The organism is Hydrogenoanaerobacterium saccharovorans (genome assembly GCF_003814745.1).
Lineage (GTDB): Bacteria > Bacillota > Clostridia > Oscillospirales > Ruminococcaceae > Hydrogenoanaerobacterium > Hydrogenoanaerobacterium saccharovorans.
In genome coordinates this window covers 1,095,757-1,557,129 of the sequence record NZ_RKRD01000001.1, presented here as the reverse complement: position 1 = coordinate 1,557,129, position 461,373 = coordinate 1,095,757, and the positions used below count along the sequence as shown (strand labels likewise).

440 protein-coding genes, 7 tRNA genes, 1 pseudogene, 4 riboswitches and 5 other annotated features (2 of these 457 cut by a window edge) are annotated in these 461,373 nt (G+C 41.4%); of the genes and pseudogenes, 159 read left to right on the top strand and 289 right to left on the bottom strand.

The window, feature by feature from the left end; all coding sequences use genetic code 11:
* A protein-coding gene (gene thiD / locus EDD70_RS07300; RefSeq protein WP_092751498.1) for a bifunctional hydroxymethylpyrimidine kinase/phosphomethylpyrimidine kinase crosses the window boundary here: on the top strand, window positions 1–321 show its final stretch. It extends 489 nt beyond the left edge of the window; only the last 321 of its 810 coding nucleotides appear in the window; its start codon lies beyond the left edge, outside the window; the stop codon is at window positions 319–321.
* A 51-nt stretch (window positions 322–372) separates the two neighbouring features.
* On the opposite strand, the gene EDD70_RS07295 is transcribed toward thiD, so the two are convergent.
* Together EDD70_RS07295 and EDD70_RS07290 are read right to left on the bottom strand one after the other, a co-directional pair.
* Entirely contained in the window at window positions 373–1,788 is a 1,416-nt protein-coding gene (locus tag EDD70_RS07295) for a potassium/proton antiporter (protein ID WP_092751500.1), read from the bottom strand.
* A 64-nt stretch (window positions 1,789–1,852) separates the two neighbouring features.
* Window positions 1,853–3,004 carry a hypothetical protein gene (locus tag EDD70_RS07290; RefSeq protein ID WP_092751502.1) on the bottom strand — a complete coding sequence of 384 codons (1,152 nt, stop codon included), beginning with the start codon at window positions 3,002–3,004 and terminating at the stop codon, window positions 1,853–1,855.
* A gap of 87 nt (window positions 3,005–3,091) precedes the next feature.
* On the opposite strand from EDD70_RS07290, the gene EDD70_RS07285 reads away from it, so the two are divergent.
* The 10 genes from EDD70_RS07285 (at window position 3,092) to EDD70_RS07245 (ending at window position 11,722) form a co-directional block, all read left to right on the top strand.
* On the top strand, window positions 3,092–3,397 hold the full coding sequence (locus EDD70_RS07285) for a YabP/YqfC family sporulation protein (RefSeq protein WP_092751504.1): 306 nt from the start codon (window positions 3,092–3,094) through the stop codon (window positions 3,395–3,397).
* Between the two features lie 51 nt (window positions 3,398–3,448).
* On the top strand, window positions 3,449–4,633 hold the full coding sequence (gene yqfD / locus EDD70_RS07280; RefSeq protein WP_092751506.1) for a sporulation protein YqfD: 1,185 nt from the start codon (window positions 3,449–3,451) through the stop codon (window positions 4,631–4,633).
* A 99-nt stretch (window positions 4,634–4,732) separates the two neighbouring features.
* On the top strand, window positions 4,733–5,701 hold the full coding sequence (locus EDD70_RS07275; RefSeq protein ID WP_092751508.1) for a PhoH family protein: 969 nt from the start codon (window positions 4,733–4,735) through the stop codon (window positions 5,699–5,701).
* Between the two features lie 30 nt (window positions 5,702–5,731).
* Window positions 5,732–6,238: an rRNA maturation RNase YbeY gene (ybeY, locus tag EDD70_RS07270; RefSeq protein WP_092754460.1), complete on the top strand. Its 507-nt coding sequence runs from the start codon at window positions 5,732–5,734 to the stop codon at window positions 6,236–6,238.
* On the top strand, window positions 6,231–6,719 hold the full coding sequence (locus tag EDD70_RS07265) for a diacylglycerol kinase family protein (protein WP_092751510.1): 489 nt from the start codon (window positions 6,231–6,233) through the stop codon (window positions 6,717–6,719). The genes ybeY and EDD70_RS07265 overlap by 8 nt, the downstream gene beginning before the upstream one ends.
* 7 nt (window positions 6,720–6,726) lie before the next feature.
* Window positions 6,727–7,236: a GNAT family N-acetyltransferase gene (locus EDD70_RS07260; protein WP_092751512.1), complete on the top strand. Its 510-nt coding sequence runs from the start codon at window positions 6,727–6,729 to the stop codon at window positions 7,234–7,236.
* 20 nt (window positions 7,237–7,256) lie between these two features.
* Window positions 7,257–8,159 (top strand): GTPase Era, encoded by a 903-nt coding sequence (era, locus tag EDD70_RS07255; protein WP_092751514.1) that lies wholly within the window; start codon window positions 7,257–7,259, stop codon window positions 8,157–8,159.
* A 208-nt stretch (window positions 8,160–8,367) separates the two neighbouring features.
* Window positions 8,368–8,529 carry a hypothetical protein gene (locus EDD70_RS14920; protein WP_162840777.1) on the top strand — a complete coding sequence of 54 codons (162 nt, stop codon included), beginning with the start codon at window positions 8,368–8,370 and terminating at the stop codon, window positions 8,527–8,529.
* Window positions 8,483–9,235, top strand: coding sequence for a DNA repair protein RecO (recO, locus tag EDD70_RS07250; RefSeq protein ID WP_162840778.1), 753 nt, complete (start codon window positions 8,483–8,485; stop codon window positions 9,233–9,235). The genes EDD70_RS14920 and recO overlap by 47 nt, the downstream gene beginning before the upstream one ends.
* Window positions 9,236–9,325: 90 nt before the next feature.
* Window positions 9,326–11,722 (top strand): endonuclease MutS2, encoded by a 2,397-nt coding sequence (locus EDD70_RS07245; protein WP_092751518.1) that lies wholly within the window; start codon window positions 9,326–9,328, stop codon window positions 11,720–11,722.
* Between the two features lie 65 nt (window positions 11,723–11,787).
* On the opposite strand, the gene EDD70_RS07240 is transcribed toward EDD70_RS07245, so the two are convergent.
* The 6 genes from EDD70_RS07240 to EDD70_RS07215 all read right to left on the bottom strand — a co-directional run bounded on the left by EDD70_RS07240 (window position 11,788) and on the right by EDD70_RS07215 (window position 17,252).
* Window positions 11,788–12,102, bottom strand: coding sequence for a hypothetical protein (locus EDD70_RS07240; RefSeq protein WP_092751520.1), 315 nt, complete (start codon window positions 12,100–12,102; stop codon window positions 11,788–11,790).
* Window positions 12,103–12,292: 190 nt separating this feature from the next.
* Complete coding sequence (locus tag EDD70_RS07235; RefSeq protein WP_092751522.1) at window positions 12,293–12,538, bottom strand: IreB family regulatory phosphoprotein; 246 nt, start codon at window positions 12,536–12,538, stop codon at window positions 12,293–12,295.
* A gap of 105 nt (window positions 12,539–12,643) precedes the next feature.
* Complete coding sequence (gene pheT, locus EDD70_RS07230) at window positions 12,644–15,022, bottom strand: phenylalanine--tRNA ligase subunit beta (protein WP_092751524.1); 2,379 nt, start codon at window positions 15,020–15,022, stop codon at window positions 12,644–12,646.
* Between the two features lie 89 nt (window positions 15,023–15,111).
* Window positions 15,112–16,131 carry a phenylalanine--tRNA ligase subunit alpha gene (gene pheS / locus EDD70_RS07225; protein WP_092751526.1) on the bottom strand — a complete coding sequence of 340 codons (1,020 nt, stop codon included), beginning with the start codon at window positions 16,129–16,131 and terminating at the stop codon, window positions 15,112–15,114.
* 108 nt (window positions 16,132–16,239) lie between these two features.
* Window positions 16,240–16,478 (bottom strand) — a binding site (T-box leader).
* A 43-nt stretch (window positions 16,479–16,521) separates the two neighbouring features.
* A complete protein-coding gene (locus tag EDD70_RS07220) occupies window positions 16,522–17,016 on the bottom strand; it encodes a gamma carbonic anhydrase family protein (protein ID WP_092751528.1) in 495 nt (164 codons plus the stop codon).
* 20 nt (window positions 17,017–17,036) lie between these two features.
* The gene (locus EDD70_RS07215; RefSeq protein WP_092751530.1) at window positions 17,037–17,252 is read right to left on the bottom strand and encodes a hypothetical protein; all 216 of its coding nucleotides are present in this window, start codon (window positions 17,250–17,252) and stop codon (window positions 17,037–17,039) included.
* A 125-nt stretch (window positions 17,253–17,377) separates the two neighbouring features.
* Between EDD70_RS07215 and acpS the strand changes: the two genes are divergently transcribed.
* From acpS to EDD70_RS07195, 4 genes are all read left to right on the top strand, one after another.
* Window positions 17,378–17,755, top strand: a complete 378-nt coding sequence (gene acpS, locus EDD70_RS07210) for a holo-ACP synthase (protein ID WP_242943068.1) — start codon at window positions 17,378–17,380, stop codon at window positions 17,753–17,755.
* A complete protein-coding gene (locus tag EDD70_RS07205) occupies window positions 17,752–19,287 on the top strand; it encodes an NAD(P)H-hydrate dehydratase (protein ID WP_092751532.1) in 1,536 nt (511 codons plus the stop codon). Before acpS ends, EDD70_RS07205 begins: the two co-directional genes overlap by 4 nt.
* A gap of 48 nt (window positions 19,288–19,335) precedes the next feature.
* Window positions 19,336–19,878, top strand: a complete 543-nt coding sequence (locus tag EDD70_RS07200) for a hypothetical protein (RefSeq protein WP_092751534.1) — start codon at window positions 19,336–19,338, stop codon at window positions 19,876–19,878.
* A gap of 299 nt (window positions 19,879–20,177) precedes the next feature.
* On the top strand, window positions 20,178–20,552 hold the full coding sequence (locus EDD70_RS07195) for a type II toxin-antitoxin system PemK/MazF family toxin (protein ID WP_092751536.1): 375 nt from the start codon (window positions 20,178–20,180) through the stop codon (window positions 20,550–20,552).
* 62 nt (window positions 20,553–20,614) lie between these two features.
* Here the strand turns inward: EDD70_RS07195 and murC are convergent, their stop codons facing one another.
* Window positions 20,615–21,997 carry a UDP-N-acetylmuramate--L-alanine ligase gene (gene murC, locus EDD70_RS07190; RefSeq protein WP_092751538.1) on the bottom strand — a complete coding sequence of 461 codons (1,383 nt, stop codon included), beginning with the start codon at window positions 21,995–21,997 and terminating at the stop codon, window positions 20,615–20,617.
* A 217-nt stretch (window positions 21,998–22,214) separates the two neighbouring features.
* Here murC and spoVG point away from each other — a divergent pair, with 217 nt between their 5' ends.
* From spoVG to EDD70_RS07170, 4 genes are all read left to right on the top strand, one after another.
* The gene (gene spoVG, locus EDD70_RS07185; RefSeq protein ID WP_092751540.1) at window positions 22,215–22,502 is read left to right on the top strand and encodes a septation regulator SpoVG; all 288 of its coding nucleotides are present in this window, start codon (window positions 22,215–22,217) and stop codon (window positions 22,500–22,502) included.
* A 96-nt stretch (window positions 22,503–22,598) separates the two neighbouring features.
* Window positions 22,599–23,498, top strand: coding sequence for a dipicolinate synthase subunit DpsA (dpsA, locus tag EDD70_RS07180; RefSeq protein WP_162840779.1), 900 nt, complete (start codon window positions 22,599–22,601; stop codon window positions 23,496–23,498).
* Window positions 23,485–24,057 (top strand): dipicolinate synthase subunit B, encoded by a 573-nt coding sequence (locus EDD70_RS07175; protein ID WP_092751544.1) that lies wholly within the window; start codon window positions 23,485–23,487, stop codon window positions 24,055–24,057. The genes dpsA and EDD70_RS07175 overlap by 14 nt, the downstream gene beginning before the upstream one ends.
* Before the next feature lie 217 nt (window positions 24,058–24,274).
* A complete protein-coding gene (locus EDD70_RS07170; protein ID WP_092751546.1) occupies window positions 24,275–25,681 on the top strand; it encodes a lipopolysaccharide biosynthesis protein in 1,407 nt (468 codons plus the stop codon).
* A gap of 52 nt (window positions 25,682–25,733) precedes the next feature.
* Here the strand turns inward: EDD70_RS07170 and EDD70_RS07165 are convergent, their stop codons facing one another.
* The 3 genes from EDD70_RS07165 to EDD70_RS07155 form a co-directional block, all read right to left on the bottom strand.
* Window positions 25,734–26,846, bottom strand: a complete 1,113-nt coding sequence (locus tag EDD70_RS07165; protein ID WP_341465108.1) for a phosphotransferase enzyme family protein — start codon at window positions 26,844–26,846, stop codon at window positions 25,734–25,736.
* Window positions 26,843–27,769, bottom strand: coding sequence for a nucleotidyltransferase family protein (locus tag EDD70_RS07160; protein ID WP_092751550.1), 927 nt, complete (start codon window positions 27,767–27,769; stop codon window positions 26,843–26,845). Before EDD70_RS07160 ends, EDD70_RS07165 begins: the two co-directional genes overlap by 4 nt.
* 309 nt (window positions 27,770–28,078) lie before the next feature.
* Complete coding sequence (locus EDD70_RS07155; RefSeq protein ID WP_092751552.1) at window positions 28,079–28,999, bottom strand: helix-turn-helix domain-containing protein; 921 nt, start codon at window positions 28,997–28,999, stop codon at window positions 28,079–28,081.
* A 331-nt stretch (window positions 29,000–29,330) separates the two neighbouring features.
* Here EDD70_RS07155 and EDD70_RS07150 point away from each other — a divergent pair, with 331 nt between their 5' ends.
* From EDD70_RS07150 to EDD70_RS07135, 4 genes are all read left to right on the top strand, one after another.
* On the top strand, window positions 29,331–30,614 hold the full coding sequence (locus tag EDD70_RS07150) for an ABC transporter substrate-binding protein (protein ID WP_242943069.1): 1,284 nt from the start codon (window positions 29,331–29,333) through the stop codon (window positions 30,612–30,614).
* Between the two features lie 98 nt (window positions 30,615–30,712).
* Window positions 30,713–31,621, top strand: coding sequence for a carbohydrate ABC transporter permease (locus EDD70_RS07145; RefSeq protein ID WP_092751554.1), 909 nt, complete (start codon window positions 30,713–30,715; stop codon window positions 31,619–31,621).
* Window positions 31,622–31,637: 16 nt separating this feature from the next.
* The gene (locus tag EDD70_RS07140) at window positions 31,638–32,510 is read left to right on the top strand and encodes a carbohydrate ABC transporter permease (RefSeq protein WP_092751556.1); all 873 of its coding nucleotides are present in this window, start codon (window positions 31,638–31,640) and stop codon (window positions 32,508–32,510) included.
* A gap of 127 nt (window positions 32,511–32,637) precedes the next feature.
* Window positions 32,638–34,677, top strand: coding sequence for a DUF5107 domain-containing protein (locus EDD70_RS07135; RefSeq protein WP_162840780.1), 2,040 nt, complete (start codon window positions 32,638–32,640; stop codon window positions 34,675–34,677).
* Window positions 34,678–34,747: 70 nt separating this feature from the next.
* Here the strand turns inward: EDD70_RS07135 and thiT are convergent, their stop codons facing one another.
* Complete coding sequence (gene thiT / locus EDD70_RS07130; protein WP_092751560.1) at window positions 34,748–35,320, bottom strand: energy-coupled thiamine transporter ThiT; 573 nt, start codon at window positions 35,318–35,320, stop codon at window positions 34,748–34,750.
* A gap of 91 nt (window positions 35,321–35,411) precedes the next feature.
* Window positions 35,412–35,522, bottom strand: a riboswitch (TPP riboswitch).
* Between the two features lie 32 nt (window positions 35,523–35,554).
* A complete protein-coding gene (nth, locus tag EDD70_RS07125; protein WP_092751562.1) occupies window positions 35,555–36,196 on the bottom strand; it encodes an endonuclease III in 642 nt (213 codons plus the stop codon).
* A gap of 366 nt (window positions 36,197–36,562) precedes the next feature.
* Window positions 36,563–36,822 (top strand) — a binding site (T-box leader).
* 61 nt (window positions 36,823–36,883) lie between these two features.
* Between nth and EDD70_RS07120 the strand changes: the two genes are divergently transcribed.
* Genes EDD70_RS07120 through leuD form a run of 3 tightly spaced genes read left to right on the top strand, consistent with a single transcriptional unit; the run spans window position 36,884 to window position 40,329 of the window.
* Window positions 36,884–38,563, top strand: a complete 1,680-nt coding sequence (locus EDD70_RS07120) for a 2-isopropylmalate synthase (RefSeq protein WP_092751564.1) — start codon at window positions 36,884–36,886, stop codon at window positions 38,561–38,563.
* Window positions 38,564–38,579: 16 nt separating this feature from the next.
* Window positions 38,580–39,839 carry a 3-isopropylmalate dehydratase large subunit gene (gene leuC / locus EDD70_RS07115; RefSeq protein ID WP_092751566.1) on the top strand — a complete coding sequence of 420 codons (1,260 nt, stop codon included), beginning with the start codon at window positions 38,580–38,582 and terminating at the stop codon, window positions 39,837–39,839.
* A 16-nt stretch (window positions 39,840–39,855) separates the two neighbouring features.
* Window positions 39,856–40,329 (top strand): 3-isopropylmalate dehydratase small subunit, encoded by a 474-nt coding sequence (gene leuD / locus EDD70_RS07110; RefSeq protein WP_092751568.1) that lies wholly within the window; start codon window positions 39,856–39,858, stop codon window positions 40,327–40,329.
* A 317-nt stretch (window positions 40,330–40,646) separates the two neighbouring features.
* Here leuD and EDD70_RS14915 read toward each other — a convergent pair whose 3' ends face one another.
* A complete protein-coding gene (locus EDD70_RS14915; protein ID WP_162840743.1) occupies window positions 40,647–40,802 on the bottom strand; it encodes a hypothetical protein in 156 nt (51 codons plus the stop codon).
* A 256-nt stretch (window positions 40,803–41,058) separates the two neighbouring features.
* On the opposite strand from EDD70_RS14915, the gene EDD70_RS07100 reads away from it, so the two are divergent.
* The 3 genes from EDD70_RS07100 (at window position 41,059) to EDD70_RS07090 (ending at window position 44,536) form a co-directional block, all read left to right on the top strand.
* A complete protein-coding gene (locus tag EDD70_RS07100) occupies window positions 41,059–41,991 on the top strand; it encodes a sigma-E processing peptidase SpoIIGA (RefSeq protein ID WP_092751572.1) in 933 nt (310 codons plus the stop codon).
* A gap of 70 nt (window positions 41,992–42,061) precedes the next feature.
* The gene (gene sigE, locus EDD70_RS07095) at window positions 42,062–42,793 is read left to right on the top strand and encodes an RNA polymerase sporulation sigma factor SigE (RefSeq protein ID WP_092754469.1); all 732 of its coding nucleotides are present in this window, start codon (window positions 42,062–42,064) and stop codon (window positions 42,791–42,793) included.
* Between the two features lie 78 nt (window positions 42,794–42,871).
* On the top strand, window positions 42,872–44,536 hold the full coding sequence (locus EDD70_RS07090; RefSeq protein WP_162840781.1) for a bifunctional metallophosphatase/5'-nucleotidase: 1,665 nt from the start codon (window positions 42,872–42,874) through the stop codon (window positions 44,534–44,536).
* Between the two features lie 58 nt (window positions 44,537–44,594).
* On the opposite strand, the gene EDD70_RS07085 is transcribed toward EDD70_RS07090, so the two are convergent.
* The 3 genes from EDD70_RS07085 to sigG all read right to left on the bottom strand — a co-directional run bounded on the left by EDD70_RS07085 (window position 44,595) and on the right by sigG (window position 47,755).
* Window positions 44,595–45,548 carry a pseudouridine-5'-phosphate glycosidase gene (locus tag EDD70_RS07085; protein ID WP_092751576.1) on the bottom strand — a complete coding sequence of 318 codons (954 nt, stop codon included), beginning with the start codon at window positions 45,546–45,548 and terminating at the stop codon, window positions 44,595–44,597.
* A gap of 39 nt (window positions 45,549–45,587) precedes the next feature.
* The gene (locus EDD70_RS07080) at window positions 45,588–46,667 is read right to left on the bottom strand and encodes a PfkB family carbohydrate kinase (RefSeq protein ID WP_092751578.1); all 1,080 of its coding nucleotides are present in this window, start codon (window positions 46,665–46,667) and stop codon (window positions 45,588–45,590) included.
* Between the two features lie 317 nt (window positions 46,668–46,984).
* The gene (gene sigG / locus EDD70_RS07075; RefSeq protein WP_092751580.1) at window positions 46,985–47,755 is read right to left on the bottom strand and encodes an RNA polymerase sporulation sigma factor SigG; all 771 of its coding nucleotides are present in this window, start codon (window positions 47,753–47,755) and stop codon (window positions 46,985–46,987) included.
* Between the two features lie 157 nt (window positions 47,756–47,912).
* On the opposite strand from sigG, the gene EDD70_RS07070 reads away from it, so the two are divergent.
* The 15 genes from EDD70_RS07070 (at window position 47,913) to hisB (ending at window position 64,730) form a co-directional block, all read left to right on the top strand.
* The gene (locus EDD70_RS07070; RefSeq protein ID WP_092751582.1) at window positions 47,913–48,197 is read left to right on the top strand and encodes a YlmC/YmxH family sporulation protein; all 285 of its coding nucleotides are present in this window, start codon (window positions 47,913–47,915) and stop codon (window positions 48,195–48,197) included.
* 165 nt (window positions 48,198–48,362) lie between these two features.
* Window positions 48,363–49,103 (top strand): 30S ribosomal protein S2, encoded by a 741-nt coding sequence (gene rpsB, locus EDD70_RS07065; RefSeq protein WP_092751584.1) that lies wholly within the window; start codon window positions 48,363–48,365, stop codon window positions 49,101–49,103.
* Between the two features lie 99 nt (window positions 49,104–49,202).
* Entirely contained in the window at window positions 49,203–50,129 is a 927-nt protein-coding gene (gene tsf, locus EDD70_RS07060) for a translation elongation factor Ts (RefSeq protein ID WP_092751586.1), read from the top strand.
* Between the two features lie 243 nt (window positions 50,130–50,372).
* Window positions 50,373–51,077, top strand: a complete 705-nt coding sequence (gene pyrH / locus EDD70_RS07055; RefSeq protein ID WP_092751588.1) for a UMP kinase — start codon at window positions 50,373–50,375, stop codon at window positions 51,075–51,077.
* A 58-nt stretch (window positions 51,078–51,135) separates the two neighbouring features.
* On the top strand, window positions 51,136–51,690 hold the full coding sequence (frr, locus tag EDD70_RS07050; protein ID WP_092751590.1) for a ribosome recycling factor: 555 nt from the start codon (window positions 51,136–51,138) through the stop codon (window positions 51,688–51,690).
* A 51-nt stretch (window positions 51,691–51,741) separates the two neighbouring features.
* The gene (locus EDD70_RS07045; RefSeq protein ID WP_205408578.1) at window positions 51,742–52,467 is read left to right on the top strand and encodes an isoprenyl transferase; all 726 of its coding nucleotides are present in this window, start codon (window positions 51,742–51,744) and stop codon (window positions 52,465–52,467) included.
* Window positions 52,464–53,309 (top strand): phosphatidate cytidylyltransferase, encoded by an 846-nt coding sequence (locus EDD70_RS07040; protein WP_092751594.1) that lies wholly within the window; start codon window positions 52,464–52,466, stop codon window positions 53,307–53,309. The genes EDD70_RS07045 and EDD70_RS07040 overlap by 4 nt, the downstream gene beginning before the upstream one ends.
* A 121-nt stretch (window positions 53,310–53,430) precedes the next feature.
* On the top strand, window positions 53,431–54,579 hold the full coding sequence (locus EDD70_RS07035) for a 1-deoxy-D-xylulose-5-phosphate reductoisomerase (RefSeq protein WP_092754473.1): 1,149 nt from the start codon (window positions 53,431–53,433) through the stop codon (window positions 54,577–54,579).
* A 39-nt stretch (window positions 54,580–54,618) separates the two neighbouring features.
* Complete coding sequence (rseP, locus tag EDD70_RS07030; RefSeq protein ID WP_092751596.1) at window positions 54,619–55,647, top strand: RIP metalloprotease RseP; 1,029 nt, start codon at window positions 54,619–54,621, stop codon at window positions 55,645–55,647.
* 21 nt (window positions 55,648–55,668) lie between these two features.
* Window positions 55,669–56,721, top strand: a complete 1,053-nt coding sequence (gene ispG, locus EDD70_RS07025; RefSeq protein ID WP_092751598.1) for a flavodoxin-dependent (E)-4-hydroxy-3-methylbut-2-enyl-diphosphate synthase — start codon at window positions 55,669–55,671, stop codon at window positions 56,719–56,721.
* A gap of 104 nt (window positions 56,722–56,825) precedes the next feature.
* Window positions 56,826–61,190: a PolC-type DNA polymerase III gene (locus EDD70_RS07020; protein ID WP_092751600.1), complete on the top strand. Its 4,365-nt coding sequence runs from the start codon at window positions 56,826–56,828 to the stop codon at window positions 61,188–61,190.
* Between the two features lie 30 nt (window positions 61,191–61,220).
* Window positions 61,221–61,667 (top strand): GNAT family N-acetyltransferase, encoded by a 447-nt coding sequence (locus EDD70_RS07015; RefSeq protein WP_092751602.1) that lies wholly within the window; start codon window positions 61,221–61,223, stop codon window positions 61,665–61,667.
* Between the two features lie 107 nt (window positions 61,668–61,774).
* A complete protein-coding gene (gene hisD, locus EDD70_RS07010; RefSeq protein WP_092751604.1) occupies window positions 61,775–63,058 on the top strand; it encodes a histidinol dehydrogenase in 1,284 nt (427 codons plus the stop codon).
* A 26-nt stretch (window positions 63,059–63,084) separates the two neighbouring features.
* The gene (locus EDD70_RS07005; RefSeq protein ID WP_092751606.1) at window positions 63,085–64,137 is read left to right on the top strand and encodes a pyridoxal phosphate-dependent aminotransferase; all 1,053 of its coding nucleotides are present in this window, start codon (window positions 63,085–63,087) and stop codon (window positions 64,135–64,137) included.
* A 14-nt stretch (window positions 64,138–64,151) separates the two neighbouring features.
* Entirely contained in the window at window positions 64,152–64,730 is a 579-nt protein-coding gene (hisB, locus tag EDD70_RS07000; RefSeq protein WP_092751608.1) for an imidazoleglycerol-phosphate dehydratase HisB, read from the top strand.
* A gap of 51 nt (window positions 64,731–64,781) precedes the next feature.
* Here the strand turns inward: hisB and EDD70_RS06995 are convergent, their stop codons facing one another.
* Window positions 64,782–65,747 (bottom strand): RluA family pseudouridine synthase, encoded by a 966-nt coding sequence (locus EDD70_RS06995; RefSeq protein ID WP_092751610.1) that lies wholly within the window; start codon window positions 65,745–65,747, stop codon window positions 64,782–64,784.
* Window positions 65,748–65,892: 145 nt separating this feature from the next.
* On the opposite strand from EDD70_RS06995, the gene EDD70_RS06990 reads away from it, so the two are divergent.
* From EDD70_RS06990 to EDD70_RS06770, 45 genes are all read left to right on the top strand, one after another.
* Entirely contained in the window at window positions 65,893–66,579 is a 687-nt protein-coding gene (locus EDD70_RS06990) for a JAB domain-containing protein (protein ID WP_092751612.1), read from the top strand.
* Between the two features lie 33 nt (window positions 66,580–66,612).
* Window positions 66,613–67,227 carry a CYTH domain-containing protein gene (locus EDD70_RS06985; protein WP_092751614.1) on the top strand — a complete coding sequence of 205 codons (615 nt, stop codon included), beginning with the start codon at window positions 66,613–66,615 and terminating at the stop codon, window positions 67,225–67,227.
* Window positions 67,228–67,554: 327 nt separating this feature from the next.
* On the top strand, window positions 67,555–68,694 hold the full coding sequence (locus tag EDD70_RS06980) for a 1-propanol dehydrogenase PduQ (RefSeq protein ID WP_092751616.1): 1,140 nt from the start codon (window positions 67,555–67,557) through the stop codon (window positions 68,692–68,694).
* Window positions 68,695–68,916: 222 nt separating this feature from the next.
* Window positions 68,917–69,267, top strand: a complete 351-nt coding sequence (eutS, locus tag EDD70_RS06975) for an ethanolamine utilization microcompartment protein EutS (RefSeq protein WP_092751618.1) — start codon at window positions 68,917–68,919, stop codon at window positions 69,265–69,267.
* Window positions 69,268–69,276: 9 nt separating this feature from the next.
* On the top strand, window positions 69,277–69,708 hold the full coding sequence (locus EDD70_RS06970; protein ID WP_092751620.1) for a EutP/PduV family microcompartment system protein: 432 nt from the start codon (window positions 69,277–69,279) through the stop codon (window positions 69,706–69,708).
* A 12-nt stretch (window positions 69,709–69,720) separates the two neighbouring features.
* The gene (locus EDD70_RS06965; protein ID WP_092751622.1) at window positions 69,721–70,305 is read left to right on the top strand and encodes an ANTAR domain-containing response regulator; all 585 of its coding nucleotides are present in this window, start codon (window positions 69,721–69,723) and stop codon (window positions 70,303–70,305) included.
* Window positions 70,306–70,323: 18 nt separating this feature from the next.
* Window positions 70,324–71,748 (top strand): sensor histidine kinase, encoded by a 1,425-nt coding sequence (locus EDD70_RS06960; protein ID WP_092751624.1) that lies wholly within the window; start codon window positions 70,324–70,326, stop codon window positions 71,746–71,748.
* Window positions 71,749–71,849: 101 nt separating this feature from the next.
* Entirely contained in the window at window positions 71,850–73,280 is a 1,431-nt protein-coding gene (eutA, locus tag EDD70_RS06955) for an ethanolamine ammonia-lyase reactivating factor EutA (RefSeq protein WP_092751626.1), read from the top strand.
* Window positions 73,281–73,390: 110 nt separating this feature from the next.
* Window positions 73,391–74,758 (top strand): ethanolamine ammonia-lyase subunit EutB, encoded by a 1,368-nt coding sequence (locus EDD70_RS06950; RefSeq protein WP_092751628.1) that lies wholly within the window; start codon window positions 73,391–73,393, stop codon window positions 74,756–74,758.
* 18 nt (window positions 74,759–74,776) lie between these two features.
* Window positions 74,777–75,670 carry an ethanolamine ammonia-lyase subunit EutC gene (gene eutC / locus EDD70_RS06945; RefSeq protein ID WP_092751630.1) on the top strand — a complete coding sequence of 298 codons (894 nt, stop codon included), beginning with the start codon at window positions 74,777–74,779 and terminating at the stop codon, window positions 75,668–75,670.
* 19 nt (window positions 75,671–75,689) lie between these two features.
* Window positions 75,690–76,340 (top strand): ethanolamine utilization microcompartment protein EutL, encoded by a 651-nt coding sequence (gene eutL, locus EDD70_RS06940; protein WP_092751632.1) that lies wholly within the window; start codon window positions 75,690–75,692, stop codon window positions 76,338–76,340.
* Window positions 76,341–76,353: 13 nt separating this feature from the next.
* On the top strand, window positions 76,354–76,956 hold the full coding sequence (locus EDD70_RS15210; RefSeq protein WP_092751634.1) for a BMC domain-containing protein: 603 nt from the start codon (window positions 76,354–76,356) through the stop codon (window positions 76,954–76,956).
* On the top strand, window positions 76,956–78,422 hold the full coding sequence (locus EDD70_RS06930; protein WP_092751636.1) for an acetaldehyde dehydrogenase (acetylating): 1,467 nt from the start codon (window positions 76,956–76,958) through the stop codon (window positions 78,420–78,422). Before EDD70_RS15210 ends, EDD70_RS06930 begins: the two co-directional genes overlap by 1 nt.
* A gap of 54 nt (window positions 78,423–78,476) precedes the next feature.
* On the top strand, window positions 78,477–78,773 hold the full coding sequence (gene eutM, locus EDD70_RS06925; protein WP_092751638.1) for an ethanolamine utilization microcompartment protein EutM: 297 nt from the start codon (window positions 78,477–78,479) through the stop codon (window positions 78,771–78,773).
* A 35-nt stretch (window positions 78,774–78,808) separates the two neighbouring features.
* On the top strand, window positions 78,809–79,093 hold the full coding sequence (locus EDD70_RS06920) for a BMC domain-containing protein (protein WP_092751640.1): 285 nt from the start codon (window positions 78,809–78,811) through the stop codon (window positions 79,091–79,093).
* Between the two features lie 40 nt (window positions 79,094–79,133).
* A complete protein-coding gene (locus EDD70_RS06915) occupies window positions 79,134–79,913 on the top strand; it encodes an ATP-binding protein (protein WP_092751642.1) in 780 nt (259 codons plus the stop codon).
* A 15-nt stretch (window positions 79,914–79,928) separates the two neighbouring features.
* The gene (pduL, locus tag EDD70_RS06910) at window positions 79,929–80,540 is read left to right on the top strand and encodes a phosphate propanoyltransferase (RefSeq protein WP_092751644.1); all 612 of its coding nucleotides are present in this window, start codon (window positions 79,929–79,931) and stop codon (window positions 80,538–80,540) included.
* Between the two features lie 19 nt (window positions 80,541–80,559).
* A complete protein-coding gene (gene eutJ / locus EDD70_RS06905) occupies window positions 80,560–81,381 on the top strand; it encodes an ethanolamine utilization protein EutJ (RefSeq protein WP_092751646.1) in 822 nt (273 codons plus the stop codon).
* Between the two features lie 14 nt (window positions 81,382–81,395).
* Window positions 81,396–82,112: a hypothetical protein gene (locus tag EDD70_RS06900; protein WP_092751648.1), complete on the top strand. Its 717-nt coding sequence runs from the start codon at window positions 81,396–81,398 to the stop codon at window positions 82,110–82,112.
* Window positions 82,113–82,137: 25 nt separating this feature from the next.
* On the top strand, window positions 82,138–82,422 hold the full coding sequence (locus EDD70_RS06895) for a EutN/CcmL family microcompartment protein (protein WP_092751650.1): 285 nt from the start codon (window positions 82,138–82,140) through the stop codon (window positions 82,420–82,422).
* 27 nt (window positions 82,423–82,449) lie between these two features.
* The gene (locus EDD70_RS06890; RefSeq protein WP_092751652.1) at window positions 82,450–83,805 is read left to right on the top strand and encodes a 4Fe-4S dicluster domain-containing protein; all 1,356 of its coding nucleotides are present in this window, start codon (window positions 82,450–82,452) and stop codon (window positions 83,803–83,805) included.
* Between the two features lie 4 nt (window positions 83,806–83,809).
* Complete coding sequence (locus EDD70_RS06885; protein WP_092751655.1) at window positions 83,810–84,349, top strand: BMC domain-containing protein; 540 nt, start codon at window positions 83,810–83,812, stop codon at window positions 84,347–84,349.
* Between the two features lie 124 nt (window positions 84,350–84,473).
* Entirely contained in the window at window positions 84,474–85,631 is a 1,158-nt protein-coding gene (locus EDD70_RS06880) for an ethanolamine utilization protein EutH (RefSeq protein WP_341465122.1), read from the top strand.
* Window positions 85,631–86,062, top strand: coding sequence for a cupin domain-containing protein (locus EDD70_RS06875; protein ID WP_092751660.1), 432 nt, complete (start codon window positions 85,631–85,633; stop codon window positions 86,060–86,062). Before EDD70_RS06880 ends, EDD70_RS06875 begins: the two co-directional genes overlap by 1 nt.
* A 60-nt stretch (window positions 86,063–86,122) precedes the next feature.
* Window positions 86,123–86,310, top strand: a riboswitch (cobalamin riboswitch).
* A 496-nt stretch (window positions 86,311–86,806) separates the two neighbouring features.
* Window positions 86,807–88,783: an excinuclease ABC subunit UvrB gene (uvrB, locus tag EDD70_RS06870; RefSeq protein WP_092751663.1), complete on the top strand. Its 1,977-nt coding sequence runs from the start codon at window positions 86,807–86,809 to the stop codon at window positions 88,781–88,783.
* Window positions 88,784–88,874: 91 nt separating this feature from the next.
* On the top strand, window positions 88,875–91,706 hold the full coding sequence (gene uvrA, locus EDD70_RS06865; RefSeq protein WP_092751665.1) for an excinuclease ABC subunit UvrA: 2,832 nt from the start codon (window positions 88,875–88,877) through the stop codon (window positions 91,704–91,706).
* Between the two features lie 123 nt (window positions 91,707–91,829).
* Complete coding sequence (gene rd / locus EDD70_RS06860) at window positions 91,830–91,988, top strand: rubredoxin (RefSeq protein WP_092751667.1); 159 nt, start codon at window positions 91,830–91,832, stop codon at window positions 91,986–91,988.
* Between the two features lie 146 nt (window positions 91,989–92,134).
* Entirely contained in the window at window positions 92,135–93,337 is a 1,203-nt protein-coding gene (locus tag EDD70_RS06855; protein WP_092751669.1) for an FprA family A-type flavoprotein, read from the top strand.
* 185 nt (window positions 93,338–93,522) lie between these two features.
* Window positions 93,523–94,884, top strand: coding sequence for a tRNA (N6-isopentenyl adenosine(37)-C2)-methylthiotransferase MiaB (miaB, locus tag EDD70_RS06850; protein WP_423243275.1), 1,362 nt, complete (start codon window positions 93,523–93,525; stop codon window positions 94,882–94,884).
* Between the two features lie 90 nt (window positions 94,885–94,974).
* Window positions 94,975–95,382: a YlbF/YmcA family competence regulator gene (locus tag EDD70_RS06845; protein WP_092751673.1), complete on the top strand. Its 408-nt coding sequence runs from the start codon at window positions 94,975–94,977 to the stop codon at window positions 95,380–95,382.
* Between the two features lie 39 nt (window positions 95,383–95,421).
* Window positions 95,422–98,037, top strand: a complete 2,616-nt coding sequence (gene mutS, locus EDD70_RS06840) for a DNA mismatch repair protein MutS (RefSeq protein ID WP_092751675.1) — start codon at window positions 95,422–95,424, stop codon at window positions 98,035–98,037.
* A gap of 20 nt (window positions 98,038–98,057) precedes the next feature.
* A complete protein-coding gene (mutL, locus tag EDD70_RS06835; protein ID WP_092751677.1) occupies window positions 98,058–100,016 on the top strand; it encodes a DNA mismatch repair endonuclease MutL in 1,959 nt (652 codons plus the stop codon).
* 11 nt (window positions 100,017–100,027) lie between these two features.
* The gene (gene miaA / locus EDD70_RS06830; protein WP_092751679.1) at window positions 100,028–100,975 is read left to right on the top strand and encodes a tRNA (adenosine(37)-N6)-dimethylallyltransferase MiaA; all 948 of its coding nucleotides are present in this window, start codon (window positions 100,028–100,030) and stop codon (window positions 100,973–100,975) included.
* Window positions 100,976–100,977: 2 nt separating this feature from the next.
* Entirely contained in the window at window positions 100,978–101,220 is a 243-nt protein-coding gene (gene hfq, locus EDD70_RS06825; protein WP_092751681.1) for an RNA chaperone Hfq, read from the top strand.
* Window positions 101,221–101,253: 33 nt separating this feature from the next.
* Complete coding sequence (locus EDD70_RS06820; protein ID WP_092751683.1) at window positions 101,254–102,471, top strand: biotin/lipoyl attachment domain-containing protein; 1,218 nt, start codon at window positions 101,254–101,256, stop codon at window positions 102,469–102,471.
* The gene (locus tag EDD70_RS06815) at window positions 102,452–103,177 is read left to right on the top strand and encodes a YggS family pyridoxal phosphate-dependent enzyme (RefSeq protein WP_092751685.1); all 726 of its coding nucleotides are present in this window, start codon (window positions 102,452–102,454) and stop codon (window positions 103,175–103,177) included. Before EDD70_RS06820 ends, EDD70_RS06815 begins: the two co-directional genes overlap by 20 nt.
* A 4-nt stretch (window positions 103,178–103,181) precedes the next feature.
* Window positions 103,182–103,649, top strand: coding sequence for a cell division protein SepF (locus EDD70_RS06810; RefSeq protein WP_092751688.1), 468 nt, complete (start codon window positions 103,182–103,184; stop codon window positions 103,647–103,649).
* A gap of 2 nt (window positions 103,650–103,651) precedes the next feature.
* Complete coding sequence (locus EDD70_RS06805) at window positions 103,652–104,428, top strand: YlmH family RNA-binding protein (protein ID WP_092751690.1); 777 nt, start codon at window positions 103,652–103,654, stop codon at window positions 104,426–104,428.
* Window positions 104,429–104,439: 11 nt separating this feature from the next.
* Window positions 104,440–105,354: a DivIVA domain-containing protein gene (locus tag EDD70_RS06800; RefSeq protein WP_092751692.1), complete on the top strand. Its 915-nt coding sequence runs from the start codon at window positions 104,440–104,442 to the stop codon at window positions 105,352–105,354.
* A 41-nt stretch (window positions 105,355–105,395) separates the two neighbouring features.
* Window positions 105,396–108,188 (top strand): isoleucine--tRNA ligase, encoded by a 2,793-nt coding sequence (ileS, locus tag EDD70_RS06795; protein WP_092751694.1) that lies wholly within the window; start codon window positions 105,396–105,398, stop codon window positions 108,186–108,188.
* A gap of 115 nt (window positions 108,189–108,303) precedes the next feature.
* Entirely contained in the window at window positions 108,304–108,783 is a 480-nt protein-coding gene (gene lspA, locus EDD70_RS06790) for a signal peptidase II (RefSeq protein ID WP_092751696.1), read from the top strand.
* A 16-nt stretch (window positions 108,784–108,799) separates the two neighbouring features.
* Window positions 108,800–109,717: an RluA family pseudouridine synthase gene (locus tag EDD70_RS06785; protein WP_092751698.1), complete on the top strand. Its 918-nt coding sequence runs from the start codon at window positions 108,800–108,802 to the stop codon at window positions 109,715–109,717.
* A gap of 1 nt (window position 109,718) precedes the next feature.
* Window positions 109,719–110,555 carry a Cof-type HAD-IIB family hydrolase gene (locus tag EDD70_RS06780; protein ID WP_092751700.1) on the top strand — a complete coding sequence of 279 codons (837 nt, stop codon included), beginning with the start codon at window positions 109,719–109,721 and terminating at the stop codon, window positions 110,553–110,555.
* 22 nt (window positions 110,556–110,577) lie between these two features.
* Window positions 110,578–111,423 (top strand): transketolase, encoded by an 846-nt coding sequence (locus EDD70_RS06775; protein ID WP_092751702.1) that lies wholly within the window; start codon window positions 110,578–110,580, stop codon window positions 111,421–111,423.
* Between the two features lies 1 nt (window position 111,424).
* On the top strand, window positions 111,425–112,372 hold the full coding sequence (locus EDD70_RS06770) for a transketolase family protein (RefSeq protein WP_092751704.1): 948 nt from the start codon (window positions 111,425–111,427) through the stop codon (window positions 112,370–112,372).
* A 45-nt stretch (window positions 112,373–112,417) separates the two neighbouring features.
* On the opposite strand, the gene EDD70_RS06765 is transcribed toward EDD70_RS06770, so the two are convergent.
* From EDD70_RS06765 to EDD70_RS06710, 12 genes are all read right to left on the bottom strand, one after another.
* A complete protein-coding gene (locus tag EDD70_RS06765) occupies window positions 112,418–113,431 on the bottom strand; it encodes a tyrosine recombinase XerC (RefSeq protein WP_479723802.1) in 1,014 nt (337 codons plus the stop codon).
* A gap of 115 nt (window positions 113,432–113,546) precedes the next feature.
* On the bottom strand, window positions 113,547–114,296 hold the full coding sequence (locus tag EDD70_RS06760) for a DUF6873 family GME fold protein (RefSeq protein ID WP_092751709.1): 750 nt from the start codon (window positions 114,294–114,296) through the stop codon (window positions 113,547–113,549).
* A 12-nt stretch (window positions 114,297–114,308) separates the two neighbouring features.
* Window positions 114,309–115,496, bottom strand: a complete 1,188-nt coding sequence (locus EDD70_RS06755) for an ABC transporter permease (RefSeq protein ID WP_092751711.1) — start codon at window positions 115,494–115,496, stop codon at window positions 114,309–114,311.
* A complete protein-coding gene (locus tag EDD70_RS06750; RefSeq protein ID WP_162840782.1) occupies window positions 115,493–116,554 on the bottom strand; it encodes an efflux RND transporter periplasmic adaptor subunit in 1,062 nt (353 codons plus the stop codon). Before EDD70_RS06750 ends, EDD70_RS06755 begins: the two co-directional genes overlap by 4 nt.
* A gap of 320 nt (window positions 116,555–116,874) precedes the next feature.
* Complete coding sequence (gene radA / locus EDD70_RS06745; protein ID WP_092751717.1) at window positions 116,875–118,260, bottom strand: DNA repair protein RadA; 1,386 nt, start codon at window positions 118,258–118,260, stop codon at window positions 116,875–116,877.
* A gap of 33 nt (window positions 118,261–118,293) precedes the next feature.
* Entirely contained in the window at window positions 118,294–119,034 is a 741-nt protein-coding gene (locus EDD70_RS06740; RefSeq protein ID WP_092751719.1) for an N-acetylmuramoyl-L-alanine amidase, read from the bottom strand.
* Window positions 119,035–119,160: 126 nt separating this feature from the next.
* Window positions 119,161–120,492: an MATE family efflux transporter gene (locus EDD70_RS06735; RefSeq protein ID WP_092751721.1), complete on the bottom strand. Its 1,332-nt coding sequence runs from the start codon at window positions 120,490–120,492 to the stop codon at window positions 119,161–119,163.
* A gap of 142 nt (window positions 120,493–120,634) precedes the next feature.
* Window positions 120,635–120,708 (bottom strand) — tRNA-Cys (locus EDD70_RS06730).
* Between the two features lie 57 nt (window positions 120,709–120,765).
* Window positions 120,766–120,841, bottom strand: a tRNA-Gly gene (locus tag EDD70_RS06725).
* A 3-nt stretch (window positions 120,842–120,844) separates the two neighbouring features.
* Window positions 120,845–120,920: transfer RNA gene (locus EDD70_RS06720), tRNA-Phe, on the bottom strand.
* Window positions 120,921–120,942: 22 nt separating this feature from the next.
* Window positions 120,943–121,019, bottom strand: a tRNA-Asp gene (locus tag EDD70_RS06715).
* A gap of 5 nt (window positions 121,020–121,024) precedes the next feature.
* Window positions 121,025–121,100 (bottom strand) — tRNA-Val (locus EDD70_RS06710).
* Between the two features lie 191 nt (window positions 121,101–121,291).
* Here EDD70_RS06710 and EDD70_RS06705 point away from each other — a divergent pair.
* Window positions 121,292–121,516, top strand: a complete 225-nt coding sequence (locus EDD70_RS06705) for a hypothetical protein (protein ID WP_092751723.1) — start codon at window positions 121,292–121,294, stop codon at window positions 121,514–121,516.
* Between the two features lie 53 nt (window positions 121,517–121,569).
* Here EDD70_RS06705 and EDD70_RS06700 read toward each other — a convergent pair whose 3' ends face one another.
* The 3 genes from EDD70_RS06700 to EDD70_RS06690 all read right to left on the bottom strand — a co-directional run bounded on the left by EDD70_RS06700 (window position 121,570) and on the right by EDD70_RS06690 (window position 125,021).
* Complete coding sequence (locus tag EDD70_RS06700; protein ID WP_092751725.1) at window positions 121,570–122,868, bottom strand: CAP domain-containing protein; 1,299 nt, start codon at window positions 122,866–122,868, stop codon at window positions 121,570–121,572.
* A 12-nt stretch (window positions 122,869–122,880) separates the two neighbouring features.
* On the bottom strand, window positions 122,881–123,273 hold the full coding sequence (locus tag EDD70_RS06695; protein WP_092751727.1) for a ComEA family DNA-binding protein: 393 nt from the start codon (window positions 123,271–123,273) through the stop codon (window positions 122,881–122,883).
* 98 nt (window positions 123,274–123,371) lie between these two features.
* Complete coding sequence (locus EDD70_RS06690) at window positions 123,372–125,021, bottom strand: hypothetical protein (RefSeq protein ID WP_242943070.1); 1,650 nt, start codon at window positions 125,019–125,021, stop codon at window positions 123,372–123,374.
* A 213-nt stretch (window positions 125,022–125,234) separates the two neighbouring features.
* Here EDD70_RS06690 and EDD70_RS06685 point away from each other — a divergent pair, with 213 nt between their 5' ends.
* The gene (locus EDD70_RS06685) at window positions 125,235–126,065 is read left to right on the top strand and encodes an endonuclease/exonuclease/phosphatase family protein (protein ID WP_092751729.1); all 831 of its coding nucleotides are present in this window, start codon (window positions 125,235–125,237) and stop codon (window positions 126,063–126,065) included.
* Between the two features lie 38 nt (window positions 126,066–126,103).
* On the opposite strand, the gene EDD70_RS06680 is transcribed toward EDD70_RS06685, so the two are convergent.
* Genes EDD70_RS06680 through EDD70_RS06670 form a run of 3 tightly spaced genes read right to left on the bottom strand, consistent with a single transcriptional unit; the run spans window position 126,104 to window position 130,551 of the window.
* Window positions 126,104–127,372, bottom strand: a complete 1,269-nt coding sequence (locus EDD70_RS06680) for an O-acetylhomoserine aminocarboxypropyltransferase/cysteine synthase family protein (protein ID WP_092751731.1) — start codon at window positions 127,370–127,372, stop codon at window positions 126,104–126,106.
* Between the two features lie 16 nt (window positions 127,373–127,388).
* Window positions 127,389–128,591: an AI-2E family transporter gene (locus EDD70_RS06675; RefSeq protein WP_162840783.1), complete on the bottom strand. Its 1,203-nt coding sequence runs from the start codon at window positions 128,589–128,591 to the stop codon at window positions 127,389–127,391.
* 34 nt (window positions 128,592–128,625) lie between these two features.
* Entirely contained in the window at window positions 128,626–130,551 is a 1,926-nt protein-coding gene (locus tag EDD70_RS06670) for an ABC-F family ATP-binding cassette domain-containing protein (protein ID WP_092751735.1), read from the bottom strand.
* A 485-nt stretch (window positions 130,552–131,036) separates the two neighbouring features.
* Here EDD70_RS06670 and aroF point away from each other — a divergent pair, with 485 nt between their 5' ends.
* The 9 genes from aroF (at window position 131,037) to EDD70_RS06625 (ending at window position 140,647) form a co-directional block, all read left to right on the top strand.
* Complete coding sequence (gene aroF, locus EDD70_RS06665) at window positions 131,037–132,047, top strand: 3-deoxy-7-phosphoheptulonate synthase (protein ID WP_092751737.1); 1,011 nt, start codon at window positions 131,037–131,039, stop codon at window positions 132,045–132,047.
* A gap of 47 nt (window positions 132,048–132,094) precedes the next feature.
* On the top strand, window positions 132,095–132,928 hold the full coding sequence (locus EDD70_RS06660) for a prephenate dehydrogenase (RefSeq protein ID WP_092751739.1): 834 nt from the start codon (window positions 132,095–132,097) through the stop codon (window positions 132,926–132,928).
* A gap of 16 nt (window positions 132,929–132,944) precedes the next feature.
* A complete protein-coding gene (gene aroB, locus EDD70_RS06655) occupies window positions 132,945–134,003 on the top strand; it encodes a 3-dehydroquinate synthase (RefSeq protein ID WP_092751741.1) in 1,059 nt (352 codons plus the stop codon).
* Window positions 134,000–135,277, top strand: a complete 1,278-nt coding sequence (gene aroA / locus EDD70_RS06650; protein ID WP_162840784.1) for a 3-phosphoshikimate 1-carboxyvinyltransferase — start codon at window positions 134,000–134,002, stop codon at window positions 135,275–135,277. Before aroB ends, aroA begins: the two co-directional genes overlap by 4 nt.
* A complete protein-coding gene (gene aroC / locus EDD70_RS06645; protein ID WP_092751745.1) occupies window positions 135,261–136,334 on the top strand; it encodes a chorismate synthase in 1,074 nt (357 codons plus the stop codon). The genes aroA and aroC overlap by 17 nt, the downstream gene beginning before the upstream one ends.
* A gap of 37 nt (window positions 136,335–136,371) precedes the next feature.
* Entirely contained in the window at window positions 136,372–137,508 is a 1,137-nt protein-coding gene (locus EDD70_RS06640; protein ID WP_092751747.1) for a bifunctional chorismate mutase/prephenate dehydratase, read from the top strand.
* Between the two features lie 68 nt (window positions 137,509–137,576).
* Window positions 137,577–137,822: a binding site (T-box leader), on the top strand.
* 118 nt (window positions 137,823–137,940) lie between these two features.
* Window positions 137,941–138,936, top strand: a complete 996-nt coding sequence (locus EDD70_RS06635) for an ABC transporter substrate-binding protein (RefSeq protein WP_092751749.1) — start codon at window positions 137,941–137,943, stop codon at window positions 138,934–138,936.
* Between the two features lie 24 nt (window positions 138,937–138,960).
* On the top strand, window positions 138,961–139,869 hold the full coding sequence (locus tag EDD70_RS06630) for an ABC transporter permease (RefSeq protein ID WP_092751751.1): 909 nt from the start codon (window positions 138,961–138,963) through the stop codon (window positions 139,867–139,869).
* On the top strand, window positions 139,853–140,647 hold the full coding sequence (locus EDD70_RS06625; protein WP_092751753.1) for an ABC transporter ATP-binding protein: 795 nt from the start codon (window positions 139,853–139,855) through the stop codon (window positions 140,645–140,647). Before EDD70_RS06630 ends, EDD70_RS06625 begins: the two co-directional genes overlap by 17 nt.
* Before the next feature lie 231 nt (window positions 140,648–140,878).
* Here the strand turns inward: EDD70_RS06625 and srtB are convergent, their stop codons facing one another.
* From srtB to EDD70_RS06580, 9 genes are all read right to left on the bottom strand, one after another.
* The gene (srtB, locus tag EDD70_RS06620) at window positions 140,879–143,431 is read right to left on the bottom strand and encodes a class B sortase (RefSeq protein ID WP_242943129.1); all 2,553 of its coding nucleotides are present in this window, start codon (window positions 143,429–143,431) and stop codon (window positions 140,879–140,881) included.
* Window positions 143,432–143,703: 272 nt separating this feature from the next.
* Window positions 143,704–144,414 (bottom strand): ABC transporter ATP-binding protein, encoded by a 711-nt coding sequence (locus EDD70_RS06615; protein WP_092751757.1) that lies wholly within the window; start codon window positions 144,412–144,414, stop codon window positions 143,704–143,706.
* On the bottom strand, window positions 144,407–145,177 hold the full coding sequence (locus EDD70_RS06610) for an ABC transporter ATP-binding protein (protein ID WP_092751759.1): 771 nt from the start codon (window positions 145,175–145,177) through the stop codon (window positions 144,407–144,409). Before EDD70_RS06610 ends, EDD70_RS06615 begins: the two co-directional genes overlap by 8 nt.
* A complete protein-coding gene (locus tag EDD70_RS06605; RefSeq protein WP_423230114.1) occupies window positions 145,174–146,262 on the bottom strand; it encodes a branched-chain amino acid ABC transporter permease in 1,089 nt (362 codons plus the stop codon). Before EDD70_RS06605 ends, EDD70_RS06610 begins: the two co-directional genes overlap by 4 nt.
* Before the next feature lie 5 nt (window positions 146,263–146,267).
* Window positions 146,268–147,164, bottom strand: a complete 897-nt coding sequence (locus EDD70_RS06600) for a branched-chain amino acid ABC transporter permease (protein WP_242943071.1) — start codon at window positions 147,162–147,164, stop codon at window positions 146,268–146,270.
* Window positions 147,165–147,252: 88 nt separating this feature from the next.
* Window positions 147,253–148,419 (bottom strand): ABC transporter substrate-binding protein, encoded by a 1,167-nt coding sequence (locus EDD70_RS06595; protein ID WP_092751764.1) that lies wholly within the window; start codon window positions 148,417–148,419, stop codon window positions 147,253–147,255.
* A 431-nt stretch (window positions 148,420–148,850) separates the two neighbouring features.
* Window positions 148,851–150,311, bottom strand: a complete 1,461-nt coding sequence (locus EDD70_RS06590; RefSeq protein WP_092751766.1) for a nicotinate phosphoribosyltransferase — start codon at window positions 150,309–150,311, stop codon at window positions 148,851–148,853.
* A 179-nt stretch (window positions 150,312–150,490) separates the two neighbouring features.
* Window positions 150,491–151,414, bottom strand: coding sequence for a zinc dependent phospholipase C family protein (locus EDD70_RS06585; RefSeq protein ID WP_092751768.1), 924 nt, complete (start codon window positions 151,412–151,414; stop codon window positions 150,491–150,493).
* 111 nt (window positions 151,415–151,525) lie between these two features.
* Complete coding sequence (locus EDD70_RS06580; RefSeq protein WP_092751770.1) at window positions 151,526–152,089, bottom strand: hypothetical protein; 564 nt, start codon at window positions 152,087–152,089, stop codon at window positions 151,526–151,528.
* A gap of 138 nt (window positions 152,090–152,227) precedes the next feature.
* On the opposite strand from EDD70_RS06580, the gene EDD70_RS06575 reads away from it, so the two are divergent.
* Window positions 152,228–153,946 carry a B12-binding domain-containing radical SAM protein gene (locus EDD70_RS06575; protein WP_092751772.1) on the top strand — a complete coding sequence of 573 codons (1,719 nt, stop codon included), beginning with the start codon at window positions 152,228–152,230 and terminating at the stop codon, window positions 153,944–153,946.
* 48 nt (window positions 153,947–153,994) lie between these two features.
* On the opposite strand, the gene scfB is transcribed toward EDD70_RS06575, so the two are convergent.
* The 7 genes from scfB to queA all read right to left on the bottom strand — a co-directional run bounded on the left by scfB (window position 153,995) and on the right by queA (window position 159,529).
* The gene (gene scfB, locus EDD70_RS06570) at window positions 153,995–155,362 is read right to left on the bottom strand and encodes a thioether cross-link-forming SCIFF peptide maturase (RefSeq protein ID WP_092751774.1); all 1,368 of its coding nucleotides are present in this window, start codon (window positions 155,360–155,362) and stop codon (window positions 153,995–153,997) included.
* Between the two features lie 103 nt (window positions 155,363–155,465).
* Window positions 155,466–155,612: a six-cysteine ranthipeptide SCIFF gene (gene scfA, locus EDD70_RS06565; protein ID WP_092751776.1), complete on the bottom strand. Its 147-nt coding sequence runs from the start codon at window positions 155,610–155,612 to the stop codon at window positions 155,466–155,468.
* 61 nt (window positions 155,613–155,673) lie between these two features.
* Complete coding sequence (locus EDD70_RS06560; RefSeq protein WP_092751778.1) at window positions 155,674–156,084, bottom strand: TIGR04086 family membrane protein; 411 nt, start codon at window positions 156,082–156,084, stop codon at window positions 155,674–155,676.
* A 95-nt stretch (window positions 156,085–156,179) separates the two neighbouring features.
* Window positions 156,180–156,566, bottom strand: a complete 387-nt coding sequence (gene yajC, locus EDD70_RS06555; protein WP_092751780.1) for a preprotein translocase subunit YajC — start codon at window positions 156,564–156,566, stop codon at window positions 156,180–156,182.
* A 152-nt stretch (window positions 156,567–156,718) separates the two neighbouring features.
* A complete protein-coding gene (gene tgt / locus EDD70_RS06550; protein ID WP_092751782.1) occupies window positions 156,719–157,852 on the bottom strand; it encodes a tRNA guanosine(34) transglycosylase Tgt in 1,134 nt (377 codons plus the stop codon).
* 47 nt (window positions 157,853–157,899) lie between these two features.
* Window positions 157,900–158,451, bottom strand: coding sequence for a flavodoxin domain-containing protein (locus tag EDD70_RS06545; RefSeq protein WP_092751784.1), 552 nt, complete (start codon window positions 158,449–158,451; stop codon window positions 157,900–157,902).
* Between the two features lie 10 nt (window positions 158,452–158,461).
* A complete protein-coding gene (gene queA / locus EDD70_RS06540) occupies window positions 158,462–159,529 on the bottom strand; it encodes a tRNA preQ1(34) S-adenosylmethionine ribosyltransferase-isomerase QueA (RefSeq protein WP_092751787.1) in 1,068 nt (355 codons plus the stop codon).
* Between the two features lie 105 nt (window positions 159,530–159,634).
* Window positions 159,635–159,819, top strand: a riboswitch (Lysine riboswitch).
* A 341-nt stretch (window positions 159,820–160,160) separates the two neighbouring features.
* On the opposite strand from queA, the gene asd reads away from it, so the two are divergent.
* The 4 genes from asd (at window position 160,161) to EDD70_RS06520 (ending at window position 163,486) form a co-directional block, all read left to right on the top strand.
* Window positions 160,161–161,237, top strand: a complete 1,077-nt coding sequence (asd, locus tag EDD70_RS06535; RefSeq protein WP_092751789.1) for an aspartate-semialdehyde dehydrogenase — start codon at window positions 160,161–160,163, stop codon at window positions 161,235–161,237.
* Between the two features lie 65 nt (window positions 161,238–161,302).
* On the top strand, window positions 161,303–162,193 hold the full coding sequence (gene dapA, locus EDD70_RS06530) for a 4-hydroxy-tetrahydrodipicolinate synthase (RefSeq protein ID WP_092751791.1): 891 nt from the start codon (window positions 161,303–161,305) through the stop codon (window positions 162,191–162,193).
* Window positions 162,194–162,218: 25 nt separating this feature from the next.
* Window positions 162,219–162,989, top strand: a complete 771-nt coding sequence (dapB, locus tag EDD70_RS06525; protein WP_092751793.1) for a 4-hydroxy-tetrahydrodipicolinate reductase — start codon at window positions 162,219–162,221, stop codon at window positions 162,987–162,989.
* A gap of 20 nt (window positions 162,990–163,009) precedes the next feature.
* A complete protein-coding gene (locus EDD70_RS06520; protein ID WP_092751795.1) occupies window positions 163,010–163,486 on the top strand; it encodes an ACT domain-containing protein in 477 nt (158 codons plus the stop codon).
* A 474-nt stretch (window positions 163,487–163,960) separates the two neighbouring features.
* On the opposite strand, the gene EDD70_RS06515 is transcribed toward EDD70_RS06520, so the two are convergent.
* Both EDD70_RS06515 and EDD70_RS06510 read right to left on the bottom strand, forming a co-directional pair.
* Complete coding sequence (locus EDD70_RS06515) at window positions 163,961–164,347, bottom strand: thioesterase family protein (protein WP_092751797.1); 387 nt, start codon at window positions 164,345–164,347, stop codon at window positions 163,961–163,963.
* Between the two features lie 64 nt (window positions 164,348–164,411).
* On the bottom strand, window positions 164,412–166,880 hold the full coding sequence (locus EDD70_RS06510) for an ATP-dependent Clp protease ATP-binding subunit (RefSeq protein ID WP_092751799.1): 2,469 nt from the start codon (window positions 166,878–166,880) through the stop codon (window positions 164,412–164,414).
* 211 nt (window positions 166,881–167,091) lie between these two features.
* Between EDD70_RS06510 and EDD70_RS06505 the strand changes: the two genes are divergently transcribed.
* Window positions 167,092–167,271 (top strand): hypothetical protein, encoded by a 180-nt coding sequence (locus EDD70_RS06505; protein ID WP_092751801.1) that lies wholly within the window; start codon window positions 167,092–167,094, stop codon window positions 167,269–167,271.
* Window positions 167,272–167,370: 99 nt separating this feature from the next.
* Here the strand turns inward: EDD70_RS06505 and EDD70_RS06500 are convergent, their stop codons facing one another.
* The 32 genes from EDD70_RS06500 to EDD70_RS06340 all read right to left on the bottom strand — a co-directional run bounded on the left by EDD70_RS06500 (window position 167,371) and on the right by EDD70_RS06340 (window position 196,467).
* Window positions 167,371–167,949 carry a hypothetical protein gene (locus tag EDD70_RS06500; RefSeq protein ID WP_092751803.1) on the bottom strand — a complete coding sequence of 193 codons (579 nt, stop codon included), beginning with the start codon at window positions 167,947–167,949 and terminating at the stop codon, window positions 167,371–167,373.
* 28 nt (window positions 167,950–167,977) lie between these two features.
* On the bottom strand, window positions 167,978–168,226 hold the full coding sequence (locus tag EDD70_RS06495; RefSeq protein WP_092751805.1) for a TIGR03905 family TSCPD domain-containing protein: 249 nt from the start codon (window positions 168,224–168,226) through the stop codon (window positions 167,978–167,980).
* A 27-nt stretch (window positions 168,227–168,253) separates the two neighbouring features.
* Window positions 168,254–169,423 (bottom strand): NAD(P)-dependent malic enzyme, encoded by a 1,170-nt coding sequence (locus EDD70_RS06490; RefSeq protein ID WP_092751807.1) that lies wholly within the window; start codon window positions 169,421–169,423, stop codon window positions 168,254–168,256.
* 34 nt (window positions 169,424–169,457) lie between these two features.
* Window positions 169,458–170,294 (bottom strand): PHP domain-containing protein, encoded by an 837-nt coding sequence (locus tag EDD70_RS06485; RefSeq protein WP_092751809.1) that lies wholly within the window; start codon window positions 170,292–170,294, stop codon window positions 169,458–169,460.
* A 200-nt stretch (window positions 170,295–170,494) separates the two neighbouring features.
* The gene (gene tyrS, locus EDD70_RS06480; protein WP_479723799.1) at window positions 170,495–171,712 is read right to left on the bottom strand and encodes a tyrosine--tRNA ligase; all 1,218 of its coding nucleotides are present in this window, start codon (window positions 171,710–171,712) and stop codon (window positions 170,495–170,497) included.
* 67 nt (window positions 171,713–171,779) lie between these two features.
* Window positions 171,780–172,013, bottom strand: a binding site (T-box leader).
* Window positions 172,014–172,042: 29 nt separating this feature from the next.
* Window positions 172,043–173,719, bottom strand: coding sequence for a DNA repair protein RecN (gene recN / locus EDD70_RS06475; protein ID WP_092751812.1), 1,677 nt, complete (start codon window positions 173,717–173,719; stop codon window positions 172,043–172,045).
* 8 nt (window positions 173,720–173,727) lie between these two features.
* Window positions 173,728–174,183, bottom strand: a complete 456-nt coding sequence (gene argR / locus EDD70_RS06470) for an arginine repressor (RefSeq protein WP_092751814.1) — start codon at window positions 174,181–174,183, stop codon at window positions 173,728–173,730.
* A gap of 4 nt (window positions 174,184–174,187) precedes the next feature.
* Window positions 174,188–175,042 carry an NAD(+)/NADH kinase gene (locus tag EDD70_RS06465; RefSeq protein WP_092751817.1) on the bottom strand — a complete coding sequence of 285 codons (855 nt, stop codon included), beginning with the start codon at window positions 175,040–175,042 and terminating at the stop codon, window positions 174,188–174,190.
* Window positions 175,043–175,085: 43 nt separating this feature from the next.
* Window positions 175,086–175,889: a TlyA family RNA methyltransferase gene (locus tag EDD70_RS06460; protein WP_092751819.1), complete on the bottom strand. Its 804-nt coding sequence runs from the start codon at window positions 175,887–175,889 to the stop codon at window positions 175,086–175,088.
* 33 nt (window positions 175,890–175,922) lie between these two features.
* Window positions 175,923–177,785, bottom strand: a complete 1,863-nt coding sequence (dxs, locus tag EDD70_RS06455; RefSeq protein WP_092751821.1) for a 1-deoxy-D-xylulose-5-phosphate synthase — start codon at window positions 177,783–177,785, stop codon at window positions 175,923–175,925.
* A gap of 46 nt (window positions 177,786–177,831) precedes the next feature.
* Window positions 177,832–178,338: a divergent PAP2 family protein gene (locus tag EDD70_RS06450; protein WP_092751823.1), complete on the bottom strand. Its 507-nt coding sequence runs from the start codon at window positions 178,336–178,338 to the stop codon at window positions 177,832–177,834.
* An 18-nt stretch (window positions 178,339–178,356) separates the two neighbouring features.
* On the bottom strand, window positions 178,357–179,238 hold the full coding sequence (locus EDD70_RS06445; RefSeq protein ID WP_092751825.1) for a polyprenyl synthetase family protein: 882 nt from the start codon (window positions 179,236–179,238) through the stop codon (window positions 178,357–178,359).
* A 16-nt stretch (window positions 179,239–179,254) separates the two neighbouring features.
* Window positions 179,255–179,467: an exodeoxyribonuclease VII small subunit gene (gene xseB / locus EDD70_RS06440; RefSeq protein WP_092751827.1), complete on the bottom strand. Its 213-nt coding sequence runs from the start codon at window positions 179,465–179,467 to the stop codon at window positions 179,255–179,257.
* Complete coding sequence (xseA, locus tag EDD70_RS06435; RefSeq protein WP_092751829.1) at window positions 179,464–180,675, bottom strand: exodeoxyribonuclease VII large subunit; 1,212 nt, start codon at window positions 180,673–180,675, stop codon at window positions 179,464–179,466. The genes xseB and xseA overlap by 4 nt, the downstream gene beginning before the upstream one ends.
* Window positions 180,672–181,616, bottom strand: coding sequence for a tRNA (adenosine(37)-N6)-threonylcarbamoyltransferase complex transferase subunit TsaD (locus EDD70_RS06430; RefSeq protein ID WP_092751831.1), 945 nt, complete (start codon window positions 181,614–181,616; stop codon window positions 180,672–180,674). Before EDD70_RS06430 ends, xseA begins: the two co-directional genes overlap by 4 nt.
* Window positions 181,617–181,680: 64 nt before the next feature.
* Window positions 181,681–182,100 carry a transcription antitermination factor NusB gene (nusB, locus tag EDD70_RS06425; protein ID WP_162840785.1) on the bottom strand — a complete coding sequence of 140 codons (420 nt, stop codon included), beginning with the start codon at window positions 182,098–182,100 and terminating at the stop codon, window positions 181,681–181,683.
* A gap of 94 nt (window positions 182,101–182,194) precedes the next feature.
* A complete protein-coding gene (locus tag EDD70_RS06420) occupies window positions 182,195–182,554 on the bottom strand; it encodes an Asp23/Gls24 family envelope stress response protein (protein ID WP_162840786.1) in 360 nt (119 codons plus the stop codon).
* Between the two features lie 141 nt (window positions 182,555–182,695).
* Window positions 182,696–183,247: a SpoIIIAH-like family protein gene (locus EDD70_RS06415; RefSeq protein WP_092751837.1), complete on the bottom strand. Its 552-nt coding sequence runs from the start codon at window positions 183,245–183,247 to the stop codon at window positions 182,696–182,698.
* 27 nt (window positions 183,248–183,274) lie between these two features.
* Window positions 183,275–183,862: a stage III sporulation protein AG gene (locus EDD70_RS06410; protein WP_123811019.1), complete on the bottom strand. Its 588-nt coding sequence runs from the start codon at window positions 183,860–183,862 to the stop codon at window positions 183,275–183,277.
* Window positions 183,837–184,358 (bottom strand): stage III sporulation protein AF, encoded by a 522-nt coding sequence (locus tag EDD70_RS06405; protein ID WP_092751841.1) that lies wholly within the window; start codon window positions 184,356–184,358, stop codon window positions 183,837–183,839. The genes EDD70_RS06410 and EDD70_RS06405 overlap by 26 nt, the downstream gene beginning before the upstream one ends.
* A 16-nt stretch (window positions 184,359–184,374) precedes the next feature.
* Window positions 184,375–185,514: a stage III sporulation protein AE gene (locus tag EDD70_RS06400; protein WP_092751843.1), complete on the bottom strand. Its 1,140-nt coding sequence runs from the start codon at window positions 185,512–185,514 to the stop codon at window positions 184,375–184,377.
* A gap of 11 nt (window positions 185,515–185,525) precedes the next feature.
* Window positions 185,526–185,915, bottom strand: coding sequence for a SpoIIIAC/SpoIIIAD family protein (locus EDD70_RS06395; protein WP_162840787.1), 390 nt, complete (start codon window positions 185,913–185,915; stop codon window positions 185,526–185,528).
* Window positions 185,916–185,926: 11 nt separating this feature from the next.
* Window positions 185,927–186,121, bottom strand: coding sequence for a stage III sporulation protein AC (gene spoIIIAC / locus EDD70_RS06390; RefSeq protein WP_092751847.1), 195 nt, complete (start codon window positions 186,119–186,121; stop codon window positions 185,927–185,929).
* A 36-nt stretch (window positions 186,122–186,157) separates the two neighbouring features.
* Window positions 186,158–186,598: a stage III sporulation protein AB gene (locus tag EDD70_RS06385; RefSeq protein WP_242943072.1), complete on the bottom strand. Its 441-nt coding sequence runs from the start codon at window positions 186,596–186,598 to the stop codon at window positions 186,158–186,160.
* Window positions 186,519–187,607 (bottom strand): AAA family ATPase, encoded by a 1,089-nt coding sequence (locus tag EDD70_RS06380; protein WP_123811018.1) that lies wholly within the window; start codon window positions 187,605–187,607, stop codon window positions 186,519–186,521. The genes EDD70_RS06385 and EDD70_RS06380 overlap by 80 nt, the downstream gene beginning before the upstream one ends.
* Before the next feature lie 119 nt (window positions 187,608–187,726).
* Window positions 187,727–189,169, bottom strand: a complete 1,443-nt coding sequence (gene gatB / locus EDD70_RS06375) for an Asp-tRNA(Asn)/Glu-tRNA(Gln) amidotransferase subunit GatB (protein ID WP_092751852.1) — start codon at window positions 189,167–189,169, stop codon at window positions 187,727–187,729.
* A gap of 15 nt (window positions 189,170–189,184) precedes the next feature.
* Window positions 189,185–190,645, bottom strand: coding sequence for an Asp-tRNA(Asn)/Glu-tRNA(Gln) amidotransferase subunit GatA (gatA, locus tag EDD70_RS06370; protein ID WP_092751854.1), 1,461 nt, complete (start codon window positions 190,643–190,645; stop codon window positions 189,185–189,187).
* 14 nt (window positions 190,646–190,659) lie between these two features.
* Window positions 190,660–190,929, bottom strand: a complete 270-nt coding sequence (gene gatC, locus EDD70_RS06365; RefSeq protein ID WP_092751856.1) for an Asp-tRNA(Asn)/Glu-tRNA(Gln) amidotransferase subunit GatC — start codon at window positions 190,927–190,929, stop codon at window positions 190,660–190,662.
* A 73-nt stretch (window positions 190,930–191,002) separates the two neighbouring features.
* Window positions 191,003–192,982 (bottom strand): NAD-dependent DNA ligase LigA, encoded by a 1,980-nt coding sequence (gene ligA, locus EDD70_RS06360; RefSeq protein ID WP_092751859.1) that lies wholly within the window; start codon window positions 192,980–192,982, stop codon window positions 191,003–191,005.
* Window positions 192,983–193,076: 94 nt separating this feature from the next.
* Complete coding sequence (gene yunB, locus EDD70_RS06355) at window positions 193,077–193,769, bottom strand: sporulation protein YunB (protein ID WP_092751860.1); 693 nt, start codon at window positions 193,767–193,769, stop codon at window positions 193,077–193,079.
* A gap of 165 nt (window positions 193,770–193,934) precedes the next feature.
* Window positions 193,935–195,584, bottom strand: a complete 1,650-nt coding sequence (locus EDD70_RS06350) for an AMP-binding protein (protein ID WP_123811037.1) — start codon at window positions 195,582–195,584, stop codon at window positions 193,935–193,937.
* 223 nt (window positions 195,585–195,807) lie between these two features.
* Window positions 195,808–196,467: an HAD family hydrolase gene (locus tag EDD70_RS06340; protein ID WP_092751863.1), complete on the bottom strand. Its 660-nt coding sequence runs from the start codon at window positions 196,465–196,467 to the stop codon at window positions 195,808–195,810.
* Window positions 196,468–196,649: 182 nt separating this feature from the next.
* On the opposite strand from EDD70_RS06340, the gene EDD70_RS06335 reads away from it, so the two are divergent.
* The 6 genes from EDD70_RS06335 to EDD70_RS06310 all read left to right on the top strand — a co-directional run bounded on the left by EDD70_RS06335 (window position 196,650) and on the right by EDD70_RS06310 (window position 202,315).
* A complete protein-coding gene (locus tag EDD70_RS06335; protein ID WP_092751865.1) occupies window positions 196,650–196,865 on the top strand; it encodes a hypothetical protein in 216 nt (71 codons plus the stop codon).
* Between the two features lie 16 nt (window positions 196,866–196,881).
* The gene (locus EDD70_RS06330) at window positions 196,882–199,755 is read left to right on the top strand and encodes an N-acetylmuramoyl-L-alanine amidase (RefSeq protein ID WP_092751867.1); all 2,874 of its coding nucleotides are present in this window, start codon (window positions 196,882–196,884) and stop codon (window positions 199,753–199,755) included.
* A 90-nt stretch (window positions 199,756–199,845) separates the two neighbouring features.
* Entirely contained in the window at window positions 199,846–200,406 is a 561-nt protein-coding gene (locus EDD70_RS06325; RefSeq protein WP_242943073.1) for an RNA polymerase sigma factor, read from the top strand.
* Window positions 200,403–200,876 (top strand): hypothetical protein, encoded by a 474-nt coding sequence (locus tag EDD70_RS06320; protein ID WP_092751871.1) that lies wholly within the window; start codon window positions 200,403–200,405, stop codon window positions 200,874–200,876. Before EDD70_RS06325 ends, EDD70_RS06320 begins: the two co-directional genes overlap by 4 nt.
* Window positions 200,863–201,426 carry a hypothetical protein gene (locus tag EDD70_RS06315; RefSeq protein ID WP_092751874.1) on the top strand — a complete coding sequence of 188 codons (564 nt, stop codon included), beginning with the start codon at window positions 200,863–200,865 and terminating at the stop codon, window positions 201,424–201,426. Before EDD70_RS06320 ends, EDD70_RS06315 begins: the two co-directional genes overlap by 14 nt.
* Complete coding sequence (locus tag EDD70_RS06310; protein ID WP_092751876.1) at window positions 201,419–202,315, top strand: hypothetical protein; 897 nt, start codon at window positions 201,419–201,421, stop codon at window positions 202,313–202,315. Before EDD70_RS06315 ends, EDD70_RS06310 begins: the two co-directional genes overlap by 8 nt.
* A 111-nt stretch (window positions 202,316–202,426) precedes the next feature.
* On the opposite strand, the gene EDD70_RS06305 is transcribed toward EDD70_RS06310, so the two are convergent.
* From EDD70_RS06305 to EDD70_RS06120, 38 genes are all read right to left on the bottom strand, one after another.
* A complete protein-coding gene (locus EDD70_RS06305; protein ID WP_092751878.1) occupies window positions 202,427–204,244 on the bottom strand; it encodes an ABC transporter ATP-binding protein in 1,818 nt (605 codons plus the stop codon).
* A gap of 1 nt (window position 204,245) precedes the next feature.
* Window positions 204,246–205,988, bottom strand: a complete 1,743-nt coding sequence (locus tag EDD70_RS06300) for an ABC transporter ATP-binding protein (protein WP_092751880.1) — start codon at window positions 205,986–205,988, stop codon at window positions 204,246–204,248.
* Entirely contained in the window at window positions 205,964–206,446 is a 483-nt protein-coding gene (locus EDD70_RS06295) for a MarR family winged helix-turn-helix transcriptional regulator (protein WP_092751882.1), read from the bottom strand. Before EDD70_RS06295 ends, EDD70_RS06300 begins: the two co-directional genes overlap by 25 nt.
* 247 nt (window positions 206,447–206,693) lie before the next feature.
* Complete coding sequence (locus tag EDD70_RS06290) at window positions 206,694–207,143, bottom strand: CD1247 N-terminal domain-containing protein (protein WP_092751884.1); 450 nt, start codon at window positions 207,141–207,143, stop codon at window positions 206,694–206,696.
* 51 nt (window positions 207,144–207,194) lie between these two features.
* The gene (gene efp, locus EDD70_RS06285) at window positions 207,195–207,752 is read right to left on the bottom strand and encodes an elongation factor P (RefSeq protein WP_092751886.1); all 558 of its coding nucleotides are present in this window, start codon (window positions 207,750–207,752) and stop codon (window positions 207,195–207,197) included.
* A gap of 151 nt (window positions 207,753–207,903) precedes the next feature.
* Window positions 207,904–208,974, bottom strand: a complete 1,071-nt coding sequence (locus EDD70_RS06280) for a M24 family metallopeptidase (protein WP_092751888.1) — start codon at window positions 208,972–208,974, stop codon at window positions 207,904–207,906.
* A 43-nt stretch (window positions 208,975–209,017) separates the two neighbouring features.
* Window positions 209,018–209,452, bottom strand: coding sequence for a type II 3-dehydroquinate dehydratase (gene aroQ / locus EDD70_RS06275; RefSeq protein WP_092751890.1), 435 nt, complete (start codon window positions 209,450–209,452; stop codon window positions 209,018–209,020).
* Window positions 209,453–209,456: 4 nt separating this feature from the next.
* Window positions 209,457–210,314, bottom strand: a complete 858-nt coding sequence (locus EDD70_RS06270; protein WP_092751892.1) for a TIM barrel protein — start codon at window positions 210,312–210,314, stop codon at window positions 209,457–209,459.
* A complete protein-coding gene (locus EDD70_RS06265; protein WP_092751894.1) occupies window positions 210,311–210,826 on the bottom strand; it encodes a YqeG family HAD IIIA-type phosphatase in 516 nt (171 codons plus the stop codon). The genes EDD70_RS06270 and EDD70_RS06265 overlap by 4 nt, the downstream gene beginning before the upstream one ends.
* Window positions 210,827–210,992: 166 nt before the next feature.
* Entirely contained in the window at window positions 210,993–211,169 is a 177-nt protein-coding gene (gene rpsU / locus EDD70_RS06260) for a 30S ribosomal protein S21 (RefSeq protein ID WP_092751896.1), read from the bottom strand.
* Between the two features lie 142 nt (window positions 211,170–211,311).
* Window positions 211,312–213,717, bottom strand: coding sequence for a leucine--tRNA ligase (leuS, locus tag EDD70_RS06255; protein ID WP_092751898.1), 2,406 nt, complete (start codon window positions 213,715–213,717; stop codon window positions 211,312–211,314).
* 76 nt (window positions 213,718–213,793) lie between these two features.
* Window positions 213,794–214,153, bottom strand: a complete 360-nt coding sequence (gene rsfS, locus EDD70_RS06250; RefSeq protein ID WP_092751900.1) for a ribosome silencing factor — start codon at window positions 214,151–214,153, stop codon at window positions 213,794–213,796.
* Window positions 214,154–214,182: 29 nt separating this feature from the next.
* Window positions 214,183–215,307 (bottom strand): LCP family protein, encoded by a 1,125-nt coding sequence (locus EDD70_RS06245; protein ID WP_092751902.1) that lies wholly within the window; start codon window positions 215,305–215,307, stop codon window positions 214,183–214,185.
* An 11-nt stretch (window positions 215,308–215,318) separates the two neighbouring features.
* The gene (gene yqeK, locus EDD70_RS06240) at window positions 215,319–215,891 is read right to left on the bottom strand and encodes a bis(5'-nucleosyl)-tetraphosphatase (symmetrical) YqeK (RefSeq protein ID WP_162840790.1); all 573 of its coding nucleotides are present in this window, start codon (window positions 215,889–215,891) and stop codon (window positions 215,319–215,321) included.
* Complete coding sequence (nadD, locus tag EDD70_RS06235) at window positions 215,872–216,486, bottom strand: nicotinate (nicotinamide) nucleotide adenylyltransferase (RefSeq protein WP_162840791.1); 615 nt, start codon at window positions 216,484–216,486, stop codon at window positions 215,872–215,874. Before nadD ends, yqeK begins: the two co-directional genes overlap by 20 nt.
* Window positions 216,487–216,503: 17 nt before the next feature.
* Window positions 216,504–216,797, bottom strand: coding sequence for a YhbY family RNA-binding protein (locus EDD70_RS06230; RefSeq protein WP_092751908.1), 294 nt, complete (start codon window positions 216,795–216,797; stop codon window positions 216,504–216,506).
* A complete protein-coding gene (locus EDD70_RS06225) occupies window positions 216,784–217,398 on the bottom strand; it encodes an XTP/dITP diphosphatase (protein WP_092751910.1) in 615 nt (204 codons plus the stop codon). Before EDD70_RS06225 ends, EDD70_RS06230 begins: the two co-directional genes overlap by 14 nt.
* Window positions 217,395–218,330 (bottom strand): signal recognition particle-docking protein FtsY, encoded by a 936-nt coding sequence (gene ftsY / locus EDD70_RS06220; RefSeq protein WP_092754484.1) that lies wholly within the window; start codon window positions 218,328–218,330, stop codon window positions 217,395–217,397. Before ftsY ends, EDD70_RS06225 begins: the two co-directional genes overlap by 4 nt.
* A gap of 119 nt (window positions 218,331–218,449) precedes the next feature.
* Window positions 218,450–222,025 (bottom strand): chromosome segregation protein SMC, encoded by a 3,576-nt coding sequence (gene smc / locus EDD70_RS06215; RefSeq protein WP_092751912.1) that lies wholly within the window; start codon window positions 222,023–222,025, stop codon window positions 218,450–218,452.
* Complete coding sequence (locus EDD70_RS06210; RefSeq protein WP_092751914.1) at window positions 222,016–223,044, bottom strand: elongator complex protein 3; 1,029 nt, start codon at window positions 223,042–223,044, stop codon at window positions 222,016–222,018. The genes smc and EDD70_RS06210 overlap by 10 nt, the downstream gene beginning before the upstream one ends.
* Complete coding sequence (gene rnc / locus EDD70_RS06205; protein WP_092751916.1) at window positions 223,041–223,715, bottom strand: ribonuclease III; 675 nt, start codon at window positions 223,713–223,715, stop codon at window positions 223,041–223,043. The genes EDD70_RS06210 and rnc overlap by 4 nt, the downstream gene beginning before the upstream one ends.
* Window positions 223,712–224,734, bottom strand: coding sequence for a phosphate acyltransferase PlsX (gene plsX / locus EDD70_RS06200; RefSeq protein ID WP_092751918.1), 1,023 nt, complete (start codon window positions 224,732–224,734; stop codon window positions 223,712–223,714). The genes rnc and plsX overlap by 4 nt, the downstream gene beginning before the upstream one ends.
* Before the next feature lie 23 nt (window positions 224,735–224,757).
* Entirely contained in the window at window positions 224,758–226,062 is a 1,305-nt protein-coding gene (gene trmFO, locus EDD70_RS06195; protein WP_092754487.1) for a methylenetetrahydrofolate--tRNA-(uracil(54)-C(5))-methyltransferase (FADH(2)-oxidizing) TrmFO, read from the bottom strand.
* On the bottom strand, window positions 226,062–228,404 hold the full coding sequence (topA, locus tag EDD70_RS06190; protein WP_092751920.1) for a type I DNA topoisomerase: 2,343 nt from the start codon (window positions 228,402–228,404) through the stop codon (window positions 226,062–226,064). Before topA ends, trmFO begins: the two co-directional genes overlap by 1 nt.
* A gap of 110 nt (window positions 228,405–228,514) precedes the next feature.
* On the bottom strand, window positions 228,515–229,714 hold the full coding sequence (gene dprA, locus EDD70_RS06185) for a DNA-processing protein DprA (protein WP_092751922.1): 1,200 nt from the start codon (window positions 229,712–229,714) through the stop codon (window positions 228,515–228,517).
* A gap of 76 nt (window positions 229,715–229,790) precedes the next feature.
* Window positions 229,791–230,585 (bottom strand): TrmH family RNA methyltransferase, encoded by a 795-nt coding sequence (locus tag EDD70_RS06180; RefSeq protein WP_092751924.1) that lies wholly within the window; start codon window positions 230,583–230,585, stop codon window positions 229,791–229,793.
* 66 nt (window positions 230,586–230,651) lie between these two features.
* Window positions 230,652–231,005, bottom strand: coding sequence for a 50S ribosomal protein L20 (rplT, locus tag EDD70_RS06175; protein ID WP_092751926.1), 354 nt, complete (start codon window positions 231,003–231,005; stop codon window positions 230,652–230,654).
* Window positions 231,006–231,060: 55 nt separating this feature from the next.
* The gene (gene rpmI / locus EDD70_RS06170) at window positions 231,061–231,264 is read right to left on the bottom strand and encodes a 50S ribosomal protein L35 (protein ID WP_092751928.1); all 204 of its coding nucleotides are present in this window, start codon (window positions 231,262–231,264) and stop codon (window positions 231,061–231,063) included.
* 24 nt (window positions 231,265–231,288) lie between these two features.
* Window positions 231,289–231,822 carry a translation initiation factor IF-3 gene (infC, locus tag EDD70_RS06165; protein ID WP_092751930.1) on the bottom strand — a complete coding sequence of 178 codons (534 nt, stop codon included), beginning with the start codon at window positions 231,820–231,822 and terminating at the stop codon, window positions 231,289–231,291.
* A gap of 242 nt (window positions 231,823–232,064) precedes the next feature.
* Window positions 232,065–235,694 (bottom strand): helicase-exonuclease AddAB subunit AddA, encoded by a 3,630-nt coding sequence (gene addA / locus EDD70_RS06160; RefSeq protein ID WP_162840792.1) that lies wholly within the window; start codon window positions 235,692–235,694, stop codon window positions 232,065–232,067.
* Window positions 235,681–239,130, bottom strand: a complete 3,450-nt coding sequence (locus EDD70_RS06155; RefSeq protein WP_162840793.1) for a PD-(D/E)XK nuclease family protein — start codon at window positions 239,128–239,130, stop codon at window positions 235,681–235,683. Before EDD70_RS06155 ends, addA begins: the two co-directional genes overlap by 14 nt.
* 142 nt (window positions 239,131–239,272) lie before the next feature.
* Window positions 239,273–239,806: a 2-oxoacid:acceptor oxidoreductase family protein gene (locus tag EDD70_RS06150; protein WP_092751938.1), complete on the bottom strand. Its 534-nt coding sequence runs from the start codon at window positions 239,804–239,806 to the stop codon at window positions 239,273–239,275.
* On the bottom strand, window positions 239,806–240,555 hold the full coding sequence (locus EDD70_RS06145; RefSeq protein ID WP_092751940.1) for a thiamine pyrophosphate-dependent enzyme: 750 nt from the start codon (window positions 240,553–240,555) through the stop codon (window positions 239,806–239,808). Before EDD70_RS06145 ends, EDD70_RS06150 begins: the two co-directional genes overlap by 1 nt.
* Window positions 240,555–241,619, bottom strand: coding sequence for a 3-methyl-2-oxobutanoate dehydrogenase subunit VorB (locus EDD70_RS06140; protein WP_092751942.1), 1,065 nt, complete (start codon window positions 241,617–241,619; stop codon window positions 240,555–240,557). The genes EDD70_RS06145 and EDD70_RS06140 overlap by 1 nt, the downstream gene beginning before the upstream one ends.
* Before the next feature lie 15 nt (window positions 241,620–241,634).
* Entirely contained in the window at window positions 241,635–241,841 is a 207-nt protein-coding gene (locus EDD70_RS06135; RefSeq protein ID WP_092751944.1) for a 4Fe-4S dicluster domain-containing protein, read from the bottom strand.
* A gap of 17 nt (window positions 241,842–241,858) precedes the next feature.
* Complete coding sequence (locus tag EDD70_RS06130) at window positions 241,859–242,560, bottom strand: nucleotide-binding protein (protein WP_092751946.1); 702 nt, start codon at window positions 242,558–242,560, stop codon at window positions 241,859–241,861.
* Window positions 242,561–242,869: 309 nt separating this feature from the next.
* On the bottom strand, window positions 242,870–245,485 hold the full coding sequence (locus EDD70_RS06125; RefSeq protein WP_092751948.1) for a glycoside hydrolase family 3 protein: 2,616 nt from the start codon (window positions 245,483–245,485) through the stop codon (window positions 242,870–242,872).
* Window positions 245,486–245,617: 132 nt separating this feature from the next.
* On the bottom strand, window positions 245,618–247,372 hold the full coding sequence (locus tag EDD70_RS06120) for a class I mannose-6-phosphate isomerase (RefSeq protein WP_092751950.1): 1,755 nt from the start codon (window positions 247,370–247,372) through the stop codon (window positions 245,618–245,620).
* A gap of 138 nt (window positions 247,373–247,510) precedes the next feature.
* On the opposite strand from EDD70_RS06120, the gene EDD70_RS06115 reads away from it, so the two are divergent.
* From EDD70_RS06115 to EDD70_RS06105, 3 genes are all read left to right on the top strand, one after another.
* Window positions 247,511–248,230 (top strand): GntR family transcriptional regulator, encoded by a 720-nt coding sequence (locus tag EDD70_RS06115; protein WP_092751952.1) that lies wholly within the window; start codon window positions 247,511–247,513, stop codon window positions 248,228–248,230.
* 14 nt (window positions 248,231–248,244) lie between these two features.
* Complete coding sequence (locus EDD70_RS06110) at window positions 248,245–249,180, top strand: ROK family protein (RefSeq protein WP_092751955.1); 936 nt, start codon at window positions 248,245–248,247, stop codon at window positions 249,178–249,180.
* 146 nt (window positions 249,181–249,326) lie between these two features.
* Window positions 249,327–251,702, top strand: coding sequence for a glycoside hydrolase family 38 N-terminal domain-containing protein (locus EDD70_RS06105; protein WP_162840794.1), 2,376 nt, complete (start codon window positions 249,327–249,329; stop codon window positions 251,700–251,702).
* A gap of 145 nt (window positions 251,703–251,847) precedes the next feature.
* On the opposite strand, the gene EDD70_RS06100 is transcribed toward EDD70_RS06105, so the two are convergent.
* Window positions 251,848–253,731 (bottom strand): beta-N-acetylhexosaminidase, encoded by a 1,884-nt coding sequence (locus tag EDD70_RS06100; RefSeq protein WP_092751959.1) that lies wholly within the window; start codon window positions 253,729–253,731, stop codon window positions 251,848–251,850.
* Window positions 253,732–254,031: 300 nt separating this feature from the next.
* Between EDD70_RS06100 and EDD70_RS06095 the strand changes: the two genes are divergently transcribed.
* The 11 genes from EDD70_RS06095 to EDD70_RS06045 all read left to right on the top strand — a co-directional run bounded on the left by EDD70_RS06095 (window position 254,032) and on the right by EDD70_RS06045 (window position 270,293).
* On the top strand, window positions 254,032–254,982 hold the full coding sequence (locus EDD70_RS06095; RefSeq protein WP_092751961.1) for an ABC transporter permease: 951 nt from the start codon (window positions 254,032–254,034) through the stop codon (window positions 254,980–254,982).
* 13 nt (window positions 254,983–254,995) lie between these two features.
* The gene (locus tag EDD70_RS06090) at window positions 254,996–255,928 is read left to right on the top strand and encodes a carbohydrate ABC transporter permease (RefSeq protein WP_092751963.1); all 933 of its coding nucleotides are present in this window, start codon (window positions 254,996–254,998) and stop codon (window positions 255,926–255,928) included.
* 67 nt (window positions 255,929–255,995) lie between these two features.
* A complete protein-coding gene (locus EDD70_RS06085) occupies window positions 255,996–257,474 on the top strand; it encodes an ABC transporter substrate-binding protein (protein WP_092751965.1) in 1,479 nt (492 codons plus the stop codon).
* A 97-nt stretch (window positions 257,475–257,571) separates the two neighbouring features.
* Complete coding sequence (locus EDD70_RS06080) at window positions 257,572–259,320, top strand: sensor histidine kinase (RefSeq protein WP_092751967.1); 1,749 nt, start codon at window positions 257,572–257,574, stop codon at window positions 259,318–259,320.
* Entirely contained in the window at window positions 259,320–260,081 is a 762-nt protein-coding gene (locus EDD70_RS06075) for a response regulator transcription factor (RefSeq protein WP_092751970.1), read from the top strand. The genes EDD70_RS06080 and EDD70_RS06075 overlap by 1 nt, the downstream gene beginning before the upstream one ends.
* Window positions 260,082–260,110: 29 nt before the next feature.
* Window positions 260,111–261,100 carry a glycoside hydrolase family 130 protein gene (locus tag EDD70_RS06070; RefSeq protein WP_092751972.1) on the top strand — a complete coding sequence of 330 codons (990 nt, stop codon included), beginning with the start codon at window positions 260,111–260,113 and terminating at the stop codon, window positions 261,098–261,100.
* 16 nt (window positions 261,101–261,116) lie between these two features.
* Window positions 261,117–264,212, top strand: a complete 3,096-nt coding sequence (locus EDD70_RS06065; protein ID WP_092751974.1) for an alpha-mannosidase — start codon at window positions 261,117–261,119, stop codon at window positions 264,210–264,212.
* Window positions 264,213–264,319: 107 nt separating this feature from the next.
* Window positions 264,320–265,618: an MFS transporter gene (locus tag EDD70_RS06060; RefSeq protein WP_162840795.1), complete on the top strand. Its 1,299-nt coding sequence runs from the start codon at window positions 264,320–264,322 to the stop codon at window positions 265,616–265,618.
* A gap of 75 nt (window positions 265,619–265,693) precedes the next feature.
* Complete coding sequence (locus EDD70_RS06055) at window positions 265,694–267,355, top strand: phospho-sugar mutase (protein ID WP_092751978.1); 1,662 nt, start codon at window positions 265,694–265,696, stop codon at window positions 267,353–267,355.
* A 625-nt stretch (window positions 267,356–267,980) separates the two neighbouring features.
* On the top strand, window positions 267,981–268,604 hold the full coding sequence (locus EDD70_RS06050; RefSeq protein WP_092751980.1) for a 50S ribosomal protein L25: 624 nt from the start codon (window positions 267,981–267,983) through the stop codon (window positions 268,602–268,604).
* 405 nt (window positions 268,605–269,009) lie between these two features.
* Window positions 269,010–270,293 (top strand): glycoside hydrolase family 18 protein, encoded by a 1,284-nt coding sequence (locus EDD70_RS06045; RefSeq protein ID WP_092751982.1) that lies wholly within the window; start codon window positions 269,010–269,012, stop codon window positions 270,291–270,293.
* A 471-nt stretch (window positions 270,294–270,764) separates the two neighbouring features.
* On the opposite strand, the gene EDD70_RS06040 is transcribed toward EDD70_RS06045, so the two are convergent.
* The 35 genes from EDD70_RS06040 to EDD70_RS05870 all read right to left on the bottom strand — a co-directional run bounded on the left by EDD70_RS06040 (window position 270,765) and on the right by EDD70_RS05870 (window position 306,913).
* Window positions 270,765–272,522, bottom strand: a complete 1,758-nt coding sequence (locus tag EDD70_RS06040; protein ID WP_092751984.1) for a DUF342 domain-containing protein — start codon at window positions 272,520–272,522, stop codon at window positions 270,765–270,767.
* An 85-nt stretch (window positions 272,523–272,607) separates the two neighbouring features.
* Window positions 272,608–273,093, bottom strand: coding sequence for a chemotaxis protein CheD (locus EDD70_RS06035; RefSeq protein ID WP_092751986.1), 486 nt, complete (start codon window positions 273,091–273,093; stop codon window positions 272,608–272,610).
* Entirely contained in the window at window positions 273,090–273,713 is a 624-nt protein-coding gene (locus EDD70_RS06030; protein WP_092751988.1) for a chemotaxis protein CheC, read from the bottom strand. The genes EDD70_RS06035 and EDD70_RS06030 overlap by 4 nt, the downstream gene beginning before the upstream one ends.
* An 18-nt stretch (window positions 273,714–273,731) precedes the next feature.
* Window positions 273,732–274,475, bottom strand: a complete 744-nt coding sequence (locus tag EDD70_RS06025; RefSeq protein ID WP_092751990.1) for a flagellar hook-basal body protein — start codon at window positions 274,473–274,475, stop codon at window positions 273,732–273,734.
* 17 nt (window positions 274,476–274,492) lie between these two features.
* Window positions 274,493–275,242 (bottom strand): flagellar hook-basal body protein, encoded by a 750-nt coding sequence (locus tag EDD70_RS06020; protein ID WP_162840796.1) that lies wholly within the window; start codon window positions 275,240–275,242, stop codon window positions 274,493–274,495.
* A gap of 5 nt (window positions 275,243–275,247) precedes the next feature.
* Window positions 275,248–276,024 (bottom strand): sigma-70 family RNA polymerase sigma factor, encoded by a 777-nt coding sequence (locus EDD70_RS06015; protein WP_092751995.1) that lies wholly within the window; start codon window positions 276,022–276,024, stop codon window positions 275,248–275,250.
* A gap of 22 nt (window positions 276,025–276,046) precedes the next feature.
* The gene (gene flhA, locus EDD70_RS06010; protein ID WP_092751997.1) at window positions 276,047–278,095 is read right to left on the bottom strand and encodes a flagellar biosynthesis protein FlhA; all 2,049 of its coding nucleotides are present in this window, start codon (window positions 278,093–278,095) and stop codon (window positions 276,047–276,049) included.
* Window positions 278,096–279,157, bottom strand: a complete 1,062-nt coding sequence (gene flhB / locus EDD70_RS06005) for a flagellar biosynthesis protein FlhB (RefSeq protein WP_092751999.1) — start codon at window positions 279,155–279,157, stop codon at window positions 278,096–278,098. It lies immediately after the preceding gene.
* A 35-nt stretch (window positions 279,158–279,192) separates the two neighbouring features.
* Complete coding sequence (gene fliR / locus EDD70_RS06000; protein ID WP_092752001.1) at window positions 279,193–279,966, bottom strand: flagellar biosynthetic protein FliR; 774 nt, start codon at window positions 279,964–279,966, stop codon at window positions 279,193–279,195.
* 5 nt (window positions 279,967–279,971) lie between these two features.
* Window positions 279,972–280,235: a flagellar biosynthesis protein FliQ gene (gene fliQ / locus EDD70_RS05995; protein ID WP_092754490.1), complete on the bottom strand. Its 264-nt coding sequence runs from the start codon at window positions 280,233–280,235 to the stop codon at window positions 279,972–279,974.
* Window positions 280,236–280,283: 48 nt separating this feature from the next.
* Entirely contained in the window at window positions 280,284–281,093 is an 810-nt protein-coding gene (fliP, locus tag EDD70_RS05990) for a flagellar type III secretion system pore protein FliP (RefSeq protein WP_092752003.1), read from the bottom strand.
* The gene (locus EDD70_RS05985; RefSeq protein WP_092752005.1) at window positions 281,090–281,455 is read right to left on the bottom strand and encodes a FliO/MopB family protein; all 366 of its coding nucleotides are present in this window, start codon (window positions 281,453–281,455) and stop codon (window positions 281,090–281,092) included. Before EDD70_RS05985 ends, fliP begins: the two co-directional genes overlap by 4 nt.
* A 28-nt stretch (window positions 281,456–281,483) precedes the next feature.
* Complete coding sequence (locus EDD70_RS05980; RefSeq protein ID WP_092752007.1) at window positions 281,484–281,846, bottom strand: response regulator; 363 nt, start codon at window positions 281,844–281,846, stop codon at window positions 281,484–281,486.
* A gap of 32 nt (window positions 281,847–281,878) precedes the next feature.
* On the bottom strand, window positions 281,879–283,087 hold the full coding sequence (gene fliY, locus EDD70_RS05975) for a flagellar motor switch phosphatase FliY (protein WP_092752009.1): 1,209 nt from the start codon (window positions 283,085–283,087) through the stop codon (window positions 281,879–281,881).
* 20 nt (window positions 283,088–283,107) lie between these two features.
* Window positions 283,108–284,094 (bottom strand): flagellar motor switch protein FliM, encoded by a 987-nt coding sequence (gene fliM / locus EDD70_RS05970; protein ID WP_092752011.1) that lies wholly within the window; start codon window positions 284,092–284,094, stop codon window positions 283,108–283,110.
* A 31-nt stretch (window positions 284,095–284,125) separates the two neighbouring features.
* Window positions 284,126–285,049 carry an OmpA/MotB family protein gene (locus EDD70_RS05965; protein WP_092752013.1) on the bottom strand — a complete coding sequence of 308 codons (924 nt, stop codon included), beginning with the start codon at window positions 285,047–285,049 and terminating at the stop codon, window positions 284,126–284,128.
* 33 nt (window positions 285,050–285,082) lie between these two features.
* Window positions 285,083–285,937, bottom strand: a complete 855-nt coding sequence (locus EDD70_RS05960) for a motility protein A (RefSeq protein WP_092752016.1) — start codon at window positions 285,935–285,937, stop codon at window positions 285,083–285,085.
* Between the two features lie 45 nt (window positions 285,938–285,982).
* Window positions 285,983–286,189 carry a flagellar FlbD family protein gene (locus tag EDD70_RS05955; protein ID WP_092752018.1) on the bottom strand — a complete coding sequence of 69 codons (207 nt, stop codon included), beginning with the start codon at window positions 286,187–286,189 and terminating at the stop codon, window positions 285,983–285,985.
* Between the two features lie 126 nt (window positions 286,190–286,315).
* On the bottom strand, window positions 286,316–288,004 hold the full coding sequence (locus tag EDD70_RS05950; RefSeq protein WP_092752021.1) for a flagellar hook protein FlgE: 1,689 nt from the start codon (window positions 288,002–288,004) through the stop codon (window positions 286,316–286,318).
* A gap of 81 nt (window positions 288,005–288,085) precedes the next feature.
* Window positions 288,086–288,484: a TIGR02530 family flagellar biosynthesis protein gene (locus EDD70_RS05945; protein ID WP_092752024.1), complete on the bottom strand. Its 399-nt coding sequence runs from the start codon at window positions 288,482–288,484 to the stop codon at window positions 288,086–288,088.
* Window positions 288,485–288,507: 23 nt separating this feature from the next.
* On the bottom strand, window positions 288,508–289,329 hold the full coding sequence (locus tag EDD70_RS05940) for a flagellar hook capping FlgD N-terminal domain-containing protein (RefSeq protein WP_092752026.1): 822 nt from the start codon (window positions 289,327–289,329) through the stop codon (window positions 288,508–288,510).
* 34 nt (window positions 289,330–289,363) lie between these two features.
* Complete coding sequence (locus tag EDD70_RS05935; RefSeq protein WP_092752028.1) at window positions 289,364–290,536, bottom strand: flagellar hook-length control protein FliK; 1,173 nt, start codon at window positions 290,534–290,536, stop codon at window positions 289,364–289,366.
* Window positions 290,537–290,582: 46 nt separating this feature from the next.
* Entirely contained in the window at window positions 290,583–291,032 is a 450-nt protein-coding gene (gene fliJ / locus EDD70_RS05930) for a flagellar export protein FliJ (protein WP_092752030.1), read from the bottom strand.
* An 11-nt stretch (window positions 291,033–291,043) separates the two neighbouring features.
* A complete protein-coding gene (fliI, locus tag EDD70_RS05925; protein WP_092752032.1) occupies window positions 291,044–292,342 on the bottom strand; it encodes a flagellar protein export ATPase FliI in 1,299 nt (432 codons plus the stop codon).
* A 33-nt stretch (window positions 292,343–292,375) separates the two neighbouring features.
* Entirely contained in the window at window positions 292,376–293,161 is a 786-nt protein-coding gene (locus tag EDD70_RS05920) for a FliH/SctL family protein (protein ID WP_092752034.1), read from the bottom strand.
* A complete protein-coding gene (gene fliG / locus EDD70_RS05915) occupies window positions 293,145–294,176 on the bottom strand; it encodes a flagellar motor switch protein FliG (protein ID WP_092752036.1) in 1,032 nt (343 codons plus the stop codon). The genes EDD70_RS05920 and fliG overlap by 17 nt, the downstream gene beginning before the upstream one ends.
* Entirely contained in the window at window positions 294,155–295,744 is a 1,590-nt protein-coding gene (fliF, locus tag EDD70_RS05910; protein ID WP_092752038.1) for a flagellar basal-body MS-ring/collar protein FliF, read from the bottom strand. Before fliF ends, fliG begins: the two co-directional genes overlap by 22 nt.
* A gap of 79 nt (window positions 295,745–295,823) precedes the next feature.
* Window positions 295,824–296,132: a flagellar hook-basal body complex protein FliE gene (gene fliE / locus EDD70_RS05905; RefSeq protein WP_092752041.1), complete on the bottom strand. Its 309-nt coding sequence runs from the start codon at window positions 296,130–296,132 to the stop codon at window positions 295,824–295,826.
* A gap of 248 nt (window positions 296,133–296,380) precedes the next feature.
* Window positions 296,381–296,465: riboswitch (cyclic di-GMP riboswitch) on the bottom strand.
* A gap of 480 nt (window positions 296,466–296,945) precedes the next feature.
* The gene (gene flgC, locus EDD70_RS05900; protein ID WP_092752043.1) at window positions 296,946–297,380 is read right to left on the bottom strand and encodes a flagellar basal body rod protein FlgC; all 435 of its coding nucleotides are present in this window, start codon (window positions 297,378–297,380) and stop codon (window positions 296,946–296,948) included.
* Between the two features lie 12 nt (window positions 297,381–297,392).
* Window positions 297,393–297,758 carry a flagellar basal body rod protein FlgB gene (gene flgB, locus EDD70_RS05895; protein WP_092752046.1) on the bottom strand — a complete coding sequence of 122 codons (366 nt, stop codon included), beginning with the start codon at window positions 297,756–297,758 and terminating at the stop codon, window positions 297,393–297,395.
* Window positions 297,759–297,770: 12 nt separating this feature from the next.
* On the bottom strand, window positions 297,771–298,616 hold the full coding sequence (locus EDD70_RS05890; protein ID WP_092752048.1) for a class B sortase: 846 nt from the start codon (window positions 298,614–298,616) through the stop codon (window positions 297,771–297,773).
* A complete protein-coding gene (locus EDD70_RS05885) occupies window positions 298,613–302,974 on the bottom strand; it encodes a cadherin-like beta sandwich domain-containing protein (RefSeq protein ID WP_092752050.1) in 4,362 nt (1,453 codons plus the stop codon). Before EDD70_RS05885 ends, EDD70_RS05890 begins: the two co-directional genes overlap by 4 nt.
* A gap of 142 nt (window positions 302,975–303,116) precedes the next feature.
* On the bottom strand, window positions 303,117–303,491 hold the full coding sequence (fliS, locus tag EDD70_RS05880) for a flagellar export chaperone FliS (protein WP_092752052.1): 375 nt from the start codon (window positions 303,489–303,491) through the stop codon (window positions 303,117–303,119).
* 21 nt (window positions 303,492–303,512) lie between these two features.
* The gene (gene fliD, locus EDD70_RS05875) at window positions 303,513–306,350 is read right to left on the bottom strand and encodes a flagellar filament capping protein FliD (protein WP_092752054.1); all 2,838 of its coding nucleotides are present in this window, start codon (window positions 306,348–306,350) and stop codon (window positions 303,513–303,515) included.
* A gap of 95 nt (window positions 306,351–306,445) precedes the next feature.
* Window positions 306,446–306,913, bottom strand: coding sequence for a hypothetical protein (locus tag EDD70_RS05870; protein WP_092752056.1), 468 nt, complete (start codon window positions 306,911–306,913; stop codon window positions 306,446–306,448).
* Between the two features lie 182 nt (window positions 306,914–307,095).
* On the opposite strand from EDD70_RS05870, the gene EDD70_RS05865 reads away from it, so the two are divergent.
* Window positions 307,096–307,722: a hypothetical protein gene (locus tag EDD70_RS05865; RefSeq protein WP_092752058.1), complete on the top strand. Its 627-nt coding sequence runs from the start codon at window positions 307,096–307,098 to the stop codon at window positions 307,720–307,722.
* Here the strand turns inward: EDD70_RS05865 and csrA are convergent.
* The 7 genes from csrA to flgM form a co-directional block, all read right to left on the bottom strand.
* Window positions 307,719–307,952, bottom strand: coding sequence for a carbon storage regulator CsrA (gene csrA, locus EDD70_RS05860; RefSeq protein WP_092752060.1), 234 nt, complete (start codon window positions 307,950–307,952; stop codon window positions 307,719–307,721). The two genes, EDD70_RS05865 and csrA, sit on opposite strands and share 4 nt — an antisense overlap.
* A 4-nt stretch (window positions 307,953–307,956) precedes the next feature.
* Window positions 307,957–308,394, bottom strand: coding sequence for a flagellar assembly protein FliW (gene fliW / locus EDD70_RS05855; RefSeq protein ID WP_092752062.1), 438 nt, complete (start codon window positions 308,392–308,394; stop codon window positions 307,957–307,959).
* 108 nt (window positions 308,395–308,502) lie between these two features.
* Entirely contained in the window at window positions 308,503–309,093 is a 591-nt protein-coding gene (locus tag EDD70_RS05850; RefSeq protein ID WP_092752064.1) for a DUF6470 family protein, read from the bottom strand.
* A 35-nt stretch (window positions 309,094–309,128) separates the two neighbouring features.
* The gene (locus EDD70_RS05845) at window positions 309,129–310,115 is read right to left on the bottom strand and encodes a flagellin N-terminal helical domain-containing protein (protein WP_092752066.1); all 987 of its coding nucleotides are present in this window, start codon (window positions 310,113–310,115) and stop codon (window positions 309,129–309,131) included.
* Between the two features lie 34 nt (window positions 310,116–310,149).
* Entirely contained in the window at window positions 310,150–311,616 is a 1,467-nt protein-coding gene (gene flgK / locus EDD70_RS05840) for a flagellar hook-associated protein FlgK (RefSeq protein ID WP_162840797.1), read from the bottom strand.
* A 37-nt stretch (window positions 311,617–311,653) separates the two neighbouring features.
* The gene (flgN, locus tag EDD70_RS05835) at window positions 311,654–312,127 is read right to left on the bottom strand and encodes a flagellar export chaperone FlgN (RefSeq protein ID WP_092752071.1); all 474 of its coding nucleotides are present in this window, start codon (window positions 312,125–312,127) and stop codon (window positions 311,654–311,656) included.
* Window positions 312,128–312,160: 33 nt separating this feature from the next.
* Window positions 312,161–312,469, bottom strand: coding sequence for a flagellar biosynthesis anti-sigma factor FlgM (flgM, locus tag EDD70_RS05830; RefSeq protein ID WP_092752073.1), 309 nt, complete (start codon window positions 312,467–312,469; stop codon window positions 312,161–312,163).
* 211 nt (window positions 312,470–312,680) lie between these two features.
* On the opposite strand from flgM, the gene EDD70_RS05825 reads away from it, so the two are divergent.
* Together EDD70_RS05825 and EDD70_RS05820 are read left to right on the top strand one after the other, a co-directional pair.
* Window positions 312,681–313,442 carry a ParA family protein gene (locus tag EDD70_RS05825; RefSeq protein WP_092752075.1) on the top strand — a complete coding sequence of 254 codons (762 nt, stop codon included), beginning with the start codon at window positions 312,681–312,683 and terminating at the stop codon, window positions 313,440–313,442.
* Between the two features lie 5 nt (window positions 313,443–313,447).
* Entirely contained in the window at window positions 313,448–313,879 is a 432-nt protein-coding gene (locus EDD70_RS05820) for a late competence development ComFB family protein (protein WP_092752077.1), read from the top strand.
* A 56-nt stretch (window positions 313,880–313,935) separates the two neighbouring features.
* Here EDD70_RS05820 and EDD70_RS05815 read toward each other — a convergent pair whose 3' ends face one another.
* Entirely contained in the window at window positions 313,936–315,120 is a 1,185-nt protein-coding gene (locus EDD70_RS05815; protein WP_092752080.1) for a flagellin N-terminal helical domain-containing protein, read from the bottom strand.
* A 267-nt stretch (window positions 315,121–315,387) separates the two neighbouring features.
* Window positions 315,388–317,166 carry a methyl-accepting chemotaxis protein gene (locus tag EDD70_RS05810; RefSeq protein ID WP_092752082.1) on the bottom strand — a complete coding sequence of 593 codons (1,779 nt, stop codon included), beginning with the start codon at window positions 317,164–317,166 and terminating at the stop codon, window positions 315,388–315,390.
* 238 nt (window positions 317,167–317,404) lie between these two features.
* Between EDD70_RS05810 and EDD70_RS14910 the strand changes: the two genes are divergently transcribed.
* Both EDD70_RS14910 and EDD70_RS05805 read left to right on the top strand, forming a co-directional pair.
* Window positions 317,405–317,572 carry a hypothetical protein gene (locus EDD70_RS14910; protein ID WP_162840798.1) on the top strand — a complete coding sequence of 56 codons (168 nt, stop codon included), beginning with the start codon at window positions 317,405–317,407 and terminating at the stop codon, window positions 317,570–317,572.
* A 212-nt stretch (window positions 317,573–317,784) separates the two neighbouring features.
* Window positions 317,785–318,273: a DNA-deoxyinosine glycosylase gene (locus tag EDD70_RS05805; protein ID WP_092752084.1), complete on the top strand. Its 489-nt coding sequence runs from the start codon at window positions 317,785–317,787 to the stop codon at window positions 318,271–318,273.
* Between the two features lie 151 nt (window positions 318,274–318,424).
* Here EDD70_RS05805 and EDD70_RS05800 read toward each other — a convergent pair.
* Window positions 318,425–318,500 (bottom strand) — tRNA-Gly (locus EDD70_RS05800).
* 193 nt (window positions 318,501–318,693) lie between these two features.
* Here EDD70_RS05800 and EDD70_RS05795 point away from each other — a divergent pair.
* The 3 genes from EDD70_RS05795 to mgtE all read left to right on the top strand — a co-directional run bounded on the left by EDD70_RS05795 (window position 318,694) and on the right by mgtE (window position 322,428).
* Window positions 318,694–319,728: a DnaD domain protein gene (locus EDD70_RS05795; protein ID WP_242943131.1), complete on the top strand. Its 1,035-nt coding sequence runs from the start codon at window positions 318,694–318,696 to the stop codon at window positions 319,726–319,728.
* Between the two features lie 19 nt (window positions 319,729–319,747).
* Window positions 319,748–320,737: an ATP-binding protein gene (locus tag EDD70_RS05790; protein WP_092752088.1), complete on the top strand. Its 990-nt coding sequence runs from the start codon at window positions 319,748–319,750 to the stop codon at window positions 320,735–320,737.
* A 341-nt stretch (window positions 320,738–321,078) separates the two neighbouring features.
* The gene (gene mgtE / locus EDD70_RS05785; RefSeq protein ID WP_092752090.1) at window positions 321,079–322,428 is read left to right on the top strand and encodes a magnesium transporter; all 1,350 of its coding nucleotides are present in this window, start codon (window positions 321,079–321,081) and stop codon (window positions 322,426–322,428) included.
* Between the two features lie 51 nt (window positions 322,429–322,479).
* Here mgtE and cysE read toward each other — a convergent pair whose 3' ends face one another.
* From cysE to prfB, 3 genes are all read right to left on the bottom strand, one after another.
* Window positions 322,480–323,124 carry a serine O-acetyltransferase gene (gene cysE, locus EDD70_RS05780; RefSeq protein ID WP_092752092.1) on the bottom strand — a complete coding sequence of 215 codons (645 nt, stop codon included), beginning with the start codon at window positions 323,122–323,124 and terminating at the stop codon, window positions 322,480–322,482.
* A 391-nt stretch (window positions 323,125–323,515) separates the two neighbouring features.
* The gene (gene cysK, locus EDD70_RS05775) at window positions 323,516–324,442 is read right to left on the bottom strand and encodes a cysteine synthase A (RefSeq protein ID WP_092752094.1); all 927 of its coding nucleotides are present in this window, start codon (window positions 324,440–324,442) and stop codon (window positions 323,516–323,518) included.
* A gap of 246 nt (window positions 324,443–324,688) precedes the next feature.
* Window positions 324,689–325,816: a peptide chain release factor 2 gene (gene prfB, locus EDD70_RS05770; RefSeq protein WP_092752096.1), complete on the bottom strand. Its 1,128-nt coding sequence runs from the start codon at window positions 325,814–325,816 to the stop codon at window positions 324,689–324,691.
* 168 nt (window positions 325,817–325,984) lie between these two features.
* Between prfB and EDD70_RS05765 the strand changes: the two genes are divergently transcribed.
* The 5 genes from EDD70_RS05765 (at window position 325,985) to rpsR (ending at window position 329,103) form a co-directional block, all read left to right on the top strand.
* Window positions 325,985–327,007 carry an RING finger protein gene (locus tag EDD70_RS05765; protein WP_092752098.1) on the top strand — a complete coding sequence of 341 codons (1,023 nt, stop codon included), beginning with the start codon at window positions 325,985–325,987 and terminating at the stop codon, window positions 327,005–327,007.
* A 26-nt stretch (window positions 327,008–327,033) separates the two neighbouring features.
* Window positions 327,034–327,909: a UTP--glucose-1-phosphate uridylyltransferase GalU gene (galU, locus tag EDD70_RS05760; RefSeq protein WP_205408579.1), complete on the top strand. Its 876-nt coding sequence runs from the start codon at window positions 327,034–327,036 to the stop codon at window positions 327,907–327,909.
* Between the two features lie 126 nt (window positions 327,910–328,035).
* Complete coding sequence (gene rpsF, locus EDD70_RS05755; protein ID WP_092752103.1) at window positions 328,036–328,332, top strand: 30S ribosomal protein S6; 297 nt, start codon at window positions 328,036–328,038, stop codon at window positions 328,330–328,332.
* Window positions 328,333–328,354: 22 nt separating this feature from the next.
* Window positions 328,355–328,801 (top strand): single-stranded DNA-binding protein, encoded by a 447-nt coding sequence (locus tag EDD70_RS05750; RefSeq protein WP_092752105.1) that lies wholly within the window; start codon window positions 328,355–328,357, stop codon window positions 328,799–328,801.
* Window positions 328,802–328,887: 86 nt separating this feature from the next.
* A complete protein-coding gene (gene rpsR / locus EDD70_RS05745) occupies window positions 328,888–329,103 on the top strand; it encodes a 30S ribosomal protein S18 (protein ID WP_092754493.1) in 216 nt (71 codons plus the stop codon).
* 345 nt (window positions 329,104–329,448) lie between these two features.
* Here the strand turns inward: rpsR and EDD70_RS05740 are convergent, their stop codons facing one another.
* From EDD70_RS05740 to recJ, 22 genes are all read right to left on the bottom strand, one after another.
* Window positions 329,449–330,258 carry a sugar phosphate isomerase/epimerase family protein gene (locus EDD70_RS05740; protein WP_092752107.1) on the bottom strand — a complete coding sequence of 270 codons (810 nt, stop codon included), beginning with the start codon at window positions 330,256–330,258 and terminating at the stop codon, window positions 329,449–329,451.
* 25 nt (window positions 330,259–330,283) lie between these two features.
* Window positions 330,284–331,936, bottom strand: a complete 1,653-nt coding sequence (locus EDD70_RS05735; protein WP_092752109.1) for a PASTA domain-containing protein — start codon at window positions 331,934–331,936, stop codon at window positions 330,284–330,286.
* 190 nt (window positions 331,937–332,126) lie between these two features.
* A complete protein-coding gene (locus EDD70_RS05730) occupies window positions 332,127–333,797 on the bottom strand; it encodes an AMP-binding protein (RefSeq protein WP_092752111.1) in 1,671 nt (556 codons plus the stop codon).
* Window positions 333,798–333,899: 102 nt separating this feature from the next.
* Window positions 333,900–334,143: a binding site (T-box leader), on the bottom strand.
* A gap of 95 nt (window positions 334,144–334,238) precedes the next feature.
* Window positions 334,239–334,502 (bottom strand): metal-sensing transcriptional repressor, encoded by a 264-nt coding sequence (locus EDD70_RS05725; protein ID WP_092752113.1) that lies wholly within the window; start codon window positions 334,500–334,502, stop codon window positions 334,239–334,241.
* Between the two features lie 13 nt (window positions 334,503–334,515).
* Window positions 334,516–337,104, bottom strand: coding sequence for a heavy metal translocating P-type ATPase (locus EDD70_RS05720; protein WP_092752115.1), 2,589 nt, complete (start codon window positions 337,102–337,104; stop codon window positions 334,516–334,518).
* 185 nt (window positions 337,105–337,289) lie between these two features.
* Window positions 337,290–338,432 (bottom strand): THUMP domain-containing class I SAM-dependent RNA methyltransferase, encoded by a 1,143-nt coding sequence (locus EDD70_RS05715; protein WP_092752117.1) that lies wholly within the window; start codon window positions 338,430–338,432, stop codon window positions 337,290–337,292.
* 145 nt (window positions 338,433–338,577) lie between these two features.
* Window positions 338,578–339,105, bottom strand: a complete 528-nt coding sequence (gene hpf / locus EDD70_RS05710) for a ribosome hibernation-promoting factor, HPF/YfiA family (RefSeq protein ID WP_092752119.1) — start codon at window positions 339,103–339,105, stop codon at window positions 338,578–338,580.
* Between the two features lie 186 nt (window positions 339,106–339,291).
* A complete protein-coding gene (locus EDD70_RS05705; protein ID WP_092752121.1) occupies window positions 339,292–340,446 on the bottom strand; it encodes an amidohydrolase in 1,155 nt (384 codons plus the stop codon).
* 61 nt (window positions 340,447–340,507) lie between these two features.
* Window positions 340,508–340,945 (bottom strand): S1 RNA-binding domain-containing protein, encoded by a 438-nt coding sequence (locus EDD70_RS05700; protein WP_092752123.1) that lies wholly within the window; start codon window positions 340,943–340,945, stop codon window positions 340,508–340,510.
* 38 nt (window positions 340,946–340,983) lie between these two features.
* Window positions 340,984–341,301 carry an FtsB family cell division protein gene (locus tag EDD70_RS05695; RefSeq protein WP_162840800.1) on the bottom strand — a complete coding sequence of 106 codons (318 nt, stop codon included), beginning with the start codon at window positions 341,299–341,301 and terminating at the stop codon, window positions 340,984–340,986.
* Complete coding sequence (gene yabQ, locus EDD70_RS05690; RefSeq protein ID WP_092752127.1) at window positions 341,231–341,845, bottom strand: spore cortex biosynthesis protein YabQ; 615 nt, start codon at window positions 341,843–341,845, stop codon at window positions 341,231–341,233. Before yabQ ends, EDD70_RS05695 begins: the two co-directional genes overlap by 71 nt.
* Before the next feature lie 33 nt (window positions 341,846–341,878).
* On the bottom strand, window positions 341,879–342,163 hold the full coding sequence (gene yabP, locus EDD70_RS05685; protein ID WP_092752129.1) for a sporulation protein YabP: 285 nt from the start codon (window positions 342,161–342,163) through the stop codon (window positions 341,879–341,881).
* 92 nt (window positions 342,164–342,255) lie between these two features.
* Window positions 342,256–342,498 carry an RNA-binding S4 domain-containing protein gene (locus tag EDD70_RS05680; protein WP_092752131.1) on the bottom strand — a complete coding sequence of 81 codons (243 nt, stop codon included), beginning with the start codon at window positions 342,496–342,498 and terminating at the stop codon, window positions 342,256–342,258.
* Between the two features lie 305 nt (window positions 342,499–342,803).
* Complete coding sequence (locus tag EDD70_RS05675) at window positions 342,804–343,097, bottom strand: HU family DNA-binding protein (protein WP_278320597.1); 294 nt, start codon at window positions 343,095–343,097, stop codon at window positions 342,804–342,806.
* A gap of 30 nt (window positions 343,098–343,127) precedes the next feature.
* Window positions 343,128–343,898, bottom strand: a complete 771-nt coding sequence (gene mazG / locus EDD70_RS05670; protein ID WP_205408604.1) for a nucleoside triphosphate pyrophosphohydrolase — start codon at window positions 343,896–343,898, stop codon at window positions 343,128–343,130.
* An 81-nt stretch (window positions 343,899–343,979) separates the two neighbouring features.
* Window positions 343,980–345,719: a putative polysaccharide biosynthesis protein gene (locus tag EDD70_RS05665; RefSeq protein ID WP_162840801.1), complete on the bottom strand. Its 1,740-nt coding sequence runs from the start codon at window positions 345,717–345,719 to the stop codon at window positions 343,980–343,982.
* A 137-nt stretch (window positions 345,720–345,856) separates the two neighbouring features.
* Window positions 345,857–346,297, bottom strand: coding sequence for a zinc ribbon domain-containing protein (locus EDD70_RS05660; protein WP_092752137.1), 441 nt, complete (start codon window positions 346,295–346,297; stop codon window positions 345,857–345,859).
* A gap of 95 nt (window positions 346,298–346,392) precedes the next feature.
* Window positions 346,393–347,883: a coproporphyrinogen dehydrogenase HemZ gene (gene hemZ, locus EDD70_RS05655; RefSeq protein ID WP_092752139.1), complete on the bottom strand. Its 1,491-nt coding sequence runs from the start codon at window positions 347,881–347,883 to the stop codon at window positions 346,393–346,395.
* The gene (locus EDD70_RS05650) at window positions 347,867–348,514 is read right to left on the bottom strand and encodes an MBL fold metallo-hydrolase (protein WP_092752141.1); all 648 of its coding nucleotides are present in this window, start codon (window positions 348,512–348,514) and stop codon (window positions 347,867–347,869) included. The genes hemZ and EDD70_RS05650 overlap by 17 nt, the downstream gene beginning before the upstream one ends.
* A gap of 42 nt (window positions 348,515–348,556) precedes the next feature.
* Complete coding sequence (dtd, locus tag EDD70_RS05645; protein WP_092752143.1) at window positions 348,557–349,018, bottom strand: D-aminoacyl-tRNA deacylase; 462 nt, start codon at window positions 349,016–349,018, stop codon at window positions 348,557–348,559.
* A 41-nt stretch (window positions 349,019–349,059) separates the two neighbouring features.
* Window positions 349,060–351,252, bottom strand: a complete 2,193-nt coding sequence (locus EDD70_RS05640; protein ID WP_092752145.1) for a RelA/SpoT family protein — start codon at window positions 351,250–351,252, stop codon at window positions 349,060–349,062.
* Window positions 351,253–351,342: 90 nt separating this feature from the next.
* Entirely contained in the window at window positions 351,343–353,376 is a 2,034-nt protein-coding gene (gene recJ, locus EDD70_RS05635) for a single-stranded-DNA-specific exonuclease RecJ (protein ID WP_092752147.1), read from the bottom strand.
* Between the two features lie 345 nt (window positions 353,377–353,721).
* On the opposite strand from recJ, the gene EDD70_RS05630 reads away from it, so the two are divergent.
* Window positions 353,722–355,014 carry a sensor domain-containing diguanylate cyclase gene (locus tag EDD70_RS05630; protein WP_092752149.1) on the top strand — a complete coding sequence of 431 codons (1,293 nt, stop codon included), beginning with the start codon at window positions 353,722–353,724 and terminating at the stop codon, window positions 355,012–355,014.
* Between the two features lie 35 nt (window positions 355,015–355,049).
* Here EDD70_RS05630 and EDD70_RS05625 read toward each other — a convergent pair whose 3' ends face one another.
* From EDD70_RS05625 to EDD70_RS05540, 18 genes are all read right to left on the bottom strand, one after another.
* Window positions 355,050–356,144, bottom strand: a complete 1,095-nt coding sequence (locus EDD70_RS05625; RefSeq protein WP_092752151.1) for a GerAB/ArcD/ProY family transporter — start codon at window positions 356,142–356,144, stop codon at window positions 355,050–355,052.
* A 250-nt stretch (window positions 356,145–356,394) separates the two neighbouring features.
* Complete coding sequence (locus EDD70_RS05620) at window positions 356,395–357,543, bottom strand: Ger(x)C family spore germination protein (RefSeq protein ID WP_162840802.1); 1,149 nt, start codon at window positions 357,541–357,543, stop codon at window positions 356,395–356,397.
* A gap of 1 nt (window position 357,544) precedes the next feature.
* Window positions 357,545–359,077: a spore germination protein gene (locus EDD70_RS05615; protein ID WP_242943074.1), complete on the bottom strand. Its 1,533-nt coding sequence runs from the start codon at window positions 359,075–359,077 to the stop codon at window positions 357,545–357,547.
* A 231-nt stretch (window positions 359,078–359,308) separates the two neighbouring features.
* Entirely contained in the window at window positions 359,309–359,857 is a 549-nt protein-coding gene (locus tag EDD70_RS05610) for an NADH peroxidase (RefSeq protein WP_092752157.1), read from the bottom strand.
* A gap of 488 nt (window positions 359,858–360,345) precedes the next feature.
* Entirely contained in the window at window positions 360,346–361,224 is an 879-nt protein-coding gene (locus EDD70_RS05605; protein WP_092752159.1) for a YitT family protein, read from the bottom strand.
* A gap of 17 nt (window positions 361,225–361,241) precedes the next feature.
* Complete coding sequence (locus EDD70_RS05600; protein ID WP_242943075.1) at window positions 361,242–361,655, bottom strand: Mini-ribonuclease 3; 414 nt, start codon at window positions 361,653–361,655, stop codon at window positions 361,242–361,244.
* 24 nt (window positions 361,656–361,679) lie between these two features.
* Complete coding sequence (gene obgE / locus EDD70_RS05595; protein ID WP_092752161.1) at window positions 361,680–362,957, bottom strand: GTPase ObgE; 1,278 nt, start codon at window positions 362,955–362,957, stop codon at window positions 361,680–361,682.
* 236 nt (window positions 362,958–363,193) lie between these two features.
* A complete protein-coding gene (rpmA, locus tag EDD70_RS05590) occupies window positions 363,194–363,475 on the bottom strand; it encodes a 50S ribosomal protein L27 (RefSeq protein ID WP_092752163.1) in 282 nt (93 codons plus the stop codon).
* 4 nt (window positions 363,476–363,479) lie between these two features.
* Window positions 363,480–363,800, bottom strand: coding sequence for a ribosomal-processing cysteine protease Prp (locus EDD70_RS05585; protein WP_092752165.1), 321 nt, complete (start codon window positions 363,798–363,800; stop codon window positions 363,480–363,482).
* Between the two features lie 14 nt (window positions 363,801–363,814).
* The gene (gene rplU / locus EDD70_RS05580; RefSeq protein ID WP_092752167.1) at window positions 363,815–364,126 is read right to left on the bottom strand and encodes a 50S ribosomal protein L21; all 312 of its coding nucleotides are present in this window, start codon (window positions 364,124–364,126) and stop codon (window positions 363,815–363,817) included.
* Window positions 364,127–364,303: 177 nt separating this feature from the next.
* Entirely contained in the window at window positions 364,304–365,146 is an 843-nt protein-coding gene (gene folD, locus EDD70_RS05575) for a bifunctional methylenetetrahydrofolate dehydrogenase/methenyltetrahydrofolate cyclohydrolase FolD (RefSeq protein WP_092752169.1), read from the bottom strand.
* Window positions 365,130–366,185, bottom strand: coding sequence for a prolipoprotein diacylglyceryl transferase (gene lgt, locus EDD70_RS05570; RefSeq protein WP_092752171.1), 1,056 nt, complete (start codon window positions 366,183–366,185; stop codon window positions 365,130–365,132). Before lgt ends, folD begins: the two co-directional genes overlap by 17 nt.
* A 71-nt stretch (window positions 366,186–366,256) precedes the next feature.
* Complete coding sequence (gene yfmH, locus EDD70_RS05565) at window positions 366,257–367,534, bottom strand: EF-P 5-aminopentanol modification-associated protein YfmH (protein WP_092752173.1); 1,278 nt, start codon at window positions 367,532–367,534, stop codon at window positions 366,257–366,259.
* Window positions 367,527–368,813, bottom strand: coding sequence for an EF-P 5-aminopentanol modification-associated protein YfmF (gene yfmF / locus EDD70_RS05560; RefSeq protein WP_092752175.1), 1,287 nt, complete (start codon window positions 368,811–368,813; stop codon window positions 367,527–367,529). Before yfmF ends, yfmH begins: the two co-directional genes overlap by 8 nt.
* Window positions 368,814–368,925: 112 nt before the next feature.
* Entirely contained in the window at window positions 368,926–376,284 is a 7,359-nt protein-coding gene (locus EDD70_RS05555) for a GH36-type glycosyl hydrolase domain-containing protein (RefSeq protein ID WP_092752177.1), read from the bottom strand.
* A gap of 60 nt (window positions 376,285–376,344) precedes the next feature.
* Window positions 376,345–377,472: a Ger(x)C family spore germination protein gene (locus tag EDD70_RS05550; RefSeq protein ID WP_242943132.1), complete on the bottom strand. Its 1,128-nt coding sequence runs from the start codon at window positions 377,470–377,472 to the stop codon at window positions 376,345–376,347.
* A 2-nt stretch (window positions 377,473–377,474) separates the two neighbouring features.
* The gene (locus EDD70_RS05545; RefSeq protein WP_092752181.1) at window positions 377,475–378,557 is read right to left on the bottom strand and encodes a GerAB/ArcD/ProY family transporter; all 1,083 of its coding nucleotides are present in this window, start codon (window positions 378,555–378,557) and stop codon (window positions 377,475–377,477) included.
* Window positions 378,558–380,108, bottom strand: coding sequence for a spore germination protein (locus tag EDD70_RS05540; protein WP_162840803.1), 1,551 nt, complete (start codon window positions 380,106–380,108; stop codon window positions 378,558–378,560).
* 148 nt (window positions 380,109–380,256) lie between these two features.
* On the opposite strand from EDD70_RS05540, the gene EDD70_RS05535 reads away from it, so the two are divergent.
* Together EDD70_RS05535 and EDD70_RS05530 are read left to right on the top strand one after the other, a co-directional pair.
* Window positions 380,257–380,967, top strand: a complete 711-nt coding sequence (locus EDD70_RS05535) for a DUF421 domain-containing protein (RefSeq protein ID WP_242943076.1) — start codon at window positions 380,257–380,259, stop codon at window positions 380,965–380,967.
* Window positions 380,968–380,972: 5 nt separating this feature from the next.
* Window positions 380,973–381,344, top strand: coding sequence for a DUF4363 family protein (locus EDD70_RS05530; protein WP_092752185.1), 372 nt, complete (start codon window positions 380,973–380,975; stop codon window positions 381,342–381,344).
* 39 nt (window positions 381,345–381,383) lie between these two features.
* Here EDD70_RS05530 and nrdR read toward each other — a convergent pair whose 3' ends face one another.
* From nrdR to secD, 5 genes are all read right to left on the bottom strand, one after another.
* The gene (nrdR, locus tag EDD70_RS05525) at window positions 381,384–381,833 is read right to left on the bottom strand and encodes a transcriptional regulator NrdR (protein WP_092752187.1); all 450 of its coding nucleotides are present in this window, start codon (window positions 381,831–381,833) and stop codon (window positions 381,384–381,386) included.
* Window positions 381,834–381,925: 92 nt separating this feature from the next.
* Window positions 381,926–382,186 carry a DUF6514 family protein gene (locus EDD70_RS05520; RefSeq protein WP_092752189.1) on the bottom strand — a complete coding sequence of 87 codons (261 nt, stop codon included), beginning with the start codon at window positions 382,184–382,186 and terminating at the stop codon, window positions 381,926–381,928.
* A 170-nt stretch (window positions 382,187–382,356) separates the two neighbouring features.
* Complete coding sequence (locus EDD70_RS05515) at window positions 382,357–383,133, bottom strand: sugar phosphate isomerase/epimerase family protein (protein WP_092752191.1); 777 nt, start codon at window positions 383,131–383,133, stop codon at window positions 382,357–382,359.
* A 160-nt stretch (window positions 383,134–383,293) separates the two neighbouring features.
* Window positions 383,294–384,211, bottom strand: a complete 918-nt coding sequence (gene secF, locus EDD70_RS05510; RefSeq protein ID WP_092752193.1) for a protein translocase subunit SecF — start codon at window positions 384,209–384,211, stop codon at window positions 383,294–383,296.
* Window positions 384,211–385,614: a protein translocase subunit SecD gene (gene secD / locus EDD70_RS05505; RefSeq protein WP_092752195.1), complete on the bottom strand. Its 1,404-nt coding sequence runs from the start codon at window positions 385,612–385,614 to the stop codon at window positions 384,211–384,213. Before secD ends, secF begins: the two co-directional genes overlap by 1 nt.
* Before the next feature lie 235 nt (window positions 385,615–385,849).
* On the opposite strand from secD, the gene EDD70_RS05500 reads away from it, so the two are divergent.
* Window positions 385,850–386,509, top strand: coding sequence for an HAD-IA family hydrolase (locus EDD70_RS05500; protein ID WP_092752197.1), 660 nt, complete (start codon window positions 385,850–385,852; stop codon window positions 386,507–386,509).
* A 266-nt stretch (window positions 386,510–386,775) separates the two neighbouring features.
* On the top strand, window positions 386,776–387,507 hold the full coding sequence (locus EDD70_RS05495) for a hypothetical protein (protein WP_092752199.1): 732 nt from the start codon (window positions 386,776–386,778) through the stop codon (window positions 387,505–387,507).
* Between the two features lie 98 nt (window positions 387,508–387,605).
* Here EDD70_RS05495 and purB read toward each other — a convergent pair whose 3' ends face one another.
* The 6 genes from purB to EDD70_RS05465 form a co-directional block, all read right to left on the bottom strand.
* A complete protein-coding gene (gene purB, locus EDD70_RS05490) occupies window positions 387,606–389,036 on the bottom strand; it encodes an adenylosuccinate lyase (RefSeq protein WP_092752201.1) in 1,431 nt (476 codons plus the stop codon).
* Between the two features lie 196 nt (window positions 389,037–389,232).
* Window positions 389,233–390,519, bottom strand: a complete 1,287-nt coding sequence (locus EDD70_RS05485; RefSeq protein ID WP_092752203.1) for an aspartate aminotransferase type Ic — start codon at window positions 390,517–390,519, stop codon at window positions 389,233–389,235.
* Between the two features lie 288 nt (window positions 390,520–390,807).
* Window positions 390,808–392,208 (bottom strand): asparagine--tRNA ligase, encoded by a 1,401-nt coding sequence (gene asnS, locus EDD70_RS05480; protein ID WP_092752205.1) that lies wholly within the window; start codon window positions 392,206–392,208, stop codon window positions 390,808–390,810.
* A gap of 113 nt (window positions 392,209–392,321) precedes the next feature.
* Entirely contained in the window at window positions 392,322–392,549 is a 228-nt protein-coding gene (locus EDD70_RS05475; protein ID WP_092752207.1) for a helix-turn-helix domain-containing protein, read from the bottom strand.
* Window positions 392,550–392,999: 450 nt separating this feature from the next.
* Window positions 393,000–393,662: an SdpI family protein gene (locus EDD70_RS05470; RefSeq protein WP_092752209.1), complete on the bottom strand. Its 663-nt coding sequence runs from the start codon at window positions 393,660–393,662 to the stop codon at window positions 393,000–393,002.
* Window positions 393,662–393,931 carry an autorepressor SdpR family transcription factor gene (locus EDD70_RS05465; protein WP_123811015.1) on the bottom strand — a complete coding sequence of 90 codons (270 nt, stop codon included), beginning with the start codon at window positions 393,929–393,931 and terminating at the stop codon, window positions 393,662–393,664. The genes EDD70_RS05470 and EDD70_RS05465 overlap by 1 nt, the downstream gene beginning before the upstream one ends.
* Window positions 393,932–394,246: 315 nt before the next feature.
* Here EDD70_RS05465 and EDD70_RS05460 point away from each other — a divergent pair, with 315 nt between their 5' ends.
* Window positions 394,247–394,852 (top strand): HD domain-containing protein, encoded by a 606-nt coding sequence (locus EDD70_RS05460; RefSeq protein ID WP_423230116.1) that lies wholly within the window; start codon window positions 394,247–394,249, stop codon window positions 394,850–394,852.
* 46 nt (window positions 394,853–394,898) lie between these two features.
* Here the strand turns inward: EDD70_RS05460 and EDD70_RS05455 are convergent, their stop codons facing one another.
* The gene (locus EDD70_RS05455) at window positions 394,899–396,689 is read right to left on the bottom strand and encodes a DEAD/DEAH box helicase (RefSeq protein WP_092752211.1); all 1,791 of its coding nucleotides are present in this window, start codon (window positions 396,687–396,689) and stop codon (window positions 394,899–394,901) included.
* 390 nt (window positions 396,690–397,079) lie between these two features.
* On the opposite strand from EDD70_RS05455, the gene mnmA reads away from it, so the two are divergent.
* From mnmA to EDD70_RS05435, 4 genes are all read left to right on the top strand, one after another.
* Window positions 397,080–398,159, top strand: coding sequence for a tRNA 2-thiouridine(34) synthase MnmA (gene mnmA, locus EDD70_RS05450; protein ID WP_092752213.1), 1,080 nt, complete (start codon window positions 397,080–397,082; stop codon window positions 398,157–398,159).
* Window positions 398,160–398,354: 195 nt separating this feature from the next.
* Window positions 398,355–399,368, top strand: a complete 1,014-nt coding sequence (locus EDD70_RS05445) for a methionine ABC transporter ATP-binding protein (RefSeq protein WP_092752215.1) — start codon at window positions 398,355–398,357, stop codon at window positions 399,366–399,368.
* Window positions 399,361–400,020 carry a methionine ABC transporter permease gene (locus tag EDD70_RS05440; RefSeq protein WP_092752217.1) on the top strand — a complete coding sequence of 220 codons (660 nt, stop codon included), beginning with the start codon at window positions 399,361–399,363 and terminating at the stop codon, window positions 400,018–400,020. Before EDD70_RS05445 ends, EDD70_RS05440 begins: the two co-directional genes overlap by 8 nt.
* Window positions 400,021–400,042: 22 nt before the next feature.
* The gene (locus EDD70_RS05435; RefSeq protein ID WP_092752219.1) at window positions 400,043–400,912 is read left to right on the top strand and encodes a MetQ/NlpA family ABC transporter substrate-binding protein; all 870 of its coding nucleotides are present in this window, start codon (window positions 400,043–400,045) and stop codon (window positions 400,910–400,912) included.
* A 71-nt stretch (window positions 400,913–400,983) separates the two neighbouring features.
* On the opposite strand, the gene EDD70_RS05430 is transcribed toward EDD70_RS05435, so the two are convergent.
* From EDD70_RS05430 to EDD70_RS05410, 6 genes are all read right to left on the bottom strand, one after another.
* On the bottom strand, window positions 400,984–401,196 hold the full coding sequence (locus tag EDD70_RS05430) for a hypothetical protein (RefSeq protein WP_092752221.1): 213 nt from the start codon (window positions 401,194–401,196) through the stop codon (window positions 400,984–400,986).
* A 454-nt stretch (window positions 401,197–401,650) separates the two neighbouring features.
* Window positions 401,651–402,721, bottom strand: a complete 1,071-nt coding sequence (locus EDD70_RS05425; protein WP_092752223.1) for a polysaccharide deacetylase family protein — start codon at window positions 402,719–402,721, stop codon at window positions 401,651–401,653.
* A gap of 271 nt (window positions 402,722–402,992) precedes the next feature.
* Window positions 402,993–403,166 (bottom strand): hypothetical protein, encoded by a 174-nt coding sequence (locus EDD70_RS14905; RefSeq protein WP_162840804.1) that lies wholly within the window; start codon window positions 403,164–403,166, stop codon window positions 402,993–402,995.
* 298 nt (window positions 403,167–403,464) lie between these two features.
* The gene (locus EDD70_RS05420; protein ID WP_092752225.1) at window positions 403,465–406,083 is read right to left on the bottom strand and encodes a TnsA endonuclease N-terminal domain-containing protein; all 2,619 of its coding nucleotides are present in this window, start codon (window positions 406,081–406,083) and stop codon (window positions 403,465–403,467) included.
* Window positions 406,084–407,961, bottom strand: coding sequence for a site-specific DNA-methyltransferase (locus tag EDD70_RS05415; protein WP_205408580.1), 1,878 nt, complete (start codon window positions 407,959–407,961; stop codon window positions 406,084–406,086). It lies immediately after the preceding gene.
* A gap of 18 nt (window positions 407,962–407,979) precedes the next feature.
* Entirely contained in the window at window positions 407,980–410,844 is a 2,865-nt protein-coding gene (locus EDD70_RS05410; RefSeq protein ID WP_092752227.1) for an ATP-dependent DNA helicase, read from the bottom strand.
* Window positions 410,845–411,349: 505 nt separating this feature from the next.
* Between EDD70_RS05410 and EDD70_RS05405 the strand changes: the two genes are divergently transcribed.
* Window positions 411,350–411,802, top strand: a complete 453-nt coding sequence (locus tag EDD70_RS05405) for a staygreen family protein (RefSeq protein ID WP_092752229.1) — start codon at window positions 411,350–411,352, stop codon at window positions 411,800–411,802.
* Window positions 411,803–412,014: 212 nt separating this feature from the next.
* Here EDD70_RS05405 and EDD70_RS05400 read toward each other — a convergent pair whose 3' ends face one another.
* The 34 genes from EDD70_RS05400 to tlp all read right to left on the bottom strand — a co-directional run bounded on the left by EDD70_RS05400 (window position 412,015) and on the right by tlp (window position 438,376).
* Complete coding sequence (locus EDD70_RS05400; RefSeq protein ID WP_162840805.1) at window positions 412,015–412,488, bottom strand: HNH endonuclease; 474 nt, start codon at window positions 412,486–412,488, stop codon at window positions 412,015–412,017.
* On the bottom strand, window positions 412,466–413,611 hold the full coding sequence (locus tag EDD70_RS05395) for a hypothetical protein (RefSeq protein ID WP_092752233.1): 1,146 nt from the start codon (window positions 413,609–413,611) through the stop codon (window positions 412,466–412,468). The genes EDD70_RS05400 and EDD70_RS05395 overlap by 23 nt, the downstream gene beginning before the upstream one ends.
* Window positions 413,612–413,899: 288 nt before the next feature.
* Window positions 413,900–414,775 carry a glycoside hydrolase family 25 protein gene (locus EDD70_RS05390; RefSeq protein WP_092752235.1) on the bottom strand — a complete coding sequence of 292 codons (876 nt, stop codon included), beginning with the start codon at window positions 414,773–414,775 and terminating at the stop codon, window positions 413,900–413,902.
* On the bottom strand, window positions 414,756–415,097 hold the full coding sequence (locus tag EDD70_RS05385) for a hypothetical protein (RefSeq protein WP_092752237.1): 342 nt from the start codon (window positions 415,095–415,097) through the stop codon (window positions 414,756–414,758). The genes EDD70_RS05390 and EDD70_RS05385 overlap by 20 nt, the downstream gene beginning before the upstream one ends.
* Window positions 415,090–415,290, bottom strand: a complete 201-nt coding sequence (locus EDD70_RS05380; protein ID WP_092752240.1) for a hypothetical protein — start codon at window positions 415,288–415,290, stop codon at window positions 415,090–415,092. The genes EDD70_RS05385 and EDD70_RS05380 overlap by 8 nt, the downstream gene beginning before the upstream one ends.
* 3 nt (window positions 415,291–415,293) lie before the next feature.
* Window positions 415,294–415,440 (bottom strand): XkdX family protein, encoded by a 147-nt coding sequence (locus EDD70_RS05375; RefSeq protein ID WP_092752242.1) that lies wholly within the window; start codon window positions 415,438–415,440, stop codon window positions 415,294–415,296.
* The gene (locus EDD70_RS05370) at window positions 415,433–415,618 is read right to left on the bottom strand and encodes a hypothetical protein (protein ID WP_092752244.1); all 186 of its coding nucleotides are present in this window, start codon (window positions 415,616–415,618) and stop codon (window positions 415,433–415,435) included. The genes EDD70_RS05375 and EDD70_RS05370 overlap by 8 nt, the downstream gene beginning before the upstream one ends.
* Complete coding sequence (locus EDD70_RS05365) at window positions 415,615–417,318, bottom strand: DUF6273 domain-containing protein (RefSeq protein ID WP_092752246.1); 1,704 nt, start codon at window positions 417,316–417,318, stop codon at window positions 415,615–415,617. The genes EDD70_RS05370 and EDD70_RS05365 overlap by 4 nt, the downstream gene beginning before the upstream one ends.
* 25 nt (window positions 417,319–417,343) lie before the next feature.
* Window positions 417,344–418,225, bottom strand: coding sequence for a phage tail protein (locus EDD70_RS05360; protein ID WP_092752249.1), 882 nt, complete (start codon window positions 418,223–418,225; stop codon window positions 417,344–417,346).
* A gap of 5 nt (window positions 418,226–418,230) precedes the next feature.
* Complete coding sequence (locus EDD70_RS05355) at window positions 418,231–418,899, bottom strand: phage tail protein I (RefSeq protein ID WP_092752252.1); 669 nt, start codon at window positions 418,897–418,899, stop codon at window positions 418,231–418,233.
* Window positions 418,892–420,019 carry a baseplate assembly protein gene (locus tag EDD70_RS05350; protein WP_092752254.1) on the bottom strand — a complete coding sequence of 376 codons (1,128 nt, stop codon included), beginning with the start codon at window positions 420,017–420,019 and terminating at the stop codon, window positions 418,892–418,894. Before EDD70_RS05350 ends, EDD70_RS05355 begins: the two co-directional genes overlap by 8 nt.
* The gene (locus EDD70_RS05345) at window positions 420,009–420,335 is read right to left on the bottom strand and encodes a GPW/gp25 family protein (protein ID WP_092752256.1); all 327 of its coding nucleotides are present in this window, start codon (window positions 420,333–420,335) and stop codon (window positions 420,009–420,011) included. The genes EDD70_RS05350 and EDD70_RS05345 overlap by 11 nt, the downstream gene beginning before the upstream one ends.
* A 13-nt stretch (window positions 420,336–420,348) precedes the next feature.
* Entirely contained in the window at window positions 420,349–420,750 is a 402-nt protein-coding gene (locus EDD70_RS05340; RefSeq protein WP_092752258.1) for a phage tail protein, read from the bottom strand.
* Window positions 420,751–421,095 (bottom strand): hypothetical protein, encoded by a 345-nt coding sequence (locus tag EDD70_RS05335; RefSeq protein WP_092752260.1) that lies wholly within the window; start codon window positions 421,093–421,095, stop codon window positions 420,751–420,753.
* On the bottom strand, window positions 421,095–422,390 hold the full coding sequence (locus EDD70_RS05330; protein ID WP_092752262.1) for a phage late control D family protein: 1,296 nt from the start codon (window positions 422,388–422,390) through the stop codon (window positions 421,095–421,097). Before EDD70_RS05330 ends, EDD70_RS05335 begins: the two co-directional genes overlap by 1 nt.
* Complete coding sequence (locus EDD70_RS05325; RefSeq protein ID WP_092752264.1) at window positions 422,387–422,599, bottom strand: tail protein X; 213 nt, start codon at window positions 422,597–422,599, stop codon at window positions 422,387–422,389. The genes EDD70_RS05330 and EDD70_RS05325 overlap by 4 nt, the downstream gene beginning before the upstream one ends.
* On the bottom strand, window positions 422,592–425,918 hold the full coding sequence (locus EDD70_RS05320; RefSeq protein WP_092752266.1) for a phage tail tape measure protein: 3,327 nt from the start codon (window positions 425,916–425,918) through the stop codon (window positions 422,592–422,594). Before EDD70_RS05320 ends, EDD70_RS05325 begins: the two co-directional genes overlap by 8 nt.
* Before the next feature lie 164 nt (window positions 425,919–426,082).
* Window positions 426,083–426,415 carry a hypothetical protein gene (locus EDD70_RS05315; RefSeq protein ID WP_092752268.1) on the bottom strand — a complete coding sequence of 111 codons (333 nt, stop codon included), beginning with the start codon at window positions 426,413–426,415 and terminating at the stop codon, window positions 426,083–426,085.
* 19 nt (window positions 426,416–426,434) lie between these two features.
* Entirely contained in the window at window positions 426,435–426,950 is a 516-nt protein-coding gene (locus EDD70_RS05310; protein ID WP_092752270.1) for a phage major tail tube protein, read from the bottom strand.
* A 14-nt stretch (window positions 426,951–426,964) separates the two neighbouring features.
* Window positions 426,965–428,407, bottom strand: coding sequence for a phage tail sheath family protein (locus EDD70_RS05305; RefSeq protein ID WP_092752272.1), 1,443 nt, complete (start codon window positions 428,405–428,407; stop codon window positions 426,965–426,967).
* A gap of 3 nt (window positions 428,408–428,410) precedes the next feature.
* Complete coding sequence (locus EDD70_RS05300; protein WP_092752274.1) at window positions 428,411–428,737, bottom strand: hypothetical protein; 327 nt, start codon at window positions 428,735–428,737, stop codon at window positions 428,411–428,413.
* Window positions 428,728–429,216, bottom strand: coding sequence for a hypothetical protein (locus EDD70_RS05295; RefSeq protein WP_092752276.1), 489 nt, complete (start codon window positions 429,214–429,216; stop codon window positions 428,728–428,730). The genes EDD70_RS05300 and EDD70_RS05295 overlap by 10 nt, the downstream gene beginning before the upstream one ends.
* Before the next feature lie 15 nt (window positions 429,217–429,231).
* Window positions 429,232–429,843, bottom strand: coding sequence for a phage tail protein (locus tag EDD70_RS05290; RefSeq protein ID WP_092752278.1), 612 nt, complete (start codon window positions 429,841–429,843; stop codon window positions 429,232–429,234).
* Entirely contained in the window at window positions 429,840–430,175 is a 336-nt protein-coding gene (locus EDD70_RS05285) for a hypothetical protein (protein ID WP_092752280.1), read from the bottom strand. The genes EDD70_RS05290 and EDD70_RS05285 overlap by 4 nt, the downstream gene beginning before the upstream one ends.
* The gene (locus EDD70_RS05280; RefSeq protein ID WP_092752282.1) at window positions 430,175–431,230 is read right to left on the bottom strand and encodes a major capsid protein; all 1,056 of its coding nucleotides are present in this window, start codon (window positions 431,228–431,230) and stop codon (window positions 430,175–430,177) included. The genes EDD70_RS05285 and EDD70_RS05280 overlap by 1 nt, the downstream gene beginning before the upstream one ends.
* A 13-nt stretch (window positions 431,231–431,243) precedes the next feature.
* Window positions 431,244–431,567 (bottom strand): hypothetical protein, encoded by a 324-nt coding sequence (locus EDD70_RS05275; protein ID WP_092752284.1) that lies wholly within the window; start codon window positions 431,565–431,567, stop codon window positions 431,244–431,246.
* Between the two features lie 12 nt (window positions 431,568–431,579).
* Window positions 431,580–432,719 carry a head maturation protease, ClpP-related gene (locus tag EDD70_RS05270; protein WP_092752286.1) on the bottom strand — a complete coding sequence of 380 codons (1,140 nt, stop codon included), beginning with the start codon at window positions 432,717–432,719 and terminating at the stop codon, window positions 431,580–431,582.
* The gene (locus tag EDD70_RS05265) at window positions 432,682–434,223 is read right to left on the bottom strand and encodes a phage portal protein (RefSeq protein ID WP_242943077.1); all 1,542 of its coding nucleotides are present in this window, start codon (window positions 434,221–434,223) and stop codon (window positions 432,682–432,684) included. The genes EDD70_RS05270 and EDD70_RS05265 overlap by 38 nt, the downstream gene beginning before the upstream one ends.
* Before the next feature lie 15 nt (window positions 434,224–434,238).
* Window positions 434,239–434,490 (bottom strand): DUF6148 family protein, encoded by a 252-nt coding sequence (locus tag EDD70_RS05260; RefSeq protein ID WP_092752288.1) that lies wholly within the window; start codon window positions 434,488–434,490, stop codon window positions 434,239–434,241.
* Entirely contained in the window at window positions 434,490–436,310 is a 1,821-nt protein-coding gene (locus tag EDD70_RS05255) for a phage terminase large subunit family protein (RefSeq protein WP_092752290.1), read from the bottom strand. The genes EDD70_RS05260 and EDD70_RS05255 overlap by 1 nt, the downstream gene beginning before the upstream one ends.
* Window positions 436,291–436,785, bottom strand: coding sequence for a hypothetical protein (locus EDD70_RS05250; protein ID WP_092752293.1), 495 nt, complete (start codon window positions 436,783–436,785; stop codon window positions 436,291–436,293). Before EDD70_RS05250 ends, EDD70_RS05255 begins: the two co-directional genes overlap by 20 nt.
* Window positions 436,786–436,947: 162 nt before the next feature.
* A complete protein-coding gene (gene terS / locus EDD70_RS05245) occupies window positions 436,948–437,694 on the bottom strand; it encodes a phage terminase small subunit (protein WP_092752295.1) in 747 nt (248 codons plus the stop codon).
* A gap of 194 nt (window positions 437,695–437,888) precedes the next feature.
* A complete protein-coding gene (locus tag EDD70_RS14900; protein ID WP_162840806.1) occupies window positions 437,889–438,053 on the bottom strand; it encodes a hypothetical protein in 165 nt (54 codons plus the stop codon).
* A gap of 95 nt (window positions 438,054–438,148) precedes the next feature.
* Complete coding sequence (gene tlp, locus EDD70_RS05240) at window positions 438,149–438,376, bottom strand: small acid-soluble spore protein Tlp (RefSeq protein WP_092752298.1); 228 nt, start codon at window positions 438,374–438,376, stop codon at window positions 438,149–438,151.
* Between the two features lie 180 nt (window positions 438,377–438,556).
* Between tlp and EDD70_RS05235 the strand changes: the two genes are divergently transcribed.
* Entirely contained in the window at window positions 438,557–438,988 is a 432-nt protein-coding gene (locus EDD70_RS05235) for a hypothetical protein (protein WP_092752301.1), read from the top strand.
* Between the two features lie 93 nt (window positions 438,989–439,081).
* Here the strand turns inward: EDD70_RS05235 and EDD70_RS15060 are convergent, their stop codons facing one another.
* Complete coding sequence (locus EDD70_RS15060) at window positions 439,082–439,222, bottom strand: DNA methyltransferase (protein ID WP_242943078.1); 141 nt, start codon at window positions 439,220–439,222, stop codon at window positions 439,082–439,084.
* Window positions 439,223–439,606: 384 nt separating this feature from the next.
* Here EDD70_RS15060 and rsgA point away from each other — a divergent pair, with 384 nt between their 5' ends.
* On the top strand, window positions 439,607–440,677 hold the full coding sequence (gene rsgA / locus EDD70_RS05225; protein WP_092752304.1) for a ribosome small subunit-dependent GTPase A: 1,071 nt from the start codon (window positions 439,607–439,609) through the stop codon (window positions 440,675–440,677).
* Between the two features lie 267 nt (window positions 440,678–440,944).
* On the opposite strand, the gene EDD70_RS05220 is transcribed toward rsgA, so the two are convergent.
* Window positions 440,945–441,658: a permease gene (locus EDD70_RS05220; RefSeq protein WP_092752306.1), complete on the bottom strand. Its 714-nt coding sequence runs from the start codon at window positions 441,656–441,658 to the stop codon at window positions 440,945–440,947.
* Window positions 441,655–442,137: a permease gene (locus EDD70_RS05215; RefSeq protein WP_092752308.1), complete on the bottom strand. Its 483-nt coding sequence runs from the start codon at window positions 442,135–442,137 to the stop codon at window positions 441,655–441,657. The genes EDD70_RS05220 and EDD70_RS05215 overlap by 4 nt, the downstream gene beginning before the upstream one ends.
* 110 nt (window positions 442,138–442,247) lie before the next feature.
* Here EDD70_RS05215 and EDD70_RS05210 point away from each other — a divergent pair, with 110 nt between their 5' ends.
* Window positions 442,248–442,859, top strand: coding sequence for a Crp/Fnr family transcriptional regulator (locus EDD70_RS05210; protein ID WP_092752310.1), 612 nt, complete (start codon window positions 442,248–442,250; stop codon window positions 442,857–442,859).
* A gap of 315 nt (window positions 442,860–443,174) precedes the next feature.
* On the top strand, window positions 443,175–443,705 hold the full coding sequence (locus EDD70_RS05205) for a YdeI/OmpD-associated family protein (protein WP_092752312.1): 531 nt from the start codon (window positions 443,175–443,177) through the stop codon (window positions 443,703–443,705).
* Window positions 443,706–443,868: 163 nt separating this feature from the next.
* Here the strand turns inward: EDD70_RS05205 and EDD70_RS05200 are convergent, their stop codons facing one another.
* The 7 genes from EDD70_RS05200 to EDD70_RS05170 form a co-directional block, all read right to left on the bottom strand.
* A complete protein-coding gene (locus tag EDD70_RS05200) occupies window positions 443,869–444,597 on the bottom strand; it encodes a DNA-methyltransferase (protein WP_242943079.1) in 729 nt (242 codons plus the stop codon).
* A 149-nt stretch (window positions 444,598–444,746) separates the two neighbouring features.
* Window positions 444,747–445,193, bottom strand: a complete 447-nt coding sequence (locus EDD70_RS05195; protein WP_092752314.1) for a hypothetical protein — start codon at window positions 445,191–445,193, stop codon at window positions 444,747–444,749.
* Window positions 445,194–445,222: 29 nt separating this feature from the next.
* Window positions 445,223–445,879 carry a sporulation initiation factor Spo0A C-terminal domain-containing protein gene (locus EDD70_RS05190; RefSeq protein ID WP_092752316.1) on the bottom strand — a complete coding sequence of 219 codons (657 nt, stop codon included), beginning with the start codon at window positions 445,877–445,879 and terminating at the stop codon, window positions 445,223–445,225.
* A gap of 143 nt (window positions 445,880–446,022) precedes the next feature.
* Window positions 446,023–446,331: a hypothetical protein gene (locus EDD70_RS05185; RefSeq protein WP_092752318.1), complete on the bottom strand. Its 309-nt coding sequence runs from the start codon at window positions 446,329–446,331 to the stop codon at window positions 446,023–446,025.
* Window positions 446,300–447,100, bottom strand: a complete 801-nt coding sequence (locus EDD70_RS05180; protein WP_092752321.1) for a rolling circle replication-associated protein — start codon at window positions 447,098–447,100, stop codon at window positions 446,300–446,302. The genes EDD70_RS05185 and EDD70_RS05180 overlap by 32 nt, the downstream gene beginning before the upstream one ends.
* A gap of 227 nt (window positions 447,101–447,327) precedes the next feature.
* Entirely contained in the window at window positions 447,328–447,570 is a 243-nt protein-coding gene (locus EDD70_RS05175; protein ID WP_092752323.1) for a hypothetical protein, read from the bottom strand.
* The gene (locus tag EDD70_RS05170) at window positions 447,567–447,830 is read right to left on the bottom strand and encodes a hypothetical protein (protein ID WP_092752326.1); all 264 of its coding nucleotides are present in this window, start codon (window positions 447,828–447,830) and stop codon (window positions 447,567–447,569) included. Before EDD70_RS05170 ends, EDD70_RS05175 begins: the two co-directional genes overlap by 4 nt.
* Window positions 447,831–448,012: 182 nt before the next feature.
* On the opposite strand from EDD70_RS05170, the gene EDD70_RS05165 reads away from it, so the two are divergent.
* Window positions 448,013–448,252 (top strand): hypothetical protein, encoded by a 240-nt coding sequence (locus tag EDD70_RS05165; protein WP_092752328.1) that lies wholly within the window; start codon window positions 448,013–448,015, stop codon window positions 448,250–448,252.
* On the opposite strand, the gene EDD70_RS05160 is transcribed toward EDD70_RS05165, so the two are convergent.
* The 3 genes from EDD70_RS05160 to EDD70_RS05150 all read right to left on the bottom strand — a co-directional run bounded on the left by EDD70_RS05160 (window position 448,237) and on the right by EDD70_RS05150 (window position 449,471).
* Entirely contained in the window at window positions 448,237–448,527 is a 291-nt protein-coding gene (locus tag EDD70_RS05160; protein WP_092752330.1) for a hypothetical protein, read from the bottom strand. The genes EDD70_RS05165 and EDD70_RS05160 overlap by 16 nt on opposite strands.
* Before the next feature lie 468 nt (window positions 448,528–448,995).
* Window positions 448,996–449,199, bottom strand: coding sequence for a hypothetical protein (locus tag EDD70_RS05155; protein ID WP_092752332.1), 204 nt, complete (start codon window positions 449,197–449,199; stop codon window positions 448,996–448,998).
* A gap of 62 nt (window positions 449,200–449,261) precedes the next feature.
* Window positions 449,262–449,471: a helix-turn-helix domain-containing protein gene (locus EDD70_RS05150; protein WP_092752334.1), complete on the bottom strand. Its 210-nt coding sequence runs from the start codon at window positions 449,469–449,471 to the stop codon at window positions 449,262–449,264.
* A gap of 169 nt (window positions 449,472–449,640) precedes the next feature.
* Here EDD70_RS05150 and EDD70_RS05145 point away from each other — a divergent pair, with 169 nt between their 5' ends.
* The 4 genes and pseudogenes from EDD70_RS05145 to EDD70_RS05135 all read left to right on the top strand — a co-directional run bounded on the left by EDD70_RS05145 (window position 449,641) and on the right by EDD70_RS05135 (window position 451,967).
* The gene (locus EDD70_RS05145) at window positions 449,641–450,300 is read left to right on the top strand and encodes a helix-turn-helix transcriptional regulator (protein ID WP_092752336.1); all 660 of its coding nucleotides are present in this window, start codon (window positions 449,641–449,643) and stop codon (window positions 450,298–450,300) included.
* A gap of 18 nt (window positions 450,301–450,318) precedes the next feature.
* Window positions 450,319–450,750, top strand: coding sequence for an ImmA/IrrE family metallo-endopeptidase (locus EDD70_RS05140; RefSeq protein ID WP_092752339.1), 432 nt, complete (start codon window positions 450,319–450,321; stop codon window positions 450,748–450,750).
* 98 nt (window positions 450,751–450,848) lie between these two features.
* Window positions 450,849–450,923 (top strand): annotated as a pseudogene (locus EDD70_RS15340) (zinc-ribbon domain-containing protein); the annotation flags it as partial.
* A 30-nt stretch (window positions 450,924–450,953) separates the two neighbouring features.
* Entirely contained in the window at window positions 450,954–451,967 is a 1,014-nt protein-coding gene (locus tag EDD70_RS05135) for a tyrosine-type recombinase/integrase (RefSeq protein WP_242943080.1), read from the top strand.
* 141 nt (window positions 451,968–452,108) lie between these two features.
* Here EDD70_RS05135 and EDD70_RS05130 read toward each other — a convergent pair.
* The 10 genes from EDD70_RS05130 to EDD70_RS05085 form a co-directional block, all read right to left on the bottom strand.
* Window positions 452,109–452,199, bottom strand: a tRNA-Ser gene (locus EDD70_RS05130).
* Between the two features lie 111 nt (window positions 452,200–452,310).
* Window positions 452,311–452,793 carry a 23S rRNA (pseudouridine(1915)-N(3))-methyltransferase RlmH gene (gene rlmH / locus EDD70_RS05125; protein WP_092752343.1) on the bottom strand — a complete coding sequence of 161 codons (483 nt, stop codon included), beginning with the start codon at window positions 452,791–452,793 and terminating at the stop codon, window positions 452,311–452,313.
* A gap of 10 nt (window positions 452,794–452,803) precedes the next feature.
* Window positions 452,804–453,595, bottom strand: coding sequence for an MBL fold metallo-hydrolase (locus EDD70_RS05120; RefSeq protein ID WP_092752345.1), 792 nt, complete (start codon window positions 453,593–453,595; stop codon window positions 452,804–452,806).
* Window positions 453,596–453,651: 56 nt separating this feature from the next.
* On the bottom strand, window positions 453,652–454,935 hold the full coding sequence (locus EDD70_RS05115; RefSeq protein WP_092752347.1) for a UDP-N-acetylglucosamine 1-carboxyvinyltransferase: 1,284 nt from the start codon (window positions 454,933–454,935) through the stop codon (window positions 453,652–453,654).
* Between the two features lie 370 nt (window positions 454,936–455,305).
* Window positions 455,306–457,180 (bottom strand): peptidoglycan DD-metalloendopeptidase family protein, encoded by a 1,875-nt coding sequence (locus tag EDD70_RS05110; RefSeq protein WP_092752349.1) that lies wholly within the window; start codon window positions 457,178–457,180, stop codon window positions 455,306–455,308.
* Window positions 457,181–457,454: 274 nt separating this feature from the next.
* The gene (locus EDD70_RS05105) at window positions 457,455–458,177 is read right to left on the bottom strand and encodes an amino acid ABC transporter ATP-binding protein (RefSeq protein WP_092752351.1); all 723 of its coding nucleotides are present in this window, start codon (window positions 458,175–458,177) and stop codon (window positions 457,455–457,457) included.
* Window positions 458,164–458,865 (bottom strand): amino acid ABC transporter permease, encoded by a 702-nt coding sequence (locus EDD70_RS05100; RefSeq protein WP_092752353.1) that lies wholly within the window; start codon window positions 458,863–458,865, stop codon window positions 458,164–458,166. The genes EDD70_RS05105 and EDD70_RS05100 overlap by 14 nt, the downstream gene beginning before the upstream one ends.
* Before the next feature lie 82 nt (window positions 458,866–458,947).
* Complete coding sequence (locus EDD70_RS05095; RefSeq protein ID WP_092752354.1) at window positions 458,948–459,766, bottom strand: ABC transporter substrate-binding protein; 819 nt, start codon at window positions 459,764–459,766, stop codon at window positions 458,948–458,950.
* 118 nt (window positions 459,767–459,884) lie between these two features.
* Window positions 459,885–460,778: an RluA family pseudouridine synthase gene (locus EDD70_RS05090; RefSeq protein WP_092752356.1), complete on the bottom strand. Its 894-nt coding sequence runs from the start codon at window positions 460,776–460,778 to the stop codon at window positions 459,885–459,887.
* A 108-nt stretch (window positions 460,779–460,886) separates the two neighbouring features.
* On the bottom strand, window positions 460,887–461,373 hold the 3' portion of the coding sequence (locus EDD70_RS05085; RefSeq protein ID WP_092752358.1) for a branched-chain amino acid aminotransferase. 590 nt of this gene lie beyond the right edge of the window; the window shows 487 of its 1,077 coding nt (coding positions 591–1,077); its start codon lies off the right edge, out of view — the gene reads right to left on this strand; the stop codon is at window positions 460,887–460,889.

The window sequence follows — 461,373 nt, the reverse complement described above, 5'->3', positions numbered from 1 at the left end:
CAGATGGGCTGCAGAAATGTTCTTGTCAAAGGCGGTCATGCCGTGGGCGATGCTTTGGATGTTCTTTATGACGGTAAAAAATATTATCATTTTGAAACCAAACGCATCAACACCAAAAACACCCACGGGACAGGCTGTACATTTTCATCTTCAATCGCATCCAATCTGGCACTTGGTATGGATATGCCAAATGCTGTGGAACAGGCGAAAAAATATGTTACAACAGCGATTGAGCATTCGTTAAATATAGGCAAAGGCAATGGTCCTACACATCATTTTTACGATTTATATCAAAACGGTTTAAGAATTAAAGCAAATTAAGTTATTAAAAACCCTCCTGTTGCACAACAGGAGGGTTTCGTATTCTTCTATCTATATCGAAATGCTGTCAAAATTGCTGCCCGAAAGCACTAAAATATCACCTGTATTTATCATAGTAGAGCCTTTGGGTACAACTACTTTATCTCCACGTTTAAGCATGACAACCAATATTTCATCAGGAATATTTGCGTCCATCACACTTTTGCCCGCCCAAGGGCTGTCTCCAGTTATAGTAACCTCCAACAATTGGGTAAGTGACTCATCTTGATAATCGTTAAATGTTTTAAAAACCGATACATCGGACTCAACAAGATCGAGTTTTTTTGAAATAAAAGGGATAAGTGATCCCTGTAACCCAACTGAAAGCAGTGCAACCAAAAAAACAATATGGAAAATATCGTTATTTACCAACGCCCCTGAGTTAACCGCAAAAATAGCAAATACAATAGATGCTGCACCGCGCAGCCCTACCCACGCAACTAGTATTTGCGATTTAAGCGGAACTTTAAACGGTGTAAGAATAACAAAGGTTGCAACCGGGCGTGCGACCAAAAACATAAATATCGAAATCAGCGCCCCGGGTACCAATACGTTGTGCAGCTGAGATGGAAACGATAATAAACCCAGTGTAAAGAACAACAAAATCTGCATCAGCCACGATATACCGTCAAAAAAGTGCACCAAACTGCGTTTATGCAGTATTTTACTGTTGCCTAATATAATACCAATGATATAAACGCACAGATAGCCATTGCCTCCAACCAATTCTGCAAGGGCGTACCCCAATATAACCACTGCAGTTACTAAAATTGGGTATAAACCATCTATTTCCCAATTAATATAGCGCAAAGCATAGGCGGTTATCACGGCGAGAATTGCACCAATCACCAGCCCGAAAATTACTTGCTTGCCAAGCAATAAAATACCGGGTTCCTGTTGTTGCCCCGTCATAATCGAAATTACAAGGATGGTAAGCATGTAAGCAAACGGGTCATTGCTTCCGCTTTCAATTTCTAAAAGTGATGCCAAACCATTTTTAAGGTTAAGATTACGGGAGCGAAGAACCGAAAAAACAGAGGCTGCATCCGTTGATGCAAGCACCGAACCAATCAGTAAACCCTCCAATAATGAGGTTTTTAAAACAAGCTGACAAAATAAGCCGGTCAGCAGTGAGGTAAGCCCTACGCCAAGAGTAGAAAGTAATACAGCTTTTACAGCTACAGGCTTTGCAATTTTCCAGTTCGTGCCGAAACCGCCAAAAAACATGATAAAAATCAATCCGACTGAACAAATCTTGCTGGCTGTCTCAAAATTATCAAAACTTATTCCAACCAATCCATCCGAACCAAACAGCATGCCCAGCAGCAAAAACAAAAGCAACGCAGGTACACCGAAACGGTAAAAAATCCTGCTGGAAGTAACGGCGAGCAGAAGTATAATTGCTCCAATGATCATCAAATTTAGCATAAATGCTCTCCATTCATTTTAATATCCATTTTATTAGTATAACATTTTAGAGCAAAAGGGGCAATTACAGTTCTTTCGGTTTGCCTGCGATTAGTGTATTGTTGCCACCTCCGGTTGTTAGCAGAAAAACAGCGCACATTGCAAGTAAACTGAAAGAACTTGCAGCCGTACCGGATGTCATTGCTACAGGCTGCCCCAATCTTTCAAACACTGTAATTGTTTGCGGAAATATCCTTAATAAAACATCGAATACAAATAATGTTAGCATTCCGTGGAATATACGCGAGATTAAAAAAGGCTTTACATTAATACCGCTGCCATGTACCGCTGCAAGTACTTGACATATTACAGAAAGGCCTGAGAACGAAAGCAACGCCGCTGCCGCATGCAACCCGCTAAAGCTGAACTCAGATAGTGCTTTGCAACCTGTGGTAACCTCCAGTACACCAAATATGCAGGCTTCAAACCATTTACTGTTTAGTGCAGGAAAAATTTCTGTAAAAGCATTTACAAGCGATGTAATTGCCCCTGTGGAAGTCAGCAGAGAAGTAATTGCCGAAAATAATATCACAAAAGAGCATATGGATATCATTCCTGCCGATGCATCATTTACCGACTGCACAAAACAAATACTGTAAGGACGAAAACGGTAGGGCGGGCTGCTGGGCGGTTCCTCCTCTTTTCTTGATAAAAGACCTAGAGCGATTCCAATTATTAGTGATGATGTAAATTGAGCTGCCAACAGTAAAATGCCAAGTTTCATAGAACCGAACATGCCTGCTCCTACTGCACACATCAAAAACGGTGGCCCTGCATTTACGCAAAAGCATAACATTCTGCTTGCTGTTTTTTCGGACAAATGCCGCTGATTTACCATTAGCGTCAATGTGCGTGCTCCAACAGGGTAACCGCCAACCCAACCCATTAAAAGCGGGGATGCTGCCGCAACAGGTAAACGAAAAACATATTTAGTTATCGGCGAAAAAATTTTGTTCAGCATAAATGAAATCCTGCTCGTTGCCATAAATCCCGACAGCACCATAAATGGGAACAAAGAGGGTATCACCACATCGGAGCAAAGCCTTAACCCCTCGCGTACTCCGCTGCCTACAATTTGTGAGCTGCTTAAAAATAATATGGCTGTTAAAATACAAAAGCATGTCAAAATAAATACGCCACAGTGCCTAATATCTGGTTTTTTTATGAAATGTTCCATAACTGCTCACCTCTTACAAAAGCATATGAGTACAAGGACACCGCATATGTATTATGAGAAATAGTTTGCATGACGGAGGAATACAGCATGAGAAAAAACAGGCGCAGAACAGTCCCGCAAGAGCAGCCTGAAGTAAAACCATCAAAACTTGCTCGTGCATTTGACATACCCGAGGGCGTGTTTTCTGATTTTTCGCAGATCTCACTCTCAGGCAATCGTGAGGCGGTTATCGAAGGATGCGGCGGCATACTGGAATACGATTCCACATTGATTAAACTCAGCCTAAATAAAATGATTCTTCAATTTACAGGAAGAAACCTCGAGATAAAATGTATGACGGGCGAAAGTGTAATTGTACAAGGTTTTATCTTGGGTTTGCAATTTCTTGTTTAGCTGCCGTATAGTTGCCGATTACGAAGAATTGCAGCAAAGGAGCCCGTTTATATGTTTATAATAAAGTTTATTCGTTATCTTAAGGGATATGTCATGTTCACGGCAACAGGCGTATTTCTTGAACGCTTTCTCAATATGATTGTACGCAAAGGTGTTAACGTTTGGGATGTACAAAAAAAAGAAACTGTGCTCACTGCTTGTACAGATGTTCGCTCTTACAAGTCTTTGCGTCCTTATGCAAAAAAAACGGGTGTAAGGCTGCGTGTAAAACAACGATATGGTACTCCGTTTAAAGTAAGGCGCTACCACAAGCGGGTGGGCTTGCTTGTTGGTACCCTGTTTTTTTTAATTTTTTTGTGTGCAATGGGGCAGTTTATATGGCGCATAGAAGTTGTTGGCAATGTTGAAGTTTCGTCGGATGAGATATTATCTACTGTAAACGAATTGGGGCTGAAAACAGGAGCATTTAAAGGCAAGCTGAATGCACGCGATATAGAGCGAACAGCATTGCTCAGGTTGCAGCATCTGTCTTGGATAGCAGTTAATATAGACGGCAGCACCGCAACCGTTGAGGTGCGTGAACGGGTAATGCCGCCCGAAATGTTCCCCGACCACGACACCCCTTGTAATATAGTAGCATCACAAACAGGGTTAATTACATATATGGAGGTTTATGAGGGACAGAACATTTTAAAAGTTGGTGATACTGTAAAACAAGGTGATGTAATTGTCAGCGGCATTATTGAAGATAAAAAAGGGCAGGCTACTTATAAACACGCAAGAGCCAAAGTAATAGCACAAACGGAGTACGAAATAACTGTAGAACAGCCACTTGTAAAAGATGAAAAAGTAATGAAGGGTCTGCAAAAACATCGACGTTATCTGCGTATATTCGGTGTTGATTTTCCTTTATTCATCTATCGCCCGTTCAAGGTAGCCTATGATTTAAAACGCGAAGCACAACCGCTTAATTTATTCGGTATCTCATTGCCGATGACGTTTGTTGATGAAACTTACGATTTTTATGTTATGGAACAGCACCCCATTACGAAAGAACAGGCGAAACGTGAAGCAGAAGCTGTTTTGTTACAAAAAGAAACAGAAGAATTGAAAACGGCAAAAATAATTGAAAAAGAATTGGAGGAACAAGAATTAGACAACATGTACAAAATTAAAGCAAAATATCTTTGCAATATTGATATAGCAAAACAACAAGAAATTTTAATAAACGGATAGAACTTTTCAAATAAAAATGCTATAATAAGATAAGTGTAGCAAAAGATACAAAATTTTTTACGATTTTTGTTGGAAACAAGAAAAAAGGAATGTAAATGAATGATCGAACAGTTTGTTGATGTCGATAGAATGGAACATACATTGGAGTTATTTGGCAGCTTTGATGAAAATATTAAAATGCTTGAAAATGAATACCACGTGTGCATACTAAATCGCGGCTCACAAGTCAAGGTCAGCGGAGAAGCCCAAGATGTTGCAACGGCAATCCGAGCGATTCGCAGTTTGCTGGAGCTGCTCAACAAAGGCGAGGTGCTATCTGAACAAAACGTACGCTACATCATAGATTTGGTATCTGAAGGCAACGAAGAGCAGGCAGCAAAGCTTGCAAACGATATGGTATGTATTACAGCAAAGGGCAGGCCGATTAAGGCAAAAACCTTGGGGCAAAAAACTTATGTAGAGTCGATCCGCAAAAGCACCATTACGTTGGGGGTTGGCCCTGCGGGTACCGGTAAAACCTATCTTGCCGTTGCAATGGCGGTCAAAGCTTTTCGTGCCAACGAAATTAACAAAATTATTCTTACAAGGCCAGCAGTAGAGGCAGGCGAAAAACTTGGTTTTCTTCCGGGCGATTTGCAAAATAAGGTTGACCCCTATCTGCGCCCGCTGTACGATGCATTGTTTGATATGTTGGGCGCAGACAACTACCAGAAATACGTTGAGCGCGGCAATATAGAGGTAGCACCTCTCGCTTATATGCGCGGGCGTACGTTGGATGATTCTTTTATCATCCTTGATGAAGCACAGAATACGACGCCGGAACAAATGAAAATGTTTTTAACCAGGCTCGGCTTCAACTCCAAAGCGATCATTACAGGCGACATTACTCAAATCGATCTACCGGATACCAAAAAATCTGGGCTGGTAGAGGCTACTAAAGTGTTGAAAAACATCGATGACATTTCAATTGTACGCTTTACAGAAAAAGACGTTGTTCGTCATCGTTTGGTTCAACAGATTATCAAAGCATATGAAAAATTCTACGAGGAGGGTAAAAAATTCCGCTAGGCTCAAAAAGTCAGATGGAAAAATATTATGATGGACAGTGTAAAAGTATATATTACAAATAGACAAAAGGATGTAAAAATTCCTACAGGAACAAGGTTGCTTATTCGCCGTTGCTGCCATGCAGTACTTGATATGGAGGGTATGACAGGTGTTGCAGAAGTGAGTGTCAGCTTTCTTAATAATAAGCAAATTCGCGAACTTAATTTAGAGTACCGTAATATTGATAAAGAAACCGATGTGCTTTCTTTCCCTATGGGGGAGAATGGCGTTTACGATACAAACCAAGAAACCGGGGCGAAAGTACTCGGTGATATTGCAATTTCTGTAGAAAAAGCAACCGAGCAAGCAGAGATTTACGGGCATTCGTTTAGCCGCGAAATAGGGTTTCTTACCGTTCATTCTATGCTGCACCTGCTTGGTTACGACCATGAGGTAAGCGGGATTGAAGCAATGAAAATGCGAGAAAAAGAAGAAGAGGTTCTTGCAAAGCTTGGTTTGCAGCGCGATTCCAGCTATGTATTAGAAAGCAATGAGTAATCAAATACGCAATTTGGTTACAAGTTTTCGCAACGCTGCACGCGGAGTAGTGTACTGCGTCAATAACGAACGCAACATGCGTATTCATATCGTTGTGGCTTGCTACATTATTGTGTTCAGCGGCTATTTTAATCTTACACAGCTTCAGTTTGCATTGATGCTTTGCGCTATCGCGTTGGTAATAGCGATGGAAATGATAAATACTGCAGTGGAAGTGCTTGTGGACATCAGTTCGCCCGCCTACAACAGTTTGGCACGTATTGCAAAAGACATTGCAGCGGGTGCTGTTTTGGTATGCGCGGTTTTTGCGTTTGCAATCGGCTTGCTGTTGTTTTTTAAGCCTGCCGTACTATGGCGCATCTTGTTCATTTTGTGTACAAGCCCCCTCTACGGTGGTTTGTTTTTACTTTCTGCGGTGTTTGCAGTATTATTTATCTTTATAGGGCCTGTTAAAATTTGGAGATGGATAGTTCGACGTTAGGAGAAAAATGAACATAAAAATAAGACATGCAACCGTACAGGATGTCTCAATAATCAGCCAAATTCATGCGGAATGCTGGAAAACAGCGTACCGTGGTATTATACCTCAAAAATATTTGGATGAGTTGAAGGTCGATTTTTGGATTCCAACATTTACGAATTGGATTGAAAACAGAATTTTTTCGGTTTATCTGATTTGTGTTGATGAGATTCCTGTTGGATGTACTGCATATGGAAAATCAAGAGATGACAAGCTGCCGGATTGGGGTGAAGTCATTTCTGTCTACATACGTTCCGATTATTGGGGTAAAGGTCTTGCAAAAAAATTGCTAGAATATGTTTTACTTTGTATGAGGCAGGATGGTTACCGTAATTGTTATTTATGGGTACTAAAAGAGAATTTAAGAGCAAGACATTTTTATGAAAAAATACGATTTGAATGGAATCAGGATGAATTATTTAGCGATATTATGGGAAAACAAATAGTTGATGTAAGATATGTTTTGAAATTTGAATGATTCAAGAAACGGAGTAATGTATGGAAAAAACCTATTCGGGGTTTGTTGCAATTGTAGGTAGACCCAACGTGGGGAAATCAAGCCTTATGAACAAGTTTGTTGGAGAAAAGGTGGCAATTGTTTCGCCCAAACCTCAAACAACCCGTAATAAAATTATTGGGATACTCACAAAAAATGAAACACAGATGGTATTCATCGATACCCCCGGTCTGCATAAGCCGCGCACCAAGCTTTCTGAGTATATGGTTAAACAAGTTAACGAGTCCGTTTCCGATGTTGATATCGGCGTATTGGTTACAGAGCCAATAGGGGAAATTACAAAATCGGAATTTGACCTGCTGCACAGTTTAAAAGCTGCAAAAATGCCCGTTATTCTTGCTGTGAACAAAATCGATACACTGTCACAAAAAGAATTAATGATGGAAAAAATCTCAGTCTTTTCAAAAGAATTTGAGTTTGAGGCAATTATTCCGGTTTCGGCACGCACAGGCGAAGGTGTACAGATCTTGCTTGACAAAATTCAGAGCTATGTGCCCGAAGGGCCGCATTTTTTTGATGATGACGAAATGACAGACCAACCCGAACGTGTAATTGTATCCGAGATTATCCGTGAGAAAGTGCTTAACAATATGCAGGATGAGATACCCCACGGAGTAGCTGTGGGTATTGAGAACATGAAAGAACGTACCAATGCTGATGGCGAGGAGATTGCCGATATTGATGCAACTATTTATTGCGAACGAGACAGCCATAAAGGCATGCTTATTGGCAAAGGCGGCGCGATGCTTAAAAAAATCGGAACACAGGCTCGCATCGAGGCAGAAAAATTCCTTGGTATTAAAATAAATCTTCGCATTTGGGTAAAAGTGCGCGAAGATTGGCGCAATAAAGAGGGGCTTATAAAAAACTTTGGTTATAAGTAGTACCGTATGTTTGTAATTACTATTTTCTTTCCGATTGTATTTATGCAATTCTTCTTAATTAGAATAACTGCAAAGTATAAAGAAACAACAATTTCTATTTGTCAAGTCTAAATTATTGGAATTTATGGTGTGCTTTCCCGTTCATAAGTTTTGCTTTGGTGGTAACAATGTTAGCAAGTAAACATGCGGGAGGAATACCATGGATCAAATGATGAACGCTTGGGAACAGTTTTTGCGTACAGGCAAGGTCAGCGACTATCTGCGCTATCGTCAAGCCATCGACGCGTTTTCTGATGACTACATCGAAGGTGAGGAGTATCCTGATGCAGATGAATACACAGGCGGTGGTAATCGGTTCACGGGATATTGATGAAGAAGACCGTTTGCTTACCCTGCTCTCCAAAGATTATGGTGTGATTTATGCATATGCCAAGAGTGCCAATCGTTTAAAAAATAAGCTGGCACCAACCACAGAGCTGCTTTGTTACTCATCTTTTGTTTTATTTAAGAATAAAGACCGATATACGGTCGATTATGCGGACAGCTTAAATATGTTCTTTGGTTTACGTAAGGACATTGAAAAGCTGTCCCTTGCTACATATTTTGCCGAACTTTCGGCAACAATCGCTCCCCATAGTGAAGGAGCAAATGATTTTTTACGCCTGCTGCTGAACACGCTGCATCTTCTTGAAAAAGGCAAACGTACTGGTATGTTTTTAAAACCGGTGTTTGAATTGAGGGCGCTTACAATGGCTGGTTATATGCCAAACCTTGTTGCTTGCCGAGATTGCGCCTGCTATGAAAGCGATAGGATGAGCTTTTTGTTTGACAGCGGCGAGCTTCTTTGTGGTGATTGTATGTCAAAAGCTGCAAAACAACCTGTAAAGGCTTTAAACTTGCCAAAAGGGGTGTTGGCAGCAATGCGCCATATCATTTACAGCCCTTTTGAGCGTTTGTTTGCTTTTGAATTATCAACCGAGGGCTTACAGTATTTGGGAGATGTGATTGAAAAATATCTGATTTATCAGACGGAAAAAAATTATATAACTTTAGACTTTTACAAAAGTCTGTTATGAGTTTATTCTACGAGCAGAAAAGCGCATTAAATAAGCAAAGTATAGCTTTTTTGCTCACGATAGGCTTTGCCTGCGAAAGTGAGGATTCACATGGAACACAACGAAAAAAAACACTATCGTGCACTTGAGCTGGATAAAATTTTAATGCAACTTGCAGATTGCTGCAGTTGTGAAGATAGCCGAGCGTTAGCACTGAATATCAGCCCTCAAACCAATTATTCTAAAAGTGTAAAGCAAATGAACTTTACGCAGGACGCTCATCTGCTCTCGGTACGATTTGGTATGCCTACTATACTAAACATCAGAAATGTTAAAGGAATGCTCAAGCGAGCTCAAGTAGGGGCAATGCTCAACCTGCGAGAGCTTATGGATATATCCAATGTCTTGCGTACTATCCGAAACCTCAGCACATATCGCAAAGATTGTGATGATACGGAAACAGCACTTGACTCTTTATTTGAGAGTTTATCCCCAAATAAAACTCTTGAAAATATGATTAATGAGAACATTTTGTCGGAGGATGAGCTTGCTGACTCCGCAAGCCCCGAGTTGTTTCATATCCGCCGTAACATACGCAACACCGAACTAAAGATTCGTGCACAGCTTGATAAAATGGTAAAGTCTGTGTCTTACCAAAAGTATTTGCAGGATTCTATCATTACGATGCGTGACGGACGGTTTGTTGTGCCTGTTAAACAGGAATATCGTGGAGAAATCAAAGGTATGGTGCACGACACATCATCCAGCGGCGCTACGCTATTTGTAGAGCCGATTGCAGTAGTAGAAGCGAACAACGAGATTCGTGTGCTGCAAAATAAAGAGCAGCAAGAAATTGAACGCATTATTGCACCGATGTCGGAAGAGGTTGGCTGCCATGCCGATACCATTTGTGCTGATTATGATACCGTAATTGAACTTGATTTGCTGTTCGCCAAGGCTCGCCTTGGCAGAAAAATGAAGGCCACTATACCCACTATCACAGATGACGGTATCATTGATTTGCGTAAAGCTCGCCATCCAATGATTGACGAAAACAAGGTTGTACCAACTGATATTTATTTGGGTGGTTCGTTTGATACATTAGTTATAACCGGTCCAAACACCGGCGGTAAAACTGTTTCGCTGAAAACACTTGGTTTGTTTACCCTTATGGCGATGTGCGGTCTTATGCTGCCGGTTGCAGATGCAAGTACTGTTTCGGTTTTTGACCGTGTACTTGCCGATATAGGTGACGAACAAAGTATAGAGCAAAGCCTCTCTACTTTCTCAGCACATATGACGAATATTGTATCCATTTTAGATCAAACAGACTGGAAAACCCTTGTGCTGCTTGATGAGCTTGGGGCTGGTACTGATCCGATTGAAGGGGCTGCACTTGCAATAGCAATCATCGAAGCGTTGCGCGAAAAAGGTGCAAAAATTGCTGCCACAACGCATTATGCAGAAATAAAAGTATTCGCACTAGAAACCAAAGGAGTAGAAAACGCATCCTGCGAATTTGATGTTGAGTCACTAAGCCCTACTTATAAATTGTCTATCGGTGTACCGGGGCGCTCCAATGCGTTTGCTATCTCCGAACGTTTAGGCATTGAACATAATATCATTGAATGTGCGAAAGAACGTGTATCAAACGAAAATGCCCGCTTTGAAGATGTAGTATCTCAACTTGAAGAAACCAGACTGGGGCTGGAAAAAGAAAAATCCGGCGCACAGCAGGTTCGTGAAGAAACAGAACGTTTAAAGCATGAGGTAGCAACATACAAAGCACGCCTAGAACAAGAAAAAGAACGAGAGATAGAACGGGCTAAAACCGAGGCGAAACGGCTCATTGACAAGGTGAAAGTAGAGTCTCAGCGCATTCTTGATGAATTAGAGGAAATTAAAAAGCAAAAAGATACCGAGAATTACAAAAATATGCCCAGCTTAGCACGTGCACAAATGAAATCTGGTGTGAACAAGCTTTATGAGCTTGCCGACCCTGTTAAACAGCAGGAACAAAACGATAATTATGTATTGCCCCGCAAACTTGTAAAAGGTGATGTCGTATCGATTGTGGATATCGGTAAAGACGGCACCGTATTGTCTCCTGCCGATAATTCCGGCAACGTTATGGTACAGGTTGGTATTATGAAAATTAAAGTTGCACAAAGTAAATTAAGGCTGGATGAGAGAAAAAATAAAGTTACGCTAAACAACAAAAAGGGGAGCGTGGGCAAAAATATTACCAGCCGTGCGGAACGTTCCGGAAAAACAGAAATCGACCTGCGTGGTATGATGGTGGAAGAAGCACTCATCGAACTTGACCGTTACATCGATAACGCCGTTCTTGCAGGCTTAGGTGTAATTACCATCATTCATGGTAAAGGCACAGGTACTTTACGAGCCGCGGTTCAAGAACATTTGCGTCGGCACAAAAATATTCGTACGTTTCGTTTGGGCGTTTATGGCGAAGGAGAGTCGGGCGTAACCATTGCAGAATTAAAATAACCAACAAAAAAGGCACCGATTTACGGTGCCTTTTTAAATCCTAAAACTGATGCTTATTAATCACTTTACGATTTGGCAGCATCTTTTAATGCGCGATCCAGCCAAACACTTGCTAAATCCAATGCCTTGTAAAGCCCTTCTTTTTCACTTTTCTTGATAATTCTGTCTTTAATACGTAAATCTAAATCGGTAGAAAGCAACTGGATTGTTACTTTTTTTGACATTTCAATACCCAAAACGTCATCTTTTTTGCTATCCAAAATTTGCATCAGCACCACAAACTTATCTTTCATGTTGCCGTAATAAATGGTATTGCCCGAACGAACAAGAGGTTTACCCTTATAGGTTAAAAACTTTTCGTCTTTTACAGCTTCGCTCATCTCATCGTCCTCCTGTATCTTAATGTATTTTAATTAACAAATAACAGCAAATACTATATCTAGCTGTTGTATCAGATTATTATACCATAATTATGCACAATTGTAAACGAGATAACACAGTGACAAATGTAAATATACAATGAATATGCATAAAGTCCCTTCTGCAGAGAAAGCAGAAGGGACTTTTAAATTAATCGTTTAAATACGCTTTAACCAGTGCCTGCAATAGTTCGTCGCGGTCTATACGCCGAATTAAGCTGCGTGCATTATTATGCGTTGTAATGTAGGTGGGGTCCTCAGAAAGGATGTAGCCCACAATCTGATTGATGGGATTGTAGCCCTTCTCACGCAGAGCATCATATACTGTTGTTAGGGTCTGCTTCATTTCATTTTCTTTATCTTCATGAATGGAAAACGATATCGTAGGCTCATGCATGTTTCAAACCTCCAATGCCTATAACCTTTACTATTAGAATACACTAAAAAGCAGAAATTATCAAGATGAAAATGACAACCTTAATAGAAAATTAAGATGTAAGCATTAAGACCGCAATTCTGCACCCAATTCGCCCAAGGCTTTTAAAATCTTTTTCATTGCGCTGTTAGCTTCCTCGTCAGTGAGCGTTTTATCTGCTGAACGCAGAGTGATATTGTAGGCAACACTCTTTTTACCTTGCGGCACCTGAGCACCACGGTAAACGTCAAACAACTCAACTTTGTCAAGGTGTTTGCCTGCTGCGCCTTTAATTGCTTTGTAAAGGCTGAGTACAGGCAGGCTGTCATCACATAATACGGCAATATCACGGGTTGTGGCAGGGTACTTTGGCAACGGGCGATACTGCTTATCTGCAGCCTTGTTTTCAAACAGCAGTGCTTCGTCCAGTTCTGCAACATAAGCTTTCACGCCAATATCGTAGTTATCCAAAACGGCAGGGTGAATTTCACCGATAATACCAAGCGGTTTGTCACCTAGCATCAGTTTTGCACAGCGCCCGGGATGGAAAGTGGGGTTAGCACTTTCTGGGATTACGTCATATTCATAACCGCCAAGTGCATCAAAAAGTTCTTCTACAATTCCTTTGATAGCGTAGTAATCAGCATTTTCACCGTACATACCGATCAAGATTTTTTGGTTTTCTTCAGGCAATTTATCTGCAGTTGTTGGTACGTACTCTGTTGCTATTTCAAACAAATTTGCTGAAAGGTTGCGGTTATTGTAGTTGCGTGCCAGTACCTCCAGCATAGAGGGGATAGCAGTGGTTCTCATCACACTGGTATCTTCGCCCAAAGGGTTACTGATGATTACCGAGTTGCGATATTTACTGTTAGCAGGCAACTTGATTTTATCGTAGTATTTGGGGCTGATAAACGAATAAGTCATAATTTCATTGCACCCTTGAGCCAACAGGGTAGAAGAGATTTTTTTCTCATATTTCTGTAAATCTGTCAGCTGTGCTTGAGCCGAACCACGAATTGCAGTAGTAGGGATCTTGTTGTATCCGTAGATGCGCGCAATTTCTTCTGCGATATCCGCTTTGTGCTGCAAATCTGCACGGAACGAGGGTACGATTACTACATCGTTTTCATCCACGATGCATTCCAGCTTTTGCAAAATGCGAATCATTTCTTCACGCGAGAGTTCAATTCCCAGAAAACGATTAATCCAATCGTGCTCTAGCGGAATACGCACAGGGCTCTTGTCTGAATTATCTATATCAATCATTCCGCCAATGACTTCACCTGCACCAAGCTGTTCAATCAGTTGGCAAGCTCTCATCACAGCAGGAATACAGGTTTGGGGGTCAAGCCCTTTCTCAAAACGGCCGGATGCCTCGGTTCTCATGCCTAGTTTCTTGGCGGTAATACGTACCGATGGACCGCTGAAACATGCACTTTCAAATACGATGGTATTGGTATCATCCATAATGCCGGAGAACTCACCACCCATAACACCAGCCACTGCGGTTGGCGCGTTTTCATCCGCTATCACAAGCATATCAGACGAGAGTTTACGTTCTATTCCATCCAGTGTAACGATGCGCTCGCCGTCTTTGGCATTGCGCACCACAATTTTACCGCCTTTTACAAGCTTATGGTCAAATGCGTGCATGGGCTGACCGTATTCCAGCATCACATAGTTGGTGATATCCACAATATTGTTGATGGGGCGTACGCCAGAAGCGCGCAATCTCTCTCTCATCCATCTCGGAGATGGTGCGACTTTGATATTTTTCACCATTTTTGCAACATAACGGGGGCACAATGCAGGGCTTTGTACCTCTACGGCAAGATAATCGTTAATATTTTCTGTTTCGTTTTTTACTGTGGGTACCGGCAGTGTGAGAGGTTTATCAAAAGTAACCGATGCTTCACGTGCAAGCCCTATTACAGACAGACAATCAGGGCGGTTTGAGGTAATTTCAAACTCCACGCAGGTATCGTTCAGACCAATGGCGGTCTGAATATCCTGCCCAATTTTACAATCCTCTTGCAAGATAAAAATACCGTCTTCAATTGCATAAGGGAAGTCATGTACGCTAAGCCCCAGTTCACTCAGCGAGCAGAGCATACCCTCGCTTACAACACCGCGCAGCTTACCCTTTTTAATTACTTTACCGCCCGGCAGCTTCGCGCCGTCCAGGCATACAGGTACAAAATCTCCAACATTTACGTTGGTTGCTCCTGTAACAATTTGCAGCGGTATATCTTTGCCTGCATCAATCGAACAAACAACAAGTTTATCTGCATCAGGGTGGCGCTCAATTGATAAAACCTTTCCTACCACAACTTTTTCGATCTCGCTGCCTTCCACCTCATATCCCTCAACTTTTGAGCCGGACATGGTCATTGCCTCAGAAAAGGCACGAGGAGCAGCATCTATTTTTACATAATCAGAAAGCCATTTAATGGATAAATTCATTGTAAATCCTCCTTCGAAATCTATGGGATTTTTATAAGGCAGACGTTATCTGTTTGCAGATATATCGATTCTGCCAAAATATTTTCAAATCAGAACTGATTTAAGAATCTAAGGTCGTTTTCATAGAACAAACGCAAATCATCAATATTAAAGCGGCGCATAACAATGCGCTCAAGTCCCATGCCAAACGCAAAACCGCTGTATTCTTCAGGGTCAATTCCGCAGATAGAAAGTACCTTCGGGTGTACCATACCGCAGCCTAAAATTTCAATCCATCCCTCGCCCTTGCAAAGGCGGCAACCCTCGCCGTGGCAGGCAAAGCACTGCACATCAAGCTCTGCTGAAGGTTCTGTAAAAGGGAAGTGGTGTGGTCTGAAACGCACAACCGAATTTTCACCGTACAGTTTTTTCACGAATATTTCAAGCGTACCTTTCAGGTCTGCCATAGTTACGCCTTTATCAACCACAAGTCCCTCAATTTGGTGGAACAGCGGGGAGTGTGTCGCATCAACAGCGTCAGAGCGATAAACTCTTCCGGGTGCTATAATGCGAATGGGTGGTTTTCTGTTTTCCATCGTACGAATTTGTACAGGGGAGGTTTGTGTGCGCAGTACAATATTTTCGTTGATGTAAAAAGTATCCTGTGTGTCGCGTGCCGGATGGTCTTTCGGGATGTTGAGCGCCTCAAAGTTGTAGTAATCGTACTCCACCTCAGGCCCTTGAGCAACATCAAAACCCATACCCATAAAAATATCTTTGATTTCGTCCAAAACCAAACTTAACGGATGTTGTTTGCCTAAGGTATGTTTTTTGCCGGGCATGGTCACATCAATGGTTTCGGCTTTCAATCGTGCAGCAACAGCAGCAGCCTTTAACTCCGCTGTGCGGGTTTCGATATGCTCCTCAATAAAACCGCGAACTTCATTTGCGAGTTGACCCATCACAGGGCGTTCTTCAGCCGAAAGCCCCCCCATTTGTTTTAAAATAGCAGTCAGTTCACCTTTTTTACCTAAAAATTTAACTCTGATTTCATCCATCGATTTTTCATCTTTGGCAGCCTGCAGAGCCTCAAGTGCATTTTTGCGGATTTGTTCTAATGCATTTTTCATTTTGCTAACCTCCATATTCAAATATGTGCCGTTTATTACTTTAGCTTAGCTACAGCATATCTACTGTTTGCGGATTTAAACAACAAAAAAAGCTTCCGCCCCTATGTTAATAGGGACGAAAGCTTGCACTTCCGCGGTACCACCCGTATTTTTGCTTAACACATAGGCAAAGCAAACACTTACGATTGCCTGTAACGGGGCAGTTCCGTCGCTGCCTACTAAGTAGTTTCAACAGCGCCGCTCGTGGGCGAACTTCGTTTTCCCAATCCCTAAGATGCTTCCAGCCGCCGACATCTACTCTCTGCAAGGGATAACAAGAACCTTACTTTCCCAGTCTTCGCGTTATTACTATTCAATATAGCACAGTTAGTATGCTTTTGCAACAACAATTTACAGTTTATCCTGTTTATACTTTGCCATAAGCTGCTTATACTGCTCTGCAGATGCAGTATTGTGCTCAATTTCATCTTGCTTTAAACTGCGTTTTACCTTTGCAGGGCTGCCAATTACTAAACTGCCGTCGGGCACCTCAGTACCCTGTGTAACCAATGCACCTGCACCTACAATACAATTTTGCCCGATTTTTGCGCCGTTTAGTACAACAGCTCCCATTCCAATTAGTGTGTTATCACCAATATGGCAGCCGTGCAGAATTGCACCGTGCCCAACGGTAACGCCCTTGCCTACAATTACCGGTTGGTTGTGGTTGCCATGCAATACACAACAATCCTGTACATTGCTGCCTTCTCCCAGTATAATGGGGGCAACGTCACCGCGAAGCACTGCATTATACCAAACTGAACAGCCGCTTTTTACGGTTACATCACCCACTATTACCGCACCTTGTAAAATCAGTGCATCTTCGTCTATCGTTGGTTTTTTCATACTGTATCTTCCTTAAAAATTTAAATATCGGTATTATCTTGCTTTCTGGGTTTTTGCTTATTAAAAATGTTTTTAATCCGATGTTTCATCAAAAATAAATGCCCTCTCCACCAACCCAACTGCTCAATTATAAACTGTTTCGTCTCTTTCGTAATACCGCTTATAAAGATGGCGGTTGGTCCGTTTGCGCCGCCAATAATGCCGATACTGCACGCTTCTCTGTGATTCTTTTTCATTATGCCGACCGCCTTTCTTAAACTATATTTTATCACGTAAAATAGCAAATAGCAATTTGCCTCCGTTGATACAATCTGTAATTTTGTGCTATACTTTATAATAGGATTACGAGAGGGGAAACTCTATGATGATACAAACCGGTATTGACTTGATAGAAGTGGCACGCATAGCCAAAAGCATGCAAAAACAACGCTTTATGCAACATGTGTTTTCACCGCAAGAGCAAGAAATGTTCGAAAAACGCGGCAAAAACCCTCAAACCGTGGCAGTGAATTTTGCGGCTAAAGAGGCACTTTCTAAGGCGCTGGGTACAGGGATACGAGGCTTTGCTCTGAACGAAATATCACTTTTGCGTGATGAGTTTGGTAAACCTTATTTTCAATTAAGCGGCAAAATTCTTGAAATTGTACAAAAAAATCGATATAAACTGTCAGTAAGTGTTACCCATACAAAAGAATATGCATCTGCGGTTGTAGTTTGTTACGGAGGTATAGAACCATGAGAATTGTCACATCGGATCAAATGAAACAAATTGAAAAAGCAGCAGCACTAAGCGGTCTTTCCTACTATGATATGATGGAAAATGCAGGAGCAGCTGCAGTGCAGAGTATTTTACGAAAAATAAATACCAACCAAAAACGAATATTGGTGTATACAGGCAAGGGGAACAATGGTGGAGACGGTTTTGTTGCAGCTCGTTTGCTTTGCAATGCGGGTGCAAACGTGAAAGTAATTCTGGTAGACGGCGAACCGAGAACCGAAGATGCAATTACAAATATTAATCTTGTACGCACACTTAATATTGAAGTTTTCGATTTGATTAAAGATATAGATAAGATAACCGTTTTGTTGCAAAATGTCGATATTATCGTCGATGCAATTTATGGTACCGGTTTTCTTGGCGAACTACGCCAAAATGCAAAGCAGGCAGCACAGCAGATTAACACCGCAATCGCAGCCGTATTTGCACTTGATTTACCCAGCGGTATCAATGCAGATAACGGCGAGCTAAGCGAAGATGCAGTTTTTGCCGATTTTACCATTGCATTTGATAGTTTGAAACCTGCTCACTTTGTTTATCCTGCGGCAGAACACTGCGGGGTAATTGAGTGCGCCGATATCGGTATTGCACCCCAGTGTCATGATTATATCGACCTATCTTTTTATCACATCACCGAAGAACAGGTTTTCACAAACATTCCTCAACGCCCGGTCAACTCCAATAAGGGCAGCTTTGGCAAGCTGCTCAACATCAGCTCCAGCTTTGGTATGACGGGCGCAGGCAGGCTTTCTGTATTGGGTGCTCAGCGTGTAGGTACAGGGCTTGTAACGCTTGCTGCTCCGCGCTCGGTAATTGCCATTCATGCTGCGGCTTTAACCGAGGCCGTATTTCTTCCACTGAGCGAAAATGATAAAGGAAGCATCTCTAAAGAGGCAATCCCTCAAATTGCAGATAAACTAAAAGAAGCATCTGCTTGTTTGATTGGATGTGGAATTTCCAACAATGAAGATACCGCCGCTGTTACGGAGTTTATTATAAAAAATGCAAAATGTCCTCTTTTAATCGATGCAGATGGCATAAACGCGCTGTGCAGGAATATAAATGTACTGTATGAGGCAAAGGCGCCCGTAGTACTTACACCTCACCCTGCCGAAATGGCAAGGCTGTTGGGGATATCCACCGCTCAGCTGCTTGTCCGCAAGGTAGAGTTGGGCAGAGAGTTTGCCGTAAAATACCGTGTAGTGCTCGTACTAAAAGGTGCCAATACGCTTATCTTTACACCCGAGGGTACCACCTTGGTTAATACAACGGGCAACAGTGGTCTTGCTAAGGGCGGCAGCGGTGACATTCTTGCCGGAATGATTGCAGGTTTTATGGCACAGGGGATACCGGCCGAGCAAAGTGCGGAATGTGGAGTATATTTGCATGGAAAAGCTGCCGACCTTTGTGCCGCAAGGCTTTCAAAAACGAGCATGATGCCGTCTGAACTCTTAGAGGATTTGTGCATACTGTTTTTGGAGCACGGCAGGTAGATAAATCATATAATTTTGCAGCGGCACTTTGCCGTTAAGGGGGATATTATGAAAAAGATAATAGCCGTACTGATAACTGTATTTATTGTAGCAGCTTCGTTTACAGGCTGCTCAAAAAAACAGAATATGCCAAAATCGAATATTACAGATGAGCTTACAAAGCCTTTTGAGAGCACTGTTGCAATTAAATACAAAGATATTGATGCCACTGCAAAGATTGCCAAGCAGGCGCCGGGGTATTGTAAAATTACGTTTGACAGCCCTGAGACGCTTAAAGATATGGCAATTGAATTTACTGTTGATAAAGTAAAAATAGACTATAAAAAGCTTCATACAAGCTTTAAGCCCAGCTCTTTGCCGGGCTCTGCAGTAAGCAAATTGTTGGTTTCCGCTATCGATTCCGCTACACAAAAAGATGGGGTACGTGTACAGTACAAAGATGATGTGTTGCTGTTGAAAGGCGAAATGGAAGAAAACAACGCCGAGTTTATTTTGCGTATCGACCCGAAAAACGGCAATCTTATTCGATTATCTGTGCCATCCGATGAATTTGAAGCGGAATTTTCAAACTTTGTTTTTATAGCACAATAAACACCAAAAATAAATTAACATTATTGTGTCAATTTACCTATAAAATTTTTTACCCCGTAGATTTATTAATCTGCGGGGTTTTTTGTATTGTTTTACAGTCAACAACGAAAAACACATCAATCAAGCAATTTGCGTTGTTGTCATAAACGTGTGCAAATTAATACAATGAATTAGAAGCTTTACGCAAGCACAGCTATGTACAAATAAAAATTTTATAAAAACAATTATAACAGCGATTAATCGATGATGCTGCTGACAACAATAATATCAACAAAGTTAAAAATTTCGGAGTGATTATGATGACCGTTAAACGTGGAGATATCTACTATGCCGACCTGAGCCCGGTTGTTGGCTCAGAGCAGGGCGGTGTGCGTCCTGTATTAATAGTGCAAAACGATGTGGGTAACAAATACAGCCCCACTGTTATTGCAGCTGCGATTACTAGCCAAAAAGAAAAATCAAAGCTTCCAACCCATATTCCGCTTGAAAGTCAGAACTGCGGGCTTGCGCGTGACTCGGTAGTGCTTTTAGAACAGATACGAACCATAGACAAGCGCCGTTTAAAAGAGCGGATGGGCAAGTTAGACGGAGGCTCAATGACAAAAGTAGATAAAGCATTATCCGTTAGCTTTGGATTGGGTGTTGAGGACAACAACCACCATCAGCCTACATAGGCATAACCGTAACAAAAAAGGACACGCAAGTGTCCTTTTTTGGTGCGAATACCTGTGAAGGCTTATTTCAAAGCATAATCCTCAACCATCATTTTAGCACATTTATTTATATCACCGCAACCCAGTGTAATAACCAAATCTCCATCTTCGGCATGGCTCATCACATAATCTGCCATTTCCTCAAAAGTATTATACCAAACACTTCCGTCTATTTTATCTGCCAAATCCTTGGTGTATATGTTGTAGGTGTTTACCTCGCGGCTGCCCATAATTTCTGACATGACAACTCTGTCTGCAATAGAAAGAACTCTTACAAAATCATCAAGCAGCAGTGCTGTACGCGAATAGGTGAAAGGCTGAAAAACCGCCCAAACTTTGTTAAAATCCATCTCCTTCGCTGTGCGAAGCGTAACTTCCAGTTCCGCCGGGTGATGTGCATAGTCATCTACAATGGTAATACCGCGTACTTTCCCCATTACTTGAAAGCGTCGCCCGGCGCCACCAAATTCCCAAAGATGCTCGTGCAGGTCACATGGTTTGGCGCCTACATAGAGTGCAGCGGCGCAAGCAGCTGTAGCGTTTAGGATATTATGTTTACCGGGTACCTTTAGTTCAATGTGCTGTACAAGCTCTCCGTGGTACATCAAATCAAACTCTGTGTGGATGCCTTTATTATAACGAATGTTGGCAGGGTAATAGTCGTTTATAGGTTCCCAACCAAATGTAATCAGTTGCTTGTCTAGTCCTTCTACTGCTTTCATTGAGTTACTATTGTCGCCGTTTACAATCAGGAGTTTGGTTGTCTTCTGCGCAAACTTACGAAAAGAAGCAATAATATTATCCAAAGTACCAAAATAATCCAAATGATCTGCATCAATATTTAAGATAATGGAAATGTCGGGATTGAGCATTAAAAAGTGGTCACAGAACTCACATGCCTCACATACCATCACATCAGACTTGCCAACCCGACCGCTGCCATGAATTACAGGCAGTTTTCCGCCAATAACAGCAGTTGGGTCCAATCCTGCGCCCAACACAATTTGTGTAAGCATAGCGGAGGTGGTTGTTTTACCGTGTGTACCGCTTACACAAATGCAATTGCTGTATTTGCCTGTAATGAGCCCAAGAAGCTGCGAACGTTCCAAACATGGTACTCCTGAAGATAAAGCAGCAACCAGTTCTTCGTTATCTTTAAGGATAGCGGAGGTGTACACAATTAAATCGGCTCCCTCAATATTTTGCGCATATTGTCCGATAGTAACAGGGATACCTAATACCTCTCGCTCGTAGTTTACTGTATCTGTTTCATTATTGTCTGAGCCTGTAATGTAGTAACCTTCTGCATGTAAAATTTGCACCAACGGAAACATGCCAGATCCGCCGATGCCGATAAAATGTACATGCTTTTTACCCTCAAGAATGTTTTCATCAATAATTGTCATAGTATGCACTCCTGACCTATATTTTCATTAAAAGCGATAATTATTAATAGATTACCCTAATTATACTACTCTATTATAGGTCAAACGGTTCATAAAATAAACAACTTTCTTACAATATTTGTATCAAATTGTATAACATCGAGTTTTTTGAAAAATAATAAGGATAGCGAATGCGGTTTCTAGCATACCCACATCACAACAAAGGAGTAGTCATATTATGAACATTACGGACATCAGAATTAGAAGAACCTATCAGGATACACGGCTGAAAGCTTTGGTTTCGGTTACAGTAGATCATGATCTTGCAGTGCATGATATCAAGGTGATAGAAGGACCGGAACGCCTTTTTGTAGCAATGCCAAGCCGCAAAGACGATAACGGCGTGTTTAGAGATATTGCGCACCCTATCACGCCTGAAGCCCGGCATCAGCTTGAAGACGCTATTCTTGAAGCTTATCAAACTCACATACAAGCGCAGCAGCAAAATGCCGCCGGGATGCTTTAAACAATAGGAACCCATTGCCCTTAACCCTCATAGGATATGGTATATCGCACTGTATAACAGAGCGCGGTATAGAGATATCCTATGGGGGTTATTCTCATGATACATGATAAAGCATTACAAATAGCAGTTATCGGCGGAGATTTGCGTCAGGCTCATCTTGCAAACAAACTTGCACAAGACGGATTTGCGGTTTCAGCACTCTGTTTGGAAAAAGACGTCTATTTGGGGGACGAAGTCCAACTTGGAGAAAACGCAAAAAAGGTTATAGGTACCAGCGACGTTATTATTTTGCCGCTGCCTGTAACAACAGATAAAGTCACGGTAAATGCGCCGTTTTCAGAACATAAGATATCGGTACGCGAAGTGTTGTCTTCTGCTAAAAAAGGCGCACTTATTCTTGGCGGAATGATTGATATTGATATGCAGACCAAGGGTGAGCAATTAGGGCTTACTTTAATTGACTATCTTGAAAGAGAAGAGCTTGCCGTTTTAAACGCAGTGCCTACTTCTGAAGGTGCTGTTGCGATAGCCATGAGGGAGCGTTCCAGCACAATTTTTGGCAGCACTTGCATGATTACCGGTTATGGTAGAATTTCTAAAGTGCTTGCCCGCATGCTGCTTGCCATGGGGGCAAGGGTAATTGTTGCAGCCAGAAAGCACAGTGACCTCGCTTGGGCAAAGATAAACGGATGTGTCGCGATACCCATTTCAAAAATTAAAGATTATACTAGTCAAGTTGATATTCTGTTTAACACAGTGCCTGCAATGATTCTTGATGAAGAGATTTTGTCAAGTTTAAGCCACGACTGTCTCGTTATAGATCTTGCCAGTAAACCGGGCGGCGTAGATTTCGAAATGGCAAAAAATCTTCAGATAAAAACAATCTGGGCCCTTTCTTTACCGGGTAAGGTTGCGCCCATTTCTGCCGGTGAAATGATAAAAGATACGGTATTAAACATTTTGGCAGAGAGGGGGATTACTATTGGACCAAATTAAAGTTGGCTTTGCTCTATGCGGCTCATTCTGTACCTTTTCAAACGTGTTACCACAAATACAGCGACTGATAGATGCAGATTATGATGTATATCCTATTATGAGTGAGTTTGCTTATTCCACCGATACACGCTTTGGTAAAGCAAAAGACTTTATTGATAAAATTGAGAACATGTGCGGTAAAAAAGTGATGAGCACTATAACCGAAGTAGAACCAATAGGACCGAAAGCAATGCTGGATGCATTGGTTATTGCGCCTTGTACAGGCAACACACTGGGCAAACTAGCTAATGGCGTTACAGATAGTTCGGTCACGATGGCATGTAAGGCTCATTTGCGTAATGCACGCCCCGTAGTTATTGCAATTTCAACAAACGACGGCTTAGGCGCCTCAGCGCGCAATGTCGGTCAACTGTTAAATGCGCGCAACATTTATTTTGTACCCTACGGTCAAGACGACTATTCGAAAAAGCCCACCTCATTGATTGCTGATTTTAACCTAATTGAGCATACTTTAGAGTTTGCATTAAAAAATGTTCAAGTACAGCCCCTGATAAAATAGTCTTCCTCCGGTAAATCCCCAAAAAACAATTGTTTTAGGGGTTAAAATATTATAACAAAAACCACCCATTATTTAAAATGGGTGGTTTTTGTTTTATATAAATGATTTATTACATTTAATTTCGTACAACATATAAAGAATTGATAAAACAGATACCATTTTTCACCGAAAAGCGGTATAATAAATAGATAACGATTATAATCAGGAGAACTATAGCGTGGATAAATACAAAAAACTCATTTCAAATACAATGATTTTTGCAATTGGTACCTTTAGCTCAAAGGTATTAGTCTTTCTTTTAATGCCCCTTTATACTCGTGTGCTGAATAACGCCGATTATGGCGTTGTTGATTTGATTATTCAAACGGGGAACCTGCTGATACCTATTGTTTCTGTAGGTATTATTAATGCGGTAGTGCGATTCGGGCTTGATGATTCGACCAGTAAAAGCGATGTGTTTTCAACTGGTTTCATAACCATTCTTTGTGGCTTTACGGCATTGGTCTTGTTTCAGCCTCTGCTTGCCAAAGTGCCGTATATGTCGCAGCATACTATTTTGATTTATTTGTTTGTGTTTATGGCATGTATGCGTTCGTTGTGTTCACAGTTTACCCGTGCAAAAGGATACGTACGGTTGTATGCGTTTGATGGTGTTCTCAGTACGATTACCACAATTATATTTAATATTTTATACTTGGTGGTTTTTCAATGGGGTATTGTCGGTTACGTAATGGCAATTTTTACAGCAGATTTTCTTTCTGTCATATTCTTGTTTACTTCCGCTAAACTCTATCGCTATATCCGTTTTAAAGGCATCAGCCGCTTAACGGTGTCATCAATGCTGCGTTACTGTATACCGCTTATACCCACTACCATGTTTTGGTGGATTATGAATGTATCCGACAGATATATTGTGTCGCATGTTCTTGGCAGTGAAGCAAATGGACTGTTTGCAGTATCGTACAAAGTGCCGACGATTGTAAATCTTATTTCAACCATCTTTATTGATGCTTGGCAGATATCTGCTTTTACCGAACAAACACAGCTGGCACGTGAACGCTTTTTTACAAAGGTGTTTCGTACTTATCAGTCACTTTTATTTACCGCAGGTTCTGGGTTGATTTTGTTCGCTAAATTAATCACTAAACTGCTTGTGTCCGATGCATTTTATGCTTCATGGGAGTATATCCCATTTCTCGTTATGGCAACAACTTTTTCGTGTATGGTTACCTTTCTCGGCACAGTTTATATGACAGAAAAAAAGAGCGTTTTTGCATTGGCAACTACCGCGATCGGTGCTGGTATCAATATATGTTTAAATCTTATCCTTATCCCGCGTTACGGTGTAAACGGTGGTGCATTTGCAACTTTTATAAGTTACTTTGTCGTGTTTCTTCTCCGTGCAGTGCATACACGCAAATACATTAAAATTCGTTGGAACGTATTTAAAATGCTCTTTAACACTTCTATGCTGATGATACAGAGTCTGATTTTGATTAATGAAATCCCTTATTGGATTTGGTATGAAATTGGTTTGACTGTGATTATGATAATTACCAATTTGGGTGCTATTCTGGTTGCTTTGCAGAAAATTGTAGGACAACATCTGAAACGTGCTCAATAACCACAATAAAAAACGAAAAACCGATTTGTTACAATCGGTTTTTCGTTTTTTATTATATATATTTTTTTACCACTTTATGCATCTCATCCCATTGCTGTTCCATATCAGCAACCAGTTTAAATTGTGTTCTCGCACGGTCAAGATTATGTCCTTCGCGATGAATTTTAAAGTAGGTATCACCTGCAATGTGGTCGGCTAAAAATCGCATACCGCATTCCAGTGTCATCAGCTTTGCACCCATGGGCAAGTTTTGAATTTCGTTGGCGGTAAGTACTTTTCCCGCTACCTCTAAATACCCCTTAGTATAAGCCTCAAACAGCGAGATATCAAAATTTACTTTGCTTAAATCAGGTTCATCTTCGGCTGCCGTAGTTGCCCCAAAACGAATAGAATCACCAAAATCGTAGAGAGAAAGCCCGGGCATAACCGTATCAAGGTCTATAATGCAAATACCTTCTCCGGTTGCATTATCTATCAGCACATTGTTTAGTTTGGTATCGTTATGAGTAACGCGCAGCGGCAGTTTGCCATCGGCTAATTGGTCTACCAACACGTGCGTATCTGCTTCGCGTGCTAACACAAATTCAATTTCATCACAAACGTCGTTTGCTCTGCCTGTAGCATTAGCTGCTAAAGCTTCTTTAAATTGCCGAACACGGTCGACCGTATTATGAAATAAAGGAATAGTTTCATGCAAGGTTGCAGCAGGGTAGTCTGCCAAAAGTAACTGAAATTTGCCGAATGCGCGTGCAGAATTATAAAAATCTGCTGCATTTTTTACCATCTGATAAGTGGTGGTATCCTCAATAAATATATACATACGCCAAAATCCGCCATCTTCATCCACATGGTAATATTCACCGTTTTTAGTCGCTATGAGATTGAGCGTTTCACGTATTGGGTCTCCGCCCGCTTTTACAATCTCTTTGCCAAGATAATGTGTAACACCGATTACATTTTCCATAACTGCTTTTGGGTCTTTAAAAACATGGGTGTTAATTCGCTGTAAAATGTATCGTTTCGAGGTACCGTCTGCCAGCTGATAATATGCGGCGAAAGTGTCATTAATATGCCCGCTGCCGTAGGGAAGTGCGCCGGCAAATTCTCCCTCGACAGAAAAACAATCTACCACACACCGTAAATGCTGTTCTGTAATTGGCTTCAAGTGAAATCCCCCCATAGCTTTTCGGGATAAATCCCGTTTTCTCTCATTTTTTTGATTGCATTTACTACTACTGGCTTATCTTCACGATAGGTAACTCCGTACCAACGGTCAGACGATTTTAGCACTTTAACCGTTGCTTTACCGCCCACAATTAAATTATCTACCATTGTAGGCAGAAAATACTCAGATTTCAAAGGGTTTTCCGCTATTGCTTTATCCAAAAAAGCAGGGAAGCCATCTTCAAGTGCATTCAGTATACTTGGTGAGAATCCCCACAAATTCATCGAAACGGTACTGCCTTCAGGGATCGTAACCCAATTTTTCCCGTCTTCGGTGTACTGTGCACCTTGCTCTCGTTTTTCAATATGTGTGCGTTCATGTATGGCCTCAAGATAACCTTGGGTATTTGTAACACATACGCCGCGTGCAACATGGCCGTAATCGGTTAAAGTGTTTTCTAAAGTGTAACCAACCATTGCATAGCGGTAGAGCTCATCATCTTTGCTGTTCAGCAAGAAATCATAAATCAGCTTAAAAGCATCCTTACCATAATAGTCGTCTGCATTAATAACTGCAAACGGTGCATCAATTAACTCTTTGCAGCATAAAATTGCATGTCCTGTGCCCCAAGGTTTTTCTCTGCCGTTAGGTACAGTGTAACCGTTTGGAAGGGCATCCACCTCTTGATAAGCGTAGCGAACGTCCATAACTTTAGAAATCCTGTTGCCAATAATTTTTTTAAAATCATCTTCAATTGATTTTTTAATGATAAATATTACTTTTTTAAAACCTGCATTTCGAGCATCAAAAAGTGAAAAATCAATGATAATTTCTCCGTTTGATCCTACAGGATCTATCTGTTTGAGGCCGCCATATCTGCTTCCCATTCCTGCAGCCATCACCACCAGTATAGGTTCTTTCATAAAGTACATCCCCATTTCTAGATACGAGTTTCGGATTTTTGCTACAAAAACGCATCAGCATGCATTAAGAATTTTTCGGTTGAAGAGTAGATTTGTTGTTATTTTTGTAGAGTAACAACATAAGCCTCGGTGTACAGCTGCACACCTGTCTATCTATTATTCTATCCCATACTCTTGTTTAATTAAATGTCCGATTGCTCATAATATTTGCACAAAAATACAACAAACATCAAAATCTTTTATCTTTAATGTGTAAAATAAAACGCAGCCTTTTTCTGTTTTGTCAGAATAAAGACTGCGTCATATGTATTATTTTTTCATTAAGACAGGGTAGCTTTTTGGGCTTTCTGCCCGTATTTTTACCGATGAGGCGTACTCAGTTGGAGTCATGCCGGTAACCTTTTTAAAGTGACGTGAAAAGTAGTGGATAGAGCTGTAGCCGAGATCATTTGCAATACCGGTAAAGTTACGAGTGCCTTCTCTTATAGCCTGCTTAGCGGCAGATATTTTCATTTTACCAAAATAGTCCATTACTCCGCCGCCGGTTTTTTCACGAAAGATTTTTTGTAAATAACTTCTGCCTAACAAGTTGTCGCGGCAAACATCATCAAGAGTAATTTGTTTATCAATATTTTCTTCCAAATAATATTGCACGCGTGCAAAAACATCTTGTCCTTCTCTTTCACGTATAGATGAAGTTATTTTGATATTTGTTTGAGGTACATCGTTTTTGCGAACCAATTGCAGTAGCATAAGTTCTAAACTCAGCTTAATAACTTGCTCTGAGGCAAACTGTCCTTTTTCGCTTTTTTCCAATGCGCGTAGATTAGGGTCATTTAATGGAGAAGAGAATGTCTGATTTGCCTCTTCAACAATTTTTGCTAAAAGGTCACGTTCTGAGTCGCTGACACGTAAAATCTTATCCTCGAAATACTTCATGGCGGGGGAATCGCATTTAAATGCTACCACTACTAGGTTTGGCGCTATCACACCATTTGCCCACAAATTGTGAAACTCCATTGGTTTATGAAAAATAATGTCGCCCTTTCTTAGCAGATAACAGCTTTCGCCTGCAGTTACTTCAACCTCGCCTTTGTCTACATACATAAACTCCCAAAAATTATGAACTTCGCCGGTGAAAAAGTAGTCGCTGGTATATTCAAAATAATGTACGGTTACCAGATAATCAATATTGATTTCTTTATTTAAAAATGTACTGACATAACCCATTATTACACCGCCTTATGTTATTTTGCACAATTCTCCATGTGAAATACAAAGTTTATGAAAGAAGTACAATAAAGTTATGCTAATACTATTATTTTATACTAAAATTAATTTGAATGCAATTATTTTTACATAATTATTTGATTACATACGAAGTATATTGTGCAAAATTAATACAAAAAATGATAAATCATTATTTGGCAAGAAAAGATAGAATAAGAATGTAGAGTAACAGCAAACAATAGAAAAAGAATTATGTGTGGCAAATAGTTTAAATTTGTACTTTAAGGCGGAGGCCTTAGCATAATGAAGAAATACTAGGAGGATTTATGAAATGAAAAAAAGATTTATGTCATTCATGTGTCTGGTTCTGGTTGCAGCAATGCTGTTTTCAGGCTGTGCGGGAAAATCCACATCTTCCAATGGCAATGCAACGTCACCTGCCGGTGAAAAAGTAAAACTAGTTTATTGGTCAATGTGGAACGAAACCGAGCCTCAAGGGCAGACCCTCTCCGAAGCTATCAAAGCGTATTCCAACAAAACAGGTGTAGAAGTTGAAGTTAACTGGAATGGCCGCGACATCCGTAAAACCCTTCAGCCTGCATTGGATGGAGGTACAGCCATCGATTTGTTTGACGAAGACGTTGAACGTGTAAATGATGTTTGGGGCAATTACCTGCTTGATGTTGAAGAAATGGCTGCAAAATCCTACGAAGCAACAGGCGGCAAACCATTTACAGACGTTGTAAGCAAAACACTTGTTGACCTTGCACGTTCGTTAGGTCCTAACGGAAAACTTTCTACAATTCCTTACCAACCGTCTACCTTTATTGTAATGTACAATAAAGATATCTTTGCGGAGGCTGGTATCACTTCTGTACCCAAGAATTGGACAGAATTTTTGGATGCATGTGAAAAGATTAAAAAGACCGGTAAAACCGCTATCACTGTTGATGATGCATACATGGCTGCACTGATGGGCTACCATATGGATCGTCTGATTGGTTTAGATGAAACCTTAAAGATTGTCGAGAAAAATGACTTCAGCAATCCTGCTGTTCTTGAATTTGGTAAACAGTGGCAGGAAATGGCTCAAAAAGGCTATATATCTAAAAATGCCGCTGCAAATATCTATCCTGCAGGTCAGCAAGAAATTGCAAACGGCTCTGTTGCTATGTATCTAAACGGTACTTGGCTGCCGAATGAAATTAAAGATTCTGCACCTGCAGACTTTAAATGGGGCTCTTTTGCATATCCTGCAGTTGCCGAAGCCGGTGACGGCCCTGAAGCGAACAACTTTGGTGCTCAATGCTTTGGCATTAATAAAAACTCAAAACACCCACAAGAAGCGTTTGATCTGATTGTTTGGCTGACTACAGGTGAGTGGGATGCCAAATTGGCAGAGAATTCTGTTGGCGTACCAATGGGTAACGAATCTAAATGGCCCGATCAGCTTGCAGATGCGAAAGCAGTTTTGGATAGCACTACCAAACGTATGCCTTGGGCTGTCGGTATGGAAAACAATCCCGACATTAACGCCAAAATCAAAACGAACTTTGCGCTTTTAATCAACGGAAAACTGGATGCTCAGGGCTTTGCAGAAGCTATGAAAAAATAACTATTGTATTTAGCATTGATTTATGCACATAGAAAGCGGCGGCACCGTTTTTACGCTGCCGCCGCTTTCTAATAAGTAAGGAATCTAGGGGGGTTCTTATGAAAAAGAACAAGACGATGATAGTTGCTTTTCTCACCCCGGCAGTGCTTACCTATGCTTTGGTATTCCTGTATCCTACCATTCGAACGCTCATTATGAGTTTTTTCAAGGTAGAGGGTGTAACAGATTCAGTTACAACATGGAGTTTTAACGGGTTAGGAAATTTTAAGACACTTCTAAACACCCCACTGTTTTTAAATTCAATGGGGAACATCGCAAGAATATGGCTGGTAGGCGGTATTTCCGTCATGCTTCTTGCATTGCTTTTTGCAGTCATTCTCACAAGTGGTATCCGTGGTAAAAGCTTTTTCCGTTCGGCAATCTATCTGCCCAATGTTGTTTCTGCGGTAGCAATGGGAACAATGTGGATTAACTATGTATATAATCCTGACTTTGGTCTTTTCCACGAAGTATTTTCTTTTTTGGGTATGGAAAAAACGGCTGCAACTTTGTGGACCGGGCCTGAAATGCTGTTTTGGAGCATGCTTATTGCATATTGCTTTGGCATGGTCGGGTATCATATGCTCATTTTTATGAGCGGTATCGAGCGAATCCCTGTAGATTTCTATGAGGCAGCAACAATTGAGGGAGCAAATGTATTCAAACGCTTTTTCAAAATAACACTTCCGCTGCTCAAAGGTGTTATTCGTACCAATATAGTGCTTTGGACAGTAAGCACGGTTGCTTTCTTTGTATGGAGTCAATTATTCTCGCCTGTTAACCTAAGTGTAAGCACCGTTACACCAATGTCTTACATGTATGAGTTGGTGTTCGGTTCTAGCTCTGCAGCTATCACCAAACGTGACTCGGGTGCGGGTGCTGCAATTGGTGTTATTATGGTTCTAATTGTAGTAGCAGTGTTTTTTGCAACCCAGCGTATCGTCAAAAATGATGATGTTGAACTGTAGAAAGGGGGATAAAACTATGGCTAAAAATAAAAATAAAATCAAGCAGCCGTTCAATTGGAAAAAAGAACTGCAGCTTGCACCTGGGTATTTGATAGTTTCTTTGTGGGTGCTGTTCACATTTGTACTTATCGGTTGGATTGTCCTCGCATCCTTTTCAACAACGCGTGAAATTTTTGACGGTAATTTATTTAAGTTTGCAACCGGTTTTCATCCCGAAAACTATTTAAAAGCTTGGAAAACGCATAAAGTCTCCAATTATTTTACAAACTCTTTGCTTTATACATTGGTTTCTTGCACCTTGGTGATTATAATTTCGGCACCTGCGGCATATGTGCTTAGCCGTTTTCGGTTTAAGTTAAATGGGTTGTTGCAAAATATGTTCGCAACTGCACTAGGTATCCCATCCATTATGATCATTATGCCTCTGTTTGCTTTGGTAACTGCTATGCAACTTACCAATTCTAGGGTTCTTTTAATTTTCCTATATGTTTCCATTAATGTGCCATTTACAATATTCTTCTTAACTACCTTTTTCCGAAATCTATCGGTCTCATTTGAAGAAGCTGCTGCAATTGACGGGTGCAGCCCGATGAAAACATTCTGGAAAATTATGTTGCCTCTTGCTCAACCTGGCATCATTACCGTTACTATCTTTAACTTTATTACGATTTGGAATGAGTATTTTATTTCACTTATTTTTGCAAATTCACCTCAGACACGTCCCGTCGCGGTTGGTTTGTATTCTATGATTCAATCAATGCGCTACACAGGGGATTGGGGTGGTATGTTTGCTGCCGTTGTTATTGTATTTCTTCCCACATTTATTTTATACATCTTCTTGTCCGAAAAAATTATTGCAGGTGTTACAGGCGGCGCTATTAAAGGTTAATGTCTATCTAAGTATGATAGCAATAACAAACTCAATTTAGTGCCTGCTTAACTAAATATTGCACAGGGAGAGTCCGTGCCATGCCGGTACGGGCTCTTTTAAAAAACAAATGATGGAGGAATCAGCCTTGAAAATTTATCAAACCGTTATGCGTATACCGGCGGCAAAATTGAAAGAAGAAAATCCACTGCCATATTTTCGCCACAGGAACCACAATAAACAGCTATTGAATGCAGGGCTTCTCGAAAGTGAATTAACTGGATTTGGCTATGAAACCGGTTTTCGTGTTCTGCCTTATAAAATGCAAGATCATTACAAAAGAGATTTGAACGAAACGGATTTAAATGTCATTATTCTAGAAAATAACTGCCTTAAAGCAACTTTTCTACCCGATTTTGGTGGGCGCCTATGGTCGCTTTACGATAAAGTTGAGGAACGGGAACTGATGTTTCGCAATCCTGTCTTTCGCATTGCAAATTTAAGTATTCGTAATGCATGGTTTTCTGGAGGTATTGAGTGGAATTTGGGGCAATACGGTCATACTTGTCTTACATGTGAGCCTGTTTATTTTGCCCGCTGTACCGATGATGAAGGCAATGAATTTTTGCGAATGTATGAATTTGAACGCCAAAAATGTCTGTTTTTACAGATTGATTTTCATTTACCTGAAAACACCAATTATCTTTCTGCGCATGTTAGCATTCAAAACAGCAAACAAGAGCCTGTTCCGCTATATTGGTGGACAAACATCGCCGTTGAAGAAAACCGTGATGTCCGTATTTTCTCAGGCAGTAAAGAAGTTATCTACATCAAGCCAGAAACACAGCTGTCTCAAGATTCTGTTCATGGTTTTGGTCATGGAGAAATGCCGTTTCTTGAAACATTAAACGGTCTTGATGCAAGTTACCCCAAGAATTTACCTTATTCCAATGAGTATTTCTTTCAAAACCCGGCACAGCTAAACTATACTTGGGAGGCAGCTGCTTACAATGACGGTACTGCATTTTGGGAGCGTTCTACAGAACGTTTGCGTTACCGTAAGATGTTCTGCTGGGGTAATCACCGCGGCGGTAATCACTGGAAGCAATTTCTGTCTGATGAAGTCGGCGGAGATTATCTCGAAATTCAAAGCGGTCTTTCACCTACACAAGTACATGGTGAAGATATTGCTGCAGGTGAACGATGCAGTTTTACACAGGTATTTGGCGGCTTACAAGTAGATACTAAACTTGCTAATGACGAGTGGAACAAGTCATGCGATTACATCTACAGCTGTGTTGAACAGTCTTTGTCTGCCGATAAGCTACTAGATTTAGATAAAAAATATGATAAGCTGATTTCTATAGTACCGGATGAGCTATTACATTATGGCAGAGGCTGGGGAGCGTTGGAAGCGAAAAGAGCCCCTGCTATAATCCCTAAAGGAATGCTGTTCCCAGAGTGCACTCTCGGCGATGAACAGCAGCCCTGGTTATCGCTGCTGGAGCAGGGTAAGATTGAGCCGCTTGAAGCAGACGAACTGCCTGTATCTTGGATTACAGATGTTTGCTGGCTAGATTTACTTAAAGCTTCACTGCAAAACCCTAAAAATCAGAATGCTACAATGTATCTCTATCTTGGCGTAATGCTTTATGAAAATGATATGTCTGAGCAGGGGATTGAAGCATTTTTGCGTTCGATTGAATTACGTCCTACTGCGCTTGCATATCGCTGCCTAGCTCAGGCAATGTTGCAGCAAAATCAACTGGAGAAGGCTTGTGATTATATTGCTAAAGCCATTGAGTTAGGAGGAGCGACTCAACATCGTGCTTTTGCCGAGGAGTATCTTTCTATCTTCAACACAGCGGGCAAGTATGAACAAGCATGGAAATTCTACAATGATTTGCCGGGTGCATTAAAAACCGAAGAACGTATGCGCATTTACGCTGCCGAAACAGCTTTTGCTTTGCAGCAATGGAGCTTTTTGGAGGCGCAGTTTGCCGATACTTTTGCAATTGTGCGCGAGGGTGAAAGTATGTTAATTGATCTATGGTATCAGCGTCAGGCGGTTATTTTGGCAGAACAGCGCGGTATCGCTGATTATAAGTCTCTTATCGATGAGGTAAAACAAACACTGGAACCTCCTTATAATCTCGATTTTCAAGCCACTCCGCCTAAAAAAATATAAATAAAAAACGGTCTTTCACAATATTGTGAAAGACCGTTTTTTGTTAAATAATTTATCTTCAAAATATAAACTATACATGTCGATTTTTCAATGCACGCATAGCAACAAACTTCCAAAGAAGAACTACTACAATAACAGTAATGATCATTTCAGGTATCATATAGCTGCCGTTATAGCTAATGGAATATAGCCAAACAGGCTGACCCTCGGGCGCATATACATGCCAAATTAAAATGCCTGAGATGATATGGCATATATAACGCAACAAAGTAACAGAAAATGCCCCTACACCTGCTCCCACAAGCTGGTTGCGAAAAGGCTTTGCAAAAAACGGAGCCAGTCCTAAAACAGTGTATGCAATTACATAGTCCAGTAAAACAACCATTGTAAACCAGAAGAATGTTTCTGTGGGCGGAGGATTAATTCCGCCAAGTAACATCTGTACAAGGCTACCTACAAACGACGTAAGCAAGCCCCATTTTACACCATGTCGCAGCGCAATAAATACAATGGGCACCATGCTTGCAAGGGTTACAGTACCGCCTTGGGGAAATTTAATAAACGGAATCATCTGCAATACGGCAGACATTGCTACCATAACGGCACATTCCGCCATAATGCGGGTCTTTTTAGTTTGAGTCATAAGTCCTAATCCTCCTGTGTCAAATAACACTTTAATTTAAAAAGAACACAGGAAAAAACACCATCTAGCGTAATGCCAAATGGTGTTAGCAATTAATATTTTAATCACTACCTACGCCAGCATTATCTGGATCAGGTTCAAGGGTTGAAACACAACAGCGTTACTCTCAGCCGATTTTTCATCAGCACCCCTGTATTCTTTTCGTTTCTAGTATACACGGCGGTTGTTGCGGTGTCAAGCGTTGTTTTGGCAACCGTAGTCACAAAGGTCGCGTACACAGCATATTTTGCATTGTGGATTACGGGCTTTGCATACAGCTCTGCCGTGTAATACAGTGCGGTGGCAAAAGTCATTGCTTTCTTCGGGCGGCAGTAATTCACGCAGCTGCATTTCACATTTATAAGGGTCTTTACCCACAGTTAAACCCATCAAATTAGTCAAACGGATGCAATGGGTATCGCATACTACAGCAGGCTTGCCAAATACGTCACCCAGTACAAGGTTGGCGGTTTTTCTTCCAATTCCGGGCAGCTTCAACAAGTCCTCCATATTATCCGGTACCACACCACCAAAATCTTCAACCAACATTTTTCCGGTTGCAATCAAATCTCTTGCTTTGGTTTTATACAATCCGCAAGACTTGATGATTTCCTCTACATCCGCTACTTCGGCATTTGCAAACGCTTGTGCATCCGGATATTTTTCAAATAGGGTAGGTGTAACAAGGTTTACCCGTGCATCGGTGCATTGGGCTGCCAAGCGTGTAGATATCAACAGCTGCAATGCATCAACATAATCTAGCGAACAAACTGCATCGGGGTATTCTTGTTTAAAACGTTCAATAATTTGTAGTGTCCTGTTTTGTAATGGTGTCATTGCATAACCTCCTGTGTAAAGCGACATAACTTTACATATAATCAATAAAAATCAGTAATATGCTCATTAATCCCTGTCATACTAGCTTTAATGGTTCTTGCTATCGTGAAAATCAACTAAGACCTTTAAAACTATTCTGCATTCAATGTAAAGCTAATTTACTTTACATTGAAGAAACCGATAGTTCATACTAGATTATCTCAATATTTTGTAATTTATAAATGATTATCAAGTATTGTTAAATTATACTGCAAAAGTAGTCTTTTTGCAAGTGCTTGCAATCTTGCTTTAAAGTGATAAAACTTTTTTATATTAAAGTGTTGACAAATTATTTTTTTCGGGTTATAGTATTTGCAATATCATATTTCAAAAGCGTGGATGGGGAACAAAATGCAATGTTTCAGTTTCAGAGAGTCGTTGGTTGGTGTAAAACGATACGAAAATTGTATATAACTCGCCCCTGAGCTGTCACCCGAATTTAAGTAGGCGTGAACGGTAAATCTCATCGTTAACAGAGATAGCATTTCCAATGAGCAAGCAACAGCTTGTGTTGCAGATGTGAACAAAGCGGATGCATATGCATCAACGAGAGTGGTACCGCGGAATTTTTAACTTCCGTCTCTTTTTTTAAGAAAGAGACGGAGGTTTTTTATTTTTAATGTAAATTTTGAAAGGAGCTTTTATGATATGAAAAACGTTGAAAAGTACAGCCGTGCTTATTTTGTGCCTCCCCAAACTTCAGTGAGATGGATTGAGAAAGATTATATCGATAAAGCACCAACTTGGTGCAGCGTAGACTTGCGCGATGGCAATCAGTCGCTGATTGTACCGATGAGCCTTGAAGAAAAACTGGAGTTTTTTCAATTTTTGGTTAATAAAGTTGGATTTAAAGAAGTGGAAATTGGTTTTCCGGCTGCATCCGATACAGAATATGAGTTTTGCCGCGCACTCATCGAGCAAGACTTAATTCCGGATGACGTTACGATTCAAGTGCTTACCCAGTCACGTCCGCATATCATAGAAAAAACCTTTGCCGCATTAAAAGGTGCAAAAAATGCAATTGTGCATTTGTACAATTCTACTTCGGTTGCACAGCGCGAACAGGTCTTCAAAAAATCCAAAAAAGAAATCATCGATATAGCGGTAAGCGGTGCAAAAATGCTGCAAGAATACTCTGAAAAAGCCCCAAACCCATATTTTTTTGAGTACTCGCCCGAAAGCTTTACCGGTACAGAGACAGAGTTCGCTCTCGAAATTTGCAATGCGGTTTTGGATGTTTGGAAACCCACAAAAGAGAAAAAAGTTATTATCAATCTGCCTGTTACCGTATCTCATTCTATGCCTCATGTCTACGCAAATCAAGTGGAATATATGTGCAACCATTTGAGCTATCGCGATAATATCATCGTCTCATTGCATCCTCATAATGACAGAGGCTGTGCGGTTGCAGATGCTGAAATGGGGTTGATTGCAGGTGCAGATAGGGTTGAAGGCACCTTGTTCGGCAATGGAGAACGTACCGGGAACGTTGATATCGTCACTCTTGCACTGAATATGTATTCACAGGGTGTCGACCCGCAGTTGAATTTCGAGAATCTTCCTGAAGTCATCGAACTGTATGAAAAAGTAACGGGAATGAAAGTTTACGACCGTCAGCCATATTCAGGTGCATTGGTGTTCGCAGCGTTTTCAGGCTCACATCAAGACGCAATTGCAAAAGGGATGCAGTGGCATGAGGAAAAGGGTTGCAAAACATGGACAGTTCCTTATCTGCCAATCGACCCCAAGGATGTCGGCAGAGAATACGAAACCGATGTTATTCGTATCAACAGCCAGTCCGGCAAAGGCGGTATCGGTTATATTCTTGAACAGAAATACGGCTACCGGCTGCCTGCAAAAATGCGAGAAGATTTTGGTTACACTGTTAAGGGTATCTCCGACCATCAGCATAAAGAGCTCAGCCCGCATGAAGTGCATCAAATCTTTAAAGAGCAGTATCTCAACTTCTTTACTCCTATTGACGTTACAGAAGTCCATTTTATACAAAAAAACGGTATCTATGCTGTTGTAACTGCTAAAGTGGGCGATGAGGTCAAAGAATTTACCAGCAACGGTAACGGACGTTTGGACGCTGTTGCAAACGCTTTGAAAAACAACCTTAATATGGATTTTTCGCTGCTTACCTACGAAGAACATGCACTTGAGCGCGGCACAAACTCCCGCGCGGTTGCATACGTAAGCGTCAGCTGCGGTAAAAAAGTTAGTTGGGGCGCAGGCGTTCACGATGATATTATGACTGCATCGGTTAATGCATTGGTCAGTGCAATCAATCGTGCAGGTCTGTGTCTTGTTGATAAAACATCATAAGAAAGAGTTGATATAAATGGGAATGACAATGAGTCAAAAAATATTGGCAGATAAGGCAGGTCTTTCTCAGGTAGCTGCGGGCGAGCTGATTTATGCCGACGTTGATATGGTGCTCGGTAACGATATTACAACACCTGTAGCAATTCGCGAGTATGAAGCTTACCATTGCGGTGAAGTTTTTAATAAAGATAAAATTTCGATTGTACTCGACCATTTTACCCCGAGTAAAGATATCAAAGCGGCGGAACTTTGCGCTACGTGCCGTGATTTTGCAAACAAAAATAATATCGAGCATTTTTATGATGTAGGGACAATGGGCATTGAACATGCTTTATTGCCCGAGCAGGGGATTGTGGCAGCAGGTGAATTGATTGTAGGTGCCGACAGCCATACCTGTACCTATGGTGCTTTGGGCGCGTTTTCTACGGGTTTTGGTTCTACCGATATGGCTGCAGCTATGGCAACCGGAAAATGCTGGTTTAAAGTGCCCGCCGCTATCAAATTTGAACTGACAGGAAAGCCTAGAGAATGGGTAAGCGGCAAGGATATTATTCTTTATATCATCGGTAAAATTGGTGTAGACGGTGCGCTTTATAAATCGATGGAATTTACCGGTGAGGGTATTCGGTATCTTTCTATGGATGACCGTTTTACCATTGCGAATATGGCGATTGAAGCAGGTGCAAAAAACGGTATTTTTCCGGTAGATGAAAGTACTCAAGCTTATATGAAAGATAGGGTAAAGCGTCCGTATAGAGTTTACTCTGCAGATTTGGATGCAATATACGATAAAACGTATACAATCGATCTCTCCGCTATTGAGCCAACGGTTGCATTTCCGCATTTACCCGAGAATGCCCGCCCTGCGAAAGATGCCACCGATATAAAAATTGATCAGGTAATCATTGGTTCGTGTACCAACGGCAGGTTCAGTGATCTTGCAATCGCTGCGGCTATTCTTAAAAACCGTCGTGTTGCCAAAAATGTGCGCACAATTATAATCCCTGCCACACAGCAGATATATCTTGATGCAATGAAAGCCGGATATCTCGAAACCTTTATTAAAGCTGGATGTGCAGTATCAACGCCAACCTGCGGCCCTTGTCTCGGTGGACATATGGGTATCATGGCGGCAGGCGAACGAACAGTTGCCACGACGAACCGCAATTTTATAGGGCGCATGGGGCACGTTGCTTCCGAAGTGTATTTGGCATCTCCTGCCGTTGCTGCTGCGTCCGCAGTGCGCGGCAGCATCTGTACACCCGATTTGTTGTAAAAAGGAGGGAAGCAAAATGGGAAAAGTGTTTAAGTACGGCGATAACATTGATACCGACGTAATTATTCCTGCAAGATTTCTAAATATTATGGACCGCAAGGAATTAGCCACTCATTGTATGGAAGATATTGATATAGATTTTGCGAAAAATGTACTTCACGGAGATATTATTGTAGGCGGAGCTAATTTCGGTTGTGGTTCATCGCGTGAGCACGCACCTATGGTGATTAAAGAAAATGGAATATCGTGCATTATAGCAATCAGTTTTGCTCGTATTTTCTACCGCAATGCCATTAACATCGGTATGCCAATTTTGGAATGTAGAGAAGCCTGTGAACGAATAGAGGTAGCGGATGAGGTTACGATAGATTTTGATACTGGATTGATAACCAACCATACTAAAAATGAAAACTATCAAGGTCAGCCTTTCCCGCAGTTTATCAAAGAAATTATTCAAGCAGGCGGTTTAATGAATTGGATTGGCAAATAAAAAGAAAAGGTGTGTTCTTAAAAGAGCACACCTTTTCTTTTTATTTTATGCATCATTCGCTTTAATTATTTATCCATTTTAGCAACAGCAAAAACCGGGGAAAAAACCACACCCACACCCGTTATTGCACCCGTTGTTGCACCCGTTGTTGCAGCCGTTATTGCACCCGTTGTTGCAGCCGTTATTACATCTGTTTCTACAACGTGATCCCAAAACTTCTTCTGCGAGTTCCCGACAAAGCCTGTTACTGCAATTTTCGCATCTATCTTTATCTTTATCTCTGCATCCGCATGACGGTTGCTCTAAAACTTCTTCAGCTAACGCTCTGGCACAAGAATTTCTGCAACGGCAACCATTTCTGCAACCATTGCAGTTGTTACCACAGCCGCCACAGTTGTTGCCACAGCCGCCACAGTTGTTACCGCAGCCGCCGCAGTTGTTGCCGCAGCCACCGCAGTTGTTGCCACAGCCACCAATACATCCGCAAGATCCAAACAAATTACACATTAATAATCCATCTCCGTTTCACGTACTTGTTTTTTTATCCTTTGGGGGACAATAACAGTCTATGCTAACGGTTTTCAAATGGTTCGAAAACGGATTACCACTAAGCGACTCAAAAAGACATTTTTATGCGACGATAAGCGACTAAAATTAAAGGCTCGCACCCGTTATACTAAAAATATCGCTAACAGACAAGACAGACAAACAGGCAGAGGGGGATGAAAAATGGTTGTGTATGTAGATATCCTTATCTGCATTAATCTAATTGTAAACTATTTTTTAATACTTGCCACATGCCGATTTTGTCAAAGAAAGCCATTGCGGTTACGGCTGTTTTTAGCAAGTTTTTTAGGTGCAATCTATGCTTTGGTTTTATTTGCGCGAGGGTTGCCGCCTTGGGTTTTGCTTGCATCAAAACTGATTATTTCCGCGGCAATGGTGCGCATTGCGTTTCGGTATATCAGTCCGAAACAATACATAAAAGAATACCTTGTTTTTTTTACCGTAAACTTTATTTTTGCAGGATTAATGCTTGCACTTTGGCTTGTGATTACTCCCAAAGGTATGCTGTTTAATAACGGAATAGTCTACTTTAATATATCAGCTGTAATGCTTATAGGCTTTACAGCAATTGCTTACGGAGCTACAGAAATTTTTACAAGATTATATAAAAAACAAGGAGCGGATACCACTATGTATTATGTCACCATTGAACTTGGGCAAAAACAAATTTTACTAACAGGCTTCTTTGATACGGGGAATACGCTCAAAGACGTATACACAGGATATCCTGTTGTAGTATGTGATTTTGAGGCAATCCATCCTATTTTGCCAAGCAGTATGGTTGATATTTTTTCAACTCCAATCGAACAGACTGATCATTTAGAACGCTTGATATCGACACATACAGGCAACAAATTCAAGCTGATTCCTTATACTGCTGTGGGATTCAGCGGAATTTTGCCTGCGTTTATCCCTGATCGCATGATACTGCAAAGTGGTAATCTTAGTTATCAGGTAGAAAATGTTTACGTTGCTGTTTCACGGCAAAAGCTTTGCAAGGGCGACTATGATTTGTTGCTTAATTCAGAAATGATGCCGCTTGAGCAATCTTACAAAAATAAAACAGATAAACTAAATGGATGGCTCAGATGTTAAATCAGCAGACATTTATATGGAATCAAAAATCTTTATATATAGCGGAATAATCGCAAAAGGGGTAGTGGTAATGGAAAGGCTTCTAACAATCGGATGTCAAAAATTCAAGGGAACATGGCTTTGGCGGCTTATTAGCGCGTTAGAACTCGGCGGAAAGGTTTTCTACATCAATGGGCCTGAAAGTCTGCCGCCACCGTTAACTCGCGAAGAGGAGGCGGTTGTGTTCACCGGGCTTGAAAATAACGACAGCAGCGCGCGGCAAGTGCTCATCACACATAATCTCAGATTGGTGGTGTACATAGCGCGAAAATTTGAATCCACAGGCATCGGTGTAGAAGATCTTATCTCTATCGGTACAATTGGGCTTATTAAGGCAGTAAACACCTTCTGTCCCAGCCGTAACATCAAACTTGCAACCTATGCTTCACGATGCATTGAAAACGAAATTCTTATGTTCCTGCGAAAGACGCAAAGTTTGAAAAATGAGGTTTCTATTGATGAGCCGCTTAATATTGACTGGGATGGAAACGAACTGCTATTATCGGATATACTCGGTACAGAGAGCGACAGCGTGAACAAAAACATAGAAAGTGATGTTGAAAAAAGCATTTTGCACGAGGCGGTCAATCGTCTTTCTGAACGAGAACGAAATATTATGCAGCTGCGGTTTGGCTTGCTTGATGGGATAGAGCATACCCAAAAAGAGGTTGCAGATATGATTGGCATCTCTCAATCTTACATTTCGCGTTTAGAAAAACGTATTATAAAACGTCTGAAAAAAGAACTGGAAAGAATTGTATAAAAACTTTCGACTTTTTCTTTTGGACGTGTTAGAATAGAAAATAGCGAATCTCCATAATTTTACAGGAGGATGAAGGAAATGAAAATGAAGAAAATTGTTGCTCTTTTCCTAGTTGCGGTACTGGCGTTAGTACCTTTGTCTGTATGTACATTTGCAGCAGACAACAGCACTACCATCACCATTTTTCATACCAACGATCAGCATGGTCGTTTTGTTGGTGATGAAAAAAACGGCATCGTTGGCATTGACCGCATTGCAGCTGTTAAAGACAGTGTTCCTAACAGTATTCTGATTGATGCAGGCGATGCAATTCATGGTCTTCCTATAGCAACGATCAATAAAGGCGAAGATGCAATTATGCTGATGAGTAAAGCCGGCTACGATTATATGACTACAGGTAACCACGATTATAATTATGGGTATCAGCGCCTGCAGGAACTAAAAGACAAAGCAAGCTTTAAAATTTTAGCATCCAATGTTACAAAAGACGGTAAATGTATTTTTGATGATACCGATATTAAAACCATAAATGGCGTTAAAATAGGCTTTTTGGGTCTTGCAACAGAAGAAACCAAAAGCATGACTATGCCAAGCAACGTGGAAGGTTTAACTTTTGAAAATGCCGTCGATACCGCGAAAGCTCGTGTATCTTCTTTAAAACAACAAGGTGCTCAGGTTATTATTGCAATCGCGCATCTTGGTGTTGTAGAAAATGGTGCTACCACATCGCAGGCTTTGGCACAAAAAACAGACGGTATTGATGTCATCATTGACGGGCACAGCCATACTGTTTTAGAGAAAGGCAACACTGTAAAAAACACCCTCATTGCTCAAACCGGGAACTATGAAAATAATTTAGGTAAAATTGAACTCATCGTAGATAAATCCGGTAAAGTTACCTCTAAAAAAGCAACTCTGATGACCGGTGCAGACTTATTAAAACAGATTCAGCCCAAAGCGGATGTTCAAAAGATGCTTACAGATATCACTGCTGAACAAAAAACAGTTCTCGATCAGGTTGTAGGCAAATCGGGCAGTAGTTTTTCGGCAGAACGAGCACCGGGCTTACGTACACAAGAGGCACCTTTGGGCAGCTTACTTGCAGACAGCAACCGTGCCTATGCAAAAGCTGATATCACCATTTGCAACGGCGGGTCTGCTCGTGCAGACATCAAAGAAGGTACACTTACAAAAGGTGATGTTATCTCGGTGTTGCCGTTCGGCAATAATGTACAGGTAAAGAAAGTAACACCTGTAATCCTTAAATCAGCACTTGAAAATGGAGTCAGCGGTATTATTTTAAATAAGAACGGCTCCATCGACCATGAGGCATCAGCACAGGGTAAATTCCCGCAGGTTTCAGGCTTTAAGTATACATACAACCCCACTTTGCCTGCAGGCAGCCGCATTGTAGACATTACGCTGGATAATGGAATGCATTTGGACTTGAAGGATAATACAACACAGCTTACAATATCCGGCTCCAACTTTTTGTTAAGCGGCGGTGACGGATACGAAATGTTTAAGCCTTTGCCTGTTTACCGCGAACTTGGTGCAGAGGATGAGGCGCTTGCGCAGTACATAGCAGAACAGGGGACAATCACAGCTCCTGCGCTTGGCAGAATTACAATCAGCACATCCACAAATCCGTCTACCGGCAGTTCTTACGGCGCAATCACTATGGGGATACTTTTTCTTGCAGTTGCAGCATCCCAGGCCATCGTCCATAATAAACGCAAATAATCAACAAAATAAAACGCCCCGAGATTTAAAATCTTGGGGCGTTTTTATATTACCTATATTACAAATCAAATGTCAGTGAAGATGCATGCTGCATTTGAGATAGCTGCACTGCAATCTGAGCTGCCAATGCTGCGTTATTATAAACGAGCTGAATATTTGCTTCCAAACTTGTTCCAGAGGTGATTTGCTTAATTTTATCCAGCAAAAACGGCGTTGTTTCTTTGCCTTTGATTCCGAGCTGATTCGCTTCTTTTACTGCCTCTTCTATTTTTGCTGTAATGTAATCATGTTCCATAGCATATTGCTGTGGTATTGGATTGGTAACCAGCATACCGCCTTTTAGCCCTAAGTCTTGTTTTGTTTTAAAAGCACTTGCAATTTCGGCAGGAGAATCCATCCGATAATCCACATAATATCCGCTTTCACGGGTGTAAAAAGCGGGAAGTTCTTTTGTTTGATATCCCAATACTGCAACCCCTTTTGTTTCAAGGTATTCCAGTGTTAAACCCAAGTCAAGAATCGATTTGGCCCCTGCGCAAACCACCATAACAGGTGTCATTGCAAGTTCTTCAAGGTCTGCCGATATATCCATGGTGGTTTCGGCACCGCGGTGAACCCCGCCTATACCGCCGGTGGAAAATATCGAAATTCCTGCAAAAGCTGCAATAATCATCGTGGCGGCTACCGTAGTGGCACCGTCTTCGCCTTTTGTAGCAAGAATGGGCATATCACGTCGGCTTGCTTTAATTACATCAAGCCCCTTTTTTCCCAGATGGGTAATCTCTTGTTTAGAAAGACCAACTTTTAATTTGCCGCCTATAATAGCAACCGTCGCGGGAATGGCTCCGTTTTGGCGCACAATCTTTTCTACATTAAGCGCCGTTTCAACATTCTGTGGGTAGGGCATACCATGCGAAATAATCGTAGATTCCAACGCGACAACAGGTTGTCCGGCATCAAGTGCCTGCTGTACCTCAGCAGAAATCTCAAGATAATTTTTGAAATTTTCCATATCCTCGTCTCCTTTTATTCAGATAATCTATTAAAACTGCTATTGATTCATGACAGAGAGAATGTTTTCTGTGCTGATATGCGGGCTGATTGTCTCCTTGCTTGCTACGCAAATGCTGGATGCCGCAAGACCCGCTCGCGCAGAATCCTCCAAAGATAATCCGTTTAAATACCCCCAAGCAAGCGCGGCTAAAAAACTGTCTCCGGCGCCGGTGGTGTTTACAACTTCAGAAGGGTAGCAGGGCAGATGTACACTTGTGGTTTTATCGGCACAGTAAACGCCCTCTGCGCCAAGCGAAATAAACACCTGTTTAACACCTAATTTTATAAAGTGCTGTGCTGCTTTTTTAAGCGAATGGTTGTCTGTAATAGCAATGCCTGTTAATAGTTCGGCTTCTAAACGATTGGGCTTTATTGTATGTATTTTATCCAGTATCCCTTGCAGTTTTGTTGCTTTTACAGTAGATACAGTATCCACAAACAGGGGGCAGCCGCAATTTTCGGCTAAATATTCCAACGTCTTCTGTGGGGCATTGGTATCTGCAACGCAAATACGTGCATTGCGTATTACGTCAATTTTGCGTAAAAGATATTCGGGCGTTATGTGTTTGTATATATCCATATCCGAAATAGCAAGTTCCATATCTCCCATATGGTTTGAAATAAAAAGATAGGTTGACGTTGCTTCGTTGGGGATTGTAAGCGAGTTGGTTAAATCAATGCCCAGTTCACGGCAGCTGCGGGCAATTTGCTGTGCATACAAATCCTCGCCCACTGCGGTTATCATCTTTACATTCTCGCCAAGCAGCGAAAGATTATGTGCTATATTTCGCCCTACGCCGCCAAGTGCCATACTAACTGTACCGGGATTGGAATCGCGCGGAATAAGAGGCGCATTTGGGTACCCATAAATATCAATGTTTGCACCGCCTACAACCACCACATAAGGGCTTGTTTGCACAATGTACCCTTTCCCTTGAATCAATCCTTTTTTCATCAGATTAGAGATGTGTACAGCTACCGAAGAACGGGTGATGCCTGCGCGCTGTGCAAGTTCTTGCTGTGAAATCAAAGGGTTTTCTTCAATCCAGTTAAGCAACTGGCGCTCCCGTTCGGTCATCAAAGAAATTCGCCTCCTAAACATAAGTTTATTACAGTAATCTTTTGTTTAATTATAACCTCATTTTTATAAATTATCAATATAAAATTTAAACAAATATATAAATTAATATTTATTATAACTAAACATATAGGAACTGAATTTTTAAAAACAAGCAAAATTGGATTGAAAACGGACCTTAAATGAAGATGAACTATAAATGCAAGTTGCCTTTATAAATAATAAAGGGACGCTGAAAGCAAATGAAATATCTCACATCCATCTGCGTTACTACAGCATCCCTATATTTTGCTACTGCATGTATTTTTTAACATGCTTCAGATTTGTTTTTTTATTTTTGATAAAGCGCCCTTCTCCAGGCGGCTTACCTGTGCCTGAGAAATACCAACCTCTGAAGCAACTTCCATTTGGGTTTTTCCCTGAAAAAAACGCAGCGATAAAATTCGTTTTTCTCTATCATTGAGGTTTGTAATTGCCTCTTTCAACGAAATTTCATCCAGCCAGTTGCTGTCATCATTTTTATCCCCCACTTGGTCCATTACATAAATTGTATCGCCTGAATCGGAATATACAGGTTCAAACAGAGAAACAGGTTCTACTATTGCTTCCAGTGCCAAAACAACATCTTCTTTTTTAACTCCCATATCTTCAGCAATTTGCTCAATAGTAGGCTCTTTTGAATATAAATTGGTTAAGCGTTCTTTGGTCTGCATTGCCTTATAGGCTGTATCTCTTAAAGAGCGGCTTACACGAATCGCGTTGTTGTCGCGCAAATAGCGTCGAATCTCGCCTATAATCATAGGAACTCCATAGGTGCTGTAGCGCACATCCAAGTCAAGATTAAAATTATCAATTGATTTAATCAGCCCAATGCAACCTACCTGAAATAAATCATCCATATTTTCCCCGCGATTCGAGAACTTTTGCACAACACTCAATACTAGCCTTAGATTGCCCTGAATTAACTTATCGCGCGCATTCTTATCTCCTTGCTGAGCTTTTGCAAGCAGTTCGCGAGTTTCCGTTTCTTTTAAAGTTGGCAGTTTCGAAGTGTTTACCCCGCAGATTTCAACCTTGTTCAGATACATTCACACACAGCCCCATTCTTTTATCTTGTTGCTCAAAAGTATTGGCGGGTGTGCAAAAAGTAATGCATTAAAAACCGCTTTCCAATTGTTTCTAAATATTTTCATAGGTCAACCTGGTTTCGGCATACACTATAGATAGGAAAGGCGAGGTGTTGTTATGCATTGCAGAGTGGCTGATCTGCGTTACCGCGACGTAATCAACATCAAGGACGGGTGCCGATTGGGATGTGTTAATGATATTGAGATTGACACTTGCTCGGCACGTGTATTGTGCATTGTTATTTATGGGCGGCCAAGATGCTTTGGTTTGCTCGGCAGGGAGGATGATATCATTATCCCTTGGGATAATATAGAAGTAATCGGAGAAGATACTGTATTGGTATGCTGCGATAATAAAAGTACGCAAAAAAGAAAAAGATTCTTTGAAAAATTTATGCAATAAATGCTGCAAAGCCCTTGCAAAATTAGGATAACTATGGTATACTAACACAGCGAAAATAAACACACACGTTTGTCCGCAATCCGCGCATGGTGCCATCTTTTTGCAGATGGTGGTAAGGATTTGAATCGGGCAGACGGCGGTAAAAACCGAAGGAGGAAATTTATTATGGCAGTAGTATCCATGAAACAGCTTCTTGAGGCCGGTGTTCACTTTGGACATCAGACAAGACGTTGGAACCCTAAAATGGCACAGTACATCTTTACAGAGCGTAACGGTATTTACATCATTGACTTGCAGAAAACCGTTAAAAAACTTGAAGAGGCTTACATGTTTGTACGTGAAGTATCTGCAGAGGGCGGCGAAGTTCTGTTCGTAGGTACCAAAAAACAAGCAGGTGATTCCGTTAAAGAAGAAGCAGAGCGTGCAGGTGCGCATTTTGTAAACGCAAGATGGCTTGGCGGTATGCTTACAAACTTTAAAACCATTCAGCGCAGAATTGCTCGTCTTGCTCAACTTCGCAAAATGGAAGAAGACGGTACTTTTGACCGTTTGCCTAAAAAAGAGGTTATCAAACTCGAGCTTGAGATTGAAAAACTCGAAAAATTCATGGGCGGCATCAAAGAGATGAAAAAGCTCCCCGGCGCAATGTTCGTTGTAGACCCCCGCAAAGAAAAAATTGCTGTTGCAGAGGCTAAAAAACTGGGCATTCCCGTTGTTGCTATTGTTGATACCAACTGTGACCCAGATGAAGTAGATTACGTTATCCCTGGTAACGATGATGCTATCCGTGCTGTTAAACTGATTGCTCAGACAATGGCAGATGCTATCATTGAAGGCAGACAGGGCAGCACAGCAGTTGCAGACGCATCTGCTGAAGAGAAAATTGCTGAGAACGACGCTGAATAATTTCGCATAATACAACCCAAAATGCCCGTGCCGTTCGCCCGGGCATTTTTAAAGTAATAGAATAAAAAATACAGTAGTATAATACAGGAGGAATATAATATGGCTTTTACAGCAAAAGACGTGCAGGCGCTTCGTGAAAGAACCGGCTGCGGAATGATGGATTGTAAAAAAGCACTGACTGAGGCAAACGGCGAGATGGAAAAAGCTATTGAGCTTCTCCGTGAAAAAGGTCTTGCTGCTGCTGCTAAAAAAGCAAGTCGTATCGCTGCAGAGGGTGTTGTTCTCGATTATGTTGACGAGGCTAAAAAAGTCGGCGTTGTAATCGAAGTGAACGCTGAGACCGATTTCGTTGCTAAAAACGAAAAATTCACAGCATTTGTTGAGAATTGCGCTAAAACTGTTGCAGAGCAGAACCCTGCCGATGTAGAGGCACTTCTTGCTTGCAAAGCATCCGGTATGGACACAACCGTTGAGGAAGAGCTGAGAGAAAAAATTCTTACCATTGGCGAAAACATGAAAATTCGTCGTTTTGCAAGATTCGAGGGTGAACTGGTTACCTACGTACATGGCGGCGGCAGAATCGGCGTAATGGTTAAGTTTGATACAGACGCTGCAACAGGTGCAAAACCCGAATTTAAAGAGATGGCAAAAGACGTTGCTATGCAAATTGCTGCAATCACACCTGCTTATCTCAATGAGCAAGCTGTTCCTGCAGAAATAATTGAAAAAGAAAAAGAAATCATGATGGTTCAAATCCAGAATGATGAGAAAACAAAAAACAAACCTGCTCAGGTTATCGAGAAGATGATAGAAGGTAAAATCAAGAAGTTCTACAAAGAGAACTGTCTTGTTGACCAGTCTTTCATCAAAAACGGCGATATTTCCGTTGGTCAGTTTGTTGCAGATACTGCAAAAGCTCTCGGTGGTTCTATTGCAATCAACACCTTTGTACGTTTTGAAAAAGGTGAAGGTCTTGAGAAGAGAGAAGACAACTTTGCAGATGAAGTTGCCAGCATGATGAAATAATTCCCTTATTGCTTAAACGCAGGGCGCAGAGAAATTTGCGCCCTGTTTTTTTGCGAGTGAAGTAAAACAGCATTATTTATTAAAAATTAGTGAATATAACAGAACAAAATTGTACTTCACTGTTAAATTTATCGGTAACCCTTTACATCAAGGTGTGGTTATTGTAAAATATAAAGAGATATGTTCAATAAAAATTGGATTAAAAATTTGCAGTCGTAACAAACTATATGGAGGAAACAACCAATGGCTATAAAATATAAACGGGTTTTACTCAAACTAAGCGGTGAAGCCCTTGCGGGAGAGAAAAAAAGCGGACTTGATTTTGATACTGTACTGAAAATTTGTGCCAGCATAAAGGATGCTTGGGACTTAGGCGCTGAAATAGGTATTGTCGTTGGTGGCGGTAACTTTTGGCGTGGTCGCTCCAGTGGAAAAATGGACAGAACCCGAGCCGACCATATGGGCATGCTTGCTACAGTTATCAATTCGCTTGCACTTGCAGATGCTTTAGAGCAATTGGGTGTTGATGTACGTGTGCAAACAGCCATCAGCATGCAGGCAATCGCTGAGCCATACGTAAGAGGTAAAGCATTGCGCCATTTAGAAAAGCGCAGAGTGGTTATTTTTGGTTGCGGCACAGGAAACCCCTATTTCTCTACCGATACAGCATCTTCTTTGCGTGCTGCCGAGATTGATGCAGATATTATTATGAAAGCCACTAAGGTTGACGGTGTGTACGACAGTGACCCTATGAAAAACGCAGATGCTAAAAAATACGATAACCTCACATTTGCTGAAATTTTAACACAAGAATTGGGCGTTATGGATAGTACGGCAGCTTCAATGTGCCGCGATAACAGCATCCCCATTCTTGTATTCAGTGTGGATGATCCGCATAACATTGTCCGCGCCATCCAAGGCGAGACTATCGGCACCCTTGTAAAATAACAAGCAGCCGTTGCTGCTATAAAAATATTAACATAAATTTATATACGGAGGTATCACTATGAAAGCTCATCTAAAGCCCTATGACGAAAAAATGACAAAAACACTTGATTCTTTGAACTACAATTTTGCAGGTATTCGTGCAGGCAGGGCAACCGCCGCTGTTCTTGATAAGGTTACGGTGGACTATTACGGTGTGCCCACAGCTATAAGCTCCATGGCAGCAGTTTCGGTTCCCGAGCCGAGGATGCTTTTGATTCAGCCTTGGGATAAATCCACACTTAAATCAATTGAAAAAGCGATTATGGCATCCGATATCGGAATCAATCCCAACAACGACGGCTCTGCAATTCGTTTGATGTTCCCTCCGCTTACCGAGGAGCGCAGAAAAGAACTCAGCAAAAAGGTAAGCAAATACGGTGAAGAAGCCAAAATTGCTATTCGTTCTATCCGCCGCGATGCGAATGAAAAATACAAAGCGATGAAGAAATCAACAGAAATTACCGAGGATGATTTAAAAATATATGAAGATGACCTTCAAAAACTGACCGACAAATACATTAAAGATATTGATAAAATGTGTGAAAATAAAGAAAAAGAGATTATGGAGATCTAAACATATCTTTTTTTGTTGTAACATAGAAATGAAAGAGGGGCAAACCGGCTGTTGAAGAAGGAATTTTTACAACCTGAGTATCTGCCGCAGCACATAGGTATTATTATGGATGGAAATGGCAGATGGGCAAAAAAGCGTGGTTTGCCCCGTTCTGCTGGGCATAAAAAAGGCGCAAATGTGTTTGGCGAAATTGCTCGTTACTGCCGTGATATCGGTATACGCTACCTCACAGTCTACGCATTTTCTACGGAAAACTGGAGTCGGCCCGAAAGCGAAGTACGTGAATTGATGAGTTTGTTAAAGCAATATTTGCGTGACACCAAAAAATACAAGGATGAGAATATCAAGCTTTTATTTTTAGGTGACCGTTCCGTGTTGGATGACGATCTTCGTTCCTTAATGTTTGAAGCAGAGCAGGGTAGCCGCAATAATACTGCACTTACGGTCTGTATGGCTATTAATTACGGGGGTAGAGATGAAATTCGTAATGCGGTGCAGCAAATTGCCCGCAAGGTGCAAAATGGCAGCCTTGCTGTTGAAGATATTGACGAAACCTGCATTTCGAACCATCTTTATACTGCAAATATCCCTGATCCCGACGTCATTATCAGACCGAGCGGAGAAAAACGCAGTTCCAATTTTCTTGCTTGGCAATCGGCATATTCCGAATATGTTTTTATGGATATCCTGTGGCCGGATTTTACAACGGATGACCTTAATTCGGCACTTTGGGAGTATTCCAAACGCAGCAGAAGATTTGGGGGTGTGTTAGAATGAAGCAGCGCATAGTTTCTGCAGTTCTCGGGCTTTTTGTACTGGGTTTTGTTTTGTTTTTTTATGAGACTGTTGTTTTCAATCTAGCCGTAACACTGCTGATTGTACTGGCGATATATGAGCTATTCAAAGCAGCAAAATTAACACAGTATAAAGAGCTTTTTGCTTTATGCCTTGCGTTTTCCATCCTAATGCCCTTTATGCAAATGAAACATCTTTCCAATCAACTTGCTCTTATTTGCGGAACGTATGCTTTTTTAATGTTTTTGGTGCTTTTGCGTTATCACAGCACATTGCATGTCGAGCAAATCGGTCTGGCATTTTTCTTTGCGCTGATGATACCGTTTTCCTTTTCTACGTTGCTGTTTATTCATAATCGCTACGAAATGTCGGTTAGCATATTATATCTGCTTATTACTTTGGGTGGTGCTTGGCTTACCGATACCGGCGCGTATTTTGTGGGCTGTAAATTTGGTAAGCATAAATTGGCTCCCAATATCAGCCCTAAAAAAACAATTGAGGGTGCAATCGGCGGTATCATCTGCAATATTGTTTGTTACTTTGTCTTAGCAATACTGTACACTAGTGTTGCTAAAAGTATGTTTGGTACTGTAATCCAGATAAATTATATTGCACTGGGCTGCCTTGCGCCGTTAGCATCGCTTGCTGGTATTTTAGGGGATCTTTCTGCGTCTGTCATCAAACGCCAATGCGGGATTAAAGATTTCGGTTCCATTATGCCCGGCCACGGCGGTGTTATGGATCGTTTTGACAGCGTTTTATTTGTAGCACCAACTGTATTTATGTATATCCAGTATGTGGAACTCTTTAAGATTGTAAGATAATAGAAGGAATTAAAAAATTGTGCCAGGCTGGGCGGCGGGCGGTGTGAATGGGAGGCTTCAACAGGCCGATTTTCTCCGCAAAGCGGCAACGCGTGGCACTATTTTTTTGAAGGTGACGTTATTGAAAAAGATTACGATATTAGGTTCAACCGGTTCAATTGGCGTACAAAGCCTGCAAGTGTGTAAGAATATGGGTTATCACATTGTTGCTCTTTCCGCAAATAGCTCTATTGATCAATTTGAAGCACAAGTAAGAGAGTTTTGCCCCCAATATGCCGTTTTGGCAGATGAGGCAGCTTACAACCGTTTTACCCGTCGTATTGCAGACCTACCGATAAAAGTTTTATATGGTGTTGAAGGGCTGTGTAAAATAGCAGCGCTACCACAAAACGATATTGTGCTCAACGCAATTGTGGGTATTGCAGGTTTAAAACCAACTCTTTCAGCACTTGAGGCAGGTCATGACCTTGCTCTTGCAAACAAAGAAAGCCTTGTAGCAGGGGGCAAATTGGTAACCGAGCTGGCGGAGAAAAGACATGCGCGTATCCTTCCTGTAGACAGTGAGCATTCTGCAATCTTTCAATGTCTCAGCGGTTTTGAAGGGCATTGCAAACCTCAAAAAATCATCCTCACCGCTTCGGGTGGCCCATTCTTTGGTAAAAAACGCGATGAATTGCAAAATGTAGAGCTGTCGGATGCGTTGAATCACCCGAATTGGAGTATGGGCGCAAAAATCACTATCGACTCCGCTACACTGATGAACAAAGGCTTAGAGGTTATAGAGGCAGTATGGCTGTTTGGAGTATCCCCCAAGAATATCGAAATAGTCGTTCAGCGCGAAAGCATTGTACATTCTGCCGTAGAATTTGCCGACCACTCAGTCATTGCTCAACTCGGTTTACCCGATATGAAAATTCCTATTCAATATGCACTTACATATCCTAAGCGTTTTCCTTGTGAGGTACCTCGTTTGTCGCTTAAAGATATTGCCAAACTTACATTTTACGAACCGGATATGGAAACCTTTGAGTGCTTGGCTGCCTGCATCGAGGCAATTACCCGCGGCGGGCTGTACCCTGCAGTGGTAAATGGTGCAAACGAGCAAGCTGTAAAACTGTTTTTAGCCGGCAAAATTCCATTTTTAAAGATTGGAGAATTGGTGCGGCGTGCATTGAATGAAATTGACTGCCCAATGGAACACTACCATTTGGATGATGTATTTCGTGCAGACCGGCTTGCGCGTGATTTTGTTCTGCAAAATGCCGATTAACCCCGTCTGTAATTAGAGAAGGATTGGTTGTGAAAGCAAGTGAATACTGTAGGTACAATATTGCTGGCAATTTTAATTTTTGGAGCTTTTGTATTTGTCCATGAACTTGGTCATTTTCTCTCTGCAAAAGCTTTTAACATGAAGGTAAATGATTTTGCGATAGGTTTTGGGCCTGCGCTTTTTAAATTTACCAAAGGAGAAACCACCTATGCGGTGCGTGCATTTCCGTTAGGAGGCTATGTTGCACTGGATGGTGAAGATGAGGAGAGCGATGATGAACGCTCCTTTCATAAGCAAAAGATATGGAAACGCTTTATCGTCATGGCAGCAGGCGGGGTTATGAACCTTTTGCTGGGGTTTATTGTGGTGCTCATTGTGCTGGGCATGCAGCAAACCCTTGGTACTACTACCATATCTAACTTTCAGCCACAGCCTGTCAGCAATTCTGTGTTACAGGTGGGTGACCAAATACTGAAAATTAACGGCTCGCGCGTGCATATCGACAACGACATTGTTTTTGGTCTGGTTCGTGATGAAGATGCCCGTGTAGATATGCAGATAAAAAGAGGCAATGAATTGCTTAACCTGCAAGTGCCGTTTCAAATGACCAAAAACCCTGATGGAACCAATTCTGTTTACATTGATTTTACTGTCTATCCGATGGAAAAAAACTTTTTCAATGTATCTTACAATGGGGTATTTTATACGGGTTCCATTGCTAAAATGGTTTGGATTAGTTTAGGCGATTTAATTTCAGGCAAGTTCTCGGTTAATCAGTTGTCCGGTCCGGTAGGAGTTACAGCGGTAATCAGCCAGGCATCTTCTATGGGGTTACGCCCTTTACTGATGTTGGTTGCGTTTATCACAATCAACCTTGGTGTATTCAATCTGTTGCCGCTACCTGCACTTGACGGGGGAAAACTGCTGTTTCTTTGTATCGAGGCAATTTTTCGTAAGCCTGTACCGCCAAAGTACGAAAACTATGTGCATACAGCAGGTATGATTTTATTACTTGGTCTCATGCTGTTTGTGACGTTTAACGACATTACGCGCTTGTTCTTTAAATAGCAGTTTACGCAGGAGGTAAAAATGTTTCACACAATTCCATCTAAATCGGTTACTATTGGGGGCATTACCATTGGCGGGGGTGCCCCCATTGCCATTCAGTCTATGCTCAATGTACCCGCCGCCGATATTGAAGGCAATGTATCGCAGGCAATTGCCTTAGAAAAGGCAGGTTGTCAAATTCTGCGCGTTGCTATTCCTAATAACGATGCAATTGCGCTCATTCCTGCCATCAAGCAAAAAATATCCATCCCTTTGGTTGCCGATATCCATTTTGACTATCGTTTGGCGTTGGAGTCGGTTGCGGCAGGAATTGATAAGATACGTATCAACCCCGGTAATATTGGTGATGATAGCCGAGTCAAGCAAGTGGCAGATGCCTGCAGGGCAAAGAATATCCCTATTCGTATTGGTGTAAACAGTGGCTCTGTAGAAAAAGAAATTCTTGCAAAATATGGTTCGCCAACGGTAGAAGCACTTCTCGAGAGTGCACAATACCATATTCAGCTGCTGCAAAAGTACGATTTTGATGATATTGTTGTTTCTATTAAAGCAAGCGATGTGCAAAAGATGATTGCTGTTTATCGCGCAATGGCACAGCTTTATGCTTACCCGCTGCACCTTGGTGTTACCGAGGCAGGCACCGAACGTATGGGGCTTATAAAATCTGCTATCGGTATCGGCAGCTTGCTGTGCGACGGCATCGGAGATACCATTCGTGTATCTCTTACTGCCGACCCTATAAAAGAAATTGCTGCTGCACAAGATATTCTGCGCAGTTTAGGGATGTATCACAAAGGGGTCCGGTTTATCTCTTGCCCCACATGCGGGCGTACAAGTATCAACCTTATTGGGCTTGCAAATCGTGTAGAAGAGGCGCTTGCAGGCTGTGATAAAGATATTTCTGTAGCCATCATGGGTTGTATCGTTAACGGCCCGGGCGAAGCACGTGAAGCCGATATCGGTATCGCCGGCGGTGTAGGAGAGGGTCTGTTGTTTAAAAAAGGAAAAGTGCTGCGTAAAATCCCGGAGGCAGAAATTATTGATGAACTTCTTCGCGAAATCGAAAAGATGTAGTACTATTGCACAAGCTTCGCTTGCAGCCGTGTTTCATACGGCTCATGAAAAATATTTTATATTTCTCATTGCAAATTAGAATAAAAATATTGGCAGGTGATTAAATGCAGGAAAAAAGTTTTCAAGATATCTTTGGCAAATTCGCACCCAAGAACGCCCCGCAAGCGATGCTTGAGGCGAAGATTTCTGGCATTGTGATCGATAAAGATTCACGTAGGATGACGCTTGATCTGCACCCTGCAGAAATAGTGGACAAGGATATCATTTTTTCGATTGAATCTAAAATAAAATCAGCTTATCAATTAAGCGATGTACATATTACAACGAAGTATCCTCGCGAATTTCTTCACGGAGGATACCTCACAAACATAAAAAAATATTTGCGCCATCACAATACAGTTGTAAACGGCTTTTTAAACGATGCAACTGCTTCTTTGGATGAAGAAAATGTTTTTCATATTAATTTGACACATGGCGGTGCCGAATTGCTAACCCAATTTGGCTGTGACCTTAAAACTCGCGAACTTTTAAGAGAAGAATTCGGCGTGGATTGTACGGTTTGCTTTACCGGAAACACCGAAATTACCGATTACACTGAAAGCTTTAACGAAGCTGTCAAACGTGATTTGGAGCAAATCCGCAGTAATGAAGGTGTTTTTACTGCAGAAACAACTCCCGATTTAACACCGAAGTCTAATGTAAAATCAAATGAACCCGTAAAGCCAAAATCCGCAGGGAAACGTACTGCAAATGATACTCTGCCCTACGATAAATCCACCCTTAAGGCAGTAGTTGGCAAACCCGTAAAGCAAAACCCAACACCGCTTGCTGAACTGAGCCAAGATAGCAGCCGTGTTACTGTTTGGGGCGATATTTTTCAGATAGACAGCCGAGAAACCCGTGCGGGTGACCGTATCATTATGTCTGTATACTTTACCGATTATACAAGCTCTAATATGCTGAAGATTATAGTAGAAAAAGAAAAATCTAAACCATACGAGAGCCTTGCTAAAGGCATGACCATCCTTGTAAACGGAGAAATGTCCTACGATAAATACGATCGCGAATACTCCATACGTCCTCGTGACATTAGCGTGGTATCAAAATACCAATACACCGATGAAGCCGAACAAAAACGAGTAGAACTGCACTGCCACACCAATATGTCCTCAATGGATGGTATTGCCAGTGCAACCGATTTAATCAACCGTGCTGCCAAATGGGGGCATAAAGCCATCGCAATTACAGACCACGGTGTGGTACAGGCATATCCCGAGGTTGCGGCAGCTGTTTCTAAAATTAATAAAAACGGCGGCGATTTTAAAGCTTTGTACGGTGTTGAGGCTTATTTTGTCAACGATATGATTCCTATTGTTGCGGGTAAAGCAAATTCACGTTTTGACGAAACAGTTATTGTATTTGACCTTGAAACAACAGGTTTATCCGCAGCTACCGAGCGTATTACCGAAATTGGTGCGGTAAAACTATGTAAAGGCAAAATACTTGACACATTTAACACTTTGGTAAATCCACAAAAGCCCATATCAGATAAAATTACTGCAATTACAGGAATTACCGATGATATGGTAAAGGATGCCCCTTTCGAAAAAGAAGCACTTCAGATGTTCTATGATTTTTGCGGAGATAATAAAGCCGTGCTGGTCGCACACAATGCTCCATTCGATACCGGTTTTGTAAAAGCGGCAGCACATCGCTGTGATATGCCGTATCATTTTTCACATATCGATACGGTGCCCATTTGCCGCTCGTTGTTCCCCAATATTAAAAACCATAAGCTCGATACGGTGGCGAATCATCTGAAACTGCCTCCGTTTAATCACCACCGTGCATGCGATGATGCAAAGGTGCTTGCCGATATTTTTAACCACCTCATTGAAATTCTTGAAAAAGAAAAAAATATACATACGATCGGTCAAATCAATACCGCGTTGTCTGGTACCGATTATAAAAAGGCGATGTCATATCACCAGATAATCCTTGTAAAAAACGCAACGGGGCTTAAAAATCTGTATAAGTTGGTGTCTTTTGCTCACATCAACTACTTTTTCAAAAAGCCGCGTATCCCTAAAAGTGAATTGATTAAATACCGCGAAGGTCTTATTATCGGCAGTGCGTGTGAGGCGGGCGAGCTATTTCATGCTGTCATCAACGGCAAAAGTTGGGGAGAGCTTTGTGATATTGCGCGCTTTTATGATTTCTTGGAGATTCAGCCCTTGGCAAACAACGAGTTTCTCATCCGTAACGGTACCGCAAAAGACCATGAGGAGCTTAAAAAGTATAATAAAACCATTGTTAAACTAGGCGAAACACTAAACATTCCCGTAGTGGCAACTTGTGACGTTCATATCCTTGATCAATCGGACAACATATTCCGTCAAATTTTAATGGCAGGGCAGGGCTTTCAGGATACAGATCTGCAATCCCCGCTTTATCTTCGTACTACTACCGAAATGCTTGAGGAGTTCTCTTATTTAGGTGCAGAAAAAGCATTTGAAGTGGTGGTTACCAACACCAACAAAATTGCAGACCAAATTGACGCAGGTATAAAACCCATACCGGGTGGCACCTTCACCCCCACGATTGATGGCTGTGAGGAGGATTTGCAAAATATCACCTGGACAAAAGCAAAACAGATATACGGCGAGCAGGTCCCCGAAATAGTATCAAATCGGTTGGAACGCGAGCTGGGCTCTATTATTAAGCACGGGTTTGCGGTATTGTATATCATTGCGCAAAAGTTGGTGTGGAAGTCTGAAAGCGAAGGTTACCTCGTGGGCTCGCGTGGTTCGGTCGGCTCATCGTTTGTTGCAACCATGGCGGGTATTTCAGAAGTAAACCCGTTGCCGCCGCATTATGTCTGCCCAAATTGCAAACACAGCGAGTTTATTACCGACGGTTCTGTCGGCTCTGGTTTTGATTTGCCACCGAAAAATTGTACCGAATGCGGAACCCCCTACAACCGAGACGGCCACGATATTCCGTTTGAAACTTTCCTCGGTTTCGACGGCGATAAAGCACCTGATATCGACCTTAACTTTTCGGGAGAATATCAGTCTCGTGCTCACCGTTATACCGAAGAACTGTTTGGTACTTCTCATGTATTTAAGGCAGGTACCATCGCTACAGTTGCAGATAAAACCGCATACGGTTATGTGAAAAAATATCTCGATGAAAAAGACCGTATCGTTCACAAAGCCGAAGAACAGCGTTTGGTCAATGGATGTACGGGCATCAAACGAACTACCGGTCAGCATCCGGGTGGCATGGTGGTTGTGCCCAACGATTACGAAGTGTACGATTTTACACCAATTCAGCATCCTGCGGATTCGGCAGATTCAGGCGTTCTCACAACGCACTTCGACTTCCATTCATTGCATGACACCATCCTTAAGCTGGATGAACTGGGGCATGATGTTCCCACGCTTTACAAACATTTAGAAGACCTCACCGGGATTAAGGTAATGGATGTTTCAATGAGTGATGAAAAAGTCATGAGCCTGTTCACTTCACCCAATGCATTAGGAGTTACCGCAGAAGAAATCGACTGCAATACCGGCACGCTTGGTATTCCTGAGATGGGGACACCGTTTGTACGCGGCATGCTGGAAGATGCACAGCCAAAATATTTTTCAGATCTGCTGCAAATTTCGGGGCTATCTCATGGTACCGACGTATGGCTCGGTAATGCGCAGGAACTTATCAAGAACGGCACTTGTACCATTTCCAACGTAATCGGTACGCGTGACAGTATTATGACCTATCTTCTGCACAAAGGGCTTAAACCCAAAAGTGCATTTAAGATTATGGAGATTACGCGAAAGGGTAAGGCACCTCAACTTCTTACAGAAGAATATATCAGCGAGATGAAAGAACATGGCGTACCCCAGTGGTATATCGACAGCTGTATGAAGATTAAGTACATGTTCCCTAAAGCACATGCTGCGGCGTATGTTATTGGTGCAATTCGGCTTTGTTGGTACAAAGTGTATCGTCCGGTAGAGTTCTATGCTGCAATGTTTACCGTACGCGGTGGAGATTTCGATGCAGAATCGGCAATTCGCGGGCATGGTGCGGTTAAGATGAAGATGTCCGAGCTTAAAATGAAGGGCAACGAGCGCACTACAAAAGAGGACGACCAGTACAATACGCTGCAAATTGTCAACGAAATGATGGCGCGTGGTATAGAATTTCTGCCTATCGATCTTTTCAAATCCACAGGCACCCGCTATACGGTAGAAGATGGTAAAATACGTTTGCCGTTTTGTTCGCTCAAAGGCTTGGGCGAATCGGCTGCCAAAGCATTGCAAGAAGCAGGCAAACAAGGGCCGTACCTCTCGAAGGAAGAAGTTGGTTCACGCGCCGGCGTGGGCAAGGCTGTTCTTGAACTGCTTGACTCGGTGGGTACGCTTGTCGGCTTGCCGGACAGCAGCCAAATGTCGCTGTTTTGATATTAAATATGAAGTAGGGAAATTATTTTTATGGAACAACTACAATTTCTCCCCTTTGATAAATCGATGCTTCAAGAATGCGTCGATTTATATCAGCAGGTTTTTTCGAAAGAACCATGGTTCGATTGCGACGAACGGTCGGATGTGGAATCTTATTTCATCAATTTTTACAACCTCAATAAATTTGCAGGGTATGTGTTAAAAAGAGATGATAAAATAATTGCACTTTCGCTTGGATTCTTAAAACCATGGATTAAGGGCGAAGAGTATTATATCGACCAGTTTTGTGTCGATTATAGTTGCCAAGGCAAAGGAATCGGGTCGTTTTTGTTAAATAGTATTAAAAATGACTTAGCCCAAAAGAATATCCACGCTATGATGTTAAACACAGAAAAAGATTATCCATCATACCAATTTTATATAAAAAACGGCTTTTTGTGCTTTCAAGATATTCGTGTGTTAGGTTGCGAATTTTAAATTTACAACAACATAACATGATTATGCTTATTTAGGGATGTTGACGGTTTTACTTTATTGTGGTATCATACTAAAGTAAAAGTGCTATTAAAAAACGAGGTGTATTTATGATAAGCATAACGAAAGCAGACGGAAAAGCAGAGTTTAAACTCATTCATCTTCTGCGCAGCAGAAGTACCGAAGTGGATAAACGTGTAACCTCGGCAGTTACCGAAATTATTGAAAATATAAAGGCGCATGGCGACCAGGCTGTACGCGATTATACTGTAAAGTTTGACGGGCAATGTCCCGACGTATTCGAGGTTTCACGCGAAGAGATCAACGACGCGCTTACCGATGCTGACCCCGTTTTTGTAGATGCACTGCTGAATGCGCAGGCAAATATCGCCGAGTTCCACACCCGCCAAAAGCAACAGAGCTTTATGGATGCAAAACCCAACGGCGTAATCATGGGGCAGCGTATTCGCGGGCTCAAACGTGTTGGTCTTTATGTTCCCGGCGGTACAGCCGCTTATCCCTCCTCTGTGCTTATGAACGCAGTACCTGCTAAAATTGCGGGGGTAGAGGAATTGATTATGGTAACTCCACCTATGAAAAACGGCAAAGCCAACCCCGATATCCTTACTGCTGCCGCAATTGCAGGGGTGGATCGTATTTTTTTAGTGGGTGGCGCTCAGGCAATTGCCGCTTTGGCATTCGGTACGGCGAGTATCCCAAAGGTCGACAAAATTGTCGGCCCGGGCAACATCTATGTGGCAACGGCAAAAAAACAGCTATACGGTACCGTTGATATTGATATGATTGCAGGCCCCAGCGAAATTTTGATTCTGGCAGACAGTACCGCAAATCCAAAATTTCTTGCTGCCGATATGATGAGTCAAGCAGAACATGATAAGCTGGCATCGGCTATTTTACTTACCACCGAAGAATCCATAGCACAACAAACGATTACCGAACTGAATTTACAAGTTGCAACACTTGCGCGCAAAGAGATTATTTTGGAGTCGCTCAAAAATTTTGGTGCAGTTATCGTCTGCCGCAGCACAGATGAAATGGTTGACCTTGCTAATTTGCTCGCTCCCGAGCATTTAGAGGTTATGCTCGAAAACCCCATGGAGTACGTGGGCAAACTCGATAACGCAGGCTCAGTATTTCTCGGAAAATATTCGCCCGAGCCACTTGGCGATTATTATGCAGGGCCAAACCATGTTCTGCCTACCAGCGGGACGGCGCGTTTTTTCTCGCCGCTTTCTGTGGACAGTTTTATCAAAAAAACCAGTTTTATCTACTACACCGAAGATGCTTTGCGAGATGCCCACGATGATATTGTGCACATTGCAAGCAAAGAGGGGCTTACAGCACATGCAAACTCTATACAGGTTCGGTTCTAAAATCTACGTAAAGAAAGGGGTATTTCATGTCCTATCAACTCAACGATAAACTTGCTTCGCTGGTACCATATCAGCCCATCAGCGGCGAATATAAAATTCGTTTGGATGCAAATGAGAGCTATCTTAATTTAGCGGATGTTTTTGCAGAACGCTTTGCAAATGTTGTTGCGAACCTTGATTTTAACCGATACCCCGACCCATATGCAGTAAAGCTTTGCAAGATATTTGCAGAACGTTATTCGCTGAGCCCCGATTTTATTACGGCAAGCAACGGATCAGATGAGATTATCGGGGTAATCGTTGCTTCTTTTTTAAAAAAAGGCGAAACAATGCTTACTCTTGCACCCGATTTTTCGATGTATGGTTTTTATGGTGAAATGTATGAGTGTAAAGTTGAAACGCTTAACAAAGAGGATGACCTCACGATAAACGCGGATACGGTACTGCAAACCCTTAAAAATACCAAAGCACGTCTATTTATTTTTTCTAATCCCTGTAACCCCACGTCGCTGGGTTTGAGCCGAGAAGATGTGCTTAAAATTATACAGGGAACCGATGCTCTGGTGGTTGTAGACGAAGCTTATATGGATTTTTGGGATCAAAGCATCTTAAATACTGCAAGCGAATACGATAACGTGATTGTTCTCAAAACCTGTTCGAAGGCGATGGGGGCGGCGGCAATCCGCCTTGGTTTTGCAATTGCAAACAAAACCCTTACCAATGCAATGAGTGCGGCAAAATCGCCTTATAACGTAAATGCGCTTACACAGGCGGTAGGAGAAGTAATTTTATCCGATAAAACATTGCTACAACGTCAGGTAAAAGATATTCTGAATTCAAAAAATGCGTTGCAAGCTTCTCTTTGTGCCATGGCGAAAGAAAAATCAGATATTATAAAGGTGTACAATAGCTGTACAAACTTTATTTTCATTAAGATGGTTGATGCAAAATCAGTTTACGCTGCACTGCTTAAAAAATCTATTGCGGTGCGGTGTATGGGGCAATATCTGCGCATTACAGCCGGCAGTGATGAAGAAAACAAAGAATTGCTCAAAGAACTCAACCATATTTTACAGTAGGGGGTGCATAGCGTATGAGAACAGCAGAGATTACAAGAACCACGCGCGAAACCGACATCACTTTGTATCTAAACCTTGATGGAACAGGAAGGGCAGACATTAACACAGGCATCGGTTTTTACAACCATATGCTCACTGCATTTGCCGTTCATTCAGGTTTTGACCTTACAGTAAAGGCAAAAGGTGACCTTGAGGTAGATTGCCACCACACCATTGAGGATGTTGGAATTGTACTTGGGCAAGCATTTGCTAAAGCCATTGACCGCAGTACGATTGTACGTTTTGGCAGCTTTTCAGTGCCTATGGACGAGGCGTTGGCAGAATGTTCTCTTGATATCTCGGGCAGACCTTACCTCGTATTCAATGCACATTTTAACGCCCCTTTAATCGGACAATACGATACTTCGATGACAGAACACTTTTTCCTATCTTTTGCAAACAATTCAGGCATTACTTTGCACATCAATGTACCTTATGGGCGCGATGACCACCATAAGGCAGAGGCAATTTACAAAGCAGTTGCACATAGCCTAAAAATTGCTGTACAGAAAAGTAATAATGGCGGTGTACTGTCTTCTAAAGGTGTTTTGTAAATACAAAAACAGCAGTTCCTAAATAAAAGGGCTGCTGTTTTTTATATGATGTTATATGATTTTTCCGTTCATAAAATCTTCTGCGAACCAAACTTTTTCTACATAAAATTCTTTCCCGTTTAAATACCCCAAATGTCCTGCATCGGTTATAAAATTGAAAATCAGTTTATGCGAATATAAGGCCTGATATTTATAGTTTGTCCCTTTATTATCCCGCGCAAATCCGTATTTTGTATCCCCCAGCAGCGGATGCCCGATAAATGCAAAATGCGCACGAATTTGATGTGTACGGCCTGTGAGCAAATCTACTTCAATCAATGAAAATCTTGGGTTTTCTGCAAGTACGCGGTACTTGGTACGAATGATTTTATTTTCCGGTGTTTTATATTTGGTGACCGTTACCTTATTCTCTGTGCTGTCTTTGGCAAGGTAAGCTTCTAAGGTAGCACTTTTCTTCTCAAGTGTTCCATGAATGACTGCAAGATATCGCTTAGTCAGTTCGCGGTCTTTGATTTTTTGGTTGAGCACGCGCAGAGTGGCAGCATTTTTTGCCGCAATAACAATTCCGCCTGTATTTCGGTCGATCCGATTGCACAATGCAGGTGCAAAAGAATGCTCTTCGTCTGGGTTGTACTCACCCTTATCAAATAAATAGTGCTGAATGCGGTTGATGAGGGTATCTGCCTGTCCGCTTTCATCCTCATGTACCACCAAACCGGGTTTTTTGTTCACTAATAAAATATTTTTATCCTCATAAACAATGTCCAGCGTAGTAGGTGCAAGTTTAAATTCACATTGCAGCGCTACATCGCTGAAAAACTCATCGTTGATGTACATATCAAGTACATCACCTTCATTTAGGTGGGTGGATATTTCACATCTTTTACGATTGAGTTTAATACGCTTTAGCCGAATATATTTATATAACAGCGGCTGGGGCAGGCGCGGTAATGCCTTTGTAATAAATTTATCTACACGTTGCCCTGCGTCATTCGAATTAATTATAAAACTGCGCATGAATGCCTCCCATAGATTGTAGTTTCAATACATTTTGTGCTAAAATTAGTATAACACGAAAATAATGATGATAAAAGACATTAATCTTTACTTCATCATGTATTTAAAGTATAATCTTAAACAATGTCATAAAAAGGAGAATGGTATGGATAATCCTCATGCAGGGCATCGTAAAAGACTGCGCGAACGCTTTATCCAAAACGGATTAGAGCATTTTCAAAAGCATAATATTTTGGAGCTTCTTCTGTTCAACACCATTCCTCGCCAAGATACCAACGAGCTTGCCCATAGGCTGATTGATGAATTCGGTTCGCTTTCGGGTGTATTTGATGCGTCGATTGAACAATTGATGAAGGTAAAGGGGATAGGTGAAAATTCAGCAGTGCTGATTAAGCTCATTCCCGCCATAGGTAAGGTGTATCTTGATGATAAAAACACAATCGGAACGATTCTCAAAACCACCAGCGAAAGCGGAAATTTTTTGCTACCCAAATTTATTGGCGAAACCAGCGAGCTCGTTTACCTGCTCTGCCTGGATAATAAAAATAAAGTTTTGGGCTGCCCGCTTATTTGCCGTGGTGATATAGTCAGCGCTAATTTTACTCCGCGCAGAGTGGTGGAAGCTGCCCTAAAATACGGTGCTACCTCAGTTATCCTATCCCATAACCATCCGCGTGGTTTTGCCCTGCCGTCAAATGATGATATTAACACTACAGAACAGCTTTACGAAACATTAAGGCGCGTAAATATTAAGCTGCTAGATCATATTATTGTAGCAGGCGAAGACTTTGTTTCTCTTGCAGACTCTGGCTTTTTTTATAAAAAGCTGTAATTCTAAAGATAATATCCGAAAGGATGTTTTTTCATGGTTGAACTTGAGAAGAAATATTGCATTACCGACAGTACAGCCTTTTATTGGGTAGAAGATTTTTTACGTGCTCAAGAGAATTATGCGGTTACATGTTTGGGCGAACAAATGCAAACAGATACCTACTATGACACACCTTCTGATGAACTGAAAAACGCGAACGTAACTTTGCGTATCCGTAAAAAAGCCAATGGCTCTACGCTGACTATAAAATGCCCTCTGCCCCATAACGGTGATAGTTCCTTCTCTGAGCGTATTGAGATAGAGCACGAGATTGCAAACGACGCCTTACAAGAACATAAGGAGTTTTTACAAGAACATTTGGGCTTTTTAAACTTAGAATCTTTTTTTGAGCAACAGCTTATTATAAAAAACAAAAGAAAAACTTTTCTTCTCAAAAGTAAAACTGCAGTTTTAGAGATGGTATTTGATAGAGTAACATATGAAGATGCTGTGGGAAAAACTGCATATGAATGCCAACTGGAGATAGAATTAAAATCTGGCTGTAAAGAAGAATTGCAGCAGCTTTGTGCTGCACTTGAACAGAAAGTTTGCAGCTTAATTCCAACAAAGCAATCGAAATACAACCGCGGAAGGCAACTTCTCTCATAAAGCACACGCTGCTTATAATGTGAAAATTATAAAAAACTGACGTGGTGCTCAATGTTTTTAACTTATAAAATAACGTTTGTCAATATTGTTTTTTCGGTAGTAGGTACATTATTGTCATGCTTTTTTATTTATGTTTCACAAATCATAGCTTTCTACTTTAAAAATGCTTGACATGAGCAGTACTTAAGTTTTAATATATAGCTAGTATTTAGGTGCAATGCGAAGTAGTGTTGTGTCGTATAAAATAATGATGAAACGTGATGAAACGTCTTGATCAAGTTGGTCAGGGCGTTTTTTGCCGTTTTGAAGGTTTTAGGAGGGAAAGTTATGAACATTTTTAACGCTCCAACTAAAATTTACATGGGAGCCCAAGACCTTTCAAGCGTGCTCAAAGGCTCGAAGCGGGTTTTTATTGTAACCGATAGTTTTATGGCTGAGAGCGGAAAAGTAGACTATATTCTCAATCAACTCTATCGCATGGGCTCAGAATTTCATATTTTTTCACGTGTCACCCCCGATCCCGACATTTCAATCATCACAAAAGGCGTTGAAGAAATTACAGAATTTAAACCGGATAGTGTAGTTGCGTTTGGTGGCGGATCTCCTATAGATGCGGCAAAAGCAATTGTGTTTTTTGCAGGCAAGGTTTATGACCTGCGCGACTGCCCTTTTATAGCTATTCCCACTACCAGCGGTACAGGCTCAGAAGTAACCTGTTTTGCAGTCATTTCGGACAAGGAAAAGCAAATCAAATATCCGCTGCTGGACGATGCACTGCTGCCGGATGCTGCTATACTGGATGCGAACTTAATCTTAAGTGTACCGCCGAATGTTACAGCAGATACCGGTATTGATGTGCTTACCCACGCAATTGAAGCTTATCTTTCTACCGCAGCTACCGATTTTTCAGATGCCGTTGCGGAAAAATCAATCAAACTTGTACAAAAGCATTTATTAACCGCTTATAACGAGCCCGATAATTTTGAGGCGAGGCAGGGGATGCACAACGCATCCTGCTTAGCGGGTATGGCTTTCAGCAACGCTTCATTGGGGTTAAACCATAGTATGGCTCATGCGTTGGGGGCTCAGGCAAAACTGCCGCATGGCAGAGCAAACGCAATATTACTGCCTTATGTTATGAGTTTTAATGCGGGATGTACGGCTGATGCTCTTACCCCTTCTGCAGTGCGTTATGCAGAAATTGCACGTATTTTAGGTATGGAGGCAAAAAGCACCAGACAAAGTGCATTGAACTTAATTCATACGGTTCGCAGGTTTGTAAAAAAACTCCATTTGCCTTCTACCATTGAAGCGGCGGGAGTTTCGGCCGAAGAGTTTGAAAAGATCGTGCATTCTATGGCAGAAAGTGCTCTATCCGATCGCTGCACAGCAACCAATCCGGTAGAATGCTCAGTAGAGAGCATCGAAAAAGTGTATCGAAAAGCATTTTTAGGAAAATTACCATAAAGCTTGACAGCTGAGCACCAAAGTGATAACATAAACAATATAATGAACTTTTAAATGATTATTTTGTACAATGTGCTAAGCAAATTGATGTGGCACATGTCATGTATTACAAATATAAGGAGCTAATAGCGTAAAAGAGCGATGGAGCTCCCAAGATAATCGGTATCTTGGGGGCTTTTATAATATCAAATCCCTATCTAAAGCGGGAAGGAGCTGTACGCTTTGTTTGAAGTTGAAGAAAAACAGCGTATTATACAGGAGTTTGTACCGGGCAAGCAGGTGACTTTAGCACATCTTATTGCAAACCCCGATAACGATTTACATAAAAAACTAGGGCTGACAGAATCAAAAGGTGCCATTGGTATTTTAACAATTACGCCAAGTGAGGCGGCAATTATAGCAGCGGATGTTGCAACCAAAGCAGCGGACGTCAGTATCGGATTTGTTGACCGATTCAGTGGTTCGCTTGTTATTACAGGTGATGTCGCAGCGGTGGAAGCTGCACTAAAAGCTGTTTTGGAAGTTTTGGGCGGTCAGCTCATGTTTTCCAAAGCACCCATTACAAAAACTTAAGGAAGTATTATGAAAAAAGTAATGCTAGTAGGCAAAATTTCGGCAGGTAAAACAACGTTGTGCCAGTATCTAAACAACCAGACACTGGCGTATCATAAAACCCAAACCATTCAGGTAATCGGCGATAATATGATAGATACACCGGGCGAGTATCTCGAGCGTAGAAATTACTATCGCGCGTTGATTGTTACTTCGGTGGAGGCGGAAGTTATTATGCTTGTACAAGATGCAACCGATGATTCTAACATGTTTGCGCCGCAATTTTCTACTATGTTTGCCAAACCTGTGATTGGGGTTGTAACAAAATGCGATAAAGCACAGCCCGATCAAATTAAGCGGGCAGAAGAATTTTTAAAGTTGGCAGGTGCTGCCCCTATCTTTGTTACCAGCAGTGTAACGGGGGAAGGCTGTGACGAATTATACGCTTATTTAAACATATGAGGTGGTGAGCAAATGGAGGATGCTGCAAGAAAAATACGAGTCATCATTGCAGATGATGAGCCAATTACCAGAATGGATTTAAAAGAAATTTTAGAAGCAGAGCAATATCAAGTAGTTGGCGAGGCAGCCGATGGCTTTGATGTTGTGGAGTTGTGTAAGCAGCTGCATCCTGACTTGGTGCTTATGGATATTAAAATGCCTTTGTTGGACGGGCTTTCTGCGGCTCATATTATTTTTTACGAAAATTTGGCAGATACCGTCATCTTGCTTACAGCATATAGCGAACGTGTATTTATTGATGAGGCAAAATCAGTCGGGGTTTCGGGTTATCTGGTAAAACCCATAGATGAGAAATCGCTCATTCCCAGTATCGAACTTTCGGTAGCACGAAGCAAAGAAATTAAAAAGCTGAAAAAAGATATTGCAAAAGTATCCGAACGGTTGGAGAACAGGGGAATTATTGAAAAAGCAAAAGGAAAAATTATGGAGCAGCATAATATGACCGAACAAGATGCTTACGACTATATAAGAAATTTAAGCTTAACAAAAAACCTCTCTATGCGGCGAGTTGCTGAGTTTGTCTTGTTAAAAAACTAAGAATGGGGCAGGGCAGCGGTGGATATTATAACGAGTTTGTGTAAAAAATACACCGATTTAAGCGAAGAAGAAATTGATATCATCAAGGGTATGACTTTTTGCTTGCAGCCTTTGGCTAATTTAGAGGATGCAGATATCTTTGTGGACTGTCCCGCTCGCGACGGAGATGCCATTGTGGTTGCCGAGGCAAAACCGCAGGGAGTACCATCCTCCTATAAAAAAAGTGTTGTGGGTTTGCTGGCAAAGCAAGAAAATGAGCCCGCAGTTGCACGTACATTTCGCTTAGGTGTTGCAACAAAACAGATGAAAGCCGTCACTCAAGAGAGTACAAATGTAATTCAATCGGTGGAACCTATCAAAAACAAAGATCGGGTTATCGGCGTACTTATCCGTGAAAAACGTGTAGATGATGAACGTGACGTGGGGGAACGTATCCATTTTTCTCAGCAAGGCTACGAAAAGTTTGCAGATGCGCTTTCTCGTATGGTGGAGGAAGATGGCTGGCTCACCGAATATATAGATGAAGCACTCATTATGGTTAATTATAAAGGAATTGTTTCATTCCGTAACACATTGGCGAAAGACCTTTATAAAGAGCTTGGGTATGTTGATGATATTTTAGGGATGCCGTATGAAAATGTTGTTCTCCACGGTTCAGAACTTAACAGCAGTGATAAGGACAGCAACTATTCTGCGGTGGAAGTAAGTATCGGCAAGCACTATTTAAACGTAAAGCAAATTTCATTAAAGAAAAACGACATCAGTTTTGCCGTTGTTATTCGCGATATGACTCCGATACGAGAGAAAGAAAAAGAACTGATTTTAAAATCTGTAGCAATTAAAGAGATGCACCATAGGGTTAAAAATAATCTGCAAACGATAGCAAGCCTTTTAAGGCTGCAAGTTCGCCGCAGCGGTAACGAAGAAACAAAAATGGTGTTGGGCGAAAGTATGAACCGAATATTATCTATCGCTACCACACACGAGCTTTTAGCACAAGGTGGTGTAGATCAGGTAAAAATCGGCGAAGTTATCGTCAATATCAAAAATAACACGGTGCGGTATTTTGCTAGTCCTCACTTTAATATCACTATCTCACTGGAAGGTGACGACTTCCATGTAGATTCCGATATAGCAACTTCTGTTGCTCTTATTATCAATGAATTGCTTCAAAATTCTCTTCAATATGCTTTTCAGGAAAAAGAAACAGGCACTGTTCGAATTATAGTCACCCATGGGGAGCTGTATTCTCAAATAGAGGTGATTGATAACGGCAGCGGCTTTGACGTTGAGAATGTAAAGCAGAACCGTTTGGGACTTAGCATTGTTTCTACACTGGTAAAAGATAAACTCAGAGGAAATTTTACCATTGAGTCCTCATCAGAGGGTACCATCGTAACTTTCAATTTTAAAAATCAAATAATGAATACACGGTTGGCGTGACGCAGCGCAAACCATATATAACCTGGCGATGAAGCTCGGAAAACAAGGGGTACCCCCTTGTTATTCCGAGCTCTTTTTTTACAGAAAGGTCGGCGATCGTTTTGAGAGAAGTAGTCCTCAGTGCAGGTATTGATATTGGTACTTCAACAACCCAACTCATCTTTAGCAAACTTACCATCGAAAATCTTGCAACCAGTTACACTGTTCCTAGAATAAGCATCGTAGACAAAGAAGTAATTTATCGCAGTGAAATATACTTTACACCTTTGCTCTCACCTACCGAAATAGATGCAGATGCTGTAAAAACCATTGTACGCGCAGAGTATCAAAAAGCAGGAATAAAGCCTTCGGACGTTAAAACAGGAGCGGTTATTATTACCGGAGAAACTGCGCGCAAACATAATGCCAATCAGGTGCTTGAAACATTGAGCGGGCTTGCAGGAGATTTTGTTGTTGCAACAGCCGGCCCCGACCTGGAATCAGTACTGTCGGCACGCGGAGCGGGAGCAGATAAGCTGTCTAAAGAAAAACGAATTACCGTTGCGAATCTCGATGTGGGCGGCGGAACGAGTAATCTGGCGGTATACTCCAAGGGAGTGCTAAAAGGGGTAGCTTGCTTGGATGTAGGCGGCAGGCTAATAAAAGTTGAAAGCGGAAAAATTACATATATATATCATAAAATACAGGAGCTTGCCAAACAAAACGGCATAAAAATTGAAGTAGGTGCAGCAGCCAACACTGCTGAATTACGCAAAATTTGTACTTTGATGGCAGAGTTGCTGGCACAAGCACTGCACCTTTCACCTCCAAGTGAATACTATAACCGAATATTCACAAATGATGGCAAAGAGCTTCCGCTTGATGCACCGATTCAGGCAGTTACTTTTTCAGGCGGGGTAGCAGATTATGTTTATAATCCTGCCGATAGAGACTTATTTAAGTTTGGAGATATCGGCATTATGCTTGGGGAAGAGATACAAAAAAATCCCCATTTTGCAAAAGTGGAATTTCTGCGTGCAGCAGAAACCATCCGTGCAACGGTTGTGGGTGCAGGTACCCATACCACCGAAATCAGCGGCAGCACCATATCCTATGCAAAGGATAAGCTGCCCATTAAAAACATCCCTATATTGAAGGTTTCGCAAGAGGATGAAATGTCGCTGGAGACATTGACATCTTCGATACGAAATCAAATTCCTCTATATATGCCACAGGGAAAGATGGAGCAAGTTGCCATTGCTTTTTCCGGCGAAAATCGCACCAGCTTTACAGAGATTCAATTACTGGCAGCAGCTGTTATTGATGGTGCGCAGGAAGTAATTCGGCACGAGTATCCCATCATTATCATCATTGAAAACGATATTGGTAAAGCGTTGGGTCATGCAATCAATGTTCAGCTAAAACACCAAAAAGATGTTATCTGTATTGATGGCATCCAAACACTCAGCGGCGATTATATCGATATCGGTGCACCAATTGCCGACGGGCGTGTGGTACCTGTCGTAATCAAAACCCTAATTTTTAACACATAAGAAGTTCAACCCGCTCAAAACCAGTCTGACTGTGCTGCGGGGAGGTTTGGTTTTGAGAGACAACAATTTTATCGCTATGCTCTGCATAGTGAGCGAGAGGTGAAAGTATTATGATTCTCAAGACAAAGTTGTTCGGCCACACTTACGAGTTTAAAACCCTTATGGAAGTTATGGCCAAGGCAAACGAGGAAAAATCCGGCGATAAGCTTGCAGGCATCGCTGCATCCTCGGCAGAAGAAAGGGTTGCCGCTAAGGTAGTTCTTTCCCATGTAACTCTCGGAGAGCTTCGCAATACTCCAGCTGTCCCCTATGAGCAGGACGAGGTAACCAGAATCATTCAAGACGCTGTGAACGAAAGAATTCACAACGAGTTTAAGAACATGACGGTTGCTGAATTCCGCGAATGGCTGCTAGACGAAAACACAACGGGTGATATGATTCGAAGAGCGTCCCGCGGTATCACCAGTGAGATTGTAGCAGCAGTTACCAAACTAATGGGTAACCTGGATTTGGTTTACGCAGCAAAGAAAATTAGGGTTTCTGCGCATTGCAACACCACCATCGGGTTACCGGGTACATTTTCCGCACGTTTGCAGCCCAACCACCCCACCGATGACCCGAAAGGCATCCTTGCCTCTACCATGGAAGGTTTCAGCTATGGTGTAGGCGATGCGGTGCTTGGTTTGAACCCGGTTGATGACTCGGTAGAAAGTGTTATGCGCTGCCTAAAAACGTTTGACGAATTTAAAAACAAATGGACAATCCCAACTCAGCAATGTGTACTGGCGCATGTTACCACTCAAATGGAGGCTGTTCGCAAGGGTGCACCTTCCGATTTGATTTTCCAATCAATTGCAGGTTCTCAAAAGGGTAACGAAGCATTCGGGCTTACAGCTTCTATGCTGGACGAGGCAAGAGATCTTATGCTACACGAAGGTACAGCGGTAGGACCAAACGTAATGTACTTTGAAACAGGCCAAGGCTCCGAACTTTCTTCCAACGCTCATAACGGATGTGACCAGTTGGTGATGGAAGCACGTTGCTACGGCTTTGCAAAGCGCTATGAACCGTTCTTGGTGAACACCGTTGTTGGTTTTATCGGCCCCGAATATTTGTACGATAGCAAACAGGTAATTCGCGCAGGCTTAGAAGACCACTTTATGGGCAAACTAACCGGTATTTCTATGGGCTGCGATGCCTGCTACACCAATCATATGAAAGCAGATCAAAACGATATTGAAAATCTCGCCGTTCTCCTTGTGAACGCAGGTTGCAACTATGTTATGGGTATCCCACATGGCGACGACGTCATGCTCAACTACCAGTGCACCGGTTACCACGAAACACCGGCACTCAGAGAACTGCTCGGTTTACGCCCCATCCGCGAATTTGACCAGTGGATGGAAAAAATGGGCTTTTCAAAAGACGGTAAGCTAACCGCTTTAGCGGGCGATGCTTCTGTATTTCTAACAAAGTAGGAGAGGGAGGCGTGAATAATGGATGCTAAAGATTTAAAAAAAATCATTGAACAAGTGCTCAGTGAGATGAATATTACACCGGACGGCGCCGCTGCCACAGTTGTTACCAATAAAGTAACCGCTGCAGCAAAAGGCACTACCATTGAGGACGGTTACCTCGATGATATCACGCAAATTGACCTGAGAAAGCAGTATTTGGTTCCAAACCCTGTTAACGGCGAGGCATATATGGAAATGAAGCAATTCACTCCATCACGTGTTGGCATATGGCGTGCAGGTGCTCGTTATTTAACCAGTACGTATTTGCGTTTTCGTGCTGACCATTCTGCTGCTCAAGATGCCGTTTTTTCAGATGTATCGGAAGAATTCTTAAAAGAAATAGATTTGTTTAGTGTTAAATCACGTTGCGAGAGTAAGGATGGATACATCACCCGTCCTGACCTCGGTAGGCAACTGGATGATGATGCGGTTAAAACAATCAAAGAAAAGTGCAAGATGAAACCTACCGTCCAGATTATGGTTGCAGATGGTTTGAGTTCATCCGCTATCGAAGCAAATGTAAAAGATGTTCTTCCGGCAATCATGCAAGGTCTTAAGAGCTTTGGCATTGATGTAGGTACACCGTTTTTTGTAAAATACGGGCGTGTTGGTGTGATGGACCATGTATCTGAGGTAGTTGGCGCAGAAGTTACCTGCTTACTGGTGGGCGAACGTCCAGGACTCGTTACTGCAGAAAGCATGAGCGCATACATTGTTTACAAGGCAACCGTTGATATGCCAGAGGCACGCAGAACTGTTGTATCCAACATCCACAGGGGCGGTACAATCCCCGTAGAGGCCGGTGCTCATATTGCAGAGATTATTAAAATTATGCTTGAGAAAAAAGCAAGCGGAACCGATTTGAAACTGTAGGTTAAGGGAGGAAAAACACATGAAAAGAGATCCGTTAAAGGCTTCAGTGCTTGCCACCAAGATCATTCCTAACGTTGACCCCGACTTGGCAAAAGAACTGAATCTTGCCCCCGATCAGAAGTCTCTTGGGCTTATTACTTCGGACTGCGATGATGTTACATACACCGCTCTTGACGAGGCAACCAAAGCCGCAGATGTTAAAGTTGTTTATGCAAAAAGCTTTTATGCGGGTGCAGCCAATGCAAATACTAAGCTTGCCGGCGAAATCATCGGCATTCTTGCGGGACCCAACCCTGCAGAAATTAAGAGCGGGTTGGCGGCTTGCGTGGATATGATTGAGAATGTTGCACACTTTGTGAGTGCAAACGATGACGATTCCATCCCCTATTATGCACACTGTATATCAAGAACAGGCTCGTACCTGTCTGCGGGCGCCGGTATTAAAGAGGGCGAAGCACTTGCTTACCTGATTGCTCCCCCGTTGGAAGCAATGTACGGTGTTGATGCCGCACTCAAAGCAGCAGACGTAAGAATGTGTGTATTGTATGCTCCGCCGTCCGAAACAAACTTTGGCGGCGCACTTCTTACCGGCAGCCAATCTGCCTGCAAAGCGGCATGCGAAGCATTTGCTGCAGCAATTGAGTATGTAGCTGAAAATCCGAAAGTTTAGGTAAGGTGATAGGATGAAAGCTTTAGGGATGATAGAGGTGTATGGATATCTGTCTGCAGTAGAAGCACTGGACAGTGCCCTCAAAGCCGCAAATGTCAATCTCCTAAGCGTAACAAAGGTTCGAGGCGGTTTAGTCACTGTTATGGTAACAGGAGATGTGGGAGCGGTTAAAGCATCCATGGATGCTTCAGCTGCCGCAGCAAGTCGTGTGGGCAAAGTGGTTTCCGTCCATGTCATTCCCAGGCCGGCGAGTGATATTGAAAACATGCTTTCCAGTAGCTCGAAACCACCCCAACCCCCATCGGATATCCCTCCGCCCAAACGGCAAGAACCTGTCATGCCTGCAAAAAATGAACCGTTATCGGTGAATGAGCCTGAACAGATGAAGCAAAATGTTCAGCCAGAACAAACGGATTTGGATAATGCAGGTGATATGGAAACGGTGGATTTGCAGTCTCTGACTCGTGAAAACATGGCAGATATGAAAGTGGTAAAACTACGAGAAATTGCACGTGCACTAAACTTAAAAAGCATGAGCAAAAAAGAGATTCGGTTCGCAAAGAAAGAAGAGCTCATCGAGCGGATTTGCGAATTCCAGAACAGGAGAGATGATTAGTGCAACTTTATGATAAGGATCTGCTATCCGTTCAGGAAGTTCGAGAACTAATTGAAAAAGCCAAGCAGGCGCAGCAAGAATTAAGTTGCAAAAGCCAGGCGGAAGTTGATCTGATTGTTAAATCAATTGCAAAAGCGGGCGTACGCAATGCACAACGCTTAGCTAAGATGGCGCAGGAGGAAACAGGTTTCGGGATTGTGGCGGATAAGACGATAAAGAATATTTTTGCAAGTCGTGGCGTTTACGAACGAATAAAAACAATGAGGACAATTGGCGAAATCAGTAGGGATGAAGACGCTAAAATTTATTCTATTGCAGTTCCCATGGGGGTAATTGCAGGCTTAATCCCTTCCACCAATCCCACTTCTACTACTTTATATAAGGCTGAAATTGCTATCAAAGCCGGTAATGCCATTGTTTTTTCACCACATCCAAACGCTCAAAAATCAATTTTAGAAACAGTTAAGGTTATTCGTCAGGCGGTGTCTGAGGCTGGCGGAAACGAAAACCTCGTTTCTTGCATTACCATTCCCACTATGCAGTCTACCGAAGTGCTGATGAGACATCCCGATACGTCACTGATTTTAGCGACCGGTGGGGCAGGCATGGTTCGTACAGCGTATTCGTCCGGCACACCGGCAATCGGCGTAGGCCCCGGAAACGGCCCTGCCTATATCGAGCGAACGGCAGATGTGCAGAAGGCTGTTAAAATGATACTCGATAGTAAAACTTTTGACAATGGTACAATCTGTGCGTCTGAGCAGTCGGTAATAACCGATACGGACATGAAGGATACTGTAAAGAGTGAGATGGAACGACAGGGTGCTTATTTCTTGACACAAGAGCAGTCAGCTCAACTTAGTAAGTTTATACTTCGTGCAGACGGTACAATGAACCCTATGATAGTAGGGCGCAGTGTTCAGGTTATTGCCGACCTTGCAGGACTGCAAATACCTGAAACAGCAAGAGTTATCGTAGCAGAAGAAAACGGTGTAGGGCGCGGACACCCTTACTCCAATGAGAAATTAGCACCAATTTTAGCGTTTTATACAGAAGATAATTATGAAAAGGTCTGTGAGCGCTGTCGTGAGATTTTGCATTACGAAGGAGCCGGGCACACATTTTCCATTCATACAAACGACCAACAAATGGTCGACTACTTTTCAAAACGCATCCCTGCCTCCCGAATCTTGGTCAATACCCCCAGCGCTTTGGGCGGAATTGGCGGTACAACCAGGCTGATGCCTGCTTTAACTTTGGGCTGCGGTGCAATCGGCGGCAGTGCAACATCAGATAACGTTGGACCAATGAATCTTCTCAACCTTCGTCATGTCGCTTATGGTGTAAAAGAAATTGAAGATATAAGAAGAGACAGCGTACAGGTTGATGCCGACAGCGACGAAATTACATCTGTTCAAATCGATGCCATTGTTCAAAAAATTATTGAACGGCTTCGTGCAATGTAAATTCCCTATGTAAATATAATGGTTTAAGGTAAAACAATTTAGGAGGTATTTAATATGGCAACAATGCAAGCATTGGGTATGATTGAAACAAAAGGACTTGTTGCATCAATTGAAGCTGCCGATGCCATGGTAAAAGCAGCAAATGTTACATTAATTGGCAAGGTTCATGTCGGCGGCGGGTTGGTAACCGTTATGGTACGCGGTGATGTTGGTGCAGTAAAAGCTGCAACAGATGCAGGTGCAGCAGCAGCAGAACGCGTGGGAGAACTTGTTTCTGTGCATGTCATTCCAAGGCCACACGAAGAAGTTGAGTTTATCCTCCCACACTTAGCAAATAATAGCGTTAATTAGAAATCCAAAATTTATAAATGTAAGGAGAATCCTATATGGCGACATTGCAGGCATTAGGTATGATAGAAACAAAAGGGCTTGTCGGTTCAATTGAAGCTGCCGATGCCATGGTAAAAGCAGCAAACGTTACTTTAATTGGTAAAGAGCATGTCGGTGGCGGGTTGGTAACCGTTATGGTACGCGGTGATGTTGGTGCAGTAAAAGCTGCAACCGATGCAGGCGCAGCGGCAGCAGAGCGCGTGGGTGAACTGATTTCTGTTCATGTTATTCCAAGGCCGCACGAAGAAGTGGAATTCATTCTTCCAAAACTGGAGAAATAACTTTGTATTTTAAATTGACCCGAAGAGGGGGCGAAACTGTTTGAAGGTAATAACTGAAGCTATATTGCGGGATGAATTGAGAAATACCCAGCCGGATACTTACTATATCCCTGAGGGAAAACTTCTCTCTCCTGCGGCGCGCGAATACCTGCAGCAGCGTAAAATCAAAATCTCTAAGATTAAGCCTAATTCTGCAGCTTCTCCGGAACCGGTTTCAACGCCGGTTCCGGAAATGCCCACGGTTCAGGTGGCCGAGGGGGTTAAACCAAAATTTGTAGATTATGTAACGGGTGCTTATTACATAGAAAAACCGGAGCATATGACACATCTTTATGGAAATGTACTGGTACCGAAAAACCACCCGCGTATTCTCTTCCGCGGTAAATTAGACAGCTTGCAAGCATTGGTGGTATTAAATCAGGCAATGATTGCAGAAGGAAATTGCAATGAACAGCTGCTGCGAGACCTCAGCAATATTCTTGGTATTTTGAGAGAAATGATGCGGTGCGATGTACTGGACGAAGAGTTCCGTAACGAGTATATTATAGGGCTGAGTCATGTCGAACTGCGGGAGCGTTCTCACGATCCGATGAAGTTTTATAAAGTGAAACAAATGGTACTTCCTGATTATACGATGGGAAAAGAATACGCCCTTTTGAACCAACTGCGTACTGCTGTACGTGAGTGCGAAACATCTGCCGCGAGTGCATTCCATATAGGCGGCAAGTATACCCGTAAGGATATTATTGAAGAACTGAATCGGCTTTCAAGTGCTTTGCACATCATGATGTGCAAGTATTTGGCAGGCGATTATCGGTAAGGTGAGGTGGACATCATGCAAAACCTAATGGACCAAATTGTTGGGGCAATTACTCGTTCAGGTCTTGTAGAGGTAGAGGTTTCTGCCAGACATATCCATCTTTCTGAGCGGGACATGCAGATTTTGTTTGGTGGTGGCGCATCACTTACCCCGAAACGAGATCTTTCTCAGCCCGGGCAGTACCTTTCAGAAGAAAGAGTAAACCTCATCGGTACAAAAGGACGTAAAGAACACGTTGCAATATTAGGCCCGGTAAGATCTTCTACGCAAGTGGAATTATCCAAAAGTGATTGTGTGGAATTGGGTGTTACCGCACCGTTACGCGAATCAGGAGATGTCAAAGGTTCCGGATCTATTATCGTGGAAGGGCCATGCGGAACCATTAATTTGACAGAGGGTGTGATTATTGCACAAAATCATGTGCATGTACCGCCAGAAACTGCTCAGATGCTGGAACTAAAAGATAAACAGCGCGTCTGTGTAGAAATTATGTCTGAACGACCCATTATATTTAAAAATGTGCTGATTCGTGTTCATAAAAACTTTACTTTTCGTATGCACATCGATTTTGACGAAGCGAACGCCGCTGCGGTTAACGGATTTACATTGGGTAAAATTATAAAATAAACAAAGGGGCATAACAGATATGATGGATTTGCAGAGGGTTAATGATTATATAAAAAAGGTAGAGCAATCTGAAACCACCACTTTTTTACCGGTTGGCAAAAAGTTTAAAGTAGGTGTGGATTTGGGTACCGCCTATATTGTCATTGTAGTTCTTGATGAAGAGAACAACCCTGTTGCTTGTGAAAAAAAAGCGGCAAACGTCTTAAGAGATGGTGTAGTCGTCGACTATTCTGGAGCTCTTAACATTGTTAAAGAGCTTAAAGCAAAGTTGGAAAAACGCCTTAATACAGAGCTTACGCAATGCGCTATAGCTATGCCCGCAGGAACGGACGCAAGCGTACGTACTCACACTTATGTGGCAGAGGGAGCGGGCTTTGAAGTAACCAATGTGTTAGACGAACCAACAGCTGCAAATTCCATTTTCCAAATCGATGAAGGTGTGGTAGTAGATATCGGCGGCGGCACTACTGGTCTTGCGATATTGCAAGGTGGTAAGGTCATCCGTATAGAAGATGAACCCACAGGAGGCACACACCTTACATTGGTTCTTGCCGGTAACTTTCACATTCCCTTTGAAGAAGCTGAAAAAATCAAGCAAGATTATAGTCGGCACAGAGAAATTTTACCCATAGTAAAAGCTGTTTTGGAGAAAATGTCGGGAATTGTTAATCGCTATATCGACAAAACTCAAGTAAATACCATCTATTTATGCGGCGGTACTTGTTGTTTAACAGGGATTGAAAAAGTTTTTGAACGCGAAACAGGAATCCAAACCATAAAACCTCAAAACCCGTTTCTGGTTACTCCTACAGGCATTGCAATGAACTGTGAAATTGGGTAGAAAGGAGGAAAAGTATGGACTTTAATACCTTAGTAGATGCAATAGCTTCAAAAGTATTAGCGCAAGTTGAACTTACAGAGCGCGCAGAGAAATCCTTTATTTCGTCAGCAGCGAAAGCTAATTACCAAAAACTTTTAGTTTTAACACAAAATCATGGTATCTGTTGCCACGAAATACTCAAAAGTAAGCGTCTTGCAGAAAAATTTGCAGCAGAATGTGCATTAGAAAAAAACTACAATTGCGACATCAACGATTATGATGTGCTTGTTGTTTTTAACTTAAATAACGAGGCTCTTTCAAAAATTTCTGCCGGCATCTGTGATAATGCATATGTATCTTTAGCAGTTCAGGCGATATTAGCAGGAAAAAAAATCTATATAGTACGCGAGGATGTTGAACTGTTTGATTACAAGAACACTGCGCCTACCCCCTATTACAATATGATGCTTCAAAAAATCAAACTTTTGGAGGATTCAGGTGTAATATTTTGCTCAGCAAGTTCAATTGTAGATACTATTTTGGGACATGCAGCAAAATACGGTAATGCACCTGATTGTGCCATCTGTGAAAAAGAGCAAACACAGTTAAAGAAAAAAGTGATTACCGAAAAAGATGTTACAGCCTTACATGCAAAGGGAATTACTGTTCTTAAGGTAGGGGTAAAGAGTATTTTAACCGACCTTGCAAAAGACTATGCCCACGAGCGGGGTATTACTATTGTACGTGAGTAAAAGCCAAATAGACGGGGGTAACAAGATGCAAATTGCTAAAGTCATAGGCACAATATGGGCAACCCGCAAGGAGGAACGCCTGTCTGGGCTAAAGCTCCTCATTGTAAAGCCCATTCATATCTTGGACGAAAAGGAGTGGCGCAGCCCGTATGTTGCGGCAGACATCATTGGTGCAGGTGTTGGTGAAACAGTACTTGTTGTTAGTGGCAGTTCTGCCCGCAGCGCAGCGGGTGATATGCATATTCCTGTAGATGCCACAGTTGTAGGTATAGTAGATGACAAAGAAATTGATACAAGCGTTTTAGATTGAATTTGCCTTTAAGGGCGGTGATAAACCATGAACTTAATCGAAACAGTAAAAGCAGCCGGCGTTGTAGGCGAGGGCGGTGCGGGTTTCCCCACCCACATTAAGCTGGAGGCGAAAGCAGACTGCTTTATCATCAATGCAGCAGAATGTGAACCACTCATTGAAACCGACAAATATCTGTGCCGTACTTTTGCTGATAAGCTGGTTGCAGCGATTCATCTTGTAGGCGAACATCTGGGTGCACAACGCAAAGTCATTGCATTAAAAGGCAAATATCAAACCGAAATAAAGGCTTTGCAAGAAGCTATTAACAGGTCTAAATACAAAATAGAAATATTTGAGATGACTACATTTTATCCTGCCGGTGATGAGCAAACAATGGTACATATGGTATGGGGCAAGTCTGTCCCTGAACGCGGAATACCCATTCAGGTGGGCGCGGTAGTCAGCAATGTGGGTACTTTGCTTAATATTTATGATGCAAACGAAGGCATTCCTGTTACAAATAAGTACCTTTCTGTGGTAGGCGAAGTACAAATGCCGATTATGCTAAAAGTACCTATTGGGACATCAGTATCGGAGTGTATTACAAAGGCAAAACCTACTGTACAGGAGTATGCTGTCATTATTGGCGGGCCGATGATGGGCAAAGTATACAATAACAAGCAAGAGATTGATTCTTTGGTTATTACCAAAACTACCGGAAACATTATCGTATTACCGATGGAGCATTATTTGGTTAAGCACAGCACCTTGCCTATGAGTACCATTCGTGCTCAAACAAGAAGTGCTTGTATCCAATGCAGAATGTGTACAGATTTGTGCCCGAGATATTTGATTGGTCATCGCATTAGACCGCATTTGGTAATGCGCAATTTTTACCGCGAACTTCTGATTACAGATGATATTGAATTTGAGCGTGCTTACGGAGACGCGGTTAACTGCTGTGATTGCGGGGTTTGCGAAATGTTTGCTTGCCCGATGGGGCTTTCGCCAAGAAAGGTAAACGGCTACTTTAAAGCTCGAATCAGAGAGCGGGGAATACAGGTAGAGCGTAATTTGGCCCCTGTAGCGCGTGAGGAGATAAACAATAAAAGAACCCCCACCGAACGATTGGCTGCTAGGCTTAATCTTGCAAAATACTACGGGAATCACGTTAAAGACTGCTTTGAACTTACACCCAAAACAGTGAAGATTCCTTTTCAGCAACATATCGGTAAACCAGCTGTTCCGATAAAGAATGTTGGAGACCGTGTACGAAAAGGTGATTTACTGGCAGCGGCGGCTGAGGGTGCGCTATCCGCTAACATTCATTCCAGTATTGATGGTGTGATTTTGCAACAAGACACCGTTTGTGCTGTAATCAGCCAGAGCGAGGAGGGATAATTGCATGGCAAATGCAATTGGCATGATCGAACTATCGAGTATTGCCAGAGGTATCGAAATCAGCGATTTTATGGTAAAAGCGGCACAGGTTGAAATTGTACGGGCGTCTACAGTTTGTCCCGGAAAGTATATTATCCTTATTGCCGGATATACGGGTGATGTGACGGCATCTATGGATGAAGGTAAAAAACGTGGCGGCGAATGTGTAGTCGACACTTTACTCATCCCTAATATCCATCCGCAATTAATCCCTGCCATCAGTATGACCAATCAGGTGGAACAGCCCGGAGCTGTTGGCGTATTGGAGTTTTACTCCATTGCATCGGCTATCCGTGCTGCAGATATTGCAGCAAAAGCTGCTAATGTTACCTTAATCGAAGTGAAAATCGGCTATGCTATCGGCGGAAAGGGCGTAGTTGTCTTAACCGGAGACGTTGGGGCGGTACGTGCCGCGGTTGCAGCAGCAGAAAAAGGCATTGATCTTTTGGTGGGCACTACGGTTATTCCAAGGCCGTCACCCAAATTGTTTGAAACACTTTTGTAGCGCAAAACGCACACACTCATTCAAAATTTTTTATTGAAGGAGAATTAGTATGTTTCAAGAATTAATAGAGAGAATCACCGATCTATCCGTTTTTACAGATAGCATACAAGCTTATATTTCCAACCTGTCCATAAACTCGGTTATTATGACAATTATGATGATTTTTATGGTTGTCGGTGCTGTTGATAAAATCCGCGGTAATAAATTGGGTTATGGTGCAGCATTTGACGAAGGTTTTAATGCAATGGGGCCTTTGGCAATTGCCATGGTAGGTGTTGTAGCAATGGCACCCGTTCTTCGTGTATTGCTTCAGCCCATTATTGCTCCCATTTATGGGCTGTTTGGTGCAGACCCTTCTATGTTTGCAACTACTCTGCTCGCATGCGATATGGGCGGATATCCGCTTGCAATGCAGCTCGCTGCTAACGAAACGATTGGTAATTTTGCAGGTTTGATTCTAGGTACTATGATGGGGCCAACAATTGTATTTACAATCCCTGTAGCACTTGGTATTATCGCCACGAAAGATCGTCCCTATCTGGCAGCCGGCACGCTTGCAGGCTTAATAACAATCCCAATCGGTTGTATCGTTGGCGGTTTGGTTATGAATTTAACTCCGTATAAAATCGATTTCCTAACAATCATCATCAATCTTATTCCGGTTATCATTATTGCAGGTCTGATTGCAATTGGCCTTTGGTTTAAACCCGGTTCTATGATGCGTGGCTTTAACCATTTTGGTAATGCAGTTACCATTATCATTACCATCGGCACAGCTATTGCGGTATTCCAATATCAAACCGGTATCCATTTTCCTCTCTTTAACATGATGGTAGAGCCTCCCGAGGGTGGAGGAAACATTCCGCTTATTGACGGTATCATTGTTGTAGGAACAATTGCAATAGTTCTAATTGGTGCATTCCCAATGGTTGAATGGATTAAAAAAGCCTTTAAGAAACCTTTGATGAAGGTGGGTAAAGGTCTTGGAATGGACGAAGTTGGTTCTGCAGGCTTAATTGCAAACCTTGCCAACAACATAGCAATGTTTAATATTCTTGGTGATATGAACCCGAAAGGTAAAGTTCTCAACGTTGCATTTGCAGTTTCAGCTGCTTTCGTTTTTGGCGATCACCTTGGATTTACCGCAGGTGTCAATAAAGAGATGATTTTCCCTGTTATTGTCGGTAAATTGGTAGCTGGTATCACAGCATTGGTTCTTGCAAATATTCTTTCACCTAAACTGCTCTCTAAAATTGATAGTGGAGCATCGGAGGGTAAATAATGAACGTAAGTGAACAATTAATTCGTGAAATTGTCGAGAAAGTTCTGCTTGAAGCTCAAGGTCAGCCTCCCTTTGAAAAACACGTAGATAAAAGCGGAGTGCTGGTAGTAAAAACAGATACCGTTAAAACGGAGCCATTTGAGCAAAAGGGTGTCTCGTTAAAAGACATTGTCACCCTCGAAGAGGCTCCGCGCATGGGTGCCGGTATTATGGAGCTTGATCATACCTCTTTTGACTGGACTTTAAGCTATGATGAGTTTGATTATGTGATTGAAGGCAACTTGGAAATTGAAATTAACGGCAATGTCATATCTGGCAAAAAAGGAGATATCCTCTATATTCCTAAAGGAAGCCATATCCATTTTCAAACACCCGATTATGCACGTTTTGCTTATTTTGTTTATCCTGCTGATTGGCAATCTCAAAAATAATAAGCTCAAGTTTTAATGCATTGACAAATAAAAATAAAAAACTTATAATTTAATAACAAGTTAATATTGCAGTACATAGGTGTTGTTTCTTTGATAGAAACACTTAAAAGGGAAGATGGGTGAAAATCCCACACAAAGCCGTTGCTGTGTAAGCGTAGTGATTTTCAGTTGCCACTGGTTTTATCTGGGAAGGCGAAAATCGCGTTTGACGTTTGAGTCAGAATATCTGCCTATGTACATCACACAAAAACTTCTTCGTTGCTAAGAAGGTGTGGTTTTATAAGCCGTACTATATTTTTTATAGGCTTTTGAAGCTGTACCTTTTTAAGGGTACAGCTTTTTCCTTTGTATATTGATATAAACAGCATCGTATGATTTAAAAAAGTTTGCATAATAATTGTCGGTAAGCCTTTGTTTGAAAACCGCTGAACAGTGTATCGATGACAGATACCAATATAGGTTTTCAAATCTTCTTACAAAAGCACGTAGCTGCAGCTGCGTGCTTTTTTGTCTATTTAGTTTATAGTACGGTTTTACATTATCTACATGCATGCTTGACTCTATTTTTCTAAAGTGGTATACTTATCATCAGAACATTTGTTCTGATGATAAGTAATCAACAGTTATATAAATGCAAAAATCAAATAGTTAAGTTCCATTGACATGAAACTGGAATGTGATAACATTATATTGCTACGGTAATTGCCGTAAAGTAAGCTTAAAAAATTTAAGGAGGTAGCAAATTTGCCTGATAAATTTGAGTTGGTCTCGCCATATAAACCAACAGGTGACCAGCCTCAAGCAATTAAAAAATTGGTAGAAGGGATTAATGCAGGGGCACATGAACAATCGCTTTTGGGTGTTACAGGTTCAGGCAAAACATTTACCATGGCAAATGTAATTGCGCAGGTAAATAAACCTACCTTAATTCTTGCACACAACAAAACATTGGCAGCACAGTTATGCAGTGAGTTTAAAGAATTTTTCCCCAATAATGCTGTAGAATATTTTGTCAGTTATTACGATTATTATCAGCCTGAAGCTTATATTGCAGGCACCGATACTTATATCGAAAAAGACAGTGCAATCAACGATGAGATTGAGCGCCTGCGTCACTCTGCTACTGCCGCTTTAGGAGAGCGGCGAGATGTTATCGTAGTGTCAAGCGTATCGTGTATTTATAGTTTGGGTGACCCTATTGATTATAAAAATATGGTTATTTCTTTGCGTTTGGGGCAGACAAAAGATCGTGACGAATTAATCTCAAAACTTGTTGAAATTCAATATGAGCGCAACGATATTAATTTTATTCGTAACAAGTTTCGTGTTCGCGGTGATGTTGTCGAGATATTCCCAACTTACTCCGGCGATACTGCGGTTCGCGTAGAGTTCTTTGGGGATGAAATTGAACGAATAAGTGAAATAAATACGCTTACAGGCGAAGTGAAAACAAATGTGAAAAGTGCAGTCATTTATCCTGCCAGTCACTATATTATTCCGCGTGAACGTATGGAAAAATCGATTCACGAATTACAAACTGAATGCGATGAGCGAGTTCGTTACTTTACCGGAAAAGGTAAATTTATTGAAGCACAACGCATTGCAGAGCGCACAAACTATGATATAGAAATGTTAAACGAAATTGGTTTCTGTAAAGGGATAGAAAACTATTCGCGCGTACTTTCTGGTAGAGCTGCGGGTAGTATGCCCACTACATTAATTGATTACTTCCCCAATGATTTTCTTCTTTTTGTAGATGAGTCGCATGTTACGCTGCCTCAAGTACGTGGTATGCATGGCGGCGATTATGCACGTAAAAAGAACCTTGTTGACTATGGTTTCCGTTTGCCGTCTGCTTTTGATAATCGGCCTCTTAATTTTGATGAATTTTATGGAAAGATTAATCAGGCTGTTTATGTTAGTGCTACTCCAGGACCGTTCGAGAAAGAGCATTGTGTGCAAACGGTAGAACAAATCATTCGGCCAACCGGTTTGGTTGACCCCGAAATTATAGTCAAGCCTGTCGAAGGGCAGATTGATGATCTTCTATCTGAAATTAATATGCGTATTGCAAAAAAAGAACGTGTGTTGGTAACCACACTTACTAAAAAAATGGCAGAGGACTTAACCACCTACTTTGAAGGAATGGGTATTAAAATTAGATATATGCACCATGATATTGATACCATTGAACGTATGGAAATTATCAGAGACCTTAGGCTTGGCGAGTTTGATGTACTGGTGGGTATTAATCTGCTAAGAGAAGGCCTTGATATACCTGAGGTTTCATTGGTTGCAATCTTAGATGCAGATAAAGAAGGATTTTTACGTTCTGAAACCTCTTTAATACAAACAATCGGGCGTGCTGCACGTAACGCCGAAGGCATGGTTATCATGTATGCCGATTCCGTTACAAACTCAATGGAACGGGCGATTACAGAGACGGAACGTCGACGTAAGCTTCAAATACAGCATAATAAGGATCATGGGATTACCCCCCAGACAATTGTTAAAGATGTACGTGACATTCTTGAAATTTCTTCAAGGGATTCTACAAACAATAAAACGAAATCAACGAAGAGGTTAAGTTTTAAAGAACGAGAGGCATTGATTGCAAAATTAACTGCAGAAATGAAAAATGCTGCTAAAATATTGGAATTCGAGCATGCAGCTTACCTGCGTGATAAGATTAAAAAGCTAAAAGAGCAGCAAAAAATATAGCATTGCAATTGGGTGCTGATGATTGTCCCCCAATAAAACCAGCACTTGCAATGACCATTATGTAGCATAACATTGTTTGGAGGAAGATATTTTGCCGATTAATGATAAACTTATTATAAAAGGGGCTCGCGAGCATAACCTGAAAAATATTAGTCTGGAAATTCCACGTGACAAGTTTGTGGTCTTTACAGGGCTTTCAGGGTCGGGGAAAAGCTCATTAGCTTTTGACACAATCTATGCCGACGGTCAGCGCCGCTATGTAGAAAGTCTGTCAAGCTATGCTCGCCAGTTTTTAGGGCAGATGGAAAAACCCGATGTTGATTCAATTGAAGGACTTTCACCTGCTATCTCAATCGATCAAAAAACTACATCGAAAAACCCGCGTTCCACGGTGGGGACAGTCACCGAAATTTACGACTATCTTCGTTTGTTGTATGCACGCATTGGCATTCCGCACTGCCCAATTTGCGGCAGACCAATTCAACAGCAAACAGTTGACCAAATGGTAGATCAAATATTGTCATTGCAAACCGGTACCAAAATTCAGGTTCTTGCACCAGTTGTACGCGGGCGCAAGGGTGAACATGTAAAGGAATTTGAAGCTGCTAAACGGTCAGGATATGCAAGAGTGCGTGTTGATGGGAATATCTATGACCTTACCGAGGAAATCAAACTTGAAAAGAACAAAAAACATTCTATTGAAATTGTTGTGGACAGGCTAGTCGTAAAAGCCGATATTAAATCACGCCTCTCCGATTCGTTGGAAACAGCGGTGGGGCTTTCTGGCGGACTTGCTGTAATTGACGTAATTGGCGGAGAAGAAATTATGTTTTCGCAAAACTACGCTTGCCCCGATCATAATATCAGCATTGAAGAACTTGCCCCGAGAATGTTTTCGTTTAATAATCCTCAGGGCGCGTGCGAAAAATGTACCGGCCTCGGTACTTTTATGAAGGTGGATCCAGATCTTGTTGTACCAAATAAAAAGCTTTCTGTCCGAGAGGGTGCAATAAAAGCAAGCGGATGGTATTATGCTGAGGGTGGTATGGCGCAAAGTTATTACGAAGGTCTTGCAAATCATTATGGGTTTTCGCTGGATACACCCTTTAAAGACTTACCTCAGAAATGTAAAAATTTATTGCTTTACGGTACTAACGGTGAAAAATTTAAAATTTTCCGAGATGCTGGATCAATGCAAGGGGAATACACCACAGATTTTGAAGGTGTAATTAACAATTTAGAACGTCGGTTTCGGGTTACAACCAGTGAATGGATGAAAGCAGAACTGGCTATATACATGAGTTCAGAGTGCTGCCCCGATTGTCATGGAGATCGGCTAAAAGATGTTTACCTTGCAGTATTGGTTGGCGGTATAAACATCAGCGATTTTTGTAAAATGTCGGTTGTTAAGGCTCTCGATTTTCTAGACAAATTGCACCTTACTGAACGAGAACAGATGATTGCGGCGCAAATAGTGAAAGAGATTCGAGAACGTCTTGGCTTTTTACAAAGCGTAGGTTTAGAATACTTAACATTATCCCGTGCTGCCGGTACGCTGTCCGGCGGCGAAAGCCAGCGCATCCGTCTCGCTACACAAATTGGCTCGAGCTTGATGGGGGTATTGTACATTCTGGATGAACCAAGTATTGGACTGCATCAAAAAGATAACGATAAACTGATTTCAACTTTAAAACGGTTGCGTGACTTGGGTAATACGCTGATAGTTGTGGAACACGATGAGGATACTATGCGCAATGCCGATTACATTGTTGATATAGGGCCGGGGGCGGGAGTGCATGGTGGTAAAGTTGTTTGTGCAGGTTCACTGGACGATATTGAAAAATGTGATGATTCTCTTACAGGGCAATATCTCAGCGGGCGTAAAAAAATTCCTGTTCCCTCAATTCGCCGCAGCGGCAACGGTAATTGGATAGAAGTAATTGGTGCTAAAGAAAATAACCTCAAAAATGTTGATGTAAAAATCCCCTTGGGTACTTTTACAGTGGTAACAGGTGTTTCTGGCTCGGGGAAAAGTTCTTTAGTGAACGAAATACTTTACAAAAAACTGGCTTCTACACTTAACGGGTCACGTATTCGTGCAGGTAAACATGATGATATTTTGGGGATTGAAAACCTTGACAAAGTTATAGATATCAATCAATCACCAATCGGAAGAACCCCACGCTCTAACCCTGCAACTTATACAGGCGTCTTTACCGATATCCGTGATTTATTTTCATCCACCAATGCGGCAAAAATGCGCGGTTACAATTCAGGCAGATTCTCTTTTAATGTAAAAGGGGGACGCTGTGAAGCATGTGAAGGAGACGGAATTATTCAAATTGAAATGCATTTTTTACCAGACGTTTTTGTTCCCTGTGAGGTATGTAAAGGGAAACGCTATAACCGCGAAACGCTTGAGGTAAAATACAAAGACAAATCCATTTACGATGTTTTGGAGATGACTGTGGAGGAAGGCTTACTGTTTTTTGATAATCTGCCTAAAATTAAACGTAAATTGCAAACGCTTTATGATGTTGGGCTTGGTTACATCAAAATCGGTCAGCCTGCTACAACTCTATCGGGTGGTGAGGCACAGCGGGTAAAACTTGCTACAGAGCTTTCAAAACGCCCTACTGGAAAAACAATTTATATTTTGGACGAACCTACAACCGGTTTGCATACAGCAGATGTTCATAAGTTAATTGAGGTTCTCCAAAAGCTGGTTGAGACAGGCAACTCTGTTGTATTAATAGAACATAATTTGGACATGATAAAAACAGCTGATTATCTTATTGATCTGGGGCCGGATGGCGGTGATAAGGGCGGTGAAGTTATATTTACCGGCACTCCTGAAGAAATAATAAAATGTGAAAGATCTTATACCGGTAAATATTTAAAAAAACTATTGCAAAACAAATAATTTCTAGTATTATTATAAATAAGGCGTTTGAAAATGAGATGTCCTAGTTTTATATTTACAAAGCTATACCTGAGTGGTATAATATAGACATCCTATAAAAACAATAACAGGGGGTACAACTCAATGGAAAAATATGTTTGCTCAGTATGTGGTTATGTTTATGATGAGGCAGAGGGCGATCCCGATAACGGTGTAGCACCAGGCACAAAATGGGAAGATGTTCCTGAAACTTGGGTTTGTCCGCTTTGCGGCGTAGGCAAAGATATGTTTGAGAAAGCATAAATTCTTTTATTGAGGGGCAAGTCGCCCCTCAATCTTTTTAAGTTTAGACATCAGACGCTGAGAAATTGAGTCAGGCTAGGCTGCGGCTTCGCATAGCCCAATTTGTCAGTGTCTAAATGGAGTTTAACACTATGGAGGTAAACGCTATGTCATCTCGAAAAGTAACCGAAAATATCTATTCAGTAGGCATTTTAAACCCTATCATGAGAATCTTTGATGTTGTTATGACAACCGATTACGGTACCACTTACAACTCATTTATCATTAAGGGCAGTGAAAAAACAGCTTTAATAGATACCTGTCATCTTACCTATTGGGAGCAGTATCTAAAAAACATTGAAGAAGTATGCGATCCTTCAAAAATCGATTATATCATTTTAAATCATTGTGAACCTGATCATTCCGGCGCTTTGGCTAATCTTGCAAAACATTGCCCCAATGCAGAGATTGTTGCTTCACAAGCAGGTTCAATCTATTTAAAAAATATTACCAATATACCTGATTTTAAGGCTCGCGTGGTTAAAGATGGTGATACTCTTGACCTTGGAGGAAAAGAACTGAAGTTTATTTCTGCGCCGTTTTTGCATTGGCCAGATTCTATGTTTACTTGGTGTGAACAAGAAAAAACTTTGTTCTCGTGCGATTTTCTGGGGTGCCATTATTGCGAGCCTCATGATTTCGATTATAATATAGCTTATCCTGCAAAATATGAAGATGCATTTCAGTATTACTATAAAGGGATTTTTGGTCCGTTCCCTACTTATGTACAAAACGGATTAAACAAAATCAAAGATTTGGATATTGAATATGTTTGCAACAGCCACGGCCCTATTCTCACCAAAGGCTGCCGTTTAGATTATACAAGAAAAATGTACAATGAATGGAGCCAACCTCGCAAAAATCCCGTTACAACTGTGCCTATTTTTTATTGCTCCGCTTACGGAAATACTGGATTAGCAGCAGAAGCGATTAAGACGGGAATTAACGAAGTTATTCCTGACGCAAATGTCACTATTTATGATATAAACAACCACAATATGGCAGAGCTTCAATCTGCACTGAACAGCTCAGATGCATTTGCAATCGGCAGCCCAACCATTAATGCAGATGCCGTTGCACCTGTGTGGAACTTATTAAGCCATGTGGATGCCATCAATAATAAAAAGAAACCTGCCTTGGCTTTCGGATCTTACGGATGGAGCGGAGAGGCTGTGCCTAACATTATTGCAAGGATGCAGGGGTTAAAATTGAAAGTTTACGAAGAAGGTTTTAAGTTCCAGTTTGTACCTTCTGAATCAGACATTGAAAAAGCAACTGAAATCGGCAGAGAATTTGCAAAAACAATATAAAAGCAACAAAAAGGCTTATTGCAGAATAATATCTGTGATAAGCCTTTTATTATACTTCTTCTTGAACAAATGGGTTAAAAATGCTATAATTTGATGATACATCTTATCATTCGGGAGGATATGCTTTGTCTAATAAGAAACACGTCGAAATGACAGCAGAAGATCTGCAATATCAATACGAATATATGGCGAAAGTGAAAAACATTTTGCAGCATCGTTATCCGCATCCTCCTATGGCGCATGTGCATTCTTTTGGCTGTCAGGCAAATGTCAGCGATGGCGAAAAAATAAAAGGTATGTTAGCGGAAATGGGATACGGTTTTACCGATATTACCGATGATGCTGATTTTATCCTTTATAATACATGCGCTATTCGTAAAGGTGCAGAAGATAGGGTGTTCGGCAATGTTGGTGAATTGCAACATAATAAACGTAACCGTAAAGAAATGATTATTGGGCTGTGCGGCTGTATGATGCAGCAGAAACATGTGGCAGAGAAAATTAAAAAAAGCTATCCGCATGTTGACCTTGTATTTGGCACCCATGCCCTGCATAAATTCCCCCAGTTACTTTATGAGGCACTTACCCAGAAACAGCGTGTATTTTGTGTAGAAGATAGCGACAATGTTATTGCAGAAGGTTTGCCTATTCGTCGGGATGGAAGATTTAAGGCATGGATTCAAATTATGTATGGATGCGATAATTTTTGCACTTACTGCATTGTGCCGTATGTTCGCGGCAGAGAACACAGCCGCCGCCCTGAACAAATTGTTGCAGAAGCACGTGAATTGGTTCATCAAGGATACAAAGAAATTACCCTTCTAGGTCAGAATGTGAATTCTTACGGCAAAGGATTGGAAGGAGAAGTATCTTTTTCTAAACTTTTGCGCATGATAAACGATATAGAAGGTGACTTTCGTATTCGTTTTATGACAAGTCATCCAAAAGATTGTACCCATGAATTAATTGATACAATTGCACAGTGTGAAAAGGTATGCAGGCATATCCATTTGCCGGTACAAAGCGGCAGCAACCGTATTTTAAAGCTTATGAATCGCCATTACACACGTGAACAGTATTTAGAACTGGTACGTTACGCAAAGGCAAAAATGCCCGATATAACTTTTACCAGTGATATCATTGTAGGGTTTCCATCTGAAACTCATGAAGATTTATTGCAAACCATTGATCTAATCAAACAGGTTGAATACGATGCTTTGTTTACATTTATCTATTCGAAGCGAAAGGGTACAAAAGCTGCCGAAATGGATGACCCTGTAACTGATAAAGAAAAATCGCATTGGTTTAAAGAGCTGCAATCAGCGCAAACTGAAGTTGGCAGCCGCCATAATGCAGCACTTGTGGGCAAAACCCTTCGCGTACTGGCAGATGGGGTTGCAAAATTGGGCAAAGGATACCTTACAGGGCGTACTGATAGTAACGCAGTGGTTGATTTTAAGGCAGAGGAAGAATGGATTGGCAAATTTGTAAATGTTCACATTACAAAAGCACTTAGCTGGGCTGTGCTCGGCGAAATTGCAGATTAACACAGTGGCAAACAACCGCATCTGTCACCGCGCGGGACAAGAGCGGAATAAAATAAATTTTAATACTGCGCGCGGAGGAAAGGAATCAATATGGATGTTATTAAGTTAACAAGAGAACTAGGTAAAGCAATTCAGGAGGATGACAACTACAAACTGTTTACCGCCGCAAAAGAAAAAGCAGATAGCGACGCTGGACTTCAAGACCTTATCGGCAAATTTAATCTCAAAAGAATGGATATGAGTAATGCTGTTAGCTCTCAAGAGCCTGATCAAGAAAAACTTGAAGCACTTGATAAAGAGCTGAAAGAGCTTTATGATACAGTAATGAAAAACCCCACAATGATAGAATTTAATGCCACAAAAAAAGCTGTAGATAATATGATGAATTTCATCAATCAAATTCTTACAGCAAGTATAAACGGAGAAGACCCTTTTACAGTAGAAGAAGCAACCCATGAGTGTAGTGGAAGCTGTGGTTCTTGCGGTGGATGCCATTAATTCAAACGACATTTTAACTATGACACAGGAGGAAGAAAATTGGGTAAGATTTCACCAATGATGGAGCAATACAACAGTATCAAAACGAAACACAAGGATCATATTCTGTTCTTTCGCCTGGGTGATTTTTATGAGATGTTCTATGACGACGCTTTGCTTGCATCGAAAGAACTGGAGCTGACGCTTACAGGCCGCGACTGCGGGCAGGAGGAACGTGCGCCTATGTGCGGCGTTCCTTACCACAGCGCCGAAGCTTATATTGCAAGGCTTATAAAAAAAGGATATAAGGTTGCTATTTGCGAGCAGACAGAAGATCCGTCATTGGCAAAAGGCTTGGTGCAACGAGAAGTTATCCGTGTTATTACACCCGGTACAATTGTTGAAACCAGTATGCTAGATGAAGGCACCAACAATTTTATTGCAAGCATATTTTGCGATACCAAAGGTTTCGGTGTATGTTTTACCGATATTTCAACCGGTGAAATCAATACCACCGAATACATAGGGCGAGATGCCCAGCAAAAACTCATAAATGAATTAGGAAGGTTTTTGCCCAGTGAAATTATTTTTAATCAAAGTTTTCTCGACTATAAGCAAGTAACATCCTTTATCAAGAATAAACTTGGGTGTTCTGCAAATCTTACCGATGATGATGAACAGATTATCGCATCGGCACGTAAAATTATTACAACACATTTTAACGTTCAGCAACTTTCTGAGTTATCACTCGAAGATAAACCATACTGTGTAAATGCAGTAGCAATTTTGTTGCGCTATCTCAGCGATACGCAGAAGATTGGCTTAGAACGTTTGCTTTCCATTGATTATTACAATGATAAGCAATATATGAATTTGGATATTATAGCCCGCAGGAACCTAGAGCTCACTGAAACTATGCGTTCAGGTGAGAAAAAGGGCTCGCTTTTGTGGGTTTTGGATAAAACAAAAACGGCTATGGGTAAGCGCTTGCTGCGAACTTATATTGAACAGCCGCTTATCAACCCGGCAGCCATTGATAAACGGCTAAATGCGGTAGATGAATTGTACCAAAACAGTATTCAGCGAAGTGAAATTATCGCTATCCTCACAGGTATCTTTGACTTAGAACGCCTTATGACTAAAGTAGTATTCGGTAATTGTACTCCGCGCGATTTAAAAGCATTGGAATGTACTGCATCTAAGTTACCGGGTTTAAAAGAATCGGTAATAGATTTCAAATCTGCTTACCTCAAACAAATATATGAAGGCATTGATGTTTTAGCAGATATATATGAATTGATACACCGCGCAATAAAAGATGAGCCGCCTGTCACAATAAAAGACGGCGGAGTAATTGAAAAAGGCTATAATGAAGAGCTTGACAATCTGCACGATATTGTATTCAATACCAAAGAATATCTTGCTAAGATTGAAGCCGAGGAGCGCGAAAAGACAGGAATTTCAAAACTTAAAATAGGTTATAACCGCGTTTTTGGCTACTACATAGAAGTTACCCGCTCCAACTCCGAAAATGTACCCGACCGTTATATCAGAAAGCAAACGCTTGCCAACTGTGAGAGATTCATCACAGAAGAGTTAAAGGTTCTTGAGGAAAAAATCCTCGGAGCTAACGAAAAAATTGTTCGGTTGGAGCAACGGCTTTTTGAGGAGGTGCGCACTTATGTTGCATCTCAGTTACAGCGAGCTCAATCAACTGCAAATGCTATTGCTCGGCTGGACGTGTATTCGTCGTTTGCAGAGGTATCCTCTCTGCGCGGTTACAATCGCCCCGATATTACTATTTCAGATGAGCTTATCATAAAAGACGGTAGGCATCCTGTAGTAGAAGCATTGCTTACAGGTGTACCATTTGTTGCAAACGATTGTTATCTTAACGGTACCGACAATCAAATTAATATTATTACCGGGCCCAATATGGCAGGTAAATCTACTTATATGCGCCAGGTTGCACTAATTGTGCTGATGGCTCAAATAGGTTGTTTTGTACCTGCATCATCTGCAAAAATAGGTATTGTAGATGGAATTTTTACACGTGTCGGTGCATCGGATGATCTCGCTTCAGGTCAATCTACATTTATGGTAGAGATGAATGAGGTTGCACAGATTCTTAAAGGTGCTACCAACAAAAGTCTGCTTATTCTTGATGAAATAGGCAGGGGAACATCGACTTTCGACGGAATGAGTATTGCACGCGCTGTAATTGAGTTTATTGCTGATAAGAAAAAGCTGGGTGCAAAAACACTTTTTGCAACGCATTATCACGAACTTACTGCACTGGAAGATGCACTTGATTCAGTGAAGAATTACAATATTGCTGTAAAAAAACGCGGCGATGATATTACATTTTTGCGTCGAATTGTTCCTGGAGGCGCAGATGACAGTTATGGTATCGAAGTATCCAAGCTTGCCGGAATACCAGATGTCATCATTGCAAGAGCACATGAAATTTTAACCGCTCTTGAAAACGGTACTTGCGTACAACCAACTATTAAAGCGCAAAGGCAAAATCAAGAGCAATACGAAAATGCTCAAACATCGCTTCTCTCGTTGGCTGAAAGCCCTGTTATTGAAAAGCTTAAAACAATTGATGTAAACACTTTAACACCAATTGAGGCTCTGAATGCACTTTATGAATTAAAAAATATGTTATCATAATAACAAGGAGGTGCGGGACATTGGGAATTATCAATCAGCTGGATCGGCATGTAGCAGAGTTGATTGCAGCAGGTGAGGTTGTAGAGCGTCCTGCATCAATTGTAAAAGAGGTTGTGGAAAATGCAATTGATGCAGGCGCCACAGCTATAACTGTTGAAATTAAAAATGGCGGAATGACTTTTATTCGTGTTACCGATAACGGCAGCGGAATCTGCCGTGATGATGTTAAGATTGCCTTTTTAAGCCATGCAACCAGTAAAATCCGTACAGAAGAAGACCTTGATGGTATTATGACAATGGGTTTTCGCGGAGAGGCACTTGCATCAATTGCTGCTGTTTCCAAAGTAGAGCTTCTTACACGATGCGAAGAAGAACTGGAAGGTACACGATTTGTTATTGAAGGCTCTGCTGAGCAAGAAATCAGTCCTGCAGGCTGTCCTAAAGGCACAACGATTATTGTTCGTGATTTGTTCTACAATACCCCTGCAAGGCTTAAATTTATCAAAAAAGATACTTCAGAAGCAAATGCGGTTGCGGGAGTGCTAGATAAAATTGCCGTATCGTATCCGGAAGTCTCTTTTAAATTTATTAGAGATGGTGTGCTCAAATTAAACACTCCCGGAGATTGTGATTTATTATCTGCAGTTTATGCGGTATATGGAAAAAATTTTGCAAAAGGTCTTACAAAACTGCAATATAACAGCGGCTTAATTTCCATCCATGGTTTAATTACCAAACCGGAATACAGCAGGGCAAATCGATCCATGCAAAACTTCTTTATCAATAAACGTTTTGTCAAAAGCCGTACCTGCGCAGCTGCCCTTGAAGAAGCCTATAAAGGCGCAATTATGATTGGCAAATTTCCTGCCTGTATTTTAAATCTTACGATAGAACCACACACTGTAGATGTTAATGTACATCCAGCTAAAATAGAAGTTCGATTCGAAAATGAAAAAACAATTTTCGATTTGGTCTATTTCGGTGTTAAGAATGCGCTATCTACGTTAAAAGCACCTGAAATGGCAGCTTTACATAAGTCTGCACCGATAAACCGCATTCCGCAAAATGAATTTGTACAGCAAAGGATGTCTGCTCAACAATATCAAGAAATGGCCACTGCCCAGACAGAAAAAAGTTCGCAAAACAACGCAAATCGTGCTGTTTCGCGCTCTGGTTTTGTTAAAATGGATCAAGGGTTAGGTAAACAGATGGTTATGCAAGACAGCAACAATTTATTTTCCGGTTATCAAACAAAATTCAACCCATCCGAATTGGATATGGATTTAGCAAATAGAAAGCCATTACACATCCTACAGAGTATGCCAACAAAACCCCCTTTAACTCAACAATCGGATGTTGTTTCGAAAACCAATCCTTATTCTTCCACACAAAAAGATGAGAACAGCCAGTACGAAAACGCAAGAATGGTAGGCGAAGTTTTTTCCACCTATATTTTGTTAGAAAATCAGGACAAGCTGTTAGTAATTGATAAACATGCGGCACATGAAAGAATTTTGTTTAATAAAATTAAAACTCAGCAGATAGCCCAATTCAGTCAAACTTTGCTTTGCCCCCAAACAGTTACATTATCGCGTGACGAATATGCAGTAGCAATAGAACATTTTAGTGTTTTGGCACAATGTGGCTTTGAAGCAGAAGATTTCGGGGGCAGTTCGCTATTGGTGCGTAGCGCCCCTATGTGGCTGAAAGACAGTGATGTATCGGTTGTAATTAGCGAGTTATGTTCAAACTTAAAAAATCACAAACACGATATTACTCCCGAAGTTTTAGATAGTCTTTATCATTCGGTAGCTTGTCGTACAGCTGTAAAAGGAGGAAACAAAAATGCAGAATTGGAGCTTTCTGCCATTGTTCAGATATTAAAGGAAGATGCTTCGATTCAGCATTGCCCGCACGGTAGACCAGTATGTGTCACCATGTCCAAATACGAGCTGGAAAAGCAATTTGGCAGGGCATAACGGAGGAATACATGCTTAAAAAAATACCGCTTGTTTGCGTAGTAGGGCCGACTGCCTCAGGCAAAACCAAACTTTCTATTGAAATTGCCAAACTCTATAACGGCGAGGTTGTTTCGGCAGATTCTATGCAGATTTATAAATATATGTCCATCGGTACGGCAAAGCCCACTATTGAAGAGATGGACGGAATACCGCATCATTGCATTGATTTAATTACACCTGATAAAACCTTTAGTGTAGCAGAATATGTAGAATATGCCAGAACGTCGATTGCAGATATCGCTGAAAGAGGGAAGTTACCTATTTTGGCAGGTGGTACAGGGCTTTATGTGAACAGTTTAGTCGATAATATAACATTTACACCTACACCCAGCAGCACAGAATTACGTTCAGAATTAAAAAAACTTGGCGATATACATGGTAATGAGTATCTTTGGCACATGCTTAATAAAATTGACCCCGAGCTTGCACAGAATTTACATCCTAATAATCAAGGCAGGGTTATACGTGGTATAGAGATATACCGCCTTACCGGTGTGACCATGACTGAACATCAAAGGTTATCGCGCTTGCACAAATCGCCCTATAATCTTTGTATGTTGGGGCTTAACTATAGCAATCGTCAAACCTTGTACGATCGTATCGATTTGAGGGTTGATTTAATGGTGAAACAAGGTCTTTTAGATGAGGTTCATGCATTAATCGACAAAGGTTATTCAAAAACTTCGGTACAGGCAATTGGCTACAAAGAGTTTTTTGATTATTTGGAAGGAAAAACATCTCTTAACGAAGCAGTGGAACGCGTTAAACAAGAAACTCGTCGATATGCAAAACGGCAGCTAACTTGGTTTCGAAGAGATCGTCGAATTCATTGGTTAAATATAGATGAGTTTACTGATTTTAATCAGCTGATGATGGAAGTATCTCAACTGATTGACAAGAGAAAAGGAGTGAATTGATCATGATAAAAAACGGAAATTTGCAGGATATCTTTTTGAATCAGGCTCGAAAACAAAAAACACCGCTCACAGTTTATCTTACCAATGGGTTTCAACTCAAAGGTGTTGTAAAAGGGTTTGATAGCTTTACAGTGATTTTGGATTGTGAGGACAAACAAAATCTTGTTTACAAGCATGCAATTTCAACCATCAATCCGGCACGAGCAATTGATATGACCAACTCGAGCGAGGAAGCTGAAGACTAACCCTTCTTAGACTGATGGAGTAGGAGAGAACCTATGGAAACCCTATCAAGTAAAATTTTAACCGCTTTACTTTCACTATTTTTACTGCTATATGTGGGTTATCAAGGGTATCGTTACTATTATTCACCTATTAAAACAGAAACCGTACTCAGCTACACTGTACAAGATACTAAGCGAATAAAAGGTTTGATAGTGCGCGATGAAACTGTAATTGATGATTCTACCGCCGGAGTAGTTGCGTATTATAATGATGACGGTGTTAAAGTAACCTTTGGTACTCCTATTGCAGAAGTTTATGCAAGCAAAGAAGATGTCATCAATAAACGCTTAATTAAAGACTTTGAGGATGAACTTAAAAAACTTCAAGGCATCCAAAATCCGGGTAATAACTATTATCTCAATTCAGATGCTATATCAAAACAAATTAACGAAAACCTTTATGCGATAATCGAAAGTAATGAATCGCATAAGGTAGTAGATATTACTTACAAAAAATCTGAATTATTGACGAACCTAAATAAAAAGCAACTTGCAACAGGGGTTGTTAAGGATTTTTCCAATAAAGAAGATGAACTCAAAAGCGAAATAGCGAATCTTGAAAAAGCAGTTTCAGGTACATCAGAAATTATCACTGCCGATCAAGTTGGTTATTTTTCCAGTTATGTTGATGGGATGGAGCAAGAGTTAACTGTAGAAAAACTTGATAATATCACAGTGGAACAGATACAAGGTTACATCGACCATAAATTTGAACAGGATAATACCAAAGTTGGAAAAATTATTAGCCAAAAACCATGGTGTTTTGTTGCACTTATCCCAAAGGATGAAGCCATTAATATGCGCGAAGGCGTTAATCTGAATATTGACTTTGGTATAACTTCTTTTACCGATGTACCGGCAACCATTCTATCTGTACGAGAACAAAAAGACGACAACAAAGTTATTGTTACGATGTCCTGCGATTTTATGAGTCCGCAGCTTACCAGAATGCGCAATCCTTCAGCAGAACTGAACTTTCAGGTTTATACTGGTTTAAAAATACCGGATCAGGCTGTACGTTTTTTAAATAATCAACGCGGAGTTTATGTAAATACAGGCAGTGAAATCCAGTTTAAGACGATAGATGTCATATACGAAGGTACAGGCTACGTGCTAAGCAATATAGATATATTAAAAAAAGAACAAGTTCAGTTGTTTGATGATATTGTAGTGGAAGGGACTGATCTAACGGATGGAAAACCTATCAATTGACGATAGTGCTTTAAAAAAAAACATCGAAATCGTTCAGGAAAATGTACGCAAAGCTGCTCAATCCGTAGGGCGGAACTTTGAAGATATCACAATACTGGCAGCTACAAAAATGCAGAATGTTGATGTTATCAATCGTGCAGTTTCTTATGGTATTGCATATATCGGTGAAAACCGTGTACAAGAACTAATGGCAAAATACGATGGATATAACAAAGAACATATATCTATACAATATATTGGGCATTTACAGGTTAACAAAGTGAAATATATTGTAGATAAAGTGGATATGATTCAGTCGGTAGACAGTATGAAGCTTGCGGCACAGATAGATAAATATTGTGCAAAGCTTGGTAAAATCATGGATGTTTTAATCGAAGTGAATATAGGCAAAGAAGAAAACAAACATGGCGTTTTTTTGGAAGATTTAGTTCAATTCTTAACGGATATTACATATTTTAAGCATGTTCGTGTGAGAGGGTTGATGACGATACCCCCTATCTGTGATAATATTGAACAAACTAGGCAATATTTTAGCAGTTTATACAAAGAGTTTCTTGACATTAGAGCAAAAAAAATAGATAATATTTATATGGATTTTCTTTCTATGGGTATGTCTGGTGACTATATGTGCGCTGTAGAATGCGGGGCAAATATAATACGGATCGGAACCGCCTTATTCGGTTCTAGAAAAAAACAGGAGGAATAAATCTATGGGACTTATGGATAAATTCAAAGACTTCATGGGCTTTCCAGAGGATGACTACGACTATGAAGAAGATGAGTATGATGTAGCCTCTAATGGCGAAGCATATCAATCCGCACCTCAATCCGCATCGGCTGCCCCTGCCTATACCGCTGATATACCAAGACGAAGCAATAAAGTGGTTAATATTCATGCAACAACGCAGCTGCAAGTAGTTTTAGTTAAGCCGGAGCGTTTTGAAGATGCAAGTTCTGTTGCAGACCACCTTAACGAAAAACGTACAGTTGTGCTTAATCTCGAATCTACCAACAAAGACATCTCGCGCCGATTGATAGACTTTTTAAGTGGGGTTGCCTATGCAAATAACGGGCAAATAAAACGTGTAGCCAATAGTACATACATTATTACTCCGTACAATGTGGACATAATGGGTGATTTGTTGGATGAACTCGAAAACAATGGAGTCTACTTCTGATTATGAATTTATCGAACCTCTCGCAACAAGAAAAATATTTTTTAGCAAAGGTGTCTGACGCTTTTCAAGCGGCGGACACCAAAAGCTATGTCAGGATGATAGGTTTTCTTGACGAAAGACAGCAAATAATGGCGAACACCATTGCTCTGCAGCAGCACAGAAATAATTTTATTCTATTTGGCGGATATAATAATGCAAATCGAAAGATATTGGGTATATTCCCCAATTACATCGATTTAACCCAAGAACCGAACAGTTTATTTGACAATATAGACTCAATTACCTTTCGTTACCGTTCCGAAGACGTCCTTTCGCACCGTGATTTTTTAGGCGCTTTAATGAACCTTAACATCACTCGCGAGTCGATAGGAGATATCTTGGTCGGTAAAGGGATTACTGTGTTGTTCGTGATGCATACCGTAACGCAGATTATTCTGGATGAGCTTTTCAAAGTGGGTAGGGTAGGTGTACAGCTTGAAGTTGGTATGCCTGATGTTTTACCACTTGAAGAGCATTTCTTTGAAATAAAAGATACGGTCAGCAGCCTAAGGTTGGATTGTATTGTATCTACATTAACAAAATTAAGCAGAGAAAAATCAACAAATTTGATTGAACAGGGATTAGTTACCCAAAACTATGAGTGTATACAAAATAATTCCCATCCTGTTTGTGAAGGAGATATAATTTCTATTCGCGGTTACGGTAAGTTTATTGTAGCTCAATCAGGAGCAGTTACGAAAAAAGGACGCATTCATGTGCTTTGTAAAAAATATTTATAAGGGGGATTGGCATGTTAACTTCAAATGATATAGTAAACAAAAAATTTGACCGTTCTGCCATTGGCGGATATCGTAATGATGATGTTGACAAATTTTTAAATGAAGTTGCTCACAGTTTTGATGAGTTAGAAGAGCAAAACAAGGATTTAGCTAAAAAGCTGGAGGTTTTGGCTGAAAAGCTGGAAGAATATCGCAGCGACGAGGAGAGTTTACGCTCAGCACTTTTGGGTGCACAAAAACTGGGTGACAGTGTAATTCGTGAATCAAAAAATAAAGCAGAAATTATTATGCGTGATGCCACTATTAAGGCAGAACGCTTGATAAATACGGCTCGTGACCAAGTTGAAAAAGAAAAGATGGTATTTATTAAAATGCAAAAAGATGTAGCTGCATTTAAGAACAAACTACTTGCCATCTATAAACAGCATCTTGAAATCATCAGCAGTTTGCCTGATGATCCAAATAAATCACCTGCAAAAGAGCATTCACAGGAGCCGAAAAATGACACTTCAAAACAAGAAGCATCTGCTGAAGAATCTGCGCCGCAGAACACAGAAAATTCTGTTTCGCAGCCTCCATCAGCCGTTTCTGAAGAGGCAAACCATGCCCCTGATGAGTCTGTATCATATGAAACTGTACAGCCTTCTCACCGTCCGAATGGACAAAAGTTTTCTGTTGTCAAAAAGCAACCAGTGCCCCGTTACGAACAGGAAGATTATGAGGAGCCTGCTCCCAAACCTAAAAAATTCATTCCTGTACCGCATCGAGAGGACCTTGAAGAAGATAATAAAAGGTCACCGTATGCTGAAGAATATTATGAAGATTTCGATGACGAAGAAGATAAAGTTGACAATATGGAATCTAAGAAGAAATCCAAATTCGGCACTTTAAAATTTGGTGCTGGCTACGATTTAAACCGCGAATAATGCTATTTTAGATAGTTAATCAATAAGGAGCGAGTAGTTAAATGTCTCAGGATTATAATCAAACCTTGAATCTTCCAAAAACTGATTTTTCAATGAGGGCAGCATTGCCCCAACGTGAGCCTGATTGGCTTAAAACTTGGGAAGAAGATCGCCGTTACTACAAAATGATCGAGAAAAATGCTGATAAACCTTTGTATGTATTGCATGATGGCCCTCCGTACGCAAATGGTGATATTCACCTTGGTACAGCGTTAAACAAGGTTCTTAAAGATATTATTATCAGAAGTAAAAATATGACCGGATACAAGGCACCGTATATTCCGGGATGGGATACACATGGTTTGCCTATTGAACTAAAAGCAAGAAAAAAAATCGGTGGTGACCAAACAAAGCTCTCACCAATCGAACTTCGTAAGCACTGCCGTGAATTTGCACTCGGCTACGTCGACCAGCAAGCAGAGTCTTTTAAACGTTTAGGATCTATCGGTGATTATGATCATCCTTATCTTTCGCTTCAGCCGGAATTAGAGGCAAAGCAGATTGAAATTTTTGGCGAGATGGCAAAGAAAGGGTATATTTATAAAGGCTTAAAGCCGGTCTACTGGTGTCCTACATGTAATACCGCACTTGCAGAAGCAGAAATCGAGTACGAGGAAGACCCTTGCCATTCAATTTATGTAAAATTTAATGTTGTTGATGATAAAGGAAAGTTCTCTGCTATGGGAATTGATCCGTCCAACGTGTATTTTGTAATTTGGACTACAACAACCTGGACATTACCCGGGAACCTTGCAATTTGCCTCGGTGGAACATATGAATATAGCGTAGTTAAAGTAAATGATGAATATTATGTTATGGCAACCGAATTGCTTGCCTCTGCAATGGCTGCAGCAAAAATTGAAAGCTACGAAACAGTAGGAACTATACCGGGCAGCGACCTTGAGCATATTACCTACAAACATCCTTTTCTTGATCGTATTTCGCCTATCATACTGGGCGACCATGTTACATTAGAAAGCGGTACAGGCTGTGTTCATACCGCTCCGGGCCACGGCGTTGAAGATTTTGAGGTATGTGTCAATCATTACCCCGATATTCCAATTATTGTTCCGGTTGACAGTAAAGGCGTTCTCACCGAAGAAGCAGGGCAGTTTGCAGGGTTATCTACTCAAGATGCAAATAAAGCAATTGCTCAGTATCTGGATAAAACCGGTTCTTTGTTTGCACTGCAAAAAATTATTCATCAGTACCCGCATTGCTGGCGTTGCCATAGTCCAATCTTGTTCCGTGCAACAGAGCAATGGTTCTGCTCTGTTGAAGATTTTAAAGAGCAAACAATTAAGGCCATTGAGGGCGTTGAGTGGATTCCTGATTGGGGAGAGGGCAGAATTATTAACATGGTTCGCGACAGAAGCGACTGGTGCATTTCGCGTCAGCGTGTATGGGGTGTGCCAATTCCGATTTTCTATTGTGACGATTGCGGAAAATATATCGTAAACGATGAAAGCATCAAAGCTGTTTCAGAATTATTCGGCAAAGAGGGTTCCGATGCATGGTATCTAAAATCTGCTGAAGAAATTTTGCCGGATGGTTTTACCTGCCCGCACTGTGGAGGAAAACATTTTACAAAAGAAAAAGATATTATGGATGTGTGGTATGATTCTGGTATTACTCACGCTTCTGTTTTAACTGAACGCGGCGATCTCACGCATTGGCCTGCTGATCTATATCTCGAAGGGGCAGACCAATATCGCGGATGGTTCCAATCCTCGTTATTAACAGCTGTAGCATGGAGGGGAGCAGCACCATATAAAGCAGTTTGTACCCATGGTTGGGTTGTAGACGGCGAAGGCAAGAAACAATCAAAATCTCTTGGCAACGGTATCTTGCCTGAAGAAATCATCAAAGAATATGGCGCAGATATCCTGCGTTTGTGGGTTGCTTCTTCTGACTATCATGCAGACGTCAGAATTTCCAAAGAAATATTAAAGCAATTGTCAGAACAATATCGTAAAATCCGTAACACCGCAAGATATATTCTTGGCAACGTATATGATTTTGACCCCGATACAGATTCTATTGCATTTGCTGATATGGTTGAATTGGATAAATGGGCAATTGTAAAGCTGAATGAACTTACCGAAAAAGTAAAAGAGGCTTACAATAAATTTGATTTCCATGTTGCGTTCCATGCAGTGCATAATTTTTGTACAATTGATATGTCAAACTTCTATCTTGATGTAATCAAGGATAGATTGTATTGTGAAGCTGCAACAGACACCAAAAGACGTTCTGCCCAAACAGCTATCTATACTGTACTCAGTGGCCTTACTCGTTTAGTATCGCCGATTATACCTTTTACTGCCGAAGAAATTTGGGCCTCCACGAAACATGGTAAGGATGAAGACGGAGCATCAATTATTTTCAATCAAATGCCCAATCATTATGATGTTGATGTAACGGAAGCATTTATGGAAAAATGGAATAGGATTCACATTATTCGCGATGATGTAAACAAAGCTTTGGAACAGAAAAGAAATGCGAAGCAAATTGGAAAATCGCTTGAGGCCAAGGTCATTTTGCACTCCGATGCTGAAATGTATGAATTTTTAACATCTGTTAAAGAAGAACTTGCTACCGCTTTTATCGTTTCTGAAGTTGAGTTGGTTCAAGATGAAAAAGGCGAATATGCTAGCGAAATTGAAGGGCTAAAAATCTCTGTTGTTCCTGCAGAAGGTGAGAAGTGCGAGCGTTGCTGGATTTACAGTGATACAGTAGGTAAATGTTCCGATCATCCGACACTCTGCGCACGCTGCGCTTCTGTGCTCAAATAAGTTTTTTATTTGCGGTGGGTCAAAAATATGACACACCGCAAATTTTGCTCTCGAGCTGTTTGGTTTATCTTTTCTGAAACGACTTAAACTCCCAGAAGCAATTGGAGGAAAAATCATGGTTATTATCGCTTTGATCACCGCATTGGTCCTAATTGGTGTGGATCAGGCAATCAAACAATGGGCATTGGATACGCTTGCGCAAGTAGATACAATTCCATTAATACAAGACGTACTGCATCTAACTTATGTAGAAAATTATGGTGCAGCTTTTAGTATTTTGCAAAACAAAAAATGGTTTTTGATTGGCGTTACTTCGCTAATTGCAATTGGAGCAATTGTACTTTTGCTTTCGAAAAAGCTTAAAAGCAATTTGGCAATTTGGTCGGTTGCACTGATTATTGCAGGCGGTGTTGGTAATTTAATCGATCGTATTGGGCGCGGTTTTGTTGTTGACTACGTTGACTTTAGACTAATAAACTTTGCGGTTTTTAACTTTGCCGATTGCTGTGTTGTAGTTGGTACCATTTTATTAGCTATTTATATTTTATACTTTGAAGGCAAGGACAAACATTTGGCAAAAGAAAAAAATATATAGAAAAACGGGGAAAGTCATGCCAAATAAGCTTGAATTTAGTATATTGCCAGATCACAATTCTGTTAGAATTGATAAATGGCTCGCAGAAAATGTACCTGATATTACGCGCACTACAGCCCAACGCCTGTGTGATGAAAATCTGGTATTAGTATGCGGCAAAGTAGTTAACAAAAATTATAAGCTGCGTACAGGTGATGTGTTGGATGTAACTATTCCCGATCCGCATGAACTTAATGTTGTTCCGCAAGATATTCCGTTGGAAGTTGTTTATGAAGACCGTGATCTTTTGGTTGTAAACAAATCAAAGGGGATGGTGGTTCACCCTGCAGCAGGGAATTATGATGGAACGATGGTAAATGCACTATTGTATCGCTGTAAAGGGCAACTTTCCGGCATTAATGGGGTTATCCGACCGGGGATTGTACATCGCATCGATAAAAATACAAGTGGATTGTTGATTGTTGCAAAAAATGATAAATCTCATACGGCTTTGGCAGCACAAATAAATGCACATACCTTTACACGAGTTTATGAAGCAATGGTTTACGGAAATGTAAAACAAGACAAAGGCACTGTCGATGCACCTATTGGGAGACATCCGACTTTTCGTAAAAAAATGTGTGTGATAGAAAAAAACTCACGTAGTGCAATAACACATTATGAAGTAATAGCTCGGTACAACGGTTTTACACATATACGTTGTCGCCTTGAAACAGGCAGAACCCATCAGATTCGTGTTCATATGGCATATATTGGGCACCCCGTAGCCGGAGATGATGTTTATGGCCCTAAAAAGGTAATTAAAAGTTTAGAGGGTCAATGCCTTCATGCGAAAGTAATAGGGTTTATTCATCCAACAACCGGAGAATACATGGAGTTTGAATCAGAGCTTCCTCTGTATTTTAAAAGTTTTCTTAATACTTTAAAACAGTGAGGTGATAGAAATATTAAAACCATTTAGCCATATCTTATTAGTCTCTGATGTTGACGGAACAATTGCCCCCAAATTTGATGAAATACCTCAGCGAAATATAGATGCGATCAAACGCTTCCAAAAACAAGGCGGACATTTTACTGTTGCAACGGGGCGGCATTTAAATTTGGTTCAGCATCTTGTTCAATTATTTAATATTAATGCTCCGCTAATTTTAGTAAATGGCTCTTGTATTTATGATTTAGAAAAACAGGAGTTTATATACAACAAATATTTGCCTTCAACTGCAGTCAGTTACATAAAGAACTTTATGAATCATCCCAAAATCGCCAATATTCGTATCATGGGTGAAGATGAAAAAATGTATTCTGTATATGCTCGAAAAGATGTTGATATAAAGAGCCCAGACTTTATAAAGTATCCCATCACTTTTACATCCGTTGATGAACTGGTCTCAATAAAATGGCGTAAAGCTCTCCTTATTACCGCTGAATCTGAGGCACCCGAAGTTCGTGCATACGCAGACGACATGAAATATCCCGATGTTGACTTTGTTGCCTCAAGTGGGTTATATTATGAGATGATCCCCAAAGGAGTTTCAAAGGGGAATGGCGTTAAACTAGTAGCCAAACAATTGGGGATAGACTTGAAAAATGTTGTTGCTATTGGAGATTATAATAATGATTTGGATATGCTGCGTGCAGTCGGGTTAGCGATTGCCCCTCAAAATGCCGTTGACGCGGTCAAAGCAGTTTCACATCTATTAGTGTGCAATGCTGCAGATGGTGTTTTGGGCGATGTTGTAGAATATCTAGAAAACAATATTGCGGGTAAATAATTTAATATATGGAGGACAGAAAATGAATGATTTGAAGAAACTAGAGCTGAAAATAGCCGCTTGTAAAATTAGAATGGGCGCTATTACCGGTGTATACCATGCAAAATCCGGTCATCCCGGTGGCTCTTTGTCTGCTGCAGACATCTATACTTATCTTTATTTCAATGAGATGAATATAGATCCCAAAAATCCGAAGATGGAAGATAGAGACCGTTTTGTATTGTCCAAAGGTCATTGTTGCCCGGGTTTATACGCTACATTAGCGCTAAAGGGCTATTTCTCTATGGATGAAATGAAAAGTCTGCGCCATATCGGTGCAATGCTGCAAGGTCATCCGGACATGAAGGGGACACCTGGAATTGATATGAGTTCAGGCTCTTTAGGGCAAGGTATTTCTGCTGCATGCGGTATGGCAAAAGCTGCAAAGATGGATGGAAAAAGCTACAGAGTTTATACTTTGCTTGGCGATGGCGAGTGCGAAGAAGGGCAGGTTTGGGAGGCTGCAATGTTTGCAGGTTTCAATAAACTTGATAACCTTTGTGTGGTTGTAGACAACAATGGTTTGCAAATTGATGGACCTATTGCGCAGGTTTGCAATCCTGAACCACTTGATGAAAAATTTGCAGCATTTGGGTTTGAAGTAATCAAAGTTAATGGTCATGACTTTGATGAACTGGATAATGCATTTGCAAAAGCAAGATCAACGAAAAGTAAACCTACAGCAATTATTGCTAAAACCGTAAAAGGCAAAGATGTCTCCTTTATGGAAAATCAAGTTGGATGGCATGGTTCAGCACCTAATGCAGAGCAATATGAAGTAGCAATGAATGAATTAAATAGTATACTTTCCGGATTGGAGGGCAAATAAGATGGCAGAAGTGATAAAAAAGGCAACCCGCGAAAGCTTTGGTATGGCTGTAACTGCGTTAGCAGAAAAAAATAAAGATATTGTTGTTTTAGATGCAGATTTAGCTGAAGCTACTAAAACAGTTATGTTTAAAAAGAGATTTTCCGAAAGATTTATTGATTGTGGCATTGCAGAGTGTAATATGATTGGTGTTGCAGCGGGTATGGCAACCTGTGGCAAAATCCCGTTTGCAGCATCGTTTGCGATGTTTTCTGCAGGTCGTGCTTTTGAGCAAGTTCGTAACTCAGTAGGATATCCTAAATTGAATGTAAAAATTGTAGGCTCTCATGCCGGCATCTCAGTAGGAGAGGATGGAGCAACCCATCAGTGCTGCGAAGATATTGCATTGATGAGAACTATTCCGGGTATGGTAATACTAAATCCTGCAGATCATTACGAAATGACCGCTGCAGTCGAAGCTGCTGCTACGCATTATGGTCCAGTTTACATTCGTCTTGGCCGTCTTGCAGTAGAGAGTTTTAATGACCCTGATAAAGGTTACAAATTTAAGCTAGGCAAAGGCATCACACTGCGTGACGGTAAAGATATTACAATTATAGCAACTGGTTTGATGGTTTCTGAAGCATTAAATGCAGTGAAAATTTTGGAGCAAGAGGGTATTGATGCAAGACTTATTAATATCCATACAATCAAGCCAATCGATCGCGACATTATCATAAAAGCTGCAAAAGAAACAGGTAAAATTGTTACTGTTGAAGAGCATAATATTATTGGCGGATTGGGCGAGGCTGTTTCCAGCGTATTGTGTGAGGAAATTCCTACACCGGTTGTTAAAATCGGTGTAAATGATTGTTTCGGTCATTCAGGCCCCGCTGTTGATTTACTCAAAGAGTTTGGTCTCAGCACCGATAACATTGTTGCTACTGTAAGAAAAGCTTTAAACAAGTAGATTGATAGACTGGATTTTAACATTATTAAAAAGAAGATACTGAGGTTAATCCTCAGTATCTTCTTTTTTGGTAGTTTTTCGTGCCTTTACACCAGATAATGGATTTCGCTTTACGGCTTCTTCCAATTGTTTGTTAGAAACATGTGTATAAATTTCTGTAGTGCCTAAGTTAGCGTGTCCCAACATGTCCTGAAGCAAACGAATATCCACACCGCCATGCTGATACATTAAGGTTGCCGCAGTGTGTCTTAATTTATGAGTAGAATATCCTTTCCCACTCAATCCTGCTGTTTTTAGGCATTGATCCACAATCTGCTCAACACGGCGATTACTGATTCTTCGGCCTTGCTTTGAAATAAATAATGCATTCTTATCCGCAGTCTGAACTATCGGTCTAACTTTTTTATATGCAGCAATAGCATCAAGGCATGCCTGGTTTAAGTATAATATTCTCTCTTTATTGCCTTTTCCGGTAACCTTTAATGTATTATCATCTTTAATATCGGTAAGATTAATACCAACTAATTCTGAAAGACGCATGCCGCAGTTTAAAAAAAGAGTAATGATGCAATAGTCCCGCGTTTGATCTTTGCCATCAATATGAGTAAGTAAATCAAGGCTTTCCTCCAAAGATAGATATTTGGGCAAGCTTCGTTTAATAGACGGCACCTCAAGATTAAGTACAGGATTTTCTTCAAAAACATTTGCTTTCGTGGTAAGATATTTATAAAAAGAACGCAGGGAAGAGACCTTACGCGAACGAGTTTTAGCATTGTTATCGCGATTAGATAAAGCATAATTCAGATATTCATAAATATCTGACAAAGTAATTTCTTTAATATGCTCAAGTGTTATATCAGCTATTTTGATATTAGTGGCGGTGGTTTTTTTATCGACTAAACCTTTATGTTTTTTTATAAAACGTAAAAAGGTTCTTAAATCAATGTAATAAGCTTCAACGGTGCGCGAAGAGCGTCCTTTGATTGTTTCCATATAAAACAAGAAGTCTTTTAAATACTGAGGACAGTCATCTAATATTTTTGAATTCATGTATTTTATCATCCTTATCCGATTTTCATCCTTCCAATTTCGCTAAATATGTATTTAGCGAAATTGGAAGGATGAAAACATTATAACATACCTATAATCACTTGTAAACAGCTAATCTTAATCTTTATTTACATAACAAAGGAATGATAGAGCCAATATCCGTAACAGGCTCATCTTTACATAGATTGATGATTTCTATCTGATTTTCCTCTAAAAAGATTTTCAAGGTATCATAATATGTAAGGCGCTTTACATCACCATAAAACGCCAATTTGTTTTTATCTATTAGACCACAACATCCACCTATAAAGCCTGTATTGTAGCCACTTAAATTTATTTCTCCTGAAGGGATTTTTAATACGTTTAACCCAGAGTTTACACCCGCTTGATATATTGATGGATCTGCTGTTATCATAGTGTGCTCATCTATTATACAAGTGCTGCATTTAGTATAGCCTTGATTGACATGTATAAATCTGATAGAGTTTTGATTAAAATATTGCATCAATTTTGGCTCGCAACTGAATTGATTGCCAAATGCTAACGCTCCTATCCTCACAACATTAAGTGCAACATCATTGGGGTATTTCTTTTTTAAATCTTTTACTGCATAACTAATTTCAAACCCCAAATAGCGAAGTTTTTCTTCATCACAAATATCTTTCTTAGCCAAAACCAGTTTGTTTTTTCCTAAATGATGAAGCAACATATCGGTATGAGAATTAACAGGTAAGTCTAGATCATGGCAAGGAGAAATTAATATACTATCAATTCCTGTTTTGGCAAGTTCTAGCTCTAACGACTTATTCTTGCTTGAGATGGCAACAACTTTTACAAAAGATTCAGGTAAATTTGGGATATTGATAAATTTCAAACCTTTTTCCTCTCATTCATAGCGCAATGCGTCAACCGGCCTTAAATTTGATGCTATCCAAGATGGATATACTCCGCATATTACACCTGAAACTACTGCAAAAGTAACTGTAAACAAAATCATTCTAACATTTAGCAGCACTTCAATGTGAAACAGCATACACCCTATTAAAGCAAGAAGAACTCCAACAACCACACCAATCATACTACCTATGGATGAAATTGTAAACGCTTCCACAAGAAATTCACTCATGATTATACCACGGCTAGCCCCAATAGATTTTTTGATTCCGATTTCGCGCGTTCGTTCATTAACACTTACTAACATGACCGTCATAATACCAAGCCCTGCTACAACTAAAGAAATACCCGCAATCGAAGATAATATGGTAGCGACAATGCTCAAAAGATTATTCAAATTATCTTTTTGCTGTGCAATATTTTCTGCATTATACCCTCCCCTTGTTCGATTTGCATATTCAAGCCCTTTTACAATATCTTTTGCGGCTTGGTCAACAACTGCACTATCGTGCACTTTTACAGCGATTCGGTCAAAGCTTGAACGACCTAATAAACGCTGCATGGTTGTGTAAGGTACATATACAAACATAGGTAAATACTCGCCTATCAAGTTTTGCATTGCATTTCCGCCTGATTGCACTACCCCAACTACAGTGAAATCTTCATAGCTGCCTCCAATCAAAATTCGCATTTGTTTACCGACAATATTTTCTCTGCCGTAAAAGCCTTTTGCAGTGTTTGAATCAACTAAACAAAAATTACTTTCGGATGCTATATCATTTCGAGTAAACAAATTACCATAATTAGGAGATAAGGATATAATTTGATTAGCACCTTCATCGATTCCCCATATTGCTACATTTGCGACTAGACCACGCATTGATAAGCTAGAATACTCCACAATAATAGGAATTGCACTTTCTACTTGCCTCATGTTCTCAATTGTTTCAAGGTCACCTTGTTGCAACGCAAGATCTGTCCGTTGCTTACTAACACTAATTGATAGTGACCCTAAGCCAAGGCTGTTTAGTTCATTGTTTATTGCAAATTTTCCAACATCACCGATCGTTGAAATTAATACAACAGACGCAACACCTATTGCAATACTGGCAACAGTAAGAACAGTGCGAAGTTTTTTTCGGCCTAAATTTCGCAATGCACACTTTATATATTCTCTCATATTACAGGATCTCCTTGCATTATTGCATAAGCGATTTTGTTTTCATCAGTAATATCATTGGGATTGGTAACAACGCTTTCATTTTGAGTTAACCCCTCTGTTACTTCAACTGAATTTGAAAGCTCCTTCCCTGTTTTAATATATCTTTTCTGTAATCGATTTTGAAAATAAACAAACACATATTCGCGGTTATCTTCTTGTTGCTGTACAGCTTCGTACGGAACAGTAATCATCTCTCTTCCGGGTTGTGTTGCAATCACAGCTTTAGTAGAATATCCGGGTTTTAGACCTTTATCGACATTTTTTATAGAAAGTTCAACATCTACTACTGTCTGCTGTACTGTTCCACTAATGATTCTGCGTGCAGTTGGATATATCTTTGATACCACTGCATTATAATGCTTGCCGCCAAAGCCTACTCCCGTAAGAAATGCTTGATCTCCAACCTGAATTTTTGCTACATCAGCTTCATTTACAGATACACGTGCAATGTAAGCACTATCATCACTTACAACTAACACAGGTTTAGTAGTAAGTGTCAATACATCGGTTTGCATGTTTACAGCAGTTATCACACCATCCATGGGCGCATTAATTTCATGTGGAATAAACCCTGCTTTGTTTTGCTGGATAGGTACATTTTTGTATTCTGTCATAACCGATTGCACATCTTCTTGAGTAAATCCATATCTAGCAGCCAATGCACTGATGTCATTATTTAAGACCTTTTGTTCATTATCCAAAGTAGATACCGATGTACCTTGTGCCAAAGCAGTTTGTGTTAGCTCTGTATTAATTGCAGCCAGTTTTTGCCCCTTGTATACCCTATCACCGATTTCTACATTGATTTGGCTTGCAATTACAGGTGTTTCAAGATAAATTTCTTTCACACGTTTTTCTATGATTTCCCCATTACAATGGATTGTATTTTGATATGTTTGAGATTTTACATAAGTTATGTTCACCTTTGTTATTGAGGATAAAATCATTGATGGTATAAATGCTATGGATAAAACGAAAAATACTGTTACAGCAGATAGCGCAATCTTTAGTCTCATAAACCTCATTCCTTTCAATATCTTCACACAGTTATTTTGTCATAGAACAGCCGGTTTATGAAAGAAAAAGAAAGTTTTGTTATAATCATTTGAGAGGGGTTCATTTTTAATGTTGATGATTCCATGCGATAGAAATTGTCAAAACCAGCAGGACGGATATTGCTGTTTAGAGGGGATCACCAGTGTCACCAATCCCCACGAAATTACAGAAAAAGGATGCCTCTATTATGTGCGCGCAGCAGCCTCAGCTTGCAAAGATGAACCTGTTTGTAATTATACAAATGTACGCAAAAATACCCGTCATTTATGACGGGTATTTTTTAAAGTTTAATATATTTAAAAGCCTCACTTATAGAACGTATGCCAACAATTTCAATATTGTACGTTGCTATATCTAGGCCTTTGAGGCAGGCTTTGGGCACGATACAGCGTTCAAAGCCCATACGCTTTGCCTCTTTAATACGCTGTTCTATACCTGTAACGGCTCTCAATTCACCAGCAAGGCCTATTTCACCAAATGCTATCACATTATCGCTGATAGGTTTATCAAGCAGGCTGGAAATTAGCGATAGTGCAACTGGAAGGTCAACAGCAGGCTCATCTAGTTTTAGTCCTCCAACTACATTGATATATGCATCAAGATTACCGAAAAAATAGCCTCCCCTTTTCTCTAATACGGCAATGAGCAAAGCTGCTCGATTGTAATCAAATCCGGTTGACATTCTACGTGGTACACCAAAGCTGGATTTAGAAACCAATGCTTGAATTTCGGCAAGAATTGGGCGCGATCCCTCCATTACACAAGCAACGCAAGTACCTGAAACTCCACTTGGTTTGCCTGAAAGAAGCATCATGGAGGGGTTTTCTACCTCACGCAACCCCTTATCACACATCTCGAATACGCCAATTTCGTTAGTAGAGCCATAACGATTTTTTACAGCACGCAAAATTCGATAAAATAGATTACGTTCGCCCTCAAAATAAAGCACTGTATCAACAATATGTTCCAAAACTTTAGGGCCTGCAATCGCGCCGTCTTTATTCACGTGCCCTACAATGAAAATGGATACATTCTCGCTTTTGGCAAGGCGGGCAAGAATTTGTGTGCACTCTTTGACCTGTGATACACTCCCACAGCTTGAACTGATGGTTGACGCTACCATGGTTTGGATTGAATCTACAATAACTACATCAGGCTTGTTTGCCTGTATTGCGCTTACAACATACTCAATATCGGTGTGTGCCATCAAGAGCAAATCATTTGTAGTAACCCCCAAGCGATTTGCTCTCAGCTTTACCTGCGCTCTACTCTCCTCTCCTGATACATACAATACTTTTAAATTATTGCATAGATGTTCGCAAATTTGCAGCAGAATAGTTGATTTGCCGATGCCCGGATCACCGCCAAGCAAAACCAAACTGCCACGTACAATACCGCCGCCCAATACACGGTCAAATTCATGAAGACCTGTTTTATAACGGTGTTCTTCGCTTGAATCTACTTCATTCAGGCTTGATACATAGGCAGCGTCATATTGCACCGAAAACACAGGTAACTGCTTACTTACAGCAGATGCTTTTAATGGTGCGCGCGTTTCTTCGGCAAAGCTGTTCCATTCTCCGCAATCTGGGCATTTCCCGTACCATTTGGGTGACTCAAACCCACAATTATTGCACACAAATACTGTTTTAATTTTTCCGGCCATATATACGTCCTCCTGCGGTAAAAACCGCTATGCCTAATCTTCCGCAAGACCTGAAACTCCATTTTCAAAGTAGCTCATCAAAGCAGTATATATAGTAAAAGCCACTTTTTGCTGATATTCTTCAGTCGAAAGAAGTTCCGCCTCACGCGGGTTAGATAAAAAACCACATTCTACCATAACTGCCGGGCATGTAGCATGGTGTAAGATATACAAATTTTTTTGAGCAGGCTTTGTTTCTCTTTCATTTTCCGGCTGTAGTAATGTTTTAAATTGTTTGCGTAAAGTTTCAGCTAGGATTTTACCCTCCTTGTTGTTAGTACTGTAAAAAATCTGAGTACCATAATATTTGCTTTGTTCAAATCGATTTTGATGAACACTTACGAAAATTGCATTTGGCGTTTCTTCTGCAATTTTGAGGCGGTTTCTGATATCCGATACTTTTTGCTGTCGTACAGAAGTATATTGCGGATCATGAATGGAGACATCGTCATCTCGTGTCATTACCGTATTATAGCCACCTGCTTTAAGCATGGTATTTAACATAATTGAGATTGATAGATTAATATCCTTTTCGATTTCTTTATGGACACCAACTGCCCCTCCATCCATGCCCCCATGCCCAGCATCAATTACAATAGTTGGATGTGTTGTTATGCTAGCAATTACAGGCTGTGTTTTGCTCAATTCCAACATTATTCCGTAAGCAATCGATAACCCCAAAAAAGACAATATAATCGTTATCAGTAAAAATTTTTTCTTAATGGCTTTATTCAACCCGCATCACCCCGATAAAGGCTATGCGAAATAGTGTTGCAGTTATGCCTACTGAGTTTAATTATACTCTAAAAAATACTGGCACTAGACACTCTTTGTATGTAAAAATAGTAAATCAAACCCATTTTATGCTTCTACAATTCTTTTATTGCGCCACTTGCCACTTTTCCAGCGAAACATAAAAATAACAGCTCGGATACATTCATCCATCGCCATACCAATCCAAATACCTACCAGTCCCATATCCAACAACACGCCAAGCACAAGCGAGCCTCCAACCGCAATCACCCATTGGCATACAATACCAACTATGGTTGGGTATCGGATATCCCCTGTCCCCTGCAACGCACGAACTAAAACGATGTTGACAGCTCTACCTACTTCAAGGAAAATTTCAATTCCCATAATTATTTTGCCTAATGAAATCACTTCAGGATTATCAGTCAATAACCGGAATGTATAACTACTGAACAAAAATAATGTTGTTGAAATTAATAACGATATTTTAACAGCTGAATTCAATGTTTTTCGCACACCAAGATAGGCTTCATCCAACATTTTTGCACCAATAAAATACCCGACAACAATCTGCTGTGCCTGGCCGATTGCAGAAGCGTACAAATAAGATAGCATTGCAAACATGCCTGCATATACCTTGGTATTAATTGTTATAGTTCCAAAGGTATTGGCAAAACTCATAATTACTATTTGTGAAAAGTTATATGAAAGAGATTCTCCTGCAGATGGCAAACCAATAGCAAGCAGTGATTTTAATTGCTTCACCGGGAACGGTTTGGGCCATCGAACAGAAATTTTAATATGTGATTTTTTTATAAAAATGATAATAATCAAAACAACACCAACAAATCGACTAATATTACTTGAAATAGCCGCTCCTACAACGCCTGATTTGGGAATCAGAAAGGTGTTGCCTAAAATATTTAGCAAATTAATAACTACCGAGATATACATGGATTCTTTCATCCATGCATTACTTCGAAAAAAAGCAGAGAATGTCAAAAAAATTGCCTGAAAAGATATAAACGCACCAATTACACTTATGTATTGACTTGACTCATGCATAAGTTCTTTCGGAACATGCATCCACTGAAAAATTGGTTGATTGAATACCACTAAAACTCCGCTTACAATAAGACTAAATAGCAAATTGACAATGATGGCAATAGTATAGGTTTCGGCCACTCGTTGATAACTATTTGAACCTAGATATTGTGAAACTAAAATTGTGGTAGCCATACTGATAACACTAAATGTCAGTAGCAGTACATTCATGATCTGATTAGCATTCCCTATAGCTCCGACCGAATTTTGTGAATATCGGCTCACCATAACCTGATCCATATTACCTACTAACATTTGCAAAACAATCTCAATAAATATTGGCCATGTTAGTTTAAGCATGGTGCGCCTGTTCGTGTATTGTTCAAGATTATTCATGTGTTTTCCCCAAATCAAATCAAATTTCCTTGTACAGCTTATATAAAGTATAACATATCCATATAATTGTTCAAGGTATATACTTATAATTAAATAAAGAATAAAAAGAGATGAACAGATACTGTTCATCTCTTTTTATTCTTGGAGGCGCCACCCGGAATCGGACCGGGGATAAAGGTTTTGCAGACCTCTGCCTTACCGCTTGGCTATGGCGCCACATTCTATTATATACTAAAAGGCACTTAGCTATTACTAAATGCCTTTTATTTTTGTTGGAGCGGGTTACGAGGTTCGAACTCGCTACCTCCACCTTGGCAAGGTGGCGCTCTACCAAATGAGCTAAACCCGCAAATGGTGCCTTCGGTCGGAATCGAACCAACGACACGAGGATTTTCAGTCCTCTGCTCTACCAACTGAGCTACAAAGGCATATCGCTTTAGAGAAAGAAAATGGCGACCTGGATGGGGTTCGAACCCACGACCTCTAGCGTGACAGGCTAGCGTTCTAACCAACTGAACTACCAGGCCAAATGTGGTGGGAACAACAGGGCTCGAACCTGTGACCCTCTGCTTGTAAGGCAGATGCTCTCCCAGCTGAGCTATGCTCCCACATCATTTATCTCTTTGCCCCGAGCGACGAAATTTATTATACTATATATATCAGATAATGTCAATGCTTTTTTCAAAAATTAACTATTATATTTAAGCTTCAAATTTTAGCATTATAATCCTCTTATAATAAAAGCAATTTTACGTAAAATAAGGTTATCAAAAACAACAAGAAGGAGTATGGTTAATTAATGGATAATCGAAAAAAGAGTAACCGTAAGATAATTGACCCCAAAGGGGACGCAGTTCTCCATGGCAATCGGGCAAGGATTGACCCTAAAAAAGATGTAGTTAGTGAATATACCTTTTATGCAGGTATTCAGCGTGATTTTATGAATGCTCAAGCAAATATTCCAATTACAAACAATGAAAATGTAGAAGAAATTAAAAAATTTGGTGAAGAAAATAAAAAGTAGTCAAGACTACGCTTAAAAAAGCGCACAGATGGTTTTTCTGTACGCTTTCTCCATTAATACTTTACAAAAATAGTTGTTGCGTAAGCTACAATCATACCATTATCTTCTTCAACAACATAAACACCTGCGCCTATATGCGTAAACTCTTCGCGACAAATATTTTCATAATGAGATGGGCTACTCTTCCACTCTTCAAACCACCAATTAGCATCTGTATGTAGTTCAACGCGTGGATCGTTATATTCTACATTTGCTAAATTTTCCCCTGCTGAAGCATATTTAATTGGTACATCCTCTCTTAACACCGTTTGCCACGGGTCACCGTTAGGTCTCGTATGGTCCCAAACCCCGCTTTTATAAAGTTCTCGGCTGCGAATACGGGCAGCTGAGCGTAAATTTTTATCGTATTCCAGCTTGCTAAGTCCTAATGACTCCCGCTCTGCGTTAATTTCAGCTATGATTCCCTGCTCAACATCTTTAAGATATTCATCTCCTGTTATATCAGGGATCTCCTTCTGCGCATCTTCTTCTTGACTGGAAGCCTCTGCTTTGGATGAAGTTGTTCGGGGTTCTGTTGGCTTATCTTGATTTATTAGCTTTTCCGGATACACTTGCTTTATAATGGCCTGTAATTGATCTTGATTTTTCAACGCATTTCCACAAGCTTCCATAAATTCACTGTGCGAAATATTAAAGAATTTCAAAAAGCTATATATGTTAATATTACACTGTGTTCTGCTGGCATGCTCATCTCGCCATTGTTCGTATTTATCGACACCTACTATTTTTATAAGCTCATCGCTTATTTCATGCTCCCATGTATGCTGGCAGAGATTATTAATTGTTAAGCCATTGGCACCCTTTGTTCCAACCTCTATAGCCTGATTTGATATTGTTTTATCAGTCGTAAACACGTATTCATTTTCGGTTTTATTTATTTCTTTTAAATCATGCTCCGTTTTTTTATCGTCTGCTGCGATGGTAAGTCTATAACTGTTTCCACCTCCGAATTGTAAATGGTATATCGTAATGGTTTCTCCAATATAACGTCCTATGTATATTTCATAAGGAACATTATCAAGAAAACTACGGTAAAAGCTCTCTACTTGGTCAATGCCTAGAGTTTTGTCCGCCAATTCTATAGCAACATTTTTGTGTTGTTTAACAAACTCTTCTGCCATGTTATTCAGCATCGCTGCTTTAACTTCATTTTTAATATCTGTTTCGGGAACTATTTGTACAGCAGAAGATTCTATATTGGGAAACGAAGATGGAACCTCCTGTTTCTGTTTACATGAAACGAGCAGTAAGCAAAGTGCCAATGATAATGATAGTATTCGATATCGATTCATATTTTTCCTCCATTAGTCCAATACAAAATGAGGTGCAATTTTGTCATAGGTAGCTTCACCTATACCATCTATATTCATTAACTCATCAAGGCTGTTAATAACACCTACCTTATCACGGTATTGAAGTATTTTTTTTGCCATAACCGGACCAATCCCTGAAATTGTTTGCAGTTCCTCTGATGTTGCAATATTCAAACTCACTTTAGCGTCAGGATCCTTTTTTAGTCCCTTACCGCTATTATCCGATGCAGATGACAAAGAACTACTCGTAGTTTCTTCCGGCATATACGATACAGCAACCGGGGCATATTCAGGCATCAAAAAAGCATTGTAAACTACCAAGCCTATAGACAAAACCAGAGCAACGGCAATTAGAAAGTTAACGGAAAAAAAGTCTTCTTTCATTGTGTAGATGCCCCCTTTTATAAGCTAACAGCATTATAGCATTATAAAAGAAAAAGTGCCACTATCCTGTGACACTTTTTTTAAAGTGAGAAGAAAAATTATTTCTGAGAAAAGGCTTGGTTATCAAACCCGGATGCAGCCTGTATACCAGCTCCTTTATCGCTGTACGAATCAATCGTTACACGATCTCCGGATGTTGTTAAAGCAAGTTCATCACTGAGTGCGGCATCTATCAAATAGATTCGGTCTTTATATTCTTGTAATATGACTTTATAGACTGTGCTTTGCCCGTCAAATTCAGATGCAATACGAAGAATAGTACCGGTAACAGAGTTTTTTTCAAGAGTATCATCAATATTGGGTGATATACCTACATTTTTCATTCCTTGCTGATAATCTTTAATTGCTAAAGGAATAGTTTCTCCGGTTCCGACTATCGAGTAATCTGTAACAGATACCATTGCATATTGCTTTATTAGCCCCTCTTTGTCTTTCAATGTTGTAAAATAGGTTGGCTCCGAACCAATATTCAATATAAGTGGGAAAGTTGCTTTATACCCTAAATGCTGAACTTTACCTTCGGCGCTGCCCATTGCAGCAGTCTCGGTCGCACCGTTCATAACATACCGACGTGTAGATTTATTTTTCATATCTACCATTACATAGCCAATTGTACTGGAATCCTGACCAACACTTGTAAGGCCCGTAAATAAATAACAGCGGTTATTATTGTATACAATCATATGGCCTGGAGATGATTTGAATTTGTCTTTATCTGAGAAGTTAAAGATACCATGCACATATTTACCTTGGTTATCAATTTGATTGATAATAAAATCTTCAGGCTGAACTCTATCCACCCAATCCGGTATATTATCCAGATTATATCTAACAGTCTCGCCGGTAGATGCATTTAGTGTAATAACTCCCGTAGCTTCGGGCAGACTAAAGCCACGTTTGTTTTTGTAGGTGGATACCACCCAAAAAGGCTGACCGTTGTCATCAAGTTCAAACGAAAAATCTGTAATTCCTTCAAATAAAGCTTTTGCAAGGCGAACTTTGCGTTTTACATCGTTAAGCAGATAGGAGTTCACTTGATATTTCACATATTTTCCATCTACATAATCTACATCCTTTACGTTAGTTGCGGAAACAGTAATATAACCGGGAGTACCTTGCAAATTGGTAAGCCATTTAAATATGCCGGAATGATGAAGAGGTACAGCCCAAATTAATTTTCCGTCAACTCTTTGGATGGTAGGTTCCCCCAATACCACCTGACTGCCGAGTGATTGTCTCTCGCCAAGTTTTTTATCTGCAAGATTATAGGCAAGCTCTTTATCTACTATCGGGATTTGGTTTACATCAACGGGTTGTACATCTTTACTGAAATCTGTAATTTCAGCCTGACCAAGCTGGTCACGAAATGCTGACCAATTTATTATAACCGATGATGCAATTACCATTACAACAAAGAATACCCAAGGTGCAGCGAGTAGTATTTTTACCCAACGTGGGAATTTTTGACTGGGCACATAATTAAATGCGCGTTTTGAATTTGTAATGTTTTCAAACGTAAATGTTCCAAACCTTAGCAATGACCATACCAAAATATAAGCAGTGATTACTGCGCAGTAAAATAGTGCCCCTTCTGCGTACAAAGGGTTAAGAGTTGGCGCCTCAAAAAAGATATACCCCAATACAAATAAAGTCATAACAGAATAGATAATCAATTTAAATTTTTTCAAATAAATCCCACCTTTTATTTCTATGAAACTAATTTTAACATAAAATATTATAATTTACTATCTTACAATCTAAAATTAGCGATAAAGTATTTGGAGTTTATATCGTAATTGTTCAATTTCTTAATTTTTTCTTAAATAAGATTCAAACACCTTTACTTATTTTTAACGCCATGTTAGGATACTTGTGTATGAATTACAATGAGGTGACAATCTTTGACTGATTGTATTAAAATAATATCATTTAATCTTCGTGCGGATTTTAAACACGACAAATCAAACCGCTGGGATTTGCGCAAAGATTTAGCTATGAAGCTGATTAAAGATTCGGGTGCAACGATTATAGGTGTGCAAGAACTTTTGCCCAAGATGCGTATTGATGTGCAAAACCTACTAACCAACTATACCGTATTGGGATGGGGACGTTACAAAGGAGCAAAGCCCAACAGTGACGAACACTCTGATATAATTATAAAAAACGATAATGCAGATGTTGATTTTTACAAAACTTTTTGGCTGTCAAATAAAACTATAGACGATGTCAGTCGTGCTTATTATGCTTTTTTTCCTCGTATTTGTACTGTAGCCGAAGTGAATGTAAAATCGCTCAATCAGAGCATACGTGTATTTAACACACATTTTGATCATATCTGTGGTATGGCAAGAGTATTAGGTGTTAACATTATTTTGCGCACAATGAGTGAATTAAACCAAAAAAGCCCTATGCCCACAATTTTAATGGGTGATATGAATGCAAGGCCTACAAGCAAACCCATTCGCATACTGCGTGAGAACCATCACCCTTACGATAATGTACATCTTACCGATGTTTATTCTTATTGTAATCCAGGCAGCATAAAAAATACTCATCATGGCTTTAATAAAAAAGGGTTGCTTGCATGGCTAATTGATCGTGCTCCCATTGACTATATTTTTGTATCTGATGAATTTGAGGTACTAGACGCATATGTCGATCGTTCTAATGAAAATGGCAGATATCCGTCAGACCACTTCCCGATTGTAGCAACATTAAGACTGCACAAATAAAAGAAAGGCATCTTTTTTCAAGATGCCTTTCTTTTATGCTATTTAACTGCATCGAGCCCTGCCTGAATATCTTCTAAAATATCATCAATATTTTCGAGACCTACCGAAAGTCGAATTAAGCCGGGTGTAATACCCGCTCCAACCAATTGCTCATCGGTGAGCTGTCGGTGAGTGGAGCTTGCAGGGTGTAGAACACAGGTACGAATATCGGCGACATGCACTACGATAGACGCCAGTTTGAGAGCATCCATAAATTTCACTGCATTATCTCGCCCCCCTTTAATTGAAAACGAGATAACCCCGCTTGCACCCTTGGGCAAATATTTATCTGCCAGAGATTTATATTTGTTTCCATCCAAAGTGGGGTAATTAACAAACTCCACTTTATCCGATTTATTAAGAAAATGAGCAATTGCATCTGCATTTTTGCAATGGCGCTCCATACGGACAGCAAGTGTTTCTAAACCAAGGTTTAATAAGAATGCGTCTTGCGCAGAGGGATATGCACCAAAGTCCCTCATCAGCTGTACCCTTGCCTTAGTAATGTAAGCAGCAGCACCGAATTGTTTTGTATATACAACACCATGATAAGATTCATCGGCCTCGCAAAGACAAGGGAACTTTCCGTTATCCCAATTAAATTTACCACTGTCCACAATCACTCCGCCTACTTGAATAGCATGACCATCCATATATTTAGTGGTGGAATGAATTACGATATCAGCACCATGTTCGATGGGACGGCACAGAAACGGAGTAGCGAAGGTATTGTCAATGATAAATGGAACTTGATTTTTATGTGCAAAACGTGCTAGCTTTTCAATATCAAGTACAGCAATAGCTGGATTAGCAATAGTCTCACCAAACACAGCTTTTGTATTGGAGCGAAATGCCTTTTGAAGTTCTTCTTCACTTGCATCGGCATCAACAAAGGTGCACTCAATTCCAAGCCTTTTCATTGTAACCGCAAATAAATTTAATGTGCCCCCGTAAATAGTAGAAGTGCTTATGAAATGGTCTCCTGCGCTAAGAATATTAAGAATCGAAATTAAACTTGCCGCTTGACCTGAGGTTGTGCAAAGCGCACCAATGCCCCCTTCCAGTGCAGCAATCTTTTTTTCAACAGCATCAACGGTTGGATTGGATATGCGGGAGTACATATGCCCGCTCGCACTTAGATCAAAAAGTTTGCCTACATGTTCGGTAGAATCGTATTTGTAGGTTGTACTTTGGTAGACAGGAAGTACTCTCGTCTCGCCATTTTGGGGTTCATAGCCTTCATGCAGGCATTTTGTTTCTATTTTCATATATTTTACCTCCGTATTAAAATTCTATTTTATGTTTTTCTGAAGCATACTCTGCGGTATTAATCGTAAGCCCCTTTTTTTCAAGACGAGCATCAATAAACTCTCGTACAAGGGTATAAATCACAGCAAATAGAGGTACCCCGATAAACATACCTAAAACGCCTAATAACCCGCTGAATACTACGATAGCAAAGATTACCCAAAATGCAGAAATTCCGGTAGTCTCACCAAGAATTTTAGGACCTAATATATTACCGTCAAACTGTTGGAGAGCCAAAATGAAAATTAAAAACCATATTGTTTTAACAGGGTCGGTAAGCAATATAATAAGTGCCCCTGGAATAGCACCAATAAATGGACCGAAATACGGAATAACGTTAGTTACGCCCACAATTACGCTGATTAACATAACATTTGGCATTTTCAGCAATGACATCCCCACAAAACACATAATACCAATTATAAGAGAATCTAGTAATTTGCCATTGATAAAGCCGCTGAAAGTAACATGGCTTTTATGCGCAATATAGATTGAGCGCTCTACTGCTTTTGCAGGTAACAAAGCGTATAGTGCCTTTTTTAGTTGTGCAAAAAATCTTTCTTTACTCATAAGCAGATAAACAGAAATAATGAGCCCAAGTATGATATTCATAATGCCGTCTGCAAATTGTTTAGTGATATTTAAAATCTTAGGCAAAGAATCTTTTATAATTTGGTAGCCTTTTTCTAACCATTCATCAAAACTCAGCAATAATGTCTGCATCATTTTTTGAGCATCATCAATGCCCCATGATTCAATTGTATCAAGCATGTTTGATATCCATTGCTCTGCTGAATTCACATATTCAGGGAATTTTGTTACTATTCCTGTAAGGCTGGATATAATTTCAGGAATAACAAATGAAAAGAATACCATCAACAACAAAGCTGCAACCATATAAGTGAGTAAAACAGATAACGCACGCCGATGTTTTGGTTTCATTTGCCCTTTGGTAATACAGGGCAATATTTTTCCGTCAAGAATGCGTAGAATAGGGTTTAAAATGTAAGCGATCACAAAACCGTAAATAAATGGTGTAAGTAATGTTAGAACTTTTGAAGTATAATCGCTAAATCCACGAAAATTTTGAACCACACTATAAAAAATAATACTAGCCACAATTACTAAAAAAGAATAAATAGCTATGGTTGTATATTTCTTATTCCATTCAATCTTCACTGCTTCACCTCCAAAATAATGTAATAAAAGTTGTTTAATCAATTAGTTCCAACCATTCATCGGATAACTGGTTGAGTTGTTCTTTTTTTTGCTCTAGTTCAGCGCATTTTTCAGTCATTAGCTGGTAGTCACTAAATATCTGCTGGGTGGAGATTTCCTGTTCAAGTTCTTTCATGCAATCTTCAATTTCTGAAATCATAGTTTCCAATTCTTTTATACGCTGTTTTCGTTGATTGTCAAGATTTCGCTGCTCCCTGCTTCGATAACTACTGCTTGCTGCAGATGCTTTTGCTTGCTGTAGCGACGTTTGCTCCACTGCTGCAACCAGTTGCTTTTCTCGCTCGGTTTGTTCGAGATAGTCGTTGAATTTACCTGTATAAACCTTGATTGTATCCTCGGTAAATTCTATAATCTTATCTGGTATTTTGTTGAGCATATATCGGTCATGCGATACCATGATGAGAGTACCTGTAAACTCCATCAGAGCTTGTTCTAATATTTCTTTTGAAACAAGATCAAGATGGTTTGTAGGCTCGTCCAATATCAACGTATTTGCCCGTTCTTGCATTAAAATAGCAAAGCTCAATTTAGCACGTTCTCCGCCGCTTAATACAGAAATCTGCTTGTATACCTCTTCGCCTGTAATTAATACGGAACCAAGCGTGCTACGTATACTGTGCTCTGGCATTCGTGGATATCTATCCCACAATTCATCAAGAACAGTTTTTTCGGGATGCAGACCTTTATTTTCTTGCTCATAATAACCAAGTTTCACATTTTTACCCCATTCAATATTGCCATTGCGGTAAGGCGTTAAACCTTGAATTACTTTTAAAAAAGTAGATTTACCAACACCATTTGCTCCGATTATGGCGATTTTCTCGCCTCGAAACAGGTGAAGGTCTATCCCTTTACACAACACCTTGCGGCTGTTATCCTCTCCTACCTCCAGTGTTAGTCCCGTTACATCCAATACATCTTTAACAGGTTCTCTGTCATACTCAAACGACAATCTGGCAGCTCTGAGCTCACCTTCGGGACGTTCAATTACATCCATACGTTCCAAAGCTGCAATCCTACTTTTTGCACTTTTGGATGTAGATGCTCTAACGATATTTCGCGCAACATAATCTTTCATTGATGCTATTTGCTGTTGTTGAATCTCGTATTCTTTTTGATGCCGAATGTTTGCTTCGACTTTCAACTGTGAATATTTGGTGTAATTGCCTTTGTATCGCAAAAACTGGTGACGCTCTACCTCCCATACGACAGTCACAAGCTTATCCAAAAAATATCGGTCATGCGATACAACAAGCAACGCGCCTTTGTAATTGCTGAGGTATTCCTCCAGCCACATTAAAGTTTTGAAATCAAGATGGTTTGTAGGCTCATCTAGAATTAAAAACTGTGGTGCCTCAAGCAACAACTTTGCCATTGCCAAACGCGTTTTTTCTCCGCCTGATAATGTATTGATGACGGTGTTGTAAGGTTTGTCGGCAAAGCCCATACCGTTTAAAATCGTCTTGATTTTAACGTCAATCAAATATCCGTCGTGTTTTTCAAACCATTCCGATTGAGTAGCGTACCGTTTTGTAAGCAGATCAAATTCTGTCTTATCTGAAGAAGAGTTAAATTCTGCAAGTTGTTTTTCTAAACTGCGCAATTCTTTTTGGACCGAAAGCAAAGGGGCAAAAACCGATTGCATCTCTGACCAAATGGTGTTTTCGGTATCTAAACCGCTGTTCTGGCGCAAAAAACCGATAGTTACATTATTTGAGATAAAAACATCACCCGTGTCGGGCAATTCACGTTGTGTTAATAAATTCAGCAGAGTTGATTTACCTGCGCCGTTTACGCCTACTAAACCAATGCGGTCATTATCTTCTATTTTAAGGTCTGTCTCATTTAATACAAGATTCGAGCCATAACTCTTGCTTATTCCGATTGCGGACAAAATCATTTACTATTCTCCTAAAGATGCTTATTTTTACTGATATCATTCTATCATAGGGTGACATAATCAAGCAACTGTTTCCTATCGGTTTTATACGTTAACTAAATAAAAATTATACAGTTTAGCGATTTAATTGGTAAAAACATATTGACAAATACATTTTATGGGTTTATGATTGTAACAAGTACTTAACAAGGAAAGGAGAAACATTCAATATGGCAGACATTTTGAACAATGCAAATAAGTATTTTTACTTTACCGGCCTGAGCTTTTACTTTAGCGCAGGTTATTTTTGCTGTTCGAAAAATGCGTTGCCAAAATTAAGTTGAATGATTCTTTCCGTAGAATTATGAATACTTGCGACTGATAGGTCGGTACTTTTGGTAACAGAAGTATCGGCCTTTTTTGTTGCTGCGGGAGATTTACTGCAGATGTCCCCCGTGCTTACAAATAATTATGAGTAAATTTCGTTTTGAAAGGGTTGTTTGAATATGGTAGTAATCTTAAAGCAAAAAGCAAAGAAAGAAGAAATTTTAACTTTAATTCAGTGGATAAAGGCGCAGGGTATTGATGTTCATATTGTGGAGGGCACAAGCACTACCATTCTTGGTCTTATTGGTGATACCTCGCTTGTAGATGAAGATGCAATAAAAGCAAATGATATTGTAGCAAATGTAAGACGTATCTCTGAACCATTTAAAGCCGCAAACCGTAAATTTCATCCCAATGATACAATTGTAGATGTGTGCGGTAAAAAAATTGGCGGCGGCAACTTTCAAGTTATTGCAGGGCCATGCTCTGTAGAATCCAGAGAACAGATAAACAAAATTGCAAAAGATGTGCAAGCGTCTGGTGCAGGCCTTTTGCGTGGAGGGGCTTTCAAACCTCGAACATCCCCTTACGCGTTCCAAGGGCTTCGCGCAGAAGGGATAGAGTTTTTGATAGATGCACGGAAAACAACAGGAATGCCAATTGTAACAGAGATTATGAGTGCTGCTCACATAGAACTGTTTAAAGACGTCGATATCATTCAGGTAGGCGCGCGCAACATGCAAAACTTTGAGCTTCTTAAAGCACTTGGCACTCTTAACAAACCTATTTTGTTAAAACGCGGTTTAGCAAACACAATAGAAGAATTTTTGATGAGTGCAGAGTACATTATGGCGGGTGGAAACGAAAATATTATTCTGTGTGAGCGTGGTATAAGAACTTTTGAAACTGCAACACGTAACACACTTGATATTTCTGCTATTCCCCTGCTTAAACAACTTTCTCATTTACCAGTAGTAGTAGATCCAAGCCATGCAGCTGGTATAACCAGTTTGGTTGAGCCTCTTTCCAAGGCGGCAATTGCAGCAGGCGCTGACGGGCTTATAATTGAAGTACACAACGACCCTAAACATGCTTTATCGGATGGCGCACAGTCTCTAACCCCTGAACAATTCGATCATGTTATGAACTCTGTAAAGAGAATGGTGGATTTTGAAGGTAAAACACTCTAAAACTTTTTAATCCACTTAACACACTATTACATTTAAGGAGCATAAAGATGAAGAATATTGGGGTAGTTGGTTTAGGATTAATTGGTGGTTCGCTGTGCAAGGCAATTAAGGCGTATACAGACTGTGACATATTCGGTTATGACATAGACGAGGCAATTGTTTACTCCGCAACAGAATATGGCGCCATTGATGCCCGGCTTACTAAACAAAATCTTTCTAAGTGCGATTTAATCATTTTTGCCCTCTACCCTGCTAATACAATAGCCTATGTTAAAGATTATTTAAATTACTTTCAACAAGGCTGCATACTTATGGATATGTGCGGTGTCAAAGAAGTTGTGTGCAATAGCATTCAAGAAATAATTAAAGGGTACGAATTTACTTTTATTGGCGGACACCCGATGGCAGGACGTGAGTTCAGCGGTTTTGCTGTGTCTGATAAGGATTTATTTCAACATGCGAGTATGATACTTACTCCGTTTCAGGATACAAAAAAATCTGTTTTGAATACCGTCTCTCAATTTCTGCTTACGCTCGGTTTTGAGCGGGTAATTGACACAACTCCCCAGTTTCATGATAAAATGATTGCATATACATCTCAATTGCCGCATGTGATTGCCAATTCTTATGTAAAAAGCCCAAATTGCAGTTACCAGCTTGGGTTTACAGGCGGTAGCTTTGAGGACATGTCGCGCGTAGCAAAACTAAACGAACAAATGTGGACAGAATTGTTTTTAGAGAACCGCGAAAATCTAATACAAGAAATTACGATTCTAATAGAAAACCTGTGCAATATAAAAAATGCACTGGAACAATCTGATGCCGATAAGCTACGTTCTCTCCTTGCAGAAGGCAGAGTAATCAAGGAAAGTTTGAAGTGAAAGACAGGTGAAATTAATGAAGCAGGTTAAAGTACAATTAAAAAATGCCTATGATATTTTAATCGGGGAAAATCTTTTGGATTACTCGGGTGAACATATCCGCAGGTTAACATCGTCGCAACGCATAGCGATTGTAACAGATGATATTGTTGCAGAGCTTTATTTGGAGCGTTTGATAAAAACACTGAGTAAAAACGGATTTGAACAAATTTGCTATTATACCTTTGAGCATGGCGAGCATTCAAAAACGCTTGACACAGCAGGAAAAATCTACAATTTTTTAGCAGAAAACAACATTACCCGCAGCGACTTAGTAATAGCACTGGGTGGCGGGGTTGTAGGCGACGTGACTGGCTTTGCTGCATCTACTTTTTTACGCGGTATCCATTTTGTACAGATACCTACAACATTATTAGCACAAGTAGATTCATCTGTTGGAGGGAAAACCGCGGTTGATTTGAATTGCGGAAAAAACCTAGTAGGCACTTTTTGGCAGCCAAGTTTAGTGTTATGCGATATCTCCTTATTATCCACACTGAGTAACGAATTATTTGCCGATGGTGCCGCAGAAGTCATCAAATATGGTGCTATTCGAGATAAAAAACTGTTTGATATGGCAGTATCGCCAGATTATAAAAAACATTTAGAAGAAATTATCTTTCGCTGCATTTGTATTAAAAGAGATATTGTTCAAAATGATGAGTTCGACACGGGAGAGAGAATGCTTTTAAACTTTGGACACACATTGGCACATGCAATTGAGAATCTCAGCAATTATAGTATTCCGCACGGCAGGGCCGTAGCTATGGGCATGGTTATGATTACGAAAGCATCTACCAAGACCGGAATTACACCTATAGGAATAACCGAAGCTCTTGAGCAAGCTTGTATGCGGTATGGTTTGCAGATATCCTGCGATTATGACGCAAACCAGCTTGCAAAAATTTGCCTTAATGATAAAAAACGTGATAACATACACATAAGCGTGATACTGCTGAATGAAATAGGAAATGCACGTATAGACAAAATGCAAATTGATGATTTTACAAAATTTATTTGTGAGGGATGCAAATGATAGCAACAATACAACCATCTACACTGAGCGGAGACTACTTTGCCCCTCCTTCTAAAAGCGATTCGCATCGCGCATTGATATGTGCGGCACTTGCAAATGGTTTCAGCTTTATATCGCCTCTTGCACCGTCTGAGGATATTTTGGCGACGATATCTGCACTGAATGCCTTGGATGCAAATATACAGCTGCAAGAGGAAAAGGCTATCGTGTCTGGCATTTTAGATAAACCAACCGACCATATTCGAATTTTTTGCAATGAGTCGGGCTCGACATTACGTTTTCTTATACCAATTGTGGCAGCTTACGGTATTGAAGCTGTTTTTACAGGAGCCGGAAAACTGCCGCAACGTCCGTTGAACCTCTATCATGAACAATTGGATTGTAAAGGCATTTCGCTTGACAAGCTTGAAAATGAAGAACTTCCGCTAAAAGTTAAAGGGAAATTGCAACCCGGTAGTTTTGAACTTGCCGGAAATGTAAGTTCGCAATTTATAACGGGGCTACTATTTGCATTACCCCTGCTTAACGGAGACAGCGAACTTAAAATTATATCTCCGCTAGAGTCAAAGCCCTACGTTGACATGACGATTACTACACTACATCGTTTTGGAATCGAAATAACGGAAAAAGATATGTGCTATCAAATTAAAGGAGGACAAACCTATCTGCCCTGCAGTTACACTGTGGAAGGCGATTACTCCAACGCGGCAATTTTTGCTGCTGCTGCATTGCTGAGCGAGCAGGGTATTGTTTTGAGTGGATTATCAAATCGTTCAAAACAAGGTGATAGAGAGATACTAGAGTTGATTAAAAAATTTGGCGGAAGTGTAACAAATGTATCGGAAGATTCAGTCAAAGTAGCAAAAGGTGAACTGCATGGTATAGCAATTGATGCAGCACAAATTCCTGACCTTGTACCGATTTTAGCTGTTATAGGCACTTTTGCTAAGGGAAAAACACATATTTATAATGCACATCGATTAAAAATAAAAGAAAGCGACCGTTTAACTGCAATAACGCAGGCACTATATACACTGGGCGCTGATATTAGCTGTGATGATGATAGTATAACGGTATACGGCGGTAAACGCCTGCATGGGGGAGTTGTTTCTGCGTACAATGACCACCGAATCGCTATGAGTATGGCTATAGCAGCTTTGGTTAGTGATGGTGAGGTATTAATTGATGGCGCAGAGGCTGTAAATAAGTCTTATCCTCAATTTTTTAATGATTACAATCGTTTAGGAGGGCGTGCCGATGTCCGTCTGGGGTAGAAATAATTTAAAGCTAAGCATTTTCGGGGAATCTCACGGCAGTGAGATAGGCGTAGTTATTGATGGTCTGCCTGCTGGAGAACACATTGATATAGATGAATTAAAACTGTTTTGTGCACGTCGTGCTCCGGGCAATTCTACAACATCAACAAAAAGAAGAGAACCCGACATACCAAAAATTCTTTCAGGAATGCTTGATGGAAAAACAACGGGTGCCCCCCTTTGTGCAATGATTCAAAACAATGATACTCACTCACAGGATTATAATAATTTAAAAAAGGTTGCACGCCCCGGCCATGCAGATTATACTGCCTATCTACGCTATAACGGAGCAAATGATGTACGCGGCAGCGGGCATTTTTCAGGCAGGCTTACCGCCCCTTTAGTTATTGCTGGCGGCATTGCAAAGCAATTATTACGTAACCGCGGTGTTGAAATTGGTGCCCATATTTTTTCTGTACAGAATACGAAAGATGATGTATTTGATGCAGTATCAATTACAGCCAAACAATTGCTGGAGGTGCAGAAAAAAGATTTCGCCGTTTTGAACGATGAATCGGGCGAAATGATGATTCAGCAAATTGAAACAGCAGCGAAACAACTTGATTCTCTTGGCGGTGTAGTTGAATGTTGTGCGGTTGGTTTTCCTGCAGGAATTGGCTCACCCATGTTTGATGGGATTGAAAATGTACTTAGCTCTATTCTTTTTGGAATACCGGCGGTGAAAGGTGTTGAGTTTGGAGCGGGTTTTAAGGCGTCCAAAATGGCTGGTTCGGAAAACAATGACCCTTACTGCATAAAAGATGGAAAGATCTGTACCGAAACAAATAACCATGGCGGTATTTTGGGCGGTATTTCCTCGGGAATGCCAATTATAATGCGTGTAGCTTTTAAACCTACCCCTTCTATTTCTCAGCCTCAAAAAACAATTAACTTTATAGAGCAAGAAGAATGTGAATTGATTGTAAAAGGCAGGCATGACCCTTGTATAGTCCCCCGCGCAGTACCTTGTGTAGAAGCTGCTGTAGCCTTTGCATTGCTCTCGTATTTAGTGTAATGCTATCTAACTTTACACCATAACTGGAGGATAATGAATGGATTTACAAGATATGCGAAAGAGGATTGATACGATTGATGAACAAATTGTGTCACTTTTTAAGCAACGCATGAATATAGTGCATGATGTAGCGGAGTATAAGCGGCTAAACAAATTACCTGTGCTTCACACCCAGCGAGAAGAGCAAGTACTCAATCGAGTAGCCGACTTAGCAGGAGAAAATCTTGCAGACAGTACACGTTTTCTATTTACTACCATTATGGATTTGAGCAAAATCCAGCAAAACAATCAACTTACCGATAATTCACCTATCATAGCAAAAATTAAAAAAGCATTGACAGAAAAAAAGCAGCTCCCACAATCACCGCTTATCGCCTGCCAAGGTATCGACGGTGCTTATTCCAGTATTGCAGCACGCGAGATGTTCCCAAAAGGAAAGCTGCAGTTTTACCAAAGTTTTGCCGATATCTTTCGCTGTGTAAAGGACGGAGAATGTGAGGTTGGCGTACTGCCCATAGAAAATTCAACTGCAGGTTCGGTAAACAGCGTGTATGATTTAATGAAACAGTACCGGTTTCATATTGTTCGTGGGTTGAAATTAGAGGTATCGCATTGCTTGCTTGCCAAACCAGGCGTACTATTAGAAGAAATTACAGATATTTATTCGCACGAGCAGGCAATCAGCCAGTGTGCCGATTTTTTACAGGCAAATCCGAATATTCGAGTGCATTTTTATTCCAATACCGCTGCTGCTGCGCGTTTTGTATCGGAATGCGGTGACCGCGGTGTAGCAGCAATAGCATCGAAAGATTGCGCCGATATTTACCGGTTAAATATAGTTTTAGATGAAATTAAAAATGCAGAACGAAACTATACACGTTTTATAACAATCAGCAATGATATGATTTTAACAGAAGACGCAGATAAAATGAGTGTTGCTTTAACTCTGCCGCACGAAGCCGGCTCGCTTTATAAGCTAATTGCTCAATTTGCAATGCTTGATTTAAACCTCACCAAGCTAGAATCTCGCCCTCTGCCGGATACAGATTTTGAGTTTTTATTCTACTTTGATTTTAGTGGGAATGCAGCAAATGAGCAAATTATTAAACTATTGGCGCGTTTGGAACAAAAATGTGAGTATTTTGAATTTTTAGGCAACTATCATGAAGTTTAATAAAAGGATGTACTAGTTTCTGTTCTATAAAAAATAGTTGACAAATCGTTATGAATGTGCTTTAATTAATTAAACCATTGAGGTGGAGATAAAACCAAAGGCGCACTTACAGAGAGTTGGGGTAGCTGAAAGCCCGATAGTAAGCGGATTGGATAAATGGACCACTGAGGGCGTAAGGAAAGGCAATTGCTTAGTATTTTACGACGTCAAACTCACGTTATAGAGTGAGGAATGTGTTGGCATTCCGTAAAAGGTGGATACATAAAACAATGTATCAATCAAGGTGGTACCGCAGGTTTACACCTGTCCTTGCAGAAGGACAGGTGTTTTTTGTTGTTCTTTTTTCGCTGCCGGCGCGAAGAAAACACTTCTACATTTCACCTACCCTTTTAAACAAACCAACAAAATTATATTTTGAAGGAGACATTTGTTATGAAAAAGGTATTTACAATGATTATGGCGGTTATTATGGTGTGTTTAGCAATTACAGGGTGTAGTTCAAAAGCATCTTCCGGTTCAGAAGCCAAAAAACTAAAAGTCGGTATTGTCCAAATTGTGGAACACCCTTCACTTAACACGATCAGAGAATCATTTATAGAAGAATTGAAAACACTTGGATATGGTGAGGATAAAGTAGAAATCGACTACCAAAATGCTCAAGGCGATCAATCTACTCTTAACTCTATTACACAAAAATTTGTTTCTAATAAGGTTGATTTAATTGTGGCTATTGCAACCCCTTCAGCCCAGTCGGCAGCAGCAGCTACAAAGGATATCCCAGTGCTGTTTTCAGCGGTTACGGATCCTGTTGCAGCTAACTTAATGACCGATTTAAACAAACCCAACAGCAACGTTACCGGAACCTCAGATTCAATTCCGGTTGAGCAGGTATTTGAACTCTCTAAAGCACTTACTCCAAGCGTTAAAAAATACGGATTTATATATTGTACCAGTGAGGTTAGCGCAATTTCGGTAATTAACCAAGCTAAAATATACTGTGATGATAACGGCATTGCGTACACTGAAGTAGCTATTACCAATGCATCTGAATTGCAGCAAGCAGCACAAAGTCTTGTTGGACAGTGTGATGCATTCTACACTACAATTGATAACGTTATTGCTTCGGCAATGCCTGTTTTAGCAGATGTTGCAATGCAAGCCAAAATTCCCGTTTATGTGGGTGCCGATTCTATGGTAATGGATGGCGGATTTGCTACAGTAGGCATTGAATACACAAACCTTGGTAAACAAACGGCTGTAATGGCGGATAAAATTTTGAGCGGAACCCCTGTGTCTGAAATACCCGTAGAAACACTGAACAATTTTGGTACGATTATCAATGAGGATACTGCTGCAGCATTAGGAGTTAATATCCCAGAAGATCTTGTAAAAACAGCACAAATGGTTAAAACAAGCACTCAAAAATAAGCATTCATCTAGGAGGTTGCTGCAATGAGTTTCATGGCTTTGCAAGGCTCGGTTGAGCTGGGTTTGATTTATGCATTGATGGCACTGGGCATTTTTATATCATTCCGAATTTTAAATGTGGCTGATTTAACGGTAGATGGTAGTTTTACACTCGGTGCTTCTTGCTCTGCAATTATCACACTTGTTGGGCATCCATTTTTAGGGTTGCTGGCAGGGATGGTTGCCGGTGCTTTAGCAGGAATGATAACCGCATTTTTACAAACAAAAATGAAAATACAACCTATCCTGGCAGGTATCCTTACCATGACAGGGTTGTATTCAATCAATTTGCGCATTATGCGAAACAGCCCAAACGTTTCTTTGCTTAATATCCCTACTGTATTTGACCCTATGAAAAAGCTTGTAGGTAATCAGTTAGGCAAACTGGTTCTTCCGTTACTAATTGTTGCCCTTATAATTATCTTGCTCGTATTGTTTTTTAAAACACAGTTGGGTTTGAGTATTCGCGCCACAGGCGATAACGAGGATATGGTTCGGTCTTCATCTATCAATGCAGATTTTACAAAAACGATTGGTCTTGCAATTGGCAATGCGATTGTAGCTCTATCAGGTGCACTTATTACACAGTATCAACAATTTTCTGAAATTAATATGGGCATTGGTATGGTTGTTGTTGCAATGGCATCGCTTATTATAGGCGAAGTTTTGTTTGGCAGTAAAACGTTGTTACAACATGTAGTGGCTGTAACACTTGGTTCAATTTTATACCGCATAATTATTGCATTTATTTTGCGTGCTAACACCTCCCCTTCAGACCTCAAACTGATTTCATCGGTAATTGTTGCTTTGGCTCTCTCGTTTCCTGTAATAAAAAACAAATTGATACTTAAAAAAATAAGAAAGGCTGGTGGGTATGATGCTGCAATTAAATAATATCAATAAAACATTTAATATTGGCACATTAAATGAAAAAAAGGCACTGTCCAACATCAGCCTTACCTTAGAAGATGGAGACTTCGTCTCGATTATCGGAGGAAACGGCGCGGGAAAATCCACCTTATTTAATGCAATTGCTGGGACGTTTTTATGCGATACCGGAAACATAAGGCTGGATAATTTGGATATTACCATGATGCCCGAATATAAACGTGCAAAATATATAGGTAGGTTGTTCCAAGACCCAATGCGCAGTACTGCGCCATCAATGACAATTGAAGAGAATCTCGCACTATGTTATCAAAGAGGAACCCACCGCGGGTTAGGTGTTGGTATAAAGAAAAAGGACGTATATTTTTTTAAACAATGTTTATCAGAATTAGGACTTGGATTGGAAGACCGCTTAAAAACTAAAATGGGCTTACTTTCGGGCGGACAGCGGCAGGCAGTTACCCTGCTAATGGCAACAATTGTTACACCAAAATTACTTTTACTGGATGAACATACTGCCGCTTTAGACCCTGCAACTGCAGAAAAAGTTATAACTATAACACGGCAAATCGTAGCCAAAAACCATATTACTACAATGATGATTACACATAACATTCAATCTGCATTGGAGCTCGGCAATCGTACAATAATGATGGATGACGGTGAAATTATTATGGATATCAGCGGCGAAGAGCGCAATAACATGACAGTTGAAAAACTGATTCAAATGTTTACGCAGAAGCGCGGCAAAAAACTAGATAATGACCGGATGTTGTTATTATAACAATAAAACTAGAAAACTCGTAAGTTTTTGACTAAAAATTAATAGGAATATGTTCTAAGCGGTAATCACAGTATTTTGTGATTATCGCTTTTGTGTTGTAGCTTTAGCGAAAAATAATAAAGGCACTATCCTTTCCTAAACGATAGTGCCTTTATTACATTCTTATAAGACGACTGAATTAACTCGGATTTTAAGTTTATCTTAAAACTAATTTATTGAGAAAAAAACATATTATGCAGGAGTTTCAGATTGTGGTTGCTGAGGAGTTTTAGCCTGCGGCTGTTGCTGCTGAGGCGTTTCAGTCTTGGAGGATACCGCGGGTGGTGTAGGATCACTGGAAGAAGGTTCTCCACCTGTAGATGATGACGGTGGAGTAGCAACTTCTTTTTCTTTAACAGTTACCCTGCAAGTAGCTGTTTTACCATTGCTAAGCGCTACCGTTATAGTCGCTTTGCCTGCAGAATCAGCAGCAATAGTACAGCTTACATCGTCGCTGTCACTAATAGATACAGCAGCACTGTCGCTCTTCCAAGATTTTGCTTTTACATTTCCACTGGAAAGTTGGAGCGTTTGAACTTTTCCTACCTCCATAGTAACCTCAGCGGGGCTGACTGTTACAGTTTCTTCCGGTACAGCAGCTTCTGTTATTTCAATAGTACATTTCGCTGTTTTAGTTGAATCTTTGCCGTTTGCAGCAACAACAGTTACTTTGCCCGCTTTGGTTGCTGTTACAGTGCAGTCTGCACCGTTGGCAGCAATATTTACGGCATCGCCGGAAGCACTCCATTTTACTTCTGTACCGGACGGCGAGATGGTTGCGCGTAAAGATAAAGTCTCGCCTATTTTCATTGTATGAGAAGTAGTATTTATCGAAATAGATGCAGCCTCGGAAGGAGCTTTTACAGCTACTTTTACAGTTGCAGATTTACTCTTGTCTCTTGTTGTAACTGTAACTTCGGTTGTTTTACCTTCTATTTCACCCGTTACCATACATTCTAAGCCATCGGGAGAAATAGCAATTGCGTCTTTTGTGCCACCGGTTATTTTCCAGGTAACACCTCTTTCTGCCATATCATCGGGCGTAACGGTTGCTGTGAGCAAAAGATTACCGCCTTTTAAAACTTCAACTGAAGATGGCAGAGAAATAGATGTTTCTACAACCTCCTCGTTTGTAACCTCTACTTTGCAAGTAGCGCTTCTGCCGCCGTAAGTTGCTGTAATAATTGCTGTGCCCTTATGGCGCGCTACAACTGTACCATCGCGTTTGACATCTGCAACTGTAGGCTTATCACTCGACCATTTCACTTCACCGCTGCCACCGTCTGTATAAGCAACTAAAGTGCGTGTATCATCTTTCATAATTTTAAAGCTGGTAACATCCAGTTCAATACTTACATCACCCGCAGATACCTTCTTCTGCATAAGGGCTTTCCACTGGCTCTTATTTACTTTAGCAAGCTCTTTTGCAAAAGCATCAATCTCATCATTGGTCATCCAATGAAGATCGGGGTTATCGTAAATTGCCTGACGAGCTTCCTCAGTCAAATCAACAGAGTTTTGGCGCTCTTTGAGCAACGCAACTTTTTGATCTGCTGAGAGGTTCGCAAGTTCGTCCGCATTGAGATACTGAGACATTGTTTCTTTACGGCGTGCTAATTCAACTTCTAGGTTTTCATCTGTGATTTTTTGAAGTTCACTAGCAGTAAACCACTTTTTCGCTTCTTCGCGGATAGGAGCCATGTTCTTGCTGGCTTCTGATTCCTGATGTGCTTTTAATTCTTCAACACGTTGCTTTTCAATAAACTGTGTCCATTCTTTTGGCATAACCGGATTAGGATTAATTTTTGCGTTATCTACATCAACAGTTGCCTTTTCACCATTGCGCACTTTGCGCCCGACAATAACAAATCGCGCAATACGTTTGTTGGTAACGGGGTCTTTAAATGAGTAATCACAGGTAGAAAGGGTAACCAGTTTATCGGTTGGTTTAATATCTACTGTTGTATTAATTAGAGAACGTTCTCGTATTTTAGAAATAAATTGTTCCATCGTCATATTGGCTGCGTTTTTCTCGGCATTAATGAAGTTATGATACAAGAAATCAGGATCATCTGCCTTGCAAACGATAATGGCAGCAATTTTATATTTGCCTTCAGCGTAAACACTGTCATAATTAATGATAGGATGTTCTTTGTAAAAACTTAAAGATTTATAGTTAAGTAATTCGCCAAACATCTGCCCGTCTGTCATATTATGTCCATAGATAACGGTGTTTGTACTGGGCTTTTTTAAATCGACACGGTAGTCTGCAAAAGGAACACCATGTTGGTTGCTTTTTTTCTCAAAATCGGTTCGATCATAATCTTTATTGTTATCGGTTTGCATAACAGGATAATTGACTTGAGTGTTATCAATCTGAATCCAACCTCGAATATCCTTATTCTGTTCGTAAAGCGGGGCAAATCTTTTTAGAAAATCTTTGGGATAATCTTTGCCTACTTTAATATCTTCATCAAGCCCCATTTCCCATACGCTTTGAAGACTGGCATTCAGCTCTTTGTTATTGCTTGATTCGCCGTAATAGCTTGCAATATATACAACGGAACTTATAAGTACAATGACCGCAATAATTAAAACAATTTTGCGAATTAAATCACGTTTTGTATCATTTTTATTAGGAATATAATTCTCAACAAAACGTTGCCCAAAACTTTTTTTTCTTCTTCTTGGCCGATGGTTTGAAATGTTTTTGCTGTTTGACTCTGATGGCTGTTGATACTGCATTCTCACGTCTAATTGCCTCCTGATGATCGAACCGATGTCGGAATGATCGTTAGTTTGTACTTACATAGTGCATAAAATGTTCTAAATTATTGCACGTTTTTCCCGTTTAATTTTGTTTTAGCAACTATGCAAAAAAGACCTATGATACTAATACTTTTAACATTATACACCATTTCCTGCAAATTACCAAATACAAATTGTGAACATTTTCCTTGTACATAAAAAAATAACCGAAAGATTGTTTTTTCGGTTATTTTTGCTATATAAACTTACTATTTTAGTTTAGATTTACCTAAGTATGCTGCTTTTACTTCTTCATTTGCTAGCAGCTCTGCACCAGTACCCGATAAAATAATGTGACCGGTTTCAAGTACATAACCATAGTCCGCTGCTTTTAAAGCGAGATTGGCATTTTGTTCGATGAGCAGAATTGTAACACCTTGTTTATTAATTTCCTTAATAATATCGAAAATTCCCTGTACAATAAGAGGAGCTAATCCTAGGGAAGGCTCATCCATCATAATGAGTTTGGGTTTAGACATAAGTGCACGCCCAACTGCGAGCATTTGCTGCTCACCCCCCGAAAGTGTGCCAGCCATCTGCCACGATCGCTCTTTAAGGCGAGGAAAAAGATCGTATATCCAGTTAAGGTCTTTTGTAAGATCTTCTTTGCGCATGTATGCACCGATTTTAAGATTTTCAAGTACAGAGAGGTTGGAAAATACACGTCTGCCTTCTGGTACCAGTGTGATACCTTTTGCAACAATCTCATCGGAGGATTTTCCGGTTATTTCTTCATCTTGAAAAACGACAGAGCCTGACTTGGGTTTTACCAATCCGACGATACTGCGCAAAACCGTACTTTTACCTGCACCATTTGCACCAATTAACGTAACGATGCTACCTTCAGGTACTGCAAAACTTATGCCTTTAACTGCCTCAATACCACCATAAGATACATGCAAATCATTCAGTTTAAGCATCTTTTTGCACCCCCAAATATGCATCAATTACGCGCTGATTGTGTTGAATTTCGTCAGGTGCTCCGCGTGCTATCATCTCACCGAAATCGAGTACATAGATACGGTCTGATATCTCCATTACAAGATCCATATGATGCTCTATCATAAATACCGTAAGGCCAAATTTATCTTTTATATCGCGAATAAACTCGGTAAGCTCTTGAGTTTCCTGTGGGTTCATACCCGCAGCAGGTTCATCGAGAAGCAGCAATTTGGGCTCGGTCGCAAGTGCTCTTGCAATTTCAAGGTGACGCTGCTGACCATAGGGTAAGCTGCTTGCAATCTCGTCCTTAACTTCAGTTAGCCCCAATATTTCTAAAAGTTGCATTGCCGATTGCCGCATCATTTTCTCTTCTTTATAGTTAGCGCGGAACATCGCACTTACTACACTCGCCTTAGAACGGCAATGTTTTGCAATCAACACATTTTCAAAAACAGTAAGGTTTTTGAACAACCGGATATTTTGAAAGGTTCTGGCAATGCCCAGTTTTGTAATTTTATCCGGTGATTTTTTATAAATAGGCTGGTCTTCAAAATACACTTTACCAGAAGTGGGTGCATACACACCTGTAATAACATTAAATGCTGTTGTTTTACCAGCACCGTTAGGCCCGATTAATGCTACAATCTCCCCCTCGTTTACCTCAATAGAAAGATTGTTGACTGCGGTAACACCGCCAAATTGCATAGTAATATCTTGGGTTCTTAAAATATTTCTGCTCATTTAAGGGCACCTCTCCTTCTGGCTTTTTTAGTGGAGAATGCCTGTTTGATTTTAGTTCCCCAATTAATGATACGGTCCCATGTTAATTCTGTGGTACCCATTAGACCTTTCCGATAAAACAGAACTACCAGCATCAACAAAATAGAAAATACTACCATACGAAGACCCGGGCGAAAAATCGGAATTTCAAAATCACCAATGATAAGCGGTTCATCAAGAAAACGCAGCCACTCTAAACCAGCTGTTACAATGAAAGCTGAAATAACAGTACCTGAAATGCTGCCCATGCCGCCAAGTACGATGATAAGCAGGAAATTGTAAGTAAGGGTAAAAATAAACTGTTTAGGGTCTACCGTTCCTAGCAAAGCGGCAAACAATCCGCCGCCAATACCTGCAAAAAAGCCGCTGAGCATAAAAGAAATCACCTTATGTTTGAACAAGTTTATTCCCATTGCTTCCGCTGCAATTTCATCCTCTCGGATGGCTTTAAAAGCACGACCGTAAGAAGAATGTATCAACAATGCCATTAAAATCACCACAATAACGGCGGTGCCTACCGTCCACCATAAACTTGTAATTGTAGGTATCCCCTTTATCCCAAGTGAACCGTTTGTAATAGACTGCAGATTGGTAAATATAATACGAATTATCTCAGAAAAACCAAGAGTAGCAATTGCGAGATAATCTCCTTTTAACCTTAATACAGGGGCACCAATCAAAAACGCAACAACAGCAGAGAGCAGCCCTCCCAAAATAAGTGCTGCTATAAATGGCAGATGAATGTTCGCAATTGCGGGCTCCATCGGTTCAATATAAAAAATAGTTGGACGCTGTGCAATTGGAACAGTAAAAATTGCTACCGTATACGCACCGATTGCCATAAAGCCTGCCTGTCCAAGTGAAAACATCCCTGTAAAGCCATTTACCAAATTCATAGAAAGACCCATGATTGTGTAAATAGCACATAAACTAATGATTCTGCGCAAGTAAGAGTCGATATTCTCATTTGCAAAATAAATAGCAATAATTAAGATAATGAAGAATATGACGGTTAGCAGAACATTTCTTTTTGTTTTTGCTTTCATATTCATCACACCTTTTCTGTTAATTTTTCGCCCAGTAAACCGTTTGGTTTAACGAGTAAAATAATAATTAAGAAGATAAACGCAAATGCATCACGATAACCGGTAAGACTGGGTAAAAATGCAATTAGCATTATCTCGCCAAGCCCGAGAACAAAGCCGCCGAGCATTGCGCCCTTAATATTACCGATACCCCCTATAACCGCTGCAATAAAGCATTTTAAACCCGGCATTACGCCCATCATTGGCTGAATTTGTGGGTATTTTACACCCCATAGCAATGCGCCAACAGCAGCAAGAGCAGAGCCTATTGCAAAAGTATAAGAAATAACACGGTTTATTTTTATGCCCATAACACGTGCGATTTCGTAATCTTTTGATACGGCACGCATTGCCATACCAAGCTTTGTTTTGTTAACAATAAATAATAGTGCAAGAACCAACAAGATAACTACTATTGGGATTATAAAAGATACATACTGAATGGAAACAGTGCCTACTGTAGCAGTATCTGCAAAATTACCGATTTCGGGAAATGCCTTTGGTTTACCGGAAAATAAATATGTAGCTAGATTTTCCATTAAATAAGATACACCGATTGCAGAAATGAGAATAGAGGTTTTTGGAGCATCACGCAGCGAAGTATACGCAACTTTTTCTATTCCGACACCGAGCAATGCAGTAACAATAAGCACAAGTAATGCTGTAATTGGCCAGGGAATGTTGAATACTGCAATGCCGAAGTAGGTAAAATAGGCTGCCATCATAAAAATATCGCCATGTGCGAAGTTAATAAGGCGCAGAATCCCGTATACCATGGTATATCCGATTGCAATCATTGCATATAAACTTCCTACAGAAATACCATTAGCAAGGTGCTGCATAAAGGTTGGAAATGTAAGCATAGGTTAAACACCTCTCATGCAACGTGTGCTTCCCCCTTTCGAAGGAAGCACACGTTAATAATTGTTTTAATGCTCCTTGGGGATAGAATTATTTATCTACCTTCATATTTTCTTGGAAGGTAAATTTACCGTCTTTTACAACTTTGATTACTGCGGTATCTTTATCTGCGTCGCCTTCTGAGGTAAGGTTAATAATACCGGTAACGCCTTCTAGATCTTTGGTTGCAGCTATTGCATCTCTTATTTTAACGGGGTCAGCAGAACCTGCAGCCTCAATCGCTTTATAAGCCATTAAGTAAGCGTCATAGCCAAGAGCGGTTACCGCTGCAACGTTTTTATCGGGATTTTTTGCTTTGTATGCATCTAAGAATTTGTTTGCCTCATTGGTAAGAGGATTTGTGTCATCGAAGAAAGTTGACAAAACAGTACCTTCTACATCAGCACCGCCAACCTCTATAAATTCGTTTGTTTCCCATGTATCGCCACCGATAATAGGCACCTTGCTGCCCAATTTGCGAGCTTGTTTAATAATCATAGCAGATTCGGTGAAGTTACCGGGAGCAAATATAACATCCGGATTTGCTGCAAGCACAGTTGTGAGCTGGCTGTTAAAATCTTGGTCACCGGTATTATAGTTTGCAGATGCAACAATGCAGTTTTCATCTCCGGTTAGTTTTTTGAATGCATTTACAAAGAAACTTGCCAGCCCTACAGAGTAGTCGTTCGAAACCTCTTGAATGATAGCCGCTTTTTTAGCACCCAAAGATTTTGAAGCATAGTTTGCCATAACAGTACCTTGGAATGGATCTAGAAAACAAACGCGGAAGTAATAGTCATTACCTTGAGTTACCATCGGGTTGGTACAGGATGCACCGATTGCGGGAACTTTGTTTGTTTTAACAAGGTCACCCGCTGCAATAGAAAATCCAGAACCCCAAGAGCCGAGAATAACAGAAACTTTCTCTTTCTCAATCAGCCTTGCAACTGCAGTAGTAGCCTCAGCTTTATCAGATTTATTATCCACTATAACAAGTTCGATTTTTTTGCCTAAAACTTCAGGATAAAGCTCGTTTGCAATTTTCATACCATCTACTTCGAGCTCTCCACCTGCGGCATTTGCACCAGTAAGAGGCTCGAATACACCGATTTTAATTGTGTCGCCCGCACCGGCAGCTCCGGCTTCTTTTTTTGAACAGCCTGCAAACACAGATACTACCAAAGTTACACACAATAACATTGCCAATATTCTTTTCATGGTAAGCCCTCCATCATCAATTTGTCATGTACTCTTAACAAATTCTAAATTAATTGTACTTAGAATGTTAACAGTATATCACGGCCTATTGCTACATGCAAGATAAAAAACACAAAATTACATTTTTAAGTTTTATGATATATTTTATGTAATATGTCATATAAAATATGAGAATTAATCAATTAAAACAAAAACATATTTTTGTGCAATATTAATACATTTAAATGTACATGTTTTAATTTTATTGTTGCTTTAATCTTGTTTTTGGGTGATAAACAAATCGAGTCCTCCAGTCCTCCGTTGGAGAACAACTGTGTTTTTTATGTATACAAGCATTATTTGCAAGAGTTAATGCTCAATCTTGCAAAACAGCAGATAATATGTAATAAAAAGGGAGAAGAGACAATTGTCTCTTCTCCCTTTTTACTGCGTCAGCCAAAATTATATTTGGATAACATCTCATTTTTAATTTTCCATAACTTATCTGATAAGTCAACATAATATCTGTGAGGAAATTCAAAACGTTTAACTTCATCCCATAACAGTGATACTTGTTCTTCGCAATAACTGCGAATATCTTCTAAAGCAGGGCATTCATATACCAGTTTGCCTTTTTCAAAAATGGGTATTAAAAGCTTTCTTATAGTAAAATTGGTAAGCGTTTTCTTTTTCCAGGTAGCAACGGGGTCAAAGATTGTATAGGGCTTATTATCGTCAATAACTTCATCAAACAAAGTAACACAGTCTGCAATTGCTTGGCCGTTTGATTTATTATAAAAACGATATATGGTTTTAAAATGAGGATTTGTAATTTTTTCAATCGTTTCGCTAATTTTTATCTTTGGTGTGTAGCTGCCGTCGTCGTTTTGAATCGCTGCCAACTTGTAAACGCCACCGAACACCGGGTCACTTTTAGAAGTAATCAGGTTTTCTCCGACACCAAACGAATCGACTTTTGCGTCTTGAATGAGCAAATCACGAATCAAATACTCGTCTAACGAGTTCGATGCACATATCTCTACATCAGAGAATCCTGCTTCATCCAACATCACTCGCGCTTTTTTAGAAAGATATGCGATATCTCCGCTGTCTATACGAATACCCTTGGGACGATAGCCCATTGGAAGCAACACTTCATTAAACATCTTAATCGCATTTGGAACACCTGATTTAATTACATTATAGGTGTCAACCAATACAATACAATTTTCAGGGTAGATTTCTGCATACTTTTTAAAAGCATCATATTCACTGTCAAACATCTGCACCCAACTATGCGCCATGGTACCAACCGCAGGCACCCCGTACAAACGATCTGACATAACGCAAGCTGTTCCGGTACAGCCGCCGATGTACGCAGCCCTGGCACCTAGAATTGCAGCATCGTAACTTTGAGCACGGCGTGAACCAAATTCAGAAATCCCCCTGCCCTGTGCCGCACGCACAATACGGTTTGCTTTTGTGGTAACCAAAGACTGATGGTTAATGGTAAGCAGGGTCATGGTTTCTATCAGCTGAGCCTGAATAATTGGGCCACGCACAATCACAATCGGTTCGTTAGGAAAAACCGGCGTGCCCTCCTGCACTGACCAAACATCACATTCAAATTTGAAGTTTGCTAAATAATCCAAAAATTCATCACAAAATATTTTGCGAGAACGTAAATACTCAATATCGTCATGTGTAAAGCTGAGGTTGTTTAAATAATCAATCAGTTGCTCTAAACCTGCAAATAATGCAAAGCCTCCTCCATCGGGAATCTTGCGAAAAAACATATCAAATACGGCAATACGGTCTCCAATTCCTTGCTCAAGGTAACCATTTGCCATCGTGATTTCATAAAAATCAACAAGCATGGTTAAATTTCTATCTTTACTACCCTGAAACTCCATATCAGCACCTACCATCATCTATTAGATTTTGATGTAAATCTTACCACTAATTATAGTACATATCTAAGGTAAAGCAAGCGGAATGAAAAGTATTTGTTTGTTTGTACCAACAGCACCGTCTATTGTGGAACATATTCGTATGTAGTGTACGCTTCGCAAAACCTAATATTCAATTATCTTTAAAGGCTGCCGTTATCAAAAGAATCTAAGCCTGCAAACGGATTAAGGATACCGTCCTGTACAGCATTGTATATTGTATTTTGCATGGACAGGGCTTTTACCAAGGCTTGCTGTTCCAGCTGTAAAAAAGTAATGTTTGTTTTTGCACTGTTGTTAGTAAGATGGCACCATGGCTTTTTATTTAAATTCAAAGGATCCCCATCCCCTTTTTTGCGCCTTACATGTGCCGAAAGGCTGTTGCGTTTAAGTGCTACACCATCCAGTATTTTTGAAAAACACAAAGCCAACGGTTTGCCCATTACCAATCGAATGATACGATAAGCATCTCCAAAGCATTTCTGCATTGCTGTAGTATCAATTTTTATATCGTATACGTTTAAAAAAACATACTCATATAGTTTTGCAATATCTTGCTGCATTTTCTTATCTGAAATTAAATCTTTCATAATATTAAAATGATTTATCATCTTGCCTGTTTTAACAAGGTGAATTTCACTATCTATATCACTCTCGACCTTATGATGAATACCTCGATGTTCTGCTTTAGGCAAAATCCGCTTTAATTCTTGCTGTCTGTAATAGATATATGGATGCGCAATGCTGTCAAGGGCATAATGGCAGCAAAAGCCCATAATATAAGCAAATGTATTTTGATAACAGGCATGATTTTTACAGGCAGATAAATACTGGGTAAGTGTATTAAACAGCTCGTCTTCTTTTATACGATGCATAACCCCACCTAAACGATTCAGATTGTGATTCCGCCTTGGCGGCAGCATCCCATAGAAGAAAAGTAAATCCGGGCCTTGCAAGCCCCACTCATATGCAATTTTATAATCTGACAAAATTTGTTTTAGTTTGCTTTCATCAATTGCTTCGTAAATATCTTTGCCAAATAACGAATGGGTAACATAAGCAGGCATTGTATTCCCTCACTTCAATTGCTTTTTTTATATTATAATAGCACAAATCTTTGAATTCGTACTGTTGAAATAAATATCCGCCGGCTAAGCCGACGGATATTTGGCGAATACTTATTTACCTATTTTAATTTTAATTTCTTTTTCGAGGGCCCCAATTAACTCTTGTGTTTCTATATCAAAAGCCTCAATAGTTGCTAGTGCTTCGTATGTACCATTATCAAGTTCAACATCAAGGGGAGCAGACGGTATATGCATATCTGGTGCAATGTAACCTGATTCGTAAATTGTTTCACCATCAATCGTATCGATATGCACCTTTATAAGATGTTGGTTATCGCCATGATTTTCAATCATTAAGTTACCTGCCGAAGTACCGTCCTTAAATTCGGGCGATACATTAATTTTATAAGCGATGCTGCCGTATTTTTTCTTGGTGCCTGTTTTTTCGGCGGGGTTAATCATGCCCATAACAGCATTAGGATCAATCTCGATACCCATATCGCTGAATTTATCGAGCGTATCGTCAGAAACGGTTGCGGGAGGTGGGTTTAGATTAAATGAAAAATCATCTACAAATGCATAGGCACATACAATCTCAATTAAAAAAATCGACACCAATATTACAGTGCAGATTATTAGACTTTTTGCATTAAATGTTTTAACCGGCTCTCTCACAGTGACAGCACTCCTCGTACAGCTAAAATTTGGTATAAATTTATTATACTAAATTCAACCATAGAAATCAAATAGTTGTGAATTTATTTTACAATGTGATACAATAGAAGTACTATTTTGGCAACGAGAGGTTTTAACATGAAAAAATTTGTTCTTGCGGCAATCAGTGCAAAATTCATTCATTCCAGCCTTGCACTGAAATATTTATCTAAATTTGAGGGTAACAACATAAAGCATAAAATAGTAACTGCAGAGTTTACTATTAACCACCGTATCGATTTTATTTTAGAAGAGCTTTTTCGCTGTTCGCCCGATGTTTTATTCTTTTCTTGCTATATTTGGAATATCGAAATGGTAAAACAGCTTTGCCCTGCTTTGAAAAAGATTTTGCCCCATTGCAGCATTATTTTAGGCGGACCTGAGGTAAGCTACGACAGTGTGGAGTTTTTAAAAAAGCATTCCTCTGTGGATGCAATTATCCGCGGTGAAGGTGAACTAACTTTTACTGAACTGCTGGATGCACTGGAAAAAGAAAACTATAACCTTACGAGTATAAAGGGATTGACTTATAAAGAAAGCAATGAAATATTTGTTAATCCGGACCGTGAACCACTTGATTTGGCACGTTTGCCGTTTCCATACGAAAAAGATTTTTCAGACGTCAAGGAGAAAATTATATACTATGAATCGTCAAGGGGATGCCCTTACCGATGCGCATATTGCTTATCTTCTGTTGAAAAAGGCGTACGATTTGTTCCGCTTGATAAGGTGTTTATAGACTTACAATTTTTTTTGGATGCAAATGTGCGGCAGGTAAAATTTGTTGACCGTACCTTTAACTGCAACCGTAAACATACGATGGCAGTATGGGAATACATTGCAAAACACGATAACGGCGTAACAAACTTTCATTTCGAGCTGACAGCTGATTTGCTGGACGACGAAATGATAGAGTTTTTACGCCCTTTGCGCAAGGGGTTGTTCCAATTTGAAATTGGGGTACAGTCTACCAATCCTAATACGATAGAAGCAATCAACCGAAATGTTGATTTTAAAAAGTTATCTGCTATTGTTCAAAAAGTAAAAGCATTGGATAATATACACCAACATCTTGACTTGATTGCAGGGCTGCCCTATGAAGACTACAATTCATTTGCAAATTCATTTAATGATGTTTATGCTTTGCAACCAGAACAATTACAACTTGGCTTTTTAAAAGTGTTAAAAGGCTCACCAATGCATAACCGCTGCAAAGAATTTGGCATTATATACCGAGATTATGCCCCATATGAGGTTTTAGCTACGAAATTTTTACCTCATAGTGATATTTTAAGGCTTATATATATAGAAGAAATGCTGGAACTTTTTTATAACAGCGGTAAGTTTTTAAACAGTACGCAATATCTTATCGGTTTTTTCTCATCACCCTTTGCATTTTATGAAAACATATCACAGTATTGGGTTGCCGGAAATCATCACTGTAAAAGCCACAGCAAGGTGGAGCTTTGTGACATTTTATATGGTTTTATACAAGGGATAGAGAACATTGACCTTGAAAAATGGATGTGGCTGTTAAAGTTTGATTTATGTTTGCATGAAAAGCCAAAAAAAATGCCAAGTTGGCTTACACTTGACAATAATGCTCTCTATCGAGAGCGAATCATGGAATTCTACCAAAACGCTGAAAACATTCAAACTTATCTCCCTCAATACCAAGGGTATGACCCAAAACAGATTTACAGATTGGCGCATATTGAGGTATTCGGCAATGATACCAATGACCATAAAGCAGTTTTATTCGATTATGACCACCGCGATTTGCTAAACAATGCCACATACCATTTCATTGAGCTTTAAAAAAACACCGTATACCGTCAATTGACGAGATACGGTGTTTTTATGTGTTTAATCTACATCTGCCATAGCGGCTTTAATCATAATAGCGCATTCCAAACGTTTTCTTTCGGTTTCGCAAGAAAGCTTATGAGGTTTTAGGATGTTGCCTTCGTACTGAACACTATTGGCGTTACACCCACCACTGCAGTAAAATTTTGCCCAACACTGTTTGCAATCTTCTTTTGCATAGACATTGGTTTTTGCAAACTTATCTTTCATCTTGAGGTCAAGCGAACCATCCAGCAGGCTGCCCATTTTCCATTCATCATGCCCTACAAACTGGTGACAAGGGTAGATGTCTCCGTCGGGGGTTACAGCTACATATTCATTGCCGCACCCGCAACCGCGCAGGCGTTTGATAGCACAGGGACCTTGATCGAGGTCGAGCATAAAGTGGAAGAAGTTAAAACCTTTTTTTGCTTTTTTGCGTTCAATAATCAGCTTTGCCAAGCGCTCATATTCTGCACGGATGGCGGGCAGATCCTCAAGTGTTAAGGCATAAGGCTTGTCAGGTGCAGAAACCACCGGCTCGATGGAAATCTGCTCAAAACCTTCGTCGGCAAAGTGCAGTACATCGTTGCCGAAATCGAGGTTATGTTTGGTAAAGGTTCCGCGCACATAATACTGGTCTTGTCCGCGCTTTTGAACCAAGTTCTTGAATTTAGGCATTATAATGTCGTAACAACCTGCACCATTTACACGAGAGCGAATGCGGTCGTTAACTTCTTTTCTGCCATCGATAGACAGAACCACATTGGACATTTCTTTATTGATGAAATCTATTTTGGCATCATCCAACAGCATACCGTTGGTGGTAATGGTAAAACGAAAGTTTTTACCGTACTCTTTTTCTTTAGAGCGCGCATACAATACGGTTTCTTTTACCATATCAAAGTTCATCAGAGGCTCTCCGCCAAAAAAATCCATCTCAAGGTTTTTACGCCCGTAAGACTGCTCAATGAGAAAATCAATGGCTTTTTTGCCGATTTCAACCGGCATCAGTTTTCTTCCGCCGTTGCCATATTCGCCGGTACCGGCAAAACAATACTGGCAACGCAGGTTACAGTCGTGTGCAACATTGAGGCACATGGCTTTGATGGGTGCAGATACCATCATATTTGCGAATTGTTCGTAGCTGTCACTCGAAAAAAGTTGACCTGCCTGTGTTAGTTCGTAAATCTCAGCATATGCATCTAAAATATCCTGAGAACTGTATTCACCTGAAAAATGTTTGTTAATTGAAGCAGGGCATTCTTTTACCACAGGCTCTGTGACAAAATCGAGCATATCGTAAAATAGCTTGTCTACCACATGAACGGCACCGCTATTGACATCAAGCACAATATGGTAACCGTTTTGACAGAATTTATGTATCATTATCCGATTCTCCAATATTTAGATTTAGGCAAAAATTAGGGGACAGCTAATGCGCTGTCCCCTAACTGAAAGTTCTTTCGCAATCAAAACCAAATTTACGAGATTATCTGTTTTTATTCTCGCATTTCTGGTTAGCTACTGTGCAAGAGGTTTTGCAAGCAGATTGGCAAGAAGCCTGGCATTCGCCGCAGCCACCTTTTACAGCGGATTCTTTTAAATTTGCTTTATTCAATGTTTTAACGTGTTTCAATTTTATGTCCTCCTAATAAAAATATATTATTTATTATAGCATAACAAAAATCATTATTCAATTATTTCCTACTTTTTTTAGAATTTACTCCCGCAACTCCGCCAATTGCCGAAAAAAGAAGTGCAATTGCCAGTTTAATAGCTGCCATAAAACCAAAGCCATTGTCGCTAATGCCCTGCCCAAACAGCAGTAACATTAAAAACAACAGCACACCGCAACAAAGCCCCATTACGAGCCCTTTTTCGCGTACCATTTTTGCAGCAAAACTACCACCCATAAGCGAGCCGATGGCAAGTGCCAACAGCACCATTGGGTTAATTAGCATTTGCGGTATATTTTGCAGCGACAGCAAAAGTGAAAGCACCATTAAAATTACGGTGATAACAACTGCGCCTACTAAGGTCCCAGATAAAATTGGTTTCAGATACTTCATTACTCCATACTTCTCTACTTTGGATTTGCCTTGTTTCATACAAATCACCCCTAATATCCTTTAGTAAAGCATTCTCCTACAATAAAGGATATTCAAGAGTGACATTGATTATTCCGATTGAATTTTTAAATCAACTATTTGGTTTCTTCAGTCTTAGCATTTTTAGCAGGAACAGTAGCTTTTTCAGCAGCAGCTCTCTCAACTGCGGTGTTGTTTTGCTGAATGGCGCTGCGCAAAAAGCGAATCTTGCTTCTGTCAGAACCTGTTTCGACAACAACAGTATCTTCTTTTATGATGACAACACGTCCAACCACTCCACCGATTGTAACGATTTCGTCACCGACTTCAAGATTGCTTCTCATTTTTGCAATTTCTTTATCTCTTTTTTTCTGTGGTCTGATCAAGATAAAATAAAACACAACAAAAATAAGAACCATAGGGAGCAAGGAGACCAACATAGACGTTGTATTTTGTGCCCCGGCTGCGTTTGTAGCAGTAGTTAACAAGTTAGCAGTTGACATTTAGGAATACCTCCATCGATTTTGTATTTTCTTGGACAGGAGGCGAACACCTTCTGCCTTATGCATAGTTTAAAATATTATAGCGTGAATTGCATAAAGTTGCAAGAGATTGAGGATAAGATTTTATAAATAATATGCCAAAATCAACTATATTAAATTCTTTTACCAAGTATGGGTACCATTTGTGCTCTAAATTGCTCAAAAGTGCCGTCGTCAAGAGCAGCGCGTATTTTTTCCATCAGCGTGTTGTAGAAATAAAGATTATGCTGCACCGCAAGGCGCATCGCAAGCATTTCGTTCGCTTTAAAAAGGTGACGCAAATAAGCGCGTGAATGATTACGGCAACATGGGCAGTCGCATTGCTCATCAAGCGGTGCATCATCACGTGCATACTTCTCGTTAATAAGGTTACGGATGCCGCTCCAAGTAAATAAATGACCATGGCGTGCATTGCGGCTGGGCATAACGCAATCAAACAAATCTACCCCGCGGTGTACTGCTTCGATAATGTTCACCGGAGTACCTACACCCATCAGATATCGAATTTTGTTTTTGGGCATATACGGCTCAATCGCTTCGATAACACCGTACATCTCTTCTGCGGTATCCCCCACTGCCAACCCGCCGATGGCATAACCATCGAGGTCAAGCTCTGCAATATCTATCATATGTTGAATTCGCAAATCATGAAAAGTACTGCCCTGATTGATGCCAAACAGCAGTTGGTTCCTATTAATCGTGGATTCAAGCGAGTTCAGCCGCTGCATTTCGCGTTTGCAGCGTACTAACCAACGCGTGGTTCGTGCAATGGAACTGACTGTGTATTCGCGGGTTGCGGGATTCTCGATACATTCGTCGAATGCCATTGCAATGGTAGAAGCAAGGTTCGATTGTATTTGCATGCTTTGCTCGGGCCCCATAAAAATCTTTTTACCGTCAATATGAGAAGAAAAATAGACCCCTTCCTCTTTTATTGTGCGCAATTTTGCCAGTGAAAATACTTGAAAACCACCGCTGTCTGTAAGAATAGGTCCTTTCCAGCCCATAAATTTATGGAGACCTCCCATATCGTATATCAGGTCATCACCGGGGCGCAAATGCAAATGATAGGTGTTGCAAAGCTCTACCTGACATTTGAGGTCAACTAAATCGTAAGATGAGATGCCGCCTTTAATTGCCGCCGCCGTGCCCACATTCATAAACGCGGGAGTTTGCACCGTGCCATGTACGGTTTCGAACTCGCCTCTGCGTGCTGTGCCTTCATTTTTGAGTAATTTATATGCCATAGTTACCTCTCAGTTTTTCTTTGCAGCAGATGAAAGTCTGCCAAATTTTACTGCACCTTTTTGCAGTTTTCTTTCATAAAAGAAATGATCGGCTCAATGGATGAACGGTCTGTAAAATCGACTGTACCTCCATAAGTATCAAGCATTTCGTTTTCTTCTTCGGTTCGTTCACTCTGCGGCTTTTTACCCACTATTTTTATGAGCATCGCCATCATAGCTTTGTGCACAAAACCCAGTTTTTTGTAGTTTATCCAGCCGCGCAGATGAAAGATGTGTATCTCACGGCGCATTTCTTCAGTAAAGTTTTTTTCGAGTACTGCACTAAACTGCTCTTTGCGGTTTGGGTCGGCAAGCCCAACTGTAAATACGGCAATCTTCTTACCTTTTAACTTTTCAAAATTTTTAGTGAGCAATGAAACACCGCAGATGCCGCTTGCGTACAACCCACCGCCAAATACAATGCAACCGTATTGTTCCAGTTTGTCTGCTTTTATTTCGGATGCATCGTATAAATCACAAGACAGTTCTTGGGCAAGCCACTGCGCATACTTTTTTGTGGTTCCGTACTTGGATTTGTAAACTACTACCGTATTTTCCATAACAGCGCCCCTATTCCAATCCGTTTTTAGTATCTCCATTGCATTTTGTAAGAAACATACAATCGCCAAAGCTGAAGAAACGATATTTTTCTTCCACTGCTACCTTATATGCATTCAGAATATGGTTATATCCTGCAAAGGCAGAAACGAGCATAATGAGCGTGCTTTCGGGTAAATGGAAGTTGGTGATAAGGCAATCGAGCACCTTGAAGTCGTAACCCGGGTAGATAAAAATGTCTGTGTAGCCGTCATCTGCCTGCAGCACACCGCCGAATTTAGTTGCAACCGATTCTACCGTACGGCAGGCTGTGGTGCCAACCCCGATAACCCGATGTCCGTTTGCTTTGGTGCAGTTAATCAGGTCGACCGTTTCTTGCGGCATATGGTAATGCTCAGAGTGCATGTGATGGTCGTTTACGTTATCTACTTTAACAGGCCGAAACGTACCCAAACCCACGTGCAGAGTAACATAGCCGATGTTAACACCTTTATCGCGCAATTCCTGCATCATGTCTTTCGTAAAATGCAAACCTGCTGTGGGTGCTGCCGCCGAACCAAGCTCCTTTGAGTAAACAGTTTGATACCGTTCTTTATCTTCAAGCCGTTTGGTAATATATGGCGGAAGCGGCATCTGACCGATTTTTTCAAGAATGGTATAAAAGTTTTCGCCTTCGGGATACGTGAATTTCACTAAGCGGTTGCCGCCATCAATCGTCTCGAGTATTTCTGCTACAAGAAGTCCATCACCAAATACAAAACGTACACCCGTTTTTGCTTTTTTACCGGGGCGTACAAGAATCTCCCATACATCTTTTTGGTGCTGTTCGAGCAATAAAAATTCAATTGCAGCGCCGGTGTGCTCTTTTACACCGTAAAGACGTGCAGGCAGCACGCGAGAGTCGTTGAGGATAAGTGTATCGCCTGCTTGGAGCATTTGAGTAAGGTCGTAAAAATGTTTATGTTTCAGTTCGCCTGTGTCGCCATTCATACACAGCATGCGAGAATGATTACGTGGTTCAATCGGTGTCTGCGCAATCAATTCTTCGGGCAAGTCGAACCAAAAATCAGATGTTTTCATATTATTTAATATTCTCCATTCAAAAGGTAGGGCTATTTTCATCTTGTCTTACAAATTTAATTGACATAGATTAGCTAAAATGCTAATATAGTTTTAATAGAATAATATCTGGATAGAGGTGCGGTGTTTCATTAGTAACCGATGAGATGATTTCCGACAAAATCGTTTGCATCATCGTCGAAAGGGTTTACCGCCGAAGGAAGTTTAGTACGGAATAAGCTTACCTGGTTACTGAGCTGAAAAAGCCTGTAACTGTCATCATTGCAAGATGATGAAGAGCTATCGACTCGTGCTGCCGCATACCCTGCGGGTAAAAAGTCAATAGTTCTATTATATTGCAACGGTGACCGGTTTTCAACCGGTTTTTTGTTTTATATGCAGGTATTTATTCTTTGTAATACTATTTCGCATTAAAAAGCTTTAAGGCTTTTTAATTCACTGCTAGCCAGTGTGCCGCTAAAGCGGTAGCTCTTAGTATTGTACAACATTTGCACAAGTTTCGCTTGTAGCCGTGTTTTACAGGGCTAATAAAAAACATAAAACGTTTTTTATTGCAAATTAGTATAAGGCGGATAACCACTGCATACCGGGAATTGCCCGCCAAAATTTTAATGTAAAGGAATGTTCGTTTATGAAAGAATTTCACGTTGGTATTGTAGGTGCAACCGGTATGGTTGGTCAGCGGTTTATCAGTTTACTTGATAAACACCCTTGGTTTAAGGTAACCTTGCTGGCAGCAAGCGCACGTTCTGCGGGCAAAACCTATGAAGATGCTGTTGGAAAACGCTGGGCAATGGATGCCCCTATCCCAGAGAATATTAAAAAGATGGTTGTATATGATGCCGCTAAAGTTGAAGAGGTTGCAGCAAAAGTAGATTTTGTTTTTTGCGCGGTAGATATGAAAAAAGACGAGATAAAAGCGTTGGAAGAAGCTTACGCAAAAGCTGAATGCCCTGTTATTTCGAACAACTCGGCGAACCGCTGGACAAAAGACGTGCCAATGATTATCCCGGAAATGAACGCAGATCATGCAGAAATTATTCATAGCCAAAGAAAACGCCTTGGCACAAAACGCGGCTTTATTGCGGTAAAATCCAACTGCTCTATCCAAAGCTATGTTCCCGCTTTAGCACCGCTTATGGATTTTGGCGTAACAAAAGTTTTAGCTTGTACTTACCAGGCAATCAGCGGTGCAGGCAAAACCTTTGAAACATGGCCGGAAATGCTGGATAATCTGATTCCGTACATCGGCGGAGAAGAAGAAAAAAGCGAGCAAGAGCCTTTGAAAATTTGGGGCAGTATTGTTGATGGTGAGATTGTTCCGGCTACCTCCCCCGCCATTACCACACAATGCCTTCGTGTTCCGGTATCCAACGGGCACACTGCCGCAGTGTTTGTAAGCTTTGAGAAAAAGCCTACCATTGATGAAATGAAAGCACGCTGGGCAGCATTCAGCGGTGAACCGCAGAAACTTCAGCTGCCCTCTGCGCCCAAGCAGTTCCTTAACTATTTTGAAGAAAGCGACCGCCCACAGGCAAAAACCGAGCGTATGCTGGAAAACGGCATGGCTATTTCTATCGGAAGAATCCGCGAAGACAGCCAGTATGATTACAAATTTGTATGTTTATCGCACAACACGATTCGCGGTGCAGCAGGCGGTGCAGTTTTGATGGCTGAGCTTTTGGCTGCAAAAGGCTATTTAGACTAAAACTTGAATAACATCGTACCGAGTTTACAAGCAGTAAGCTCGGTGAAAGGAAGGAGCACGACCGAATGAAAAAAACAATATTCACCGGTGCGGGCGTTGCTGTTATTACGCCAATGTATCCGGATGGCTCTATTAATTATGATGAGCTTGGGCGCATCATTGATTTTCAGCTTGAAAACCACACTGACGCTATTGTCATCTGCGGTACTACCGGCGAAAGCTCTACCATGACCGACGAAGAACATATAAAAGCAATCGAGTTTGCTGTAAATAAAGTTGGCGGCAGGGTTCCTGTTATAGCTGGAGCAGGAAGCAACGATACCGCTTATGCATTGTGGCTTTCGAAAGAATCTGCAGCGGTTAAGGCAGATGCACTTTTGCAAGTTACACCTTATTATAATAAAACCTCGCAGCTCGGGCTTATTCGCCATTTTAATACACTTGCGGATGCAACCGATTTGCCGATTATACTTTACAATGTGCCCAGCAGAACAGGCATGGACATCTCGCCTGCCACTTATGTAGAGCTGGCAAAACACCCGAACATTGTAGCAACCAAAGAAGCAAGCGGAAACATTAGTAAAATTGCACAGGTTGCAGCAGAGTGCGGCGATAACCTCGATATCTATTCTGGTAATGACGACCAAATTGTGCCGATACTTGCTTTGGGCGGTAAAGGTGTCATATCGGTTTTCTCAAATATTATGCCGAAACAGGCACATGACATCTGTCAGCTTTTCTTTGACGGTAAGGTGAAAGAAAGTGCCGAACTACAGTTAAAGCTATTACCGCTGATAAACGCGCTGTTTATTGATGTAAACCCCATTCCTGTAAAAGAGGCCATGAATTTAATTGGCTGGAAAGCCGGATTGTGCAGATTGCCACTGGCTGAAATGAGCGAAAGTGCGAAAGCGCATCTTGTTGCTGAACTTAAAAACGCAGGACTGATGAACTGATTATGATAAGCTAGGATGTGAAAATATGAAAAAGATTATACTATCGGGTGCAAACGGAAAGATGGGGCATGTCATTGCGTCGTTTGTAAAAGAAAAAGATGACTGCGAAATAGTGGCAGGTATTGATATCAATACCACTCAATATGATGATTTCCCCATTTTTGCTGCCCCCGCACAATGTAATATTAAAGCGGACTGCATCATAGACTTTTCACACCCGTCGCTGCTCAACTCTATGCTGGAATATGCGGTGCATACATCTACCCCTATTGTAGTGGCCACCACAGGGCTTTCAAGCAAGCAGATTGCTTTGCTACGCAAAACAAGTGAGCTGGTACCCGTATTTTTCTCATTTAATATGTCGCTGGGTGTAAATTTGCTTGCTGAACTCGCCAAAAAGGCAGCTACAATTTTGGGGCATGATTTTGATATTGAAATCGTAGAAAAACACCACAACCAAAAGGTAGATGCGCCAAGCGGTACTGCAATCATGCTTGCAGATGCAATAAACCATGCACAAAGCGATTGTTATGAATATGTATACGACCGACATAGTAAACGCGAAAAACGGAGCAAAAACGAAATTGGTATGCACTCTATTCGAGGGGGCACCATAGTTGGTGAGCATGATGTGATTTTTGCGGGTAAAGATGAAGTTATCACACTTTCGCATTCTGCAATGTCCAAAGAGATTTTTGCTACGGGCGCTGTAAACGCAGCACTCTACCTTGCAGGCAAGAATGCCGGATTGTATGATATGGGCGATTTAGTGCGTATGCAAAACGTAACCGAATAAACAGGAAGGGTGTCGAAGATATGAACGGTGTAAGCAAGCTTTCAGTAAGCGATGATATTGCACTGGTTACATTTAATAAAATCGGTGCTGATTTAAAGTTTATATCCGCAGTATTCACTGACTTTGCCAATGAGGGCATCAACATTGACATGATATCACAAACTGCCCCTACAGGCGATTTTGTGAGTGTTTCTTTTACCGTTGCAAGCGAAGATTTGATTAAAGTACTGGCTCTTACCAATAAATACAAAAAGCAGTATCCCGATATCAAACCTCTGGTGAGCAGCAACAACAGTAAGGTTCAGCTTTTTGGCGAAGAGATGCGCAATATGGAAGGTGTTGCCGCTAAGGCAATTTCTACAGTAGCCTCCGCAGACGCTCATGTGCTGATGATCACTACCTCTGAAGTGGATATCTCCCTTTTGGTGACAGATTATAACCTTGAACAAACAGTTGAGTTGTTGGAGACAGAATTTGGTGTAAAAGCTGAAAGATAAGCCTAAAATACAATTGTTGAAATTAAGCTAAAAGGGCTTGTTGTCTGTAAAAATGAAGACGGCAAGCCCTTTAGCTTTGCTTTGATGCGACGGTTGTTGCAGTATCCCAAGCATTCAATGAGTTGGGCTTTAAAGTGTTTTATAGAATCAAACTTTTGAGATAAAAACGCTTGCTTTCCGGCATAACAGTGCAGCCTTTTCTGCTTTAGAGTTGTTGCCCCTTTACTTCCTTTTGTACCCACGCGCTCAATTTATAGACCTTTTGTGCCTTTTCTCAGATAGATTGCGCTCATCATAGTTGGAATGATATGGTGGTGCTTACTTTAAACTCGCAGGCATCTTCTCATGCTCTTTGAAACACCTGATATATCGCTTGTTCGTATCCCTTTTGTCAAAGTAAAACACCCCCAAAGTTATTTGCAGATATACTGCCAAGCTTTAGGGGTGTATTTTTTGTACAAATTTTAAAATATTTTATTTTAATTTTGCGGCTGCTTTTTGTTCGAATCTCTCTTTATTCAAAATAAATCGAGTATGCGTCCCTTCACCAATTACGCCGCATTCATCAAAAGCCTGCACTGTAAAATCTATTTTTTTACCATCCACGGCAACTATTTTAGCGGTTGCTTTTACTTTCATTCCAATTGGGGTAGCTGCCGTATGGCTGGTTGAAATAGAAGCACCTACAGAAGTTTGACCTTCTTCTAAAAACGGCTTTAAACACTGCACTGCAGCACCTTCCATCAGCGCAATCATCATAGGCGTTGCAAAAACATTTACGTCTCCGCTGCCGACATTTGCGGCTATTTTATCCCCAGTTACTACCCATTCCATTGTATATTCAGTATTTATCCAGTCCATATTTTGTAACCTCCTGTGTTTCATTCACGTATTATTATACAAAAAATGGTTTGATAAATCAATATCAATCGGCAGCTACCTTGCATTCTTCTTTTAAAAAAACAATTTGATTATCATAACTGCATAAAAGTTCATCACCCTCATTAATTTTACCGCTTAGTATTTCTTCTGCGAGACGGTCTTCAATCATGCTTTGAATTGCACGCTTCAGAGGACGTGCACCGTATTTACTGTCAAAGCCCGCTTGAACCAAATGATGCAGTAAATTTTGCGAGAAACGAATGTTGATATTACGCTTTTTTAGCCTTTGTTTTACAATTTCCAACAGATTACACGCAATTTTCTCGATTTCTTGTTGCGTCAAACGATGGAATACAATCATTTCATCGATACGGTTTAGAAACTCCGGACGAAAAGCTTTTTTCAGCTCTGTCATCACTTGTGATTTTATGGTTTCGTCACTGGGTATATGGGAATCTTGACTGAATCCAATCAGTTGTTTTTCGGTAATCAACTGTGCTCCAATATTTGAAGTCATGATAATAATGCAATTTTTAAAGTTTACAGTTCTTCCTTGGGCATCATTTAAAATTCCATCATCTAAAATTTGAAGCATAATATTAAATACATCATAGTGGGCTTTTTCAATTTCATCAAACAACAACACTGAAAAAGGTTTTCGGCGCACTTTTTCGGTAAGCTGCCCTCCGTCATCGTATCCGACATATCCCGGAGGTGAGCCAATTAGGCGTGACACGGTATGTTTCTCCATAAATTCGGACATATCTACACGAATCATCGAGCGTTCATCTGCAAAAAGAGCCTCAGCAAGTGCCTTGCAAAGTTCTGTTTTGCCAACACCGGTAGGACCAAGAAAGAGAAAAGAACCGATTGGACGATTGGGGTCGCCAAGACCTACCCTGTTTCTTCTGATTGCCCGTGATACCGATGTAACCGCTTCGTTTTGCCCAATAACACGTTGATGCAAGCGCTGTTCTAATTGCAGCAAACGCTCAGACTGTTCTTCTGTTACACGGCTCACATCAATTCCGGTTTGAAACGCAACTACTTCGGCAACATCTTCAGCATCTACTCGATCCATTGCCCTTCCCCCGCCTAGCAAGTTTTCTTGAGGAAGATTTTCCTTTAATTTCATTTCATTATCCCGCAATTTCGCAGCTCTTTCAAAGTCTTGCGCAAGAATGGCCTCTTCTTTTTGGTGTGAAAGCAAAAGCAACTGATTTTCCATATCTGCCAAGCGTTCAGGCTGAGTAAATGCTTTTAATTTAACAAGAGAAGATGACTCATCCAAAAGGTCTATCGCTTTATCGGGCAAAAATTTTTCGGTTAAATAGCGCACAGAATAGTTAACAGAAGCATTAATTGCATCGTCGGTAATTTTAATATGATGATGTTCTTCATATTTCGTTTTAAGCCCTTTTAAGATTGATATTGTATCTTCCGGTGTGGGTTCAGAAATCAAAACGCTTTGAAAGCGCCTTGCAAGCGCGCTGTCTTTTTCAATGTGACGGCGAAATTCGTCGATGGTGGTTGCACCGATAACCTGAAGCTCACCTCTCGCCAGTTGGGGTTTTAGAATATTTGCCGCATCGATAGCACCTTCAGCGGAGCCTGCCCCAATAATGGTATGCAATTCATCAATGAACAGCACAACATTTCCCGCCTCATTAACTTCATTTAAGCAATTGCGCAATCTCTCCTCAAATTCGCCGCGAAACTTGGTTCCCGCAATCATACTGGAAAGGTCGATGGAAATAACCCGTTTGCCAATTAAATTATCCGGCACATCGCCCCTGATGACACGCTGCGCCAAACCTTCTACAATTGCTGTTTTTCCAACACCGGCTTCACCGATGAGACAAGGGTTGTTTTTTGTGCGGCGAGTTAAGATTTGAATGACGCGCAATACCTCTTTATCTCTGCCAATCAATGGGTCAAGAGTATTTTCTCTTGCTGCTTGTGTCAAATCTTTACTGAATTTGTCTAAATTGGGCGTTTTGGTGTTTTGCGCTTTTCCGTTTTTAAGCGGAGGTTTACGAGCTGCCTTCCAATAAATAGAATCCGCTATTTCGCTGCCGATACCTTCAATCACATCTTTGTAAAGAGAGTCACAATCATAACCCAAGCTCATCAAAAAACGCACCGCATAGCAATCCGGTTCTTTGAGTAACGCCATGAGAATATGCTCGGTACCTACAATTGGTTGCGCTAAAGTTTTAGCCTCAACAGAAGCCATTTCAAGAATATGCTTGCACCGCGGGGTAAAATCGCTTGGGGTAAGATTTGATTTAATGCCCTTGCCTACAGCCTGGATCAGCTTGGTTTTTACAATTTCTTCGGTAATGCTGCGCCGCACAAGTACCGTATAAGCCACGCCGGTGCCTTCTTTTAAAAGACCAAGCAGCAAATGCTCGCTGCCAATATAGGTGTGTCCAAGAGACGCTGCTTGCAAAAGTGCCAGATTAACTGCATTGTTTGCTTTTGGTGTGAAGTTATTAAACTTAAAACTCATGTTCTTCCCCCTGCTTGTGCTCTATTTGCGTCGATTGTAAACGCTTATTATTATAAAATGCTATTACTCTATACATATGCTACCTCTTTTAATATTTACCTATTTATGTGCATTATTCCAGAATAATAAATGAAGATTTTTTGGTTGTTGTAACACCTTTTTTGAGGTTAGCATAGTATGTGATGAAATCAAATTTAGGAGGAATTATCTTATGTCAAACGGATTCTTTGGTAACAATAGCTGCTGCTGGATACTTATTCTGCTTATTATCATCTTCTGCTGCTGTGGAAACGGCTTCGGTGGCTGCGGCAACAACTGCGGTGGTTGTGGCAACAACAACTGTGGCGGCTGCGGTAACAACTGCGGTGGATGCGGCAACGATTGCTGCTAAGCACATTAGATGCTTTAATCAATGAATAAGTGACGAGCAAAAAAAGAAAACCGGAGGGCAATTGCCCTCCGGTTTTCTTTTATATATGTACAACATAAGTTATTTAATAAAATTTACATTTTTCAGTTCTGTGCTGCAGATATTAAAATAAGTATTGTAAAGGTCATCACCAATTTTTACAACTGCTTTATCTTCTTCCATATCACAGCTGTCTGCAAATGCATCCCCTATGCAAGAAGATTGAGAAACTTTATCATCCCTGCTGCAAAGTAAATAAAGTGAAAATGCGCCGCTTTCTACAATAGCATTATACGATTCAGGCGATTTTTCGCGTACTTGCTCATGAAAATAATTAAGAGCTGTCTGAGCCGTTATAGAATTTGGGCAGCCATGTTCCAACACCGTATCAACAATAAATGCAAACAACACCTGAGCATTGCTTCGTATCGTTTCATTCACCGCATATTTTTTACAACAGTGTGCAGCTAAAATGTCATCTGTGGTAAAAATTATTTCAGAAAGACGCTTACCCAGTGTATATGCTTTTTCAATGTTACCGTTTTGTTTCTGCTCATTAAATTCCATTGCGGCAATTTCGCCGTCATCAAGTACTTTTTTATCTGAAACACCTGCAATTTTAATATCATTATCCTCAAACAGTTCATTTTGATTGTTCAACACTGCAAACCCCTTCCTCTATTCCAGTTTATTTTTGTTTTATCTCTTCCAGCGCGCAAGCTAACTGATCGGGACAAGATGTTGCTTTCATTCCGCAGCGGATTCCTTTAAGAGTTTTAATAACCTCATCTATTGGTCTACCTTGAACAAGGGCAGATACGCCTTTTGTATTACCTGCACAACCGCCTAAAAACTCTACCGATTTAATTATATTGTTTTCTACATCCAACTTAATTAGCTGGCTGCAAACCCCTTTGGGTCTGTACGTACTAACCATTAACAGAATTCCTTTCCTTGTACTTCTCTATATTCTTGCTATGCCTTCTTTAATTGCTTGTGCCGATACTGCCTCGGCAACACCGCGTGCTACCTGCGGGTCAAGTGCTTCGGGCAAAATATAGTCTGCATTCAATTTATCATCGGGTATCATCGCTGCAATAGCATATGCCGCAGCAACCTTCATACCCTCGGTAATATCACTTGCCCTTACTTGTAATGCACCTTTAAATATGCCTGGGAATACCAGCACATTATTGATTTGGTTTGGAAAATCGGAGCGCCCTGTGCCCACTACAGCCGCGCCTCCGCGCTTTGCTTCATCCGGCATAATTTCAGGGGTTGGGTTTGCCATAGCAAACACAATGCCCTTGTTCATAGTAGAAACCATTTCAGCTGTAAGAAGCCCCGGACGAGATACTCCTATAAAAGCATCTGCTCCGGCTATTACATCTTTTAATGTGCCTTGCTTATTGTTCTTGTTGGTTAGCTGCGCCATTTCTTTTTGCGCCGCGTTCAACCAAGGGGCATCTTTGTAGATTGCACCTTCTTTATCGCACATTATAATTTCGCCCAGATTTAATTGCAGCAGCAGTTTTGCTATTGCAATACCGGCAGCACCTGCACCATTGACAATTATTTTGATTTCGCCCTTTTTCTTACAGGTTTCTTTGATTGCATTAATCAGTGCGGCAGCCACTACAATTGCAGTGCCATGTTGGTCATCGTGAAAAACGGGAATATCACAGCGTTTTTTTAATTTTGCCTCTACTTCAAAACAACGCGGTGCCGCAATATCTTCCAAATTAATTCCGCCAAAGCTTTTCGAGATATTAGCGATTGTTTCTACAATGGTGTCGACATCCTTGCTATCTACACAAATAGGAAATGCATCGACATCGGCAAATGTTTTAAACAAAGCGCATTTGCCTTCCATCACCGGCATTGCTGCCGAGGGGCCAATATCACCGAGCCCAAGCACAGCGGTACCGTCGGTAACTACGGCTACCAAATTATTTTTACGCGTAAGTTCGTATGCTTTCGTTTCATCTTGAGCAATTGCAAGACATGGTTCTGCTACGCCGGGAGTATATGCAAGAGATAGATCCTCACGCGATTGAATGCAAGCGCGAGAAACGACCTCAATCTTTCCGTTCCATTCATAGTGTTTTTTAAGCGCTAATTCTTTTACGTCCATGTTATACTTCATCTCTCCATTTTTCAGCAGATACTTAAACAATCTGCTTTTTCTGTTTAAATATCTGATTCAGCGTATCATGCGGGGTAACACAGGTTGCAAGAGGGCTGGCTGATTTAGTATAAAACCCATGAAAATCTGTTCCTCCAAACTTGAGGACACCATAACTATCTGCCAACTGCCGGAGCTTAATTGTATCTTCCTTACTATTTCTGGGATGATACACCTCGATACCGTCAAGAAGTTCTTTTTCAAGTAACTCATTAAGCAGGTCTAAAGAATTGTATTCGTACGGGTGTGCAAGTACGGAAATTCCTCCCGCAAGGCGAATCAAATCTAAAACTTCGTAAGCATCGGGGTACTCAACATCAACATTGATTAAACCCTTTTTGCTGTCGAATAATTGGGCAAATACTTCACCGAAAATTTGGTCGGTATAACCAAGATCCATAAGAGCATTCATAATATGCTGTTTATAAATCGCTTTGCTACCCGCGTAATAACGTGCTACAAAATCAGCGGTAATCGGGTAAAACCGCGATACCCGCTTAACCATTTCGAGCCCGGCTTTGGTACGGTTCTCTAGCGTTTTATTGCATAAACCCTCCAAGCGATCGGGCTTTTGCGGTAAATAGCACAGAATATGTACTTTTCTTCCACGCTCACTATCAAAACATGAAAACTCCACTCCAGGTATCACATTAATACCGTAACGCTTGCCCAAAACAGTTGCACGCGTAGTACCCGCCATGGTGTCATGATCTGTGATTGAAACAAAATCCAGCCCTGCACGTTTGGCAAAGTAGATGACATCCTCGAGCCCCATTGATCCGTCGGATAGCTTTGTGTGACAATGTAAATCTCCTATCATGGTATTACACCCCTATTCTGTTTGACTTCTGACGCAGGGCATTTCACTTTACTTGCGAAATTTCTATCCCTTTTATTATACAACGTCTTACTATCTATATGCAACTATTAATGTTAGGAGAACCTTTCACGCAAGAGATGAAGTGAAATGAGCAGAAGGAACAACAAAAAGGAGACGGTATGATACCGCCCCCTTTAGAATTATAATATAATCTTGTGGAATACTTTTTTACCCTTTTTTATAATTTTATGATTTTTTTCAAATTCGGAAATGGAAAATGCCGTCATAGGATCGGAAACTTTTGCATCATCAACCGATATACCGCCCTGCTGTACCAAACGGCGAGCCTCCGCTTTAGAAGGAGTCAACCCTGCTTTTACAAGAAGATCGATTACAGTGATGCTGCCGCCGGTAAAATCATCCGCCGATAACTGTGTGGTAGGCATATTTTGGCTGTGTGCACCTGCACCAAACACTGCACGTGCTGCCTCCAATGCTTTGTCTGCATCCTCTTTGCTGTGAACCATTTTTGTCAGTTCATAAGCCAGCAATTCTTTTGCTTTATTAAGTTCGCTGCCTTGCCAGCTTTCCATTGCTTCTATCTCTTCAATGGGTACAAAGGTAAGCAGTTTCAAACAGTTGATGACATCCGCATCATCTACATTTCTCCAGTATTGGAAGAACCCATAAGGAGTGGTTTTTTCGGGATTGAGCCAGATGGCTCCATTTTCGGTTTTGCCCATTTTTTTACCCTCTTTGGTGGTAAGCAGGGTAAACGTCATACCACATACTTCTGCTTGCTCTTTACGGCGAACAAGGTCAACACCACCGAGGATATTGCTCCACTGATCGTCTCCGCCAAGTTCCAAACGGCAGTTATGAGTTCTGTACAGATGCAGAAAATCGTAGCTCTGCATAATCATATAGTTAAACTCAATAAACGACAGCCCCACAGCTAAACGGGATTTGAAGCATTCTGCAGTAAGCATTTTGTTTACCGAGAAGCATGCTCCCACATCACGAAGCATTTCAAGGTATTTTAGTTCACAAAGCCAATCACCATTATGCACTACGATTGCATTGTCCATATCAACAAATTTAGACATCTGCTGAACAAAACAATCGGCATTATAGTTAATTTGTTCTTTGGTAAGCATCGGACGCATATCGGTTTTACCTGTAGGATCGCCAACCATTGTTGTTCCGGTGCCCAAAAGCAGAATTGGTGTATGCCCTGCTCGCTGCATATGCTGAATTACAATTAATTGGAGAAAATGCCCCACATGAAGGCTATTTGCTGTTGCATCAAAACCAATATAAAAGGTAGTTTTTTCATTTTCCAGCATATCTTTAATTTTGTCTTCATGTGTCATTTGTGCAATTAAGCCACGGCGTTTCAGTTCTTCAAATACAGTCATCAATCTTTCTCCTTTAAAAATGTTTGTTTGCGGATATAAGAAAAGCCCTCTATCCGCAATTTTGCAGATAGAGGGCGTCATAAACGCTGTACCACCTCTAGTTCGTTATGACCTCACAGTCATAACCTCATCAGGTACTATCATACCTTAACGCTGTAACGGGCGCCCCCGACAAAAACTACTGTACTTTCGCCTTTGCAGCTCCGAGATGTATTCACCGCACCGCTCATGCTTTTTTTCACCAACCAAAAGCTCTCTGGGATGAACCTGCACGGTTACTCGTTCTCTTCACAGCTATTACTGGGACTATATCATAATACAAAATATTTGTCAAGACTGTTTTTGTGCTAAATTAAGCATTTCTTCGGCATTTTTTAAAACAGTATCGGTAATATCAGCACCACCAATAATTCGCGCTATCTCTTGGACACGTTCGATGCTGCTCAAAGCACGAACTTCGGTATAAGTTCTATTGTTTCTGACATTCTTTTCAATCAGCAGATGATGATTGGCGTAGCAAGCAACCTGCGCAAGGTGTGTAACACAGATAATCTGCCGCCCTTTTGAGACCTGTTTCAGTTTTTGTCCTATCTTTTGAGCTGCACGACCGCTGACTCCGGTATCTATTTCATCAAAAATAAGCGTACCGACCTGATCTTTATCTGCAATTACATTTTTGAGGCTGAGCATAATACGCGAAAGCTCACCGCCGGATGCAATTTTGGAAAGAGATTTTGGCGGCTCACCCGGATTGGTAGAAATCATAAACTCCATATTATCAATACCATCGTTAGATAATTCACCAACATCATTTTTTACTTCTAAGCGCACAAAAGGCATATCCAAAAATTTCAGTTCTTCCCCTACCGCACTTGTAAATTGGGCCGCAGCCCTATTTCGGCGTTCGGAGAGTTCTTCCGCCAATTTTTGCGCATTGCGTGTAAGATGTGCAAGTTGGACATTCAGCTTATGTTGAAGCTCATCAGACTGATTGATGGAAGATAATTCTTCGGTTGCTTTTTTAAGAAATGAGAGAATTTCCTCCACAGAAGTACCATACTTTTGTTTCAGTTTATAAATCATATCTAAACGCATTTCAATACGGTTGATGTCACCCTCATTAAACTCGAGATCAGCAGTATAACTATGGATATCCGAGGCGTATTCCCGCAGCTCATAGTAAATTTCGTCAATACGCGCTGCCATTTCTTCAAGGTCGGTAAAATATCGCCCCGCTGTAGTAATTGCATCTTTCGCAGTACTTAACGTTGCAACAAGCCCTTCTGTTTCATCATCACCATTCAGTGCGATGTCTGCTTCTGCAATACTTGCAACTATTTTTGCCGCATTTCCTATCCTCTTTTTTTGAGCAATCAGTTCTTCTTCCTCATCTGTTTTAAGGTCTGCATCGGTTATTTCATCAATTTGATAGGTTAAAAGATCGATACGATATGCTTTTTCTGCCTCGTCAATATTACATTTTTCCAGTTCTCTTTTGATATTAAGAAGCTGAGTATAAAGTTCTTTATAACGAGTAAGCAGCTCATCAACATCGGCAAAGCTATCGATAAATTTTATATGTTTTTCCGAAACCATCAGTGCCTGATTATCATGCTGCCCATGAATGTTAATGAGAGTATCTGCTACCTCACGCAGAATGGATACTGTTGCAGGCCTGCCGCCGATTTTACAAGTGTTTTTCCCTTCTGTCGTAAGTTCGCGCGAAAGTAAAAGTGTGCCGTCCTCTTCCGGTTCATAGCCAAAACCGGTAAGAGCATCTATTGTATCCTGCGATAAATGATCAAACAACGCCGTTACAATTGCTTTATCCGCACCAGTACGAATAAGGTCTCGAGATGTACGGAAACCTAAAACAGCGCTGATTGCATCGATAAGAATCGATTTACCTGCGCCGGTTTCGCCTGTAAAGATATTAAACCCCGGCTGAAACTCAATCGAGGTTTTTTCGATAACAGCAATATTTTGAATGTATAGTTGTGTCAGCATGGTGTCACCTACCTTGTAATATAGGTCTGCAACTCTTGTACTAGTTTTTGAGCATCAGCTATTTCACGTGTAAGAATAAAAAAAGTGTCATCTCCCGAGAGAGTACCTACTACATTATCCAAATTGAGAAGGTCGAGGGCTGCACAAGCCGCATTTGCCATACCGGTATGGCACTTAACTACAACCGTGTGCCCCGCATAATCTACCGAAATAACTGTTTCGGTAAATATAGCACGAAAACGTGTAGAGACATTCGTAGTTTTTTCGGGGGTAACAAAAGTATAACGATAACGCCCATCGGCTGATAAAGTCTTAATAAGCCGTAAATCTTTAATATCTCTTGAAACCGTTGCCTGTGTAACATGAAAACCCTCTTTTTTCAAAAGGCGCAGAAGCTCTTCTTGCGTATCCACAACATTATCAAGAATTATTTCTAATATTTTTTCATGCCTCTTCGACTTCATCGTTCTACCCTCTTCCCAAAATTTTCAAATTCAATATTTCATAAAAATCCCGTTCACCAAAATTAATAAGTTTTGCAGTTAATTTCGATTTTTGTATTATTATTTGACTGTCTCGTCGTATTTTAATGGGTCGTTCTCCATCTGCGGATAAATACAAATCATTTTGATTGTTAATATATTTTGCTCGTACGGTAAGTGCCTTTTCTGGTGAAAACAGCACAGAACGTGAGAATAATGAGTGGGGGCAAATGGGTGTCATTGCTATCGAATCGATGCTTGGATCAACAATAGGACCGCCTGCAGACATAGCATAGGCGGTAGAACCGGTTGGGGTGGCGAAAATAACACCGTCGGCGTGATATTCGCTTACAAGTTTTTCAGCACAAGTTACTTCAATATCTACTATTTTAGAAAATTCACCCTTGGTAATGGCAATATCATTTAGTGCTACGCACACCATCTGCTCTGAATCTGTTTGAATTTTAGCCTCAATGAGCATATGGTTTTGCACAGTATAACTGCCTTCTACCAAACTTGAAAGCTTATGGAGCTCATCGCACTCTAGCTGTGCAAGAAAGCCCAAACGCCCTACATTGATGCCAAGTACAGGTAAATTATGCTTAATCCCGTATTTTGAGCTATGAATGATTGTACCATCTCCGCCAATAGCAATGATAAGATCCATATGACTGACAGCGTTAATAAACTCGCAAAAAACAACGTGCTCGCTGCTTACATACTGGCGATATACGCTATCCAAATAAGCTTCAATACCGATTTTATAAAGAACTTCAAGTGTTTCATTTAAGCATTTTTCAGTATGTTCTTTTTTAAAATTAGGGGTCAGAATCGCCTTCATCGTTGACTCCTTCCTTTAAGCCATAGTACGGTTTCAGCTTTGTTTATTCCAAATTATGATGAGAAAGCTCTACTATGTTTTGTATAACCTCTTGATTGACGTTGTGCACCGGATTTTGTTCATTTTTAATATATAGCAAATACTCAATGTTCCCTTCGGGACCTTTTATGGGAGAATAGTCCACATCAAGCACCGAAAAGCCTATAGAATAAGCAAAATCAGCAACCTTAGCAATTACTTCACGATGAATTTCAGGTTCTTTTACTACACCTTTTTTCCCGACTCTACCTTTGCCTGCCTCAAACTGGGGTTTTACAAGACATACCATCTCGCCATTTTGCTTGAGTAAAGTTTTTGCAACAGGCAAAATCAGCGTCAGAGAGATAAAAGATACATCCACACTGGCAAAATCTATTTTGTCCGGTATCTCTTTTTCGGTAACATAACGAAAATTTGTTCGCTCAAGATTAACCACCCGTTCATCTGTACGCAGCTTCCATGCCAACTGCCCATAACCAACATCGATGGAATAAACTTTGACAGCACCGTTTTGCAGCATGCAGTCGGTAAAGCCTCCTGTAGAAGCGCCAATATCCATACAGATTGTGCCTTGCAGATTAAGATGATAACGGGGTATGGCTTTTTCGAGTTTTAACCCGCCTCTGCTTACATAACGCATGGTTTCGCCGCGCAGTTCAATTTTATCGGTATCCGAAACTGCCATGCCCGGTTTATCTGCCTTCTGATTATTGACGTAAACAAGCCCCGCCATAATCAAGCTTTTCGCTTTTTCACGGCTATCTATCAGGCCGTTTTCGGTTACTGCTATATCAAGTCTTTTTTTCACATTATCCACCATATTCAGAAAATTTTCTATACATTAACGACGCAGAGAAAAAATTGTTTTGCAAATACCTTCTGCATCCAGCCCCAGTTTTTTCAGCGAAGATGCAACGGTAGCCTGCGGAACAAAAATACCATCCACAGCCTTGGCATGATAGCTCCCACGGTAGCCTTGCTGCTGCAAACGCAAACCAAAATGCTCTGCTATTCCGCCTTGCAGAATTCCTTCTTCAACAAAGAGAATTTGGTTGTATTTTAAAGCAAGTTCTATGCAGCCTTCTTCAATAGGGTTAATTTTATTTAGTTTTAACAATGCAACCGAACAATTTTGATTTAAAAGCATTTGAGATGCTTGGTATACATGTTCAAACTCCTTGCCGTAGGTTATGATAAGCATATCAGCTTTATTGTCATCCAGTAAAATATAATCCTGTTCGGTTGAGGTATGGGCGGGTAAAACAGGCTCTTTCCCTCTTGGGTAACGCAACGCGACGGGACCTTTACATTCATACAGTGCTTTGCGTGTAAAATAACGCAACTCGGCATAGGTCGTCGGAGAGTAAACAGTCATGTTCGGAACCGTCGACAAATAAGCAGCATCAAACAACCCTTGATGCGTTTCGCCGTCTTCTCCCACTATTCCCGCACGATCCACTGCAAATATCACATGTTGCTGTTCAATTGCAGTATCGTGCAGTATCTGGTCGTAGCCACGCTGCAAAAAAGTAGAGTAAACCGCAAACACCGGTTTTAGCCCATTACGTGCAAGCCCTGCCGAAAAGGTAACTCCATGGCCTTCTGCAATACCAATGTCAAAAAAACGTTGCGGGTAAGTGGCCGCAAAACTTGAAAGACCTGTACCGTACTTCATAGCCGCAGTAATGGCACAAATACTGTCATCCTTTTTTGCTAGCTCGGTGAGTGTTTCACCAAAAACAGTGGAATAGCTGTCTGACGGCGAAATGTCTGAGTTGCCTGTCTCTATATTAAATTTTGATACCCCATGAAAGGCACCAGGGTTTTTCTCTGCAAAAGGGTAACCTTTTCCTTTTTGAGTTTCAACATGCAGCAGAACGGGCCGATTTAAGCTTTTTGCACGCTGCATAACTTCACATAGGCTTTTCACATCGTGCCCGTTGATTGGACCGAGGTAATTAAAACCAAAAACTTCAAAAAGATTGCTGTTGTATAGCATATCTTTTATTGCAGCCTTAGATGCAGCCGCTGCTTTATACAGCGGATTGCCAATACCGGGGATTAATTTTATGCCTTTTTCGATGATATCTTTTGCATTAAAATATTCGCGTTTTGAACGTATTTTTGCAAGGTAACGAGCAAATGCACCTACATTACGGGAAATTGACATCTCATTATCGTTTAAGATCACGATAATACGGTCCTTATATCGACCGACATTGTTCATAGCCTCATAGACCATACCGTTAGTAAAAGAGCCATCGCCAATAACCGCAATGACATGCCCTTCTTCATGCAAAAGAGTTTTCGCCCTTGCAAGACCGCTTGCCACTGAAAGCGACGTACTGCTGTGCCCTGCAAGAAAAACATCATGAATACTTTCTTCTGCCTTTGGAAAGCCCGATATGCCGCCTTCTTGGCGCAAAGTATTAAACCGATCACGACGACCAGTAAGCAACTTATGTGTATATGCTTGATGACCGACATCCCACATAATTTGATCAGTAGGTGAAGAAAATACTTTATGCAATGCAACGGTAATTTCCACAACTCCAAGATTGGATGCAAGATGTCCTCCCGTTTGAGAAACGGTTTCGATTAGATTGCTTCGAATTTCCTCACAAAGCTGTTCCATCTGAACATAATTGAGTTTTTTTACATCATAGGGAGAGTGAATCCCGTCAAGTAGTGTTTGTTTTCGCAAGATTAATCTCCTTTAGCGTTTAGCAGTTGCCATATGTAGAAGTTTTTTATACAGGAAACGATATAGAAATAAGAATGCCTAACAGGGCTCCGCCCAAAACCTCAAGGGGAGTATGACCGATGAACTCTTTCAGCGCCTTATCGGGGATGTGCTCTACAATTTCGGCTGCTTCTATAGCCTTTTCATCATCGGTATCATCATCCGTGTTCCAGTTCCACGCTTTAAATCCAAATACTATTTTGTTGAGCACCTTTGCTTGTTCTCCTGCGGCACGGCGGACACCCATTGCATCGTACATAACAATACCTGCTAGGGCAAGGGACAATGCAAATACAGGCGAAGAAAAACCAAGCTTACGCGCAAACGTTACTGTAAGTGAGCATACCAGCGCAGAATGCGAACTGGGCATGCCCCCTGCACCGACCAAACGTTCGGGTACAAACTTTTTTGTGGAAACAAGCGTAAACAACGTTTTTAATAATTGAGCCGATACCCAAGCTATAAAAGCCACATTAATGTAATAATTCCCCGTAAATTGTCGAAGCACTCCCATAAGCTCATCCATTCTTCATCAATTTTCTCTAACCGCCAGTCTATCTGTAAGTTCGTATAAAAAATCGTCTTCTAAAGCAAATTTCGTTAAAATTGATTTAGCGTCTTCGGTTAGCTTAATTGCTTTATTTTTTGCGTACTCAAGATCATGCAAAGCAACAAAAGTTGTTTTATGGCTTTGCACATCACTGCCGATAGGCTTTCCAAGTATTTTTTCATTTCCTGTCACATCCAGTATATCATCAACAATCTGAAATGCCAACCCGATTTTTTCTGCAAACTCATGTGACAGAGAGATTCTTTCCTCGTCTGCGCCTGCAAGAATACATCCGATTTTAGCAGCTGAATTAATCAGTGCTCCTGTTTTCATGGAGTACATCTTCAACAGACGGGCTTCGTCTACAGGCTTTCCTTCCCCTTCAAGGTCGATTACCTGTCCGCCAAGCATACCCGATGTACCTGCATTTTTGGCAAGTTCCATCATGGCGCGCAAAGCAAGGTTCGCCTGCGCCGTGCTGCTTGCTGCCGCCTCAAATGCTTTGGTTAACAGTCCGTCCCCCGCAAGCAAAGCCGTGGTTTCTCCGAACTCTTTCCAACAGGATGGTTTACCACGGCGCAGCTCATCGTTGTCCATGCATGGCAAATCATCGTGAATCAATGAATAAGCGTGAATCATTTCCAATGCACACGCAAAAGGCATTGCAAGCTGCTGTGTGCCTCCGCAAGCCTTGCAAAATTCTATTAAAAGAATTGCTCTCACACGTTTTCCTGCCCCTAATATGCTGTAACGCATAGCAGAAATTACGCTTTGGTAGAGGGTATCGGCTTCGTTAAGATACCGATCCAAAGCTTGGTCTATTTCAGTAAGATAGCGTTCGTATTTTTCATCATAATTGAGCATGGATTTCCTCCTAAGCCTATATATCTTTCTGCTTTGCCAGCAGTTCTTTCGAAAGCACTTCCACCTTAAGCTGAGCCTCTTGCATTTGGCTACTGCACAAACGAACCAGCGAGGTGCCTTCTTCAAATAATTTCAGTGCTTTATCCAGAGGCAACCCGCCATCTTCTAATTGCATCACAATGTTGTCAAGACGTTCCAATGCCTGCTCCAATGTCAATTCTTTTTTCATATGTGTTCCTCCGTAACCGCAGTAACCCGGGCATTCAACCCGCCATTTGAAAGCTGAACGTACAGTTCATCACCAATCGAAGCATCACTGCTGTGAGACATAGGCTTACCTTCTTTAAAAGCTATAGCATAACCTCTTGCCAAAACATGCAGAGGGCTCAATGTATCAAGGAGCCTAGCGTATTTTGATATTTTTTGTTGCTGTGCATCTAATTGTTTCTGCATTGCCACAGTTAAGCAACGTTCGCTTTCTGCAAGATGATTGCTGTACTGTTTCAGTAAAGCAGAGGGGCTCTGTAATGCCCTATGATGCTGATAAAATGCAAGCTTTGCTGATAATTCACCCAAGCGGCGGTAGATATTTTCTGTAAGTTTTTGTTGTGTAGAATCCAATGCGTACCGCAACTCTTGCAAATCAGGTACGGCAAGTTCTGCTGCAGCCGAAGGTGTTGGAGCACGCAGGTCTGCTGCAAAATCTGCAATCGTAAAATCGGTTTCGTGCCCCACTGCCGAAATTACCGGAATATGCGAAGCATAGATAGCACGAGCCAGCTGTTCGCTGTTAAATGCCCACAAATCCTCGGCAGAACCGCCACCTCTGCCGATTATAATTACATCGCAGGCATTAGTTTCGTTTAAAGCCTGCAAAGCCGTAATCATATCCAAGGCTGCGTTTTCGCCCTGTACCAAAGCAGGTACAACAACAACCCGAACAACTGGGTAGCGCCTTGCGAGGATATTTAAAATATCTTGCAATGCAGCACCTGTCTGCGAAGTAATTATACCGATTTTTTGAGGCAATTTGGGAATAGGCTTTTTATGATTTAAGTCAAACAAACCCTCTTTAGCAAGCTTATCTTTTAACTGTTCAAAAGCAAGTGCCAGCGCACCTGCACCATCCGGCTGCATATCATAAACGTACAATTGGTAGATTCCGTCACGTTCAAATACCGAAACAGAACAGGTAAGCAATACTTTTTGCCCGTTTTGCGGGCGGAATTTAAGCTGCTGTGCATAGCTTTTAAACATCACTGCTTTTACGGATGCACCTGAATCTTTAAGCGAAAAATAGAGATGCCCAGAACTAAAATGGTCAGAGAAGTTCGATATTTCGCCTTTAATCAAAATGCTTGAAAGCTGTTTGTTATCATCAAAAACAGCTTTAATATAACGATTCAGCTGTGAAACCGTTAGTACATTGTTAATCATAGTCTTGACCTCTGCGCCCTTAAATAAGCAAGCAATGCAACACCAACTGCATTATCAGAAGATAATTCCGGAGTTGCAAACACCCCACCAAGCCACTGTGAAATGTGATTGCGAACCAAGCTGTTGCTGGTTACTCCGCCAGCGTAAACACGCGGGATATCTCCGCATTCCAGCATGATTGCCTCACTCATTGCCTGTACTGTAGCGCAAATAGTATCCAAACAAAATTTTGCGACCTCATTTTTTTGCGAACCTTTTGCAAGCATATCGCGGCACTGGTTTTCTACACCGGATAAACAGCAGTCCATTCCTTTGAGTTTAACACGGACGTGATAATCGGTATTACAAGTAAGCGCCAGTTTTTCCAACTCTTTACCTGCAGGAAATGGAATGCCCAACATACCACCCACACGGTCAACTACCTGCCCTGCGTTTAGGTCAAGGGTACCGGAAACCTGTTTTATTTGCATAACACAATCGCGATCAGGCTTTACCCATAATCCTTCTGTAGTCCCTCCCGAAAAATGAAAGGCTACGAATTCTCGTTTTAGCAAATCCAAACGATTGGCAGAGTAAAGTGCCGCAGCAATATGCCCAGCTTGATGAGAAAAATCGTACAGCGGAGCACTGCTCTGATTGGCAAGCACTTTTGCCAGCATTTCTCCCACAAGAAAACACGGCATATAAGAGCCCTCAACATCACGCGGGCGTGCAGAATAGCCAACACCGTCGAATTTATACTGCTTGTCCCCCAAAAGGCTGTTAATCACCTCGGGAAGCTGCTTTACATGGGCAAATACAGCATCGCTTTGGCGCAGCCCAAGTTCACCCTCACGCACAGGCAGCAGCTTACGGCTGTGTATTACCGTATCGTTGGAGCTGTCATAAAGTGCTGTGGATGTCGTATAGTTGCTGGTATCTATCCCTAAAAATAAACCCATGAAGCAACCTCCTTTCCTATTGTAAACATGCAATCTTTATTTAGCGTGTAACCATGTAATCATTTCAATCATTTTCAGTTTTATTTGCAGGCTTGCTGCGCATAACCGCCCCCAGCACACCATTTACAAAAGAGGAATCTTCATCGGTACCAAATTTTTTGGCAAGTTCAACTGCCTCATTGATAGCAACCCTGTCCGGAACCTCTTTTGAAAAAAGAAGCTCATAAATAGAAAGACGCAGTATTGAAAGCGCCACACGGGAGATTCGGTTCATCTTCCATTTGGTTGAATGCTTTTCAATCTGCTCATCAATTTCGTCTACATGAGACATCCATCCGGAAGCGAGCTGAAAAGCAAATGGGTCAACTTCTATATTTCGGCCCTCGGTTGCGTTTTTGATGATATCATCAATTGAGTCATCCTTGTTAAACGATTTTTCAAATATGAGTACGAATGCCTGTTCTCTGGCATCTCTGCGTGTCATAGCTCTACCTCCGCGATTTTTATTTGTAAAGGTACAAAATACATCTAGTACGCAACAAAACACACCCTCCCGCAAAAGGAGAGGGTATGTTCTATTATTTATTATCCTCAAACACAATGCCAGATACAAACACATTTACTTTAGAAACAACGATCCCAGTCATTGTTTGAACTGCTTCTTTGACACTTTTTTGGATATTCTCGGATACCACAGGAATTTTAGCGCCATATTTAAGATTAACATAAACGTCGATTACAGCAATGTCATCGTTGAGCACAATATTAATCGACTTGGCAACAGGATTTTTAAGTAAAAACTTTTTAATGGTAGCAGGGCATGCTGCCATTCCCGCTACGCCGTCAATCTCTTTAGCAGCAACGCTTGCAATGGTGGCAATGACCTCCTGTGAAATTTTGAGACTGCCGATGGTCTCGTTTACTTTCTTTTCTTCCACAACCTTGGCCTCCCTTATATAAAGAATACAACATAAATGCACTATTATGCACGAATATACTTTATATATTATACCATAAAAAGTGGAAGACACAACTGCTTGAATAAGAATATTTTATTTCTTTCATTATATACGCGAATTTTATTTGGTTTCGGTTATGGAGATATTCTCTACAACGACATCGGTTTGTGCAAGAACGATGTCTTTAATTTTTGCAACATCTTCTTTTTGCAGCCCGCTCGCCTTTACAATCACATCAGCTTTATCATCTGCAAGGTAAACCATGCAATCTTCAAACCCTTTTGCTTTGATCAGGCTTTCAACGGCACCTTCTGTCTCAATTGCTTGAGCAATATCAGTTGCCTGTACAGCCAGTGCAGCTTTTTCTGTATCGGTTAGGTCGGCATCTTTAAACATTTTTTTAATACTGTCAACTGCTTTATCACGGGTTTTTGTACGGTTAACACGTGCTTCGTTAAAGTACTTGGAGTTCGATACCACTTGAATTTGTTCTCCGTCCAAACTGACGTATTTGCTGTCTCCGTAGTTTTTGGTTTCGGTCGTTGTTGCTGTTTCTGTTGCAACAAAATCCTCTCCGCTGGCGGAATACACCCAGTTGAGGTAGACCGCAATGCCCAAGCTTAGCACCAACGCCGCCAGTATAATATGCCTTTTCCCCAGAATCATGTTCATATGGATATTCCTCCTATAAGTGTAATATTATTTTTCAGCTGCCATCTTAGTGATGCATACTTGCGTAGATGAAAGATCGAGCGCAGTTTTTACTGCATTAATAATTCGTTCTTCCACCTCAATACTTTCCGCGCCCTCGCAGACCACCACAACGCCCTTGACCTTTGGTTCAATCTGAGTTTTTATCAGCGCCTCCTTACCGTTTCCGTTGTCAACCAGGATATAGCTGTTTTCACTGTTATCTTTCTCATGGAGTTTTTTTACGCCATTTTCTGAATAATCCTGTGTGACATCGGTAATCTTCTTTTCTGCATTTGCATAGACATACTCCACGCCGCTTTCTAAAGTGACCAGAACTCTTGCCTTGCCTACACCATCAATGCTTGTAACAAGAGCGTATATTTTATCTTCAAGCTGTGATGCATAGGCCGCATTTGTTTGGCTTACTTGGGGTTGCGGCTCTTGTTTTTTACTCTGCTTCGGCAACAGTTCCGAGAGCAAAATAAGTGCTATCCCGCAAAGACCGAGCAGTACAATAATTTTCACTTTGCCTTCGCTGTAAAGCAGCGTCTTTATTTTTTCTTTAATATTAGCCATCGCTTGACTTTGTTCCATCTTGTGCTTGCACCTCCTGCCGGAACTGCATAACCGGCTTTTGTCCGAGCTTTTGTGTTATCCTGCTTTCAATTTCAGCTTGTTTATTTTGATCTTTCGCGTCAAGCGAAAGGATGATCTCTGTAATAAATATGCCGCTTTCCTCGTTTGTATTAACGTTTATTAAAATTTCTTGCGGTTGTACATCAATTGTATTAAGTTCTTCTGCCGTAATATTCTTTACAGAGGCAATAAAGTTTTCTTCGACTTGCTTTTCCATTGTATTTTGCAAAGAATCTGTGCGATATTCCGTTTGCGGCTGCATACTCGAGTCGATTTGGAAATCTCCGCTCAATGCGCCGGTAATTATGGGAGAAAGTATGCAGCAAAGAAAAAACAGACTGATTGTAATTTTATATATTTTCTGCGTTGACCCGCTCGGCGATGCGAGATGTGCAATACTGCCCGCCACAGCTGCTACACACACAGCAAGCGCCCATCCTTTAATGGCCTCCATACTTGTACCACCTCATTTATATATTCATACCGACCACAAGCATAATCGTTGTTGAAATAATAAACAACAATGCAACAAACGCAATAATTGCAAGCAGCAAACTCAGCGCGGTTGCACATGCTTTTAGAACTTTACCTATTTGCTGTGCCCCTAATACATCGCTTACCGTCGAGCCAAGGTTTACCGCAAAATACCAGACAATTGTTTGCAGCAAAGACGGTAGAAATGTAAGAGAAGCCACTGCAACAGCATATGCTCCTACTGTAGTTTTTAGCAGTTTTACACAGCTTTGTGCGGTGGTAAGTGCATCTGACAAAGCTTTACCAACTACAGGGACAAAACTGCCGATTAGAAATTTGCCTGTTTTCATTGCTACGGTATCGGCACCGGATGCAACAAGACTTTGGATACCAAGTAAACCTACAAAAACAGTTACCAAAAGCCCCAGCGCCCAGGTTACAATAGATTTTGCTGTGCTTGCCGCACCTGATAGGTTCATTGACGGAGTAAGGGCACCAACTATACAAAAAGCAAGATAAATGGTTACAAGCGGCACCAGCTGATTTGCTGTAATTTTAGAAATGACCTCAGATGTCAAAAGCAAAAAGGTATTGTATGTGGTTGCAGATACAGGTTGACCGCCTACTGCAACTAAGCTGACAAATACAGGAATAAACGAAAGGATAAAATCGGCACAGCTTTGAATAGCAGCAGCTGCCGAGCGAATACATTCTACAATAGGGTTTACCACGGCTGTGCATATGCATAAAATTGCAACTACGTTAAACACCGTATCAAGACTCCGTTGCCCAATACTGACATTTAGCCCTTCTACTAGCGAGCACAGCACTGCCACACCGGTTATGGAAGCAAGTATAACCAACGGTTTGCGCAATTGTGTGAGCAGTATTTGCCACAGAGCCTTGAAAAAGTCTGTGGGGGAAAGTGTAAGCAGGGTTTTGTAATCAATTTTATCCACACCAAGGTTATCCAATATTTCTTTTGCTTCATCGGGAGTTTTATCATAGAGCTCGTTTGCACCGCTCGATTCAAACTGCTCTTGCAACTGGTCGTCCGGTAAGTTGGTATCTACCGCATAACAAGGTATGATTAATAACACAAATGCAAGCAACATGCAAAAAAAACGTCTTATCATTGTATCACCGCCTAAACCGTTAAAAGAGTGGTAACGATAGAAAGCAGTGCCTGAAACAGCGGCAAACTAATCAGCAGAATAGCCAATTTGCCTGCAATTTCGAGTTTTGATGAAATTGCACCCTGTCCCGCATCTTTGCAGGTATCGCAGGCAATTTGAGTTATAAAGCAAATACCCAAAGATTTAATTAGTATTTCTATGTATTCACGTGGCATTTGAGTATTGTCTAAAAGCAGGTTTAATTGATCAAGTACCGGAGTGAGACTGTCGGCGACAACCGCAAAAATTATAACACCCACGATAAGCGACACAGCCAAGCTGTATTCCGGCTTGTACTGTTTAAACAATACTGCCAGTGCCGCACCGATAATACCCACACCAACAATTGTGATTATATCCATTACTGCCACCATTAAAAGCCAAATACCGATTTAGCGGTATCAAACAAAAAACTAATTTCATTAATGATGATCATAAGCACTACAATAAGGCCTGCGAGTGTTGTAAGCATCGCCTGTTCTTCTCTGCCGGACCGAATGAGCACCTGATTCAGCACCGCTACAATAATTCCGATGGCTGCAACCTTAAAAATCAAATCTACATCCACCTGTTGTTCCTCCCTGCTTTTTGAAGTCTTTGTTTTTTAGAAGGTGGCGATAACAATCCCAATACCTGCAAGTGCGCCAAGGGTGCGATATAACCCCCCCAGTTGTTTTTGACGAGCCTTAGCTTCTTCGTACCGCTGATTCAGCACAAACCGCGCATAATCTATTTCGCTGAGAGAGCCTTCTAAATCGACTGCGCCAAGCACCGAACCGAGATGATAAAGAATTCTCAAATCCTCCTCACCCAAACCCATGGGTGTTTCGGTTACAGCTTGTCTCCAAGCCTTGGGGAAGGCAACCCCTTTTTTACAATGCTCCGCACAGACTTTAACAAAGGGCAATGTATCCGAAAGGGAGCCTAACCTTAATACTACATCTTCCATAGGAGACATCGTGTATTTAAGGTCGCTCGCCAGCAGGCTCATCAAGCTGATCGCATTCTCCAGCTGAATCACTCGTTTTTTCAGCGCTGATGACATGGTCATCCCTATCATCGAGCTGCAAGCTATAATCAGAAGATAACCTGTTATCCTTATCATAATAATCCTCCAAGCACAAAACCTGTTTCACCTTACCGACATCACTTCTGCCCTCAAGCAAAACAACGGTTTTAAATGCACCTAAAAAAGCAAGTTCTTTTACAAAAGGTTTGCTTAATACTTCTTCCATAGACGATGCATGTACGGAAGCAATCAGCTTTACTCCGCAGGTCGCACCCGTTTTCAATGCATCAATATCAGCTTCTCTGCCAATTTCATCACAAATAATAATATCCGGTGACAGTGTCCGCACCGCCATTAAAATACCGTCACGTTTATTATAACCACTGAGAATATCGGTTGTTATGCCAACATCATTTTGCGGTATGCCCTGCCACATTGCAGCAAACTCAGCCCTTTCATCAATCAATGATACCTTTTTTACAGGGCAAGCAACACCGCTGGACAATTGACGAGCTAAATCACGCAATATTGTTGTTTTTCCTGAACTGGGAGGGCCTGCAAGCAAAATACCTTTACAGCCATAATCGGTATACTTCAGCACTTCAGCGGCACAACCGAATACTTGCTTTGCTATTCGGATGTTAAGCGATGAAACATCTCGCATTCCTTCTATTGCACCATCATTGATGACAGCTGTGCCGCATAATCCAACACGATGACCGCCTGCAAATGCAACAAAGCCTTGCGCAATTTCAGCTTGATGGCTATGCACCGAGTATCCGCACACTGCTCGAAAAACCTCTCGCAGCTCGTCCGCAGTAATGGCAACACAATCAGGTTGCAGTTGCTTTGTTACTTTACCTTTTGGGGTAATAAACAAGTTTTCAGCACCAATACAAATATGAATCGGACGATTTACACGTAGACGAATCTCTTGAGCAGAACGCTGAACAGAATCATCAAGAACAAGCAGCATTCTTTGAATGCGATCAGGGAAGATTTTACACAACATTTCAAAGCGCTGAACAGATTCATCCATTCCCATTTAAATCACCTCTTGCTTTAATAATTATTAGGCTTTGTCCACTTTTAGAACCTAGAGTTAAAAAAGTATAAAAAAACAGAGGCATTCGATTGAACGAATACCTCTGTTTTTTAGCGTGTCTATTTTGATTCAATAATCTTTACTATAATATCTTTAAGAATAGCGGGGTTACCCTGCCCTTTCGACTGACGCATACATTGCCCCACCAAGAACCCGATAACATTGGTTTTTCCACCTTTGTAATCATCAACCGTCTTGGGGTTAGCATCAATAATATCGTTTGCCAGCTTCTCAAGAACCGCAGTATCCGAAACTTGTGCAAGACCTTTTTCTTTTACAACATCTTCAGGCAGTTTATCTGAAAACATAATCTCTTCAAGTACGGTTTTGCCAGCGGTGTTTGAGATAGTACCTTTATCAATTAAAATGACCATATCGGTAAGCTTTTTGGGGGTAAGGCTGGTTTCAGTAATTTCAATGTTTTTCTCTTTTAAAATACGTGTAACATCACCAAGCAGCCAGTTGGATATTGGTTTGAGTTGGCTTACACCAAGTTCAATGCATTCTTCAAAAAAGCGGTCGATATGAATGTTTTCGACAAGCAGATTAGAATCGAAGTGCGGCAAGTTATATTGCTGCATATAGCGTTTAACTTTTTTATTCGGCAGCTCGGGCAGTTCTGCTTTTAATTTATCGATATATTCCTGCTCCAGCACAATGGTGAGCAAATCCGGTTCAGGGAAGTAACGATAGTCGTGCGCATCCTCTTTGCTGCGGAGAAGCACGTTGCGTCCGTTCGGGTCATCCCAACGGCGGGTTTCTTGCGTAACCGTACCCCCGTTTTCGAGCAGCTTAATCTGACGCTTTGATTCATATTCAATTGCACGTACAGCACCCGAAAAAGAGTTGACGTTTTTCATTTCAACTCGTGTGCCAAACTCTGTTTGCCCTATAGGGCGAACAGAAACGTTGACGTCACAACGAATAGAACCCTCCTGCATTTTACAGTCGGAAACATCGATGTATTGCAGGATGGACTTAATGGTATCTAAGTAAGCCTTTGCCTCAGCAGAGCTGCGGATATCGGGCTCTGAAACAATTTCGATAAGCGGAACTCCGCAACGGTTAAAGTCAACCAAGCTGCCCGCAAAGGTATCGTCATGTATCAGCTTGCCTGCGTCCTCTTCAATATGGATACGGGTAATACCAATACGCTTTGTAGCACCGGATTCATCCACAATTACGTCGAGATAACCATTTTCGCACAAAGGAATATCAAACTGCGAAATTTGATACGCTTTGGGCAAGTCGGGGTAAAAATAGTTTTTACGGTCTTGCTTGCAGATACGGTTGATAGCGCAATTAGTGGCATGCCCCATTTTAACAGCATACTCTACTACCTTTTCGTTGAGAGTAGGTAGTGTGCCGGGCATTCCGGTACAGATAGGGCAGCAATTGGAGTTGACTTCGCTGCCAAACTCGTTTTTACAGCTACAATATATTTTTGTTTTGGTGGATAGTTCGGCATGAACTTCCAGACCAACAATAATTTCATAATCCATTTCAGTCACCTCCGATTACAGTGTAGGTATGGTGTTAAAACCACCATAGATATTCTCATAAAAACGTGCGGCTTTAAAGAGCAGTTGTTCTGAGAATTTGGGGCCGATAAGCTGCATACCGATGGGATGACCTTTTTCGTTGCTGCCGCACGGAATAGACATGGCAGGAAGACCTGCAATGTTGACTGTTACCGTGCATAAGTCACCCGCGTACATCTTTAAAATATCACCCACGCGTTCGCCGATTTTATAAGCTGTAGAAGGAGTTGTGGGGGTAATAATGACATCACACTCTTTAAACGCAGCATCATACTCTGCCATAATACGCTGCTGTAAACGTTTTGCACGTTTGTAGTATGCATCGTAGTAGCCGGAACTGAGCACAAAGGTACCAAGCATAATGCGGCGTTTTACCTCATTGCCAAAGCCCTCGCTGCGTGTTTTTTCGTACATATCGGTAAGGCCCGTATAACCTTCGGCACGGTAACCGTATTTGACACCGTCAAAACGTGCTAGGTTGGAAGATGCTTCTGCGGAAGAAATGATGTAATAAGCAGAAATTGCATAATCGGTAGATGCAAGAGATACTTCTTTTACAACTGCACCTGCGTTTTTTAGCTCATCGATTGCTTTGTATACTGCAACTTTTACATTTTCATCTACACCATCACCAAAATATTCTTTTGGTACGCCGATTCGCAGACCGTGAACATCTCCGTTCAGCCCTTTGGTAAAATCGTGCTGCGAAAGAACCGCTGAAGTTGCATCCATTTTGTCTTTGCCGCAGATGGCACTGTAAAGGGTTGCAACATCTTCTACCGAACGGCCGATGGGACCGATTTGGTCAAGTGAAGATGCAAACGCCACCAAACCGTAGCGTGAAACAGAACCATAGGTCGGTTTTAAGCCAACCAAACCGCAAAATGCAGCCGGCTGACGGATAGAACCGCCGGTATCCGAGCCTAGAGACAAAATTGCCTCACCTGCCGCAACACTTGCCGCAGAACCACCCGAAGAACCGCCGGGTACGCATGAAAGGTCGTGGGGGTTGGCGGTTTTCATAAATGCAGAATTTTCGCATGAGCCGCCCATGGCAAACTCATCGAGGTTTGCTTTGCCCGCCAACACAAAATCGTTGGCTTTTAGTTTTTCAATAACCGTTGCATCATAAGGCGGTACAAAGTTGCCAAGAATTTTAGATGCACAGGTGGTTTTTACACCCTTGGTACAGATATTATCTTTAACAGCTACAGGGATACCTGCAAGTGCAAACAACGCTTCGCCGGATGCAAGTTTTGCATCTACCTCGGCAGCTTTTGCAAGTGCAGAGGCTTTTTCTGTTGTAATGTATGCCTTAACCTTGTCTTCGACAGCATCAATTCTGTCAAATACAGAGTTGGTAATCTCAACCGCACTGCATTGCTTTTCTCGCAGCATTTTTGCAAGCTCGGTTGCGGTTTTGCTATAAAGCTCCATGTGTCAGTTCTCTCCTATTCAACAGTCTTTGGTACAACTACACAGCCTGCCTGAACAAGCGGTGCATTGCTGAGCAGTTCCTCACGCTTAACAGAGGGACGGATTTCGTCTTTTCGCAATTCCATGGGGTGTGAAGGGTCAACGTCTTGGTAATCATCGTGCAGTTCAGGTATTTTTTCTACCATTTGAATAATATCCTGCATCTCACCTTCAAATTTTGCAACTTCATCCTCGCTGATTTTCAGCCTTGCAAGCTTAGCAATATGCATAATGTCAATTTTCATCAATAACACCTCTTTTTGTCTTAGTATAGCTTTTGTAAGACAATTTTCAAGCCCTAAAAAGCACATATATAATTTAATTTATAAGCTGTTTAAATTCATCCTCGGTTAATACGGCAATACCCAGCGCCTGCGCTTTTGTCAGTTTACTACCTGCATCTTCACCTGCAAGTACATAGCTGGTTTTTTTTGATACCGATGATGATGTTTTGCCGCCAAGGCTTTCTATAATTTGAGAAGCTTCATCGCGCGTCATGGAAGGCAACGTGCCGGTGAGCACAAAAGTGAGACCAGCCAGTTTTTCGCCCATCTCGCTTTTTTTAGCTTGCATATTTACGCCCGCCGTTTTCAGCCGTTCCAACAAGTGTTCTGATTGCGGTTGTGCAAAAAATTCGCACACATACTGTGCCATAACCGCACCCATACCGTCGATAGAAGAGATTTCATCTTCTTTCGCAGTTGCAAGGCTTTCCATACTGCCAAAACGCTGTGCAAGCTGTTTTGCCGCTTTTTGTCCGATATTTTTAATGCCCAAAGCGAAAATAAGCTTGCTCAAGTCGTTAGATTTTGATTTTTCGATAGCCGAAATGAGGTTGTTTGCACTCTTTTTACCCATACGTTCAAGTGATGCCACATCGGTTACGGTTAAGTCATAAAGGTCAGCTGCAGATTTTACTATGCCTTCGTTTACCAGTAACTCCACAATCGCAGGACCGAGCCCGTCAATATCCATAGCATCACGCGATGCAAAATGGATGAGGTTGCGAAGAAGCTGTGCAGGGCAATCGGGGTTAACGCAAACAACCGCTACCATATCGATTTCGCGAACTGTATGAGAACCGCAGGCAGGGCAAACCGATGGGATTTGATACACAGGCTGGTCACCTGCATGCTCCACAACACACAACACTTCGGGAATAATCTCCCCCGCTTTGCGAACCAACACAATATCCCCTACAGATATGCCTTTGTCGTTGATGTAATCTTGATTATGCAGTGTTGCCCGGCTTACTGTGGTGCCTGCCAGTGTAATGGGTTCGAATACAGCGGTAGGGGTAAGAACGCCGGTTCTGCCTACGTTAATTTCAATTTTAAGCAATTTTGTAGTTTTTTCTTCGGGCGGATATTTAAATGCTACCGCCCAACGCGGATATTTTGCCGTTGCGCCCAGCTTTTCGCGATGGGTAAAGTTGTCCACCTTTACAACGGCACCATCGATATCAAAACCAAAACCATTGCGATTTTCACCTATGCGGTTGATTTCAGCAATGACATCGTCGATATTTTCGTATTTTTTATAGGACGGCGATACACGAAAGCCAAGGCTTTTCATGTAGTCAAGGCTCTCGCTGTGTGAAGTGATTTCTTTACCCTGAATTTGCTGCAGATTAAAAACAAAAATATCCAATTTACGGGTTGCGGTAATTTTTGGGTTTTTCTGACGCAAACTGCCTGCTGCGGCGTTGCGCGGATTTTTAAAAGGCTTTTCGTCGTTTAGTTCCTGTGCTTTCACTACATCCTCAAAGCTTTTATGAGGCATAAAAACCTCACCGCGCACCTCGATAAAAGGCAGCGGTTCTGCCAGTTTAAGCGGTATAGTGCGAATGGTGCGCAGGTTTGCGGTTACGTCCTCGCCGATGAGGCCGTCCCCCCTTGTAGAGCCACGTACAAAAACACCGTCGCGATACTCCAGCGAAACCGAAAGTCCGTCAATCTTAGGCTCTACCACATAAACAGGGTTGGGAATGCTCTCCCTTACACGTGTATCAAAAGTGCGCAAATCCTGCTCGCTGAACACATCTTGCAAGCTGCCCATCTGCACTTCGTGCACAACACTTTCAAATTGCCCTAACGCTTTGCCGCCAACACGAGAGGTGGGTGAGTTTGGCTGATGAAGTTCAGGGTATTTTTCTTCAATATCAATCAGCTCATGCAGCAGCTTATCGTATTCATAGTCCTCAATTTCAGGGTCATCCAATACATAGTAGCGATTACTGTGATATTCCAGTGTGGCAGTTAATTCATCCACACGTTTTTTTGCTTCTTGCAAGTCCATTGAGTAGTTGCCTCCGTTCTCGTACAAGCAATACTGATATATTATAGCATATTGTTGGCAAAAACGGTAGAACTAATTCCGATAGTTTTCGCATTTATTCCGCAGCTTTATCTGCACGATAGTCGTTTAATTTTGAAATGGTACTGCCTTCATCACCGGTAACCTTAGTAAATGCATCGGGCACAACGCCGACAATAATGGTTTCGGCAAGAGTTACATTGGTGGTTACTTCTGTATTTGCGCTGTAGCCCGGCAGCAATGCGGTAATATGGATTGTGATTTTAAGCATAATTTGATGGCGTGTTTGATTAATCCCGGCTGAATCGAATTGGTTCATAATATCGCTCTGTACGTACCCTGCATTCAAAATGCGAAAATTTATAGATGGACCGCGTCCTGAAAAAATCTGCCCCCCAAACAGTGTACCTAAAGGGATTTTGAGATTGGCTGTTTCTAACGCGTTTAATTTATGTACAACTGCATCGGTAATCCCTACTTTTAAGCGGTTGAGTGAGAGCATATCGGTTTCAATGGCTGTTACGGTACCTCCCGCAGTGGTACTAAGCTTGATTAAAGAATCATAAGTAATATTTTTCGATGCCAACTCTTCGGCAACCGCATCGTTAATAGACCGTATTGCAAACAAACGCGCCTGATATGCTGCCATAGTTTCAACAGAAGGGCGAATTTTCATATCCAGCAAAACAACAGCCAGCAAAATGGCAGTAATAATGGTCATGATTTTAACCAATTCGATTCTTTTACGTCTTTGCCTGTAGCTTTGCATCGTCTTCCCCCCTCAAATAATAATGCATCATAGCATGATATTCGAGTTTGGGTAAAAAAGTGTTTTTATTGCAAAAATCGCTTATTAAAAGATAAAATTTAATGAAAGGACTACTACTATATGTGAAAACAAGCGCACAGAAAACTGTGCGCTTGTTTTGGGGTGCTATTTATTATCGTTGTTGCGGATATCAACACGTTTGATTTTGCCACTGATGGTTTTGGGGAGTTCTTCAACAAACTCAACAATACGAGGGTATTTGTACGGTGCAGTTTGTTTTTTAACATAGCTTTGCAGTTCTTTAATCAGTTCAGTTGATGGTTTGTAAGCTTTTGTAAGAACGATGGTTGCTTTGACAACCTGCCCGCGTACAGGGTCAGGGGCACCAGTAACCGCGCACTCCAATACCGCCGGATGTTCCATCAAAACGCTTTCAATCTCAAAGGGACCGATACGGTAACCCGACGCTTTGATGACATCATCGGTTCTGCCGACATACCAAAAGAAGCCGTCTTCATCTCTCCAAGCAGTGTCACCTGTATGGTAAAGGTTATCATGCCAAGCTTCGTTTGTCAGCTTTTCGTTGCGGTAATACCCCATAAACAAACCAGGCTGTTTTACACTATCTTGCGTGCGGATGACAATTTCACCGGTAACACCGGGTTCTACGCTGTTGCCGTCTTCATCCACAAGGTCTACATGATACATCGGCGACGGCTTGCCCATGGAACCGACTTTTGGGGTTGTGCCAACAAGGTTGGTAAGCACAAGTGTAGTTTCTGTCTGTCCGAAGCCCTCCATTAATTTGAGCCCGGTATATTCTAAAAATCGGTTGTAAACCTCGGGGTTAAGTGCTTCACCCGCGGTTGTTGCATACTTGAGGCACGAGAGGTCATAGCCGTCCATCCCCTCTTTAATAAAGAAACGGTACATCGTTGGCGGAGCACAGAAAGTTGTAATGCGGTATTTTTCAATTTTTGCCAAAATATCGCCGGGGACAAACTTATCGAAATCGTAAACAAATACCGTTGTACCGCAAATCCATTGTCCGTATAGCTTGCCCCATGCTGCTTTTCCCCAGCCTGTATCGGAGATGGAAAGGTGAATTCCGTCGGGATCGACGTTGTGCCAGTATTTTGCAGTAATGATGTGCCCCAGCGAATAGGTATGATCGTGGATAACCATTTTGGGATAACCTGTTGTACCGGAAGTAAAGTACAAAAGCATTGGCTCGTGTGCTTTCGTTTCAACCCGCTCAAAATTTTCAGATGCTTTTTCTACTTCATCGGTAAAGCTGTACCAACCATCTCTCTTACCATTCACGATGATTTTGGAACTGAGACCTTTGTACTCTTCACAAGCCATATCCACATGTTCTGCAACCTCACCATCTGCGGTACACAAAACCGCCTTAACACCGGCAGCTTCAAAACGGTATTCAAAATCTTTTTTGGTAAGCAAATTGGTTGCCGGAATTGCGACTGCGCCAAGCTTGTGAAGTGCCAAAATACTAAACCAAAACTCGAAATGACGCTTGAGCACCAACATAACCATATCGCCTTTTTTCACGCCGTGTGTACGTAGCATATTGGCAGTTTTATCACTCATCCGTTTCAAATCTGAGAAAGAAAAGGTATGCTCCTCACCTGCCTCGTTACACCAGATCATAGCACGGCGGTTCGGCTGTAACCGAGCAATTTCATCCATAACGTCATAAGCAAAATTATAATTTTCTGAATATTTTAGTGTGAAATCACACAAAACACCGCGTTTTGTAAATTTTTCATCACAAAAACGTTCGTAAAAGTTTTCCATATCCATCGGTTATTCCTCCTCTTTTAAAACCACTGCCAAAAATGTGCAGTCTTCGCCGCCGGTTGCAATCATGCCATGCCCTTTGCCCGAATCGTAATAAATCGCATCCCCTTCGTGCAATATTTCAATCTGAAAATGATTTAGGATAAAACAATCTCTTTCATCGCTTTTATAATGGTTTATAAAATTGTTATTATTATGATATTGCAATTAGTCAAAAATGTCAATGATTATTTTGTGCAATACGCAGCAAATCTTCAACTTTGTCTACAATGGCATATGCGCCCGCCTTTTGCAGCTCTTCTTTTGTACGATATCCCCACAACACGCCGATTCCTTTCACTTTTGCATTGTTTGCAACCAGCATATCTACATCAGAATCGCCTATGTATAAAGTTTCATCTTTTGTAAATCCAGATTGCTCTATCACCATATTCACGCAAGTTGGGTCTGGCTTATGGGGGATGCCGTCACGATTGCCGAATACTTGGATAAAGTTTATCTTAGGGAAGAAATCTTTTACCAGCTGCTGCGCCTGCTCATTCGGTTTATTGGTTACGACAGCAAGCGAATAGCCCCTGTTTTGCAGTTCGAGCAAAACCTCTGAAATGCCGTGAAAAGGCTTTGTGTTGTCTTGCATATGTTCGTGATAATAGGCAACCTGCTCTGTTTTAAGCTGCGCTATAATCTCAGGAGTACGTGCCTCCTCGGGCAAAGCGCGTGCTATCAGCATCAGTACACCATCACCCACAAAATAGTGATAGGCGTCTGTGGGGTGTGTAGGATAACCGTGGCGTTTTAAAACCCAGTTCGTAGCCGCAGCAAGATCATGAATGGAATCAATCAAAGTACCATCCAAATCAAAAATCATCAGTTTTATCATATATAAAAATCCTCCAGATTGTAATCTCTACTAATACCCTACCTTATTTTTATACAATTTGCAAGCAACGTGATGCAGAAATAATTCCACATGATGCAATTATTTTTGTGATGATTAAGACATTTGCCAGCAAATTTGATATAATAAATTCAACATATTCATAACAATAAAGAGGTGTGGTAATGAAATCAAAACTTTTTTCGAATAAAATAGAGCCCTCGTGCAGCTATTGCAGTCATGGCAATCTTTCAAAAGACAATTTAATGATTCTTTGTGAAAAAAAAGGGATTGTTGACCCATACTTTAAATGCAGAGCTTTTTGCTATTCGCCTCTGAAGCGAATGCCTAAAAAGCCCAATAAACTGCCTACTTTTGATAAAAGTGATTTTGAGCTTTAATATAGGAGAGAGATTATTGAAAATAAACTTTAAACATGCTTTTATAATTGCAGCTGTATTCATTTTAGCCGCTGCAATGCTGCCTGCAACCGTATTAGCAGTCCCCCCCTTAAAATACAGTACAGCAGGCAAGGTGAATGGGATATATGTTGCAACGGGGCACAATGCTGATTTTCCGTCAGCAACGAATCTTTCAAAAACACAACTAAAACAAGAACTCGACCGCATTGTTGATTTTAGTGCGCAGTACGGGTTTAATCATATTTTTTTTGAAGCGGTAACAGATGGCGGAGCACTTTACAACTCCAAAGTCTATGAAGACAGCGAATATCTTACAACAAAGAAGAAACGCTTTTTGTTTGATTGGAATCGTTTCGACCCGCTGGATTATTTAATTAAGCAAGCTGCAAAAAAGAATATTAAAGTAACGGCAGTTGTCAATCCTTTTTTAATCTCCGGCATAGGTGAAATGCCAAGTAATCCAAATAATATCGCTGTTAAAAACAGTGAATATGTCGTTTCGGCAAATGGCAAGCTGTATTTAAAACCAAGTGAGCAATTCACGCAGAAACTTGTGGCTTCTGCTACGGAAGAACTTGCAAAAAAATACGATGTGTATGGTATTCTGTTGAAAGATTTTGCATATCCAACTCAGGATTTTGAGATAGAAACTACGAACGAACAAAAAACGCAACTTTTAACCAACCTCATCGGCAATATTAATAGTAAGGTTAAAAAGGCCCGCTCTAAAGTAACGCTAGGTATTATGACCGACGAGGCTTTTATAGGCAAAGAATCTTTTAACGGATACACCGACAAAGAAACTTGGGCGCGAAATAAGCTATTCGATTTTATTGTGCCGAATATTAATTTAAAAGCAGATAGCGGAGCTTACGAAAAAGAACTCGTAAAATGGAAAGAATTTGCGCAAAAAAATGATATCGATTTTTATACCGGAAATGCAGCAAACCGAATTTTTACACCTGTTGCCGATAACAATTATTTCGATAGTGCATTGGAACTTAATCTGCAGCTCTTTTTGAATAACCAAAACGGTGCAAATGGGTGCGTAATACGCAATTATAATTCGATTAAAGATAATTTTTTTGATGTAGCCAGCAGTCTCTCGGCAGTATTCAGCACTGTAAATATAGGATTGGAACAAGCTTACCTTAAAGTAAATTTGGATATTCCGCAAGAATTTAACATTACACGCCCTGCAGAAAAAATCAATACGACCTATAAAGCTTATTATATTATGGGTACTTCTAACCCAAGCCTACCCATTACAATGAACGAAAATAAAATTGACCAAGCACCTAAAGGTACTTTTGGCATTTTGGTAAATCTAAAATTAGGTGAAAATACATTTTACTTTAAACAGGGCGATAAAACACAAACCGTTACTATCTCGCGTTATGACCCTAATTCTGTTATGCCCGCCAAAATATCTGAGATACGGCAAAACAGTATGTTCCCGCAATATGACGAAGGGGTGCAAGTAGGCAAAGAGTTTACCCTGTTTTGCACCGCACCTTCAGGCGCATCTGTTACGGCACAAGCAAACGGACAAACCGTGCAACTTTCGCAAACTGCAACAGCAAGTGTAGGTGTTCCCGCTGTTTTTACAGCAAAAGCAAAACTTGCCGATAGCTACCCCGCCGATGAAACCACCCGTATTGGGATAATAACTTATACAATGAATTACAACGGCAAAAGCACAACTTATACCTCTAACGGCGAACTGTTGGCTGTTGGTAAAAACTCGAAATTTGCGATAGAAATTTCTGATATGCGCGGAGACACAAGCTCTGTAAATATTGCCTATGAATTTCGCGATAAAATGATCGTGTCGGTAGAAAAAGGGGCAACCGATTACGTAGTTGAAAACAGCGGAGATTACTATAAATTGAGCTGCGGCGGATATATTCACAAAGAAGATGTAAAGGTTTTGGAAGGCAAGGTTAACATTGATACCACCGTAAATGATATATCTTTTACATCGGATGACATTGGCGAAACATTTACTATGTCAGCAAACGGTAAGCCCTACTATGTATCGGAATACGGCGAAAACTCTTTGAGTGTTACTTTTTATAATACATCTTTGGATAGCGGTGCAGCATTTGATTCTTCGCAAAGCAAACTGTTTAGTTCTGTAAAAGCAGAATATGACAGCACCAAAAAATGTACCACCGTTACCTTTACAACAAAGGACAAGAAACGGCTTTGGAGCTACAATGTTGAGTTTAACCAAGGCAGTATATTAATTCGTGCAAAAAACACGCCGAAACTTTCAACCAACCCTGCAAAACCACTGGAAGGAATCACCATTGTTTTAGACGCAGGGCATGGCGGCAACGACCCGGGAGCACTGGGCGTAGCAGGACATACGGGGCCTACAGAGAGCCAGTTGAATTATCTCAATGCTTATGCTTCTTATTTAAGGCTGAAAGCTTTGGGGGCAAATGTTTATATGACACAGACGAAAGATGAACGTTTGAGTTACGAGCAGCGGATGGATATGGCACGTGATTTACGAGCAGATTTATACTTATCTTTCCACCTGAACTCTACTGCTGAAAGTACCGACAGTACCAATGCAAAAGGAATAGAAGTTTATTACAACCAAGAATTAGCGGTACCGTTTGGAAACGCTATTTTTAATGAGCTTTGCAAAGCAACCAGCCGTAAAGAACGCGGTGTAAGAAAATCGACGTTTCGCGTTACCCAAATGACGCATACGCCCTCCCTTTTATGTGAACTTGGCTATATGGTAAGCCCCGAAGAGTATGAGCAACTCTGCGACCCTTATTATATTTATAAATCTGCACTGGGTATTTCAAACGGAATTATCAAAGCTGTTCGTGAAGCAAACTCGTCAATTTAATATTTTTAAATTATGAGCAGAGATTTTCTCTGCTCATCTTTTGCTTAATTATATTTAATAAATTTTATTTTTTTGAAGACAATTGCAATTATGATTCGTATTATTAATTGTACGACACAAAAAGGTGGTGAACATAAGCCCAAAATGACAAATGAAGAATTCGAACAGTTGATTGAACGCTACGAAAAGCTTGTGTTTACCATCTGTTACCAAATGGTGCGAGACTTCCATGAAGCACAAAATCTTGCACAGGATACATTCTTTTCAGCTTATCAACACATAGACAGCTGTCCGGCAGAGAGCTACAAACCTTGGCTTGCCAGAATTGCCACGAATAAGGCAAAAGATTATCTCAAAAGTGCCTATATGCGCCGAGTAATTGTAAGCGACGACGAAAAGTTCTCAAATATCCCTGCAGAAAACAGCCCGGATGAAATTTACATCGAGAGCGAAACAGAACAAAATATACGAGATAAAATCGAAGCTTTAAAAGAGCCGTATCTAAAAGTATCTACGATGTATTTTATCGAGGATAAAAATGTAGAGGAAATATCAAAGCTGTTGGGCAGACCAAAAAAGACGGTGCAAACACAAATTTACCGTGCAAAAAATCTGCTGCAGCAGCTAATAAAGGAGGAAAGACAGACGTGAAAGAGTATTTTGATGAAAACGGACATTTAACAGATTTTGCACTGTTTGATTTAATTGATGAACTACCGGATGAATTACAGCGCTTGGAAATAGCGGAGCACCTGAGTTTTTGCGACCATTGTACCGAGCGTTATACCGCCATACTCTGCGATGACGTTCTGATTTCTCCGCCGAAACCGTTGAAAACCAATGTGTTGCAGCGAATTAGGCAACAAGCAAGAATTGTATTTTTTAACCGCTATGTTGCGGCCGGTGTTGCAGCGTGTTTTACTATGGTGTTGTGGACGAGTGGTGCGTTTAGCGCCGGCAATATTAAAATTAAAGACCGCAATGCTTTGGAGGACTTAACTGTGATAACAGGAAACTTTACAGAAAAAGCAGTAGAATTCGGACAGAATGTTTCTGATGAAATCAATAAATTTTTTACTAACTTCAATTTGGAGGGAGACTTTACCGATGAGAAAAAGTAGTTTTTTAACTTTTATTTTTGCGTTTATTCCCGGTGCGGGACAGATGTATTTGGGTATGATGAAAAAAGGTGTTTCAGTTATGCTTGCTTTTGCACTGATTACAGCAATATCCGGTTTTTTAAATATGCCGTTTTTTGCAATTGTTCTCCCTGTAATTTGGTTTTATTCGTTTTTTGACACATTTAATATCAAAGCTATGACCTACGAACAGCGTTTGCAACATGAGGACAAATTTTTATTTAATCTGGAAAATATCGTTTTAAAAGATGACTGGAAACAGATATTGAAAAAGCGCCACACCTTAATCGGCGGTGGATGTATTGCACTGGGTATATACATGCTGTTCCAAAATCTTGTAAACCCATATATGCATTTGATTTATGATTATGCTCCGTGGGTTTACCGCATCATACACAATATCCCTACCTTGATAGTATCGATTGCAATTATTGCACTTGGCATCCATTTAGTGATAGGCAATAATAAAAAAGCGACACAGCCCCCGCAAGATGACGACTTTGTGGAATACGGAGGACACAACCATGAATAATGAATTGGAAAAGAAACCTGATGATGAACAAGTTGAGGTACCGGTTGAAAAAGCAACTGATACCACCCCAACCGAGACTGCCGAGCAGGCACAAAGTACAGCATCGTATAATCATCAGTATCCCCCTTCTTATACTGAAGAAGCAGTTCAGCCGCGCAAAGTTCGCAGAGTAGGTACATTGACCATGGGGCTTGCATTAATTGCTGCCGGTGTTTTTGCCATAGTCTCACTTTTTAGCCCATCGTTGGATATTGTTCGATTATTAAAACTCTCCCCTGTTGTTTTAATTTTTCTTGGGATTGAAATTTTGGTTAATCATTTTTTTCACCGTGACGATCACCTTAAATACGATTTTTTAAGCGGATTTGTATGTTTTATTCTAATTTGCGCCAGTGTTGGTGCCGCTATTATTCCCCCGATTTACGAACAATATGGCCCTCGCCGCTATAATAATGAAAAAGTTATCAGTGCCGAAATTGAAGATATGTGCTTTAATGCTCTGAATGGGTTGCCTGTTTCTTCTCTTTCTGCTGACGTAAGTTTGGAAGGATACCTTAAAACAGAGCAAGAAATTACTTATAAAAATCTCCGTCCCATTGATTATGTAACGCTTAATATTGAACTATTAAATGACTATACCGATAAGACACAGTTTACAGGCGATTGTAAAAAAATATTAGATAAACTGGCTGCACATAATATCCCATTTCAACATATTTATTTTCGATACGAAAGCAAAAAAGGGCTTCGATACAGCTTGAATATAAATGATAAATTTGAAGCTGCGCTAAGTGCAGAAAAGTTGACTTTATTGGCAAGTGACAACGCGGAAGAACTTGCCAGCCAAGCTGCCGAAGAAGAATTGGAACAACAAGCAAATGCAGCTTAGAACCAACGTATCAATTGCCTATACAGGCATTGAATAAAACACAATAACCCTAAACACAAAGAACCCGTCAGAAATTAACTGACGGGTTCTTTGTGTTTAAATATAAAATTTTTATGCTACGTTGTTGCTCGCAAATTGGCTGTTGTACAGTTGTGCATAAAAACCATTTTGAGCAATCAATTCATCGTGAGTGCCAGTTTCTACAATATCACCATCTTGAAGTACCATAATGAGGTTAGCATCTTTAATAGTAGATAGCCTATGTGCTATAACAAAGCTGGTTCTCCCCTTCATTAGGTTCTTCATACCGCGCTGAATACGCTGTTCGGTACGGGTATCGACAGAACTTGTTGCCTCATCAAGTATTAATATATTGGGTTGCGACAAAATTGCACGTGCAATCGTAAGCAGCTGTCGCTGACCCTGTGAAATGTTAGAAGCATCCTCGTTTAAGACAAAATCATAGCCGTCGGGCAACTGCATAATAAATTTATGCGCATGCGCCGATTTTGCAGCAGCTTCAATTTCTTCAAAGCTTGCCCCCAGTCTGCCATACTCAATATTTTCACGTATGGTACCTTTAAACAACCATGTATCCTGTAAAACCATACCGAATAAATTTCGTAAATCCGAACGTTTCATGTCCATAATATCTACACCGTCAATTTTAATGCTGCCTGAGTTAATCTCGTAAAAACGCATCAACAGGTTGACGATAGTGGTTTTACCCGCACCCGTAGGGCCGACAATTGCAACCTGTTCGCCGCTTTTGACGTGAATATTAAGGTCGTGGATAAGAGTATTTTCGGAGCTATAACCAAATTTTACATGCGAAAACTCTACATTGCCTTGTACATTGGTAATTTCAACCGCAGGGCTTTTTTCGGGAGTTTCTTCTGTTTCATCAAGGAACTCAAAAATACGTTCTGCTGCAGCTCCTGTAGATTGCATTAAATTCATAATCTGCGAGGTTTGCACAATAGGCATTGTAAACTGACGCATATATTGAATAAAAGACTGGATACTGCCCACATACATACGGCCGGAAACTACAGCGAGCCCGCCGACTATGGCGATAAGCGCATAACCGATATTGCCGATAAAACTGATACCGGGCATCATAATGCTTGACATAAACTGCGCCTTCCAACCATAATCGTACAACTGATTATTGATTTTATCAAATTTTTCTATCACTTCATCTTCGCGGTTAAACACTTTAATAACGTTATGGCCAGAATACATTTCTTCTACATGCCCGTTAATATCGCCAATCGCTTGCTGTTGGCCGCGAAATAAGCCCTGTGATTTTTTTACAACACCAATCGAAATAAGAAACGAAAATGGCAGAGTACACAATGCAATTGCGGTGAGCACCGGGCTTATAGAAATCATCATAATCAATATACCCACAATTGTGGTAGCCGAAGTGATAAGCTGCGTAATGCCCTGCTGAAGCGACTGTTGTACGGTATCAACATCGTTCGTAACTCTGCTTAGAACATCGCCGAATGTGCGGGTATCAAAATAATTCAGCGGTAGTTTTTTAATTTTCTCATCAACTACTTTACGCAGCGAGTACATTGTTTTTTGCGAAATACCTGCCATAATGTATTGTTCAAAATATTTAAACAAAGCGGAACAGACATAGAGCAAACCAAGTATGATGAGAATCTTTCTCATCAGTGCAAAATTAATGCCTGCACCGCCATTCGAAGCATCAATGATACCCCTGTGCAGCTCATTTGTGGTCATTCCCAGTACCAAAGGTGCTAACACCGCAGCGATGGTAGAAAGAATTGCAAAAATAACAACTAACACGAAACTCGCTTTGTATTTTCCAACGTATCCAAAAAGGCGCTTATATGTGCCTTTTAAATCTTTTACTTTAGCGTCAGACATCTTCTGATTTTGTCCCATATGTTTCATATCAGACATTTCCTCCTTTCTGAATTTCCTCGGCAGAAAGCTGTGAGGAGACAATCTCTTTGTAAACATCGCAGTTTTGCAACAGCTCTTGGTGAGTACCTTCACCCACGATACGTCCCTCATCCAGTACTAGTATTCGGTCTGCATCCATAATGGTGCTTACACGCTGTGCAACGATAATTACCGTTGCTTCTTTGGTTTCAGGTTTTAAAGATTTACGCAGTTGAACGTCTGTTTTAAAGTCCAGCGCAGAAAAGCTATCGTCGAAAATATAAATTTCAGGTTTTTTTACAATAGCACGTGCGATAGCAAGACGCTGCTTTTGTCCGCCCGAAACATTGGTGCCGCCTTGTGCAATATGTTCATCCAGTTTTAGCGGTTTATCAGATATAAACTCCCAAGCCTGTGCAATTTCGGCTGCTTTTTTTATCTCCTCATTGCCGGCATTATCATTACCGTAGCGGATGTTCTCGGCGATTGAGCCCGTGAACAGCACTGCTTTTTGAGGAACATAGCCGATTTTATCGCGAAGAACGCTTTGATTATATTCACGAACATCTATACCGTCTACCAAAACCTGCCCCTCAGTCGCATCATAAAGGCGCGGAATCAGGTTGACAAGCGTAGATTTTCCGCTGCCGGTACTGCCGATTATTGCAGTTGTCTCACCCGGCTTTGCAGAAAACGATATGTTGGAGAGTGCCGGTTCTTCAGCGTGATTAAAACGAAAGCTGACATTTTTAAACTCGACATAACCTTTAAGTTTGCTGCTTTCAACCGGTTTTTCGGGGTTTTTTATTGATAACTGCATATTCATTACTTCATTGATACGGTCTGCAGATGCAGTAGCCCTTGGCATCATAACAAATATCATAGAGAGCATGGTGAGTGAAATCATAATCTGCATAACATACTGAATTACTGCAACAATATCTCCATCCAACAGTGTGCCCTGTGCAACCCACTTTGAACCGACCGCAACAATAGCTATGGTAGTAGCGTTCATAATTAACATAACGGTAGGTATGGTAGAAGACATAATTCGCTGCATTTTTAATGATGTTTTAGAAAAATCAATGTTTGCTTTGTCAAAACGCTTTATTTCGTGTTCATCTGTGTTAAATGCACGAATAACACGAATACCTGTCAGTTTTTCGCGCAAGACGCGGTTAATGGCATCCAGCTTTTTTTGCATTGATTTCGATAGCGGCATTGCTTTGGAGGCAATGACCAGCACCACAGTTACAAGTACAGTTATGGAAAGAAAAATGATAACTGATAATCCTGTATTTTTGCTGACTGCCATAAAAATACCGCCGATTGCCATGATAGGTGCCTGCAGCACTATACGCATAAACATCATCATAAAGTTTTGCACTTGTGTAATATCGTTAGTAGTGCGGGTAATCAGTGAAGCTGTACCGATTTGATCAAACTCGTGCAATGAGAAGCCCTCAACTTTAACAAAAAGTTTGCGGCGCAGGTTACGGCCTAAGCCTGTGGAAAGGCGTGCAGCCAAAAAACCATTGAACAGATTACAAACCGCACTGAGCAGTGCAAAAGCAATCATGATAAGCCCGATGCGAATAATATATGGATTATTGCCTTCAACGATACCTTTATTGATTATATTGGACAGCAGGTTCGGCAGCTGCAAATCTGCCAGTACACTGCTGAATGTAAGAAGCACAATACCGAACACCGCTAATTTAAATGATTTTAATTCTTTGAAAATGCTTCGCATACAGAGCCTCCTTGATTATTTCTTTTTGAAGTATAGTATTGCAGTAATCTGTTGGTAATACGCAAAAGCTCGGTACTGTCTTTTTCGCCGAGATAATCTGTTACTTCTTTAATATGCGTTCTTAGTTCATCGATTGTATCTTCAAGCACTTGTTTACCCAATTCTGTAAGAGAAATGATAATTACTCTCCTATCAGTTACATCTAAGCTGCGCAGGATGTATCCCTTTTTTTCAAGACGATTCAATATAGGGGTAATACCGGATGCAGCAACATTCAGTGCTGCTGCAATTTCAGTGGATTTCATTTTTTCTTCTTTAGAACATTGGACGCAGAACAGCACTGCCCTCTCACCATGTTTTAAAAGGGCATTGTGCTTTGTTTTGGTAAAACTCAATCTTTTCATTTGCGATAAATTGATGAGAATTTCGTCTGCCAGTTTATTTTGATTTTGTTCCATATTTTCACCTACTTTAAAATTACTTAACACCGCTAACTATTAATGCAATTAAGTATATAACATTATGGACAAACAATCAATGAACCAATTGTTAATAATATATAAAACTATGAACAAAAAAACCGATAGAATAATCTCTACCGGTTTTTTAATTATGACAGTTGTTAGTTGGCTCACAACTTTTTTACATGTTAACAGTGCGGCACCGTTATAAAACGCCGTCGCACTATTAGAGTATACCTATTTGTTATTTGTCGCAATCACATTCATGATCCTGTCCACAACCACAATCACAGTCTTCTGCCTCGAAATCAAACTCGAGCAGCTCTCCGCAATTAGGGCAATCGATAGAACCGTCATCAAGAATGTCGTCGTTTACATATACGGTGTCACCGCATTTGGGGCAAGTCACTTCGTATAAATCTTCGTCTTCGAATTCTTCGTCTTCATCATCGCAGCAGCTGCATTCGTCTTCGTCCTCATAAAAATCTTCTTCCAAAGATTCCAAGTCCTCGTCGATTGCATCAACCTGCTCGCTCAATTCTGCCACATCGTCTTCAATGTCAGACATTGTGAAAGCAATATCATCCAAGACCTCAAGCATCTCTTTGATTACTCTGCCTTCTTTGGTGGAATCATCAACGCCTAGACCTTCGGTCAAACCTCTTAGATAAGCAACTCTTTCAGTTACAGTCATGATAGTATCCTCCCTTACCAGAAATTATATTTTAAAATTGGGAAACAAAAATTATGCACGCTCCATGTATTCGCCCACGCGGGTATCTACACGAATCATATCGCCTTCTTCGATAAACAAGGGGACACTGATTTGCGCGCCTGTTTCGAGTGTAGCGGGTTTTGTTGTATTAGTAGCGGTGTTGCCCTTAAAGCCGGGGTCGGTTTTGGTAACCTTCAGCTCAATAAAGTTGGGGGGCTCTACACCGAAAACATTGCCTTTGTAAGATAACACTTTAACAGTCGTGTTCTCTTTAACGAATTTAAAGCTATCACCAAGAATGGATTCGTTAATAGGAAGATTTTCGTAAGTTTCGCTGTCCATAAAGTAGTACAAGCCGCCGTCCTCGTACAGATACTCCATCTCTTTACGCTCAATGTAAGCGGTGGGGAATTTATCACTTGGGTTAAAAGTTTTTTCAGTTACAGAACCAGAAATTACATTTTTAATTTTTGTTCTTACAAAAGCTGCACCTTTGCCGGGTTTTACATGCTGGAACTCTATAATCTGTACAACGTTGCCGTCCATTTCAAATGTAACACCATTTCTAAAATCGCCTGCTGATATCATGTATTTTTCCTCCACAACAATAGTAAATATTCAGAAAATATCTTAACGTTCTAATTTTATATTAAAAGATTGAATTTGGCAAGTGATTTTTACGATTATCTGCTAAATATTGCATAAATTATGACGTTTTTTGGGTTATTGCTCATGAATACTACAAAATGATAAGGTTCTTAGGGCTGTGCGTAAGATTCTCAATTTTGTTCTCGGTAACATAAATCATATCTTCGATGCGGCAGCCAAATTCGCCCTCAATGTAAATACCCGGCTCCACCGTCATAACAATGCCAGACTCTACCGTGTCGTCGCTGGTAATGCTGAAGCGGGGTTCTTCATGAATTTCAACACCAACAGAGTGACCAAGCCCATGCCCAAAACATCCCTCGAAACCGGCATTGTAAATGATATCTCGCGCCGCCGCATCAACATCCTTGCAGGACGCGCCAACTTTGATGGCGTCTATGCCTGCCAGCTGCGCTTTCAGCACCGTATCATACACAAGCTTTTGCTTATCAGTTATATTGCCTACCGCCACGGTACGCGTCATGTCAGAGTGATAGCCGTCCACAATTGCACCGAAATCCATCGTGACAAAATCACCGTTTTGAATCACTTTATCGGATGGCACACCATGAGGCCTTGAGGAGTTGCACCCCGATACCACAATAAAGTCGAACGAAACCGCTTCGGCGCCTTGCCTTCTCATATAAAATTCCATATCGAGTGCAATTTCGCGCTCCGTTTTTCCCGCAGAAAGCCGAGTGAGAATATAATTGAACGTTTCTTCTGTGAGCGCTTGCGCTGTGCGAATTTTTTCAATTTCATCGATTGTTTTATATCGGCGCTGCGAAAGAATCAGCTGATCTACTGTGTCCTCATCCAAAAGTTTGACGGGCGAAAGCAGAGTTGAAAAACGGTGAAAGCTGCCCACCGTAAGGTAGCTGTTCTCTGCCGCAACGGTTTTGACCGCATGTTTTTTGCAAAGTGACTGCAAAGATTTTTGAGTGTTTTCGAGCAGCAAAACTTCGCAATCTTTGATAGCTGTTTTTGCAGCTTCGACATAGCGAAAATCGATTAAGAAATATGCTGCTTCTTTTGTCACAAATAAAATTCCCGCAGAAGATGGAAACCCAGTATAGTATCTGCGGTTTTGTTCTGAAGTAATCAATGCCGCATCAATATGTTCAGGCAGATTTTGCATAAGTTGTTGAATTTTACTTTTCATTTTACCGTCTCCTAATTAAATGTTGCAGGTTACCTGAATGGGCTTAAAGCAATTGCTTCATAGCGGCAATTGCAAGAATATAGCTGTATTTTCCAAATCCGCAAATTTGCCCGGCACAAACAGGAGCCAAAACCGAAGTGTGACGAAATTCTTCGCGCGCATGAATATTTGAAAAGTGTACCTCAATAACAGGAACCATAATAGTGGATATTGCATCGCGAATGGCAATACTGTAGTGTGTGTATGCCCCTGCATTGAGCACAACGCCGTCAAAAGCGGTGCGCGCCTCGTGCAGTTTATCAATAATGCCGCCTTCGTAATTCGATTGGAATACCTCACAGTCAAAGCCTTCTGCCTCGGCATAGTTGGTAATCTCTGCATTGATGTCATCAATGGTTTCTTTGCCGTAAATACCTGTTTCGCGAAGGCCGGTAAGATTGATATTGGGACCATGGATAACCAAAAGGCGCTTTTTCATGCTGTTACACTCCTGCTGCTAAATAAATAGCTTTCATTTTCGCCGCATCCTCTGCCTGTGTTCCGCTCGACTCGCAAATGATGGTAGGCTCACAATTTTTTTGGTATATTAATTCGGCGACCGGCTCAAAATTAGGGCCGAAAACAGTATCATCAAAAGTAAGATGGCATTTTTCGCCACCGTTTTGGGTATATTCGATTTTTGAAAAATGCGAATGAAACTCTTTTAAACGAGAATTACCAAGTCTATTCTCAATGGTATTGAAGATATGTTCAAAATCGGCAAAAGTTTTCAGCCCGCCGAAGGTTCGCGCATTAAGATGACCAAAGTCGATACAGGGAATCATGCGCTCGTCGATGGTACAAAGCTCAATAACTTCTTCTAAAGTACCCAGCTGGTTTACTTTACCCATTGTCTCAGGGCACACACGCACATCATCAAAACCTGCTTCATCCAGTGCAACAAGAGCTTTACGCATTGTATCGGACGCAAGATGGAGTGCCTCTTGTCTGCTGATTTTTGAACAAGACCCCGAATGCACCACAATACGGGTTCCGCCCATCGCCTTAACCGCCCGCGCGCTTTGTAGAATATAATTTATGCTCGCTGTTCGTTTTTCTTCTTCCAGTGAAGATAGCGAAATAAAATAAGGGGCATGCAACGAAATCTGAATGTTTTTTGCCGCTGCCGCCGCACCGAATTCAGCTGCCGATGCATCCGAAATTTTGACCCCTCTGCCACATTGGTATTCGAATGCATTTAAACCAAATTGCTCAAGATATTCGGGTATCTGAGTATTTTTTTTATAACCTTGCGCTGCAAAGCTGACGCTGTTGCCTGCCGGGCCGAAATAAATGCTCATTTAGTCTCTCCTTTTGTGCGCCCACCGCGGTGATATGCTTTTAAGATGGGGCGTTCGATTACCCGTTTTACAAAAAACAGCAGCCCTGTCTCCAATTCGATTGGTTCAACGAGTATGCTTTTCATGCCAAATAGGTTTGCCCCTGCAATATCGGTAAAAAGCTGGTCACCTACTATAGCAACCTCGCTCTTAGGCAGCCCTAGGCGCTCACAGCAGCGCCGAAACCCTTTTGGCAATGGCTTTGCACCTGAGGACTCAAACAGCAGCCCCAAACGGGCTGCAAATGGTTTTACGCGTTCATGAGTATTATTGGATAAAATCATAAGCGCAATTCCGCTTTTTTTCATGATTTCAAGCCAATCCAAAATTTTTTCATCAGGAACGGGATTCCCGTGAGTTGTCAGGGTATTGTCCACATCCAACAGCAATGCCTTGATTTTCATTGATTGCAACAGCTGGGGCGTAAGGTCGTAAGCACGTTTGGTGCTGTAATAAGGATAAAATATCGACATGATGTTCTCCCATATTATAAATGAAGTAATAATTATTTATTCGGCAGTCGCTCAAAAAATGCCGTCGGCCTTTTGCCCTGATTGGACACTCTGTATAGTCCCAATGAATAAAAATGAAAAAGCGAGCACTTACATGCTCGCTTTCATCACTTGTTAACGATACGAATTACTTGAATTTGCGTTTGCGAGCAGCCTCAGACTTCTTCTTACGCTTTACAGACGGCTTCTCATAATGCTCTCTCTTGCGCACTTCAGCCAGAACACCGGATTTTGCGCACGATCTCTTAAATCTTCTAAGAGCGCTGTCAAGTGATTCATTATCTTTAATATGAATTTCTGCCATTACTAATTCCCTCCCCACGCCAGGAGCTTTAGTTAGATATTCCATGCGTCTTATAAACTCACAAAATATAACAAAACTGATTATACAATAGAATGGATATGCTTGTCAAGTATTTTAGAGGTTTTGCCCTCTTTTGCAGTAACTATTTTACTACAATGTTTACCAACTTACCGGGAACATAAATTTCTTTAACAATGTTTTTCCCTTCGGCAGCAGCTTTTACAGCGGCATCTTGCTTTGCTGCTGCAATGGCATCTTCAGCGGTAATATCGGCAGCTACGTTTAAGCGTGCTTTAATTTTGCCGTTGATCTGCACAACAACTTCGATAGTGGACTCTTTGCATTTTGCTTCGTCGTAGGTAACCCATTTTTGCTGGTTGAGCATACCACCAAAATGGAGTACCTGCCACATTTCTTCGGCAAGATGGGGTGCAAACGGGTTAATGAGGACAAGAAATGCTCTGAGCTCTGCTTTATTAACCTTTCCGGTATCGGTAAGGTTGTTAAGAAGTGCCATCATCGCGGCGATAGCCGTATTGAATTTAAGGTTTTCAATGTCCTCAGTTACCTTTTTGATGGTTTTATGCATAGGAGTTTCAACCTCAGGACGGAATTCATCACCGTCAACTAAAATCTCCTGCAAATTCCAAATTCTCTCGAGAAATCTCTTACAACCTTTGATAGAGGAAGAGTTCCACGGTGCGCTTTTTTCAAAGTCGCCGATGAACATCTCATACAGGCGCATGGTATCTGCACCGAATTCGTTGACAATATCGTCGGGATTGATGACGTTGCCGCGAGATTTACTCATTTTCTCATTGTTTTCACCCAAAATCATACCATGGCTGGTACGTTTTGCATAGGGCTCTGGTGTGCTAACCACGCCGATATCATACAAAAACTTATGCCAGAAACGAGAGTACAGCAAATGTAAAGTGGTATGCTCCATACCGCCATTATACCAATCTACAGGCAGCCAATAATCCAGAGCCTCTTTGCTGGCAATGGCATCGTTGTTTGTAGGGTCGCAATAGCGCATAAAATACCAAGAGGAACCCGCCCACTGGGGCATGGTGTCGGTTTCGCGCTTTGCGGGGCCACCGCAATGCGGACAAGTAGTATTTACCCAACTGTCGATTTTTGCAAGGGGAGATTCACCCGTTTCTGTCTGCTCATAGGTTTCGACCTGAGGAAGTTGCAGCGGCAACTGATCTTCGGGTACAGGTACATAACCGCATTTATCGCAGCACACAATTGGAATGGGTTCGCCCCAATAGCGCTGACGAGAGAACACCCAATCGCGCAGTTTATAGTTTACTTTTTTCTCACCTTTGCTGTTTTTAGTTAGCCACTCTATAATTTTAACTTTTGCATCTTCGACAGAAAGCCCTGTAAGAAAATCGGAATTCACCATAACACCGGTTGAACAATCGGTGAAAGCTGCCTCCTGTACATTGCCTCCTGCAACCACCTCAACAATGGGGAGGTCGAATTTTTTAGCAAACTCCCAGTCACGGGTATCGTGTGCAGGAACTGCCATGATGGCACCGGTTCCGTACGAAGTCAGTACATAATCCGCCACGAATATTGGAACTTCTTTACCGTTTACGGGATTGATGCCACGTATGCCTTTAATTTCGACACCGGTTTTTTCTTTAACCAGTTCGGTACGCTCAAAATCGGATTTTTTGGCGGCTTCTTCTTGATAAGCTTTAATTTCCGATAAGTTTTCGATTTTATCTGCCCACTTTTCGATAAACGAATGCTCGGGCGAAATAACCATATAAGTTGCACCAAACAATGTGTCGGGGCGAGTGGTATATACAAGCAGGTTATCGCCTGCAGTAGTTCCGAAATTAACGTTTGCGCCGGTAGATTTACCAATCCAATTGATTTGAGACACCTTTACCCTGTCTATGTAGTCTACAAGGTCGAGGTCATTGATTAGGCGTTCTGCATACTCGGTGATTTTCAGCATCCACTGGCTTTTCACCTTGTGAACAACTTCGCCGCCGCAGCGTTCGCACACTCCGCCGACAACCTCTTCGTTTGCCAGCACAACCTTACAGCCGGTACACCAGTTTACTGCCATCTCTTTTTTGTACGCCAATCCTTTTTTAAAAAACTGGAGAAAAATCCACTGTGTCCATTTAAAATAATTGGGATCGGTTGTATTGATTTCACGGTTCCAGTCGAAGGACAAACCAAGAGATTTTAGCTGTGCTTTAAAATGAGCTACATTTTGTTTTGTGACAACTTCGGGATGAATATGATTTTTCATTGCGAAGTTTTCGGTGGGCAAACCAAATGCGTCCCACCCCATTGGATACAGCACATTATAGCCCTCAAGACGACGCTTACGCGAAACAATGTCGAGCGCAGTATAGGAGCGCGGATGACCAACGTGGAGACCTTGCCCCGAGGGATACGGAAACTCTACCAGAGCATAAAATTTGGGCTTAGAAAAATCATTGGTTGCAGCAAATACATTTTTTGCATCCCAAATATCCTGCCACTTTTTTTCTACCTCTGCAAAATTATACTTCATTGCCTATTCCTCCTGCCCGCGTGCAACAGCGGGTTTAGTTGATACGAAAAATTTATTTCGCCGGACGTTCAGCCCGCTAATCTTCTGTTAATACATCAGATAAATCGACCGAATCGCCGTCTGACCATAAACGCTCCAGCGAATAAAATTCTCTGATATCTCCGCAAAAGATGTGTACAATTACATCATAGTAATCCAGCACAATCCAAGACGCAGAAACATAGCCTTCTACGGCTTTCGGCTCATAGCCAAGCTTTGTCATCTGATCCTCAACCTCATCTGCAAGTGCTTTAACCTGTGTAGTGTTGGTTGCGGAAGCAATGATAAAATAGTCAGCAATCGATGTTACTTTTGAAATACGAATTGCTTTGATGTCCTGTGCTTTTTTAGCGTCCAGAACAGATGCAATTTTTTTCGTCATATCGAGTGATGTCATCTAGTAATTATCCCTCCCTGCTTTTGAATTTAATCTGTTGGGAAATCGCCGACTGAATCATCGGCATTATATTGATTATCGGATTGAGTATCAGATGAATTTTCTTCCCATTCGTACTCTGATTGTTCACCCTCTGCTTCAGATTCGGCACTTGAATCGATTTCTTCAGACTGAGAGGATTCTTCTGAAGGATTATAGGGCGGAACATAAGCAGGTACCTGAGCAATGCTGATATCATTGACCTGCTCGCTGTACGGGCGGAAATACTGGTTTAAAAGCTCGATAAGCTTATCTTTTTGGGCTTCGTACACGGCATAACCGTTGTACATTTTGCCGATACCCTCAAGGGTGAATAGCTGTATATCTTCGTTTTTTACTTTAAACGCTTCATTTGCCAAAGAAAGGGCCTGCATTAATGGAATATCAGTTTTTATTTTTGTAAAATTTTGGGTAGCAAGCATAACCATGCCCGCTCTGCCTTTGTCTCGAACCGCCTGAATGAGTGCTTTAATAATAAGTTCGCGGGCATTCACTCTGCCGATATCGCCCGAAGCATACCCCGAGCGAAAACGCACAAACCACTCTGCCTTTTCACCATCAAGGTGCTGCTGCCCCTTTTCCAATACTTTACCGGGCAGGTAATTCATACGCTGAGGAATTTCGATAGTGACACCGCCCAGTGCATCCACAATATCGCGAAATGCCGAAAGTGTAATGGTTGCATAATGGTCGATGGGCAAGCTCATTTGCTCATTAATCACTTTTATCAAACCTTGGATAGGCTCTTTTTCATTTTCATGCGTGGCGTAAACTTGATTGATTTTACCTGTTTTATAGTTTTCACCTACATAAGTATCGCGGGGGATTTGCAGGATATTTACCTTACCGCTTTTAACATCAAAGTTTACCACCATAATTACATCGGTAAGCCCTGCTGCATCGTCCAAACCGCACACCAAAACATTGATGGAATCCTCTGAAACAGGTTCAAATTCCAGTTCTGACTTGGAGTTAGATTCTTCCTGCGGAACACTGCTTGATGGCTGCGGCGCATTGCCTCTTGTAATACTCCAAACAATTATGGGAATAAGAACAGCGATAGATAAAGCACATACTGCAATTAAAATTTTGATTTTTGTTGACAATTTTGACACCGAAATTCCTCCTACATAATAAACTCATTATATGCTTCCATGGTGTCATTCACAATTGGTGATTTATGTGCAACAAGATCACTGATAATATACTGCATAGCATAAAGCATTGCTTTTTCGAGCGAAGCTTTTGACAATGCACGCATTTTTTCGACATCACCGTATTCACGGTCGGCTGAAGTGAGATCGGCAAGATATACAATCTTTTCTAATTTACTCATGCCTGCGCGGGCGCTGGTGTGATAGCGTACTGCATTTATAATATCCTCGTCTGTTACATTTAATGCATCCTGAATGAAAATGCTGCCAGCCATGGCATGCCAAAGTAAGGGTTGCTTTAACGCCTTATCGTCCCAAATTATATCAGAACTCTTTATTCTTTGCAACTGCTCTTCCTTTGCCTCATCTTTGCAAATATCGTGTATCAGCCCGGCAAAATATGCTTTGCTTTGATTTTCGTCATATATTTGTGCAAGCTTTACAGCCGTTTCGGCAACTGCAAGGCTATGTTCATAACGTTTTTCACTCAGGCGCTGCTTAAGCAGCTGTTTGGTCTGTTCAAAATCATATTTCATCTGTTTCATACAGTCCATTCGTTTTAATGTATTGGATGACTGCTGCAGGCAAGTAAAAGCTGAGATTTTTCTTTTCTTTCATCATACGGCGCAGCTGAGTTGATGAAATATCCAAAACATCTGCGTTATCGATAATAAAACTTCCGTTGTATTTGCTTTGCAGTTGACGTTGTTTTTGTAATAGTGCGTCATATTCATTTTGCTTGCGTGCAAGCGCACAAATCGTGGCAAGCTCCATAATCTTTTGAGGTTCGCGCCAAAGATCTAAAGTAAAAAACATATCCGAACCTACCACAAAGTACAGTTGTGCATTTTTAAAGCAATTTTTGATCTGCACAAGCGTATCTACCGTAAAGCTGATTGCGTTACGGCAAAGCTCAATATCGCTGATGACAACACGCGGGTCATCTTCAACAGCAAGCTTGCACATTGCGATTCTGTGCTTTCCGCTTGCCAACTCACGCGGTTGTTTATGGGGCGGTATTTTTGCAGGAACTATGAGTACCTTGTCTACCTGAAGCTTGTCGGCAAAATGGCGGTACAGGTGGATATGCCCCAAATGAATAGGGTTAAATGTGCCACCGAAAACAAGTATCTTTTGCAACAGGGTTCCCCTCCAATTTATTTGTCAGGGTCGTAGATTGGTTTTTTGGGATTTTTACGGTACAAAACAAAACGTGTACCAATCACCTGAATGACCTCGGAATTTGTTTTTTCAGCAAGTTCCTGCGCTGTTTCGCGGGCAAAAGAAGGAGCCGTTTCTAGCACGCGCATTTTAATCAGTTCACGTGCGGTCAGTGCGTCATCAACTTGCTTGAGAAGTGCATCGGCAATGCCGCCTTTGCCAACTTGAAGAATGGTTTCCATCTGGTTTGCGTGTGAGCGAAGATTCGCCCTTTGTTTACTCGTTAACAATTTCATTCCCTCTATTTTCTTTGTATTCTTTGAGTTTTTCGTAGAATTCTCTTAACGCCTTGCCTCGATGGCTGATTTCATCCTTCTGTTCAGCAGATATTTCAGAAAAGCTGCCATATTCAGTCATAAAAACAGGGTCATATCCAAAGCCGTTTTCACCCCGCTTTTCGGTACCGATTTTTCCAGCACAGATACCTTCTGCTGTAATTTCATCTCCATTTGGAAAACAGCAACAGATGGAACTGACAAAATATGCGGTTCGCTTTTCATCAGGCACGTCTCGCAGCTCTGAAAGCAGCTTATCTATGCGCTGATCATCGGTTGCGCCCTCGCCCGCATAGCGTGCAGAGAACATCCCAGGTGCACCGTCCAATGCATCCACACAAAGACCGGAATCATCTGCTATTGTCGGCAACGCACAAAGCTGCATGATGGTTTTTGCTTTAATCTTTGCGTTCTCAGCAAAGGTAGAGCCGTTTTCCTGAACATCCACATTGAGTTCGATGTCCGAAGACGAAAGTACAATAATCCCCAGCGGTGCAAAAATACGCTTGAATTCGCGTACCTTGCCTTCGTTTTGTGTTGCAACAATCAACGTCATCTGGTATCCCCCGCTTCCGGTTGGTTGCCGTCAAACAACGCCTCAACAAAATCGGCGGCATTGAACGGTTGGAGGTCGTCTATCTGTTCACCTACGCCAATATATTTAATGGGGATTCCGAGTTCTTCTTTAATTGCAATTACCACGCCGCCTCTTGCAGTACCGTCTAATTTAGTAAGCACAATACCGGTAAGCCCTGCCACAGCTTGAAATTGTTTTGCCTGATTGACGGCATTTTGCCCAGTCGTTGCGTCCAAAACCAACAGCACTTCTTTGTCGCAGTCTGGAGCTTCACGCTCAATTACACGAGAAATTTTGGCAAGCTCATCCATGAGATTTTTTTTGTTGTGCAGTCTGCCCGCAGTATCGCAGAGAATCACATCTGCTCCGCGTGCTTTACCTGCCGTAATGGAATCGAACACCACAGCCGCAGGGTCTGCCCCTTCTGTATGTTTTACCATTTCGACACCTGCACGCTCTGCCCAGACACCAAGCTGCTCAATTGCGGCAGCGCGGAATGTATCGGCAGCACCAAGCAACACTTTTTTGCCCCTGCGTTTTAAGTCGGCGGACATTTTGCCGATGGTGGTGGTTTTACCAACCCCATTAACGCCGATGACAAGAATTACAGACGGTTTGGTTGAAATGTTCAGTTCCTCCCCGCCGGACATCATTTCTGTGATGATGCCTTTCAGCAGATTTTTTACTTCTGACGGGTCGGTTGTACCTGTTTCTTTTACTTTTTCGCGAAGTTTTTTGCAGATTGTAGAAGAAGTTGAAACACCAACATCACTCATAATCAATATTTCTTCCAACTCTTCAAAAAGCTCCTCGTCAATCTTTGTAAAGGAGTTTAACATGCCTTCAAAGTTTTTCACCATAGAATCTCTTGTTTTGGTGAGACCTTCTTTAATCTTTTGAAAAAACCCCATAAAACCGCCTTTCTCCGCACAATAACAATAGATTTTAATTTTATATTTACAGTTCAAGTAAGCGCGGATATGAACCGTATTATGTAATAAGCGCATATGTAAAGCTGTAAAGCTTTACATCAATCATCCTTCATACCGAGTTTACTCTCAAGCTCGGATACGGAAAGTTGAAGCAATTTGGATACGCCCTCCTCCTGCATTGTGACACCATAAAGCACATCCGCTTCTTCCATGGTGCCGCGGCGGTGGGTAATGGTAACAAACTGAGTTTTATTGCTCAGACGTTTGAGATATTGAGAAAATTTAGCAACGTTGACATCATCCAGTGCCGCCTCGATTTCATCGAGCAAGCAAAACGGTGCGGGGCGCACTTTTAAAATTGCAAAATAGATTGCTATTGCAACAAATGCCTGCTCGCCGCCCGAAAGCGATGCAAGGTTTTTAATGAGCTTGCCGGGGGGCTGAACATTAATCTCGATGCCTGCTTCCAGCACATCACTTTCATCTGTGAGCTCTAAGCTTGCTTTTCCGCCATCAAACAATTCCACAAATATTTTACCGAATTGATGATTGATTTTTTGAAAGCTGTCTGTAAACATCTCGCGCATTTGCATGGTAAGGTCGTAGATAATTTTGTTAAGCTGATCACGGCTTTTTTCAACATCGTCTATCTGCGCTTTCATAAAATGATAACGCTGTGAGACTTGCTCGTATTCATCAATCGCTTCCAAATTAACGGTACCAAGTGCCTTGATTTTACTTTTTACTTCAGATAAACTCCGCTGTGCTTTTTGCATGTCTTCGATCGGTTCGGCAATTACCTCTGCTTCGCTGCGCGTTATTTCATATTCATCCCACATGCGTGCGATGGTACTATCGTATTCCCCTTGGAGTGAAAACTTTTTCTCTTCAACGCGGGCAAGTTCACGGGCAAGTTGTTCTTTACGTGCAACAATGTCTTTTTCTTGTACACGAATTTCGGTAGAACGTTGCTCGCACTGCTGGCGAAGTTCTTGCAAAGATGTAATTTCTTGCTGCGCCTGCTTAGTTTTTTGTACCAGCTGACTGTTTGCCTGCTTTAAGTGCTCGATTTGAACTGTAATCTCAGCATTCTTCGCTTGGAGTTCAGCGATTTGATTTTGAAAGAGTTCGATTCTCTGCGTTTGCCCATCTTTGCGAGCAGCCATTTCTGCAATCGATTGTTCAATCCCCTGTTTATCTTTAGATAGGGCAAGGATATCTAGTTCGATGCGGGAACGCTGTTCTGATAGATGTTCACGGTTTACCCGCGCTTCATCGTATTTGCTATTTTGTTCCGCAATTTCTTGCTCTGCCTGAGCTTGTTCTTGTGTAAGGCGGGTTACTCTGCTGCCGGCATTGCGGATACCGTCTTCAAGCTCGGTCAATCTCTCTTGCAACCGTTTTATTTGAATAACGGCATCTTCTTGCGTTTTTGTTAAGTCATTTAAAGACAGAGAGATTCGTTTTTGTTCGGACTCATAACGAATTTTATCTTCACTTGCTGTTTTTATCTCGCTGTTAATGGCAAGCAACTTTGCATTGAGTGCTGAAATTTCTTCGACAAGCGTTTTCAGTTTAATCTTAACATCGTCGGCTGATTGTAAAATTTTTGCTGCTTCGGCTTTCAGTTTATCAATTTCAGATTGACGGCTAAGCAAACCCGCACTTTTGGCAGTAAAACCACCCGTCATAGAGCCACCAACGTTTACAAGCTGACCGTCCAGTGTAACCACACGAAAACGGTTGTTATACGCTTTTGCAATTGCTACAGCATCGTTTAAATCTTCTGCAACAACAATTCTGCCAAGCATATTTTCTATAATGGCACGATAAATGGGTTTGCATCTCACCAAATCGGACGCGATTGCGACAAAACCTTGTTTTTCTTTTAAACCGTTTTCATTAATCTTGTTGCCCTTTATGGTGGAAATAGGCAGGAAAGTAGCCCTGCCGCTGCGCGATTCTTTTAGCATAGCAATGGCGCGCTTTGCAACCTCATCATTATCTACAACGATGTTCTGCAATGCACCGCCAAGGGCAATCTCGATTGCAGTTGAGTACGAATCATCTACTTCAATCAGCTTAGATACCGCGGAATGCACCCCTTTTATAACACCGCGCTTTTGCTGATTGATAATATATTTTACGCTGCCTGCAAACCCTTCCATCGTTTGCTCTAAGTTTTCAAGAAGGCCCGCTTTTTGCAGCTTTTCGTTGGATTTAAACTCGATACTGCGCAGCTGGTTTTCAAGCTCTTGCCGTTTTTCGGTGCGGTTTTTTAGTTTTAACTGGATACCATCGGATGCATTTTTTAGTCCTTGTAAGTTTTCGTCGATGTGTTCACATAGCTCTTTGCATTCATACAGTTCAGCAGTAAGGTCTTTTATTTTAACCTCTTTTTCCGTTTGCGATTGACGAAGCATTTCGATGCGGTTTTGTGTTTCGTTGCACACGGATTGTGAGGTAACTGCCGCAACCTTAGCTTCGGACAATGCAAGGGTTACCGCTGAAAGCTGCTTGCGCTTACTCTCCATCTCAGCGATACCTGCCTGCTCAGACAATGCAAGCTGAGTATATTTGCCTGTAAGCTCATCCATTTCGGCTTTACGAAGGTCTATCTCACCTTGTAAAGAGGTAAGCTCCTTTTGTTTTGCCCCAATCTGTGTATCTATATCTTGTCCGGTAAGGTTTTGCTCGGATATTTCCGAGGAAATGCGCTCAATAGAGCTATTGTTATGAAAAATATCATTTTCATACACGGCTATTTGTGATTGAGCTTCGGCGGCATTTTCTTCTTTTTGACGAATTGCAGCTCGCAGTTCATCAATATCCACTGTGCACTTTGAAATTTGCGCAAAAATTTCTTCTGCACTTTTTTCCACAGCCCCAAGTTCTTCCTCTACCTCAGCGTGAGCCGCCTGTGATGCAGCTACCTTGTCCTCTTGTAAACGCAGCTGCTCTTTGGTTTTTTCCAGCAAAGCAATCCAGATGGAAAGTTCGAGCGTTTTTTTGCTTTGAGCATATTTTACAAATTGCGCTGCTTTTTCTGCCTGAAGCTTCAACGGTTCAACGCGGTCTTCCAACTCAACCATAATATCTTTTAGGCGAAGCAAGTTTTCTTGTGCAGCAAGCAGCTTGCGTTCTGCTTCGGTTTTACGGTAGCGGAATTTTGAAATTCCTGCAGCCTCCTCGAAAATTTCACGTCGATTCCCGCTTTTAGCACTGACAATTTCGGCAATTTTGCCCTGCCCAATCATCGAGTAGCCATCACGGCCAAGTCCGGTATCCATAAACAGCTCGTAAATATCCTTAAGCCTTACATTTTGGTCGTTGATTTTGTATTCGCTGTCCCCTGAGCGATACAATTTGCGTGTAATCGCAACTTCGTCTGTATCCATTGGCATGGTGTGTTCGGTGTTATCTATGTAAAGCGTAACTTGCGCGAACCCCATTGCCTTGCGAAGCTGTGTTCCGCCGAAAATGACGTCTTCCATTTTGGCACCACGCAGAGTTTTGGTAGACTGCTCGCCTAAAACCCATCTCAATGCATCGCTGATGTTACTCTTGCCACTGCCGTTTGGTCCTACAACCGCTGTAAGCCCGCCGGTAAAGTTTAAACGGGTACGGTCAGGGAAAGATTTAAAACCGTGGATTTCAAGTGCTTTCAGATACAATGTTCCACTTCCTTACTCTGTTGCTGGATAATGCAGTTGTAACCGGTCAGGGTGCCGTCTTCAATGAATTTTGCACGATAACCGCAATTTAAAAGTGCTTTAAGATTACTTTTGTGCTGACCGATTGCCTTAGAAATACAGCCTTTGGGGATTTTAATGCAGATATCCCCTTGTGGGATATTATGCTGTTTGATTACTGTAAATATGCTTTTTGCAAACAGCTCTGCCTCGCAAAGCTCACGCATTGCGGGATGATAACCGCCCGCAAGCAGATCGTGCTCAAGCAGGTCGGATGCATGAAGCCCGAGACGGATTACGCGAATACCGCTGCTTTCAAATAATTCCAACAATTTTGCCGATATTTGCACAGCTTCCTGAACGGAAATTGGGGTATAGGCTCCCTGTTCATAAAGCTCTGCCAGCATCGTATGTTTGATTACTACTGTGGGATAAATGCGCACCGTTTGGGGGCGTAAAGCAATCAGTTTTTTCGCGGTTTGCAACGCAGTTTCAGGTGTATCTCCATACAGCCCCACCATCATCTGCAAACCCAGTTCGAAATCATGCTGCTGAATAAGATGCGATGCATTGATAACATCTTGTGCGGTATGCCCTCGCAAGTTTTTGCGCAAAACCTCATCGTCCATACTTTGCGCCCCAAGCTCGATTGCTGTCACTCCGTAACGGCGCAGAAGAGATAAAATCTCATCGTTGATCGCATCGGGACGGGTGGAAACGCGAATACCTTTGAAACTGCCGTTTTGAACATAGGCAAATGCTGCTTCCAACAAAGAAACCATAAGCTCCCGGTTAATAGCTGTAAAGCTACCGCCGAAAAAAGCAATTTCGGCTTCTGCCGAATGCTCTCCCAAATTTTTTAGCGCATCCTTGCAAGTCTTGGTGACAAATGCGGCATCGGGCACGGTTTGGACGCCGGAAATACTGCGCTGATTGCAAAAACTACATTGGTTAGGGCAGCCAACGTGAGGTACAAAGATGGATATGTTAGCGTGCTTCATTCGCCCATCAGCTCGAGTGCTTCTTTTGCTGCCATTTGTTCTGCTCCTTTTTTAGAACGCCCTCTGCCCGTACCAATGACGTTACTGTTAAGATGAACCTCTACCATAAACTCTTTGTTGTGGTCCGGACCGTTTTCATCTACCAATACGTATGTGATTTTTTCCTCTGGGTTTTGCTGTATAATTTCTTGCAGAATTGTTTTGTAATCTTTAAATGAAGGGCTACGGTGGTTTTCAATGACATTGGCTACAAAATGCAGCACATAATCTCTTGCTGCCTCCATACCGCCATCCAAGTAAATTGCAGCAATCACCGCTTCAAATGCATCTGCCAAAATAGATGGGCGTTCTCTGCCACCGGTAATCTCCTCACCTTTACCGAGCATCAAATATTTACCGAGGTTGATTTCTCTCGCGAACTGGCACAGTGATTTTTCGCATACCAATGATGCCCTTATTTTAGTAAGCTCGCCCTCGGGCAAATGCGAATACTGTTTAAAAAGATAGTCGGATACGATGATGGATAGAACAGCGTCACCCAAAAACTCTTGCCTTTCGTTACACTCCATATCTCGTTTTGTCTCATTTGCATAAGACGAATGCGTAAGTGCAATTTCTAGGAACTTTTTATTTTGAAACCGATAATTCAATTTTTCTTCCAGTTGATTCATTTTACTGTCTCCTGCGCGCTGTTTTTTATCTCCTGCAAGCCTTTTTCAATCTCGCCGATAACATCAAGCTGAGCAAAACTTGCCGCTTGCCGTATGGCATTCTTAAACGCCTTTGCATTGGAGCTGCCATGTGCCTTGATTGTAGGCTTTGCAATACCAAGCAGCGCAGCGCCGCCGTGCTCGGTATAATCCATCTGCTTTTTAAAATTCTTCATACCGTTTTTGACTGCAAGCGCAGCCAGTTTTGTTTTAAAGTTTTGCATAAAAATGCCCTTGATTTGGGTGGTAAATGCTTTTGCAACGCCCTCGGTCAATTTTAATACGATATTGCCCGAAAAGCCATCGCACACAGCAACATCGCACGCGCCAAACGGCAACTCACGAGGTTCGACATTGCCTGTAAAGTTGACAGGGGCTTTTTTCAGCAGTTCATATGCACCTAATTGCAGCTCGCCCCCTTTACTCTCTTCAACACCAACATTGATAAGCCCTATTTTAGGATTTGAAATCCCCATAATCTTATTCATATACGCCGAGCCCATAATACCAAATTGCATCAGCATTTCGGGGCGGCAGTCGATGTTTGCGCCGGAATCCATCAGCATATATTTGCCGTTGCCGCCTACACAAGGGATAACCGGTGCGAAACCGGCGCGCTTGATACCTTTGATGCGTTTGACAATCAATGTAGCGCCAACCACCAAAGCACCGCTGCTGCCTGCGGTAACAAATGCATCGCCTTTACCCTCTACAAGCAGTTTTAAGCCAACTGCAAGTGAGCTGTCGGCGTATTCTTTCGTGATAGAGGTTGACTCGGCACAAACAGGGATTACAGTTGGTGCATGTACAATTTCAATGCCGCTAAGTGTAACACCCTGCTCTTTTGCAACGCGTTTGATAATTTCTTCGTCGCCGGTGAGCAGTACAGTAACACCATATTCCTGAACTGCCATGGCTGCGCCTTTTATGGTTTCAACAGGCGCGTTATCACCGCCGAATGCATCTAAAATTACTTTCATTTCAACCCCACCCATCATCATTTCTATTGATTTAAAGCCGACAGTTGCTCATCGAGGCACTGCAAGCTGCGCTGTGCCAATGCAAGATAGCGCGCACTTTTATCTCGTATTTTATCACCCAAAGGCGGTAAAATGCCCATATTGCATCCCATTGGCTGAAAATTGGAGACGCTTTCGTCGCTGATGTAAGCGGTAAGTGCACCAAGCATCGTTTCGCGCGGTAATACCAACGGTGATTTATCTTGCAAGCGTTGTGCAAGGTTGATGCCTGCAAGAATACCCGATGCTGTTGATTCGATATACCCCTCAACACCGGTCATCTGCCCTGCAAAGTAGATTCTACCATCTTTTTTCAGGCGATACGTATGATCCAGCAGACGCGGGCTGTGGATGAAAGTGTTACGATGCATCACACCGTAGCGCATAAAATCGGCATTTTCCAACCCCGGTATCATAGAAAACACACGTTTTTGTTCGGGAAAGCGCAGATTGGTTTGAAAACCCACCAGGTTATACAAACTGCCCTCGGCATTTTCTTTACGCAGCTGCACCACCGCCCAAGGGCGATGCCCTGTTTTCGGGTCTCTCAAGCCGACAGGTTTTAGCGGACCATAACGGATTGCATCGGTACCGCGTTTGGCAAGCACCTCGACGGGCATACAGCCCTCGTAAACTGTCATATTTTCAAAGCTTTTCAACTGCACGGATTCGGCAGAAATAAGCGCAGAGTGAAAACTCTCGTATTCTTCTTTATTCATAGGGCAATTGATGTAATCTGCATCGCCGCGGTCGTAGCGAGCGGCAAAAAACACCTTGTCCTGATCAATACTGTCAAAGCTTACAATCGGCGCTGCGGCATCGTAAAAACTAAGGTATTCGCTGCCGAGCAAATTTTTGACAGCTGCCGAAAAGGCATCGGAAGTAAGCGGCCCTGTAGCTATGATAACATCGCCATCGGGAATTTCAGTAACCTCACCTGCAATCACCTCAATGTTGGGGTGCTGCGATATTTTGGCTGTAACCATATCCGAAAAGCGTTCGCGGTCCACCGCAAGCGCACCGCCTGCCGAAACAGCAGTAGCATCGGCGCATTCTATAATAAGCGAACCGAGACGGCGCATTTCTTCTTTTAATAGCCCAGCTGCAGATTCAATCCGCATTGCTTTGAGTGAATTGGAGCAGACAAGCTCTGCAAAACCATTGTATTTATGAGCAGGAGAGAATTTCTGCGGTTTCATCTCGTGCAGGCGCACCTTTATGCCGCGGTTTGCAAGCTGCCAAGCAGCTTCGCAGCCTGCAAGCCCCGCCCCGATAACCGATACCGGCATCAATCCTTCAACCCTCTCTCGTAATCGCAATCTTCTTTCGCACAATAAATTTTACCCATTTTACCCGATTTCTTAAATAAAGTTGCACCGCAATCGGGGCAGTTTTCTTTCAAAGGCAAATCCCATGTAATAAAATCGCAATTGGGGTAAGCACTGCAGCCATAGAACACTCTGCCTTTCTGCGATTTTTTTGTAAGCATCTTTGAACCGCATTTCGGACAGTTCCCCTCTGCCTCTTGCACGATTTTTTTGGTGTTTTTACATTCCGGGAACCCCGGACATGCAAGGAACTTACCAAAACGGCCGGTTTTAATCACCATTCTGCGTCCGCAAAGCTCGCAGTCTACATCCGATTCTTCTTCGGGTACTTTCATACGGGTGCCGTCCATATTTTTTTCAGCATTTTCAAGTGTAGCGGCAAAATCACCATAGAATTTGTGCAATGTTTCAACCCAATCGGCATCACCTGTCTCTACCGAGTCAAGGTCATGCTCCATATTTGCGGTAAAGGTAACATCCACAATATCTTTAAACTGTTCTTCCATCAGTTGCGTGGTAACTTCGCCTAAAGGAGTGGGTTTCAACGCTTTTCCATCGCGCTCTACGTAATTGCGCACCAATATGGTGGTGATGGTTGGAGCATAGGTGGAAGGTCTGCCAATGCCGTTTTCTTCCAACGTTTTAATAAGCGATGCCTCGGTAAAACGCGCCGGGGGCTGTGTGAAATGCTGATTGGGCAGCAGTTCTTTCAGCTTAAGTTCATCTCCGACTTCCATCGCAGGCAAAGCTCCGCCTTCTTCGGTTTCTTCATCCTTGCCTTCTTCGTACAGCACGGTAAAACCATCAAATTTTACAGAATAGCCCGAAGCCTTAAACAAATATTCGCCTGCACGAATATCCACCGCTACGGTATCAAGCAATGCGGTTGCCATTTGGCTTGCAATAAAGCGCTCCCAAATAAGCTTATAGAGCTTATATTGGTCGTTCGTAAGGCTTTCTTTTGCTTCTTCGGGTGTGAGGGACGGCATAGTGGGGCGAACCGCCTCATGTGCATCCTGCGCATTGTTTTTGGATTTATACTGGCGCCGTGTCTGCGGCAGATAATCTTTGCCGTACTTGCCCGTGATAAATTCTTCCGCCTGTTGCTGTGCTTCTTCGGAAATACGCAAAGAATCGGTTCTCATATACGTGATGAGACCAACAGCACCCATACCTTTTACATCGATACCTTCGTAAAGTTCTTGCGCTGCTTTCATGGTGCGGCGAGCTTGAAAGCCAAGTTTACGCGATGCTTCCTGCTGCATGGTGGATGTAGTAAAGGGAGGTGCAGGAGATTTTTTACGTACGCTTTTCTTGACGCTTTCAACAAGATATTGAACGCCTTTCAGCTCTTGTAAAATAGCATCGGCTTCTTCGCCGGTTTTTATTTCAATCTTTTTATCTTTGCCATATAGTTTGGCTGGTATCTGCTTTGTGCTTTCTTTACCGAGCAGTTTTGCATCGATTGACCAGTACTCCTCGGTAACAAATGCACGAATTTCTTTTTCACGGTCAACAATCAAGCGTACGGCAACACTCTGTACCCTGCCTGCCGATAAACCGCGTTTGATTTTTCGCCATAAAAACGGGCTGATTTTATACCCGACAATACGGTCCAGTATACGGCGCGCCTGCTGAGCATTTACCAAATCGATATCAATCGTGCGGGGATGCTCCATACCATATCGAACACCTGTTTTGGTAATTTCGTTAAAGGTAATACGATTGGATGCAGTCAAATCCAAATCCAGCAGGTGTGCAAGATGCCAAGAAATCGCCTCTCCCTCGCGGTCGGGGTCGGTAGCAAGATAGACAATTTTGCTTGCTTTTGCCTTTTTCTTGAGGGTGCGCACAAGCTCTTCTTTGCCCTTAATCGGGATGTAATGCGGTTCAAAGTTGTTGTCTACATCGACACCCAGCTTGCTTTTGGGTAAATCGCGAATATGGCCCATGGAGGCAATAACGTCATAACCAGGGCCCAAATATTTCATAATCGTTTTCGCCTTTGCGGGTGACTCAACGATAACAAGATTTCCATCCTTTAGTACATCAATGTCCTCGTCACTTTTCTTGGATTTTGTTGTTTTTTTCTTTGTAGTTTTGGTAGTCGCAGCCTTTTTTGCTGGTGCTGACTTTGCAGCCGCTTTCTTTTTTGTAGTACTCTTTTTAGCCGCCACTTTTGGTTTAGTAGCCTTGGTCGCTTTTACTGCTTTGGTACTGCTCTCATCTGTATCCACAGCTTCTGCCGTCAAATCTGCTTGAGCGGTTTCTGTTATCTTTTCTTCTGCTTTTTTTGTAGCCATTTTGATCACCTAGCCTATATCTCAATAATATCGATCCATTTAGGTTGCTATTACTGTATGCATTGTGGCGGCAATGCATACAGTAATAACAACCGTGACAATGAAAATGTTTAAATTCGTTTATAGCGTTTACCCGAATGTGCAGACACTAAACCCATTATTTCAAGTTCTGTCAATGCTGTCAAGACTTGATTTATGGGTTTTTGTAATTTTATAGAAATTTCTTCTGTATGCATTGGGACATTGGTAAGTAGATGATAAACCAAAAGCGCATCACCTGTAACACCCTCGAGGTCGGGCTTTGGCGCCCTTTCCTGCACTGTTAGCTCTGGTTCTTCAAGCGGTGCTTTGTTCATTAAGCTTGTTTGCACAACTGCGGGGGATGTTTTATTTTTTGTATTAGGCGCAGACTGTAATTTTTCAAGCTTTATTGTACCCGCAAAGCGATAGCGATACTCTTCCAGCACATCCAAACCGCTGCTGACGGGAATTGCACCTTGCCGTAACAACGAAAATGTTCCGCGTGCACTTTCGTTAAAAATGTCGTTGGGTACGGCGAATACATCTTTGCCTTGGTCAAGCGCAACATGGGCTGTTATAAGAGAGCCGCTGCGCTCGCCGGCTTCTACCACTACAACACCCATTGAAAGCCCGGAAATAATGCGGTTACGGATAGGAAAATTCCCCGCATAAGGTGCCATACCCGGTACAAATTCTGAAATAACTGCGCCATTTTTAGCAATCAGCTCTCTTAAAGTCTTGTTCTGTAACGGGTAGGTTTTATCAATACCGCAGCCCAATACTGCTATAGTGCGCCGATCTTGTTTAAGCGCGGCGGTATGGCAAACAGTATCAATACCGGCAGCGAGACCGCTTACAATTACCGAACCTGCTTGAGCCAGTTCGCTTGCAATTTTATTTGCGGCACGATAGCCATAATCGGAACAACGGCGTGTACCCACCATTGCTACTGCAAGTTCGTTATCCAAATCGCCGAGTTCGCCGTCGACATAGAGTACGCAGGGCATGCCGTAGATGTTACGCAAACGGTTGGGGTATCTCTCGTCATCCGGCGTAATGATTGTAATGCCTTGTTTGTGCATTTTTTCGATAATGCGCTTGGCGTCATCCAACTTTGCAGCAACAAGCCTTTCGGTTTCTCCTTTTGTAATTTGCGAAATTTCGCGATAACCGCCTGATAAATAAAACTCTTCTATATTAGGAAAGCGACGGATAATCTCATCGGTTCTGCCGTTGCCGCTGCCGAAGGCCATCCCCAACCAAACCCAGTATTCCAAAGCCGATGACATGATCCGTCCTCCTTATCTTGCTAAAATAGATATGATAAATACAGTAAAAGATGCCGTAAATGAAGAGTGCCAAGCTCTATAAACCGGTTTTTCGTGTCATCTCCCACATAACCACAGCCGCTGCGATTGCTGCGTTTAGCGATTCCGTTTTACCCTGCATATCAATCATCATATTGTGGGTGCATATGTCTATTACGTCTTGTGATAAGCCGTTACCCTCGTTACCGATTACCGCTACAGCAGATTGCGTAAGGCTGCATTTTTGGATAGATACAGCTCGTTCGCTGAGGGTGGCTGCAAAAGTACTGTGGGTTTTGTTGAGCTGCTCGAGCAAGCTTACAAGATTTGCAGTAATGCATACGGGCACACGAAACGCACTGCCCATTGTGGAGCGAAGCACTTTGGGCGAAAAAATATCGGGGCAGTCGGCAGTAAGAATCACACCGTCAATGCCGAAAGCATCGGCGGTGCGCAAAATAGTACCGATATTGCCAGGGTCTTGCAAAGACTCAAGGGCGATGTAACACCCCTGGGTAAAGCTTTTTTCGTCCAGTTTATATTCAGGCAGGCGACACACTGCATAAACTCCTTGCGGAGTGCTGGCATCTGCAAGCTTGTTGGCAATATCTTCTGTAATTTCACAGCTGATTTTTGCATTTTGATACAACGAAACAAGCCGTTGAGAGTATTTTGCCAGCGCTGCAGGGGTACAGTAAAGTTCATCTATTGCAATACCACTTGCTGCAGCCTCTAAACAAAGCTTGATGCCTTCAGCAACAAACTGCCCGCATTGTATGCGCTCTTTTTTACTCTTCATCAGCTTAATGATGTGTTTTATATTCTGATTTTCTCTGCTGGTAATTCGATCCATCTGCTACACCTCATAAAATTGAAAATGCGCCCGTGCCATATAAAACACGGGCGGCAATATCAATTATTACAGGGCAGCTTTTGCTTTTTCTACCAATGCGGTAAAAGCAGCAGCATCATTGATTGCGATCTCTGACAGCATTTTTCTGTTCAGAGTTACGCCAGCTTTTTTCAGTCCGTTCATGAATGTAGAGTAGTTTGTATCATTCAAGCGGCAAGCAGCAGAAATTCTAGTAATCCACAAGCTGCGGAAGCTTCTCTTCTTTTGTTTTCTGCCGGCAAATGCATAGTTACCGGATTTCATTACTGCCTGTTTTGCAGTTTTAAAAAGTCTGCTTTTGCCACCAAAATAACCTTTGGCAAGTTTGAGAACTTTCTTTCTTCTCTTGCGAGTCATCGTTGCTCCCTTTACACGAGCCATATCTATATACCTCCGTTTTGGTCTTTCTAAATATAATAAGTTTTAAAATTGCCTACTATTTGTAAGGCAGCAACAGTTTGATAGCTTTAACGTTGGTCTTATCAGCATAAGCTGCTTTACGCAGACCTCTTTTTAGCTTTGTAGTTTTTCCATGACCGTTGAGCAAATGAGATTTGTTCGCATGAGCGCGTTTTACTTTGCCGGTTGCAGACATTTTAAAACGTTTTTTTGCACCGGAATGTGTTTTTAACTTAGGCATGAGAATGTATCCTCCCTTTAAGAATTACTTTGAGAGCTTCGACGTAATGAACATGACCATACTACGGCCTTCCATCTTCGGCAGCTTGTCAACAGTACCCACTTCGGCACACGCCTCGGCAAATTTTTTCATCTGACCTTCGCCCAAATGAGCATGTGCCATTTCACGACCTCTGAATCGAATTGCAACTTTGACCTTATCACCGCTCTTCAAAAACTTGATGGCATTGTTGAGTTTGGTTTCAAAATCGTGCGTATCAATATTCAGTGATAGGCGTACCTCTTTGGTATCAATGGTCTTCTGATTTTTTCTTGCCTCTTTTTCACGTTTCGTTTGCTCGAAACGGTATTTACCGTAGTCCATAATGCGGCATACGGGCGGCGTTGCCTGAGGAGCGATCTTTACTAAATCTAGATTTTTTTCAATTGCCAGATTCATCGCATCTCTGGTTTGCAGTACCCCTAGCTGTTCGCCTTCTGCACCGATGACTCTGATTTCCTTGTCTCTAATCTCCTCATTAATCAGTAGTTCCTTGTTGCTAATGTTAAGCACCTCCATAAAGCTCTTATAAAATGAACAAAGCGCGGACTAAAATTCGTCCGCGCACCGCAATACACACTAACGCCCTGTTAAGGGTTTCGCATTGGTATTGACCATGTAACGCTCCTGCGTACAGGTGAGAACGAATTGCTGTTCTACTTTGTTTTCTACAATAGTTTAACAGATGTATTCACTGTTGTCAAGTTTTATCTAACAATAAAAAAGAAAATATCTAAACTGTTTGAAACTGTTTGCTATGCTTAAAGTTTGAGCGGAATTTCCATATTTAACGCAAAAGAATACAAAATGCACTGCTTAACAGACAAATGCAGGCTTTCTTCTATTATCTTTTTATATAAGGTAAGTTGTGCTGAATAGCGTTGCTCCAGCTCTTGTGCGTCTTTTACTGCATCGGTTTTATAATCTACAATGACACAAGCGCCGTCTTCGATAAAAATACAATCGGCAACCCCCTGCACTGTAACGGTATCAGAGCAATCGGCATCATCAAAACCGATTTCATTAGCCTGCAGTTGCGATAAAAACCGCAGTTCACGGCGGACATCCTGCGAAGCGGCGATACGACGATAAAGCGGAGAGGCAAAAAACTTTTGTACCTGCTTTATATCAATACATTCGCGCTGAACTTGGGTAATGAAGCCCAATTGTGTAACACGCTCCACCTCAGCGGCAGCATCGGCGCTTGCTGATGCATAATCGGCAAATTGCATAAACTGGTGCAATGCAGAGCCGCGTTGAGCACCCGTAAGCTCTTTTTTTGAAAGAAATTTAGGTATGCGGTTAAACCGAAAGCTTTGGTTGCTTTCGCGGTGTGCAATTGAGGATACGCCCATTTTGGCAGGCACTTGAGTGGCTGCCGCATAGGGGTAACTGTAACTTGCACGATTTCTGATTTCATCGATTAGGCAAGGTACAGGCTCTGCAGTGATGGAAAGCTGTTCGCATTCCTGCTCGGCGTTGGGAGAAAGCGGTTGGTTGAATTCAACCAGCAAGCGTGAATTCTCCCACAGCACTCTGCTGTCATCTAAGGCTATTTTGCCACGTAACGGGGCACCATCGGGGTGACGCAAAGCACACATCAAAATCCAGTCGGCAAAACTCTTGCACTTGCGCACGAGATACGAAGAAATTTGTTTTTCCTCCGTAATACCGCCGGAAAGTGCTTTTAGCGTTCCATCAAGCCGTTTATCCTGCGTCATGGTAATAATCAGCTTTTCTTTGGCGCGTGTCATAGCAACATACAGCACGCGGAGTTCCTCCGACAATGAAGATCGTTCACTTTCCAGTTTGAGTGCCTCCATTGGAATTGTGGTGAACTCTTTCATTAACACAGGGTCGCGCCTGCGGCAGGCAAAGCCTAAGGTAGAGTGAAGAATCGTTCTTGCCATTGTGTAATCGACGGTATTATGCCCTTTTGCTGTATCGGAAAGAAATACAACAGGAAATTCCAACCCCTTGGAACGGTGGATGGTCATTACCCGTACTACATCTGCACTTTCACCAAGAGTGTTTGCAGGTGCAAAATCATCGCCGCGCTGTGTAACTTTGTCGATAAATCGCACAAAACTGCACAAACCTTTGTGCCCCGCTTTGCTGAAGCTTGCGGCGTATTCGGCAAGTAAGCGCAGGTTCGCCTTGCGGTTTTCGCCCATTGCCATAGCAGACACAAGCGAGAGATAATCGGTTTCGCGGTAAATACGCAAGATGAGATGGTCGATAGGCAAGGTAACCGCTGCCGCACTGTATTTTTTTATAGATTCTGCCAGAGCGGCACACTTTTCGTCCCCTTGGTCTGCAGCCTTGCAAATGCAAAGATAAAGCGGACTGTTGCGGTCAATCAGACGCACCTGTGCGACTTCATCCGGTGTAAATGCAAACAGTTCAGAAAGCATAACCGCGGTAAGAGGAACATCAAGAAGCGGGTTATCGAGTACACGAAGGAAAGAGAGCATGACAGAAATTTCACGCGAAGCGAGATACCCTCCTTGCACCTCTGCCCATGCATGAATGCCATTTGCCTGAAGCTCTTTCACAAATGTACTGATTTTATCTTTTTTAGAACGTAAAAGTACACAAAAGTCGCTTTGCCGTGCAGGGCGATAGAGTTTTTCTTCACTGTCGTAAATCAGATAACCGTCCGTTATCATTTCTGCAATGCGGCGTGCAACATAGCGTGCCTCCAACACAATTTTTGCGTCTTCACTGCTGTCGTCGGTTGTATCAATAATTTGTATTTCGGTAGCAATTTCATTCGTTTCGGGGTAATCAGCACGCGGAATCAGCGCCTCATCCTCATTGTAATCCAGCTCACCGAGTTTTTCGCTCATCAGTTGAGAAAACACAAAATTCACTGCATCTGTAATACCGATGCGGCTGCGAAAATTGGCACCCAAATTGATTTTTGATGGAAAATCTTCACCGTTATAGGGTGCATAAATGCGCTTTTTCTCCATAAAAATTTCAGGCATTGCCTGTCTAAAACGGTAGATGCTTTGTTTAACATCGCCCACTAAAAAAAGATTTTTTTCGCTGCCGTTTTCGTCGGTAAGGGCAAGTGCGCTGAATATCATGTTTTGTGCCTCGTTGGTATCTTGGTACTCGTCAATCATAATTTCATCGAAGTTTTGGGATACCTCTTGAGCAAGAGCAGACTTTACATGCACACCCTTTTGAGGTTCATCGTAAAGAAGGGCAAGTGTAAAATGTTCAAGGTCAGAAAAATCGACCAAACGCCGTTCACGCTTAAGAGCATCAAGGCGCGCTGAAAAAGAAAGAGTAAGTGAAAAAAGCAGTTCAATCTGCGGACGCAGGGTATTAATGTCCTCCTCGAATTCGGACGCTGTAGCAGAAAACAAACGGTCGGCAAGTTTTTCTAGTATTTTTTTTACTTCTTTACGAATAGCATCCACGCGCTGTTTTGCAGGGTTGTCTTTTTCGCCCATAACCCGCCCGCCAAGTGGTGTAAGCGCTTTTGCAGTGGTTAAAAGAGATGCAATTTCATCCCAATGGCTGGCAGTATGTTTTTTTTGAGAAACAAGTTCTACTATTTGCTTTACATTGCCAAGGTCTGTTTGAAACGTGTTTTTATAGGCAGCCTCCATCTTTTCGTTATCGCAGATGAGAATGACAGCTTCTTCTAAAATTTCTATACAATAAAGCAAAGAATCGGCAGTGTAAGATAATATGATTTCGCCCCATACCGTTTGACAAACGTTGGCGGTATTATTGTACATTTGCAGCTTTTCGGCAAGCCAATCTTCATAAAAAGGGTGAGAACGAATAAAATCATACAGCTTATATACGGTTTCGAACAAATTGCGGTCATCGCGCCCTGAACTGATTAGGTCAGCAAGCTCTGTAAAGTCATTCCCCTTTTCACCTGCATAATATTCCTCTATACATTGCTTCAGTGCTTCTTCACGCAGGTTGCCAAGTTCGCTGTCTTCTGCAATGGTTATATCGGGTGAAAGCGGAAGCAGTTGAACATGCTGTTTGATAAGATCAAAACAAAACGAATGAATTGTGCTGATGTGTGCCTTTGCAAGCAAAATCTGCTGGCGTTTGAGCAAAGCAGTATCGGGGCAGAGCGTGTCGTCGTACTCAAGGTCGGCATCGTTTGGCACAGGTTCAAGCAGTTTTTGCAGTTTGCTACTGATTTTTTCGCGCATTTGTTGTGCTGCTGCTTTCGTATAGGTAACAATAAGCATACGGTCTATATCCACAGGGTTTTTACGGTCAGTAATCCGCTCGATTACGCGCTGTGAAAGCACCGCAGTTTTACCGCTGCCTGCCGCAGCCGAAACCAGCAAAGAACCGCCTCTTGCATGGATAGCGGCGGCTTGTTCGGGTGTCCAGTTAATCTTCGCCATCCTGTTGCACCTCCTCTGCGTCGTTGTCCGCTTGCTGTGCTTGCTTTTCTGCATCAATTCTATCAAAAAAATCAGATTTGTTTTTTATATCGTCCACTTTATTTGTAAGATCGCCCTCTTCGTGCCCACATACCTCACGATAATCGCAGTATTCGCAGGTGGCATTATATTGGCTGGTATACGTTGGCACAGCACCAATAGCACCGCTGTGTAAAGTGTTTGCCATATCTACAACCATTTTTTCAACGTATTGTTCGAGTTTGCCCAATTCTGCCAAAGTTGCAATATCTCCTTTAATCTCGGTAATAATTTCGGTTGTTTTATCCTTCCCTTTGCCTGAGGTCTTCTCTTTTTCTTGAATTGTAACAGGGATAAAAACTCCCTCGCCGTCGCGTTCCATACCCAGTAGAGATTCGGGATTATCGAGCAGTAAACCGTTCATTTTAAGGGTTTTCATCTGCTCTTTTTCTGCTTCTTCAGCATCTGTACCACGGGCTAGCGAGGTGTATTTTGTTTTGGCAGGCATATATAAAATACCCGCAGGGGCAGCTTCTGCAAGGCTGCCTTGGCCGTTTCTTCTTAACGTAAAAAGGTAAATGAGCATTTGCAGGTTCAGCCCGCAGTAAATATCAGTAAGGTGAAACGTTTTGCTGCCCGATTTGTAGTCGACTACGCGTATATACTTTTTGTCATTTTTGTCCATCACGTCTACGCGGTCAACCACACCCTCAACCGCAACCGTACCGCCTGCGGCAGTTGGGAATTCTAAAGCGGCAATGTACATATTTTCGCTGTTATCGTCGGTTTTATTTTGCGACTTTTTAATGGGAAGTTCAAAATACACAGGGCGGAATTGGCTGTTTGCAAACTCTTTTGCCAAGTGCTGCAATAGTTTTAGCAAGGTATCTTCCAACCGTTTAAACAAATAGGTAAACCGCGCAGGCTTACTCTCTTTGCCTCCCATTTTTTCATCGACATACTGCCACAACAGGTTATGGATATCCTTGCGCAGTTTTTCTTCATCCAACACTGCACTGCAAATATCATCGTATTGCGAGAGCAAAGCTTGCAACACAAAATGCACCAGCGTACCAGATTCCATCGGAGACAGCTCGGCACGGCGGCGCGGCTTAATGCTTAAACCATAACGGCAAAAGTATGCCATTTTACACTGGTAAAATTGGTCAAGACGAGATGCCGAAAGGCTTATATCTTTGCCGTAAAGCTTAAAAATAGTTTTGCTGTTTGTTAGTTGATATTCGCTTGCTTTAGCCGGGTTAAGCAAACGCTGAACCCGCGTACCCATCCCCTGTTCTTCTAAATAAGATTTGAGTGAAGCTGTAAACTGGTTATCCTGTCGTAAAACCGAGCAAAATACGTCAAAAGCAGTTTTATTGTTTTGTATGTAAAGCATGTGGTCTTGCTCATCGGCAGATATTTTGTTAACAAACGGTAATACCGTACGAAGATTTTTTACTATGACCGAAGGGTAGAGGCTTTCGCCTTTGATGGTGGAGCAGGCATAACAGACCGTAAGTTGTTGAGACGGGCTGCATAATGCCGCATACGCACAAAAGGTTTCATCCAGCGATTTGCTTTCGGCTGTGTTGGATATTTCAAGCCCAGAACGAATCATTTGATCTCGCTCCGCATCTGATAAAATGCCACTCGATTTGTATACTGCGGGAAAAACCCCATCGTTTGCACCTACCAGAAAAGTTAGCTTGGGGGATGAAAGGCGGATACGGTCGGCAGAGCCGATGATAACCTGATCGAGCGTTTGAGGAATACTGCCGATATCAACCGAACAAAGCACCATGCGCAATAGCTCAGAGTATTGTTGTGCCGTAAGGTTTGCACCGCCAAGAGCCGCCGCAAATTGGTCAAGCAAATCAACAACTGTATCGTAGAGCTGAACACAATCGCCTGCAATGGGGTCATCCTCTTGTGCGTGGCGCAACCTATTTAAAATGCCCGATTGCTCAAGGTAACGAAACACCGCCGCCGCAAAACCTGCACCGTTGCACCGCTGTATTGAAGTAAAAAGTTCCTCCAACGGTGTGATGATTTGGATGCGAAGCTGGTTGAGGTGAGCAAGTTGTGTTTTATCCTTTTCGCTGAACTCTCCATAGCCTGAGGGGTTCATGGTAAAACCTTGGCGCCACGCTTGTCCTTTTACATCCCAAACAAAACAGTAGTTTTCAAGCTCACCAATTTCTTGTGAAGAAATACCCAGCAATGCAGTTTTTAGTAAAGCCATAATTCCATCCGTATCAAAATTACGACATACGGCATCTACCGCATGCAAAACAGCAGCGGTAAGGGGCTTTCCTGTAATATCCTCACGGCTATCCATAAAATAAGGAATTTCGTAGCGTTCAAAAACGCTCTCGAACGCCTGCGTATAGGAGGAAAGATCTCTCCCAATTACGGCTATATCGCGGTAACGCACGTCGCTTTTTCGCACCGCCTCACGTATGCAAGCGGCAACATATTCTACCTCATCGTACTGATTTTGCGCTTCAACAAGCTGGATGTTGCCACACGGCTTATTGTATGGAACTGGATGGGAACGAAAAACATTTTGCTCTAAATGTACTAATTCATCGTTCTGGTAACGGTAGTGATGGTTTAAACGAATCAGCGGCAGCTCTTGCACGCTGTTATTTTTTGCAATGCGCTTAAGACGGGCGGCTGTTTTTTTTACAAGCGAAAACAAACCTAAATCATCTTCATGTTCCTCTAAACTATCGGTACAAAGTGTAACGGTGACCAGGAGAGATTTTGAAAATATATGGTCGAGTATGAGGTGTTCTGCGGCTGTAAAAGACTTAAAAGAATCGATAAACACATCATAATCGGCAAAGAACGGTTCACTCTCAAGATACCCACAAGCACGGGTGATATCGTCTTCTGCATCTTTGTAGCTGCGGTCAATCATTGCCTGATAAACACGGTAAATTGAGGCAAGTTCTCCTGTTTTTTTTGCAAGTCCCTCTTCTTCTCCAGTTTGCTGGGCAAACTGTTCGAGCTGTTCGGGCGTGATGCCTGCATTTTTAAATTCGCTGACTTGCGATACCATAGATTCTACAAAGCGCATACGGTTTGTTTTATTGGAGTAAAGTTCAAGAGTATCGGATAGTTCCTCCAGAGTAAGGCTCATAAGCAAAAGGCGGGCGCTGTCATCGATATAATCGCCCGCAAGCCCGCCGTAACAGCGAAAAATACGGTTGCACAGGCGCGTAAAGCTGAGAACTTCGGCATGGATGGCAAGCCGTGCTCCCAGCATTTCATACAGGGTTTTTTCGGTTTCAAACGAGTGCTGTTCGGGCACTATAACGATGGCTTGCTTGCCCGCACGCACGCTTTCGCAAACTTTTTGGCGCAGCAACGTTGTTTTACCGCTGCCGGTTGTTCCAATAATAAATTGCAGCATGGGTTCCTCCTGTATGGGTTTTAAAGCTAAATTCTTTAAAATAATTATATCATGGTAAGTGCCAAAAAGCATCTGCCCCGTGTTAACAAAAATAAGAGCCATCTGCACATAGCAAATGGCTCTTACATAAGTTATTTGTACTTTACAGGGACATACCTAAATCGATTGCCTCGATATTTTTCACCTTAAGGTGCTGTTTTCTTGCAGAAACGCACTTATCAATTGCCTTGCGCACCGATTCGTATTGAGCAAAGCCAGTTTCTTTGAGCAGTTTGCCGACAAGAATAATATTTGCAAGCCCTTCGAGCCCTTTTTCGGATGCGAGCTCGGTTGCAGGAACGTAAAACACGTTAATATCGGTTCTGTCACATTTCTTGGTCACCAATGTACTATCTATGATAGCAGTGCCGCCAGCCTCTACCGCATCAATAAACCGATCGTAGGATGGTGCGTTCATTGCGATGAGCACGTTGGGGGTTACAACCAACGGAGAACCGATTGGCTCGTCGGAAACACAGATAGAACAGTTTGCTGTGCCACCGCGCATTTCAGGGCCGTAAGACGGCAACCACGAAACACTTTGGTCTTCAATCAAGCCGGCATAAGCAATTACCTTGCCCGAAAACAGAACACCCTGGCCACCAAAGCCTGCCATTACCATATTATAAGAAGCCATTATTTGTCCCCTCCTGTTTTATCTTTATAAACGCCAAGAGGATAGTAAGGAATCATATTGTCGCGCAGCCAGCCAAGTGCCTCAACAGGTGTTAGCCCCCAGTTGGTAGGACAGGTGGACAGGACTTCTACAATAGAAAAGCCTTTTTTGTCAACCTGAGTCTGGAAAGCTTTTTTAATGGCAGCTTTTGCTTTACGGATGTTAGGGACCGAATCCACCGAAACACGCTCTGCATAAGCAGTACCGTCGAGAGTAGCGAGCATCTCGGACATACGGATAGGATAGCCCGCAGCAGCAACGTCACGGCCGTAAGGTGTGGTTTGTGTAACCTGACCGGGCAGTGTTGTGGGAGCCATTTGGCCGCCTGTCATACCGTAAATACAGTTGTTAACGAAAATGATGGTAATGTTTTCGCCGCGGGTAGCAGCATGGACGGTTTCTGCGGTGCCGATTGCGGCAAGGTCGCCGTCGCCCTGATAGGTAAAGATGACGTTATTGGGCAGGCTGCGTTTTAAACCGGTTGCAACCGCAGGTGCTCTGCCATGAGGCGCCTCTACCATATCGCATTTAAAATAGTTGTATGCCATAACAGCGCAACCAACAGGCGCAACACCTACGGTATCGCCCTCGCACTGCAATTCATCTATAACCTCTGCAACCAACTTGTGAATGATACCATGGGTGCAGCCGGGGCAATAATGCAGCACAGCATCGGTAAGTGCATGGGATTTTTCATATACTACTGCCATTATTTAGCACCTCCTGCAATTGTTTTAATTTGCTCAAGCACCTCAGCAGGTGTGGGGATGACACCGCCGGTGTGACCAAAGAAATGCACCGGTTTTCTGCCGTTTACAGCAAGGCGTACATCGTCTACCATTTGGCCCATGCTCATTTCGACGCATAGGAAGTTTTTAGAAGTAGCACATGCCTTATCAATGGCTTTATCGGGGAACGGCCATACGGTAATGGGGCGGATAAGACCCGCTTTGATGCCCTGCCCGCGTGCGGTTTTAACAGCACTTTGCGCAATACGCGCGGTTGCACCGTAGGCAACCAGAACAATGTCGGCATCTTCAACCATATATTCTTCGGCACGTTGCTCGTTCTCTTTGATAACATCGTATTTCTTAAAGCGGTCTACAATCGTTTTCTCTAATTCTTTAGCCTGCAAATACAGAGAATTAACAACATTGTGTTCACGCTTATTCTGATGACCGTTGGTAGCCCAAGGTTTATCAATAAACTCGGTAACCTCTTTTTCTGGGAATGTAACAGGCTCCATCATCTGGCCGAGCATACCATCGGCAAGAATCATAGCAGGCATTCTGTATTTATCTGCTTTGTCAAATGCGTCGTAGACGAGGTCAACCATCTCTTGAATAGTAGAGGGAGCGAACACCAAGATGTGTAAATCTCCATGGCCGGGTGCACGGGTTGCCTGCCAATAATCGCTTTGTGCAGGCTGAATGCCGCCAAGCCCCGGGCCGCCGCGCTGGACGTTGATAATGAGACAAGGCAGGTCGGAACCTGCAATGTAGGAGATACCCTCGCATTTGAGCGAGATACCGGGAGAGGATGAAGAAGTCATAGCACGAACACCTGCGGATGCTGCGCCCAAAACCATGTTAATTGCACTGATTTCTGACTCTGCCTGCAGGTATGTACCGCCGATTTTAGGCAGACGTTTTGCCATATATGCAGCAACCTCGGTCTGAGGTGTAATCGGGTAGCCGAAGAAGCTGTGGCAACCGCATTTAATTGCGGCTTCCGCGAGCGCTTCGTTGCCCTTCATTAATACTTTATCAGCCATTTCTGCACTACCTTTCTACTTTTCTACTTTAATTGCACTGTCGGGACACATCATTGCACACATAGCACATGCAATGCATTTTTCAAGGTCGATGACCTGAGCGGGATGGTAGCCTTTGGGGTTGAGCCTGCTTTTGTCCAATTCTATAATCTTTTTAGGACAAACACTGACACACAAACCGCAACCTTTACAAGTAATCTCGCTGATGGTTACTTTTGCCATAGATGACACCTCCATAATTATAACTGAATGTTCGTTTTTTCTTCCCATGGGGGCTTTACGAAAATGTCCAACGGATAACCATTTGGAACATTGCCCCTCGAAATAATCTCCTTCTCCAAACGTCTGTCGTAAGCGGTGGCAACCAAAGGGATGTCTGCAAGCTGTGCTACCGTTTGAGCATATTCTAAAGAAGACGTTATGGTATCAGATGTAGTCTGATAAGAAACATTGGAATTGTTGACGATGCCCGTAGCAGTTAGGCGTGAAATCTGCTCGATATCACGCAGGATTTCTACAGCTTCGCCGGGGGTACGTGTTAGATAACGATACTGATTGATAACATAAAGATAGGTATAGTCTCCGTCATCCAGCACCATACGTGCATAACGCCCCATTGCGGCAGCGCCTGCATCATCACCGCCCACGTCGATAACAACCGTACGTTCTTTCTGCCCAAACACTGCATGAATATCCGCAGTAAGTGCAGGGATATCGAGGTTGGTGTTAGCATAGGTTGGGCTGATGGTATGAATGCCGTTTTCGTTTAAACTATCGTTAAAATCCGCCGAGCGGAAGTATGGATTTACTATGTCTAGGTCTACCAGCGTTACATCTTTACCCTGCTTTTTTAAATCAACCGCAAGGTTTACAGCAAGGTTGGTTTTGCCGCTGCCATAATGACCGCATATGATGTTGATGCGTTTACAAAAATCTGCCACAGGGCACCCCGCCTTTCAAAATATGTATTTATTTATTATAGCATCTTTTAGCGCTTCACACAATGAAAGCGAAGATGTAAATTGTGATAAGAATTGGCAGCCGATTTTTTCTAAAACTGTATTGATTGCACATTAAAAAATTACCTGTTTGCAGTAGTAGGACTGATACGGTGTTTATTTACAGCGTGCTGCACAGAACCGGGAGACCATTGTAAAAAGCCTTCTTATTGATAAATTTAATATCAAATAAGAAGGCTTTATTTATTAGCAGAGAACAGTATCTTATCTGCTGTAGAACAAACTGTTATTCTATTGTGAAACGCAAAATTCAGCTGTCAACAAAATATTTGCTGAATGGCTGCCTACCATAACCTCGAATTTACCAGGCTCAACAACCCATTCAAAATTTTTGTTTAAAACTCTTAACTGTTCATAACCTAATGTTAATGTAACCGTTTTTGTCTCGCCTTTAACCAAATAGATCCGTTTAAAACCAGCCAATTCTTTATAGGGGCGCAAAACACTGCTGTATTCATCATGGATATAAAGTTGTGCGACTTCTTCGCCAGCACAGCTGCCTACATTCGTTACATCAAATATCACATCTACTGTTTCATCTGCTTTGATATTGGATTTTGATAATTTTATATTCGAGTATTCAAAATTTGTGTAACTTAAGCCATATCCAAAAGGATATAACGGCAGCCAATCCATTTCGACATATTTGGTTGCACTAAACGGGCATCGGTTGTAGTGTACAGGTATCTGCCCTACTGATTTTGGAAAGGACATTGGCAAGCGTCCCGCAGGATTCACATCGCCAAAGAGTACTTTTGCTATTGCCATGCCGCCTTGTTCGCCTACATGCCAGGCTTCTACAATAGCGGGTATGTTGTCGTTTTCCCAAGTAATGGACAAAGGTCTGCCATTTTGCATAACCAATACAACGGGCGTACCTGTTGCATGAATTGCCTTAACCAGCTCCAGCTGTTTGCCCGGCAGGTTCAAATCCGCACGGTCAAAATTTTCTCCGCAGGTTTCTTCACTGTCGCCAACTGCTACAATGGCCACATCTGCATTTTGTGCTAAGCGAACCGCCTCATCCAGATTCACTCTTCCGTGATTGTACCCAAAAATGACACGGGCGCCTCTTTGGTCGTTTTTATATTCTATTTTAACAGAATACTCTTTCTCTTTTATAAATTCAAAATCAACCATTTGGTTGGCATTTAATTCTTCCCAGCCATCCACAATTAATTTGCCGTCAATCCATAATCTCATACTATCCATTGTGCTTAGCCCAATACAGCCTTTAAAGTTACGGTCAGGCAAAAGAGTTCCGCTCCAACGCACTGCAAATTTATCGGCATTAACGCCCTGCGCAGGTTTTGAATAGATAAAGTTAAAGTTTATATTGCTATCAACTCTTGTATGCACCGGTTCACCGGAGAAATCAAGAGTGTTATAATATTTACCGGTTAAGCCATTTTTTCCGTTTTCGTCGCGTAGCCACTCTTGAGGGATAGGTTTGATATCTGCATCTAAAATGCTGCACCCAGAATTATAGGTTACATTTGTATTTTTTGAAACAATTGCCTTAATCCCATCAAGCAAGGTAACAGCACGGTCTACACTGCTTGCAGAACTATAGCCGCCAAACCTGCAAGCTACCGCACTCGGACCAATGACCGCAATATTTTTTATAGATTTTTTGAGCGGCAAGATGTTGTTTTGGTTTTTCAGCAGACAAATCGATTTTTCAGCAACTTCTAAAGCGACATTCTTATGCTGCTGGCAGTTTACAATTTTTTGGCTTAAAGACTCATCTGTAAGCGGATTATCGAACAGACCCAGCATAAACTTCACTCTTAGAACCCTGCTGCAAGAAATATTAATTGTTTCTTCGGTAATTTCATCGCACTTTACCAAGTCGATTAAGGTACTTTCATACTCCTCGTGCGGGAAATCATACAGCTGCATATCAACCCCGGCTTCAATGCCCATCTTAATTGCTTCTCTGTTATTTTTAGCCACAAAATGGCAGGTATGCAGCATGCGAACCGCTGTCATATCAGAGCGAACAAAGCCTTTCATCCCGAGTTTTTCGCGCAATACATCGGTTAGCAATTCTCTATCTTGCGCAACTGCAACACCATCAATGGTATTGTAAGAGCACATTGTATTTAAAGCACCGGCTTTAAAAGCAGATTCGAATATCGGCAAACAGTAATTTGCATGGTCGCGGCGCCCAAACATTGCAGGGCCGCAATTGAGGCCTCCGCTTGGTGCGCCATACCCCGAAAAATGCTTTGGTTCTGCAACAATGGCATTGTTTTGGGTTAAGTCGTCTCCTTGTAAACCTTTTACCATTTTATACGCCATTTTTGCACCCAAATAAGTATCTTCACCGTAACCTTCTTCAACTCGCCCCCAACGAGGGTCGCGCGCTAAATCGAGTACGGGTGACCACCCTTCGTGAATGCCCAAGCTCCGTGCTTCTGAAGCGATTGCTCTGCCTTGTTTATAGGCTAGTTGCGGTTCAAACGTAGCGGCTAAAGCAATTTGCTGAGGAAATATGGTAGCCTCAGGCCAAACCAATCCGTGCAGTGTTTCTTCGCTGAATAAAATCGGAATACCTAACCTTGTATTTTGGATATGGTAGGCTTGGATTTGATTGTTGAGTTTTGACGATGAATATCTGTTTTGCAGGCATCCAACACCTACATCTCCAAATAATTCTGTATATTTTGCGCCGTCAAATTTGGTTAATGTTTCAGAATCTCCTGCAAGCTCTGTTCCTGAATAAATATCCAACTGGCGAACCTTTTCTTCTAATGTCATCCGATTTAGTAAGTCTGAAATGCGTTCTTCAATGTCAATGGTTTTATCCATAAATGGGTAACCTTTTAAATCTGCTCTTAACATAAATTTCATCCTTTATTTTAGTTAAGTTTAAGGGTTGTTTGGGTAATGTATAACATGGCTCATTCTATTTTTCGCCTCTGATATATGCAGCGCACCTGTAAGAGTGAATGTTTTTAAAATTAACTCAAAAAACTATCCGCGCACATACGCCATTAATACTTTAACCGATTTGCCCTGCGACGGTCCATCGGGAGTTATAATACACCTTTTGGCAGCCTCAGGCAAAATAAATGTTTCAGCATAATGCACCTGAAACGGAGCAAATGCATTATCTAAACTTGTAATGACAACCTGTTCACCTTCTACCAAGTTAAGCATGCGAACACTTCCGTTATCGGGCACCTGTATAGGTCTGTCAAATGTAAACCGATGTGTCTCTAAAAACTCTCTTTCGTGCAAACCGGTGTACTCTGTTTTTATTCCCTCTTTTTCATCTAATACAACTTCTTGATGAAGAAGATGTTTTTGTACCCATTCGGTATCCCGCTCCCATTGAATATTCGCCGCACCATGCTTCAGATGTACCGGGCGAGGTTTTCCATCCAACCCCAGTCTGCTCCAATCCCATAGCTTAAAAGTAAAGATGTAAGGGGTTGCACTTACTTCTAATACCATTGTGCCTGTGCCCGAACAATGTACCGTACCTGCGGGAATAAGAACATGGTCATGCTTTTTTATCGGAAAGCTGTTTACATATTTCTCTGCCGGGAAATCGCATTCTCCATGCTGAGCACGTTCTAAATCGGAAAGCATTGCATCTTTATCTACATTTGTTTTTACACCTAAATAAACACATGCATCATCCTCGGCATCTAAAATATAATAACTTTCATCTTGCGTGTAACGCATGTTAAATTGTTCTTGTATATACTCTGTTAAAGGGTGAACCTGTAAAGATAGGTTTTGACCGCCCATAGTATCCAGCAAATCAAAACGGATTGGGAATTCTGTGCCAAAACGGGCATGTACACGATCGCCCAATAAATGACGAGGGCAATATAGTACTAAATCCATTGCAGGCAGTTCTAAAATAGTTTCTCCAAATTGCAACAAGAGGCTGTTTTCTTCAGGGACACCATCAAAGCTCCACGCAAAGTTAGGCGCATCTTGGTCCAGTCCGCAAACACGTTTCATCCATTGACCGCCCCATACACCCGGGTCGAAATAAGGTACGGTGCGAAACGGTTGTTTGGCAGCTTGGCGCAGCGCTTGACGTACCCCCTCGCCGCTTACCAGTACAGGTTTTTCGGCTTTGTTGGTATCCAAAAAATAATCGATACGGTCAAACAGTGTTTTTTTATGTTTATCTGCCCATCGCCATTCAGCAAAAAAGCCACGTTTGTATTTTGATAAAATTTCTGCTTTTTCGTTATGGGTGTGCCAGTTGCTCATCCCGGCACGATAGCGAAGCTGTATCTCCCAGCGTGATAGGTCGGCATAAATTAAGATATCGCCCTCGGTAATTAATGTTGCACCCACACCATAAACAAGCACAACGCCCTTTTTTACAGCATCTATTTTTTTCCTGGCTGCCTCCAGCTTCTCATTTATAAAGTAATCGTTTAAAAATTTTGTGGTCATAACACCGAAAACACGGTCGTCCGTAAGGGTATCTTCCAAAAGAGCATCCAATTCTTGCTCAGAAACCGCGCAGTCATCGCTGCATATTGTATTTTCAAACTGAACGGTGCTTAACCCGTTTAACAATTCATCGTACCGTACACCCGGATAGCAATCTATTACAATAACAGATTTTTTATTGTGTTGAGTACAAGCTTTTAATTCTTGCGCTATCTTATTCCACCCCGACAAAGCAAGGTGATTGCCGCCTTGCACCTGAATAACAGGATAACGGTTGTAATTGGACAACTTTGTGGCATGATTCATATTATTGTTCCTTTCCTTACATATCATTTTCTTTAGTATACAATATGTCAATACATATTTCAATTATTATTTAACAAATGTATTTACATATGTTTTTTCCTGTGTTATATTTACCTAGAAAAGGTTGGTGTAATTATTATGAAAGCATTGCATCTGCAAGCGGAAGATTTTTTAATGGAACGCATTCACAGCGGGCAGTGGCCCCCGGGAACACAAATTCCGCCTGAAACAGAGCTTGCTGCCGAACTGGGAGTAAGCCGACCTACTATACGGCAAGCAATGGCGCGCCTTGTTTCAAACGGTTACCTTGTACGTATAAAAGGCAGAGGCTCGTTTGTTAAACAGAGCAAGCTGCTCCACCGTTCTACATCTATGCTTTCCAGCTATCGTATGGAAAGCGAGCGGCAGGGGCTTCGTATTTCTACACAGGTACTGTGCCTGAAAACCGAATACGCAAAAGAGGATGCTATGCGCAACCTAAATTTAACCGGTAAGGCAAAGGTATCGGTTTTAACACGTTTACGCAGAATAAATGGATATAACGGAGACCGCCCTGTTGTGCTGACTACAGTGCATGTTCCATTCAACCGTTTTCCTGAACTGCAGGATATGGATTTTACACAAATATCGTTATACGAGGCACTGGAACAAAAAGGGCTGTATGTAAAACATGCCTCACGCGAGCTTGAAGCGATAATGCCACAGCCGGAGATTGCCGAACTGCTGCAAATAAGCCAATTTGAACCTGTATTGCTCATACGTTCAATCGGTAAATTAAGCAATGGCACGCCTATTGAGTATTCTGAAAGCTATTACCCCGCCGGTTGCAGCAAATTTCAAATTGAAACCGATCGGTAAAAGGAGACCATAACATGAATAACAAATTTTGGATTTGCATGGATGTAGGCGGAACCCAAATTAAGGCGGGTGTGTTAACACAAAGCGGTAAAATATTGGGGGAACTACGTACGTTTTCATCCAATGCCAAACATTCTAAAACCGAAATATGCAATCATTTTGTACACATCATACGAGAACTATACAATCAAATTAAGCAGATGTTCCCACAAGAGCAGTGGGAAATATGCGGCGTGGGTATGGCTTTTCCGGGCCCGTTTGATTATGATGCCGGCATTTGCCTTATGCAAAATTTGGACAAATACGATGCTTTATATGGAATTAGCCTAAGAGAAGAAATTGCAGCTATTTTAAAAAAAGACCCTGTGTTGCAGCATTTAAGGGATATTCCTTTTATATTTTGCAACGATGTTGAAGCTTTTGCGTTGGGAGAACACGCATTAAACCCCGGTTTTACACGTGGTTTGTACGTCTGCATTGGAACGGGCTGTGGTTCGTCTTTTTTAGTGGATGGAAAGCTGGCTGACAACAGCATACCCGGAGTCCCCCCCAATGGGTGGATTTATGGTTTGCCTTTTAAAGATGCAACGATTGATGATTATCTTTCTAAACGTGGTATTTGTAAATTAGCATTACAGGAGTTTGGGAAGCCTTTGGAAGGCAAAGAACTTGCAGAGCTTGCGCAAGAGCAAGATGAAAAAGCACTGCATTGTTTTGACCGTTTCGGGAATTATCTTAACGAAGCTCTCTCCCCCATTTTAAATGCATTTAAGCCGAATGCGCTGGTACTTGGAGGGCAATTGATGAAGAGCTTTTCGCTTTTTGGCGAGCCTCTGCAACAGTTTTGCAACAAAAATAGAATTGCCCTGCGCATCAGCCCTGAATCTTCACAAAGCGCCTTAATTGGTTTGTTCCATCTATTTTGCCCTAACATAGTATTGAAACAGTAAAAACAAAGTTGTTTTTACCCAAAACCTAACGTTTTTATACTAAAAGCTAAGAATTATGAGATAGTCGCAGATACCATTTATAACTATAATAAATGTACAGCTCGTTTATAACACTAAAATACTATGAATATGAAAGGATAACGCTTATGGCACATTCAATTAAAACGGTTTATATTGTCCATCATTCGCACACAGATATCGGCTACACCGACCTGCAAGAGCGTGTAATTGATTTTCAAGTAGACCACATACGTTCTGCACTTCAATTACTCACAGAAAAAGAGAATTATGAGTTCCGCTGGAACTGTGAAACCTATTACTGCGTGGAACGCTTTTTGGAACAAGCAAACGAAGAGGAAAGAAAATTGTTTTTCGACCTTGTGCGAGAAGGCCGCATAGGTATTTCTGCAACTTACCTTAATTTTAACGATTTGGTTGACGCATCCATACTAAAGCAAAAAACAAAAGGCATGATAGAACTTTTTGCACAACAAAACATAACCGTTAAAACTGCAATGAATGCGGATATCAATGGTATTTCTATGGGGCAGCGGGATGCTCTGCTGGACAATGGCATAGAGTTTTTATTCACCAACATTCATACACACCATGGTATGTACCCGCTTTACCAAAACCAAAACGCCTACTGGTGGGAAGCAGCAAACGGCAAACGTTTGTTGGTATGGAATGGTGAGCATTACAACTTGGGAAACGCGCTTGGCTTAAAAGAAAATAAAATTCTCTACTATATGGAGAATTCTTATTTTGGTAACCAACGGATGGAAGATGCCGCTGAAAACTTGCATAAAAATTTGGACCACTATTTGACCGAATGTGAAGAAGCAGGGTACCCTTATGATTTCATCATCTCCGGCGTATCGGGTGTGTTTAGCGACAATGCACCGCCAAACCCCGATATTATGCGTACCATAGAGACTTACAGAAAACGCTTTGGCAATGAAGTGCAACTAAAAATGGTAACTTTAAATGAGCTGTACACTGCCATTCGCGGCCGTTTAGGAGAACTGCCTGTTTATAAAGGCGATTTAAACGATTGGTGGGCTAACGGAGTGGGCTCTACACCCGGTGCAGTAAAGCACTACCGCGCCGCGCAAAAAATGTACCATTTGGCAGACAAATTGGATCATGGCTTGCGTGAAGCTTTCCCTGAGCAAAACCATACGGCAGAGGATAACCTCTTACTTTATGCAGAACATACTTGGGGGCATTCTGCAACCGTTACAAACCCCTACGATACTTTTGTTTTAGATTTGGATATGCGCAAAAACAGCTATGCATCCAAAGCGCATGAGGCAGCAGCTCTGCTGTTAAACCGTGCAATGATGCGCAAGGGCGGAACGCTGCGTTACTATAATACCAGCGGAACAATGCGTGCAGTTAACCCGGGGAATTGCTCTGGAATTTTCCCTGTGGAGTTTTATATTGAAACACCGGTGTTAACAGGTGCACGCTTAGTGAATACCGCTACCAAAGAAGAAATGACAGTTCAGCTCTCCAGCCACCCAAGAGGCGTTTTAATTAGTTTTACCGATCGCTTTGGCGCAGGAGAAACCAAGGAATACAGCTACGAAGAAATACCTGCAAAGCCCAAAACACTGAATAGCCGCCATGCTTATGTTGGTGCAGAACGCGTGCGTGATATCGTTAACGATTATGAGCCTGAAACATACCGTTTACCGTATGAATTGGAGAACGACTGGTTCCGTATTTGTTACACTATAGGCGAAGGATTTACTTCTTTTTATAACAAAAAATCAAACTGCGAAATGCTAACCGACGGACTGTCGCAATTCTTTACACCAATTTATGAGCGTACAGAACTACGTGAAGATGCTTATACCGAACGTGCACGTCTAGGGCGCAATATTCGCGGTGTACATGCGCAACAATTTGCAGGCAAATTAAAAGGCGTAAAATGTATTAATCAAGGCGAAGTCTATACCACTATGGAATTTGCATTTGACCTGGAAGGTACAAGAGAATGTTTCATGCTTTTGCGTATGTACCGCAATATCCCGCGTATCGACTTTACTTTGCGCATAGCAAAAGAAATTTCAAACGACATTGAAAGTGTTTATCTCCCCCTTAACTTGGCTTTACCGCAACGTGAGGTGTACATTAAAAAAGGCACAGAACCTTTTAGACCGGGGATTGACCAATTACCGGGTACTTGCATGGAATATTGGATGACGGATGTAGGTACTGCCTATATCAATAAAAACCAGACCGTACAAATATTCACACCCGATACCCCGCTGATTTATATAGGAGAAATGCGCCACCACCCCATTTTGTTGTGTAATAACAAAGCAGAAAACAACCAGCGCGATGTTTACTCGTGGATTATGAACAACACCTGGGAAACCAACTTTAAAATGGATTTATCAGGTTTTTATGAATTCTGTTATCGCTTGGAATTATCCGATAAAACTTCGCCCGAAGAATGCTTCTGTGAAATGGATGAAAAACAGCACAGCATATTCCCGTATATGGTACAGTAATACTAGCAATCAAATCATTGATTGCAGTGCAGTACGCCCAGCTTTGCTGTGCACTTCGTGCTATAAAAATACCGTACCCAGCAGAACAAACATTTTAAAGAATGCCCGAAAACCTGTACAAAAACAAGTTTTCGGGCATATTCTTTTAATAATGTTGCCTGCCCACTAAACCGGCAGACACATAGGATGCCCATAAATTATTGCAATTTATTCGTCCTTTGCTATCGCGCAAAATCGGTAATTTTTCGCACGACAGTTCGGGGATATCTTTTATTGCACCTGTTGCAAACTCGTTCATTCTTACCTTTGCTGTTTCAAAACGCGCAATCGCCCCGCCCAAACGAATATCAAGCACTTCAAATCCGAAAGGTTTGTTGGTCGACATCCACAAAGCAAGCCATGCGCTGCGCAGGGTTTGTAATGCATGTTTACATTCATCTGCCAAAGAGCACAATGCATTGGCAAGTGCTAAGTTTTTGGTACGCACAGCGGTTGCTGCATCTGCACGCCAAAGGCATTTTAAGTAAAGAAAACGCGCCAAACATGCGTACGAGTTCATAAGCACTGCGTAATTGGGGTTTTGGTCACGGTAGGTTTCAAACTCAGAAGTAAGTTGTTCGTAATAAACAGGGTCTGCCAAATCAATCAAGTCAGCTTCAAACATAGGCATAAGCGGGTCTTCATACAACAGTATTCGGCAAGGGTTTGCTGTACCTTCGGGTAAAATAGCCATTCCTGGCAGTTGGTTGAACTTTGAAATCGCAAGAAAGGCGTTTGCATCTGCGCCGCATGTAGTGCGAAAACGTGCGGCAAGTTCATTCTTGTCCCAATTTTGGGTATAACGGTATTCTGCAAAAAGCTGCAGTCCATATAAAATTGTCTGCAAATTTGTTTCTGCACCATCATCCAACCAAGTAGTTGCAAACACTTCTTGAACACCGTTTTTTCTGCATTGCTCTAAAGCAGGCCAGGTGGCAGCTATTGTTTTACGGTAATCGGCTGCAGGGCCAAGCCAAGTCCATATACCACCTGCAAAAACAGTTTGCGCACCAAATTGTGTGTGCTTTTTCAAAATATTCTCGTATGCTGTTTCAGTTTCGTGGTAATAATCCCAATAAACAAGGTCGATATCGTTTGGTGCGGATGCAATAATTTCGGGAGTAAGGTTTGCATCAGGAGGATATACCCCGCCGGTTGGGGACGCGGCAGTGAAGTGCATGTCACTCCACATCATTGCTTTAAGACCCAGTTCATCTATAATACTGTGCACACGCGCAAGGTGCTGTTTCATTAAATCATCAACGGGAGTGTACCCATTTTTGTTTAGATACCTACCGCGACCCACACTATATGCTTCATCCATACCAATATGAATGCGATTAGAACGGTACGGTGCACTCGCCGCTTGCAGCATTTCGCGTATAAAATGATAGGTTTCTTCAGCACCTACCATAAGAATATCTTCGGTATCGCAGTACTTTTTCATGCAAGGCCATTGCAGCGCACGCTCCAAATGTGCAAGCGTTTGTATACAAGGTATCATTTCAATGCCAAACATATCAGCATAATCATCTAACTCACATAATTCTTCGGGCGTATATCGACCGCGCAAATAACCAAAATAAGGTTGCTGGGGCAAAGTGTAAGTATCTTCGGTATACATCATTGCAAGGTCTAGCCCCATCAATGCCATGCGGCACAAAATATTTTTAATCGCATCTACCGTAAGAACTGCATTACGCGAACAATCGAGCATAACACCACAACGTTTAAAACAAGATATTTCTTCAATTGCAACGGGCTTTCCCTCGTATCTTACTAAAAGAGCCAACGCACGAAAAAATTCAACTTTGTTGCGATATATAATGGTACATTCGTTTTCCTGTACGCAAACAGCAAGTTTGTCCCCTTTTTGTAATTGCGTTTTAAGCCCTTTTTCTGAAAAATCCAAGCCCAGCAGTGCTGCTATCTCCCTCGTACCGCCTTGAAGTTCAGGGGGAATTCCGCCACAAATATTGATTGATAACAATATAAACACTCCTTTCGCTAAAGCATTTTTTAATAAATCATAAAATATTTGTTTTAATAAGTCTACACCAAGAATGTTACTTCCATCACTATATTTGTTAGTTATAGATAATTTTTTTAAAGAAATACTGAATATGAGGTTATTTTTTTACCACAAACCTAACGTTTTTATACTAAAGCCTAAAGAATGTGAGATAGTAAGGCATTGGTATTACAATTATAATATATATATAAACTAGCGATGCACTTAAGAGCACCGCAAGCGGACACATTGGTGGCCGTAAGTAAAGGAGGAGGAACTATGGCTCATAAAATTGAACAGGCTGCCATAAAACGTAAAAAACGTTGGACGCGTGATGACACAGAGCTGAGCATTTTAGCATTACCCACTACAATTTGGTATTTCTTATTCAGCTTTTTACCGATGTTTGGTATTATTATCGCATTTAAGGATTACAAAATTAAAGGGAATTTCATCGACAGCATATTACAAAGTGATTGGTGTGGTTTTAAAAACTTTGAATTTTTATTTTCTTCCGGAGACATCTGGATGATATTGCGCAATACACTGCTGTATAACATTGTGTTTATTGTATTAAGTATCGTCCTACCGGTTACTGCAGCACTGTTGATTGGCCAGCTGCATAGCAAACGCTTGGCAAAATTTTACCAGACGGCAATGTTTTTACCGTACTTTCTTTCTTGGGTAGTTGTAACTGCTTTGTTGTGGGCATTTTTAAGCTATGACAGAGGTCTTGTAAACAGCTTACTGGTTCAGTTTGGAATGGACCCCCACCAATGGTATATGGAGAAGAACATGTGGCCGTGGCTCATAGTATTTATGAACGTGTGGAAAAGCCTTGGCTACAATATGGTTGTTTACCTGGCTACTATAACAGGTATCGACCGCACTTATTACGAAGCTGCAATTATAGATGGAGCATCGATTTGGCAGCAAATAAAATATATTACATTGCCTCTGATGAAAACCGTTATTATAATGATGTTTATTTTGGCTGTAGGCCGCATCTTTTATTCCGACTTTGGACTGTTCTATCAGGTGCCGAGAGATTCGAACTCCTTGTACTCAGTAACACAAACGATAGATGTGTTTGTATTTAAACAATTGAAAACTTCGACAACCGGTATGGCATCCGCCGCGGCATTTTTACAATCGGTAGCCGGATGCATTACTATTTTAATTGCAAACGGCATTGTGCGTAAAGTAGACCCCGACAGTGCAATGATATAAGGAGGGAAATACATTGGCTAAAAAGCATAAACAAGCTTTGGACGGTTTGGAAAAATTCAACCGAGTATCCACGGGCAGCAACATTATAATTAATATTATTTTTATTGCGCTTGCACTCATTTGTATTATCCCGGTGCTGTTCGTTATATCCATCTCGCTTTCACCCGAGCAATCGATTATTGAACATGGTTACCGCATTTTACCAAAAGTAATTTCTTTTGATGGTTATAAGTTCTTATTGGATGAGAGCACGATTATTTTCAGAGCACTGGGTGTATCACTGTTTGTTACCATTATAGGAACCGCACTGGGTGTACTGTTAACCACACTTATGGGTTACGTATTATCTCGCCCGGGATACAAACTAAGAGGTTTTCTTACCATGGTGGTTTTTATACCTATGGTGTTCAACGGCGGTCTTGTATCCACTTACTTTATTACGTCATCTTTTTTAGGGCTTAAAAATACCGTTTGGGCGCTTATTTTACCGCTTGCGGTATCGTCTTTTAATGTAATTATTTGTAAAACATTTTTCAAGTCAACCATTCCCGAATCATTGATAGAATCGGCTAAATTGGACGGAGCTAGGCAGTTCACCATATTTTTCCGTATCGTGCTGCCAATTTCGCTGCCTGTACTGGCAACAATCGGTTTGTTTTTATGTTTTTCTTACTGGAACGACTGGTACCAATCGATGCTGTATATCGACGACCAAAAGTTGCTTTCATTGCAGGCTCTTCTAAACACTATCCTAACAAACATCAACATGCTGGCTCAAAACGCGGCATCGCTTGGTGTTACCCAAGCAGAGCTTTTGGCAAATATGCCTAAAGAGGCTGCACGTATGGCCATTGTCGTTATTATCGTGTTTCCCATCGCTTGTGCTTATCCGTTCTTTCAAAAATACTTTATCTCTGGTCTTACTGTCGGTGCTGTTAAAGGCTGACAAAATTCCATTTGTTATCATGCCGTATTATGCGGCAGATAAATAAAAATTTCTTAGGAGGTACACAATGAAAAAGAATCTCAAGAAAATCGTTTCTCTTGTTCTTGCATTGGTAATGTCTGCCGGTATGCTTGCAGGATGTAACAAATCACCTGCAGGTAAACCGAATGACGGCACATCGGGTTCTGAAGCTACGGGCGAAATTCCTACACTTGTGTGGTGGAGCATCGGCGGTACAGTTCCTGCAGACTTAAGCGAAAGTTTAGATACGATTAACAAGTACCTAGTTGAAAAAATTGGTGCCAAAGTAGAAATCAAAATTTCATCTTGGGGCGATTGGGAAAAGAAAATGAATACCATCGTCAACTCCGGCGAGTATTTTGACTTGATGTTTACCAATACCAACAACTACAACCGTTTTGTAAGCATGGGCGCATTTGCAGATATTACCGATATGGTAGAATCGAACACACCCGATCTTTACAAAACCATCCCAGAAGAATTGTGGAAAGGTACGCAAGTTGGCGGCAGAATTTATGCAGTGCCTACTTACAAAGATTCATCCATTGCTCAATTCTGGTGTTTTGATAACAAATATGTTCAAAAATACAACATCGATGTACCATCGATTAAAACTATGAAAGACCTTGATGCTCCGTTTAGAGCTATGAAAAAAGGCGAAGGCAAAGGGTTCTACCCCTTACAGCTTTCACAAGGCAGCCAATTTAGCGGCTTCTTTAACGAATACGATGGTTTAACTGCCGGTCTTTACCCAATAGGAGTAAAAATTGACGACAAAAACCGTAAAGTAGTAAGCGTTTTAGAGCAGCCAGAAATTATGGAAAACCTCAAGCTGCTGAACCAGTGGTACAAAGACGGCATTATCAACCCAGATGCTAACGTTCTTCTTGAGGCTCCCGTAGGTCTGCCATACCTCTCTGCACAGGGCTGGCCACAGGCAGTATCTACATGGCAAAAGCTGCACGGTGTTGAAAAATATGACACTGTTAAAGTATTTGGCCCCGTGTATAATACCGATTCCATTCAGGGCTCTTTAAACGCAATCTCTGCAAACTCTAAATACAAAGAGAAAGCACTCGAGCTTTTGCAACTTGCTAACACCGACCATAAATTCCGTGATATGCTGGCTTATGGTGTAGAAGGTAAACACTTTGAATATGTAAGCGAAAACGTTGTAAAGGTACTCACCGATGCTTGGTTCCAAGGTCTGCCCAAATATACACAAGCAACATTCTTTAATATGTCTACTGAAGATGGCAGTGACCCCAACCAGTGGAATGATGTTAAAAAACAAAACGAAGATGCAACTACCTCTGTTTGCATGGGCTTTGCACTAGATATTTCAAATATCCAAAACGAGATTGCAAACTGCAAAGTGGTTTGGGATAAGTACCGCTACGATATGATGGCAGGTGCTTCTGACCCTGAAACAGCAGTACCGGCTTGTTTGAAAGAATTAAAAGCCGCAGGTTTTGATACTATTATGATCGAGGCTCAAAAACAAATAGACGAATTTTTTAAATAGTTATTAAGCTTAACCGTTAACAGCAATGTGCTTTGCATTTTAATAAAACCCTATAAATGGTATAATATAGTGAAACCTAGGTAAAGGAGATTTATTAATGCAAAGCACGTTGTTTCGTTTTAAAATCTATCGCACGAAGTTAATTACCATTATAGTAGTGGTAATGGCAGTTAGTATTTTTTTGTTTGGCGGTATGAGCTTATTTTTTATTAACGCATGGATTAACACACAGCGTAAAGTGGCAGAAGATGCTTTTGCGGGAATAGAAGCCCGAGTACACAACGCAGTAGAGCAAACGAACGAGTTTATGGTGCGTATTTATTCCAGTACGCCGCTAATGCAAGATGCTGCTGTACTATTTCATGCAAAATCCGAAAAGGAATATACCCTTGCACGTGCAGAAAACAGCCGAACCAGTCGTGCACAAATCGGCTATTTTCCATCGCATCTTATCAGTCTCATCAACAGCTCGTCAAGTCCTATAACCAGTGCAATACTGGTTTCGGATAGTGGCAGCAAGGGTGTGCAAATTAACAAAGTTTCTGGCGAGATTGAGCTTTGGTTTTCTAATAATTCAAATGGCGAAGAACAAGCATATTATGGTGATGCCCTGCTGGTAAGCTATCAGGTTCATAATTTAAATAATTTAGCTAAAAAACTGGGGGAAATCCAATTTCTTGTTTCCGGCGACAGCATGTACCGTACCCCCCGCCCAGATGCGGGGGTGTGTGCCGTTTTTACAAATGGTAACATGTCCGGGGCTACGGACAAAAGCAAAAAAAGCATACTGCGTTTATGGCAGGCGCAAGGTTTGCCTCAAACACAAGGCTCTTTTAAGGATGGACCGTTTAACCGAGTTTTTTATACTACTTTTTCTTCAGGCTTATACAATTTTAAATATGTTGCCTTAACTGATACCGCCACATTGCTGCAACAAAACGGTACAACATTATTGCTGTTACTGGCAGCATTTACTGTACTTGATTTTGCTGTAATAGCGTGGGTGCTATATGGTTTAAGAGATGATGCAAAGTTTTTAGGCTATATACTTGATACAATTGCAGCAGTAGAAAAAGGCGATTTTAAATCTGCAGAATCTCTAAAAAGCACCAATACATTAAGACATGATGAATACGGTATTATCGCTACTGCACTGCAAAATATGGTTAAGGTATTGGACGAATACATCCGTATAGAATATCAGTTAAAAATCAAACAGCAAGAAACTGCAATGCGTGCCTTACAGCACCAAATAAATCCACATTTTTTGTACAATACACTCGAGGCTATCCGTTCACGTGCACTTGTAGAGCACGACACAACCACAGCAGATGCCATCGCCCTATTGGGCGGGTTATTTCGTGAAGTGGTACGCGGCGGTGATATAATTACTTTACAGGAAGAATTTGAATTGCTGAAAATGTATTTGGATATTATGGAGCTGCGTTACGCCGGCAATGTATCGTATCAGATTGAATTGGAACCTGAAATGTATAGCATGAAAACGGTTAAATTTTGGCTTCAGCCACTTGCCGAAAACTATTTTCGGCATGGGTTTGACCCAACAAGCGAATACAACCTGTTAATTGCTACCGGATATGCTGAGGAGGACGGCTGGCGAATTGAATTGATTGATAACGGCAGTGGTATTGAACAAGATAAACTGGACGAAATAAACCGCAATTTGCAATCAAGTACCGAAAGTAAAGATTCGAGTATTGGCTTACGTAATGTTTATATTCGACTAAAGCATTTTTATGGCGAGGGCTTTTCTTTGAAAATACGTAACAACCCTGAGAGCGGCGCCTGTGTATCAATCCACATACCCAAAAAGGAGGATGCATAATGTACACCTTGTTAATTGTTGACGATGAGCCAAACATATTAGAGGGCGTGCGCTATATGGTTGATTGGAAGCACTATGGTGTTACCAGAATAGAAACTGCTACCACATGCCCCGATGCACTTGCGCGCGCAGTAGATTGCAAACCCGATATTGCTTTGGTGGATGTGCGTATCGGAAACGATTATGGTTACGATTTAATCAATCGTTTAAATGATATTGGATTGAAAGTTAATTATATTATGATGAGCGGTTACGGTAATTTTCGTTTTGCGTGCGAAGCGTTGCGGTGCGGTGCACTGGATTACTTACTTAAGCCTATTCGTACCGACAAATTAGAGGAATGCCTCAAACGCATTATAGTGGAGAATTTGCACGGAACTTTACCCGAAGCGGAAAACAACGAAGAAGATATTGACCCGGTACTGGGCGTGCATTACAACACCCTCCCCTCTCTTATTTGTAAAATACTGCTGATGGTGAAAGCAGAATACAATGAAAACATTACACTAAAATCAATTGCTGACCGCTTTCGCATGAACCCTACCTATCTAGGCCAGTTGTTTATTAAAGAAATGCGGCTGAAATTCTCAGAATACCTCATGATTTATCGGCTTACCGCTGCATCAAAACGTATTCTCAACACGAATGATACCATTGCATCGATTGCTTCTGATGTGGGGTATTCCAATCTAAATTATTTTTATCAGCATTTTCACAGCTATTACAATATTACACCATCTGAAATGCGCGCACAGAAATAACTTCAGTGGTAAGAAATAAGGAGAATTTTATGGCACACATTATTGGAACCTCATTGCCCGATATGCCATGGCAAGATAAACCCGTAAATACACGCGGCCCCGTTTGGCGCTACAGCCAAAACCCTATTATCCCCCGAGATGCAACCCCTAACTCAAACAGTATCTTTAACAGCGCAGTGGTACCGTTTAAAGACGGTTACGCCGGTGTTTTTCGTTGTGACAGCCGCTCGGTGAGCATGGACATTTTCCCCGGGTTTAGTAAAGACGGCATCAATTGGGAAATAAGCGCAGAGCCTATTGCATTTGGGGGCGACGCAGAAATAACCGTACGCGAATATCGCTACGACCCCCGTGTATGCAAAATTGATGACAAATACTACATTACTTGGTGTAACGGAGCACATGGACCAACCATTGGTATGGGATGGACGCAAGACTTTAAAACTTTTTATCAGCTTGAGAATGCGTTTTTACCATACAACCGCAACGGCGTATTATTCCCCCGCAAAATACGCAATATGTATATGATGTTATCTCGTCCGTCGGACACAGGACATACACCGTTTGGTGATATTTTTTGCAGCCAAAGCCCCGACCTTACCTTTTGGGGTAAACATCGCTGGGTAATGGGCACAATTAACGGCGATGCTTCGGCTTGGCAGAGTAAAAAAATAGGCCCCGGTGCAGTACCTATCGAAACCAGCGAAGGCTGGCTGATGATTTACCATGGTGTTATCAATACCTGCAACGGCTTTGTATACCGCATTGGCTGTGCATTGCTGGATATTGATGAGCCTTGGAAAGTAAAAGCACGCAGCCGCAATTACATCCTTGGCCCGCAAGAACTTTACGAGTGTGTTGGCGATGTCCCGAATGTCACCTTCCCTTGTGCGGCGCTTACCGATGCAGATACCGGGCGCATTGCAATCTACTACGGCTGTGCAGATACCGTAACCGGGCTTGCTTTCACCACCGTAGATGAGTTGCTAAATTATATGAAAGAATACCCCTTGGCGTAAAAATGAGGTAAACAATATGATATTTGCAAAAGAGCGTGTAGAGGTAATTGCTGCACAATTAAAAAAATTCTCGGTAACACAAAAATTTTCACTGACAAATTGGGAAATGAAACAAGGTTTTTGGCTTACCCCTGATGCTGTACAAAACGACGGTGCTTCTTGGCAGGCTTTTGAAAGCACCAAAATGCACTGGTACGGGCCGGACAAACACTATTGGTTTCGTACTGCATTTACTGTGCCTGCCTCTTACGAAGGTAAAAGCTTGTGGATTTTATTGAGGACACAAATAGAAGAATGGGATGATGCAAAAAACCCGCAATTTCTTGTATTTGTAAACGGTGAACCTATCCAAGGTGCCGATATGAACCACCGTGAAATTAAAATTACCGATAAGGCACATGCAGGCGATCGTTATACCATTGACTTGCAAGCGCATACCGGTATATTGCATACCGAATTCAATCTGTTTGCTGATGTAATGGAAATTTGCCCTGCTGTAGAGGCACTTTATTACGATATTCAGGTACCGCTATGGGCACTTGCACGTATGGATGAAAAAGGCAAAACTGCTATAGACATCCTTACTGTGCTGAACAATACCATTAATCTGTTGGATTTGCGTGATGTACCCTCTCATGATTTTTATAATTCTGTAGATGCTGCCCGCAGCTATATTCAGAAAGCTTTGTATACTGATATGGCAGGGTTCGATGAAGTAATTGCAACCTGTGTAGGCCATACCCATATTGACGTGGCATGGTGGTGGACGGTACAGCAGACACGCGAAAAAGTTGCACGCAGCTTTGCAACTGTTTTAAAGCTGATGGAGGAATATCCTGAGTACCAGTTTATGTCCAGCCAGCCTGTACTGTATACATTTTTGAAAGAGCGCTACCCCGAACTGTACGAGCAGGTAAAACAGCGTATCAAAGAAAAACGCTGGGAGCCTGAGGGCGGCATGTGGGTTGAGGCAGACTGCAACATTACCTCAGGTGAGAGTTTGGTACGACAATTTTTATACGGAAAGCGCTTTTTTAAAGAGGAATTCGGTGCAGATAACCATGTCTTGTGGTTACCGGATGTATTTGGTTACTCAGGTGCATTACCGCAAATTATGAAAAAGTGCGGGATTGACTATTTTATGACAACAAAATTGTCATGGAACCAGTTTAACAAGGTACCCAATGATACACTTTTGTGGGAGGGTATTGACGGCACGAAGGTTCTTACACACTTTATCTCAACCCTAGGAGTAGGGCAAAGTGTTGAGCGCTTTTTCACAACATACAACGGTATGCTTCATCCAGATTCTATCATGGGTGGTTGGGAACGCTATCAGAACAAAGAAATGAACAATGACATCCTCATTTCTTACGGTTACGGTGACGGTGGCGGAGGGCCAACCCGTGCCATGCTAGAAACCGGCCGTCGTATGGAACAAGGCATAAAAGGTGTTCCAAAGGTACGCCAAACAGGCTCTCGCCAATACTTTGAAGAACTCGAGCAACGGGTAAAAGACAGCCCGCGTTTGCAAACCTGGACCGGTGAATTTTATTTTGAATATCACCGCGGCACTTATACTTCTATGGCGCGCAATAAACGTGCAAACCGTAAAAGCGAGCTTGCTTTAATGGATTTGGAACTGCTAAGCGTACTTGCTGCAGAAAAAGGTGTTGCCTACCCTGCCGAGTTGGAACAGCTTTGGAAAACAGTGCTGCTCAACCAATTCCACGATATTTTGCCCGGTTCTTCGATTGAAGAAGTATACGAGGTAACCAAAAAAGAGTATCAAGAAATTGCAGAAAAAAGCCAAGCGCTAATTACCGAGCGCAAAGCAGCCATTGCCGGTGCAGGCAACGGAGTGACTGTGTTTAATACCCTTGGGTTTCACCACGAAGGCCTTGTTGCCCTGCCTGATGGGATTGCTGCAATTGCAGATGAACATGGTACTCTCCCTTCGCAAGTAATTGGCGGTACCAACTACGCTTTGGTAAAAAATATACCATCAAAAGGTTACACTACCTTTGCACAGGCAGAAGCAATTAAAAATTCCCCCTCCCCTTTTAAATACAGTGCTAAAAATGATGGTTATACAATCGAAACTCCATTTTATAAAGTGGATATTGATGGAGACGGCGCATTTTCATCGCTGTTTGATAAACAAAATGAACGCGAAATTATAACGCCGCAGCATAAATGCAACCAATTGCGTGTTTATGAAGATAAACCCATTTACTATGATAACTGGGATATTGATGTGTTTTACACCGAAAAATTCTGGAACATCGATGGTGTAACCTCTATGGAATGGACATCTGTTGGCCCTTTATGCGCAGAGCTGACTGTTGAACGCAGCTTTATGCACTCGAAAATGAGCCAGCGTATTCGTTTTTATGCCCACACTCAACGTATTGATTTTGATACTTGGGTGGATTGGAAAGAGCATCAGCATCTGCTTAAGGTACATTTCCCTGTGGATGTTCATACCGATGAAGCAACTTTTGACATCCAATTCGGCAACGTAGCGCGCAAAACGCATACCAATACCAGTTGGGATATGGCTCGGTTTGAGAGCTGTGCACACAAATGGATGGATGTGTCGGAAGGTGGTTACGGTGTGAGCCTTTTGAACGACTGCAAATACGGCCACAGTGTTAGCCAGGGGAATATCGGATTAACTCTTATCAAATCGGGTATCGAACCAAACCCAAATACCGATGTGGAAGAACATGTATTCACCTATTCACTCTATCCGCACGAAGGTACATGGCGTACTGCAGATACACAACAACAAGCTGCCGACCTCAACAGCCCAATGACTGCTATTTGCGGCGGTACAGCAGGTACAAATTTTTCATTTGCCTCTTTGGATAAAGATAATGTTGTTCTTGAAACTGTGAAACAAGCTGAAAACGGTAAAGGCATTGTTGTTCGTATTTACGAAAGCCGTAACATGCGTACCAATGCAACACTTGCATTGCATACCAAACCCAGCTGTGTAACCGAGTGTGATTTGCTTGAAAACCCGCAAAGCAGTTTGCAAGTAACCAATAATTGTGTTACCTTTACGATTAAACCATACGAGATTAAAACACTACTGCTGACCTTTTAATTATTAGAACAGATGTTATAATAATAAAAACGAAAATACAAGGTGCAGGGAGCCGCGAGGATACGACCCCGCGGCTCCTTTTAATGTGCTCACAGGCAGGTGAACTTATGAAACTAAAGGAAAAACTGCACGAAATCTTCTTTCCATCTACACCTTCAACCAGTCAGCAGTTGTATGCAAGCAGGCACAACCTGATTGTAGAAAACTCTTTTGCAAGTATTTTGATTGCACTGGCAGGAGGCAACTTTTTAGCCGGATATTTGAGTTATCTGGGTGCCAGCGTATCTTTTTGCGCGCTTGTAGGTGCAATGCCTCAATTTGGCTGCGTTATGCAGCTTGTTGCCCCGTTTCTTTTTGAGCGGCTGCATTACCGAAAATTTGCAATTTGGGTTTTATGCTTTGGCTTTCGCATATCTATCGGCTTTTCGGCATTTGCCCCGCTGCTTTTTACCGGCAAACGCAGCCAATTGATGTTCATACTTATCATTTACTTTTTTGCATACCTCGCTGCAGGGCTGGTAACTCCGGGATTACAGCAGTTTCAGCTGGATTTGGCACCGCAACAAGGCCGCGGTAAGTTTTTGGCTAAAAAAGATGTGATTGCTGCCAGTGCCAATGCCGTTGTAGCATTGATTATGGGCTGGCAGCTGGACGCTTTCACCAATGCCGGTGACCCTTATAAAGGGTATTTGATAATAGGAGTTTTTTCAATAGTGTTATCCTGTATAGACGCAATTTTATTGTGCCGTATTCGTGAACAGCCGGTTTGCAAAGCAGAAAAATTGCGTATTTCCGCTTTGCTTGTACCAATACGCGATATAAAATACCGCCCTATCATAATGTATACCATGTGGATGGGTTTATTCGGTAGTTTTGCAACTGCTTTTTTATATGTACATATGCTGCGTAACCTGTATTTAACGCACCGTTTTATAACATCAGCAGGAATATTATCAAATCTCGCAGGTATGTTGGGTACCTGGGTGTGGGGCAGATTTGCCGACCGCAGTTCATGGGATGTTTTATTGCGCCGCACTGCACTCATCAGTACTTTGTGCACCTTAAGCTGGGCGTTTGTAAACAAAGAAACCGCACCTATCTTAGCACCGGTTATCTTATCTGCAACAGCGGCTTGCGCAGGCGGCAGCGGCATGGCTAGCATTAATTTGCAGTATCAGTGCAGCCCGCCTACCGGTAAAACAACCTATCTCGGCGTAACAAGTGCGGTATCCAGTTTGCTGGCTTGGGTTTCTTCTCTGATTGCTGCCGCAGTTCAATCGGTTGTTGAACCACATTTCGGTGCCAAAAGTATACCGATGCTCTTTTTACTATCCGGTGTTTTGGCATTTACAGGAGTAATTACATTTGGCCGCAAACTGCCTGTTTGCGAAAGCAACCGCAATTGATGCATGGCATACGCTTTTAACCGATAAAACGCCTTGTATAAACGAAACGACATACCTTGTCCAGAAAGGAAATTAATGATGTGGAAAGATAAATTACGTGTTTGGCAAACTGCCGACCTGCCCGATGAATTGGTAGCCGAACTATGTGAATGTACTGATGAAACCGAACTGGAGGACCGCTTTTACCGCAACTTAGAATTTGGTACAGGCGGTTTACGTGGTTTACTAGGTGCAGGCACCAACCGTATGAACATTTTTACAGTTGCAAAAGCAACACGCGGGCTTGCCTCTTATTTAAACGCCGAGTTCGGCTCGCCTAGTTGTGCCATAGCGTACGATAGCCGTGTAAAATCAGAAGATTTTGCAAAAGTTGCTGCCGCAACGCTTGCGCAAGCGGGTGTAAAGGTGTACCTTTACCGTGAACTGATGCCTACCCCTATGCTATCGTTTGCTGTACGGCATCTTTCGTGCAGCGGCGGCATTGTTATTACTGCAAGCCATAACCCTGCCCAGTACAATGGATATAAGGTTTATGGCGAAGATGGCTGCCAAATTACACTGCAAGCAGCGCAAAAGATTTTAGCCTGCATTGAAAAAGAGAACGATTTTGAGTTATTGCCTAGCTTCGACGCAATGTGCGTAAACGGCAACATCAGCTTTATAAATGATGAGACAATAAGCGCATATTACAGCGCCGTGCTTACAGCCAGCTTGCATCGCCCGCAGGTGCCTTTACATGTTGTATACAGCCCGCTTAACGGTACCGGCAACAAGCCTGTTCAGCACATCTTAAAAGAGATTGGCAATGTACAAGTAACCGTTGTGCCTGAACAGCAAAACCCAGACGGGCGATTTCTCACCTGTCCATATCCTAACCCAGAAATCCAAGAAGCGATGAAGCTTGCTGCTGATTTAGCAATGAAAACAGATGCCGATTTTTTTCTTGCTACCGACCCGGATTGTGATCGTGTGGGTGTAGGTGTGCCTACTGCCCATGGTATCCGTTTAATTAACGGCAACGATATGGGTGTAATGTTATTCGATTTTATATGTAAACTGCGAAAAACCACCCATACTATGCCGCAAAAACCAATTGCAGTAAAGACCATTGTCACAACCGAAATGGCAGCCGCTGTGGCAGCAGAGTATGGTGTAGAACTGCGTAACGTATTAACCGGTTTTAAGTTTATAGGCGAGCAAATTGGACTACTTGATAAAACGGGTGAAGCAGAACGGTTTATTTTTGGCTTTGAAGAAAGCTATGGATATCTCTCGGGCAGTTTTGTACGCGACAAAGATGCTATAAATGCCGCCATGCTGATATGCGAAATGGGTGCTTACTATAAACAACAAGGTAAGAACTTGCTAGAGGTATTAGAAGACTTGTACCAAAAATACGGGTACTACCAAAGTGATTTGCTCACTTTTACGTTTAACGGTCCCAAAGGAATGAGCAGTATGCAAAAAGTGTTGGACGGCCTCAGAGAAAATCACCCCAGCAGCTTTGCGGGTAAAGGTATTGTTACAATGGTAGATTATTTGCACGATAATACCGGATTGCCCAAAAGCAATGTGATTGCGATGAGCCTTGAAGATGGATGCCAAGTAGTAATTCGCCCCTCTGGAACCGAACCAAAGCTGAAGTTGTACACCACCGCTGTAGCAAACAGTAAGGAACGCGCTAAAGAAGCAATCACAGTTTCAAATTCTGCCTGTAAAAAAATGATTAATCCATAAAAATGCTATTACAAATCATTAACAGTTTTTAAGTATTGCCATACTTTAGCTTTTGAGCCTATGTTTTACTATAGTACTCCACATAAAAAAGACCAATCTCCTGCAGAAAGTCAGGAGATTGGTCTTTTCTTTAAATTATGGTCGTGCACGAATCATCAATTACTATCACCTCGCTATAACATCATCCTATTTATTCATTTACCTTATATTAAAATAATTAAAAAATAGATATTTTGACAAAATTAGTAATTGATTTATGCTAATATGAGCATGTCAGCTTTATGCTGTGGATTGAAATGATATAAGGTACGTGAAAGTTATACGATATTTCGCTTGTACCGTCATGCACAAAGGGAGGCTATTTGCTTTCCTTTGTGCATGTTTGTGGTATCAATTATTAATTTAATTGGAACGATAAGAATCGCTTAGATAAGCCGTTTGTGGCAATTTAAAGCGGTTTTGTTTTTTATAAGGAGCAATGAATACGAACGAGTGTATTTTCAAACTTATCTACAAATCATTGTTACCTAATAAACTAACAATATCATATTGCAAGCCACTACATTTGCTTATATTTTTATTTGTGCTATACTTATATAGTAATAACAACATTTTTACATGTTGAATGTTTAAAAAAAATATAAATTTAGGAGGAATTATTATTTATAATTTAAAAGCTGAACTCAGAGACAAAAGTATAAAAGCAAAAAAATTAAGACGCAATGGAATGATTCCGGCAACGATTTATGGGCGCAATTTAAAAGAGCCTATTATGCTTCAGGTTCCTCTAGCCGATATCAATCGCTTTCTCAGCAAGGCATCAAAGGGGAACACCCTCACCATCGAAGTTGAGGACAAAAAATATAATGTGCTTTTCAAAGAGATTACACGTGAATCTGTAAGCCAACAGGTTGAACAGATAGAGTTCCAGCATCTTGTTGCCGATGAGCCCGTTAACAGCGTAATAAAGGTTGTTTTGGCAAACCGAGATAAAAATCAAAATCTCACACAGCAACATATTGAAGAAATCCCCTATAATGCACTGCCAAAGCACTTTATTCCAGAAGTTGTTATCGATCTTGATGGGATGAATGCCGGAACTACTATTAAGGTTGAAGATTTGGATATTGCTAAAAACGAAAATATTCGTATTACAATACCAGAAGATACTGTAGTTTTAACTGTTGCTGAGCTTAAAAAAGTAATTGTAGAATCAGAGACAGAAAGCGAACCGGATAGTGAAGAATAAGGCTCGTAACACAATAACAAGTTTACTAAAAAGGCAGTAATAAGTTTTTACTGCACCGCTTTTATACTAAAACACAGTAAACCGCCTAGATAGCTGAAAACAGCTTATCTGGGCGGTTTATTTTTTTAAGTAACAATAAATTCGAAACCTACCGCAAACAGATAATTGAAAGGAGCTATGCATCACGTTTTAAACATACATTTTGTTGCAGTTGTTATGCTTTTTATAATGAATAATCTAATAATTGTATGAAATTAGCCGTAAAATGTAATGTGCAGCAGCTTCAAGTATTTATATTTCGAATCTTGCATATTATGAATAAAAGTGCATATGTAAAAAATGCTATGTTGACATTGCTACTAATTTTGTTTATCGAAAAGATGAATGGGGAATGGAGTCGATTATATGACTATTCATGTTGTGCAGCCCGGAGATACCCTTTTGAGCATTGCTAACCGTTATGGTGTTTCACAGCAGCGTATTATCATGGATAATGGATTGTACGGATTGCCTTACCTGGTAGTTGGGCAGGCACTGATTATTCTAGAACCCGCAACGATACATACTGTGCAGCCAGGAGAAACGCTGTATTCCATTGCAAACCTGTATGGAATAACACCTATTATATTGCTTCAAAGAAACCCAAACCTCATTCGAAACCGTCAGCTTTGGGTTGGGGAGCAAATTACAATTAACTTTCGAGGCGAACCGCAACGTGAAGTCTCCATCAACGGATACGCATACCCTTTTATCAATCGGAACATTTTGCAACATGCACTGCCCTTTCTAACTGATTTTACAATTTTCGGCTATGGTTTTACCGTAAATGGAGATTTGATTCCAGTAAACGATCAAGAGCTGATCAACCTCGCTTATCAATATAGTGCTGCGCCAATCCTGCTTTTGTCTTCCATCACCGAGGAGGGTACTTTTAGCGGTGAACGTGCAAGTTTACTGTTCAATGACATTCAGTTGCAAAATACAGTCATAAACCATCTTCTTGACGTGATGAAGCAAAAGGGGTATCTCGGATTGGATATTGATTTTGAATACGTCAGACAGGAGGACAGCGAATCATTCCTTCGTTTTTTAGAAAACGCGACCAGACAGATGCATGAAAATGGTTTTCGTGTGAATGTAGATTTGGCTCCCAAAACATCTTCAGAGCAAGCTGGACTGTTGTACGAGGCACACAATTACGCCGCGATTGGAGCAATTGCAGATACCGTGCTGTTGATGACATACGAATGGGGTTACACCTACGGACCGCCTATGGCGGTTGCACCTCTGCCAAACGTTCGCCAAGTAGTATCCTATGCAGTAACCCAAATTCCAAAAGAAAAAATTATGCTGGGTATTCCGAACTATGGGTATAACTGGATGCTCCCCTATGAACGAGGCATTACTCAAGCAACTACAATCGGTAATGATTATGCTATTCGAATAGCTGCAGAAAACGGAGTGACCATCCAATTTGACCAAACTGCTCAGTCGCCATTTTTTGAATATTGGGCTCAAAACGGAAGAAAGCATATTGTTTGGTTTGAGGATGTACGCAGCATTCAAGGGAAATTTAACTTGATTACCGAGTTTGGACTTCGCGGAGGAGGATACTGGAATCTGATGCGTCCGTTTGCGCAGAACTGGGCACTGCTCAGCCAAACGTTCAGTGTTAAAAAAGTGGTGTAATTAACGTAATAGCAAATTTTACAACCTGCTTGTTGATTAGCTAAAAAACTTATTATATATATCATTTAACCGCTTCTGCCTCGGTATGCAGCCCCTTTAAGCCAAGGGTAAGCTTGCCAGAGAGGAGGGCAATAAATTCGCTATTAGAAATGTTAACAATGATTAAAAATTGCCTAACAAGCTGAAAAATAAAGAGGAAGCTTAATTATTATACGTTTTTTTGATTTTATTAGACCAATAAAGTTTCATCCAACTTTCTTAGTTTATTGGTAACCGTCAAATAATCACTGCATAGACAAAGCCACCCAAGCTTTAAAACTTGGGTGGCTTTAAAATATTGCCAATAATTCAGCTTGCAACTTTGCGGTATTTTATCCGACCATGCAGCAAATCTGAAACAGCAGCCTGTGATTTATCACATTATGACATGCCGTGCCCTGCTTTAATAGGTGGGCGTGGTTTGACGGTTACTTAATAACTAGTTTTAATTTCTCCGTCAACAAGATAAAACGAGCAATTTGATGTTGTATTTTGTACAATTGTTGTTATGTGGCCAATAGTTATTTGTGTACCGGGATAGACGGTATTGCTCGTCAATCTGCTTTTACCTACATTGTCTACAATTTCATTGATTTCTTGTAAACGTTTTTCAAGCTGTGCCTGTTTCATTTGATTTAAAGGTCGTTGAATCTTAAACTGATTAAGCTGCGTTCTCCGCTCGGCTTTCAGTGGGGCAATTTCTGCAATTTTTTCAAGATAAATTATATTTTTTTCAATTCCTGAATCCAGCTCTTTTAACTCATTTATTTGTTTGGTCAGTTCATTTTTTTCTTTAATTAATTCAGGGGTAACCCCAAGCATAATAATTGTTGGAATATTACTGGGTGCACCAACAACCTTTGCTTTGATTTGTTTATATACTGTAAACGAACCGCCTATCATCGCACCTTTTCTGCCCGAAACAACCAGCTCATCCTCGCAGAATACGGTAGAGTTTATGATAGACTCGGCCTGTATGCTTTCTTTTGCTTTAATAATGCAGTTCTCGAGAAATTTACTGGTGATGGATTTTTGAGATTCCAACACCCCTTTGCGCATACCGTTCATCCCTTTTGAAATGTTGATACTGCCCTGCGCATAAATAGAGGCGCCTTCAACCATCCCAATAATTGTAACATTACCCTGAGATTTAATGGTAAAGCCCTCGTATACATCCCCTCGGACGATTACATCCCCTGAAAAATCAATATTTCCAATAGAGTTGTCTACATTACCTTTTACTTCAAATACTTTCTGAACGCTAAAACGTCCACCTAAAAACACCAGATTGCCTTCGCAGCCTGTGTATAGTTTTTGTTTATCTTCAGATAGAACCGTATTCTCTCCGCGTGGAATCGTTGCGGGCTTTCCTTTTCTACCGGGTATCGGATTGCCTTGTACATCGGTTCCATCGACAGGTTCTGTGGGTAGCGTTGCCTCACAAATCAGAACATCTTTTTTTACATTGTTAATTAAGTTTAAACTCTTAAAATCAATTGAACCATCATCACGAGTTTTAAAATTCAACTCACGTGTTCTGGGGAAGTAATCTATAATATCACCATCTGCCCCGTCTTGAGGGGGGGTGCCTTCCGCAATACGATATAATTTATCGTAAAGTTTGTTTTCTACAATCTCGTTGAGCCGATTTTCATTAATGCCATAAACAATGCCGCTATTTTCAAGCGCAGCGTTCAGCATTTCTTTAGAAATTTCCTCACCGCCATCTTTTGGTGATGCAACACATATGGTAGCTGACATCTTACCATTATCCAGCATAATTTCAACTTCAGCATCAATTGGCTCAGGGATAGGTTCGTCTGAATTTTCTGTCACAGCAGTCGCTAAAGCATCATCATCGGTTAATGTAGCCGATTGCTCCTGCAAATCTACAACATTATCAGATGATGCACCTACTGTGTGCGATTCAGAATCTGCCTCAGCAGGTGCATTTGTACTGAAATTGTTTGCATTTAAGGTTTCTTCGGATATAGTTTGGGAATTGAGTTTGTCCTCTTTTGTTTCAGTTGCATTTTGTTTGTTCTCTTGCTTTGAACTAAATCGGTTAAAAAGACTATAAAGAAAACTTTGAGACCCTTCAGGCTTCTGTTGTGGTACGGCATTCGCAACGGACATGGACTCCTGTTCAATTCCCAAGATGTCTTCTTTATCGATACCCTTATTACTCATGTCATATTCCCCCAAACCATTTTTTATAATGTTGAGTTTGTATATTACTTGTACCACACACTTTTGCTATATAAACAATGCAATCTCAATAAAAGCTTTCGCCTTTTAACGCCGATTTTATCTTCATTGTACCATTTTCTGGGTAGAAATACAAGGTTCTCCCATAATCACTTCCTGTATCTTCCGCTAATATAGGTATTCCAAGCGTTGCCAGAATATTTTTTACCTCAGCTACATTTCTTTTTCCGATATTGGAAATGGCTGTGTTATTTACGCAGTTAAACATACAAGCGCCGCCCGCAATTTTAGCTTTTAATCGGGCCTTTCGGGCTCCCAATGATTCCATTTGCTTTACAAGATTAAGAATTGCCGTATCAGCAAATTTATTGGAAGGCGGAATGTTAGGCAGCTGTTTACTTGAAGGCAACATAATATGGGCAAGTCCTCCCAAACGGCTCAATGGATCAAGGAGGCAAATTCCAACACAAGAACCCAGTGCATAAGTGACTAAAACATCCGGTGCAGAAACAAGGTTAATGTCTGATATACCAACTGTCACTATTTTGCTCATCCTTGTACGCCCAACTTTTCCATAATTTTTTGCAGCGATTTTGCTTCGGGTATCATCAGCATGTGGCTTTTCATATTCTCGCCTGCCACATTCATATCGCCTTTAATAAACATCAGCTGGTCGCCGACTTCTGCAAATACAATGCTTGGTTCGCTTAGGACCGCCCCTAGCATATCGTAACACATGGAGGGCACAGTGAGCGAAATAAAAAAGTCGGTAAGCGCAGCAAGTGCATTTGCATAGGAATAAGCCATAATATTAGCAATCTCAATCAGTGCAGATTGCCCCATTTCATCAATGCTGTTAAAATCCTTATAGTCCGAGCCCAAAAGAACATTCAACGTTTTGCAAGCAAACTCACTTTCCAGCAAAAACAGCATCATTCCTTCTACATCGCCTTGCATAACCGAAAGGATACCAACCACAACATTTTCTGGTCCGCCCAACATATCCGCCGCCTTGTTGATATCCATAATTTTAACGGTGGGAGTTTGGATGCTGATACTGGTGTTCAACATCGTAGAAAGTGCGGTTGCTGCATTGCCTGAGCCAATGTTGCCAATTTCGGCAAGCACATCGATTTGCGCCGCGCCTAGGTTCTTGTAAATGTTTTCCTGCATTTCTCCACCTCTTTTAAATTATCTAAGGTTGTTAACCATCTCTTCAATTTGGTCGGCAGTTTGAACAATTTTTGCATTCAGCTGAAAAGCACGTTGTGTTTGAAGCACATTTACCATTTCAGCAGACATATCTACATCAGATAGCTCGAGAGCACCCGAAATAAGCTCTATTTCACTTTCATCACGGTCTCTGCGGACAGCTTTTGCTTCGCCCGAAAGTTCTGTCGGCGAAAGGCTCGTATTTCCGATTGGTTTGAGTCCATAGGGGTTTGAGAAGGTGTAAATCCCGATTCGTTCCTCAATACCATCAATATCTGCCACATTGCTGTTATCTTTCATATTAAGTTCAATTCTTCTTCCGCGGTCATCAAGCACATAACCGCCATCAGAAGTAACAAGGTACGCACGCTTGCGATCCATACCTACAGAAAATGAACCGTTACGGGTGTATTCTAAATTTTCTCCGCCTCGGTCAACACAGAAAAAGCCCTCGCCAACCAGTGCAAAATCTAACCCGTACTCGGTACGGTTGAGCATACCTTGCTTAAACAGCATATCGACGTTTTCTATTTTAACGCCGTGACCGGTCATAAAGTTGCCGTTTGCACGTGTATTCATCTGAGTATACAAAAGGTCGCTGAAAGATGATTTTTGCGGCTTGTAACCTACGGTGTTGATATTTGCCATGTTATTTGATACCAGGTCCATATCTTTTTGAAAGGTTGTCATTCCCGAAACAGCGGTATAAAATGCCGTATTCATTGTTCATCCATCCTTTTTTATAATCTACCCAACTCGTTTACGGTTTTTTGGTTCAGCTGGTCAATTGTGGTGAGTGCTTTACTGCAAGATTGGAAGGTACGCTGAACCTCCATTGCCATTGACATTTCGCGGTTCATATCTATGTTGGATTGTTCAAGAACACCCTGTGCCACTCGAACATTGCCTGCTTGCATGTTCTCCATTTGAGCTCCATCTAAACCGTACATCCCGTTCTCATAACTTTGCAATGCGTTGTAATCCTCGGGCTGCACTACCAGCAATCGGTCAATCCTTCTGCCATCTGCATCATAAACCGTACCGTCTTCATCCACTGAAAAAGAAGATGTATTTAGCTGAATAGCTCCATCTTCACCCAGCACTCTTCCCTGGCCACGCAACACAAGATATCCCTCTTCGTCGATATCAAAGTTGCCGTTGCGTGTTAGATATTGTTGCTCTCCACCTTGTATCGTAAAAAATCCATCGCCCTCAATTGCCATATCAAACGGTCTGCCAGTTTCTTGCAGAAATGATGGGTCAAACTGTGTGGGAACTGAATCGACAATACGAATCGGTGCTCCTGCGCCGATTTGCACAGAATTGTTTCCTTCTTGCCTCATAAGCAAAGCTTGCTCAAAAGTGGTGCTCACAACTCGTTTGCTGCGAAAGCCGGGAGTTTTTGCATTTGCAATGTTATTTGACAGTACATTCAATGTACGCTGCTGCATAAACATACCGGATGCCGCTGTAAAAAAACCGTTCAGCATTTTAATCAACCTTTCACATAGTGTTCCATTTTTCCCTTTAATTTTAAAATTGCTTTTGTATGTATTTGGCATACTCTGGATTCGCTGACCTCAAGTACTTTTGCAATGTCGGAATATTTGAGGCTTTCGTAATAGTAAAGTGAAAGAACAGTTTGTTCTTTTTCCGTAAGCTCACTGATTGAATTTTCAAGCGTATCTTTTAACTCTTGATGAAAGATGTGATTTTCGGGTTGAGAATCCTCCCCTGCTGTTCCGCCTTCATCGGCAAAACCTGTTTGCAAAGTGTTTTGAACAACACCCTCGAACGAAAGCAAAACAGAGTTTGATATTTCACTGTAATGCTTGCTGAGTGCTTCTTCTGATATTTGCAGGTACTCAGCAATTTCACTTGATTTGGGTTCTCGCATATATTTATTAGAAAGCTCATCGTATGCCCTATCAATATCTTTCGCTGTTTTTCGCACCCTGCGTGGGAGCCAATCCTGCTTACGAACAAAATCAATAACCGAGCCACGTATTCTCATATAGGCGTAAGTTTCAAATTTAACGCCTTTCTCGATATCAAACTTTTCAATACAGTCTATAAGAGTAAGCACACCTTCATTTACAATATCTTCAACTTGCGCAAAATTGGAGGCGATTCCCCTCATTTGCATTGCAGCGGAACGTGCAATATAGCTGTAGTGAAGTATAAGTTGGTTGCGAATCTCTACACTTCCCGTTTCATGATACTTTTTCATTACTTCAACAGGATCATCCAGTTTATATTGATTTTCAATCATAGGGGTCTCACCTCCTTTGCTGTCATGCTAAGCTGATATTTCCCAATGCCTGTATTTGTATGTTGTTGTCAATTTCACTGAACGACAGCACCACAATGTTGGGATAAAACTGATCAATCAGCTTTTTAAAGTAAATACGAACAATGGGTGAAGTGAGCACTGTAGGTATTTGAACCAAATCTTTGATTTTATTGATTTCGGTAGTAGTTGCAGATACAATGTTTTGAATTGTCTGCGGGTCAAGCGCAAGATAGGAGCCGCTGTCCATTTTTTTAACCGCACCCATAATCATATTTTCTATTTTGGCATCCAAACTGATTACTTTCATTTGACCTGCCTCAGAGAACTTATGAGAAATTGCACGCTTGAGCGATTGCCGTACATATTCGGTAAGCATATCTGTGTCTTTGATTTGAGCACCGTAATCGCTCAAAATTTCTACAATGGTTTCCATATCACGAATCGGCACGCCTTCACGAAGCAGGTTGGCAAGAACCTTTTGCAAATTCCCCACCGTAATGATGTCGGGAATCGTATCGTTTACAATGGTCTCGTTTGTTTTGCGCAGGTTCGCAAGCAGGTTGTTAACCTCCTGCCTATTGAGCAATTCATGCAGATGTGCTTTGATGACCTCAGACAGATGGGTGATAATAACTGAAGTTGGGTCAATCAAGGTATAGCCAGCAAGCTCTGCCTTAATTTTTTTATCGTTGCTGATCCACTTTGCCGGAATATTGAATGCAGGCTCAATTGTGTCGATACCTTCAATTTCCTCGGCAATTTCACCCGGAGAAAGAGCAAGGTAATGGTCGACCAAAATGTCACCGCGGGCAACTTCTTCGCCCTTAAACTTAATACAATATTGGTTTGGGTTAAGCTGTCCGCTGTCTTTAAGCCGAACAGACGGAATAACCATACCCATTTCGAGTGCAAGCTGCTTACGAAACATAACCACACGGTCAATAAAACTGCCGCCATTGCTTTCGTCCACCAACGGAATCAAACTGTATCCAAATTCCATTTCAACTTGTTCTATCGCAAGCAGACCGTATACGTTATCGATATTTTTATAGTATGATGCCTCGCTGGTAACCTCAGTTTCGGGCAACAAGCCTTCTTCTGCTTGCACCACAGGGCTGCCCTTGCGATTTAGAATTACACCAAGGATAACCATACCAACGGAAACAGTAATGATTTGTAGCTTAGGGAAGCCGGGTATCAAGCATAAAGCACCTATAGTAATGCCTGACATGATAAGAACCTTAGGCTGTGATAAAAACTGCTTTGCAACCTCTTCGTTTAGGTTGTTTTCTGATGCGGAACGGGTAACAATCATACCGGTGGCAACCGAAATAAGCAGGGCTGGCAACTGCGATATCAGTCCGTCGCCTACTGTTGCGGTGGTGTAAATTTGCATAATCTCTCTAAAACTACCCACTTGGTTGATGAACCCCATAATCACACCGCCGATAAGGTTAACGAACGTGACGATGATGGACATGATGGCATCGCCTTTTACAAACTTGGAAGCACCATCCATCGAGCCGAAAAAGTCAGCCTCACGCTGGATTTTTAAACGGCGTTCTCTTGCCTGCTGTTCGTCAATCAATCCAGAGTTCAAGTCCGCGTCAATTGCCATCTGTTTACCGGGCATAGCATCCAATGTAAAGCGGGCTGCAACTTCAGCCACACGTTCAGAACCTTTGGTAATGACGATAAACTGAACCAAAACAATAATCAGGAATATAATAAAGCCTACCACGGCATTGCCTTGGATGACGAATTCTCCAAATGTTTTTACAACCATGCCCGCATTGCCGTTTTTAAGCAAAATCAATCTCGTGGACGAAATATTTAATGACAATCGAAACAAAGTTGTAATCAAAAGTATGGACGGGAAAATAGAAAACTCAAGAGATTCCCGTATGTACATGCTGGTGATTAAAATTACAAATGAAAGAGTCAGGTTTAAGATGAACATCAAATCCAGCCAAAAAGGCGGAAGCGGTACGATAATTAAGAAGATGATCATCACGACAAAAACTGCTACGATAAAATTATACTTCTTCAACTATTTCAAATCCTTTTTCTTCAGGCTGTATACAAACGCAAGCACACCCGCCACCGCCTGATAAAACTCATCGGGAATTTCTCTGTTAAGTTCAACCGCTTCGTACAAACCTCTTGCGAGCGGCCGGTTTTCTGTAATAACAACATTATGTTCTTCTGCTATCTCGATGATTTTAAATGCTATGCGGTCTGCCCCTTTGGCAATTACGACCGGAGCTCGATTTTTTTCGGGATCGTATTGAATTGCAACCGCGAAATGGGTAGGGTTTCTGATAACGACGTCGGCATTTGGTACGTTTTGCATCATACGCATTTGCGCCATTTGCTGCTGCTTTTCTTTAATCTTTCCTTTAATTTGAGGGTCGCCCTCTGTTTGTTTATATTCTTCTTTAATCTCCTGCTTGCTCATACGCAGGTTCTTCTCGTAATCCCACCATTGGTAGAAATAGTCGAAACCTGCAATCAACACAAACACCATGGCGGTGGTGGATACCAAGGACATAATGCCTTCACCTGCAAACACCACAGCTTCCTGCACGGACATATCCAGCAGCCTGGGAAACCCCACCAATCGTTTTAAAAAATTATTGTATATAATCCATCCCAAAACACAGATTTTAAGAATCGCCTTTATGACCTCTACTACCGAACGCATCGAAAACATCCGTTTAAAACCTTGTAAAGGGCTGATTCGGCTGGCTTTAAAGCGCATTGCTTCGCCGGAAAAAAGCATTTTTGTTTGCATACCTGTTAACACAACTGCCACCAGACTGCTGATTAGCAGTAACGGCATGGCTGAGAGCATAAAAATGGAAAGCCCGTCGGTTAATAGTTTTTTTGTATCCATTACGGTAATCGTCTTCATATTACCCGCCAGTGCAAAAAAGTCTCGTATGCATTTACTGAGATAATTGGTAATGTGAGGGGACATCCATTTGATGGAATAAAACATAATGATGACCGAAAAAACGACGACAACATCGTGGCTCTGAAAAATATTACCTTTTTTTCGTTCGTCCTGCTTTCGTTTGGGGGTCGCCTTCTCGGTCTTTTCGCCAGCCAATCAAATTCCCCCTTTTTGTACACCGTTTCTTCGAATTACGCTACTGAGGCAAACAATATGCGCTGCATATTCTCCAGCATAAGCAACACATATTTATCCATAAAAGAACCTACCGGATGGGCAAATAAGAACAGCAAAATAATGCCCACAAATAATTTTGCCTGTATATTGATCACAAAAATATGTATCTGAGGGATAATTCTCATCAAGATACCCATTGCAACCTCTAATGTAAATTCTGCAACCACAAAGGGCAGTGCCAGCTTTAACCCCAATACAAATATTGCAATAAACAAGTTGATAATCTGTTCACCAACCGCTGTGGTTAAACCTTCCGCACCTACGGGAACAATCTGGTAAGAAGTGGCGAAAATCTTTATCAGAATCAAGTGGCTGTCTGTTGCAAAGATGTAAAACATAAAAAGCAAGTTCATAAGATTGCCTGAAACAGACATTTGTATGTTGGACGAGGGGTCGAACACTTTTGACATCGAAAGCCCAAACTGCATGTCCATAAAGTCCCCTGCAAAAAACAGCATATAATAAAATATCTGAAATACAAACCCACACACAAAGCCGAGAAAAAGCTCCTTAAACATTGCCAGTATCATTTCTAATTCTCGCATTGCAGCAATGGGGGCTCCGTCAACGGTGGGCGTAATTAAAATCGTTAATGCTAAGATTAACCCCATACGAATCTGCGCTGGAACACTACGACGGTTAAATAGCGGGTTAAATAAAATCATACCGCTCATCCGGACAAACACCAGCATAAAAACATCCAGATAAGCAAACAGCTCATTCCACATATTCTTTACAACCCCGCCATAATCGAGAACAGCCTTTGCATAAACTCAGACAGCATCGTAATCATCCATGAACCCAAAAACAAAAGAATAAGTGATATAACGATAACTTTGGGTACAAAAGTAAGGGTTTGTTCGTGAATTTGTGTTGCCGCCTGAAAGATAGCAATGACCAAACCCACAATGATGCTGACAGCAAGCATTGGACCTGCAAGCTTAAAGGCAATCAGCAGCGCTTCCTTAAGAATATCCAGTGCGGCGCCCTGTGTCACAAGTACCAACCCTCTCCGTAAATTTTATCTGTCATAAATACCACCTTGCTAACGGAAGCTTTGCACAAGAGTTCCCATCAGCATTCCCCATCCATCTACCAGCACAAACATCATAATCTTAAACGGAAGCGCAATCATTGCGGGCGGCAGCATAACCATACCCATAGACATCAACGTGCTTGCTACCACCATATCAATGATGAGAAATGGAATAAACAGCAAAAAGCCCATCGTAAATGCACGTTTTAGTTCACTCGTAATAAAAGAGGGAACAATTACTTCAAGACCGAGGTCTGTAAAAGCTTCGATGCTTTGCCCCTCTTTCAGTTGAGGTACAGGGCTTTTGGAGATAGACAGGAACATATTGAGGTCTTTTTTCTGCGTTTGCTTCAGCATAAACACCTTAAGCGGTTTTACGGCTCTTTGCGCAGCAACTTCTTGCGTAATAACGCCCTCTTTATAAGGGATATATGCGGTTTTGTTGATTTCGGTAATAACCGGATTCATAATAAATAAAGTAAGAAACAGCGCAAGCCCCACCAACACCTGATTGGGAGGTGACTGCTGTGTGCCCAAAGCATTTCTCAAAAAAGATAGCACGATTACGATTCTGGTAAAGCTGGTCATCATAATCAAAATAGACGGCGCCAAAGCAAGAATTGCCATTAAAAACAACAGTTCGATAGCACCCAGCGTACCGCCTGAATCCTCGCCGGCATTCAAATCAATTGAGATACCGGGGGCTGCATATGTAACGGTGCACAGAAAAGCGGACAATACCACCACCATAAGCAGGGATATTGCAAAAAACAGGAGGTGTTTTTTTAGCTCTGCACGGTATGCTTTTTTGGAGTTCATTGTGCATCATCCTCCTTTTTCTTTTTCCTCATCAGTTTTGCACCCAAACCATCCCGCAGTGCCGTACTGAGAATCGAGGAAAAATCGGTTTCTGATGCCTTTGATTGAATTAACAGCTCATCGATGTTTTCAATATCGCAAAGCTTTTGCACACTGTGTGAGGTCATCCCTACCAGCATAGTTTGATTCTGGACACGGATAATCATCAGCATTTTGTCTTGTCCAACAACAACCTTATCCAAAACCTGAATGATTTTGGATCCGTTTTGTATAGAACATCTTTTTCCAATCCATTTTGTCGTATAATACGCCAGAGTTAAAATCAAAATGAGCATTACCAGCGAAAATAAAACCTGCGGCATGCTGTAAACCTCCTGTGCGGTACTTTGCTTACGCCAGTACCTTGTTTACCGTTTGCAAAATACGATCTGCTTTAAACGGTTTGACAATAAAATCGAGTGCGCCCAAACGAATTGCCTCTACCACCATAGACTCTTGCCCCATTGCAGAGCACATGATGACTTTTGCATCATTGTTAATTGCTTTAATTGCCTGCAAAGCTTGAATCCCATTCATGTTCGGCATTGTAATATCCATAATAATAAGGTCGGGGTTTTCTCTTTCGTATATTTCCACAGCAATCTGCCCGTCAGCAGCTTCTGCAAAGCTGTCAAAACCATTTTTAGAAAGTGTGTCTTTAATCATCATTCTCATGAACGCAGCATCATCAACAATCATTATTTTCTTAGACATAATTTTTACTCCTCTGTTATACCTAATATTTGTCAGTTTTGTTCATTACCACCAATAATTTCTTTGGTGTTTAATATCTCTGTAATCCGTACGCCAAAGTTATCCTCGATGACGACCACATCGCCGCGTGCAATCAACTGTCCATTTACAATAATGTCAACAGGTGCACCCGCTTGTTTTTCCAACTCGATAACCGTACCTTGGGTAAATTCTAAAATGTCTTTTACTTTGCGTTTGGTTTTGCCTATTTCTACAGAAACACCCAACGGCACATTCATAATTAAATCCATATTTCCGCCGGGAATAGGAGCTGCTAAAACCGGATTTTGCGCAGAAAAATGTGGTACCTGAAGGTTCTGCACATTAACCGGCGGTTTTTCAGCTGCTGCATTTGAGGCCATTGCAGGCGGTACCGGATTATTGGGGTACATAGGATAGCCCATCGGCGGATAACCGCCGTACATTGGTGGCTGAGGATAATATGGGTTTTCGGGATAATAGCCTTGCCCCGGCTGTGGGGCATATTGTTGCTGCTGTGCAGGATGCATTTGCTGTTGCGGGGGCACCTGCGGCTGCGGAACCTGCTGTTGCTGTTGAGAGGGCTGCGGTTGCTGCACCTCCGGCTCCTCTTTGCTTGAGCCAACAAACTGGCTTACCAAGCTTTTGGCTAAACTTATCGACATCACATTTATAAACTCGCTGTCCATGATTTCGTCAATCGTAAGTTGAAAACGAATGGATACAATTTCATCATCATCATTGTCTACTTCCATAGCATCTCTGAATGTATAGTCATTTTCTATTACATGCGCTTCGGGGGTAGAAATGTTAATGCTCTTTCCTAAAAACTCAGATAATGCCGTTGCGGATGCGCCCATCATTTGGTTCATAACCTCGCATGCTGCGCTGATAGAAAGTTCATCAAACTCAAAATCCGGCTGAGGAAGGTCTGTATTTCCCATTAATTGGTTTAAAAGTAGCTGCATATCCCGCTGACGGAACACCATAACACTACATCCGGTAATTCCCTCAATATAAGTGATTTTTACAAGCATTGCGGGTTCTAAAGACGTATAGTCAATTTCTTTTAAAGGCTTTACCGACACTTTTGGCGTGGTTATATCCACTTTTCGATCCAGCAAGGTTGACATTGCCGTTGCTGCCGAACCCATACTGATATTTTGAATTTCACCAATTGCATCTGTTTCCATTTCAGACAAATGAGTCTGCGGATTTTCCATATCCACAACTCCTCCCGTTCTTACATAAATTTGTTAACCTTAATCGCTTTTTTAATTTTAGTTTGGCCCAACTTCGCCGTAAACCAAGGTGTATCCTCCACCAACACTTGGATATCGCTGTTGATGTTTTTATCTAGAGGGATAATATCTCCAACTTGGAGCTGCAAAATATCCTGCATTTCAAGCGGGAATTCATGGAGGCGTGCTTTTAGTTCCAAATCGGTAAGCAAAATGGAACTCATGATGACCTCTTTCCTCTGTTTATCTCGATCTGCATCCATCTTACGGGTTGCGCGCATATATTTGGAACTGAAGGAGTCTGACATTTCTTCCAAACTGGTAGCGGGAATACAGATGCTTATTTTACCTGAGACATTTCTGATTTTTACATTCAGAACAACGATTACAACAATATCCTCTTGCGCATTTACCTGCAATAAACGTGAGTTTGTCTCTAACCCGCTGAAGCTTGCCTTTGCATCAATATAAGTGCTCCATGCATCTCCGATAAAATGAGCAAATTTTTCATAGACATATGCCAAAATTGTCTTTTCAATATCAGTGAATTCTCTATCTAAATCATATCCTTCACCGGCGCCTCCCAACAGGCGATCAATCATAAAAAAGCCAATTGAGGTGGACATATCCATTAGCAGTGTTGCCTCGTTGATATTGGGATCTATAGGGTTAAGATCGATTAATCCTATCAGCGCGATTTCAGGTAAAGCATTGCTGTATTCGAAATAACGCTGTTCCTCAATTTGCAGCACACTGACCTCACAATATTCTCTGAGCATACTGGTAAAATAAGAGGTAATGGAGCGCGCCAGATTTTCATGCATGCTTTCTAATGTTCTGAGACGCTCTTTGGTGAATTTTTTAGGAGATTTAAAATCGTACTCCTTTATTCGTTTACCTCCGGAATCATCCTGCGATGCTAAAGGATTACCGCTGCCAAGATTCGTCAGCAATGCGTCAATTTGGCTTTGTGATAAGATTTCAGGCATTTTCCAGTGTCACATCCTTACGGTAGTGTAGTTAATTCTGCTGACTGCTTTCGTCTGGTACATTATCAGCCGGTGCTTCTTCCGCCTCGGAAGGCATTAATATATCTGCAGGGGCAAGTGGGTCATTATACATGCTGATGTCATAATTACCCTGCAAGAAGTTATATAATTCTTCGGTATCTGCGATACCGGAATTAGCAATATCAAAATTGTTGCTGAGGATCATCATATCTACACGTCTGTTTTTCTCTCTCCCCTCAGGGGTATCGTTATCCGAAATTGGCTGGTTCTTTCCATAGCCTTGTGAAACCAGTTTTTTGGGGTCAATCATTTTTTGTTCCTCAAAATAAATCGCAACATTGTTCGCACGATCAGAAGACAAAATTCTGTCGTTGACCTTATAGTTTTCAACATTCGGAACCGATGCGGTATGCCCATTGATACGGATAGCAAGAATATCTTTCTCTATGCTTTTAAAGCACTCACCCATGTAGTCTAAGATGCTTTTGCTAGATTTGCGAAGCACTGCACTATCTGCATCAAAAAAAATGTTATTATTAAAGCGTATATAAACAAAATTTTCATTTCTTTGAAGCTCAACATCAGATTCAAGATTATTATCGCTAACATATTTTTTTAAATATTCGTACAATTGATCAAATGTTGCGGGGAGCCCAGTTGTTTCTTCAATCATTCCCTCACCGTCTGCAGTAAAAGGCTTTTCGGAGGTGCTGCCGGGTGAAAACTCTCCGCCATTTTCATCGTTTTGATATACAATTTGTGTAGCAGTACCCATACGGTCTTGAAACACTTTAATCAATTCTTTAAATTTGTCTTCTTGCACAGAAGACATTGTAAATAACAGAACAAAAAAAGTAAGAACAAGGGTAACCATGTCCGCGTAGGTATTCAACCATCCGTCTGTTTTTTCTTCTTCACGTTGTTTTCTTTGCATTTTTTACACCGCCTTTATGCCGTAACGGCAGGGTTATTTTCTACGCCCTCTTTTACCCTTAGCACTCTGTTCTGCAGAATCATCGTTCTGCGCACCAGACAATTCCGTATTCTTTTTGAGTGCTGCTGCAGGCAGAAATTGCACCAGTTTTTCTTTAATGAATTTTGGATTTTCACCTGCTTGAATTGCCTGTACTCCCTCTACAATAATCATTTTGCAAAGGTACTCTTCTTCATGGCGTACCTTAAGTTTGTTGGAGATCGGCAGGAAAATTACATTTGAAAGCATGGAGCCGTAAAACGTAGTGATAAGTGCAACCGCCATGCCCGAACCAACCTTACTGACGTCTGACAATGATCCCAACATTAATACCAGACCAATCAGAGTACCGATCATACCAAATGCAGGAGCATACGCAGCACCTTTTTCGTAAAATGCTCTGTCTTGTGCATGTCGGTCATCCAAATAAGCAAGCTCTGACTCAAGAAGATTTTTCACCTTTTCAGGCTCTACCGAGTCTACAACCAGCATCAAGCTATTGCGCAGAAACACATCGTCTGTTTCGTTCAGTTTGTCCTCCAACGAAAGCAAACCCTTCATTCTTGCTTCTTTAGCAAATTCAACAATTTGCTCGATAAAATGAACCGGATTATATTTGGTTGGAAAGAATATAATTTTTAAGTGTTTACCGATTTTGGTAAAGCTGTTGATAGGGAAAGACATCATCATAACAGCAATTGTACCGCCAAAGGTGATTGCCATACTGGGGTAATCGATAAACGCGGAAAGGTTTCCCCATACAACTGTCATTGTATCTTGGTCAAAAACCATGCCGAAAACCACCAGACCCAAACTGAGTATCAAACCCAAAATAGACATTAAATCCATGATTGTTTCATCCTTTACTGCACTTTTGTCATTTTTAAGTACTGTTTATTGAATAATACTTTTTATAAAATTGCCAAATGTTTTTCTGCGATAATCAATCACTTTTTGAACTACTTCTTGCATTGATTCCTGCACAATAAAAATTTTACCTCCCATAAGTGTAATGGTAGTATCGGGGTTTTCTGTAATGCTTTCAATGAGGTCACAATTCAAGATAAAAGACTCGCTATTTAGCTTGGTTAGATTAATCATATCCACATTCTCCCTTGTCAACGATTATCTTTTTAGATTGGAATTTCGCTGCTGCAGGTCATTGGAAAAGCGTTTTTTTCCAATGACCTGCAGCAGCGACGCGGTGCGCCGCTGCCACCTGCCTAATTATCTTTTCAAATTAACCAATTCGTTGAGCATTTCATCAGAAACTGTAATAAGCCTGGAGTTCGCTTGGAACCCTCTTTGTGTAATGATCATATCAGAAAACTCTTTGGAAAGGTCAACGTTGGACATCTCAAGCGAACCTGCAGCCAATGCGCCCGAGCCTGAAGTACCGGGTTGGCAGTAGTTTGCTGTACCCGAGTTACCCGTAGCGGAGAAATAAGAGTTACCTACTTGTTCAAGACCCTGCGGGTTCTCAAAAGTTACAATATCCAACCTGCCAAGCTGAAGCCTGCCGTGTACAGGATGAACCGCTTCGATTACGCCATCTGCACCGATTGCGATGCTGGAAAGATCGGCTACCGTTTGCGCACCGCCCTCTGTACCGTTTGCAAGCACAATGGGTTTGCTCATCAGTCCAAGGTCGTTGGATTTTTTAGCGGGGTTTGCCGTAATACCACCTGCCGGAGCAGCAAAACTATCCCCACCAGAAATAGGATCTTCGGGTAATTTACCATTATCTGCGTTATATTTTTTGTTCATGGCGTTCAGTCCGGGATGAGTCATTTCCAAATAAGTGCCGTCATCTGTTGGTGCGGTTGCCTTTAAACGTACCGAACCGGCTCCCGTCATCAGTGTGGTGACATGGCCTGTATAGACTTTACCGGCGGCATCTGTTGCAGTAATTTTCCATCCCTCCGGGTCGGTTGCTGTGGCGGGAGAGGTGTAAGTTGCAGCGAATGTCATGTTTCCGGTAGAATCAAACATCGGGCTGGTGCTGGTACCTTTAAATTTCATCCCGCCAAAGATACCTTCATTCGGAATACCTACAAGGCTGCCCATTTTTACATCAAAATCCTTGCCGACAAGCTCTGCACCGGTCAATCCCCCAGCCGGGAACAACCCTGTAGCAGGGTCGGTAGTAATGCTGAAGCTTCCGCCCGGATGAGGTTTACCTCCGTTTGCCTCGGTGACTGCAGCGTTCATTTTTGCTGTAAAATCATCCATACTCGTAAATGTGGCATTTTTATTTACACGAACGGTTATAGCCGATGATGTCATTTCATCTTTACGTACGCTGACATCAACACCGCCGGGGAGGCTGTCATCTGTCATAAAGTTAAAGGTGACGTTGCCGTCTTTGGTGGAATTTTGAGCATTGAATGTAAATTTAACACCGTTGATGATTTCTTGTACGTTTGCAGGGGTAGGCGGAACGGACGGAATCATCAGTTGAATTTTTTCGTTGGAAGGTGCTTTACCAAGCGGGCTGCCCGAAACGCCCAACACAAAGTTACCGTTAGAATCTACAAGGTTACCTGCCGAGTCGACATTGAGCAAACCTGCTCTGGTATAAAAGGTGTTGCCGTCGGGATCCTGCACCTGAAAAAAGCCCTCGCCTGTAATGGCGGCATCCATACCGTTGTCGGTCATCTGCAGGGTAGATCTTGTTTGCAGAACATCTACGCTGCCTATTTTAGAACCGTAGCCTACCTGGCTTGCGTTGGTACCACCGCGTACTGCTGTACCCGCCGATGCGCCGCTCATAGTTTGATAGTAAACATCCTTAAAAGATGCACGGCTTGCTTTAAACCCGTATGTGTTAACGTTTGCAATGTTATTACCGATAACGTCCATTCTGGTTTGATGGGCTTTCATGCCCGAAACGCCCGAATACATGGATCGAACCATACTGATTACTCTCCTTTTTTTGAATACCGTTTCATCCATCAGTCAGTCAAGATGAAATTTTAGCTTCCTAAAAAGGTCCGGCTAAATAATTACGGTACCGTCGATATTGGTGAATACATTTCCTTTTAAATCGTTGCTGCTTACAGTTGTAATAACTGTATTGTTTTTTACATTTACAATAAACGCTGTGGAGTCTACAAGTATAAGCGGCTCATTAAGCCCTTTCTCTTCTGCCATACGAACGCCCTCGTTTAGGCGAGCCATTTTGCTTTCAGAGATATCGATATTGCGCTGCACCACACGGTTTACTGCATGCTTTGAAAATTCTAAACTGCTGTTCGCCCTAATCTGCTGCTGCAGAATGTCGCGAAACGATACTCCCTCTGGTTGAGAACCTGTTTTTGGTTGATTGTCGTGAGTTGCAGGCGTTTGAGGAGTACCTGTGACAACAGTAAATCGGTTGTAAAAAAGAGGATCCATACCTGTCTCAGCCTCCTATACTGTTACTCACCTTTCTTTTTTGTGGCAACTGTGGCCTTTTGGTAAACTGTTTCTTGGCCGTTACCGTCTTTAACAATAACATTGATAAAGTAAGTGGTATCAGGTTCAAGATCTGTGATAATTTCTTTTGTTAAACCACTGCGCTCTGATTCGCCAAAGCGGATACCGGATTTTACTTCTTCCACCGTATCAAATGCAGAGCCGGTAGAGTAATAAACGGTGTATTTGAGCTTAGAGGCTATCAATTCATCTTGCGTAGGCACAGGCCATTCCAACTCTACCGATTTATCCGTTTTATTTTTGGGAAGTATCGTGTATTTCGAAGGATCTACCTGTGGTTTGCTACTTTCTTCCGTTGGTGTTCCGTGAATTTCCATAAGCTGGTCAATGTTGTATTCTTTTCCTTTAACGAAAATCTTGAACTCATTGCCAACAAAAGAAATTTTCTCAACCGGTGCAATCACTTTATCTACTTTACCGCCGTAGGATAACTTTGCAACCGTAACATCCTTACCCACCAAAGACATCATAAAGTTTGATTTTGAATGGTACGCCAGCTCTTGCATCTGCTGCATTGTTGCAAACTGGGCAAGCTGCGTAACATACTGCGTGTCATCAACAGGGTTTGTAAAATCTTGATTTTTTAGCTGGGCAATCATAAGCTGCAAAAAATTATCTACAGAAACCTGCTTTTCTTTTGGGTCGGCGTAAACTGCATCAATTGCTTGTCCGCTCTTTTTTGCTTCTTTTGCTTGTTCTGTATTGGTTCTTGACTTGCTGTAGGAATTATTACCTGTACCGTAGACGCCGCTTGTATAATCCATTGTATTCCTCCTCTCTGAGAATTGCTCATTTCAGCTAGATATATTGATCGAGTGCTGAAGTGCCAACCGTATAACTATTCTGCGGTACAAATGCGCTTTCTTCAGATGTTTCGAATTGACGAAAAGCTGGGTGGTTTTTGCCGCCGCGGTTATAATAGGCACTTTGGTGCTGTTGCTGCTGGAATAAGCTTTGGTGATAGGTTGCGGAATCGAATGGATGGTTGCTTTGGCTGGTTATCTGCTGAACTTCTGCATTCATCGGACGAAGAACGCTTCTGAGATTAACAAGTTCGCTGTTGAGCAGCCTTTCTGTTTGCGTGTTTGAGGTAACAATGTTCAGCGCAATTTTGCTGCCGTTTGATACCATATGCACTGTTATTTCACCTAAACCCTCCGGTTTTAGTTTAATAACAAACTCACTTTTGCCGGATTGAATTCCCTGCTCTAAACCTGTTTTTACCTGAGTAAAAACATCTTGCGGTGATTGTACTTTTGAGGTATCAACATGTTCTACTGTCGTATTGCTACTGATTGCATTCGGGTGCGCAGATACTGCTGCTCCAAGATATTTCCCTGCATCCACATCTTTTTGCAAGGTCTCAACATTAAGAGGTTTCTCCTCTTTTACTTCACGTGCAGATGTTTTGCTGCTTATCATTGACTGTGCCTTGGCTACTGCATTTTGGAACTCGTTCTGCCCTGCAAAAGCATCCTGCTGTGGCTGTATTTGCGGCTGAGCAGATTGCTCTTCGCTTTTAACCACCGTGAAAGCAGGTGTACTTTGCTGCAAAGATTCCAGCATCTTGAGCATTTCAGGTGAAAGTTCTTCCTGCGCACTTAACAATTGTGTTAATTGGGGGACATCCAAACCGATTGCTGCAAGCTGTTCTGTCATTGCAGAAAGGTCTTCTGGCATCTGCAAATTTTCTGCTGCAAATTCAGGGTTCATCATCAGCATTTGTACAATCATCTGCAATGCATCAGTAGGTGTTTCTTGCGTCATCTTTTTCTTAAATGCCTCGAGCAAACCATCTTGAGCTTGTGCCGCAGGTACCTGCTGGCCACATTTTACCGAGCCGCACAGTTGCATAATCAGTTCCATAAAGCCGCCTGCCTCGCCGGTTTTCTGCCCGCCCGAAACACCTGCTTTACCAGCCGCAATATCTCTTGCCGTAACCGCCTGTGTGGACATGTTTACATCCATCATCTTCACCTCCCTTCGCAAAAATTAATATGATGGACAAACCTTTTCTTTAAGAATTGGTCTGTCGAATCAACGTAGATGCGACATGCTCTGATATAAATGCTTCTTCTGCCTTTGCTAAAGCGTACTGGTACTCTTCCCACTGTTTTTCTTTTAGTTTTTCAAGTTTTGTAACTTGTTGAGAAGCTTGCACCACTGATTTACGTTGAAGTTCTACTGTTGAATTAAGCAGCATTTGGTCTTTATGTAATTGCTTAAGTTGTTTTTTGCCATTTTCGAGTGTAAAAGTCAGCAACCGCAATTCAGTAATAACTGTACCTTCTCGTGTTTTTTGTTCCAATTGAGTTGCTGCTTGTTCAAGCTGCTCTTTTATATCTAAAATATGTTGATCCAATGTGTTTTTTTGTATAAGAAGTTGATTTAACGAATTCTTTTCTTTCTCTAACAATTGCTCGCGGAAGTTTAGCATTCTGCTTAAGGAAAATTGAAACTTTTTCACTGTTCCCTCTCCTATTCAACAAGCTGTTTCATTTGTTCAACCGTTTCTTCAAAACTGTATTTTTCATCCACACCCTGCTGTAAAAACTGGTTAATTGCATCAATTCGAGTAATTGCATAATCAAGTTCGGGGTTAGAGCCGCTTTTATAAGCACCTATAGAAATCAAATCTGCATTTGCCTCGTAGATAGATAACAGCCTGCGGATTTTTGCCGCAGCATCTTTATGCTCTTTATCCGATATATCATTCATCAAACGGCTTACGCTTGAAAGAACCTCGATAGCAGGATAATGATTTTTCATGGCTACTTTTCGAGACAGCATGATATGGCCGTCTATAATGCCGCGAACGGTATCGGAAATTGGCTCGTTTGAGTCATCGCCCTCTACCAAAACGGTATAAATACCGGTAATGGAACCTGTTTCAAAATTACCGGAACGCTCCAGCAATTTTGGCATTGCAGAGTAGATGGATGGTGTATATCCACGTGCAACAGGGGGTTCTCCAATACTGAGCCCTATCTCACGCTGTGCCATTGCAAAACGGGTAAGGGAATCCATCATCAAAAGTACATCTTTCCCTTGGTCTTTAAAGTACTCTGCAATGGTTGTTGCGGTAAGCGGACACTTTGCTCGCATCATAGCGGGTTGGTCGGAGGTTGCAACCACCAAAACCGAACGTTTGGCGCCTTCTTCGCCAAGGTCGCGTTTAATAAACTCCACAACCTCACGGCTTCTTTCGCCTACCAGTGCTATTACGTTTACATCGGCTTTTACATTTTTTGCAAGCATACCCATCAATGTACTTTTGCCAACTCCGCTGCCTGCAAATATTCCCATTCTTTGACCTTTGCCAATGGTGAGCATTCCGTCTATTGCCTTGACACCCATTTGAATGACCGTGTCGATTCGGGGGCGGTCCATAGGATTGGAGCGTGTTCCGTTAATTGAATAAAATTGATCTGCTTGGATTGGCGGTCCGCCATCAATGGGAATGCCCATTGCGTCAACGGTTCTGCCAATCAAGTCATCGCTCATTTTAATTTTTAATTTATCGCCTGTATTTGTGACAAGGCTTCCGTAGCCGATTCCCTCAATTTCCTCATACGGCATTAGAAGAACCTTGCTTTCTTTAAAACCGACAACCTCTGCAAGTGCGGTGCCACCCTGATATTCGATATGGCATACATCACCGATATTGCATGCAGGGCCTGTAGCTTCCACGGTCATACCGACAATCTTATCAATTCGTCCCATTCGAGTATACAGGTCGGCTGATTTTATTGTCTGTCTTACCCTTGAAAGGTCCATCCCATCACCGCACTTTCTGAATCATCATAAAATTTAAGAATCAATATTTTCTAACTGGGCTTTTAAATTTTCAAGCTGAGCCCAAATGGATGCATCTATGATACCGTCTTCCGATTCGATTCGACAGGCACCTACAGGGAGGTCAGCAGCCTTTAACTCCATTGCATCACAGTTTGAGCACTTCAGCGAATCGAGTTTTTGTTGCAAGGATGCTATAAGCACCGGCATTTGTTTGGACAATTCTACGGTAATTCGGCTTTTTCCTTTGTCTGCCGCTATCGCTGCCCGCACTAAGCTTTCCATCTCAGTTTCATCTTGTGTAATGCGTTTGTTTAAGATTTTTTCTGCAACATCAAGCGCTATCGTAACGATAGACTCTTCCAATGCAGCAATTTGTTCTTTCTGCTTAACCTGCAACTGCGCTACTGCTGCTCTTATTTGCGAAAGTTCCTCATCAAAAGAATGCAGCCCATCAAGCATACCGGCGGCTCTTCCCTCGTCATATGCCTGTTTGTGAATTTGCTCTGCCTGCTCGTTTACTTCGCACAGCATAGCCTCTCTTTGTGTACTCAACATGTCCATGGTCTGAGACATCAGGTTGTCAGCATCTGCTCTTGCCCGGTTCAATATCGATTCGCTTACTGTTTTGATTTGGGTAATCTGTACGTCGATATCCAAGTTGCCTTGCTTATGGTTTGTAGCAGGGTCGGCATCATCTGTTTTAAGATTTGAAGTAAGAATGTCAACGTCGCAGAGTGTTACAGTTCGTCCATCTTCAATCGCATTAACAGATTTTATAATCTTAGACAATGATGTCATCCTTTCCTCCCTTGGAGATTACCAGTTCACCTTCTTCTTCCAGTCTGCGAATAATGGAAACAATCTTCTGCTGTGCCTCTTCCACATCACGCAGCCTTACATTATGCAGGTACTCGATATCGGTGCGAATAGTCTCCTGCATTCTCTTCGACATGTTTTGGAAAATAACTGCAGATACATCTGGGTTTGCGGCTTTGAGCGCAACCGCGAGGTCTTTGGTATCGACTTCTCTGATAAAGCGCTGTATCGACATATTGTCGAGGAACGTGATATCTTCGAAAACAAACATCAGCTTTCTGACATCCTCGGCAAGCTGCGGATCTTTATTGTTAAGTTCATCAAAGATATTTTTCTCAGTACTGCGGTCGACATGGTTCATAATATCTGCCACATAATTGAGTCCGCCAATTTCCATCAAATCTACCGAGACGATAGCGGCAAACTTTTTCTCGAGTTCTCTTTCCACAAGGTTGATAATCTCGGGAGAGGCTCTATCAAGCTTTGCGATTCTCTCTACAACATCAATTCGCTTATCCTTGGGGAGTTCTTGTATAATCATGGATGCTTGATCCGCTCTGGCATAAGATAAAAGCAATGCGACTGTTTGCGGATGCTCGTTTTGAATAATATTCATAAGGCTTTTGTAGTCTGCCTTGCGGATGAAATTGAACGCCTTTGTACGTAAAGATTTTGAAACACGCTCCATCAGCGAAAGTGCTTGCTGCTGACCAAAGGCTTTTTCAAGCACGTCTCTTGCGTATTCAATACCGCCCTCGGTCATAACCTTTTGCGTAACACAAAGTCCGTAGAAATCCTCAATTATTTCCTTCATATCCTCGGCAGGCAGGGTACTCATTTTGGATATTTCTAAAGACAAAACTTCAATTTCGTCTTCATGAAGGTATTTATAAACCTGCGAAGCATTTTCTGCGCCCAATGCTATGACGACAGCTGCTGCCTTTTCAACCGGTGTTAATGTTCTCACTGCCACAGCTACTCGCCCTCCTTCAGCCATGCTCTAATCAACGCTGCAGTAATTTCAGGGTTGGTTTGAGAGAATTCACGCACTTCATCGGTTATTGCATTGTCTTTCGAGCTAAACGCCTTAGCTTGCTCACGTAAAGCTTTGCGGTGTTCGTCAACTTCTTTCTGCATTGCCGAAACATCCAATTTGGGAATTTCAATTTCAGGCATCTCCTGCTCTGTTGTTTCTTCCTCTTTAACCTTCTTTTTGCGGGTAAGAAGCAGTATGATAGTGATAATCAGGGCAAGAACTGCTACTGCTCCCGCAATCCAGAACGGTTTAGACTGCAAGATCTTGTTAATTGCTCCGCCACTTGCGGGTACGGCGTTGCCGTTATCTATTATAAAGTTATTCACAGAGATATTTTCTGGTGCAACGTTAGCAGCTTTGGAAGCTGTTTCGATTAGCGCCTCTTTTTTTTGCGGAGTAAGATTGCTGTCTTTCACCGTGATGGCTATGGAAGCCGTTTTCAGCTGAGCGTAATCTTTCTCAATCTGTTGTTTTATGTAACTTACCAAATAATCAACATTTTTGGAATAGTCTACGTAGTCGAGCGTTCCGTCTCCATCTTGATCGACATACACGGGAATATCGGTGTTGTTTTCTTCACCCGGTACGCCTTTTGCCGCCTGGTTTTTATCCATGGCGTATTTTTCATCCACTTTTTGCTTAATCCCGTCTCCGTTTGTCTCGGGAACATACTGCATGTTTTCTGTTATCATACGGTCGTAGTCAATGACCACCGTAGCAGAAACCATTAAGTCCTCCGGACCATAACCGAGTGAAAGAACTTTCAGAACCTTTTCTTCCATTTTCTTTTCAACTTCGGCTTCAAATCCAAGCCTTTCTAAACCAAGCAAACCGCTGTCTTTACTATCTTCTGAAGATGCCATTTCTTTCATTGTCTCTGAATCAATGATAGTAACATCCTCGGGGAGTAGCTGGGGAACACTGGATGCTACAAGCTTTTTTATGGCAGATACTTTTTCGGGAGCCATAGTGTATCCCGGGAGGAGACTTAGTGATACTGAGCCTGTGCTTTTTTTCTTCTCTTCCTCCCACACGTAGGTACTTTCTTGCGGAACATTCAGTGTAACTACGGCGTTTTTTACACCGTTCATTTGTTTTAAGGTTCTTTCGATTCTATCCTGCAAATTCATGAGCAGGTATTGTTTTTTTTCAAACTCGGTTGTTGTAAAACCGGCATTGTTAGAAAAAATATCGAAAGGTAATGTGGTTTTCGGGTAACCCAGTGCCGCCATATCCAACATTGCATTACCTACCTGGTCTTTTGGCACCAATACTTCGCCCTCAGCGTTGCGTTGCACAGGAACCGATCTGCTTTGCAGCGCTGCAAAAACCTCTGCACTTTCTTCTGGGCTCATTCCCGGATATAAAACACTATAGGGAACATTTGCTAAATTAAACAGAACAGCAACAATGATTGCAAATAGAATAATACCAGCGGCAGACCCAGCAAGAATTATCTTTTTCTTTTTTGTTTGCTTTGCCCAGTATTCTTTTGTTGTATGAATTCCCTTTTTTACTTGTTCAACCATATTTCACCCAAACTATCAATTATGTATTTTGTGTTTCTGTCTTTTGACAAAAACAATAACGCAGGGCTACGAGCTCGTATCAAATCTGCATCCTCATAATTTCGTTATACGCCGAAACAGCTCGAGATGTAAGTTGAACTGTAAGCTCTAACGCTGTTGCAGCTTTTTCTGAGTTTATTACCACGGTATGAAGATCATCCGCCTGCCCCATAGCAAGCCTATATGCATCTTCGTTAGATTGTGCTTGTGTTTCGCGCAGATTGTTAATCGCTTCTTCAAATATTTGCTTAAACGGCATACCTGCACCGTTTTCGGGTTGTGTAACCTGAGCCGCACTTTTTTGAATGGGTTCAATCGACGGCATTTGAGAGATTGGTACGATAAACATGACTATTCCTCCATATTGAAGTAATAAAAATTCGTCAAATGAAAAAAAACAAAGAAAAAAGTTGTCACTATCATAATAATTTTTTATTACGATAATAATCAACTTTTCTTTTTTCGATACATATTCATTTGCATTTCCCCACCTAATATCCTTACTTAATTATTTAGAAGATATAAGGCAAGTTCTTTCATTCTAAAACAGTGCATACCAAACATAAGCACTTACAATGTATATAAGTACCGAAGTATGTAGGTAACTGGCTGTCATATTCCGAAGAACTTAGACCCTATAGCTTTGCGCAATTAACTTTCGTTAATCCTGCCTTTTTCTAATTTCAAATATTTTTCGTGTGCACTTTTTAAGCAAATCTAAAATTGATTTACTGATATAAGAATTCATGGACGCAATGCCTAAACCTGAAAACTATACAAATTATGTGCGCACTAAGCTGTCTATACTATTTACAAAAATAGCTGTTAAAAGAAATTATAAACCACAAAACAGCAAGTGTCAATATTTGTCGATAAAAATAATAAAAAAATGTAAAAAAAAATTTTAAATATAGCCACAATATATACATTTATTTTTTATTTTCTCTTAGATATCGCCAAAATAATGTATGTATTATACATATTTTATGAATATTGTTAATTTTTTATGGATTATATAGTTAAATTTTGTAAATGTAAATAATTACAAAAATATTTTGTAATTTACAAATTCTCTCACAATTTTTCACTAATAAACAAAATTATTTTAATAAAATCAAAAAAACAGATTATATTGTATAATCTGTTTTTTTATTATTGTGTATTATTTACCAATTTCAAGTGCTTTAAGGGCCATTGCTTTTACCACATTGAGGGCAGTGGTATTTGCTTCGTATGCTCTTGTTGCAGCCATTAAATCTACTTGTTCTTCTGCTCTGTTTACATTTGGCATCATAACATAGCCATCGTCATTTGCGTGAGGATGAGTGGGATCGTAAACAGGAATAAACGGATCTTGACTTTCAATAACTTCAGCTACTCTTACACCGCCCGAATTGATTTTATCCATTTCTCGCTCAAGGCTTTTACCGAAAGTCATCCCTCTCTCTTCAAAAACAACCTGTTTTCTACGGTAAGGCTCGCCGTTCTCTGTTCTTGTTGTTGAACTGTTTGCCAAGTTTTGAAGAATAATATCGGTACGAAAGCGCTCAGCTGTAAGTGCTGAACCTGCAATATTTAACGAATTAAGAAACCCCATTTTTTAACCTCCTTATTTCATTGCCTGATTGATGACGTAACGAATATTTTTAAACTGGCCTGTCATTTTTTGAGACAAGTATGAGTACTGTGCATAGGTCTTCCACAACTCGATTGTTTCTTTTTCCATATTGACATTGTTGCCGTCGGGACGAGAAGAAGTGTCCGAATTTGCATCAACTGTAGCTTGAAAATGATATTTACCTTTACCGCCTTCTGAACGCACTGCATCACTGAGCACATTTTGGAATGTGACTGTTTTTGCTTTATAACCAGGAGTTTCATAATTTGAAATATTGTCGCTGATAACTCTTTGCTTCATCCAAAGAGCGTCCAGACTGCTTTGCATTGCTTTAAACTCTATATTATTGTACAGCATGATTCTCCCCCTTTATTTTTCCGAAGCAAAATCAGGCTGCTTCGGGTTTGGATTATCTTTTAACTCTTCTGCCTCCTCCGCTTTTTTATCGGCAGGTAGCAGTTTTGCCATAACAACAAAACGTTGGTCACGGCGCTCGCCGTATTTAACGCTGCAGGTAGATAGGGTAAGTATCTTATCGTTGGGATAGATAGAAACTCCGTAATCGTAAAGAGACCGTGCCTTTGCCTCGTTTGCCATTGCAGTCAAACTGCCTCCATCCAAATCGGGGTTGATATATTCAAAGCCCAAATCGGTATAGAATACAGCAAAGATTTGCCACTCCATTTGTTCGCTGGGGATAGAAAAGAATATGCTGCGGTTCTTTTCGGCAAACTCTTTTTGTGCAAAACGAAACAACTGCGAAAATCGAGGCCCATCCGGGTTATCCTTTAAATCGCTGTGGCCATAAATAACCGTATTTGCAGACAGTGCTTGTCTGCTTTCGAATTCGGACGCGTAATCTGTGTAGTAACATCCGTAGATATCGTCCTCTTTCTTTTCGTTTCGCCGCAGATAATACATGTTGTTATTGGACTGCAGCACGCTGTTGTTAATATCTGTGTTGGGAATTTGCAGCCAGCCAACAGTATCCTCATTTTGGCCGTAGGCATGCTGCAAGGCAAGAGACACCTCGTAAAAGCTATCATCTGCCTCTGAGCCTGTCGGCACCATCGGCCCGCGAATATCATTAAACACAACATTTACAGGTTCTGTGGGCTGTTCAGCAGCAGGCGCGTTACCCATAAAAATGTATGCGCCCGCTGCAACTGCAGCAAGTACTAATAAAACAAGAACAGAAATCAAGACTTTTCTCATGGCTGATTTCCTCCTGTATTCATCTTTCCGCAATTTTTACCTGTATCTGGATTAATGCGGCTTACATTACCGATATTGTCACTTGCTTTACCGCTTGCACCACTCTTATTTTCTGAGCCAGCTACAATTCTTATTGTAATAAAATAGGTTGAAAAATGGTCTATCTGAACAGCAAATGTACCCTTTGAATTGGTATTGAAATAACCGTAATAATCAATTCTATCACGTTCTTTGTTATAATAATGCCAATACAATTTTTTGTTCTTATATTTTTGACCAAGACTTAGTGTAAAAACAGCAGGCGCAGGCAACTGACCATGATGCCTAAAATAGACCATAACCGGTTCCAGCTTATCGTTTGCTGATTTTTCATCCATAATATCGTAAATCGCATCTTCATCCGGCGAAGTAAACGCCATTGAAAAGTCGTACACTTTTTCATGCGGAATCAACTTTTTGATATCACGCGCTTTAAACTGCAATGAATAATCGTTGCCCACAAAAGTAATTACTTTTTTCGGATACTTTTTGAGTTCGTTGAATACTTCAGCGGATACTATTGGGTATTTTGTAATATCCACTACAATATTGTCGGAACCTTTAAAATCAATTATATCCGGCGTAATGGGTTTTAGCAAGCCTTGCTTTTCCTCATCACCGCGGAAAACATTGATTTTATATTCTTTCACCTTAGTTTTATCGGGTGATGTAACCTCAACGGTAAAATTATTCTCGCCGTTTTCGATTGCTTCAGAATAATCTCCGTCGTCATCACCAATTTCTTTGGTACCCGCCAGCACTCGAACCTTCGCCATTCTGTCATCGGCACGCGGAATAATATCGACAAACGAGGTCTCATCTTTCACCGATACTTCGTATGTGGAAATAGATGGCTTAAATTCGGGCGACATGTAGCCTTCTTTAACTTCTAAGCTGCGTAGGTCGGCATTACTGCTTTTATCAATTAGGTTTTCGTTGGTCAATTTCACATTGTAAACGCGCTTATCCGTACCGTTTTGTGCGATAACCTCGATGTTGATTTCGCTGTCGACCTCTACAACATCAATTGCTTCAAAGGGCTTGCCGCTTTCAGCTTTTTTGCCGTTAATTTTAATAATTGCATAGGGGTGATTGGCTGTAGCAGTCACAACAACCGATTTACCTCCATCTGCAATAGAGCCTTTATAGTTTTGTTTGCTTGGTACAAAAACAGGCTTAAACTCTTTGAGCCCTGTTATTGCTAAACTTTTCAGCAGGTTATCGGAGCTGGGTTTCGCTCTGGCAATATCCAAGAGATAAGTTTTCTCTGTTTTCTGATCTTCGGCTGTTACTTTAACTTCAAACTTTGTTATGTTAGGATATTTTTCCAGTTTATAGGCACGGCTTTGCTCGCCGTTTTTAATTCTTTTGCCGTTTATAGTAATTTCGTGCGGTGTAGCAAAAACTGCCTTTGGTGTAAACATAACACTTTCCGACTCATAAGCGGTTGGAACGGTATACTTCATAATGTCGGGATAAAAATCGTATTCGATATTCTTTTTGTTTTGATCTACAATATCCAACGAAGCAAGTGCAGCTTCATCGCTCGGCAATTCCCTTACGATTTCCAACTCATAAGTGACTACTGTTTTTTCGTCTTCTGCCGTCACTTTGATTGGAATAGTAAATGCCGGTTTTTCATCTGTACCGCAATCCACAGGTATTTTTGCCGAAAGAACATCCGGTGTAAGGTCTACCCATTGTTTTTGCTCATCGCTACTTTTGTGAATATCTCTTGCCTGAATGGAACTGACGGTGTTGTCGGTAGGTTTTGTTTTAATTTTAATGCTATCGGTAGCATAGGGGATGTTCATTTCGTAAACCAAAGTAGTTTTGTTGAACTTTGGCGTAAAAGGTATGGGCTTTTCGGCATTATCTGTGATAACCAAATCGTCCAACGTAGCAATTGTGCTTGGGTCTAGCCGACGTACCGCAACTTGATATTCGGTTTTATAGTCGCTGTTTTCCGCCGTGACCAACACTTTAATATTGGTAGGGTTAACACCTTCACCATACCCTAAGTCAATTAAATTTTCAGTTTTGCTGAATAAATTTTCTTTTTTTGCTTCGGGACTGATTATTTCGGCTTTTGCCTCAATAAAATTGGGGGTAGCCTCAACCAGTGCCTGCTTCACTCTGTATGGCACAGATATTTCATAGCTTGTTTTATCGCCCTTAAAGCCTGTCAGCAAATTTTTCATCGTCTTATCATTGCTGTCTGAAACTTTTAGTTCTTTCAGTGTTGAATCAATACTCTTATAAGCTCGTGTAATTTCAAGTTTATAAATCATTTTTATGGATGGATTCTGTGCCGTAGTTGTAAGGCGGACTGTAGCAGTATCGCCCTCGTTAGGCAACTTAATTGTAATTTTGTCTCCGCTTTTAACCGTAGATGGGCTGCCTGGATTGCCGGAATCCACAACCGGAGTATCACTGTTATATTCATAAATGATTTCGTAGCTTATATTTCTGTCTGCTTTTTTATCATTTAAAACAGGGGTTAAAGTTACCTGGTCTGTATCTCTAAAAGGGACTTCTACCTGATATTGGGTTTTTTCCGGTGAAAAACCGTAATCGAACTCTTCGCCCTCTATCAAACCAAATAGCTTACTGTTATTACGGCGCATGGTAAGCGATGCAAGCGTAGCATCCTTACGCGGTGTTGAGTCTTGCACAGAAATAATGGGGGTTGTAATTGTTTGGTATTTTTCTATCTTACCGCCAAAGCCTTTGCAATAAAAATCGAAGACGATGCGTGTGCTACCCTCTTTCGCAGCTACGATTTCGAGGTCAAGGCTGCCAACTCCCTTAGGGTTAGGGTTGTTAACCTTGGTGTTGTAAACATAAGCAGCAGGCTGCCCATCTAAAAATAAATCCAGTACTTCGGGGTCATCACAAGAAATAATGACATACTCAGCAGCTGCATTTTTTTCGCCCATATACATGGTGGAATAAAAACGATAAGGGAGTTTAGTTTTGTCTGCACCGGACACCGAGTTATCGTAAACATCCATATTTTTAGGTATATTTTCAATTTTATCGGGGTCTTTGGGCGCAATGTCGGTAGGGTCTTGCCCGCCAACTTGCTGTGTTAGCAGTTTAATATAGGCAGGTCTGCCCTTGCCTTTTACTATAATTGGTACGTCTGCTAGCGCCTCAACCGGCTTGCCGCTATCATCTAAAACTGGCTTTCCGTCGATAAGACATGTAATTTTGGCTTTTAGCATGCCTTTTACATCGGATTCTTGCTTATGCACCTTTGCACGTGTCGTTTTTATTAATTTGTTTTGATCATCGGTACTGCCGTCGTTATCAATTTTTTCAATTGCCGCAGCTCCGTAGGACTCGTCTTTATTGGGCTCCCATACCCAATCAATATCAAATTTTGCACCAAAATACGGCACCTCGGTTGCCAGTTTAAAATCGGTGGTAATCCAACTGTAATCATCATTTTTATTGAGTATAACATAGTTTCTTTTTGTAATATCGTTTACTACCGCTTTTGCGAGCTGATCCGCAGCGGCTTTCGCAGTCCACACACGCAAAATCATCGGGTTGGATGGAGCCGTGCTGAATACAATTTCGTAGGTAGTGTCTTTAGTAACTTTATATTGTTTTTTCTCCGGATCAGAATTGGGTATTACAGTACCTTGTTTGGTGTAAAGCAGCAGTTTGATGTCGGTTTTTTGGCTCCCAGAGCTGCCATCCCAAAAGTTCACCTCAAGTGGCTTAGGGTCTCTTCCATCTGGTACTCTTTGTCCAGATATCGTTGCACCGGAAACATAGCGCGAAAAAGCACCCGTAGGCGTACCCACAACCTCAAAGATTACGTTGCCTTCGTTGCTTTCCTCATCTTTTGCTTTAATTTTGATGCTACTCTTTTCAAGGATTGCCATACGGCTTTGGCTTGTTACGTCGATTGCCATAGCGCCGCCGTTCCAACTCTCTAATGCCGTGCCTGTAGCAGTAATGGCAAAAAAGTTTGCTGTTATGGAATACGACGCCATGCCTGAACCTGCAGCGCCTTTTTGGGTGCTAAAGCTTTTTGTAGCGTTATTATAGATAATTTTATCTGTTACAGCTGTACCGCTTTTATCTTGAATAATAAACGGAGGTTCACCAATGGTATACTGGGTTGATGTGCCTATAAACACTTCTGCACCGTTACCCTCGATTACGTCGGCAGCCGTTGCTGTTTCACTGCCTATAAACCTTACTTCGGGTACATTGGATGTAATGGCTGCCATTGTTTTAAACGTTGCATCGGGAACGGTAAACACCAAAACCAGTGCCAAAAAGAAAGCTAAATATCGTTTCATAATCTATCCTCCCCGAATTTCATCGGATATTCATAATTATCTTCAATCTTTAAATCGACACTTTCCTACAAAAATTAAGGTAAAAAGAAAAAAGTTCTGCAGCTGCAGAACTTTTTCTTTTTAAAACAGGCTTGTCAACAAATTACTGCTGCATACGTGAAAGCCTTTCGCCCTGTGCAAAAGTATCCTTTAATTCAGACACCAGCGGTAAAATTTCTTCGATTGGCTGGGTATCTTTTTTTAAGTTACTTTTAATAATCTGTTCATTAAAAAAATCATAAAGACTTGAAAGATTGCTAGAAACTTCATACTTAAAATTCAGCGTAGATTTCAGATAATTAATGATTCTTTGGCATTTTTGCAAAGAGGCATTGGTACCCTCAATATCTTTTTCGCGGATACAGTTGACCGCTCTGCTTAACTGATTGATAATCTCTTCATACAGCCGAACCACCATTTCGCCTTGTGTCATTGTCATGACAGACTGCTGTTTATACTTTTCATAAGGATTCATCATGAAATCTTCACCTCGTTTTTATCATGAGAACTGTTGCGACAACCATGAGCTTTGCTGGTTCATACTGGCAACCATTTTCTCCATTGCGTTAAATTGCTTCCAGTACCTTGCATGCTCTTTTTCATATGTCCTTTTTAAATTACTGATTCTGTCATCAATACTTTTGAGCTGTTTGTCAAGGGAACTGGTCTTATCAAACTGTGCACCTTTGATACCTGCAAGGGCAACCAACGAACCGGGTGAGCCGCTGCTTGCTTTTGCCGTTTTATCAATGATATTGTTGAGTTGTTTTGCCAAGCCATTTTCGGCATTTGTAAAAAGTTCTTGTACTTGTTCAGGATTTGATGCCAACGCAAACTTGAACGCCTCTGGGTCGCTGATAACCAATTGTCCTTTATCTTTCCAGTTAGTAGAGGTTGTAATACCGATTTCATACAGTGCCATACTTGCAGAATCGGGTTTTTGATAAAGAGACATGCGCATATCGCTGAGGAGTCCCGATATTATATCATCTTTTCGAACAAGGCCGCTCTTTGCTTTTTCTTCCCACAGCTCAATCTCTTTTTCGCTCATCTCTTTTTTCTGCTCTGCAGTAAGCGGGGGGTACTGCTTGTAGTCGGCAGGGGCATCAATCAAGCCATTTAGCTTTTCGATAAGCTTGTTGTATTCGGCAACAAAACTTTCAATTCCTTTATAGATTTGTTCTGTGTTGCGTGTGGTATTTACATCAATCTTTTGTGTAACATCGCCCGTTTTATTGAATTCTTGAAGCAATTCAATATTTAAGCCGTCAATCGTAAAGTTATTACTGTTACGTACAATTTCAGTGCCATTTACACTGAGAACAGCATTTTGACCAGCTGCTTTCGCTGTTGCAACAGCAGTGCTGTTAAACTCCATACTACCTGAGCCAAACAGCTTTTCCATAGCCGCCTTACCTGCTGCATCTGTACCTGTAACAGAAAAGTTACTAGCACTCACACTCATAATACCCAGCGTACCCATGTTTTCGTCAAAGACAATTGTACCATTTGAACCGAGTGCCGCTGTTAAACCCGCTTTGAAATCTGCAAAAGTTGTATAGCTGCTTAAATCGATTGTTTGTGTACCAATTTGTATGATACCGGAAGTCATGCCTAAATCGCTCATCAATGTTGTGTCTGTAGCACGTTGGTTTTGGTCTGCAGTAAAACCAAGTGCTGTTGTAATGGAACTGCCCGCATTTTCTGCTGAAAATTCAACATTATAACCTTTTGATGCGGTTAAAGTAACTTGAGAACCGTTTAAACCTAATTTTATATTGGCGTTTCCGTTTGCATCAACGCCTGCCCTCTTTTCAAGCTCGGCGTTAATATAGTCAACTGCCTCTTGCGCAGTGTAATCAGTTTTATCTGTTTTTTCAGGTAATGAAATGGCAACTGCTGTACCATTTACAGTTACTTTAAAATCACCACTTTTTATATCGGTAAAAGCCGTGGCATTTTCAGCATAAATTTTCTCATTTTTTAAAGCCATACTTACAGCACTGCCGCTGCTGCCAACACCGAACATAGAAGAAAGCAGGTTGCCGACATCATTCTTCATTTCAATGCCTATACCGGCACCCATTGTCTTAGATTCTATCGTAAAACTATTTTTAAGCGAAGAATAGGATACTGTTACGCCTGCTTGACTGGAGTTGATTCGGTTTATAACAGAAGAGAGCGTATCATTACTCGAAGCTTCAAGCGTTGTACCGTTGATGGTAAAGCGGTAGGTACTTCCCTGCAGTTGTTGACCGAAATTGATGTCAGCCAGTCTCATATTCAAATTGATTTTATTGGATTGACCGCTCTTCAAACCCAGTATAGAACTATTGCTGCCGCCAATGGTAACTTGACGACCTTCGCCTGCAATAGTACCTATCTCAATGCTTTTATCTGTTGTATTGAAACTAACAGTAATACCGTTGCCGAATGCCTCTTTAATAGAGTTTTCGAGGTTCTTTGCAATATATGCTTCTTTTGTGTTTTCTACCGCACCTGCAACAACCTCATCGCTTAATACAATGGTTTTTTCTACGCCATCCAACACGATATTTATTTTTGGATTTGCCTTTGATAGGTCGATTTTATTTATCGCACTCACAGAACCTGTACCAAATTGGTTGTTCTTTAAACCAAGTACTTCCATCCCCTCAGCAGAGCCATCAACCTGAACTGTTTCCTTTTCATATCCGGCTTGGGCTTGAAAAACCAGTTTTCCGTCTACCAAGGATGCAGCTACTTTGCCGTTTAAACCGGTAGCAACAATTCTGGAATTAATTGAATCAACAATTTCTTGACTTGTTTTGCCTGCGAATTCATTGGCAGTAAATGAAATAGTTCCAGAGGTGCTACCTACTTGAATGGTAACCTCATGTTTTATATTTTTAAATTCATTGAATACATTCGAATCAATTACTCCGCTGAGGTTGGCAGTAACTTGATGTGTAGACTCCTCTTTGTAAGCTGTTGCAAGCTGCTTAATGTTGTCGATAGTAAACTTGCCTGTAGCTGCATCGTTGGTTGCACTTATTTTTACAGCATCTGATTTATAGACCGCAGACATATTGTTAAAGAAAGAACTGGATATTAGGTTGCTCTCTGGTTTTGAAAAACTGAAAAAGTTCAGCTGAAAATTACGAAGATTGGATATTACATCGCGGTAAATATCTTGCTTCCACAAAAGCTGCTGCTTTATTGAGTTTTGCTTGTCAATCTTTGCTTTCGTTCCTGAAAGCATCTTTTCCACCATAGATTGTGTATCCATTCCCGAAACAAGACCTGAAAGACCTCTACTCGACGCACTGTATCCGGTGGCAAAAGGGCTAATTGCCATATTATATTCCTCCTTTATCACATCTATCAGATAAATTAAATTATGTTCTTATACTATATATCGGCTTAATTCGATAAAACTAGAGTGTTTTTTAATTATTTTTTAAAATTTAAAAAAGTTCCCGATTCATACGTAGGATTAACTGTATTTAGATATTTAGCAATTTTAGGTGTATTGTTCGTGGACTTTATGAGATTTTCTAACTCGGTTTTTGATTGCATAAGGCGTGCCATAATTTGCGGTTCAATATTTGAAATACGGTTGATTACGGAAAAAACAGTTTGAGAAAGGTCGAATACGCAAAGAAGATGCTCGGGTAAATCGTTTCTGGCACATTTATTTTTGATAGCCTGCAAAAGAACACTTGATGTATCTTGTTCGGCCGCTTGTGCAATCTTGGCATTTATAGCATCTATTTTTTCTATAAGTTCTTCTCGGCGGTTAAAAAATATCTCCATTTCTTCAATGTCGCAATCAAGCATTTGGTTTGTAGTTTGCTCATAGCTTAAAAACAGTTCTTTCTTTTGATGCAGCAAATCCATCGTAACTTTAATTTCGTTCATATTAACCTACCCTTCTTCGGCGAAATAAAGTGTTTATTCAAATTCTTCGCCGAAAGAAAATGAATAATAAGAAATACTAAATTGTACTAGTCAAAATGCCGATTATGTAATATGATAGTAATAATACTTAGCAGACCTTGCAAAGCAGGGATGCTCCAATTTTGAGAGGAGCCTTTCATAATATGTATCCCATTTTTCTTGACGCAGTTTTAAAATCAGAAGACGGTGATCTGTTAGAGTACGGTAGCGTCTGTATTCCGCCAGAAGGTAACACAGTTGACTTTAAAAATCAGTTTGTTCCATTACTTAAATTAGAAACACCGGTTCAGGTAACTTTATTGCTTAACGGCGTGGAATCGTTTTGCTTTAAGGGGTTGGTTTACTTGTCATCGGGCAAATTACTGCGAATTACCTCAATTTCAGATGAACTTTTGACCAAAGCCAGAAAAATTTTTACAGCCAATGTTTGTTTGCATACAAAAATAGCACTATACGAGTACAAACCGTTTTTTTCATTCTATCATGCACCCAAAATATCTGGAACGATATACTACCTCAGCGAAGATATTATCAAAATTTTGTCGATTGAGCAGATAGATGTTGGGCAAAAGCTGATGATCAACCTTACCGCGCCGTTTATTTTCAAACAAGTAACAGCCGAAGTAACGGAAAAAAACCGGTTCAGCTCACTTGCAACCAGCTATTTGTGCAAGGTCATAAATATGTCATCATCCGCCGTCAAACATTTGCAAGATTATCTGGATGAACTGAGCGAAAAAGAAATAAAAATAGAAGATGCTCAATTTTAATCGGTATGTTTGAGACTGTTTATAAATTCCAGCAGATTATTAGAATCCACCTTATCTGCCGCTTGGCGGTTGCTCTCGATAGTAAGATACAACTCCTTGCGGTAGATTTCTACATTTTTGGGTGCTATAATACCGAGACGCACCTTATCACCGTTTACCTCGGTTACAACAATCTCGATATCTTTGCCAATCATCAGTGATTCTCCGATTTTTCTTGATAAAATAAGCATGTTCTTACACCCCTTTCTCTGAATTGAAGAGAGGAGTACGAATGGAATAATCTTGATCTAAAATCAACTGTGCACCATTCATTTTTTCCGGATGAATGAAAATAGGGCTTTTTAAGTTTACAGTAGATTTTTTAAAATCTGGCGCGATAACCGCGATTACCCAACATTCCAAATTATCACCGGTACCGGCTCGCATTGCGAGGCGTGTTGCAAGCGGAACGGTAGGTGCATAATCGGTAAAAATATCGGATGGGTTTATGACGATAAAACAAACATCTTTTTCTTCTGCGGATTGCAGCCAACGGATACCATCGCCGAAATTTTTATCTGAAAGCAGCACATAGTTAGAAAGATGTTCAAAGCCGTAAACAGGTTGTACAAAATGGATTAAATCGCTCTCATTAATCTCTACTGTGCCAAAATCTCTTGTTTCAATTTTCATTACAAAATTACACACCTTTCGGGTTAATATGCACAAATAAAATAAAAAACGAAAAAGACAGCTATGCAAATATGGTTTGATTGCATAGCTGTTTTTAATTGAGAAAGCCTATTTTTCTTCTTCGTAATTTGGGTTTGCACTGGGTGGGACATAGAATGGTTCCCCCAAATATTCAATATTAACTTTTGGATACTGTTCTACATTAAACAGCACTTGCCCAGGTATAAATTCCATGGTATTTTTCAAGACTTTTGCATCAAAGTGGAGTTCTGTTGGGGTATATTCCATATTTAGCTGGTTAGGCTGCCAAGAAATATCCGCCCCTACTTCAGGCAAAAACTTTAAGTAAGTTGTTCTTTGGTCAATTAGTTTTGAGTACATAATGTCGGGCAAGTTTGCACCCTTATGAATTTTAGCCATTTGGTTGCCTATTTCAGCATATTGAGCGGTAGCCTCACCGGCTGCCCTATTCCCCTCTGCCGCAGCGTCTGCATTTAATGCGCGCGCAGATTTAAACCCCAAACTTTTGCGAGCCTCAAACGTATCAATATTCACTTTGATATTTTGAGATTTCATCGATAGATTTGAAGGAACACGGCGGATGGTAATCTCCGGTTTAGGCTGCCTAATCTCAAGCCTCGGTCTTTCCACTTTCATAGTAATCTTAATTGGAATATTTGTAATTTTCAAAAGTTGCATGGTAACACCTCAATACTCATAAAATCGCACAAATATTATCGCATAAAATCAAATATTGAAGGAGGAATAATTTTGGAACCTAGTTGTAAAGTAACCATCCAAGCCATGTCGTAAGATTTATTGTAGATGGATTCCTCTTCAAGAGATACACCTTCCAGCTTTTTCTGGGCTGCTTTTAAATTTAAAATGTCGCTTTCGATTCGATTTGCATTATGATCCAAAAAGTTATCGCGGTTGCCTATATCGGTAATTGAAATGAGGAGGTCTTTTGTTTTTGCTTTAAGGTGCTCCATAGTTTTTCCTACCGAATTGACATTTCCGGTACGCAGGTCGTCTGCTATTTTATTCATCATGCTGATGAGGTTGTTGGGGATTGTTTCTCCGTCAATGACAGTAGAACCATAGCCCAGTACATCAACGCCGGAGGTTGAAATTTTGAACGCAGATTTGGTATCCACGTTTGAACCAACCATAGTAAGACCTAACCCGATATCAAGATAAACACTGTTGTTTTCATTAAAAAGAGCCGGGTCATTGGTGGTATCAACCTTTACACCATTAAACTGCAATTCACCGTTCACGATAGAAAACGGAGGGGTGTCATTGTTGGATGCTGAAAACAAATATTTATCTCCGTATTTGGCATTTGCTAGCTGCAGTACCTCTTCTTTCAAATTGTTGATACTGCTTGCAAGAATTTCACGTTGTTCGGGAGAAGTGGTGCCCGTTATACCATGAATTACTTGTTCTTGCACGCTTTTTAGAATATCACTGACTGACATCATATTGCTTTCTGCCGAAGAGAGCTCACCTTTTGCATCGCGGATATTGGTAAGAAATTGTTCGTTGCTCCAAAGTTCATCACGTACTGTATAAGCACGAGCAGCATCGGACGTATTTTCAGAAACGAGATTATATCTTCTTTCGGAAGTAAGTCTCTCATTTGATTTTGCCAAGTTAGAGAGATTTCTGTTCAAGTTTCTCAAATAGGATCTGGTTAATGAGTTCTGCGTAATTCTCATCAGTTCTTCAATCCTCCATATCTATTAGTTCTTATTATCTACCTACAAGCCCGGTACGGTTAATCAGCACATCCAGTGCTTCATCTAAAGTGGTCATCAGCCTGCTCATTGCCTTATAAGCTTTTTCATAGAGCATAAGGTTGGTACCCTCTTCATCAGGGTTGATACCGGACACCGCGTCTCTGTTTTCGATTAGGTCATCTGCAATTGCAGCTGTTGCCTTCAGGCGGTCGCTGTGGAAAGTAGATTCTTGCCCGATTGCAGTATTATAAAAGTTAACATATTCACCAAATGTGCCTTTAAATTCGCCAAAGTCAATTTCTGATTTAAAATGGTTCATTAAAGCAAGAATATGCTGATTGTTTTTTTCACCGCCGACAACACTACTTGGCGGAATAATGTAACCCGGATTGTCATTCCAAATATCGGTTACCGTAATGTTACCAGCTGTAATGGTACCGTCGTTGCCGCCCTGCATTAAAGTTTTAAAAGTTCCCCCTGTTTCGGGCACCGTCTGGTTGTACAATTTGGCAAATTGCTGCGCAAAAGCATCAATTTTGTCTTTAAAATAAGGGATACCCTTTGAAAAGTTTTCATCACCTTTTGCAGCCGAGCCTCTGCCGTTAATCATATTGATATATGCCTTAAGCGAACCTGTTGGCAGGTCAATTTTATCCCCGCTGCTCTGCCAGTGAAGCGACACCGTATCACCGCTAACCATCTCTATCGCATCGTAAGTGGAACCGTCTATAGCAGCATGTCCGTTCAGCTCAACTTTGACAGAACCATCCTTATTAGGGTATACCATCATCGAGCCATAGCGCGAAAGTTCATCCAGTAACAGGTTTCTTTGGTCTAACAACTCGTTGGGGCCATAATACTGGTTGCTGTATTCAGCATTTATGAATATCTCTTCAGAAATACTTTTATTAAGATTAGCAATACGCGTCATAATGGAGTTTACATCATTTACCGCAATATCCAAATCAAATTTTTGCTGCTCCGCAATATTATTAAGTTTGCTGTCGAACTGGTGCAAAATTTGTGTAAGGTTTTTTACAGATGTAAGCACAATGTTGGCGTGGGTTACTTGGTCTGCATTCGAACTAAAGTTTTGCAGCGCCTCGGTAATGTTTTTCATAGCGTTTTGCAAACCGGTGCCTTTAATTTCGTCCAGTGCCAATTCTATATCGCCTAAAATAGCAGATGACTGATCGTAAAAACCGACGTCACCGAACTCCTCGCGGAAGCGTTTATCTAAAAAGGAATCGCGGATTTGCGATACTCCGTTAATATTGACGCCTTGCCCTGAAAATGTTGATTGCTTGATAGGATACCGAGAACCTTTACCGGAAGTAGATACAGATACGAAATCCACTCTCTGCCGCGTATAGCCCGGTGTAGTAATATTGGACATATTGTGTCCGGCAATATCCAAGCCTTTTTGATTTGCCATTAAACCGCGTTTTGCGGTTTCAAACCCTAAAAATGTTGGTCTCAAAACCATTGCCCCCTTGCTTGATAATTTTCTACAAATATTACACTTTCGTTTCTAAAATAGATGGTGATGACGATTTCATCTTGCCTTTTGCTGTATAACCATTATATTGTGATATGTTGGCAGAGGTTTTTATTGGGGTGCTGCCTATCTCCTCCAATTTTGATTCTGCAACTTTCATCGATTTTTGATTCAAGTACTTGATGTTATCAAGTGATTTTTGGATTCGCTCGAATAAACGTTTAAGTTCTGCCCTGTTCTCTTCAGGAAATTCTTGTATTAATCGGGTAAACGTCATACCGTCAAAGCCCAGCTTTATTTGCAAATCCACCCGCTTTTTTTCCAAGTTTTCCAGTCTTTTATCCATAGCTTGTTGTACAGCAATGGAATGCTCAATGCGTTCCAACTGCCGCGAAAGCAGGTTATCAAGCTTTTGTGTTTCGGTTTGCTCCATTTCAGTAAAGAAACCTGCATATTCATATAAAAAGTCCAATAATTCCTGTTTGCTGCCCAAACGCCGGTCACCCCATTTCTATAAAATTAAATCTTATGCAAACAATCCGTTTAAAATTGCATCTGCAATTTTTTCAGCCGAAACCGAATAGGTTCCGTTTTGAATTGCTGTTTTTAATGCATTCACTTTAGCTGAATCTGCATCAGCGGTAATCTCTTTTGTAATAGAACTAACCAGCTTTGCAGTTTCTTTTTGCTGCGCACCTTGTGCACTGATGGAAATAGTGTCCATCTTGTTGGGGGCAGCAGAAGAAACACTTTTGCCCACAGAGTTTTCGCAGTTCATCGCACTACGAGCATTCGCTTTATAAATATTAAAACCGGATGATGGCTTAATCTCCATAGATAACACCCTTTCCCACGCTTTAACAGCGCCATTCACATATTATTTTTAAATAATCATCTTCTATATAACTAATCGTATCATTATAAAAAAACTTAATAGATAACTAAAATTATTTTGAATTTTCTATTATTGTAAAACGTCGAAAAAGGCTATATAATAGAATTTAATCGTTTCATAGTGAAGTACCAACTTCAAGGGGGATATTGCAATGTGTAAAATTTTGTCCGTATCAAACCAGAAGGGCGGTGTAGGCAAAACCACAACTACAGGTATGCTGGCTATTGGGTTAAAAGCACGTGGATACAGAGTGCTTGCAATCGACCTTGACCCACAGGGCAACTTGAGCTTTAGTATGGGAGCGGACACTGAAACCAGCGCCACGATTTATGATGTACTGAAAGGCGAACTGAAAACCCAATTTGCCATACAAAAAACCGAGCTTATCGATATTATTGCAGCCAATATTTTACTCAGTAGCATTGAGCTGGAGTTTACCGATACCGACCGTGAATTTTTACTGAAAAATGCTTTGCAACCACTTCTTCCTCTTTACGATTACATCTTTATTGATACCCCGCCGGCTCTCGGCATCCTTACGGTTAATGCGTTTGCGGTATCAGACGGGGTAATTGTACCTATGCTTTCGGATATTTTTAGTTTGCAGGGCATAACACAGCTTTACGAAACTGTTGAACGAGTAAAAAATCGTTGCAACCCATCCATTGCTATACTGGGCATTTTGCTTACAAAACATAACCCTCGCACATTGTTTAGCGGCGAGGTACGCGGTACGGTAGAAATGATTGCGAAAGATTTGGATATTCCTGTTTTTGATACTTTTATACGTGCAAGTGTAGCGGTAAGCGAGGCACAGTCGTTGCAGCGCAGCATGTTGAAATATGCACCCAAAAACAATGTTACATTAGATTATACCGCTTTAATTGATGAACTGGTTGCAAAGGGGGTATAACAAATATGGCACGGAGTAAAAGAGAAATTGACAAGGACGCAATGTACCGTAAGATTATGCCTTCTTATGCTAAGAATCTTTCAACCGAATCGAACAGTACTGATAAACCTGCCGATGTAGAAGAACCCAAACCCGAAAATGAAAGCAGCGCAGGCAAGCCTTCAAAAATAGAAAACCAAAATGTTTTGGTAAATTTGATGGAAGAACTCGTGCTCTCCAAATTAGATGCAGCGCTTGCACGGTTTAACTGCTGTAAATGTGACAAGTGCAAAAAAGAAATAGCAGCAATTGCTTTAAACAAACTATCGGCAAAATATGTTGTGATAGATAACAGCAATAAGGCAATGCTCAGTATAACCGAACAACAGCACAATGCAGAGGTAACCACCGCCCTTGTGCAGGCTATTCTTGCTGTAAAAGCAAACCCCAAACATTAAAAAAGACTAAAAAAAGAACCACCCGAAGGTGGTTCTTTTTATGTTCAGAATAATAATTATCTGAGGAGTTGGAGAACAGACTGAGGCTGTTGGTTTGCCTGAGCAAGCATTGCCTGAGCAGCCTGAGTAAGAACGTTGTTCTTGGTGAACGCCATCATCTCTTTAGCCATGTCTACGTCACGGATACGAGACTCAGCAGCGGTCATGTTCTCGGTGGTTACGCCGAGGTTGTTGATGGTGTGCTCGAGACGGTTCTGAACAGCACCGAGGTTCGAGCGGTTGGTAGATACTTTGTTGATAGCATCTTTAATGGTTTGAATTGCATTCTTAGCGCCAGCCTCTGTACCAATGCTAATGGTATCAATACCCAAAGCTTTTGTGCCCATGTCAGCAATAGAAACATTAATTTGTTGGCTAGCAGAATCACCAATTTGCAGGTTCAAGCCGCCGCCGATGTTTCCGTCAGCGTTTGCTGCAACGGTGAAGGCTACGTCTGTTGGAGCGCCATTTCCGATAGATGTGAAGGAAATCTCTACGCCGTTCCATTTCTCGTAATCTTCAGCAGTTGCAGTAGCTTTATTCATCGAGATTGTAAACTTAAATGTGCCTGCACCAGTAGGATTCTTAGCATCGCCATTAGCTGTAATACCAGCAGCACCAGGTGCATCACCATTCAAATCTTTAATGGTTACTTTACCATCGGCAGCAATAGTGAAGTTAACTACATCGCCTGCAGCAAGTTTTCCGCCCGATACGGTTGCAGGATTTGCACCATGAATACCAGCAGCTGCAGGAATATTTGTTGCATTGTAGCCGCCTACTGTACCATCCAGCAATTTAATTCCGTTAAAATCGGTGTATTCAGCAATACGGTTGATTTCTGCGTTCAGAGAATCCACTTCACTCTGCAGAGCATCACGGTCAACATCATCTTTATATGTGCCGTTTGCAGACTGAGTAGCCAACTCTACCATACGGTTGAGCATGGAGTGAACTTCGGTCAAAGCACCCTCAGCTGACTGTACCAAAGAGATACCGTCTTGTGCGTTAGCCTGAGCTCTTTCAAGACCTTTAATCTGTGCTCTCATTTTCTCAGAGATAGCAAGACCAGCAGCGTCGTCACCAGCGCGGTTGATTTTAAAACCAGAAGAAAGTTTCTCGAGGTTTTTGGATACTGCAGTGTTGTTGCCGCCCAACTGTCTGTGAGCGTTAAGAGCCATAATGTTGTGTTGGATAATCATAATTTTACCTCCATGTATTTTTTATTTCAGGGAATCCTTTCCCTAAAACCCTATTTATTTACCGAACAGAAACGGCGCCTTGTCCCCATCCGGTTTGCGAACAGTATTTTTGCTGTTCTATAACATATATCGTACGGTTATGGAAAAACTTAAGTACTAATCTTTCCAAACGTATACAATATTTTATTTATAAATTGTGCAAAACCACAAAATCATCTCTTGTACGTTATTTAGGCACAATAAATCGTATTTACACATAAAGCAAATTTAGTATTTTTCGGGTGATTTCCCTTTTGCTTCAAACTGATCCAACGATGTAATATGTTCCTGTTGGATGAAATCGTCGTTGCACACGATTTCATCGGTTTCATTTTGTTTTCTGAGCCGGAATTTTTTAACCAGTTGCTTGAGCAGTTGCGCTTGCCCGCTAAGCTCTTGGCTTGCAGCAGCACTTTGCTCTGCAGTTGCAGAGTTCGTCTGTACTACAGAAGAGATTTGGTCTATTCCGTGCGTAACTTGCGTAATTGCGGTTGCCTGCTCGGTGGATGCCGTAGAAATCTCATTGATTAATGCCGTGATTTTTTTAGTGTTCTCAACAATACATTTCAGCGATTCGGCTGTTTCATTTGCAGTTTTTGTACCCCCTGCTACCATATTGATAGAATTTTCGATTAAAACTGCGGTGTTTTTAGCCGCCTCTGCACTTTTGGATGCAAGATTTCTTACTTCTTCGGCAACTACAGCAAAGCCTTTGCCCGCCTGCCCCGCACGTGCCGCCTCTACCGCTGCATTTAAGGCAAGGATGTTTGTTTGAAAAGCAATATCATCAATCGTTTTAATGATTTTACTGATTTGATTGGAGGAATTATTGATTCTCTCCATTTCTGTAAGCATACTCTGCATTTTTTTATCGCTCTCCAAAAGAGCCTCCCCGGTAGCGTTTACTAAATTTTTGGTAGTATTGGTGTTTGCTGCCGTTAAGTTAACCTGCTGCGAAATTTCACTGACGGAGGCCGCGAGTTCTTCAATGGCACTCGCCTGCTCGGTTGCACCCTGCGACATTGCCTGCGCACCGTTGGATACCTGATCGGAACCACCTGCAACCTCACTGGAAGCTTGTTCAATCTGATACATCGTACCGTTCATAGAGCAAAGGATTTTTTCGATAGAATCTTTGACAGGGCTAAAATCACCAACATATTCAATGTCCACCCTCGCTGTCAAGTCGCTTTCGGCAACTCTCCCCAAAACCATACCAATGTTTTCAATCAGCACTTTAAGTTGCAGCATTGTTTCTCTTACACTTTGTGCAAGGCTGCCTACTTCATCTTTGCCCGCATATGTAATTTCTTTTTGTAAGTTCCCCTTTGCAAGCTCTTGCGCTGCTGTTTTAATTTCGTCAAGAGGTTTTACAATGCCCCTGGTTAACGATAAAGAAATAAAAATAATTGCAATCAAACAAAGCGTACTGAGTATCAGCAGTGATAAAAACACCTGCTGGCGGATTTTCGCGCTGTTTTCTACCGCAGTGCTAGCAGCATTATTTGAAAGAGCAGATATTTCATCCAGTGCTCCGGTTGCCTCTTTCATTAGAGGAAGATATTCCTGGTTCATCATTTGAAGTGCTACAGTACAATAACCGCCTGCTATAGAACTAATAAGACGTTCCCTAATAGGGTCGGCTTTTTTCAGGGCAGTGTTATAGTTTTCTAAAAGCTCTTTGTCGCCGGTGAATTTTTCATTAAGAAGTATATTCGCTTCTTTTAAATTCTCTAGGCTTGTCCTTGCCAGCTTTAAAAATTTAGCAGTATTTTGTGGATTATCATCTGTGACGGAGCGAAAAATATTTTTTTCGGCATCTATCATAGAAACTTTTACATTCCATGCGCAATCTACCACTGCAAAATCTTGGTTGTAAAAATCATCCAGTTCTTTACCCACATTGTTGATGCTAATTAAAGAAATACCCATTGTAATTGCACATAAAAGAAAAACCAAACCAAAACTGACTAAGATTCTGGGACCGATCTTCAATTGCTTTAGCATAACATACACTCCTCAAAATTATTAGCTATTTGCAACCATTTGGATAATTGACATTATTATAGCACAAACAATTAACATATTTAACCTTTTTTTAATAAATATATTAAAATTGAGTTTACTTAGCATAATTTACAGCCAAAATAAAGAAGACATAGTTTTTGGAAAAACGTGCTGTTTATGCGGTTACTTTGCTTAATTACGGCAATTATGTTACAATGTAGTGAATGGAGGTGTTTTCTTGTCTAAGAATCTTTCGGCTTTAAAAAGCAGATTGGCGATTTACAAGGCAGGCCTTCGTAAGGCTATCCAAGCAGAAGACCATGCCGAAATCAGAAAATGGGAAACGAGCATTGATACTTTGCAAAAAGAAATAGACGATGTTATATATGCTCGTTGGCATTGTTGATTTGATTATTCGCCAACAGCAGACATTGCAGCTGTAGAAATTTTTTCATCGTTGCTGTGGTTATAATGACGTTTATTCAAAAATGAGGTGAATTGGATGAAAGGATTTTCGATTACCGGGCTAGTGCTTGGCATTACGGCAATTGCAATGGGTGCAGCCGCAATTGTATTTAGCTGTATCGGGATTGGCAGGACAAAGGATATGGAATTTTAATGGAGAGAATACAGCATACCATTACCCCAGTTTATGATGCACAGTGTCGCATTTTAGTATTAGGTACAATGCCTTCGCCAAAATCCCGCGAAATAGGTTTTTATTATGGGCACGCCCAAAATCGTTTTTGGCGTGTTATGGCAGCGGTACTGAATACATCTGTACCGCAAACAATTGCGGAAAAACGTTTATTTTTATTGAACAACCACATTGCACTGTGGGATGTATTGCAACAATGTGAAATCAAAGGCGCGGATGACAGCAGTATCCGCAAACCTATAGTAAATGATTTCACCCTCATTTTTGACACAGCGGATATTCGGCAGGTTTTTACCACAGGGGCAGCAGCTACCAAACTTTATACCACACTATCTGCAAGTGCAGATAGGCATCCCACTATTTATCTGCCCTCTACGAGCGCTGCGAATTGCAGAATTAGTTTTGAAGCTTTGGTTGAAAAATATAGCATTATAAAAAGATATTTGTAAATAAAAAATGAGTATTCCCTAAGAAATACTCATTGATATCATATTTAAAAGCACAATCGCTCATCCATACCATTGTGCTTATTTTTATTTTGCCTGTAACTATTTGCATCAAAACAAAAAGCACTCACAAAACTGTGAGTGCTTTTTATATTGGAGCGGGTTACGAGGTTCGAACTCGCTACCTCCACCTTGGCAAGGTGGCGCTCTACCAAATGAGCTAAACCCGCACTTGTCATCTGTCGACTGGTTTATTATAGCAAAACAAAAGTACTATGTCAACTGCTATTTTAAAAAATTTCTATTTATTTGACACTATACTTTTAGAATAAGCGAAGATTATAAATGACTGTTTGGACAAAATCTGTTATAATAGTAAATATTGAATAGATTAACAACAAAATGATAAGAGGTAGCTTTTTGATGAAATATTCACTCGATTTTGGTTTGTGGAACTCGGTTTTTGCCGTCCCTACCCAAATTGTTGATCAACATATTAAAATGTGCGGCGCAGCTCATCTTAAAGTACTGTTGGTACTGTTGCGAAATGCAGGCAGTGAACTCCAGTTAACAGATATCGCAGCCCTGCTGAATCTTTCAGCAGGTGACACGCAGGATGCGCTCAATTACTGGATACAGGCAGGGGTGCTTTGCGCCCAGCCCGGGCCGGAAAGCACTGTCCTAAACGTAGGGGATGATGAGCCTGCCCCAGTGCAGCCAGCAGCCGGTTCCCCCATGTGTGCCCCAAACACCGAAGTACAGCAAAAAACCGAAAAAGTTCGTGTTAAGCACTCTGTCGGCAGTGCTCCGCTGCAAAAACCAAGGCCCGCTGAAATTGCAAAAATGATAGAACACAGCAGCGAGTTAAAGTCTCTGCTTTCAGAGGCAGAGGCAGCACTGGGCAAAACGCTTACTTCGTCAGATATTTCTACTTTAGCCGCTTTATATGATTGGGCGGGTATTTCGGTAGCCGTACTGTTAACAGTAATTGAATACTGCAAACAAATAGGTAAAACGAATTTACGATACATAGAAAAAGTTGCAATAAACTGGCAAGAGCGTGGCATAGATACGTTTGACAAAGCAGAACGTTTTATTAAAGAAAGCTTGGAAACCGATGCACAGACAAAGCTGATTAAAACTGCATTTGGTATTTATGACCGTGCTTTGACCTCAAAAGAAAATGAATTTGTTAAAGCCTGGTTTCATGATTACAAGTTTGATATTCCAGTCATCAAGCTCGCATACGAACGCTCGATTGAGCACACCGGCAAGGTGAGTTTTCCCTATATCAACAAGGTACTTACCAACTGGCACAGCCAGAATATTACAACACCCGAACAGGCTACCAAAGAGGAAGCTGCATTTGCAAGACAAAAGACCGAGCGTGAGAAGCCAAAATCCTCGTACGATATCGACGAACTTGAACAGTTTTTTCTACATAACTCTCCGAAATAGATAAGGTGGTGCCATACAAATGGGTTATTCCAAAGAACTTTTTGAATTTGCACTGAACACGTTAAGCGAACGACGCAATGCAGCAAAAGCCAAGTCATCGGCACGTAAAGATGAGTTGTACCGCCACCTGCCCCGCTTACGAGAGATTGAAAACGAACTTGCCGGCACAGGGATGGAACTGGTATATGCAGTGATGGCAGGCGGAAAAAATACAGCCGATGCCGTTGCTACAATAAAAGAGAAAAACCTTGCGCTGCAAAACGAACGCACTGTTTTGCTAAAACAGGCAGGGGTTGGTGCAGATTATCTTGAACCTGTCTTTGTATGTAATAAATGCAAAGACGAAGGCTATATTCAAAACAAAATGTGCAGTTGTATGGAAAAGATTATGCGCGATGAAAAACTGCGCAGGCTCAACTCGGCATCTTCTCTTTCACTCTCGAGCTTTTCTAATTTCCGCCTCGATTATTACCCCGTTGCAGCAGATAGCAATGGTATATCGCCCCGAAAACGCATGGAAGAAATCTATAGCACCTGCTGCCGATTTACAAATGAATTTGGCAAAACGAGATGCGAAAATTTACTTATGATTGGTGCAACAGGGCTTGGAAAAACCCATCTTTCTCTTGCGATTGCCAACGAAGTGATCTCGAAAGGCTATGAGGTCATCTACGGTTCGGTGCAAGATTTGTTTCGGCGTGCAGAAAACGAAAAGTTTTCGCGCGAAGGTACCAGTTACGAGACATTGGAAACTTTGCTGGAATGCGACTTGCTGATTTTGGATGATCTTGGCTCGGAATTTGTAACAGGTTTTACCTCTGCGTTGCTTTATAACATTATAAATACGCGCATCAACACACATAAATCAACCATTATCAGCACAAACCTGCCATTGAAAGAGTTAAATAACCAGTATGCCGACCGTGTAGTATCTCGTTTGACGGGAAATTACAATGTTTTATGGTTTCAAGGAAATGATGTGCGAAAACTCCTGCTGAGCAAACGCTGAATATTATAAAAGCAATACGGGGTTGCTTAATTTGCCAAATAAGGTTATACTAATAGCTGTGACTGAACATGTCACAGCTTTTTTGTATAAATAGTGTTAAAGGGGGAAAGACAAGTGGACAAATGCGGTCGAAGTACAAATTTGGACAGTGACTATCATTTGCGCAGCACGCGATGCCTGCTTGTTTTTCTGTGCGCTGAAAAGTGCCCTTTAAAACAATAGCAATTGATATCACCGTATAGAATGCAGGGCGGAGCAGAACCCGTCTTGTTTCTGTGCGGCTTTGTTCTTTTTTGAGCTTCCTGCCTTGATTCCGAAAAAAACACAAGGAGGATGACCTAATGGAAAATTTCATCGATTTTGAAAAATTAGGAGAACTGATTAGCACCCGAAATTACCGTGAGCTTCGTGTAAAACTAGCTGAAATGAATGAAGTAAACATCGCACTTTTTATTGAAGAATTGCCAGTAGAAAAGGCAACCGTTGCTTTTCGCACCCTTCCGAAAGGTTTGGCAGCAGACGTTTTTGCAAATTTATCATCCGATACTCAGGAATATATTATTGGCTCAATTAACGACCAAGAGCTGGCTGTAATTGTTGAAGATTTGTTTGTAGACGATGCAGTTGATATGCTTGAGGAACTGCCTGCAAGCGTAGTTAAACGTGTATTAAAAAATGCAACACCCGATACCCGTGCGCTCATCAATCAATTTTTACAGTATCCCGAAAATTCTGCAGGCAGTATTATGACCGCCGAATTTACAGATTTGCGCCGCAACATGACGGTTGAAGATGCAATTAAGCACATTCGCCGTACAGGCGAGGACCGCGAAACCGTATATACTTGTTATGTTATTGATGACAGACGTATTTTAGACGGTGTGGTTACTGTTAAAGATTTATTGCTAAGCGAAGACGATTGCAGCATTGAAAATATTATGAATACCAATTTTGTATCGGTGACTACTTTAGAAGACCGCGAAGAAGTAGCAAAGCTGTTTGCTAAATACGATCTTTTATCAATACCTGTTGTAGACCATGAGGGGCGTTTGGTGGGCATTGTAACCGTTGATGACGCCGTTGATGTTATGGAACAGGAAGCTACTGAAGACTTTGAAAAAATGGCAGCGATGATTCCTTCAGAAAAACCGTACCTAAAAACAGGAGTGTTTGTTCTTGCAAAAAACCGTATCATGTGGCTGTTGGTACTGATGATTTCAGGAATGATTACAGGCAGCATATTAGGCAAATACGAAGCGGCATTCGCGGCTATGCCAATGCTTGTTACGTTTATCCCTATGCTTACCGATACAGGCGGAAATGCAGGCTCACAAAGCAGCACTCTGGTGATACGTGGTATGGCGGTATCAGAGATTAGCACCAAAGACTTGGTGGCAGTTATGTGGAAAGAATTGCGCGTGAGCATGCTGGTAGGTATCGCGCTGAGTGCGGTAAATTTTGTTCGCTTGGTGATTACGTACCCCGGTAACGAATTAATTGCACTAACCGTTGCACTCTCGTTGTTTGCTACGGTGGTTATAGCAAAAACAATCGGCGGAGCACTGCCGATTATAGCCAAATTATTTAAAGCCGACCCGGCAATTATGGCAGCTCCCCTTATTACTACGATTGTTGACGCATTTTCGCTTATCATTTACTTTTCTGTGGCAGAAAAATTGCTCCACCTATAAAAACATAGAGAACAGATACAAAGTATAAACTGTATCTGTTCTCTTTTTAGTTTAATTACGGCTGTCTTCAAGTTCTTTTACGCGATTTTCGAGTGCTTCTATTTTCATCAGGAGCTTACACAATTCCTGCGAGACAGGGTCGGGGATATGCACCTGATCGAGATCTTGTGTTACTTTTTTGTTGCCCTGACGCACCACTCTGGCAGGCACACCAACCGCAGTTGCATCGGCAGGGATTGGTTCAAGTACGACAGCACCTGCAGCAATTTTTGCATTATCGCCCACCTTAAAGGGCCCTAATATCTTAGCACCGCTGCCAACCATTACATTTTTGCCGAGGGTAGGGTGGCGTTTGCCTTTGTCTTTGCCCGTACCGCCCAAGGTAACCCCTTGATAGATGGTGCAACCCTCGCCCACTTCGGCAGTTTCGCCAATAACCACGCCTGCACCATGGTCAATAAGCACACCACGAGCAATTTTTGCGCCCGGGTGAATTTCAATGCCGGTACAAAAACGAGCAAACTGCGAAATAAACCGGGCTATAAAAAACATTTTATGCTTATAGAACCAGTGGGAAAATCGGTAATAAATAAGTGCATGTAATCCTGAGTAAAGTAATAGTACCTCCATACTGTTGCGTGCTGCCGGGTCTCGCTCACGAATGGCACGTATATCTTTGCGCAAACCTTTGAACATAAAGTGTTCCTCCTATTGTTGCAGTGTAAGTTTCTATTAAACCTGTTATACGTGGGTTTTCTGCCGTATATAATATAAAAACCTCTGCTTTTGCCAATTAATAAAATTAGCAAAGGCAGAGGTGACAAAATTACCACGGTTCCACTCTGATTGGTACTCAAAAGCCTTTAACGCAGACCTGCGTTTTACGATACTCGGCTGCTCGCCTTTGTCGCAAACTGCTGACAGGTGCATTTCATCTGCGGCAAACACTAAGAACACTTTCAGCGGGTCATGTTCTCTCTCTGTTGTGTGCTTACAAATTACTTCTCCTGCTCATCGCATTGTATCAATATGAGAATACTTTATTACTTTACCACATCACAAACTTATTTTCAAGAGGAAAATTCAATCATTCAAACAAAGGGGTTGAAAGATATCGTTCACCGGTATCGGGCAGTAGCACGACAATGAGCTTTCCGCTATTTTCAGGGCGTGAAGCAAGTTCTTTTGCCGCATGCACTGCCGCACCTGAAGAGATACCGATGAGCAAACCCTCGTTTTTAGATACACCACGTGCTGCCTCAAACGCATCTTCATTTTTTACAGTGATAATCTCATCAATCACATCTTTGTCTAGAATAGATGGTACAAAGCCGGCGCCGATACCTTGAATTTTATGCGGGCCGGGTTTTCCTCCAGACAATACGGGAGAATCAGCAGGTTCTACCGCAACAATTTTGATGTTGGGGTTATGTTGCTTCAGCCCTTCACCTACGCCTGAAACTGTACCGCCTGTTCCGACACCCGCAACGAAAATATCTACTTTACCGTCGGTATCTCTCCAAATTTCTTCAGCGGTGGTGGCACGGTGAATGGCAGGGTTCGCTGGGTTAACAAACTGGCCGGGGATAAAACTATTCGGTATCTCTTTCGCAAGTTCTTCCGCTTTGGCAATTGCTCCGCTCATGCCTTTTGCACCCTCTGTCAGAACCAACTCCGCGCCCAACGCTTTAAGCAAGTTACGGCGCTCCATGCTCATCGTGTCGGGCATAACTATGATAATGCGGTAGCCTTTTGCTGCTGCCACAAATGCAAGGCCGATGCCGGTGTTACCGCTGGTGGGTTCTATAATCACACTGCCCTCTTTGAGGGTACCTTTTTTTTCTGCGTCGTCAATAAGTGCAAACCCTACTCTGTCTTTTACCGAAGAGAGTGGGTTGAAGTATTCCAGCTTTCCTACCAGTCTTGCATCCAAATTGTTTGCTTTACCGTAGTTTGTTAGCTCCAGCAATGGCGTGTTACCAATCAAATCATAAAGATGTTTTGCTATTTTCATATCGTATTCCTCCTCATATTATATGCAATTGTTCAATTGTGGTTCTATTGCTAAGTGGCAACATCGAGTATTTGCTTTTGCAGATATTTTTTTAACATCAAACATTGCTATCACTCTTTTCTTAATTCATACTATTCTTATATGATTTATTTGTATTATATTCTTGATTACACAAAATGTCAATATGAGAATATAAATTTTTCTATAAAAAACGAGACGATGCTGCATCGTCTCGTATGTTAAATATTATGAAGATTGTTTATTTAATTCTCCTTGACTCGCCGCTTTAAGGTAAGCGTTGATGAAACCATCAAGGTCACCATCCATTACTGCCTGGATATTGCCGTTCTCAAAACCGGTACGATGGTCTTTTGCAAGAGTATAAGGCATAAACACATACGAACGAATTTGGCTGCCCCAAGCAATAACGCTGTGGTCACCTCGTATGTCAGATATCTTCTCAAGGTGCTCACGTTCTTTAATTTCCACCAGCTTGGCACGAAGCATTTTCATACACATATCTTTGTTTTGGAATTGGCTGCGCTCGTTTTGGCAAGATACAACAATACCGGTTGGAATATGGATAAGGCGAACCGCCGATGAAGTTTTGTTTACCTTCTGTCCGCCTGCACCAGAAGAACGGTACACTTCCATACGAATATCTTCTTCGTTGATTTCGACATCAGCATCGTCAGGCAATTCGGGCATAACATCAAGAGAAGAAAACGAAGTGTGGCGTCTGCCTGCAGAATCAAAAGGAGAAATGCGCACCAAACGGTGTACGCCTGCCTCTGATTTTAAAAAGCCGTAGGCGTTCAATCCCTCTACTAAAATACTGGCACTTTTAAGCCCTGCCTCGTCGCCTTCCAGGTAATCTAATATCCTGTATTTAAAGCCGTGGCGCTCACTCCAGCGAGTGTACATGCGGTAGAGCATCTGTGCCCAGTCTTGGCTTTCTGTACCTCCTGCGCCTGCGTGGAACGTCAAAATAGCATTGTTTGCATCATATTCTCCGGTAAGCAGGGTAGAAAGTTTTTCTTTTTCCAAGTCGGTTTCAATATTTTTTACCGATTCGGTTATTTCGGATAGTACGGATAAATCTTTTTCTTCATTCGCAATTTCAATCATCGTCAGTGCATCTTCGCACTGTACTGAAAGATTTTTGTATGCCTCTATTTTATTTTCAATTTGGCGGGTACGCTGCAATACCTTAGATGAATTCTCCATATCATTCCAAAAGTTTGGTGCAGCCGCTTTTTGGTGCAGTTCGTCAAGTTCTTCCTGAAGTGCTTCTAAACCGATGGCGTCGGCAAGGTCTTCTATCTGTGGCTTCAATTCAAGCAGCTTAAGGCGCAGTTCATCGTATTCTAACATTTATCTCACCTTCAACACAAGTATTTATCCTTTCAATTTTAACTTATCTGTGAACATTTGTAAACTCATTTGTTTTGTTATTGGTTTTTTTTATAGAATATATTATAATAATACTATTGGTTTTATGTGGTATCATACCACGTTTGCAAAATGGAGGTAAACTGACCGATGAATAAATACAATGGTGTTCCCTGCCCTATATGCGGCAAAGTTTTTACTAAAAAAGATGATGTCGTGGTATGCCCCGAGTGCGGAGCACCCCATCACAGAGACTGTTACCGCGAGCTCGGACACTGTGCTCTTTCAGAACAACATACACAAGGCTTTGTCTGGAAAAATCCAAATCATGAAAATGCAAATTCGTCTTTTCAGCCAGAGGCAACTCAAACAGACGAACAAGCCGGAAATTTGTTTTTGTGCCCGCGATGCAACAGTGCCAATGAAGCAGGCAGCATATTCTGCCGCAGTTGCGGTATGAAACTGGGCATCTCTGTACCGCCGCAGCAGACACCTGATTATCAAAGGAATTTTCAGTCTCAGGGCGACTATCAAGTAAATTTAAACGCCCAGCAAGCCCAAAGTGCTGCACAGTTCGGTATTGCACCAGAAGATAAAATCAACGGTGTTACTGTAAAAGAGATTGCGCAATTTATTGGTGAAAATACGTTTTATTATCTGCCGCGTTTTAAGCTGTTTGATATGGCAAAGCACTCGATCAGTGTAAACTTTTCGGCTATTATTTTTAACTTTTTCTACTACTTCAACCGCAAAATGTACAAAGCAGGAACCGTACTTTTATCGTTGTTTATACTGAGCATGTTACCAAATCTTTTGCTGGTTTACTATTTGTTCCCCGATATTTTGCAAAATTTATTGATTTTAAATGCACCTCCCATTGACCTGACACCTTACAGCAATCTGTTGGTGGTTTCGAACATACTGCATTATATCTACCTTATAGTATGCCTGTTCAGCGGCTTTTTTGCCAATAAACTTTACTTTCGCTTTGTTTTAAAACGAATAAGCGATATTAAAAAAGATTATGACGGCAGACCCGAAAGTGAATACGCACAAGCGCTTGCAGTTAGCGGTAGAACCAACAAGGTATTGGTTGTAGCAGTTGCAGCTTTACTGTTTATATGTTATTTTGTTTATTATGCACTGTTGCTTACAACCTACAACTTATTTTAAGCTATTTTTATCAGGAGGAAATTGATGTGAAAATAAAAAAAGCTGTCATCCCAGCTGCTGGCCTTGGCACACGCGTACTACCCGCTTCGAAGGCAATGCCAAAAGAAATGCTGCCCATAGTGGACAAGCCTGCAATCCAGTATATTGTGGAAGAAGCAGTAAAATCGGGTATAGAAGATATTCTAATCATCACCAGCCGCGGCAAAACCACTGTAGAAGACCATTTTGACCGTGCACCGGAATTAGAACATAAATTGCTCAATTCAGGAAAAGAAAAAGTTTACGAAGAAATGGTCGCGATTTCAAACCTCGCCAATATACAATATATCCGGCAAAAAGAAACCAAAGGGCTTGGACATGCTGTTTACTGTGCCAAAGCTTTTGTGGGCAACGACCCGTTTGCAGTGCTGTATGGCGATGATGTGATTATTGGTGAAAAGCCTGCCTGCGGCCAGCTTTGCGACGCTTACGAGCAATATGGAAGCGGTGTTGTGGGTATTAAAGAGGTACCTACCGAACAAATTTTAAAATATTGCTCACTTAAAACCAAACATCTCGAAGGCAACCGATACAGTGTAACCGATATGATTGAAAAACCCCGCAGAGAACAACTTTTTTCGAACTATGCAATTTTAGGCAGGTGTATCCTTCCACCGAAGATTTTCCCCATACTTGAGCATCTTAAGCCGGGGGCTGGCGGTGAGATTCAGCTGACCGATGCAATGCGTGAGCTTGCAGTAATAGAGGGTATGATTGGTGTAGAATACGAGGGTACGCGCTATGATATGGGCAACAAACTTGGTATTTTACAAGCAATTGTTGAAGTAGGGCTGAAACATCCCGAGGTGGGTGACGATTTTCGCAGTTATCTGGCAGAAATCTGTAAAAAATATGGCATTTAACTTGACTTTACAGCTCAGCTCTGTTATAATCATTCTGTTATTGTCCGCCCTTGTACAACATGGGTACGGCCTAACTATCCTTGCCCTGCTTCGCAGGGCCTAATGTCCATAAGGAGGTGTATTTACATGGCAAACACAACCCTGAGCTACGAGACTGTTGCAATCTTCAACACAAAAAACGGTGATGAGGCTGTTGCCGCTCTCGTAGAGAAATTCAAAACATTGATCAGCGAAAACGGTACTATCGACAGCGAGGCTGATTGGGGCAAACGTAAGCTTGCTTACCCAATTCAGGATGAAACAGAGGGTTACTACTACGTAGTAAACTTTACTGCTGCTCCCGAATTCCCTGCTGAGCTCGATCGTGTGTACAAAATCACAGACGGTGTTCTTCGCTCTCTTATCGTTGCGAACGAGCAATAATTATTAAAGGACGGTGTGTTAAGTGAATAAAGTACTGCTGCTTGGCAGACTGACGGCTGACCCCGAACTTCGTCAAACCCAAAATAATATCTCTGTGGCATCCTTTACTGTTGCTGTAAATCGCCCTTTTGTTAAGGGTGCAGAAAGACAAGCCGATTTTATCGATTGCGTTGCTTGGAGAAATACTGCAGAGTTTGTCTGCAAATATTTTAACAAGGGCAAACCTATTCTTGTTGAGGGTAGATTGCAAGTGCGCAGCTATGAAGATAAGCAAGGCATTAAACGCAGAGCAACCGATGTTGTTTGCGACAATGTAAACTTTGTTGAAGGCGCTGCCAAAAACGAGGGTACATCAAGCTATTCTGCGCCTGAACCATCTTCTGCGCATACCGATAGCGGTGTGGCTTATTCCAGCGGCGATGTTGGGGATTTTCAAGAGGTTGACGGATACGACGATCTTCCCTTCTAGTTTAATGTGATTTTGTAACAGCGTAACCTATTTTAAAGGAGGTTTGTACCGTGGAAAGAAATGAGAGACCTGAAAGAGGCAATCGCATGAGAAAAGGCCGCAAAAAGGTTTGTGCGTTCTGCCAGAGAAAAGCTGAAAATATCAGCTATAAAGACGTTGCTGAACTTAGAAAGTATCTTTCTGAAAGAGCTAAAATTGTACCTCGTAGAGTTACAGGCACTTGTGCTCATCATCAGCGTATGCTTACTGTAGCTATCAAACGTGCTCGTCACCTTGCTATGCTGCCTTATGTAAGCGAATAATAAAGATATTTATTATTAAAAGGGTCATCTGCTTTTGCAGATGACCCTTTTTTGTTGTATAAGCAACCATGTGCTATGCACGTGGGGATTGAAAAAGTGCTTTAAAGAGTACGAAGATCCCTTTAAACACATATAGAAGAAATATAAAAAGTAACGCCAAAGTGCGGTTGGCGTTACTCATTGAGCGTCTTAAGACGCTGCTGGTATTATGCACTTATAGGGCTGTCAATCATACCACGTCCTTTGCACGTGGTATGATTGCATATAACTAGGTACACAATATGTTGTTCTATTTCTATTGACGAAAGCAAACGGTATAACCTATTTATGTAGTTGTAAGAGGAATTACAGCTGATTAAAAAGACAACGCATGTAATTTACGAAATGAGAAAACACAATCCCTGGCTCCTGAAGATCGGGGTTCCACCGTTTTACCCACTCAAGGGTAACATAGCCATTGTAACCATTATCGTTTAGTATTTTCAATGTATCTAAAACAGGTACATTACCGTAACCCATCATGCGATACTGCACGTCGTTTGCATCACCGATAGAATCTTTGACGTGAATATACCTTACCCACCGCCCTATATTCTCGTAAGTTTCAGCAGGAGTCTCCTCAAAAAAACGGTAAGGGTGGTGAATATCCCACAGTACACCTGCGTTTTCGGCAGAAATTCCGCTCATAAACTCGCGCATTACCTCAGAATTCGCGAGCTCACCATTGGTTTCAATCAGCGGTGAAACATTTTTTGTAGCTGCATATTCGCAAAGCTGCTGGTACAACAGCTTGCCCTGCTTTAAATTTTCGCCCTCCATTGGCTCAGGATGATTGGCTATCATTACGCGGATGTATTTTACGCCAAGCTTTGCAGCAAGGTCAACATATTCTTTTGCCTCGCTCATTGCTTCTTCTCCATTGCCTATACCAAGGGTTGCACCCGATGTGAGCATACAAATTTCAATATTCCCATTTTTGCTTTTTTCAATGGTTGTATTGATATTTTCGGGCAAAAATGGTTTTGCCTTAGGGGCATACATCTCTTTGCCTACACCTCTAACTTCTATGCCATCCAAACCTAAATCCTTTGCGGTTGCAAAAATTTCATTCCAAGACCACCCAGGGCAGCCTAGCGTTGAAAACGCTAATTTCATAGGGAATCCCTCCTGTATTTATTCATCACTGGTAATTTATTTCTTCGGAGGATTCTGTTGATTCCTCCGGCTTTTTATTAACGTAGATATATACCACATCTTTTTCTTTTGCTACATCTCCACCCGGCTCGATACTTGTTTTAATTACCAAGCCCGGGTCTTTTGTTTCATCTTCTTCTGTTATGACATCGTAATAAATATTCATACTTTCGAGAGTACGCAAAGCAAGCTCGAGCGTGCTTCCAATCAGAAAAGGCATCTTCGTAATCTGTGAACCCTTGCTGACATACAAAATCACAGTCCCTTTGTTAAGCATTGGGGTGCCTGCAGAAGGCGACTGGTTGTAAATTACACCCGGTGGAACATCGTTCTCGTTATACTTATGTTCAATCTTAAACTCATATTTGAGTTTATACTCAGAGTTAGTCTCCACTTTTTGAACAAACTGGCCTGTAAAATCAGGTATCCCTATATCCTTAGGCTCCGATTCTTCTGTTAAATCTGATGTTACTATATCAGAAGAAGAAACGGATTCAGAAGAATTGCTAATGGAAGGTTTGATTAGTGTAAAATAGACAATCACAATAACAGCACCTAGCCCAACGGATGTATAAAGCATCACACGCAAAGGAAAAGGCATCTTGCGTTTAGTTTTAGTCGAACTTGGAGTTTTTATATAGTCCTTGGCATCAAATACAGCCGTATTGGAGTCTACTGTTTCGAGCAGGTCAGCAATTAATTTATCGATATTTTGTGTACGTTTTTCTACTGCCACCAGCATCGCGCCGTCAATAGCATCCGAAACGTTCTCGGGTATAGAATGGTTGAGCATATTTGCAGGATACAGCGAATCTTTTTGCTTACGTATTTCTGCAGATACAGGCAAAGTTCCGGTAAGCAGCCGGTAAAGAATGGCACCTGCAGCGTATACATCCGTCCATGTACCCTGCCAACCGTTTGCAGTATATTGCTCCGGGGCTGAATATCCATCAAACAATTCACAATCCAGTTCACTGTAACCTGTACGCAATGCAGAAACGCTTAAGCCGGTTAACCACAGTTTGCCTTTGCTGTCTACCAACAAGGTCTCGGGTGATATTCCGCGATGGATTGCTCCCTTTTGATGCAATGCCGAAATGGATTTGAGCAACGGCATAATTATTGACTTAGCCTGTGCCCAACTAATTTCTCCGCCGTTTTCAAGAAGGTATTCTGCCAAAGGCACCGCTTGTATGTAGCGATAAATTACATAAGCGGTACCGCGCTCGGTAAAAATATCAAGTACCGGCATAATTCCGGTTGCTTTTTGGCAAACCTCACGTATAAGCCTTGCATTTTCAATAAAATCATCCAGCAAGGCTTTAAACTGTGCCTCTTTGCCATATTTTACGGTTACACTGCCGTCCGATTCATTTCGGTTTGCCAGTGTACGCGGCAGATATTCGCTGATAATAACTTTTAGATCTTCTTCTAGGTCATAACCAATGTAAAATGCTCCTTCACCGTTATGCCTTTGCAAGTTACCTACGAGGTAACGCCCAACGAGCTCGGTGCGCGGCGGCAAAAACTCTCTGCTGAAACTTTTTCTGCTCTGAAATCCACAATGGGGGCATCTCCCCTCGTTGGTCATAGCGGACATACATCCCATGCAAAGCTTCTGCTTATCACTGTTTGTCAATTTATTCACACTCCCGATTGTAGAGTAATTTCTATATCATAGTAGTTTATTCGTAAAAAATTCAAAAATTAAGTAGAAGTAACCTATTTTAATAGTATACCATTTTCTCAAAATTTTTGCCAACTATGAATCACTATAATCAGAAGAGTGTTTTAATAAAATTAACGTGTAATTTGCACAAATTATTAAATTAAGCGGTTTCAATGGCTGCTGCATTTTGCAAATCCAGCAATTCTATAGCGTTTTCGCGCATTTTAAACTTTTGTATTTTGCCGCTCGCCGTCATGGGGAAATTATCCATAAAGCACACATAACTCGGCACCTTATGACGCGCCATATGAGAGCACACATATTCTTTCACTTCGTCTTCGGTGACAGTTGCATGTTCTTTTAAAATAATGCACGCCATAATTTCTTCGCCGTAGCGGGTACTTGGTACGCCAATCACCTGTACGTCTGAAACAGCAGGATGTGTGTAGAGAAACTCTTCAATTTCTTTGGGATAAATATTCTCGCCGCCGCGGATAATCATGTCTTTGATTCGTCCTGTAATTTTAAAATATCCCTGCTCATCCATTGTGGCAATGTCACCAGTATGCAGCCAACCGTCTTTATCAATTGCCTGCGCCGTCGCCTCCTGCATTTTGTAATACCCTCTCATGGTATTGTATCCGCGCGAACAAAACTCGCCGGGGGTATTGTACGGCAACGCTTCTCCCGTTTCAGGGTCAATAATTTTTGCTTCTACAAACGGCATTGTTTTGCCAACGGTGGAAACACGATGCTCTAACGAATCGTTTGTGGTTGTCATCGTGCATACGGGTGATGCTTCTGTTTGACCGTAAGCAATTGTAATTTCATGCATACCCATTTCATCCACGACCTGCTGCATTACTTTAACCGGGCATGGCGAACCCGCCATAATACCGGTGCGCAGACGCGGAAACCGAAAGTTTCTGAACTCGGGATGCTGCAACATACCGATATACATTGTAGGCACACCGTGAAAAGCGGTACACTGTTCGTTTTGCAGGGCATTCATTACCTTGATGGGGCTGTATGCATCGATGGGAACCATAGAAGAGGAATGCGTCAGACAAGCCATAATTGCAAGCACCAAACCAAAACAATGAAAAAATGGAACCGTAATGCACAGCTTATCGTCATGGGTAAATTTCATACAGTCGCCAATCGATTTACCGTTGTTGATGATGTTATAATGAGTAAGCATAACGCCTTTGGGAAAGCCGGTAGTACCTGAAGTGTACTGCATGTTGATGACATCCTGCGGGTCGAGCGCATCACCAATCATATACAAACTGTCGTCGCTTATTTTTTCGCAGACATGAAACAGTTCATTCCAATGCAGCATACCTGCGGGTGCTTCTTTTTTACTGCCCGCATAAATAACCGTTGTTAAAAACGGTAGCATCTGGTCTTTGTATTGCCCCGGGGCACAGCTTGCCAGTGTGGGGCAAATCTGATTGATAATGCCAATATAATCTGCATCCTTAAATCCATCGATTAAAATCAAAGCCTTGGTATCCGATTGACGCAGCAAATATTCAAGCTCAAACTCTTTGTAATTGGTATTGACAGTAACCAAAATTGCACCAATTTTAGCCGTAGCAAACAAAATAATGAGCCATTCGGGCACATTGGTTGCCCAGATTGCTACTTTATCGCCTTTGCGTATTCCCAGTGCAAGAAGACCTTTGGCTGCCTTGTCGCACTCTTCGTTAAATTCTTTCCAGGTGCGCGTGTAATCCCTATCGGTGTATTTGATTGCCTGAGCGTTTGGATATTCTCTTGCCACTTTTTCAAGCTGCTTGCCCACTGTTATGGAAATTAATTCGTTCACAAGCAAAACCTCCTGTATTGCTGATTTAGTATGTTCGCCCAAAACATAAACAGTTTACACACGGTTGCGCATTTAAACACAAAAAAGGCTTTCGTCCTCAATTATGAAGACGAAAGCCTTGCTTCCGCGTTACCACTTCGATTGCACACAAAACTGTGCCGCTCTGCCAAGTCCTAACAGACTCGCTTTCCCGCTATCGGTGGAAATTCCGTTCAAGCCTACTGGGCATATGCCTTTGGGTTGACCACTCTAGGGTGAGTTCATCGGGTAATTTCTGCTGCTTTTCAGCATTCGCAGCTCTCTGTGAGAAATAACTTCGACTACTATTCCCCGTCATCGTGTTACTATATTTTTGCATTGATACTATATTAGCAAGCTTTGTCATCATTGTCAAGTGCAATTTTTAAGATAAAACCGAAATTCACTTGCCACTATCCTACCCTATTTTGATATTTTGTCAACCAGTGCAAGAATCTCATCAATTTTTTCGTCGGAATTGCCTGCCATCACGGCTTCTTTTACGCAATCTTGCATGTGGGCGCGCAGCACCTCACGGCTTACCTTGTGAAGAATGGATTCGGTAGCGAGAATCTGGTTTGCAATATCGATGCAATATCGGTCATCATCCACCATTTTTAGTATTCCGTCAAGCTGACCCCGTGCTGTTTTTAGCAGTCGGGTCACCTTTGCTCTGTCTGCTTTCATTGATGTTCTTCTCCTATCGAATACCCGTTACGGTATAGCCTGCGTCTGAAATCAGTTTGGTAAGCACCGAATCAGGTACGTCTTTTTTCAGCGATACCACGGCATTTTTGCCCTCTAAGCTAACCACTGCTTTTTCAACCTCGGGGAATGCTGTGAGCACCTGCTCTACTCTGCCCGTGCAATGGGCACATGACATACCTTCAATATCAATTGTCTTTGTCATCATTATCTCTCCTTGATTTAAACTTATTGTCTGCACCGGATTACCGGTGAGAACATCATTATAACTGCGATTATATTTGGGTTGAAACAGTTTGAGGCGCAGTGCATTGGCAACTACACAAACCGAAGATAAACTCATGGCAGCTGCACCAAACATCGGGTTTAATTTCCAACCAAGCAAAGTGTAAAATACACCTGCCGCCAAAGGAATACCAATTGTGTTGTACACCAAAGCCCAAAACAGATTTTGCTTGATATTACGAATGGTTGCTTTGGAAAGCTGCACCGCCGCCACTGCATCCAGTAAGTCGCTGCGCATCAGCACAATATCTGCCGATTCAATCGCTACATCGGTACCTGCACCGATTGCAATACCCACATCCGCCCGAGCAAGGGCAGGTGCATCGTTGATACCGTCACCTATCATCGCAATCTTTTTGCCTGCCTCCTGTAAGCGGCGCACCTCACGTTCTTTATCCTGCGGCAGAACCTCTGCGATAACATTTTTAATTCCTACCTGTTTTTGTATTGCCTGCGCTGTTTTTGCATTATCACCCGTAAGCATGACAACATCAATCCCTAAATGTTCAAACGCGCGTACCGCATTACGGCTGGTAGGCTTGATGACATCTGCTACTGCAATAATGCCAAGCAAATTACTGCCCTGCGCAAAAAACAGTGGAGTTTTACCGTCTGCTGCCAAAGTATCTGCCATAATGGCAAGGTTACCGAGTGCAATGTTTTGTTCCTGCATCAGCTTGAGATTACCTGCAAAATAGTGCGTATCTTCCAGAACAACATCCAAGCCTCTTCCTGCAATTGCTGTAAAACTGCTTGCTTTGATGAGTTCTAAACCGCGGCTTTTAGCTTCTTCAACGATTGCATCTGCAAGCGGATGCTCAGACGGTTTCTCTATCGATGCCGCTAACCGCAGCAATTCATCTTCCAAACTAAAACCGGCTTGGTTTGCCTGCTTTGCGTTCTCTTTAAAAGTATCCCCACATAGTACATCGGTTACGCGCGGTTTCCCCTCGGTAATCGTTCCGGTTTTATCCAAAACAACCGTATCAATACTGTGTGCGATTTCCAATGCCTCGGCAGACTTGATAAGAATACCGTTTTCTGCGCCTTTGCCTGTACCTACCATAATAGCGGTGGGGGTAGCCAAACCGAGCGCACACGGGCAGGAAATAACCAGAACGGCAATGCCGATTGACATAGCAAACTCGAAACTCGCCCCAACCAGCAACCATATAACAACCGACAAAACAGCAATGCCGATAACAATTGGTACAAATATGCCGCTTACTTGGTCGGCAAGCTTGGCGATAGGTGCTTTGGATGCCCCTGCCTCTTCAACCAGTTTAATGATTTGAGCAAGCGCAGTGTCACCGCCTACTTTTGTGGCTCGAAATTTGAAGTAACCCGATTTATTGATGGAAGCGCCTGTCACTTTGTCTCCTATCTGCTTTTCAACCGGAATACTTTCACCCGTGAGCGCAGATTCATCCACAGCAGCAGCACCTTCTACAATAACACCGTCTACCGGTATGCTTTGCCCGGGTTTTACGATTACAATATCATCCTTGACAACCTCTTCAACAGGTACTTCTGTTTCGATACCATCTCGCTCGATCAGCGCGGTTTTGGGCGTAAGATTGATGAGTTTGGTAATCGCCTCGCTGGTTTTACCTTTGGAGCGGGTTTCGAGATATTTGCCCAAAGTAATCAGTGCTAAAATCATAGCCGCAGTTTCAAAGTAGATATCCATGGAATAGGTATGCACTATGTGCATATCACCATGTCCAAGCCCCCAACCAATTTTATAGATAGCGTAAATACCGTATACCACTGCTGCCGAAGAACCAATGGCAATCAAAGAATCCATATTAGGAGAACGCTTAAACAAAGCTTTAAAGCCTACACGAAAATATTTTTTATTTACATATAATATAGGCAAGCAAAGCAAAAATTGTGTAAACGCAAAGATAAGGGTGTTTTCCATCCCCAGAAAAATACCGGGTAACGGCCAATTCATCATATGTCCCATAGAAAGATAAAACAGCGGTATCATAAATGCAAACGATACAATCAGGCGATATTTCATATTGGCAATCTCTTGTGTCATTGTATCGTTTATATTTGTTTTGCTGTTTGCCATGGGCTTATCGTTATGCAAAGATGCGCCGTAACCTACATTAGCAACTGCTTTTTCAATTGCTTGGGTACTGGTAGCAGTTTCATCAAAATCAACAGCCATATTATTAGCAAGAAGATTTACATTTACACTTCGTACACCTTCTATTTTTGATACCGCTTTTTCAACATGAGATGAACAGGAGGAACAGGTCATCCCCGTTACATTAAATTTTTGAATCATAGCAAGCTCCTTTTTATAAACACCCCCCTGGGGGTGTAGTAGTATATTTATATAATACTTTAAAGGTAGATATTTGTCAAGCATATCTTTTAATTTATTTATGTGCAAATTCAACTCAGTGATTCACATACGAAAAATCAAAAAAAGACCGGAGGTTGCAAATCAACCTCCGGTCTTGAAAAATATTACACTCTTTTTTCGGGCAACCCTTTAAAATACATATACAGCTGGCATTTTATCATACCGTTGTAAAGTTTACGGCGACGGTCTGCACCCGAGCCGAACATCTCTTCAAATTGTTCATCCGGGCTGATAATATAATAATTCAGGAACTTACGGCGTTCAAATACCTCGCCCATGGTTTTGTATAATTTCTGCGCATCTTTAACATCAAGCATACGTTCACCGTAAGGCGGATTTGTAATGATGGTAGCACGCAGTTCATCCGTTTTAAAATCGGCAATATCTTGCTGCGCTATTTGAAAACGATTTGCAACACCTGCTATTCGTGCGTTCTCCTGTGTCAGTTCAACTGCTGCGGGGTCGACATCATAACCATAACCACGAAACTCAGCCTGACGGTCGATAGCCTCTAATGCTTCAAGACGCACCGATTTAAAAATATTATCTTCTGAAAAAACGCCCCATTTTTCGGCAGCAAAACGCCGATTGATGCCTGGTGCTATATTGAGTGCATACAAAGCCGCCTCAATGAGTAAAGTACCAGAACCGCAAAATGGGTCTAAAATAACACTATCGTTGTGAATACGTGCAAGATCTACTATGCCGGCTGCCAAAGTCTCTTTAATCGGTGCAATATTGGATTTTTGACGATATCCACGTTTATGAAGCCCTGCACCGCTGGTATCGAGCAGAACAGTAACAATATCTTTCAAAATAGAAAATTGCACTTGTACTCTGCTGCCAGTCTCTTCAAACCAGCTTTGGTTGTATTTGTTCTCAAGGCGTCTAACAATTGCCTTTTTGACAATCGACTGGCAATCTGGAACGCTATGCAGCTTGGAATTAAGCGACCAGCCCTTTACAGGAAAGGCATCTTCCTTGCGGATGAAGTTTTCAAAATCAAGGGCCAATACACCTTGAAACAGTTCTTCAAAGGTCTCTGCACGAAACGAGCCCATAACAATTTGCACACGCTCTGCGGTACGCAACCAAATGTTTGCTTTAGCTACATCGATAAGGTCGCCTACAAAGGTAACTTTACCGTCTGTAACTTCAATGTTTTGAACTCCCAACTTTTTTACTTCCGCGGATAATACACTCTCCAGCCCGAAAATACAAGGACAGGCAATCTTAATTTTACTCATAGTTCAACTCCTAAAATTTGATAGGGCAGATTTTATTTCAAACCTGCCGGCTTATAGTCTTGTTGTATGACATAAAGTGCGGTTTTCGCCGCAAATGCAACGAAAACCGCACAAGCATACGATTATCTAAAACGGATTAATTCGTTTAATCGATTTTTGGTTCGATTAAGCCATAGTCTCCGTTGTTGCGCTTATAAACTACGTTAATTTCGTTATCATCAGAATTTCGGAACATGTAAAACTCGTGCCCCAACATATTCATTTGAAGAATCGCTTCATCCACAGCCATGGGTTTCATGGGGAACTTCTTAATTTTTACAACATGGTATTCGGCCACATCTTGCTCAAGCAGTTCAACTTCACTTGATTTTAACGCATCATCGCGGATACGTTTACCCAATTTCTTTTTGTTTTTGACAATTTGACGAAACAGGTTATCGATAACTTCGTCAAGAGAATCGAGCCTATCTGCAGTGGTTTTTTCAGAACGGAAGAACATTCCCTGTGATTGTATTGTTACCTCGACGGTTTCGCGCTCGCGTTCGCTGGTAACAACTACGTTGGCCTTTGCGTCGTCTGTAAAAAATTTGTCCAGTTTGCTTATTTTTTTCTCGCAGCGCTCTTTAAACGAATCTTTTACCGTTGTTTTTCTTGCGGTGATGGTAATGTTCATAACTTCAACCCCTTATCTATTTGAATATCCTTTCGGAAAGCGGATAAAATCCGCCGGAAAGTTAGCAATGCTTTTCGTATAGCCCAAGTAAGCACACTTTCGCCACAAATAGCAGTATTGAACTTGCATAAATATCCTATAACTATTATAGCACAATCTATGCAAAAATACAAGTAGCGGTATTCGCTATTTTATCTCGCCATTGATGATAACCAGTTTTGGTTTTGCATACACAGAAAGCGGATCTCCAAAGAAAAACACCATATCCGCATCTTTCCCCTGCTCAATGCTGCCGACGCGGTTGTCGATACCGCAAATTTGCGCAGGATAGATGGTAATTGCTTTCAGAGCCTCATCGTAGGGCAACCCGCCGCGAACAGCAATGCCGGCAGAAAGGGGCAGATATTGGATTGGCAGCTCAGGATGATCTGTACAAATAGCGGTTTTGACACCATTTTTTGATAGCACCGCTGAATTATCGATTGTTTGGCCTGCAAGCTCCGGTTTTGTACGTGAATTGATTAACGGCCCCACCACAGCACTGGCATGCGCCTCGGCAAGGCGCGGCGCAAGGGCGTGCCCATCGGTGCAGTGGATTAGCACATAATCGATTTCAAACTCTTTACAAATGCGCATAGCTGTACAGATGTCATCGGCACGGTGCGCATGGATATGCGCCTTAATTTCGCGTTTAAGCAGCGGGATGAGTGCTTCGCATTTAAAATCGAACTCCGGTTCATCCAAATCTTCATCTTCGGCGGCAGATTCTTTATCCTCCATATAGCGGCGGGTTTTTGCCAACTGCTCACGGATGAGGGCTGCGGTTGCCATTCTGGTAGTAGGCGCCTGCCCCTTTGTGTGGTAGGTAAGTTTTGGATTTTCGCCAAGAGCAAATTTCATTGCAAGATTTTCTTTAATGACCATATCATCAATACAACAGCCCTTGGTTTTGAGCGCACAAATACGGCCCGCAATAGGATTTGCGCTGCCCGGCGCAACCACAACCGTCGTAACACCGCCCTCCAAAGCTTCTTTAAAACTGCGTTCAATGGGGTTGATCGCATCGATTGCACGCAGCTGCGGTGTAGATGGGTCGGTATCCTCGTTGCCGTCATCGCCTTCAAAACCGAGCGAATCTTCCCACATACCTATATGGCAATGTGCATCTATAAATCCCGGGTAAATACCTGCGCCAGCTGCCTCCAAAACTTCTTCATCTTTGACGGGTATGTAATCCTTCATATCACCTACTTCAGCGATTTTAGTCCCCTTTGTTCTAATAAAACCGCATTCGATAGGGTCACCTGCCATTGTAAAAATTTTACCGTTCACAATTACCATATTATTTCTCCTTGATAAGAAAATGAAGCGCCTGAATCAGACGCTTCAATGTGTTTTTGTATTATCTCTGACCGCCTCTGCGTCCACCGTTGCCGGTGCCACGCTTAACGTCACTGTACTTTTTTAAATCAGACATCTTGTCATCGCTCGTCTGTTTGAATTTATTCATCATATCTTCAAAGGACATGTTTTCGTTTTTACGATTAGAAGACCAGTCAAAGCTATCCACTCTCGGGCCATCACGCCTTGGGGGAGGAGCTGTAGGCGGCAATGCTCTTTTAATGGAAAGGCTCACCTTACCTTCCGGAGAAATAGATAGAACTTTTACCTTTACCATCTGATTCTCTTTGATATAATCGGAAATCTCATTCACATAGGTAGTTGCAACCTCTGAGATATGAACCATTCCGGTTTTACCCCCCGGTAACTCGACGAATGCACCGAACTTTGTAATTCCGGTTACTTTGCCTTCCACAATTTTTCCTACTTCAAGCTGCATATGAAAACATTGGCCTCCTTAAAATTCTATGTCCTTAGTCAGTTCCCTGACGTATCTATATAAATTGTTTCATCAGGATACGCATAACCATATTCATCCTTGGCAAGACGTTCGATATACGCTTCATTATCGCTTGCCAACAAACGTTCCATCTCTTTATTATCTAATCTTTGCTGCTCTACCTGTTGCTGCAACATAACCAGTTCAAGCTGGCGGTCTTTGATGTCAAACTGCTGTTGAATCAGCATATAAACAACGTAAACCACAAAAACGCACACGGCAAATTTAAACAGCCTTGCTTTGCTGTTCTTTTTTTCTTTTCCTTTGTTTTTTGCCTTTGCCTTTATTTTGCGCATCGGGTACACCACCTTTTTTTGACTTTCCCTGCAGCTTTCCGCGATGATTCCCCTTAACATATAGATTATACACTAATATGCTGCGTTGTTTCAAGCTATATTTCGCTTTTGCACGAACTTTTTTTGCATTTGCAGCTATTTTATCGGTTACTTTAGTAAGTTTGCGTGCAAGCCAGATAAACAGCTGCACAAAGGGACGTAAAAACAATCGATAAAGTAAGCGCAATAATGCTTTTATAAAGCGAATAATCAGTTTAGAAACACTCATAACCAGCGCGCCTAACGAAAAATAATAAATCGTAGCGCCCAATAGTTCACCTATAACGAGAAAAACGCGTACATGCCCGTTTACCGCAGAAAGCGAAAACAGGAATGTTATTACTGCGCATGTCGCGAAGTAAGAGATATCTTCCAAAAAAATAATAGCACTGCTGTGATGAATTGCAAGTCGAAATATGCGAAATACATCATAAAATAAGCCCAATGCAAACCCAAGCATAAGGGACTGTAAAAATACGATGGTCTGGGTGTTTACCTCGATCATTCCCTAACCTCCCAAGACGCTGTTTGTTTTTCGTTAACGAAACAGACGCGCAAACAGCCCGCCGCCACGACGTGGCTCATCATTGGTGTAAACAAGGGAATGAATATCACCTTCAACATTGAGTTCGCCGGTATCAACATTGAGTTTGTTAATATGCAGGCTTTCGCCTTTTACTGTAAGTTCACCCATATCGGTAAAAAGCACCACCGTTTCTTCATCAAAACTATCGATATCTTCAACACCTGAAACGGTGAGTTTGTGGCGGTCTTCCAAAATGATGTTATGCGGCATTTTAACTAATTTTTTGTCTTCTGGCATGTTTTATTCCCCCTGTATGATCGTTTCACTTTATCCATACAGCGTATGCCAACACAGGCAGAATTATGACAAGCCAAAGAGCGGCTAAAGCGCTATTCCACTACGATATAATTTGTGGATGCGTTCTCTTTTGTAGCATATTCGCTTACCTTGAGCACCTTTACCTTGAGAGGCTTTGTGCCAAGATTAATTTCGATGATATCATTCTCTTTTACATCGTATGAAGCACGCTGTACCTTACCGTTCACCGAAATTCTGCCCGCATCGCACGCCTCGTTTGCAATAGTGCGGCGTTTGATTAGACGTGTAATTTTAAGATATTTGTCCAGACGCATAAATAAATCTCCTTTATGATAAATAATGTACGGTGCCAAGCACCTCATCGAAATTTCTAATGGTTACGTTTCCTTTGCCGTCAAGCTCCATATCGGGAACAAACACTCAGTTATTGTGGAATGTAATAATTGTAATGCCGGTTTCTATTTCTTTTATTAACTCGTCGTCTATCGTAAATATAGCAATAAAAAGTGGCATTTTTTTGCAAATCAAACGTTCAAACCGTATTATAATTCCATTATATCAAAAAAATGGGAATGCTGCAACGCACTCCCATTTAAAAGCTATTCAAATTGTGCTGATACTATTTGGCAACAGAATCTTTCAGAGCTTTGCCTGCTTTGAAGGAAGGCAGTTTGGATGCAGAAATCTTCATCTTCTCTTTTGTTCTGGGGTTAATACCCATTCTCTCACCGCGAACTTTTACTTCAAAAGTACCAAAGCCAACAAGCTGAACCTTATCACCGTTTACGAGTGCTTCTGTAATTGTGTCGATAACTGCTGTTACCGCTTTCTCGCTGTCTTTTTTTGTTAAATCTGCTTTCTGAGCAACCATGCTAATCAGATCTGTCTTTGTCATTTTAATAGCCTCCGTTATTTTAAGAATTATTGAAACAGACTTGGTAAATTAATCTGTTGCTAACTTTTTAGCTTTTTTCCAAAGCTTGTCCAGTTCATTAATAGATGATGTTTTCATATCTACACCTTGTTCATTTGCAAGTGCTTCTACTTTTTCAAAGCGTGAAATAAACTTTTCGCAGGCAAGCGACAAACTTTCCTCGGCATCTGTGCCAATAAACCGCGCAACATTCACCGCCGAAAACAGCAAATCACCAAGTTCTTCGGTACAATGTGCTTTGTCGTGTTCCGTTATTGCCTCGCTCAATTCTTCTACTTCACTGCGCAAATCTTTCATCGCCCACGCTGCATCGGGATAATCAAAGCCTGCGCGAGCCGCGCGCTGCTGCACTTTTGTGCTGCGCATTAAAGCGGGCAGCGCTTTAGAAACGCCCTGTAAAGTTTGAGTAAAACTCTCCTGACCTTTTTCTTTTTTCTTAATCGCATCCCAATTTCGTAAAACATCGGCAGAATTGTTTACCTCTACATCAGAAAAGATATGCGGGTGACGCAGTATTAGCTTTTGGCAAATACCGGTACAGACATCATCAAAATCAAAAGTCCCCTGTTCTTGTTCCATTTGAGTGTGAAAAACAACCTGCAGCAACACATCGCCTAGTTCTTCTTTGAGAAGTTCTGCATCCTCCGTATCGATTGCCTCGCAAACCTCATAGGTTTCTTCAATCAGATTTTTGCGGATGGATTGATGTGTCTGCTCTCTGTCCCACGGGCACCCCTCATCAGACCGTAAAATCCGCATGATGCGTATTAAATCCTGCATATTGTAGCGGTCTTTTGTTGTAAAATCAATTGCCAATTTATTCACCTAAATTCTCTTTCTCAAAAAGGGACTTCTCTTATATTACCTTATCAATCCTTTTTTTTCAAGTGTTTTTGCGATTTTTTCGCCGCCCGGAAGCATTAAAATATCATCTTTCACAATCGCACGCAGCAAAAACAGGCAAACAACATAAAAAACACCCGAAATCGTGATTGCAATAAGGGTTGATAGCTCTTGACTGATAACTTTTGAGCACAGCCCATAGGTTGCCCATGCGCAGAATCCACACAGAACAGCAGCCATAAATGGTTTAAAAAAGGTTTGCACCAAGCTGATAGTAGTTTCTGCACTGCGGCATAGAATGGGAACCGAAAAAAACAGAATAAAGGCATAGCAAATCAGCGTGCCGTAAGGCGCCACCTGTATATTGATGCTTGGGTCTGCAATAAAGATATAGTTGGTGGTAAGCTTAAGAGCACCACCGACCAGCATCAGCTTTACCGGAACATTCACTCTCCCTATTGCCTGAAGCATACTGTTCACCGGTGTTGCCAGCGATACAAACATCACTGCAACCCCAAGTGTACGCAGCATAGGGGCAGCAATTTGCACCGCTGCCGCTTCGCTTGGATAGAGAAGCAGTAGGATAGGCTGTGCCAGTGCAAACAGTCCGCAGCCTGCCGGGAATGCAACCAATGAGGTTATACGCAAAACGGACTCAATGCCGCGGGTAAGTTCGCTGCGGTTGTGGGTAGCCCAAGCGCTTGCAATAACCGGCAAAGCACTGACACCAAACGTTGTTGTGATTGCAGGAACAAGATTGAATATGGTAACCGCCATAGTGTAGGTACCGTAGAGGAAGTTAGGCACACCCGAAATCTCCATTGCAAAAGGGATGGCACCGCTGTACATACCAAGTATGGTTGCAGAATCTTTGGCAAGCGCAGTAGACAACCGGTTTGTAATCGAGCTGATATCTATAATTGTGGTGATGTTGAGCACCAGTGAGCCAAGGCATACCGGAACGGCTATGCGCACCAGTGAACGCATCAGTTTTCGCCTGCCTGCCGGCATAGGCGAGTTTTTCAGTTCACTTTGGGTAATACCGTCACCCCTAACGTGGTGGCGCAGCCACAGGTACAATGTGCCCAACACAGTGCTTACCGCAATACCCGCAATTGCACCTGCTGCAGCATAAGGCAGTACATCCAGTCGGGCATGCTCTGGGCTTGCACACACTTTGCCAAAAACGGTACCAAGCTGTTCATATTCTGTCATACCTTTATCCATCATATAGGTAGCAAACAACATACCGAAAACAAGCTTGCCCAAAGCCTCAACCACTTGTGAAACAGCGGTAGGGTACATATTGCGCAAACCCTCGTAGTACCCGCGGAATGAAGATGTAAGGCACACGAACAGAATGGCGGGTGCCATGACAGCAACCGCATAAAGAGCCTCTTCGTTTTTATTGAACGTAACGTATGGTTTCGCGCCGAAAAACATAATCAGTGTGCCAACAGTGCCGGTGACAAGAAATGCCAAGGTGGATAGATGATGGATTCTTCGCACATCGCGAAAACGGCGCGCAGCCGCATTTTCTGCAACCATTTTTGCAACTGCTACAGGAAGCCCTGCGACAGAAAGCGCATACAAAGTGTTAAACAACCCGTAAGCAATGTTAAAATACCCCATGCCGGTTGCCCCAATGATATTGGTAAGCGGCATCTTAAACAGCACACCGATTACTTTTACCAAAACGGTAGCGACCAATAAGATAATAGCGCCCTGTAAAAAGGTTTGTTTATTTCTGGCTGGCACGCGGGCACTCCCCTTTTTCGTCATATTGTCATTCCTTTTATGTTATGAAGAACGCCTTATGTTTATGATTTCCAGTTTTCATAAGGATATGAAAAAAGGGCACTAATACTGTGCCCTTTTTCTCAATTTTGTATGTATTATTCTTCTGGTGTGAATGGTTCTTCTGATGTGGGTTCTTCTGACGGTGCGTCTGCATATTCGGGTTCAGCAACGGTCTCAACACTCATTTTCGCACCGCATTTGGCGCAATATATTGCCCCTTGATCGTTTAGAGTGCCGCATTGAGGGCATTTTACACTGCTTTTGATGTCATTAATTTTGTTGGATATCACATCAAGCTGCGCGAGCAAACCGTCGATTTCGCCAACACAAATATCAATCAGTTCATCGTTAGTTTCGCCTGACTTATGAAATTTATATACAAATGCGCCCAGTTTCTCGTAAGTTTTTTGAATGTCGCTGTTGATTTGTATACGATTCATTTTTAAGCGTGCAAGTTCCACTGCTTCTCCTGTTTTTTTCCCTGCGATGTCAACAAGATTTTTTGCTTTACCGAGGAATTCGTCAAATGTATCCATACTGATGTCCTCCTATCAGATTTTTTATTTGATGTTGCCATTATTATATGCTAGCACAACCGGTCTTGCAATAGATATCGAATAGATTTATCGAATTATTTACATTCGAACGGATGGGTTGCATAAAACTCTGCTATTTTGTTTTTACGTGCCAAAATTTCATCAAATCGGCTGATGTATTCGTAAGGGTACTTATAGTTAAAGACGCGGTTGATAAGCTCGCCATTCGGCTCTTTCAGCTTCGACACAGCGCCTGCGCCAAGTGCTACAATAGAATGCGTTTCATCCATAATATAAACATTATAAAGCCCCTCGCAACCCTCTTTGCAGTAGCCCACATTCTCCATGTTATCTACCGTATTTTTTTGGCGGTACAGGTAATAAGGGTGATATGCCGCCGCATGAAAGCTTTGAGATGCATATTCGAGCATCTGAGTTACTGTAGCGCTTTGTGCACGATACACCTCTTCCGCTTCATCTGCAAGGGTAGCCGCACGTTTGACCGAAAGCGTGTGTAAGGTAATGTTTTCGGGGTTTAGTTTAATTACCTCATCCAGTGTGGAACGAAAGCTCTCTACCGTATCGGTAGGCAGGCCTGCAATCAAATCCATATTAATATTCGTGTGCCCCGTTTTACGCGCCAGCCAAAATGCATCTATCGTTTGTTGTGTAGTATGCTTTCTGCCAATGGCATTCAGTACGCTGTCGTTCATTGTTTGCGGGTTGATACTGATGCGGGTTGCGCCGTATTCTTTGAGCACGCACAGTTTTTCTTCGGTTATGGTATCGGGGCGGCCTGCTTCTACAGTGTATTCGCGTACCGACGAACAATCAAAACATCTATTCACAGCGTCCATCACCTGCCGCAGCTGTTCAGCGGTAAGCGATGTGGGTGTTCCCCCGCCAAAATAGATGGTTTCCAACTGCAAACCATCTATGCTGCGAAGCACCTCTGCCGTATACTCAATTTCACGAATGAGCAGCTCCACATATTCAGGCATCAGCTTTTTTGTTTTTTCGATGGAATGCGACACAAATGAACAATAGAGGCAGCGCGTAGGGCAAAACGGTATCGAAATATACAGGCTGTAGGAGTTGGGCTTTGAAAGCCTAAGCACCTGCGCCTCCCGCCTTGCAGTTTCCATCATCAAGTTTATTTTCTGCTGTGACACCAAGTACTTTTCTGTAAGAATACGTCGTATCTCTTCGTCACTTAAACCTTGCTCATGAAAACGGTGTACAAATTTTACAGGGCGAATACCGGTAAGCACACCCCATTTTAACTGTATCCCGGTCATGGGAGTGAGAATACGGTAAAGCATCACAGCAAATACCCGCTCGCACTCAGCATTGTATTCTTGCAAATCATTTTGTACAGTATCGTTTGCGTTTTTTAGTTCTCCGCCTAACTTTACCGTTACCATCAACTCTGTAGAGTTTGCATGCCTAATTGCTTTGGTATAAATATAATCGTTCTCTACATCGGGTACACCCTGTTGAACCGGTAGGCTTTTGCCGTGAAAAAACATCCTTACAAGAGATTCCATCTCATATTGGTAATCGTGGCCATCAATAAAAATCTTCATTACTTTTCAGCATTCCTATATATTCATTGTGTTTGCGCTCATTTTCCATTGTGGTTGCATCACCATGCCCCGGGTAAATATCGTAATCACCGGGCAGATCCGCAAGGCGGTCAACAGAGCGTAAAATTTCGTTAAAGTCACCACTGTATAAATCACAGCGGCCAACCGCCCCTGCAAACAGCGTATCGCCCGAAAACAAATGATTTGCGCAAAGATAGCAAACACCGCCCGCAGTATGGCCAGGGGTGAGGATAACTTTAAAAGTAAGCTCATCCATAGTAATTACGTCACCGTCTTCCACCAATTGGTCGGCAGTAAACAGCTTATCCATCACCTTCCAGATATAGCGTTTGCCATACATCGGCATAGGGTCGAGAATGATTTTGTAATCGATGCTGCTGATAACCACTTTTGCACCGTAATGCAGTTGCAGCTGTTTCACCGCCCCGATATGATCGTGATGCGGATGGGTAACCAGAATGTATTCGGGTGTATAACGCCGATTCTCGATAAACTTTATAATGGTTTCTGCTTCGGCTGCAGGGTCAATGATTGCACAACTGCCAATATCGCTTGATACGATGTAACAGTTTGTTTCAAGCTCGCCGAGTACAAGAGATTCGATTTTCATACCATTCACTCCTTCTTTAATGAATTACAGCGAAAATCAATTTCATTCCGCTGCTGTCATGATGTCGTCGGTATCTAAGATAATGGTAACCGGACCGTCGTTTTTAATCGAAACTTTCATGTCGGCACCAAATCTTCCTGTTGCTGTTTTGATGCCATGTGAATTTATTCTCTGAATAAAACGCTCATATAACGGAATTGCCTTTTCGGGGCGTGCCGCAGAGATAAAGGACGGGCGCCTGCCTTTTTTGCAATCTGCACACAGTGTAAATTGTGAAACGATAAGCATTTCACCGCTAATATCGAGCAGACTGCGGTTCATTTTACCTTCGTCGTCTTCAAAAATACGCAAATTTATTGCTTTTTCAGCCAAATAGTCACATTCTCTTTCGGTATCACCGTCTGTAACGCCAAGCAGCACCATAACGCCCTGCCCAATTTCACCAACAACTTCGTGTTCTATTGTAACGCTTGAATGTGTCACACGCTGCAATACCGCTTTCATAATAATTCTCCTGTCTGATTATTCGTTTGTAATAACAGTGCTTACTGTGTAGCACGTTCTACCGAGATAACACCCGGTATTTTGCTGAAGGTACCAATTATATTGCTAAGCTGATCGACACCCGAAGCACCTAGCGTAATTTGAATAACAACATGCTTATCTTTTGCCTCGCGTGCATTGAGCGAATGCATTTGAATGTGCATATTCGCAAGCGCAATACTAATATCGGCAATCATTCCTTGGCGGTCGGTAGCAAAAATTTCAATGGTAGATTTATATGTCTCTTTAACGGAATCTGCCCAATGTGTACGCACCCAGCGGTCACGCTGAGTTTCATCCTGCATAGACATAAGCACGTTGGTACAATCCCGTTTATGGATAGATACGCCGAAGCCGCGCGTTACAAAACCGATGATGTCATCGCCCGGCAGCGGGTTACAACAGCGAGCAAATTTAACAAGGCAGCTGTCTAATCCCTCTACAATTACCCCGCTCTGCCCTTTTTTATCTTTCTTGGGTTTGATGGGCGGCTTTACTTCAGTGTCTGATGAGCGGTAAATTCGCTGAAAATCATCTTTAATACGCGGCATAATACGCGAAAGCGAAATGCCCCCGTAGCCAATTGCAGCTAAAAACTCCTCATTGCTTGGGAAGTGCTGCCGCTTCGCTATAGAACTGATAAATTCTTTCATCTCGGCATCCGGCAAATTGATATAATTGCGCTTAAACTCTCGCTCGAGTTCGGTTTTACCCTCGGCAATATTCTCTTCGCGGCGTTCTTTTTTAAACCAAGAGCGTATCTTATTGCGTGCCTCACTGGTTTTTATAATTTTAAGCCAGTCACGGCTTGGGCCTTGCGTTGGGCTTTTGGAGGTAATGACCTCAACGATATTGCCCGTTTTTACTTGATAATCAATGCTGACCATACGCCCGTCTACCTTGGCACCAACCATACGGTTGCCCACCGCGGTATGGATAGCATAAGCAAAGTCGATAACCGTTGAACCTGCGGGCAGACAAATTACGTCGCCGCGTGGTGTAAATACGAATACTTCTTCGGGTGCAAGGTCGGTTTTAATAGAGCGAACAATATCTTCCACATCCTCCGACTCCTGTTGAACCTCCAGCAGTTGGCGAACCCACGCAAGGCGTTCTTCCAGCTTATCCTTGCCCGAAATACCCGCCTTGTACTTCCAGTGAGCAGCAATACCGTATTCAGCAGTGTAATGCATATCCCATGTACGAATTTGTATTTCGAAAGGGATGCCTTCTTTATCGATGACGGTGGTATGCAGCGATTGATACATATTTGGTTTGGGCGTAGAAATGTAGTCTTTAAAGCGATTGGGAATAGGGCGGAACATATCATGAACGATACCCAAAATGTTGTAGCACTCAATAACCGTATCTACAATGACACGCACCGCATAGATGTCGTAGATTTCATCCATACTTCTGCCGTTCATGTACACCTTGCGGTAGATACCGTAAACACTTTTCACCCTGCCTTCAAGGTGAATTTTTTTACCCTCTTCTATGACAATGCGCTCGTTGATACGCGCTTTAATGTGTTCTATCAGCTGGTTGCGCTCGTCTTTTTTAAGCTCAAGTGTATGCTCAATTTCTTCATACGCAACAGGGTCGAGGTATTTTAATGCAAGGTCTTCCAGTTCTTCTTTTACACCACGGATACCTAAACGGTGCGCAAGCGGAGCATAAACCTCCATAGTTTCAAGCGATTTATCACGGCGTTTTTGGTCCGGCATAACAGAAATGGTGCGCATGTTATGCAGCCTGTCCGCCAGCTTGATGATGATAACGCGCACATCTTTTGCCATAGCAAGCAGCATTTTGCGTACGTTCTCTGCCTGCTGTTCCTCGCGCGATGAAAACGGAATTTTTCCTAGCTTTGTAACACCGTCTACCAATAATGCAACGTCTTTGCCATATTGCTTTTCTACCATGTCAAGGGTAGTGGTGGTATCTTCTACAACATCATGCAGTAAAGCTGCAACAATCGTGTCGGTGTCCATACCAAGCTGCACAAGTATTTCTGCAACATGAACAGGGTGCATCACATAGGGTTCACCCGAAACCCTGCGCTGCCCCATATGTGCTTCTTTTGCAGTTTCATAAGCATGTACAATACTATCTACATCGTACTGCTTACCAGATTTTTCTATGATAGTAAGTAAACTTTCAAATACCGCTTGGCTTTTGTCTATGTCGCTCATTCATCTTCCTCCTTGCGGGACCCCCCGCGAGCTTGCCAGGCATAAGCTTTACCCAATTACTGCACCATGTGCCGCAAACGGCAGATGCGGTTATAATACTTGTAAGATTTTAGATTGTTCAAGGTCTACCTTCCCCTTTACTGTACAAAGCGCGATGGTGACACCCGCCTTTGTATGCTTGCAGGTAATAAGCCCCATCTCGGTCATGATATCCAAAGCTAAACGCAGCTTGCAGTAGCCTATTTGTTGGGGAGCTAATTTACAGTACAGTATTTCAAAATCGCCGCTGTAGCCCTTATGCTCGCGCAGCCAGCGGTAGATAACTGCAATATCATCACGTGTGGGCACATTGCGTACCCTGGCACTTTCGTTCCAGTTTTCGTTACGTTTATAGCGCTCGTACTGCTGCACTCCGTCAACCAGTGTTGCCTGATCCACACCCGTAGGGCGCACGGTTTTTATCTTAACAGAGACGCGTTCTTCGTTATTGTAAACATTTACATCACAATTCGCAGCAATATCAATAGTATCGCCAATTACATACGGAAAACGCTCTTGTGTCATTCCAAAATATACAGCATAAAAACTGTGCCCGTCCTTTTGCAGACGAATACGAATGTGTCCGCCGTTGCTGCCAATAGGATAAATTGCCTCGATTTGTGCACCCAATACAGCAAAAACCGGCGTTTCATTATCCATACCGAAAGGCTCAAGAACACTGAGCTTTTTCAGGTTTTGCACGGTGAGTTCCTGCGGGGCAATTTCGCGGTCAATGTTGACCGTCATAACCGGCATAAATTCGAATTCTTCTTTTGCGTTCAAAAGCAATTTTTCTTCAAAATCTTCAATATTTGCGGTATCCAGCGAAAAGCCTGCCGCCAATGTGTGCCCACCGTAACGGGTAAGGTGACTGCTGCATTTTGCAATTGCATCTATAAGCGAAAACCCCTCGATACTTCTGCCCGAACCACGTGCTTCGTCACCGTCTACTGAGATGAGAAGGCAAGGCTTTGCATACCGCTCCATTATCTTTGAACACACAATGCCAATAATACCATGGTGCCACCCCTCACCGGAAAGCACCAGCAAACGCTCGTATAAAATGGACGGATTTTTCGATATTTCCAAGGAAATATCCTTTAATATTTCGGTTTCTATCCCCTGCCTTACTTTGTTTTGCTCCGAAATTAAGGCGGCAAGTTCCAGTGCCTCCTCTTCATCTTCGCAAAGAAGCAGGTCAACCGCTTTTTGTGTAATACCCATTCTTCCTGCCGCATTGATGCGGGGTGCAAGAATGAACCCGACGTTCTCACATGTAATGCGCTTATCCATCAAGCCGGATATCTCCAAAAGAGCACGCAAGCCCACATTGTCTGTATATTGCAGGCGCTCTAACCCATAACGGACAATCGTACGGTTTTCGCCGGTGAGCGAAACAATATCTGCAATGGTGCCTATGCAGGTAAGGTCACCATAATAATCAAGCAGTTCAATGCCGTCACCGCCCTCCATTGCACAGATAAGTTTAAAAACTACACCTACACCTGCCAAATTTTTAAACGGAGCGGTACCGTCAGTTCTGTGCGGGTCTACCACCGCTACTGCATTGGGCAGTGTTTCACGCGGTTTGTGATGGTCAGTAACCACCACCTGCATCCCCAGAGAGTTTGCATAATCAATCTCTTCCAACGCAGATATACCGTTATCAACCGTAATAATTAGATTGACGCCGCGCTGAGATAAGGCATCAATTGCGCTGAAGTTCAAGCCATAACCCTCGCGGTCGCGGTCTGGGATATAATAGGACACCTGTGCGCCCATAGTTTGCAGATAAGTATAGAGAAGCACCGTGCTGGTGATACCATCACAGTCGTAGTCACCGTAAACGCAGATGTTCTCCTGCTCATCAATGGCAGTTTGCACGCGCTCTGCGGCTTTTTCCATATCGGGCAGCAAAAACGGGTCAACTATCTGCTCAGAAAAAAACTCCTGCAGTTTTTCGGGAGTGTCCATTCCTCTTGCCTGCAAGATATCACAGACAAACAGATCCAACCCCGTAGAAGCTGCAAGTTTTGCCGACTTTTGCTTATCTATCTTTATCATGTTCCACTTTTTAATTCCCAAGCCGTCATCCTCCGATGGTTATTTGTTATTTTTAGCTTTATATCATTATATTTTACCATTATAGCAGTTTCATTTCAATAGCGATAAACAGGCGTGATGTAAATGGTAAAAAAGAATAGGCTTAGAGAGGACTAAAAATGTTCGTTATTACAATCCGTCTACTCAAAATGTAAAAGCATATAAGCTGTTATCAAAAAAGTTATACTAAACCATAAATTCTCTGCGAAACAGCTCATTTTTTTGCTAAATTAAAGTAGAATATGTAGATTTTGTAAACAAAATAATGTATGATAGCAAGTAAGTATTAATGTCGATTTTTATCTTCAGGCAAAGGAGTATTTTCTAATGGAAAATTATCAAGTAGGGATTAAAAAAAATTTCAACAAACTGGCTTGTGGCTTTGTTTCCTTACGTTTGGGGAAGAAAATCACTTTGTTATATGCAAGCGAAGAATTTTTTAATATTATCGGCTATACTCGCAAGGAATTTTTATATTTCAACCAGCAAAATATTAAGCATATTATTCCAGAGCAGGATTTTTTAAAACTGATAGCCATTTTAAACCCCCGCCACACAAAGAAGGACACGAAGTTTGAACTGAGTATTGTAAAGAAAAACGGCAGAACTACCCGCTTATTAATTAATGGACACTATACTCAAGACGTAGATGGGCAGCAGATTTTGCAAGTTGCTGTGATAGATATTACCGCAATAATCGAACAGCAAAACATTCTGTTTGAATTTATGGATAGTATCCCCGGTGGTGCTGCAAAGATAAAATTTAATGCAAATCATATTGAGTTATTGTTTGCATCGGGGGGATTTTATCGTTTGGGTGGATATACACGTGATGAATACGAAATGTTGAAATGCAACGTAAATGGGTTTCGATTTGCTGTCAGTGAAGATGCACAAAATTTAGTGCATACTGCTGTTTCTCAAATAGAAAACGGCGAAAATGCAAAACTGGAATTTCGCATCCGCCATAAAGATAGCAGAATAGTATGGGTAATGATGCAAAGCAGTACCATACGCAAAGAAAAAAGCGGTTACATCGCTTCATGCGTTTTTTCAGACATTACGGAACAAAAACGTTTGACAGAACATCTTCGTCGCAAAGCCCAGTTAGACCCTCTCACCAAACTCTATAATAAAATAACTTGCGAGAAATTAATTAATAAGCGCCTGATGGAAAGCAGCAAAAACCAACATCATGCGATGATGGTTATAGATATTGATAATTTTAAAGGTGTTAACGACCATCTCGGCCATTTGTTCGGTGATACGGTGTTGGGTGAAATAGCAGCAAAAATGCGTCATGTACTTGACGAATCGGTTGTTATTGGGCGTGTAGGCGGCGATGAATTTGTAGTATTTGTGCAAAATGTAACAATGTGCGAAGTGGTAGAGAAATATGCCGAAATTATATGTAATATCTTTCGCTGTACATATTTAAAAGATCGTAAAGATTGTAAAATATCGGGCAGTGTAGGTATTGCAATGTACCCTCAGGATGGTACATCTTATATCGAATTGTTCAGCAATGCCGATCAGGCACTTTATTGTGCTAAAAATCAAGGAAAAAACCGCTGTGAGTTATTTAAAAGCAAAACATTTAATAAAGTTACGATAATATAAAATCAAGACCAACCGATAAACAGTTGGTCTTATTTTTATTCAGCAGTATTTTTTAAATTGTTACGTTTTCTAACCAATGAGACTGCAAGAAGAATTAACGGTATAAATATTTGCAGTACAGGGGCATATATCCTGTAAGGCTCTAAAAATGATATCATTTCCATAGTATTGGCAAATGCGATACCTGAAACAGCAATCATAAAAACAGCTACGGGTGCCACAAATTGCTTATATTTCTTTATGCCAAACAATTTTGCAATTCCTTTACAAGCAGCGTACATACAAATGCATACTTTTGCAAGACCGGAAATAATAAAGTTACCCGTAACAAGCACTTCTATACGTGAAATAAATTCCTTAATATTAATTATACCCACTGCTGAATAGGATGGAAAATACAAAGACTCCAAAACAGGCATACCAAGAACCAGCAGATTTCTTATCATTGCAACTAAAAGTAAAGTACCGCTAATTACCAGAGCCGTGATATAAACTCTATATGGGTTTGTGTTGCGATCCATACATTGTGCTACAGACAAAAAGAGCACAATTTCTCCAAAAGGAAAGGAAACATGGTATAAAGAACACGATAAGATTTTGCTTAAGCTATTCCCAAATATTGGTTGTATATAACTTAGATCCAAATTATTGATATTCATAATCACCGTAAGAACAATTACAACAAATACAATCGGCATTACTATTGCTGCACCGCGCCCCAATATCTCTATACCTTCTGCTATTGTCCACATACATATTAAACCAATTGCAATTGCTACTGCAAATTGGGGGGTTTCGGGCAGCGATACGGTTTGAATAAACTCTGTAAAATTTCGTATAATCATTGCGCCAAGATGAATCGCATATATCGTAAAAATGATTGTTAATATCGCACCGGCAATTTTGCCAAAGCAATCATAAAACATATCATAGATATTTTTACCCGGATGCAATTTGCAAAGTCTCCCATATACAAGACAAATTGGTATCATAAAAGCAACTGCTAAAATAATAGAAATCCACGAATCTTGCTTGGCGGATGTATTACCGCCCATTACCAGCGAACTGCCCAAAATATAAATAATCATAATGTTAATCATTTGTTTGGATGATATAATTTCTTTTTCCATTAATTGGGTGCACCTCCTTACGATGAAAAAATAAAGTTTTATTTAAAAAAGTAGTGATATAAATTTAGAAATACCGATGCAATGCTAGGAATATGAACATTAAATACTAAGCAGCTTTGTATGATGAACCCTAAAACCATTATAACCACGCAAACGCCAAATGCTTTAGATTGTTTTTTACGATATAAAGGCATTAAATCAGTTATAAAAATAATGGTGTACAAAATTAAAAAAAGAATAAAGAAAAGCATTACGATTCCCCAATCTTAATAGTTTTGTACGTAGTACCGCTGCCTCTGATATCCACTTTAGATTTTACATTTACTTTAACGGTTGGAAACGTTTTTACCCAATTATCCTTATATTCTTGCCATAAACCATTGTTTTTTTGGTGCATAGTATCTCCAAACCCAAAAACATCCACTCCAAACTCACTTTGAACTTTTTGAATAAGATTTTTTATTTTCTGTTCTAATTGCGCGTTGTAGATACTAATAAATCCTTCTCTTGTAATGTTTTCATGCTTAAATTCTTCTGGTACTACAACAGATTCAGTATTTATATTAATAACAAGTTCTCCGTTAACTTTTTCCGGTTTCACTTTGGTTTTATTTTTATAAATTTCTGTACTTATAAAATGGTTTGCTTCTTTATCGGCTTGTACAGATATTGTACCACTTTTTATTTCGTCTTTAATAAACAGAAAAATTTTTGCATCTTCTTCATTTAAAAATCCAATTAACTTATCCTTATTAAAAACCGCTATACCAGATAATTTAAAGGTATCTCCATCATCGATTGTGGTAATAACATCCAACGCAGGGGTTACAGGGGATATCCCATCCGATTCTAAAATATTAATCATCTGGTAAACTTCACATTTATAAGATTCCGAAAGACTGCTTTCGTTAGATGTAAGCATTTCGTCAATTTCATAAGAGGCTATAGGGTTCATAATCGTTTTCTGCTTTAGTATCTCCAATGCCGTTTGGGATTTAGAAACAACAATATCCATCGTTAATCTCATTTCATGGTCTCTGATTACCGTATCAACGACAGGGATTATTCCCTCTTCTGCAACTGCTTTACTAAACACAATCACCTTGCAATGCCCAAAATACAGCTTTTTTGAGGTAATACTAATCATTCTTCGCACTGATTCCAAAATTGTATCTCCGTCAGCTTCAACCAACGAAGTCTGCACACCTTCTTTGCCGTCTCCGCCTTCCATACTGATGATTTCAACCGTAACATGATATTTTTTTCCATTTCTTCCTACATCCACAGCAAGACCGGATACATTTGCTTGTTGGTCGATTTCTGCATAGTTCCAACATCCGCAAAACAGAAACAGATTGAGTGTTAGTATTATTACAATCGATACTGATTTTTTAATCACATCAACCATCTCCATTCTGCGAACTTCTCACTGGATTTACGTGCGAAAACTTCGGCCTTGTTTTCATAAACCACCACGGTGCCCTTATAAAATTATCTTTCATATCCTGTGCTTTATAAGCAGTAATTTGTGAGGTATACTTAACGCCGAAAGACCGAATAGATAATATATTTATGAGTATTCCTATCAATCCAAACAGATAGCCGTAAAACCCAAGAACTGCAGAAAAAATTAAAAGAGAATACCTTAGCAAAATGGATGTCCCTTTGATCCCCGGATTCATAAGCCCGGTAATTGCAGTTATTGCTACAATGATAACCATGGGAGCACTGACAAATTTCGCCTCAACCGCTGCCTGGCCGATAACCAATGCACCTACCACACTCAAAGCCTGCCCAATATTAGAGGGCATACGAATGCCGGTTTCTCTGATGCATTCGAATACCAACAGCATTACCAAGCACTCTATAAATGTAGGAAACGGTACACCTTGGCGCGATTTTGCAATGTTTAGTGCCAAAGTGGTTGGAATCATTTCTCGGTGAAAGGTGGTTAAAGCTACATAAATGGCTGGAACACTGATTGATATCAAAAAGCCTACGATTCGTATTACTCTTCCAAAAGATGCGAAATAGTAATTCAGATAGTAATCATCACCCGACTGAAAGTTTTCTATAAACAAGTAGGGCATTGTCAATACAACCGGAGTACCGTCTAAAATCAGCGCCACGCGCCCTTCGAGTAGTTTTGCTGCAACGATATCGGGTTTTTCTGTAACTCCTATTGTCTTGTAACTGCAGTTTGGCGAATCTTTTATCAATTCCGAAATATAGTTCGTATCCAGTACACCATCTATATCAATTTTATTAAGCCTGCGGTCGAGTTCTTTGAGCAGTTTTTTGTCTACCAAACTATCTAAGTAGCAAATACATGCCTTGGTGTTTGTTCGTGTTCCAAAAGTTTTAAATTTAAATTTTAAATCGCTTGTCAGTAATTTTCTGCGTATCAGAGATAAATTTATCATTATGGATTCGGTAAAACCTTCTCGCGGCCCTCTTAACGCCTTTTCGGTGTCAGGTTCTGATACTGAACGCAGCTGCCAACCTTTTGTGCTTATAATTAAAGCTCCGCAAACACCGTCTGCAAATAAAACAGTATCTCCGTAAATGATGGCTTCACTGACATCTTTAAAATTATCCGTTTGCTTTACATCGTTCGAAACGATTACCTGCGTTTGAATCAAATCCAAAAGCTGGTTGGTAGGGCATAAGATACTGTTTATTATAATTGGCATAATAATATTTTCGTTGATTATCTTGTTATTGACCATTCCATCTATAAAAAAAATGCAGCATTTTACACTATTCTGGTTTTGATTTGAAAATTGCCTTGAAATCAATGTATCGTCATCTTTAAAAATATCTGTTATCGTATTTATATTAACGGCTAAACTTCTATCCATTGAGTATTGATTGTAATCAATTGTTCCGTTTTGCTGCGCAAGTGATTGCTCATCGTTTTTATTATCAGACACTTAAAAACCTCCTCTTCTTTTCATACGTAAAAGTATTATTCTCAAAAAATTTTACAAAATTACTCTTTTTTAAAATTTTTATGAGTTTTTTCAACAAAAAAAGCTACGGTAAATCCGCAGCTATCAATTTCTTTCTTTAAATGGTTAGTATTATTTATTGCAGTATTTTATCTTTCATAAAAAAAACAGCAGGTAATACCTGCTGTTTTTAAGTAACTGTTTTGTTTTAATTTATTTTTCAAAATATCTGTTTAAAAGGCCTTGGAATGCACAACCGTGGCGTGCTTCATCTTTACACATTTCATGTACAGTATCATGAATTGCATCGAGGCCAAGCTCTTTCGCACGAGTTGCAATTTTTTTCTTACCCTCACAAGCACCATGCTCTGCAGCAACTCTTAACTCAAGGTTCTTTTTCGTATCTGCGTAAACTACTTCGCCCAATAATTCTGCAAATTTAGCAGCATGTTCTGCTTCTTCGTAAGCAGCTTTGGTGTAACAAGCAGCTACTTCGGGGTAGCCTTCTCTTTCTGCCTGACGAGCCATTGCAAGGTACATACCTACCTCGGTGCACTCACCGGTAAAGTTCATTCTCAAACCTTCTAAAATCTCAGCATCAACACCGGCAGCAACGCCTATTCTATGCTCATCTGCATAAGACATTACCGAATTACTTTTTTCCTCAAACTTAGAAGCAGGAGCTTTGCACTGGGGGCAAAACTCAGGTGCAGCTTTTCCGGTGTGAACATAACCGCATACAGTACATACAAAAGTTTTCATTATAAATTCCTCCAAATTTTCTTTCAATATTATGTAAATAGGAATTGTTCCTGTTTTTAGTATACCACGGTAGTATACTAAAAGCAAGACCAATTATAAACAAATCATATTTATATAATTTGATTATAGCATGTTTACCGCTTAGTTGTAACAGTATATTTAAAGATTAAAATTTTTTATTATAATTCTATCTAACTTGAATAATGGCAAATTACTTACAAATAATACAACTAAAGTGAGGTGATTAAAATGGATAGAAATGAAAACAGAAACAATCAGTCTACTAACGATAGAAGCAATAAGGGTACTTCTAACAAGAATACCAATAATCAGGCTTCTGATTGCAAAGATAACATGAATAGAAATTCGAATAACAACAAAGCAGATAACAATCGAACAAATAACAACCGAGCAAATAACTCTAAATAATCAAGTGGTATATTACCGAAAAAGACTGTCACGGATAACCGATGGCAGTCTTTTTATGCTTATTTGGTTTTGTTTTGTATGGGTTTAAACCCTTCGCCCATTATTTCACCTGCTTCGGCTACAATAATAAACGCTCTTGGGTCAATATCGTATACCAGATTCTTCAGCTTATGAAATTGGTTTTTGCGCACAGCTGAGAGCACAACGTATTTATCGTTGCCCGAATAGGCACCTTTTCCTGCCAGCAGTGTTGCACCGCGGTCTAAATCATTGATTATCGCCTTGGATATTTCCTGACTTTTTTCTGAAATAACCAATACCATTTTTCCCACATCAACACCATATAACAGAGAATCTAACACACGTGTACAAGTAAAAATGGCAATGAGCCCGTACAGTGCCGATTCCAACTGGCGATATACAAATGATGATGTAATCAGAACCACACAATCTACAAGCAGCATCGCCCTGCCCATAGGGATATACGGAAACTTTAATTGGAGCAAGCGCGCAGCAATGTCGGTGCCGCCTGTGGTACCCCCTCGCATAAAGATAATAGCAAGGCCCGCACCGATACCAACACCGCCAAAAAGTGCCGCCAAAAGCGGATTTTTTGTGTACACCGGCAAAATAAAGTTCATCACATTCAGAATAAGCGACATGATAAATACACTTTTTAATGTTTTAACTGTCATTGCCTTGCCTAACAATTTAAAAGACAAAAACAATAGAGGAATGTTAATGAGCAGTGATACCGTTCCGATTGGAGCACCCAATAAATAGTTGATCATGGTAGCAATTCCTGTAACACCGCCGGGAGCAATATGGTTGGGCGCAGTAAACATATGTACACCGACAGCATAAAGCGTTGAACCCGCAATATCAAAAAGAATATCAGTTAACCAAACTTTCGCCTGTTCGGCACTTAGATGATTCATACAACACGCTCCAAGTATCAGACTTGATTTTCTGCAGGTAAATTTAAAATAATACAATCAAATAAATCGTTGATACGGTTGAGTTTTCCACCCAAATACAGATAACCAAACAAAGCCTCCACTCCGGTTGCTTTACGGTATTCCAACACATCGGCATTTTTAGGCGCATGTACGCCGCTGCTGTTGCGCCCGCGGCGTAAAATATCCGCTTCATCTTCAGGCAGTGTATCCGATATCAAATCGTATACACGCGCCTGAAAAGATGCTTTTACCATTTGTACTGTTTTTTTGTGTAATTTATTTGGAGGCATACTGCCTGCTTTGGTAACATGCTCACGTACCAAAAGTTCGTAAACAACATCACCCATAAAGGCAAGTGTAAGCGGGCTGAGCAACTTAGGGTTACTTCCCTGCCTAGCTAAATCTAACATAAAACCATCCTTATTCCATGCATATTAATGCACGTAGTCGAACTCAAAGTCGAGGATGCTGACCGTGTCACCGTCTTGAATGCCCATTTCATCAAGCTTATCGATAATCCCACTGTGCCTGAGCACACGCTGAAAATATTGCAGAGATTCATAGTCATCCATATTCACAGAGCCAAGCACAGGTGCAAGCCAATCTGCATCTACCACGTAAACTCCATCTTCAACCGTAATGCTAAATGCCTGCTTATCTTTGGGCTCCAGTTCAGACAAGGGGATTTCTTCTTTTTCATAAATCTTGATTGGGGGAAGTGTGTCAAGCAGCTTGGATACTCCGTAAATAAGCGCATCTACGCCTTGTCTTGTTGCTGCAGAAATTGGATAAAACGGAATACCTTTGCTCTCTATATATTCTTGAAATGCTGCTATCTGCTCATCCGTTGCCATATCACATTTATTTGCTGCAACAATTTGCGGACGACTTGCAAGCTCTTCGTTAAAGTTTACAAGCTCTTGATTAATCTTTTCAAAATCTTCGATAGGGTCTCTTCCCTCTATGCCCGATACATCAACAACATGTACATTCAGGCGGCAACGCTCAACGTGACGCAAAAACTCGTGCCCTAAACCAACACCCTCTGATGCACCTTCAATCAAGCCCGGAATATCCGCCATAACAAAAGATTTGTTCTCGTCAATACGTACCACGCCAAGTACGGGAGTAAGCGTAGTAAAGTGGTAATTTGCAATAGCAGGTTTTGCTTCACTGCATACAGAAATCAAACTTGATTTACCCACATTGGGGAATCCCACCAATCCCACATCTGCAAGAAGTTTCAGTTCCAGTACCACATCAAAGGACTCACCGACAAGCCCCGGTTTTGCAAAACGCGGAACTTGACGTGTGGGAGTAGCAAAGTGGCTATTACCCCACCCGCCTTTGCCGCCTTTTGCCACAATATGAGGCTCAGGGGTAGATAAGTCTGCTAAGATACGGCCTGTTGACGCCTCTTTTACAAGAGTGCCCTGAGGCACCTTAATAATTAAGTCGGGGGCATTTTTACCGGTACAGCGTTTAGAAGTACCCGGCTCGCCGTTTTGTGCAAAATAACGCTTTTTGTATTTAAATTCAACCAAGGTGGAGACATTGGTATCCACCTGAAATACAATGTTGCCGCCTTTACCGCCGTCCCCTCCGTCGGGGCCGCCTGCTGCAACATATTTTTCGCGGTGAAACGATACAGCGCCGGCGCCACCGTCTCCCGCTTTAATTTTAATTCGTGCAATATCTACAAATGCTGCCATTGAATTTCACCTCTCTGCGGGATGCTCCCGCCGGCAGCGGGCAACGCCCGCAGGTTAATCGGGCAAAGGATTATTTGCAAACCAATGCCGCGAGTACTTATATACTTTTTATTCTGCCAGATTTCAGCTTTGTCATACACTGATTTTAAGACTTATTCGCTGTGCTACTTTGCTAAAATCTATCAATAAAAAATCCCGAGTGAACACTCGGGATTTTAGCTGCTTATGCAATTAGATTACTGCTCTGCGTAAACAGAAACCTTTTTACGGTCTTTGCCCCAGCGCTCGAATTTAACTTTGCCGCTTACAGTTGCAAACAAAGTGTCATCGGAACCACGGCCAACATTTTCACCCGGGTGAATATGTGTACCACGCTGACGAACCAAAATGTTGCCGGCCAGTACAAACTGACCATCAGCACGTTTTACACCAAGTCTTTTGGACTCGGAATCACGGCCGTTCTTGGTAGAACCAACACCTTTTTTATGTGCAAAAAATTGCATGCTAATTCTTAACATATCGTTACACCTCCGAAATGATCAATTTTAGGTTTTTCGGGTAATCTTCCGCTAAAAGTTGCATTTGCAGGCAGAACGCACACATCAGTGTGTCTGCTGCCGCATCATTGCAATCCTGCGGTAACTTCAAAGAGATTTCGTTTTCGCCAACTTTAACATCGGCAGAGATTTTTAAAATCTCGGTAATACCGTTGACAGTTAGCTGCAAAGCAGACGAAACACTCGCGCATACAATGTCCTGTCCATATTCGGCAAACATCGCATGACCCGATACTGCGAATGCTGTGTATCTGCCCTTTTCAAAACGAAATTCAGCAGAAATCATAAATTGAATTCTCCTTACAGAGCAATGCTTTCGATCTCAACCTTAGTATAGGGCTGTCTGTGACCGATTTTTCTCTTAGAATCTTTTTTAGGTCTGTAGGTAAGAATTGTAATTTTTTTGCCTTTACCATTTTTGATGGCTTTTGCGGTTACTTTAGCGCCGGATACATAAGGTGCACCGACAACCATACCATCGTCTTTGCCGACTGCAATAACTTTATCAAAGTTAATTTTTGCATCAGCTTCAACATTCAGTTTTTCGATGTAAACAACGTCGCCTTGTTCAACGCGGTATTGTTTGCCACCGGTTTCAATAATAGCATACATATTGAATGAGCCTCTTTCTTTCAGTCTCGCTATTGTCAGGCGATGCTTTCGGGCAAATTTCGCCATTTGGGCATACTTCTAGCCTGTAATATGCGGCTTTTATATGTTACCATAAACAATTATGTTAGTCAAGTAAAAATTCGCTTTGCAACCAGCATTAGCTGTAAATCGTCTGAATTATCTGTTTTTAGCAGAAGTAATGGTGTTTTTAAGCAGCATTGATATGGTCATAGGCCCTACGCCACCCGGCACAGGGGTAATGTAACTGCATTTGGGTTCCACCGCGGCAAAATCCACATCACCGCAAAGCTTGCCGTTTTCGTTGCGGTTCATACCCACATCAATTACCACAGCGCCTTGCTTTACCATATCTGCGGTAACAAAATTTGCTTTACCCACAGCCGCCACCAAAATATCGGCGCGGCGCGTTACCTCTGCAAGGTTTTTGGTACGCGAATGGCAAATTGTTACCGTGCCGTTTTGATGCAGCAACAGCATTGCCATGGGCTTACCCACAATATTGCTTCTACCGACGACCACACACTCTTTACCTGCAATCTCTATCCCCGTCTCTTTGATAAGCTCCATAATTCCTGCAGGTGTGCAAGGTAAAAATTGATAGTCGCCAATCATAATTTTGCCAACATTGGCAGCGTGGAATGCATCCACATCTTTTTTAGGAGATATTGCCTCGATAACAGCTTTTTCGTCGATGTGCTCGGGCAGCGGAAGCTGAACAAGAACACCATCAATATCTGCTTTTTTATTGAGTTTATCCACCAATAACAGCAGCTCATCTTGTGTTGTTTCGGCAGGCAGCGCATATTTTTCAGAATGGATGCCGATTTCTTCGCAGCCCTTTTCTTTGTTGCGCACATAGGTCTGTGAAGCTTGGTCATCCCCTACAATCACTACAGCGAGCCCCGGTACAATGCCCTGCTGTTTCAGCTGTTCTACTTCTGTTTTAAGCTGTACGCGTATTTTTGCAGATACCGCCTTGCCATCAAGAATTACTGCCATTGTTATCATCCGCCTTTTTATCATCTGTTTGTTGCTCTTGTTCACTTTCTTCAATTGGTTCTTCTTTTAAGATTTCCGCCTTATCTTCTGCATCGGCAGCAGGCTGCGCCGCATCTTTTTTGGTATAGAAAGTGCCTTGGCGAATCATCTCTGCCTCTTCGGTATGCACGTACAGTTTAAGATACTCGGGGTTATTCTCTCGTTTTATACGGGCACGTACTAAAAACCAAATAACGATTGCAGCGATAACACCCAACAGCGACAGCATTTGCGAAACACGTATGCTGCCTAACATCAAGCTATCGGTACGCAGCCCCTCAATTACAAATCGGCCTGCACCGTACCATGCAACATAAAGCAGTACAAGCTCACCATCAAAGCGACGGTATTTGGTATACAATGCAATTACAATAAAACCGATGAGGCACCAAACCGATTCGTAAAAAAACGTAGGGTGTACGGGCATAGTGGGGTCAACGGCTACACCGTACTTTGCAAGTTCGGCCTGATTGGATGTGAGATACCGCTCTATGGCAGGGCCAGCCATACCCCATGGTAAAGAGGTATTTGCGCCGAATGCCTCGATGTTGACAAAGTTACCCCAACGGCCTATCGCCTGCCCAATAATCACACCGCCTGCCGCAAGATCCATCATGGGAAGAATGCGAACTTTGCGGTATTTGCACATCAGCAAGCCAACAATCACCGCACCGATAAGGCCGCCGTAAATTGCAATACCGCCCTCCCATATTTTGAAGACATTCATGACATTGTCCTTATATTCATTCCACGAAAAAGCAACGTAGTAGGTTCTTGCACCGATGATACCGCCGATTACCGCTACCAACAGAACATCAATTACACGGTCACCATCCAGCCCAAAATGTTTGGTGCGCAGCATTACATAGCAAATGCCCGCGAGAAAAGCCACCGCCATAATGATGCCATACCACGCTATAGCATAGTTTCCGATGTGAAAAGCCTCACGGTTAAGGTAGAATTCAAGTCCCAATCCCGGAAAGGTTAATAATTCACCCATGGTTGAACCTCCAATTAGTTAAATCTATGTAGCGGCAGGTTGCCGCTTGCATGCTTATCAGAATTACGCAACTATTCTGCCGGATGAATGATGGAAATGGCACTGTGCTCACGCGAGAAGTTATCATTCAGCCGTTTGGTAAGCTGATTTAAAGTACAGTCTGCTATAAGGTCAATTAACTCATAAACATTAAATTCACAAAAGTGCGATTGCATCAAAGCACTTGCAACACCTTCGACATTATTAAGCATACGGATATATCTGCCATAGATTGCTTTTCTGCAGCGGTCAAATGCTGCCGGGTCTATCCCCTCGCGCTGCACCCGTTCAATTTCTGTGCAAATCTCATCATAAACTTTATCTGGGTCACGCGATTCACCCGAAAACAGCGTAGCAATATAATCTCTGCCGGCAAACACTTCACTGCCAAAGGTGGAATTGATGAGTGCACTGTCGTACATTCTGCGGTACAGCGGTGAGGCTTCGCCTGCAAGAATTTCGATAAGAATCTCATCCAGAACCTGATTCATGGCATTTTCGCGTTTGCTGCCCGTTATTTCTTTAAAGCCGATATTAAACATGGGCATTGCAACAGGCAGCTTCATTTCAACACGCGGTTGGTTTACAGTTCTCGGCTCATCGGGTACTTTTGCCTCAATCGAAACATCTTGAGCAGGTTTTAAAATACGGTCGGCAACTTCAAGTACCGTATCAATTTCAAAGTTGCCTGCAACAACCAGTACCATATTATTGAGGTTATAGAACGTGTTATAGCAGCGGTAGAGCAAATCTGCATCAATTTCAGCAATCGATTCGACGGTTCCTGCAATATCAACGCGAACCGGATTGTTCACGTACAATGCACCAAGAAGATTGAACAAAACGCGCCAATCGGGGTTATCGTCGTACATTTTAATTTCTTGCCCGATAATACCCTGTTCTTTGCGGACAGTTTCTTCGGTAAAATACGGGTGCGTAACAAAATCGAGCAAAATTTCGATGGATTCTTTAAAATTATCGGCGCAGCTGAACAAGTAAGCAGTTTTGTCAAAGCTGGTAAACGCATTTGCCGATGCACCGGTTTTAGCGTAACGTTCAAATGCATCACCGTCTTCACTTTCAAAAAGCTTGTGTTCAAGATAATGCGCTATTCCCGCAGGTACGGTGACAAAATCCTTGTCTTGTCCTGTTTTAAACGTAGTATCGATGGAGCCGATTTCAGCACCAAAAAGTGCATAAGCCGAACTGAACTGGGGTTTGGGGCACAACAGCATTGTCAGCCCCGATTTATGCTTGATTTTTACATAGCGCTCATTCAGCCTATCGGATGAAATTACGGTTTTATTCATCTGCTTCATCCTCCTTGCCGGTTAAGAAATAGACGGTATCCAGTGTAATCTTTTGTGCTGCTTGCATAATTTGTTCTTTGGTGATGCGTTCAATCTGCTCTGCATTTTCGATAGGGGACTGGTTGGTACCGCCAAGAATTTGGGTTAAATACCAGTTTTCCAATCCGCTTAGACTATCGATGGAAGATTTCAAGGCGTTCACCAGCGCGAGGATGGTGTTGTCCAGTTCTTCTTGTTCAAACTCACCTTTTTTTAGAATTTCGAGCTGTTTTAATATTTCTTCTTGCGCTTTTTGTTTGTTTTTGCCTTCAACGCCGCTATCCACCAACATACTGCCCGTAGCTTTATCAAAACGAGCAGCACAGTAGTAGCACAAACTATATTTTTCACGGACATTGAGGAACAACCGCGAAAATGGTGTACCGCCGTAAAGAGCGCACATCAATTTAGAGGCATTTGCCTCTTCGAGATTATTGAGTTCACCAATGCGAAAGCCCATAACCAATTTACCTTGGCTGACATCCATACGGTCTGTTTGCTCGGTTACTTTGTCTGCGGTTTTTTTGGTTTTGATGTGTTTGTATTCAAAAGGGCTGCGGCTTTTTTTAGAAAAACTCTCGGTAAATATTTTTTCTGCATCGGTAGGGTCACCGCAACCAATAAACAGTATTTCAACCACTGCACGGTTGATTGCCTCGTGGTAGGCTTTTACGGCACTTTGGGGGGTAATTTTCTCTGCTCTTTCTTTGGTACCGTATTTTTTGATTGCAAATGGCTCGCCCGCAAACAGCAAAGACTGGCAACGGCTGACTGCATAATCGCGTTTATCATTAATCTCCGATTCGATGGTATCGATTAAATACTGTTTTTCCAGTTGAAAATCCTGCTCATCGAATACACCGTCCACAAGGTACGGGTCGAGCAAAAGGTTGCTGACCAGTTTTGCACATTCGGCAACAACAGGTTCGTTGTCAATGGTATAACGGTCATCTAAGGTTTGAATAGAAACATTGAGAATTTGATATGCGCCGTATTTCCGTACATCGGCATCCAGTGAGGCACCATAAAGCTCACAAAGACGCTCGTTAAGGCGGGTAAAATCGGGGCATTGCTGAAAGCGTTTTCTTAAAATAAACGGTACAACAGCGGTATCGGTGACAGTATTTTCATCAAGCGGCAGCACCAGATTACAAGAAATCCTGTTGGATTTGAACTTGGAATCGATGACAGTGCTCCAGAAAACGCCATCGCATAGCTGTTTACGAACCATGTTGTTCATTCGGTCATCTCCCAATCATTGCGCATCATGTGCGCGATTTCATACGAGGAATATTATACCACATTCCTAAGTCTATAGCCATACAGTGTTTTACACAATACTGAACATTTTATTAATTCGAAACAAAGGTGAGCCGAACCTCTTTGGGTACTCCGTCAAGCAGCAGATGATTGCAGAGACTGCCGTTTACCGTCATGCCTGCGTCATCACCGCGTTTGGCACTGACATGAATGGGTGTACCGCACAGATTAAGATTGAGCTCAAACTCCTGCCATTCAGAAGGGATGCATGGTGCAAATTCAACACGGTCGCCTTTTAGCCGAATGCCCAGCAAATGCTCGGTAACTGCTTTGTAGTACCAGCTCGAAGCACCGGTATACATACTCCAGCCGCCTCTGCCGTATGCGTTGGGGTTGGTGTAAATATCGGCGGCAAGGTAATACGGCTCTAGCTTATAACGCAGTGCGAGTTCGTGGTTTTGGCAGCGTGATACAGGGTTGAGCCAGTGAAGCAGACGGTACCCATCATCTGCCCTGCCTTGCGATAAAAGCGAAATTGCAAGCCATACACCCGCATGAGTGTATTGTCCGCCGTTTTCGCGGATTCCCTTCGGGTAAGCTTTTACATATCCTGGGTGCTGGTTGGAATCCGCAAAGGGTTTGTCAAACAATTTGATGATATGCAACTCATTATCTAAAAGATAGTGCAAGGCACTGTCGAGTGCAGTGTTGATACGATCTTGATTGGGCATTTGGCACAATGCCGAAAAACTTTGAGGCAAAGAATCGATACTGCACTCATCGTTCTTCTTGGTACCCATTGCACTGCCGTCATCGTAAAATGCACGCAGATACCATGCCCCATCCCAACAGTGCTCATCAATTGCTGCTTTCAATTGGGCAATTCGCTCTTCATATAACTTCGCCCGCTCATTGTCACCACGCTCGCGCACAATGGGCAGAAAATCGCGCAAAACAATTGTAAGGAACATGGCAAGCCATATGCTTTGCCCCTTACCTTCGTTGCCCACACCGTTGAAACCATCATTCCAATCTCCGCATCCAATCAGCGGCAAACCAAATTCGCCAAGGTTATATGCTTTTTCAATGGAGCGCACGCAATGGTCGTAGACACTGGCGGCATCACAACCACGCTGTACTTCAAAGTAGCGTTCTTTTTCGTTGATTCCAAGCAAGTCGCCCTGTACAAACGGCACAACAATATCCAAAATCGTACGATCTCCTGTTGCCTGCACATAGGCACTTACGGTATACGGCAGCCAGAGCAAATCATCGCTGTACTTCGTGCGTACCCCACGCAATCCTCCTCCGCTCTTGGGCAGATTATGCCACCAGTGCAGTACATCCCCCTCAGGGAACTGAGCTGCTGCCGCACGTAATATTTGATATTTGGCCGCTTTGGGGCGGAATAAAAGACAGGCGCAAACATCCTGGAGCTGGTCGCGAAAACCATAGGCACCACCACACTGATAAAATGCAGCGCGCCCCCAAACACGGCATTGTAGTATTTGATGCGGTATAAAATGATTGATTATCATATCCAAAGCGCGGTCGGGTGTGTTGATGACTAGATTTCCAATGGGCGGCGCAGAGGGCAAATCAAGCTCAGATAGGCGAAGCGCCGCTGCAGCATTTGCCGCCCAGACAAACCGATAATTTACGGTTATGCTCTGTTTGGGCTGCAACAAAAAGTCAACAAGCAACGCTGCGCAAGAGTCAACGCTGTTTTGCGTATTGCCGTCTTCCCAGCGCCCGCAGAAGAATTCTGCTCGGTCACAAACACAGCGGGGGGCATCTGCATCACAGCTAAGGCAGCTTACACCGCGCACCGCTGTTTGAAACGGATTGCGAACAATCAGCTTACCGCCTTCAAAGGTTGCAGATAGATAGCGTGAATCGGCGCGGTCAACCCCCAGTACCGGCTCTGTATAATAAGCAAGCGTTATTTTGCGCTCTGTAACAGCTCGATTGGTGAGTGTAACCGCAACTTGTTTGACACAGCCGCGCTCCGGCACAGTTACTGTGATTTCGGACGAAATATCATTTGCCATTCCCTCGTAACGTGCATCAGTTTGAGCAAAAGAACAGAGAGCGCCATTTACAAGGTTATAAAAATGCTTGTCACTGCGTAAAACAAGCATTTCGCCGTTGTTGCCGGCGGCAATGTCGTTGTACCACGGAGTCAGCTTATTTTCACGCGCGTTTACCGCCCAAGTAAAGCCAAGTGCTGTATCGCTTACCAGTGTTCCAAACACTGGGTTTGCAAGAATATGAGAAAATGGCAGCGGAGTTTCGCGGTCGACATAAAATCGCCCATTTACAAAAGCACCGCCTGTCACAGAAACGCTTGGTGTATCTTTTAGTTGCAACGGTACAACAGGTAGGAGGCGCACAGGCTCGTACTCACGGCTTGGCAAGTTGATACGTGCACCCGATTTTGGCGCAATATGCACAGCAGCAGCCTGAAGCAAAACCCATGCCGCCTCACCATGCTGTGCTAAGTTAATCAGGTACAGCCCTGCCCCGATTTGGTCGGCACAGCCGAGATTCTCAATGCAAGCAGTAAGCTCTTTTGGTTTGTCAGCCTCGTACGTAAAAACAAGGTCAAACGGTACTCCCGCCAACTTGCACTTTTTATACAGACTGATGTAAGCGGCTGTACGTTCGCGGTCATATCCATATTGGACAGGCATTAGAACAATAGGGCGGTCACCTGAGATGGACATCCCCCATAGGCCGGGTTTGCCAAGATCGTTTTCTGCTCGTGCAACATCATTTTCACGGCTGTCCCGTTTTGGGAACAACAGCTGCGGCAGCAATGTAAACGCAAGCCGGCCCTCAATCGTATCGTTTAGTAACGGATTGGTTGCGGCAGTATCGGCAGTGATTTTACCTTCGCCGCGCAGCCGTGTAATAGCAGAAACAGCTTCTTCACGCGTTTGACCTGCCGAAAAAATTTGAGTAAGGTGAATGCGTGCACCTGCGGGGATTTCAAGCGCAATTCGTAAAGCACAAGCGGCATCGGGGCAGCCTGTGCCCCCTGTAAAGTCTCGTTCTGCAAAATCCAGCAAATCGGCAAATCCGTTGGGCGCTTGCATCAGGTTTTCGCGCTGTGTTTCATACTCAAATGGTACATCCTCCAAAAAACCCGTAGCAAAGTAAAGCTGTTTTTTGGGGATTCGTTCGCGGCGAGAAAAAATTAAAACTCTGCTTTTTTCGTCGTATTCGGCTGTTACAAACAGCTTAGAGTAGGCAGGATGGGCAATATAATCTCGATTCGCCGCAAGAGTAGGCTCAAAATAAAGAAGCAGGCTGGATGAAATTTTCTGCTGTGAAAGGTTTTTGATTTGGTACTCGCGCTGTTCACACGGCAGTGTTGGATGCATTAAAACACGCATACCCGTTTTGATGCTGCGATGCTTTGCTTTAAACAGCATACCACCTGCCAGAAACTCTACACGATAACGTACTGCATTGTCATAAACAGGGGCGGAGGTAAACGAAAACGTATGCTCACCGGTATTAACAAACGCATATACACCGCAAGCCCCGCGCAGCAAATCAACAGGGCGGCGGGTAAGGTCTACACCGCTGTAACGCAAGCATCCCGCTCCGGTATCGGTCAACACATCGGCAAGCGCGCCGTTCGAAAGCAGCATTGCTTGCGGGCTTTGCGGGCGAATCGTTTCGTATTCTTCAGCAATCACCGGTTTCAAAGGTTCACGCTCCTTTAAGTCTTTAAACTTGATATTATCGTATACCACCGTATCGCGGCACACCTTTTCTTGCAGTAATTCTTTGGCAGCGTTCATACGATGATCACGGATAAAGCGATTTTGCATAATGTTATCGAACAGCGCATTACAAGCAGCAACCATACTCATACCCATATGGTGCGACATAAAGCTGCGGCACACACCATAATCAGAGGGTACGCGGCTTTTGGTAAAATCGACAGCCTCGTAAAAGCCGTAAGTGCCGTAAAAGCCCATCTTCTCCATACGGCGCAGATTTTTCATAGCGGCAACAGGGCTGAACGATAAGGTAAGAAACGTAGAATAAGGCGAAATAACCAACTCATCATTCATTCCACGCTTAACACCCAGCTTTTGTACCCCATGTGCTTTGTACTGATAGTTCAGCTGCCCATCGAATAAATAAAACGCACTTTCACTGATGCCCCACGGAGCTTTCTCATCGTGCACCCTGCGCCGTTGGCAATATATGCAGTAGCCCAACGCCTCTGAAAGCAAAGAGCCCTCATAAATAGGCAGCATTAAGTGGGGCATAAAATATTCAAACATCGTGCCTGTCCATGAAACGGGGCCTGCATATGCACCCTGCTGTGACATCGTACGGCTCATTGCTCCCCAGTGGCGTTTACTCACTTGCCTGGATGCAATTGCATAATATCCGGTCATACGCGCTTCGCTCATAAAAAAATCGTAATAGTTATCCATCATTTCGTCTATGCTTTCGTCATAACCAATGGAAAACAGCTTGCGGCGTTCATCGTAAAAAACGCTGATATCCATAGCGGCAATCAGCGCTTCGATACGCGCAACAAGAGGCTTTAAACCTGTACATTCAGTCTGATAATCAAGCAAACCTTCTTTGAGCGTTACAAGGCAACAAACTAAATTGCCGCTGTCTACCGATGAGATAAAGCGTGGTTCCAGTAAAGCAAGCGTGGTTGTATCGTACCAGTTGTATAGGTTGCCGTGCCATTTAGGCAGGCGCTCAACGGTGCTAATAACACGGCCGATGCGCGTGCAAAGCTCGTTGGTGCTTATAAAATCGAGATCTCTTGCAGCAAGCGTACTAAGCAGCAGCAGCCCGATATTGGTTGGCGAAGTACGATGTGCCACCGCATAAACAGGCGACTGCTGGATATTATCGGGGGGCAGGTAATGTTCTTGCTCGGTGGCATAGGTTTCAAAATAGCGCCACATCGCGGCAAGGTAACCCACAAGCCGTTCCCGCTCCGGTTCATCCAGTGCAGGCAGTGAGCGCGGTTTCGACCTCCCCGTATAGAGTACAAAAGGAACCAATGCAGTAAAAGCAAGCCCGTAAAAATGCAAAAAGGCATAGGGCGAAAAAAACAGGATTACAAGGCTAATCAGTTCTGCAAGCCAATAATGACGGAGCACATCAATCAAACGTCCTCCGCCTTCGCTGTCGGCTGCCGTTACCCATTGCAGTAAATTTTTATGGCTGACAAACTGGCGGTAAAGTGCCAAAACGATGGCATGCAGGCTGCGCAGAGCGGTTTGAGGCAGCATAATAAAAGCAAACACAGCTTTTGCAAGCTGCTCAATTGCCTGCGGTACAACACGAGTGAAGAATTTGCGTGAAAAAACAGACATCCCGTTTGCAGCAGCACCTGCAACAGCACCAATCAGCGGCTGATAGCCTATAGACAACAGCACCACCCAAAATAGAGCCAATGCCGAAGGCTCTGGCAGAAGCATAGCTGCAAGTACACAAATTAAGCTTATGACTGGGGTTAAAGAACGGCGCAGATTATCGAATAGTTTAAACCGGCTAAGCGCATTAATTGGATTGCGTGACCCGAAAATATACCGCAGATTTTGCCAGTCACCGCGAATCCATCGGTGCAGACGTGCAATCCAAGCTGTAATCGAGGATGGGAAGCTGTCGGACAGTTCCACATCAGAGAGCAAAGCAGTTCTCAAGTAAGCACTTTCTAATATATCATGGCTGAGGATTTGATTTTCGGGGAAACGGGTGTTAAGCAATTTGTAAAAGCAATCGGTATCCATAAGGCCTTTCCCCGCAAAAATCGCCTCATGAAACAAATCTTGATAGAGGTCTCCCGCGGCTTCATCGTAGGCAGTAACACCGCCGATGCCTGCCATAATGCGCGAAAAAGGGGTTTTTCCTTGGCTTTCGAGCGTGGTGCATATGCGTGGTACAAAAATGCCGTACCCTTGCGTAACAATGCCCTTGATATCATCGACCACTGCTCGGTTTAAAGGGTGTGCAGCGGCAGAAATCATCCGCCCTGCGGTGTCAAACAGCAGGTTGGTATCACTGTCCAGTGCCAGAAGATAACGCATAGCATAAAGGCGTTCTTTGCTGCCAACAAAAGTGTGCAAGCTGGTAGTATCGCCTTTGGAACAGCGGATAAACTCGGTAATTGCACCGCGCTTTCGTTCCCATCCGCTGAAGCGCCCTTGTGTTTTATTATAAACGCGCCCCCGTACAAACAGCATAAATCGTTCGCCGTATTGTGCATTTAAGAGGCGAATTTCGTCCGAAAGTGCCTGTACCTGCCGGTCATCTTCTGGGCAAGCGGGGCGGTCGCTTTCTTTAAAATCGGCAAGCAAACAAAAACATAGGTCATCCGCCGCATTGCACCAATAAAGTTGTTCCAACCGTCTTGCTGCGGCAGGTGCATCACCGGGGCGGGGCATAAGGATAGATACCGCCACAATTGTTCCACGCGCTGTTTGCTCTGAATGCTCTTTATTCATATGCGGGATGTGGTCGAGGCGGGCACCCGTCATTACAATGCGCTCTATGGTTGGGCGAACAATCTCCCATAGGGGGAAAAAGCTTAAAATACCCACAGCGAAACTGCCGGTAAGGTACCCCAAGCCATGAGCTAGTAGGTACGTAATAACCGGTGTACCTGCCATATAGAGCCGCCTGCGCCAACGGTTTTCTTTATCCAAAACATCATTTTCTAATATATAAAGCCCCACATGGCGGCTGCGAACATCTGTGCCTGCTTTTGCATTGCTCAATAGTTTTTCGGCACAGATTCGTTCGCTTTGATTTGTTTTTTCTGCAATACGCCCAACTAAAAAGCGATAGCAGCCGCGGCTTTCTTCCTCCATGTTCGGGTAGATACCGGCAGGGTCGCACAGCAAGGTTGATTCTACAATGCTGTATTTGCAAACAAGGGCGTCAAAATCCAGTGCCGCTAATTTTGTAAGCGAAGTAATCGCAAAAGAGATATTTTGATCACTTTTATTTTCAATACAAGCTGAACATGCCATGCTAAGCAGAGTTATTTTGAGTGCAAGCGGAATATAGCCGAATTCTGTTACGGTAAGGTCACGGTACTGCTGCACTTCGTTTACGATATCCTCTGCAAGCTGTTGCGAAATAACAGGATGAGCGGCAAGGATAGCATCGCAGACAAGGCTGAGCTGCGGCAGCTTGCCGCTTAAAGGAAGTTTTGAAGTAGTTTTTAGCTCACGTGCGGTTTGTTTTGCTTCTTTTTCAAGTACATAAAAATTATCGCAAAGCCACATTTCTACAGGGCTTTTGTCGGGAGCATTCAACTGGTTGCGATACAGCCGTTTCATCTTGCGCAAATAACCCAGCAACAGTCTGCGCAGCGGTGCGGGGCGCTTTTGTGCAGTTACAGGCTGTTGTTTTATCACCTGTGCAATCAATTGTTTGAATTGCAATTCATTCATAGTATCGATCCTTTATCTGTTACTCCATTCATTCGGTGCATCGTGTGCAGGCAAAGCCTGTTAGCTCTGCAAACCGTAGCGTGTAATTTTTGTTTTTAAATTGATTTGATAGGTAAACTGTGGCAACAGTTCATCGTAGCGGTTTTGATTTTGTTGATACCATTGCGGCTCATATTTTTTTAGTAAATTCGCAAAATCAAAAATGTCGCTGGAATAGTTGCGCAAACACGCAGACAAAGCACCTTCCATTTCACCGTAAATAACTTCAGCCTGCATTTGTTCAATTTGGTTCAGATGCGAAAGGAGCTGGCTGCCGTCTTGAGGCACAAAGCTTTCTTCTATATGGCTTTTTACCGAGCAATCAATTGCAAAATGAGGTATACCGTTAATTATAGACGGTTTGATTTTTGTTTTTGTGTCAACTACCTCAAGTGATATTTTACCCAACTGCAGATTACCGACAGTGATGCTTGTTCCCTTTACGTCATTGCGCAACAACATTACACCGCGCGTTTCATTCTGATTTAATTTGCCACTTAGCCGATTGTGGCTGTATACAGCGGTGCCAAGCACCTCTATGCTTTCTTCTTTCTCGTTATTCTTACTTTTTGCGATAATGGGCATATAAGCACCTGTATGCCCGTTTTCTTTCGCGTTTACAATATGCCGTACCTGCCCCCGCAGGATTTTAGCGTTTACCTCGGTGTTATCGAGCATATTCTTTACAGAAATCATGGGCACGGGTGCTTGTTCCAGCTCTGCAGAAAGGATATCTACAGCTTTCCCATCCGCCATTACCACATCTACATTTGGGCGAGATTGGTGATTGGTATTGAAGTAGTTGATTACAATATCAAGGCCTTGCTTGGCAGTATCCTCGCCTATAACAATCATCTTATTCTGCCCATAGAAAATCTGTTTACCCTGTTTAAGTGATGCTTTTTCAAACGCATTCGCGATGGTATCGCCCTCCGTCTGTAAAACCACGCTGTTGTTTTTCCCCGCACTGATGGAGGGCTCGGCGCCGCCGCCCTTTGCTTCAAAAATTTGCAAAGTCAATTGATAGTTATTCCCATCAAAGTCAATCCCTATCCCCTGCACAATCGCCCGCTGATTGACTCGCACAGGCTTTGTACATCCGCAAAGCGATAGCAAAGCCAAAACAAAAACAGCTGCTGATTTTAACATTTTCAAAATGCACCCCTCCTTTTAACAAACAATGACCAAATAAGCAGTGCAAAAGGAATTAACACTGCAAGTATTGCAACAGGCAACCCCGAATGCAGTACCCCATGTACCCTTGTGAGGTAAGGCAAGCTTGATGAAATAATCAAAGCACCGCCTGCTGAAACCGCTGTGCCGATTAGAATGCGTGTTTTTTTCAAGCGCTTCGGCAGCAGATAACCAAGGCATTGCGACGCGAGATAGAGATAAACCGATACTTTTACAAAAGCGATAAAAGTCCATAACGTTATGTGCAGGCTGTCCAATCGCTGAAAAATCGACATTTCTGCAATGACTGCCAGAGAAAAAAACGGGAACATCTGTGATTTTGCGTAATCGCCCAAGCCCACTGTCAGCAACGTAACCATATACTCCACCGCAATAAAACTTAAAATAGCCCAGTAGATAAAACTTTTGTTGATATTGCCTTTTAAATCGGGAGCCAGTAAAAGCCAAATTACAACGTCAAAATTAGCAAAACAATGCTTCACTGCCTGCTTTGCCACCGCTGTGGCACCCTCATACATCGGGTTTTGCAGGTAAACGAAGTTGGCGCTGGGCAAAACAGCAATCGAGATAAAAACAAGTGCTGCTAGAGACAGAAAAAACACAAAAGTATTGACACGTGTTACAGGCTCTAGCCCCATAAATGCACCATAGGCGCATACCGCTGTAAACGTTAGAATGAAAAAAATCGGACTTGTCTGTGGATAAATCACGGATGTGAGCAAAAATTCAAAGTTACTGATTGTGTTGGCTGCAACAAATGCAGTGTACAAAAACAACAACACAGCCAAAACCTTACCTGTAATTTTATTAAGCTGCAAAGCACAGTCTACAATGTTGCATTCTTTGTATCGGTTAAGCAACAGCGCTGCCGGCAGCAGAATAAGCGCAAGCAAAAGATGCGAAACTGGTAAAGCAATCATAGCAGAGGCGGTATTTTCCAAGCTTCCCATCTGAGGCGCAAACGTGAGCAGATTGAAAATACGAAACATCACCATCAGCATAACAATCTGTTTGCTGTCTATCAGCGTATTTCGGATCATCTACAGGCTCCCCCCTTTACCGCCAACCTCACTGCCGGGAAGCCGCTGAATCTTGAGTGTTCGCTTTCCGAGAGTTTTCCACGATGCTCGAATGAACACATCACGAAGGCCAAAAAGCTTATACGGTGATGCAGCTGACGTTGCAGGTACACCATAGGCATTTAACGCGCATAAATTAACAAATACTATGCACAGAACCAAAGTAATACCGTACATCCCAAACAATCCGCCTATTACAATAAACAAAAAGCGCAAGATGGTAACGGGTTCGTACAGCGACGGTACCACAAAAGAACTAATTGCGGTGAGTGCCACAACCATAACCATGGGGGAACCAATCAGCCCCGCTTTTACTGCCGCATCACCAATAACAAGCCCGCCGACAATACCAATCGCATGCCCGATAGCGCGAGGCAGGCGTAAACCCGCCTCACGCATAATTTCATAAATTAAATGGATGAGCAACGCTTCGAACATAAGCGGGAACGGGGTAGTCTCCTCCGATGCGGCGATGTTTAACAGCAGCGTTTCGGGGAACAGCTCGGGGTGAAAGGTTGCTATGGCGACATAGGCTCCCGGGAGCAAAATGGTAAAAAAGAACGCAGCATACTTCATAATACGTATAAAAGAGGAATAAAACGGGCGATGAGAGTAATCGTCCATTGTTTGAAAATGTTCGCTGAAAAGATAGGGTACCACCAGCGCAAACGGTGTGCCGTCTACCAACACCACAACCCTGCCCTCAGCTATTTTGGCGCATACGGTATCCGGGCGCTCCGTAATACCTACGTTAGAAAAGATGGAGCCGATGTTGGTATCGAGAAACGGCTGGATATATCCCGAGTCCAACACCATATTGAGGTCGATTTTCGAGATACGGCTGCGTATATCCTGTAATATTTCAGGCGATACCATATTGGAGATATAACAAAGGCAAAGATCTGTTTTACTGGTTTGCCCTGCCCCCGCAAACTCGAACACCAGCCTGGACGATTTAATTCGGCGGCGGATAAGCGCCATATTGGTTCGGATAGGCTCTACAAAACCCTCGCGCGAACCGCGTACGTTCACTTCAGAATCCGGCTCTGAAATAGAACGTGATGCAAACCCTTGCAACCCTGCAATGACAGCAACATCAATTCCATCAATCAAGACGCCAACAAATCCGGACATTAACGCCTTGAAAAGTTCGCCGAGAGTGTAAACCTCTTTTTGTTCCGGTGCAAGCATTGCTTCAAAGCGAATCCAGTGCAGAAGGCTCTGCGGTGTGGGGTTTTCCAGTTTTAAGTTAGTGAGAGGTTTGACAAGAGCCTCTGTTAAATTTTGAGTGCTTACCATCCCTTCAAAAGTGAGTATTTGCACCTTCTGCCCGCAGATGATCATTTCTTTATTGACAAAATCAGCTGTATTGTGTAATTTTTCTCGCATATCAATAATGTTTTGGCTTAAATCTTTGCTTAACTTCTCGTCATCGCCCAAAGGCGGCGAGTTTTTTGCATATGCCGCTGAAGATGAACGCTCTATTATTTTGCCAACTTTTTGAAAAAACATCTGTTTTGCACCTCCGATAAAATGCAGTTTATATAACCTAATCATTGCCAAATTTCACACATTTATGTTTGATAGGCATAAAAAAACATCACGATCAAATACTAGTCGTGATGTTTTGCAGTTTTATATTGGGTTTGGAGGCGGTACAATGTCGATATTTTTTCTGCGTACAATTATATTGTATTTCGTGATTGTGTTTTCGCTGCGAATAATGGGTAAACGTCACCTAGGTGAGCTGCAGCCATCGGAATTTGTCGTGGCAATTATGATTTCGAATATTGCAACATTGCCGATTGAGGATACCAATATACCGCTGGTTGCAGGGATTGTTCCTATACTAACTCTGGTGAGCTTTGAAGTAATTATCTCTTCGATTGGATTGAAATGCAAAACAGTGCGAAAACTGGTTTCAGGCAACCCAATCATTATTATACGCGATGGGGTAATTGATCAAAAAAAAATGCGCGAGCTGCGTTACAGTATTGATGATTTGATAGAACAGCTGCGCAGTAAAGATATATTTGATATATCTGAGGTTGCTTACGCAATTGTTGAGACAAACGGGCAATTAAGTGTTTTTCAAAAATATCCTTATCGCATTACAACCAACGAAGATTTGAATATACCCGAACCAAGCTGTGCAGATTCGCCCCCGATGGTTTTAATCAGTGACGGTGAACTGATTGAAGATACGCTGAACTACTGCAATCTTCGGAAGGAATGGCTAGAAAAGACACTGCGTGAACAGGGTGTAGAGCAGAAAGATATTTTTATTATGACATGTAACCGGGCAGCAAATTACCATTTGGTTTTGCGAGAAAAAAAGAAAAAAGAGAATAAAGGCGGTGGAGGCTCTTGAAGCGAATGATTATTTCTCTTTTAATGATTGCACTGATTGTCACTTTGAGTATTATGAATTCGATTACGCTTTATAAAATACGCATTGAGCTTTCGGATTATTTAGAAAATATGACTCAAAAACTTTATAACGGTTCGGCACAGGACATTGTGGAAGATACAGAAAATTTTAAAGAATTGTGGCACGAACGCGAAGAAAAACTGGTACGGTTTATAAGGCATTCCGATTTAGAGCAAATAACGTGGGATTCTGCTCGGCTGCCTGAACTCGCCCGTTACGGAGATACATCCGAACTGGCTGCAGAAATCAAACGAATACAGCTGCAGGTAAATCATTTATGGGAAACACAAATGCCGCGCTTACGAACCGTGTTTTAATGCAAAAAAAGGAACGCGCAGTGCGTTCCTTTTGTGTCTTCATTTTTCTTTAAGCAGAACCTTAAGTTCATCCATAAATGAGTTGATATCTGCAAATTGGCGGTAAACAGATGCGAACCGGACATAAGCCACTTCGTCTATTTTTTTAAGCTTTTGCATTGCCATTTCGCCAATTTGATAAGATGATACTTCTCGCTCAAGCATGTTCAGAAGCTGCGTTTCAATATCGTTTACAATATTGTCCAGCATCTCGACAGATATTGGACGTTTTTCGCAGGCACGAACCAAACCGTTCATCAGTTTATTGCGGTCAAACATCTCGCGAGACTTGTCCTTTTTGATGACAACCAATGGCATTGTCTCTACAACTTCATAAGTTGTAAACCGTTTTTCACAATTAAGGCACTCCCGGCGACGCCTGATTTTTTCATCTGTCGGCCGGGAATCAATTACTTTTGTTTCTTCATATCCGCAAAAAGGACATTTCATCCGTATCATCTCCTAGGCTTTAAATACTTCATATTGTATCATGTTGCCACTACGGATACAAGTTAAAACCAACATTTTATGTTTCTTTTCGGTTAAAGTAAGTAATCCTCAACCACATCCCAAACGGAATCTACAGTTACGTGGTTTCTGTTACACAACGCAACTAATTTTTCTACATAACGGCGGTAAGAAGAAATATCAGAAATAGCCGCTACACATTCATCTTCGCAGTACAATGCAAGCCCGTAAACTGTTATTCCTTCGCATTCCTCTGCTTCACACCTCCCTTCAATTAATTCTGTTCTCCAACCTTGCTGCAGGATTGCTGTGGATTTTTTCAAAGCTTGCTTCAATTTTGACCCCTCCTTTTACCTTTAAATTATATAGTAATGAGTCTCATTTTGAAAAAGTTTTTTTCGACTATTTTCGACTTTTTGTTCATAATTTCGTTACTATATATAAAATATAAGAGGAAAAATTAGAATATATTCTAATCGTTTGTCGAATAATGTAAATATTTAATTTACTGTATAGCTTTTAGCCAACAATACGACTTGTATAAATCAGCAGCTGACTTATAGTTGCTGCGGTATAGCTCTATCACTCCTAAGCCCTTGTAACAATCCGCTTTCAAGTGTTTTTCAAACTCAGCAAAATTAAATATCCCGCTACCAGGTGCCAGACAGTCTTCTTTTGAGTTGTGGTCGCTCAAATGTACATGTACCAGCCCTTTTGCCATTGCTTTGTACATTGCAAAAATATCTTCTCCCGAACGGATTGCCTGTTTCAGGTCTAGTACAAAACGCACATCGTCTTTTAAATATTCGTACATGTGCCAAATAAATGCACTGCTGCGGCTGCGGCAACGTTCCACGTTCTCTTGCGCCAAAATCACATCGTGGCGCTTTGCATGCAAAAACATCTCGCCAAAACGGTCATAATACACTTCATCGGGCAGCAAGCCTTCTTTACGGTCACCATGAAGTACAACAATTTTAGCACCCAATAAATTGGCTGCGTGGTAATAATCTTCATACATCGTCATTGCATCTTGAAAGCGCCGCTCATAATTCGTAAAAAACATAAATGGTTCAAAACCGGATGAATAAGGATGAATTGCGATGATATTCATTGCATAAAAATCACATATTGCCTTAAGGTTTTTAAGAAAATCGGTGCGTAGTTCGCTTGGTGCATTTATAAAAATCTCAACCGCAGAGACACCCAGCTTTCCCACAGTTTCAAGTGCTTTTTCCGTCTCCATGGGATATAGGCAAGCGGTAGATATTCCAATATTCAATGCTTTGCCCCCTAACAATCAATCGTGTTAAAAGTATACCACAAGCAAATTAAAAAAGACAGAATAAAGGGCACTTTAAAATTATATTGTTTCGATGCAAAAGGCAGACAGTGAATACTCACTGCCTGCCTTAAATTGGTTTTAAAAATATTTAGAAGAACTATGCTGCTTTTTTCACTTTGTATTCCTGCCAAGATGTCCAAAGCGCAGGCGCAATGCACACAGAGGAATACAGACCGGAAACCATACCCATTGTCAGCGGGAAAGCAAAGGAAAGAATCGAATCCAAACCATATACTTTGCCTACGATGCATACAACTGCCATAGCTGCAATTGTAGCTACGCTGGTCATAACAGTACGGCCGAGAGACTGGTTGACGCTCTTGGTGACAAGATCTGCCAAAGGCACATTTTTACCAAGGAGTTTTCGATTTTCACGTATACGGTCGTAGATAACGATGGTAGCATTCAGCGAGTAACCAATGATGGTGATAACCACCGCAATAAAGTTTTCGTTCAGCGGAATACGGCAGATAATAAAGGTTGCATATACAACGATAGAATCGTGTAGCAGTGCGAGCATACACATAACGCCCGCAGACCAACCGCCGATTTTACGGAAACGAAATGCAATATAAACAACCATCAAAAATGCCGAAAGCACAAGGGCTACCATACATTTTGCAAAAAACTCTTTACCGATGGTGGGGTCAACGTTGCTGATCTCTGTAGCAACAAAGTTTTGCCCAGGATATTCTGCCTGAAGAGCATCCGTTAATGCCAACTGGCTGTCGGACGAAAGGCTCTTGTCTGAGGTTAGCGAAACAACCATATTGGTATTACCGGTTGCAATATCAACTGCCTCTTGTACACTGACATTTTCATTAAGAGTTTTTTGTATAAACTCTTCAGCTGCAGCTTTATCAACCTCACCCGTATGAGAATAAGTAATGATAGAACCGCCCTTAAACTGAATATCAAGCTGTATACCAAATACCAAAGTAGATAGAATGGATAAAGCGATTATCACTATAGAGATAGTATAAAACAGCTTTCTTTTTCCACAAAAATCTATCATTATTTGTCACCTCCGTACAGCCATGCTTTGCGGAAGCATTTAAACTGCGAAATTGATTTGAGCATTAGTCGAGACAGTAACACACCGCACAGGAAGTTCATAATAATACCTACTAGCAAAGTGTAACCAAACGAGTAAATTGAACCCGCAGTAGAAGGGCCAAAGAAATGGAAAATAGGGCTGAGTAGATTTGCAAATACGGTACCCGGTGCGCCAAACGCACCCATAAGCACAACTGCTACAAAGATAACCGTGATATTACCGTCAAAAATTGCACTCCAGCCTTTATCAAAGCCCAATTCAATAGCGCCGTCAAGCGATTTGCCTGCTTTTAATTCTTCTTTGATACGCTCATTTGTAATAACGTTTGCGTCAACACCCATACCGATACTCAGAATAATACCTGCGATACCGGGGAGTGTCATTGTAAAGCTGGGGATGGTGGGAAAAAAACCGGTTGTAGATGCAATAATACCTGTAACCTGAGCCACCAATGCAATACATGCAATCACACCGGGGAGTCTGTAAAATACTATCATCAGTATGCAAACCAGTATAAATGCAATTACACCTGCAAGCACCATTGCATCTTTCGCGCCCATACCAAGTGTGGGAGAAAGAGTGTTAAAGTTGCCTGTTTGCAATTTAAAGGGCAGCGCACCTGCGTTAATCTTATCTGCGAGAGATTTTGCCTCTTCAACAGTGAAGTTGCCCTCAATGGTAGCTTTACCCTCTGTTATTTTTGCGTTTACAGTGGGGTATGAAATAACTGTATCATCCATCCAAATAGAAATTACGTTATTAGGGGATGGTTGCCCTACCAGCTTGCCGGTTGCATCGGCAAATTTCTGTTTACCGCTGTCGTTCAGCTCCAGTGCAACAACGGGTTTGTTGTTTTCAGGATTCATGGTTGCAAATGCTGTTTTAATGTCGTTACCCTGCAAGATAGTATTATCTTTGGTTACACCTATGGGTTTACCTTGAGCATCTACATTAATGCCTTCGCGGAAGGTAAGCATAGCGGTTGCGCCAAGCTCTGCAATTGCAGCCTCGGGGTCAAAATTCGTCTCATCCTGTTTCCATGGGAAACGTACGATGATACGATCTTTATTGTAATCCGTATATACTTCAGAATCCGTAATGTTCAGCGATAGGAGCCTGAGTTTGATAACTGATTCTGCCGATGCCATCTGTTCGTTGGTTGCATCAAAATCTTCCGGCGGGCTAAACGTTACGTCAACGCCTCCGCGAATATCAATGCCCCATCGAATATCACCCGCGCCTTTGATGTAAGTCTTTGTTACATCACCAAAGGTTGAACTTATGCCGTAAAACGTAGCGTAAGTCAGGAGGGCGATAAACAGCGCCACTATGAAAAACACCGGTTTGCCAATTCTTTTCATGTGTAAACCTCCACTTTTTTGTTGTCCTGTCCGCGGGAGTTTTACCCATTTTTTACACATTCCCGTCGACATTCATAACTTTTATTATATTTTAATCGGCATCAAATGTCAATCAAAATATAACAACAACAATATGGACTTATCATTCCTTTATGGTATTGTATAATGATAAAGATTGTATTAAGCAGGCTGCGCTGATATAATGATACTATATTTGCATTTTAAAGGAGTTATTATGAACAACTGGGAATACATATTATTTGATTTTGACGGTACAATTGTCAACAGCGAAGAGGGTATCACGAAGGGCGTTGCTTACTCTTTAAAACAATTAGGCATAGAAATTACCGATTTGAACAAGCTACGTGTTTTTATCGGCCCTCCCCTGCGTGAATCTTATATAGAATTTTATGGGTTGGATGAAGATCAGCTTGCAAAAGCAACTGTAGCATACCGCGATTATTACCATGCTAAGGGTTTGTTTGAATGTCATCCTTATAAAGGCATTGCCCAATTATTGCATCGCTTAAAGAATACCGGCAAAAAGGTAATTTTGGCAACGAGCAAACCGCAGTATTTTGCAGAGGAAATATTAAAGAAATTTGATTTAATGCATTATTTTGATTTTATCAGCGGCAGCGGACTGGACGGTTCGCGCACCGATAAAGCGGAGGTAATAGCCTATGCGCTGGAGCAGTGCCGCATTAAAGACCTTGACAAGGTATTGATGGTGGGTGACCGAAAGTACGATGTAATGGGTGCGAAAACAGCAGGGCTGCGCTGTGCAACTGTACTGTACGGTTTTGGCGACCGCGCCGAATTTGAAAAAGCAGGCGCCGATTATATTGTAACCGACGTTACGGAATTGGAATCCCTTTTGCTTGGGCAAAAATAAATATAGCTACAACAAAAAGAAACAACTACCTTTCCCCTAGCAAAATGTTTGGAGTTTGAATAACTTCGGCGTTTTGCTTAGGGTTTTTTTATTATTAATTTGGTATATGTTTACAAATGAGCATATAAGTATTAATGTTGAGTAAGCAGGATGCCATAAATGTAAATGACTTAAGGTTAACTGCAAAATACATATTTATTTCTTCCCATTTATTGTATCAAACAATACTACTGTTTAGGTATGATTGGTTACAAAAGGAGGAGCTTATGAAGGGAAAATTATCGAAAGTTTGGCTGCCACTGATGGTTTCAGGTGTCGTCTTAGCCACCATCTCGGTTGTGGTAGTGCTAAGAACCAGTAAACCAGAGAACCCTTTCCCACTTAGCACGGAAGTAGTAGAAAAAGCAATGGAAGAGCAAAGCTTACAATGGAAAATTGGGGAGTCGACATCCTTTAGCGATGGAAATGTAAATTATGAAGTTCGTAATGAAAACGGAAAGATAACCGTATTTATTACCTCCACCCTTGCTAATAATGATAAAGGGCAACTTAGCGGTACCGTAAATGCAGCAAACGAACGGCGATTTCTTGAAGTAATGCTGTTACCCCCTACGACATATGAATCTAAGTTGACAGAAGCAATCACAGAAGAACAATGGCCCGCTATGTTTGACTTTGCATGCAGCTTATATGGGGGACCAAGAAATTCGAAAAAGGTGTATCGCCAGTTTAAGAAGGCTACTAAGGACGAAAAATATGAGCCATCAAAGGGCAAAAAAATTGTTTGGCTAAAGAAAATTGATGGGGTTCGCTATGTAGTGTCAATGCGTCCCTCTGAAAAATATTATGGGCGTTTTGATCTTCTTTCCATCATGCTTATGAATGACGTTTGCTACAAAGATTATCTTGCTGCGATGAAGCGTTTTGAAGAAAAGCAAGCAGAACAAGAAAAGAAAAAAGCAGAGCGTTCTGCCGCTTTAAGCTCTGCAGGTTCCTAATAATTTTTGACTTTTAACCATATTGAAAAACAGTATGTATACAAACCACAAAAACCTCCAGCCATCAATTTGGCGGGAGGTTTTTTGTTGTGACGCAATTATACTGCAAGCTCTGCACGCTCACCGAGAATTTCTTTGTTGGCATCCAGAAGCGGTTTTATTATCTCACTGATATACTCGTCTACCTGTTCGACACTTCTGCCCACAAAATGGATGGGTTTTAGGATAGCATCAATTTCGTGACGGTCAAGCTTAAAGTCGGGGTCGGCACAGACACGGTCGATGAGGTCGTTCTCCATCCCCTGCTCTTTTACCATTTTTGCAGCAGCAATGGAGTGCACGCGCAGTTTTTCATGCAGCTGCTGGCGGTCTCCGCCTTTTTTTACAGCGCTCATCATAATGTTTTCGGTTGCCATAAAGGGCAGTTCTTTCATCACACGCTGTTCTACTACCTTGGGGTATACCACAAGCCCATTGCAGACGTTGAGCATAATGTTGAGAATAGCATCGACAGCGAGAAAAGCCTCTGCAACCGCAATGCGCTTGTTGGCAGAATCGTCGAGGGTACGTTCAAACCACTGGGTTGCCGATGTAAACGCGGGGTTCAGGCTATCTACCATTACATAGCGGGCAAGCGACGTAATACGCTCACTGCGCATGGGGTTGCGCTTATACGGCATGGCAGAAGAACCAATTTGGTGTGTTTCAAACGGCTCTTCCATCTCTTTAAAGTTTTGCAGTATGCGCAGGTCGTTGGAGAATTTACTGGCAGACTGCGCTACCCCCGACAAGGTGTTCAGTACAAAGCTATCCACTTTACGCGAATAGGTTTGGCCTGATACGGGTACACATTCTGAGAAGCCCATTTCTTTTGCAATCTTCTGCTCCAGCGCTTTAATTTTTGTTGCGTCTCCATCGAACAGTTCAACAAAACTTGCCTGAGTACCTGTAGTACCCTTTGAGCCCAACAGCTTCAGCGAACCGATGCGATGCTCGATTTCTTCTATATCCATATACAATTCATTCATCCACAGGGTTGCGCGTTTGCCTACGGTTGTAAGCTGAGCAGGCTGCAAATGAGTGTAGGCAAGAGCAGGCATGTCTTTGTATCTCACTGCAAAATCGGCAAGCAGTGCAATTACGTTGATGAGTTTGCGCCGTACCACCTCAAGTGCTTCTTTCATAATAATGATGTCGGTATTATCGCCCACATAACACGAGGTTGCACCAAGATGAATGATGCCCTTTGCATTGGGGCACTGCACACCGTAAGCGTAAACATGGCTCATTACATCGTGGCGGCATTCGCGCTCACGCTGCGCGGCTACATCAAGGTTCAGTTCATCCTTATGAGCTTCCAGCTCGTCAATCTGCTGCTGCGTGACAGGCAAGCCCAGCTCCATTTCTGCACGGGCTAGAGCAATCCATAATCTTCGCCAAGTTTTAAACTTTTTGTCTGCAGAAAACAGCTCCTGCATTTCAGGGCTGGCATAACGTGAGCTGAGTGGGCTTTCGTAGTTTTTACTCATCAGTTTTCCTCCAACATCCTCTAAAATGGGTTTGCACTTTATGTCTATTATTTTACATGGATTTTGTGGAATATGCAATATACTTGGTATGACTATTCTTTTACTTAAATGCCCCAATGCAATGAATACAATGCATACATTCATATGATAAACAGAAGCAGCCGCCTTATTATAGGCGGCTGCTTCTGCGGTAGATCTATTTGTTAGCCAGGATTTTGTCAATACTCACAAGCTTTACGCACAACACAAACAATTCGGTTGCGGTTGCAAGCTCATCGGGTGTGGGGAACGACGGCGCAATGCGGATGTTGCTGTCATACGGGTCGTTACCATAGGGGTAGGTTGCGCCCGCAGGCGTCATAACAACGCCTGCCTCTTTGCATTTAGCAATTATCGCTTTTGCACAGCCTTCGAGTGCCTCAAACGAAATGAAATAACCGCCTTTGGGGCGAATCCAACTGCCGATATCACAGGAAGACAGTTCTTTATCCAAGGTATCAAGCACCGCCTCAAACTTGGGGCGAAGAATATCTGCATGAAGCTTCATATGTGCCTTCATACCATCAAGGTTTTTGTAATAACGCACATGGCGTAGCTGATTAAGCTTATCGTAACCAATGGTTTGGATTGCCATTTGTTTTTTGATAAATTCCAAATTTGCAGCGGATGCCGCAATTGCTGCAACGCCTGAACCAGGAAAGCTGATTTTAGAAGTAGAGCAGAACTTAAACACCAAATCGGGGTTACCTGCACGTTCACACTCCGCTAAAATTTCAATCAGCACATCTTGGTCATCTTCGTAGAGGTGATGAACACCGTAAGCATTATCCCAGTAGATGCGAAAATCTTTTGCTACGGGTTTTAGGCGTGCAAAACGACGAACGGTATCGTCCGAGTAAGTAATGCCTTGCGGGTTGGAATATTTGGGCACACACCAAATACCTTTAATCGCATCATCCTCTGTCACCAGTTGTTCTACCATATCCATATCCGGTCCAACCGATGTCATAGGAACGGGAATCATCTCGATGCCAAAATACTCTGTGATGGCAAAATGGCGGTCGTACCCCGGTACAGGGCAAAGAAACTTTACCTTATCAAGTTTACACCATGGGGTGCTGCCCATAACTCCGTGAGTAACAGAGCGGGAAACGGTGTCGTACATGATATTCAAGCTGGAGTTACCGTAAATAATAATATTCTCAGGAGGCACCTCAATCATATCTCCGAGAAGCTGCTTTGCTTCCGAAATGCCGTCAAGGATACCATAGTTTCTGCAGTCTACACCCTCGGCACATTTGAGATTGGCGGTACTGTCCAGCACATCCATCATCTTCATAGAAAGGTCCAGCTGATCTGCTCCGGGTTTGCCGCGTGACATATCCAGTTTAAGCCCTTTTGCTTTAAATGCCTCAAATTTTGCATCAAGCTCTTTTTTAAGCTGCAAAAGCTCTTGTTTTCCCATCGATTCATAAGACGACATAACGATCCTCCTATAATTGGCGCAGCAATCGGGTCGTTATTGTCCCATGCGCCTTTGCATGAAATTTTACTTCATTAAAAAAATCATAAACTCGAAGTAACTACGGTATATTGTACCTCAAGAACGACGTTTTTGCAAGTTTAATTTTCAGTTCTTGCATATCATATGCTAAAATTCGGGAATGTGCTACTGTAGCAGCAAAAAAAATATGCATTTTTGTACATTTAGCAGTGAAATAAAAAGGCAGAGCCTGTTTTAACAAGCTCTGCACATGCATTTTTCTATTTATTAATATTCAGCCGAACCGGTGGTTCTGGGGAACGGAAGTACATCGCGGATATTCGAAATACCTGTCATGTACATAATCAGGCGTTCAAAGCCCAAGCCGTAACCTGCATGTTTGGTACCGCCGTAACGGCGCAGGTCGAGGTACCAAGAGTAATCGTCTGCTTTAAGATCCAATTCTTCCATACGAGAAAGCAGAACGTCCAAACGCTCTTCTCTTTGGCTACCGCCGATGATTTCGCCAACACCCGGAACTAAAAGGTCCATTGCGGCAACGGTTTTATTGTCATCGTTCATTCTCATATAAAATGCTTTGATCTCTTTGGGGTAATCGGTAACAAACACCGGTTTTTTGAAAATCTTTTCGGTGAGGTAACGCTCGTGCTCGGTTTGTAGGTCGCAACCCCAGTAAACAGGATAATCAAACTCATCTTTATGCTCTTCGAGCAGTTTAACTGCCTCGGTATAGGTAACCTTACCAAAATCGGAATCGACAAGGTTGGTAAGGCGAGATATCAGCGCTTTGTCAGGGTCGTAGAAATCGTTAAAGAACTTCATCTCGGCAGGGCACTGCTCCATTACATACTTCAGCACATATTTAATCATATCTTGTGCAAGCTGCATATCGTCGTCCAAATCTGCAAATGCAATCTCAGGCTCAATCATCCAAAACTCTGCTGCATGGCGCGCCGTGTTGGAATTTTCGGCACGGAATGTGGGACCAAAGGTATACACCTTAGCAAATGCCATTGCCATGCACTCTGCCTCAAGCTGCCCCGAAACGGTAAGGCAGGTCATCTTGCCAAAAAAGTCTTGGCTGAAATCGACGCTGCCGTCCTCTTTAAGAGGAGGATTTTTAGCGTCTAACGTGGTGATACGGAACATTTCACCCGCACCCTCACAGTCGCTGCCTGTAATCAAAGGGGTGTGTGCATAGACAAAGCCACGCTCGTTAAAAAATTTATGGATAGCATATGCCGCTACCGAACGCACACGGAACACTGCCGCGAATGTATTGGTGCGGGGACGTAAATGTGCGATAGAACGAAGATATTCTAATGAATGACGTTTTTTCTGCAACGGATAATCGGGAGCAGAAGCACCCTCGAGTTCTATTTTTTGTGCATGAATTTCAAGCGGTTGTTTTGCATTGGGGGTAAGAACAACCGCACCGGTAACGATAATTGCTGCACCAACGTTAAATTTAGCAACATCTTTAAAATTATCTATTTTACTGTCCTCAAAAACAATTTGAAGATTATTGAAATTCGAGCCATCGTTCAGCTCAATAAAGCCAAGCTGCTTGGAATCTCTGATGGTTTTTACCCATCCGCCGACGGTAACTTGCTTATCTGCAAGCTCTGTCGCATTTTGCCAGAGCCATTTAATCTCTGTTCTCTGCATGGTATTCCCTCCGTTATCTTGTATGACCGAAATAGTCGTGTCTTATTATTATATTACAAAAAGCAGGTGGTTACAAGGGGATTACCACTGTGTTTTACTGTAACAATATTATTTTAATCGCGAAACTCGAAAAATTTATATACAGGAACGCCCAATAAGTCTGAAATTGCAAAAATCACATCCAAAGAAACGCCCGATGTCGCCAGCTCTATTTTACTGATTGTCGTCCTGTCTAAATTCAGTTTTTCTGCCAGCATTTCTTGAGTATAGCCCTTATCTTTACGGTAATATGCGATGTTTAAACCTAGCTTTCGGTATTTTTCAAACTGCTTTGTATCCAAGTAAATCACCTCATATTAAGTGTACTATGAGTATGATTTACTAAACATAGAATATTACTCTTTATTTTATGATTTAAATTCTACATTACAGAGTTTAAAATATTATTAAAATAGTTTATAAAAGTAAAAAGGAGATTGCATTATGGTACGACGAAAAGCAGACGAACTCGGACGGTTGATTTTGCCCTTAGAAATAAGGAAGAAAATGAATATTGGAATACACACAGTTGTTAATGTTTCATTTTAAAATGGTAAAATTCTTATAGAACACGCTGATAGTGTGTGTAAACTTTGTGGGAACACTAGCAATCTAGAGAATACTATTTTAGGGCATATTTGTACGGAATGCATCAAAAAAATTAAAGCAATAGAATAGTTTAAAATCATAAATTGCCGGCTAATTAGTCGGCAATTTGTGATTAGATTATTAGATGATTAAGCATTTTTATGCTATTTGTTATTAATTCTTTTATAAAGAACGTAAGAATAAATTATAGGAACTACTGCAAGAAGAGCAACGGATAAAATCAGCCCCGCAAAGAATATAATCGTATTGTGCACTACATAGGATGTTAGTGCGCTAATAACCATAATCACGCCCGCAAGCACCGACCAATATGCGGCTTTTCGGTGGGTTTTACGCCATACCTCTTCGTTTGAAAGCGTCCATTTGGTGCGCACACCAAGGTAATGGTTTTGTTTGATAACCCCCATGAAATTGCCGAGAATAATCATTAGCACACCCATGGGCAACCCAATGATAAGTTCCATATGCAGGTCCGCCTGATTGATAATTTGTTTTGCTACAACAACGGGTACCCACGAAACAGCAACAAAAAACAGTGCAATTGCAGTAAGCACGATGTTTTCGGCTTTTTTATTTTTTTGCACATTGCTGTTGTTTTTGGTGCAACGGTGATAAATCTCCATACTAAGCAGCAGTAACAGCGGAATTGCCCCAAGCAGCGGTACAAACCAACGAGAGCCGTACCCGTCTACAACATTGTTGATATTAATATGGATTGGAACTTGTTCGGGCAGGCGCAGAGTTACCGAAATCAATGCAATTAAATTGACTATAGCAATGGGAACTGTTATTTTTTGATAATTCATTACTCGTTCTCCTCTTTATCGGTTAAACCGACGACATAGCTTAAAATATCTTGTAAAACTGTGGTGTTGATGGAATACTCGATTTGCTGCCCCTTTTTCTCTGCATCCACCAGTTCTGCTTGTTTCAGAATATTCAAATGATGGCTAATCGACGGCTTTGTCATATCAAAGTTGTCTGCAATCTCCCCTGCTGTCATGTTACCTTTTCGCAGCATTGCTAATATTTTACGCCTTGTTGGGTCGGACATGGCACCCCATACATCATTCAAACGATCAACTCCTTTTTTATAGTAAGATATTTAGTTAATTAGGTAAACATCTAAATATAAAATAATACTTGCGAGAAATTTTGTCAATAGAAATTCCGTAGGAAATTACTGCCATTTGTGTTATAATAACCGCAGAGCACTGTAAACTATAGTTTATTGTGTAAAAAACTGCTGCCCACGTTCAGGTGCGGTTATTATAATTATTCTTATACGCGGTGCGAAATTTGCCTACCGGCAAAGCCGCACATCGCCAATTATATCTAAATACTTCGTATTTATGATATAATAGTGTTATCTTATAAACGAGGTGTACAAATGGAAAACATAGAGAACATTGATTACAAAGAAAAATTCATTACATACTACAAACAGTATATCAAGCGTGAAGGTGCCGATAAATTGCTGGAGTGGCTGCTAAAAACAGATTTTTTTACCGCACCTGCCAGCACCAAATTCCATTGCGCATGCGAGGGCGGTTTGGTGCAGCACAGCATAAACGTGTATGAAGTGATGATGGAAAAGCACTTTACAGAGGGTGAAGACAATGCTGAAAGCTTTGCTATTTGCGCCCTGCTGCACGACCTATGCAAAGCTCAATTTTATAAAGTTGCAACTCGAAATGTAAAAAATGAAAAAACCGGACAATGGGAAAAACAGCCCTATTATTCGGTAGAAGATATCTTTCCGTATGGTCATGGTGAGAAGAGCGTGTTTTTGATTGAACGCTTTCTTCGTCTCAACACCGGCGAAGCAATGGCAATACGGTGGCATATGGGTGGATTTGATGACACTGCCAGAAGCGGTGGGTTTGCTATCAGCCAAGCGTACGACAAATATCCCATCGCAGTAAAACTGCATTTATCTGACCTTGAAGCAACTTATTTAAGAGAGCATGGAACCTCAAACGTTCGAAACAAATAGCAAAACCCTATGTCTACTCAATAGACATAGGGTTTTTTCATGCTGTTTATACGCGTTCTTTATGAAAACGCTTTTTCGGCAAACTGCGGTAATCTTTTTGGTCTTCGCTTTTTGCGCTGTCTTTTTTATGAAAATCCTTTTTAAAAGAATCTTTTCTGTATCCGTCTTTTTTAGGCGCATCCTTACGATAAGAATCCCGTTTTGCTCCACCGCGGTTTCCCTGATAGCCACCCGATTTCTCACGTGTTTCGTAAATTGCAGCGGTGGTAGGTTTACCGCAAATTTTACTGTTTTGCATGGCGCTGATTGTAGAATCCAAATCATCGGTAGGGATACCCACAATGCTGCGTTCATCGTAAATTTCTATCTTGCCGATGTCCTTGCCTGAAAGGTTGGTGCGCTCGGTGATTGCACCCACTATATGGTTCGGCGCTACTCTGCTGGAACGCCCGATATTTAAAACAATTTTAGAATAGTTGAGCGGTGCACCGCCTGTGCGCTCTTTGGGCTTGTTCGCTTTAATCTCTTTCAGCTCCAAGTCTTGTCTGCCAAAATGCATTTCCATCAAAGCGGCAGCAACAATCTCGGGTGCAAACCCTTTTTCATTGAGGCGCTCCACCATATCGCTGAATACAAGCTTGGGCGTATTCGTAATAAATTCCGTTACGCTCTCCAGGTTCTGTTCATCAATTTTAGCACGGATTTCTTGGGCATTGGGGATTTCGCTGCGGGTAATTTTTGATTTTGTCATGCGCGCAGTAATCATAAGCTGGTCTACTTGACGTCTGCCGCTGCAAAGGGTGATTGCAACACCGCTCTTGCCCGCTCTGCCCGTTCTGCCGATACGATGGACATAATACTCGGCGTTTTGGGGAATATCGTAGTTGATGACGTAATCAATGTCGTTTACGTCGATGCCACGTGCAGCAACATCGGTAGCAACCAAAATACTGGTTTTACCGAATTTAAACGAATCCATTACTTTTGTACGCTGGCTTTGCTTCATATCACCGTGAAGCCCCTCTGCGTTAAAGCCCTGTTTTTCTAAAAATTCTGTAATATCATCTACCATAGCCTTTGTATTGCAGAATATCATAGCAAGCTTGGGGTTGTGGTATTTTATTATCAGGTTGAGGGCGTCCATTTTTCTGCCCATAGGCACTTCATAAAAATATTGTTCAATGTTCTCAACCGTTACCTGCTTTTTGTCAATTTCAATAAGCTGCGGATCTTTTTGATACAGCTTGGTAAGAGCCATAATTGCAGGCGGCATCGTAGCAGAAAACAAGATCGTCTGGCGGTCTTCGGGTGTATCCTGCAAAATCGTTTCAATGTCTTCACGGAAGCCCATCGATAGCATCTCGTCCGCTTCATCCAATACAATCATTTTTAAGTGATTGAGTTTAAGGGTTTTACGGCGCATATGGTCCATTACTCGGCCGGGCGTACCAATTACGATGTTCGCACGTTTCAGCTTGAGAATCTGGCGATCCATGGGCGCACCGCCGTATACATCGGCAGTTTTAATGCCGGGCATAAACTCAGCAAGTTTTTTAATTTCATCGCAAGCTTGCATTGCCAACTCACGGGTGGGGCAAAGAATAAGCACCTGCACATGCGGTTTTGCCTCGTGGGTATCAATTTTTTCGATTGCAGGGATACCGAAAGCAATTGTTTTTCCAGTACCGGTTTGCGAACGGCCAATGACGTCGTAGCCATTTTGTATTAACGGAATACTCTGTGATTGGATGTCGGTTGCCGTTTCGAAGCCCATAGCGTCAACAGCGCGTTGGATTTCAGGCATTAGGTTTAACTGTTTAAAGGGTATTTGATTCATTCATGTCCTCTTTTCAAAGATATTGTATTTGTTCCAATACCAATCCGCATTCCATCAGATTTAGGGCAAAATGCATTACTTTGGCGAAAACGCCTGCCCGATACCGATTTGTGCGGTGCACCTAAGCCATTCGGGTGCAACCAATCAAAGAAAACCTTGAACAAACCAGTATATACGAAAAAACGAGAATTTTGTAACTGTAACCTATTTAGTTTAGCACACATTGTACAATTGGTCAATTAACGTTTTGTGAAATATGCGGATTGACTTTTGTTATTAGTATGTTCAAAAAAATTAATATTTTTCTGGAAATATATTGACAAGACGTTTGTTGCAGTTTATAATTCATATTAAATTTATATGAATTATAGGAAAAAGAGGGATATAGAAATGCATAAAAAGGTGATGGTTGCTATGAGCGGAGGTGTTGACAGCTCTGCGGCTGCTGCATTGCTGCAAGAACAAGGCTATGATGTTTGCGGCGCAACACTAAAGCTGTACGATAACCCCGACATAGGAATTAGCGACCGCACCAGAACCTGTTGTTCACTCGATGACGTACAAGACGCAAAAAGTGTTGCCTATAAATTGGGCTTTAGGCACTATGTGTTCAATTTTGGCATGCATTTTCGAAAAGACGTGATTGAACGATTTGTACAGGGCTATGTATGCGGAGAAACACCCAACCCGTGCATCGACTGTAACCGTTACATTAAGTTCAGCAAACTTTTACAACGTGCCATACTGTTAGAAAAAGACTGCATTGCCACAGGGCATTATGCACAGGTAACATACGATACCAACAGCGGCCGCTGGCTGCTTAAGAAAGCCCGCGACCAATCGAAAGACCAGACCTATGTACTGTATATGCTAACACAGCAAGAATTAGGGCATACACTCTTCCCTCTTGGCGGTATGCTGAAAAGTGAAGTGCGCACATTTGCAGAGCAACGCGGTTTGGTGAATGCGCGCAAACCGGACAGCCAAGATATTTGTTTTGTGAAAGACGGAGACTACGCCAATTTTCTTACAAATGTAATGGGCACACCCGCAATACAAGGTAATTTTATCGATTGCAGAGGTACTGTTTTAGGCAAGCACAAAGGCATTGTGCATTATACAATCGGGCAGCGAAAAGGGTTGGCGCTCAGTTTTGATTCGCCCCGTTATGTAGTTGATAAAGATGCGGTTCACAACACCGTAACACTCGGCGAACAAGAGGAGCTTTTCTCAGATAAGTTTTATGTAGGTGACCTTAACTGGATTGCGTTACCGGAACTGAACGAACGAATGCAGGTTATGGTAAAAACAAGATATCACCAAGTAGAAACGCTTGCTGACATTTCTCCCGCAGATGACGGAAAGGTGTTGGTGCGGCTGCAAACGCCGCAACGTGCAATTACGCCTGGGCAAGCAGCTGTGTTTTATTGTGGCGATACTGTGATTGGAGGCGGAACAATTTTAAAATAATTTCTCTTTCAACTATACTGTAAGCCAAAAATATGCTATTATAATGGATAGTGTTTTTTTAATTGTGAATTCCAGCAAACCAATAGTTGCAAAAACTAGTTTTATTAAGATTTGACGATATATTCGAAATCTTTTAAATAGTGCTATTCTTGATGGAATTTACAGTGGACGAAGAATGAGGAAAGCGGTGAGGTTATGAGTGAAACCAAGGCTCTGATTCAGCTGCAAGGCATGGGTAAAACATTTAAGAGCAAAGATTTAACGGTAAATGCACTCGAAAACATTAATCTTGATATTTATAAGGGAGAAATCTTCGGCATCATCGGCATGAGCGGTGCAGGCAAAAGTACATTGGTGCGCTGTATCAACCTGTTGGAGAGGCCTACCAGCGGCACTGTGGTTTTTGACGGGCACGATTTATTGAAGTTAAACAATAAGGAATTAAGTAAAATTCGGCAGTCAATGGGTATGATTTTTCAGCAGTTCAACCTGCTCATGCAGCGTACAACCATTGGCAACATTTGTTTTCCGATGGAGATTGCAGGTGTACCGAAAGAGCAAGCCATTAAAAGAGCTACCGAGCTTTTGGATATGGTGGGGCTATCTGACAAGGCAAAATCTTATCCGTCGCAGCTTTCGGGCGGGCAGAAACAGCGTGTTGCTATTGCTCGTGCACTTGCAACTAACCCGAAAGTAATGTTGTGCGATGAGGCTACCAGTGCGCTGGACCCTACCACTACCCGTTCGATTTTGGCACTTTTAAAGGATATTAACCAACGGCTAGGCATTACGGTTGTTATCATTACCCACGAGATGGCGGTTATTGAGGAAATATGCCAGCGGGTAGCTATTATAGACCAAAGCCAAATTGCCGAAGTGGGCAGTGTAGAAGAAATTTTCACCAATCCCAAATCGCAGGCTGCAAAACGCCTTGTTTACCCAGAAGGTAAGCGCATTGAAACCTTTGGCACCCATTGCTGCCGCATTGTATTTGACGGCAGGTCATCGTTTGAACCGGTAATTGCAAACATGGTGCTTGATTGTAAAGAACCTGTTAATATTTTGTTTGCCGATACCAAGAACATTGACGGCAAAGCTTTTGGACAAATTGTTGTTCAGCTACCTGAGGATGAAAAATCCGCAAAGAAAATGGTTGCATATCTGCGCTCGAAAGAGCTGACCGTTGAGGAGGTTGAAGAAGATGTTTGATCAGGCTACTGTCAATTTACTAATCAAAGGCCTTTTAGAATCTCTTTATATGGTTCTTGTGTCTACTTTGCTTGCTTATGTCATCGGGTTACCCGTAGGTATTTTATTGGTAATTACCGATAAAGACGGTATCCGCCCTGCTGTTGGCTTGAATCGTACACTTGGTTTTATTGTCAACATTCTACGCTCAGTACCTTTCTTGATTTTGCTGGTTGCATTAATTCCGTTTACTCGCAAAATTGTAGGTACTACAATCGGCTCAACTGCAACGATTGTTCCCCTTGTAATTGGTTCTGCACCGTTTATTGCACGGCTTGTAGAATCGTCTATCAAAGAAATTGACCGCGGTGTCATTGAGGCTGCTCAATCTATGGGGGCTTCCCCCATCAAGATTATTTACAAGGTAATGCTCCCCGAAGCGAAACCAGCTTTAGTCATCAATGGCGCAATCGCCATCACCACCATACTCAGCTACTCTGCATTAGCAGGCTTTGTGGGCGGCGGCGGATTGGGCACAATTGCTATAAACTACGGTTACCATCGTTATCAAACTGACATTATGCTGGTTACCGTTGTACTTCTTGTAATTTTGGTACAAGTATTCCAAGAGATTGGAATGAAAATTGCGCGCTCTACCGATAAACGATTATAAGTACATTTTGGAGGTATATTGTATGAAAAAAATAATAGCACTTACATTAACTGCGGCATTAATCCTCACATTGTTTGCAGGCTGTGCTGCAAAACAGTCGAGTTCTTCTTCTGCTGTTACCTCATCCGAGGCAGCTTCCGGCACTGAATCTACGCAAAGCAAAGGTAAAATTGTGATTGGTGCATCACCAACACCTCACGGAGAAATTTTAAAGGTGGCTAAAGAAGTTCTTGCAAAACAAGGCTACGAACTGGAAGTTACCGAATTTACCGATTACATTCAGCCCAACCTTGCTTTACAAAGCAGCGATTTAGACGCAAATTACTTTCAGCATAAGCCGTATTTAGATGATTTTAATGTTAAAAATAAAACCGATTTGGTATCGATTGCAGCGATTCATTACGAACCATTCGGGATTTACGCAGGCAAAACAAAAACCATTGCAGATTTAAAAGATGGCGCACAAATTGCAGTGCCCAACGATACTACTAACGAAGCCAGAGCTTTGCTTCTGCTTGAAAAGCAAGGGCTGATTAAGCTAAAACCCGATGCGGGGTTGGAGGCAACCGTAAAGGATATTACCGAGAATACCAAAAAACTCAAAATTGTGGAGATTGAGGCAGCACAGCTTGCCCGTTCTCTGCCAGACGTTGACCTGGCTGTTATCAACGGCAACTATGCAATTCAAGCCGGATTTAATGTCTCTACCGATGCTTTGACATCTGAGGATAAGGATTCGCTTGCAGCAACCAACTTTGCAAACATCATTGCAATTCGCGCAGGAGATGAGAACCGCGAAGATTTGAAAGCATTGGTTGCAGCGCTGAAAAGCGATGAGGTGAAAAACTTTATTAATAACACATATAAGGGTGCTGTTGTACCCATGTTTTAAGTAAATGCCCATACAAAAAAGGCGAAGCATAAATGCTTCGCCTTTTTTAGTCCTTCTATGGTACTTAATCCCTAACCACCAGGGATAAAGACGGCAGTGAGTATTTCATCCATGTGCGCATTTGTAGTTTTTACTTCACCTAGATCCTCACTGACTGTAGTAAGCTTTTGATTTATTTCTGCAACATCGGTACTTATTTGTGCAATATACACTGTTCCTATGATTGCACAAATCAAAATACCAATTGTAATCAATATAGATATTATAGATCTCCAGTTTAACATAGTATCACCTCATTCCATGCTATGCCTATGACTTTAAATTTGTCATTGCGAAAGCGGTTAGGTGATTATATCGAATACATACTAATTAAAACTTTGTGGGGTTTTTCTTATCAAAACTAAAAAATATTTGATATTTTGTAACCAACAATTGCTTGGTTAATTTGTGTTTAAATTATGTTATAATGAGTTTGTTCTTGCAAGACAAATACTATAAGGAGGTACCAAAAATTATGTGTTTTTCTGATATTTTTGCATTCCTTAGCAAGTGCTTCGGCGCTTGTAACTAAATAGAGATATTTTTTACTTAGCGTAGCTGCGGTTCTCACTGGTGAAGTGAGAGCCGCTTTTTTGGCGTTTTCCGATATCATAAAACTAATGTTAATCGCTGCAAAATTATGAGCAAAGATAGGGAAGTTTAGGTGTTTGCATAATCACAAGTTCTTTTTTAAGCTTTTTATTTAGGTAACGCTTTCAGTTCATATCCTTGTGTCTTAATATAATCAATAACTTCGGGTAAGATTTCAGCAGAAAATGACTTTCCATAAGAGGCGTGCATCAAGATAATGTCGCCCGGGCGCAGATTTTCTTTTATATTTCGCAAAATCTCTTCTTTGTCACTTTGTGCCCAATCAAGTGTATCAAGTGACCACAAGTATATCTTTTGTTTTAGCTGCCCTATTATCTCAATAGTGGAATCATTTATATCACCGTACGGCGGGCGCATTAAGTTTGTACGTTCACCTGTAATTTTTTCAAGAAGATCGTTTGTATTGTTAAGTTGAGCTTTCACTTCATTATCCTTTAATACCCCCAACGATGTATGATCGTAACCATGTAGCCCTATTGCAAAACCGTTTTCATGCACCTTTTTTACAACAGCACTGTTATTCTTAATGTTTTCACCTGTAAAAAAGAACGTTGCACCAACCTTCTTTTTAATAAGTGTATTCATAACGCTTAAAGTATTCGTTGCATCAGGTCCGTCATCAAAGGTTAAAAACACTGCCTTTTCATTCGGATTCAAATTAACATATACAAGATCACGGTATTTTTGGGCAAAGTTCGTAGATTCTTTGCGTTGAGAAACCATATTATCCCACTTTGCCCCTTGAATGGATGGAGCTGTACCTTTGACCTCATAAACCTGATAGTCAGAGTGATGATTTTTTCCGTTTTTTATAACATCAATTTTAAGCGCATTTTTAGGCTCGGCGGCAGAATAATAAACGGTAGCTTGGTCATCAATCAAAATCCCGTCAAGAGCAATAACCGTTGCCCCTTCTGTGCCGAAAAAATACTCCTCACCGTCTGCATTAATCATAATTTTATTCATAGTGGCATCCATTACAATCCCCGTGACACTTGCCATTTCATCTGATGCAGATGCAGACGAAGAAGATTGGCGTGAGGAACTTTCATTGGATGAAATATTTTCTTGCTTATTGCGGGCGCAGGAAGTAACAAACAATAATAACATAAATATAAAAATAGGAGCAAAATACTTTCGCGTGTTAAAAAAATTCATACTAATTACCTCCTTTTTAAGCTACTCCAGTATTGTATCAAATTTTATTAAAATTATTGAACAGTAAGTAAATTTTAATAAGTATCTATGCGAATCTTTTAAGCGGAGAACTAGGGGTTACTACCATCGACTATATTAGGTTCTTCAAAAGGATTGCTGCTTTCAACCATATCAGGTTTTGGTGTAGGGCTGATAGTTATATTTTGTATTGTGGTTGTTGCTGTAATCCCGATAATTGCAAGAGTTACAATCTTAATAAAGAATTCTGAAATCAATCTAACATTTCTTGACCTACTTTTTTTCTTATGATTGCTAATACTATGCTTGCCACGATTATTGGTACTGCTGTTGCCATTATTATTTTAAAAAAACTGGGAAGTAATATAGTGTACATTAATTCTTTTAAATACTCTGTGCTAATTGTTGGCAATTCCAATTTTTTCATTCCTTACATCCAATATTTAATTTGGTAGCTGCAGTAAATACAAACTAGCTTTCAACTTTGAGATAACTTTAAAAACCCGCATAAACATAATGTTTATGCGGGTTTTTGGCGGAGAGCTAGGGATTTGAACCATTATTAAATGGCTTATTTATGCCATTTTCTTGCATTACTGTGTACTTTTTGTGTATCTATAAATACCATCTTGTTATTTGTATCTTCAAAATCCGGCTAAGTACTCGTGAATAATTTAAAAATAATATAATTGTGTGTTGGGTACTTGAGAAAAATAATACGTAATCTAATTTTCTTCTAATAATTGTTCTTGCTTAGAATAAGTACCTTCAAGTACGTTAGTCGACATCAATGTGCTCCCTGCATAAATAACGTATTTCATGTCACTTTCCACTGCCAGTTCATGGGCTGCATCTGCTTTAGCTTTGACTACTATATCGTCAATTTTGTTGTCACCTTTAACTTCAATAAGCTGATAAGTATCATCGTCCATTTTAGCCAAAAAATCAGGATAGTAATGCCTAATTCTTCGAGATTCTGGGTCATAGTATTGTATTGACAAGTCTCCTTGATTGCTAGTGAACATTCCTGTAAAATAGATTTCTTTAACTTTATCGCTAGTAATGTACTGCCAGAAACATTCTTTTTCAGGATTCGAGTCAAAGCAATAAGTATCAGCATGAAAACTTTTATCAGCAAATTTTAGTATATTTGCGTCTTTGTTAGTTACTACAAGTTCAGGAAGCCCCTTAAATTCGTAGTAACCAGCGCCTTGAGGTTCTTTTAACAACAAGAGCTTTTTGTCTTCTGTCGCAACTGAGCATTTGACTTCAAAAAGAGTGTTAAATATAGTTGGTATAATTACATCGTTCAACACGTCATTATATTGATTGACCATTTTAAGAACGATTTCTATTCCATCCACTGACTCTTTCAAAATTTTTGATGCAAGCAATGGAGATATGTTGAGATACCTTGATATTTCAGCAGCCAATGAAAGTGCACTATATTTAGCCTTTTCACGATACTCATCTGCATCAGAAGTCTTAACGGACATGTCTCTAGCCAATCCTGCTTTTTCATAAATAAAGGCCTTGTATTTCTCAGTATCTAATTCAGATACTTTGAAATTAATTGGATTAGAGTATTCTTTTTTCGTTAAAGAATATTCGTGTTTAATTGACTTTACAGCTAAGTACCTTGGCGGAGGTAAAACTCTAACCTTATATGGAACCTTTTTCTTAGCTGATGAGTCTTTTAAGTCTTTTATCTCCACGTTAAAGTTTTTATTCAGCTCATCATTTAAAGTATCAAAATTTTCCTTGGAGAGGTATACAGATGCGACTTGCTGCTCATCAGTTATTTTTCTTAAGCAGCGCATGGTTGCCTGTAATACAAATATTTTTGACTTTGGGCTTCTAAATAATGCAACTCCAAATAGAGAGCGGCAGTTCCATCCTTCACGGCCTTTTTCAACAAGAATGATGAATTGTTTTTTACTTCCTTCGCTACCAGCTACATCTAAGTTGTAAAAGTTTCGGATGTCGTCACTTGATGTTACCGATGCGTCTCCTACATTCACCAAAATTTTTGAAAGAGGGATACCAAGGTCAGCTAAGATTTTTTCTACAGCTGGACGCACTTCGGTTTCAACTTCTTCAATCCGAGAAGCAAAAATAGCTAATTTAGGTAAAAGTCCTTCATATGTTTTGTCGCTGTATTTGTTCCAAAAGTTTGTGATGGCAGCTCTTAAAAATTCTTGATTTTTTACATTTTCAAAGCCTTTAATATCAACTTCTTTTAAGTATCCATTAATAATGGACTCTTTAAGTCCATATGCATATACAACTTCCGGAAGCAGCTGATTTTTAACATATGGCGTTCCGGTGTAGTTATAACATCCTACTACAGAAGTTCCGTATGTACTCATATCTTTGGCAAGAAGATTTATTGTACTTCTTAAAGATGTTTGAGTTGCATTGCTGCGCAAAGATTTTTCAAGCTCACTACCAAACATATGATGAGCTTCATCAACATAAACGCCAATTTGTGATAAACGGCAGAGTTTTTGAAAACGCTGATTAAACATCAAGTCCGAATCATTATCCAACTCGTTATCAACACCATAGACTGTTTCCAATAAGTTTGACATTTTAAATAACTTATCTGTAGCGTTATCTTCCTTGTGCTTCTTCTTTACAATTATCTTTTGTGTGTTTGAGATAATTATATTAAAATAAGAGTTATCCAAGGTGTTCAATGTAGTTCCTGTGTCTTCAAGAAAGTGGACTTTAATGTTTGCGTCCAGCACCCTTGCATATTCGGGAGGAAGGACAAGAGATTTATCAAAAGTTACTATTTCCTTTAATGATTGCAAAACAGTTTTATCCGGTGCAAACACAAGCGCATTGTGACAAAAGCGCTCGTCTTTAGGGTACTTATTCGCAAGCAAAAACTCGTAGAAAATACAAGTAGCCATAAGTATAGTTTTGCCAAGTCCCATTGTTAGAGCATAGATGTAGTTCGGATAGTTTTCGGCGACTTTCTTCATCTGCTTGAAAAGAGCTTTTGTTTGTTCTTCTGTTTGAACGTCGCCTATCCTGGTTTGACCATTCGTAATTGAATAGTATGAAGCATCGGAAAATTTGCCTTCTCTCTTTCTCCAAGAATTGAACATTTCATATACTTGGGCGTTATTCATAAACTCTTTAATGAAGATATACATCTCCAATGCTTCAAATTGTGGCTTGCGTAGGAAAGCGGATGGATTAAATTTTTTGTCGTTGTAATCTAAGAATTTTTTCGTAATATCCTTATAGTTTCGTCGGATCTTACGACAGTTTATAGTATAGTAGTAACAAAGTTGGTTGTAGAACGAAAATTCATCTCCATAAATTTTTGCCATCTATCCCACCTCGACTTCCAAAGACTCTGACAGCAAATCAGTGATTTTCACTTTAATCTTTCCCGCATCGGAAGGAATATCATACTCGCCACTTACAAACTCATTCTTATCTGGCAAGTCAATCGTTTTTGGCTCCATAACAGCACCGTCATAATTCCAATCGATCATCACAGACTCCACCAATTGCTTCCAATCCTCTACATATTCCTTCTGCAAACTCAGTTTCTGCAAAAGGTTCATAGGGTAAAATTCTTTGATGATCAGTTTACCGTTTTCAATAATAATATTGGACTCTGCTTCTCTTTTTAATTGTAGTACAGCCTTATCACGGAGAATATCCACTATTTCTATATCTAGTTTATATTCTGACAATTCCTGCTCTAAAGATGCCTTAAGGTCAGGTTCATGCCCCATACAAACAAGTGTAATGCGTTCAACAGGTACAGATGAATTTTCCTCCTTTCGCTTCTCAAAAGTCTTATATGGAAGATTGGCCTTTAGTTCCTCTAAGTCTGCTTTAGTGGCAATTCTATTAACCGGCATAATCTTCACCATACGCCCATCCAGTTCGCCGTCATAGACGCTTCCTGCATCGAACTTTTGTATTTCAAGAGCAGAGATGATAAGTTCCTTGGCCTCTAGGGGGTTTCTAAAAAAATCATAGTTATTAACGTTATAAACTTCAAAACCAGTATACTTGTCCTCTTGGCTTTTTAGTTCATTCGCCACATTGATTAAGCGCTTGGCTGTTGTTTGGATGGCACCAAGGTTAATATCAGCTCCTATAAAGCGTCTTCCCAGCTTCATAGCAACAGCTTGTGTAGTGCCAGAACCCATGAAGCAGTCAAAAACTAAATCTCCTTCATTTGATGAAGATTTGATTATTCTTTCTAACAATGCCTCTGGCTTTTGCGTTGGATAATCTTGCAATTCACTTCCTTGGGGTCCTAGACCGTTAATGTCATTCCATATATCTCTCAAAGGATTGCCTGGCATTTCATCTAAATATCGCTTCAGTCCTGGAATACCATTTTTTGATATTACAATTCTGTTTTCTTTCATGCCCTGATCTATTCTATTTTGTCCCCATATCCAGTGCTTGCCTGGTGCTGGCGAAATAAAAAGCTCACCAAAGAACTTTCCTTCACCAGCACCGTTCTGAGAAAAATCTGAGATTCTATATCTTCTCCCATCTTCGTCAGTGTAACGATAAAATGAATTTATATAGCTTTCATCATATGGTGTATACTGTTTATTAAAAATAAAATCTGTGCTTTTCGAGTATATAAAAATCGTATCATGTGCGTTGGAAAACTGTAAAGATTGTGCTTTGGGCGATGTTGTTTTTTGCCAAATAATTTCATTGACAAAATTGCTATTTCCAAAGACTTCATCAAGTATAATGCGCAAATAGTGAGACTTATGATAATCGCAATGTAAATATATACAACCACTTGCTGTAAGTAATTCTTTTAGCAATACTATTCGTTCAAACATAAACTGCAAATACTCATCGTTTGTCCATAGATCTCCATATTGTTTTTCTTCGAATGAAGTTGAATCATTTGTAACTGCTTTACCTTTAAGCTTAATTTTCTTTTTATAATCAGCTTTAGAGTCAAAGGGAGGGTCTATGTAAATTAAATCAATCTTTCCTCGATATTCTTTCAACATATGGCTCATAACTTGAAGGTTGTCGCCCCAAAATATCTTATTTATCCAGCCATCTTTGTCCTCGCCATACTTCTCTCTAAGCTGTGCAGGAAAGTATTGCGTAGACTTAAAAGGGCGTTTGCCCGTCCAGTGAAGTTCTGGGAAACCTTTTATAGGCTTCTTTTTTTCAAACTCATAGCTCTCGATATTTAATTGCTGATTCAAATTAAAACTCCTTCGTATTTAGTTTTTGCAATAAAATCTAAAGTCGCAGTTGTTACAGGTTATCTGTGACGTGGCCTTAGTACAAAAATCCTTCTTCTTGATTTTTTGCACAATGTTGTCAAACTCTTGGATGGTTGAATCAATGGCACCTCTATTAGATGGGAATGTTATCTGCGGATTGCTATCTTCCTCCCCCGTATAGTAAATATGTAACTTACTAACAGTATGTCCTGTCTTTTTCTCGACCAAGTGTGCATATACTTGAAGCTGTTTCCTATAATGTTCTAGCTTTTCAACATCCTTGAATATATCCGGTTTTTTCTCAGACTTGAAGTCGACCAACTCCACGGTGTCACCTTCGCCACGAATCAAGTCAATGGTTCCCTCAATTATGTAATCCTGTTTCAAAAGACTAACTTCAACCTCGGCTTCTTGTATCCTGCTCCAGTCGCCGTTTTGCCTTTCTGCATATCTGCACACTTGTTTTAGCGCAGCCATAATCTGAGGTTCACCCAAGTATGTGTGCTCACTTTTAGATAGCGTGGTGTAATTGCTTAAAAGCCACTGCTGTATGTTATTGTTAGTGATAAGATGTGCTTCTTTGCGTAAAGCTGCACGGTGAATATCCTCTATCGTCTGATGAACCAACTGACCAAACAACGTTGCACCTACTCTTATAGGGGTGAATCCAAGTTCTTTAAAAAATTTGTATTGTAGAGAACAAGTCTCATAAACAGATATGTGTGAAGTAAATGAATATACTTCCTTTATGTTCACATTTTTAATTTCTTCAAAGTCAAATTCTTGTATATTAAATGCTGAATCTGTGTTGCTTTTAAGCGAAGAATAGCACTCGCTAAAGTATTTGCTCGGCTCCCGTGTCTTCTCATTTGCTGTGAGAACCAATAGGTTTTGCGCCCGCGAAAAAGCGGTGTAGTATAATCTCCAAAAATCATAGTACTTAATCCGGTCAAGCGGCTCATATGAAGGACGTTTATGGTACTTTTCAGTAATTTCAGTTAAAATATTATCATGCCTATTTCTTGGATTATTAGAAAGTGACCCTACAATTACTATAGGGAACTCCATCCCCTTTGATTGATGGATAGTTAGAAATGATACACAACCACTTGGAGCATATTCAGAGTCATCCTCATATTCATCAATACCACCGTTAAATAGAAATCGCAAATACATATTAAAGAAAAGTATAATATCCTTTTCTATCTTTTTAGGAGTCAATACTTCTACTCGGTGTAAGTATTCATACTTTCCAATTATCTCTGTCAGCTTTGCAATGTTCCTTGCAGGGCGTAAATCAATTACGCCGGAACCAAGTTCAGTGTCTAAAATTGATGTAAATGGAGCAAACTCAAACATCTGATATATCAATCCTGTAAGGCCATAGTCGGTATTCTTTGTTAAATTGAAATGAGTCTTTCCACGTCCTCTTATCCATGTCAGAAGCGGACGGCATTCGTTCTTTTGTAGGTAGTCATTGAGGGTTCTGATACACGACTCGTAATATTGGCAAAGGTTTTCATCGGTGAAATCAAAGTTCCTCTGTTCAAGCCTAGCCACGTATTGTGGAAATGTCAATAGTAATGCTCCGAGTATTAGTTTAACTTCACCCCGCTCAAAAAACATATCGGAACGAGGGGAATATACATTTACACCATTTTTTTCAAGATAACGTGCTAAGTCTAATGCTTTTTGGTTTCTCACCGATTGAAACAGGAAGGCTATTTGATTTAAGTCTTTCAGTTTTCCACAGTCTTTTAATGTGTTAATGAAGTGCAAAATACTTTCGTGCCATTCATCCTCATCATCTTCAGCGGAAATCTTGATAACCGCCGAACCATTTAACTGAGAGCTTTTACTTGCTATTATCCTTTTATCAAACCTGTATTTGTCCCAATCAAACCTAAACTTTGCACCAGAGGTGGTTGTCATCCATTTATTATAAAAACCTACTATTTCGCTATTTGAACGATAGTTGATAGTCAGTGGTATAACCTTACAATCTTTTTCTGTGAATTTAGTTGGAAATTCCAGAATGTTTCTTATTGTGGCCCCTCTAAAACGATAAAGGCCTTGATCATCATCGCCAACTACACAAATATTTTCTTCTTTCCCTGCAAGAGTAAAAACAATTTGCTCTTGTATAAAGTTTGTGTCTTGATATTCATCAATCATTAAATATTTAATTTTACTCTGTAATTCTTCTAATACTTCGGGATTGGTTTTTAATAAGTAATATGCTTCTGTTTGTATACCAGCAAAATCGATTATATTATTTGTATTAAGAATGCAATTGTAAACACTAAGAATATCTCCAAGCGCTGATATAGCAGGATCATCGTCTCCTTTTAAATCATCAGCAAGAATTAGTTCCTCAGAAAGATTGTTTACATATCTGCAAATTTCTTGTGATTGCCGCCAAGCACCTTTTACAGTAATTGCAATGTCAAAGTTTTCTATGTTTCTGAAACGAGAAATATTTTGAAAAGCAGTATATGTTTGGTCAAAATCATCTAAAGTTCTGTAGTTTTTTCTAATTCGTGTGTATTCAATATGTTCTTTTATAAATCTTAGACAAATAGAATGAAATGTTCCTATATACATTTCTTTGATATTAACAGCTATATTTCTTTCAAGTAGTTCATTTGTAATTCGAGTAACAAGCTCTTTAGCAGCTTTATCAGTAAAAGTTGCTATTAGAATCTGCTCAGGTTTTACACCTTTTTCTTGAATCATATAAACAGCTCGTTGCACAAGAGTAAATGTTTTACCTGTTCCGGGGCCTGCAATAATAAGAACGGGCCCATTAACTGCTGTTATTGCTCTTTTTTGTCCAGTGTTAGCATTCCCAAAATCAAACAAATCATTACCAACCTTATATAATAGATTTAGGTTAATATAGGCAACCTATGATCCTTTGTCAGATGTAAATTGTTTATCAAATTTCGAATAACTATTTATTGATTGATGATTGCATCCTAATCCTGAAAAATAAAAAGCATTCATCTCTTTATAGAGTTAAGCTAAGGAGTTACATTCATAAGACTAAACACTACACCTCTCATTCTTATAACTAAAGAGGATTTTAAACTTCTAGTATCTAAACACACAAGTCTTTTTGGTGCAAAGGTAACGAAACAGTTTTTACAATATTATACAACAAAACTCCACATATTTCTACAAAAGGGATAATGCTTGCTTATCTTTTCGCTTAATAAACTATCGATTGATCTAAAAAACATCACAAATAAGGAAAGTTGAATTGTCATAATTCTAAATTAAACAATTATTAGTTTCTAAGACAAGAACAACATTTTCAAGCCTTGAATAAAATATATAAATCTTTAATATATCAAGGTGATAAAACATGAGAGAACTCAGTCCGCAAAAAGTGTTTGTGCAATATCGCGACAACATTAAACCTTATGACCCTATTATAGGAAGAAAATATACTATTACTCATTCTGATATTACAGCAGAACTATTTGTATTTATTGCAAATAATTATGCAACAGATCAAATTACCAGCATTCATGATGACGTAAAATTAGGTTGGGAACAAACTCAAAGTGGACTATTTTTAATAGGCTCCGTTCTTATAGACGGAACAGATGTATCAGGTAATTCCGAAATTAGAAATAGAATTTTTTATACCGAAATGCCTACCGCCCTAACTGCATTGCGACAAGCCGATAGATTTATATTTCAAAAATATTCCTATATCGATAACACACCTGTGCTTATCCACTTTATATCGGAAAACCCTACTTATGATAAGACTTACAATTTTGGACCTATCGGAAACTACAAATTACTATAATTATATATTACTTTAGGCTAATAAAAATCAACAAAAAAATACATTATTATAGTACCATCACCACAAGGCGAAGGGCTGAGATTAATACCTCAACCCTTTATCTTTGCGATTTATAGAGTAATGAATTAAACATAATGAGCACTTCTTATTTGAATTCATTATTTTCACACTTCGCTATTTATTACGCAAAGCTGAATTACATTATTTTAATGCTACAAGATTACAGGATAACTATACGTTATGTTTCCAATTGTAATAACACGCTTTCCGTTTTCTGTATCGTTAGTAATTGTAATCATTTTTTTCGAATAGTGAAACATACGATGATGCTTTGGACAAAGAATTAAAACGTTTGTTTTGTCTTGAGTCCCATTGTTTGATAATTCTTTGATATGGTGAGCTTCACAATAGTAATTACCATTATCCATTAAAAAAGTATCACCACACAGTTGACACTTGTATTTATGTTCTTTTTTTAATTCGTTGACGACTCGTTGATACCTTATTATCCTTTTAATTGTAACTTCTTTTCTTTCATTTTCAGGAATTATAACATCTTCAAAATAGTCATGTTTTATTCCTTCAAAAATCGTTTCGGTCTCGATTTTATTTATTGTTCTTTTTTGGACATCGACTAGGTATTCATCCAAGAAATCAGGTAATTCATATATGTTCTCTATTTGCAAGACCTTTACACCCCTTACAGGCAACATATTTATTATCATCACCCTCAAATTTAACGATAATCCAGTTTTCTATATTTGCCTTTTTCCTTGTACCGCAAAATGGGCAAGACATAAACTGTGACGAATTAATATCTTTCTTACCAGATAAAAATTCTATAAGGATATCTGTTGTTGAATTATTGGCTTGAATTTCTGCACAACGTTTTATATCAAAACCAGTAAGTTGTGAGATTGAGCTTATATCAATACCACGGTCCAACATCTCAAGAATTCTTCTTGATGAGAACTCTTCTGATTTAAAACCATTGAGATTATTTCTTATATACTGAAACGTATAACTAAAATCATCTTTAATAAGTTGTTGCCCAGTCTTGTATTTAATAAAAAGACTATCAGTATTAACTCTATGGAAATTTATTAGTTTTGTCCTAATGGGCATATATATTTTTAATAATTGTTCCAGTTCCATATTTAATGGTAATGAAATGCCATTTATTTTAATCTTTCTATCAATAATGTCAATATCTTTGGATTTTAATTCGGTTATAACATTATATTTTAGTGCATATACCATTACGCATATTGCAGCAAGAATAGAGAGAAATGAAGTGAAGATCCGTAAATTTTTTCTTTCGCCCGAGATAAATAAATCTATTTCTTCATTTAGTTTTAATTCAATATTATCGTTTTCTTGAAGAAACGATTCAACACAGTTAACAAGACTTTCATAATCATCATCTGTCGCAATATCTTTGGATATTGTTGCTCGTAACTGTGATGTAACTTCTTTGGTTCTATCTGAAAATTCCTTGTTTTTACGCATATTGGTAAATATAGCATTGGTAGCACCGTATTTATCCGATATATATTCCAACAATTCATAAACCGCCTTGACATATGTATCAGCCGTATTTTGCGCCCTAACATTATTTACAACTATGTAATTTCCTAAACTTTTTATAATAAAATCAATATCCATATCTTGAAAGTGACGCACATCTATATTGTCATCCTGGGCTTTGATTGTGAATTCGCTACAAAAGAATTCAGTAAACACCTTAATTTTAGTCGCCTTATTAGGCTCAATTGATTTGCGATATTCAAGTATATTTATTGTATTCATCTATAAGTTCCCCCATGTAATTGTTGTGGTTAAGCATTTTTATAACACCACAGTCGAATTTTATCACGTCCAAAATACGAATATCGCACGAACCAACTGTTGGTAGAACTACGTGTTATTGCTAAAATGCTTAGTTGCTCATAAATTCGCTAAATATTACTATATCATCTTCCATAATTATTCTCAAATAGCATTTTTACCAACATTATACAACAAAGTTCTACATAAAACAAAAAAAGCCGAGATATGCAGTTTCATTTTCTGCACATCTCGGCTTTCGTAATCGTATTATTCAGTAAGCAATTTTGCTGCTTCAAGGCATTTGTTTTTATACGAGGCGAGTTCATCCGTCAGCGAGTTCACCTGTTTTTTAAGCTTGACCGTATGTTCTTTGCTTGCGGTAAGCTCGGCGCGGATGCGCGCCAATTCGTCCGCTTGCGTCTCTACAGGTTTTGGCGGTTGAGTTGTTTTGCTAAAACCGTTGAGCCCTGCCGCCTTGATGATGGCAGGGTAATCTTTGTAGCCGTAGTTTACGTCGCAGTTGGCATTGACGCCGCTAACCTGCCCGGGGATGGTGTAATCTCTGCCCTTGGTGCCCCATCTGCCGACCACACCGTATTGCCAAATACCGTATTCACCCGCAAAGTTGGGCTTGTCCGCACCGTAGTGTGCCACCCAAATACTGTATCTCTTAATGCGCTTGGGTGCATAGCGGTACAACTGCATTAGCGGGGATGCCGACATATACAGCATCGCAAAGTAGCCGGCTGCCTCAACGGTTGATAGAAACGCGTCAATAATATCAAGCTGGGTGCCCAGCGGCAGCGACTTGTGGTATCTACCGTTACTGTCGTACCCACCCAGCTGGGTGACGTCTTCAAAGTCGAAGGCGACGGGGTACTGCGGTTTCAATCCCTCGATGACACGAAGGAAAAAGTTTGCCTCTTTGCGCGCATCCGATGCGTTTGTGGCGTAGCTGTAATGGTACAACCCATACGGGGTGCCGTACTTTACCGCACCCGCGACGTTTGCCGCAAACTGCTTGTCTATCTGATTGTTATTGTCCCAACCGAAGCAGGCACGAATCATCACCGCGTCTGCTTCTACTTTCGCCCAGTCAATCTGCCCTTGGTGGGTGGATACATCAATTATATTCGTTTGCATGTTTGCCCTCCCCTGCGAATACCTTATCAAGCTGAAGCTTGGCGTATTTGGTTATCTCGTCAAAAGTATTCTGTACAATTGCTTCAATCATATCGCGTGTAATTATCACACGCAAGGGTATTGGTATTAATTCATAAAGCCTGTCCACTACCCAGCCGCGTTTAAGTCCGCCTGCTTTGGTTATATCTTTGTATGTATCTTCTGCCTGCGCGATAAGCTCGGTGGTTTTTGCTTTCAGTTTTGCATTAGCATTGTAATACACGGCAGCTGCACCGAGCACCACCATTGCGATTGTTTGCAAAATTAAAATTGCTTTATCCATTATGTTTTGCCTCCTCCAAATCGTCGATTCTGTGGTTTGCTACTTTCATCTTTTCTTCTAGTACATAAGTTCGCTCTACCACAGAATTGTGTTTTTCTACCTTTTTTTCAAGTGCGGATATCCGCGCAATAATCGTCCCCGCAGTTGTCGCTAAGCCAATCAGATAGATTACTATATCTTGTGAAAACTCCAAGCGTCATCCCTCCGTTTTTGCAGTTGAATGCAAAATCTCTTGCTTTTGTTCCGTTGTAATCCACTTTGCTTTCACAAACACTTCCAATTGCGGCTTTTTGTAAAGCCCTAATATAAAATATTGTTTGATGGTGTTGTACCAATTAAACATTTGTATTCCCTCCAGTCTGTGCCATCTGTAGCAGCAATTGTGCGTTGGCTTGCTGTAAGTCTGCAATGATGGTATCTTGTTGTGCTAGTTTCAAGGCAAGTTCTGCAAATTGTAGCTGCTCTTGTGTATTCTTGATTTTTAACGCTTGTATGCTGTCTTCTCTATGCTTTACACTCATTCAAAATTACCTCCCGCCGATACAATAAAACAGTCGCCCTTGGCATTATTCCGATTCACCTTGATTCGGAAGTTGAAACCCCACGTAGCGGCTGTTTTTATTGTGTTTGTTAAAAAGAATTTACTATTTCGAAGAACGGCGTTAGTCACGTCCTCCCAAGTTGGAGAAGCGTCATTGCCGTTGTTGCAAACCTCAACCGAAAAAGTCGCACCCAGCGGAATCTGCCGCGTAACGCTCATAATCGCTTTTGTTACTAAGTCGTCAGCCGGAAGAGGGGTTGCAAGCGTTAGTTCAATTTCTGTTTCATTTTTTGTGAACGTATACGTACGGGTAGTTGTTCCACCATAATTATCGCTTACAGTAATCGTTATGGTGTGCGTCCCGTTCAAAAGCTTTATCCATTCTTTTGCCGTCACATTAAACGAATAGTTTTGCCCGTTGGTTGCTGTAAATTTTCTCTTTTCTGCTCCGTCAATCTTTTCAACTGCTGTAATCGTCTGTCCGCTATCCGCATCGGTTGCGGTGTACGACACGCTGAATGCACCTGTTTTCAGTCCTAAATCTTCATCATTACCACTGATTGTTGGTGCTGTATTATTTATTACCGTTCGTGTACCGCTTGTTTGATACGCCGATTCCGCGCCGACACTGTCGTATGCCTTGACACGATATGCAACCGTATTCCAGCCAAACGTGATTGAATCGGTGAACGCGCGGTTGATACCCTTGTAAAGCTGCACCCATGCGCCGCCGTTGCATTGTCTTTCAAGTGTATAACCCGCAAGATTGCTATCTTCATCGATAGAACTGCCCCAGCTTATTGTTAAGCTTTTTTCGCTGCAAACTGTTGACGGAACATCAATATTAGGAGGGGTTGAAGGCGGGAGATTCCATACGATTGCATATGCTCCATCATCTTCGGGCGAATCAGATACCAAGATCTGGGATGGCAAATTACAAAGCGGACGAACGCCCCAGTGGCTGAAGCACACTGAAGTACCGTGCGACGTACCAGTATAACCGACCGCGTGCTCCATATGCGAACTGAGTGCATCAGGGTCGCGTAACCAATAATACCATGGTGAAGATGTGTTAAAGTTGCTGTCTGTATATTCGCTCTTACTTACACATTCAGCGGTTGGGTATGCTTGGCGCTCGCTTTTTGATTTAAAAACCGAAAAAGCATGATCGCCAGAAAGCCCCATTTCGTCACGCGAGGCAAGAAAAATTTTATCTGTGCAAGTTTCTGTTCCTCCACCATCAACATTTGTTTTGCCTACGTTAATTGTTGTTGCAAGCAATGAGGTAACCATATTGTCAGATAAATTTTTTAAGAAGCCTGCCTCTGCAACGTATGCATTTTTGTATTCCGTATATTCATCGTTGGGCGGCGCATCTGCGTCATGCTGTGCAGCATACCAAGAACCAGCGTTAGCGTCGCTATTTAGCCATTGGCGGATATTGGAATAAATATATCGATTGTTTCCTCTTTCGCTGCGATTACTATCACTGTTATTGACTTCTCTAGCATCAAAGCATTTTAGCGAAATAATTTTGTCCGTCATCAATGTTATTGCTCCAGTTGGGTAGCCACTATGGTTTTTGTCAACGATTCGCCATACAATCGGCTTTCCGTTGTAAAGCGTCCCAATGTCTTTAACAAGGGCGCCTACACTAAGCGCGCTTAATTCTTTTGCCATTGCCTTTCACTCTCCTTATTTTGGCTTAGCATTCAATCCTTTGACGTGCACTGTTCCAAATTCCTTTTACAAGAGTTACGCCGTCAAAAGAATCGAATGACACAAGAAACGGGTTGCCCGTTATATTGCTGAAAATCCCATCTTCTGCGCGAGTAACTCGGCATTCCAGCTCTGCGCATTTATTCAAGGCGTTTACTGCATCTTTCATCGCTTGCGCCGCCGCCTGTGCACCAGTCGTCCACTCCGATTTTTGCTGCTGGGTTGTGTGGAGTATTTGATTTTCAGCATGCCCTATCAATTCAGTCATTACAATGTCATAATTTTCTATAAGTGCGCGGCTTACGTGAATCTCTGGGTTATTCACATGGGTATTTAATTCTATAACATCTGCCTTTTTTGCAAATAGTGTTTGATGTGCAGATGGAGAACTATTATGGTCGTCAATATCTTTTTTTCTTGCTGTAATTACGTTTGGGTCAATTACGAAAGATATTGCACCCGTATTTGAGATTTCAAGGTGCATGGTCAATTCAATTTCGCCTGCTGCACCTGTGGTGATAATCACCTTTTCTGTATCCGGAGTATTGCAAATAGCAATCATGTTTTCGGCTTCGTCAAAAACTGCCATCTCGCGAATCGTCCACCCGCCGACGGAAGAGGGCACTACCGCTACAATGTCAATCATGTTCGGGGACTGCTCACTAACCAACACGCTGTTTACCGCCCCGCGCCACTTCTCATTTTTCAGCTTTGTCATACTTGGTAATGGCTGATAATACGCGCCGTTGCCATCACCTACCGCAAGATGTGTAATATTTACTTTTGCACCCTGCATTGTGGCAGCAGTAATCAGCTGAACACCAACATCGGTTACGAGCGTTCCATATGTTTTTTGGGTTTCTGCCATCTGTTTTATACCGCCCTTTCTGTATTAGGATATATTTCAACGGTTCTTGCGTCCTGCACAAATCCTGCATAAAATACGCCGCCGCTTGACGAAATATCTGTAGTAAGATAAGGGTAAACCTCCAGCCGCGTTCCTATAGAGTGAACTGCGGCAACCTGAACCTTTGTATGTTTTTCTACCTTGTAGTTGATTGCTTCAAGGTGCGAACGCAAGTTTTTATAAAACCGCGTTTTTGCAAGAACAGCTGCTTGTTTTTCGGCGGTAATGCCGCTTGCAGTTACCCCTATTACAATGCGAAACATGTACGGTGCTCCGCCGTATTCAAACCATTCTTGTACTTTTGAGCCGGGAAAAACACTGCCCAAGGCCGTTTCTACCGCATATTTTGTGCCCAATTTGCGGTGCACCTTTACGCTGCTTTTAATCGTCTTACGTTTCACCTCAATTGGGTATGTATAGTCGTACCAATCAACATGCAAATCGTAAGCCAAAATATCCAGTGTCTGTTCGTCTAGCTCGTCAATACGAGCATACAAAATGTTCTTATTTATCTCATTTGCAGTTATGTGCAATTGCTCTGAAATAGTTTTTGCGAGCCCAAGCATTTTAGGGTCGTCCTTTAGCGGAGGGGGCAAAGTACGCGTAAAATCTATAGCATAAATATTGTTATTCATTTTCTATACCCCCGTTTACAATAATTGTTTTTTCAGCAACTGCAACTGCATTGTCTGCCAATGTTGTAAAAAAGGGGCTTCTTATATCAACTCGTTTTACTCCCGTTGCCATAACCATAGAAATTAAATAAGACGGGTTAATATCCCGCCCCATTTTGGTACTTTGCCATTGTTTATATTTATTTACAGCGGCGTTCACTTCTTCCGCAATCACCTCTGCGCTGTTTTCCCCCCGCTCCCACATATAATAGGTAAAGTCAATGCTGTACGGCACTGCTTCGGGTGCAGCAACCTTCACGTTATCCGTCAGCGGTCGCACATCATCCGCTTTGAGCACGTTGGCGACTTCATTCAGTATTTCAGTGTCGGGCAATTTTCCGCCCTGCAACAACACGCGAACATCCACCACTCCGGGGGTAGGCGATGTTGCTTTTACATCGGCAATGATTGTAGAAGCAGACTTTGCATGGTATTCATATGCTCCTATTGGCCCGGCAGTCGAAAAAGTTTCCATGCTTTCGCGCATACGTTTGTAAAAAGCTTCATCGGTTTCTTCCTCCGCTCCGCCTGCGCTGGTTGTAATATTTTCTACCTTTTCATAGTAAGGGTAAACATCAACAAGCTGCGTTATCTGCCCCGGCACAAAACCGTTTCCGATCGTCCCCACTGTCTGGCAGGTTGCGGCAACATCACCGTACAATTCCCCCGCTTTTATATAGAGGTCTTCTGTTGTTTCAAATGTAATCTTGCCGTCGAGCGTTACGCGGGTGTTTTGTGGTATCATCTGCGGCACGGTAAGTGCCTTAGATAGATAAAAGCGAAAGGTTGATTTTGCCGATTTTGCTCCCAGCCGGTAAGTATCCCTAAATATTTCTGCAAGGGAATCTAAGTATTTGCCCTGTGCATAGCGGGGTACATTCTGCTTTGCAGACTCGTTGATAATAACCCGCTCTTGTATGATTATGTCGGCAATCCATAGTATGAAAAGCCGTGTGGGGTCTGCCGGATACAGCGTGCGTCCTGTAAACATTTCATACGATTGAATTAAGCTGGTTACAAGCGTTTCCGTATCCGTATCAACAAAATTGATATCTGGAAAGCCGCTTTCTTTATCTGTCAATGATATTCACCTCCACCTGAGGAATAAGCTTGCCTGCCAATGTTTCCTCTTCACTCTGCGTAAAAGATACATTTTTCACCTCTACCCGCGGCTCATATTTTTCAATTGCGTCCAAAACTTCCGAAACAAGAATTGTCTGTGCTACGGAGTAAGGCTTATCAAGAAATTGTTGTGCCAGCCCAAAGCCACGGTCAAGCGGAACTGAAAACTGAGGTGTTGAAATAATCATGGCTACATTTTGTAACACCTCTTCTTCGATTGTTTGCGGTGCAAGGTTGATGCTCTTAGGCTCAAACGCCTTGATTGTATATGTCATTTTGCTTTACCTCCTAACGCACACCATACGCTTGCATGGTTACATTTGCTTTTGCTGCCAACAAATTTCCGCGGTTATCGTAACGCTCTAACTGATTTTCCACTTTGGTAATGACCCATTTGTTTTTTCCAAAGGTTTTTTTACCAATAATAAGACGGCTTACTTTTCCTTTGCGTACCGCGTTGTGCAGTTTGTTAATTTCAGTCATTGGGTTTACACCTAAAAACGCAGAGAACAACATTGAAAAAGATATAGTTTCCACATCCGTTCCCACAAACTCCAAGATTGGGTCTTTTAAATGGACTTCGTGCGTGGCATATTTTGCCCCGAAATTCCATTTTAAACTGTCGAACGTTTTTATTTCTCGGCGCGATACACTAAAAACAATGTTACTCCATGACCCTATCACTGCCATCTAAATCCCCCCTATCACAAAGCCGTCACTTTCGCCGTTAGGCAAATAGATGCAAAGGACCAAATCCCCAACCAAGGGAACCCACGGGAATATTTTTATTTGATGCGCATGTTTTTCTGCTTTTCCTGCATGTGTATGCCCTTCCGCCACCTCAACCCCATAAGTAAGCTCCACAGCATCAGCTGTTACAAAGGGCGGGTTTTTTAGTATTTTTAAAGGGCCCGAAACAAGATTGTTTTTATCTGCAAAATTCACACGCGCCGTTCTGTTGGCGGCATTCACAGAACTAACTGTACCAACACGCACAATGTTTTTTAACGCTGTTATTTCCTCGCTTACGCCCATCAATAGCCCTCCAATACACGGCGCAGCTTTAACTTTACGGTATACCCACCCGCCAAGTTATGTGTTGCGCTCTCAACCATATATTTTCCATCGAAAGCACCATACCCCACTACCTCAACGGTAACTCCCGCAATAAGGTCTAAATCGCCTACAAGGTTTAATTCTGCGGTAAATTCACGCTTGTTTTTTTCGCGTAATCGTTTCATAGCGAGTTGCCGGGCTTCCTCACGATTGTTAACTTTTTCGTTTATTTCCAGTTGTTGTCCGGTTCCATCTGGGTTCTGTGGTTTATAGGTGTATTCGATGGTTTTACCGGTCTGCGGGTTGGTATAGCTCACCTTGCAGCTGCTGTATGCAGTGTCATTTGAATTTGTCCCGAATCGATAAGACTTTATATCTGCTGAGCCACGTTGGATGGTTCTTACTGCATTTTTCTGTTCATATGTTGCCGCATCAAAAAGAACGATGGTTTTTGATGTAACCTTGAGCGATATACCGGCACCTTTGCAAAGCCCTCGCAAGAAAACAATGTCAGACTGCTGCACCTGTTCGCGGCGGCTGTAGTAGGGGTTATATGTCGATTCAAACATACTTTTCATCCCGTTTTTAACTGCAATTTCTTCTGCAATCGCTGAAAGATAAATGTTTTCCCATGCTTTGGTTTTCTTTTCTATTCGTATTGTTGAGGTGTAAGGCAGCGATGTCCCTTTTATATTCACAACCTCAGGCGGGCCACTTACGTCCACGCTATCAACTTCAAAAATGCCGCAATTCAGCATTTTATCTTTTCCGGTAAAATCCCAATTTTTTTGCACAATAAGAGCATGCAACATCGCGCCTTTTGCACCGCCGCTTTGCATCATTGTATCTTGCTTTGCCTCTTCCTTTTTTACTTGACTTTCTGCAAACCATCCCTTCTGGTCTACATGGATTGGGTAAGGTATGCCGCTTTTAAGGTTTAAGTACGTTACTTTGCCTTTATAGTTGTTCAGCATTGCGCCTGGGTTACCGTTGCCGTAGCTGCTGTACTGCGGCCTGCCGTTTGCAGTCACCACATCCCCTATCTTCCACCCACTGCTGGTAGCGGGCGGCAGGGGTGGCTGCGCCGGTATATTCAGCCAGTCAAGCCAAACACCATCTCTGTCATCCAACGTCAATTGCAGGTCGTCCGTTTTGTCCTCTTCGTTGTCCGTATAAGTCATTGCAATAAGGTGTTGGCTTATGTCTGTGCTGATATCGACCCCCTCAAATTCAAGGCAGATTTCAACGCGCCTTGCTAAACTGCTGGCGCTCATAAAACCCCTCTTTTCCACGGCGGTAAAGCAGCTGAATAGCTTGGTTCAACATTTGGAATATCCAGCACCATGCCCGCTGAGAAAATAACGGTATCACGATATTGTAAATTGGCTTTCATCAGTTTATCTGTGTGCTTTTCATCACCCATCGCTTTGTAGGCTACTGCATCCCACATATCACCGGAAACTGTTGTATAGGTTCTAGGCATACCATCCCCGCCTTTCATTCTCCGTGTTTTTTCGCAATCGGTTTTCAATTGTGTATAAAAGCTCTTGGCTGTAATTTTTAAGTTTTTCATCTAAATCATTCGGCCGGTTGCCGTCGACATATATTTTTGGGGTGCTGTTAATGACGATAGACTTTGAAGTTTGCCCACCAACGGCAACTGCGGGCGCGGTTACGTTTGACATTGGTGCATATGTAGCCGCCGTTTGAGGAGTTTGCATATGAAGCAGTTTACCCGTGTGCAGCCAAATTGCTTTTGACCGTTGAGACCCGTCAATGGGTATGGCCGCTTCGGGCGATTTTTCGGCAAAGGTTGCCAGTGTTGGCTTGGTTATTATCCCGCCTGTGGCATAGCCGGGAATTTTGCCACTACTTTGTTGTACAATCAACTTTATTTTCTTACTGGTTGGCACTTCGTTTAACTTTTTAATAAACCCCTCAATGTCTTTTACCGCATTGTTTACATTGATCGTCTTTACATCCGGCACTTCTTTTACAGCAAGGTTTAAGTCGCGTATTGTGGCGGCCGCTGTTAGAAGTTTTGGTTCCAACTCCTTAATCTTTGTTTTTAACTTATCGGCTTGTGTGCCATCCCCCTGCCCGTTTTTTTGCAATTCGGCAAGTTCCGATTTGATTTTTGACAAGTTCTCCGAAACAGTTATAAAACTTCCGCCCAAATCTATCTCTGCTAATTTCAAGCTGGCATCATAGTAGTCATTGACAGACTGCGTTACTGTGGTTAACTCTTCTTTTGACTTTGTAATATTTTTAGCGGATTTTGATACCTTTTTTTCGAAATTAATATAGGTACTTTCAATTCCTGCAAATCCGTTGCCTTGAAAGGTCCAATCTTTCCCTACTAACTTCCCCACCTGTTCTGCCTTTTGAGTTAACTGGTCGAACATTTGGTTTATCTCTTCGTTACTATGCTGAGTAGCGTTGAAAATTTGCCAATCTCCTATAATCTCACCCAGTTCATCACGAACTTTCTTTTCTGTTTCATATTGTTCTAGTAAGCTTTTTGTTTTTGCGGTTATGCCGCCAATTTCCCCTAAAGCTTTGGGTAATTTCTTTTCGGCTTCATACTGCTGCTGTTCTAATTGAATTTTGGCAAGTTCCAGTTCCTGCTGTGTTTTTTTCTCCAACAAGCCGAGGTTTTCTGATATTTTGCCGTTTTCTTGGTCGTACTTTGATAAGACATTGGGGTTTTGCTCAATAAGAAGTTCCTCGATGTTTTTCATTCGTTCTTTTGCCTGCGCCGCCTCGTCTGCCGAAGTTGCAACATCCCTTGTTTTTTCCTCCAACTGACGATATTCGTCTATCAAATTTTGAGTAGATGCCGCTTTATTGCTTACTTCTTGGTAAGATTCAGCTGCTTTCTTTAAGTCTTTGCTGAACGTAAGCGTATCTTGCCGCGCATTTTCTTGCGACTTCATATAAAGCATAATTCCGCCCGTTAATGCGGCAAGTGCTGTAATTGTTATTCCAATCGGCCCCGAAAGGAGTGTAAATGCCCCTTTCAGAAGCCCAATTGATTTGGTCATCCCTCCAACGTTTTTTGTAACGATGCTGCCCGTTTTACTGGTATCCAAACAAAATAGTTTTATAATTTTTTGAACCCCTAAAATGCCCTGCTTTGCTTTTAAAAATCCTAAATTGGCCGCCTGCCCTCCCACTTTTAAAGCGACTAACTTTGCCGCTAATTTCATAAAGTCTTTTATCGCTTGCGGGTTCTTTTCCACAAATCCAGCGAACTGGGTAACCAATTCAGACACCTTTTCAGCCGCTTGCCCCATATAGGGTAAAAACGTTTCGCCAAGGGTAACACTCAGTTTGGTTAAACTGTTTTTTGCAAGCTGTATTTTGTTTTCTGTAGTATCGGCTCTTGAGGCATATTCTGCCTCCATACTTCCTGCGTATTGTGACGCATCCCCTACTTTTTCAAACTGCTCTTTTAGCAAGTCCAATTTTGTCAGCATTGGGGCTATTGCACTAACCGATTCTTCACCAAAGTAATTCTTGAGTGTCGCTGTTTGTTCTGCTTTTGGCAGCTTATGAATTGCACCCATAAAATCTAAGACTGCGCCCTTTGCATCCTTTTGCATCCGCTGCGCTAGGTCTGTTGCCGAGATGCCCATTGTATCAAGGACGGCTTGTTGACGTTTGGTAGCCGCAGCCCCTGCGGTCATGGTAGTCATAACCTTTTTGATGCCCGTTGCGGCTACATCTTCCGAAACACCTACAGAAACAAGCGTTGCACCAAGTGCTGCAATTTCACCGTTGGCAAATCCGGCAACTTCCCCCAAAGGGCCTACCTTCATTACAATGGAAGATATTTGTGCTGCGTTTGCTGCCGATGTGTTGCCCAAATAGTTTATTTTGTCCGAAAGCTCTACAACCTGCTCTTGTGACAGCCCAAAGGAGGTGCGCCATTTTGCCATCCACTCACCGGCTTGTTCTGCCGTTGTGTCAAACGCAATGCCCATTTTACCGGCATCCTCAGAAAATTTTATAATCTCCTCTCTTGCAATTCCTGCTTGCCCTGCAGCCGCTGCAATTTCGGTTAGCTGCTCACCGGTCATTGGTATTTTGGTAGAAAGGTCAAGAAACTCTTTTTTCATTTGAAAGTATTCTTGCGTGAGTTCCCCTGTACCGTCTTTCAGCCCATCAACTACCTTTACAACATCCGCCATTTTCGATTCAAATTTTACCGCGCTTTGAACGGGTCCGGCATAAATAGCAGCTCCAACCGCCCCAACAACCCCGATTGTTTTAGCAAGCTGTGCTTTTGTAGAAGCGATGGTGTCGGCTGTTTTTTCTTGTTCTGCAATGATTCCAGCTAATTCTTCTTGGCTTTTCTTTACATTCTCATAGCTTTTTTGTAGTTTTTCATTGGATGCACTTAAGTTTTGTGTATTTACTCCCGCCTGCTTTAAATCAGATGCAAGCGCATTCAGCTTTTTTTGCTGTTCTTCAATTTTTGCGGTGGTGGCGGCAATCTGCTTTTCGTTTCTCTCGTACTGTTTTTGTAACGCTTTCGACGGTTGTTCTGTTTGGCGTATTTCCTGTTGCAGCCTATCGTGTTCGGTTGTAAGCTCTGCAAGCTTTTTTCGGTTGTTTTCTACCGCGGTTGTCTGCCTTTGGTAGCCGTCTATTTTTTTGGTGACGGAGTTTATTTTTGTCATAGTATTTTGCAGTTGCCTTGTTGTGCTTATGGCGTCGGAAAAACTACTGTGAAAGTTTCCGTTCAAAGCAGCCTTGAGTTTGAACAATAATTCGTACTCTTTACGCCCTGCTGCCATGCCGTCACCCCCTTACCTTTTGTCATCTTCTTCTATAGCAGTATTAATATCTGTAATCCATGCTTCCAATTGGCTTAAAGTCAATTCAATCCAAAACGAAACAGGTGTATTTGTAACTCTCGCCAACCGAAAACTTTCTTTTCTCAACCAGCAGCACGGGCTTTTTAGTAGCCCGTGCTTATTAAAAAATCGCGTGCGGCGTTTGTAATACGGTTAAAGTCTTTCATCGGCGTTTGTTCTAAAACATCACTACCTATTTTGCCGGCTTTTGCAGCCATCTTTGCCTGAAAGTTTCTTGAAATTTCGGGTGCAATCACATAATCTTGTTGCGCCTGCATTTCAGCTTCAATATCCAGCATATCTCGTCCGGTCAGCTTGTTAAAATCAAACACCATATCGGTGTACTGCTTTTCTTCGTACTCAAAAGGTTTTTCAAATGTATGGACATATACACCGTCTCTTTTATTTGTTAAGGCGCTTTTGCTCTGCTCGTTCAATGTCATTTCCCTCCGTTTCCTATTTTCCAAGTGCTTTGCGCACATCCGCTAAATAATCCGTACCATTTACAAAATAGATAAAGTTTAAGATATCTATTTCAAGAACTTTTTCTCCGTTAATAAAAGTTGCGTAGTATGTTACCGCAAATTCACCCGATGCATCCGCTGGGCTTGCAGGGGAAAGCTTGCCGGGCGCAAACTTGGTGGGGGTTGCCATAAGTACATGTTTTACTGCCTGTTGTACAAACTTTCCGGCGGTATTGTCCCATTGTTGCTGGGCGGCGCGCAAATCAATTTGGTGGTTGCGTGGTTCTGCAAGTTTAATGGCATCTTTGGTAACCGACCTAAAGTTCAGCGCGAGTGTCATTGCCTCAATGTGCCCCACAAAAGCGCCGTTAAATGCACCCGAAATTCCTGCGCCTTTTACCTCTTCTGCGATTGTGTTAATTTCCGGTAAGGTCACTTCTGCCATCCCATAATATTCGGTGCTATCTTCATACACGGCAAAGTTTACGGTTCCGTTATCCACTTTCATATGTTTTTACCTCCTTACGCCAATGCCGCGGATACATAGTCCGCGTCATATTCCAACACAAATTCAAGCTCTCTTGACGGGCTGGGTGGAGTCATATAAATATGAAAAACAGCCTTTCCCGCCATCAGTGCGGTTGTGCTGTTTTCTTCTTCTTTAAATTCAATTCTGCCACCCAATAACTTTTCCTCTGATGTAAGCCCGTTGAGCCAAATATTAAAACTGTCAACAATAGAATCAATCAAACGTCGGTTTAGTTTGCCATCTATCTTTGACCAATAGGTTAATATTATTTGATTTGCCATCCAGCCAAACATGCGCGAAACAGGGACAAAGTAGTCCTTTACGTCTGTACTGGAGGGGAAGCATGCTGTTTCGTTGCCCCAAAGAACAAACCCACCTATAAAATTTAAAGCAGTAACAATTCCGTTGGAGTTTAAGAAATTAGCTTGCTGTAAATCAAGGGCAGTTTCCGTTCCATCCTTTAAAACAGTGCTGTCTATTTTAAGCGGCTTGTTTGATGGACTTTCTGCTGGGCAATTGTCATTATTGGCATCTACCGTTGCCATAAGCCCTGCCGCCTGCGTTGAAAGATGGAACACCTTGCCACCCATCTTACACATGGGGTAACAGAGAATTTGTATTCTCGAATTGATATTGTTTTTCTTTTTCCATGCCGGTGCGTCAGAATAATGTGTTACGGTGGTTGTATCAACATCAATAAGGGCTTTCCCCTCAAAAACACCGTTGATATTTTGTGCTTTGCTGCTCATGACGGCAGCAACTTCTGCTTTATGCGACCAACCAGGACAGAGTAAAATGTCTGGTACTACACCGTATATTGGAAAAACTTTATCAATGAGTTCAAATCCTGTCGTTTGCTTCGTTTCAACATGGAAGCCACCAATTATATCCGCATCCGTGACCATAGATGGGTCTACCGCGCTGTATGCAATGTTTAGCTTCTTCGCCGTTTCGGGTACTTTTCCCCCGTCCAACAATTCCAACACAAGTTTTTCGCCATCGTAAAACAAGTCGTAGTCTGTTCCTGCTTGGTAAGTTGTTCCGCTTTCTGCTTCACTTTTTACAACAACCGTATCTTTCATCGCTTCAAGCGGAAGGTATGCTTTTTTCTCAGTCAAATCAACATCGGATGCCGCCACTGTCTTTTTGTGCTTTGCAGGGTCAAGGACGTTCACAAACACAACCGGTGCAACTCCATACAACTTGTAATGCGAATACATTACTTCACAAAGGCTGTATTTGCTCCAATCGTTGCTGTATCCCAGTGCGGCAACTGCTTCACTATAATTGCTGCCAAGTATAGGAACATTCACTTTTCCAGAAACCATGTGAACGGGTGCAGTACCTACGACAAACACAATGCCGCTTGCTGCTGTAACCGGAGTGGATACCGATGAACCGACTTGGCGTGCTTTTACGCCGTGAAAATATGCCATCTTTTATTCCTCCTTATTTGTGCTCATGCTAGAAACAACATCACCGTAGTATTTATTAATAATGTTTCCGGGTGCTTGAGCTTTTTCTTTCATTTCTCCCAACCGATGGATCGGGACGATAAGTCGTTCAATCTGCGGGTATTCCTCCAGCACATGGCTGTAATATGCCTTGATTATCTGCATGTCGCCGATTAAAACGGTATTGCATTTTAGTTTTCCACCCGGCAAGGTGGGGCCGATATAAACATAGTGCTGATAATCTTTGACTGCATTTGTTTTTTGTTTCGCACCGATCACCTCCGGCTCGTTAGTATTCTTTTTTACTGCCATTCCAGTTCAACCTCTCTTTCTATCTTAGGCATACCCCAAACAGTAAGCATTTCGCCCAAATAATAAGGGGCCGAACTGTCTGGGTAAACAATGTACTCCAGTGGTTTTTTTAGTAAAAACTGCTCTCCCACAATCCCCGCTTTCAGCAAAGCCACTCTTATTCTGGTTAAGAGGTTCAGAACATCCATTGCGCCCGCTCCCCCGTCTTCAGAATAGGTTGCAACAACAATTCTTATTTTGCATTCGCTCTCTGCGCTTACTCCCTCGTTTTGCTCATCTTTGCCTGTTAAAAATTGCAACAAAATGTATGGGATTTGCTGCGTTTCTGCTTCCTTATCCGGTAGCTGCATCGTGTACACCTGAGCGGTCCGTTCTTTGCTTTCACCGCTGTTTTTCTTTACTCGGACGCAAAGAATTATATCCTTTGTATGCTCTTCGATAAATTTTTTTAGTTCTTTAAGCAGTATAACCGCTGTCATGTTTCACGCCCTCCGTTATACATAGCCATTTAGAATACGGGTTATTTCATGTTCAATACGCTTGTTTACAGTTTCTTGCACTACCTGTTCCACTTGTTCCAGCACGACGCTGTTTCTTGCCATCTGGGCAGTAGATAGACCCATATGTTCGGTAATTTTGTGTCTTCCTTTTCGTTCAAATATTCCGGTATGACCATTCATCATCGTGGCAACAAATGCATCTTGGAATAGAGTCTGTGTGTTCGATTTTTTAACAGCTGCTTTTACGGGCGCACTTTTTCGGTACATTCTCCATCCAGTTTCTGTCTTTACCGGAACATAATCTTTTGTTTTCACCGGCATAGTTGGCGAAACATTGAATCGGTAAAGAGGTAATTTATACCCTGAAAAAGTGACTGTTCCCACAATTCCACTTTCCTCCTTGCGCGTTCGCATATTTATCGTTGTTTCTGCTCGAAGGCTCTTTTGTGTAATTGCATAAACGCTTGTTATCTGCTTAACTACTTCTGTTTTTGTGGTAGCGTTTCCTCGGCTGATAATATTTGAAAGTGCTTTTTCTGTGCCGTTTGGTATGTTCCCCAAAATAAGGCTTACCCGCTCAATCTGTTCATTTGTTATTTTAATCATTCTGCCAGCATCTCCAAATAAAGAACAACTTCGCCCACTTCGGCATGAACCTTTGCAACAGTGTAAACATCATCGCCAATTTCTACCGTTTGTCCTCTTTTTGGGGTAGTTTTTAATAGTGATAAAGGTGCATACATTACTAAATCAACAAGAGTTAAGCCGTCCACATGGTCAGCATACGGCTTTTTCCTGTCTTGTGCCCCGCCATCATCCAGTATGACGGGGCCTTTATATCGGTTCTTACCAATCCAAAACTCTGAAATACAGGCATGTTCGTTGCTGTTATGAAATATCGCATTCAAATCGCGCTCAATTTGCGCTTTAAAGTTCATTACAGCACCTTTGCGGTATACCAGCTATCCACTTCATGTGGCACAGGAAGTGGGTTGCTGTTCAGTTGGAGAAAACGGCGGGATGGGTTGCGCTCAATCCAAGAGTCCGGTACTTTTGCACCCTCAACAGTGATAAAATTCTGCGTCTTCTCATCAAGCAGGGTGACTGCACCGTAATACATAGAATAATCAGCTCCGGTAGAAAGCAATGTTACCGTTCCGTCCGGCACAATGGGCTGTTCGCTCATATTTTCCGGGTCTGTCCAATCATCCAAATACCACTCATTATAAGTATAAATATCAACACCCTCCGCGTGTAGCGTGCCAATATAAGTTACACCGTTTGGCAGTTCGCGTGGCTTAATGGCGGCAAGGTCATAGCCCTTTGTATCAAGAAGCTTTTGCACCTTTTCATGGTTAATAAAAGCGGTTGCAACGTCATCCGCCATAATACAGACATTGCAATTTACAAAGCCGGTTTTTTGCACTTTTTTGCGCCAACGCTTTATATCCGCAATTGGGTCGGAAGTTGACGCGCTCCACTTTTTAGCGGTGTCTTTGATTGTTTCATTATTGGTAAACGAAAAGTCAATCACTTCATTGATTCCGTCGCCTACAATAGGAATGGTTCCAGTAAAAATCGCCTGTGCCGCCATCCATTCTTCGCGGCGTACAATCATTTCATTTAGCTCTGCAAAATCGTTTGCCAGTTTTTCAACAGCTCTTTCCGCAGGGCTTTTACCGCTAAAAATGTTTTCACCGGGTAGTCTTGCCAACAGGTCATCTACCGTAGTAATTTTGTTTGGCGCAACCAGCGGCGGGGTGTATGTTTTGGTCTGATAGCCACTATTGGGGATTGTTTTTCCTCCAATTTTGCGATGTACAAACGGCGCAAGTGCGCGGTTGCCCTTTTTAAAATCAACATCAACGCTTTTGGTTTGGAATGTTTCTACATTTTTAAAAAACGTTGTTCTAAAAAAGGTTCTTACTGCCGGCATACGGGATACTACTTTACCCATTGTGCGGGGTTCATAAATGCTAAATTCGTTTGGCATGTTTTCTTTCTCCTTATTTCAAAAATATTTCAAGCTGGCGCAAAGCGGGTTTGAGTGCTTCAAGGGTTACACCTTTTGGTAAAACAAGTGCGTTTGCAAAATATTCACCGGTTAAATAGTAAACCACTTCACCTTCACTCGGTACGTCCGCCGCAATGCCTACCAGCTTATCCAGCGTATCTGCCGCCGCTTCCTCAATTCCATTCTCCCCTTTGCTGAGCGGCGCGTGTTTTTTTATGTCAGCTCCCGGTTTTATAATTCCAACATCGGTTACAATAGGAAAAGTTCCTGCAAAAAAGTTGTCTGGGGTGTGTGCTGTTTTGCCAATCTCAAACATTTTTTCTCCTCCTTATTTCGCTATGGGGAATACTTTGTCAATTGCCGCGTCAAACGGATTGTTGTCATTTTTACCGCTCACGCCCTCTTGACTGTTGTTTTCCACTTTGTTTACGTTGCTGTTCTCAACGTCTTTTTCTCTGTTTGCAAGGTAACTGCCGCCTTGTTTTTTCTGCTCTGCTACAATCTGCATAGCAACATCGGCGGCGGCAACGGGTTTTTCAAACTTTGCGACATTTACAATGCTGTCAAAGCCATCCAATGCCATTTCTTCAATGTCTTTTATGCGGGTACGTTCCGCAAGCGCTGCGTTGTCGGCTACTTGCTTTGTTAACTCGGGGTAAACCGCTTTTAGGTCGTTTACCGTTTTAATGTCTTTGTTCTCGGTCATGTTTTCTCTCTCCTCTTTGGTTTGATTTTGTGTTGATGTATTTAAAAAACTGCTTTGCGTGTGCGTCGCAATGCGGTTTATTAGTGAAATTGGCATATCTGGAAAGCGCGAAATATCCAACGGAACGCTATTTACAATTAGCTTTGAGGTGTTTTCAATTGCTGTTTCAATTTCTTCAAACATCAGCTTGTCGCAAAAACCTGCGTCTACCGCTTGTTTCCCGTCGTACCATGTTTCGGTTGCCATAATTGCGGCAATCTCAGCTTCATCTTTTCCTGTTTTTAGCGCATACCCGTTTACGATGGATTGTTTTATGACCTTTAGTTCTTCCGAGAGCTTTACAAATTCGCTTTCGCTGAAATATCCTAAAACACCCATTTTAGGGTCGTGCACCATGAATACACCATTTCCCGGTATCTCTATTGTGTCTCCCGCCATTGCAACAATGGTTGCCGCAGAAGCTGCCCAGCCATCTATTTTTACAGTAATTTTTGCCGGGTTATCCTTGAGCCGCGTATAGATAGCATTGGCTGCAAACACATCACCGCCGCCGCTGTTAATTCTCACAACGATTTCATCGACGTTGCCCAGCGCGGTTAATTCCTCTGTAAATTGCTTGGGGGTTACTTCATCGCCCCACCAAGTTTCAGAGGCAATATCACCGTAAAGTATCAACTCGGGGGAGGTATTTTTCTCTGCTGAATTTCGAAAGCTCCAAAAATGTTTATTCTTTGTTTGTGTTGATTTCTGCCCCGCTGGCATTTCCTTTCACCTCTTTCATTATCTCTTCTTCTCGTTTTAGTTGTGCGGCGTTTCTGTAAAAATCGGAACCATTCATCTCCATCGCTTCGCGGTCGCGGGTGCTGAACCCGTTGTTTACTCTCTTTTCTGCCGCTGTTACTTCATGTACCGGGTTTAACAATCCTTGCGCCGGTCCGTTCCATTCTGCACCGCAATAAGCTTTCCGTTTTATTGGGTCTGCTAAAAAGCCCGGTGCCGAAATGCGCCCTTTGGCCACCGCCTCCGCAAGCCATTCTTCAAAAATAGGCTGGCAAAAATCATTCGCAAGCCAAGTTCGGTACATGCGAAACATTTTCCATGCTTCCAACAACGCACCACGGCTGGCTGAATAGGATGCGTGAAAATTCTTTACAAGAAGCTCGTACGGAATTTCAAGCGCTGCACCAATCTGCCTGCAAATCGATGTAACAAAGCCATCAAAGGCAGTATTTGGTCTACCGGGGTTCATATCGTGGGCTTTTTCTCCCTCATTTAAATCAATAATGGCACCGGGGGCTAGTTCAAGGGAGTTTTCATCTGCTCTGTCCACTTGCAGGGCTTCCGGTATTATCTCTCCAAACGGCACTTCTTCACTAACGCCATCCTTTTCAATGAAGATTGTAAACATGCCCGACACAACCGCGGCTACAAGCTCCGCGTCTGTATATCGCCCCAGCTGTTTTAATGCCTCAATAACGGGTGCAAGAAAAGGAACGCCTCGGCGCTGACCAATGCGTTCCCTGTTCATTACATGGAGTACGTTTCTTCTGCCTGTATTTTCTCCGTAAGCTTCCACACGCGTCCATGCCGTTTCACTATTTTCGTACGAAAGTGGGTGGTGTTTGCTTATATGGTACGCTACAACCTCCCCCGCTTGGTTAATTTCAACACCACCTACAATTTTGGGGTTAATGGTGCCGTACGGGTTGCTTAATCGATCCGCTTCAATCAGGTTTACCCGCAAATCGTATGGCATGTTAACGCGCTTTGTCACTGGCAAGGTAACAATTACATCACCACTCATAAGCCAATTTAAAAAAGCAAGCTGTTGCAATTCAAAAAAGTTATCCAGCCTTTCAAGGTCGCACGCTGGTGTATCTGCCCACAATGCAAATTCCCGCTCAATTTTTGTTTCCAGCTTGCGGGCTTCCGCTTCGGTTATTCCCAAAGCTTCATAGTCTATTTGACTTTTTAACTTTAAGCCCGACCCCACTACGTTGGTACGGCATGTTTTAATTGCGCCTGTTGCAAGCGGTACGCCCATATACAAATCTCTTGAGCGCTGCCTTAAGGTGGAGAGATTTTCTTGGATGTCTTCCCTCGCGCTGCCACCGGCGTGCAGCCAACCGAGCAATGACTTTTTTGTGTGCGAAGCCCCATAGTTGCTGTACCCGCTATTCATTATTTGCAACCGCTGGCGTGCGGCGGCACGTTTCAGCCCTTTTTGTGGAAATATTGCCGTAATAGCTTTATCAAAAACATTCAAGTGGGTTCACCGTCCTTATAAATCCCGCGGGACAATTCGCGTAACGCGGTTACGTCCGTTTCTTATTTTTATATTTTCAAGCCGTGCAACTGCGTTACTCCAAAAAATTATCTGCTGCCGAATTTCCGCAAGGTTTGCTTTTGTAAGGCTTCTTGACCCGATCGAATAGCTTTGGTGGGTCGTAACCTCTAGTTCTGCGTTTAGCCATGCGTTCAAATGGTTTCTTGCCGTTTCAAGCGGCGTTTCTATTCTCTTTGCCTTTGCCATTAAATAACACCTCCCGACCGTGACCGCCTGCCCCGCTTTTTAATAGGGGAACCGGTAACGTCTGTTTTATCTGGTTTTTTAAGTACGGGGTTTGCAATCTCCAGTGCTGCCGTTGCATAGTTGCGAATGTCAAGCGGCTCATTTCGTTTGTACCCGCTGTCTTTTAACATCCATATGTGTTGTGCTCTTCCTTGCTTGTAGGTCAAAACCATCTTTTCGGCAGTAAGCCCTTTGAAGTATTCTTGTGTATAGCCTCGGTCTTTTTCTTTCGGAAAATGACAATAGTTTGGTCCCTCTTCTGTAATTGCCAAACACTGATAGAGCAGCGATTTACCCGTATCAACGCCAATAATAAACAAAGGTGTTTTTGCTCGGTTTGATTTCGTCGGCTTTTTGACATACGGCACCTCCATTCCGCCTTTCCCTTTAATTGCATAAACACGGCGGGCAGTGCGTGCTTTACAGAATTTATATACCTGATTGGTAAAGTGCCCGCCGCTATCCATGCAGGCACAAATTATTTTTAGCTTTGCGCCATCCGCTCTGGTGAAGGTTTGGCTTAAAAATGTGTCTAACTCATTCCAAATCTCTGGCAACTTTAAATCTCCGTAAATCACTTGATATTTTATGCCCCAGCTTTCTTTATCTACGCCCCAGCCAACAACCTCAATTTCAAAACGGTCGTCCTGTGTGTCAATTCCCGCCGTTAAGCAGATGACCTCTTCGGGAACTTCGCAGTTGTATTTTTCCCGCCGTTTATAAAGGTCGTCCTGTTCCAGCTGCTCACCCTCTTCTTCCCACGTCTGCCCCATTTCGGTGTTTGTCCAAACTTTTAGCAGATGAATATTACCTTTTTTCTTTTCTTCGTTTGCAGTAAGAAATTTTTGTACAATGTCTTTCCACTCAGTCAATAAAGAAGAAAGGGCATTCAAATGAAATCCGCGAACCTTTCGATTTGGGAACTTTGCAACGAATTTTCCGTTTATATACTGCTCTTTCCAAGTTGGCTCACTGAGCACAACACCACATTTTGAGCACGCATAGCAAATTTCCTCTAGATTTTCTTTGTCAAAAATCACTTGTGCCCACTCCATTGGCTGGTATTCGCCGCATTCTGGGCAAGGTACGTTCCATTCCTCTTGCGTGCTGTGTATGTATTCTACCTCGATTCGAGAAAGCCCTTTAATGGTTGGTGTGGAGGTATATACTTCTTTTTTATTCCAAAAAGTTGTAATGCGCTTGGACGCAAGTAAAAGCGGGTCGCCCTCTTTCCCCGCCGTTTCTGAGTACCTGTCTATTTCATCTGCCAGTAAAATACGTATTGGGCGGGATGCAAGGGAGGATGCGGAATTTGCACCAACCATTGTTACATGACCGCCGGGGAATATTTTTTGCAATATGGTGTTGCCACTGTTTCTGCTTTTGTCATTTATCTTATCCCGCAAAATTGGGGTGTCACGCAGCATTGGCGCAAGGCGGTCTTTTGAAAATGTCTCTGCCATTTGTATGGTGGGTTGCAAAACCATAATTGGGCATGGGTCGCAGTACATATAGTAACCAATCGAGTTTAATATTGGGCCATCTGTTTTTCCAAGCTGAGCCGCACTCATAAACACAACTTTTTTAGTCTCATCATCTGTTATTGCGTCCATTATCTCGCGCAAATATGGGGTTTTTGCCGTATTCCATTTACCCGGCTGTGCCGATGATTCCTGCGAAAGATAACGGTATTTATCTGCCCACTCGGATATTGTTAAGTTCGGCGGCGGTGCGAGCACCGAAAATATTTGTGTGAATAGATCAATGGTGGCTTGTTTCATTGTGTTTTTCACCTGTCATAAATGTTTTATCAAAGTCAGATAGCTCGTTTAGAGCATCAATAATACTGCTTTTTAAAATTTTTGCAATTTCAGATTGACTGGTTTTCTTACTCAGAATCGGCGCAAGCTTAGCGGGGATTGCTAATAATCGGGCTCTAAAGTTTACCAGCATGTCTGTCATAACCGTTTCAACATCTTCCGTGCTATGCAGCTGATTTTCCCTTAACTTCAATTCTAATTCTTCATTTAAACGCTTGGCGCGAACCAGCTTTGCTCGCTCGGTGTTGTAGCTGATGCTTTCTTCACTTTCTGGGTTGCGTTTTCTCAAATAGTTTATATAGCGGTGGTTTGTGTCTTTTAAGTTGTACAAACCGGGGCGAACTTCTGCAATTACATTTTCGTCACGCAGCTGCCTTACCCTGCGTTCTGTAATATCTAAAAACCGGGCAACCGCTTTCGAATCGTAAAGTTTCACATTCTCTCCCCCTCCCCTTTAAACCGTTTTTGAATACACCCCCCTTAAAAATATTTCGGCAACCCCGGAAGCGTTTAAAAAATTCTTGTGGCTAAGCAAACGCCGGGGCTCGACGTACCCGCAATGCTTACTATCGCTGGAAGTACCTAATTTGGTATAGCATTAAACCTCTAGTTCTGCGCAAAGATTGTCACTTTCGTCATCAATTTCACCCGTTTCTGGGTTGATTTCGTATTCCCCTTTTATCCTTTGCTTTGCAAGATTGTACTTACGTTCTTCTAACTGAATGCGGCGCTTTTCAAGTTCATATGACTTGATGCTGTCAAGTAGCTTAATAATTCGTCCGTGTATTTTGTTATACTCAGCTTCCAGCTTCATGGTTCGGTCAAACGAACTTGCTTTCATTACGGTTTTCATATTGGTTTTAAATGCTGTATCACTCTCTGGTACCAGCATTTCAACAACTTTATCAATGTGTAATGCTTCGTCGCTCTCGGTTTCTAAAGCTTTCATCTTCTTTTTCAAGTCGCTTTCTTTGGCGATGAGCAGCTGTAATTCTCTAAGCATATTTTCTCTGGTGTCAAGAGTAATTGACATAATATATTCCCGCTCTTTTTGTGGTAGGTCATCAAGGTGAACCGTGGAGTAGGCACCGTGCGTTTCTGCATTATTGTTTTTAATCGGCGCGCCCGCTCCGGCAGCGTTTTGATTGCCGGGTTGTCCGCCACGACAACGTTTTGACTGTATCTCGTCAAGTTCATCCCGCCATTTATCTTCGCTCTTCCATTTGCGTATCCGGGCAGATGGTATCCCCATACTTTCTGCAAGCTGTTTTACTGTAATTTTCCCGCAAGATTGCAGCCATTTTTCTTTTGCTTTATCCCGTTGCGGACTGCGCGGTCTTGCCACGCCGCCTCACCCCCATTCGTTTGTTTTGCTCTTTTCACTTTCTGTGGATAAACGGAAATAAAAAAAGAGCCTAAAATTAAATTAGGTTCATTATCTTGGATTGATAAAGCGCAGACACAAGCCATTTTATAATCTAAGCTTGAGCCTTTATCTCAATTTTGATAGCCGGTTTTTCTTTTATAATTCAATTCACCTTAGCGTTCCGATTGTGTACCTTTATTTTTAACCGTCTTACTGTTTACAGTTGATTGCAAAACAGGCTCATAAAAACATCTTGGGTAAATACAAAATCTTCTTCCGCACTCTTTTTCTTTGTTCCAGTCGCATCCCTCGCAATCGTATGGTTTTCTGTGTTTCATCCTTTCACCCGCTTTCGTTACGTAAAAAATCAAGCCCTGCGGTTAAATCCGCAAGGCTTGATGGTGTTGTGCTATTCGATTGTTTTTTTAAAGATTTAATGCTCGGAATTTTTTCTGTATTCAGCTTCGTCTTTAATTTCATGACGCATACCTTCCAGAGCTTTTTCTCTTCTCTCATTTTTTGCCTGTAGTTCTCTTTTTGCATTTTCGTCGGAAGTCTCGTCAATCACTTCGTTGGCGCGGTGAATGTTGCTGATTGTGTAATCAATATTTCGCTGTATTCTTTCAACGTTATCTTTTCGGTTATCCGGATTGTTTTTCAATTTATTAACTCCTTTAAAATCATTTGTCTATTTATTATTTGAATTTGTTAGAAGATTATTGAATGAAAAATTTGAAAATTTTATTTTATTAATGTTTAGCTATCCGATTATTCGCCGTATGATAATGTAATTTACATAATTTAAAAATACTTGGATACTCTATGTTTGAGGTGATTGTTTATGGATGGAAATACTGAATTACTGAACTATATTTACCAAAATTCTCAAATGGGAGTAGAAACTCTTAATCAATTAATAGAGATTGTTGAAGATCATGATTTTAATAAATATTTACATTCACAGCTCAATGAGTACACAAGTTTAAATAGATTAGCTCTACAAAAACTAAAAGAATTCGGACATGAAGAAAAAGGTATTGGAAGCATGGCAAAGATTTCAGCGTATATGTCAATTAATATGAAAACATTAATGGACAAATCTCCTTGTCACATTTCGGAAATGTTAATTCAAGGTAGCACGATGGGTATTATTAATGCTACAAAGAATATACAAAAATATAATGATGCAGACCAGCAAATACTCCAATTAGCTGATAAATTGCTTAAAACAGAGCAAAATAATATTGAACAGTTGAAACTCTTCTTAAAATAAAAATCCTGACTAATCTTAACATTTTAGAGCTGCTACACCTCAAAAGGTATAGCGGCTCTTACTCGTTATATACCCAAAATAGTCCAGATTATACTATGGATGTATTGTTCTTTTGCTTGTATTGTGTTGCTTAATTCGGTTGCTTACTGTATTATAATACCCCTCATCCAGTTCAAAGCCGATAAAGTTGCGTCCTAAGTTGATGCACACAATGGCGGTTGTACCGCTACCCATGCACATATCCAGTACTGTTTCTTCCGCATTTGTATAGGTTTTGATAAGGTATTAAACAGCTCTACTGGTTTTTGTTTGTCTATAAACCCAATATAGTCCAGAGTGCCCTTCAAAAAGGACGGTGAACGGATTTTATTTTTCATGACAGTTACCTCTTTTTATTTTTCATATTTGTGTGCTTGAAATCTTTGCTTTACCAATGATATAATTATATTTTATAGTAAAGTAAATTGCTGTGAATCATTAAATTTTAACATTGAAAGGAGAATGTTTTATGAAAATAGACAACAGTAAAATGGAGATTGTAATGTGGAAGGAGGTTTTGAAAAAATAAGTATCAACACCTCCTTCCTATACGGGATTTATCAATAGGAGGTTAAATAAATGAATATATTAAACAATTACGGTCTTACTGATCGATTTTCAAATGAAGCTGGCATGTATCCTGAGCTATCAATAGCTCGTATTACCGCACAATATCGAGGGCTGTATAAAATTGTCTCCGTGCATGGTGAAATGCAAGCTGAAATTTCAGGGAAATTGCGCTTCGAAACCACAGAGCTTGCAAAATTTCCCACAGTTGGAGATTTTGTAATGGTTTCAGTAGACGCCTCTTGTGGCAATGCGATTATCCATCATGTATTGACACGCAAAAGTGTTTTTCTTCGTACTGCTGTGGGAGTAAGTGGTCAGGCACAGAGTGTAGCCGCTAACATTGACACGGTTTTTATCTGCATGTCCCTCAATAATAATTTCAATCTTAGTCGCTTGGAGCGTTATCTCAGCGTGGCTTGGGACAGCGGTGCTACCCCTGTTGTTCTGCTTACTAAATCTGATTTATGTGAGGATTTAGAGAAAGCAGTAAACGTGGTAGAGCGTGTATCTTCTTTTTCCGATGTAATACCTCTTTCTGTATATGACAAAAATATTGAGCAAACACTCTCAAAATATCTCAAATCAGGTACTACTTCTGCATTTATCGGTTCTTCGGGGGTAGGCAAATCCACTCTTATCAATAAGCTGTTAGGTGAAGATGTTCTTACAACCGCCGATATTGGAAAAGCGGATAAGGGCAGGCATACCACAACTGGCAGAGAAATGTTTTCCTCACCCTTTGGCGGGGTTCTCATCGACACACCCGGTATGCGAGAGCTGGGAGCTGAGAGTGTGGACTTAGGCAAAACCTTTGATGATATTGAAGAGCTTGCAGGTCGTTGTAAGTTTCGTGATTGCACTCACACCAATGAACCAGGCTGTGCCATATTGGATGCTTTAGCAAATGGCACTCTTGACAGCAGACGATTTGAAAATTACTGTAAACTCAAAATCGAAGCAGGCTATGACGGCCTAAATGCCAAAGAGATTGAGGTTAAAAAGTTAGAGCGTATGTTCAAGAATGTTGGCGGCATGAAAAATATGCGTAAGTTTGCCAAAGAGCAACACAAAAACAAATAGGAAGAAAAACCATAATGCACATACAAGTGAGAAAATTCAAATTATAAATAGTTGAGCCGTTGCATTAGCACAAAGATGCAACGGCTCTTGCTTTGCCTATAATCCAAGAATAGTCCAGTCAATCCTTGCAAAAGGGTGTAAGCAAATTTTTGTGTTCATCACCTCCTTGTTCATGTTAGTTGGTTGAATTAGTTGCTTTAGTAAAAAACAACGCACAAATCGAAAGAGCCTGTGTATCCCAATAAGATACGCAGACTCTCTTCTGCTTTAATTGTATTCGATCGCCTTTACAGGACAAGATTTTATAGCACTATCCAGCAACTCCATATCAAGGTCGCTGTATTCTTTTACAGTGGCTTTTTTGCTATCCATTTGGAAAAGTTGTGGATATTTCTTAGTGCAAATTGTGCATCCCATACACGCATCACGGTTTATAGTCACACCACTTTTTTCCTTAACTTTACGCTGTGGCAAATCTTTATCTTTAACAATTTTGTTTGTAATATTTGCAAAAATCAAGATAGCAATGACGGTGATTATCCAACGAACAATCATAAATTTTAACCCTAAAAACTTTGCTTCATTTAGTAGCATCGGTATTTTAATCACTGCCCATGAGCTTAAAATAATTATAATGTTTCTGATTGATGCTCCTTTTTTGTGTAGCATAACGCAAAACGGAAACGCGGCATAGATTGGACCTGCCGATATGCTACCAAGTAAAAAGGACAACACCATACCTTTTGTTTTTGCTTCTCTACCCAAAAATTTGATAATTGTTTCTTTGGGCACCCATGTATCGAGTAGTGCTGTCAACACAAATATCACAGGCATAATCATGAGCATTTCTTTGATGTAATACCCACTGTTTTTGATACCCAAAACACCAAGCGGTGGGCGAATGATTGTAAGCACCAAATAAGCAATCACGACAGAAAGTAGGAATAGATTACTCTTTATAAACTTTACTGCTTTACTCATAAAATCGCCCCCATAATCACTGCAATAATAATAGCAAATATAAAGCTCAGTGCATTGCGAGTAACCGCAAATTTTATGCCAAACTCTCGTTTTTCAAGTGGAAATGTCGCAACACCAACCATGGTAAGCGTTGTCAAAAATGCCACCGATGGCATAATTCCTACCCCGGCAGTAGCAAGTGTTCCGATGAGTGGAAAGGCAATAAATGCAGGGATTAAGGTAACTGTACCGAATGCAGCTGCGGCTATGGTTGCTACAAATACGTTTTGTTTGGCAATGATGTCAGCAATTTGCTCCGGTGGCAGTACCGCTAATATCAGTCCTATGGCAAAGATAACTGCAAAGATAGATAGAGCCATGCCTCTACCCATAAATAATGCTTTTTTAAGTGCATCCTTTGTCTTTGCTTTATCTTTTACAAAAGAAAAAACAAGAAGACCGGCAGTAATTACCCAAATAGCAATTGTGAAAATATCCATATCTCTACTCCTTTTTTCGATTATGTTTTCATCATACAAAAACTATCGGCGTAATAATAGACACGTATGTTTCTTTTTAATATAATATTTAAAAGGGGGGAGTGAATGTAATGGATGTTCCTTTTTTTACCGGAGTGAATCAATCGGTATTGAAACAAATAAATATTCTTCCTAAAAAATACACAAAAGGTATGACGGTACATGCACAAGGAGAAATCTGCAAAAGCATGGACATTGTACTGTCTGGGAACTTGGTTGCCTATGCTCTGTCGCAAAACGGCTCAGAAAATGTAATATTTGAGTTTCAAAAAAACAGCATCATCGGTGCAAATCTTCTTTTTGGTAATGCGAATCATTACCCTATGAACATCTACTGTACAGAAGACAGCGAACTTTTGCATATCAATAAAAGTGACGTGGAATTGTTATTACATGACTATCAGTTCACAATAAATTTTGTAAAAAGTATTTCCTTGAACTCGCAAGGCATGAATAAAAAGATTACTATATACACACAAAAATCATTACGAGAAAACTTACTAGATTACTTTAGTGCATTGGCAGCAGAGCAAAATTCAAAAGCAATCACTCTATCGGTCAGCAAAAAACAATTAGCGGATTACTTCGGTGTTCAACGACCTTCTCTTTTTCGCGAATTAAAACAAATGAAAGATGAAGGACTTATTAAGATAGATAATCGACAGATTGAGATACTTGATTGAAAAGAAAGTTATATAAAGCCGTTGCATCTTTCGATTGATGCAACGGCTCTTGCTTTGCCTAAATACCCAAAATCGTCCAGAGTATCTTTGCAAAAGGGCGGTGGTCTGATTTTAGGTTTCATAGTGGTCCTCCTTTCTATTGTTCATAATTTGAGAGTTGAAGCTCTCACTTTAATATGGTAAACTTATTTCATATAACTACCGAAGAAAATTTTGGCTAAACGGCAGTAGTGAAAATTAACGCTTGAGAAGCTAATATAGAATTTATTGAGGAGTGAAAACACACTGGAAACTCAAATAGAAGTTAATGATTTTATGGAATTATATACATGGCTTGAGAAAAATCATAAAACAGAATCACATGTATGGGTAAATTCAAAAAGAGGCAAACCAAATGGACAAGATTTTAGTTATATTGATGTTGTTTATTGTGCGTTATGTTTTGGGTGGATTGATACAACTTGTAAAAATATCAATGGTGTACCCTGTCAAAAACTGATGCCCAGAAGTAAAAAATCACATTGGACCTATTTGAATATTGCAAGGTGCAAATATTTAATAGAACAAGGGCTTATGACGGATGAAGGATTAAAAGCGATACCGAAAAACCATGATGATTTTATGATTTCGCAAGATATTTTAGACAGATTGCAAGTCGATAAACAGGCTTGGGAGAACTTCAACCATTTCCCGTTGCTTTATCAAAGAATACGCATTGACAATATTGAATGGGCGAGAGAGAAAATAGAAATCAATACCTTTGAAACCAGACTGAATAAACTGATTGAAACAAGCAGAGAAAATAAAATGTATGGTGAATGGAACGATTATGGTAGAATAATCTAAAAGTTTTAAAATAACAAATGCCAGTCTATCTATCTAATTTTACCTACCAAATAAAATCAGAGCTAACACGAAATTGAGCCGTTGCATATCATTTATCTTGATGCAACGGTTCTTGCTTTGTTACATACCCAAAATAGTCAAGAGTATCTTAGGGATGTATTGCTTATTTGCTTGTATTGTGTTGCTCTATTCGGTTAGTTGCTGTGTTGTAATGCCCCCCGTCCAGTTCAAAGCCGATAAAATTGCGCCCTGAGTTGATACAAGCAATGGCGGTTGTGCCGCTTCCAATACAACTGTCCAGTACCGTTTCGTTCTCGTTGGTGTATGTGCGAATGAGATACTCGAACAGCTGCACCGGCTTTTGTGTTGGATGTAAACCCCGCTCGCATTTTACCTCTAATAAATTACGTGGGTAATTGGTGTAGCGTGTAACGTACTCATTGCTTAACGACCTCATTTTATAAATCTTGTCCCCGCTCTCATTGCGGCGGTGTATGACCGGTTCTTCCAATGCAATAAGCCCTTGTGGATTGTAGATCGGTGGTTTCTTGTAAAACACCGCAATGTCTTCCATGCAGCGCATCGGCTGCACTTTTGCAAACGGAAACCCCGTTGCTTGATTTTTGCGCCAGTACCAGCAGTAACGGAACATCTTGCGGTTGCTGTTGATAAGGTCGGTCGTAAATGGTTGGATACAAGTTAAAACGATTGCGCCGTTATCTTTAATTACCCTTTTGTATTGTTGCCAAAGCAGGTCAAATGGTATGAGTGCATCCCAACGGCAGCTCGTTACAGCATAGGGTAAATCAGTTAATATCATATCAATGCTTTTGTCCGGCAGCCCCGCCATCCCTGCAATGCAGTCCATGTTGTAGATTTTGTTTAACTCCAAGTTTTTTCCCTCCAATGTTTTTAATTGAAGGTGCGCTATTCCTTGTCAGACATAGAAAAATGAGATTCACCCGCTCTCCATGCAGGTGAATCTCATCTATTTCTATAAGTACATAATAACATTCAAAAAACGGACATATCGGACAACTTCTAGTTTTTCTGTAAAAATCTAACGCAAGCTTTTCTCACGCTGTCCTCAGTATTGCTACCGCCTATATTGCTTGCAACTCGATTCCACGGTAAATTGTTGACAAATCTCAGTGTGAGTATTTGACGTATCAAGCTATCATCAATGGTGTTTATGTAGCGCATAAGCCGGTTGTACTCTACTACACATTGTTGGCTTCGCAGATCGATTAGCTTTTCTATGTCCGCAAGATCTGCTTTTAGTCTTAACACCCGCTCTTTATCTTTTGAGCGTATACCTGTTACAAGAATACTGTGTAGCACAAACGGATAGGATGTGCTCGAGCCTTTCACGGTATCCGATGTTTTGCCTAGATTGCGTATTTGGTGCTGTAACTCTTGCTTGTGCTGTTCTAACTGCGCAATCTCTTTGTTAAGATAAAAAAGCTGTGATAATTCTTTTTTCTTCAACGCGTCACCTCCCACTGTTGGATTTATTTTTATCGACTCTGCAATAATCGCTTGTACACAATTTTGATGTTGTGCTTTGTTGCATAATCAATCTCGCCGTGCATGCCCTCTGTAATCGTGTTGCCAAATACCCACACCTCGTGGCATAAGCCCAACAGTTGCATCCCTATTGCAAGTGCCCGCGCCCGCTCTTTTGGCTTATCATCACTGAGCAGGTGGCGAAACATGAGGTGTGGCGCAATTGGCGTGCACCCGTTGTTCAGTGCATAAACACAGTACATCTGTGCGAGGTTGAGGTTTTCGGCTACATTTCCCCTGCAGGGCGAGCATATGTAAACTATCGGCGTTGTCTCAAACTCTGAAGCCGATTGTTTTTCTTGTGAAAGCTTTAAATAAATTCTCGGGATAAAATGTGCGTTATTGGGTTGCTTGCCCGTTGACGATTTAAACATGCGCCTAAGCAGCTCTGTATTCCCGCAGCTATATGCGGCACTGATCGCGTGCCTTATATTCCGCTCCACTCTGCTTGGCGTGGTTTCGCTTTTGCGTGCTAACTTTTCGTAGAGGTCCATCATGCTGTCTGCTTCCGTGTACAAGTTTATTGCATCGGTTAGTAAGGTGAAACCTTTAATTGAGGTTGGGATTCCCAATTCGAGCATGATGCGTTGGATGTCTGTTTTGTTCATTTTGTCATTTCTCCTCAATGTCAATTTATCTACACTTTTATGTAGACATCTTTTTATTATCCCTTATATTCTCAGATTGTGAAAGGTTAATGATTGCAATAATTGTTTTTACTCCTCTTGCGGTCTTAAGCATTTTAGGCTTGCTATGTTATCTCTCCCGCTCCTATCATTTCAATTCTTAGCTGCTCTACTTTTTGGTTGGGAAGATAGTCGTCATCATCTGCTGTTGCGGGGTATTTGACAAGATAATCTATCCACCGATTACAGTGGTCGATGATGGCGTCCGTATACTCTTGTGCTCTTGACATATTCTGCGGCACCGTTGCTTTTGCGGTATCCTCCACCCAGTGGCGCACCCGCTCAGGATTTATCTTTCCAACGCGCAAGTTGCGCTCGACGCGGCGGTAAAGGCACTCTATATCAAAGTGCTCTTTCAGTTGTTTGTAAGTCATTCGCTGGCAACCTCCTTTGCTGGTACCGCTCTTTGTACGTCTTGATTTTGATAAACCCGTACCGCTGATATGTCAGCCCTGTTACTTCGCACACGCCGTTTATGAGGGGGAACGATGGGTCGAACATATAGCCTTTTGGCGGTTTCGGTTTTTTGCGCCACGACTTGGCATCTACCCTGCGTTTGTCCACTTTGGGTTTTTTCAGGTTTTTACTTGGTGTGTATCTGCGCCCGCTCCATCCCTTTTTCTTGTACATTTCGCTTGTTTGCTTGATGATGTAGTTTGCAAGGTCTTTGTACTGTCCATCAGAGTACAAAGGCACGAAATACACCGAGCCGAGCGGCCATGTTTCTTTGATAATGCGGATATCTACGTAGTTTATGATGACGTGGACATGTACCCCGCCTTTTTCGCCAATCTCTATGGCGTATATGTATTTGAGTTCTTCACCAATCTTTTTCAGTTTTACCCTCAGCCTGCGTATCCACGCCTGCACGTCTTTTTGTGCCTGCTCGGGTGTTTTTGGTCTGTTTTCTATGAAATATTTGAGTATCGCATGTAAGTCATTGTTTTGAAAGTTTTCATTGATAAGCTGCCGCAGGGTATCTTCTGCTAAGCGCTGATTGTTCTTTTCCACTGCATCAGGAGTACTGCCTGTATTTTCTTTGCGCGGGATGTTATATCCGTATCTTGATGACTGTGTTTTGAATACCTCGATGGTATCCCCTGCTTTTACTTCCTTGATGAGATACTGGTGTTTGTATTTCACGGCTTCACTTCCTTGCTGCGCGGGCTGCACTACGACTATTTAATATCTTTAAAAGTCACTGAAAGCGCATCCCCGCGCGGTTTTTTAGGTTGACAGATGCCGTCATATTTGATACAATTAATGTACAAAAAGACGGCATTGTCTAATTGATTAAACAGTTTGTTTCTTGCTTTGGTCGGCTGGGAAACAGGCTGTTTTTTTATGTTCTTTTTTCAAGGTACGTTCCCCTATTCCATCGCATCTTTTTCGGTCATCCATCCCCTGTTTGTACGCACTAAGGTTTCGCGGATGGTGGTGTTCGGCAGCTTGATGAGCATTTGTACTTCGTTGGGCAGTGATTTACATTCGGGCAAACTCAACTTTTGCACCGCACGGCACAATTCCCGCTTAAACTTTTCTGCTACATACGGCTTGCCCGCTCGTCTTGTTTTTGCAGTTGTCTGCAAAATGGGCTTGTCCTCTTTTGTCATCTTGCATCACGCCTTTCTTTGTGATAGGAAAACACATTGATACTGTCACGGTCGCCCGCCAGCGTGATTCTGCCCAGCCCATCGCGTTGTTTCAGGCGAATACAGTATTTGAAATGAGCAGCAATTCCGCTGAATGTGATACCGGTGATTCGATACATGTCATCCCCAAATGGGACATTGATTTTCTTTTTTCTGCTGTACAGCTCAATGGCTGCGGTGAAATCTTGCAATTTGAGTTCTTCGACGCTTAATACGCGCATGGAATCTCAACCTCTCTGTTATGTATTCCGTGATGGCATCTGCCAAGCACATAAATGTGATGATTACGATACAGCCTATTTCCATGTTCCTCCCTCTTTTCTTAATGGTAGGGCTTGTCTTTGATCTCGATTGCATCTCTTTGTAAAATGTGGTAGAATTTGGGCGAAGGGAGGTGTTTCTAATGTTTACTGATTATGAAAAGAAGCTCTACAAAAAACTTTATGACAGTTTTCAATCTGATGAGTTCCTTGTATGTTTTGATTTACCCGAAGATAAGGAGGAAAAAGAACTTTTGCTTTCTGCTGCTCGGCATTTCGAGGATGCCGGAATAGCGTGTGCAGTTGTTTCTCCCGACCTTGGGTATGATTATTTGGAACTGGAATTAATGCCTCAATATGCCTATCATTATGTAGATTTATAAATAGGACTTCCTTTTACTCTGTTTATAAATCTTATTCCGTCTCGTTCTTCGCACCCAAATTCATATATCTTTCCTGCCCAATTTTTGAGCATATCTATTGTGCAGTTGTCGCTCATTACAATATGATAGTGGAGTGCACGCTTACTCATTTCTTTTACTGCAACAATTTTAGCAGGCTTACAAATTGCTGAAATTTGTTGCAGTATTTTTTTGAGTTTAATATCCGTTTTACATTCATCGCTATTAATCATGGTAACTACTGTTATAATTTTCATTCCAATTTACCTCTCTTGTTTTTAATCTCACTCTTTAAAGCATCCGACCCACCGTAAGCCCTAGTATAAATACACAAAGGATGGGGGTGTAATCATAGATATGAAATTTCCTAATATTGTTTCTACGCTAAAAATTGATGAGTTCAATTTTACATTTCGCGTTCGTGCTTATCGGAAATTAACCGAACTTGAACTTAAGCAAGATTTAAGGCGTTGGCTTCAACGAGCACGGTGCAGCACTGTTCCTAAAAACAAAATTATCGAAGTCGTTTCCATTCGTGGATATGATCTTTAAGCTGATTTATCAACATATACACCCATGCTTCCGGAAGCGTTATTGAATTATGTCCCGGCAAAAGTGTAATAGTAATCTCCCGCTTTGTAAGGTCGTTTTCCAAGGTGAATTCAAGATCTTTTTTAGAATTCATCGTGCATACCTCTTTCTATAATTCTTTCAAGTGCCCTCCTTTAGCTCATCCAGCTTGCAAGCCCTGTAATTGGTATTTGATAAAACTTTCCGCATTTCTTTTTAGGAAATGTTTTATCTGCCATGATGCATTTACGACTGATACCCATTTTTTCAACATCTGCTACCGTGAGAAACACTTTGTTCGGGAAAAGTTCAAGCAAAAATTCAAGATTGGGTCGGTATAGTTCTTTCTCTCGCGGCATAATTTTCACCTCCTCGTTTGGTTATACATTCTCCTTACGAGAATAAGTTGCCCATTTGGTGACTAATCGGATAAAAAAATTTGCGCTATTTCACCAACCGGCTTTTCTAACGCATATGCAATTAACTGTATTTCATTGATGTTAGGTATTTTATTTCCGTTGGATATTTTATTAAGCCGTTGTCTTGGCCATCCCATAACAGTTGCCATTTCTGTTTCGCTATCATATGTACCATAGATTAATCCCTTTAGAGCTTTAATTTTTGTAGCCATATTTCTCGCCTCCTTTTGTTGCTCATTTGGTGACAATTTCATTATAGCTATTACTTCAAGTTATGTCAACCATTTGGCAACAAATTTCTTTAATGTTTTGCAATTTGTCTTGATTTTGGTGACAAGATGTGTTTTAATTGAAATATAGTAATTGAAGGTGGTTGTAAACATGGATAATCTTTTGAATCAATTTGGTTCCCAGTTAAAAAAGATTCGTTTAGAGCGCAAAATGTCACAAGAAGAGTTTGCTGACCTTTTAAAAACATCTAAGCAGGTAATTAGTAGATATGAGACTGGTTTGCGGACTCCTAAAATTACAACAGCTAATGAGTATGCTCAAATCTTAGGGGTTTCTTTAAGCTATCTGCTTGGTGAAGTTTTAGAGGATTCTGGTTGTCCTGATAAAAATATGTACGATGTAATTGCGTCACTTTGCGAGAAAAAAGGAAATATCAGCATATCTAAAATGTGCAAAGACACTGGTGTTAGTCGAGCAACAATTACTGACCTAAAAATGGGTCTTACCAAATCTTTATCTGTTGAAAACGCTACTAAGATTGCAAATTACTTTGAAGTAGGCGTAGATTACCTTATTGGAAAAACAGATACAAAAAACACGCCCACCCTTACTGAAAAGGATGAGCGTGATATAGCTAAAAAATTACATGAAACACTAGAGCAATTAGAAAATTCACAGGATGGTTTAATGTTTGATGGTGAACCACTTGACGATATTACTAAAGAGCTTTTAACCGCAAGCCTTAAAAACGGGCTTGAAATGAGTAAAAAAATAGCCAAACAAAAATTCACACCTAAAAAATATAAGTAATTAAATAGGAGCGATGCTATGGACATCAAAGGCATTGTCAATCGACTTTGCAAACAACATGATGCTCGTGACCCTTTTGAAATTGCTAAAACAATGGGAATCAGTATTGTGTTTGAACAACTGGGAACTATACGTGGTTATTATCAACATGCTTACAGGCAAAAGATTATTCATATCAATTGTGATATAGATGAGCGCCAACAGTTCTTTACCTGTGCGCACGAATTAGGTCATTCTATATTGCATCCAAATTTGAACACTCCATTTTTAAGAGAGCGGACTTTTTTCTCAGTTAACAAACTAGAAATACAAGCAAACCGATTTGCGACAGAACTTCTCTATCCTGATGAAAGCTTCAAAGAATTTTTATGCTTTACCATTCCGCAAATAGCACAATGTCTGAATTTAAGTGAGTCTCTTGTAGAATATAAAATTAAATCTTTACAATAAAAAAAGACCGCTCGAGATCCGACCCTCGAACGGTCAACGCAAAACCCTCTCATCGCTAAACAAGGGGCAATTCTGCCCTTTTATAGTACCATAAAAGGATGTGTAAATCAATGAAATGTAAAAAGTGTAATGAAAAAATACCGGATAAAAGCGTGTACTGTATGTATTGCGGGGCCGCGCAAAAAAGAGACAAAAAGAAAAAGATGTATCGACGACCAGATGGGCTCTACGAAACAATAAAACTTATAAACGGCAAGCGCGTAGCATTTAGGGGCAAAACCGAATCCGAAGTATATGATAGGATGATTGGTTATAAAGAAACAGAGGAAAAGGGCTCGACTTTTAAAGAGATTGCCGAGGATTGGAAAGAGGAACACTTTGATACGATTGAGTACAATACTCAAATTAGCTACAAGCCCGCATACTACAGAGCCCTTGAATGGTTTGATGGTGAGTATATCAAACAAATTAAGCCGAATGATATAAAATCGTTTATTGTTAAATTCTCAAAACAAGGCGGTGGGCGGGCACAAAAAACGGTGCGCACACAGCTTTTGGTTTTAAATTTAATTTTCACAAAAGCTACCGTTGATGGAGACATCGACTTCAACCCGTGCGAAAATGTTTCAATCCCTAAGAACCTATCAAAAAAGAAGCGTAGCATGCCCAGCGATGAAGATATACAAAAAATAAAAAACAATGTCGATGCTCCGTTTGGACTGTTCCCTTATTTTTTGCTTTACACCGGCTGCCGAAAGGGCGAAGCACTGGCACTGCAATTTAAAGATATCGATTTCAATAACAAAATCATAAAGATAGAAAAATCTGTTTATTTTGAAAGCAATCAACCTCATATCAAACAGCCAAAAACAGAAGCGGGAAACAGAACTATTCCCCTGCTGGACAAATTAGCTAAAAAACTCCCTAAAGGCAAGAAGAACGACTATTTATTTGGAAAAGATAAGAAGACGTTGTTTAAGGACACGCAATTTAAAAAGCTATGGGCAGATTATTGCGAACTTTGCAAAATTTCAGTTACGCCTCATCAGCTGCGCCATGCCTATGCAACCATTTTATTCGAAGCCGGGATTAATGAAAAGGATGCGCAAGAACTTTTAGGTCATGCAAATATTTCTGTCACTCGTGATATTTATACCCACATCCGTTCTTCGCGAAAAGAAAAAACTGCTGAAATCCTAAATAACTTCAACGGATGAATTTTACTGTGTATTTACTGTGTATTTACTGTGTATTTTTGGGGTAAAAATGGGCAAAAATGAGACACTCAAAAAAACTTAAAAAACACGAAAAAACCGCTTGACTAAGCCATTCATCGGCTTTTGTCAAGCGGTTCGCTTTGGCGGAGAGCTAGGGATTTGAACCCTAGGTACGCTATTAACGTACACACGATTTCCAATCGTGCGCCTTCGACCACTCAGCCAGCTCTCCAACTGTTGTGGTTTACGGTTTGCGCTTTCTTAGAGCGCTTAATTATTATACCTAATATATTCAGAAAAAGCAAGTGTTTTTTCAAAAAATATTAAAATAATTTCGAATTCGCTATTTATGGTATTTCCCGTTATTGATAATGTGGAATGCACGATAAATTTGTTCTAAAAGCATCATTCTTGCAAATTGATGGGGAAACGTCATTTTAGACATTGACAGACGAAGGTGCGATTGTTCTTTGACTTTTTCACACAAACCGTAAGAACCGCCAATAACAAAAGCAAAACTGCTAACACCGCTTACACCTACTTTATGGATTGTCTGTGAAAGTTCAACAGAATCCAATGGCTTACCCTCTATACACATCGTAATTAAGTGAGCACCTGATGGTAGCTTGGCAGTTATGCGTTTGCCCTCGTTTTCAATGCAAGCCGAAATTTGTGCAGCGGATGGATTATCTGGTAAGCGCACCTCATCAATTTCAATAACATTAATTTTACAAAAAGTCTGTAAACGCTTGATATATTCTGCACAACCGTCGCGCAGATATTTTTCTTTTAATTTTCCCACACAAATCAACGTTACATTTACCATGTTTGTTCTCCTACAGAATTATCATATCACCGGTTTCGCTGCGTTTTGCAACGGTTAAGACAAAGTCTTTCCCCTCCGTCATCTGCGCGGCTGTAAGCCCGTTTAAAGACGTTTGATATGCAAGGTCAGGCATATTATTTTCTTTGCTTAGATGCGCCAAAACTATGCGCGTAGTACCGTTACGGACAAGCTGCGGCAGTAGGGTTGCACAATCTTCGTTGGAAAGGTGGCCTTCTTTACCGGAAATACGTTTTTTCAAAAAATAAGGGTACGCGCCGTTCATAAGCATACTTGTTTCGTAGTTGGATTCCAACAGCACCAAGTCGCATCCGCAAATTCCGTTTTGAACGGTATCGCTTATAAACCCTAAGTCTGTTGATATGCCAATAAGCCGATCATCTGCTGTATGTATACGAAACCCCAAACTATGTACACTGTCGTGGGATGTACGAAAACTTGTAATTTCCATTTCTGCGACGTTTACAGTACAGTTATCAATTGTTTCTAACAGTGCACCCGGCGGAACGCATTCATTTGTAAGTAAATAATCCAACACCTTTGTACTGGCATAAACCGGTACTTTCAATTTTTTTAGCAAAACTTTTAAACCTCGGATGTGGTCAATATGCTCATGAGTAATAAAAATCGCTTTGACATGCTCAAGAGGTATCTCGCGTTCGCATAATCCGGTTACTATACCTTTGCAGCTGATGCCTGCATCAACCAAAATACCTGCTTCACTGCTGCCGACATAAGCACTGTTGCCACTGCTGCCGCTGGCAACAGTAAAAAATCTCGCCATAATCTATATCCTTTCAGTCCACTAAAAAAGGCACTTCGAAAAGTGCCTTTTCTAAATCAAATTGCTTTTTCTATAATGGCATCGGGAACTTCTACTTTTTTGATATTTGCACCAAGCTCTCGCAGTTTTTCAATAATATTCTCATAACCACGCTCAATATGGTGGATTTCTTCAATCTCGGTGGTACCATGAGCCATTAAAGCTGCAATCAGCATCGCTGCACCGGCTCGCAAATCGGTTGCTTTTACCGGTGCTGCAGTTAATGATGCAACACCCTCTATGACAGCAACCTTGCCGTCAACTTGAATATTTGCGCCCATACGCCTTAGTTCATCCACATATTTAAAGCGGTTATCCCACACACCTTCGGTAACAATACTAGTACCGGATGCAACGGTCAGCAGCGTAGTCATTTGAGGCTGCATATCGGTTGGAAAACCAGGATGAGGCATGGTTTTAAGTGAAATTTTTTCAAGCGTACCTTTACGGCTGATACGTATAGAGTCGTCAAATTCTACTACACTGACGCCTGCTTTAATCAGCTTTGCAGATATCGATTCCAAATGCTTTGGTATCACATTTTTAATCAACACATCTCCACAGGTTGCAGCGGCCGCCACCATATAAGTGCCCGCTTCAATCTGGTCAGGAATAATCGAATAGGTTGTCCCTCTTAAAAAATCAACGCCATGAATTTTTATGACATCAGTACCCGCACCGCGGATATCGGCACCCATAGAGTTTAAAAAGTTTGCAAGGTCTACAATATGCGGCTCTTTTGCCACATTTTCAAGTATGGTAAGCCCTTTTGCTTTTACCGCCGCCAGCATAACATTAATAGTTGCCCCTACCGAAACAACATCAAAATAAATGTGTCCGCCCATCAGGCAATCGGTTCTGGCATCAATCATCCCATGATCTACCGACACGGTAGCGCCCAGAGACTCAAAGCCTTTAATGTGTTGGTCGATAGGCCGTACACCAAAGTCGCACCCTCCTGGCATAGATACCTCTGCTTTATTGTATTTGCCGAGAAGAGCACCGAGAAAATAATAGGATGCGCGCATATTGCGTGCCAGTTCATACGGTACTGTAGGGGAGATATTTTGAGTCGCATCAATTTCAACTGAGGAACCGTTAATTGGACGAATTTTCGCGCCCATTTCGCTTAAAATTTTAAAAAGAATAGAAACATCACTGATGCTTGGAATATTTTCAATGACACAGGGTTCATCCGCCAGAATTACAGCAGGAATAATGGCTACCGCTGCATTTTTCGCTCCGCTTATCTCAACCTCACCTTGTAAGCGTGCGCCGCCCTCAACGATAAATTTTTCCAACGCGGCACTCTCCTTATATATCATACTCAAATAAAAGTGAATAGTCATTGAAAAAGGCCGCGTTTACACCGCCTTTTTACGTTGTCTATAAAATGTTTAACAGTAATATTATATCACCTTTTACCCCAAATTAAAAGCGAGCACCAACGATATTTATTGGCTGCTGAATTTGGTTTGTTTTGTCGAAAAAAATAACGAAAAAACGCATAGTAAAGCCAAAAGCGATTATATTACCTTAAAACCTTACACAGTATATCACGGGTACACAAATTTGGCAAGATGCACAATTAAATTTTCCCCAAATTGTAATATATTTGTGAAAATTAAGGAAACCCCCATTTCATCAAATGAGGGTTTCTTAACCATGAATTTAGTACGGGCTTCGGTAACCGATATACTTTCTTGCGTCTTGATATTTACCGTTTTGCCTAATTTCAAAATGCAAATGGTTACCACTGGCATTACCGGTACGGCCTACAGCAGCAATTGTTTGTCCTTGCTGTACATTTTGACCTACACTAACATAAAGTGCACTATTATGCGCATACAACGTTGTCACACCGTTGCCATGATCAATAATAATGTGTTTACCATAACCGTAACGGTTTGATTTAACTGTTACTACTCTGCCGCCCATAGAAGCTACCACCGGTGCGCCGCTGTTCGCAGCAATATCGGTACCGGTATGGTTGTAATAACCCCAAATCGGGCAAGAAATGTAGTTTTTGCCGGAGGAATAAACCGGCCAGATAAACCCGCCTGTAGATTTTCCGTTGCCGGATGCCTTTGGAACATAGGTACCCACAGATATAACCTCTGTACGCGGTTCAGCAATTTTTGTTTCTTTTACGATGTTTTTTTCTACCGCAACTCCGTCGATATAGGTGATATCCGCAACAATCTCCATAACTCCGTTTTTGCCGTTGGTGGTAACTTGTTCTACACCTTTCAGGATTTTAACATTATCCACACGCTCGGTTTTGTACGGAATATCTTCTTGGTAGGTTTCGCGACGGGTAGCTTTTATTTTCATCATAGGCACAGAACGCGATACCAAAAGCTGTTTACCCGGCAAGAAATTATCCGAAAGATTGGGGTTCATTGCAGTAAGCTCTTTGAGAGGAACACCGGTCTTGTCCGCAATGAGCGACGGAGAGTCTCCCACTACTACCGTATAATAACTTTCTCCCGAAACATTGCCTTTCAGCATGCTTTCGATGGTTTGTATGTCTTTCAACGATTTTGCAGGATACAACCCGTCTTTGAGTTCCACCTTATTGACAAATTGAATCTTCTCGTTTTCGCTCTCTGTTTTATAGTGGTCGAGCATTTCATTCAAAGAATCAAGCACCAATTCAGGATTGGTTGAAGCACCTTTAAAATCACCTTCAACATACAAACCGCTTGCCTGCGTTATCTCACTGCCGCTTGCTTTAATAATACGGTCAGTTAAATCATCTTCTTTTGTAAGTTGATCTTCTGTTACTACTGCAAGTGTATACTGGGGCATTGCCACAATGGGCGAATATTCATTTTTTGATTCTGCTTGTTGTGCATCCGCATTTACATAGTTTGCAAGAACTTTTTTATTGCTCTTAAACAATGTACTGGGGGGTACAGTTTCTTCATATACAATACGTTTTCTTACTTCTTTTTCTGCATTTTCAAAAACGGATTCATTGCTGATATAGCCAATGTTCTCGCCGCTGTAGTTGACTGAAAGTGCAAAAGTTAAGCTGCTAAAATGCTGGATGGTAACGATAAGTACCATGATTGCAGCAACAGGCGCAACATAATTTAAGATACTGCCAATAACATGCAAATTTAGGCAGATAACTTCCCATACAATACGCAAAACTTCTGCAGCAGCCTTCGATTTGCCAAATGTCTTTGCTTTTTGAATGCGCTCGCCGTATTGCACAAATTTAGACCGAGTGGTGATAATAGGCATAACAACATCGCGTAAAATTTCTTTTAAATGCCGCGAAACAGCAGAAAAATGTTTTTTTCTTTTTATTGTTACTTTATCACTAAAACGGTACAACCATATTTCCATACGGCGATTGAAACGACGTTCGTATCGAACAATCTGTGCGCCGGTATAATAAGCTAATCTATATAATTTATCGAGAATAAAATCGAATATTTCAAGAAGTTCCGGTGTGGAAAGTCTGCCTTTTTTATTTGGTTTTTGGGGAGCTGGATATTTTCGACTTTTCCGCTCCTTACCTTTCTTTAAAGGCATGGCATCGGCTCCTTTCAATTAATACTTTCTTTCAGCCTTTCTGCAACACAGCAAAAAAAGCAATTCAAGAATTTATGGCTATCGTTTACTATACACCAAAACGACGTTTTTTTCAAGGTTATTCATAGAAATGTTACGAGGTGGTAACGCAGTTAAATTTAGCTAAAACATTATCCTATTGTTTTATATATTATTATGGACCGTATTTACAAAGAAAAAACAAGCTGCCTGCCAAACGGCAGGCAACTTGTTTCACTAAAGCAGGCAATAAATCTTATAAAACTTTTGCAAGAAAATCTTTAAGGCGCGGGTTTTGGGGGTTGGCAAAAAATTCTTGCGGGTTGTTTTGTTCCATGATGACACCCTCATCCATAAACAGTACGCGGGTTGCAACCTCACGCGCAAAACCCATTTCGTGGGTGACAACCACCATTGTCATACCCTCTTTGGCAAGTTCTTTCATCAGTTCAAGCACCTCGCCCACCATTTCTGGGTCCAGTGCAGAGGTAGGTTCGTCAAACAGCATCACTTCGGGGTTCATGGCAAGTGCACGAACAATGGCAATACGTTGCTTTTGCCCGCCAGACAGCATATTCGGGTAACTGTCTGCTTTATCGGCAAGGCCGATACGCTCCAGCAAACGCATGGCATTTACGTCTGCCTGCTCTTGATTTTGCAGCCCTAATTTGACCGGGGCAAGCGTAATATTCTTTTTCACGGTAAGATGCGGAAACAGATTAAAATGCTGGAAAACCATACCCATTTTTTGGCGAAGTTTATCAATATCGGTTTTAGGATCGGTAATCTTATTGTTTTCAAACCAAATCTCGCCCTGCGAAGGCTGTTCTAAAAGGTTAAGGCAACGCAAAAAAGTGGATTTGCCCGAGCCGGACGGACCGATAACGACAACCTTTTCGCCTTTTTCGATGGTAGTATCAACGCCTTTTAATACCTGATTGCTACCGAAATTTTTGTAAAGTCCTTTAACGGTTATCACTTTGCGCCAGCCTCCTTTCAAGAATACTGATCAGCTTGCTTAATCCCAGTGTGAGTACAAGATAAATACAAGCGGCGAACATCAGTGGGAAGAAATAATTGTAGGTTCTGGATGCTACAATATCGGATGCTTTTGTAACATCGCGGATGCCGATATAGCCCGCAACAGAGGTCTCTTTAATGAGCATAACAAATTCGTTACCCAAAGACGGAAGTATGTTTTTGATTGCCTGCGGCAGGATGATAAGCCGCATAGTTTGTGTACGATTGAGCCCAAGTGAGCGCCCTGCTTCCATTTGACCTTTGTCGATCGACTCAATGCCGCCGCGAACAATTTCGGACACATATGCGCCGGAGTTGATACCAAAAGCCAAACCGCCCACCACTATACTAGAGATGTTTGACGAGCGGAAGACGATATAATAAATAATCATCAACTGCAGCACAACAGGGGTGCCGCGGATAAGGTTAACATAAAGGTTGCATATAATTTCTGCCCAACGCAGCCTTTTATTTGCTTTTGCACTGTTTTTGATGAGCGCAATCAAAATACCAATGCTAACACCAATGAAAGTAGCAATCAAAGCCATTGCTATGGTTGCTTTCAACCCGTTCCAAAAAAACAAATAGCGTTGATCTGCAATAATGTTTTTATAAAAATCGTTTCCTATTTTTTGTATAAATTCCATTTCCCGCATCCTTCCGTAAAACTACACAAGACAGCAAAGCATAAATGCCTTGCTGCCTTTGTAGATATAATAAAGACAAAATTTATTTGGATGTGTGATTGAGTGTAAACTCTTCGATTTTGCCCTCGTCCATTAGCTTTTGCAAAATTGTATTGACTTGGTCAAGCAGTGCTTTGTTACCTTTTTTAACAGCCATACCGTATTTATCGGTGAAGAGTTCTTTTTCTAAAATAACCAGCTCCGAATTTGCTTTCACAAGTTCTTGAGCAGGAAGTGCATCCATTACGATACAATCTGCTTTGCCCGATTTTACATCTTCGGCTGCAGCAAGGTATTTTTTTTGCTGAATGATCGTGCTGTCAGGGTATTCATCGGTAACCACAATATCAGCAACCGTGCCAAGCTGCACAGCTATTTTTTTACCTTTGATATCCTCTGGGTTTTTAATTGCAGTGTTATCTTTTTTAACAACAATAACCTGTTTGGAGGTTGCATACTCGATGGTGAAATCTACTTCTTCCAAACGTTCGGGAGTAATCGACATACCAGCAGCGCCGATGTCTGCTTTGCCCGCGTTGATTTCAGGAATAATGGAATCGAATGCAATGTCTTTAACGACCAATTCTTTGCCCATAGCGGCTGCGATTTCTTTTGCAATGTCAACGTCTACGCCCACAACATCCTGCCCCTCGTAGTACTCGTATGGTGCAAATCCTGCTTCAGTCACCATAATCAGCTTACCTTCTTCAACAGTGGCAGGGGACGCAGAAGATGATTCTGTGGATGTAGCATCGGTAGAACCTGCAGGTGCTGCAGAAGATTCTCCGCCTTTTTTAGTGCAGCCCGCAAATACTGTAACAGCCAGCATAGCAGCTAGCATAATTGCAATTGCCTTTTTCATTATAATACCTCCAACAATGTGTAAAAATCATTTTTAATATTTGAACTGCTTTTTATTATACACGCAATTTACATAAAAGCAAGAGGTTTTTGCAAATTTATTCACTATTGTTTTGTTTTTATTCATATTGCCTGTATATTCTTGCACTCTCAAGGGCTTTTTGCATATCTTCGGGCAATGCTGCCGTTGCATCAACGAGTTTACCGCTGATAGGGCTTGTAAAAATCATACGTGAACAGTGGAGTGCCTGACGTTTAATAATCGAGGTATCCCCTCCATACATATCATCTCCCGCAAGAGGATGCCCAATACAAGCCATATGCACCCTAATTTGGTGCGTACGCCCCGTTTCAAGCTTGAGGCGAATCAGGCTGTAACCTTCTCCTTCAGCAAGCAACTCGTAATGTGTAACCGCAGGCTGCCCATTTATATCTATTTGCCGTTTGGTGTAAATATCATTGATACGGCTGATTGGTGCATCTACCATACCGGTTTTTTGTGCGGGAACACCATGGACAACGGCTAAATACTCTTTTTGTGCAGCATTTTTCAGCAGAGCCGCTGCGTGTTGGTTTTTTGCAAGCAGAACTAACCCAGATGTATTTTTGTCAAGCCGATTGATACACCGAAATGTAAGCGACAGATTATGCTCGCAACAATACGCCGCAAACACGTTGGCAAGGGTATCGTTTTGTACACGGCGCGACTGATGACAGTTCATGTCGGCAGGCTTGTTGTAAATTAGCACGTCTTCATCGTCGTACACAATCGGCACTGCAATATCCGAAACTTCGCTGTTGTTTTTATTGGGGGGCATCGTAACGGAAAGGACATCCCCCGCCTTGACATGGTCAATGGTACGCGCATGCACACCGTTTAGCTCAATTCCCTCCGAGATATGCTTGAGTGAGGTGATAAGACGATAACTGAGGTGCTGCTCTTTGCGCAGATAATCATAGATTTTCATCCCGTCAAACTGCGGCTCTATCAAAAATGAAATTGTTCTGGACATGGTACACAACCTTTGTTTTGTTTAGGTTTTATATTTTTAAGCCAATATAAAAAAGCGACGGATGCACCGTCGCTTTTTATTATATCAAAATTTTAGTGGTTTGCAATCTTAACCTTTGCATACCTCATCCATCCAACTATGGGTGTCGGGCAGCTTGCCATACTGAATGCCCGTCAGGTTATCGTACAGTTTTTGAGATATCGTGCCGATTTTTCCATCGTTAAATGTCATAACGTAGTCTCCCACCTTCAGTTCGCCGATTGGTGAGATAACAGCAGCCGTACCGGTGCCGAATGCTTCCTTCACTTTGCCTGCTTGATATGCGTCTTCAAGCTCCTGCACAGACAGCCTGCGTTCAGATACCTTGTAGCCCCAGCCTCTCAGCATCTCAATCGAAGATTTTCTTGTAATGCCGGGCAAAATGGAGCCTACCAACTCGGGGGTAACAATTTCGTCATCAATCACAAAGAACACATTCATTGCGCCGACTTCTTCAATGTATTTGTGTTCGATGCCGTCTGTCCACAGAACTTGAGAATAGCCCTGCTCATGTGCAATTTCTTGCGCTTTTAAACCCGATGCATAGTTACCGCCG

What these genes read in the sequence shown, in the direction of transcription:
- EDD70_RS07295 (WP_092751500.1), bottom strand. Translation starts at nt 1,788, where the DNA reads ATGCTAAATTTGATGATCATTGGAGCAATTATACTTCTGCTCGCCGTT.
- EDD70_RS07290 (WP_092751502.1), bottom strand. Translation starts at nt 3,004, where the DNA reads ATGGAACATTTCATAAAAAAACCAGATATTAGGCACTGTGGCGTATTT.
- EDD70_RS07285 (WP_092751504.1), top strand. Translation starts at nt 3,092, where the DNA reads ATGAGAAAAAACAGGCGCAGAACAGTCCCGCAAGAGCAGCCTGAAGTA.
- yqfD (WP_092751506.1), top strand. Translation starts at nt 3,449, where the DNA reads ATGTTTATAATAAAGTTTATTCGTTATCTTAAGGGATATGTCATGTTC.
- EDD70_RS07275 (WP_092751508.1), top strand. Translation starts at nt 4,733, where the DNA reads ATGATCGAACAGTTTGTTGATGTCGATAGAATGGAACATACATTGGAG.
- ybeY (WP_092754460.1), top strand. Translation starts at nt 5,732, where the DNA reads ATGGACAGTGTAAAAGTATATATTACAAATAGACAAAAGGATGTAAAA.
- EDD70_RS07265 (WP_092751510.1), top strand. Translation starts at nt 6,231, where the DNA reads ATGAGTAATCAAATACGCAATTTGGTTACAAGTTTTCGCAACGCTGCA.
- EDD70_RS07260 (WP_092751512.1), top strand. Translation starts at nt 6,727, where the DNA reads ATGAACATAAAAATAAGACATGCAACCGTACAGGATGTCTCAATAATC.
- era (WP_092751514.1), top strand. Translation starts at nt 7,257, where the DNA reads ATGGAAAAAACCTATTCGGGGTTTGTTGCAATTGTAGGTAGACCCAAC.
- EDD70_RS14920 (WP_162840777.1), top strand. Translation starts at nt 8,368, where the DNA reads ATGATGAACGCTTGGGAACAGTTTTTGCGTACAGGCAAGGTCAGCGAC.
- recO (WP_162840778.1), top strand. Translation starts at nt 8,483, where the DNA reads ATGCAGATGAATACACAGGCGGTGGTAATCGGTTCACGGGATATTGAT.
- EDD70_RS07245 (WP_092751518.1), top strand. Translation starts at nt 9,326, where the DNA reads ATGGAACACAACGAAAAAAAACACTATCGTGCACTTGAGCTGGATAAA.
- EDD70_RS07240 (WP_092751520.1), bottom strand. Translation starts at nt 12,102, where the DNA reads ATGAGCGAAGCTGTAAAAGACGAAAAGTTTTTAACCTATAAGGGTAAA.
- EDD70_RS07235 (WP_092751522.1), bottom strand. Translation starts at nt 12,538, where the DNA reads ATGCATGAGCCTACGATATCGTTTTCCATTCATGAAGATAAAGAAAAT.
- pheT (WP_092751524.1), bottom strand. Translation starts at nt 15,022, where the DNA reads ATGAATTTATCCATTAAATGGCTTTCTGATTATGTAAAAATAGATGCT.
- pheS (WP_092751526.1), bottom strand. Translation starts at nt 16,131, where the DNA reads ATGAAAAATGCATTAGAACAAATCCGCAAAAATGCACTTGAGGCTCTG.
- EDD70_RS07220 (WP_092751528.1), bottom strand. Translation starts at nt 17,016, where the DNA reads ATGAAAAAACCAACGATAGACGAAGATGCACTGATTTTACAAGGTGCG.
- EDD70_RS07215 (WP_092751530.1), bottom strand. Translation starts at nt 17,252, where the DNA reads ATGAAAAAGAATCACAGAGAAGCGTGCAGTATCGGCATTATTGGCGGC.
- acpS (WP_242943068.1), top strand. Translation starts at nt 17,378, where the DNA reads ATGATGATACAAACCGGTATTGACTTGATAGAAGTGGCACGCATAGCC.
- EDD70_RS07205 (WP_092751532.1), top strand. Translation starts at nt 17,752, where the DNA reads ATGAGAATTGTCACATCGGATCAAATGAAACAAATTGAAAAAGCAGCA.
- EDD70_RS07200 (WP_092751534.1), top strand. Translation starts at nt 19,336, where the DNA reads ATGAAAAAGATAATAGCCGTACTGATAACTGTATTTATTGTAGCAGCT.
- EDD70_RS07195 (WP_092751536.1), top strand. Translation starts at nt 20,178, where the DNA reads ATGACCGTTAAACGTGGAGATATCTACTATGCCGACCTGAGCCCGGTT.
- murC (WP_092751538.1), bottom strand. Translation starts at nt 21,997, where the DNA reads ATGACAATTATTGATGAAAACATTCTTGAGGGTAAAAAGCATGTACAT.
- spoVG (WP_092751540.1), top strand. Translation starts at nt 22,215, where the DNA reads ATGAACATTACGGACATCAGAATTAGAAGAACCTATCAGGATACACGG.
- dpsA (WP_162840779.1), top strand. Translation starts at nt 22,599, where the DNA reads ATGATACATGATAAAGCATTACAAATAGCAGTTATCGGCGGAGATTTG.
- EDD70_RS07160 (WP_092751550.1), bottom strand. Translation starts at nt 27,769, where the DNA reads ATGAAAGAACCTATACTGGTGGTGATGGCTGCAGGAATGGGAAGCAGA.
- EDD70_RS07155 (WP_092751552.1), bottom strand. Translation starts at nt 28,999, where the DNA reads ATGGGTTATGTCAGTACATTTTTAAATAAAGAAATCAATATTGATTAT.
- EDD70_RS07150 (WP_242943069.1), top strand. Translation starts at nt 29,331, where the DNA reads ATGAAAAAAAGATTTATGTCATTCATGTGTCTGGTTCTGGTTGCAGCA.
- EDD70_RS07145 (WP_092751554.1), top strand. Translation starts at nt 30,713, where the DNA reads ATGAAAAAGAACAAGACGATGATAGTTGCTTTTCTCACCCCGGCAGTG.
- EDD70_RS07140 (WP_092751556.1), top strand. Translation starts at nt 31,638, where the DNA reads ATGGCTAAAAATAAAAATAAAATCAAGCAGCCGTTCAATTGGAAAAAA.
- thiT (WP_092751560.1), bottom strand. Translation starts at nt 35,320, where the DNA reads ATGACTCAAACTAAAAAGACCCGCATTATGGCGGAATGTGCCGTTATG.
- nth (WP_092751562.1), bottom strand. Translation starts at nt 36,196, where the DNA reads ATGACACCATTACAAAACAGGACACTACAAATTATTGAACGTTTTAAA.
- EDD70_RS07120 (WP_092751564.1), top strand. Translation starts at nt 36,884, where the DNA reads ATGAAAAACGTTGAAAAGTACAGCCGTGCTTATTTTGTGCCTCCCCAA.
- leuC (WP_092751566.1), top strand. Translation starts at nt 38,580, where the DNA reads ATGGGAATGACAATGAGTCAAAAAATATTGGCAGATAAGGCAGGTCTT.
- leuD (WP_092751568.1), top strand. Translation starts at nt 39,856, where the DNA reads ATGGGAAAAGTGTTTAAGTACGGCGATAACATTGATACCGACGTAATT.
- EDD70_RS07100 (WP_092751572.1), top strand. Translation starts at nt 41,059, where the DNA reads ATGGTTGTGTATGTAGATATCCTTATCTGCATTAATCTAATTGTAAAC.
- sigE (WP_092754469.1), top strand. Translation starts at nt 42,062, where the DNA reads ATGGAAAGGCTTCTAACAATCGGATGTCAAAAATTCAAGGGAACATGG.
- EDD70_RS07090 (WP_162840781.1), top strand. Translation starts at nt 42,872, where the DNA reads ATGAAAATGAAGAAAATTGTTGCTCTTTTCCTAGTTGCGGTACTGGCG.
- EDD70_RS07085 (WP_092751576.1), bottom strand. Translation starts at nt 45,548, where the DNA reads ATGGAAAATTTCAAAAATTATCTTGAGATTTCTGCTGAGGTACAGCAG.
- EDD70_RS07080 (WP_092751578.1), bottom strand. Translation starts at nt 46,667, where the DNA reads ATGACCGAACGGGAGCGCCAGTTGCTTAACTGGATTGAAGAAAACCCT.
- sigG (WP_092751580.1), bottom strand. Translation starts at nt 47,755, where the DNA reads ATGTATCTGAACAAGGTTGAAATCTGCGGGGTAAACACTTCGAAACTG.
- EDD70_RS07070 (WP_092751582.1), top strand. Translation starts at nt 47,913, where the DNA reads ATGCATTGCAGAGTGGCTGATCTGCGTTACCGCGACGTAATCAACATC.
- rpsB (WP_092751584.1), top strand. Translation starts at nt 48,363, where the DNA reads ATGGCAGTAGTATCCATGAAACAGCTTCTTGAGGCCGGTGTTCACTTT.
- tsf (WP_092751586.1), top strand. Translation starts at nt 49,203, where the DNA reads ATGGCTTTTACAGCAAAAGACGTGCAGGCGCTTCGTGAAAGAACCGGC.
- pyrH (WP_092751588.1), top strand. Translation starts at nt 50,373, where the DNA reads ATGGCTATAAAATATAAACGGGTTTTACTCAAACTAAGCGGTGAAGCC.
- frr (WP_092751590.1), top strand. Translation starts at nt 51,136, where the DNA reads ATGAAAGCTCATCTAAAGCCCTATGACGAAAAAATGACAAAAACACTT.
- EDD70_RS07040 (WP_092751594.1), top strand. Translation starts at nt 52,464, where the DNA reads ATGAAGCAGCGCATAGTTTCTGCAGTTCTCGGGCTTTTTGTACTGGGT.
- ispG (WP_092751598.1), top strand. Translation starts at nt 55,669, where the DNA reads ATGTTTCACACAATTCCATCTAAATCGGTTACTATTGGGGGCATTACC.
- EDD70_RS07020 (WP_092751600.1), top strand. Translation starts at nt 56,826, where the DNA reads ATGCAGGAAAAAAGTTTTCAAGATATCTTTGGCAAATTCGCACCCAAG.
- EDD70_RS07015 (WP_092751602.1), top strand. Translation starts at nt 61,221, where the DNA reads ATGGAACAACTACAATTTCTCCCCTTTGATAAATCGATGCTTCAAGAA.
- hisD (WP_092751604.1), top strand. Translation starts at nt 61,775, where the DNA reads ATGATAAGCATAACGAAAGCAGACGGAAAAGCAGAGTTTAAACTCATT.
- EDD70_RS07005 (WP_092751606.1), top strand. Translation starts at nt 63,085, where the DNA reads ATGTCCTATCAACTCAACGATAAACTTGCTTCGCTGGTACCATATCAG.
- hisB (WP_092751608.1), top strand. Translation starts at nt 64,152, where the DNA reads ATGAGAACAGCAGAGATTACAAGAACCACGCGCGAAACCGACATCACT.
- EDD70_RS06995 (WP_092751610.1), bottom strand. Translation starts at nt 65,747, where the DNA reads ATGCGCAGTTTTATAATTAATTCGAATGACGCAGGGCAACGTGTAGAT.
- EDD70_RS06990 (WP_092751612.1), top strand. Translation starts at nt 65,893, where the DNA reads ATGGATAATCCTCATGCAGGGCATCGTAAAAGACTGCGCGAACGCTTT.
- EDD70_RS06985 (WP_092751614.1), top strand. Translation starts at nt 66,613, where the DNA reads ATGGTTGAACTTGAGAAGAAATATTGCATTACCGACAGTACAGCCTTT.
- EDD70_RS06980 (WP_092751616.1), top strand. Translation starts at nt 67,555, where the DNA reads ATGAACATTTTTAACGCTCCAACTAAAATTTACATGGGAGCCCAAGAC.
- EDD70_RS06970 (WP_092751620.1), top strand. Translation starts at nt 69,277, where the DNA reads ATGAAAAAAGTAATGCTAGTAGGCAAAATTTCGGCAGGTAAAACAACG.
- EDD70_RS06965 (WP_092751622.1), top strand. Translation starts at nt 69,721, where the DNA reads ATGGAGGATGCTGCAAGAAAAATACGAGTCATCATTGCAGATGATGAG.
- EDD70_RS06950 (WP_092751628.1), top strand. Translation starts at nt 73,391, where the DNA reads ATGATTCTCAAGACAAAGTTGTTCGGCCACACTTACGAGTTTAAAACC.
- eutC (WP_092751630.1), top strand. Translation starts at nt 74,777, where the DNA reads ATGGATGCTAAAGATTTAAAAAAAATCATTGAACAAGTGCTCAGTGAG.
- eutL (WP_092751632.1), top strand. Translation starts at nt 75,690, where the DNA reads ATGAAAAGAGATCCGTTAAAGGCTTCAGTGCTTGCCACCAAGATCATT.
- EDD70_RS15210 (WP_092751634.1), top strand. Translation starts at nt 76,354, where the DNA reads ATGAAAGCTTTAGGGATGATAGAGGTGTATGGATATCTGTCTGCAGTA.
- eutM (WP_092751638.1), top strand. Translation starts at nt 78,477, where the DNA reads ATGGCAACAATGCAAGCATTGGGTATGATTGAAACAAAAGGACTTGTT.
- EDD70_RS06920 (WP_092751640.1), top strand. Translation starts at nt 78,809, where the DNA reads ATGGCGACATTGCAGGCATTAGGTATGATAGAAACAAAAGGGCTTGTC.
- pduL (WP_092751644.1), top strand. Translation starts at nt 79,929, where the DNA reads ATGCAAAACCTAATGGACCAAATTGTTGGGGCAATTACTCGTTCAGGT.
- eutJ (WP_092751646.1), top strand. Translation starts at nt 80,560, where the DNA reads ATGATGGATTTGCAGAGGGTTAATGATTATATAAAAAAGGTAGAGCAA.
- EDD70_RS06900 (WP_092751648.1), top strand. Translation starts at nt 81,396, where the DNA reads ATGGACTTTAATACCTTAGTAGATGCAATAGCTTCAAAAGTATTAGCG.
- EDD70_RS06895 (WP_092751650.1), top strand. Translation starts at nt 82,138, where the DNA reads ATGCAAATTGCTAAAGTCATAGGCACAATATGGGCAACCCGCAAGGAG.
- EDD70_RS06890 (WP_092751652.1), top strand. Translation starts at nt 82,450, where the DNA reads ATGAACTTAATCGAAACAGTAAAAGCAGCCGGCGTTGTAGGCGAGGGC.
- EDD70_RS06885 (WP_092751655.1), top strand. Translation starts at nt 83,810, where the DNA reads ATGGCAAATGCAATTGGCATGATCGAACTATCGAGTATTGCCAGAGGT.
- EDD70_RS06875 (WP_092751660.1), top strand. Translation starts at nt 85,631, where the DNA reads ATGAACGTAAGTGAACAATTAATTCGTGAAATTGTCGAGAAAGTTCTG.
- rd (WP_092751667.1), top strand. Translation starts at nt 91,830, where the DNA reads ATGGAAAAATATGTTTGCTCAGTATGTGGTTATGTTTATGATGAGGCA.
- EDD70_RS06855 (WP_092751669.1), top strand. Translation starts at nt 92,135, where the DNA reads ATGTCATCTCGAAAAGTAACCGAAAATATCTATTCAGTAGGCATTTTA.
- miaB (WP_423243275.1), top strand. Translation starts at nt 93,523, where the DNA reads ATGGCGAAAGTGAAAAACATTTTGCAGCATCGTTATCCGCATCCTCCT.
- EDD70_RS06845 (WP_092751673.1), top strand. Translation starts at nt 94,975, where the DNA reads ATGGATGTTATTAAGTTAACAAGAGAACTAGGTAAAGCAATTCAGGAG.
- miaA (WP_092751679.1), top strand. Translation starts at nt 100,028, where the DNA reads ATGCTTAAAAAAATACCGCTTGTTTGCGTAGTAGGGCCGACTGCCTCA.
- hfq (WP_092751681.1), top strand. Translation starts at nt 100,978, where the DNA reads ATGATAAAAAACGGAAATTTGCAGGATATCTTTTTGAATCAGGCTCGA.
- EDD70_RS06820 (WP_092751683.1), top strand. Translation starts at nt 101,254, where the DNA reads ATGGAAACCCTATCAAGTAAAATTTTAACCGCTTTACTTTCACTATTT.
- EDD70_RS06815 (WP_092751685.1), top strand. Translation starts at nt 102,452, where the DNA reads ATGGAAAACCTATCAATTGACGATAGTGCTTTAAAAAAAAACATCGAA.
- EDD70_RS06810 (WP_092751688.1), top strand. Translation starts at nt 103,182, where the DNA reads ATGGGACTTATGGATAAATTCAAAGACTTCATGGGCTTTCCAGAGGAT.
- EDD70_RS06805 (WP_092751690.1), top strand. Translation starts at nt 103,652, where the DNA reads ATGAATTTATCGAACCTCTCGCAACAAGAAAAATATTTTTTAGCAAAG.
- EDD70_RS06800 (WP_092751692.1), top strand. Translation starts at nt 104,440, where the DNA reads ATGTTAACTTCAAATGATATAGTAAACAAAAAATTTGACCGTTCTGCC.
- ileS (WP_092751694.1), top strand. Translation starts at nt 105,396, where the DNA reads ATGTCTCAGGATTATAATCAAACCTTGAATCTTCCAAAAACTGATTTT.
- lspA (WP_092751696.1), top strand. Translation starts at nt 108,304, where the DNA reads ATGGTTATTATCGCTTTGATCACCGCATTGGTCCTAATTGGTGTGGAT.
- EDD70_RS06785 (WP_092751698.1), top strand. Translation starts at nt 108,800, where the DNA reads ATGCCAAATAAGCTTGAATTTAGTATATTGCCAGATCACAATTCTGTT.
- EDD70_RS06775 (WP_092751702.1), top strand. Translation starts at nt 110,578, where the DNA reads ATGAATGATTTGAAGAAACTAGAGCTGAAAATAGCCGCTTGTAAAATT.
- EDD70_RS06770 (WP_092751704.1), top strand. Translation starts at nt 111,425, where the DNA reads ATGGCAGAAGTGATAAAAAAGGCAACCCGCGAAAGCTTTGGTATGGCT.
- EDD70_RS06755 (WP_092751711.1), bottom strand. Translation starts at nt 115,496, where the DNA reads ATGAGAGAATATATAAAGTGTGCATTGCGAAATTTAGGCCGAAAAAAA.
- EDD70_RS06750 (WP_162840782.1), bottom strand. Translation starts at nt 116,554, where the DNA reads ATGAGACTAAAGATTGCGCTATCTGCTGTAACAGTATTTTTCGTTTTA.
- radA (WP_092751717.1), bottom strand. Translation starts at nt 118,260, where the DNA reads ATGGCCGGAAAAATTAAAACAGTATTTGTGTGCAATAATTGTGGGTTT.
- EDD70_RS06735 (WP_092751721.1), bottom strand. Translation starts at nt 120,492, where the DNA reads ATGAATAATCTTGAACAATACACGAACAGGCGCACCATGCTTAAACTA.
- EDD70_RS06705 (WP_092751723.1), top strand. Translation starts at nt 121,292, where the DNA reads ATGGATAATCGAAAAAAGAGTAACCGTAAGATAATTGACCCCAAAGGG.
- EDD70_RS06700 (WP_092751725.1), bottom strand. Translation starts at nt 122,868, where the DNA reads ATGAATCGATATCGAATACTATCATTATCATTGGCACTTTGCTTACTG.
- EDD70_RS06695 (WP_092751727.1), bottom strand. Translation starts at nt 123,273, where the DNA reads ATGAAAGAAGACTTTTTTTCCGTTAACTTTCTAATTGCCGTTGCTCTG.
- EDD70_RS06680 (WP_092751731.1), bottom strand. Translation starts at nt 127,372, where the DNA reads ATGAAAATAGAAACAAAATGCCTGCATGAAGGCTATGAACCCCAAAAT.
- EDD70_RS06670 (WP_092751735.1), bottom strand. Translation starts at nt 130,551, where the DNA reads ATGATTTTGTCCGCAATCGGAATAAGCAAGAGTTATGGCTCGAATCTT.
- aroF (WP_092751737.1), top strand. Translation starts at nt 131,037, where the DNA reads ATGGTAGTAATCTTAAAGCAAAAAGCAAAGAAAGAAGAAATTTTAACT.
- EDD70_RS06660 (WP_092751739.1), top strand. Translation starts at nt 132,095, where the DNA reads ATGAAGAATATTGGGGTAGTTGGTTTAGGATTAATTGGTGGTTCGCTG.
- aroB (WP_092751741.1), top strand. Translation starts at nt 132,945, where the DNA reads ATGAAGCAGGTTAAAGTACAATTAAAAAATGCCTATGATATTTTAATC.
- aroA (WP_162840784.1), top strand. Translation starts at nt 134,000, where the DNA reads ATGATAGCAACAATACAACCATCTACACTGAGCGGAGACTACTTTGCC.
- aroC (WP_092751745.1), top strand. Translation starts at nt 135,261, where the DNA reads ATGTCCGTCTGGGGTAGAAATAATTTAAAGCTAAGCATTTTCGGGGAA.
- EDD70_RS06640 (WP_092751747.1), top strand. Translation starts at nt 136,372, where the DNA reads ATGGATTTACAAGATATGCGAAAGAGGATTGATACGATTGATGAACAA.
- EDD70_RS06635 (WP_092751749.1), top strand. Translation starts at nt 137,941, where the DNA reads ATGAAAAAGGTATTTACAATGATTATGGCGGTTATTATGGTGTGTTTA.
- EDD70_RS06630 (WP_092751751.1), top strand. Translation starts at nt 138,961, where the DNA reads ATGAGTTTCATGGCTTTGCAAGGCTCGGTTGAGCTGGGTTTGATTTAT.
- EDD70_RS06625 (WP_092751753.1), top strand. Translation starts at nt 139,853, where the DNA reads ATGCTGCAATTAAATAATATCAATAAAACATTTAATATTGGCACATTA.
- srtB (WP_242943129.1), bottom strand. Translation starts at nt 143,431, where the DNA reads ATGCAGTATCAACAGCCATCAGAGTCAAACAGCAAAAACATTTCAAAC.
- EDD70_RS06615 (WP_092751757.1), bottom strand. Translation starts at nt 144,414, where the DNA reads ATGCTTAAACTGAATGATTTGCATGTATCTTATGGTGGTATTGAGGCA.
- EDD70_RS06610 (WP_092751759.1), bottom strand. Translation starts at nt 145,177, where the DNA reads ATGAGCAGAAATATTTTAAGAACCCAAGATATTACTATGCAATTTGGC.
- EDD70_RS06605 (WP_423230114.1), bottom strand. Translation starts at nt 146,262, where the DNA reads ATGAAAGCAAAAACAAAAAGAAATGTTCTGCTAACCGTCATATTCTTC.
- EDD70_RS06600 (WP_242943071.1), bottom strand. Translation starts at nt 147,164, where the DNA reads ATGCTTACATTTCCAACCTTTATGCAGCACCTTGCTAATGGTATTTCT.
- EDD70_RS06595 (WP_092751764.1), bottom strand. Translation starts at nt 148,419, where the DNA reads ATGAAAAGAATATTGGCAATGTTATTGTGTGTAACTTTGGTAGTATCT.
- EDD70_RS06590 (WP_092751766.1), bottom strand. Translation starts at nt 150,311, where the DNA reads ATGGAGTTTCAGGGTAGTAAAGATAGAAATTTAACCATGCTTGTTGAT.
- EDD70_RS06585 (WP_092751768.1), bottom strand. Translation starts at nt 151,414, where the DNA reads ATGCCTGCTTATGTTACCCATTCGTTATTTGGCAAAGATATTTACGAA.
- EDD70_RS06575 (WP_092751772.1), top strand. Translation starts at nt 152,228, where the DNA reads ATGAAAAAATTTGTTCTTGCGGCAATCAGTGCAAAATTCATTCATTCC.
- scfB (WP_092751774.1), bottom strand. Translation starts at nt 155,362, where the DNA reads ATGATACATAAATTCTGTCAAAACGGTTACCATATTGTGCTTGATGTC.
- EDD70_RS06560 (WP_092751778.1), bottom strand. Translation starts at nt 156,084, where the DNA reads ATGAAACAAGGCAAATCCAAAGTAGAGAAGTATGGAGTAATGAAGTAT.
- yajC (WP_092751780.1), bottom strand. Translation starts at nt 156,566, where the DNA reads ATGTCAACTGCTAACTTGTTAACTACTGCTACAAACGCAGCCGGGGCA.
- tgt (WP_092751782.1), bottom strand. Translation starts at nt 157,852, where the DNA reads ATGGCATATAAATTACTCAAAAATGAAGGCACAGCACGCAGAGGCGAG.
- EDD70_RS06545 (WP_092751784.1), bottom strand. Translation starts at nt 158,451, where the DNA reads ATGGAAAATACGGTAGTAGTTTACAAATCCAAGTACGGAACCACAAAA.
- queA (WP_092751787.1), bottom strand. Translation starts at nt 159,529, where the DNA reads ATGAAAACATCTGATTTTTGGTTCGACTTGCCCGAAGAATTGATTGCG.
- asd (WP_092751789.1), top strand. Translation starts at nt 160,161, where the DNA reads ATGAAAGAATTTCACGTTGGTATTGTAGGTGCAACCGGTATGGTTGGT.
- dapA (WP_092751791.1), top strand. Translation starts at nt 161,303, where the DNA reads ATGAAAAAAACAATATTCACCGGTGCGGGCGTTGCTGTTATTACGCCA.
- dapB (WP_092751793.1), top strand. Translation starts at nt 162,219, where the DNA reads ATGAAAAAGATTATACTATCGGGTGCAAACGGAAAGATGGGGCATGTC.
- EDD70_RS06520 (WP_092751795.1), top strand. Translation starts at nt 163,010, where the DNA reads ATGAACGGTGTAAGCAAGCTTTCAGTAAGCGATGATATTGCACTGGTT.
- EDD70_RS06515 (WP_092751797.1), bottom strand. Translation starts at nt 164,347, where the DNA reads ATGGACTGGATAAATACTGAATATACAATGGAATGGGTAGTAACTGGG.
- EDD70_RS06510 (WP_092751799.1), bottom strand. Translation starts at nt 166,880, where the DNA reads ATGAGTTTTAAGTTTAATAACTTCACACCAAAAGCAAACAATGCAGTT.
- EDD70_RS06505 (WP_092751801.1), top strand. Translation starts at nt 167,092, where the DNA reads ATGTCAAACGGATTCTTTGGTAACAATAGCTGCTGCTGGATACTTATT.
- EDD70_RS06495 (WP_092751805.1), bottom strand. Translation starts at nt 168,226, where the DNA reads ATGGTTAGTACGTACAGACCCAAAGGGGTTTGCAGCCAGCTAATTAAG.
- EDD70_RS06490 (WP_092751807.1), bottom strand. Translation starts at nt 169,423, where the DNA reads ATGGACGTAAAAGAATTAGCGCTTAAAAAACACTATGAATGGAACGGA.
- EDD70_RS06485 (WP_092751809.1), bottom strand. Translation starts at nt 170,294, where the DNA reads ATGATAGGAGATTTACATTGTCACACAAAGCTATCCGACGGATCAATG.
- tyrS (WP_479723799.1), bottom strand. Translation starts at nt 171,712, where the DNA reads ATGACTGTATTTGAAGAACTGAAACGCCGTGGCTTAATTGCACAAATG.
- recN (WP_092751812.1), bottom strand. Translation starts at nt 173,719, where the DNA reads ATGCTGACACAACTATACATTCAAAATATTGCTGTTATCGAAAAAACC.
- argR (WP_092751814.1), bottom strand. Translation starts at nt 174,183, where the DNA reads ATGAAGTCGAAGAGGCATGAAAAAATATTAGAAATAATTCTTGATAAT.
- EDD70_RS06465 (WP_092751817.1), bottom strand. Translation starts at nt 175,042, where the DNA reads ATGAAGGCGATTCTGACCCCTAATTTTAAAAAAGAACATACTGAAAAA.
- EDD70_RS06450 (WP_092751823.1), bottom strand. Translation starts at nt 178,338, where the DNA reads ATGGGAGTGCTTCGACAATTTACGGGGAATTATTACATTAATGTGGCT.
- EDD70_RS06445 (WP_092751825.1), bottom strand. Translation starts at nt 179,238, where the DNA reads ATGCTCAATTATGATGAAAAATACGAACGCTATCTTACTGAAATAGAC.
- xseB (WP_092751827.1), bottom strand. Translation starts at nt 179,467, where the DNA reads ATGAAAAAAGAATTGACATTGGAGCAGGCATTGGAACGTCTTGACAAC.
- xseA (WP_092751829.1), bottom strand. Translation starts at nt 180,675, where the DNA reads ATGATTAACAATGTACTAACGGTTTCACAGCTGAATCGTTATATTAAA.
- EDD70_RS06430 (WP_092751831.1), bottom strand. Translation starts at nt 181,616, where the DNA reads ATGGGTTTATTTTTAGGGATAGATACCAGCAACTATACGACATCCACA.
- nusB (WP_162840785.1), bottom strand. Translation starts at nt 182,100, where the DNA reads ATGACACGCAGAGATGCCAGAGAACAGGCATTCGTACTCATATTTGAA.
- EDD70_RS06415 (WP_092751837.1), bottom strand. Translation starts at nt 183,247, where the DNA reads ATGAACATGATTCTGGGGAAAAGGCATATTATACTGGCGGCGTTGGTG.
- EDD70_RS06410 (WP_123811019.1), bottom strand. Translation starts at nt 183,862, where the DNA reads ATGGAACAAAGTCAAGCGATGGCTAATATTAAAGAAAAAATAAAGACG.
- EDD70_RS06405 (WP_092751841.1), bottom strand. Translation starts at nt 184,358, where the DNA reads ATGGAGGCCATTAAAGGATGGGCGCTTGCTGTGTGTGTAGCAGCTGTG.
- EDD70_RS06400 (WP_092751843.1), bottom strand. Translation starts at nt 185,514, where the DNA reads ATGATAAGACGTTTTTTTTGCATGTTGCTTGCATTTGTGTTATTAATC.
- EDD70_RS06395 (WP_162840787.1), bottom strand. Translation starts at nt 185,915, where the DNA reads ATGGATATAATCACAATTGTTGGTGTGGGTATTATCGGTGCGGCACTG.
- EDD70_RS06385 (WP_242943072.1), bottom strand. Translation starts at nt 186,598, where the DNA reads ATGTCATCAGCGCTGAAAAAACGAGTGATTCAGCTGGAGAATGCGATC.
- EDD70_RS06380 (WP_123811018.1), bottom strand. Translation starts at nt 187,607, where the DNA reads ATGGGAATGGATGAATCTGTTCAGCGCTTTGAAATGTTGTGTAAAATC.
- gatB (WP_092751852.1), bottom strand. Translation starts at nt 189,169, where the DNA reads ATGGATTATGAAATTATTGTTGGTCTGGAAGTTCATGCCGAACTATCC.
- gatA (WP_092751854.1), bottom strand. Translation starts at nt 190,645, where the DNA reads ATGGAGCTTTATAGCAAAACCGCAACCGAGCTTGCAAAAATGCTGCGA.
- gatC (WP_092751856.1), bottom strand. Translation starts at nt 190,929, where the DNA reads ATGAAAATTGACATTATGCATATTGCTAAGCTTGCAAGGCTGAAAATC.
- ligA (WP_092751859.1), bottom strand. Translation starts at nt 192,982, where the DNA reads ATGGACTTGCAAGAAGCAAAAAAACGTGTGGATGAATTAACTGCCACA.
- yunB (WP_092751860.1), bottom strand. Translation starts at nt 193,769, where the DNA reads ATGCAAAGCTACAGGCAAAGACGTAAAAGAATCGAATTGGTTAAAATC.
- EDD70_RS06350 (WP_123811037.1), bottom strand. Translation starts at nt 195,584, where the DNA reads ATGGAAAACTTTTACGAACGTTTTTGTGATGAAAAATTTACAAAACGC.
- EDD70_RS06340 (WP_092751863.1), bottom strand. Translation starts at nt 196,467, where the DNA reads ATGATAAAACTGATGATTTTTGATTTGGATGGTACTTTGATTGATTCC.
- EDD70_RS06335 (WP_092751865.1), top strand. Translation starts at nt 196,650, where the DNA reads ATGAAATCAAAACTTTTTTCGAATAAAATAGAGCCCTCGTGCAGCTAT.
- EDD70_RS06325 (WP_242943073.1), top strand. Translation starts at nt 199,846, where the DNA reads ATGATTCGTATTATTAATTGTACGACACAAAAAGGTGGTGAACATAAG.
- EDD70_RS06315 (WP_092751874.1), top strand. Translation starts at nt 200,863, where the DNA reads ATGAGAAAAAGTAGTTTTTTAACTTTTATTTTTGCGTTTATTCCCGGT.
- EDD70_RS06310 (WP_092751876.1), top strand. Translation starts at nt 201,419, where the DNA reads ATGAATAATGAATTGGAAAAGAAACCTGATGATGAACAAGTTGAGGTA.
- EDD70_RS06305 (WP_092751878.1), bottom strand. Translation starts at nt 204,244, where the DNA reads ATGAAACATATGGGACAAAATCAGAAGATGTCTGACGCTAAAGTAAAA.
- EDD70_RS06300 (WP_092751880.1), bottom strand. Translation starts at nt 205,988, where the DNA reads ATGCGAAGCATTTTCAAAGAATTAAAATCATTTAAATTAGCGGTGTTC.
- EDD70_RS06295 (WP_092751882.1), bottom strand. Translation starts at nt 206,446, where the DNA reads ATGGAACAAAATCAAAATAAACTGGCAGACGAAATTCTCATCAATTTA.
- EDD70_RS06290 (WP_092751884.1), bottom strand. Translation starts at nt 207,143, where the DNA reads ATGACTGTAACTGAAAGAGTTGCTTATCTAAGAGGTTTGACCGAAGGT.
- efp (WP_092751886.1), bottom strand. Translation starts at nt 207,752, where the DNA reads ATGATATCAGCAGGCGATTTTAGAAATGGTGTTACATTTGAAATGGAC.
- EDD70_RS06280 (WP_092751888.1), bottom strand. Translation starts at nt 208,974, where the DNA reads ATGAAAAGTAAAATTCAACAACTTATGCAAAATCTGCCTGAACATATT.
- aroQ (WP_092751890.1), bottom strand. Translation starts at nt 209,452, where the DNA reads ATGAAAAAGCGCCTTTTGGTTATCCATGGTCCCAATATCAATCTTACC.
- EDD70_RS06270 (WP_092751892.1), bottom strand. Translation starts at nt 210,314, where the DNA reads ATGAGCATTTATTTCGGCCCGGCAGGCAACAGCGTCAGCTTTGCAGCG.
- EDD70_RS06265 (WP_092751894.1), bottom strand. Translation starts at nt 210,826, where the DNA reads ATGTCGATATTTTATCCTTATTACAGCACCAAACGTGCTTACGACCTT.
- rpsU (WP_092751896.1), bottom strand. Translation starts at nt 211,169, where the DNA reads ATGGCAGAAATTCATATTAAAGATAATGAATCACTTGACAGCGCTCTT.
- leuS (WP_092751898.1), bottom strand. Translation starts at nt 213,717, where the DNA reads ATGAAGTATAATTTTGCAGAGGTAGAAAAAAAGTGGCAGGATATTTGG.
- rsfS (WP_092751900.1), bottom strand. Translation starts at nt 214,153, where the DNA reads ATGACATCACTCGATATGACGAAAAAAATTGCATCTGTTCTGGACGCT.
- yqeK (WP_162840790.1), bottom strand. Translation starts at nt 215,891, where the DNA reads ATGAAACAGATGAAATATGATTTTGAACAGACCAAACAGCTGCTTAAG.
- EDD70_RS06225 (WP_092751910.1), bottom strand. Translation starts at nt 217,398, where the DNA reads ATGACGTTGATTGTTGCAACACAAAACGAAGGCAAGGTACGCGAATTC.
- ftsY (WP_092754484.1), bottom strand. Translation starts at nt 218,330, where the DNA reads ATGGGGTTTTTTCAAAAGATTAAAGAAGGTCTCACCAAAACAAGAGAT.
- EDD70_RS06210 (WP_092751914.1), bottom strand. Translation starts at nt 223,044, where the DNA reads ATGAAGCACGCTAACATATCCATCTTTGTACCTCACGTTGGCTGCCCT.
- rnc (WP_092751916.1), bottom strand. Translation starts at nt 223,715, where the DNA reads ATGAATCAACTGGAAGAAAAATTGAATTATCGGTTTCAAAATAAAAAG.
- plsX (WP_092751918.1), bottom strand. Translation starts at nt 224,734, where the DNA reads ATGAAAGTAATTTTAGATGCATTCGGCGGTGATAACGCGCCTGTTGAA.
- trmFO (WP_092754487.1), bottom strand. Translation starts at nt 226,062, where the DNA reads ATGCCGGTATCGGTTATCGGGGCGGGGCTTGCAGGCTGCGAAGCTGCT.
- topA (WP_092751920.1), bottom strand. Translation starts at nt 228,404, where the DNA reads ATGGCTACAAAAAAAGCAGAAGAAAAGATAACAGAAACCGCTCAAGCA.
- dprA (WP_092751922.1), bottom strand. Translation starts at nt 229,714, where the DNA reads ATGTCATCGGCTTTGGAATACTGGGTTTGGTTGGGGATGGCCTTCGGC.
- EDD70_RS06180 (WP_092751924.1), bottom strand. Translation starts at nt 230,585, where the DNA reads ATGGATCGAATTACCAGCAGAGAAAATCAGAATATAAAACACATCATT.
- rplT (WP_092751926.1), bottom strand. Translation starts at nt 231,005, where the DNA reads ATGGCTCGTGTAAAGGGAGCAACGATGACTCGCAAGAGAAGAAAGAAA.
- rpmI (WP_092751928.1), bottom strand. Translation starts at nt 231,264, where the DNA reads ATGCCTAAGTTAAAAACACATTCCGGTGCAAAAAAACGTTTTAAAATG.
- infC (WP_092751930.1), bottom strand. Translation starts at nt 231,822, where the DNA reads ATGGAGGTGCTTAACATTAGCAACAAGGAACTACTGATTAATGAGGAG.
- addA (WP_162840792.1), bottom strand. Translation starts at nt 235,694, where the DNA reads ATGGCGAAGATTAACTGGACACCCGAACAAGCCGCCGCTATCCATGCA.
- EDD70_RS06155 (WP_162840793.1), bottom strand. Translation starts at nt 239,130, where the DNA reads ATGCTGCAATTTATTATTGGAACAACCGGCAGCGGTAAAACAACGTTG.
- EDD70_RS06150 (WP_092751938.1), bottom strand. Translation starts at nt 239,806, where the DNA reads ATGGCTTCTTATAATATGGTAATGGCAGGCTTTGGTGGCCAGGGTGTT.
- EDD70_RS06145 (WP_092751940.1), bottom strand. Translation starts at nt 240,555, where the DNA reads ATGGCAGTAGTATATGAAAAATCCCATGCACTTACCGATGCTGTGCTG.
- EDD70_RS06140 (WP_092751942.1), bottom strand. Translation starts at nt 241,619, where the DNA reads ATGGCTGATAAAGTATTAATGAAGGGCAACGAAGCGCTCGCGGAAGCC.
- EDD70_RS06135 (WP_092751944.1), bottom strand. Translation starts at nt 241,841, where the DNA reads ATGGCAAAAGTAACCATCAGCGAGATTACTTGTAAAGGTTGCGGTTTG.
- EDD70_RS06125 (WP_092751948.1), bottom strand. Translation starts at nt 245,485, where the DNA reads ATGTTAAGAGCAGATTTAAAAGGTTACCCATTTATGGATAAAACCATT.
- EDD70_RS06120 (WP_092751950.1), bottom strand. Translation starts at nt 247,372, where the DNA reads ATGAATCATGCCACAAAGTTGTCCAATTACAACCGTTATCCTGTTATT.
- EDD70_RS06115 (WP_092751952.1), top strand. Translation starts at nt 247,511, where the DNA reads ATGAAAGCATTGCATCTGCAAGCGGAAGATTTTTTAATGGAACGCATT.
- EDD70_RS06110 (WP_092751955.1), top strand. Translation starts at nt 248,245, where the DNA reads ATGAATAACAAATTTTGGATTTGCATGGATGTAGGCGGAACCCAAATT.
- EDD70_RS06105 (WP_162840794.1), top strand. Translation starts at nt 249,327, where the DNA reads ATGGCACATTCAATTAAAACGGTTTATATTGTCCATCATTCGCACACA.
- EDD70_RS06095 (WP_092751961.1), top strand. Translation starts at nt 254,032, where the DNA reads ATGGCTCATAAAATTGAACAGGCTGCCATAAAACGTAAAAAACGTTGG.
- EDD70_RS06085 (WP_092751965.1), top strand. Translation starts at nt 255,996, where the DNA reads ATGAAAAAGAATCTCAAGAAAATCGTTTCTCTTGTTCTTGCATTGGTA.
- EDD70_RS06080 (WP_092751967.1), top strand. Translation starts at nt 257,572, where the DNA reads ATGCAAAGCACGTTGTTTCGTTTTAAAATCTATCGCACGAAGTTAATT.
- EDD70_RS06075 (WP_092751970.1), top strand. Translation starts at nt 259,320, where the DNA reads ATGTACACCTTGTTAATTGTTGACGATGAGCCAAACATATTAGAGGGC.
- EDD70_RS06070 (WP_092751972.1), top strand. Translation starts at nt 260,111, where the DNA reads ATGGCACACATTATTGGAACCTCATTGCCCGATATGCCATGGCAAGAT.
- EDD70_RS06065 (WP_092751974.1), top strand. Translation starts at nt 261,117, where the DNA reads ATGATATTTGCAAAAGAGCGTGTAGAGGTAATTGCTGCACAATTAAAA.
- EDD70_RS06060 (WP_162840795.1), top strand. Translation starts at nt 264,320, where the DNA reads ATGAAACTAAAGGAAAAACTGCACGAAATCTTCTTTCCATCTACACCT.
- EDD70_RS06055 (WP_092751978.1), top strand. Translation starts at nt 265,694, where the DNA reads ATGATGTGGAAAGATAAATTACGTGTTTGGCAAACTGCCGACCTGCCC.
- EDD70_RS06050 (WP_092751980.1), top strand. Translation starts at nt 267,981, where the DNA reads ATGTTTAAAAAAAATATAAATTTAGGAGGAATTATTATTTATAATTTA.
- EDD70_RS06045 (WP_092751982.1), top strand. Translation starts at nt 269,010, where the DNA reads ATGACTATTCATGTTGTGCAGCCCGGAGATACCCTTTTGAGCATTGCT.
- EDD70_RS06040 (WP_092751984.1), bottom strand. Translation starts at nt 272,522, where the DNA reads ATGAGTAATAAGGGTATCGATAAAGAAGACATCTTGGGAATTGAACAG.
- EDD70_RS06035 (WP_092751986.1), bottom strand. Translation starts at nt 273,093, where the DNA reads ATGAGCAAAATAGTGACAGTTGGTATATCAGACATTAACCTTGTTTCT.
- EDD70_RS06030 (WP_092751988.1), bottom strand. Translation starts at nt 273,713, where the DNA reads ATGCAGGAAAACATTTACAAGAACCTAGGCGCGGCGCAAATCGATGTG.
- EDD70_RS06025 (WP_092751990.1), bottom strand. Translation starts at nt 274,475, where the DNA reads ATGAATACGGCATTTTATACCGCTGTTTCGGGAATGACAACCTTTCAA.
- EDD70_RS06020 (WP_162840796.1), bottom strand. Translation starts at nt 275,242, where the DNA reads ATGCTGAACGGTTTTTTTACAGCGGCATCCGGTATGTTTATGCAGCAG.
- EDD70_RS06015 (WP_092751995.1), bottom strand. Translation starts at nt 276,024, where the DNA reads ATGATTGAAAATCAATATAAACTGGATGATCCTGTTGAAGTAATGAAA.
- fliR (WP_092752001.1), bottom strand. Translation starts at nt 279,966, where the DNA reads ATGTGGAATGAGCTGTTTGCTTATCTGGATGTTTTTATGCTGGTGTTT.
- fliP (WP_092752003.1), bottom strand. Translation starts at nt 281,093, where the DNA reads ATGAACTCCAAAAAAGCATACCGTGCAGAGCTAAAAAAACACCTCCTG.
- EDD70_RS05985 (WP_092752005.1), bottom strand. Translation starts at nt 281,455, where the DNA reads ATGCCGCAGGTTTTATTTTCGCTGGTAATGCTCATTTTGATTTTAACT.
- EDD70_RS05980 (WP_092752007.1), bottom strand. Translation starts at nt 281,846, where the DNA reads ATGTCTAAGAAAATAATGATTGTTGATGATGCTGCGTTCATGAGAATG.
- fliY (WP_092752009.1), bottom strand. Translation starts at nt 283,087, where the DNA reads ATGGAAAATCCGCAGACTCATTTGTCTGAAATGGAAACAGATGCAATT.
- fliM (WP_092752011.1), bottom strand. Translation starts at nt 284,094, where the DNA reads ATGCCTGAAATCTTATCACAAAGCCAAATTGACGCATTGCTGACGAAT.
- EDD70_RS05965 (WP_092752013.1), bottom strand. Translation starts at nt 285,049, where the DNA reads ATGCAAAGAAAACAACGTGAAGAAGAAAAAACAGACGGATGGTTGAAT.
- EDD70_RS05960 (WP_092752016.1), bottom strand. Translation starts at nt 285,937, where the DNA reads ATGGATTTAATGTCTATTTTGGGTTTGATACTCAGTTTGGGTCTGGTG.
- EDD70_RS05955 (WP_092752018.1), bottom strand. Translation starts at nt 286,189, where the DNA reads ATGATTAATCTAACCAAGCTAAATAGCGAGTCTTTTATCTTGAATTGT.
- EDD70_RS05950 (WP_092752021.1), bottom strand. Translation starts at nt 288,004, where the DNA reads ATGGTTCGATCCATGTATTCGGGCGTTTCGGGCATGAAAGCCCATCAA.
- EDD70_RS05945 (WP_092752024.1), bottom strand. Translation starts at nt 288,484, where the DNA reads ATGGATCCTCTTTTTTACAACCGATTTACTGTTGTCACAGGTACTCCT.
- EDD70_RS05940 (WP_092752026.1), bottom strand. Translation starts at nt 289,329, where the DNA reads ATGGATTATACAAGCGGCGTCTACGGTACAGGTAATAATTCCTACAGC.
- EDD70_RS05935 (WP_092752028.1), bottom strand. Translation starts at nt 290,536, where the DNA reads ATGATGGATGTAAACATGTCCACACAGGCGGTTACGGCAAGAGATATT.
- fliI (WP_092752032.1), bottom strand. Translation starts at nt 292,342, where the DNA reads ATGGACCTTTCAAGGGTAAGACAGACAATAAAATCAGCCGACCTGTAT.
- EDD70_RS05920 (WP_092752034.1), bottom strand. Translation starts at nt 293,161, where the DNA reads ATGACATCATTGTCTAAGATTATAAAATCTGTTAATGCGATTGAAGAT.
- fliG (WP_092752036.1), bottom strand. Translation starts at nt 294,176, where the DNA reads ATGGCTGAAGGAGGGCGAGTAGCTGTGGCAGTGAGAACATTAACACCG.
- fliF (WP_092752038.1), bottom strand. Translation starts at nt 295,744, where the DNA reads ATGGTTGAACAAGTAAAAAAGGGAATTCATACAACAAAAGAATACTGG.
- fliE (WP_092752041.1), bottom strand. Translation starts at nt 296,132, where the DNA reads ATGTTTATCGTACCAATCTCTCAAATGCCGTCGATTGAACCCATTCAA.
- flgC (WP_092752043.1), bottom strand. Translation starts at nt 297,380, where the DNA reads ATGGGGTTTCTTAATTCGTTAAATATTGCAGGTTCAGCACTTACAGCT.
- flgB (WP_092752046.1), bottom strand. Translation starts at nt 297,758, where the DNA reads ATGCTGTACAATAATATAGAGTTTAAAGCAATGCAAAGCAGTCTGGAC.
- EDD70_RS05890 (WP_092752048.1), bottom strand. Translation starts at nt 298,616, where the DNA reads ATGAGAAAAGTCTTGATTTCTGTTCTTGTTTTATTAGTACTTGCTGCA.
- EDD70_RS05885 (WP_092752050.1), bottom strand. Translation starts at nt 302,974, where the DNA reads ATGAAACGATATTTAGCTTTCTTTTTGGCACTGGTTTTGGTGTTTACC.
- fliS (WP_092752052.1), bottom strand. Translation starts at nt 303,491, where the DNA reads ATGATGAATCCTTATGAAAAGTATAAACAGCAGTCTGTCATGACAATG.
- fliD (WP_092752054.1), bottom strand. Translation starts at nt 306,350, where the DNA reads ATGGCAATTAGCCCTTTTGCCACCGGATACAGTGCGTCGAGTAGAGGT.
- EDD70_RS05870 (WP_092752056.1), bottom strand. Translation starts at nt 306,913, where the DNA reads ATGAACGAAATTAAAGTTACGATGGATTTGCTGCATCAAAAGAAAGAA.
- EDD70_RS05865 (WP_092752058.1), top strand. Translation starts at nt 307,096, where the DNA reads ATGTATCCCATTTTTCTTGACGCAGTTTTAAAATCAGAAGACGGTGAT.
- csrA (WP_092752060.1), bottom strand. Translation starts at nt 307,952, where the DNA reads ATGCTTATTTTATCAAGAAAAATCGGAGAATCACTGATGATTGGCAAA.
- fliW (WP_092752062.1), bottom strand. Translation starts at nt 308,394, where the DNA reads ATGAAAATTGAAACAAGAGATTTTGGCACAGTAGAGATTAATGAGAGC.
- EDD70_RS05850 (WP_092752064.1), bottom strand. Translation starts at nt 309,093, where the DNA reads ATGCAACTTTTGAAAATTACAAATATTCCAATTAAGATTACTATGAAA.
- EDD70_RS05845 (WP_092752066.1), bottom strand. Translation starts at nt 310,115, where the DNA reads ATGAGAATTACGCAGAACTCATTAACCAGATCCTATTTGAGAAACTTG.
- flgM (WP_092752073.1), bottom strand. Translation starts at nt 312,469, where the DNA reads ATGGAGATTAAGCCATCATCCGGTTTTAATATTTATAAAGCGAATGCT.
- EDD70_RS05825 (WP_092752075.1), top strand. Translation starts at nt 312,681, where the DNA reads ATGTGTAAAATTTTGTCCGTATCAAACCAGAAGGGCGGTGTAGGCAAA.
- EDD70_RS05820 (WP_092752077.1), top strand. Translation starts at nt 313,448, where the DNA reads ATGGCACGGAGTAAAAGAGAAATTGACAAGGACGCAATGTACCGTAAG.
- EDD70_RS05815 (WP_092752080.1), bottom strand. Translation starts at nt 315,120, where the DNA reads ATGATTATCCAACACAACATTATGGCTCTTAACGCTCACAGACAGTTG.
- EDD70_RS05810 (WP_092752082.1), bottom strand. Translation starts at nt 317,166, where the DNA reads ATGCTAAAGCAATTGAAGATCGGTCCCAGAATCTTAGTCAGTTTTGGT.
- EDD70_RS05805 (WP_092752084.1), top strand. Translation starts at nt 317,785, where the DNA reads ATGGAGAGAATACAGCATACCATTACCCCAGTTTATGATGCACAGTGT.
- EDD70_RS05795 (WP_242943131.1), top strand. Translation starts at nt 318,694, where the DNA reads ATGAAATATTCACTCGATTTTGGTTTGTGGAACTCGGTTTTTGCCGTC.
- EDD70_RS05790 (WP_092752088.1), top strand. Translation starts at nt 319,748, where the DNA reads ATGGGTTATTCCAAAGAACTTTTTGAATTTGCACTGAACACGTTAAGC.
- mgtE (WP_092752090.1), top strand. Translation starts at nt 321,079, where the DNA reads ATGGAAAATTTCATCGATTTTGAAAAATTAGGAGAACTGATTAGCACC.
- cysE (WP_092752092.1), bottom strand. Translation starts at nt 323,124, where the DNA reads ATGTTCAAAGGTTTGCGCAAAGATATACGTGCCATTCGTGAGCGAGAC.
- cysK (WP_092752094.1), bottom strand. Translation starts at nt 324,442, where the DNA reads ATGAAAATAGCAAAACATCTTTATGATTTGATTGGTAACACGCCATTG.
- prfB (WP_092752096.1), bottom strand. Translation starts at nt 325,816, where the DNA reads ATGTTAGAATACGATGAACTGCGCCTTAAGCTGCTTGAATTGAAGCCA.
- EDD70_RS05765 (WP_092752098.1), top strand. Translation starts at nt 325,985, where the DNA reads ATGAATAAATACAATGGTGTTCCCTGCCCTATATGCGGCAAAGTTTTT.
- rpsF (WP_092752103.1), top strand. Translation starts at nt 328,036, where the DNA reads ATGGCAAACACAACCCTGAGCTACGAGACTGTTGCAATCTTCAACACA.
- rpsR (WP_092754493.1), top strand. Translation starts at nt 328,888, where the DNA reads ATGAGAAAAGGCCGCAAAAAGGTTTGTGCGTTCTGCCAGAGAAAAGCT.
- EDD70_RS05740 (WP_092752107.1), bottom strand. Translation starts at nt 330,258, where the DNA reads ATGAAATTAGCGTTTTCAACGCTAGGCTGCCCTGGGTGGTCTTGGAAT.
- EDD70_RS05725 (WP_092752113.1), bottom strand. Translation starts at nt 334,502, where the DNA reads ATGAAAGCAGACAGAGCAAAGGTGACCCGACTGCTAAAAACAGCACGG.
- EDD70_RS05720 (WP_092752115.1), bottom strand. Translation starts at nt 337,104, where the DNA reads ATGATTCAAAAATTTAATGTAACGGGGATGACCTGTTCCTCCTGTTCA.
- EDD70_RS05715 (WP_092752117.1), bottom strand. Translation starts at nt 338,432, where the DNA reads ATGAGTAAAATTAAGATTGCCTGTCCTTGTATTTTCGGGCTGGAGAGT.
- hpf (WP_092752119.1), bottom strand. Translation starts at nt 339,105, where the DNA reads ATGAACATTACCATCACCGCAAGAAAAACAACGGTAAAAGATTCGTTT.
- EDD70_RS05705 (WP_092752121.1), bottom strand. Translation starts at nt 340,446, where the DNA reads ATGGTAATTGTGAACGGTAAAATTTTTACAATGGCAGGTGACCCTATC.
- EDD70_RS05700 (WP_092752123.1), bottom strand. Translation starts at nt 340,945, where the DNA reads ATGCAGCTTGAAGTAGGAAAAATTGTGGAAGGCAAAGTAACCGGAATT.
- EDD70_RS05695 (WP_162840800.1), bottom strand. Translation starts at nt 341,301, where the DNA reads ATGCGCAAAATAAAGGCAAAGGCAAAAAACAAAGGAAAAGAAAAAAAG.
- yabQ (WP_092752127.1), bottom strand. Translation starts at nt 341,845, where the DNA reads ATGATCGAGGTAAACACCCAGACCATCGTATTTTTACAGTCCCTTATG.
- yabP (WP_092752129.1), bottom strand. Translation starts at nt 342,163, where the DNA reads ATGCCAGAAGACAAAAAATTAGTTAAAATGCCGCATAACATCATTTTG.
- EDD70_RS05680 (WP_092752131.1), bottom strand. Translation starts at nt 342,498, where the DNA reads ATGCGTCTGGACAAATATCTTAAAATTACACGTCTAATCAAACGCCGC.
- mazG (WP_205408604.1), bottom strand. Translation starts at nt 343,898, where the DNA reads ATGCAGGATTTAATACGCATCATGCGGATTTTACGGTCTGATGAGGGG.
- EDD70_RS05660 (WP_092752137.1), bottom strand. Translation starts at nt 346,297, where the DNA reads ATGGATACATTTGACGAATTCCTCGGTAAAGCAAAAAATCTTGTTGAC.
- hemZ (WP_092752139.1), bottom strand. Translation starts at nt 347,883, where the DNA reads ATGAAGATTTTTATTGATGGCCACGATTACCAATATGAGATGGAATCT.
- EDD70_RS05650 (WP_092752141.1), bottom strand. Translation starts at nt 348,514, where the DNA reads ATGAAAATCGAATCTCTTGTACTCGGCGAGCTTGAAACAAACTGTTAC.
- dtd (WP_092752143.1), bottom strand. Translation starts at nt 349,018, where the DNA reads ATGAAAGCGGTATTGCAGCGTGTGACACATTCAAGCGTTACAATAGAA.
- EDD70_RS05640 (WP_092752145.1), bottom strand. Translation starts at nt 351,252, where the DNA reads ATGAGCGACATAGACAAAAGCCAAGCGGTATTTGAAAGTTTACTTACT.
- EDD70_RS05630 (WP_092752149.1), top strand. Translation starts at nt 353,722, where the DNA reads ATGGAAAATTATCAAGTAGGGATTAAAAAAAATTTCAACAAACTGGCT.
- EDD70_RS05625 (WP_092752151.1), bottom strand. Translation starts at nt 356,144, where the DNA reads ATGGAAAAAGAAATTATATCATCCAAACAAATGATTAACATTATGATT.
- EDD70_RS05610 (WP_092752157.1), bottom strand. Translation starts at nt 359,857, where the DNA reads ATGAAAACTTTTGTATGTACTGTATGCGGTTATGTTCACACCGGAAAA.
- EDD70_RS05605 (WP_092752159.1), bottom strand. Translation starts at nt 361,224, where the DNA reads ATGAATCATCTAAGTGCCGAACAGGCGAAAGTTTGGTTAACTGATATT.
- EDD70_RS05600 (WP_242943075.1), bottom strand. Translation starts at nt 361,655, where the DNA reads ATGTTAGATTTAGCTAGGCAGGGAAGTAACCCTAAGTTGCTCAGCCCG.
- obgE (WP_092752161.1), bottom strand. Translation starts at nt 362,957, where the DNA reads ATGGCAGCATTTGTAGATATTGCACGAATTAAAATTAAAGCGGGAGAC.
- rpmA (WP_092752163.1), bottom strand. Translation starts at nt 363,475, where the DNA reads ATGTTAAGAATTAGCATGCAATTTTTTGCACATAAAAAAGGTGTTGGT.
- EDD70_RS05585 (WP_092752165.1), bottom strand. Translation starts at nt 363,800, where the DNA reads ATGATTTCTGCTGAATTTCGTTTTGAAAAGGGCAGATACACAGCATTC.
- rplU (WP_092752167.1), bottom strand. Translation starts at nt 364,126, where the DNA reads ATGTATGCTATTATTGAAACCGGTGGCAAACAATACCGCGTTGAACAA.
- folD (WP_092752169.1), bottom strand. Translation starts at nt 365,146, where the DNA reads ATGGCAGTAATTCTTGATGGCAAGGCGGTATCTGCAAAAATACGCGTA.
- lgt (WP_092752171.1), bottom strand. Translation starts at nt 366,185, where the DNA reads ATGGGTGAATTATTAACCTTTCCGGGATTGGGACTTGAATTCTACCTT.
- yfmH (WP_092752173.1), bottom strand. Translation starts at nt 367,534, where the DNA reads ATGAATAAAACCGTAATTTCATCCGATAGGCTGAATGAGCGCTATGTA.
- yfmF (WP_092752175.1), bottom strand. Translation starts at nt 368,813, where the DNA reads ATGAACAACATGGTTCGTAAACAGCTATGCGATGGCGTTTTCTGGAGC.
- EDD70_RS05555 (WP_092752177.1), bottom strand. Translation starts at nt 376,284, where the DNA reads ATGAATGAATTGCAATTCAAACAATTGATTGCACAGGTGATAAAACAA.
- EDD70_RS05550 (WP_242943132.1), bottom strand. Translation starts at nt 377,472, where the DNA reads ATGTTAAAATCAGCAGCTGTTTTTGTTTTGGCTTTGCTATCGCTTTGC.
- EDD70_RS05545 (WP_092752181.1), bottom strand. Translation starts at nt 378,557, where the DNA reads ATGATCCGAAATACGCTGATAGACAGCAAACAGATTGTTATGCTGATG.
- EDD70_RS05540 (WP_162840803.1), bottom strand. Translation starts at nt 380,108, where the DNA reads ATGTTTTTTCAAAAAGTTGGCAAAATAATAGAGCGTTCATCTTCAGCG.
- EDD70_RS05535 (WP_242943076.1), top strand. Translation starts at nt 380,257, where the DNA reads ATGTCGATATTTTTTCTGCGTACAATTATATTGTATTTCGTGATTGTG.
- EDD70_RS05530 (WP_092752185.1), top strand. Translation starts at nt 380,973, where the DNA reads ATGATTATTTCTCTTTTAATGATTGCACTGATTGTCACTTTGAGTATT.
- nrdR (WP_092752187.1), bottom strand. Translation starts at nt 381,833, where the DNA reads ATGAAATGTCCTTTTTGCGGATATGAAGAAACAAAAGTAATTGATTCC.
- secF (WP_092752193.1), bottom strand. Translation starts at nt 384,211, where the DNA reads ATGATAGATTTTTGTGGAAAAAGAAAGCTGTTTTATACTATCTCTATA.
- secD (WP_092752195.1), bottom strand. Translation starts at nt 385,614, where the DNA reads ATGAAAAGAATTGGCAAACCGGTGTTTTTCATAGTGGCGCTGTTTATC.
- EDD70_RS05500 (WP_092752197.1), top strand. Translation starts at nt 385,850, where the DNA reads ATGAACAACTGGGAATACATATTATTTGATTTTGACGGTACAATTGTC.
- EDD70_RS05495 (WP_092752199.1), top strand. Translation starts at nt 386,776, where the DNA reads ATGAAGGGAAAATTATCGAAAGTTTGGCTGCCACTGATGGTTTCAGGT.
- purB (WP_092752201.1), bottom strand. Translation starts at nt 389,036, where the DNA reads ATGAGTAAAAACTACGAAAGCCCACTCAGCTCACGTTATGCCAGCCCT.
- EDD70_RS05485 (WP_092752203.1), bottom strand. Translation starts at nt 390,519, where the DNA reads ATGTCGTCTTATGAATCGATGGGAAAACAAGAGCTTTTGCAGCTTAAA.
- asnS (WP_092752205.1), bottom strand. Translation starts at nt 392,208, where the DNA reads ATGCAGAGAACAGAGATTAAATGGCTCTGGCAAAATGCGACAGAGCTT.
- EDD70_RS05470 (WP_092752209.1), bottom strand. Translation starts at nt 393,662, where the DNA reads ATGAATTATCAAAAAATAACAGTTCCCATTGCTATAGTCAATTTAATT.
- EDD70_RS05460 (WP_423230116.1), top strand. Translation starts at nt 394,247, where the DNA reads ATGGAAAACATAGAGAACATTGATTACAAAGAAAAATTCATTACATAC.
- EDD70_RS05455 (WP_092752211.1), bottom strand. Translation starts at nt 396,689, where the DNA reads ATGAATCAAATACCCTTTAAACAGTTAAACCTAATGCCTGAAATCCAA.
- mnmA (WP_092752213.1), top strand. Translation starts at nt 397,080, where the DNA reads ATGCATAAAAAGGTGATGGTTGCTATGAGCGGAGGTGTTGACAGCTCT.
- EDD70_RS05445 (WP_092752215.1), top strand. Translation starts at nt 398,355, where the DNA reads ATGAGTGAAACCAAGGCTCTGATTCAGCTGCAAGGCATGGGTAAAACA.
- EDD70_RS05440 (WP_092752217.1), top strand. Translation starts at nt 399,361, where the DNA reads ATGTTTGATCAGGCTACTGTCAATTTACTAATCAAAGGCCTTTTAGAA.
- EDD70_RS05435 (WP_092752219.1), top strand. Translation starts at nt 400,043, where the DNA reads ATGAAAAAAATAATAGCACTTACATTAACTGCGGCATTAATCCTCACA.
- EDD70_RS05430 (WP_092752221.1), bottom strand. Translation starts at nt 401,196, where the DNA reads ATGTTAAACTGGAGATCTATAATATCTATATTGATTACAATTGGTATT.
- EDD70_RS05425 (WP_092752223.1), bottom strand. Translation starts at nt 402,721, where the DNA reads ATGAATTTTTTTAACACGCGAAAGTATTTTGCTCCTATTTTTATATTT.
- EDD70_RS14905 (WP_162840804.1), bottom strand. Translation starts at nt 403,166, where the DNA reads ATGAAAAAATTGGAATTGCCAACAATTAGCACAGAGTATTTAAAAGAA.
- EDD70_RS05420 (WP_092752225.1), bottom strand. Translation starts at nt 406,083, where the DNA reads ATGGCAAAAATTTATGGAGATGAATTTTCGTTCTACAACCAACTTTGT.
- EDD70_RS05405 (WP_092752229.1), top strand. Translation starts at nt 411,350, where the DNA reads ATGAGAGAACTCAGTCCGCAAAAAGTGTTTGTGCAATATCGCGACAAC.
- EDD70_RS05395 (WP_092752233.1), bottom strand. Translation starts at nt 413,611, where the DNA reads ATGAATACAATAAATATACTTGAATATCGCAAATCAATTGAGCCTAAT.
- EDD70_RS05390 (WP_092752235.1), bottom strand. Translation starts at nt 414,775, where the DNA reads ATGCAAACGAATATAATTGATGTATCCACCCACCAAGGGCAGATTGAC.
- EDD70_RS05385 (WP_092752237.1), bottom strand. Translation starts at nt 415,097, where the DNA reads ATGGATAAAGCAATTTTAATTTTGCAAACAATCGCAATGGTGGTGCTC.
- EDD70_RS05375 (WP_092752242.1), bottom strand. Translation starts at nt 415,440, where the DNA reads ATGTTTAATTGGTACAACACCATCAAACAATATTTTATATTAGGGCTT.
- EDD70_RS05370 (WP_092752244.1), bottom strand. Translation starts at nt 415,618, where the DNA reads ATGAGTGTAAAGCATAGAGAAGACAGCATACAAGCGTTAAAAATCAAG.
- EDD70_RS05365 (WP_092752246.1), bottom strand. Translation starts at nt 417,318, where the DNA reads ATGGCAAAAGAATTAAGCGCGCTTAGTGTAGGCGCCCTTGTTAAAGAC.
- EDD70_RS05360 (WP_092752249.1), bottom strand. Translation starts at nt 418,225, where the DNA reads ATGGCAGAAACCCAAAAAACATATGGAACGCTCGTAACCGATGTTGGT.
- EDD70_RS05355 (WP_092752252.1), bottom strand. Translation starts at nt 418,899, where the DNA reads ATGAATAACAATATTTATGCTATAGATTTTACGCGTACTTTGCCCCCT.
- EDD70_RS05345 (WP_092752256.1), bottom strand. Translation starts at nt 420,335, where the DNA reads ATGACATATACAATCAAGGCGTTTGAGCCTAAGAGCATCAACCTTGCA.
- EDD70_RS05340 (WP_092752258.1), bottom strand. Translation starts at nt 420,750, where the DNA reads ATGGCAGTGATAGGGTCATGGAGTAACATTGTTTTTAGTGTATCGCGC.
- EDD70_RS05335 (WP_092752260.1), bottom strand. Translation starts at nt 421,095, where the DNA reads ATGGGCGTAAGCGAGGAAATAACAGCGTTAAAAAACATTGTGCGTGTT.
- EDD70_RS05330 (WP_092752262.1), bottom strand. Translation starts at nt 422,390, where the DNA reads ATGAGCGCCAGCAGTTTAGCAAGGCGCGTTGAAATCTGCCTTGAATTT.
- EDD70_RS05325 (WP_092752264.1), bottom strand. Translation starts at nt 422,599, where the DNA reads ATGCCTAGAACCTATACAACAGTTTCCGGTGATATGTGGGATGCAGTA.
- EDD70_RS05320 (WP_092752266.1), bottom strand. Translation starts at nt 425,918, where the DNA reads ATGGCAGCAGGGCGTAAAGAGTACGAATTATTGTTCAAACTCAAGGCT.
- EDD70_RS05310 (WP_092752270.1), bottom strand. Translation starts at nt 426,950, where the DNA reads ATGAAAGTGGATAACGGAACCGTAAACTTTGCCGTGTATGAAGATAGC.
- EDD70_RS05305 (WP_092752272.1), bottom strand. Translation starts at nt 428,407, where the DNA reads ATGGCATATTTTCACGGCGTAAAAGCACGCCAAGTCGGTTCATCGGTA.
- EDD70_RS05300 (WP_092752274.1), bottom strand. Translation starts at nt 428,737, where the DNA reads ATGGCAGTAAAAAAGAATACTAACGAGCCGGAGGTGATCGGTGCGAAA.
- EDD70_RS05295 (WP_092752276.1), bottom strand. Translation starts at nt 429,216, where the DNA reads ATGACAGCGGTTATACTGCTTAAAGAACTAAAAAAATTTATCGAAGAG.
- EDD70_RS05290 (WP_092752278.1), bottom strand. Translation starts at nt 429,843, where the DNA reads ATGATTAAAATAACAAATGAACAGATTGAGCGGGTAAGCCTTATTTTG.
- EDD70_RS05285 (WP_092752280.1), bottom strand. Translation starts at nt 430,175, where the DNA reads ATGAACTTTAAAGCGCAAATTGAGCGCGATTTGAATGCGATATTTCAT.
- EDD70_RS05280 (WP_092752282.1), bottom strand. Translation starts at nt 431,230, where the DNA reads ATGCCAAACGAATTTAGCATTTATGAACCCCGCACAATGGGTAAAGTA.
- EDD70_RS05275 (WP_092752284.1), bottom strand. Translation starts at nt 431,567, where the DNA reads ATGTTTGAGATTGGCAAAACAGCACACACCCCAGACAACTTTTTTGCA.
- EDD70_RS05270 (WP_092752286.1), bottom strand. Translation starts at nt 432,719, where the DNA reads ATGCCAGCGGGGCAGAAATCAACACAAACAAAGAATAAACATTTTTGG.
- EDD70_RS05260 (WP_092752288.1), bottom strand. Translation starts at nt 434,490, where the DNA reads ATGGCAAAGGCAAAGAGAATAGAAACGCCGCTTGAAACGGCAAGAAAC.
- EDD70_RS05255 (WP_092752290.1), bottom strand. Translation starts at nt 436,310, where the DNA reads ATGAAACAAGCCACCATTGATCTATTCACACAAATATTTTCGGTGCTC.
- EDD70_RS14900 (WP_162840806.1), bottom strand. Translation starts at nt 438,053, where the DNA reads ATGAAACACAGAAAACCATACGATTGCGAGGGATGCGACTGGAACAAA.
- EDD70_RS05235 (WP_092752301.1), top strand. Translation starts at nt 438,557, where the DNA reads ATGGATGGAAATACTGAATTACTGAACTATATTTACCAAAATTCTCAA.
- EDD70_RS15060 (WP_242943078.1), bottom strand. Translation starts at nt 439,222, where the DNA reads ATGGGTAGCGGTACAACCGCCATTGTGTGCATCAACTTAGGACGCAAC.
- rsgA (WP_092752304.1), top strand. Translation starts at nt 439,607, where the DNA reads ATGAATATATTAAACAATTACGGTCTTACTGATCGATTTTCAAATGAA.
- EDD70_RS05220 (WP_092752306.1), bottom strand. Translation starts at nt 441,658, where the DNA reads ATGAGTAAAGCAGTAAAGTTTATAAAGAGTAATCTATTCCTACTTTCT.
- EDD70_RS05215 (WP_092752308.1), bottom strand. Translation starts at nt 442,137, where the DNA reads ATGGATATTTTCACAATTGCTATTTGGGTAATTACTGCCGGTCTTCTT.
- EDD70_RS05210 (WP_092752310.1), top strand. Translation starts at nt 442,248, where the DNA reads ATGGATGTTCCTTTTTTTACCGGAGTGAATCAATCGGTATTGAAACAA.
- EDD70_RS05205 (WP_092752312.1), top strand. Translation starts at nt 443,175, where the DNA reads ATGGAATTATATACATGGCTTGAGAAAAATCATAAAACAGAATCACAT.
- EDD70_RS05190 (WP_092752316.1), bottom strand. Translation starts at nt 445,879, where the DNA reads ATGAACAAAACAGACATCCAACGCATCATGCTCGAATTGGGAATCCCA.
- EDD70_RS05185 (WP_092752318.1), bottom strand. Translation starts at nt 446,331, where the DNA reads ATGACTTACAAACAACTGAAAGAGCACTTTGATATAGAGTGCCTTTAC.
- EDD70_RS05175 (WP_092752323.1), bottom strand. Translation starts at nt 447,570, where the DNA reads ATGACAAAAGAGGACAAGCCCATTTTGCAGACAACTGCAAAAACAAGA.
- EDD70_RS05170 (WP_092752326.1), bottom strand. Translation starts at nt 447,830, where the DNA reads ATGCGCGTATTAAGCGTCGAAGAACTCAAATTGCAAGATTTCACCGCA.
- EDD70_RS05165 (WP_092752328.1), top strand. Translation starts at nt 448,013, where the DNA reads ATGTTTACTGATTATGAAAAGAAGCTCTACAAAAAACTTTATGACAGT.
- EDD70_RS05160 (WP_092752330.1), bottom strand. Translation starts at nt 448,527, where the DNA reads ATGAAAATTATAACAGTAGTTACCATGATTAATAGCGATGAATGTAAA.
- EDD70_RS05155 (WP_092752332.1), bottom strand. Translation starts at nt 449,199, where the DNA reads ATGCCGCGAGAGAAAGAACTATACCGACCCAATCTTGAATTTTTGCTT.
- EDD70_RS05150 (WP_092752334.1), bottom strand. Translation starts at nt 449,471, where the DNA reads ATGGCTACAAAAATTAAAGCTCTAAAGGGATTAATCTATGGTACATAT.
- EDD70_RS05145 (WP_092752336.1), top strand. Translation starts at nt 449,641, where the DNA reads ATGGATAATCTTTTGAATCAATTTGGTTCCCAGTTAAAAAAGATTCGT.
- EDD70_RS05140 (WP_092752339.1), top strand. Translation starts at nt 450,319, where the DNA reads ATGGACATCAAAGGCATTGTCAATCGACTTTGCAAACAACATGATGCT.
- EDD70_RS05135 (WP_242943080.1), top strand. Translation starts at nt 450,954, where the DNA reads ATGTATCGACGACCAGATGGGCTCTACGAAACAATAAAACTTATAAAC.
- rlmH (WP_092752343.1), bottom strand. Translation starts at nt 452,793, where the DNA reads ATGGTAAATGTAACGTTGATTTGTGTGGGAAAATTAAAAGAAAAATAT.
- EDD70_RS05120 (WP_092752345.1), bottom strand. Translation starts at nt 453,595, where the DNA reads ATGGCGAGATTTTTTACTGTTGCCAGCGGCAGCAGTGGCAACAGTGCT.
- EDD70_RS05110 (WP_092752349.1), bottom strand. Translation starts at nt 457,180, where the DNA reads ATGCCTTTAAAGAAAGGTAAGGAGCGGAAAAGTCGAAAATATCCAGCT.
- EDD70_RS05100 (WP_092752353.1), bottom strand. Translation starts at nt 458,865, where the DNA reads ATGGAATTTATACAAAAAATAGGAAACGATTTTTATAAAAACATTATT.
- EDD70_RS05095 (WP_092752354.1), bottom strand. Translation starts at nt 459,766, where the DNA reads ATGAAAAAGGCAATTGCAATTATGCTAGCTGCTATGCTGGCTGTTACA.
- EDD70_RS05090 (WP_092752356.1), bottom strand. Translation starts at nt 460,778, where the DNA reads ATGTCCAGAACAATTTCATTTTTGATAGAGCCGCAGTTTGACGGGATG.